Source organism: Geojedonia litorea (assembly GCF_042654525.1).
Taxonomy (GTDB): domain Bacteria; phylum Bacteroidota; class Bacteroidia; order Flavobacteriales; family Flavobacteriaceae; genus Geojedonia; species Geojedonia litorea.
On the sequence record NZ_JBHSGP010000004.1, the window covers coordinates 1 to 408,140 of the forward strand.

Genomic DNA, 408,140 nt, shown 5'->3' on the forward strand with positions numbered 1-408,140 from the left:
TAACAGTAACGGCTACAGATGCAGCGGGCAATACCGATGTTTGCAATTTTGATGTAACTGTAAATGACACTGAAGATCCAGTGGTAAGCTGTCCATCAGATATTACAGTTAATAATGATGCAGGACAGTGTGGAGCCAATGTGAATTTCACACCAACAGCTACAGATAATTGTTCAGTTGCCTCGATAGTAAGTTCACCGGCTTCAGGAAGTTTCTTTGCTGTGGGTACAACAACAGTAACAGTAACGGCTACAGATGCAGCGGGCAATACCGATGTTTGCAATTTTGATGTAACTGTAAATGACACTGAAGATCCAGTGGTAAGCTGTCCATCAGATATTACAGTAAGTAATGAAGCAGGACAATGTGGTGCCATTGTGAATTTCACACCAACAGCTACAGATAATTGTTCAGTTGCCTCGATAGTAAGTTCACCGGCTTCAGGAAGTTTCTTTGCTGTGGGTACAACAACAGTAACAGTAACGGCTACAGATGCAGCGGGCAATACCGATGTTTGCAATTTTGATGTAACTGTAAATGACACTGAAGATCCAGTGGTAAGCTGTCCATCAGATATTACAGTTAATAATGATGCAGGACAATGCGGCGCCATTGTGAATTTCACTCCAACAGCAACAGATAATTGTTCAGTTGCCTCGATAGTAAGTTCACCGGCTTCAGGAAGTTTCTTTGCTGTGGGTACAACAACAGTAACAGTAACGGCTACAGATGCAGCGGGCAATACCGATGTATGTACGTTTGAAGTAACTATACAGGACAACGAAATTCCAATTGTTAGCACCAACGGAGACAAGAATGTGAGTAATGACGCCGGAGAATGTTCAGCATTAGTAACGGTATCAGCATCAGCAAGTGATAATTGTGGTGTAAGTAGTCCAGTTGGCGTAAGAAGTGATAATTTACAATTGAACGATCCTTACCCTGTTGGTATGACAACTATTGCATGGAATGTACAAGACGTAAATGGCAACGATGCGCTTGAAGTGATCCAAACGGTAATTGTAAACGACAATGAAGCTCCAATCGCAGTCTGCAAAAATATTACAGTTGAATTAGATGCTTCAGGACAGGCAATTATCTCACCATATGATATTGATGGTGGCTCAACAGATAATTGTGGAATACAATCGCTTTCTGCAAGTAAAACAAGTTTTAATTGTGTTGATATTACGCCACTTGCCTCAACAATTAATAAAGTAGTCATTAGCCAAATATATGGTGGCGGTGGTAATACTGGAGCGACCTTAAGAAATGACTTTATCGAGTTGTTTAATGCTGGTACTACAACCGTTTATTTAAACGATTGGTCGGTTCAATATACTGGGGCGACTGGAACTTCTTGGCAAGTAACAGCATTAACAGGTAAAATTCAACCCGGACAATACTATTTGATTCAACAAGCTTTAGGTAATGGGGGAACAACAAGCCTTCCTGATCCAGATGCAACTGGTAATATTGCCATGTCAGCTACAGCAGGAAAAGTTCGTCTTGTTAATTCAACATCAACTAGTCCTACAAGTTCCCAAGTTATCGATTTTGTTGGATATGGAAGCGCGAATGTTTTTGAAGGGAGTGGGCCAACAGCATCACTCTCAAATACAACTACTGCTAAAAGAAATAGCAATGGTTGTATAGATACTGATAATAATTCTGCTGACTTTACTGTTGCTGCACCATCACCTAGAAACAGTGCAAGTCCATGGGCTCCTTGTTCGGTTACACCTTCAGGTACTCCTGTCGTATTAACAGTAACCGATATCCATGGTAACACTAGTACCTGTACAGCCTATGTGAAAGTTGAAGATAATGTCGACCCAACAATTGATGTAGCAGCTTCAGATTTAACTGTAGAATGTGATGGTGCTGGAAATACCCAAGCTTTAAACGATTGGTTAGCTGCCAACGGAGGTGCTGAAGCATCAGATGCATGTGGTATTGTTTGGTCTAACAATTTCACGGCTTTGAGTGATGATTGTGGCAATACAGGATCGGCAACTGTTATTTTTACGGTGACCGACCCATCTGGAAATACTGCTACAACTACAGCGACCTTTACAATAGAGGACAAAACGCCACCTGTTTTAACAATTCCGTCAGATGTAACCGTAAACTGTGAAGATGATACTGCCAGTTCTAATACTGGAGTAGCGACGGCTACAGATATCTGTTCAAATTATTCTATTACGCAAAGCGATTCTAGCACACAAGTGATGGATAATACGGATCCTGGGTATTATAATTACAAGATTACACGTACGTGGACAGCAACTGATGAATGTAATAATAGTGTGTCATTGGATCAAATTATTACCGTCCAGGATGTAACTGCACCAACGATTTTATGTCCAAATAACATCACCATCAATTGCGAGGACGATACGACACCTGCAAATACGGGCACAGCGACAGGTACGGATAATTGTTCATCGGTAGCCATTACCTTTAGTGATGTTAGCACCCAAAACAATGACGCAAACAATGTTGGTCATTATAACTATACTATTACAAGAACATGGACAGCGACCGATATCAGCGGAAATGATACAACCTGTGTTCAAGTGATCACGGTTCAAGATGTAACTGCACCAACGATTTTATGTCCAAATAACATCACCATCAATTGCGAGGATGACACAACACCTGCAAATACGGGCACAGCGACAGGTACGGATAATTGTTCATCGGTAGCCATTACCTTTAGTGATGTGAGCACCCAAAACAATGACGCAAACAATGTTGGTCATTATAACTATACTATTACAAGAACATGGACAGCGACCGATATCAGCGGAAATGATACAACCTGTGTTCAAGTGATCACGGTTCAAGATGTAACTGCACCAACGATTTTATGTCCAAATAGCATCACCATCAATTGTGAGGACGACACAACACCTGCAAATACGGGCACAGCGACAGGTACGGATAATTGTTCATCGGTAGCCATTACCTTTAGTGATGTTAGCACCCAAAACAATGACGTAAACAATGTTGGTCATTATAACTATACCATCACAAGAACATGGACAGCGACCGATATCAGCGGAAATGATACAACCTGTGTTCAGGTGATTACGGTTCAAGATGTAACTGCACCAACGATTTTATGTCCAAATAACATCACCATCAATTGTGAGGACGACACAACACCTGCAAATACGGGCACAGCGACAGGTTCGGATAATTGTTCAGTGGTAGCCATTACCTTTAGTGATGTGAGTACCCAAAACAATGACGTAAACAATGTTGGTTATTATAACTATACTATTACAAGAACATGGACAGCGACCGATATCAGCGGAAATGATACAACCTGTGTTCAGGTGATTACGGTTCAAGATGTAACTGCACCAACGATTTTATGTCCAAATAACATCACCATCAATTGCGAGGATGACACGACACCTGCTAATACAGGAGCAGCAACTGGAACGGATATTTGTTCAGCAGTTGTTATAACCTATAGTGATGTGAGTACACAAGATCCTAATATTAATAATCCAGGACATTATAACTATACCATCACAAGAACATGGACGGCAACAGATATCACAGGTAATTCCGTAAGCTGTAATCAAGTGATCACGGTTCAAGATGTAACGCCTCCTGTAGTAGATTGTGTCAGACTTACCATTCAATTGAATGAAAATGGAAATGCAACGATTACACCAGAACAATTGAACAACAATTCTTATGACAACTGTAGTCCAGTAAGCTTAAGCATTTCCCAAACTAATTTTTCCTGTAGTGATGTAGGAGGAGACTTGGATGAATTAATAATTTCAGAATATATTAATGGTAGTGATGATAATAAAGCGATTGAAATTTATAACGGAACAGGCTTAGCCGTCAACATGTCTGAATATAAGTTGAAAATTTATCCAAATGGAGGAACAGCTTATGAGATTCCATTAATAGGAACTGTAATAGACAAAGATGTTTACGTAATCGCAAGTGTATTTGCGAGTCAACCAATTCAATTCAAAAGAGATTATGCAGTGAGTAATCTGGATTTTGATAGTAATGACGCTATTGAGTTATTACATAATGGAGTCCCTGTGGATTATATTCCAGGTGGTTCAGGTTGGTTAAATACATTGGTTAGGAAAGAAAATATTCAAAGCGGAAGTGCTTCTGGGGATTTAAGTGAATGGAATGCATATCCATTGAATACATTTAATTATTTAGGTAGCCATAATATTTCTGTTACAGATAACGGCAATAATGTGTTATTGACGGTAACTGATGTGAGTGGTAATTTATCAACGTGTGAAGCCAAGGTCTTTGTTCAGGATGTGACCGCACCAGTTGTAGTTTGTAATGCGATTACCGTTCAGCTGGATGCAACAGGTAACTATATTCTAACAACTGGAGATAAAATTGCTGTTGGGTTAGGTAGTGAGGATTCCTGTGGCATTGCGAGTTATGAAGTGTCTCCAAATGTTTTTGACTGCACTAATGTTGGACCAAATGCGGTCACCCTAACGGTAACTGATAAGAATGGAAACTCCGCAACCTGCAATACTACAATTACTGTTGAAGATAAGGTAGATCCAATAGCTTTATGTAGACCAATTACAATCCAGTTGGATGCCAATGGCAATGCAAGTATTACGCCAAGTGATATTGATGGCGGTTCAAGCGACGCTTGTGGAATCACCTTATCAGCGAGCAAAACGTCATTTGACTGTTCAAATGTTGGTGCAAACACAGTGACCCTAACGGTTGAGGATGCTAACGGAAATTCTGCAAGTTGTGATGCCATTGTAACGGTAGAGGATAAAGTAAATCCAATAGCTATTTGTAAAGACATCACCGTCACTCTTGGTGCCGATGGCACGGTAACTATAGCCGAAGATGCTGTAAACAATGGTTCTAACGATGCTTGCGGTGGATTGACCTATGATACCGATATCACATCGTTTACTTGTGCTGATGTCGGCAATCCAGTTCTGGTGACGCTTACCGTAACAGATGTCAACGGAAATAGTTCAACATGTGAAGCAACTGTTACTGTAAATGGATTATTACCAGTTATACAATCGATTGTGCCAAGCGAATTACCGCCGTTCTGTCAAGACGCAGCAATTCAACTTACGGTGAATACTAATCTTAATGAAAATGACATTAGATCTTATCAATGGGTTGTCGTTGGTCAAGGCGAATTAGGAGCAATTACTAATGAGAAGGTAGCACGTGTTTATGCCAACGGAAAATATGGTGTAACGGTGACTTCAGAGACCAATTGTACAGATTATTTAGAGTACACAGTAACTAACTTTGATGTAACTAACTTAATCGCTTCTTATACCATATTGGCTCAAGACGATATTTATTTACATGGGTCAAATTTAGTTCAAAGTGGAGGCCTAGGCGTGACAGGTGCTAATGGATTGATTAAGTTACATCAGGCCACTACTGTGGTTGATTTTGGCAAAGCAAAGCGCTTTGATCTTAATCAAGGTAGTGTCATAAATGGCGGTATCACAATGTCACCAGCGGCACCACAAAGCATACCTGCATTTGTTGCTAATACCTATTCTAATGCTGGTAGCCCAAATGTGATTGCAAATACTAATCAAACATTAACAGGATCTGTCTTTAATGTAGTGCAAGTTGGACAGGGAGTGACTGTTACCTTTACCCAACCTAATGTGTATATTAATCAGTTAGTAACACAACAGAATGCTTCTATTGAGTTTGGATCTTGTGCGAATGTGTTTATTAATCAGAAATTCACCCTTGCTCAATTTGGAACTATCAACGCCAATGGGAAGAATGTGGTCATTTATGTAAATGCTGATATTCAAATCGAAAAAGGATCGTATGTACGAGCGCGTATGCATTCCAATGGTAATGAGTTCTTGGTGAAAGGGGAAAATGCTAATAAAAATAAAGTAGCAGAACCCACAGTAATGAAGGGACTTTTTATAGGTCGTCGCGTTCATGGCAGTATCAATGTAAAATGGGAGCAAGACCAATTATGTGATACGGGTTGCCCAATTGCAGCACCAATTTCTAGTAGTAGAATGATGCCATCAACTCGTATTGATCTAGATGATGACTTCCAAATTAATGCTTGGCCTAATCCATCAGATTCTAATTTTACGCTGAAAGTAAAAACACAGGATAGAGCTAATCGTATTCTAATTCAAGTGTACGATATGAGTAATAAGCTAGTGCATGTGAAAGAATTCAATCCAAATGATAATTATAAATTTGGAACTGAACTTGAAGCAGGAGTCTATATTGTGAAAGTAACGCAATCAGGAAAATTGCAAACCGTACGATTGGTGAAGTACTAAAACTAAAAAACCTCTTAAGAAATTAAGAGGTTTTTTTATGGGGATTAACTCTAGCTTCCATCTTGAATGGGTTCTGTCCCTGGCATGAGTTTGTTAAGTATAAAATACACAGGACAGAACTTGGTAACTGGACTAATAATTTGAAGTGCAGCAACGGCACCTGCCATATATAGCCATTGAATGCTAACAGTGAAGGCTAAAATAACACTGGTAAGATAGAGTACTCCTACGATAGCATCATGCAGTCTAATTTTGGTTTGTGAATGAGTTGTTTTCATAATGTATTGAATTAATGAGTTTATTATGAATGGGTTAGGATTTAAAGTTACAAAATATTTTATTGATGTGGTTTTAAAGGTTTGAAAAAAGGAATGCAACATGTTGCTTTATTCATAATAGAGTTGTAGATTTAATATACCAATGAACTCCAATCTAATATTCGATTTATATAATTCTCATAAAAATTATTTAGCTCAAGAATCGCTAACTAATTATAATATCGATGTTAAAGCTTTATTATCAAATTTATTCAGTCCTGGCCCGAGTTTTTATTATATCATTGATTCTCCAACCTTAAGAGTTAGCTTATTGAGTAAGGGTATTGATGATATTTTAGGTGTTTCAGAAGATGAATTTTCTGTAGAAAAAGTGATTGAACGTATTCATCCAAATGATGTAAGTTGGTTTTTAAAATGTGAAGATGTTGTTGCCTATTTTTTGCGAAACTGTATACGTCCTGAAAATATTGTTAACTACAAGATAAGTTATTGTCTTCGTTTAAAAGCAAAAGATGATCAATACAAATTGTTTTTGCTTCAAACCATAACCTTAAAAACTACCGAAGATGGAGCTCTTTTGAAAGTATTTGGTTGTCTCTCAAATATTAATCATATCACTTCGGTAAATACTAAAAAATTATCATTAATTGGACTAAATGGAGAGCCATCCTATTTAGAACTTGATATTGAAAATCACGAATTATTTGAGAATTTTAAACCCTTTGTTACACATTTGGATGATATCCCTTTTACAAGTCGAGAGCTCGAAATTATTAAGTTATTAGGCGAAGGATTTACCATGAACGAAATCGCAAGCCACCTAAACATTGCTTTTGAAACGGTAAATACACACCGAAAAAACATTCTTAAAAAATCAGACTCTAAAAATGTTACTGAATTAGTTGCCGACTGCATTAGAAAGGGCTATGTTTAAATACAGTTTAGTTCAAAGTACCCAAATGTGGGTATTGATTATTGTTATTATTTTAATTTATTTTGAGATTGCCCAATATTAATACCCCATGATCCATGCTAAAATATAGTTTCCTTTTCCCATTTTTAGTTTGCACTTTAGCCTTGTCACAAACCATCGAAACGGTTAACATTGGTGATCAGGTGTGGATGGCTAAAAATTTAGAATCCAATAGTTTTCAAAACGGTTCGGCAATTATTCAAGCTCAGGACCGCGAACAATGGCAAAATCTTACGGAGGCCGCGCAACCGGTTTGGGCTTATTATTATTATGATAAGGCTACTGGTGAGCCATATGGTTATATGTATAATATATATGCAATTACCAATGGTAATCCCTGCCCAAAAGGGTTTAGAGTGCCAACTAATGACGATTGGCAAAAACTAATTAAGTATGTAAGTGAAGATCTTGCTGCCAAAAAATTAAAAAGCATTTCTGGATGGGATGATAATGGTAATGGCACCAATGACTATGCATTTAATGCATTACCCGGAGGTGTTAAAAGCGGTTATGGAGGATTCAATAGTTACAAAAAACAAGCCTCTTTTTGGTCCAATTCTACTCATGACGATCAGGGTTTGTGGTCTGTTGTACTGATGTGGTGGTCAGATAAAGCAATTATAAATCCTTCAGGTAAAAAAGGAGGATTGCATTGTAGGTGTATTAAAGAATAAGCAAATATTAATTGTCAGTTATGGAACAAATTTTCACTTCAAAAAAAGCCATGCTATTATTAGTTATTGGTTTCATTAATTGCTTCTGTAGCATTAGTGCCCAACACATAAACGGAGGTTCAGGTCAAGGTTTAGTGGCTTTGGTGCCTAATAAATTTGAAGATAAACATGAGTACAAGAATATTAGACCCGATGTACATGCTGGATTTTGGCAAATTAGGGTTGTACCTGTGAAGTGGGCTTGGGAAGGTTTACAAGTCACCTATGAAATTGATATTAACCAGCCAACATTGGTAAGAGGTGCTAATGCTGATGGTGGCGAACACGATTATGATATTTCTCAATTTAATTTAGCCATTTCTGGTAGTATGGAATTTATGATTGAAGGGGATTATACCAACCCAAATACTCAAGAAAAAGTATCTTTTACAAAAACTGTCTACGCTCCAAACCTTGGGTCTAACATGGTAACAGGTAGCGAGCTGTTTGGGTATTCGGGAAATGTCACTAATTTTAAATCCGCACAAGAGATCATTAATTACCTTAAGATTGAGATTCGGTCTATTAAAGCGCTGAACAAACATATTAGCGGCTACCAAAGGATAGATATTGATTTGGGAAATATTCTTAAAGAAAAAAGAACAAATAATTACTTTAATAATCTGCTTGCCGATGCCAAAAATGCCGAAAGTTTTGACAGAATAGACGATGCGATTCAATATTACCAAAAGGCATACGATGTTAAAAATGACCCTGCTGTTAAAGCTAAAATAGAGGAGTTAAAAGCGAGACAAAAAGAAAGCATCGATAAAAAAGAAAGTGAAGAGCTAGTTTCGCAGGCTCATGAGGCCGAAAATAGAGGAGATTTGGAAAAAGCCAAACAACTGTATCAACAAGCTGCGGATAAGTCTGGTAGCCCTAGCTTGAAAGAGGATATTGCTCGCATTAATAATAAGATTGCAACACAAAAAGCAGAGACACAACAAATAGACCAACAACAATCACTGCAACAAAACTCTAATCAGTCTACTCAATTAGATTTTTGGGGCAACCCTGTCACTACCAATAATTCTAATGTAACTACAACTAATTCTGGTAATAACAATGCCGCAAAAAAAGCAGCTTGGGAGCAAGAAGAAGCGTTAAAACGACAAAGGGTAGACAATTATAATGCTAATTTGATTGAGCAAAGTAATGATATCTATCAACAATCGTTAAGCATAGATAAGGATATGAACGACGCCCTGTCACAGATAAGCCCAGAAACCTATGGCGACCCCAAAGCAATGATACAAACAGGGATGAACCTTTTAAATACCGCCAATGGCAATTTGGGACAGGCCTATACTGGTGCCGCTTTAGGTGGTGTAGGACTTGCCGCTGGTTTATTAGGTGATTTGGCTAAAGCCAAAGCAAAAAAAGAAGCAGCTGCCGAACGTGCACGCATCCGCAAAGAAGCTGAAGCTAAAAAGCAGGCCATAAGAGAATCTATAAAAAAAGCAAGAGTTGCTGTGTTTAATGGTTACCCACAAGGTGAGTTACCTTTATCTTCTACAACTTCAAAAGGGAACAACCTTTATTATTTTGTGTACGCCTACAATCAAGACCAATTAATGCTTGATAACCCTAAAGTAAAGGCAACTAATGTGTTTGCCATAGGCAAATATCCCGATGGGACTTGGCCTATGAAAACTAAACTAGAAAGTGAAATTAATGCTTTAACCCCACTAAATGAAACCATTTGCGGCCCTTTTTATAGCCAATCTGAAGCTAGTTCAGTATATCAGTCTTTTGTAAGCTATTTAGATAAAACGAATATGGGTATGGACACCATAAGCTATGAAGGCTTCAATGCACATAGTGAAACCGAAAATCTTCAACAATCAGCTCCTAAACTTGACTTTTGGGGAAATCCAATAAAAAATTAAACCTATGAAATTATCTTTTTCTCTTGTATTAATTATTACATTTTCAATACAAATCAATGCCCAAAATACCGTAGCCAAATTTAAATATGAAGATGCCGAAAAGGCTTATTACGATGACAATTTTGAAACCTGCATTCAACTACTAACCGAAACCGAAGCCTTGTTAGGGCAAACCGCACCTAATATTTTACACCTGCGTATTTTGGCAGAACATAAGTTGTTAGAGCAAAATCCTTTGCACAGTTATACCTTGATAGAAAACTTAAGAAATCATTGTAATAGCTATTTACAAAACTATGACATTGCGGGCTTGGAAGAGAAATTTAGAGATGTATATGAAATTAACAATGCCTTAAGCCAATATCCCGATTCCAAGGAAGCATTTGACGCGAAAGTGGCCGAAGTTGAGCGTTATAATACTAGCATCATAAATCAGATAAAAGATACTATGGTTTTAATTGAAGGAGGCAGCTTTATAATGGGCAATAAAAAAGCCTATTATACTAATGAACAAAAAGAACATGAAGTAAGTGTTGGCGATTTTAAAATGGGTAAATACGAGGTAACCTATGAACAGTACAAACTGTTCATAAATGAAACCGGTTATAAAGATGAAGGCGTTGTATATAAGATAGGAGATAAAGTAATTGTTGACCCGCTTAATTTAGATTGGAAATATGGCGAGGATAAATTGCCAAGAACATCAGAGGATAATAATCTGCCAGTAATTAACGTGTCTTGGAATGGAGCCGTAGCCTTTTGCCAGTGGTTAAGTAAGGTGACTGGTGACTATTACCGCTTACCTACCGAAGCCGAATGGGAATATGTTGCCAAGGATGATAGGCCATTTAATGTAGGTAGATGGTATTTGAAAAGCTATAATGAAAGAGGTTGGCTAAAGCATAATTCTAATAAAAAAATTCATCCTGTTGGTCAAAAACAACCCAATTCAAGAGGGGTTTATGACCTTTTTGGCAATGCTTTAGAATGGTGTTACGACTGGTATGGTAAAAATTACTATCATGTTAGCCCAAATCAAAACCCATCAGGGCCAATCTCTGGAAGTGAAAAGGTAACTAGGGGCGGGAATATTTATACAAATATTAGTTTTGATGATAAATTGAATTTGCCTATTATAGATAAAACCAAAACATATATGACTATGCGATATACTGGTGGAGCCAATGAAATAAGAAACAACGTTCAGGGATTTCGCATTGTCATGCCCTTAACAGATGAAGGGAAAGCAATAGGTAACACGGTTAATTAAAACTATTTAACACATGAAAAGAATATATTCAATTGGTATAATTTTAATAATTACGCTCAATGTTCAGGCTCAAAACACCGTAGCTAAATTTAAATTTGAAGATGCTGAAAAGGCATTTTACGATAACAATTTTGAAGACTGTATTCAACTATTGACCGAAACCGAAGCCTTGCTAGGGCAAACCGCGCCTAATATTTTACATCTGCGTATTTTGGCAGAACACAAGCTGCTAGAGCAAAATCCTTTGCACAGTTTTGTCTTAATAGAAAACTTAAGAAATCATTGTAATAGCTATTTACAAAACTATGACATTGCGGGCTTGGAAGAAAAATTTAGAGATGTCTATGAAATCCAAAATACACTAGGACAGTATCCTTCCAGTAAAACGGCATTTGATGAAAAGATAGCGGCATTGGAAGCTGCTAAAATTAAAAACAGTGTAGAAGCCAAAAAGGTTATTGAAAACTATCTTGAGGCCATAGGAGGGAAAGACAAGATAGCTAATGTGAAAACAGTTTTTAGAAGTGGAGAAGTTTTTGGAGAGCCATTTCCTTTGTTGATAGAAGACAAAAAAATGGTCCCTAATAAATTTACCAGTAGTCGATATTTTAAAAACAGAAGGAAAAAAGGCGATTTAATTTACACAGATGTGTTTAACGGCGAAACTGGCCATAAACAAAATAAAACCAGCAAAACCCCTTTAACAGAAACTGAAATTGCTACCTATAAAGAACAGGCTATATTCCCAGAATTGAATTATCTCTCTTTACCTTATAAACTACATATTGTGGATACTTTAAGTTTGGCATCAGGTAAAGCCTATAAGCTAAAAATAGAAAGCCCAACAGGAAAGGTGTTATTTAAATATTATAATGTACTAGATAATTTATTATATAAAATTGAGCTTCAAAATGAGGAGTCTAACAAACAAGGGGAACTTATATTAAGTGATTATAAAGATGTGAATGGCATCCTGATGCCTTTTAGCTTTCAATCAGGAACCTCGGCTTTGGGCACAGTAACTTCTATAACAGGCGACCAAGAAGCACCAGAAAAATTGCAAAATAAGCAAGTAATGGCCATTGCCTTAATAGGAAAAATTCAAGAGTCATCAATTAATGATAAAAACACGAGTAATGAGCCTAAAAAAACCATTACCATTTGGTCTGAAATAAAAATCAATCAAGACGTTTTTGAAAACGACTTTAAATTAGACTAAACTATAATGAAACCTTTGTTAATTAGCGTCTTTGTCCTTTTTAGCATTACGGTTAGTGCTCAAAACACCGTTGCCAAATTTAAATATGAAGATGCTGAAAAGGCTTATTATGAAGGCAACTTTGAGACCTGCATTCAACTTTTAATCGAAACCGAAGCGCTTTTGGGGCAAACTGCTCCTAACATCTTACATCTGCGTATTATGGCGGAGTATAAGCGTTTTGAAAGTAATCCCTATGATAATTACTTAAATTTAGAACACATACGTAACCAATGTTCTACTTATCTTCGTGATTATGATATAGCTGGATTAGAAGAAAAATATCGGGATATATACACCATTCAAAATGCTTTAAAGGTCTACCCTCAAGATAAAGTATCTTTTGACGAAAAGGTTAATCAACTTAAAATAGAAGCCGATAAAAAAGCTTCAGAACTTAATGCAATATATATTCAAAATCAAGAAATTATAGACCGTTTCTTACCTATGGTTCTGGTTGACGGAGGAACATTTTTAATGGGTCTCAAGAACGACAAAGAATTGAAATGGATTCATAGATCACAATCACATCTTTACAAAGATGCGATGCCTCAGCATCAAGTGAGTGTAAATACATTTAAAATTGCAGCGTTTGAAACTACAAATGAGGTTTGGGCATGGGTTTTTGGTTCTGCAGAATCCATAGATACAAAGGACGCGAAAAAGCCTGTAGTAGCTTCATGGGAAGAATCTCAAGAGTTTATTTTCAAACTAAATAAACTTACTGGACGAAAATACCGTCTACCCACTGAAGCAGAATGGGAATATGCGGCCAGAGGAGGAAACCAAAGTAAAAACTATCAATTTAGCGGCTCTGATAATAAAAATGAAGTAAGTTGGAATGAGGCCAATGCTTCTTTTTTTGAAACCAAGCACCTAAAAACCCATACTGTTGGTCAAAAAGCTCCAAATGAATTAGGAATTTATGATATGACTGGTAACGTTTGGGAATGGTGCAACGACTGGTATGCTTCCGACTACTACAAAAACTCTCCAATCACTAACCCATTAGGACCAGATCAAGGAATTATTCGTGTAGCTAGGGGTGGTTCTGTTCAATGTAATTTTGGTTGCTATACGGTTAATCGCACTTTAGGAATAGATTTAGCAGAAGGTTATATCGGATTTAGATTGGTTTTAGATGATGAATAATAAGAGGTCTAAATAAAGATTCACTGTTGTATTGATGATGTTTGCTAAACGCAGATTTACAATTCATGAATTAGTTTCTCATTGTATTTAATTCTACCTTTGCATCAAACTCAAAAGAATGCACAAAGCTGGTTTTGTAAATATCATTGGAAATCCAAACGTGGGGAAATCAACCCTCATGAATGCTTTTATTGGCGAAAAGTTATCCATCATTACTTCTAAAGCGCAAACCACGAGACATCGTATTTTAGGGATTGTGAATGGTGACGATTTTCAAGTGATATTGTCAGATACACCAGGCATTATCAAACCAGCGTATGAGCTTCAAGAATCGATGATGGATTTTGTGAAATCTGCCTTTGAAGATGCCGATGTGCTTTTATATATGGTGGAGATTGGGGAGCAGGAACTTAAAGATGAATCCTTTTTCAATAAAATAACCAATTCTAAAATTCCTGTTTTATTACTTCTAAACAAAATTGACAAATCCAATCAAGAACAGTTGGAAGAACAGGTTCAATTATGGTCAAAAAAAGTACCCAATGCACATGTGATTCCAATTTCAGCTTTAGAGGGCTTTCAGGTGAAAGAGGTATTTGATCGTATCATTGAATTGTTACCAGAGTCACCGCCATTTTATCCAAAAGATCAATTAACCGACAAACCAGAACGCTTTTTTGTCAACGAAACCATTAGAGAAAAAATCCTTATGCATTACAAAAAGGAAATTCCTTATGCCGTTGAAATTGAAACTGAAGAGTTTTTTGAAGAAGACGACATCATCAGAATGCGTTCGGTAATTATGGTGGAGCGAGATACTCAAAAAGGTATCATCATTGGCCATAAAGGTACTGCGCTAAAACGCGTTGGAGTGGAGGCTAGAAAAGATCTTGAGAAATTCTTTGGCAAACAGGTTCATTTAGAGCTGTATGTCAAAGTGAACAAGAATTGGAGAACCAATCAGCAACAACTGAAGCGTTTTGGATATCATCAAAAGTAGCTAGTCTACTTCATAATCCAATTTCATAGTAATAGATGCCGTTTTTTCTTTTGATTCGGTATTATAAGTGCCTCCCCATGAAAAATCTTCATTAGAATTTTGCCCTGTAATTTGAAAGATTCCCATTTTTGCTGAAATTAAATCACCCAACTTTCCTCCAGAATTTTTTGCAATCATTTCGGCTCTGGTTTTAGCATCACTCGTAGCCTTTGAAATCATTTCAATTTTTAAATCGGCTAGTTTAGTATAATAGTAGCGCGGTGCATTTGAGTAAAACTGAATGCCCTTATTAAGAAGTTCTGTAATCTCTCGAGATACATTTTCAACCTTCTCTACATCATTAGAATCAATTTGAAGGGATTGGGTTAAAATAAAGCCTAAAAATTCGTCACCAATATATTTACCGTCAGAAGAATACTTGCCTTGGGTGTTTTTTCTACTGTTAACCGCATTAAATACCAGTTCCTTTGAGGTGATTCCTTTTGATAATAGATATTCTGAAATTATTTTTTTATCCTTTTCTAAATCGCTATAAGCTTGTTGTAAATTACTGTTTTCTCTTGAGAAAAAACCTTCCCATACAATGAGGTCGGATGTGAAATCTGCTTTTCCCAGTCCGGTTACTGAAATGGTTCCATCTACTTTATTTCTATTCATAAAAGCATTTCCAAGTAAAAATGATGAAATTATAATAGCCAAAGAAAACAAGATGGCCGCAACGTTTTGTTTCATGTCTGTAAATTAATAGTTTGAATCTTTGTAAAAGATAACGAAATCATAAGCATATCATTATCTTTGCAGCAAAATTTATTTAAGATGAGTAGCATTGTTGCCATTGTAGGACGCCCAAATGTTGGAAAATCAACGTTTTTTAACCGTTTAATAAAACGAAGAGAAGCTATTGTTGATGCCGTTAGTGGTGTTACCAGAGATCGACACTATGGTAAAAGTGATTGGAATGGTAGAGACTTTACACTTATTGATACAGGAGGCTATGTGAAGGGAAGTGATGATGTTTTTGAAGCCGAAATTGATAAGCAGGTTGAATTGGCTATTGATGAAGCTGATGTCATCGTATTTATGGTAGACGTTGAGTCTGGAGTCACTGGCATGGATGAAGATGTGGCAAAATTACTTCGTAAAGTGGATAAGCCTGTGTTTTTAGCAGTGAATAAAGTAGATAATGCTAAACGTGCCGAAGATGCGGTTGAATTTTACAGTTTAGGCCTTGGTGAATATTACACCATAGCCAGTATTAATGGTAGTGGTACTGGAGATTTGTTAGATGCGCTTATAAAAGCCTTACCCGAAAAAGAAGAGGTAGAAGAAGCAGAATTGCCTCGCTTTGCAGTTGTAGGTCGGCCTAACGCTGGTAAATCTTCATTTATTAATGCGCTAATAGGGGAGGATCGCTATATCGTTACTGATATCGCTGGAACCACTCGAGATGCTATTGATACCAAATATAATCGTTTTGGGTTTGAATTTAACCTCGTTGATACGGCAGGAATAAGACGTAAAGCTAAAGTAAAGGAAGATTTAGAGTTTTATTCCGTCATGCGAAGTATTCGCGCTATTGAACATTGTGATGTGTGTTTGTTGGTTCATGATGCAACTCGAAGTTTTGATGGACAGGTGCAAAATATTTTCTGGTTAGCCGAACGCAATAGAAAAGGAATTGTGATTCTTGTAAATAAATGGGACTTGGTTGAAAAAGATACTAAGACGACTAAAGAATTTGAAACCGCAATACGTAAGGAGTTGGAGCCTTTTACTGATGTTCCCATTGTGTTTGTTTCGGTATTGAATAAACAACGTATTTATAAGGCTATTGAAACTGCAGTTGAGGTATATAACAATCGAACCAAACGCATTAAAACCAGTGTGTTAAATGAAGTGTTATTGCCAATTATAGAGCACAATCCACCACCGGCCAATAAAGGGAAATATGTTAAAATAAAATACATTATGCAATTGCCAACACCGCAACCGCAATTTGCATTTTTCTGTAATTTACCTCAATACGTTAAGGAGCCTTACAAACGCTTTCTAGAGAATAAATTGCGTGAGCAGTTCGATTTTCATGGTGTTCCTGTGAGTGTGTATATGAGAAAGAAATAGGCAAGGCGCTTATCTTTTAGTGCTATCTACTACCAAATGAGGAATACTTGATTTTAAGTGGTATGATAGTGCTCAATACAGTATAGCTGTCATTTTTTATTAGTGGTGGATGCAATATTTTTTTGGATAATCAGTATTCAGTTACCAACTACCACCAGCGCCACCACCTGAAAAACCACCGCCTCCAAAGCCTCCGCCAAATCCGCCGCCGCCTCCAAAACTGCCGCCTCCAAAGCCACCACTAGAACGGCCAAAACTGCCACGACCTAAATTACTTAAGATGATGGCTTCCAAAATATCGATACCTTCAGATCGGTTACCGCGATTGCCGCCACGACCGCCACCACGTCTGTTTTTTGAAATGGAAATGAGAATAACTATAAAAATGAAGATTAAAATTACTACAAGTCCAAATGGAAAACCATTGTTTCTTGCTACTTTTCGCGTACTTTGATAGCTTCCTGTTAAAATTTCAAATATAGCATCACTACCCTTGTCTAAACCAGTGTAATAATCACCACGCTTAAACTCTGGGATAATAACATTTCGTACCAGTTCTCCAACTATGCCCGCTGTAAGCCGGTCTTCAACACCATAACCTGGCGATATCCAAATATTACGATCATCTTTGGCTAATAAAATAAATACGCCATTATCTTCTTTAGCCTGACCTACACCCCATTTATGGGCCCACTTAGGAGCCAGCAAACCTATATTTTCACCTTTGGTCGTACTGATTATAGCTACGACTATTTGGGTTGAAGTAGTGTCTGAATACCGAATAAGTTTTTGTTCAAGATTAGTTTTCTGATTTGGAGTTAGTAAATCAATATAGTCATATACACTGGTTTGTTTCTCGGGAATAGGAGGAACATTAAATTGGGCATACGTTAAAGTTTGTATACCTACACCAAAAAAGAGGAGTACAGCAAAATATATGTGCTTTAATTGTTGCATCACCCTTTTGAAATTGAATTTGGGAGTTCGTTTTCGTCTCCATGTTGCCATGGAAAATGTTTTTGCAATTGCTCGCCTGCTTTTTTAACACCTTCTATAAGTCCTTGTTTGAATTCGCCTTTCTTAAAATGAACTTGCATAATATCTTTAGTGCTGTTCCAAAATTCAGTTCCAACAACGTCATTAATTCCCTTGTCTCCGTAAATAACAAAGGTTTTATCTTCAACGGCTACATAAATCAATACGCCATTTTGAAGCTTGGTATTATCCATTTTTAAGAAATGGAAAAGTTCCATGGCACGATCAAAAGCATCAGTTTTTGAAGTTCTTTCAATGTGAATTCTGATTTCACCAGAAGTTAGCAGCTCTGCTTCACGAATAGCGGCAATGATTTCTTGTTCTTCTTCTGCACTTAAAAAATCTTCAATTTTTGACATGGGCTTTAATTAAAATCGAACTCAACATCAACAGGTTCTTCTGCACCAGCTTCTGCATCAAAATACGGTTTACCTTCAAAATCAAATAAACCAGCAAGCATTGAGTTTGGGAATTTCTTCACATGATTGTTATAGGGGTTGATAGCCTCGTTATAGCGCGTTCTCGCCGTTTGAATCGTATTTTCAGTACTGGTTAATTCGTCCTGTAATTTTAAAAAGTTTTGGTTAGCTTTTAAATCAGGGTATCTTTCAATCACTAATAGTAATCTTGAAAGGGCATTGCTTAATCCACTTTGAGCACTATTGAATTGTTGTAATTTTTCAGGAGTTAATTCATCAAGATTATTAATATTAATCTCAGGTTTTGTGGCTTCAGATCTTGCTTTGACAACTGCTTCTAAAGTGCTTTTTTCAAAATCGGCAGCACCTTGTACGGTTCTAACCAAATTACCAATGAGGTCATTTCGTCGCTGATATGAGGTTTGAACATTACCCCATGCTTCACTTACATTTTCATTAAGTTCAACTGCTGTATTATTAAATCCTACGGCCCAATTATAGATACCAAACGCGATAACTGCGATGACAATTACGGGTATTAACCATTTTTTCATAGTATAAGAATTTTGAGTTAGTTATAAATGTTGAAGCTAATTGCTTCTATGTTATTAGTAATGTGATATAACAGAATGTTACAGTTGGGTTTTAATTTTAATTAATTGGGCCTTAACATTCTCTAACTTGTTAATAATTTCGAAATTATTTAAGGATTGTTTGCGCTCTTCTTTAAGGTGAGTTTTAGCACCTTCTAAAGTAAAGCCGCGCTCTTTTACCAAGTGGTAAATAAATTTAAGGTGTTTAATGTCCTCGGGCGTAAATTTTCTATTGCCCTTGGCATTTTTTTTAGGTTTTAAAATATCAAACTCTTTTTCCCAAAACCTAATTAAAGAGGTGTTTACATTAAAAGCTTTGGCGACTTCGCCAATGCCATAATATCGTTTTTCAGGAAGTTGGATGTACATAGTATTAATCTAATGATTGGTTTTCAAGTTGTGCTTTTTCTAGAAGCTTGCTGAATTCTTCAGCTGATAAATTACCGTAGTAGAAGTTAATAGGGTTAATACGCTCACCATCTTTGAAAATTTCATAGTGTAAATGTGGCGCCTCAGAGCGACCGGTACTTCCTATAAAACCAATAAGGTCACCACGTTTTACGCGTTGATTGTCCCTCACATTATACTTATATAAATGGGCATACAAGGATTCGTAACCATAACCATGATCTATTCTAATATGATTTCCATAACCTGTAGCGCGGTTATCGGCTCTAGTGACAACACCATCACCTGTAGCGTAAACAGGCGTACCTCTAGGGGCTGTAAAGTCCATACCATAGTGAAATTTACGAACTTTAGTAAAAGGATCGGTTCGGTACCCAAAACCTGAAGCCATTCGGGTTAGGTTTTCATTATTTACAGGTTGAATTGCTGGAATTGAAGCAAGAAATTTTTCTTTATCAGCAGCTAGCAAAGCGATTTCATCTAGAGACCTCGATTGAACAACAATTGCTTTTTGCAATACATCCAAACGTTTGTTGCTTTCTATAATAAGTTTGGAATTGTCATAGCCTTCAAACTTACTATATCTGTTAATCCCTCCAAAACCGGCACGACGCTGTTCTTCTGGGATAGGGTTGGCTTCAAAGTATAATCGATAAATACCGTTGTCGCGCTCTTCTACATTTTCAAGTGCAGCAAAGGCATCATTAACTCGTTTGTTCAGTAATTTATATTGCAGCTGCATATTTTGAAGCTCTCTAGCTAAAGCACGTTCTTTAGGGGATTGCACAAATTGACTGGCAATAAACACAAATAAAAATCCGAAAAGAGCAGAGGCTAATAAAAAAACGGCTGCATAAGTAATGGTGGTTCCTTTCTTGCGTTCAATCTTACGATAGGAAAGCGTGTCAGAATCGTAATAATATTTTACCTTACTCATGTCGCAATTTATACTATTTTTGCAGTTATAATAGACACTTATGATGTCTGTTGAACTAGTTGTCAAACGTCCAAACCAACAAAAATAGTATTTCTATAGTTTTGGATATGGTTTTTTATCAGTAAGTCGCTCTCAAAAATCATATTTTATGAACGATGGGGAGTAAAGATAAAAATTGTTTTGCAATTAATCATTTTTTAACAAAAAGACAAGAAAACTTATACATGAAGTCTCAAGAAGTCCGCTCTAAATTTTTAAACTTTTTTAAGGATAAAGCTCATAGTATTGTACCATCTGCACCAATGGTATTAAAAGATGATCCAACACTTATGTTTGTGAATTCTGGTATGGCTCCGTTTAAGGAGTACTTTCTAGGAAATGGTCAACCAAAAAACAGCAGGATTGCCGATACACAAAAGTGCTTACGCGTTTCGGGCAAGCATAATGATTTGGAAGAAGTGGGCTATGATACTTATCATCACACACTCTTTGAAATGTTGGGCAATTGGAGTTTTGGCGATTATTTCAAAAAAGAAGCCATTGCCTGGGCTTGGGAATTGTTAACAGAAGTTTATGGTATAGATAAAGACATTCTTTATGTTACCGTTTTTGAAGGCAATGAAGATGACCAATTGGCCATGGATAGTGAGGCTTTTGAGCTTTGGAAGCAGTTTGTTCCTGAAGATCGCATTTTAATGGGGAACAAGAAGGATAATTTTTGGGAAATGGGCGACCAAGGGCCATGTGGACCATGTAGTGAAATTCATGTCGATATTCGTTCAGCAGAAGAAAAAGCAAAAGTACCTGGCAAAGATTTGGTGAACAAAGACCATCCTCAAGTTGTTGAGATTTGGAACCTTGTATTTATGCAATACAACCGAAAAGCCAACGGGTCATTAGAAGTTTTGCCAAACAAACACATCGATACTGGTATGGGGTTTGAGCGCTTATGTATGGTATTGCAAGGTGTTCAATCAAATTATGATACCGATGTTTTTACACCCATAATTAGAGAGATTGAAACCATTGCACAAAGCAATTATCGTAAAAACGAAAAGGTTGACGTGGCTATTCGCGTTATCGCCGACCATGTTCGCGCAGTGGCCTTTTCAATTGCTGATGGACAGTTACCTAGTAACACTGGTGCGGGGTATGTAATACGCCGAATTTTACGCCGTGCTATTCGTTATGGGTTCACGTTTTTAGATCAAAAACAGCCATTTATTTATAGATTAGTTGATGTGTTGAGCGAAAAAATGGGAACAGCTTTCCCAGAATTAAAATCACAAAAACACCTGATTGAAAATGTAATCAAAGAAGAAGAAGCTTCATTTTTACGAACGCTCGATCAAGGGTTGATAATCCTTGATGGCATCGTTAAAAGCACAAAAGGAACAATGGTTTCAGGTGAAAAAGCATTTGAGCTATATGATACTTACGGTTTTCCAATCGACTTAACAGCTTTAATTCTTCATGAAAAAGGATTAAGTCTTGATGAAAAAGGCTTTAATGAAGAACTTCAAAAACAGAAAAACAGATCGCGGGCAGCTAGTGAAATGAGCACAGGAGATTGGACTGTTTTAATTGACGATGCCGATCAAGAGTTTATTGGATATGATGCTTTGGAAGCCAATGTTAAGATTACGCGATATAGAAAAGTAACCTCAAAAAAAGATGGGGAAATGTACCAATTAGTCTTTAATTTAACTCCTTTTTATCCTGAAGGCGGGGGACAAGTTGGTGATAAGGGTTATCTTGAGGATGTACATGGTGATGTGGTTTATATTGTTGATACAAAAAAGGAGAACAACGTAATTATACATTTCGCTAAAAGCTTGCCTGAACATCTTACAGAAAGCCACAAAGCAGTGGTAGATGCAAAACAGCGATACAGAACCGAATGTAACCATACAGCTACACATCTATTACATCAGGCATTAAGAGAAGTTTTGGGAGATCATGTTGAGCAAAAGGGGAGTGCGGTACATTCAAAATATTTGCGTTTTGATTTTTCACATTTCTCAAAATTGACGGTTGAAGAATTAAGGGATGTTGAAAATTTTGTCAATGCCCGTATCGATGGAAAACTTCCACTAATTGAAAAGCGCAATATTCCAATGGACGAAGCCCTTAATGAGGGCGCTATGGCCTTGTTTGGCGAAAAATATGGGGATACTGTACGCGCTGTACGATTTGGAAAGTCTATTGAACTTTGCGGTGGCACTCATGTTAAAAACACAGCCGATATTTGGCATTTCAAAATTGTGTCGGAAGGTGCAGTTGCAGCAGGGATAAGACGTATTGAAGCGATTACCAATGATGCTGTTAAGGATTTTTATGTTGAAAATAACAGGCAGTTTTTTGAAATGAAAGATCTATTGAACAATAGCAAAGAACCTGTAAAAGCACTTCAAAGTTTACAAGAAGAAAATGCCAATCTTAAAAAGCAGATCGAAAGTTTGTTGAAAGACAAAGCAAAAAATATCAAAGGCGATTTAAAAGCTGAATTGCAAGATATAAATGGTATAAAATTTTTGGCTAAAGAATTGGATTTGGATGCTTCTGGAATTAAAGACCTTTGCTTTGAGTTAGGAAGTCAATTTGATAATCTATTCTTACTATTTGCAGCTTCATCTGACGGTAAAGCGCTACTGTCATGCTACATATCCAAAGAGTTGGTAGAAAGTAAGGGATTGAATGCTGGTCAAATTGTAAGAGATCTTGGTAAATATATTCAAGGCGGTGGCGGTGGCCAAGCATTTTTTGCAACTGCCGGCGGGAAAAATCCTGATGGGATTCAAGAGGCTTTAGACAAAGTGAAGGATTATATAGCGTAAGCCTTGAAACTGCAAACCGAAATACCGCTCCAGCCTCAAACTTTTAATCAAATTGATTATCATTCTAAAATTTGCCTATTCGGTTCTTGTTTTGCCGAACATATTGGGCAAAAGCTGGATTATTTCAAGTTTCAGAATGAATTAAATCCATTCGGGATTCTATTCCACCCTTTGGCAATTGAAAATTTAATAACCGCTGCCATTAATAAAAAAGTATATTCTGAAAGCGATATCTTTTTTCACAATGAACAGTGGCATAGTTTCGAGACACATTCTAGGTTGAGTAGTACCTCAAAAGACGAATTATTGAATTCTCTAAATAAGTACGTCAAATCAACAAGTCAACAAATTCATGATGCCACACATATCATATTCACTTTGGGAACTTCTTGGGTTTATAGGTATATTGAAACAGACATTGTTGTAGCTAATTGTCATAAAATTCCGCAGAAGAAATTCGTAAAAGAACTTTTAACTGTCGATGAGGTGTCGGAATCACTTCAAGGAACTGTAAGTTTGATTAGAAGTATTAACCCTAAAGCAACACTTGTTTTTACGGTTTCGCCAGTTAGACATTTAAAGGATGGATTTATAGAAAACACTCAAAGTAAGTCACATTTAATCGCTGCCATTCATCAGCTGGTCGAACCAAGACAGAATACACATTATTTTCCATCGTATGAGATTATGATGGATCAACTTCGAGACTATAGATTCTATTCTGAAGATATGATACATCCCAATCAAACTGCAGTTGATTTTATATGGGGACAATTTAAGAAGGTTTGGATAGCAAATGAAGCGTCAGTAACTATGGATCAGATAGATGGTATTCAAAAAGGAATGCAACATAGGCCTTTTCATCCAAATTCTGAAGCACACCAAGAATTTCTTCAAAATTTAGAGCAAAAAAAGAAGGATTTAATGCGGCAATTTCCGCACCTTAAGTTTTAAAATTCTTAAAATTATCAAAGGCTTACTTTTCATCATCATTTAATGACATTTAATCGAAAAAAACAGTATAAAGCCTTGATTATGTTTTATATTAGTAGTGCTATTAATCAATTTTTTAGAAAAGCGTCAATTCGTTGTGTGTTTAAAAACGACAAGTGTTGATGCTTTTTTGTGTTTGGAAAGGAAGCTTATTTAACGGTTACGCTCTCTGGTACCAAAACTGAAAAATCCCCATTATTCCTGATAACATCCCTTACAATAGACGAAGAAATATAAGAAGTTTGTGCAGCGGTTAGTAAAAATACGGTTTCTATTTTTGAGAGTTTTCTGTTGGTATGCGCAATGGCTTTTTCAAACTCAAAATCGGCAGGATTCCGTAACCCACGAAGAATGAATTGAGCATTAATTGCTTTGCAAAAATCTATGGTTAAGCCTTCATAGGTCACAACTTTTACTTTAGGCTCGTCTTTAAAAGCGTCTTCAATAAATTGTTGACGTTCTTTCAAAGAAAACATGTAACTCTTTTCAGAATTGATACCTATAGCTACCACAACTTCATCAAAAAGCTTTATGCCTCGTTTGATAATATCGTAATGCCCTAGTGTGATAGGGTCAAATGAGCCTGGGAAAAGTGCACGTTTCATAGTTGTGTTCCGTGAAAGTGGAAATCTAATTAGAGTTAATACAAATCAAATATAACTAATATTATTTTTACTAATCATTCACCAAAGCTTCTTCAATGGCATTTTCAAATAATTCGGATAAACTAATGCCTGCCGCAGCTGCTTGTTGAGGTAAAATACTGGCTTTGGTCAATCCGGGTACTGTATTGACTTCTAACAAATGCGGTTCGCCATCTTTAAAAATGTATTCACTTCGGCTAAAACCTTTCATTCGCAAAACTTCATAAACTTGTTTAGCCACTTTATTAACTTTTTCTTCCTGTTCTCTAGTTAAACGAGCAGGTGTAATCTCTTGTGATTCTCCTAAATATTTGGCCTTATAATCAAAAAAATCATTATTGCTTACAATTTCGGTTATGGGCAGAGCTTTGACCTCACCTTTGTAGGTAATCACACCAACAGAGACTTCGGTGCCATCTAAAAAGGATTCAATAATGACTTCATCATCTTCTTTAAAGGCAATATCAAGAGCCTGTTTGATGTCTTCTTTTTTGTACACTTTTGTAACTCCAAAACTACTTCCTGCACGATTGGCTTTTACAAAACATGGCAAGCCCACTTTTGAAACAATATTATCTTCATCCACAAGATCACCTTGATTGATGTAATATGAAGCGGCAGTTTTGATCCCATAGGGTTTAAGCGTACTCAAACAATCCCGTTTGTTAAAAGTCAATGCCGCCTGATACATGCCACAACTTGTGTGCGGTATGTTGAGCAAATCCAGATAACCTTGCATAAAGCCATCTTCACCTGGCGTACCATGAATAGCATTAAACACACAATCAAAATTTATTTTTTTGGTACCAATGGTAACCGAGAAATCATTTCTGTCAATCGGGAATTCATTATTTTCAGTATCAACGTAAACCCATTTATTTTTGAATATATGAATTCTGAACGCCGCATAGCGCTCTGGATTCAATGTTTCAAAAACTACCTGACCACTTTTTAGGGATATTTCATATTCACTGGAATATCCACCCATAATGATGGCTATATTCTTTTTCATACTATTTTAATCAGAAACATGTTAGTATTATTTAAACGCCTTGGTAAACTAAAACGAACAATAAAACGTAGGTATTATTAGTTAAGCTAAAATACGCATATAAAGCAAAACAAAAAACGCTTGTGTTTTTATATATTTGCCTAATTGAACATTTTATTCATGAGCCTAGTAAAATTTCTTAGCAGTAAAGTATTTTTAAAGCAAATTGTTATAGCGTTTGTAGCTATCGTTATTATAAGTTTCCTTATGATGCAATGGCTCAAAGTCTCTACCAATCATGGTGATTTTGTTGTAGTACCAGACTTAAAAGGGAAAACACTAGAAGTTGTTGAAATTGAATTAGATGATGCCGATTTGCGTATGGAAATTCAAGATTCGGCCAATTACAATCCAAAATATCCAAAATTTTCGGTGATTGAACAATATCCTTTGGCAGGAGCAAAAGTTAAGGAAGACCGAAAAATATATCTTATACTTAATCCTTCTGGTTATAGAAAAGTCGCAGTACCCAATATTGTGAGGCGTACGTTTCGTCAGGCTAAACCAACTTTAGAAGCGCTGGGCTTTGAAGTGGGAAGTATCACTTATAGCAATGATATTGGTAAGGACGAAGTATTAGCTATGAAATTTGAAGGAAAAACATTAGAGGAAGGCGATATGCTTCCTATTACATCTAAAATCGATTTGGTTTTGGGTAACGGTAATAGAAATTAAAGCTGAACCCATGACCGAAACCTCTCTTCCTGTTGATGATAATGACGATGAGCTCTATGAGCATTATGCCTTTACTGCTGAAAAAGGACAACAACCGTTGCGCATTGATAAATATTTAATGAATTTTATTGAAAATGCTACGCGCAATAAAATTCAAGCTGCAGCAAAAAACGGCAGTATTTATGTCAATGATAGCCCTGTAAAATCCAATTACAAAGTAAAGCCATTTGATCAGATTCGAGTTCTTTTTGAGCATCCGCCGTATGAGTATTTATTGACGCCTGAAAATATTCCGTTGGATATCGTTTATGAAGATGACGAACTTTTAGTGGTCAATAAAGAGGCAGGAATGGTTGTTCATCCAGGACACGGTAATTATTCAGGGACTTTAATAAATGCATTGACCTATCATTTTGATAACTTACCCAACAATTCTAGTAACAGGCCTGGATTAGTACATAGAATTGATAAGGACACGAGCGGACTTCTTGTGGTGGCAAAAACCGAAGAGGCAATGACCCATTTGTCCAAGCAATTCTTTGATAAGACAAGCGAGCGCGAGTATGTTGCGATAGTTTGGGGCAATGTTGAAGAAGACCAAGGAACAGTAGAAGGCAATATTGGAAGGCACCCTAAAAACAGATTGCAAAATACGGTTTTTGAAGGTGATGACGCCTATAAAGGCAAACCAGCCGTTACCCATTACACAGTTTTAGAACGCTTGGGTTATGTCACCTTGGTTTCATGTAAGTTAGAGACTGGCCGAACGCACCAGATTAGGGTGCACATGAAGCATATAGGGCATACCCTCTTTAACGATGAGCGCTACGGTGGTGAACGCATTTTAAAAGGCACGACATTTTCAAAATATAAGCAGTTTGTTGACAATTGTTTCAAGATATTACCTCGTCAAGCCTTACATGCTAAAACACTAGGCTTTAAACATCCTAAAACAGGAAAATTTTTAAGTTTTACATCTGAAATTCCGCAGGATATGCAAGACTGCATCGAAAAATGGCGTCACTATGCCAAGCACCAAGACTTGGAATTGGATTAATTTTTCCAATGTAGCTATAGAAAATATAAAATCTCAATCTTGACATTTTACCTAGGTAGTTGTACTTTTGAGTAATCAAGAAATAGTCATTTAGATATTATAAAAAAGTATGAAACTAGTATTGTCACCAGCCAAGTCTTTGGATTATGAAAGCAAGTTGCCAACAGCAAAATCTTCAGAAGCTTGTTTTTTAAATGAGGCTGAACGTCTTAATAAATTACTGAAGAAAAAATCGGCCAGAAGTTTGTCAAAGCTTATGGGTATTTCTAGCAATTTGGGGCAACTCAATTATGAGCGTAACCAAGAATGGTCATTACCATTTACAAAGGATAATGCCCGTCAGGCTATTTATGCTTTTAGTGGTGATGTGTACCGAGGAATAGATGCTTATACTATTGATGTAAAAAAACTAGACAAGCTTCAAGATACAGTTCGTATTATTTCCGGACTTTATGGCATTTTAAAACCTTTGGATTTAGTACAACCCTATCGTTTAGAAATGGGGACTAAATTCCCAGTTGGAAAAAATAAAAACTTGTATGAGTTCTGGCAGAAACAAATCACTCAAGCACTTAATGATGAACTGCAGGATGGTGAGCTATTTTTGAATCTGGCCAGTAATGAATATTTTAAAGCCATAGATACAAAAGCGCTTAAGGCTCCCGTGGTTACAGCAACGTTTAAAGATTTTAAAAATGGGGAATATAAGTCAATTATGACTTATGCTAAACTGGCTCGAGGGTACATGACTCGTTTTATTATTGATACACACGCCGAAACTTTAGACGACGTTAAAGCCTTTAATTATGAAGGATATGGATATAGTGAGCCCATGTCTAGTGAGTCCGAACTTGTATTTATTAGATAGTTTAAGCTTTAGATTTTTTGTCGATGCTAATTTTTTCCAAAGTGCTTGGGCGCTTTTTAATTCTTGGACGTCTCGCACCGTAACTGCCATTAGCAATTTTTCCTCTTCGTGTTTTTTTGTCTCCTTTTCCCATTGTTTTATGTATTTTGTTGAACTTTAAAATACAAATTTTAGAATTAAAAATCAAGACGCTCCCGTGTTTAAACACCAACATCCATATCAACCCTTTATTCACAGTGATACCACCAAACTTATTGTAGGGACTTTACCTCCACCAAGATTTTCTACCGGAGAGCTTTTGGAGAAAGATGTTGATTTTTGTTATGGGAGTTATTACAATTCATTATGGCTCTTTATTGATAAGATACATAATTTAAATCTGCGTTACGACAATTCTCAAGAAGCGATTAATGAGCGAAAAAAGTTTCTGATTGACCATAAAATTGGCGTTTGCGATATCGTTGAAAGTGCCGAGCGTAAAAAAATTGACGCATCAGACTTGGGTATGACCAATATCAAACTTCGGGATGTGATAGGCTATTTAAAACGATATCCCAATATAGACACACTTTTGTTTACAGGCGGAAATAGTAAAAATGGACCTGAGTATTTTTTTAGACAACACATCAAAAATTATAACATAAAGTTAAAGTTGATTAGTAATGAAATACCTAGAATCCATGAGTTTGAACTTTCTGATAAAACAATAACATCTCAACAAAGCCGTAAAATAAGAACTGTATCCCTCACTTCGGCATCAGGATCGGCAAACAGGGCAATTGGAAGCATGGCATTATACCAGCAGTTAAAAGCAAAACAGCCTGAATTTAATACCTTCGATTTCAGGGTGATGCAGTACAAAGAATTCTTTTAAAAGCTACTTTATAATACGATATACGGGGTATTGTAAATGTGCTTTTTCATAATATTCACTTTGTTTATGGATCCAGTCTAGTTGTGCAAACCAATTTTTAGAAAAGCCTTCATCTGATGATTTTTTTTCATCGAATGCCCTTTTAAAATCTGGATTATGATCTAAAAGGACTTTGGCTTTGTCTTCCCAAACGTAAGGTGAAAACCCTTCTTTTTGTTGTAAAATGGTATCAAAAAAATTCCAATTAAAAAAAGAATCCGGCCCTTGTGGTTCTAAAGTTTCTAAAAGATAACGCATGCCCTTTTGTTGTGTGCTAATAATATAGTCACCTTTATAAACTTTTATTTGTTTTGTTGAGGTTTCCAATTGTGTGGCATAGTGCTGGTAATGCCCTTCATAAGGTTGGGTTCTGGTTTTGTAATTGGCAATTTTATAGGATTCTACAGTTATGGTTGAATCGGCTTTTAGCGCTTCCATTTGAATACCATTTTGCTTTAATAAATCGATAACGGTCCACCAACTTTGAGGAATAATATAGGCTTTAGGTATCGTGACATCCAAACTTGGCTCAAAATAATTCTTATAAACTACCGTTTTGGTAAACGGTTTACTACGATCATATTTTAAGCGTTGTGCTCCAGTAATTTCACTTACAATCATCTCGCCTTCAAACCCTTTAAATGACAAGGTAGAAGTTAAAGTGGTATCAATTTGCCAATCTAAAGTATAACTGGTTTGTGCCAGATGTTTTTCAAATTGTGTTGTTCTCAATTGAGAAATAGTTTCTCCATGCTCCTCAATAATATCAATCATGATTTTCATCAACTCATAAGTGCCTTCAACACGTGGTTTATAGGGTTTAAGCATGTGTGTTTCGACCATCATTCCCAAAGTATTCCACAGTGTAGTATATCCTGTTGAGTAGCGAGGGTAATCCATAAACTGACTAAATCCAGCTTCGGGTACTTGATTAAAAACGTTGACATAAGGTGTAATATCCCAAGATTTTTTTTCAAGTTGACGCTCTAATTCTGGCATCATGATATTATGAATAAATGCTCCTAAATCACCACCTAATTTATTATGTTGAGTAAATAAATGCGTTAATGTGTATTGGTAATCGGCACCATTACTCACATGGTTATCTATAAAAACATCGGGTTGCACTAAATGAAAAATTTGGGCAAAGGTTTTAGCATTTTTGGTGTCGTTTTTAATAAAATCCCTATTGAGATCATAATTTCTGGCATTGCCTCTAAAACCATATTCCTCTGGTCCGACTTGATTGGTCCTAGATGTAGAATTTCTATTCAAACTACCACCAATATTATATATAGGAATAGCGGCCAAAACCGTGTGTTCAGGACTTTTAATACTACCTTGAGCCAAATCTCTAAATAATAACATGGTAGCATCTATACCATCGGGTTCTCCAGGATGAATGCCGTTATTGATTAATAAGATTCTGTTGTTTTTGCGTATTTGTTCAAAATCAAATTGTTTTTCAGGGTTGTAAGTAACAATGTGTAATGGATGGCCAGAATCAGTTTCTCCTATGGCCTGTATTGAAATTTCGGGATAGGCTTCGGCTAAATTGGTATAGAATTCTATAGTTTCCTGATAAGTTGCAGTTTGTGTTCCTTCGCTTTTCTCAAAAATTGTGGTAAAATCAAAGGTCTTTGAGGTTTGGTTGGAATTACAAGAGACTATAATAAAAAAGAGTATAAAAAGTTGTTTCATTTAGACGGATTTATAGCCAAACTTAATCAAATTAAACTAATTTTGTACTACCATAATTTTCATCATGCAACAAACAACAGATACCATATTGATGATTAGACCTGTAGCTTTCAGAATGAATGAACAGACTGCAGTTAACAACTATTTTCAAGAAGATTTAGATTTAAAAAATAATGAGATCAATGCCAAAGCTCAAAAAGAATTTGATGCCTTTGTGTCCAAACTGAAAGCGGTTGGTGTTAATGTTATTGTTGCGCATGATGATAAAGATTTGGATACTCCAGATTCTATTTTTCCTAACAATTGGGTAAGCTTTCATGAAAATGGTGATGTGGCGTTATATCCCATGTTTGCCGAAAATAGGCGTAAAGAACGACGTGAAGAAGTCTTGGATTTGCTGGAGTCAAATGGTTTTGTGATTAAAAACATAGTAGATTATACTAGTGCAGAAGACGAAGGCTATTTTTTAGAAGGCACAGGGAGTATTTTATTAGACCGCGTAAATAGTAAAGCCTATTGTGCCCTTTCTCCTCGTGCTGATGAAGATCTTTTTATAGAGTTTTGTGAAGATTTTGAATATACTCCTATAGTATTTACAGCAAATCAAACGGTAGATGGGCAACGTCTTCCTATTTATCATACTAATGTTATGATGTGTTTAGGAGAAGGATTTGCAGTCATCTGTTTAGAAAGTATTGATGACAAAAAAGAACGCAAAACGGTTATTAAGCATCTCAAAGAAGATGGAAGAGAGATCATAGCCATTAGCGAAAAACAAATGCATCAGTTCGCAGGTAATATGCTGCAAGTAAAAGGGTTTGGAAATAAACCTTACTTGGTTATGAGTAAGGCGGCACATGAGTGTCTTTCAGCTTCTCAAATAGCAAGTATTGAAAAGCATTGTGAAATTTTATCAAGCTCATTGGAAACTATTGAAACTTGTGGTGGTGGAAGTGCGCGATGTATGATGGCTGAAGTGTTTTTACCCAAACAGTAACATTAGGCTTTAGGAAGCTCTACAAAGAATTTAGTTCCTACATTAATTTTACTCTCTACCCAAATACGTCCTTGATTAAGTTCAACTAATTCTTTACAGATAGAAAGTCCTAAACCAGTACCTTTTTCATTTTTAGTACCTACTGTAGTAAAGGCATTATTCTTGAATAATTTTTCAAGATTAGCTTGAGCAATTCCAACACCAGTATCCTCAACGCAAATAATTGTTTTACCATTTTGAGATTTGTTAGACACCGTAATGACATCTCCAACTCGACTAAATTTAACTGCATTGGTCAATAAATTTTGAATCACAATTTCAATCATACTCCTATCGGCATATATAAGTTCATATTGCGACTCATCAATGAGTACAATCCGTTTTTGTTCTACTTTTTGCTCTATTAAATTCATCTTAGTTTGGAACACTTCCTGAATGTTGAAGCGCTCTGGATTAGGTTCCAGATTTTGCATTTGGGTCTTAGACCAGTTGAGTAAATTAAACAGTAGCAAGGAAGCATTATCAGCATTTTCGCTTAATTCAGGGATAAGCTCATAAAATTCTTCCTGTGAAATTCCTTCTTCACGCAGTAAATCAATAAACCCTTTAATTGAAGAAATAGAATCTTTAAGGTCGTGCGATACAATAGAAAATAAACGGTCCTTTACCTTATTGATTTCTTCCAGATCTGCAATTTCTTTTAAAATAGTTTCATTTTGAAGGCGTACATGATTATTTTCATGTTTTAAGGTATCTACTAATTTATGGTTGTTGCTTCCTTTGGTATAGGATAGGACTAAAAACGTTAAACTAATGAGTAACGCAGCAATTAACCCATAAATCCAGTATAATAAGCTTGGTGATGTGGTTGAGGTATTATCGTTTGGAATTGTTTCATTCGAAATTGGCTCAAGGCTTTCAAGAGGATTTGTTGGAATCACATAATTAGAACCAAGTGATTGTCGATTTTCACTTTTTTCCATTTGGTTTTTCAAATCATAGTATCTACTCTGCCAAATAAAAGCACTTTGAAATGCACCTTTGGTAGAATCCACCTCCTTTTGTAGTCTATAATTTTTTAAGAGTTCTTTGGAGTTGTCAGAAGTTCGCGCTAATTCGTAAGCCTCATTTAGTTGTTGTTCTGCCAATCTAATATCCTTTAATTTTAAATTGAGGTTAGCAATAGCATTTAAGGATTGAATAATTCCGTCTTTATTATTGGTACTGCGGTTTAATTTAAGCCCTTCAAGCAAATATTGTGCGGCACTATCAAAATCATTAAATTGAAGATATTCTTCACCTATACTCGGTAAAATTTCGCCTCTTAAAGCTGCGTCTTTTTCAGTATCGAGCAAATTCAGGAGTTTTTGATAAAACTCGATGGCTTTCCGGTGTTCACGACGTTGTGAATATAATTCAGCTATGGTTTTGGTTGAGGATTTAATACCCTCTCGGTCCTGTAATTGCTCTCTGACACCCAAGGCCTTAAAGTTGAACTCCAAAGCTTTTTCAATTTGATTGGTGTTTATATAGGCTTCAGCCAGATTGTTATAGGCTTTGCTTAGTTCATGTCGTAATTGACGTTCTTCAAATATTTTGATGGCCGACAAGGACAGATTCAACCCAGAGATATAGTTGCCGCGTCTAATTTCTAAGAGACCAACATTGTTGTTTACTTTAGCGATTCCTAAAGCGTTATTGAGTTGTTCGTAATACTTTTTAGCTTTATTGTAGTTATCTATGGCATTGTAATAGTCGTCTCTCTCGGTATAAATTAAAGCTTTGTAGTAATTAGCATCAGCAGATCCTTGAGTGTAGTTTAATGTTTTTGAAAGCTGTTCGGTTTGGTCAATATAAAGAAGCGCTTTTTTGAAATCTTTAACCTGATAAAGTGCTTTTATCAGTTTTACTGAAGTTTTAACCTTGGTAGTATCCTGTTTTTGATAAGCTAATTGTATAGCAAGACTATCTATCTCATGTGTTTGCGACAAACATACGAGAACAGATAAAAAAGCAGTTAAAGTAATTAACTGTTTCATCTTGTTAGATAGAGTTTTACAGTTGTTTTTTTGTTATTAAACAAACTTGCCTTGAGGGAGAGGATAAGTATGAACACTAATGACAACAACAATCCTAATACTGGAATTACATGTACCATCAATATTTGGGACTTCGATTAATAGCTTATCAAAAATCACGAAACATGCATTAAAAAGCTAATTTTCGGGTTTTAATGCTTAAAAATTAGATAAAGTGAGCAGTGAACGCGATTAAAAAAAAAGCTTATCGATGAATGGTCAAAATCATAGAAAAACTACATAGTTATCGACGAAATGCACCATCATTTTGGGTTTTAAAATAAGTTGTTATAAGTAAAAGATAATCAAGTGTTTATAATTTAATTTTTATACAAACCGATAAATTGATTATCTTCCATCATAACTATAAACTAACACAAATGAACAAAACAGTTAAAATGATCCTTTTAGTGGTAGGTATCGGACTAATAGGATACGGAATTTATACCTTAATTTCCCCAGAAGCTTCGGTTGATCTTGGTGTGGTTCAAGCAGAAGTGCAAGATAATAACAATGCTTACATAACCATTGGTTTAGGTTTAGCATCGGTAGTTTTAAGTATGCTCGGCGGTAAAAAAGCCTAATCTAGGAATAAAATTAAACTTCAAAGCTCAATAGCCATGGTTATTGAGCTTTTTTACTTTAAATCATCACAAATGTTTTATCTTTGCCAACTTAAAATTGAGCTTTAATGAATCTTCAAAACACCTTATCAAGTCAAGTTATACAAGCGGTAAAAACACTTTATAATGCAGACATAGATCGCGTTGAATTTCAAGCCACACGTAAAGAGTTTGCCGGTGATATAACGCTTGTAGTGTTTTCGTTGCTAAAAGTTGTGAAGGGTAATCCGGTTCAAATAGGTGAGCAAATTGGGCAGTATCTAGTTGATCATGTTGATGATGTTAAAGCCTTTAATGTGGTAAAAGGCTTTTTGAATATTGAAATATCAGATGCCTATTACTTTAAGGTTTTTAATGCCATGAAATCTGATACTACCTATGGATTTGTAACGCCTAACCCAGAAGATAAAGCGGTCATGGTGGAATATTCGTCGCCTAACACCAATAAACCTTTGCATTTAGGTCATATCAGAAATAATTTGTTGGGTTATAGTGTTGCCGAAATTTTAAAAGCTTCGGGCAAAAAAGTTTATAAAACCCAGATTATTAACGATAGGGGTATACATATCTGTAAAAGTATGTTGGCTTGGAAACGTTTTGGAAATGGTGAAACTCCTGAAAGCACAGGATTGAAAGGCGATAAACTGGTTGGTAATTATTATGTGAAGTTCGATCAGGAATATAAAAAGGAAATACAGCAGTTAGTTGCTAAAGGGATAAATGAAGAAGAGGCTAAGAAGCAAGCGCCTATTTTAATCGAGGCCCAAAATATGCTCCTAAAATGGGAAGCAGGCGATAAAGAAGTGGTAGAGCTTTGGAAGTCAATGAACGCTTGGGTGTATGAAGGCTTTAATAAGACCTATGAAAATTTAGGTGTCGATTTTGATGTGTTGTATTACGAAAGCGATACCTATTTATTGGGGAAGGAATTTGTGGCCGAAGGTTTAAAGTCGGGCGTGTTCTTTAAAAAAGATGATGGTTCGGTGTGGTGCGATCTTACCAGCGATGGTCTTGATGAAAAGATAGTACAGCGATCAGACGGTACTGCTGTTTATATGACCCAGGATATTGGTACTGCCATTCAGCGTATCAAGGATTATCCAGATGTTGGAGGTATGGTTTACACCGTTGGAAATGAGCAGGATTACCATTTTAAGGTTTTGTTTTTGATCTTAAAGAAATTAGGCTTCGAATGGGCCAAGAACCTCTATCATTTAAGCTATGGGATGGTCGATTTGCCAAGCGGAAAAATGAAGAGTCGAGAAGGTACCGTTGTTGATGCTGATGACCTTATTGTTGAAATGACAAGTACAGCTCAAGAGATTTCTGAAGAATTGGGCAAGTTGGACGGTTATACCGAAGACGAAAAACAAGAGCTTTACAAAACCATAGGTCTTGGAGCCCTAAAATATTACATTTTAAAGGTTGATCCGCGCAAACGTATTTTATTCGACCCTAAAGAGTCCATCGATTTTCAGGGTAACACGGGACCGTTTATTCAATATACCTACGCAAGGATACAATCCATTCTTCGTAAGGCCGATGTTGACCTCAATACAACCGTTGCCTTGGCATTACATGAAAAGGAAAAGGAATTACTAAAACAGATCCAGTTATTTCCTGAAGTCATCCAAAATGCGGCCGAAAGCCATAGTCCAGCATTGATTGCTAATTATACTTATGATTTGGTAAAAGAGTTCAATTCGTTTTACCAAAATGTATCCATTCTTGGTGCTGATACCGACGCCGAAAAAGTGTTTAGAGTACAGTTATCCAATGCCGTTGCAACGATTATTAAAAATGCGTTTAGCCTCTTGGGAATTCAAGTTCCTGAACGGATGTAAGCTGTTTTTATAGTTAGTTTAAACGAAAATCCAGGAGGATTTTTGGAAGTAGGTAAGAATTAACAGTAAATTTTATACGGTGCTGACAATCGTTATTTATTTGTTTTAGATTAAGTTGTTTATAAATAGTAAGGTGTATATAACAGCAAAAAAACCGAATAAAAAATTCATTCCGTAGCTGCCAATTTTGAAAATAGTTTTTTGAGGTATTTGATACATTGGATAATAAGCAAACTGTGTGGCTACTTTTCCAATCCAGTATGCTCCGATAAGTCCAGTGAGAGCTAAAGCGAGATTTGTTCCATTTTTTAAATCCGACGGTATTAGTATGGCAATAAGGCCAAATGAAAAATTTAATCCTTGAATATATCTGCCGTAAGTTTTAGTTATTTCCTGATTTAGTGGCTTGAGTTGTTTTACATCGTTGTACCAATCAAAGACTTTGTGCCTAATGTATGGATAAATAAGTGCTGTAAAAATTTGTCCGATTCCTCCTGCGATTATTACCCAATTAGGAATATTTATTTTCATTTTATTATGTTTTGTAACGTGATTGTGAATGGTTTCGTTGCATGTTTTAAGCACCTAATTTAGCAAATACAAACCAAATAGAAAATCCTTGCAGATTTTTGGAAGTGGGTGAGAACAAGCAACTACTCATAGCCATTGTTGGAGTCGGTTAGTTTTTCTCTTTGTTAAATATTTTTTCAAACGCACTATATACTGCTAAATGTAGTGCATCTCCGTGATTTTGCTTTTCAAAAAACTCAAAATAAAGATTCGTATTTTCTTTTTTGACTAAGTTTAATTTAACGTATAATTCTTCGGCAGTTCTTTCCATTATTTTACCTTCTTTTCCAACTGCTATGTAAATTGATTTTTTAGATGAGTAAGGTTTTGGTGTATATTTAAGTAATGATTCGTCATCCCACCATAAACTTGGACTTACAATAATATAATTGTCAAATGAATCAGGTTTTTTAAATAAAATTTCAGTAGCTAAAAGCCCCCCAAGCGATTGTCCAATCAAAGTTTTAATTGAATTCGTTTTGTATTTTTTATCAATAAATGGTTGCAGTTCTTTTATTATAAAGTTGATGAAGTTCTCTGATTTTCCAGTAGTTGGAAAGTCCATTTTATCTTTGTTGTTATTTGTTGGAAAAGTAAAGTCTCTTTTTCTATCAACATTAGAAATCCCAACAACAATAGACTCTGGAAGCATATTAATCCAAGAGAACGAGCTAAATTGTACAAGTCCAGAAATGTGAATAAAATCTTCATCCATAGAGCCATCTAGTAAATAAATAACAGGGTAGTTTTTTAATGAATCTTCAGAATGGCCGTTTGGTAAATAAATGTTCAAGACCCGTTTTTCATTAAGGATATTTGATTGAAATTCTATGCTTTCTCCAATTGAAAGTTGAGTGGTTTTAATTGTGTCGTTTTCATTTTGAGCAAGAATTAGATTGCAAAAAACGAGACTGACTAATGTGAAAAATAGTTTTCTAATTTTCATTTATATTGTTTTTCTAACGGTTTTGTGTATGAAAAGTAGTGGGTTTTTAAGTACTAACTTTTCGAAAAGAAAGATACTTAATTAAAGACAAAAACGCTTCGGGTTAGCACCTAAACCGCTATTTTTTATATACGTTGTTATTTGCTGGCTTTTTTTATTCAACCATTTTCCTTTTCAAATTCTTCTATTTCTCTGTAGAATTCAATTGCTTTTTCAACGGATTTTCCTCCCGAACCTGATATTAAATTTCTAAACCATTTTTTATTTAAGTTTTCGGGTTTGTGATTTTTATACAACCAAAAGGAAAAGTAAATAAACCCACTTGTTAGGATTGTCTGAAAGATAATATAAGGCAATCCCACGTTTTGTGGAAACCAATTGTCACTCAAATAAAATGTTGTAAAAAAGGGAAATTGTAAACACATAATTTTGGCGTGGTCAATTATGGAAAGTTGAAGTCTTGACAATTGTTTCTGAATTTCCATTATGCTACCATCGTAATTTATATTTTTTGTCCAAACAAGATGTTTAATATAGTCTGCAAACCCTTTTATATTTATCAAGGCAATTGCTGAAACTGAAACAATAAAATAATTACTTGCCGAAGAATAATTTGAAATAGCATAAAATAAGGCGTAGCCCAATATGAGAAGATAAAATACAAAAGCTACTATTCCTGCCGTTTTTAATTTAACCAAGCTGTTTAAAGTAGATTCTGCCTTTCTGCCAATAGTCTCTTTTAAAAGTAATTTATTAATTGTCAATGTTTTTTCTATTTTGACATTTTGCTCTTTCCAAATATTTATAAGTTCTATATTTTCCATTTTATTGAATTTTAGGTTGATTGAATTCCTTTATTATTATTCTTTTAATTCTGCCAATTTTTGTTGCAACATTAGTTTCTGTAATTCCGATGATTTCTGAAATTTCCTTGTAACTTTTTTCTTCGAGGTATAGCAACATTAGGGCCTTGTTCAAATCATTTAATTCTGAAATTATATGATTCAATATTCCCAAGTTGGTTTCTTTTTCATCGGATATTTCTTTGTCGGAAAAATCGAAAATGTCTGTTGTAATCGGGTTTGAAATCCGTTTTCTACTGTTCTCTTTCCTGTAAAATGAAATAGCCACATTCAATGAAATTCGATATATCCAAGTTGAAATTTTAAATTTTTCATTGTAATTATCAAATGATTTCCACAGCTGCAAAATAATTTCTTGAACGAGGTCTTTCCTGTCTTCAATGTTCCGACAATATGAGTTTGCGACTTTAAATAGAATACCTTTATTGTACTCAACAATAACGAGAAAATTTGCTGCTCTATCTTTGTTCATCATTCGGTTTGTGCATTTGAGAACCTAATTTTAATGCATAGGTTGTGCTTTCTGTTTTTATTGGTGTTTTTGGTTTTTCACTATAATAATTTCTGGTTGTCGAAATGCTACAACCTGTTGTGAGTATTGTAAATAGTGTAACAACAACAATAATTAATCTGATGTTTTTGTATTCCATTTTAGTTCGATTTTATTAAGAAGTATTCGTATTTTCTTAATTATTCGCACAATGGTTCTCAAAATCACATTTTTTGAAGAAAATTTTTTCAGTCAAGTTCAGAAAAGAAGTTTGATGTTATTCCTGAAGTTTTTTCTTCCACTTACACATAACGTTTTTGTATATGAGCTGTGGCGTGTTTTAGCACGAACCTCTCCAAATAAAAACTGGCTTTGGGAAATCCGCAGGATTTTCCGACGTAACCGAAAGATAGCAAATTGCAATGAATTCCGATTAGGAATTCAGTCTCAATGAGCTATATACGCTGTTAGCAAAAGTGATTTTTATTTTTTCATTGTAATAGTATTCACCTTATTAAATCCAAACTTTTTGTAAAATTCCTCTAACTCGGGTTTTGTGTTTAGAAATATCTCGTCAATTCCTGCTAGCTGTTCTAATAGCTTTTCAACAATAATTTTTCCAAGTCCTCTTTTCTGATTATCACTACTGACTATTATATCATCAACTAAAGCTCTATAAATTCCGTCCGATATTGCTCTTCCAAAACCAATTAATTCTGAGTTTTCTCGAATTGTTACGAACACAGTTAAGTTCTCTAGCATTTTTTTAATGTCCGTATTTTTTCTTTTTGAAGCCCATGTCGTTTGAGAAAAGAGCTTTTTTAATTCCTTTTCTGAGGGTAAATCCGTTGTGTTGGTTTCAAATTCCACAGTTGGGTAGGCATTTTTGCTAACGTGTTTGTGTATGATTTCGTTGCGTGTTTAAGCACTAAAGTTAGCAAATAAATCACAGATAGAAAGTCCGCTAGGACTTTCGTAAGTAGGCTATGACTAGCAATGAATTATGCACGGTGTTGGCTGTAGTTTTTTCTTGATTATACATGTTTAAAATTAAGTTAAATAAACAAGGATTATTTAAATATTATTGTATATTTACAATTAAATAGACGTAAAAATACAATTATGGCCGTAAGAGAAAGATCGACAAATCCGTCAAAGAAAGAATCTAATGTTAGAGTTAGAGTAGCAAAAAAAGGTAAGAATCCTGTAAGGCATTCAAAGTTTTCTCCATCATGGGTTGTTATTCATTCTAAAGACACTCCTGGTTTTAAGCTTGAATTAATTGACCGAATTAGGGAAGGTGTAAAGAAATCTGATTGGAAACAATTGATTCAATATACTGATTCTACCGAAAAAGAATTTGAACATATTCTTCCAGCCTCCATAAGTAGTATGCAAAAGAAAGCCGTTTATAGCAAAGAAACTTCAGAGCGTATTTACGAATTGGCAAAACTCTTTGGCTTGGGATATGAAGTTTTTGATACTAAAGATGATTTTAAAAGATGGTTAAGAACACCATCAAAAGCTCTTGGAAATAAAATGCCATTTGAGCTATTGGATAGTAGTTTTGGATTTGAATTAGTAGAGAATGAAATAATTAGAATTCAATATAATGTTTACAGTTAATGGTTGTTTACAGAGTTGCGAATGTTAGGTATAAAGATTCGACCTTATCAGGAATTGGTGCTGAAAAGGTTGGTGGCAGATGGAATTCTATTGGAACACGAGCTGTCTATTGTTCCGAGAATATTTCACTGGCTTTATTGGAATATTATGTTCATTCTGATGATATATCCACTTTGCCAAAAAAGATTTTAATAGCAAAAATTGAATTTCCTGATGATTTAATTATTGAGGAACCAGAGGAAATACCAGATTCATGGAAGGAATATCCTTATACTGCTGAAACTACAAAGGTTTTTACTGAATTTGCTAAAGACAGGAATAATTTTGCTCTTAAGGTTCCATCGACAATTATTGGACTCGAGTCTAATATTATTTTAAACCCACTATATAAAGATTTTGGAAAAGTAGAAATAATTGAATTCTTTGAATTACCTATAGACGAAAGACTTAAAAAGAAAACACGAGAGTGATTCTAAATATTGAATGTTCAAATTACAGCCAACTCGTTATATAAAAATAAATATACTCAATATCCCCATTCATTTTGGGTAAACATCAATTTTTTACTTTCAAAAAACTAAAGGGTTTTGTATTGCTTATGGATAGGAAGTGTAAAGAAAAATGCGGTACCTTGGTCCAACACACTTTTAACACCAATATGGGTGTTGTGTAGGTCCATAATGCGCTTCACAATGGCCAAACCTAGGCCGCTACCTTCTTTATTTTCTTTAAGAAATTTACCTTTACGATAACGCTCAAAAATATGGGGCAACTCGTGTTCTGAAATACCGCTTCCAGTATCAGATATAGTAATTTTAACGTTATGGTCCTCGCGAGTGAGTTCGAGTGTGACCACATCGCCTTTTTTACAATGGGCAATGGCGTTATCGATAATATTTTGCAAGGCTCGGTCTATGAGGGCAATATCGGCATACACTAAAGGAAGATCTTTGGAGTAAACCGTATTAAGGCTCACGCCTTTATTTTGGGCAATGATGCGGTATTTATCAGCGATATCTTGTATTATCTCTGCCATTTGTATAGCCTCATGTTGCATGGGTTGTTGTTTGGCTTCCAGTTTGCTCAATTCAAACAGATCGTCAACCAGTTTTTTTAGCTTATCGGTATTTTTAATGACGATTTCCATGTAACGCTTTTTCTGATCTTCGGTTAATTCGTCGTCTTTAATCACCAGCGTTTCAACAAACCCACGAATGGAAGCAATAGGTGTTCTTAAATCATGTGAAATATTAGCAATGAGTTCTTTTCGTAAAGTATCAACACTTTGCAAATCCTTGATGTTGGACTGTAAGGTATCGGCCATTTCGTTAAATGTGGTTGCCAAAAGGCCCATTTCACCATGCTCAATACCTTTTATACGGGCGTCGTGATCACCTTTTTGAAACGACTGAAACGCAGAGGTGATTTTATTGAAATTTCGCGTCAGCAAGTACACAGCAAGTAAGGAAACAATAAAGGCAGCAATCAAAGCGTATAGCATGCCTTGTACGCTCATTTTTCTAATATAACTTCCTTGATGCTTACTTAAAAGGGTATCGTAATCATTTCCGCCAACTATGGTATAAATATAGCCTACCGTTTGGTCGTTATGGAGATATGGAGCCGCAGAAAATATTTTTTTTTCACCTGATCCTTTTGGATCGTCACCTTTGATGTAAAGGTTGCCATCGTTGGAAATAAAGTTTTTTATAGGTGCTAAATCCACCTTTTTAGCTTTCACTTCCTTGTCCATGGCCACATGTTTTAGAATATGGCCTTCCAAATCTAGTAAATACACTTCGGTAGCAGGATTGGTTGCCATAACGTGGTGCATAAGATCTCCCATCTTAGATTCTGCCACCGTTTTGCCATCGTACAAACCCTGAACTTCTTTAACAATGTAAGTAGATACATTTTTATTAAGGCCTTGGGTGATTTCGTCGTGATAATCTTTTGAGAGTTTTAACGAGGTATTGGTCACTAAAAAAGCCAACAGTAAAAACAGTAGTGTTAGTATTCCTGCAATTTTATAAAATAATGTGTTTCTCGTTCTCATATTATGCTTCTGTAAATCGATACCCAACACCCCAAGTGGTTAAAATATACTCTGGGTTGCCGGCATCTTTTTCAATTTTAGCTCTCAATCTATTGATGTGAGAATTAACTGTATGCTCATAGCCTTCAAATTCATATCCCCAAATTTTATGTAATAATTGTGCACGGCTATAAGTTTTACCTGGATTATTAGCCATAAGGGATAGTAATTCGAACTCTTTTGGCGTTAAGTTGAGACGCTCATTGTTATGCTCTACCTTTCTTAAGTCTTGATTGATAATAAGGCTTTTGATACGCAACTCTGGCAAGGTAGCTGCTTCTAATTGCTCTGAATCTAGTTTGGATCGTCTTACAATGGCTTTTACACGAGCTTGAAACTCACGAATGCTAAATGGTTTTGTGATATAATCGTCGGCACCGGTTTCAAGACCAAGAATTTTATCTATTTCATCACTTTTGCTGGTGAGCATCAGTATTGGTGTAATAACCTTACTGGCACGCAAATCGCGGCAAATATCCATTCCTTTTTTACCAGGAAGCATTAGGTCTAAGATAATAAGGTCGAATTCTTTTTTTGTGGCCTCTAAAAAGCCTTCTGTACCATTATAGCACAATTGCACTTGGGTTTGATCATCTTCCAAGTTAATTGAAATTAATTCAGCTATATGCCTGTCATCCTCAATAACTAAAATAGTGGTCATTAACAATTATAATTTTAAGCAAGTTAATGAACTATTATTAAAAATGTATCACGAGAGTATCACATTACTAATTTGTAATATAAGTCTTGTTTATCGTATAATTATAGGGTGTTGCTGCCTTAAAAGTTATAAAACGTATATAACCTTGTTACAGGATTGTGATAGTTAAAAGATAGGTTTGTGTTGAATATTAATTAAAACCAAAAAATTATGAAAAAACGTATGTTTATCATCCCTCTTATGGCAGTTCTTATTTGGAGTTGCAGTAATGATTCTGAAACGCTTAATGAAGCATTCAATACAGCCAATAGTAGTGCGATTAAAGCCAATTCTAATAATGCATTTACAAAATTTAAAGTAACCATTCATAATTTAGGCGGATCGCAAGCATATCCAAATGTTTTGTCTCCGGGGATTTATGTTGTGCAAAAGAAAAATACAGCACCATTATTTATGCCAGGCTATGCAGATTATGGTGAAGGATTAGAGGCTATTGCTGAAGATGGAAACCCTGGAATGTTAGTATCTAGTTTAGAAAATGATTCTGAAGTACGATCTCATGGTGCCTTCACAACACCAGTTGGTGGTGGTGGTCCAGCACCTGCTTTTCCCGGAGATTCGTATGAGTTTTATGTAACGGCTAAGTATGGTGATTATTTAAATTTTGCCACGATGTTCGTACAGTCTAACGATTTGTTTATTGGACCTAGTGCCATGGGACTTGCTCTGTTTAATGACAAAAAAGATCCTATAAGTGGTGATATTACCATGTACATGGAATTATGGGATGCTGGAACCGAGGTTAATGAAGAGCCAGGAGTAGGGCCTAATCAGGCGCCTCGACAATCGGGTCCTGATACTGGTGTTGATGAAAATGGTGTAGTGCAGTTGGTAGATGACGGCTATAGCTATCCAAATCTTTCAGATATTGTGCAAATCACTATTACGCCAATGTATTAATAAAGGTTGAAATTGCTATGAAAAGCCTCGCAAATGCGAGGCTTTTTTTTATAAAAGGATGTGTTTTGATTGTGACTTTATAATTTAAAAATAAATCTATAGAGTTTTTGTAACCTAAACTAGTTCAGTGCTTTTGTATTTAAAATCATTAAAATTTCGTAACTTTAGTTGACTTTTCCTTTTGTTTATAATTTAAAAAAAATTGAAATCATGAAAGCTAATATCCACCGAGGTTTTTTCTCAAAGCTGTTGAGCTGTTCCATGTTTCTGATGTCATTTATAATAATGGCGCAAGACGGATTTGCCGAATATAAAGGTGTTGTTGTTGATGCTGAATCAAAAAAACCTTTGGAGGCTGTGAATTTGAATATCAAAAACACCAATATTGCTACAGTAACTAATGCCGATGGCCAGTTTATTTTAAAAGTAACCGAAGCCACCAAAGAACGTATCGTGATATTTTCAATTTTAGGCTACCAAATCAAAGAAGTGGAATTAAGTAGTCTCATTGGTCAGGATACGCGAATAGCACTTCAACCGTCACTTACAGAACTTTCTCAAGTTAATGTGACCAATTTTAAAAATGCCGAAGCTTTAGTGCGTAAGGTTTTTGAAAATAAATCCAAAAACAATTTAGATAAACCAGTTTTAATGACCGCTTTTTATCGCGAAACCATCAAAAAACGAAATCGGGATGTATCTTTAACTGAAGCTGTGGTTAACCTCTATAAGCAACCGTATACTAACAGCGCTAGGGATGTTATGGCACTTCATAAAGCCAGAAAAAGTACCGATTATAGAATTTTAGATACCCTCGCTTTTAAATTACAAGGTGGTCCCTTTTCAACACTTTATTTGGATATCATGAAATACCCAGAATATATTTTTTCAAATGAAACCATAGGCGATTATAAATACAGTTTTGAAGCACCAACTACGGTAAATAACAAGCTAGTTTATGTAGTAAGGTTTAAAAAAAAGGATGATGGGATGCCATTGGGGTACATGGGGAAATTATATATAGATGCAAAATCATTGGCCTTAACCAGTGCAACTTATGCACTTAATATAGAGGATAAACGAAGTGCGAGCGAGTTTTTTGTGAGAAAGAAACCTAGAGATGTGATTACCTATCCAACTGAAGCTTCATATAAAGTGAATTACCAAGAAAAAGATGGTAAATGGTATTACAGTTATGGTAGCGTTAATCTAACCTTTAAGGTTAATAAAAAACGAAAATTGTTTAATTCGGTATATTCAATTGCAAGTGAAATGGCCGTAACCGATTGGGAAACGGCGTATTCAACAGATGTTGTTTCCATTCCTAAAGATCGCATACGACCAAACATCATTATTAGTGATGCAATTTCAGGGTTTTCAGATCCCGATTTTTGGGGTGCTTACAATCTTATAGAACCTGATAAATCCATTGAGTCGGCCATTAATAAAATTAGAAGAAAATTGAGTCGCGAAGATTGACAACTTCAATTCGTTTAAGGTTTTATATGGTACTTAAAATTCACCTTTATGCTTGAGTGCTTGCTTAATATGTGCCAAATGGTGCTTACTGTGCCATGCGTAAATGTAAATGGTTTGTTCTAAACTAAAGCGTTTACCATGTTCGGGGTGAATGTATTGGCGTTTTAAATCATTTGGAGTCAAACTTCTTAATAAAATTACCAGTTTAGCATGTAAACCCTTAAGTAGCATCAAAGAATAATTTAGGTCATTTGAATTGCCATCAACAAGTTTTGCCCATCTATCTTCGTAATAAGGTTTTATAGTTGGCATATCTTCAGTAAGGGCAAGTTTAAAACGAATGAGGCTGTTCATATGACTGTCAGAACAATGATGTACAACTTGCTTTATGGTCCAACCTTCAGGACGGTAGATCCAATTGAGTTGTTCATTTGATAAATTTTTGGTTAGTGCTACAACTGCTTCCGGGAACTGTTCAATTTCATTAATCCATTCCGAAATTTGTTGGCTGGTACTGTTTTGAGGGATGTTAAGTTCGCCAATTGGGTATTTTAATAGGTGAAATTCTTCATTAGTCATAAATACTATATTTTCTAATAAAGGTAATTAATTTCTGATTCAAACTTTAAAAGTTAATTCTGAAACTAAAATTAGGGGTCAAGCCAAGTGAGGTATTATTTATCTCTATGGCTTCGTTAGAATTGTTTGGATTTACTTCGTAATACCTGTTGATACTATTTTTTCTGTCGGTAAGGTTGATTACCCCAGCTCTTAAAGATGCTTTTACTGCGTTTGAGAATTCAAAACTATAGTTAACAGAGGCATCCAAACGTAAAAATTCATCCAATCGTTCGCTGTTAGGAGTGTCATAATTTACAAAAGTAGTATTGCCGTCTTGAACCGTTTCATTGCCTTCAATAGGTTTTGTGTAAGGTTTTCCAGTGCGCCAAATTCCACCAAGAGCTACCTGCAAGTCCTCTAAAATATCATAATTGAATGCAAGTGAAAGAGAGTGCCTGATATCTACATTATTTGGAAAATTTGAAGGTGTAAAGGTCTCAAATTCGTAATCATTGGTGCTGTAGGTATAACTTAACCATGTGCTGTATTGATTAGCAGTTTTGTTGATTAAGAATTCGACGCCTTTCGCGGTATAGCTTCCAGAGGCATTTACATACTGAAAGTTATTGTAAAATCCTTGATTGGAAGCCGTGATCCCATCAACTAATTTATAAAATGAAGTGACTTCAAGATTTAAATTGTTTTGATTGAATTCTACTCCAAACGATCCTTGTTTACTTGTCGCAATAGGAATTGAGCTGTTGTTTGCTAAAATCCAACGACGATTTTCAACACCTAAAAAGTCATCCTGAAAGTCTACAATTTGTGTGGCAGATTGGTTTTTAAATTCACCTTCTAATTTTAAAGCTAATCGATTGGATAGCTTTTGCCTGATATTAAGTCGTGGTTCTATTACAAGTTTGTCAAATTTCTGAAAGTAATTGACTCGAACTCCAGCCCTAAAGTAGGTGTTGTTTTTTCGGTATTCGGCTTCAGAAAATATGGCGTGATTAATCAATACATCTTTTTTTGTGAGTTCATATTGAGGAGAGCTTACCGTGGTCTCATTTAAAATACCCGTTTCGTTGAGCTGATACCCTGATAGAATATTCAAATTTTGGTTAACCGTTAAGGTTGAATTAAGCTTAATGCCGGTATCAAGTACTTCGTTGCTTTGGGTAAGACGTTGGTCTGTTTCAACTCTGTTGTCAGTGGCATCCACATTATATTTTGAATAATATCCGGTAATGTGAGTGCTGAATTTATCAGTCCACTGACCTTTCCATTGCAGCCCATAACCTAAATTATTCTGCGTTAAATTACTAGTTTTAGATTCTGTAGTATTTTCTGAAGTTGTAAAACTTTCAGCATAATCTAGATTGTTATTAATGCTGATGAAATTTGCCCGAAAGCTGTGATTATCGTTAAGATCTACGAGTAATTTAGCGGTATAATCATAAAACAGAAAATCAGAGGAGGATTGAGCGTTATCATTATTTGATCTTGTATTGATTTCACTATCCTGAAAACTTCGGTCAAAATAATTATCGTAGGTTGGTGTACTAAAGGCATCGGTAAATGAGCGTCTGCCCGATAGATGAAACGCCACATTTTTAGTAATAGGAATTTCTACAAAAGCATCGGCACTAATTAAATTTAAACCGACTCCTCCATTTATTTTTGAGTTGATTTTATCCTTTGTGAAAATGTTGATTGTACTTGAAACACCATCACTATATTGAGTACTAGTGCCGTTTTTTGTAACGACAACTTTTTCGGTTAGATAAGGGTTATAGGCCGATATCAATCCAAAAAAATGCCCCGAATGGTACATTTTAATGCCATCCCAAAGGACAAGGTTTTGATCGTTGGTACCCCCTCTCACATTGATGTTAGCAATGCTTTCATCTACACTCTCAACACCAGGAAGTGCTTGTATAGATTGTAATATATCAGGTTCTATTAAACCCGGTAAGATTCCAAAAGCCTTGGTATTTAAAACGGTGCTTCCGTCAATTAATTTCTGAAGACCCGTGGTTAAGAATTTGGTGATAAGGACTTGATTTAAAGCTTCACTTGCCTCTCCCAATAAAATACGTTTGCAAGTGCCGTTGGGTGAAAACAATTGATTGGCCGCAATTTGTTTGGTCTCAAATCCCAAAAAGGATATGGTCAATATTGCATTGGCAGAAATGTTCTCAAGGTTAAAACGTCCTTCAGTGTTTGCTACAGCACCTGTGTTTGTATTGTTGACCGCAATTGTTGCTCCAAATAGGGGTGAATCATCTACTAAACTTATCACATAACCACAAATACTAATTTGCTTATCAATAACCGAAACAGTAATATATCGGTTATCTAAAAGTTTAAAATTAAGTAATGTTTTAGAATTTAAGTAAGCAATGGTTTCCTGTAAGGTCAGGGAAGGATCAGGTTTTTCAATAAAAATGTCTTTGACATCATTCACAGCATATGAAACCTTGACATCAAATTGAGTCTCTAAAACAGTTATCACTTCTTCCAACGGAACGGTTTGAGAATTGGTTTGAGCCATCCCTAGACATGAAACTGATAGCAAAATGTATAAAAAAACCTTATTTACCATTGTACTGATAGAATATAACATTTTTTCCGTCCAATTTATAACTTAATTTTAAAGGAACGGTCACAGATTCTAAAGCGGTAGCTTTATTATCATGGGTAAATGTTCCGGTATATAATTGGTTGGTGTCAATACCATCAATTTGTATGTTTATATCGTATTGGCGCTCAAGTTCATCTATAACTTGTGCCAAAGGTATTCTATTAAAACTAGATTCAGATTGCATCCATGAAGGATTTAAAGCTCTCGTATCTTCTAAAAGTTCGACTGTTCCATTGATGACCCTAAAGATAGTTCCTTTAGGCAGTTTTACAGTTTCATCATTATAGGTAACACTAACCAAGCCTTCATAACAATGTACTTCAAAATAGTTGTTTCGTTCTTTTACATTGAATTGCGTTCCTAAAACCTTAACAACTCCAGCACTTGTATTTACACTAAAAGTTTGTCCTTTACTCACTTTAAAAAAGGCTTCACCATCGAGGTTCAAATCCCTTTTATCTTTCCATGTTTTTTTATTAAAACTCAATGAAGATTGAGCATTTAAAATAACTTCAGAATTATCAGGCAGCATTAATTGACGTGATTCTGCTAGATCGGTATTAAAAGTTTGTTGTGCATTAAAAAACAAAAAGTAAGACGAGGTTAAAAGAATTGTAACAACAGCCGCAACTCTCATAATTGATTTAAAATTAAAGTTGATGACTTTACCTTCTTTTTTAGCGGGATGCTTGGTTTTAAATACTTCTAGCGCTTTTTGAGGATCAATTTTTGGAGCTTCTAATTGAGACGCGTAGTAACCAATTTTTTCTATAGTTTCAAAATCATCAGACTGTTTTAAGTCCTTTAATTCGCCCTCTGAAAGTTCGTTATCAAACCATTTTAATATGTCTTTTTCGCTTTTCATCTTTTACTATTCTGTAAATAAGACAACTGTTATATTTTTTACCCTACGCAAAAGTTTAAATTTTTATAAATTTTTTATTTGACGCCTTAAAATTTGTAATGCACCAGACATTCTTTTTTCCACGGTCTTTTGAGAAATGTCTAAAATTTCGGCAATTTCTCTATATTTTTTTCCATCAATACGGTTCATTAAAAAAACTTCACGTTGATCTTCGCTTAAATCTGCAATGGCATTTTGGAGCTTTTGTTTAAACTCCTCTTCCTCCATAATATATTCGGGACTTTGGTTGTCTTTATCTTTATATGGTGCCGCTTTCGCGTATTTTAAAACCACCTTTTGGTGTTTGACCGTATTTAAGAATAGATTATTGACCGTAGTAAATAAATAGGTTTTGGCTTTAGTGACATCAATTTTAGAACAATTTTCCCAAATTTTGGCAAAAGCTTCTTGAACGAGATCTAAAGCCGCATCGCTATTTCCACATTTATAAAACGCAAAATTACTTGCAGATTGTAAATGTGTAACATAAAAATCGTTGAAATATGAATCATTACAGAGATTATGTTCAGAGTTGTTCATATAATACTTTGGGATATTTTTACCATTGCAATATTATAACAAATTAATATAAATAGAGAGCGGTATGCTATTAAAATTAGTGACCAATAAAAGTGTTGTTATATTTTAATTTATTTAAAAAACACAAAATCAATAATTTACAAGTCAATGCAAAAAAAATTGTAAAAAAGTATAGGGAAGAATAGAAGTTGGTTGTCTTACTAATAGAACGGCAAAATAAATTGCTGTGAAAAAGAAAAGTAACCCAAATTATAAAAATTTAGAATTATGAAAACGATCAAAAGTATTTTAGGAATTAGTTTAATAACCTTATTAAGTTTCACCTCTTGTCAGGATGAAATTGACAACCAAATAGGTGAAAACCCAAACACTAATGATGCCAATTCTGTAGCAGCTAGTAATTACAAAAGAACTGCAATGTATGATGGTTCATTTGATGATTTTTTAGATGGTAATTCTTGCTCATCTATATTATTGCCAGTAGTGGCAACAGTTAACGGAACACAGGTTTCTGTAATAAGTCAATCAGATTATCAACAGGTTATAAATATTTTAGGACAGTATAATAACGATAATGATCAAGTGGTTTTACAATTTCCATTTACCGTGAGATTAAGTAACTACACAGAAGTATTAGTGACCTCACAAGGAGAGTACGATGCTATTATAAACGCATGTGAAGCTGCTGAAGCAGAAGGGAAAGATGCTATTTCATGTCTAGATATTCAATTTCCTATCACTATTTTAACCTACAATTTAAATTTAGATCAAACAGGAAGTTTAGTAATTCAGTCTGAACAACAACTATTTTCATATATGGACAACCTAGGTAATGACGAATTATTTTCAATCAGTTATCCAATTACAGTAATGTTCAGCAACGGAACTTCTGCAAGTGTAGATAGTGATGCAAGTTTACAATCTAGTATTAATGAATGTTTAGAAGAACAAGAGGCAGAAGAAGAAGCAGAAGAACGTGCTGATGCCCTTGAGCAAATATTAGTTGATGGGATGTTTAAAGTGCAATCGTTTGTTGACTCTGGAGTTGAATCGGCTAACAATTACGCCGAATTTACCATCGACTTTGCGAATGACTTAACAGTAAAAGCAGACAATGTAGTGAATGCACTAGTTGCAGATGTTGAAGGTACCTATGCAGTAACTTCACAAATTGAAGTGTACTTGAGCTTAAATTTTAGTGGCTCGACATCATTCAATCTTTTAAATCACACTTGGGAAGTAACAAGTTTTAGCAGTACCTCGATTTCATTGAAGAGTACAACGAACGCTGCAGTGACTTTAGTTTTGACACAGATTTAATGCCTATTTAGTTAGTTGGTTAGTTAGTTAACCAGTATTGTTATGGGAAACAGCTGCCGGATCATCCGGCAGCTGTTTAATATGAAGTTTAATATTAAAATAAAAGTAAATTATTATGAAAACGCAATTGATAACTTTAGTAATATGTTTAATTTCTTTATTTGAAATTCAAGCACAAGATAGCCCTAGTAGAACTTCAAATGCTGGTATAAAAGGAGGATACAATTTAGCCGCCGTAAGTTTTGATGGTGAGGGAGAGACCAAGCAACGACATGGCTTTCATATAGGTTTTTATGGAGAGTCATTTTTATATGACAATATTTCAATTCAACCAGAACTTTTGTATTCTCAACAAGGTTATGAAGTAAGAAGCGGTGGGGGAACATATACACAAAAACTGAATTATATAAATATGCCGTTAATGTTTAAAGCTTATCCAGGAGAAAGCTTTTTTATGGAAGTTGGTCCTCAAATTGGTTTAGCTATTTCGCATAAAGAAGAATTTGAAGGTGGTGTATTTGATTCAACCCAAGAGTATGACCCAAGTAATTTTGACTGGGGAATGAACTTTGGAGCTGGTTTTAAAACGGAATCTGGAGTTAGTTTAGGTGCTCGTTACCATCTTGGGCTTGGCGATATTTATGACGAAGGAAGCCCAAAAAATAGAGTTTGGCAATTTTACATTGGATTTGATTTTTAATACAGTTTGACTAAATTGCCCATTGTATGTGAAGTATATGCAATGGGCAGTTTCTATTAATTGCAAACCAGAAAACTCATAATTACGTATATTTAAACCCAAATCAGTTAACAATAAAATTAAAGTCATCAAGTTTTAATAGTGTAACATGACCTAAAACCTACTTAACATCATGAAAAAATTAGTAGCACTTTTCCTTTTTATTTCAATTGCTGTTTCATGTTCTAAAGATGAGACGCCTGGGGATAATGGGGGGAATAATGGAAATAACATAAGCGCCAATCTGCAACCAACTGGAAGCTCATCAAGAGATCTACTCTCTGATAATACTTTTGAAAGTTTAGTAATTGAATTGGTTTATGTAGAAGGAAATCAACCTACTCAAGCTGCAGTCAATAATTTGGTATCATTTATTGGAGCCAGAACCTATAAACCTGGAGGCATTACGGTGCAATCCAGATCAATTCCATCTCCTGGACTTTCACCTTATACCACACAAGAAATAGCTGATATTGAATCTGCAAACAGAACTTTGTATAATACTTCCAATACCATTGCAGTTTGGGCATTTTTTGCTGATGGGAAAGCAGAGGGAGATACGAATACCCAAGTGACACTGGGGACAGCGTATCGCAATACCTCATTTGTGATTTACGAAGCCACAGTAAAATCTTTAAGTGGAGGCGCTTTTGAACCAAGCACCTCGGTTTTAGAGTCGGCGGTAATGCAACATGAATTTTGCCACATATTAGGGTTAACTAACCTAGGTGCACCAATGCAATCTGCACATGAAGATCCAAGCCACTCAAAACATTGTGATGTAGAAAGTTGCTTAATGTATTATGCTGCTGCAACGGGAGAAGGTATTACTATGGTTTCTGGCGGTAATGTGCCAGAATTAGATCCTCAATGCATTGCAGACCTACAAGCTAATGGCGGTAGATAAATTAAAAGCTTATTGAGGACTAGTCACCTCAAATACTTTCAGCATATTTTTACCAACAGCATTTGGTACTTCAGCAATAAAGGCATATTTACCTGGGACTAATGTTGCATTGAAATATCCAGTATCGCCTTCTAGCATATTGTTAACGCCACCTAAAAACGTAATTCCTTGAGGAGCGGGTTCAATTAGACCTTTAGGATCAGCCCAATTCATCCAGTTATTAAGCTCGTCCAAATTGGCAGTCTCATCTAGTTTTGCTAGGTTAACATCATGACCTAGAAAATGTTCGTGAACAATTTGATCTTTGAAAAAAACTGAAAACGTATGAGTGCCTCCGCTTGGGGTCTCATTTAAAACAATTCCATCTGTACTTGAGATTTCAATGGCATAGTCGGCTTTAGGTTCAGAATTACCTGAATCTTCGTTAGTGACAACCACTTCTTTTGCCATGCCCATTGAGGTATGAAATACACCGTTGCTCATTTTTACATAACATTCTAATATGTAATTACCTGGCTCTAATTTCATCGTTGTTTGGGCAACGCGTTCAGGTGAAATTAGCCCAGTACCCCCAATAAATTTGAGTTCACCAAACCATGTTGGTAGTTTGCCGAATGCCGCATAGCCTTCTTCAGCCTTCCCTTCATTGATGAGTTTCATGCCTTCATCAAAAACTGGAACTACAACAGCCATAACAGTGTCTAGTGTTTTGCCTTCAGGGTATTTGTCTATCAGCACAAAATGCGTTTGTGGTGACGCATTTTTATAGCGAAAAGTGGTCCAACCTGACGGAATAGTGTCCGGCATTTGGAAGTCCATGTTCTCTGTAAGAATATCAACGACGTTTTCCTTTTCTACTTCTTCAGATTTTGCTTCTTTTTTATCCGATTTACAGGATTGAAAAACGACAGCTAATGTTAAACAGCTGAATACAATGGTTAAAAATTTTGATGGTTTTGAAATAAGAGAAGTTTTCATAAGAATGGATTGGTTTGAAATTAATGCGCATTAACTCCTTAAAAATAATCATTTTAGAAAACATTTAAAAATGAATACGCAGGCTCACATTAGGTGTAATACCTAAAGATTGATTTTCAATGGTAGAAATATTATTATCATCATCTAGGGTGTAATAGGTATTGATGATATTTTTTTGATTGAGAAGATTCCAAATCGAAGCACCGATAACAGCATTAGTTTTGGGGCTCAATTCAAATGTATAGGTCGTAGAAAAATCTGTTCGAATATAATCATCCAAACGAGCATTATTGGGCGAAGCGTATTCAATTCGATCATTAGAGTTATCCTGAACAGGACTTGGTAATGTTATGGGCTTACCAGAATGCCAATTGGCACCTAGGGCCAGTTTAAAATTGTTAAAGGCATAAGTGCCAGCAAATGTGGCTGCATGTCTAATATCTAAATTATTAGGAAAAGCTTCACCATTATTTAATGTGTCAAATGTGTAATCGTTTTTACTATAGGAATAACTCAACCAAGTACTAAAAGCACTAAATTGTTTGTTGATTAAAAAATCTATGCCTTTCGCTCGATAATTCCCAATGGCGTTTACAAATTGATATTGATTTTGGAAACCTTGACTTCGGGTAGTAATGCCTTTCACATCTTTAATAAAGGCCTCTGTACTAATGAGAAGTTTATTTTTGCTATAATGGATTCCGGCTGAAAGTTGTTTGCTTTTGATAATTGGGATTGGGACGCTTGATGGGATTGTACTGCCATTAGGGGTATTAGATTCTGTCTTATTATTTGAAAGTACCCAGCGTCTATTTTCAACACCTAAAAAGTCATTCTGTAAATCAATAATTTGTGATGTTGTTTGACTTTTAAATTCTCCTAAAACTTCAAATCTAAAATAATTTAGAAATCGCTGGTTAAAGCTTAATCTAGGTTCAACCAATACTTTGTCAAATTTTTTAATGTAGTTAAATCTGGTTCCAAACCTTAAACTTGTATTGTTATTATTAGAGATATATTTACCTTCAGCATAAATGGAGTTGCTCCTAATGACTTCCTTAATATAACTCCTAAACTCTGGATTGTTAACATCTTCAAGGTTACTGATTCCTGTTTCAAAAAAATGATAACCTCCAGATAGATTAAAGTTAGAATTAATAGTGTAATCGAGATCTAATTTAAAGGCGCTATCATATACTTCATTTTCTTGAATTAAGCGTTGGTTATTGTTGAGATCAAAATTTGTGGCATCAAGGTTATAGTTAGAAAGATAAACTTGAGCCGTGCTCATAAAGCGGTCAGACCAATCTCGTGTATATGAAATGCCTGTGGCCAAATTACGTTGCAATAAGCTGCTGTTTAAGACCTCATCAACATTATTAATTCTAGATTGCTCTTCATAGTCAAGGTTGTTATAAATAGTCAAAAAATTGAAACGCAATCTGTCTTTTTCAGTAAGGTCATATAATAACTTTGAGGTGATATCATAGAAGTAAAATGATTCATTTTTTGAAATCGTATTACTGTTTTGCCCTTGGTTGTTGGTAAGGTCAGAATCTTGAAAAACGCGTTTGAAATACTGATCATAAGTAGGCGTGATAATAAGGTCTGTTACCGAACGTCTAGAAGATACCTGCAGCTCCATTTTCTTTGAAAGTGGAATTTTAGTAACCCCATCAACATTAATCAAGTTAAAACCAGCACCAAGTTCAAATTCATTCTCAATGTCATTCGCTAATTGCATATCTAAAATACTCGAAATACCATCGCCAAATTGAGCACTTGTTCCGTTTTTGTATACATTAACCTTTTCTGTAAGGTAAGGATTGTACGCCGAAATTAAACCAAAAAAATGCCCAGACTGAAACATTTTAATCCCATCCCAGAGCAATAAGTTTTGATCATGGGTGCCACCTCTTACATTGATATTTGAAACGGTTTCATCGGTACTCAAAACACCTGGAAGGGCTTGAACGGCTTGTAAAATATCGGGTTCAATTAAACCAGGAAGAATTCCAAATGACTTTGGTTTTATAACAACTGTTCCACTATTGGTTTTAGTAATACCAGATGTAAGATAGTTGCTAATGACGATTTCAGGTAATTGTTCTACTCGCTTTTTAGTTTGAGAAACATTTTGGGTTTTGATAACAACAAAGCGATTATCAAGAATTTCAAAATCTAATTGAGAATTAGCTTTTAAATAGTCTATCGTTTCTAATAGTGACCATTCGGGGTTAGGTGGAATAAGTGATTTATCCTTAATGGTTTCATCAGCGTAAGAAAATGTAATATCAAATTTAGATTCGAGGTCTCTTAAAATAACAGTAAGGGGTTGTGATTCTTTTTGAACGTCTTGAGCTGATAGACTCAAAAAACAATTCAGAAAAAATAAAGGAATAAAAAGATATATAACATCTTTTTTAGTCACGCTTTAAGGTAATAGTCGAATTTGTTTTGTTGTAACTAAGATGTAAAGGTAAGGTAATTGCCTTTAAAGCGAGCTCCATATTTGAATGAGAGAAACCTCCTGTGAATAATTGGGACGTATCTATATTGCTTGAATTTATTTGCACACCAAATTGACGCTCAAATTCATCGAGAACCAGTTTGTACGGCATGCTCATAAACTGACTTTCATTATTAAGCCACGAAGGGGTTGCAAGTTTTTCTTTTTCTTTAGCAATCAATTTCCCATCAATGAATAAAAAGCTGTCACCAGCCAATAAGGTTGTTTGGTGTTCTTGAAAGTTAACTCCAACTTTCCCTTCGTAGCATATTACTTCAAAATAATTATCGCGGTGTTTTACATTAAATTGTGTCCCTAATACAGTAATGGTTCCATGCTTAGTAACCACCTCAAATGTGGAACCTTTGGCCACTTTAAAGAATGCTTCACCCTTAAGCTCGACTTTTCTTTTCTTGTTCCAATTATGTTTGTTAAATGATATCGCAGATAAGGCATTTAACGATACTGTTGATGCATCAGGTAATTCTATGTTAGTTTCTTTATTTGAAGCTAAAGTAGAAAAGGTGGTATCTAAAGTGATAGAATAATACACACTAAAACAAACCACCACTACAGCTGCAATACGTAAAGCAGTTCGTACCCAGTTTTGTGGTTTTGTTTTCTTGGTTTTAATTTGCTTTAATACATTATCTAGCTCAGAATGACTGTCGTATTCTGGCGCTTTAAATGCTTGCAAATGACTATTCATGTTCATTAATGCATCATAATCTTCAAGGTTTTTGAAAGCCTCAAGTTCTTCAGCATTAAGCTCATGGTTTAACCATTTTTGTATTAATTCGTCTCGTTTCATCGTCACGTTTATTATCTATATAACAAGTTAGTTTTATTTTTTCCTACCCTGACATTAAAAAAAATCTAAATACTATACTCTTTAAATACTTCTATCTACTGAAAATAGATACTATTTACTAGTTAAATGCCGTCTATATCTTTTCTTAATTTATCCAAAGCACCATAAATACGTTTTTCAACGGCCTTGGTCGAAATATCCAAAAGACTTGCGATTTCCTTAAATTTTTTGCCTTCAACTCTGTTCATTAAAAAAGCGGTACGCTGTGCTTCGGTTAAATTTTCTAATGATTTTTGTAATTTTTCACCATATTCATTTTCGCGCATAATAAATTCAGGCGTCTCATTAGTATAGTGTTTGGGTTTTGTTTGAGCATATTTTAACTTTACTTTTTGATGTGCTGCTTCATTGAGCATTAAATTATTGGCTGTAGTGAATACAAAACTTTTGGCCTTATCAGGCGTAACTTTACTGCAGTTTTCCCAAAGCTTAATAAAAGCTTCCTGAACTTTGTCTTTCGGATTAAATAGTTCACCAAATTTGTAATATAAAAAGTCATGAAGGTCTTTTGAGTATGTATTGAAGATGGACGAAAATAATCGTTCTTCACATATATTATCATAAAGGTTCTTGCTCATAAATGGTGAGTTAGGTTAGGCTAATTTAAAAAAAATTAATCCGCAAGGGTAGGAATTTTAGAAGTTATCCTGTTCTATATTAAAATTGCAATGTCAAACTTAAACACCTACATTATGAAAACAAAACTTAATTTACTTTTCGTACTTCCTTTTTTTGCCCTTACAATGTTTACATCCTGCCAGGATGAAGTCATTGAAATTACCGAGCCAGATGCACAGGAAACTTTTGTGGCCGAATCTAATGTTGCCAATTTAATGGCTAGAACATCTACAAATGATGGTTCTTTTGATAACATTATAGATGGTTCTCAAGAGTTTTCTGTAAATCTACCAATAACCGTTATTGTTAACGGTGTACAAGTTACTGTGAATTCTGAAGCCGATTTTGAGCGTATTGAAGAAATTTTAGATGAATACGACGATGATGAAGACAGTGTAGAAATAGTTTTCCCCATTACAGTTACTTTAAGCGATTATACCGAAGTTGTGGTTAACAGTCGCGCCGAATTAGATGCCTTAAGACATAGAAGTCCTAACGAAGAAGATGATGATATTGAATGTATTGATTTTAAATATCCCTTAAGTATTTCAGTATATAATGCTAATTTTCAGGTCATCGATGTGGTAACTATTGAAAATGACAGAGCCCTGTTTAGATTTATTAGGAATCTTGAAGGTGGCGTATTGGCAAGTTTGAACTTTCCAGTAACTATGATTTACCATGACGGGTCAACTGTAGAAGTTCATAATAACCAAGAATTGGAGAATGTAATTAATGCAGCTAAAGATGAATGTGATGAAGATGATGACAATGATCATAATGATGACGACTTTACTAAAGAACGTTTAGACAATCTATTAACCTCTTGCCCATGGATTGTTCATGATATTAGACGTAATGAAAACGATTTAACATATAACTACAGAGAATATCTTATGGTATTCAGAGAAGATGGTGTGGTTAAAGTAAGAGCCAGAAATGGCGATATGTTAACTGGTACTTGGTCAACTCGTTTAACTAACCATGGAGCTAAAATAACTTTAGAGTTTGATACTTTAGTTGACTTCACTTTAGAATGGTTTGTTTATCAAATTAGACCTGGTAAGATTAAATTATTTACCCAAGGAGGAAATAGAATTATCTTGGAAAAATCTTGTGATACGGTTGTAGATCAAACTATAGATCGTATTGAAAATATTCTTAAAGAGTGCTTATGGGTAGTTCACAGACTGCATGTTAATGGTAGTGATAATGAAGCGCAATATATAGGCACACCATTAAAGTTTTTTGCAGATGGTGTAGTGAAGATTAGAATTAATGGAGAATTTGTATCAGGTACATGGGGTGTATTTGCTTATAACGCGGGGTATGTGTTGCAAATAAACTTAGAAGGCCGCCCAGATTTACAATTAGAATGGTTAATCACCTTCCTAGAGCCTAATATTATTAAGTTAGAAGCTCCAAACAGTATTATGATATTGAAGCAGCATTGCCCAGATGGTGATCAAGATGTTAGCTATATAAAAAGTGTATTAAATAATGGACTTTGGAAAGTAGCTATGTATCAAGATGCTGCCAATCCTCAAAGCCAAGACTACAGCATGTACAGATTCAACTTTTTAGAAAATGGTGGAATTAAAGTGTTAAACCCTAACAATGTAATTGTTGATTATGGTTCATGGTTGCCTTATCGTTATGAAGGATTAAATCTTGGATTAAACTTTGGTTCAGAATCTACATTTAATGAATTTAATCATAGATGGAAAATTAAGGAGATTACTGAAACTAGAATCGAATTAAAAGATTATAGTGCTAACGGAACCGTTGAACGTATATTGGTTTTTGAAAAACTATAAATTAATGTTTTAGGTTAACGATGAAGAGTCCATTCTTCAGGTTAGTTTTATTTAGTTGGTTAAAAGGACTGCTTATTTAAGCGGTCCTTTTTTTATACATTCATTTACTTTATAAATACATCACAAATCCTTAAATTTGCATCTTTCAAATCAGAAGCAAAACTATGTTTAATAATTTAAGCGAGAAGTTAGATAAAGCCTTACATGTTCTAAAGGGACACGGAAGCATTACCGAGGTAAACGTTGCAGAAACCTTAAAAGAAGTTAGACGAGCCTTATTAGATGCCGATGTCAATTTTAAAATTGCTAAAGAGTTTACCAACACCGTAAAGGAAAAAGCCTTGGGTCAAAATGTATTGACCACGCTGCAACCTGGACAGTTGATGGTAAAATTGGTAAAGGATGAATTGACCCAATTAATGGGTGGCGATGCTGAAGGCATAAATTTATCTGGAAATCCAAGTGTGATTTTAATGTCTGGTTTACAAGGTTCAGGTAAAACCACCTTTTCCGGAAAGCTAGCCAATTACCTTAAAAATAAGAAAACAAAACGTCCATTATTAGTGGCTTGTGACGTATATCGTCCAGCGGCGATTGATCAGTTACATATTGTTGGTGAACAGATTAATGTTGAGGTTTATAGTGATAAAGGCAATTCAGATCCGGTTGCAATTGCCAAAGCTGGAATCGCACATGCTAAAGCCAATGGATATAATGTGGTGATTATAGATACCGCAGGTCGTTTGGCGGTTGATGAAGCCATGATGACTGAAATATCAAACATCCACAAGGCCATTCAACCACAAGAAACCTTATTTGTGGTAGATTCTATGACAGGTCAAGATGCTGTAAATACTGCAAAGGCATTTAACGACATCTTGAATTTTGATGGGGTTATCTTAACTAAACTCGACGGTGATACTCGTGGTGGTGCGGCCATTTCAATTAAGTCTGTAGTCAATAAACCAATTAAGTTTATCGGTACAGGTGAGAAAATGGACGCCATAGATGTGTTCTATCCATCTCGTATGGCCGACCGTATTTTAGGTATGGGTGACGTTGTGTCGTTGGTTGAGCGTGCTCAAGAACAGTATGATGAAGAAGAAGCACGAAAACTTCAAAAGAAAATTGCCAAAAATCAATTCGGTTTTGATGACTTCCTAAAGCAAATTCAGCAGATCAAGAAAATGGGAAGTATGAAGGATTTGATGGGAATGATTCCTGGTGCTGGTAAGATGCTAAAAAATGTAGATATTGATGATGATGCTTTCAAAGGGATTGAAGCCATAATACATTCTATGACTCCTGATGAACGCTCAAATCCTTCAATTATTAACTCAAGTAGAAAACAACGAATTGGTAAGGGATCGGGTACTTCGGTTCAAGAAGTGAATCAATTACTTAAGCAGTTCAACCAAATGAGCAAAATGATGAAGATGATGCAAGGCGGAAAAGGCAAAGCTATGATGCAAGCAATGAAGAATATGAGATAATTTTTTAAAAGTTAAAATAGGTTTTTTTGCCAAACGCGAAACACCAAACACCAAACACCAAACTAATGACAATACTGGACGGACGAAAAATAAGCAACGACATTAAAAATGAAATTGCCGAGCAGGTAAAAAAAATGAAGGCCAAAGGCGAAAAGGTACCGCACTTGGCGGCCGTTATTGTAGGTAATGATGGTGCTAGTCTAACCTATGTTGCCAGTAAAGTGAAAGCCTGCGAACGTGTTGGGTTCGAATCCACTATGGTGCGAATGTCCAATACAACAAGCGAAATTGAATTGTTGGATAAAATTGAAGAACTTAACGAGAATCCAAATATTGACGGTTTTATTATTCAATTGCCTTTACCACCTCAAATCAATACACAAAAAGTATTATTGGCTGTAAATCCTGATAAGGACGTAGATGGTTTCCACCCTATGAATTTTGGAAAAATGGCCTTGGATATGTCTACCTTTATTCCTGCAACACCTTTTGGGATATTGGAATTGCTAGATAGATACGGTGTGGAAACTAAAGGTAAACACACCGTGGTTATTGGTCGCTCTCATATTGTGGGTCGTCCTATGAGTATTTTAATGGGACGTAAAGGTTTTCCAGGAAATTCAACTGTGACTTTAACGCATAGCCACACTAAAAATATCACACAAATTACATCTCAAGCTGATATTATTATTTCGGCATTAGGGGTGCCAAACTTTTTAAAGGCCGAAATGGTCAAAGACGATGCCGTAGTAATCGATGTTGGTATTACTCGTGTAGCGGATGAATCTTCACCAAAAGGTTATAGAATTACAGGTGATGTCGATTTTGAAAACGTAAGTAAAAAAGCAAGTTTTATTACGCCAGTTCCGGGAGGTGTAGGCCCAATGACCATAGCCATGCTACTTAAAAACACCTTGTTGGCAAGAGAACTTCACCATGATTAAAAGTGTTTTTTAAGTATCAAAAACACTTTTTATTTTAAATAATTGAGTACCTTTTCAGGAAATTTATAGCCTTATGAAAGTACTTCAATCTATTTGTTATTTGCTCCCTTTTGTTGTTTTAAGCTGTGATTCAAAATACACCGAAACTATCCATAAAGCTACTGTTGAGGTGTCTTTCACTGAATCAGCAAATGCTCAACCCTTAGACGGACGTCTAATTTTAATCTTTGCAGATAGCAATGAGTCTGAACCACGTTTTCAGGTGAGTGAAGGCCTAAAGGCACAACCTGTTTTTGGTTTAAATGTAGATGGATTGAAACCTAATAACAAAGTGCGTTTTGATGAAACCGTCTTCGGATTTCCTTACGAAAGCTTACAACAAATCAAACCTGGCGAATATTTTGTTCAGGCCGTACTTCACGTTTATGAAACCTTTAATTTATCTACAGGCCATACGGTTAAATTACCTATGGATAATGGCGAAGGCCAGCATTGGAATACCTCACCCGGAAATTTGTATAGTACGCCCGTAAAAGTGAAGGTTACTCAAAAAGGCTTCGAAACTGTCAATGTTGTATTGGATCAGGTCATTCCAGAAATTGCCCCCCCAGAGGATACGGAATGGGTCAAACATATTAAAATGAAATCGGATTTATTGTCTAAATTCTGGGGTCGTGATATGTATTTAGGAGCACATGTTTTATTGCCGAAAGGGTTTAACGAACATCCCGAAGCGAAATACCCTTTAATGATTTTTCATGGACATTTTCCAGATGATTTTGGCGGATTCAGAACCACACCACCAGATCCTAACTTAAAACCCGATTATTCGGCACGTTTTGGTGTGGAAGGCTATAACATCATGCAGCAACAAGAAGCTTATGATTTTTATAAACGTTGGAACGAGCCTGATTTCCCTCGGTTTTTGATTATTGAAATTCAGCATCCAACACCATATTATGACGATTCTTATGCAGTGAATTCAGCTAGTCAAGGTCCTTATGGTGACGCCATTACCTATGAATTGATCCCTTACATTGAAAAACTATTTAGAGGCCAAGGCGAAGGCTGGTCACGCTTTTTGTATGGCGGTTCTACTGGTGGTTGGGAGGCTTTGGCTGTGCAAGTGAAGTATCCTGATGAGTATAATGGTTGTTTTGCGGCCTGTCCAGACCCGATAGATTTTAGAGCCTATTGCCTCAATAATATTTATGAAGATAAAAATGCTTATTATGTGGAGAGTCAGCATAAAACTCTTGAAGTTCCCGGGCATCGAGACTATTTGGGCAATGTGAGTGCAACGGTTAAGGATTTCAATCATTTAGAATTGGTGCTAGGTGATAAGTCGCGTTCTGGGGGACAATATGATATTTGGGAAGCTACCTATTCCCCTCAAGGCGAAGATGGTTATCCTGTGCGATTATGGGATAAATATACAGGCGATATTAACCATGAGGTTGCCAAATTCTGGAAAGAAAATTACGATCTTCGGCATATTCTCACAAGGGATTGGGACAAATTGGGTGAAAAACTTAAAGGAAAAATCCATATTTATTGTGGCGACATGGATAATTATTACCTAAACAATGCTGTGTATCTTATGGAAGACTTTTTGGAAAACACCACTGAACCTTATTATGATGGCGAAGTGGATTATGGTGATCGTGCCGAGCACTGCTGGAATGGCGACCAAGAAAATCCAAACTATATTTCTAGATTACGCTACAATAGCATGTATGTGCCAAAAATCATGAAACGTATTTTGGAATCTGCTCCTGAAGGTGCAGATTTAACGAGTTGGAGGTATAAATAAGATGCTTGAGTAACGAGCTTATTTAGCAAACAACTGCCCTAAATCCTTAAACGCTTTAAATTCTAAAGCATTTCCAGCTGGGTCATAAAAAAACATGGTAGCTTGTTCACCAACTTGACCTTCAAAACGAATATAAGGTTCAATGATAAATTCAATGCCTTTTTGTTTAAGATCTTTAGAAAAGCTTTGAAAAATGTCCCATTCTAAAACCACACCATAATGCGGAACTGGAACTGACTTTCCATCAACAGGATTGGTATGTAAGTCGGCTTCAGTTTTTGGTTTGTAATGAATCACCAGTTGATGCCCAAAAAAATTAAAATCGACCCAGTGGTCACTACTTCGACCTTCTTCACAATTTAAAACATCGCGATAAAATGTTCTGCATTCATCAAGATTGTGAACAGGTATGGCTACATGAAATGGTGAAAGTGTTGACATAGCGCTTAGTTTTTAGAATTTCGTTTGTATTTAGGTTTAAATGTTTTTGAAGAATGTTCTAATAGGCTTTCAAGTGCTTTGAATTCATCATTTGTGAGCTCTCGATATTTGCCGACAGGAATATCCAGTTTAATATTCATGATGCGTACTCGCTTTAAAGTTTGGACCTCATAATTTAGATACTCACACATACGACGAATTTGCCGATTGAGTCCTTGGGTAAGAATGATTTTAAATTCATATGAGCCTAATTTTTCAACCACGCAGGGCTTGGTTATGGTATCTAAAATAGGAACACCACTAGACATGCGTTCTACAAAGGTTTGTGAAATGGGCTTGTCTACGGTAACTATATATTCTTTTTCGTGATTGTTGCTGGCACGAAGAATTTTATTGACGATATCACCATCATCGGTTAGTAATATCAAACCTTCACTTGGTTTATCTAACCTTCCAATTGGAAAAATCCGTTTAGGATAGTTAATAAAATCTATGATATTGTCTTTTTCAACTCTGGTGTCTGTGGTGCAAACTATGCCAATAGGCTTATTAAATGCGAGGTACACAAATCCTTGTTTAGTTTTTGTAATTAACTTCCCGTCGACATGAATTTCATCATTGGGTGCTACTTTGGTTCCCATTTCGGGCACGGTTCCGTTGATGGTTACGCGTCCTTCTTCGATAAGTTTATCGGCAGCACGGCGCGAACAATAACCAGCTTCACTTAAATATTTATTGAGTCGTGTGAGTTGCTCTTCCATACCGCAAAGATAGCAGTTATGCTTCTATAAAATCAGAAATAAAGGATGCAACTGTTTCGTTATTTAACGAATGTCCCAACCCTTTGGTAGTAATCAACTTGCTATTTTTAAAACTTTGTTTGATTTGAATAGCTTCAGTATACGGAATAACATCATCGTCTTCGTCGTGTATTATCAATCCTTGCGAGTTAATAGATTCCAAATATTTTGCAGTTGAATAGTTGTTAGGGTCATTACCAAAACGTTCAATAATAATGGAGTTTAGTTGGTTCACAATTCGTTCGTTATAACCCAGCATATCGGTATAACGCTTAAGTATATTCTTGAATTCTGAAGGCGCTCCTAATAAAATTAATTTCTGAACACTTTTCAGTTTGTATTTATTTTGGCAAAATACTGCAGCCATACCACCAACCGAATGACCTATAATGATTTCGGGTTGAAAACGTTGGGCTACCACGTTTATATAGTCGGAATATAATATGGCATTAAACGAATTGTTTTTGGAATACCCATGTGCCGGTGCATCTAAAGCAATAATATTGAATCCTTTGTTTTTTAGCTTAAAAACCAGAGGTTTCCATCGTGCCGAATTACTTTCCCAGCCATGAGCCAACAAAATGGTTTTCTTTTTCCCCAGCCAACGGTAAGTCATAATCGGCTTTTTTTCAAATTGAAGTTCTTCTTGGAATGCCGTGCCTAAAAATTCGTCCTGCTCTTCTGTAATTTGTCCTTTTCTGGGTTTTGTAAATAGGCTAATGGCCTTATCACCAGCATAGGATGCTGATATGTAACTTATCACATTGTAGAATTTTCCAATGGTATGTACTAAATATTTTTCCATTAGTCTTCTCTGTTAACTAGATCCATTGAAAATGCAGGCGTGCAAATAGCGATATATTCGCAAGGTTCAGTAAACGGATTTGAATATTGTACTCTTGTGTTTTTTTCAATTTTAATAGACTGACCAGCTTCTAATACAAGGGTTTCACCTTCAATTATGAATTGCTTTTTCCCTTTAATGATAAAAGTATACTCTTCAAATTCTGGAGTTTGAAACGGTTCGCTCCAACCAGCGGGGGCTGTCATATGGGCAATGCTAATATTTGAGTTGCCATCAGTTGCCAATCCAAAATGTTCTTTGATTATTTTTCCATCGGTAGTAGGAACAACAAATGGTAATTTTTGTATGGAATATTTTTTATTCATTAAAACTTAATTTTCACTAAACACCAAAAACTATTTAAGAGGTTTACGCTTTATCATTCCACCTTTTAAATCTTTCACCAATCCCATTATAGTGAAGGCTTTTTTATCAATTTTATCTATTTCGGTGTGTAATTTTGCGAGTTCCAAACGGGTGACAACAGTATAAATAATATCCTTATCATAACTTTTTCCACTAGTGCCAAAACCTCCTTTTCCAGCATAAATTGTGCAAGCACGCTGTAATTTTTCAATAAGCATGATTCTAATATCTTCATGCCGTTCTGAAATAATAGTGACACCTACATACTCTTCGACACCATCAACTACAAAATCTACGGTTTTGGCGGCCGCTAAATAGGTAAGAATAGCATACAAAGCAATTTCAACTGATAAAATATAAGCACCAAATGAAAAGATAAAGATATTGATAAGCAGTAACACGTCACCTACAGTAATGGATAGTTTTCGGCTTAAGAATATAGCAAGTACTTCGGTTCCATCAATAACACTGCCTCCCCGCATAGACATTCCAATACCCAGACCTAAAAAGAATCCTCCAAAAACGGCAATTAAGAGCTTGTCATCTGTTATGGTTGGGTATTCTACGTAGTGTACTACAATGGCTAAAAAAGCAATAGCAATTATACTTTTAATGGCGAATTTCATACTGAATGTCCTAGATGCAAGAATAATAAAAGGGAGGTTAACAAGAATTAAGAGGGAACTTAAATTTAAGTGTGTAATATTCTCTAACAATAACGAAATCCCTGTAGCCCCACCGTCTATAAAACGGTTAGGAAGTAAAAACCCTTTTAGTCCAAAACCAGCAGAAAACACACCTAAAATTATGAAAATGTATTCTTTTATAGCATGAACCATTTCAACGTGCAAAACCCTAACCATCGGCACAATTTGTTTATTGGTTGCCGGTCTGGAAGTTTGCTTTGCCTCGATACGTTTTCGAGCAATTGCAACTAATATTTTTGAAATGAATCGATTCATATATTATGAGTTGCTATGTTTAATTCCAATAAACAAAAAAATATTTGATTTTGGCCTTATCTGGAATTTGTATTTTTTCAATTTTTAAACTTAAATCAAATCTTAAATCGGGAGATAATTCTTTTTTGTCAATGGTGAATGATGCATTTATCTCATCTACTGTAATGACTATAGAGTTAATTAAATTATTAATTCGAGAGATTTTATAGTTTTGATCAATATCTTTAAAAGTACTCAATGTAGAAATACCTTTTTCGGTCTTATATCTAGAATCCATAATTTGCACACTTTTTATTACTGCAGTAGAATCCAAAACCTGATTTGGTGCGAGTATTAAAAGTTCTTTTCCGCCTTTTTCGTAAATACTTATGTCATTTGTACTTCCAGAAAACTCGTCTCCTTTTATAGGTTTAACTATAGAATCATTAGGGAAAACGAGTTCAAGATCTTTGACTTGAGTAGAATCGGTCAATAATCCAATATGATGTTTACTGATTAAAAATGGATCAACTTCTTTTTTACAGCTAAAGGCAATAAGTGCTAAAATAATTAGACCTAATAGTGATTTATTCATTGGAGGATTTCGTTTTATTAATTATTAATTTTATTTGTCAAGACTATTTTTTCATCACCTTGTTTAGGATTCCAAATACGCTGCGTATAAAAGTTGCACTAGTTAAAACTTTTACCACAGGATTCATGGTTGAGCTTCGGCGTCTGGTTGTGGTTCTAGATTTGGATTCGGACTTTTTTAAGGCCTCACGCTCCTCTTTAGCCTTTTCCTTTGCTTCTGCGGCCTCGGCAATCTTAATTTTTTTGTTCAAGAGTTCATAGGCACTTTCTCGGTCTATGGTTTCGTTATATTTTTTAACCAATTTTGAATCGGAAAGCAGGCTTTTTAACTCCGTGTCAGTTAAAATATCCATTCTACTCATAGGTGCACGCATCATAGTTGCTGCCAACGGGGTTGGGCGCCCTTTTTCGTTAAGTGCAGATACTAGTGCTTCACCAGTACCTAAAGCTGTTAATATCTCGGCAGTTTCATAGTAGTCCGTGTCTGGATAATTTTGAGCCGTTAGTTTGATAGCTTTTCTATCTTTGGCAGTAAAAGCGCGAAGGGCATGCTGCACTTTAAGTCCTAGTTGGCTTAAAACAGCTTCGGGGACATCGGTAGGGTTTTGAGTGACAAAGTACAATCCAACACCTTTACTTCTAATAAGTTTAACAATGCTTTCAATTTGATTAAGAAGCGCTTTTGAAGCTTCATTAAAAATTAAATGGGCTTCATCAATAAACATAATTAATTCTGGTCGATCACTATCACCTTGTTCAGGAAATGTCGAGTATATTTCGGCCAGTAGACTTAACATAAAGGTTGAAAATAGCTTTGGTCGATCCTGAATGTCGGTAAGTCTAATAATATTAATATAGCCTCTTCCATCTTTATCAACACGCAATAAATCATCAACTTCAAATGATGTTTCCCCAAAAAACAAATCGGCACCTTGTTGCTCTAGTTCAACCACTTTTCGTAGAATGGCTCCGGTTGATGAGGTTGAAATTCGACCATAGGCCTCTTCAAATTCTTTTTTGCCTTCTTGAGTGGCAAATTGTAAGATTTTTTTAAAATCTTTTAAATCTAATAAAGGCAATTTGTTATCATCGCAGTATTTGAAAATAACTGCTACAATGCCTGATTGCACTTCGGATAAATCTAAAATACGAGATAATAATACTGGACCAAATTCGCTTACAGTTGCGCGTAATCTAACGCCATCTTGTTCAGATAAGGTCAAAATTTCAACAGGGAAAGCTTTGGCTTCAAATGGAAGTCCAATGAGGTTGTGGCGTTCGTCAATTTTTGGATGGCCAGGACTAGGTTGAGCCAATCCACTCAAGTCGCCTTTAATATCCATAAGAAGCACAGGAATGCCTTTGTTACTTAAATTTTCAGCTAAAACCTGTAATGTTTTAGTTTTTCCGGTTCCTGTGGCACCAGCAATTAAGCCATGGCGATTCATAGTTTTCAAGGGAACATTGACAAAAGCATTTTTTACGGTTTCGCCGTCTAACATGGCTGATCCTAATGTTATAAAGTCTCCTTTATTGGTATTACCTTCTGTAATGTGATTAAAAAATGCGTCTTTTCTGTTCATGCCTCAAAAATTTTGTATAAAAATAGTGTAATTTTAATCAAGTTTAAAATCTAATAAAATGAAAAAACCGGTTTATTATTTGGCATTGTTCGCTTTTTTAATTCTTATCAATTGCGAAAATAACACTACTGTAACAGTGTTTCATGAGTCACATGAGACAAGCAGACTCAATGCTCCGTTTAGTGATGCAGTTGAAACTAATGGTTTGTTATTCTTGACAGGTCAGATAGGTAAAGATCACAAAAGTGGAAATTTGGTAGAGGGAGGAATTAAAGCCGAAACCAAACAAGTTATAGAAAATATTCAAGCCGTTTTGCAGCATCATAATTTAGAGCTAGAGAATGTGGTGAAATGCACCGTTATTTTGAAGGACATTAATGATTTTGCGCTTTTCAATGAAGTTTATGTAAAGTATTTTATAAAAAAGCCTGCACGAACAACCTTTGCAGCATCTGGCTTGGCAGGAAATGCAAGCATAGAAATAGATGTTATTGCCGCCAAATGAAATCTTCAAACTTAAGCTGTTAACTTCAAATTTTAAGAAGTATCTTTGCAGCCTATGACACGAAGCGAACGACAAGAATTAATTGATAAGGGCTTATTATTGCCTTTAATGGAGGAGTTTTATACCATCCAAGGAGAGGGTTTTCATAAAGGAACTGCGGCCTATTTTGTGAGAATTGGAGGTTGTGATGTTGGGTGTCACTGGTGTGACGTCAAAGAAAGTTGGCTTGCCGAATTGCATCCTCCTACCGAAACTTCCAAAATCGTTGAGAATGCGGCTAAATATAGTAATACCATAGTGGTTACCGGCGGTGAACCCTTAACTTGGGATATGACCGAGCTAACCACCCAATTAAAGTCTAAAGGTTTACAAACACATATAGAAACTTCTGGAGCTTATAAACTTACAGGAGTTTGGGATTGGATATGTTTATCTCCTAAAAAATTGAAATTACCAACCGAGGAGATCTATGATAAAGCACATGAATTAAAGTGCATTGTATATAATAAAGACGATTTTCGTTTTGCCGAGGAACAAGCTGCTAAAGTTAATAAAGATTGTATTTTATACTTACAACCCGAATGGAGCAAACGCGATAAAATGATTCCTGAAATTGTTGATTATGTGATGGCAAATCCAAAATGGAAAGTATCCTTGCAAACCCATAAATATTTGAATATTCCATAAAAAAAAGCCTTGGTTCTCCAAGGCTTTTTTTATAACTGAAATTTAATTATTTCGATGAGGTGGGTACTGAAACTCTTACCTTGTCCCATCCAATATGCATAGCGCCATTGTCGTCAAATGCAATGGAAAAGGCTTCTAATGATTCATCACCCATGCTTACAGGTGCAGTAACTCTAGCAACATCTTTAGATTCGTCATAAAAATAGGATCCCCAAGTGTTTACATCCGAATTTATAATAATTGTCCATTCTTTTTCGCCAGGAATGGTAGCCATGGTATAAGTTCCTGCAGGAACCATTTTACCTCCAAAATTGGTGTCCTTGTAAAAAGTAATCTCGGCTGCTTCATTTGCGCCAGTACGCCAAACTTTGCCATTTGGTGCTAGTTTATCTAGTGATCGTCCATTAAGTTGTGGTCGGCTGTAGACCACTTTTACAGTTTTGTTAGCATCCTTGTAGCTTGAAGGGTAGGCTGCTGCATCCATTGGACTTTTATCTAATCCAGAAAATTTTTGTGCATTTACGTTAACAGTAAATAGCATAACGATTGCAAATGAAATGGTTGTAAGTAATTTTGATGTCTTCATAATGTGTTTGTTTTTTTAGAATTCTTAAAGTTAGAGAATTGTTCGAAAAAGTGTTTTAATGTTTTGTTAAATACATTATTATAATTGATTTCTAGTCGATAAATACATTTAAAGTTTACAATTTTAATGTGGAAGTATTCAAAGATTGTAATTTAGTTATTAATTATTATGTATATCGTAGATTTAGTTTTAAATTGTAAGTTAATATGATGTTTATGTTTTATATATTAAACTATAATACAATATTTGCATCAATAATGATATTAAACTGAAAGAATTATGTGTGGTATTGTATGTGCCTTTGATTTAAAACAAAAGTCTGAAGACTTAAGACCTCAATTGTTGGAGATGTCAAAACGAATTCGTCATCGCGGACCAGATTGGAGCGGAATTTACAGTGATGATAAAGCTATTTTAGCCCATGAGCGTCTAGCTATTGTTGATCCGGCATCAGGAAAACAACCTTTATTTAGTCAAGACAGAAAACTGATTTTAGCTGCCAATGGTGAAATCTATAATCATAGAGAATTGCGTAAACAATTTGTGGGCAAGTATCAGTTTCAAACTGAAAGCGACTGTGAGGTGATTTTAGCGCTTTATAAGGAAAAGGGAGTAGATTTTGTTGACGAAATGAATGGTATTTTTGGATTCGCGATTTACGATGTTGAAAAAGATGAGTATTTTATTGCTCGTGATCACATGGGAATTATACCATTATATATTGGCTGGGATCAAAACGGGACCTTTTATGTCGCTTCAGAGCTAAAAGCATTGGAAGGTGTTTGTACAAAAATTCAACTGTTTCCTCCAGGACATTATTTGTCAAGCAAGGATGGAAAATTTGTACAGTGGTATAAACGCGATTGGACCGAGTATCAAGCTGTAAAGGAAAACGAAACCAGTATCAAAGCCATAAAAGAAGCATTGGAAGCTGCAGTACATAGGCAATTAATGAGTGATGTGCCTTATGGTGTACTACTTTCGGGAGGTTTAGATTCTTCCGTAACTTCTGCAATTGCCAAAAAATATGCTCAAAAACGAATTGAAACTGACGATACTGCCGATGCGTGGTGGCCGCAATTGCACAGTTTTTCTGTAGGATTGGAAGGTTCGCCTGACTTGGCCGCTGCTCGAAAGGTAGCAGATCATATAGGCACAGTGCATCATGAAATAAAATTCACTATTCAGGAAGGATTAGATGCGATTAGAGACGTAATCTATAACCTTGAAACTTATGATATAACTACCATTCGTGCAAGTACACCTATGTATTTAATGGCGCGTGTGATTAAGTCTATGGGGATAAAAATGGTGCTTTCTGGAGAAGGTGCAGACGAGTTATTTGGAGGTTATCTCTATTTTCATAAAGCACCAAATGCCCAAGAATTCCACGAAGAAACTGTTCGAAAACTATCAAAACTACACATGTATGATTGCTTACGTGCCAACAAAAGTTTAGCAGCATGGGGTATAGAAGGTCGTGTGCCATTTTTAGACAAGGAATTTATGGATGTGGCTATGCGTATTAACCCTCAAGATAAAATGATTAATGGAGAGCGCATGGAGAAGTGGGTAGTACGGAAAGCCTTTGAAGATATGTTGCCAGAAAGCGTAGCATGGCGACAAAAAGAACAATTTAGTGACGGGGTTGGTTATAGTTGGATTGATACTTTAAAAGAAATGGTAAATTCTGAAATTTCTGATGAGCAAATCAAAAATGCCCATTTCAGATTTCCAATCCAAACCCCACAAAACAAAGAGGAATTTTATTACCGTTCTATTTTTGAAGAGCATTTTCCAAGTGATGCTGCGGCCTTATGCGTGCCTCAAGAAGCAAGTGTAGCCTGTAGTACCAAAATTGCTTTAGAGTGGGACGAAGCCTTTAAAAACATGAATGACCCGTCGGGTAGAGCAGTAGCAAAAGTGCATTCTGATGCTTATGTGAAGGCATAACTGTAAATAGACTTACTTAAACTATAAAAGACCAATGAATTTCATTGGTCTTTTTTATTGCTATACTTTTGTTCAATAAGTTACTAGAATCTCTAATAGAGATAGGTGTTGGTTTTTTATGTGTCAATTCCTAATTGATGATGATTTTTTTATTTACTATACCTTTATCAGTTTTAATTTGTAAAAAATAAGTTCCTTTTGCATAATTGGAAACATCAATATTATTTAGGTTTGTATCCACTTCAAACGATTTAATCACCTTACCGGTAAAATCAATTAATTTTATGCTTTCGGTGGTTACAGTTTTAGTATCCACGGTAATTTCTTCACTAGAAGGTATTGGATATATTCTAGTAAGTAATAGTATGTTATCGTCAATACTTAAAGCTTCGGTAACGGTAAATCCAATGACTTCATAAAGTGACCATACACCGTTTTCATCTCTAGTTCTAATGTGAAGATAATGAGCTCCTTCGGCAAGTCCTCCCGATGGAATAGAAATCCCTTCATTAAGATTAAAAGTTGATGGATTGACATTTATAATATTACCACTTGCACCAGTGCCTGGGTCTGAATCAAAGAAATATTCGTATTGGTTGATGGCCGTTTGTAAAGGAGCGGCAAAACTATGTACTAAAAAGGTTTGCTTATAAAAAAGTGACCATCGATCTTCATCATCTTTTGTTCTAATATAAAGCGTATGGATACCATCACTTAATGCAGCTGGTATTGCCAAAGATTCACTTACACTAAAACTTGGCGTTATTGCAATAGCAGTTCCATTGTTTGTTCCAGGATCTGTATCAAAAAAATACTCAGCTGCAATAATTTGTGATGGCGTAGTCGTATCAGTAAAGTCATGTACCAAAAACGTCTGTTTGTAATACAATGACCAAGCATCATTAGCATCTTTTGTTCTAACGTAAAGTGTATGAATACCATTATTTAATGAATTGGTATTTATTGTAAAGGATTCGCTGATAGAAAAGCCCGGTGAGTTAATTGTTATTGGCGTTCCATTATCGATTCCAGGATCTGTATCTATAAAATACTCTGCTCGTTCTATTTGGGCATATCCAAATAAAGTAATGCAATGTAGTACAAGGGTGATTAGATTTTTCATAATATTAGTTTTGAATAATTGAAAAAGCTAATTCTTTTTCTCTGCCGTGAAGGTTACATTTAAATCTTGACCCATAGGAACAGACGAATTAGAAATATCTAAAGACGTCATATAAGGCCATAAATCAGGTCTGCCTTGAGAATCAAAATTGAACATCGCTCCATGCACACCTAAATCTGTACCATCTGTACCTGCATTTACAGCGGCACCAGAAACATTGTAATCATTATTATAAAAGTCTGAAATATCTCCAAATGCAAAAGAGAAACCAGGATTTGTATTATCAAGGTTGTTGCTTCCGTTTAATGTAGTTACCGTCAGTCCTTGTACATTGCGTGTTAGGCAATTATTGTAGACAACTGTTGAATTGCTTAAATTAAGATCAGTCACAGTTCCTTCCAGAATGAAAATATTATTATTGACAATAGGGTCGGCACAACCATTTGCAAAGTTGCCACTTGTGCTTATTAATATATTATTTAAAAAGCTTGAAGTGTTGTCGAAGCTTTGAATTGCGTAATTACTAGTGTTATCGAAAATATTATTTTTCACATTCCAATTGTTAGAACCACCTACATTTACTGTTGCGGTGATAAATATGTTTCCCTCAATAATCCAATTGTCATTATCTACTCTTCCGGTAATAGCAGATCCCGTTATCTTATTGTTAATTACCTGTATGTTATCAGCGTCACTACCAACGGCTGCACTTATATTACTAATGGTTAACCCTGTAATTAAAGAGTTTGCACTCATACCCCCAAATGTTATGTTTCCTACACTTGCAGTTTCATTAATTTTAGAAGTGCTAGGGTCATGCCCCATACCAACTATGATTAATCTTATATTAATTGTTTTATTACCATACCCAGTCGCGGATGGATGTATTTGAATGGTGTCACCTACGGTAGCATTATCAACCGCATCAGAGAAACTAGTGTAGTCAGCACCGGCGTTTTCACGATTGTCTACTGTAATCACTTTTTGAGCTTGTAAGGTTATAGAAATTAAGAGGCATACGAAAATAGAAGTAAGTGTTTTCATTGTGTAAGAATTTTAAGTTAATAAATGAAATGCCACAACTTAACAAGGTTGAATACAGTGAAATAAATTTGAAGTCTCTTAAAATTAGATACTTAGATCGATTTTAGATTCCAGATTTTTGTAAATGACAAAATTCTGGACTCATTTAAAATGTTGAATTTTATTAAAAGGTCAAAACACGAATTAAAAACTTAATTGGATAGCTTTTCATTTTTATATGTAAGTGGTGTTTTGCCTGTGGCTTTTTTAAACACCTCATAAAATGAAGATTTAGAGTTAAACCCAGCTTCCAAACCTATGGCTGTGATTGTGTATTTTGAAAACTCCGGATTTCTCAAATAGCGTTCAGCTTCTTTAATGCGGAAAGAGTTTAAATAATCTGGAAAACTGGTGTTCAATTCAGAATGTACGATGCGGGATAGATAACTCGGACTTATGTTTAAAGTTTCAGAAACACTTTCAAGGGTTAAATTGGAATCCAAATATTTCTTTTCATGAATTAATAAATTTTCAAGGGCTTCAATGTATTCATTCTTATGGTTGGATATTGGATTATCTGTGCTTAAAGAATCTTTTATAGATGCTGACAAATCTTTATCTATATAATTTCTAATCTTTTGGCGATCTGAAATAATACCATACTTATAGATGCCAACGTGGCCTAGCCAATAAATCATTACCGCCAATCCTAGCCATAAACTATAGAAAACTACCTGTCCACTTTTAATGTACATATTTCGAACTGTTAAATAAGCCCAAAGAAAAGTGAAAAGCCATATAATTATCAATGTAATCTTTAACCATTTAATGTCGTTGCGTACAATTTCCTTATTAAATGTTTGAGATTCCTTTTCAAAATGAATTGTCTTGTAAACCAAAATACCTAGGAGAATAATACTAAAAACTACCGAAAACATTTCTGTAAAAAGAACAAGTGTTCTATAATTGGGGTTTATCGGGTCAACTGTATGATTTCCTAACAATACCTGAACTCTAAAGTAAAATGTGAAAAGCAATGCAATTATGAATGGAAGGAATATTGATTTTTCTAACCATTTGGCTTTTCTTTTTGGATATAAAAAATAGATTACATAAAAATATATGATTGGTCCATCAATTGCAGCTAAAGGAATGTACAAATAAGCATACATGTCTAGCAAAGACATAAGACCAATATCAGGAATGATGTACATTAAATTTCCTAAAGAATAGCAAAAAATCAAGGCTACTAAATAAAATGTACTACGAGAATGATATTTTTTTGAAAACGCAACAATTATCGTAAATAGAAAGCCTTGAATTATGCCGACAATAATTAATAAATTGTAGATATTGAATTCCATTTCCCCTCAAATCTCCCTTAAAGATAATTTATTTTGGGCATTTTTTCTAGTGGCTTGCCATTAGTGAACATTTCACCTTAGTTGTTGCATTGTTTTTAGTAAGAAAAGGGAATCTAAAAGCGCATTATCTGCCCGCTATTGCCTTATGTCAATTTTACTGCTGTGTAAAAGTGTTAAAAAACAGTAAAATGCAATTTAAGACCATTTTTAAGCGATTTAAGACACTTTTTAGTAATTAACAAATGTTAATAATTTCAAGAGATATTGCCTGAAATGCTTTTTAAAAGCGGTTTAAATTGTTATCTTTGTAAGTATCCTAAAATGATGCCATGAGTGGCATTTTTTTTTGAACTCAAATCAAAATAATTTACAACATATATGAAGGAAGAATTTAATAAACACAACTATTCGGCAGACAGTATTCAGGCACTTGAAGGTATGGAGCATGTACGTATGCGACCATCCATGTACATTGGAGATGTTGGAACCCGTGGATTACATCATTTAGTTTATGAAGTAGTGGATAACTCCATTGACGAAGCATTGGCTGGACACTGTAATAATATCACTGTGATCATCAATGAAGACAACTCAATTACAACCGAAGATGATGGTCGTGGTATTCCTGTAGATTTACATAAAAAGGAAGGTGTATCGGCGCTTCAAGTTGTAATGACTAAAATTGGTGCTGGAGGGAAGTTTGATAAAGATTCTTACAAGGTGTCAGGAGGATTACACGGGGTTGGTGTAAGTTGTGTTAATGCATTATCCGAACATTTAAAAGCAACAGTTTATCGCGATGGTAAAATCTGGGAGCAAGAATACGAACGTGGTAAGGCCATGTATCCTGTGAAAACTGTTGGTGAAACTGACAAAAGAGGAACAACAGTTACGTTTAAGCCAGATTCGACCATATTTACCCAAACTTTAGAGTATAACTATGATACTTTAGCGAGTAGAATGCGTGAATTAGCCTATTTAAATAAAGGCATCACTATTCATCTTGTAGATAAACGAATGAAGAAAGATGATGGCTCTTTTGAAGGTGAGACATTTCATTCTGAAGAAGGATTAAAAGAGTTTATCAAATTTTTAGATGGTAATAGAGAGCCATTAATGAAAGATGTTATTGCATTTGAAGGTGAGAAAAATGGTGTGCCAGTTGAGGTTGCTATGGTTTATAATACATCTTATGCCGAGAACTTACATTCTTATGTAAACAATATCAATACACACGAAGGAGGAACTCATTTATCAGGATTCAGACGAGGTTTAACCATGACCTTAAAGAAATATGCTGACGAATCGGGGATGTTAGACAAGTTAAAGTTTGATATTGCCGGAGATGATTTTCGTGAAGGTTTAACCGCTATAATTTCTGTAAAAGTTCAAGAACCACAGTTTGAAGGACAAACAAAAACTAAATTAGGAAATAGAGAAGTTTCTGCAGCCGTTAGCCAGTCGGTTTCAGAAATGTTAACTGACTATTTAGAAGAGCACCCTGATGATGCTAAAATTATTGTTCAAAAAGTGATTTTGGCCGCCCAAGCACGTCACGCCGCTCAAAAAGCTCGTGAAATGGTACAGCGTAAAACCGTTATGAGTATTGGCGGTTTACCAGGGAAACTGTCGGATTGTTCAGAACAAGATCCAGCAAAATGTGAAGTGTTTTTAGTTGAGGGAGACTCGGCAGGAGGTACTGCCAAGCAAGGTCGAGACCGAGCATTTCAGGCCATTCTGCCATTAAGAGGTAAGATTTTGAATGTAGAAAAGGCGATGGTGCATAAGGTTTTTGAAAATGAAGAGATTAAAAACATCTTTACAGCTTTAGGCGTAACTATTGGTACAGAAGAAGATAGTAAAGCCCTAAACCTGTCTAAATTACGTTATCACAAGGTCGTTATCATGTGTGATGCCGATATTGATGGTAGTCACATCGCGACACTAATTTTGACCTTCTTTTTTAGGTATATGAAAGAATTGATCGAAGCAGGCCATATTTTTATTGCCACGCCACCGTTATATTTAATTAAGAAAGGAAACAAAAAACAATACGCATGGAGCGATAAAGAACGCGATACCATTGCTGAAGAGTTTGGAGGTAGCGTTAATATTCAGCGTTATAAAGGTCTTGGAGAGATGAATGCTGAACAACTTTGGGATACAACTATGAATCCAGAGTTTAGAACGCTACGTCAAGTTAATATTGATAATGGAGGAGAAGCCGATCGTATTTTTTCAATGCTGATGGGAGATGAGGTACCGCCACGTAGAGAGTTTATTGAAAAAAATGCCATCTACGCCAATATTGATGCCTAACAAATGTTAATTTAGTTTAAGCTTAAATAATTTAAATAGAAGCAGCTGCCTGTAAAGGGCAGCTGTTTTTTTGTGCATTTTGTTAAATAAATCGATGAAATACAATTTTTAGAGGTTGAAATCCGTTTATTCGTTTTAAATTTATTAGATTTGAAAAAAAAAATTAAATTACTTAACCTATGAAAAAGTTATCGCTAATTGCGGTTGTATTTACTGTGCTCTGCAGTAATGCTCAAGAAAATATTGATGATCTTCTTGCCGCCGGTGTTCAGGACGCCAAACAATTCACAACAGACTATATTGCTCCAGCCTCAGAAGGTTTAGCCTTTGGAATAAACAATGGCTGGTTTAATAATGCAAAAACACCACATCGCTTTGGTGTGGAAATTTCATTAATTGGAAATGCATCTTTTATTAAAGATGAAAAAAAATCCTTTTTAATGAATATAGCTGATTATGAAAATGTTCAGTTTAAGGACGGAAGTAGTTCAAAAAATGTAGCTACTGCTTTGGGTCATAATAATCCAGAAGTTACTATAATAGTTACTTACGATGATCCTATTTTTGGGGATCAAGAAATTGAATTGACATTGCCAACAGGACTAGGGTCTACTGACTTTAATTTAATTCCTACTGCATTTTTACAAGCTAGTTTTTCGCCTTTCAAGGGAACGCAGGTCAAAGCACGTTATTTCCCTGAAGTTAATGCCAAGGATGCTAAAATAGGATTATATGGTGCAGGAATTCAACAAGACTTTACCTCTTGGTTGCCAGCAGATAAAATTATTCCTGTCGCCATTTCCGGTCTGGTTGCCTATACCCATTTGAATGGAAGTTATGATTTTACAGACTCGAGTATTGTAGATGGAGAAAACCAACAAATTAATACAGAAGTCAATACACTATTGCTACAACTTATTGTAGGAACTAAATTAAATATCATTAATTTTTACGGTGGTTTAGGATATATTACAGGTAAATCTACTACTGATCTTTTAGGAACTTACCGCGTAAATAACGGTATTGTTTTTTCTGAAGAAATAGTCGATCCGTTTTCTATTAAACAAGATGTTTCAGGAGTTAGAGCGACTGTTGGTGCCAACCTAAAACTTGGTTTTTTTGGTCTTAATGCCGATTATTCAATCGCCGAATTTGACAGTGCTTCTCTAGGGATTAATTTTTCCTTTTAACTAAAAGCCAATATTCATCAAAAAGCATAAGATATAATCTTGTGCTTTTTTTATTTACCGCATAATAATTTGTAATTTTGCACTCTTATTTGTCAACACAATTTAAAATAAATTTCATATGAAAGTTACCGTAGTAGGAGCAGGAGCAGTAGGCGCTAGTTGTGCCGAATATATTGCTATCAAAGATTTTGCAAGTGAAGTCGTGTTATTGGATATTAAAGAAGGTTTTGCTGAAGGTAAAGCCATGGATTTAATGCAAACCGCTTCATTGAATGGGTTCGACACTAAAATCACCGGAGTTACAAATGACTATTCTAAAACAGCTAATAGTGATATTTGTGTTATTACTTCTGGGATTCCGCGTAAACCAGGAATGACGCGTGAAGAATTGATTGGTATCAACGCAGGTATTGTGAAATCAGTATCTTCAAGTTTAATCGAGCATTCTCCAAATACTATTTTAATTGTGGTAAGTAACCCTATGGATACCATGGCATATTTGGCGCATAAAGCTACTGGATTGCCTAAACATAGAATTATAGGAATGGGTGGTGCATTAGACTCTGCTCGTTTTAAATATCGTTTGGCTGAAGCCTTAAATGCGCCAATTAGTGATGTTGATGGTATGGTAATTGGAGGGCATAGTGATACTGGTATGATTCCATTAACTCGTCTCGCAACTCGTAACAGTGTTCCTGTTTCTAAATTTATCTCTTCGGAGCGTTTAGAGCAAGTAAAAGAAGATACTAAAGTTGGTGGAGCTACCTTAACTAAACTACTAGGAACATCTGCTTGGTATGCACCTGGAGCGGCAGTTAGTGGTTTAGTGCAAGCTATTGCATGCGATCAAAAGAAGATGTATCCTTGTTCTGTGCTATTAGAAGGTGAATATGGTATGAATGATATTTGTATTGGCGTACCCGTGATTTTAGGACGAAACGGAATCGAACGCATTGTTGAAATTGAATTAACCGATGCTGAAAAAGCAAATATGCAAGAAAGTGCCGATGCCGTGAGAAAAGTAAATGATCTTTTATAATTTTAAACTTTAAAAATTAAGATAGATAATGTAAAGACTGTAGAAATACAGTCTTTATTTTTTGTTATATTTGGCGCATGAAATTGAGATGGTACATTGGTACTTTAGTTATTTTACTTACCTTATTTGGTGTTGTTGCTAATCAAAAACAACAAGCACCCAATCAAGAAATTGTATTACAATTTGCTTCAGAAGTAGTCACGACTAATGAAACGCAAACTGCGCTTGCCATTGTTCGTGAGCAGTTACAGAGTGCTGGAGTTGTTGATATTCATATTAGTGAACAAGACGAAGGACGTCTAAAAATAACCTACTACAGTAATACCGATGTATCTAATATAAAAAGGATGCTTCTTACTGATAGCGGTATAGATTTAGGTTGTGTGTCAACTCAAGAAGGCCATCAACCAATCAATCCAACTTCAGAAAATCCTCCAGTAAAGTATAATCTCGATATTTATGAGATTCAAGAGAGTAAAAATTCGGCGTCAAGTACTTCTGGAAAACTGGCGTTAGAACCCAAATCTGAAACTAACAGATTTGTTAATCCTAACTTTCATTTTTGGTTTAACGAGCTTTATGTCATAAAAAATGAGGGAATTGTAAAAGAATCTTATAATTTCCAAAACTATAGTGCTATTGTCTCCGGCAATAATTCACATCAAATTCCCGAAGTTAGAGCAGGTCCCATTGCATATGGGCATGATACTAAACTTTATGCGATTAAAGAATTGTATTAAAGTTAAACGCATAAAAATGGGCCCTACACATTCAACTCAAGAATGAAGCACGCTATTCATTAAGGGATTAAAGCAACCACTCATTCATAAAACGCTTAATAGTTTAAGATAAAAACTATTCAGCATTCATATCATAAAAAAAATAATTGTCAAATCGGCTGTAAATTCTATATTTGCGCGTTAAAAAATTTGACCTAAAACTATAAAATAATGCAAAACAAAGGATTAGTAAAGCTGTTTGCACTCTTATTTGGATTGGTAAGTATTTATCAACTTTCATTTACGTTTAAAGCCAACCAAATAGAGGACCAAGCAGAAGCATTTGCTACAAGTAAGTACGATGACCCAGATTTAATCAGTGCCGAAGAAATAAGATATTTAGACTCTATCTCTAATAAAGAGGTTTTTAATATTTTGATTGCTAAATTTAGCCATAATGAGGTAAAAGAAAAAGCAATGAATCTTGGTCTTGACCTAAAAGGTGGGATTAATGTTATTCTTGAAATTTCAGTAAAGGATATCTTGAAAGGTCTTGCAAATAACAGTAAAGACCCAATATTCAACAGAGCTTTAGAAGATGCGGTGGAAATTCAAAAAGATGCACAAGAACCTTACTTGGAATCATTTTTCACAGCATTTGATGCCATCAAAGGCGATACAAAATTAGCGTCGCCTGATATTTTTGCGAACAGAACTTTAGTTGACGATGTAGATATCTCAATGTCTGATGACCAAGTGAAAGAAGTGATCAGAACCAAAGTTGACGAATCTATTGTTTCAGCTTTTGAGGTTTTGCGTAAACGTATTGATAAGTTCGGGGTTACCTCTCCAAATATTCAGCGATTAGGAAATTCTGGCCGTATTTTGGTTGAACTTCCAGGTGCAAAAGATGTTGAGCGTATTAAAAAACTGTTACAAAGTACTGCTCAATTAGAATTTTGGGATGTGTTAAATGGCCAAGAGCTAGGGGATTTCTTTGTAAGAACAAATGAAACTTTAAAAGCTGTAGTTGGAGAAGAACAGGCAGATGCTGAAGTCGCTCAAGACTCTACGGCTACTGAAGAGAGTGCAGATAGTCAAATTGATGCGCTTTTGGGAGATACTACTGCAAATGATTCGATTCAACCACAAGGTGTCAACCCATTGTTCGACATGATTTTTCCTCAAAGTGATCCTTCGGCATTGTTTGCAGTTAAGTCAGAAGATAAGGAAACTTTAGAGGCTTATTTAAAAATGCCACAGGTGAGGGCTAATTTGCCAGCAGAACAACGCTACACAAAATTTGCTTTTGGTTTACCTGAATTGAATAAAGAAACTGGAATAGAAACCGTAAATGTTTATGCACTTATTGGTAACAGAGATAACCAACCAGAATTAAGTGGAGCCGTTATTACAGATGCACGTCAATCATACAACAATCAAGGTAAGCCTTCGGTTAGTATGCAAATGAACGGTAAAGGTGCTAAAGTTTGGGAAACCATGACCGGTAGAGCCTATACGCAGCAAAGTCAAATTGCTATAGTTTTAGATGACATTGTATATTCTGCGCCTGGCGTAACTACTGGAGCCATTTCTGGCGGTAATTCTGAAATTTCAGGTTCATTCACCGTTAATGAAGCAGTGGATTTAGCGAATGTATTGAGAGCAGGTAAATTGCCAGCTTCTGCAGATATTGTTCAGGCTGATGAGGTTGGAGCATCTTTGGGGAAAGAAGCTATAGAAAGTGGGTCTAAATCATTTTTAATAGCTTTATCATTAGTGCTTATATGGATGGTGCTATACTATGGTAAGTCTGGTGGATTTGCCGATATAGCTTTAATGCTCAATATTTTATTGATCTTTGGTGTGCTTGCTGGCCTTGGGGCTGTTTTAACACTGCCTGGTCTTGCAGGTATCGTTTTAACTATAGGTATGTCGGTGGATGCTAACGTACTTATTTTTGAACGTGTACGAGAAGAGATTGGTAAAGGGAAAGGTCAAAAAGAAGCAATCAAGGATGGTTTTGCCAACGCATTATCTTCAATTTTAGATGCAAATATTACCACAGGGTTAACGGCGATTATATTATTCGTGTTTGGTACAGGGCCAATTAAAGGTTTTGCTACCACGTTATTGATCGGTATTTTAACCTCATTGTTTACAGCGATTTTTATTACCAGATTATTAGTGGATTGGTATGTAAATAGAGGCGGCAAATTAGACTTCTCAACAGCTATAACCAAAGGCTTCTTTAGAAACTCAAACTTCAACTTTGTGAGTAAACGTAAAATAGCATACGTTGTATCAGGTATTTTGTTGATAGTAAGTTTAAGTTCATTGTTTACAAAAGGATTAGATCAAGGTATTGACTTTGTTGGAGGTAGAACGTATCAGGTTCGATTTGATCAAATCGTAAACCCAGAAACAGTTGTCCAAGATTTGAATGCTACTTTTGGTAGTGCTGAAGTTAAAACCATTGGTAGTGCCAATCAGTTAAAAATTTCAACTAAATATAAAGTAGATGAAAATTCAGCAGAAGCTGATGAAGAAGTTCAAACCATGTTGTTTGAAAGCTTGAAGCCTTATTTACCAGAAGGCCTATCATATGCCGATTTTTCAGAAGGAAAGAACAACATAGGAAAAATGTACTCAAGTAAAGTGAGTCCAACCATTGCCGATGACATCAAAAAGGAATCCTTCTGGGCTGTATTGGGATCATTGGTAGTCGTATTCCTTTATATCTTATTGCGATTCAAAAAATGGCAATTCTCATTAGGTGCGGTTTCGGCTGTATTCCATGATGTTATTATCGTTTTAGGTGTATTCTCTTTAACGTATAAATTCATGCCATTTAGCATGGAAATTGACCAGGCATTTATTGCGGCCATCTTAACGGTTATTGGTTATTCCTTAAATGACACGGTTGTAGTATTCGATAGGATTAGGGAAGTGATTGCCGAACGATCTGGATTTAAAGGCGGGGTTAACATCAACTCGGCTATTAATAGTACTTTGAGTAGAACATTAAACACCTCACTTACTACGTTAGTGGTGTTATTTGCAATGTTTATTTTTGGAGCAGATTCGTTACGTGGACTTCTATTCGCTTTAATTGTGGGTATTGTTGTTGGTACATATTCTTCTATATTTATCGCGACTCCAATTATGTACGACACTTTGGATGATAAAGGTGAAGCACCAAAAGAAAAGTAAAATATTATCAAAATAGATTTAAAAGGTTGTCATTTTTTGGCAACCTTTTTTATTTGTTCAAAACAAAAATATATTTCTCATAATTTGAATTTTCAATTACTTATTTAGCTAATTTTGGCCTTTGATAAGACACCTTTGGTTCTATGAAAGTTTTTGAATATTTAGGCGGTGAAAACTACAACATTCTCTCCTAAAAAGTTTCTATTCGTTTCTCGATGGGGAGAAACTTTAGATATAGCCTACAGTACTTCACTTGAAGGCCATAAAGTTAAAATGTATATAGAAGATCGATCTTCTAGAGAAATTGGTTTTGGATTTGTTAAGAAAGTTCAAAACTGGAATGCACATGTTGATTGGGCAGATATCATCATTTTTGATTATACTGGGTTTGGTCAACAATGTGAAGATTTGCGAGCCTCCGGAAAATTTGTGATTGGAGGTACCAGGTATACTGATAATTTAGAGTTGGATAGAGATTTTGGCCAGTCAGAACTTAAAAAGCATGGCGTAAAAACACTGCCTTATAAAGAGTTTTTTAGCTTTCAAGAAGCCATCAAATACATCGAACAAAACCCAAATTCCTATGTTATTAAACCTTGTGGCGAAACCCAAGAATTAAAGCAATTACTGTTTGTTGGAAGTGATGATGAAGGCTTAGATGTGATTAGAGTACTTAAGGCCTATGAACGTTCTTGGGGTGATGATTTTGGAACCTTTCAGTTGCAACGAAAGGTGAAAGGTGTTGAGATTTCGGCCTCAGCATTTTTTAATGGGACCGAGTTCTTGTATCCAATTAATATCACTTTTGAACATAAAAAATTCTTTCCAAAAGAATTAGGCGTGTCTACCGGCGAAATGGGTAGCAGTATGTTTTGGGTTAATGAGTCGCCCATTTTTGATGCCACATTAAAAAAGTTCGAATCTACTTTAGCAAAGCAAAAATTTGTTGGTCATATTGATATTAATTGCATTGTTAATGGCAAAGGGATTTATCCCCTAGAGTTTACATCAAGGTTTGGTTATCCACAGGTTTCTATTCAAAGAGCAGGGATTAATGAGCCTGTTGGTGAACTACTTTATAAAATTGCAACACGGCAAAAGTTTAAAATCAATGTGAAAAAGGGGTTTCAGGTTGGTGCATTTATTGTGGTGCCTCCTTTTCCTTATGATGATAAAAAAACATTCGAATTGTTCTCAAAAGATGCTGTTGTTGTATTCAAAAAAAATGTAAAAGAAGGCGTACATCCGTTTCACTTAAAAATGGTTAATAACGAATGGTTGATTACCGGAAATACAGGTGTACCAGTATTAGTTACAGGAACAGGTATAACTATGAAAGAAGCACAAAAAATGATGTATAATAGAATTCAAAACATCATTATTAATAACAGTTATTATAGAACCGACATTGGTGATCGATGGTTTGAAGATTCTGATAAACTTTGGTCTTGGGGCTTATTATAGATACAATGAAACTGAAAAATTTCACAACAAAAGCACATGCGTTTTTTAATCTTTTACCTGCTGACTGGCAGGAGGTAATTGTTCCACATTGGGATGCAATTAAAAGCACAACATTAGTTTATGTAATTGTTGAGCAAAAGCAGATTGTTGCAGGAGGGTTAGTGTTTTCTAAATGCCCTCCTGATATGATGTATTACGAAAAACAAGCCAAGAAATTGTTCAAAAAGGATAATATATATCTTGGTTTTATTTATGTAATGACTCCTTATCGAGGGCGAAATTTGGGATCTCTATGGTTAACTAAAATAAAGGAACTCTATCCTAAACAAGGCTTGTGGTTGGCTATTGAAGACCAGAGTTTAGACCGATTTTATATTAAAAATGGATTTGAACACATCGATACTATTTTAACTCCTGATCAACAACAAGAATTCGTTTATGCCTATAAGCCGATTCCTAAAGTTTTGTAAATTGTATCTTGTCTCCAGGTTGTAATTCCCAGGTATCTGTAAGTCCTGCATTAACTTCTAAAACATATTGAGCGGGTGCTGTTGAAGGTAGCGCAGTTTCGTCTAAAGGTTTAGCGTTTTTTGAGATACTCACTATAATTTTATCCTTATCAATATAAATGATATCCAACGGGATTTCGGTATTTCTCATGTAAAAACTCCTGTAATCAGAGTCGGGAAAAATAAACAGCATAGCATGTGATGTGTTCATATGTTGCCGGTACATCAATCCCGTTTGGGTTTCGTAGTCGTTGTCTGCAATTTCAATATCTAAAGTAGCTATAACCGAATCGGTTTCCGCTTTTAAAAGCATCAATTCGCCTTCTTTTTTAAACTCAATGGTGACCGGAGTTATTTTCGATTTGCTTTTTTCTTCTTTACATGATAAGGTAGTTAAACCTAAAACACCTAAAAAAGCTACTATGTTTAAAATTTTTATGAAACGCAATTTTTAATTTTGTTTTGGTTTGTGAACAAACATAAAATATAAACCAATTAAAATAAATGGAATGCTTAACCACTGTCCTGTATTGAGGTTTAAAAAGCTGATATATTCATCACCTTGAGGCTCTTTTACGAATTCTACACAAAAACGAACAGCCCAAAGTAACACTAAAAACAGACCAAATAGAAAACCTTCCTGCTTACTTTTGTTGGTTTTCCAGTACACAAATAGAAGTATTAAAAAGACAAACACATAACAAAATGCTTCATAGAGTTGAGCAGGATGACGTGGAAATTCTTCACCTAATTGCTTAAATACTACTCCAAAATCTGATTCTGTTGCTTTACCTATGATTTCAGAATTAATAAAATTTCCAATTCTTATGGCAACAGCACCTAATGCAACTGGTATAACTACGCGATCCAATATCCAAACGAGCGACTTTTTAAGTACCTTCTCATTATATAAATACATGGAAATAATCATACCTATAGCAGCACCATGGCTAGCAAGGCCTCTAAAACCGGTAAAATGCATTCCTCCTTTAAAACTAAAAGGTAAAAAGATGCTAAAAAAATCTTCTTTAAAAAGTTCGGGCTGGTAGAAAATCACATGGCCTAATCGAGCACCAAGCATAATCCCTAACACCGAATAGATAAATAGGGAATCTAGGGCCTGACTGCTTTGACCTTCATTTTTATAAATACGTTTTGTGATGTAAAAGCCAAGTATAAAGGCAATTATCCACATCATACTATAATAATGAAGTGTGAAATCGCCAAACAGATGGATGCCTTTAGATGGATCCCAAACAAATTTTAATAGGTACATAATTGTTAATTTACTTTGGTAAATATACTATTTTGTGATTGACCAGCAGGCAAGGAATTGTTAATTAATCTTTTTTGTCTGGAACAAGATCATAACCGGATTTCCCCCAAGGCGACAGAGCGTAAAGAAAATGTATAGTATACATTTTTAGCGAATGGGCGAGCTGGCGCAAGGGATTAGTTGTCATCCTTTTCTGGAACAGGATCATAACCGGATTTCCCCCAAGGATGACAACTAAAAATCCTTTTTAATGCCAGTTTACCACCTTTGAGCAATCCGTGTTTTTCAAGTGCTTCTTTTGCATAATGAGAACAAGTGGGCTGAAAACGACAAGTTGCAGGAGTTAAAGGAGAAATCAGGGTTTGATACACTTTTATTAAAAGTAAAAAGGGATATATGAGTATTTTTTTCAATATGAACTTTGTTTAGTTGGTAGATGTTAAGCTGGGATACCTTAACATTTTAAATCAACCTAATTTGTCGAAAACGTTGTGCCTTCTTTACCATCCTGAAGTTGGATCCCAACCTCGGCGAGTTCGTCACGAATTTTATCAGATAATGCAAAATCCTTGTTAGCTCTGGCTTCTTGACGTATTTTTATTAAAAGCTCAACAGCGCCAGAAAGTTTATCAGTGTCAGTTTCAACTTTGGTTACATTCACTAATCCTAAAATATCAAAAACAAAGGCATTCATGGTAGTCTTGAAGGCTTCAAGATCATCCTGTGTTAAACTTGCCTGTCCTTCTTTGATTTGGTTGATGAATTTAACGCCTTCAAATAAATTAGCAATGAGAATAGGTGAATTGAAGTCATCGTTCATGGCATCATAACAACTTTGCTTCCAATCTGAAATATTGATAGAGGAAGATTCTGAAGCTTTTAGTTCGTCCATAATATTGATGGCATCCATTAGCCTGTAAAACCCTTTTTCACTTGCCAAAAGCCCATTATTGGTGAAATCCAAAATGCTTCTGTAATGCGCTTGTAGCATAAAAAATCGCGCTACACTTGGAGCATAGGCTTTTGTGATATGCGGATTGTCTCCAGAAAATATTTCATTAGGTAAAATATAATTCCCTGTAGATTTTGCCATCTTCTTCCCGTTCATGATTAGCATATTGGCGTGCATCCAATAGTTTACAGGTGATGCATCATTACAAGCTTCGCCTTGGGCAATTTCACATTCGTGATGCGGGAATTTTAGATCCATACCACCACCGTGAATATCAAAATGCTCGCCAAGATATTTAGTGCTCATAGCCGTACATTCCAAATGCCACCCAGGAAATCCATCACTCCATGGTGATGGCCAACGCATAATGTGCTGCGGTTCGGCCTTTTTCCAAAGGGCAAAATCTTGTGGATTCTTTTTGTCACTTTGTCCATCAAGTTCACGTGTGTTGTGTATGAGATCCTCAACATTACGTTTACTTAATATGCCATATTGCTTGGTCTGGTTGTATTTTAAAACATCAAAATAGACTGAACCATTGACCTCGTAGGCAAGTCCCTTTTCCAATATAGTTTTGATGATTTCAATTTGTTCAATAATATGTCCTGTAGCCGTTGGCTCGATACTAGGAGGTAAGAAGTTAAATTTGTTAAGAATGTTATGAAAGTCTACAGTATAGCGTTGTACGACTTCCATAGGTTCAATTTCTTCTAAACGCGCTTTTTTGGCAATTCGGTCTTCACCTGCATCAGCATCATTTTCTAAATGTCCAGCATCAGTTATATTTCTAACAAAACGAACTTTATATCCTAAATGTTTTAAATAACGGAAAACCATATCAAATGACATAAAGGTTCTCACGTTGCCCAAATGCACATTACTATAAACTGTTGGGCCACAGACGTACATGCCAACATGACCCTCATTTATAGGCTTAAAATTTTCTTTTTGACCGGAAAGTGTATTATAAAGTTTTATCTGTTGTGTCTGAAATAATTGCATTTTTGTTGTTTGGCGTTTTTAGTTAAGTCGTTAAGAATTTGTGAAATGATTGCGTAATGCATTTAACTTATTTGTAATTGACTCAACCTCAAACCTAATAGTGTTATATTGTTCAACGGATATAAGGTCTAATTCTTTTGAAATAATAGATTGGTTTAATAACTCTAAAGCTGAACTATAAGCTAGAGTCATAAAATGAGCTTTATCTTTGTTTGTGAGTCTTGCGGTTCCTTCTGAAATGTTAGACGAAATTGAAATAGCACTTCTCCTCATTTGTGATATCAATCCAAATTTTTCATCGTTGGGAAATAAATCTGTCAACTTATAAGTATTGACTGCCAAGTTAATAGCTTCTTTCCAAACATCCAATTTTTCAAAGGAATATATGTGCATAATACATATGAAAATTAAAGGGACAACTTTACGACAAGCAGCTTCTCAAAAAACTAAAACTGTGTATCTAATTTAATATAATCCAAAAACTCTCTTCGTGTTTCTTTCTCTTTAAATTTTCCGCCAAATTCTGAAGTTACAGTACTACAATCAATATCTCTAATACCTCGTGAGTTAACACATAAATGTTTAGCATCTATAACGCAGGCCACATCTTGAGTATTTAAAACAGTTTGAAGCTCTTTTACAATTTGAATAGTTAAGCGCTCTTGAACCTGTGGTCGTTTAGCAAAGTAATCTACAATTCTATTCATTTTTGAAAGCCCAACCACTGTCCCATTCGAAATGTAAGCTACATGTGCTTTTCCAACTATAGGTAAAAAATGATGTTCACAGGTAGAGTACACAGTAATGTTTTTCTCTACTAGCATTTCACCATATTTATACTTGTTTTCAAAAGTAGAAGCGCTTGGTTTTTTATCAGGATTTAGACCTCCAAAAAGTTCTTTCACAAACATCTTGGCAACACGTGTTGGTGTACCATTCAAACTATCATCTGAAAGGTCTAAACCTAAAGTCTCCATGATATGGCGAACATCATCCTTTATGATATCAATTTTTTCCTCATTGGTAAGTCTGAAGGCATCACTTCTCATAGGTGTATCTGATGAAGTTCCTATATGATTATTTCCAAGAGACTCGAAGTCTTCAATGTCTTTTTCTATTTTCATACTATGAATTCTAAATTTGACTTTAGATTAAACAGAAGGCAAAGATAAGCATTTATAAAAATCATATGCTAAATTATAATATAAAACGTTATACTTATGGACTTTTGAATACAATTGGTCGTATAATTAACAGTTTGTTATCTTAAATTTATTAATTTTCACAACTTGTATTTAAAGTAACAATGAAGTGGTGTAGTTTGCATTGATGGGTTATTTTGAATCATTTATCAAACATAAAATTAGAGATGAGAAGTATATGACTAGTAAAAGGTCAATTTTAATATGTTTTCTGTTTTGGATTGTCATTGGTTTTGGTCAAGATATCACCATGCAAAATGGAACGTTTTCACAATGTTCTGGAATATTTTATGATTCTGGGGGAGCAAATAGCGATTACGCTAATAATGAAAGTTTTGAAATAACAATATGTCCTGATAGTCCAGGACAGAAATTGCAGTTAAATTTTATGACTTTTAATATTGCTGGTGATGTGATGCAACTATTCAATGGAAATACTGCAACTGCACCTTCACTTGGTAATTTTTCAGGAACGAATAGTCCTGCTCTCATTTCGGCAACCTCTACTAACAGTACGGGGTGTATTACAATTCGATTTTTCTCTGATGCCACCGTTCCATCAACTGGATGGTCAGCTAATATTTTGTGCTATACGCCTTGTCAAACCATTACTTCACAATTGGATAGCGCGACACCTGCACCAGATTCCAATGGTTATATAAAAGTTTGCCCTAACGAAACAATTAACCTAACTGGTAGTGGATTGTTTTCTGATGATGGAACTGGAGCAACGTATGAATGGGATTTGGGAGACGGAAATACAATCGCTGGACAAACGGCTAATTTTTCATATCCTAATCCAGGTGTATATAAAGTTAATTTGAATATTAGGGATACCAATACATCTGTTGATCCTTTAGGTTGTCGTAATACAAACTTAATCAATCAAGTCATTCAAGTAGGTAATCCGCCAGATTTCACAGGAACACAGGCTGCAAATTCTACAATATGTTTTGGTGATACCACAACCATTGAAGGCGTTGTTACCCCAGTGACTTTTGTTCAGGATTGTGCGCCTCCAGTTAGCGGAACCACGTTTTTGCCTGATGGTACAGGTGCTCAATATTTTACCTGTATTACTGTAGATTGTTATGCTTCAGGCCAAACCCTTACAGACGTAAGTCAGCTGTTAGAAATTTGTGTAAATATGGAGCATTCCTATTCTGGTGATTTAATCATTACCATAATTTCACCAGATGGAAAGGAAGCAGATTTATTTACGCAACCTCCTGGAGCACCGGCAGCTAATTATTTTGGAAGTCCTTTAAAAGATGATACAATGGTTCCAGGAACGGGTGCAGACTATTGTTTTTCGATGTCGGCCTCTACTTTATTGGAAAATGGAACAACGGTTAGTGCTGGTACCCCAGCCGCACCATCATGGGCTCCTGGGACGTATTTGCCTAAAGAGTCGTTTTCTAATTTGGTTGGAAGCCCCTTAAATGGTCAATGGTGTTTGAGAGTGGTTGATAACCTTCCTATAGATAGTGGATACATATTTTCATGGGGAATGAATTTTGATCCGAGTATTCAGCCAGCTGACCTAACCTTCACACCTGTCATAACCTCTGAAGCTTGGGATACAGATCCTTCAATTACCAATACTTCAGGTTCTATAATTACAGTTCAGCCCGCAACATCAGGAACCCATTGTTATACTTATCGGGTTATGGATGATTTTGGATGTGAATATACCGAGCAAGTTTGTATAGATGTATTACCTGAAATTATTACGGCGCCAGCCAATGATTTATTCACATGTGATATGGGTGCACCGCATATTTTTAACCTAACCGAAAATTCAGCTGTTGTGATTGCAAGTGCGCCAAATCCATCGGACTTAGTTGTTACTTTTCACCAAACTTTAGCCGATGCAGATTCAGGATTAAACAGTATTAGTACTGCAAGTAGCTATTCGGGTGCAGATGGGCAAATCATTTATACACGAATAGAATATCAAACTTCTGGATGTTATGAAATTGAAACCTTCACTTTAAACCTAACAAATCCACCTACTATAAACCCGGTAACTGATTTAATGACTTGTGATGATGTCTCAAATGACGGTTTCGAGACTTTTGATTTAGAATTGCAGACTGCAGGAATACTAGGGGCGCAACCTGCTTCAGATTTCAACGTATCTTATCACATCAGTTTTTCTGAAGCTGATAGTGGTACAAATGCGTTAACGAGTCCTTATACCAATACCGTTAACCCGCAAGGAATTTTTGTTCGCGTAGAACGAGCAGGAGAACCAAGTTGTTATTCGGTTTCAGCATCACCACTTTTTAACCTTGAAGTTAATTACAGAGCAATTGCCAACACTGTAAGTAATTTGGAGGTTTGTGACGATATTACAAACGATGGATTTTCTCAATTTGATCTCACAGTTCAAGACAACACAGTACTTGGTACTCAAGATCCTTTACTATTTACTGTGAGTTATTATGAAAATTCTGCTGACGCTAATGCCGGTAATAATCAAATTTCTAACCCTACAGCCTATATTAATTCAAGTTCTCCACAAACCATTTTTGTTAGAATTGAAGAAAATGCAAATCCAATTTGTTATAGTATTACTTCATTTGAAATTATTGTAAATTCATTACCTGCTATTGTCTCTCCAACACCTTTAGAAGCCTGTGATGATACAACAGCTGATGGTATTACTGAATTTGATCTAACGGTTAAAGACAATGAAATTACTGCAGGAAATCCAGATTTAGTGGTAAGTTATTATGAGACAAATGCTGATGCACAAGCTCAATCCAACGTAATTCTAAATTCAACAGCTTACTCCAATCGATCTGTGAACGGATTGCCTGCTAATCCGCAAATGCTTTATGTTGCAGTTACAGACGTAACAACCAATTGTATAAGTTATACAACTTTGGAATTGCTAGTTCTTCCTAATCCATCACCGAATGATGATGCTAATGATCTTGTGTTGTGTGATGACGTTAACCCAGGAAATTTGCAAGAAATATTCGATTTAACTACAAATGAAGCTTATATTTTGAATGGCCAGGTTGGGGTTACGGCTTCTTATTATACTTCCCAATCCAATGCCGAAGGAAATATTAACGCTATTGCTACTCCTACAGCATATCAAAATACGACCAATCCTCAAACCATTTTTGTTCGTGTGAGTGATGATGTTACAGGGTGTTATACTGTTGTTGATTTTGATCTTCTTGTTGAACCTTTACCTGTTGCAACTGCAATGACTAATTTAGTTGTTTGTCAGGATAATTCTACGGGATTTTACGCTTTTGATTTGGAGAGTAAAACTACAGAAGCTTTGAACGGACAAGATCCAATGCTATTTTCGGTAACCTATCACCAATCACAGGCAGATGCTGATAATTTAATGAATCCCTTGGTAAGTCCTTATACAAATACGTCTAATCCTCAACAAATTTTTGTAGCGATAACCAATACTTCAACAGGTTGCTCAATAAGTACACCTAGCTTTTTTATTGAAGTGCAGGAAATTCCAGAAGCTAATGGCGATGGTCAACCAATAACTTATACCATATGTGATAATAGTGGTAGTAATGACGGATTTGCACAATTTGATTTAACCACTCAAAATGCCGACGTACTTGATGGCCAAGACCCATCCAATTTTTCAGTGACCTACTTTTCAAATACTACAGACGCCAATAGCAATATAAACCCAATACCAACAGTTTATGAAAATTCAACCAATCCACAAGTCATATATACTCGAGTGGACGATAACACCACAGCTAATGCTATTTGTTATGCCATTACACCCTTAACTTTAGAAGTTAATTTGCTGCCTGAATTTGATTTAGAAGACAACTATATATTATGTGTTAATACAAATGGAACGGAAGTAATTGGGCCGCCACTTTTAGATACTGGCTTGTCTGCAAGTAATTATAGTTTTGAATGGCGCTATAACACAGTTGTAATTCCAACTGAAACAAATCCAAGTCTTCTTGCAACAATGTCTGGTACATATAGTGTTGTGGTAACAAATAATACGTCAGGATGTCAAGCTTCTGATAGTGCAGAAGTTGAGGAAAGTGAACCTCCTGTAGTAACAGCCAATGTTACTTCAAATGCGTTTGCAAATAACCATGTAGTTGTGGTGACGGCTGTAGGTTCTGGTGATTATGAATTTAGTCTAGGTAATGGACCATGGCAAGACAGCAACACTTTTGAAAATGTACCAATGGGGGAACATGTAGTAAGTGCAAGGGACAAGATAGGATGTGGATTATCTTCCACAACGGTGACCGTTATTGATTACCCATTATTTTTTACTCCTAATGGCGATAGTTTCAATGACACTTGGAATATTAAAGGTTTGGAAAACCAGAACAATGTTGCTATTTATATTTATGATAGATTTGGAAAACTGTTAAAACAAATCAGCGCTTCGGGAGATGGTTGGAATGGAACATATAATGGTGCATTAATGCCTTCAAATGATTATTGGTTTACAGTTCAATATGATGATGTAAGTACAGGTGTTCGTAAAGAATTTAGTTCACATTTTTCGTTAAAACGATAAATGGATAGACAGAAAACAAAAAAACCACCTTAAACAAGGTGGTTTTTTTGTTTTCTAGATGTAAACTTTTATAAGCTGAATCCTAAAGATAGGCTAATGTTGTTCACTTTAGAATCAACGGTTGCAGCATTAGTTAAGCCAACAGCATATAGTTGGTTGTTAATGCTTCTTTCTGAACTGTCGTATGCTAAATCTAATTTCATATTACCAAAATTATAACCTAAACCTAGAGAGAATCCTGTGAGGTCACCATAAAAGGATTCGTCTACATAAGGACTTTCTTCAAATCGATAACCGCCTCTAAAACTTAATTGCTTGTGTCGGTATTCTCCTCCAAATCTATAAGTTGAGGCCGCCTTAAGGCTATTGCTCATAAGATCATTTTGGGAGGCAAAATAAGCATCGGATGTTGGTTTAAACTTTGTGCTTCCAAAATCTTTCCTTGAATAATCAAAACTGATTAATCCCTCTTCGCCAAAAACGTAAGCAAGACTTCCTGTAACTTTTCCAGGCGTTTGAAGTTTGTATTCTGGAAAGATGTTGATGGTATTTGGATTGATAATTTGATTGATATTTGAACCGTTTTCATTTCTAACAGTTTCTAGATATTGTGAAGTTTCTTCAGTAATATTAAACCAAGTTGGTGAATTGTAGGTTAAACCTGCTCTTATTTCTTTACTCAATTTGAGAATTGCACCCAACTGAAAAGAAAATCCTGTTCCATTTGTATAAAGATTATTTTCAAAGCCAACTTCATTTACCAAAGACCCCGGATTTGTATTTGATTCATACAAATAGGTTGTTCGTTCGTAATTGATAAAGTGGGAATTTAGATTTAAACCAACATATAGATTATCTTGATATTGCCCTGCCGCATTAAAACTTAACTTTCCATTATAGCCTCTTGCAGCGTATGTATAATCATGATAAAAAGCGCCTGAAGCCATATTAAGCGTGTAGCCCGTATTGTCATCAGTATCCATATTTGGCTCTAAAATGTAAGATTCATAACCTAAAAAGGCTTGTTGGTTGGCAAAACCATAAATTGAACCAATTTCGGAATAAGCCTCTTCTAAGCTTTCCCCAGGTAATGCAGAAATTTCGTCAAGTCGAAGACCTTGTGCATAGGCTAAAAAGTAATTACCAACAGTGTTATTGGCATCACCCACGGCAAACCAATAATTATCAAAGTTGGAAAGTTTATCATAGTTTGCGCTCAACACAAATTTTCGCCATGGTGAATTTGAATTGGTATTTGAAAATACCAACACCGCTCCTAATTGATTCAAATCAAATTTAGATTCTGACGCAGAACTTAAACCATTAAAATAGGAAACATCATTGTTAACATCTAAATTAGACAGAGTGAATGAGCCATGGCTGCGCATAAATATCGCTGAACCTGCGGGGTTAATACTCACAGCCGACATATCACCACCCAAAGCTCCAAAGGCACCTCCCATTGCTCTAAATCGAGCCGTTCCTTGTACTTCATCGAGTGAAAATCTTACGGCATCACTTATGTCTTGAGCGATCATATTAGACATGCATAGGGTACCTATGAATAGTAAACTTAACTTTTTCATAACCAATTTTTAATTTTTAGAATAATATGAATTACTGATTTCCTCTTCTACTTGTTGATCTTGAACTGCTGCTACCAGATGATCTCGAACTACTACTGCTGCCTCGACTTATGTTACCTGATGAAGATCTTGAAGAAGAACTTCTGTTAATATTAGATCTTGTAGATGAACTTCTGCTACTAGACGAACTCCTGTTATAACTTGGTGAATTATTTGATCGTCTTGAGCTGCTCCTAATTGCAGAGTTTGATCTAGATGATGAATTTGTTCGAGGTCGAATTGAAGAATTAGATCTTGTTGTGGTTCTCGGTCTAACCGTTGAATTATAACCACGTCTGTTAGTATTTGAATTCACACTCGTTCGAGGTCGAGTTGCTGAACTGCTTCTTGAGATTGTAGATGAACTTCTTCTATTTAAAGTTGATGTTCTATTGGAAATCGATGATGAGCTTCTTCTATTTAATGTTGAAGATCTTCCGGTGCTTGAGGTGTAATTAGTACCATTATAGTTCGTCAAAGCGCCACGTCGCCCAGAGTTGTAAGCAACATTACGGTTTCCATAATTGTTGTAATATCTAGGATATCTGTTATAATGAGGGCTATAAAATGCATAACCGCCATAATAACCGCCATAAAAGGCATTGTATCCATAAAATGGAGGACACCAGAAAGGATCGTAAAATCCATAACCGTAGCCCCAATTATTCCAAGTATTCCAAGCATAAGGACTATACCATCTGTTATATGGACGATACCACCAATTCCCATAGCCGTAATTAGAATAGACATTGATAGTTAAATCTGTACTGTTTTGCCCCCAGCCAGCATATCCTGTTTGAATCTCTGTATTTTCATCTTCAACATAATCACCCTCATAAGAATCAATATCTGTAAAAATCACACCTTCTTCTGGGATATTATCATATTGTTGAGATTTTTCAGCGAAGTAATTTTTGTAATAGCCGTTGTTACTGGCAACAGCAGATTGTTGGTTTGTGTTTTCTACATATACGACTTCATCAGCCCCATAAATACCATCATTATCATAACCAACATATTGGTATGATCCACAAGAAGCTAATATGAGGGTAAAGCTTAGTGCAACATAAAATGGCAATTTCGATTGTAAGTTAGTTTTAAATTGCATATCTCGATAATTTTATTGTTGAACATTACAAAAATAGTTAGTTTTGTCGAACTATTTTTTTATTTAACATAGTCACAACTTTTGTGCCAAAACACTAATAATGAGCAAAAATCTTACAAGTAGGGCGGAAGATTATTCCAAATGGTACAACGAACTTGTTGTAAAAGCTGATCTAGCGGAGAATTCGGCCGTTAGAGGCTGTATGGTAATTAAACCATATGGATATGCAATTTGGGAAAAAATGCAAGCCGAATTGGATAGAATGTTTAAAGAAACAGGCCATCAAAATGCCTATTTTCCTCTATTTGTGCCCAAAAGTTTATTTGAAGCTGAAGAGAAAAATGCCGAAGGTTTTGCAAAAGAGTGTGCCATCGTAACCCACTATAGACTTCAAAGTGATCCTGATAAACCGGGGAAATTAAGAGTAGATCCTGAAGCCAAACTCGAAGAAGAACTTATTGTAAGACCAACAAGTGAGGCTATTATTTGGAATACATATAAAGGATGGGTTCAGAGTTATAGGGATTTACCAATTCTTATTAATCAATGGGCAAATGTGGTGCGATGGGAAATGAGAACACGTTTGTTTTTGCGCACTGCTGAATTTTTATGGCAAGAAGGTCATACGGCGCATGAAACTAAAGATGAAGCTATTGCAGAAGCCCTGCAAATGAATAATGTGTATGCAACTTTTGCTGAAAATTTTATGGCTATCCCAGTGATTCAAGGTGTTAAAACCGAAAGTGAACGATTTGCAGGAGCTGTTGAAACCTATTGTATCGAGGCTTTAATGCAAGATGGGAAGGCTCTACAAGCAGGGACCTCACACTTTTTAGGACAAAATTTCGCTAAAGCTTTTGACGTGAAATTTGCAAACAAAGAAGGTAAACAAGATTATGTATGGGCGACTTCATGGGGAGTTTCAACGCGTTTAATGGGTGCTTTAATAATGACCCATAGCGATGATAAAGGATTGGTGCTTCCTCCAAATTTAGCACCAATTCAAGTGGTCATTGTGCCAATTTACAAGTCAGATGAACAATTAGATGCCATCACAAAAGTAGCCAATGATATAATGTCGCAATTAAAGCAACATGGTGTAAGTACTAAATTTGATAACAGGACAACACAACGGCCAGGAGCAAAATTTGCACAGTATGAAATGCAAGGTGTTCCATTACGTATTGCAATTGGTCCAAAAGATTTAGAAAATAAAACTGTTGAATTGGCTAGACGAGATACCTTAACTAAAGAAATTGTCGCTTTAAATGGTTTGCCTGAACTAGTAAAAGGGTTAATGACTGAAATACAAGATGCACTTTTTAATAAAGCACTGACGTTTAGAAATTCGCATATTACCCAAGTTCATACTTTTGATGAGTTTAAGCATATTTTAGAAAATAAAACAGGTTTTGTGTCTGCACATTGGGATGGTACTGCTGAAACAGAACAAAAGATTAAAGAGCTGACTAAAGCTACTATAAGATGTATTCCTTTAGATGAACAAAATGAAGCAGGAGAGTGTGTATTTAGTGGAAAACCGTCGCAAAAAAGAGTGCTATTTGCAAAGGCCTATTAAATTTTTTAAAAAAAGTTTATTCAGTAGTTGCAACATTTAAAAATAGTTGTATTTTTGCATCCGCAATGAAGAATTGCACGTTCATTTGAAAAGGTAAGATTAACATTTTACTTTGTAATAAAACAAATGGCCCGTTCGTCTATCGGCTAGGACGCCAGGTTTTCATCCTGGTAAGAGGGGTTCGATTCCCCTACGGGCTACATTTTTAACAAGAAAAATATAAAATGGCAAATCATAAGTCAGCATTAAAAAGAATTAGAACCAACGAAGCAAAACGCTTAACTAACAGGTATCAGCATAAAACCACACGTAATGCGATTAAAAAATTACGTGAAATGGAAAAAGCTAAAGACGCTCAAGCTTTTTTGCCTTCGGTAGTTTCAATGATCGATAAGTTGGCAAAGAAAAATGTGATTCATGCTAATAAAGCTGCTAACTTAAAGTCTGGATTGACTAAACATGTAGCTTCTTTATAAGTAAAACATAAAAAGATTTAAAAAGTCTCTTCAAATTGAAGAGACTTTTTTTTTGCTTTATAATTTAAAACAAAAAAGGCTCATGATATTCATGAGCCTTTTTAAGTTACATAACTTTGTTTTTAACCATTCATTGAAATTAAAAACTCTTCGTTGTTACGTGTTTGTTTAAAACGATCATTGATAAATTCCATAGCTTCTACAGGGTTCATATCGGCAAGATATTTTCGCATGACCCACATACGTTGGATAACATTTTCATCTAATAACAAGTCATCTCTACGCGTACTTGAAGACGTTAAGTCAATGGCAGGGAAGATTCGTCTATTCGATATCTTTCTATCTAATTGAAGCTCCATATTACCCGTTCCTTTAAATTCTTCAAAAATAACTTCGTCCATTTTAGAGCCTGTTTCAGTTAATGCGGTAGCAATGATGGTTAAGGATCCACCATTTTCAATATTACGCGCAGCACCAAAGAAACGTTTAGGTTTGTGAAGTGCATTAGCATCAACACCACCACTTAAAATTTTACCTGAAGCCGGTTGCACTGTATTATATGCTCTCGCCAATCTCGTTATAGAATCTAAAAGGATAACCACGTCATGGCCGCATTCTACCAATCGTTTAGCTTTTTCAAGAACGATATTAGCAATTTTAACGTGCTCATGTGCTTCTTTGTCAAAAGTTGAAGCGATAACTTCACCTCTTACATTGCGTTGCATGTCGGTTACCTCTTCAGGTCGTTCATCAATCAATAAAATCATTTGATAAACCTCTGGATGATTTGCTGCAATGGCATTAGCGACATCTTTTAGCAACATAGTTTTACCCGTTTTTGGTTGCGAAACAATCATTCCACGTTGTCCTTTTCCAATAGGAGAGAACAAGTCCATGATTCGAGTTGAAATTGTGCTTTGCTTTTCTGCCAAATTAAATTTCTCTTTTGGGAATAAAGGAGTTAAGTGTTCAAAAGAAACACGATCTCTAACTACTTCTGGTTTTTGACCATTAATCTTACTCACTTTAATTAGAGGAAAATATTTCTCCCCTTCTTTTGGAGGTCGAACATGACCTAATACTGTATCACCAGTCTTTAATCCAAACAATCTTATTTGTGATTGAGACACATAAATATCGTCAGGAGACGAAAGATAATTATAGTCTGAAGAACGTAAAAACCCATAACCATCTTGCATAATGTCTAAAACGCCTTCACTTTCAATAATGGCATCAAATTCAAAATCAGGTTCACGGTAACGGTTTCTACTATCTTTGTTACCGTTACTATTGCCATTGTGTTCTTTTTGACGAGGATTTGGTTTGTGTTCTTTTTGACGAGGATTTGGTTTGTGTTCGTTATTAGAAGGTTGCTTCTGATTAGAGTGCTCTCTTTTATCAGAAGACTTATCTTTTTGTTCTACAGTTTTATCCTCTTTTTTTGAGTCAGAAAATTCCATCTTCTGCTGTTCCTTACTTTGAGCATGCGGTTTTTTAATGCGCTCTCTTTTTTGTTGAGGTTTTTTGTCTTTTTCTTGCTCTTTTGGAGCATCCTTTTCTACAATTTCTTGTTTTACGGTTTGTGGATTTGCGGCTTGTACATCTAATATTTGATATACTAAATCCAGTTTTTTAAGCGTACGGTATTTTGGTACATTTAATTTTTGAGCAATTTCTTGTAAGTCAGAAAGCTTTTTTTCTTTTAATTGTGAAATTTCAAACATTGAGGTTAAATGAATATTTTGTTTTATAAACTGAAATTGATTTATTCCTTACTTTTCTAAAATGTAACTTATGTGGAAAATATTGAAAAAAATCTGAAGATTTAATAATCTGATCCTTTGCGGGTCGCAGATTACTATTGCAATAATACAATTTTATTTTAAAAATAAGTGCATGTTTTCAAAAGAAACTATTAATTTTGTCCTTTAATTTTTACAAATTCAGTGTTACAGCGCATACAAACGGTTTATTTATTGATTTCTGCCTTATTTTCGGCAGGATTGATTTTTGTTTTCCACTTGTGGACTACTGAAAATGAATTGCTTGTATATGCCAAAGATAATTTAACGTATTTAATCTTATTTTTAGGTTCGGCGCTGTTGTCTGTAATTTCTATATTTAGTTATACAAATAGGCAAACTCAATTTGTTTTGGGACGCCTTAATATCATATTAAACTTTATTTTATTAGGATTATTTGTGTATCAATTGCTAATCTCACCTGGAGAAAGTCAAATTTCAGAGAAAGGTGTTGGGATTTTTATACCTATTTTTTCTATCGTGTTTTTGGTTTTAGCCAATAAGGCCATAAAAAAGGATGAAGATCTTGTAAAATCTGTCGATCGATTACGATAAACCTTATATCTTAATTAATTTAGTGCGTAACCCAGGGTGAAGACCCTGGGTTTTTTTATGTTTTGAATTCAATCACTTCGAGATTGTCAATCTTGCTATTGCTAATTGTAAAGCGAAGCATGGTCCGTACCTTTTGAAATCCATGTTTACCAACAGCACCAGGATTCATGTGCAATAAATTGAGAGTTTTGTCAGGCATCACTTTTAAAATATGCGAATGTCCACTAATAAATAGTTTTGGTGGATTTTTATGTATTTCAGCCTTGATTCTACGATCATATTTATTTGGATATCCTCCAATGTGCGTCATCCAAACATCAATGCCTTCACACATAAAGCGCTGATGTAAAGGGAATTCTTGCCTTGCCTTATCATTATCAATATTACCATAAACAGCTTTTAAAGGTTTTAGAGATTTTATAGCATCGGTAACTTTTAAATCGCCAATATCACCAGCGTGCCAAACTTCATCAGCCTGATGTACATACTTTAATATCGCTTCATCTATATAACTATGGGTGTCTGATAAGAGCAGGATTTTTTTCATAGATAGGTTTCTAAATAACAGAAATCTTATTTATTTAACTTTAAATTCAAATTTAAAAAGACATTAAAATTCTATCTTTGCGTCTTACAAAAATAAGGGTTTAATTGAGATACTTCATTGAATTATCATATAATGGCAAGGTTTATCACGGTTGGCAAAATCAACCTAACGCTATCTCTGTTCAGCAAGTTTTAGAGGAGGCGCTTTCGATATTATTGCAGGATAAAATTGAAATTGTTGGAGCTGGTAGAACCGATGCTGGCGTCCATGCCAAACAAATGTATGCTCATTTTGATTGTGACATTTTATTTGACATAGCTCAATTAATCTATAAGCTCAATTCGTTTTTACCAAAAGATGTTGCCATTCATAATATATTTAAAGTAAAGCCAGCTGCGCATGCCAGATTTGATGCTTTAAGCAGAACGTATCATTACAAAATTTCAACAAGTAAAAACGCATTTAATTTTGACTTTGCTTATGAAATGCATTTACCTTTGGATGTAGATAAAATGAACGATGCCTGTAAAATACTATTAGCGTATAACGATTTTCAATGCTTTTCTAAAAGTAATACGGACGTAAAAACGTATCATTGTAAAATTGAAATGGCCAATTGGTATGTTGAAAATGATACGCTTACATTTGTGATTACAGCAGATCGATTTTTAAGAAATATGGTACGAGCTATTGTTGGTACATTAATTAATATAGGTTTGGGAAAACTTGAAGTTGATGATTTACATACCATTATAAAATCAAAGGATAGGAGTGAAGCAGGGTTTTCTGTACCAGCTCATGGCTTATATTTAACTAAAATTATATATCCTGATACAATAGCCTTGTAATTCAACAACTATTGTATATCAAAAATTATATGGAGGAAATTAAAGATAAAAAAGCATTTGATTTATCGCTCTTTAAGCGATTGCTTCAGTTTATAAAACCATACAAATGGGTGTTTATAGGCACATTAATATTTGCTATTGGGCTAGCGCTTTTTGGCGCCTTACGTCCTTATATTCTTCAAGTTGCCATTGATGAGCATGTTGCGGTAAACCACTATGATGGATTTATGTTTTATGTGGTTGCAATGATTGTGCTGTTGGTGCTTGAAGTAGTTTCTCAACTCTTGTTTATTTATTACGCGAGCTGGTTGGGGCAGTCAGTTGTTAAAGATATACGAGTTAAACTTTATCAACACATGTTGAGTTTTAGAATGAAATATTTTGATAACTCTTCAGTAGGTGTGCTCATTACCAGGGCTGTTACTGATATGGAACGTATTGCCGACATCTTTGGAGAAGGACTTTTCATGATTTTTAGTGATGTGCTAAAAATGGCAGTTGTTGGTGGCTTTATGGTATGGATGAACTGGAAGTTGAGCCTTATTGTATTTGTTACCTTACCAATTATGTTGTTTGCTACCAAGATTTTCCAGAAATATATGAAACGTGCTTTTGAAGAAGTGCGAAATGAGGTGTCCAACTTAAACTCATTTGTCCAAGAGCGCGTAACCGGAATGAAAATTCTTCAATTATTTACTCGTGAAGATACTGAATACAAAAAATTTAAGATTATTAACGAGCGTCATAAAAAAGGTTGGTTAAAAACGGTCTGGTATAATTCCATATTTTTTGCTGTAGCAGAACTCTTGGGCGCTTTAACACTTGGTGCCGTAATTTGGGCAGGAGGGTTTATGGTTTTAGATTCAGCCAATGCAGTATCATTAGGTGATTTAACGGCATACATTATGTTTATTCCAATGATGTTTAGACCATTAAACCAGATTGCTAATAAATTTAACACCTTGCAAATGGGCATGGTAGCGGCAGATCGTGTGTTTAAGGTTTTGGATACCACATCTCATATAGATGATACGGGTAATCGAGTAGCAAGTCAGTTTAAAGGAGATATAGAATTTAATAATGTTCATTTTTCCTATGTAAAAGATGAAGAAGTTTTGAAAGGTGTATCTTTTGATGTCTCCTCTGGGCAGACTATTGCAATTGTAGGAGCGACAGGTGCAGGTAAATCTACAGTTATTAATTTGTTGAATCGTTTTTATGACATTCAACAGGGAAGTATTTGTATAGACCAAGTCAATATAAAGGAATTGACCTTGAAGTCATTGAGAGCACAAATTGCTGTGGTATTGCAAGATGTGTTTTTGTTTGCCGATACTATTTTCAATAATATCACACTTAAAAATCCAGATATTACTGAAGCACAGGTTGAGCAAGCAGCCAAAGATATCGGTATTCATGATTTTATTATGAGTTTACCTGGAGGTTATCATTATAATGTTAAAGAACGTGGAGTAATGTTATCTTCAGGGCAAAGACAATTGATATCCTTCTTACGCGCTTATGTAACAAACCCAAGTATATTAATTTTGGATGAGGCCACTTCTTCTGTTGACAACCATTCTGAACAACTCATTCAAAATGCTACAGATAGAATTACAAAAAATAGAACTTCTATTGTCATTGCTCATCGATTGGCCACAGTCAAAAAGGCGGATAATATTATTGTTATGCAGGCCGGTTATATAGTGGAACAAGGAACACATAAGCAGTTGTTAAAGAAGAAGGATGGGTATTACAAAAACCTTTATGAAGTACAGTTTATGAAAGAAGTTGTTGTTTGATTAATGATTAGGGAGTTTGGATCTTTGATTTTTGTGCTTCCATAAATGCATCAACACCGCCATGCATCACAATATTCACCACAACTACTAATGCCGAAAAAAGTATAAAAAATAAAAGAAAAATTACTAGAAATAGTAAGGTTCTTAAAAGGAGCCCTTTAATGCTTAAATTATAAAGTTTCTTCAAGCAATACGCAGAAAAGATGAGTTGAAATGGTCCGTTGATATAAACTAAATGGCCTAGCGGTATTCCAATAATAACACCGGTTAAATTTATTAAGGCACCAAATATTGAGATTTGCGCGATGATATACATAAAAATCACTAAATGTTCGGTGTAGTTATATTTTTTAAGTGTGAAAAAAACGAGTTTGGACATTAAGGCATAAACAGGAACAAATAGCATTAGTACAATTGAAATATAGTCCTGAACAAAGCTTACGCTTTCATTTGCCAAAGCTTCTTGACCTTTGGCAGCAACAGAAGACATATCAATTAAATCAGGAAAAAAAGTGTTTAAAATATACCACTCAATTCCTGTAATTGTTAAGGCAATAGCAAAATAACTTATAACATTTACATACTTTTTACGAGTGCCATTTATATAACTACCAATAACATCATCTGGTTTGGTAAAAAGGCTAATAAAGGTTTGAAGAAACTTATTGTCGTAATTTAAAAAGGTTTCAGTGAAGTAGCCGAGAAGGTGTTTAATAGTCAGTCTGTTGCGAATAACTTTACCTCCGCAGACGTGACAATAATCACTTTCTAGGGTCAAGGATGTATTGCAGTTTTTACACTCCATTTATACCAAATCTTTTTTAATCATTTCAGTAAGGTCTTGAGTGTCTTTATACATGATAAATTCTCCATTTTTTATATAAGAAATCTGCCCAGTTTCTTCACTAACAACAATAGCTAAAGCATCTGTTTTTTCAGTAATACCTATGGCTGCGCGATGCCTTAAACCAAAACGTTGTGGGATATTTTTTTCATTGTTTACAGGTAATATGACTCGAGTTGCTTTTACAATGTTATTTTCAATAATAATGGCACCATCGTGCAAAGGGCTGTTTTTAAAAAAGATGCTTTCTATGATGGCTTGAGTGACATTGATATTCATTTCATCGCCCGTACCAATTAAAAAATCCAGGTTATTGTTGCGTTCTAAAACAATCAAGGCGCCGGTTTGCGAAGCTCCCATTTTATTACATGCAGCAATTATAATATCGACATTGGTTTCGGATTCAGCATCTGTTTTTAAAAATTTAATACGGTTTAAAAACTTGCCTTTGCCACCCAAATTAGTAGATCCTACCATGAGAAGAAACTTTCTGATTTCCGGTTGGAATACCACAATCAAAGCAATAATTCCAACTTTCATAAACCCATCAAAAATATTGTGGAGCAAACTCATTTTTAAAAGGTCGGTCACTTTCCAAACCGAATAAATCACAATAATTCCTATGAAAATGTTAATAGCAACGGTGCCTTTTACAAGTTTGTAAATATAATAGAGTAGGATGGCTACCAAGAACACATCAATAAAGTCTACGATGCCAAAATCCCAAAATTCAAATTTATCCAAGGCGAAGGTGTTTTTGTAAATTTAACAAAATAAGGTTAATAATTTAGATTCAGCTGAATTGTTGAAGCAGTGTTATCGATTCAACTGCTTCTTTCACATCATGAACCCTTAAAATATGCGCCCCTTTTTGCAAGGCTATGGTATTTAAAATCGTAGTGCCATTTAACGCATTTTGCGCTGTGGTATTAAGGGTTTTATAGATAAGGGACTTTCGAGATAACCCAACCAGAAGCGGTAATTCCAATGTTTTAAAACGCTCTAGATTGTTCAATAACTCAAAATTTTGAGCTACTGTTTTTGAAAAACCAAATCCAGGATCGGCAATGATGTCTATGACCCCCAATGCTCGTGCTTTCGAAATACGTTCAGAAAAGTAGAACAAAACCTCGTTCATCATATTTGAATATTGGGTTTGACCTTGCATATTTTGTGGAGTTCCCCTCATATGCATCATTACGTAAGGTACTTTAAGGCTTGCAACAGTAGGAAGCATAGCTTCATCTAATTTCCCAGCAGAAATATCATTTATCATACATGCGCCTGCTGCAATACTTTCGTGCGCGATTTGACTTCTAAACGTATCCACTGAAAGTAAGATTTTAGGGAAATTACGAATCAAAAGTTCAATAACAGGAATTATACGTTGTAACTCTTCGGTTTCACTAATATGGGTTGCGTTAGGTCTTGAGCTATAAGCACCTAGATCAATAAAAGTAGCGCCTTCATTAAGCAATTTTTCAGTTTGGGAAAGAATGTCCTTATCATTATTGTAACGCCCGCCATCGTAAAATGAATCTGGAGTGAGGTTTAAAATTCCCATGACTTTGGGAACGGATAAATCAATAAGTTGTCCTTTACAATTGATTGTCATGTTTTATAATTAAGAATATCGAATGTTTCAAATTCAAAAAACTATTATTGGTCAATAAGCAACAATTTCAAACTTTAAACCTGAAACTTTGAACTTTAAAATTATTTATGCGAAATTTACGCAAATTTAAATGTATTAAATGCAAGATACTTCAAAACAGTACGATGATATCATTGCGCTATGTAGAAATCTTTTCACTAATAAAATGAAAGATTATGGAAGTGCATGGCGAATTTTAAGACTTCCATCATTAACCGATCAAATTTTTATAAAGGCACAGCGTATTCGTAGTTTGCAGCAAAATTCGGTTCGAAAAGTAGATGAAGGTGAGATAAGTGAGTTCATAGGGATCATAAATTATTGTACCATGGCTTTAATTCAGCTAGAAAAAGGCATTGTAGAACAACCCGATTTGTCTGTTGAGGAAGCAACTAGATTGTATGATGAAAAAATAGGCTTGACTAAGCAGCTCATGATGGATAAAAATCATGATTATGGTGAAGCTTGGCGAGATATGCGTGTAAGTTCTTTAACCGATTTGATTTTGCAAAAATTATTACGTGTAAAACAAATTGAGGATAATGCAGGAAAAACCATTGTGAGTGAAGGGATTGACGCTAATTATCAAGATATGATCAATTATGCTGTTTTCGCCTTGATTCATTTAGAAGCATCAAAACACTAATCAAAAACCTAAAATTCATATGAAAGCATTTATAGCCATCTCAAGACTCATTGTAGGAAGTTTATTTATTGTTTCAGGTTTAATTAAATGTAACGATACATTAGGTTTTTCGTATAAACTCAATGACTATTTTGCGCACGATGTTTTAAATTTAGAATTTTTAATTCCTTATTCTTTGCTACTTGCGGTATTAATTTGTGTTGTTGAAATTGTACTTGGTGTTGCCTTAATTTTCGGTCTAAAAAGCAAACTATCCACAACTTTGATATTGCTCATGATGCTATTCTTTACATGGTTAACTTGGTACACCTCAAGTTGTTTGGAGGCACAAGAAGTTGCAGGAAAGCTTGGTGAGGAGTTTAATAAAAATTGTGTGACCGATTGCGGTTGTTTTGGCGATGCTTTAAAACTCGAACCTAAAGAATCATTCTACAAAGACCTCTTTTTACTCATATTTACGATTCCGTTGTTCTTTTTTGGAATGAAAAATAAAATTCCTGTTAACTCCAAGAAAGAAGATCTTTTTTATATGGTAACTTCACTAGTTCTCATCTTTGGTTTTGGAGTTCTGGTTATTGGCTGGTGGTTTACGGTATTATTTTCAATGGTTTTATACGGGGTTGTCTATTTTATAAAAAACAAATCAAAAGGAGAATGGTTGTCATTATTAGCAGCATACGTGCTATCGCTTGGATTTACATATTATTGTTTACAACATTTACCAATCAAAGATTTTAGAGCCTATAAAATAGGTAACAACATTGCAGACGAAATGAAAGTCCCAGAAGACGCTAAAAAACCTGTTATTGAATATACTTGGGTGTTTAAAGTTAATGGTGAAGATCAAGAATTTGTAACCAATGGGGCTTACCCAGAAGTGAATGGAGATTACGTAGGTGTTACAACTAAAGTTATTGAAGAAGGTTTTGAGCCGAAAATATTAGATTTTTCTATAGAATCTGAAGATGAAGACCTTACAGATTATTTTTTATCGGCTGATAAATTACTAATGATTGTGTCTTATAATATATTGTCGGGCGAAAAAGAAGGTATGACTAAATTGAAAAAACTTTCGGATGAAGCACTTAAAAATGGCTATACCGTAATTGGTTTAACGGCTTCGGGAGCTGCTGATAAGCAAAAAATTAAGTCGGCATATAATTTAGATTTCGACTTTTATCTGTGTGACGAAAAGGTATTGAAAACCATAGTTCGCTCTAATCCAGGAGTTTTAACTCTCGAAAAAGGTACTGTTACACAAAAAGTACACTGGAATGATATTGAGGATTTAGAACTATAACCGCAATTGATAAACTACATCCTAAATAAAGTATTTTATGCCTTGCTTACCTTGTTTGGTGTAGTTACAGTGATTTTTCTTTTGTTCAATGTACTTCCTGGTGATCCCGCACAAATGATGATGGGCCAGAATGAAGACAGTGAACAATTGGCGCTGATAAAGCAGAAATATGGGTTTGATAAACCGCTTTCAACACAATACGCCTACTATTTAAATGATTTATCACCAATTTCATTTCATTCAAAAAACCCAGCTGATTACACCTATTTAGATGAAGGAAAATATAGTGCAACTACACTATTTACCATTTCTAATGTAACTACGGTTTTAAAATGGCCTTTTTTGCGCGAATCATTTACCAAACAAGGTAAAAATGTGTCCCAAGTGATTTCGGAGACCTTACCAAACACGTTTGTTTTAGCGGTATCGGCAATTACAATAGCCATTATCATTGGTATTCTGTTGGGGATAGTTTCTGCCTTGTTTAAGGATCATTGGTTAGATAAGTCCATACAGGTATTTAGTACCTTGGGCATGAGTGTACCGTCGTTTTTTAGTGCGATTTTATTTGCCTGGTTTTTCGGCTTTGTACTACATGAATACACTAATTTGGAAATGACCGGAAGCCTATTTGAATTGGATGATTTTGGAGAGAAGGTCGAAATTAAATGGAAGAATTTAATACTTCCAGCCATTGTACTAGGGATTCGTCCATTGGCAGTTGTCATTCAACTCATGCGAAATTCCCTATTGGAAATTTTTAATCAAGATTACATTCGAACCGCTCGGGCAAAAGGATTGAGTGAGTTTCAGATTATTAGGAAACACGCCGTTAAAAATGCCTTAAACCCTGTTGTGACAGCTATTTCTGGTTGGTTTGCTTCCATGCTAGCTGGTGCTGTTTTTGTCGAATATATTTTTGGCTGGAATGGTCTAGGAAAAGAAATTGTAAATGCATTAAACACTCTCGATTTGCCTGTTATTATGGGTTCGGTGCTTGTGATAGCTCTGGTTTTCATAATAATCAATATTTTTGTGGACGTTATTTATGCTTGGTTAGATCCAAAAGTAAAATTGCAGTAAGTAGTCAGCATTTATATTGACTAGTATGTAAACGAAAATTGAATTATGAAATACTTATTACTTATCCCTTTACTTTTAGTTACGATTTTAAGCTGTCAAACCGAAGCGCCAACACAATTTTCCGAGGCAGCTTTACAAGATACTTTTATTAATAGTAATGATGAAACTATTACCTTTGCCGAGATATTAGAAAAGCATAAAGGCAAAACCATTCTAATAAACATATGGGCAACTTGGTGCAGAGATTGTATTGATGAAATGCCTCGTGTTAAGGCCTTGCAAGAGGAAGCTCCAGATGTGGTTTATGTGTCTCTGTCTTTAGATCGAAATGTTTCTTCCTGGAAAAAAGGAATTAATACCTATAACCTAAAAGGAGATCATTATTTTATGCAGTCTGGCTGGGATGGGCCTTTTGCCGATTTTATAGACTTGGATTGGATATCAAGATATATGGTTGTTGGTGCTGACGGACAAATAAAACTTTTTGATGCCATAAAAGCTAACAATACCAATTTAAGGAAACAATTAATTACAAATTAACTTTGCCTAATGGCTTAAAAAATAAATTATGAGAAAACATATTGTCGCTGGAAACTGGAAAATGAATAATGATTTAGCTCAAACCCAGGCTTTGATTAGCGATTTAAAGAAGCAAAAACAAACTTCTTCTGCCGAAGTGATGATTGCACCAGCATTCACAAACCTTTGGTCAGCTTTTGAAAGCTTAAGACAGAATTCTATTGAAGTTGTGGCTCAAAATATGCACTTCGCTGCAAATGGAGCATATACGGGCGAAGTTAGTGCTGCTATGTTAAAAAGTATAGGGGTTTCTACAGTAATATTAGGTCATAGTGAACGACGTGCTTATTTTAATGAAACCGATGAATTATTAGCTAAAAAAGTCGATGCAGCTTTGGCAAATGATATGCGTGTCATATTTTGTTTTGGTGAAGAACTGGCCGATAGAAAGTCTGGAGCTCAAGAGCAGGTAGTTGAAAGTCAAATTAAAAATGCCTTGTTTCATTTAGATGCAAGCGCGTTTGAACAAATTGTTTTGGCTTATGAGCCCGTTTGGGCAATTGGTACTGGTGAAACAGCTAGCCCAGAGCAAGCACAGGACATGCACGCTTTTATCAGAAAAACCTTAAACGATACATATGGAAGTGCAGTTGCAGACGAGGTTTCAATTCTTTACGGTGGAAGTGTTAAGCCTGATAACGCGAAAGAAATTTTTTCTAAACCTGATGTTGATGGCGGATTAATTGGTGGTGCTTCGTTAAAAGCTGAAGACTTTTTTGCCATTGTCAACGCGTTTTAAAGTCTGTTAAAATATCAAATATTTAAATTCTAATGTCAAACATTATTTATCTAGGCTACTATTTTAAAGTTAGTCCATTACAACCTGCCGTAGAAATTTTAATTGCCGAATTAGGATTTGCCGGTTTCGAAAGTTTTGTGGAAACTGACGAAGGCGTGACAGCCTATATTCAAAAGGATGAATGGCATGAAAGAATATTAGAGGATATTCAAATATTAGATTCAAAAGAATTTGAGATTACTTACACCTACGATGAGATTGAGCAAACCAACTGGAATGAAGAATGGGAAAAGAACTTTAGTCCAATAATAGTTGATGATCAATGTTCGGTGAGAGCACCTTTCCATGAAAAACCTGATACAACATACGACATAGTTATCGAACCAAAAATGAGTTTTGGTACTGGTCATCACGAAACCACGCACATGATGATTCAGCATATTCTCAAAAATGATATGACCAATAAATCGGTTTTGGATATGGGTTGTGGTACAGGTATCCTAGCTATCCTTGCCGAAATGAAAGGTGCAAAACCAATTGACGCTATTGATTATGATAATTGGTGTTATATTAATAGTCTAGAGAATGTAGAACGCAACAATTGTAAGCACATTACAGTTTTGGAAGGTGATGCGAACCTATTAGTAGGTAGGCAGTATGATATTATAATAGCCAACATCAACCGAAATATTCTACTAAATGATATTCAAACTTATGTCAATTGTTTAAATAAAAATGGACTATTGCTCTTAAGTGGTTTCTACAAAGACGATATCCAAGCCATTGAAGACGAATGCAATATCCATATGTTAAAATTAGTTGAAACTCTTGAAAAGAACCATTGGGTTTCCTTAAAATTTTTAAATTAGTAAAAAAAATACATGAGTACTAGAGAAAAAACTTCAGAAGAAGTTCTATTGGATGAAGACGTTTTAAAGCAGAATGAAATTGTGCTATTTAATGACGATGTCAATACTTTTGATCATGTTATTGATACACTAATTCATGTTTGTGACCATATTCCAGAACAAGCAGAACAATGTGCTATTATTGTACACTACAAAGGTAAATGCACGGTAAAAACAGGTGATTATGACGACTTGAAACCTAGATGTTCCATGCTATTGGAAGCTGGTTTAAGTGCCGAAATCGTTTAATTCAACTCTTCTTGTTGTATTAAAATTGTTTTCTACTTTTCGTTGTTACACTATAAAGTCGATGGACAAACATAATCAGTTACTGGCAAATCTGTTGTTTTAAGTGCGCCAAATCCTCCAGCTATATCAACCAACTTGTCAAAACCTCTAGCTTTTAAAATAGAAGCTGCAATTACCGAACGATAACCTCCAGCACAGTGGATGTAATAGGTTTTGTCCTTGCTAACATCATTCATATGATCATTGATATAATCTAATGCAAAATGTTGGGCGTTTTCAAGATGGGTACTTTTGAATTCACCATCTTTTCTCACATCTAAAATATTTACCGTTTCCTTTTTTGCGATTTTAGCAAAATCATCTGCAGATATCGATTCTAAAGTTTCAATGTCTCTTCCAGATTTTTTCCATGCTTCTATACCACCTTTTAAATATCCTAAAGTGTTGTCATAGCCTACTCGAGATAGACGGGTAACAGTTTCTTTGCTTTTTCCCTCGGGTACCACTAAAACAATGGGTTGTTTTAAATCTGTAATTAAAGCACCAACCCAAGGCGCAAAAGAGCCATTTAATCCTATAAAAATTGAATTTGGGATATGTCCTTTTACAAACTCTTGTTCTGTTCTTACATCTAAAACTAAAGCCTCTTCATGATTTGCCATAGCTTCAAATTCTTCTGGATCTAGAGGAATGTCACCTGTTTGTAAAACATGTTCAAAAGTTTCATAGCCAGTCTTATTCAGCATAGCATTTTTGGAAAAGTATTGAGGAGGAGGCGCTATTCCCGTTAAAACCTCTTTTACAAATTCTTCTTTAGTCATATCAGCCCTAAGTGCATAATTAGTTCGTTTTTGTTCTCCTATAGTACCGACGGTTTCTTTGCTTAAATTTTTTCCGCATGCAGAACCCGCGCCATGTGCAGGATAAACAATAACGTCATCTGCTAAGGTCATTATTTTAGTTCTTAAGGAATCAAATAACAAGGAAGCAAGGTCTTCTTTAGTAAGATCAGATTTTATAGCCAAATCGGGCCTGCCTACATCTCCTAGAAATAAAGTGTCACCAGAAAATATAGCATGATCTTTTCCATTCTCATCAATCAATAAATAGGTTGTTGACTCTAAGGTATGACCGGGTGTGTGTAAAGCTTTAATAGTAATATTTCCTAGTTTAAAACGCTCACCATCCTTTGCATTGTGAATGTCGTATGATGTATTTGCATTTGGGCCAAAAACTATTGTAGCTCCAGTTTTTTTAGCAAGATCAACATGGCCGGAAACAAAATCTGCATGAAAATGAGTTTCAAAAATATATTTAATTTTTGCGTTTCGTGCTTTAGCTTTATCAACATAATTTTGTGTTTCGCGTAAAGGATCTATAATGGCAACTTCACCGTTAGATTCAATGTAGTATGCGCCTTGTGCTAAACAACCTGTATATATTTGTTCTATTTTCATAAATTTCATTTTTACTAGTTCAAAGATACTAAACCTTTATTTTTTGCAATGTTACCTTTGTTACATTTTATAGGGTCAATTCTTTATAAATAATATAGATTGCCATTGCAAATACAAAATAACCGAAGCCTTTTTTTAAGCTTTTATTAGATATACGCTTTGATAATCGGCCTCCTATGAGTATTCCCATAATAGTGATTAATGAAAACGAAATTAAAAACATCCAGTCTATATCAATAGTATGTAAATCTCCTGTAAACCCGATTAGCGAGTTGATGGTTATAATTATTAGTGATGTGCCAACAGCTTTTTTCATTGGCAAATTTGCCCAAAGTACTAATGCGGGTACATACAGAAAACCTCCTCCCGCACCAATAATTCCAGTAATGGTTCCAATAACTATACCTTGTATAAAAGTGTAATAGTAGGGTTGTTTTTTATAGGTAATTACCTCTTTCTTTTTGTTTTTTATCATTGAAAATCCTGCCAATAACATAACAAATCCAAAGAATACCATGATGCCTATTTCTTTGGTAAGCTCATAATCGTTTATTTTGAATAAAACGTCTGGAAGACCAGGAACTAAAAATCGTCTTGATAAATAAACGGCTAAAAAAGAAGGAAACGAAAATGCCAATCCTATTTTTAAATCGGCTAATCCTTTTCGGTATTTTTGAACAGTACCAACTAAAGAAGAAGAGCCAACCACAAATAAGGAATAAGCTGTGGCCACTATAGGATTATAGCCTAGTAAATATACTAAAATAGGTACAGTTAAAATAGAACCACCTCCGCCTATAAGCCCTAAAACAAGTCCAACAATAAATGCACCAATATATCCTAATAGTTGTGTGACATCCATACTAATGTGGAAGTTTGTCTTTTAGAATACCATAAGCATACGTTCCTACAATGGCTGCAACAATAACAATAAGCACAGAAAATACACCTGTACCTACTAAAATATACATGGGGCCGGGGCAGGCGCCAGAAAGTGCCCATCCTAGACCAAATATGATGCCTCCAATACTATAACGTACAAGTCCCTTTTCTTTTGAAGGGATGTGGATAAGCGAACCTTCTATGTTTTTAAGTTTTATTTTTTTAGTAAGTAAAATAAGTAAAGTCCCGGTAGCTACGGCGGTTCCAATAATGCCATACATATGAAAGGATTCAAATCGGAACATTTCGTAAATGCGATACCAAGATACGGCTTCGGATTTCACTAATACAATTCCGAAAAATATACCAACCAATAAAAATTTTAGATATTTCATATTTAAGCTTTAAAAAATTAATGGGAATAACAAATGGACCATGATCAGTCCTCCAATGAAAAAGCCAATAACCGCAATTAAGGATGGTAATTGTAAACTGCTTAATCCTGTAATCGCATGACCTGAAGTACAGCCTCCGGCGTAACGAGTGCCAAAACCAACCAAAAACCCACCGGTGACTAAAATTAAGATTCCCTTTAAACTAAATACAGCTTCCCAACTATAGATTTCAGGAGGGAGTAAAGACGCACCAGCATTGTTAAATCCAAATTCTTTTAATTGATTTACGGTTTGAGGATTAAGATCTATAGCTGTTGGGTTAGAAAGAAAATTATGCGCAATGAAGCCGCCAATTACGGCACCAGCAACTACAATTAAATTCCACTTTTGATCGCGCCAGTTAAATTTGAAGAATTCAACTTTTTTTCCGGCACCTGCCATGCTGCAAAATGTTCTTAAATTTGAGCTCATTCCAAATGTTTTTCCAAAATAAATAAGTAAAAACATCACTAAAGCAATGAGTGGGCCTGATATATACCATGGCCAAGGTTCTAAAATGTAATTCATAGTATTAGTGTTTGTGCAAACATAAGATTAACCCTTATGTTATTATGTAATAAATGTTACTTAAAATTGTAAGACTTCAATTTTATTTCTGCCTATATTAATTTTTGATTCATCTTCTAGTTGCTTTAAAAGTCGTGATATAACCACTCTCGACGTATTCAAATCTTCTGATATTTGTTGGTGGGTAATGGTAATAGTAGAGGACGCATTTAGCTTGACTTTATCGGTGAGGTATTTGAAAAGGCGTTCATCCATTTTCATAAAAGCAAGGGTGTCTATTGTTTCCAGCATTTCATTGAACCGAACCTGATAACTTTCTAAAATAAAATTTCTCCAGCTCTCATTAGTATGAAACCATTTAGACATATTTTCTAGAGGGATCATCATAACCGAGGAGTTTTTGTCAGCAACAGCTCTAATCTTACTTTTAGCTTTAGAAAGACAACATGTTAAAGACATAGCACAGGTGTCTCCATGCTCTAAAACATATAGTAATAGTTCGTGGCCCAAATGGTCTTCACGTGAAACTTTAATATTTCCAGAAATTAATAAGGGTATGGATTGCATGTCTTGACCTATATCAATAATGATATCATCTTTTTTGAATTGTTTTAATCGACCAACTTCTAATATGGATTCTATAAGTTGCTCATCAAACACATATCCAAACTGTTCACTTAATTGTTGCTTTACCATAATTCAAAAATAAGGAATTACGAATTTGAATTAAATTGTTTGGTTGTTTTTTAATAAAAGCATTATATTTGCATCCCAATTTAAAGGCCTCGTGGCGCAACTGAATAGCGCATCTGATTACGGCTCAGAAGGTTACAGGTTTGAATCCTGTCGAGGTCACTAAACAAAAATGCCACAAACTAATTAATAGCTTGTGGCATTTTTATGTTTAGTACTTTTCAATGTTATTTGAACCTAATTGATAATTGACTAGCAAGGTCATTAATAAAATCAGATGCAAATTGAGGGTCAGATAACACAGAAATTCGGTAAATAACAAAACTTAAATATAAGAGTAGTACCATTAAGCTAATTTTGCCATAGTTTTTAACTCCATAGTATCTATCAAGTTTTGCCATAATAAAGTTTAAACTTCTCATTTTGGCAAGTGGTTGGTTAGTGTCGACTCTAATGTAATTAAAATATTTGATTTTCAGTTAATTAAAACAAAATATTTTTGAATGGCAATTCAATCTAATGATTGTTTTGTAACATATGCACGCCACGCAATAATCGCTAATTGCAATTTACTGGCCTTACTTAAGTCTAACTGTCTTTTCGTAAAACTAGGTAATAAAGCTTTGTTTAATTTGGCTATTAATTTGAATACATTAGTTTTCATTAGTGGGGGAAGTTATTTAACCAAAGTTAAAAAAAAGAGGCCAAATAATTAGGCCTCTTTTTGTAGTATTGAGTTGAACAGTTGATTTATTTTTCTTTAGTGCTAATTAATACCACACCGTTTTTTCCTTTATCTCCATACTTTTCTGTAGCCTTATCACCTTTTAAAACTTCAACTCTATCAATGTTGTCTGGATTAAGGTCGTCCATTTCTTTCTTCGTGATTTCTTTTCCGTTTAATATGTATAAGGGTTCTTTGCCATCGGCATTAGAAAAGATAAACTTATTTTCGCCTTTGCTGTCATATTCGTATACATTTGTCTCATCATCTGTGCTCCATAGTGTTTTTTCTTTTCCATCTTTGGTTTTACGAATAACCTTGGTGCCTCCATGGTCTCCATCCGCCTTTTTTATAAAAATATTTTTATCCTTAACTTCTGTAACTTTTCCATCTTCTGAAATAAAAAGAGATTTACCTTTTCCTTTGCTTTTATGAATTGTTTGGGCATTACCTTCTCCTTCAATAATGATTTCATAGTCATGATCAGCATCATGATCATCATGCTCATCTGAGAATACAAAAACATTGCTTCCTTTCCCTTCTTTGTGGACTTTATGCTTCCCATCTTTTGAAATTACTTTATAGGAATTGTCTGCATTATGAACTTTGTTGCCTGCGTTGCCTATTGAAATTTTCCCGCTTTTATCGTCAACATTAATTTTAATAGGTCTAATTGGGTCATCACTTTCAGTATGATAATTTGCATTAGAGCCTTTAGAATCCACATTTATTTTTATTGCCGTGATCTCATTTTTGCTATTGCGTTTAACACCTTTAATTTTAACGTTCACACCTTCTTCTTTGAACTGTTTTTTAATGGCATCTAGTTCTGCATCTGAAAGGTCTTTAGTAATCATTGCACCAATATTACTGAATTTGGCAACAGCATTTTTAAGCTGATCATTAGTGTTGTTATTTGAATTTGTATTAGCATTTTTCTTGCTATTAGCTAAAAGTGTTGATTGGGATACGGCCGCATCATTTTTAGGTTGTTCAGTGCCTGAAGGTGAAATTAGTTCAAGTGCAGGGCTGGCATATGAAGTCACTTCTTCCATTGGAATAGCTTTTTCAACATATACTTTTTTGGTGTTGGCATTCATTAAAAAAATGACCAAAACAGGAAGTGTTAAAGCATACTTCCAAACATTTAATTGATTTGATTTTGATTTGTGTAACATAACGATTCGTTTTTTGATTAAAGAATTATAAAAATTATTGGTAAATGCCAATTGGTAATTTGGCACACTAGCTTTTAATAATAAGGTTTGATAGCTTTTTTCGCATTCAGAAATTGTTTGAGCTTTTTGGTCAGCTATAAATTCTAAATTTTGTTGTAGTTCCTTTTTGTAAAGCCAAATAAAAGGATTAAACCATAGCATTATACAAGTGAGTTGTGCTATTATAACATCAATAGAATGGAAATGTTTAGCATGAATTTTTTCATGATTTATTACATGTTTGAGTTCTATTGGGTTGAATTGGTTTTTATTGTAAACAATACACTTAAAAAATGAAAAAGGAGAAGCCTTGTGAGTTGTTTCAATATATGTAAATCCATTTAGTTTTTGCCGCTTATTTGTTTTAAATAGCATAAATAATGATGAAAATTCAATGACTAGCTTTATGCTAAAAAACAGTACTCCAATAATATATACAAGATAAAAGAACTCTAAATAATCAATTGAACTTTGGGATGAAGATGATGAAAGGGCGCTTGTTTCAGAAATTAAAAAATTCGTTGCAGTTGGTGTATATTCAATGTATATAGGAATAACGATAAAAGGAAATATAATCGATAAGATAAGTCCTCCTAATAAAAACCAACGATTTGATTCGAAGAAGGTTTCACGCTCTAATAAAAATTTGTAACAGGCATAAAAAATAATTACTATAGCTGATGCTTTTAAGAAATATTCCATAGTTATTTTTTGTTTTCAATTAGTGCTATAATCTCTTTCAGTTCATCTAAACTGATTTTTTCTTCTTTAGCAAAAAAGGAGACCACGTTTTTGTATGAGTTATTGAAATAATTTTCAATTGCCGTATTCATATAACGTTCCTTATATGCCTCTTTACTTACAATAGGGTAGTATTGATGCGTTTTGCCATAAGCCGTATAACTTACGTAGCCCTTATCTTCTAGATTTCTTATGATCGTCGAAAGCGTATTGTAATGGGGCTTATCGTGTTTAATTTCTTCCAGAACATCTTTTACAAATGCTTTTTCTAACTTCCAGAGAATGTGCATAATTTCTTCTTCCTTATTTGTCAGCTTTTCCATAGTTACGAATTAGATAGTTCAAACCTATAACTATTTTTATAGTTATACAACTATTTTAATAGTTATTTAACGAATATTTTAGTTTTTTTAATACTTGTTGTTTGAAGCGCTTGTTGAAATTAATGACTATTATCTAATATATTATGCTGAAATACAATTGGTTATGTAAATCTTAATAGATTTGAATGTTTCAAGGACTAAATCACTTGGTATTACTGTAAGCAAAACCTTATCTTCGCAAAAAATTAATTGCATGAGCATTTTACTGGTATTTTTAGGGTTTGTTTTATTAGTTGTTGGAGGAGAATTTTTAGTGCGTTCGGCAGTAGCCCTTTCATTTAAATTAAAGCTTTCAAAATTAGTAATTGGTATGACTGTGGTTTCATTCGCGACTTCTGCCCCTGAATTATTGGTGAGTTTACAGGCTGCTATCAGTGGATCTTCAGACATCGCTTTAGGTAATATTATCGGGTCTAATGTTGCTAATATTGGCTTGGTATTGGGGATAACCGCCATCATTTCGCCTTTAGTAGTTGAGCGTGATTTTTTTAGGTTGAATTGGCCAGTGATGATGATTATGTCAGTTCTGCTTTACGTGTTTTTGCATGATGATAATCATTTAAGTGCTGAAGAAGGTTTGATTTTTATGACGTTGCTTATATTTTTTCTAATTATTCTAATAAGAGATTCACGAATAAAAACCAAAATAAGTCTTGAAGGTTTGGATGATTCTCTAGAGCAGACCTCTAATTTTAAAATAACAGTTTGGTTACTTATTGGAGCCTTCGCGCTTTATTTTGGAAGTGAATGGCTGGTTGATGGCGCTAAACAATTAGCATTAGCTTTTGAGGTTAGTGAATATGCCATTTCAGTAACTGTAATTGCTATTGGTACTAGTGTGCCAGAGTTAGCGGCTTCGGTTATTGCTGCTTTAAAGAAGGAAAAGGCTATTTCACTTGGTAATTTAATTGGATCAAATATATTTAATTTAGCTTCTGTTTTGGGAATAACCGCTATGATAAGCCCAATTACCATCAATCCAAATTCACCCGAGATTTTGTCGACCAATATTTTTTGGATGCTTGGTTTTGCATTTATTGTTCTTCCCTTGGTATTAATACCTAAACTGTATCAATTTGGGAGATGGAAAGGGTTTTTATTATTTGGAGCTTATTTAGTTTTTGTGTATTACGCCATTTTGTAAAAAACAAAAGCCCGCAATTAAAATATTGCAGGCTCTTGCGTGAACAAAACAATAATGTTTTAGATTTTGGCTGACTTCACAGTCTTAACTATTCTACCAGCAATTTTATAAGGATCTCCGTTTGATGCAGGACGACGATCTTCTAACCATCCTTTCCAGCCGCTTTCAACGGTGGCGATTGGAATACGAATAGATGCTCCACGGTCAGAAATTCCGTAGCTGAAATCATGTATACTGGCCGTTTCGTGCTTACCAGTTAAACGTTGGTCATTAAATTCTCCATATACAGCTATGTGTTCTGCAACTACAGGTCTAAAGGCTTCACATATTTTTTCGTAAACTTCTTTAGATCCGGCAGTACGCAAGGTTGTATTAGAGAAGTTAGCATGCATTCCTGATCCATTCCAGTCCATATCTTTTCCTAATGGTTTTGGGTGATATTCAATATAATAACCATATGATTCTGTAAGTCTATCTAAAAGATATCTTGCTACCCATAATTCATCTCCAGCTAATTTAGCGCCTTTTGCAAATAATTGAAATTCCCATTGACCACAAGCAACTTCTTGGTTTATACCTTCAAAATTAATTCCTGCAGCAATACATAAATCGGCATGTTCTTCAACTAACTCTCTACCATGGGTATTTTTTCCTCCAACAGAGCAGTAGTAAAGCCCTTGAGGTGCTGGATAACCGCCAACAGGGAAACCTAATGGAAGCTGTGTGCGCGTATCCATAATAAAATATTCTTGTTCAAAACCAAACCAGAAATCATTGTCATCATCATCGATTGTTGCTCTACCGTTAGATTCGTGTGGAGTACCATCTGCATTTAAAACTTCGGTCATTACTAACCAACCATTTTGTCTAGCTGGATCTGGAAAAAGAGCTACAGGTTTTAACAAACAGTCTGAAGAACCTCCTTCTGCTTGTCTAGTAGAACTTCCATCGAATGACCACATTGGGCAATCTTCCAATTTACCGCTAAAGTTATTAACGACTTTGGTCTTGCTTCTCATGTTTTGCGTTGGGAAATATCCATCTAACCAGATATACTCTAATTTAATTTTGCTCATGATTATTTTATTTAAAATTTAATGTGCAAATATTGTCAATTTTATTTATACGTCAAAAAAAAAGGGGTATGTAATCGTAAAATATTATTAACAATTATCAATGCCCTAAAAAATGAGGGGTATGTGTCATAGTAATTGAATATTTAGTATTTTTGACCGTTCAAAACTATTAAAATAATAATCATGTCTACCCTAAGATTTCATGCTATTAAGGAAACCCTTACAAGAAAACAGGTCTCAATTACCGAAAATGTGCGTCGTTCGTCAATTTTTGGGTTAAATGTGTTCAATGAAACTGCCATGCGGCAGTATTTAACCAAGGAGGCATTAGAAAGTATTAATGATGCTATTTTTAAAGGAGATAAAATAAATAGAATAATCGCCGACCACATTTCTACGGGTATGAAAGAATGGGCCATTTCTAAAGGTGCGACACATTATACCCATTGGTTTCAGCCTTTAACAGGAGCTACAGCCGAAAAACATGATGCTTTTTTTGAACCTGTAGGTGATGGTCAAGCCATTGAGAAATTTGGAGGCGGTCAATTAGTGCAACAAGAACCCGATGCCTCAAGTTTTCCGAGTGGTGGAATTAGAAATACCTTTGAGGCGCGTGGTTATACCGCTTGGGATCCAACGTCTCCAGCATTCGTTTTTGGTACAACTCTTTGTATTCCAACGGTGTTTGTGTCTTATACTGGTGAAGCTTTAGATTATAAAACACCATTATTAAGAGCGTTACAGGCAGTAGATAGCGCCGCTGTTGCTGTTTGTAAATATTTTGATAAGAACGTTAAAAAGGTAAATGCATCATTAGGTTGGGAGCAAGAGTATTTTTTAATTGATAGTGCTTTGGCATTATCGAGACCAGATATTGTATTAACTGGAAGAACATTATTAGGTCATTCACCAGCTAAAGGGCAGCAGTTAGACGACCATTACTTTGGCACAATTCCTAATAGGGCAATGCAATACATGCGAGATTTAGAAAATGAATGTATGCTGCTCGGAATCCCTGTAAAAACAAGGCATAATGAGGTAGCGCCCAATCAATTTGAACTAGCTCCTATTTATGAAGAAGCTAATTTGGCGGTTGATCATAATTCATTGTTGATGGATGTTATGAGCAAAATTGCTGAACGTCATAATTTTAAAGTATTGTTTCATGAAAAACCCTTTCTAGGTGTAAATGGTTCAGGAAAACATAACAATTGGAGTTTAAGTACAGATACTGGTGTGAATCTTCTTAGTCCTGGTAAAACACCAATGAGCAATCTTCAGTTTTTGACATTTTTCATCAATACCATTAAGGCGGTACATGAGAATGAAGAGTTATTAAGAGCGGCGATTGCATCTGCGAGTAATGACCACCGTTTAGGTGCCAATGAGGCGCCTCCAGCTATTATTTCGGTGTTTATAGGAGAACAACTAACTAATGTGTTAAATGAGCTTGAAAATGTAACTACTGGTAAATTATCACCTGAAGAAAAAACAGATTTGAAGCTTAATGTTGTAGGTAAAATTCCAGAGATTCTTTTAGATAATACCGATAGAAATAGAACTTCACCTTTTGCTTTTACTGGAAATAAATTTGAATTTAGAGCCGTTGGTTCTAAAGCAAATTGTGCTAACCCTATGACAGTATTAAATACTATCGTTGCAAAGCAATTAATTGACTTTAAAGACGAGGTTGATGTATTGATCGATAAGAAAGGAATGAAAAAAGACGATGCAGTCTTTAATGTGTTGAGAGAGTATATTAAAAAATCTAAAAATATCTTGTTTGAAGGAAATGGGTATAGCGAAGCTTGGGAAAAGGAGGCTAAAAAGAGAGGCTTGAGTAATAACAAAACAACGCCTGAAGCTTTAAAAGCTAAAATTTCCACAAAAGCATTAGATCTTTTTGAAGCTTTAGGAGTTATGAATAAAGTAGAGTCTAAAGCTCGTTACGAAATAGAAATGGAAGAGTATGTACTGCGAATCCAAATTGAAGGTCGTGTATTAGGCGATATTGCGCGTAATCACGTGGTACCGACTGCTGTTCGCTACCAAAATATGTTAATTGAAAATGTTAAAGGACTAAAGGAAATTTATGGTGAAAGTTTTAAAACTTTAGCCAAGGAACAAATGAATCTTATTGCTGATATATCAAAACATATGGAATCCATTAATTCAACAGTTACTAAAATGACTAATGAGCGTAAAAAGGCAAATGCACTTGAAGATATTGAGAAAAAAGCACACTCCTATTGTCATAAAGTAAAACCACTGTTTGATGAAATTCGGTATCATAGTGACAAACTGGAGCTACTCATTGATGACGAATTATGGCCTTTAACTAAATATCGAGAACTACTCTTTACAAAGTAAAGAACAATCCTTATTTTTGCAGCTCAAAGCTAGTTATGAGTCAAGATATAAGTAAACGGTATGCACAGCGAGGGGTTTCAGCCTCAAAGGAAGATGTTCATAATGCCATAAAGCATATTGATAAAGGATTATTTCCTAAAGCTTTTTGTAAAATCGTTCCAGATTACCTAACCAATGATGAGGCCTATTGCCTTATCATGCACGCCGATGGCGCAGGAACAAAGTCATCACTTGCTTATATGTATTGGAAAGAAACCGGAGATGTTTCAGTTTGGAAAGGTATCGCACAAGATGCGCTTATCATGAATATTGACGATTTACTGTGTGTTGGTGCGACTGATCATATTATGTTATCTTCAACCATTGGAAGAAATAAAAACCTAATTCCTGGCGAAGTCATTTCAGCAATCATTAATGGGACAGAAGAATTGATTACGGAGCTGAAAAAATTTGGTGTAACCATACATTCTACTGGAGGAGAAACTGCCGATGTAGGTGATTTAGTTCGCACTATAATTGTAGATTCTACAGTTACTGCCCGTATGGAACGCAATAATGTGATAGACAATGCAAATATCAAGCATGGTGATGTGATTGTAGGTTTGGCTTCATATGGTCAAGCAACTTATGAAAAAGAATACAATGGTGGTATGGGCAGCAATGGATTGACTTCAGCCCGACACGATGTGTTTCATAAGTATTTAGCTGAAAAATTTCCAGAGAGTTACGATGCTGCGGTTCCAAATGATTTGGTGTATTCTGGTCAAATAAGATTAACCGATAAAGTAGAAAATTCACCTATTGATGCAGGTAAATTGGTCTTATCTCCAACAAGAACTTATGCGCCAATTATAAAAAAAATACTATCCAAATACAATTCAAAAGATATTCACGGAATGGTGCATTGTAGTGGAGGTGCACAAACCAAGATTCTCCATTTTATAGAGGATTTACATATCATAAAAGATAATTTATTTTCTATTCCGCCTTTGTTTAAGCTAATTCAAGAGCAGTCTAAAACCGATTGGAAAGAAATGTACCAAGTGTTCAATTGTGGACATCGCATGGAGCTTTATGTTTCACCCGATATAGCTGAAGACATTATAAACATTTCCAAATCTTTTAATGTCGATGCTCAAATTGTTGGTAGAGTAGAGGCGTCTACTGAAAAGAAATTGACCATAAAAAGCGAGTATGGTACATTTATATATTAGATAAACTCTTTAATGAGTACCAAGTAAATGCTCATAATACAAACATCTATAATATAAAGGAAGCTAAATAATTTAAATTCTGAAATTCCCAGCGATTTAAACGTGGTTAGTTTTTGCTTGGTGTCACTTTGAATGACGTAATATCTAGCAAAAATGGTAAGAAATAGCTTTGCAATAAACGCCTGAAATAGTAAAGGATTAAACAACGTAATGGCAATATTGGCCGCAAAGGACCAAAGGAAAAGCGGTTTGTAAAATAAAATTATAGCCTCAAAGCGTTGCATAATAGTATTAAACGACTTTTTGTTCGAATTATTTTTAGATTCTAATTGTATTCGCTGGTCCGCACTAAAAATTCATAAAATATTGTATTTTTGCCACACAATTTAAACAGCTAAATGTTAGAGAAATTACAAATAATTAAGCAGCGATTTGATGAGGTTAGTGATTTAATCATTCAGCCAGATATCATCACCGATCAAAAGCGCTATGTTTCCTTAAATAAAGAGTACAAGGACCTGAAAATTTTGGTAGATAAGCGTGACGAATATAAAGAGTTGTTGGATAATATTTCTGAAGCAGAAGCTATTATGGCTGAAGGTGGAGATCCAGAAATGGTAGAAATGGCCAAAATGCAATATGAAGAAGCTAAAGCTCAAATTCCTAAATTAGAGGATGAGATTAAATTTTTATTGATTCCTCGAGATCCTGAAGATTCTAAAAATGCTGTTGTTGAATTACGTGCAGGGACTGGTGGTGATGAAGCCAGTATTTTTGCTGGCGATTTGTTCAGAATGTATTCAAAATATTGTGAGAGCAAAGGCTGGAAAGTAGATGTAATTGATTATAGCGAAGGCACTAATGGCGGATTTAAAGAAATACAATTTGAAGTTAACGGAGAAGATGTTTACGGTACTTTAAAGTTTGAAGCAGGTGTACATCGTGTACAACGTGTACCTCAAACTGAAACCCAAGGTCGGGTTCATACCAGTGCTGCAACATGCATGGTTTTTCCTGAAGCTGAAGAATTTGATGTCGAAATCAACCCAAAGGATGTTCGTATCGATTTTTTCTGTTCATCGGGTCCAGGTGGTCAATCTGTGAACACTACATATTCAGCGGTGCGTTTGACGCATATTCCAACCGGATTGGTTGCACAATGTCAAGATCAAAAATCACAGCATAAAAACAAAGAGAAAGCCTTTAGAGTATTACGTTCGCGATTATATGATATGGAATTGGAAAAGAAAAACGCCGAGGATGCTGCTAAACGTGGCACCATGGTAACTTCTGGTGATCGTAGTGCGAAAATTAGAACCTATAATTATCCACAAGGTCGTGTTACAGATCATAGAATTGGGTTAACGCTGTATGATTTATCCAATATTGTAAATGGCGACATTCAAAAAATAATAGATGAATTAATGTTGGCCGAAAACACCCAAAAGTTAAAAGCCAGTGACGATGTAATTTAAAACCAAGCCTCTTGTGAGGCTTTTTTCATAATATGACCACACAGCAACTCATAAATCAAATTCAAAAAAAGAAATCCTTTCTATGTATTGGGTTGGATGTCGATTTAAACAAAATTCCGCAGCATCTATTAACTGAAGAAGATCCTATTTTTTCTTTTAATAAAGCCATTATTGATGCTACACACCACTTATGTGTTGCATACAAACCTAATACGGCGTTTTATGAAGCATATGGTTTAAAGGGATGGAAAGCACTAGAAAAAACAATTAATTATCTCAACCAAAACCATCCTGAAATTTTTACAATCGCTGACGCCAAACGTGGTGATATAGGGAATACAAGTAGTATGTATGCCAAGGCATTTTTTGAAGATTTGGCATTCGATAGTATTACAGTTGCGCCTTATATGGGAAAAGATTCTGTTGAACCATTTCTCGCGTTTAAAAATAAACATACCATACTATTGGCTTTAACATCTAATGCAGGTGCTTTTGATTTTCAAACCAAGACTTTGGGAAGTCAAGAGCTTTATAAAGAAGTGATTAAGGTGTCAAAAACGTATAAAAATAGTGAAAACCTGATGTATGTAGTGGGCGCTACCAAAGCCGAATATCTTGCCGATATTAGACAACTCATTCCAAATCAGTTTTTATTGGTGCCTGGTGTTGGAGCACAAGGCGGAAGTCTTCAAGAGGTGTGTAAATATGGTATGAATTCAAATGTTGGCCTGCTTATCAATTCATCTCGAGGGGTTATTTACGCTTCAGATAAAAAGGATTTTGCAATTGCAGCTGCTGCTAAAGCCAGAGAACTTCAGCAGGAAATGGAGATTCAATTAAAACTAATAGTTTAAGGCCTCTATTAAGTTAAGGTCATTGTGAGTCTGTTGTAGACTCTTATATAGAAATACAGGTGTGCTCCTGTTAAAAGGAAAATAAGGCACTAACTTTATGCAAATTTGCTGAAGCGTTCAATCAAGTTAAGACGCCATATCCAAAGAGTCTGGATAGGACTTCTTTAAGTTTAAAATTCTCTTTTTAAGCTTTTCAGCCTCAAAATAGAGAATATCACTTAAACTTGAATCTGTTTGTAAGAGATTATAAGCTTCTTCAATAAAGCTTAAATACATTTTCTCCAATTCACTTATGTTTAAAACATCGACTTGGTTTGCATTTATTCTTCCGACTTTACAAAAATGTGTGCTCATATGGATTATTTTAGATCGTACTAATTATATACGAGCATAGAGGAAGTGTAGGACGTAAGAATTGCGTTAAATAATTGTGAAAAAATTAATTTTAGAAAGAAGGTTTTGCAATATCACGATTTAAATAGCGCAATCTGTTAAGTTTATTCAATAGTTTAATTGCTTTGTATTCCCAAATATCGCTTAATGCAGAATCTGTTTGACGCATGTTATAAGCTTGTTCAATCAGTTGTTTGTATTTAGACTGCAACTTGAGTTGATGTTGCTTGATGTCAGCTTGATTTTCCATGGCCACAACGATTAGTAACTTCTAATATATTTAAAATATTCGTATTCAGCAACTTAATATTCAATTATGTTAATAAAAAAAATCGACCTGTAGCTGGATCGATTTTTTAAACTAACTAACTGGGACATTTCAAATTAAAAAAGTGTCACATATTTAAACTAACACTACAAAGATGGGTTATAATTTATTATCTAATGTTATGTTAATATTAGCATTGAGTTATCTATGATTTGTTAAATTGAGAAATGATCAAAAATTCTAAATAATGAAAACAACACTATTTTTTATTATCATTTTGACTTCGGTTTCTATAAACGCACAAACTTCCAATTGTAATTGTTGCTCTGAAAAATATGCTGAATTTGATTTTTGGTTAGGGTCTTGGACAGTTACTACCCCTGATGGATCTCCCGCAGGAACAAATGAAATAGACAAGATTCAAAATAATTGCATTTTAAGAGAGAACTGGTCCAGTGCTGCTGGGAATTTCACTGGTACTAGCAATAATTTTTATAATACTTCCACAAAACAATGGGAACAACTGTGGATAGATAACCAAGGTGGGAGTTTGCATCTAAAAGGAAATAGAAAAGGAAATCAGATGATTTTAAGTTCTGATGAACTAAAAAATGCCAAAGGGGATACCTACTTTCATCGTGTAACTTGGACTTTAAATGAAGATGGAAGTGTTCGCCAATATTGGGAAACCATTACCAATGGTAAAGACATTACCGTAGCTTTTGACGGATTATATAAAAAAACTCAATAGTTTTTTTCAATAATTTGGTCAGTAGCTTCAAGAGACTTAAATACCCCAAAGCCTTTGCCTTGTGTTCTTAAAGCTCCAAGAGTATTTGCATAATAGGCAGCGCTTATGACATCATCATAGAGAGTAAGTCCAAATGCTAAACCACCGGCAAAAGAGTCACCACAACCGGTAGTATCAACAACGTGGTCTACATAAACCGATGGTACAAAATCTTTGGTAATAACATCTTCATCTTTAGTATAGATAACACAGCCTTTGGCATCTAATGTTACATATAAAGTTTCTACTCCCTTGCTTAACACGTATTCTGCAAATTCATCTAAATGACCAGTATTGTTTTCGTCATAAAAGTCTTCATTCGAAAAATCTTGATCGAACCAACAACAAATAGATTCTTCCAAATTCATTTTTAAAACATCTATATATTGAAACCAATCGTCCTTATCGTCCCAAAAGCGACGTAATCGTTTACCTTCACTATTGACATATGTTGTTGGGCCATGTGCATCAAAAATTATTTTAGCCTTGCTATTTTCTTTAATATACTTTAGAGTAGCTAATTCAATTTCGTGGTCTGTTATGGGTACAAAAACAAAGCAATCGGCGTCTAAATAATTTGAAACATCTTTAGGTGCTATTGCCGCCATATTTGCTAATTGCGTTTCTAGCCTATTGTTTTGATCTTTAAATTTAAGTTCAATAATGGCGCCGCTGTCTTTTTCGCTACTTATTCCGCTTAAATTCACATTTTTTAAATCCTTAAAAATTGCATTTATGGCTTCGTGATCCTTCTTATTAACATGGCTAATAGGAATAACTTCGCCTATACCATTTAAGAGTTTACCAAGTGCCATTGTTGGGTGAGTTACACAGCCGTATTTTTGAATAAGCTCACCTCGATGCGTTATGATAGTGTCGGCGGGAATAGGTCCAACTACCGCAATTTTATAGAATGTATTCATTGGTTATTAGTTTAATCTTGCAAGGCAAACACTCGCCTTAACAAATCTGTGGTTCGTGAGCCAATTTTGGTGCGTATCTCTTTTTCCTCAACCGCGATCATGGTGTAAACGCCTTTTAGGGCTTCACCAGTAACATAATCGGTTAAATCAGGGTTCACATTATTTGTAAATGGTAAACTGTTATATCGATTAATGAGGTTTTCCCAAATTTGATCTGCACCTACTTTTGCGAAGGAATTATTAATCACCGGATGAAATTTATTGTACAAATCGGTTTGTGTTTTACCGGTTAAATAGTGTGTTGCAGCATCATCTTGTCCTAATAATATGTTTTTTGCGTCAGTAAACGTTATTTCTTTCACAGCGTTTACAAAAATTGGTGTAGCTTCCTTAACAGCATCTTCGGCGGCACGATTTAAAAGTTTAAGACCTTCATCGGCTAGACTGCTCAAGCCAATATCACGTAATGCTTTATCAACTTTTTGTAATTCTTCGGGAAGTAAAATTTTAACCAATTCATTCTTATAAAAACCATCTTCTAGTGTTAGTTTGCTCACTTGCTTATCAATACCAAAATCTAGAGCTTGTCGTAGACCTGAAGCAATATCAGCTTCTGATAATCCACCCTGGGGCAATTGGTTGACGACTTGCTGTAATTCGGCACAGTTGAAGGTAGAACAAGATACGAAGCAGATAAATAAAAATTTTCTCATTATAGAAGTTTATGTAGTTTCAAAAGTACGAAACAAATTTAATACCGTTTTTATATGCCAAAATCTATTTAATAGGCTAAAACTCTAATTATACTGTCCATTTGTGTATTTTTAAGATCGCATTTAACTTTCTTACCATGAGATTCTTTTTTGTATTCATTTTTATAACTGCTTTGAGCTGTAAGGACAAAACAACGCATGTGAATTCTGACATTTTACAAAGTATGAATTCAAATCAATATATAACAGTTTTAGGTATTGCACAGGATGCTGGTTACCCACAAATCAACTGTGATAAGTCTTGTTGCGAGGCTTTTTATAATGCAAATGAAGACAAAAAATGGGTGTCCTGTTTAGGCTTGGTAGATCTAGATAATAAGAAGAAGTATGTATTTGACGCTACGCCAGATTTTACTGAACAATCTCAATTCCTAAAAACAAAACATTTGGATAATGGTAATATCGTGGATGGTGTATTTTTGACTCATGCACATATTGGCCATTATACAGGACTAATGTATTTAGGCTTAGAAGCCATGGGAGCCAATAGAGTTCCAATATATGCTATGCCTAAAATGAAACGCTATTTAGAAACCAATGGTCCTTGGAGTCAGTTGGTGGAGAAGGACAATATTGACTTAAAACCTTTAAAACACGATTCCATAATCAGCCTTTCCGATAATTTAAAAGTAACTCCGTTTTTAGTGCCTCATCGCGATGAATATTCTGAAACTGTTGGTTACAAAATAGAAGGAAAGAAAAAAACTGCGATTTTTATTCCAGATATCAATAAATGGCACGTGTGGGATAGGAACATTATTGAAGAAGTGAAAAGGGTTGATTATGCATTTCTGGATGCCTCATTTTTTAGAGATGGCGAGCTCGAACGTGATATGAGTAAAATACCCCACCCGTTCACTTCTGAAACTACAACCTTATTTGAAAACGAAGACCTTAAAACCAAGAATAAAATTTACTTTATTCATTTCAATCATACTAATCCAACGATTTTAGATACTCATCCTTTAAAAGATAGCATCCAAAATTTAGGCTTCAATTTTGCTAAACAAGGGCAAGTCTTTAGGTTGGATTAAGAGAAAATTACCGTCTTATTGTTATAAACCATGACTTTGCGATTAAGGTGAAGTTTTATCGCATTAGAGAGCACGATTTTTTCAAGATCTCTTCCTTTAGCAATCAAATCTTCAATAGAATGTGTGTGTGAAACTCTGGCCACGTCTTGTTCAATGATGGGGCCTGCATCTAATTCTGCAGTAACATAATGACTGGTTGCGCCAATGATTTTAACGCCGCGTTTATAAGCTGAATGATAGGGTTTTGCACCTACAAAAGCAGGTAAAAAGGAATGATGAATGTTAATTATTTTATTCGGAAACTCTTCAATTAACCTACTGGATACAATTTGCATATAACGTGCCAAGACAATAAAATTGATCTTATGGGACCGTAAAAGTTCAAGTTGTTGGGTTTCGGCATTGACTTTGGTGTCCTTGGTCACGGGAATGTGATAAAAAGGAATATTGAAGCTATCTGCAATAGGTTTTAAATCCTTATGGTTACTGATAATAAATGGAATGTCAACATATAATTCTCCCGAATTGTAACGTCCTAAAATATCATACAAACAATGGTCGTATTTAGAAACAAACAGGGCCATTTTTGGTTTAATATCTGACGAATACATACGCCATTTCATTTCAAAAGTTTTGACCAGTGTTTTCTTGAATTCGGTTTTAAATTCGTCAATTGAAAAGCTTTCATTTTCAAATTCACTTTCCAACCGCATAAAAAAGGTGTTTTGCTCACGATCTACATGTTGATCGATATAAACAATATTTCCTTGATGCTGGGAAATAAAATTAGTTACCGAAGCGATAATACCTGATCGGTCCTTGCAATAGATTAAAAGCGTAATTTTAGTCATGATTTTTAACGACTTCATTGGGTTAAAAGTAGCCCAAAATGATTAGGAAATTAAACATCTTCAAAATTTTAGAAATATGAAGATAAATCGTATAGATTTTTGAATATTCCGTAAATTTGCCCCTATAATTCAACTTAAAATTATTGATGAAACAAATTCAGCCCTATAAACCCAAGCATAAAGTACGAATTGTAACTGCCGCATCCTTATTTGATGGTCATGATGCCGCCATCAATATTATGCGACGTATCATCCAATCAACTGGTGTTGAGGTGATTCATTTAGGACATGATAGAAGTGTTGAAGAAGTAGTAAATACTGCAATTCAGGAAGATGCGAATGCCATCGCTCTTACTTCGTACCAAGGTGGGCACAATGAATATTTTAAGTATATGCACGATTTACTGAAGGAAAAGGGAGCAGACCATATAAAAATATTTGGCGGCGGCGGCGGTGTTATTCTTCCTGAAGAGATCAAAGACTTAATGGATTATGGCATTACAAGAATTTATTCGCCAGACGATGGACGTGCTATGGGATTGCAAGGCATGATCAATGATTTAGTAATGCAATCTGACTTTGCAATAGGTGATCAATTAAATGGTGAAGTAGAAACCCTAGCATCAAAAAACCCCAAATCCATTGCCCGTGTTATATCCTCAGCTGAAAATTTTCCTGAAATTGCAAAGGACGCACTTAAAATTATTCACAATAGAAACAAAACAACTAATACACCTGTTTTAGGAATTACTGGGACAGGCGGTGCTGGAAAGTCGTCATTGGTTGATGAGTTGGTACGCCGATTTCTAATTGACTTTCCTGATAAAACCGTTGGAATTATTTCTGTAGATCCATCAAAGCGTAAAACCGGAGGCGCACTTTTAGGTGATCGTATTCGAATGAATGCTATCAATAATCCACGCGTTTATATGCGAAGTTTAGCTACGAGGCAGTCTAATTTGGCATTGTCTAAATATGTAAATGAGGCTGTTGAAGTCTTGAAAGCTGCAGCCTATGATTTAATTATTCTGGAAACTTCTGGTATTGGACAATCGGATACCGAAATCATTGAACACTCCGATGTGTCTTTATATGTCATGACCCCAGAATTTGGTGCTGCTACCCAATTGGAGAAAATCGACATGCTAGATTTTGCCGATTTAGTAGCGATTAACAAGTTCGACAAACGTGGTTCTTTAGATGCGCTTCGCGATGTCAAGAAACAGTACATGCGCAATAATAACTTATGGGATGTCCCGCAAGATCAATTACCTGTATTTGGTACCATAGCTTCACAGTTTAACGATCCTGGAATGAATACTCTGTATAAGGCGGTCATGGATAAATTAAAGGAAAAAACGGATGCTGATCTCAACTCCAACTTCGAGATTACAGATGAGATGAGTGAAAAGATTTTTGTTATTCCGCCTTCGAGAACACGTTACTTATCAGAAATTGCTGAGAATAATCGTGCATACGATAAAACGGTAAATGAGCAGGTGGAAGTCGCTCAAAAATTATACGGTATTTTTAAAACTATTTGTTCAGCTAGCAAGGTTACGTCGAGCGCAGTCGAGATGTCTTTTCTAGACAAAAATGGATTAAATTATGAGGAAATCCTGAAACAAGTTCAAGATGATAATAAGGACTTTATCAAATTACTTATAGCCGAATTCGACCGTGTAAAGCTAAACCTCGATCCACACCATTGGGAATCGATTATGGGTTGGAATGAGAAAGTCAATCGCTATAAAGACCCAATATATTCATTTAAAGTAAGGGGAAAAGAAATTAAAATAGAAACACATACCGAGTCGTTATCCCATACCCAAATCCCTAAAGTGGCTTTACCAAAATATCAGGCTTGGGGTGATGTGTTGCGATGGTGTTTACAAGAAAATGTCCCTGGAGAATTTCCGTTTGCTTCAGGTTTGTATCCGTTTAAACGCACCGGAGAAGATCCAGCGCGAATGTTTGCAGGGGAAGGTGGCCCAGAACGGACCAACAAACGCTTTCATTATGTGAGCCAAGGAATTCCTGCCAAACGACTTTCTACAGCATTTGATAGTGTAACCCTTTATGGTAATGATCCAGATCATCGTCCGGATATCTATGGTAAGATTGGTAATGCTGGTGTTTCAATTTGCTGTTTAGATGATGCCAAGAAACTCTATTCAGGATTTAATTTGGCACACGAAATGACCTCGGTGAGTATGACCATTAATGGTCCCGCTCCAATGTTATTAGGCTTTTTTATGAATGCTGCTATCGACCAACAATGTGAGCTTTATATAAAAGAAAATGGTCTTGAAAAGGAAGTAGAAGCCAAAATTGCTAAACTCTATAAAGAGAAAGGTGTAGAACGTCCCAAATATAATGGTAAACTTCCCGAAGGCAATGATGGTTTGGGCCTCATGCTATTAGGGGTAACTGGAGACCAGGTACTACCACAGGATATTTATCAAGAAATTAAAACTAAAACCATTGCACAAGTTCGTGGGACTGTGCAAGCCGATATTTTAAAAGAAGATCAGGCACAAAACACCTGTATTTTTTCTACAGAATTCGCCTTACGATTAATGGGTGATGTTCAGGACTACTTTATTAAAAATAAAGTGCGCAATTTCTATTCAGTTTCTATTTCGGGATATCATATTGCCGAAGCAGGTGCCAATCCAATTTCTCAATTGGCATTTACGCTTTCTAATGGATTTACCTATGTGGAGTATTATTTAAGTCGGGGTATGGACATCAATAAATTTGGTCCTAACCTTTCGTTTTTCTTCTCTAATGGTATTGACCCAGAATATGCCGTAATTGGTCGCGTAGCCCGTAAAATATGGGCCAAGGCCATGAAGCATAAATATGGAGCGAATGAACGCGCACAAATGTTGAAGTATCATATTCAAACATCGGGGCGTAGTTTGCATGCTCAGGAAATTGATTTTAATGATATCCGTACCACGCTTCAGGCTTTATATGCCATCTATGACAATTGTAATTCCTTGCACACTAATGCTTACGATGAGGCTATTACTACGCCAACCGAGGAGTCGGTACGTCGTGCGATGGCTATCCAATTAATCATTAATAAAGAATTAGGGTTAGCTAAAAATGAAAACCCAATTCAAGGCTCGTTTATCATTGAGGAATTAACCGATTTAGTTGAAGAAGCTGTTTTGATGGAATTTGATCGTATTACCGAACGTGGTGGTGTACTTGGTGCTATGGAAACTATGTATCAACGTTCTAAAATTCAGGAGGAGAGTCTTTATTATGAAACCTTAAAGCATAATGGACAATTTCCAATTATTGGGGTGAATACCTTTTTAAGTTCTAAAGGCTCACCAACCGTTTTGCCAGCTGAAGTGATTCGTGCTACAGAAGAAGAGAAACAGTTTCAGATTAAAACCTTAAACAATCTTCACAAAGCTTATGCCGATAAGATTGATATGGTTTTAAAACAAGTACAAACTGCTGCTATTCACAACGACAATATTTTTGAAGTATTGATGGAAGCCACTAAAGTGTGTTCATTAGGTCAAATTACCAAAGCTTTATTTGAAGTAGGAGGACAGTATAGACGGAATATGTAAATTAAATCTCGATTTTGCCGCTTTTTACCGTTTTTTACATGTTCTGCCGAACTAGCATTGGCATACACTATCCATACATTATCCATACACTATCTATGTTTTATCTATACAGCTATAGTTGAAATGTTTATATAAAAACCGTACCTGTTATTTTGTTGTAGTCACTTGATTAATGAATCGGAAAATATTATACATTAGTATTTAGATTCCTAAAGTGTTTTTATGTCACAGCATCGACAACTTTCGGCTATAATGTTTACAGACATAGTTGGTTATACTGCGTTAATGCAAAAAGACGAAAAAAGCGCAGTAATCATTAGAACCAAGTATCGTGAACTTTTTAATAAGCTTCTCAAAGTTTACCATGGCGAATTAATTCAATATTATGGTGATGGTAGCTTGTGTATTTTTAAGAGTTCGGTGGAGGCGGTTAAATGCGCTGTAGACCTGCAAAAGACTTTCCAACAGGAGCCGTCTATCCCAGTTAGAATAGGCGTACATGTTGGTGACATTATTAAAACGGAAACTGACATTATAGGAGATGCTGTAAATATTGCTTCACGAATAGAGGCCATTGGAATTGCAGGTAGTGTGTTGATTTCGGACGAGGTTAATGACCAATTAAAAAATCAAAGTGATATTAAAACCCAGTTTTTAGAGGATTATAGGTTTAAAAACGTTGAAACCCCAATTCCTGTTTATGCTATTGTTGAAAAAGGTTTGACCATTCCTGAAATCAATTCTTCCGATGTTGAAACAAAGCATATAATGACCAAAACTGACGAAGAATTCGGATTTAAAAGCACCATAAAAGAGCTAAAACGACGCAATGTATTTAAAGCAGCGATTTCTTTTATAGTCTTTTCTTGGGTGCTCATACAAGCGGCTTCTATTTTCTTCCCATTATATGGATTTAGTCAGGATGCTATGTCTATTTTAATTATTGTGTTGAGTGTTTGTTTTCCAGTTTGGTTGGTTTTTGCCTATTTTTTTGAATGGACGCCTTCGGGATTCAAGTGGACAGCTAGTACCACGCAAAAATATCCTGTGCATCACAAACTTGAAGGTAAATTAATGAATACGGTAATTATTGCGGGTTTGAGTTTAATCGTCGCCCTTCTGATTGCTGATCGAATTTTTGATTTTACTGCTACTGACAACAAAATCCATGATAATTCTATAGCGGTTTTAGCATTTGCTGATATGAGTCCCGACAAAGACCAAGAATATTTTAGTGATGGTATTAGCGAGGAAATATTGAATCTTTTATCCAGAATTCCAGACCTAAAAGTAATTAGCCGGACTTCATCATTTACATTTAAAAATAAAGAAGCTACTACAAATGAAATAGGGAAAGCCCTTAACGTCAATTACCTTTTGCAGGGGAGCATTCGTAAATCGGGTGAAAGTTTTCGTATTACTGCCCAACTCATCAATGCTTCTGATGGTTCACAACTCTGGTCTGAAACTTACGAACGTCCTATTGACGACATTTTCTTGATTCAAGATGAAATTGCAACAGCAGTTACACATCGTTTAAAAACAAGTTTGGCAGGCATGAATATTACTTCTAAAACTGTTGATACTGAAGCTTATACCTTGTATTTGAAAGCTAGACAATTGGTGGATCAAATATCATCAGAAAGTGTAAGCAATGCCGAAACACTTTTAAGGCAATCTATAGCAATAGATAGTCTTTATGCACCATCATGGGAACTTTTAAGTTCGGTGATGTATAAAAATTATTTTGTTTATAGTACTGAAGAACGGTCAGTATCTGAAGGCATTGCAAAAGCCAAAATAGCAGCTGAAAAAGCAGTCGCTTTAGATCCAGAATATGCACCCGGGTATTCACTTTTGGCCGTTTATAGTCGTGCAGAGTGGGATTTTAAGAGTGCCAATACGTATTTAGAAAAATCACTACTATTGGCACCAGAAAGTGCCGTGGTGTTAAAAGCAGCGGCATCCCACAATATGCAGTTTGGCAGTTTAGACGATGCTATTGAATTGCTCCGTAAAGCCATTTCCATAGACCCATTGAATTCCTCGAATTATTATAATTTGGCACTATATCATACTTGGAGCAAACGCTATGATGAGGCTAGTAAATGGATGGAAAAATATTTGCTTATGAATCCAAAATCGGGATTGGGCCATGTTGGTATGGCTAACATTTATATGGCACAAGGAAACTTTGAAAAAGCCTTAAAAGAAGCTGATATGGATAGCCATCCGTTTTGGAATAAATACACAAAAACTTTAATATTTCATGCGCAAGGCAAACCTAAAAATGCCAATGCGCTTCTGAAACAACTAATCGAACAATTTGGTGATTTTGCAAGTCCAAACTTCGCCTATATTTGTGCGTTTAAAGGCGATAAGGATGCTGCTTTTAAATGGTTGGATATCGCTTTCGAGAATAAGGATGTTGTGCTTTTAGAGATTCTTAATTATCCAGAAATGAATAATTTATGGGGTGATCCACGCTGGAATGCTTTTATAAATAAGCTGGGTTTACCAAAAGAACACGGGTTTCATTTGGACTAAGACTGTATATTATGACTCAACGAGGTAGAAGTTGCTTATAAAAATAAATTTCTTCGCCATCTTCAGGAATTAATAACTGTGTGTTTGAAATGGCATTTTTAATCGCATAATTTTTTAAATCCTTGCGACTAATAGTGGCAAGATCAAGTGCTTCCATATGTGTGGCTACAACTTTCGCATTGGGTGCAAAACGACAAACTTCAACAGTTTGTTTTTCATCCATTATTACAGGTAACTCACCTTGAGACCAAATAGCACCACAAGAATGCGTTATTATAATATCAGGGTTAACTTTTTTGATAATACGTTTTACTTTATCATACCAAACTGTATCTCCCATCCAATAAAGTGTTGGCTCATCTTTGTGTTGAAAAATATATCCTGAAACATTTCCCATCATGTTTAACCGACTACCATAACCATGTTGCCCTATGGTCCTTCTAATTGTAATCTCTCCTATTTGTAATTTCATTGGTATAGAATTAACATTTGTAAATCCTTTTAGGGTTAAAGCGCTTTGATCTTCGGGTTGGCAATAAATCGCAAAGTTTTTTGGTATCAATTTTTCTGCTGCTTCATCAAAATGATCTGGATGCATATGAGAAACCAGCACGAAATCGGTTCCTTTTAATACATCTTTCGCGTTTATTGGTAAATTTACAGTTGGATTTTTTGAAATTCCAGCAAATGATGGTTGAGAATGTTTTTTTCCTAAATATGGGTCAATTAAAAACACTTTGCCTGCATAGTTAAGTTTAATTGTTGCGTTTCTAATTAATTGAATTTTCATCTTTAAAGAGTTCTAGTGATACATTTTATAACTAATTTCTTTTATAGTGAGAAGTATAGAATTAACAATTGTGAATCTAAGGTGAAATATATATGTTTTTGAAATATTTAAAGGTTAATTAATGTCATGGCATCTATTTAACACTCCAATAAAACTTAATTTTAGAGGCTATATTTTGTAATGCTATCAATATGAATTTTAGTTGAATCAAATAATGTAATATTACTGAAATCATCTTGTTTTAGTAAAAGCGATAATTCAGTGCCACCTAAAATTAATCCTTCAATTTTGTGGGAAATAATCAACTTATTAATTAATTGAATTATGATTTGCTTCGTCTCTGAGTTCAGATTGTTTTTCACTATTTCATTAAGATATAATTGGTCAATAAGGGTTCTGTCGATTGCGTCAGGGATTACTATGTTTAAATTATATTTTTTTTCTAACTTCTGATAAATGCCACTTTCCATGGTTGAACGGGTACCAATCAAACCTATATTTTTAAATCCTTTGCTAGAAATGTATTTGCACGTTTCGTCAACAATATTAATTAAATGTGTTCTGTCTAATTTAGAAAGACGTTCAAAAACAATATGAGGTGTATTTGAAGCTATGGCGATTACTTGAGCTCCTCCTTTTTCTAAATTATTAATACTCTTATTTATCATTTTTGTGAGTCCATTCATGTCATTATTATTTATGAAATTAAACATTTGAGACATACATATACTTTCTATAATTAAAGTTGAATACGGATCTTTACTTAGATTATTATTTAATTTAGTTATTAGTTCTCTATAGTAAATAATTGTTGCTTCAGGTCCAATACCACCTATGATTCCAATTTTTTTCATGGTTTTAATTGTTTTTTAATTGCAAAGAATAAAGGGGTAAGCCAAAATATATTAGTTTATTTTTAAACGCTATGAAAAATAACGCCATCATATTTTCCTGCTATGTTCCGTAATGCTTTTAGGTCTGCATACTCTGATGAATCATACCATTGATTGGCTAATTCATAGCTTGGAAATTCAATCATAACTATGTATTGAGGATTCCAATTTCCTTCAACCTTTCTTATACTACCTCCAATTGACAAATATTTACCTCCAAATTTCTCGACAGATTGAACTACTTTACTTTTATATTCTTCAAGTTTTTCTGGGTCATTAATTTCGATATTGTTAAAAAGACAATATCCTAATTTACTATTAGTTTTCATATTATTGAATTATTTTAATTTTATACAAAATTCAATAATAACCGGTTAATAAATATTAATCTAGATTAAGAAAAATGAAGGGTCTATTTTGTGAAATTTGAGTAAAAACAAAAGCACTCTTGTTTTTCATTAGAATGTAATATCATAGATGGCATTTAAAAAGGATATAATCTAATTTAGCTATCATAAAGCTTTTTTCTTACTGAACTCAAGAATTCTGGGGTAACACCTAAATACGAGGCAATCATATATTGAGGAAAGCGCTGTTCTAAATGTCTATATTTTGATCTGAATTCAAGATAACGTTCTTCAGCAGTTTGGCTCATTCTAAATATGGTTCGCTCTTGCAGAGCTATATATCCTTTTTGAATTTTAAGTCTGAAATATCGATCCATTAACGGAATTGAAATAAACAGTTTTTCTAGATCATCTCTGGATATCTGCATAATCACAGTTTTTTCAACGGCTTGAACATAGAATTTTGCTGGAGTTTGAGTGAAAAAGCTATAAAAATCATTTATCCACCAGCCTTCAATTCCGAGTTGTAATATATGCTCCTTACCTTGGCTATCTAGGTAGTAATTTCTTAAACTACCTTGAGCAATAAATCTCATATGTTTTGAAATGTCACCTCTTTGAATTAAGAATTCTTTTTTCTGAAGTTTTTTCAACCTAAAATGTTCAATAATAGCTTTTTCATCATTACTATTAATAGGAACTATTTCTCGAATATTCTCAATGAGTTTTGCTGCGAAGTCCATTGCATTAATTTTGAGTATAATGTAGAACACAAGTATTCTATCAAAGATAATTAATTCAATGAATAGCCAATTAGATTAAATTCATTTTTATAAGAATTAAATGTACTATTAACTTAAACTTCTTAAATGAGTATAAGAGTTAGGCAAAAGCAGTTTTAGATATGCCAATCGATTTTTAATTCTAAATAGGTTTGCATTTGTTCATATGTTATCTATTGAGAGTACTACTAATTTTGTGAAATTCCGAATTTTCCTGATCCTGTAATCATCAATCCTATGGAAATCCCTATAAAAATAGCTAACTCTTGGATCGCCATACCACCGTTGGCATTTAATTTAAAGATAAAATGTGTTTGGGTAAGGAAAAGAGCCATAATACAGTTGAACGCAAAAATTGCGGCAGCAAATCTAACTTTATATCCTAAAAGTATAAAGATAGGAGCGATAATTTCGCCTATGTAAACACCATAACCCAAAAATGCTGGGAGTCCATTGTCATGTAATAGTTGAATTATTCCATCTATACCATTAAATAGTTTGCTTATGCCGTAGATCAGCATCGGAAAGGCGATTATTATTCTAATAATTAAGAGCCCTAAATCATAGTTTGTTTTCATTTGTTTTATTATTTGAATATATTAAATTGTGCTTATAGAAAATACCGTAGTTGGCAAGGGTTTTACTAGCATTATTAAATTGATCTAAATTTGCAGCAAAACCAAATTGTAAGTTGTTCTTTATTACCCCTATTCTTAACTGTTGAATGCCTCTTACGTATTCTTTCTTTGAAGTATTACTGATTACTTGGAGTTTGAGAAGACCATACATATCCATATTAATTTTAGGTTTAAATTCAAATCCAAAATTTTGCTCAATAGTAAATCCATTTTGATAAGTAGTACCGACTGAATACATAAACATGTAATTTTTCTTTTTGTAGTTATATTGTAATGCACTTGTGACAAAAGACCCTGGATTTTTTATTCCAAATGCTCCTACTACTTTGATATTTTTAAAAAATTCGTAGCTAATGGAATTTCTGATAAAGTATAAGTTATTATCGTCATTATTATATTCTGTGTCGAATAATGTGATATTGTTTAATTTCAAAGATGGATTTACCGAAAACTCAATTTTATGTTGATAACTAAAAGATCGATGTCCCGATAAAATTTCGGGATGGTAACTTAATTCTTGTGACCATATATATGGCAGTAGAATTACATTATAAAATAGAATTATACCTAATGCTTTCATGTCCAGGTCGTTTATAAATTTTTTTGTAAAATTATATTGGCTATATGGATTAAAAATTAAGATAGATTAAGAAAGCCGTGCAAGAATGTTGGTTCAAGCTGTAGCAAAAATCTTGGATTTATATGGACGCAAAAAGAGTCGTTAAGTGAAGTGTTTAAGGGCGTCCTATTTTCATAACTCTGCCAAATTGAAAATGTTCCTTGCGATATAGTCTTTTAATTAATAATCAAAGAAATACGCCTTGATCAAAGTATTTTAGTAAATTTAAGGAGCTTAACAACCAAATGAATCTAAAAAACTATTTCAAAGAACTCAAGCGCCGTAATGTCATAAAAGCTGCATTAGCCTATTTAATTGTGGCATGGTTAGTTATCCAAGTGTTATCGATAATTCTGCCGGCATTTGAAGCACCTCCCTATCTTCTAAAATCGGCACTGATCATTTTATTTATTGGCTTTCCAATTTGGATTGTGTTTTCATGGATTTATGAATTCACACCAGAAGGTTTAAAAAAAACCATTGATGTTGAACCAGAAACATCAATGATGTCTAAAACAGGATCACGAATAAATAAAGTTATAATTTTTGCCTTGAGTTTAGCCGTTGTCATTCTTGTAGTTGAACGTTTAGTCAATAAACCGGTTAAGGTTTTGGAATATGGAGAAAAAGGTATTGCAGTGTTGGCTTTTGCAGACATGAGTCCGAATAAAGATCACGAATATTTTTCTGATGGAATTAGTGAAGAATTATTAAATATCTTAGTTCGAATACCAAAACTTAAAGTGATAAGTCGCACATCTTCATTCTCCTACAAAGGCAAAAGTAAAACGGCTATAGAAATAGGAGAAGAGTTAAATGTTTCTCATATTTTAGAAGGAAGTATCCGAAAATCTGGAAATACAATACGCATCACGGCCCAATTAATTAATACCGCTGATGGTTCGCATGAATGGTCTGAAACTTATGATCGTAATTTAGACAGTGTATTTAAAATTCAAGATGAAATTGCAAGTGCAGTTAGTCGTCAGCTAGAGCTTACCCTTATGGGAGCCTTAGGTTCTAATAATCCTCCCGCGACAGAAGCTTACAATTTATACTTACAGTCTAAACATTTAATACGCCTTAATACCAAAGAAAGTTTTCTTAAGGCTGAAAATCTTATTAAACAATCAATTAGTATAGACTCAAGCTATGCAAAATCATGGGATTTATTGGCCTACATATACGGTACCGGATCCTATAATTACAATATTTGGAATGCAAATGAAGGCAACGCAAAAGCATTAATAGCTGTGAAGAAAGCGATTCAATTAGACTCAAATTATGCAGAGGCTTATGTTACACTTGCAAGTTTACAGAATCGAATGTGGGAATTTGATGATTCTATCAAGAATTTAAATAAGGCACTCGAACTTGAGCCTAACAACTCGGTCATCATTGGTACTGCCGCACTGATGACCTTTGGGGATCTTGAAAAATCAGTAAGCTTACTTAAAACAGCAATTGCAGCAGATCCTTTATTGTATACCAATTATTTCAATCTGGGATTTGCTTATTATAGGTTAAATCGTTTAGAAGAAGCTATGGAAGCTTTTAATACCTTTTCAACTTATTATCCAAACACTCAAATTTTACATTATATGAAGGCTCAAGTGGCACTTGGGCAAGGAAATACAGCTAAAGCTTTAACTGAAATAGAGCAAGAAACCCATGAGTTTTTTAATTTATATGGTAAAAATTTTGTGCTTTATGCTTTAGGTGGCATTGAAAAAAGTGAAGATGTCTTTAGACAGTTTATAGAGCGCTATAGCGAATCAAACCCGGCAAATATGGCCGATATATACGCCTATCGCGGTAATTTTAATACAGCATTTGAATACTTGGAAAAAGCATTTTATATTAAAGATCAAGATTTAACTGAAGTTTTGTCTTATCCATCGTTTAAACCCATGTATAGTGATCCACGATGGGCTACTTTTATCAATAAATTGGGTTTACCAAAAGATCATGGATATCATTTAAATTGATCTATAAAGTCAAACTCCAAGCGTGTTGCAAACGTTTAAATTTTTTAAGTTCACGTCTTAAAATAGGTAAGTAATCTTTACCGTTACTATTGCTTTTCTCTAGCCTGTATGAATTTTTATAAAGCAAATTGGTAAGTCGTTGTAAGGTCGCTATATGCGTATGTTTTTTATCTGAATGACGTTCGAGTTCAGCATTTACAATTTCTGGTACCAAGGATACCGATTGTTGCACAATATCTCCTGAAAAATAAATATCATTGTCTTCAGATCCATCAGGTTTTAATATAGCGAGGTCATCATTTAAGTAGGTAGATATGCTTCTGGAAAGCACAAAAATATCTAGTGCCTTTCGATAGATAGGCAAATCAGATAGGTGTGTAGGGATATTGGGTAACATACTTCTAGCAATTTTATCAAAATTAGCGACAAAAAAGGAAAACCTACTTTTATTATTAAAGCAAAATTGTATATTTACTTTAATTATTTAAATTTTATAGTTAAAATTCTTTATATGCATTTAGATGAACTTAATTGGAAGATTTTGAAGTGCTTACAAGAGAATGCACGACAAAATAATTCTGAAATTGGAAGGCAGGTTGGTATAACCTCGCCAGCCGTTTCCGAGCGCATTAAAAAAATGGAAGATGCCGGTGTTATTCAAAGTTATGACACTTATATTTCACCTTATGAAATAGGTTATCAATTAAAAGCTATTATTACTTTGAGAGCGTTTATGGGAATGCTGAAACCGTTCATGGAAAAAGTTAAAACCTATGATGAGGTGTTAAACTGTTACCGCATTACTGGAAACGAAAACTTTGTAATGGAAGTGGTTTTGAAAAACCAAAAACATTTAGAAGCATTTATTGATCAGCTTATTGTTTATGGAGAAACCAAAACGCAAATTGTACTGTCTAAGGTTGTTCAAAATAAGCCGATTAAACCAGTACGCTAATTTTTAACTCCAGGCTGTTTTAATTTCCAATTCGTCTTTGCTTTTTCATTGTCGACCATACTTTTAACTTCAGCCAATAATCGTTTGGCATCGTAAATAATACCATCCTTGATGGTGTATTTCACACCACCAACCCGAACAACTTCATTGTTTTCAGTAAGCTTGATAGCACCTGTACCGTAAAGCACTTTTAAATTCACTAAGGGGTTTTCTTCGACTATGACAAAATCGGCCAATTTACCAATTTGAACAGAACCAATTTTGTTATCCCAGCCCAATGCTTCAGCACCGTTTAAGGTCGCCGAGCGTATAACTTCCAAAGGGTGGAACCCAGCTTCTCTAAGTAACTCTAGCTCCCTTACATATGCAAAACCATAAAGTTGGTAAATAAATCCAGAATCAGAACCTGTGGTTACACGACCGCCACGGTTTTTGTATTCGTTTACAAAAGTCATCCAAAGTTTAAAATTGTGTTTCCATTCAATTTCCTGTTCGGTTCCCCAATAGTGCCAATAGCTGCCATGACTTATTTTGCTAGGTTCATAAAATTTCCATAAGGATGGAAGTGTGTAATCTTCATGCCATTCGGCACGTCGGGCACGCATCAAGTCTCTGCTGGCTTCATAAATATTGAATGTTGGGTCCAAAGTAAAGTCAAGGTCAAGTAGTTCGTTCATGACCTTATTCCAATGTTCTGAATAGGGTGGCGCAGCTTGTTTCCAAAGCTTACCCGCTTCTTCAAAACGATCCTGCTCATTTTGATAATTATAATCCAATGGATAATCCTGAACCGTTCTATCAGTAAACAAAGCTTCAGGTAGTCCATACCAATGCTCCATGGACGTTAATCCTGCACGAGCAGAATGAAGGACATTCCAACGCGCAACGCTCAATTGGGCATGGTGGCAAGCAGAACCTAAGCCCAGTTTTTTGTTTTCATCCAAAGCGGCTGCCATAATTTCGGGTTCAGCTCCAAAAAGCTTAATGCCATCAGCTCCTTTTTTTGCATTGTTTCTCACCCATTCCCTAGCCATTTCAGGACTGCTGATTGGTTTGTCACTCCCAGACCCAAAACCAGTATATTCAAAAATTCGTGGAGCGACAATTTGATTTGCGGCACTTTGACGTTTCAGCTCTAAAGCGTTACGTCCGCTAGGTTGTCTTACCGTTGTGACGCCATGCGCCATCCAAAGTTTAAATACATAATCTGGGTCGGCGCCTTGAGCTTCACCACCAATGTGGCCATGCATGTCGATAAAACCAGGAAGCAGGTACATGCCATTGGCATTTAATTCATGTCCTCCAGCTTTTAATTTTGGACGATCTTCATCTTTTATGGGGACACCATCATAGCCCACAACATTTATGGATACAATTTTGTTATTTTCTACTACAATATCAATTGGACCTCTTGGCGGGGAACCATCACCATTAATTAAGGTGACACCACGAATAATAAGTTGCGAATAGGGTCCGTCGCCTTTATAAGTGTCTTGACTAAAGCCGTTTAAAGCTAAAATGAATGTGAAGAGAAGGGTTAGTTGTTTCATAAAAATTTATAAGGTATAATGGGATTGAAGAATTATAATTTATGGAATTAAAAATAATGAATATTTGTTACTTAATTAGCAAATGTGGAACCTTTTCCAAATCCCAATCTATCACCAAACCAGCGGCCAAACTTTGGGCAATTGATTTGCCATAGAGATATTCACATAGGTACAGCGCAGCTTCAAAGCTTTTTGCACCTCCTGCCGAAGTAATGTATTTTCCGTCGTGGACAAAAAGCACGTCTTTTCGGATATCTAAAGTTGGAAACATTTCTTTCATTTGATTAATATCGCTTGGAAACGTTGTAGATACAGACTGTTCCAATAATCCCGCTTTTGCCAAAACAAAGGCACCATCACAATGAGAGGTCACAAATAGTGCATTTTTGTCTATTTCCTTTACAAAATTGAGCATTATTTCATCTTCTAAATCACTGTCCAAATGATGCTCGGCACTTGGCACAACAAGAATATCGATTTTTGGAAGGGAATCCGTTACATAATTGAAATCGGGTAGAATTCTCATACCTTCAAAAGTTGTAATCGGGTCATCTGTGTTTGCCACAGTAAACACATTCATAGCTTTTATGCCTTCCCTATAAATGGTGTGCTGAAATATGTCATAAGGTGCTGTAAGTTCGGTATTGTAGGTACCCTCCATAATCAGGAACGCAACATTGTAGCGATTGGGTTCGAGTTTTGGAAACTTCTTATTGTCTTGCTGAACTTGTTTCAGTACCTCATCATGCGAGGCATTGTTTTTGTTCGAATTTTTGCAACTTGTTAAAAGTATAAAGGTTAGCGTATAAAGGATATATTTCATTTGTTTTTTAAGTTTTGACTTTAAACGGCCTCCAAGGTCTATGTTCTTGACTTTAAGTTCTTATCCAATTCTCCATGGTGGATTTTTTCTATTTGTACCCGCATGAAACAAAATAATGTGATTGCCATCAGGATCATTAAGATGGGCTTCACGCCACAACCAAGATTTATCTTCTGGTTCACTTTTAAATATAATACCTTTAGCTTTAAGATGGTCGACCAAAGTGTCTAAATTATCATCTTCAAAATAAATGGAAACTCCACTGTCTTTTGGCAAAGTGTCCACTTTGTGTATAGAGAATGTGCTTTCACCATCAGGGCATTCAAATCGTACATATCTCGGAAGCGCATCCACTATTAATTTTAAGCCTAAAAGTTTATAAAATGCAGTTGCTTTTTCAACATCAAGTGAGGGTACGGTAATTTGATTTAAATTCATGATGACTTGGTTTCAATATGAGACACAATTAGTTTTGCATGGACTCTGGAATTTTCAATAAACCATTTGTGGGTTTCTTTTCCGCCACAGATAACACCAGCTAAATACAAACCTTTAATGTTGGATTCCATAGTTTCAGGATTATAAGTCGGTTTTTTCACATTACTATTTGATAAGCTAATACCGCTCTGTTCTAAAAACTCAAAATTTGGAAGATAACCTGTTAAAGCTACAACATAATCATTAGGTATAGTAATGGGAGCTTTTGGTGTTTGTATCGTTACTGTATATGGGTCAATCTTAAGAATTTCTGAATTGAAAAAAGCTTTAATACTTCCTTCTTCAATACGATTTAAAATATCAGGCCGAACCCAGTACTTCACGCGCTCACCAATGGTTTCACCGCGAACCACCATAGTAACGTTTCCACCTTTCCGCCATATTTCCAAGGCTGCATCTACTGCCGAATTGCTAGCACCAACTACAACCACATTCTGCATAGCATAGGGGTGTGCCTCTTTATAATAATGGGTGACTTTAGGAAGTGTTTCACCCGGTACATTCAGAAGTTTTGGAATATCATAAAATCCTGTGCAAATGATTACGTTTTTAGATTGATAATTATCCTTATTGGTGCTAACATTGAATTCATCGTTCGATTTAGAAATTTGTTTAACTGTTTCGTACAAGTTAATATGAAGCTGATTTGAAGTCGCTACGCGTCGGTAATACTCCAAAGCTTCATCTCTATTTGGTTTTGGATTATTGCTGATAAAAGGAATTTCGTCAATCTCCAATTTCTCTGAAGTTGAGAAAAAGGTCATATTCTTTGGATAGTTATACAAGGAATTGGTTAATGCTCCTTTTTCGACAACCACATAATCCCAATTACGCTTTTTACATTCGAGAGCACAAGCAATCCCAATTGGGCCACCTCCAATAATTACTATGTCTTTATGATGCATTCGCATTTAGGTTTTTAAGTACTTTTAGTTTTCGGTTTAAACCCAATAAAATAATGGCGCAAATTGCTGCAATTGCCGATATAATATACCATGTATTTTCGAATCCCAGTTGATTAGACATCTGTAAACCCATATTATGTCCAAAAATATGAGCTATGGAAAACGAGATCGAGTATAAAGCCATATATTCACCTTGGTTGCCTTTTCTGGCGCGCTCCACAGCAAAGGCATTAGAAAATGGAAAGGCAATCATCTCACCAATGGTCATAAGCAGCATTCCTATAATTAAAACTCCAGACCAACTGGTTAGGTTAAGAACCAGTAAACTTAAACCCGTTAAAAATGCTCCAAAAAACATTAGGCCTAATTTTGTGTATCTCGTATTTTCCAACCATTTTATCAAAGGCATTTCAAAGATAAAAATTAGAAATCCATTTAAACCCAATAACAGTCCAATTTGTAATTCAGTTAAGGTATGCACATCTTTATAGTAGATGGTTATGGTTGAAAAGTACTGTAAAAATACAATTCCAAAGAGCATCATAGCAACCAAAAATATGAGAAATGACATATCGGAATAGGCTGAAACCGGATGCTCGTTTTTTACCACATCTAATTCTTTTGCTTTTTTTGGATGCAATACATTTAAAAGTACAATACTAGCCAGAATACAAGTAATCCCATCTACCCAAAACAAACCACCATAACCCAATCCAACGATAATAATACCCCCAATTGCTGGTCCTGCCGAAAACCCGAGGTTAATTGCTAATCGTATAAGGGTAAGCGAACGTACTTTGTTTTCAGGTTTGCTGTAAGCATTCAAGGCCACAAACATGGCTGGTCTAAAACTATCGGCTACAAGCATTACAAAAAATATACCCGCACATATAGATTCAAACGTATTCAAAAATTGTAGGCCAATAAATAAGGCCCCTGTAAGCAAAAGGCTGTATACCATGACTTTATAATAGCCAATTTTGTCGGTGAGTCTCCCACCTAGCCATGAACCTGCAACAGAACCCAAACCGAAGGCGCTCATAATCCAACCTACATCGCTCATACTAAAGTTTAAGCTTTCTTTTAGATACAGTGATAAGAATGGAATCACCATGGTTCCCGCTCTATTAATTAATGTGATTAGTGCTAACCACCAAACTTCTTTAGAGAGGCCTCTAAACGTATTAATGTAAATGTTAAACAGTCTTTTCATAACATTTGATTAGTATAAAAATAAAAAGCCCAACTTTACAGTTGAGCTTTTTAGTATTGTATTATTAAATTATAATATCGTCATAACACATCATAAGCCCAACATCTCAACATTGAGATATAAGTTTGCTTTAAAATGGTGACGTTATTACGCATGTTTATATTTTTGTGAACTCAAAACTAGTTAAAAAAATCTAATATTGTACTTTTGAATTTGAAATTTTTTAAAAATGAAACATCTAATATTTCTTATTGGTTTTGTAGGGGCATTAAGTTGTGCCCAAGGCAAACAGCCCATTAGTGGTGAAACGGACTATCAAAAAGAGATGAATGCCAAATTTAAAGATGCTTCAACATCTCCCTTAAAGGATAAGGATAGAAAGAACTTTAAAGGCTTGAATTTTTTTAAATTCGATTCTAGCTATGTTGTTCAGGCGACCTTAAAACGAACGCCAAACGAGCAACCTTTCAAGATGAAAACTACTACCGACAGAACGCCAGAATATGTAAAATATGGCGAAGTTAGTTTTGAGTTAAAGGGTGAACTTTATCAACTCAACATTTACCAAAATTTAGAATTGTTGGACGTAGAAGGTTACGAAGATTATTTGTTTTTACCGTTTTTAGATGATACCAATGGTGACGAAACTTATGGTGGAGGGCGTTATGTAGAAGGTCGCATACCTGATGGTGATACCATAACAATTGATTTTAACACAGCATATAATCCTTACTGCGCTTATAACGAAAAATATTCTTGCCCAATCGTACCACGAGAAAATTATTTGGCACTAAAAGTAGAAGCTGGTGTAAAAGCTTTTGAAAAGCATTAGGCTTTAACCAAAAATAGTCCTAAAAAGACGGCAAGAAACCCAACAACAAAACTACCAATAGTATAAAGGGCAAAACTTGTAAAATCGCCTGATTTTAAAAACATATGATTTTCATAAGCAAAAGTTGAAAAGGTAGTGAATCCACCACAAAACCCTGTTGCTAAAAGTAAGGTTTGACTTTGCGAAAGCGTGTTGTTTTTAGCCGCTAAACCTAGAATAATTCCTATGAGCAAACTTCCTAAAATATTAGCAGCAAAAGTTCCGTAAGGCATTCCTGCCTCTGGATTGTTTAAATATTTACCAATAATGTAGCGTAATACACTGCCAAAACCACCACCTACAAAAACGAGTAAAAGATTTTTCATGTGGTAATTTTTAATCTTTTATGGCAATATAGATTTCAGTTAACCAATCGGCAGGATTTGGATAATTCTCAGGATCTGTTACGTAAACCTCTAACATGGGTCCAGCTTCTGCGAACTCTAGTCCTTGCTCGGGAATATATGCCATGGTCTGACTCCACGCTTCCCTTAAATTGGTGTAGTTGCCCTTAAGCGTTGTTTTTACTGCTCTAAAAGGTTCAAATTGGCCTGTAAGTATATCACTTTCGGTAGTGATAACCCTTGAAGTTGTGGGGATACAACTTGAAAAAATCACCGCATTATTTTTTTCGTCCCATTTATGATAGCTAATAAAAGATGGCCCTGCCATGGTAATATTATTTGCTAGGGCATAAGCATTAACTTTAGACAGAGCTGCTGTCATGGTAGTTTCAAGGTCATCCATTCTGCACGAAGTGGTAGTGTAAATGTAAAAGCCACCGCCGTGCTCGGTAATTCCATTAACTTTAATCGAATAGACTTTGATGTTGGAAATAACTAAACTATCTAATTTTTCGAGACCACGTTCAAAATCAGGCCCCATCATGGCATCAAATCCGCCTGAAAATGCCGAATAGGCTTTGAACATGAAGGGTAAATCCTTTCCTGTAATTTTCCAGGATACCTTGGTTTTGCCTTCTTCTGTCGCTTCAAGATTCCAAGAAATAGTTGAAGGTGCAAAATCATCAAACTGCATTTCTTGTTCAATAGAATTGTTTGGATTTGCATTAATGGTCGTCATGGTTCCAACGCCATCATCATCTTCCCATGCGTATGAGCCTCCTTCACCTTTAGTCTGCTCTGAATAGGTGACTTTTGTGTTTGGGTTTTTTTCAATCCAGGGAGACCAAGCTTCCCAATTTTTAAAATCGATGAGTTGGTTGTAAATTACAGCTTCAGGTGCTTCAATAGTACGTTCTCTAGTAACTTCAAAGGAATTTGGCTGAACTGCCACATAAATGGACAACCCAATTATTAAAATAAGTAAGAGAAATAAAAGGAATTTAAAGGCTTTCATCTTGGATAGTTGGAAATTTATCAAAGATAATCAAAAATATGATGAATAGCCTTTAGGTTTTACTAAACAAAAATCCACTTAATAGCCACAATCATCAGTAAAAAAGCAATAAAAGCAATAAGTACCCAGACACTACCTTTATAGTGCTTTTGGTGAAGTTTAAAATCTTTTCTGTAGGTATAAATCATCACCACAATAAAGGCAATTGCAAATAAAATTCCGAAAATCCATTGACCCTTTGTAAACATAAAGCTATTTTTGCCAAAAATACGAAAACAAAATAATTTTGTTTTTATAATTTTGGAAATGAAAAGCAATACTAATGAAAGATAAAATAGAGGCTGTTAAAGCGTTTCACACGGCATTTAAAATTGGCCATAGAGATACCCCTAAAGCCGATTTGGGCTTTGAAAAAAATGAGCTGCGTTTTAATTTAATGCGCGAAGAGAATGAAGAGTATTTAGAAGCTGCTAATAACAACGATCTAGTTGAAGTTGCCGATGCTTTAGGCGATATGCTTTATATTCTCTGCGGAACAATTATAGAACATGGACTACAATATAAAATTGAAGAGGTGTTTGAAGAGATACAACGAAGCAACATGAGTAAGCTTGGTGATGATGGAGAGCCCATTTACAGAGAAGATGGGAAAGTCTTGAAAGGCCCCAATTATTTTAAACCAAATATTAAAACCATTTTATATAAATAAAAAAAAGCAGCCATTTGGCTGCTTTTTTTATGTATTAAAGTTTGATTCTCCATCCAAATGGGTCTTCAGACCTGTTGTATTGTATATCCGTAATACGTTTCTTCAAAGAAGAAGCATAATCATTATCAAGTTCGGGCAAGGTGTAGTCGGTTCCCTGATATCCAAACACAGAAATTGGTGAAATTACGGCCGCAGTTCCAGCGCCAAACATTTCTTTTAAAGAACCATTTTTTGCTGCATTTACAACTTCAGTGACTGAAATAGGTCGTACTTCGACGTTAATGCCTTCTTGTTTTGCTATTTCAATGATACTTTTACGGGTAATTCCATCCAAAATTCGGTCATTAGTAGGCGCTGTTAATAAGCTATCATTAATTCTTACAAAAATATTCATGGCACCAGCTTCTTCAATATATTCATGTTTATTGTCGTCTGTCCAAATAACTTGATTATAGCCTTTTGCAACCGCTAATTGCGTTGGATAGAATTGTCCAGCATAGTTTCCACCAGCTTTAGCATATCCAACACCACCATTGGCAGAACGTGAATATTTTTCTTCAATCAATACCTTCACTTTTCCAGCGAAATATGATCCCGAAGGCGCAGTAGCTATGATAAATTTATACGCATCGGCAGGAGAGGCATGAAACCCTTTGCCACTTGCAAACACAAATGGTCTTATATAAAGTGAACTCCCTTGAGTTGTTGGGATCCAATTTTTATCAACTTCTAAAAGTGTTTTAAGACCTTCCATGAAAAAAGCTTCAGGTAATTCAGGAATTGCCAAACGTTTGGCCGATATATTAAGGCGTTTAAAATTATCTAATGGTCTAAATAAAAACACATCACCGTTCTCATCTTTGTAAGCCTTCATGCCTTCAAAAATAGATTGGCCATAGTGAAAAATTTTAGACGATGGATCTAAACTAATAGGTTGATAGGGTATAACTTCTGGAGCTTCCCAAGTTCCGTTTTTGTAATCACACACTAACATGTGATCAGAAAAGGTACTTCCAAATGATAGGTTGTTAAAATCTACCTGACTTATTTTAGAGTTTTCAGTTTTTGTGACTTTTATGTCTTGTAATAACGATTGTGTCATAGCTTAAAAATTTCTTTGGCAAATTTACGGAATATTGAAGTATAAAAACGAATGTTTTCTGCAAATCTGTATCTTTACATTCGTAAAAAATTAATTCTTTAATTGAATACTATGAAACTTATTTTTAGACTTTTAATAGTGGCTTTAGTCGTTATATCCTGTAAAAATGAAGCTAAAAAAAATACTGAAGCATCGGCCGAAGATGAAATTGCCTTCACATCTGTTGGTTTAGCCATCACTGAGGACCAAGCGCTTTTAACTTCAAAAGCTGCTGAACAGTATAAGACGATGGCTTTGGGAGATACCATTCCTACTAAAATGACAGCAAAAGTTGTTGAGGTATGTCAGGCAAAAGGCTGCTGGATGACCTTAAGTCTGGAAGATGGTAACGAAGTTATGGTGAAATTTAAGGATTATGGCTTTTTTATGCCAAAAGACATCGCGGGTAAAGAAGTTATAGTGAACGGTATTGCCTTTGTAAATGAGGTGCCAGTTGATGAGCAGCAGCATTATGCTGAGGATGCAGGCAAATCCAAAGAGGACATAGCGGCCATAACAACCCCAAAAAAAACCTATTCATTTGAAGCTGATGGGGTATTGATTAAACAGTAATTTGAAACGACAAATTATAACCACGGCAGACGGTTCAAAGACCATTCACATTGAGGGATGGAACGAACACTACCATTCTGTTTATGGAGCGATTCAAGAAGCAAATCATGTATTTATCAAGCATGGTTTGCTTTTTTATTTTGAAAGCATTGCCAAAAATAGAGCTCATCCCGTTTCGATTCTTGAAATTGGCTTCGGAACAGGTTTGAATGCATTTATTACTTTTTTGGAATGTCAAAATCATTCTGCCAAAATCAATTATGTAGGTGTTGAAGCGTTCCCATTACCCTTTCATGAATTGGAACAACTCAATTATATAGAACAACTATCTGCGCAACAGTTTACCAACACCTTTAAAGCGTTTCATGAATGCCCTTGGGAAATTCCTCATGTCATATCCCCAAAATTTGAACTCACAAAACAGGAAAAGGATTTTAAGGATATTGATGACCAGTCCAAATTTGAACTTATTTATTTTGATGCATTTGGTGCGCGAGTGCAACCTGAACTTTGGACCGAAGCTATTTTTCAATTGATGTTTGATGCTCTAAAAACTGATGGGGTATTAGTGACCTATTCAGCGAAGGGAAGCGTTAGACGCGCTATGCAAGCCGTTGGTTTTACTGTTGAAAAACTTCCTGGGCCTCCAGGAAAACGTGAAATGTTGCGCGCCAGAAAAGGCGCATAACATTCGCGAGTTTTTTCGAGTCAAATGTTGCGCGCCAGAAAAGGCGCATAACATTCGCGAGTTTTTTCGAGTCAAATGTTGCGCGCCAGAAAAGGCGCATAACATTCGCGAGTTTTTTCGAGTCAAATGTTACGCGCCAGAAAAGGCGCATAGCATTCGACGAGTATTTTCAGTTGGTTAAGATTCTAAAACTTACAATTCTGTTAAAGCTAAATTAAATGCAATTGCGGTAGCACTGGTATTTAGTAACTTTACAAAAATTGTTTATGAAAGTTTTAATAACAGGAGCTACTGGATTAATAGGAAAGGCCATCGTACAAGAATGCCATTCTCAAGGAATTTCTGTAAACTATCTTACCACTTCTAAACATAAATTGGCTTCAGAAGCTAACTACAAAGGGTTTTACTGGAATCCTTCAGAAGCTGTTATCGATTCAAAGTGTTTTGAAGATGTTAATGCCATTATTAATCTAGCAGGGGCCTCAATTTCCAAACGTTGGACAGATGCTTACAAAAAAGAAATATTACACAGTAGAATTCAGTCTTTAGAACTTTTAAAGACTTTCATTGAAAATCATTCACATAACATTACACATTTAATTTCGGCTAGTGCTATTGGTGTTTACCCAGATTCACTTACCAACTATTACGAAGAAACTTTTACTGAACATTCCCAAAGCTTTTTAGGACAAGTCGTTAACCAATGGGAAGCAAAAGCTGATGAATTTTCTAATTTAAATATTAAAGTTTCAAAAGTTAGAATTGGCCTAGTACTTGCCAAGGATGGTGGTGCATTACCAGAACTCGTCAAGCCCACGCAATTTGGATTAGGTGCCGCATTTGGATCGGGAGATCAATGGCAATCATGGATTCATATTGAAGATTTGGCCGCCTTGTTTGTTCATGTTTTGACACAATCCTTAGTAGGAACTTATAATGCTGTAGGCCCCAACCCAGTTACAAATTATGAACTGACAAGAGCAGTTGCTAAAACATTGAAAAGACCATTGCTATTACCTAATATTCCTAAAGCTATTCTCAAATTAATTTTAGGTGAAATGCATATACTACTATTTGAAAGTCAAAGAGTAAGTTCAAAAAAAATTGAAGTCAAACAATTTTTGTTTAAATACCACCATTTGGAACCAGCACTTCAAAACTTATTGAATTAGATTAAAAGCATTTATTTTTTTGTGACATTTTGACATTTTATGAATAATGGCAGTACTTTTGCCTTGCCTAAATCGAAGATTTAAAAATTTGAAGCTGTATATGAGCAAAAAACAATCCAAAAAGGAAAAGGAAATTCCAGAAGTAGAAGAGCAAATAGCTGACACTCAAGTAGAAGAGCGTTCTGTTGAAGATCAATTAAAAGAAGATTTAGCAAAAGAGAAAGACAAGTTTATGAGACTCTTTGCTGAATTCGAGAACTATAAACGTCGTACCGCCAAAGAGCGAATCGATCTATTTAAAACGGCAAGCCAAGATGTTATGGTGTCACTATTGCCAGTTTTGGATGATTTTGACAGAGCATATATTGAAATTTCAAAAACCAAAGAAAAAGATCTTTTAAAAGGTGTTGAGTTAATTAACAGTAAGTTAAGAGATACCTTAAAAAATAAGGGCTTGGAGCTTGTTGAGGTAAAACAAGGTGATGTTTTTAATGCTGACGACCACGAAGCGATTACTCAAATCCCTGCACCATCAGATGATTTAAAAGGAAAAATCATCGATGTGGTTGAAAAAGGATATAAACTTGGCGACAAAGTTATTCGCTTTCCAAAAGTGGTTATAGGACAATAATAAGATATGGCAAAAAGAGACTATTACGAGATACTAGGCATAAACAAATCGGCTACAGCTGCAGAAATCAAAAAAGCCTACCGTAAAATGGCATTAAAATATCATCCTGATAAAAATCCGGATGATAAAGAGGCTGAAACCAAATTTAAGGAAGCTGCAGAAGCTTACGAGGTGTTAAGCAATGCTGATAAAAAGGCACGCTACGATCAATTCGGACATCAGGCTTTTGAAGGTGCTGGAGGTTTTGGCGGCGGTGGCATGAATATGGATGACATCTTTAGCCAGTTTGGAGATATTTTTGGTGGCGCCTTTGGTGGTGGAGGTGGTTTTTCTGGCTTTGGTGGCGGCTTTGGCGGTGGTCAACGACGATCAAAAGGAAGTAATTTAAGGATTAGAGTGAGTTTAACTCTTGAGGAAATTGCAAATGGTGTTGAGAAAAAAATTAAAGTAAAGCGAAAAGTTCAAGCGCCTGGTACAACTTACAAAACCTGTTCAACCTGTAATGGAGCAGGTCAAGTTACTCGAGTAACAAATACCATTTTAGGTAGGATGCAAACCTCTTCACCATGCCCGAGTTGTGGTGGAGCAGGGGAAACTATTGATAAAAAACCAGCTGATGCAGATGCACAAGGATTAAAAATTGCTGAAGAAACAGTTTCAGTTAAAATACCTGCAGGTGTAGTTGATGGTATGCAACTTAAAGTAACAGGAAAAGGAAATGAAGCACCAGGTAATGGTATTTCTGGAGATTTGTTAGTTGCCATACAAGAAGAAGAACATCCAACTTTAAAACGCGAAGGCGATAATTTACACTATGATATGTATGTAAGTTTGCCAGATGCTGTTTTAGGAACCTCTAAAGAAATAGATACTGTAACCGGAAAAGTTAGGATTAAGATTGAAGCAGGCGTACAGTCTGGTAAAATATTGCGATTAAGAGGCAAAGGAATTCCTAGTATCAATGGTTATGGTAAAGGAGATTTGTTGGTTCACGTTAATGTTTGGACACCAAAAACACTCAATAAACAACAACGAGAGTTTTTTGAAAGTATGAAGGACGACGATCATTTTGACCCCAAACCAGACAGTGGTGATAAGTCATTTTTTGAAAAAGTTAAGGATATGTTTTCTTAAGAAAGGCGTTTTTTGAGAAAAAACACTATATTTGAATATCACTAATTAACTTTAGTGGTAATTTTTCTTTTTCATAGCAATTTTTTCCCATCCTTAATTTATTAAGGGTGGGTTTTGTTTTTTTAGTCAAATGGTAAACAAATGACCTTAATTTCAAGTTCACTTTAGTAACATTTGATATCTTTACGACACTAATGTTCTAACTCTAATTAATTCATCTTATATATGAACGATTTATTAGTAGCTCAATCTGTTTCTAAAAACTTTGGAAACTTTAAAGCGCTAAATAAGGTTTCTATTGCAGTTCCTAAGGGAAGTATTTTTGGGCTTTTAGGCCCAAATGGGGCAGGGAAAACCACCTTAATTCGGATTATCAATCAAATTACTATGCCCGACGAAGGTAAAGTGTTGTTGGATGGAGCGCCCCTTCAGCCTCATCATATTCGAGATATTGGGTATTTACCAGAAGAACGGGGTCTTTATAAATCCATGAAAGTTGGAGAGCAAGCCTTGTATTTAGCCCAATTAAAAGGACTCTCTAAATCTGATGCAAAAGAGCGGCTTAAATATTGGTTTGATAAATTAGATATTGGTGAGTGGTGGAATAAAAAAATTCAGGAGTTAAGTAAAGGACAAGCTCAAAAAATCCAATTTGTTGTAACGGTGTTGCATCGTCCTAAACTCTTAATATTTGATGAACCGTTTTCAGGCTTCGATCCTATCAACGCTAATTTAATTAAGGACGAAATACTTCAATTACGTGACGAAGGTGCAACTGTTATTTTTTCAACACACCGTATGGAGTCAGTTGAAGAATTATGTGACCACATTGCCTTAATCCATAAATCGAATAAAGTTCTGGATGGCAATTTAAATGCCATTAAACGCGAATTCAAAACCAATACTTTTGAAGTCGGATTACAAACCAATGCTCCAGAGGAAGTTACCAAAATTATTAACGAAAAATTTGAAGTCCTTCCGGCTACTTTTAAAAATCTAAATGATGATTTAAAGCTTAATATAAAACTTAATGGTACAACGACGTCCAACGAATTATTGTCATTCTTGACTACTAAAGCCGAAGTGCATCACTTTGTTGAGGTCATTCCAAGTGCTAATGATATTTTTATTCAAACTGTAAAAAATAACTAGAATGAGTCATTTATCACTAATTATACAACGGGAGTATCTAACCAAAGTTAGAAATAAATCGTTCATTATTATGACGGTTTTAAGTCCGCTTATTATGATCGCTTTAATTGCAGTGGTGGCCTATTTGTCGCAACTGAATAACAATAAAAACAGAACAATAGCTGTATTGGATGAATCTGGTATGGTAAGTTCAATTTTTAAAAATACTGATAATATCACATTTGACCTCTTAAATGATATTTCACTTGATGAAGCTATAGCGGAAGTTAAGGCCAAAGAAGTTTATGGTTTGCTTCATATAGGACCTAGTAATGATCTTGAAAACATTTCAAAACACATAAAATTCTATTCTGAAGAGTCACCATCTTTAACTATTATGTCCGATTTAGAAAATAAATTAGAGGCCAAACTCACGGATTTGAAACTTCAGTTAAATGGTGTTGATATTCAAAAAATACGAACATCAAAAACCAAAGTTAATATATCACAAGAAAGCTTTGCAGGCGAAACCTCGTCAAAAATTGACAATGTTTTAAAGCTTGCATTTGGTGGTATTGCTGGCTATTTGTTATTCATGTTCATTATTATTTATGGCAACATGATCATGCGCAGTGTTATTGAAGAAAAGACGAGTAGAATTATTGAAGTGATTATTTCTTCTGTAAAACCTATTCAGCTTATGATGGGAAAAATAATAGGGACCTCGTTGGCAGGTATAACCCAGTTTGTGATTTGGTTGATTTTAGGAGGAATAGCCATGTTTATACTATCAGCCATATTTGGTGTTGATCTTGCTCAAATGCAAACGCCTCAACAAGAAATGATGCAGCAAGCCATGAATAATCCAGACAGCCAGGAGCAAATTCAGCAAGTGATGAATGCTTTTTTAAATCTTCCTATCACCAATCTCGTTGTAGCGTTTATTTTGTTTTTTATTGGGGGTTATTTGCTTTATAGTTCACTGTATGCAGCTATTGGCGCAGCTGTAGATAATGAGACCGATACACAACAATTTATGATGCCTATTTTAATGCCATTAATTTTGGCAGTTTATGTTGGCGTGTTTACGGTTATTGAAGATCCCCATGGCACAGTTTCTACAGTCTTTTCGTTTATACCTTTAACCTCTCCAGTGGTTATGTTAATGCGCATACCTTTTGGAGTACCAATTTGGCAACAATTGTTATCTTTAGGGTTATTAATTGGTACATTTATGTTCACGGTTTGGTTTGCAGCCAAAATTTATAGGGTTGGTATTTTAATGTATGGTAAAAAACCTAGTTATAAGGAACTATACAAATGGTTAAAGTATTGAGATGACACAAAATTTAGAAAAAATAGAAGAGGTAATTACCGAAAGTTCAATTTGGGAGCAGTTTTTGAAATTCCTGGATATTGTGATTTATGAAAATGTAAAACAGAATATCGAGATTAAAGTAGGTTATATTCTTCTCATTATATTCATTTTACTAGTAACCACGGTCATGTTACGCTGGGTGCGCAAGCTTCTAACACGTAAAATGCCAAGAGAGGATAAAGTTAAATTTAACACGGTTTTTTCATTCGCAAGATGGCTGGTTTATGTAATTGTACTGTTGGTTGTTGTAGATTCAGTAGGGATTGATGTCACTGCGGTATTTGCAGCCTCTGCAGCATTATTAATTGGAATTGGGCTTGCCTTACAAACCCTATTTCAGGACATTATTTCTGGGGTATTTATATTAGTGGATCAATCGGTACATGTTGGTGACATCATTGAATTAGAAGGCAAGATTGGAAGAGTAGAAGAAATTAAATTAAGAACCACTAGAGCTACAACTTCTGATAATAAAGTTTTAGTTATCCCTAATCATTTATATCTGACCAATAGTTTATATAATTGGACTCAAAATGGGACGACCACACGTGAAGGTGTGAACGTTGGTGTTGCTTATGGAAGCGATGTACAGTTGGTTAAAAAATTATTGTTAAAAGCAGCAACTAACCATCCAGCTGTTTTAGAAGAACCACCACCAACCGTTTTGTTTACCAATTTTGGAGACAGTTCGTTAGATTTTAGAGTGGTTTTTACATTGAACGATAGTTTTAACGCACGTTTTCCTCAAAGTGATATCCGGTTTGAGATCGATCGTTTGTTTCGAGAACATAATATTACGATTCCGTTTCCACAAAGAGATATTCATATTATTGAAAAAAATAAATAAGCGATGCCCAAAATATTAGTAATAGAAGATGAAGCGGCTATCCGTCGTGTATTGGTTAAAATTCTTTCAGAAGAAAATGATACCTATAGTGTTGATGAAGCTGAAGATGGTCTGGCTGGTGTAGAAAAAATAAAGAAGGAAGATTATGACCTCATACTTTGTGATATAAAGATGCCTAAAATGGATGGTGTTGAGGTATTGGAGGCTGTGAAAAAAGTTAAGCCCGAAATCCCAGTTGTCATGATCTCTGGTCATGGCGATTTGGATACGGCTGTTAATACCATGCGCCTTGGAGCTTTTGACTACATTTCAAAACCCCCCGATTTAAACCGATTGTTAAATACTGTACGAATTGCTTTAGACCGTAAAGAACTTGTTGTAGAAAACAAGATGCTGAAGAAAAAAGTGAGTAAGAATTATGAGATGATTGGCGAAAGCGATGCCATATCTCATATAAAGTCTATGATTGAAAAAGTAGCTGCTACAGATGCTCGCGTACTTATTACAGGACCTAATGGAACAGGTAAAGAACTTGTAGCACATTGGTTGCATCAAAAAAGTGAGCGCGCCAATGGCCCGTTAATTGAGGTCAATTGTGCCGCCATTCCGTCTGAATTGATAGAAAGCGAATTATTTGGACATGTGAAGGGTGCATTTACTAGCGCTGTTAAAGATAGAGCAGGAAAATTTGAAGCGGCTAATGGTGGGACCATATTCCTTGATGAAGTAGGTGATATGAGCTTATCGGCCCAGGCAAAAGTACTACGGGCTTTGCAAGAAAATAAAATTCAACGAGTTGGGAATGACAAGGACATTAAAGTTGATGTTCGGGTTGTTGCCGCTACAAATAAAGATCTTAAAAAAGAGATTGAAGAAAATCGTTTTAGAGAAGATTTATACCATAGGTTAGCAGTAATCTTGATTCAGGTACCATCGTTAAATGATCGTCGTGAAGATATTCCTTTATTGATTGATTATTTTACGAGTAAGATTGCTGAAGAACAGGGGACTGCCAAAAAATCATTCACTCCAAAAGCCATCAAATTATTACAGGATTATGATTGGACAGGCAACATTAGAGAATTACGCAATGTTGTTGAACGTCTTATCATTTTAGGTGAGAAAGAAGTCAATGAAAATGACGTAAAATTGTTTGCTTCTAAATAATATAAAAGCTGTATAAAGGCGACTTAAGACTTTCATACAGCTTATTTATTTTAGTCTTCGAGGTCGAGCGTACTCAAGACATTCATATAATTAGTGGTTAAGTCTTTAATAGATTTCAAATAGTAGGTTTTGATCTCATCAACCGATTTTGAAATAAGCTGATTTTCAGATTGTTTTAAATCATCTTCCTTAATTTTTGTCTTACTGTTTAGTGCATTTAAAGCGTCATTATAAGCCTGAACATGTTTTGTAATGGCAGCATTAGTTTTTAATATTAATTGCTGCTTTTCAACAACTAACTCTTCTTCTTTTTGCTTGGCCAATTGTGCCTGTAAGGCTTCCTGTTGGCGACGTAAGTTATCTTGTTGTTGCTTCAAACGCAATTGTTCCTTTTCTAAATCTGATATTTGATAGTCAGTTGCTGTGGTGACATCTAATGAGGTGCAATAATCTAATTGAGTAATTATTTTTTGCGCGTAATCTTTTGCTTTGGCAACAAAATATTGGGCATCATGCATTTTTTCTGTACCTGGGACTTTGGATAACTTTTCAATACTTTCGTATGTATAGTCTTCAACATTTTCACAATCGCACTTACTTAACACATTTTGCACGCGCTTAAAGGCTTCAAGTGATTTATCGGCATAGTATTTTAAATGTGTAAAATTGTTGGCTTCTAATGAAGTTTTGGCATTATTAAAGGCATAAACAATGTGGGCTTGGGCGTCTGAACATCCGGATTGTGAAAAACTAAAAAAGGAGGTACAACATAAGAATAGAGAAAGGTAGATTCTTTTCATAATATTTGGGTTTAACATAAATAGGTTCGATAAAAATAGCAAAAAATCCGATTAAGCCATAAATATTTTAATAAACTTCCAGTTTGTGCTATATTTAAAACGAAACTCAAGACTCGTATATCCATGAAGAAAATTGACATCCATTCGTTTAAAGTTACAGAACAAATTCAATTGGCCAAACTAACAACGCGGCTTGATTTGGTGGCTTCAGAAAAGAAGATTGAAAATGAGTTGGAATCGGTTAGAAAGAAGCTCGGAAAGTTACAGGATACCATGTATGCACACGGAAAATATGCCGTTTTGGTCTGTTTGCAAGGTATGGATACGGCAGGAAAAGATAGCTTGATCAGAGAGGTTTTTAAGGACTTTAATACCCGCGGAATTATTGTCCATAGCTTTAAAGTGCCTACAGAGCTTGAACGCAATCACGATTATATTTGGCGCCACTATATTGCTTTGCCTTCAAGAGGAAAATTTGGAATTTTCAATCGTACACATTATGAAAATGTGTTAGTTACAAGAGTGCATCCCGAGTATATTTTGGGCGAAAACATTCCGTCAGTCAATTCAATTGAAGATATCAATGACGCCTTTTGGGCCCAACGTTTTGAGCAGATCAACAATTTTGAAAAACACATTGCCGAAAACGGAACAATTGTTTTTAAATTCTTTTTAAACCTTTCCAAAGCAGAACAAAAATACAGACTCCTTCGTCGATTAGAAAAACAAGAGAAAAACTGGAAATTTTCACCGGGCGACCTAAAAGAGCGCAAACTTTGGGACCAATACCAAGCCTGTTACGAAGATGCTATCAACAGGACTTCCAAGCCACATGCGCCTTGGTTTGCTATTCCGGCAGATGACAAAGCCACGGCACGATATCTGGTTGCACGAATTCTTTATGATACGTTGAGCACCTATACGGATATCCAAGAGCCTGAATTGGATGATGATATCAAAGCTAACATTGAGTTATATAAACAACAGTTGGAACAAGAATAAGTTCAAGTTTTATGTTTTCTTTCACATCTTAAAACTGCTAATAATAGTATTTTTAAATTTTAAAATTAAAACCATCAATTTATGAAGCAATTCACCTTTATTTTATGTCTTTTCATATTCTTAAACACTTTTGGCCAGTCGGATGCCGACGTCATGGAAAAAATTTATTCAACTGCACTCAATAAAGGAAAAAGTTATGAATGGTTGGATTATTTATCCAATCAAATTGGAGGCCGCCTATCAGGATCCTTAAATGCCGAAAGAGCTGTAGAGTATACCAAGGCTGAATTAGATCTGTTAGGATTAGATAAAGTTTGGTTGCAGCCGGTGATGGTGCCGCGATGGGTGAGAGGTGCTCCAGAATATGCGTATATTGAAACGGCACCCGGAAAAACCACAACGGTTAATATTTGTGCTTTGGGAGGGTCGATAGCTACACCTGGAGGAGGCGTAAAAGCGAATATAATTGAGGTAAAAAGTATTGAAGAAGTAAGTCAGTTAGGTAGAGCAGCCATTGAAGGTAAAATTGTATTTTTCAATCGTCCCATGCAGGCGGATTTGATTCATACGTTTGAAGCTTATGGTGGCTGTGTCGATCAGCGTGGCTCGGGAGCTAAAGAGGCCGCCAAGTATGGAGCAGTAGGGGTTATCGTTCGATCCATGAATTTAAGACTCGACGATTTTCCTCATACCGGAGGTATGAGTTATGGCGATTTACCAAGTTCACAATATATTCCTGCCGCGGCGATTAGTACTAATGATGCCGAATTGTTGAGTAACATGCTCCAGTTGGATAAGAACATTAAGTTCTTCTTTCGTCAAAATTGCCAACAATTAAAGGATGTTCAATCGTATAATGTGATTGGTGAAATCACTGGTAGTGAATTTCCCAATGAGTATATTATTGTAGGTGGTCATTTAGATTCGTGGGATTTAGGTGATGGTGCGCATGATGATGGTGCAGGTTGTGTGCAATCTATGGAAGTATTACGACTTTTAAAAGAAACTGGCATCAAACCCAAACGCAGTATTAGAGTGGTGTTGTTTATGAATGAAGAAAACGGATTAAGAGGTGGTAAAAAATACGCCGAAGTTGCAAAGCAAAAAGGTGAGCGCCACATTTTTGCTTTGGAGAGTGATTCGGGTGGATTTACACCAAGGGGGTTTAGCTTTGATTGTAGTGATGCCGTATTCAATAAAGTATTAGGATGGCGTTCACTTTTTAAACCCTATTTAATCCATTATTTTGAAAAAGGAGGAAGTGGTGCCGATATTGGTCCTTTAAAGGATGAGAATATAGTTTTAGCAGGTTTGCGTCCAGATTCGCAACGCTATTTTGATTATCATCATGCCAGCAATGATACCTTTGATGCGGTGAATAAAAGAGAATTGGAATTAGGGGCTGCAACTATGACTTCGTTGGTTTATTTATTCGATAAGTACGGAACAACAACTATTTCCAACACAGAAACCATAAAAGATTAAGTTTATGAAACTAATTAGCTCATTTTGCCTGTTTTGTTTTATTGTCATTGGTCATGCTCAAGATGATCAACTTCCTTATGCTGAAATACCTGAAGCACCAGAACACTATACTGCCGGAACTGTTGCCGCGCGTACTATAGATGGTTTGGGATTTCGATATTATTGGGCTACCGAAGGCTTAAGAGATGAGGATTTGAATTACAGACCAAATGAAGAAGCACGAGCCACGAGTGAAACTATTGACCACATTTATGGACTTTCAAAAGTTATTGTGAATTCGGCCTTGCAAAAACCAAATATTCGTGGTGAAGAAGAACCTGAACTAACCTTTGATGACAAACGAAAACAAACACTTATCAATTTTAAAACGGCTGCAGATATTTTAAGACAAGCAGAGAATCTTACGCCTTTCAAAATTGTTTTTCAAAGTGATAATGGCGCTTCTGAGTTCCCGTTTTGGAATAATCTTAATGGCCCAATTGGTGACGCACTTTGGCATTGTGGGCAAGTGGTATTGTTAAGACGCTCGTCGGGAAATCCGTTTAATTCTAAAGTAAGTGTATTCACCGGGAAGGTTAGAAACTAATGAATACTAAGGGCCATTTACATCAAATACATCCAGTTTTACCCGTAAAAAATGTGATTGATGCCTTGGCGTTTTATGTGAATAAATTAGGATTTAAGATCGCATTTGCTGATGATAGTACGAATCCAAAATATGCAGGTATTCGTCGAGATGCTATTGAAATCCATTTGCAAAGGCACGATGCTTCAGAATGGGATGTTGCGATAGACCGACCAATGTTGCGCATTGTTACCGAACATATCGAAGCCTTGTTTGAAGAGTACAAAACCAAAGATGTGTTTCATACCAAAACCGCCTTAAAGGAAACCGCTTGGGGTACTAAAGAGTTTGGGTTTTATGATTTGGACAAAAACGGATTGACCTTTTATAGAGACCTATAACAATTAATCATTAATATCTTCATTGTTTTTTTCTCGTTTCATTTGAATATATTTTGAAACAAGCCGTACACCTAATCGCGCAAAAAGAATGACTGCGATCACCATTACTACATCAAATCCGTTCATGATAACTGGGTTTAAACTACAAAAGTATGGCTTTTGAGATGAGTAAACGGTAATTTTATATTCATTTTAACGCTTTGTCAATCGCGCTAATTAAATTGTCTAATTTGTGTTGTGTTAGCTTGTAGCGGTCTATACCGCCTTCCCTAAACCGTACAATAGTATGAAGCATATTTATAAATTCGTTATTGGTTTTGAGGCTTTCGAAGTCGTTGGGTACAGCCATGGCAACAGAATTTAGGTCACGCCTAATGTGTTTGTTGGTTATTGGGTATACAACACTTTGTGCCAAGACCCATTCGGATCTGTCATAATCCTGACTTAAATATGCAAATTCAGACTCGTACATATTTACAATATCTTTTTTAAGTTGATCATCTTTGATAATATCCAATCCTTTATTTTTTAATGCCTCATAAGCTGAAAAGGTTAAATAAGGGCTAGACCAATATGAGATTTTTCCAAACGCTGAATCCAATTCGGAGCTGTATGGTAAATCATTGGTGAGATGATTTATGATTTTTCGGGCCCTAAGTGCCGTATCGGTATTATAGTCCATATTTCTTTTAATCTCTTCGGCCGAGGCTTTCAAGTCGGTATGTATATCTTTAAGTATACTAATCTCTTCTATATTTAGTTTACGATCTTCATTCCAATTGTTAATATTTAAGGCAATCAAAATCCCAATTACTACAAGAAAAATTTCGCCCATGGCGTATTTAAAATACTGTCCAGTTTTATTTTCCATGAGCAAAGATTTACGAATATGACGGAAGAATTTAATCATTAGTTGTACTTGTTATTTTCATTTTTCCATTTTTCTAAAGTTTTTAATAATGAATTCGCACTTTTGCTACTTAAGCCTAAGATTTTAATTTGAACTAAATGTGAACGTGTTATGCGTTTTAACTGAAATCTAAAGTCGGCATTAGTTTTCAAATTGTTTATTATCTGTGTAAAATCCTCTTCAGAATAATGATCTAAATGGTTGTTAAGTAGTGCGTTGTCTGTAAAGTCTTTATATTCATCAACAATCTCATTGGTTAAAATTTGTTCGTGGATATACATTGGTATGGCATCAACGACAACAGGTAAATAACCGTTAACAAGTTGATCTTTATAGTCTTGATACCACCAGTATAGAGGATTGCTGTAATAGTCGCGAATGGCTTCAATACTTTGTTTGTCCTTTATTAGTTTGAGATTGCCGGTATTTAGTAAATCTTGATAAGTATTGTCAGTTGTTGTTGGGACTATTAGCCTTCCTGCAGATTGTAAACTGATTATAAATTTGGCAGTATCTTTAGTTTTTTGACCTTCATATATCACATTATAGATGTCCTTACAATATTGATATTTTAGAGTGGCTGCATTAATTTGGTCGGCATACATTAGAGTATCCTTTTTTATATCTTCAATAAGATTTTCGACATAAATAAAGGTTGTGCTTTCTGCTTTTCGTTGTTCGTTCCAATTGTTGATTTGTAAGGCAATCAAAATCCCAATCACCACAAGTACAATTTCACCAATTGCATATTTAAAATATTTGCTTGTTTTTCCTTCAATAAGAAGGTTTTGACGGATATGACGGAAGAATTTAATCATAGAATAAGTCTCATTGTTTTAATTCATTCTCAATCATGTTGATGAGATTTTTAGTGGTTGTTATCATTTTAGAATATTCTGAAATAAGGTCCTTACTATTAAAAGAGGACAACACAAAGCCATTTTTAAACGCTTGATTGTTTAATAATTTTGTTACCTGTTCAATATTAAGTTCAGTTTCGATGACTTGATTGGTATCCTGCTGTTCAAAATTTTTCAAACTACTATTTAGATCAATAGTGGTAAAAAAAGGATCGTACAAATAGCTTTCAAAATCTTGTTGCATTTCGTTTTCAACAAAGGCGATTCTTTTAAAACTGGTTTGCATATCTTGAAGTTGGTCTTTTATAGCTTTGTTGGAAAGGGTATTGAGTTTACCAGAATTCAATAACTCTTGGTAGGTGTTATTATGCTGTTCAAAGGGATACCAGACCATTACGGTAACACAATACTTATTAAATTTATTTACGTCTAATGGTGCGGTGCGGTCAAAATAGGGGAGTATGTTTGCACTGGCTTCAATGGACTTTTCGCGTTCGGCAATAAAGTTTTCGAGCGAACTTAGATTCAACTGTAAATCGGCACTAATATTTTCTAAATAGGTGGATTCTGTATTTCGAGCTTTGCGATTTTCATTCCAATTATTGATTTGAAGGGCAATCAAAATCCCAATGACCACCAACACAATCTCGCCTATGGCATATTTGAGGTATTTGGAGGTTTTATTTTCCATAATTAGGTTTTGACGGATTTGACGGAAGAATTTAATCATTCAAAATTAGTTTTGAGTTCTTCGGATATTTCGTTACTTAATTCCTCAATTCTCTTTAACGCTTCTCTGTAAACAGAAATGGTAATACTTCGCAAATAAATAACCTCCGATAAGGTAACTTTAAATGCTTCATCAGTTTTTAAAAGCTCTAAATCTTTAGGATATAATGAGGTTCGTTTGTAGTCTTCATTAAAATAATCGGTTGAATAATTTGAAGACAAACTTAAACTAGTAAACTCCTTATTGACTGTGAAGTGCTTTTGAAAAAAAGGTAATAATTTGTCATAAGGTTTAAATCCTGTACTTCTATTTTCGACTTCGAATATAGAGGTGTAAACCAAGTTGTAATGAACAAAAATCTTTTTCTTTAATCTTTGATTCGAAATTAAATTAGGACTATTATTAATCAATGAGGAATAGGTGCTTGTATTTAAAACGGCAACAACAGGATTGCCTAAAACCTCGGTGAAATTAATAGAGCTTGCTTGAACAGAGGTGTCACCATTTAGAAAATGAAACAGAAGTTCATCATTTTCTAAAGAACTTAAATGTAAATTGAGATTAAAACGGATATCAAGAGTGTCCAATTGAATTTCTTCTAAAAGGTTTTTTAGGGTGTCTCTCTCGGTGTTTTTAGTCATTCGGTTTTGGTTCCAATTATTGACCTGTAGGGCCAGCAAAATACCAACCATAACTAAAAGTATTTCACCAATGGCGTATTTAAAATACTGCTTTGCTTTGCCTGTTTCCATAAGGTTGTATCTTATTTTTCTAAAAAACTTAATCATCAGTGAGTCGTATTATATTTTCAATAACCAATTCAAGTCTATCCAAAACCAATTTGTAGTTGACCACACCCCATCCTATATTGTCCAAATGGTTTTCAAATTTCAAATCGTGGAATAGGGTGTTATAATCGATTTCAAATTTCGATTTTTCCTCCCAGGCCATTAGTGAATATTTATCAATATTTCTCATGGAAACATTTTCGGTCAAATATGGAATCACCATATGCTGAATAAAATCGTCGAGTGTAAGCCATGCTTCATTAATTTCGTTCAATTCTGCAGACCAATCTAGCAGCTTGTATTTAAGCGAGTCCTTGGTGATAAATTTTAGGTTACCCGATGACAATATTTCAGTAAGTGTATTTTGAGTAGGTCTGTAATCAAAAACATCAATGGCTTTTGCAATAAGGCTGTCCGTATTAATGAGATTAATCTCTTGAGGAGTTGCCTTCATTTTAGACATTAAAAGGCGAATAGCCTGTTCAGTGCCTTGATATTGTTTGATACTTGCTCTAATTTTTGTTAAATTATTTTTGAATTCAGAATTGAGATCTGCCATCATTTGTAGCTCAAGTGATTTGTTGTCACGTGCTTCCTTCCAGCTGTTCACTTGAAATGCCAATAGAATTCCAATCATTACCAAGATGATTTCTCCTAGGGCGTATAGTAAATACTTTCTAAATTTGTTTTGTGACACTAAGTTTTGCCGAATATTCCTAAAAAATTTTATCATAGTTGTTTTCTTTTCCCCTCTCGGGAGGGGTTAGGGGTGGGATCTATTTCTTTAATTGTATCTTTTAGTTCTTCCAAAACCCATCCCAGATTATTTTTTATATCCAAATCACTAAATCTGATTACAATAACACCAAGAGCTTCTAAACGTTTTTGTCGAAAAGTATCTTTTTCTTGCTGCCCTTGTTCAAAATGTATGCTACCATCTACCTCAATTGCCAATTGGAGGTCCTTACAATAAAAATCTACTATGTATTGGTCTATAGGAATCTGGCGACTAAATCTAACTCCCAGTTTTTTGCCTTTTATTTCTCGCCAGAGTGCTATTTCTCCATAGGTCATATTCTTGCGTAACATTTTGGCAAAGTTTACTAGGTGTGGATTATATGGTATGATTTTTCTCATGGTTTTTCCCACCCCTTAATCCCCTCCAAGGAGGGGAAAAGTTTGTTTGTTCTTTTAAATTTAGGGATGTTGACAGCGGTGACAACAAGAATAATTTTCTCTGTTGTATGTTTAAAATTGTTGCTAGTTGTGCCTACATAAAGAAGGTTTTTACGGTTGGTGCGAAATAATTTAATCATGCCAATACTAACTTAATACAACATATTATCCATGATTTTATCCAAATTGCGTTCCATCATAGAAAATGAACAATCTGAAAAGAAAATCTCATACATTTCCTTTCTAAATTGAGCCAGTTCTATATTAGAATACTCGTGTAAGTGAATTGCTTCGTTAATTTTATCAAGACTTTCATCTTCACTGTCTTGACTAAATTCGGCGTATATTTTATCAAAGGTCGACTTGTCTACTTTTGACTTTATCAGGTCGATTTCTTCGCTAGTCTCGACCGAATCAGCGTTAGCACAGAGTAACAAAATATAAGTTTGTAGCTCTGTTTTAGTCCATTCATTTGTGCTCATAATTTATTGCTTGATTAGTTTAGTTTGATATCTGTGTTTTTAGTTGTCGTCATTAGTGATCGTATTTTATTTTTTCTTTTAGGCTTTTAACCATGGCTTGTCTAGCTGTAATTTTGCCCAATGCATTGTAAGTGCGTCCCATATCACCTATTAAGTAATTTTCCATAATTGGCGTTCTTAAAATCTTCTCATAATCAATGCTTAAGTTACGATAATCTTTAATTGATGCGATTTTAATATAAAAATCTTTTACATCTTCTTCGTTGATGACCAGGTTGCCAGTCGCTTCGGTCATATAGCCTTCAGGTAAGGTGTACATCAAGGGTTCAAATTGGGTTTCAACAAAACGTAATATGGAGCTGAACGCCTGTTCAATTAACACAAAATCTGAATAATATTGTGATAGTGCTTTAAGGCGCTCTTTTTCTTTAAAATTGTTGAATGTTCCCATAGACTTGGCCGACTCAAAGGTGTTGGAGTAGTTGGTTGGGTTAGCCGAATAAAACAAGGGTTCTACATACATTCCAAACTTATCAATACCCATGCTTAAATTCGGGTTTCTTACATAGGTTAATAAAGTATCTAAATAGTCGATGCGTTTGCTGTGAAATTCATAATAATAGTCGAGTTTGGCTTCGTCCTTTTCCAAATCCAGTAACACATTTTCAAAAAAATTGTCTTCTGAAGCTTTGGCTTTTCGGTTCTCATTCCAGTTATTGATCTGTAAGGCTATTAAAATTCCTATAACCACGAGTATAATTTCGCCTAGGGCGTATTTGAGGTACTTTCCTGATTTGTTTTCCATAATTAAGTTTTGACGGATATGACGAAAGAATTTTATCATTTTTTATTTACATAGTGATCAATTTGATTGATGAGCTGTTTAGAGTATTCTAGAGAGTATTCCATCTCTTCTTTAGTTAATCTAAACAGTATTCTTTTAAAATTACTCATGCCTTGAAATGAAGCCGCTAAATGGGCTAGATTAATTTGACGCCATACTAAAGAGTCTATAAGCGGGCCTTGGTCATGAAGTGAAGTAGATCCAAAGGTATAGGTGTCTACATAATTGGCAAGCTTGGTTCTATAATCTACGGTGATATTCTCCACCATGCCGTTTCTATAAAACTTTCCGTTGTAAAAATTCTTGATATTGGTTTTTAGAGTATCTGAAAGTTCTTCAATGAGTCCTGTTTCATTTAAGCTGTTATAGGCATTGGTATTGTAATATATCCGGTCATTCCAATTAGGGTTAAACTCGCGCCTCGTGATGGTGATTAAGGTATCGGTGGTAGCAGTTGGTGCCGCGACTCTTGCCCTTAACGATTCGTTTAATTGGTATTGATGTATGACTTCGGGTAGATTTTTATTAATTAATAAGGTGTCTTGAATAAGATCATTTTGAAGCGCGATGAGCGCTATTTTGACCTGCGCTTTGGTTTTTCGATCCTCATTCCAGTTGTTGATCTGTAATGCAATCAAAATACCAATTACAACAAGCACAATTTCGCCAATGGCGTATTTAAAGTATTTGGAGGTTTTGTTTTCCATGAGTAGTGATTTACGGATATGGCGAAAGAATTTGATCATAATCAATAGCTACTAAATTCATTAGTTATCAAGTTTTCTAGTTGCTCCGCTCGTGTAATAAGATGTTCACCTATATAATCGATAGTCACAGAGGATTGATAGTAAATTTGTTTCACTAATTTATGAAATTCAGTGTCTTCGGCTATACTTTTCAAATCAAAACTTACACCTGGATGAGTAGTTTTAAACTTCTCTGAACCTGATGTTTGTGGCATTCCATTCAGGTGACCTAGGGATAATTTTTCAGTTTCTTTCAATCCGAAATTATAAGATGAAACAATAAAGTGATGTTCTTCAAATTGAGATTGATAGCTAGCTAATGCTTTCTTTAGGTTTTCCGACTTTATATAAGAAAGTTTACCTGAACTAACGATTTCCTTATAAGTGGGAAGCATAAGTGAATATTCCATAATCCAACCTACTTTGGTCATAGCGTTAATGAACATAGTTGAGTCTGCGACCTTTTGTTCATCAATTGATGTAAGAATCAAGTCAGCCCATTCTTTGCGACCGTTTAACGAATTTTGTAGGTCTTTTAGTCTTTTGATATCTTCCACAATATCTAGCTTGAGATTATTTAACAAGACTTTGGTTTCTTTTTGCTCTATACGATCTTGGTTCCAGTTGTTGATCTGTAAGGCAATCAAAATGCCTATAACAACAAGAACAATTTCGCCAATGGCGTATTTAAAGTATTTAGAAGTTTTATTTTCCATTACGAGTTGTTGTCTTATTGTTCGAAAGAATTTAATCATTATGGTCAAGTGTTTCAGATAAAATGGATTTCAATTCAATTAGCAATTTCTGCATACTTTCCAATCCATGTATCGTTATGGCGGTTGTTTCCAGTTTTAAGGTCACTATGTTCCATAGCTCTAATGAATTAAAAAGAGAGTCATAATCAATTTCAGGACCACCCTCAACTAACATTTGCTTATATGCAGGTAATGCAATTTTTGAATAATTGAGGTATTTAGTCAAATAGGGTTCTATAATGTTACTATATTGATCTTGTATAAAGTCATCCATGTTTTGAGAATTGGAAAGTCTTTTGTTTAATCTGGTAAACGCTTGCTTTAAGTTTTCATCTTTGACTTTGGATAGCATTCCTTGAGTTACAAATTCATTAAAAATCTCGAATGAATATTCTGATGACCAAGAGGTCGCAATGGCACCGAGATTTTTTGCTAATTCATGACTGTTAGCTTGATTTTTTGAATTCAGGATTTCTAGTACTTGTCTTAACATTTGCTCGAGATTGTGATTTCCTTTTATTAAATTTTCGTTATAAACTATTTTAGTCTCTAACTCATTCAATAGTTTTTCATAATAAGTACGCATTTTATTTGCTTCTGACCTTTGATTGTTCCAATTATTAATACTTAAAGCAATCAAAATCCCAATCACTACAAGCACTATTTCACCAATGGCGTATTTAATGTATTTAGAAGTTTTATTTTCCATAATAAGGTTTTGGCGGATATGGCGAAAGAATTTAATCATAAATTTAGATAGTCTTCAATTACAGAAATCAGTTTTTCGTTGGTTTGTATAAGCTCTTTTAACTTAAGTGCTATGCTGGGATTTACTATTTCGTTCCGGTTTAATAGTCCTTCTAAAGATTGCTGTCCATTTTCTTTATTTAGTATTAATGTAGGAATAGTTTCATCTTCAAAATCTGATGGTTTTAGATCTTTAATCATAGAATTATAAAGTCTTCGATTGTCAATAAAATAACCATCTCTCCATAGATCTATTTCAATGGATTCACTGAATGTGTTTAAGCGGTTTTCTTCAAACATAACCACTTCAATTATTCTCATGTACTCTTGCTCTAAATTATTTATTAAAGCTTCTTTTTTACTCCAATAATACTTGGTAGTTGATGTTTCATTTCTTTCTACTGTTGAGGTAAATCGACGTTCAGTAAAAATCCGTTTTGTGGTTTCAATAAAATCAATTACATCCGTTTTTTTTATGCCATTATCAAGGAATTGTTTACTTTTTTCTGCCGCATTTAATCGGAATTCTCTTAATTCAACGAGTTTTATTTGATCTTCACGAAGGTTAACTAGTTTTTGAGTAAGATAGGTGTTAATCTCCTCTTGTAATTTCCTCGACTCATTCCAATTGTTAATTTGAAGTGCAATTAAAATACCAATGACCACAAGAATAATCTCGCCAATGGCATACTTAAAGTATTTAGAAGTTTTGTTTTCCATAATGAGATTTTGGCGGATATGTCTAAAAAATTTAATCATTTTTTGGAGAGATAGTTTTTAATACTAATTTTTAATTTTTCATTTTCAACTGATGCATGAGTTTCCCAATTAATGATACTGTTTGCCTTAATGCCCGATTCAAAAAGAATCTGTTGAAAGGCTTTGTTTTTTATTTCTTCAAAGAATAGGTCACGGTCTATAAGATCTAATGTATCGTCTTCAAAATTGCCCACATGATTGCCAAATGTCAACAAGCCCTTTTGCCCTAAATAAGGACGTACTACATTTTCAATAATATTGTTATGGTTGGCCATTATAAATTCTGCTCTGTCAATAGATCTATAGTATTCTAAGATTTGTTTTTTAACACCCTGATCCAAAACATTTTTTGAGAGTTCTGGATTATTTTTTCTGGTAATGAGCTGCCCAGGAAATGAGCGTCGCAATAAGTCCAAATCACCGACCTCATCCCTAGATAGTTCATTATTTAGATACGCAACCAACTGTTGGTGTACTTCCAAAATACTTATTCTTTCTGTTAACGCATTATGAATAATGAGAGAATCTTCTTTTAAGTTTTCCAAGACATAAACAAGCAATTCTTTTTCGTTCGATTTTAGTTTTTGGTTTTCATTCCAATTATTAATCGAAAGCGCTATAAGAATACCAATGACGACGAGGATGATTTCGCCTATGGCGTATTTAAAGTATTTGGAGGTTTTGTTTTCCATGAGCAGTGATTTACGGATATTCCTAAAGAACTTTATCATAATTAATAGATTATTGTCATTGACGTTGTCGAATCTTCGATTTCCTGCCTCCTCGACTTCGCTCGAGATAAACTACAGCAGGAATCCATTTTAGTATCAAAGTAGATTCCGCATCAAGAGCGGAATGACAAAGTGATTCCCCTGATTCCATAAGTTTATAGCGTATATGACGGAAGAATTTAATCATGTGATTTAGGTTGAGAGAGTTCGATGATTTTATCAAGAGTGTAGCTAATTAGTTCTAACTCCCTTTCCGGATTTTCAACAAGACTTGACAAATCATTGTATCGATCTAAAACATAATTATCAAAGGCTAAACTCTCAAGAATTGATAAATCTAAACGCGCATCATTTAACCATTTTTTATAATCTTCACTCCAATAAAAATGGGTCTTTTCAAAAGGTTTTAATTGATTATGATAATTATTGCGCGCCAGAATTTCTTCCTCTTGATAATCTGTAACCACATCGTCCCAACTTATTAAAAGTTGGCGTAACTCATCATTAGAAATAACATTAAATGTTGAACTGTTCATTAAAGCGTTTGTCACGCCTTTAGATGGATTAAAAGTATAGGTCCATCCCATGTAGAATAAATGATACGCTAATGAGTCTAGATTGATTTGTTTAAGGTTTAGGGGTAATCGCTCTTTTATATAGATAGTAGACCCAAAGGCTTTTTTGTGATAAAAAACAACCGTATCAAATTGCTTTTTATTTGAAATAAACTCTTTGTGAAGCTCTTTTAAGATGAGGTTTTCATTGAGTCTTTCAATTCTGTGGTTGTTCCAATTGTTGATTTGAAGGGCTATCAAAATCCCAATAACAACCAACACAATTTCGCCAATGGCGTATTTAAAATATCTAGAAGTTTTGTTTTCTAGAAGCAGTGATTTACGGATATGACGGAAGAATTTAATCATTTATAAAGGTTGTTTTCTAAAATTTTAATCAATTTGGCATTGCTAATTATCAAATCATTTAAGGTATTTGTCACATCAGTATTTTTTATCGAGGCTTCAAAAAGTAATTGCTGGAAGTATGGATATTGGGACAACTCAACTAATTTTTCTTTTCCAATAAGGCTAACTGATTCCACATTTTTAACTTTGAACCAAGCAGATAAATCGTGAGCATTTTGTTGGGTAAGGTAGGGACGCATTCTGTCTTGTATCACCGCCTCAAATTCGCCATAAACATCGTCCATATCCTTGGCGAATCTAAAGTAGGTTTGAATTTCCTTTCTTATTGAATTATTTGATATTTTATTGGCAACTTCGGGATCGTTTTCTTTTGTAATTGGATTATGATAAGGTAGACGTCTAATATTATTTGGATTTCCAATCTCTATACCACCTTCTCCCTCAACTCCAATTCTGTATAATTCTTGGTGCAGTGTATTTATTTCTTGTAGTGTTTTCAAGTTTTGAGCATAGGAAAGAGAATCTGATCTTAAATCCTGAATGAGATTAGACATTACTAATATTTCTTTTTTGTAATCCTTCCTCTGTTCATTCCAATTGTTTATCTGTAAAGCAATTAAAATTCCAAGCACTACTAGCACAATCTCGCCAATAGCGTACTTAAAGTATTTGGAAGTTTTGTTTTCCATGAGCAGTGATTTACGAATATGGCGGAAGAATTTAATCATTGATAGTTCTGAATTGCTATTATTCTTTTAATTCTGTATTAATTAACCTCATAATGGTGTCAATTTCCTTTAGCATATCTTGAAAATTAGATACAGATTCTTGTTCGGACACACTCTTCCATCGATGTACTCCCTCATAGACCAAAAGTACCTCCCTCAAATTTTCATCTATCTTCAAAAATTCGTTCATTACCGGCTGATGCTTAAGCCGGTCGATCAAGGTTGTGGACCCTAGCAAAGGGTTTAAGTTTTGAATGATGGCGTTTTTGCCTTCGTTTGTATAATTGGCCCTAATAATTGTGAGCTCTTGTTGACGTTTTAAATCGATTAATCGGTTTCTTATTTCTGATGGAATTAAGTTGATATCACCACTGCTTTGCAACGTTTCTATAGTACTAGAGTTGAACGTAAACGAGGTAGATAACACCGGCAGCTCAGAGATTTGCTTGTAAGCTTCTTCAGGCATAAGTACAGAATCTTGATAATATGAATTGGTATAGGTCGCAAGATCATTTAAGTAGTTGTCAAATTTTTCTATAATTTGATGCGCAAAACTGACATCCTTGTCTAAATCGTCTAATAACTGCACATAGTACTCTTGTGTTTTTTCTTCCAACTTTTTTACTTCGTTCCAATTATTAATCTGCAGAGCTATGAGAATACCAATGACGACGAGTATAATTTCGCCAATAGCATATTTAAAATATTTAGAGGTTTTATTTTCCATAATCAGGTTTTGACGGATATGACGAAAGAATTTAATCATTTTACTTTTGTATTTCGTCGCTTACTATCTCAATAATTTGTTGAATAGTTTTAATTCTTCTCTGGCTATAATTCCAGTTTAATTCCCTGTCAATTCCAATCATTGTATTAATGTGATCTAACGTTTTGGGATCGTCCATAAAGCCTTTAATATCCATCTTATAATTTAATAATGAATCCTTATTTATTTTTCCCCTATCCAAAGACTCCCATAAGAAAGTAGTTATTTGAGGTTCAAAATATTTATGTAAATGAGTATTATATGCTTCTTTTCGTTTTTGACTCTCATCATACAGAAAAGATTTTATACCCTCATTTGTGTTTTTATATCTTTTAAAGGCAGATTTTAAATTTTCACTCTTTATAACACCTAAATTACCAGAGGACACTAATTCATCAAATGTTGGCGTGTATGCATCAAACAGAACTAACTTGCCTATAAAAAAGGAATTAAGAGCTAATGTATCTATAGAGATATCATATCGCTTTGCTAATACAGCTTTTTTTAAATGCTTTGCTTGTATTGTTTTGCCATATGTAAGACTTGCATAACGGTAAATCAATGAACTGTCCACTAAAATGTCTTTTTTGATTTGTTTAAGTAAATACTGCTCCTGAATATTTTCTTTACGGTTTTCATTCAAATTGTTAATGCCTAAAGCGATTAAAATCCCAATCACCACGAGAATTATTTCCCCGACGGCATATTTGAAATATCGGGTTGTTTTTCCTTTTCCCATGAGGTTGTAGCGTATGTTTCTAAAAAACTTAATCATTATTTGGCTATCATATTTCTATTAACTTTTTTGTTCAAAGTCTCGCTTAAGAGTACTTGTGTCAAAATATTCAAATTCAATTTTTCTTTTTTCTAGTTCCTTTTCTATCATCTGCATGACGTTATTGTAATTGCGTTTTAATTGTTTAAGTCGAAATACTTTATTGTATGTGTCGTGACTCAATAAATCGTATATCTTGTGTAAGGATTGGTGATGTATATAGGACATGTCTTTAGGAAACATCACATGTGCTGTAGTACTATCGTTAACGGCAATAAACTTAAAGTTAAATAGGTCGGCTTCTAAAACCCCAACACGCTCTCGTATTAATACATCTGCTTGATGAATAAAATTTACACTTCTTGGCAAATCACTTTCATAGAATTCTAAAAGTCGAGTTCTTAACATATCATTATCAATTTTATCCAACCCTCCTAGTTTGAGTGATTCAAAAGCTCCTGTTCGCTGAGTAAGTATAAACCATCGCATCATTTCGTTGTAATACAACATAAAAATTGAATCTGAAGGTACTTCTCCTTTAACCATGAACTCTTTTATTTTTTCTACACCTAATGACTTTCTTTCAAGTCTAGGTTCTACACCACGATAGATAATTCTATAGTCATCAGACAAATCATAGTATATCTCCTTAAGAATGAGAGAAACATAGGTGTTATTGTTTTTAGCAATATTCCAATTATTAATCTGAAGTGCAATCAATATTCCAATGACCACGAGGATAATCTCGCCAATGGCATACTTAAAGTATTTGGAAGTTTTGTTTTCCATGAGCAGTGATTTACGAATATGGCGGAAGAATTTTATCACCCCTAGTTTAATTTTAAGATTTGAATCGCATTTTTAGACCTTTCTTTAATCCTATTTCCTCTAATTTCAACATAATAGTAAAGGTTTTGACGATTTCTAAAATCTTCATGCTGATGGATCAGCCACTGTTCTTTTCTGTTGTAATCTGTTGTTCTTCCTAATTTTTTAAAGAAATCGTTTGGATAAGCCAAATATTTAGCCTTTTCATCTTTTTGTATGTTGGATGCACTAATTATCTTTTCAATTATTATCAGGAATGTCTCTTGTTCTGCTATTAAATTAATCAATGCATTACGTTGCTCTTCATTCAATAAATTAGAGTTCCCAGAAGACTGCATGTCTAAAAACGTTTGATTAACTGGAACATACCTCAAATAACTCGCTTTAGTATTTCTACTACTATCTATTAATTGATCTATTGGAATATTCCCTTTGTTGAAAAAAGAAAAGTAGTCTTCAATATTATTATTATCTGCTTTTGCATACTCTATAAGCTCATTGATATTAATTGTATCATTGACAAGGTCATTCATTATTTTAGCAACATAAGCTTTAGATTTAAGCTTACTTTTTCGCTCTTCATTCCAATTGTTTATCTGTAGTGCTATGATAATTCCAATAACAACCAACACAATTTCGCCTATAGCATATTTAAAGTATTTGGCGGTTTTGCCTTCTTTGAGGAGGTTTTGGCGGATGGTTCTAAAAAACTTAATCATGATGTTTATTTAATTCAATCCTTTAAAATCAAGGCCGGAATTTCTAGAGTTTTATATAGGGTGTTATATGCCTTCATCTCATTAGCGATAATGGCATCACGCTCTTTTTCATAAACACTCCAATCCTTTAATAAATCTTGTAAACGTTCTCTGGCGCCAGCAGTTACTTTAGGATCTGCTTCATCGATATAGCTTTTTAAATGAATAAATTGCGCATTAAGCATATTGTTGAAATTAATCACATCCTGAAAGGTTTTTTGTTTAGGTTGAATCAGGTTTTGTTCCCAGGTATCAATGCGTTTAATGAGTGCTTTGCCTTTTGCAACTAGCGAGTCTGCACCTTTTTTATCCTTTAACAGTTTGGCATAATGTTCTAATTGCGATTTGGATGAACGCATTTGATTTACCGATTCGTGCATATCCTTCACCACATTTTCAATGGTAGCCAACATAGACTGTTGCTCACTAAAATCTTGGGCCGTAGCTTCAATTGAAGGATTTGGAAGAATATTGACTTCGGTTGCTGACACCTCGTTGTCTAAGGTAAGTCGCAATACAAATTGCCCTGGTGCAACTTTTGAACCGCTATGTCCGCCAAACACAAACACATTATCAATGGCAGGTAAAGGGTCGCGTTCAAAATCCCAGGTAAATCGATTGTACCCTTGTTTTGTAGGAAGAATTTTTGAAGCTGAAGGTCCTCCAGGCCATGATTTAAATCCTTTAGGTTTTTTATTGGTGTACGATCTAATGACTTTGTTGTTTTCTAGAACTTCTAATTTTAGATCTAATGAATCTGCATCTTTTCCTAAATAATAATCAAAAGTGAGGCCTTGTTTTGGATTTTGTCCAAGGCCAGGAGTGAAATTATCAATACTTCCTCCAAAAATGCGATAGGTATCTTTAGGTTTGAATAGTGAAACTGATGTTTTGTTTGAAGTTAAATTTTGAAGTGCCGAAAGGTCATCTAAAACCCAAAAACCTCGCCCAGAAGTGGCGGCTACCAAATCATTATCCTGAATAATTAAATCATTAATAGGTACAACGGGCATGCCCAATTGAAGATTTTGCCATTTTTGGCCATCATCTGTTGAGATGTATAATCCAGTTTCTGTTCCGGCATACAGCAGACCTTTTTGTTTTTTATCTGCCCTTACAACTCTCCCAAAACCATTTGGATCATTCAAACCGTTTACAATTTTGGTCCATGTTTGCCCGTAGTCACTAGTTTTAAAAATGTATGGATTTAAATCCATCGATTTATAACGCATTACTACAATATAGGCCGTAGCAGAGTTATGTTCAGATACGTCGATGCTATTAATAATTCCATCTTGGATGCCTTTAGGTGTAATATTGGTCCAACTTTGACCGCCATTTTTAGTTATGTGCACTAAACCGTCATCTGTACCAGCATATAAAACACCAACTTCGTGTTGGGATTCCACCAAAGCGGTTATGGTGTTATAATTTTCTCCACCTGCCGCTTCATTGGTGTAGGGACCACCACCTGGGCCGTGTTTATCAACTTCATTTTTAGTGAGATCAGGACTAACAGCAGTCCAACTTATGCCTTCATTGGTGCTTTTGAAAACGACGTTCCCCGCATGATAAATCGTAGTTCGGTTGTGTGGCGAAGTGATTATTGGCGCATTCCAATTGTAGCGGAATTTTGAATCTTTTGGAGCAATACTCAAGCCTAATTCAGGGTATTCCTTAATTGATTTTTGTTCGTTTGAAGCTTTGGTCCATTTGCTGATATTGCCTTGATAAGTGCCGCCATACACAACTTTTGGATCATCTGGATCAAACGCAATAAAGGCACTTTCACCACCCGCTACTGAATACCAGTCTTTCCAGTCAATTCCTGCGCCATTGGTTCTACTAGCGATGGCAATGGCAGAATTGTCCTGCTGTCCACCATAGACCATATAAGGAACTTGATTATCGGTGATGACACGGTAAAATTGAGCTGTAGGTTGGTTTTCTTGAGTGCTCCAACTTTGTCCGCCGTTGTTTGAAACATTGGCGCCACCATCATTAGAGTTGATCATCACCTTGTTATTGTAGGGATGAATCCAAAGGTGATGGTTGTCACCATGAGGAACAGGCACATTTGAAAAGCTTTTTCCTCCATCTATGGATTTCATCATGGGAGCGTTCAACACATACACGAGGTCTTCATTTTGAGTGTCTGCAAAAATCTCCATGTAATACCATGAGCGTGTAATATTGACACGGTCACTGTTGATTTGCTTCCATGTTTTTCCGGCATCATCAGACCTGTAAACCCCTGCTTTTTTGTCCTCGGCTTCAATGACCGCATAAACACGATCTGAATTGGCGCGAGACACTGAAATTCCAGCTTTCCCAAAAGCTTCAGGAAGTCCTTTTTCCATTTTATCCCAAGTGTCGCCACCATCAGTAGATTTATACAGCCCAGAATGTTCTCCTCCCGATTCCATAATCCAAGGATAACGCCTGTGTTGCCACATAGCGGCATAGAGAATTCGTGGGTTATTCATATCCATAGATAAGGAAGAAGGACCTGTGGTAGAGTTGACAGAAAGGATATTTTTCCAAGTTGTTCCGCCATCAGTGGAGCGATAAACACCACGGTCATCTGAAGGTGCATATTGTGCGCCTTGTGCCGTTACATAAATAATATCTGGATTGTTAGGATGGATAATGACGTCTGAAATGTGTCTTGATTTTTCTAGGCCAATATGCGTCCATGTTTTACCTGCATCGGTCGATTTATAAACACCATCACCCATTGAAGTCATCACTCCTCTGGCAGCGTGTTCTCCCATACCAACTACTACGACATTGGGATCACTTTCTGAAACTGCAATTGCACCTACAGTTCCAGTTTTAAAGAAACCGTCGGATATGTTTTTCCATGTGAGGCCGTCATCAGTGGTTTTCCATACGCCGCCACCTGTAGATCCCATGTAATAGGTGTAAGGTTGACCAAGAACTCCAGTTGAGGCAACGCTTCGTCCGCCTCTAAAAGGCCCAATATTCCGCCACTTTAAATTATGGAACATAGAATCAGAAACCGTGATTTTGGGTTCTGATTTTGTTTTGTTCCGTTTTTGGGCTTGAAGGTTTAAAGGAATAAGAAAAAGGCTGAAAAGTAATAGATAAACTAATCTCATTAAGTTAATATTTAAAGGTTTAATCATAATAAACTAAAGATACATAACAATTTATAAGTTGGGTTTTGTTAGCTAAAATTCATTAATATTTAGTTATAGATAGCTTAACCACCACTTATCCTTGTTATTAATTTTATAGGTCATATATTTTTTACAAACGGGGTAGAGAAGTAGAACTACGCCAATCCAAACTAGATAGACTACAAAAAGTGAATAGCCGTAAGTTGCAAAAGTGTTCGTCGTGAAAATATTGGCGTCTAAAATCAAATCTCGCCAATTACCTCCAAGTAAGGCATGAGTGCCCATTGCCAAAGCATGAATTAAAAACACGTGCAAGACGTAATAGAAAAACGGTACGCGCCCAAAAACCAACAGAAACTCGGTGACTTTATTTTTAACAGATTCAGTGAAAAATAAAAACAAGAATCCCGGCCCAATTGTGATTAATAAGAATAAAAGTGATGGAGGATACTTATACACATTAAAAAATGACATTATAGTAAAAGTTGTGTTTTTTTGTTGGGACCATGGAATCATGTCTCCGTAGCTATTAATTCCTCTTAAAACAAAAAAGAGTATTATACTTCCTAGACCTAACCAGAGCAGCCATTTTTTACGTAAACTAGCATCAAAACCAGATTGATAAAGTTTACCAAAGCAGTACCCTAATCCCATAACTCCAACCCAGGGGATAATAGGGTAGAAAAGGCCTACCATTCGGGATCCCATTGGTACAAAATTTTGTTGATGCAAGGCATACCAAAGTACAGACTTAAAATCAGAGCCTTGCATGACAATACCATCTAAAGCATTATGACCAAAAACCATTATTAAACCAAAAATTAATATCACTTTTAAGGGTAGAAGAATTAAGAAACCTAACAAAATCATACATATTCCAATGGCCCAAATCACTTGCAGATTGATAAAGCCATAACTTACATCAAACCACCATAAAAAGTTCATGATTACGATTTCTACAACGATGAGCCATAAGCCGCGGGTGACTAAAAATTTAAATAATTCAGATTTTGTTTTTCTTGAGCCATATAAAAATGCCGAAGTCCCTGCCAAGAACACAAATATAGGTGCGCAATAATGTGTAATGAATCGCGTAAAAAATAGCATCGGCGTAGTCGTATCCATATTTACTGGGTCATAATGAAAGGCTCCTAAATGGAAATAGTCCCTAACATGATCTAACGCCATAATGACCATAACAAGACCTCTTAACAGATCTATAGATTGAATTCTGCTTGATTTTACTAGATTCATTTCAATACGTTTTTCTAAAGTTTATAATTTGTATAAAAAGTCAGTTTCACATAAAAATTATTTCTTATTCCATTGCAATACCATTTCGGTTATAAATAGCGGAATCACCCATGAAACCCAAATGGAGGTTGGAGCATGCTCTATAAAACTGCCAAGGCTTTGAACAAATGGTAATTCATCTAGAAATCTAAAACTAACAAATGCAAAGGTGACCACATAGCTGCGAATCATCCATTCTCTATGCTGTTCAATTTTTCGTTGCAAGATGGCACGATATGCCATTGCTGCTGTACAAATCCATGCGAATGCAAGTCCTTGTAAGGCAAATGCCCAAGTCCAATGAATCGCTAGGGCTGCGGTCCATGCTAAATATGTTGAACTTATCGTGCCAATTACTATAGCTGATAGATAGAAACGTCCCATCCATCTGTGCAGTTTGAGGTATTTATTTCTAAAAGCCTTCCAAAATTGAAATGGACCTATAACCAAGGCTAATAAACCTCCCGAAACATGACCAATTAACCACCATTTAAGATCCCAATATCGTCCAAGGACATTTGGATCCATCCCGAAATAAGGCAGGGCATCCTTGACTACAAATCTGCCTGCAAATAAAATTAGAAATACCCAAGCTATTACTTTTAAAAAGCCATACGGTCCCGAAATGGATATAAGTTTAGATTGTTTCATGAGAGTTAATAATCTTTATGGTATTACTTACTGGCATCAGCCAGTTGTTTAGTGTCTACATATTGTTGAAAAGCAATGGCTTTTCCATCTTTAAGAGTCCATAAATGTGCAACTTGTGCATCAATTGATTTTTTAGTCTTTTTATAGGTTCCGTTGTAACGTAAAGTAGCAAGCACTTGATTATTTGACATATCATGTAATTCAATGTTCACTAATTTAAAGCCATCCCATTCGCCTCCAACGCGAGCAAAAACACCATTTAAAACGGCTTCAGGTCCTATGTACGGGTTACCGTCGGCATAGGCATTGCCTTCAGCTTCATTCCAAACCACATTTGCGTCTAAACCTGCTAAAACACTATCAATATCTCCAGCAGCAAAACTGTTGTAAAGATGATTAATGGCGTTCACATTATCAGGATTGGATAAAACACCTAATTGTTGTAAAAACACCATATTGTCAAAAAAGTCTTGTTCTTTGGCAATTTTACCGTCTTTCATGGTTACCAAAGTAGTTCCAGTGACATCAACTGTATTACCAGTTGCTGGCATACCAAAAAACTCACCTGAATGGGTGCCTTTAAAATTCCAATGTTTTACAAGTTTATCGCCTTGCCCAAACACATCTTCGATGGTGAACTCCACATCTGAAAATCCAGTAACAAAGTTTGAATAGTACGCTTTAAAATTGTCAATCCCAACCACGTTTTCTGGGCTGGATACCATGGTAATATCTTCTGTGAAATTAGTGTCATTGATAAGGTCTAAATTGCCATCATTGATGATTTGATCCCAAGTTTGGGTGTACATCGCAATGTTTTTATCAACCTTGGCATCATTACAAGATGTGATTCCAAAGCTTACAATAATCAGTAAAAATTTAATTGTTGTTTTCATAATGTTGTAGTTTTTATTTAAAGTTGTTGTTTTCTAATGCTGTGTTTTTTCATATAACTTAAGTTTCGCCATATCCACTCCAAGGGTCCAAAGCGATAATACTTAAGCCAGATTGGACTCACTATTAATTGAAGAATCCATATGCCAAGGACGACATAAAGTAATTCAAAACGCTCAAGTTTGCCAAATAGCCCAAAGCCTACACCAGTAAATATGAACATACATATCACCGAATGCATAACATAATTGGTAAGTGCCATTTTGCCAACTGCAGAAAGACTCATTTTTAGCCATTTCAAAACGGGAAGTTTGCAAATAAGCATTATTAAGCCTACATGACCCATGGCAATGCCTACGCGGCCCAAGTCATAGGTTATATTTGTTTTAGAATAACTCAATAAGGAAAAGTTGTTGTCCATGATATAACTGATTTCAAAATAGTTAGTTGTTAAACCAACAGCATACCCAATCATAGCCATTAGACCATAAAATAGATATGATTTTTCAGCCGATAAAATGTTTAATTTAAATAAGGCGATACCCAAAAACATCATACTAAGTACGTCCCAAAGGTCATATCTGTAAGGCCAATTTTCATCCGTATGCTGATTAATTGGACCGAGAAATGCTACGACATCAAAATAGCCTTTACGCATATTATCATTAAATTCAGCTACACCTTCTGCAGATCGTTCATAATTTCTGTTTTGCCATTTAAAATCGGATTCTTTAAGATCTTTGGTTAATTCTTTTCCTTCGGCCCTATAGGTTTCAATTAAGGCAACATCTTCCATGTACTTGACGTCTTTTTTGTAGTCTGCATAACTCCATAGGGCTCCAATGCTGAATAACAATAGCGCTCCAAAAATCAACTTTTTAGGTGCTAAATACCTAAACGAGTAGACTAAAAATCCCATTAATGCATATTGATATAAAATTTCACCTGTCCATAAAAGCAGGTATCCATGAATGAGGCCAAAAACTAATAGCCAAAGAAGTCGTCTGAAATAGATGTTAGCGCCTTTTAATCCAGCGCCTTTTTTCTCAAGACGATCTAACAAAATGAACATCCCAACGCCGAACAATAGTGAAAATAAAGCTCGCATTGTGCCTTCAAATAATAAATTAGTTCCAATCCAAGTGGTTAAATTCCACCCGGTAGCACCTCCAGAAACGGTTGGGTCTCCATAGGCTCCAGCGAGACCAAACCCATTAATATTCATTAGTAAAATACCGAGTAATACTACTCCTCTCATAATATCAAGTGAATGAATTCGATCTTTAGGACTCAATGGGGCAAAGGCTGGTTCTGTGGTTATCATTTTGGTTGGTTGGTTAGTTGGAAAAATGAAACGTATGTTTTGAAATCTTCAGTGATAAAAATTCAGAATTACGTAAAACCAGAAAAGATGGTTAAAATATATTGTAAGTAAAGATTTGAAATACCAAAAGAAGAATACTTGGATAACTTCGAAAAGCTAGAGTCGTACATAAAGGTCTTTTTTATTAGTTGCTATTAACCAAAAAAGACTTGGGAGATTGTTTAAATATAGTGAAAAATCTTACATGTTCACAAAGACGTAATCGGATAGTTTATTTTCTTTTAGGTTGATTTCAGTTTCATTTAATAAAATGCCATGTTCTACATAGGCTTTTAAATTAGTTAACCAAAAGGTCCAACCATTACTACAGCCATAAAATATTTTGAGTTTGCTGTCTTCATCTTCAGGAATATCATGCTGATTTAAGATGACTAATGTTACATTTCCTAAGGCTTTTAAAGTAATATCTAGAATTGAATTACCAAAAGTTAGTTGCAGAAAATCCTTGCCATTTGCCTGAATAATTTTACCATCTTCCTGTCCATCCCAATTATGCCAGAACCACGAGTATGAATCACCTGCTTGAATATAGTCATGCGCATCCCGTTCGGTTCCATCTTTAGAGATATAAACAGCTTTACTTAAAAACCATGAGGTAATACCCGATTTTGTAGCCCAAAGTTGGTAAAGTTTTTCTACCGATGTATGGATGTAGATTTGCTTTTCAAAACGGCTCCACTGTAAAGTTTCCATTGTTTTTATATTAATATTTTACAATCTAGTTAAAACATATTCGGATGTGATTAAATTCACATCCGAATAATAACAGAGCTATTTTAAAAGGTTGGTTATCGGTTAGATAGCTCCTCGTTAAGAGTATACATATATGACCAGTCACTGGACACAGCGTTTCTAAATTTAGCGCGCAAAGCATCAGTTTTAGCTTTGCCATTGGCTTTTTCATAAATCCCCCAAACACCATCTCGGTCAACATCCATGTCCGCAAAGTTTTTGAACGGAACTGAAACGAAATAATTAGGAGCATCAGGTCCGCCACCTTGAACATCATACCAAATGCCTCTTGAATCACCTTCGGCCTTTTTCATAGCAGACACCAATTCACTAACTGCTTCTCTAAAGTTATTACCGGCATTGGTTTTGACATTGTAAACCCAAACTAACTTTGTGTCATCAGGGAGAGCACCTGTTCTACTTAAGTTAGGCATTAACCGTGCAATGTTAAACTGAAATTTTTTTACATGTGGCATAATGAGATTAACCACTTTCATTTGACAATCTTTTCCAGCCTCATCACCTTGATCATCCATTTCGGCCCATTTAGCCATAGTTGATGTGAATACATAAACACTGCCTTCGCCTTGTACGCGACGCCAAATATTCCATTTGTCTTTTCCTTCATTATCTAAATAACACTTTTTCCAAGCTTTTATGCCTTCAGTAAATTGAGCTTCATGTCCAGGTTTTACTGTTATTTCTGATAGATTTAGTAAAAAACTATCATTTCCTTGTGCTACTATCAAAAATGGTAATAGCATGATTAAATACACTAATTTTCTCATAATTTTTGGTTTGGTTAGAACTATATAATACAGCATCAGATCATTTTGATCTAATGGAATAATCAATCAACAAAAATTAATCTAGGGCACTTAAACCAATATTAATTCGGGACAAACTAATATTTAAGCTCTTGTAAAAGCTTAAAAATGTGCTATTAAGAATTTTTAAGATTTATAAATATAGTAAAAAAACTGCTTAGTTGAATAACTGGGACTATAGTTATCACGCCTTCACTTGTGGTAACTATCTGATATTTAGTTTTGTATGATATAAAAATTATTTTAAATAGCTTGCTAATAACCTATGAAAATGATGTACACCCTTTTCTCGTGTAGGTGAAAAACGTCCTGTATTGTAAAATCTAGATTGTACGCCTTTATGAACGCTTTCGACTACAAATTCATCTTCACGTTCTACTTTGTCTAATAAAGCTCCAGCTCCTTTATTCAATTTGTTTTCATCATAAACATAGGTAATGAAGCTAACTTTTGTTTTGTTCAAACTTATAGGTTTTACAATATTAATAGATAGTCCCCAAGGATAAAAGTTGAACATCATATTAGGAAAGATCCAGTAATAATAGGCGCCCACGTTTTTGCCATAATCGATATGGTATTCTGGTAATTCAAACACTTCTTCACCAGAATTGGCATAACCTATTTGAAGATTGCAATGCTCGTAAATTTCGGTGGTGTAATTACCATAATCCAAAACATCGTTTAATGAATCATGCACGAAAGGGATATGAAAACCTTCCAAATAATTATCACAGTATAATGCCCAATGGCAATTGACCAGATAGTCTTTACTTAAATCCTTTCGATGTTTAAATTGGTGGAGCGGTAAAAAGCCAATACGATCAATCATCACCTGTAACACCGTATCGAAATCAAATATAGGATTTAGACTCACAAAAATAAAAGGGTCTAAAGTGGCTACCATAAATTCCCGTAAATCGTCACATGGCCTTGGAAAGTTTTTTGCCTGTTCAAATTCGGGCATGGACTTAAATGAACCATCCAAATTATAGCGTCTTCCATGATATAAACAGCGTAGCTGTGTTGCCTTTCCAGAATTGGCCACAACAATATTACCGCGATGGGTACAGACATTGCTTAAACATTTAATAGTGTCGGACTTATCACGAACAAGTACTAAAGGTTCAGTAATATAATTATCCAAAAGAATAAAAGGGTGCACCGTTTCTGTAAAAGGCACCAAACTATCGTCGCCTATCCATTGCCAGGTTTTTAGAAAGATAGTTTCCTTTATAGCATTGAAGACTTTTTCGCTTCTATAAAATTCAGCAGGAAGCGTTTCAGCAAGTCGGATATCTTTATTGATATTGAATTGGTTAGCCATAAATTGTGTATATACTGGAAAAATACGAATTTATTTGTTTCCAATATAGAAATTCCAAAGGACCAATTTTTGGAAATAAAAAAAGCGCCTTAACAAAGGCGCTTTTAGATTAGAATTGAATCTCTACTTGATTCTTTAATATATCTTCAAAAGTTTCTCTTTTTCTGATTAAATGTGCTTTGTCCTTATACCAAAGTACTTCTGCTGGACGGTAGCGAGAGTTGTAATTACTTGCCATTGTAAAGCAATAAGCTCCAGCATTTTTAAAGCATAAAATATCATCTTCACTAATCTCGTTTATGCGTCTGTTATTTGCAAAGGTATCTGTTTCGCAGATATAACCCACAACCGAATAAAAACGTTCACGACCATTTGGATTTGAAATATTAATAATTTCATGCTGTGATCCATAAAGCATCGGTCTTATTAAGTGGTTAAACCCAGAATCAATCTGTGCAAATACGGTTGAAGTGGTTTGTTTAACAACATTAACTTTAGCTAAAAATACGCCGGCTTCACTCACTAAAAATTTACCTGGCTCGAAGGCTAGGGTTAGTTGTTTACCGTATTCTTTGCAAAAGTCATTAAAACGTTTGGTTAATTTTTCACCCAACTCTTCAATATTGGTCTCAATATCTCCAGCTTTGTAAGGAACTTTAAATCCAGAACCAAAATCTATAAACTCTAAATTTTTAAAGCTTTTCGCAGTATCAAATAAAATTTCACTAGCATATAAAAACACATCAATATCCAAAATATCGCTTCCCGTATGCATATGAATACCATTGATATTCATTTTGGTGTTTTCAACAATTCTAAGGATGTGAGGGATTTGGTGTATCGAAATTCCAAACTTACTATCAATATGCCCAACCGAAATATTCGTGTTTCCACCTGCCATAACATGTGGGTTAATTCTAACACATACTGGAATTTTTGGGTATTTTGTACCAAATTGCTCTAAAATAGACAGGTTGTCGATATTAATCTGAACGCCTAATTTAGCGACATCTTCAATTTCTTTAAGTGAAACACCATTTGGTGTGAAAATAATTTGTTTAGGTTCGAATCCTGCTGCCAGACCTAATTTTACTTCTTGAATAGATACAGTATCTAATCCAGAACCTAAAGTGTTGAACAATTTAAGAACCGAAAGATTGGATAGTGCCTTGACGGCATAATTAATCTTCAACTTCTTCACCTTACTAAATGCAGAAGTTAAACGTTTGTATTGCGATGTGATTTTTTCGGCATCGTAAACGTAAACTGGACTTCCGAAGTCCTTTGCAATTTGTAACAAGGTGTTTTGTTCCATTTTTATTAGGTTTTATAATTAAAGTTGCAAAGCTATAAAGTTTTTTCTACTCAAAAGCTAATAATTCTTTAAAAATAAGGGGTAATGAATGTGTTTTTCATAAGCTAATTAATCATTATTAAAAATTATTGGTTAAAAGGGTAAGGATGATTACTTTTGTGCCTATAAACATTTGAAACTAGAATGAACTTACACGAATATCAAGGCAAAGAGATTTTAAGCAGTTTTGGAGTGCGCATCCAACGTGGTATAGTAGCTCAAAATGCTCATGAAGCAGTAGCCGCTGCCAAGCAATTAACTCAAGAGACAGGAACGAGTTGGTATGTTATTAAAGCACAAGTCCATGCAGGTGGACGTGGAAAAGGAGGTGGAGTTAAGTTAGCCAAAAACCTTAAGGAAGTTGAACAGATAGCTGGACAAATTATTGGAATGAATTTAGTCACGCCACAAACCTCTAAGGAAGGAAAACGAGTTCATCAAGTTTTAATTGCTGAAGATGTCTATTACCCTGGAGCTAGTGAAACAAGTGAATTTTATATGTCAGTACTTTTAAATCGTGGTACTGGTCGTAACATGATCATGTATTCAACTGAAGGTGGTATGGATATTGAAACAGTTGCTGAAGAAACACCACATTTAATATTTACCGAAGAAATAGACCCTTCAGTAGGACTGATGCCTTTTCAAGCAAGACGCATTGCGTTTAATTTAGGCTTGTCTGGTACAGCCTTTAAGGAAATGACCAAATTTGTGTCATCACTTTACACCGCTTATGTGAAGTCAGATTCTTCATTATTTGAAATCAATCCAGTTTTAAAAACAAGCGATGACAAAATTATGGCAGTTGATGCTAAAGTAACCATTGATGACAACGCCTTATATAGACATAAAGATTACGTAAATTTAAGAGACTTACGTGAAGAAAATCCTATTGAAGTAGAAGCTAAAGAAGTAGGTTTAAATTATGTTGATTTAGACGGTAATGTAGGGTGTATGGTGAATGGTGCAGGGCTTGCTATGGCAACAATGGACTTGATCAAGCAAGCTGGAGGCGAACCGGCCAACTTTTTAGATGTTGGAGGTACAGCAGATGCAGCGCGTGTGGAAGCGGCATTCAAAATTATATTGAAAGATCCAGCTGTAAAGGCTATTTTAATTAATATTTTTGGTGGTATAGTTCGTTGTGACAGAGTAGCACAAGGCGTTATTGATGCCTATAAAAATATGGGAACAATCAATGTTCCAATTATTGTAAGATTACAAGGTACCAATGCTGATATTGCTAAAGAATTAATTGACAGTTCTGGTCTCGATGTTCAAAGTGCAGTTGAATTCCAAGAAGCTGCTGATAAGGTACAGGCTGTATTAGCTTAATAGGTCATCTTTTTAGAATAATTAAAAGCTCTCACTGGTTGAGGGCTTTTTTTATGGGGTTTTGTGAATTAGTGTTAATTCTTAGTGTAATTTGTTAAAAAAGGGTTAAATCGGTGATAATGTGTAACATTATGTTTTGATAAACGTCTTTACTACAAATTCATTAATCAAAAAATCAAAAATCATGAAATCAATCAAAATTTTCGCGCTAGTAGCAGTTTTTGCTTTCAGCAGTGCCCTTTATGCGGGGTCAAATCCATCAAATGATGCTCCAACAGTTATTTCTAACGAAATTGGAAAGCTTCTAAAAAATCCAAATTTTAAAGTAGGCAATGATGTGTTTGCCAATGTTAAAATTTTATTCAACCAAGACAATCAAATTGTTGTGCTTTCTGTAGATTCAAATGAAAAAGGTGTAGAGAGTTACATTAAACACAGATTAAACTATAACAAATTGTCAATTGATGTGAACAATAAAAACAGATATTATATTGTACCGGTTAGGATAACTGCAAAACAATAAACTAATTATTTGTTTTAGTCTGATAAAAACCCTTAACAATGTTAGGGGTTTTTATGTTTTAGGCTTTTTCTCTTCTTTATTGGGCATAGGACCACGTAGATGAATGACCAAACCATTGAGAAAATTTCGTAAAATTTGGTCACCACATTCCATATATTTAGGATGGTCTTCTTTTCTAAAGAAGGCACCCAATTCACTTTTTGAAATTCTAAAATCTACGAGTGCCAAAATCTTTACAATGTCGTCATCGCGCAATTTTAGTGCTACACGTAACTTTTTAAGGATATCATTATTTGTCATTAGTCATTTTTCATTAATCATTATTAATTAGCCATTGATAAGCTTCTGGGAAGTTGGTACTCCAAAGGGTTTCATTGTGATGGCCTTCTGGGATTACTCTATCTATAATATGGTTGTTGTTAACGCCTTTTTCTTTGAGCAATTTAACTATTTCATGTTGATCTGTTACCATAATCGATATACTATCGGTAGATTTACCCTCTTCCGAACCTACCAAAAAGTAAAACTTTTTATTTGAGTCTATATTTGAACTAGCAATAAATCTGAATAGTTCATCCTTATTAATCCATATTGCAGGTGAAAATACGCCGGCTTTTCCAAAAGTTGCAGGATATTTTAGTACAGCGTAAAGCGATGTCAAACCTCCTAATGACGAACCCCAAATTATGGTGTTTTCTTTAGATGATAAGGTTCTGTAGGTTGAATCGACTACAGGTTTTAGAGTTTCTATGATAAAGTTTAAATACGCATCTGCTTTTCCGCCGCCATATTTTTCATTTGTAAAAGGGGTGAGTTCATCAATACGTTTTTCGTTGCCGTGTTCAATACCAACTATAATTGATGGATTGGTCTCTAGAGCATCTAAATATTCATCAATTTTCCATTCCCCAACATAGGAAGTCTTTTCATCAAAAAGATTTTGAGCGTCATGCATGTAAATAACCTGATATGATGAGTTGGAATCGTTATAACCTTTAGGCAGGTAAACCCAAATAGTCTTTTGAGTTTGAAGTTGAGGTGCATCTATTATGAACGTATTAACCTGTTTAGATGCCGTGCTTTGGGCGTCAATTTTAAATACTGAAACTAGGATATAGAAAAAAAGGAAAGACACGATTTTCATGACATAAATTTAATAAAAGCAAAATATTAAACCCATTAAATTTCAACAATAGGGATTTGCATCGTTACAACAAATGGTTTCCCGATATTCGACGAAATGCAAAAATGATATAATAGTCTGTTAATCAGCATTTTAAATATTATTTTAAGGTCATTGTACGAAATAAACGACGAAAAGCACTTTTTTTTTCGATAAGCTACAAAATATGCGGGATTATCACATTTGAAATCTGCTTAACTTTATATTGAATAATTAATCCTCCTCACAATGATAAATCGTGTTGAAAAATTGAGTCTGCTTTCAGAAATGATCGCCTTCGCCCAAATCGATGCAAATATTAAATCTATTGAGTACAAATTTTTATTGGGAGTTGCTAAACAGCTCGAAATTTGCCAGGAAGATTTTGATTATTTATTTGCGCATCCAGTAACCTACGTCCATTTAAAATCGCATAGTGAACGCATCGTTCAGTTTCATCGTTTAGTTTTATTAATGAATTTAGACCAAACTATTGGTGACAAGGATTTGATTAAACTCCACAACTTTGGACTACGAATGGGTTTGAGCCATGAGTCTATAAATAGGGTTTTGGATGTGATGGAAAGTTTTCCAAATAAAATTGTTCCACCTGACTTTTTAATTGAAATATTTAAGGTTCAGTACAATTAGGGTTAATACCCAATATTGAAATTTCAAATTCCAATTACTATATTAATGATAGGATTGTTGGATTTTGGTACTTTTAATTTGAAATTTGGTTACACCTTTAGTTTCTCTAATTTATCTTGGTACATTTTTATTTCATCTCTAAACTTGGCAGCTTGCATAAAGTCTAAAGCTTTGGCTGCTTCTTCCATGAATTTTCGTTTTTCACGAATCTTTTTTTCTAGTTCACCTTTACTTAAATACGCACTTTCAGGTTCGGCAGCTTTTAAGGCTTCTAATTCATAACTATAAGTGCTCACCGAGTTTTTAGCAAGCGCATTGGCTAAGCTTTTGTTCAAGGCTGTTGGCGTTATATTGTTGGCTGTATTATAAGCAATTTGTTTTTCTCGGCGGTAATTGGTCTCATCCATAGTTTTTTGCATACTATTGGTAATTTTATCAGCATACATAATGGCTTTTCCATCAAGATGACGAGCCGCCCGACCAACAGTTTGCGTTAGTGAACGCGCCGATCGTAAAAACCCTTCCTTATCAGCATCAAGTATAGCAACTAAAGAAACTTCAGGTAAATCCAGTCCTTCACGTAATAAATTAACGCCCACCAAAACGTCAAACAATCCTTTGCGAAGGTCTTGCATAATTTCCACACGTTCTAGGGTATCCACATCACTGTGGATGTAACGCACTCTTATCTGAATTCGGTCTAAATATTTAGTCAATTCTTCGGCCATACGTTTGGTCAAAGTGGTCACTAAAGTACGTTCATCTTTTTCGACGCGTTGTTGTATTTCCTCTATTAAATCATCAATTTGATTCAAACTGGGGCGTACTTCAATTATTGGATCTAAAAGTCCTGTAGGCCTAATCACTTGTTCAACGTAAATACCGTCTGTTTTTTGTAACTCATAATCCGCTGGTGTGGCGCTCACATAAATGACTTGATTTTGCAAAGCTTCAAATTCTTCGAACTTTAGGGGGCGATTATCCATTGCGGCCGGAAGCCTAAATCCGTATTCTACTAAATTTTCTTTTCGACTTCTATCTCCACCATACATAGCATGGACTTGAGATATGGTGACATGACTTTCATCAACCACCATTAGAAAATCATCGGGAAAGTAATCCAATAAACAAAAGGGGCGAGTTCCGGGAAGACGACCATCTAAATAACGGGAGTAATTTTCAATTCCAGAGCAATAACCTAATTCACGTATCATTTCGAGGTCAAACTCTGTACGTTCTTTAAGGCGTTTTGCTTCAAGGTGTTTGCCTATATCTTTAAAATAGTCGTATTGCTTCATCAAGTCATCCTGAATGTCTTTAATCGCATTCTGAAGAACTTCGGGAGACGTAACAAACATATTGGCTGGATAAATATTTAACCGGTCATATTTCTCAATAACTTGATTGGTTTGTATATTAAAAGCTTCAATCTCTTCAATTTCATCGCCAAAAAAATGAATTCTGAAGGCATCATCGGCATAACTTGGAAATACATCAACGGTATCGCCTTTGATCCTAAAATTACCATGATTAAATTCCGCTTCAGTTCGAGAATATAAACTCTGCACCAATTGATGTAACAGTTTGGTGCGAGAAATGACTTGATCTTTTTTTAGGGAAATGACATTTTTTTGGAATTCAACCGGATTACCAATACCATAAAGACAGGATACCGAAGCAACAACAATCACATCACGACGCCCCGATAGAAGGGATGAGGTTGTGCTTAAGCGCATTTTTTCAATTTCCTCATTGATGGAAAGATCCTTCTCTATATAAACTCCCGAAACAGGTATATAGGCTTCGGGTTGGTAATAATCATAGTACGACACAAAATATTCAACAGCGTTATCTGGAAAAAACTGTTTAAATTCTGAATAAAGCTGGGCGGCCAAAGTTTTATTGTGTGCCAAAACCAGTGTAGGTCGTTGTACAGCCTCAATCACATTGGCAACCGTAAATGTTTTACCAGAACCAGTGACACCTAATAAGGTTTGGTATTTTTCATTGGAGTTGATTCCTTCTGCTAATTGTTTGATAGCTTCTGGTTGATCTCCAGTGGGCTTAAATTCTGATTTAACTTTAAAACGCATGATGCAAAATTACATAAAAAAAGTCGCCTTTCATTTGATGATTATTTTGTGAAATGAGGTGCAACTACAGAAATAAATAAACTAGAGAATTGATTTATATTTATGTTATAATTATTCCTATTACAGTTTGCTTTATTAATTTGTATACTTGTATTGTAATATCAATAAGTCCTAATTTGTTACATCAACTAAAATATAGCCTTATTTTTCTTTTTTTGAGTATTTCATTGGTGAATGCACAAGAATTACCACCTATTCAGGTGTTTACTCCTAGTATGTATAACGGTGAGAATCAAAATTGGGGTATTTCTCAATCTTCAAACAAATATATCTACGTCGCTAACAATAAAGGCTTATTAGAATTTAACGGTGCTTATTGGAAACGCTATCCATCTCCAAATGAATCTATAATAAGATCGGTAAAGGTTATAAATGATTTAATCTATATTGGTTTGCATAATGAATTTGGCTATTGGAAGCCTAATGCGTTTGGAAGTTTAGAATATGTTTCACTTTCAAAAGAATTAGGAATAGAGTTTTTAGTTGATGAAGAATTTTGGAATATTGTAGACATTGATCATTATATTTTATTTCAGTCTTTAAACAATTTATATATCTATGATACCGTATTAAAAGAGTTTAAAATAATAAGATCTAAAACCTATCTCCCAAAAATGTTTAAGGTCGATGGCAGTATCTATTTTCAGAAAATGAATGATGGTATTTATAAAATAGAAAATGGAGAAGAAGTCCTGATTTCAAATGACGCCATTGTCCAAGATAATATTGTGGTTAATGCCTACAGTCATGACAACAAATTATTATTTCAAACTCAAAGTAAAGGATTTTATTATTTGATTGATGGTAAAATGCATATATGGGATATATCAGCCAATGCATTCTTAAATCAAATAAGTATATATAGTAGTATTAAATTACGCGATAACAGTTTCGCTTTAGGAACAATTTCTAAAGGACTTGTTTACTTATCCGAAAAAGGAGATTTAATTTATGAAATTAATCAATCAAAAGGTGTAAGTAACAACACTGTTTTATCTCTTTTTGAAGATGAAGAACGGAATATTTGGTTAGGATTGGATAATGGTATTAATTGTATAAATATGGCCTCTCCGTATAAGGTATTTAATGATGCTGATGGTAATTTGGGTACGATTTATGCTTCTGCGGTTTACGATGATTTTCTATATTTAGGAACTAATCAAGGCCTTTTTTATAAGGCATATAACACTAATGATTCTTTTAAATTAATACAAGAAACCAGAGGTCAAGTTTGGTGTCTGCAAGAATATGATAACACCTTGTTTTGTGGTCATAATAATGGGACCTATGTTGTAAAAAGAGATAAAGTAGAACTCATTTGTGATATTGATGGAACTTGGAGCATTCGATCTATTCCACAAAGCAATAAAGATTTATTAATTCAAGGGAATTATAATGGACTTTATGTTCTAGAAAAAAATGAGGGCAAATGGTCCTTTAGAAATAAAATACAAGGCTTTGATATTTCAGCAAGACATTTTGAATTCCTAAATTATCACGAAGTTTTTGTGAGTCATGAGTATAAAGGTCTTTTTAAGGTAACACTTAATGATTCCTATGTGAAAGCCATTAAAATTGAAACAGAAACATCGGTAGATAAGGGTTCAAATTCTAGTGTTTTAAAATATGATAACGCCATCCTGTATGCTTATAAAGAGGGCGTTTATAGATATGATAAAATAAGTCGAAAGTTTATTAACGACACACTTTTGAGTAAGGTTTTTGATGAAGAAAGTTACAATTCGGGTAAATTAATTGCAGATCAAGACACTAAAATACTTTGGGGATTTTCAAAAAAAGGTCTGACTTTTGTGTCGCCAGGAGAGCTTACCAATACCCCAAAATTGAATACTATTTCGTTTCCGTATAGCTTAAGAAAGGGCGTGACTGGGTACGAATCCATTTCTAATTTAGGGAACAATGAATTTTTATTAGGGTCTTTTAATGGTTATATTATGATTAACATGGGAAAACTGGAATCTAAAACCTATGAAATTCATATTAATTCTGTTAGAAATAATAAGTTAGGTGAAGATCCTTTACCAATAAACTTAAAGAACTTTATTTCTTTTAAGAATAAGGAAAACAATATAGACTTTACTTATAGTATTGCTGAATTTGATAAGTATCTAGAACAAGAATATCAATACCAGTTAAAAGGATTGTACAATCATTGGAGTGAATGGTCAGATGATCCGAGTGTACAGTTTAATAACTTGCCATTTGGTGATTATGAGTTTAATGTAAGAGGACGTGTTGGGAACAGTATAACTACTAATATAGGATCTTATAAATTTAGTATCGAAAAACCTTGGCATTTATCAACTATAGCCATTATTCTCTATGTATTAGGTGTTATACTCTTTTCATATTTTATGCATAATCTCTACAAACACTATTATGAGAAAAAGCAATTAAAGTTAATGAAAGAAACCGCAAGAGAACTTGAACTCAAAAAGTTGGAGAACAAGGAACAATTGACCCGTTTTGAAAACGAAAAACTGCAACAGGATATTGAAAGTAAAAACAGGGAGTTGGCTATTTCTACCATGAGCTTAATAAAGAAAAATGAATTTTTAAATAGCTTAAAAACAGAACTTAAAGCAAAAAATAGTACTGGTAAAGGATTAAGTTCTGTTATAAAAATTATCGATAGAAACCTCAATAATACTGATGACTGGAATTTGTTTCAAGAAGCCTTTAATAATGCTGATAAGGACTTTCTAAAGAAAATTAAAAGTCAACATCCGGCATTAACGCCCAACGATTTAAGACTTTGTGCGTACTTGAGGTTGAATTTATCATCTAAGGAAATCGCACCGCTCCTCAACATTTCACCTAGAAGTGTAGAAGTAAAACGCTACCGTTTAAGAAAAAAAATGAATTTAGAGCACGATGAAAGCTTAACAAATTACATCTTGGAAATTTAAGCCCTATACATATTATATTTTCACCTATACATTACCACAACATTTAGCTGTGAATGTTAAAATTTAATCCACAATTTACTTTTTACAAAAGGAGTGTTATCCTAGAGTAGCACCATGAAAATTGCGAATTCTTTAATGGAAATGCATTTTTTTTGAATTGTATACTTTTTGTAGTGCTGTATTTTAAGGTATTCTTAAAGTCGTGTTGTAGTTTTGAATACAAAGATTTTAAGATATGACAACAAAAATTCTAGCGTTTTTAGTTTTACTCTGTTCAACATTTTCGTTTGCCCAAGATATTACTGTAAACGGTAATGTTACCGATAGAGCCAATGGAATTCCATTGCCTGGAGTAAACATTATTCTAAAGGGTACGTCTAAAGGCGCCACAACCGATTTTGATGGTAAATTCTCAATAAGTAATGTGCCAATGAATTCTATTTTGGTGTTTTCGTATTTAGGTTACCAAACTCGAGAAGTTACTATTACAAATAGCAATACTTTGACAGTTACATTACAAGAAGATGCCGAAGCCCTTAACGAGGTAGTGGTGATTGGCTACGGTACTCAAACCAAAAAGGAAATCACAGGAGCTGTTAGTGTAGTTTCCAGTGAAACCATAGAAGCCTTAAAACCTACACGTGTTGAACAAGCACTTCAAGGGCAAGTAGCTGGTGTTAATATTACATCACAATCTGGATCTCCAGGTGGAAATACAACTATTAGTATCAGGGGTATATCAACAAATGGAGATAGTAGACCTCTAATTTTAGTTGATGGTAGTGTAATTGAAGATTTAAGTGTTATAAATCCTAGTGATATCGAATCCGTGAATGTAATCAAGGATGCAACGGCCGGTATTTATGGTGTTAGAGCAGCAAATGGTGTTGTTTTGATAACAACCAAAAATGGACGTAAAGAAATGCCTCTTACGGTAGAGTATAACGCATATGGAGGTTTCCAACAAACTACCCGTAAAATACCTGTTTTAAATGCAACAGAATATGCCGCATTGGTGAATGAAGCTTTTGCTGCTGGAGGATCAACACCGCCATTTACAGATTTATCGACACTTGGTATAGGGACAGACTGGCAGGACGAGGTTTTTGAAAATGCCCCAATATTCAATCATTCCATCGCAATTAAAGGAGGGACAAAAAAATCGGTTTACTCATTTAGTAGTTCAATGCTGAAACAAGATGGTATTGTTGGAGGAAAAAAATCCAATTTCACCCGTTTTACTAAACGACTCAATTATAACCTCGATATTTTAGAAGGTCTTAAATTTACTTCAGGTATTACCCATACAGGTACAAGCAAGCGTAATTTAAGTGAATCGGCATTAGGTTCAGTTTTGTTTAATGCTTTAAATATGGCACCAACTTTAACTGTAAGGAATGCCAATGGTGATTTTACATTGGCTGAAGGCCTAGGAAATGAGGTTATCAATCCAATTGCACAAACTGCAGACGCCTACAATAGAACAAGAGTCGATAGGATAAGTGCCAATGCTGGTCTATCCTATAATTTTTTAGATCATTTCACTGCACAAACTAATATTCAGTATAATTACGCTGAAGTGCGAAGTAGGGTTTTTAGTCCTATAGTATTCTACGGAAGTGGTAAGGTATTCAATAAAGATAGAAGTGAGGTATTTGAAGGACTGAGCTACTTTAAGGATTATACGTTTGATGCCTTTATTAAATACGAAAACAATATCAATGATGTTCACAACATAAATGTCATTTTAGGAACATCAGTTTTAAAAACTACGGGAGAATTTACTGGTTTTAGAGGCTATGATATTACTGATAATAATATCATAAATGCAACAATTGAGAAAGCAAGAGATGTCGAGGACATTAACCAAGCGTTAGGACGAAATCCAACGTTTGATTCTCGCTTATTATCTTATTTAACTAGACTTCAGTACGACTATAAAGGAAAATATTTGTTGTCTGCTGTAGTACGACGTGATGGCTCTACCAAGTTTGGACCAGAAAACAAATTTGGTTATTTCCCTTCAGGCTCTATTGGATGGATTGCTTCTGATGAAAATTTTTTAAAAGATAGTAATGTCATTAACTTTTTAAAGTTTAGGGCTTCCTACGGTATTCTAGGTAACGATAGGATTGCTGATTACAGGTTTGTGTCTTTGTTGAATGGTGAAGGTACTTATGTGTTTGATGACGAATTAGTATTTGGTTCGGCAATTGGAGCTGTGGCCAACCCAGAAATAAAATGGGAAAAACAAAAAACATTGGATATTGGTGTTGATATGAGAGTGTTGAATAACAAAGTTGATATCACAGCAGATTATTTTAAAAGAAGAACTGAAGATCTATTGGTTGTTCCACAAGTATCAGGCTTGTTGGGAGTAGGAGCGCCAGGATCTGGACCACCGGTGGTTAATGCAGGTATTGTTGAGAACACTGGATTTGAATTTGCTATTGGATATAAAGAAAATATAAGTGACAATTTTAAATTTAGTGTCAACTATAACGTCACACTATTGGATAATGAGGTCATCGCAGTGAGTACGGATGGTGGGTTTCTACCAGGAGGTTCATTTGGTGTAGGACAGGATCCTCCATCTAGAATGGAAGCTGGTTTTCCTTTGGGCTATTTTAGAGGTTTTAAAACAGATGGCGTGTTTCAAAATCAAGCCGAAGTAGATAGTTATCCAACAATTACTAATGTAGTTCAAGCAGGAGATTTGAGATTTGTAGACATCAATAATGACGGTGTGATCGATGATGATGATAAAACCGATATTGGTAATCCTATTCCTGATGCCACAATGGGTCTTAACTTGTCATTTGAGTTTAAAAACTTCGACTTCGCGGCCTATGCTTTTGCTTCTGTTGGAAATGAAATCGTCCGTAATTATGAGAGAAATCAAAACCTGACGAACAGAAGTATATACTTTTTAGATCGTTGGACAGGTGAAGGAACAAGCAACACCACACCTCGAGTAACTACTGGAGCTAATTCTAATGGTTTATTTTCAGATTATTTTGTAGAAGATGGATCTTTTGTAAGACTTCAAAATGTACAATTAGGTTATACATTCAATAAACCTTCAGAAGATTCTAAAATAGACAACTTTAGAATATATGTCTCGGCCAGTAATCTTGTGACCTTAACCGAATATAGAGGTTATGATCCAACCACTTCAAGTGGCGCACCAATTGGTGGTGGAATTGACCAAGGATTTTATCCTAACCCAAGAACATTTTTATTAGGAGTTAACTTAAAATTTTAATTCAGTATTATGAAAAAAATAAATATAAAAATCGTATTCATTTTATTACTCACTATGAGTTCATGTAGTGATGATTTTGTGAATGTTGATTCACAAGACCAAAACTCTGAAGATTTCTTTAATTCAGAAGCTGAATATCAAGATGCATTAATAGCCGCATACGATCCATTACAGTCTACCTATTTAAATGTCATGTTAGGCGAAATTGCGTCAGATAATACTTTAGCTGGTGGAGAAAGTGCAACAGATGTACCAGGTATACAAGAAATTGACGACATGGTGCATACACCAATGAATCAGCAATTGCGAGATATATGGGGATGGATGTACGGCGGTGTTAATCGTGCAAACTTTATTTTGGAGTTTCAGGATAAAACAGATTTTGCTAACAAGAACAATGTACTTGCTCAAGCTAGGTTTTTAAGAGCTTACTATTATTTTGAATTAGTCAAATGGTTTGGCGATGTGCCTTTAGCGGTAGATAAACGCATTCAATTTGGAGATCAATTTACAATTGATAGATCACCCAAAGCAGAAGTTTATGCGCAAATTGAGCAGGACTTGGTTTTTGCAGCGGCAAATTTGCCTTATGTTCAATCTCAAACAGGTAGAATTACTAAAGGTGCCGCTCAAGCCTTATTAGGTAAAGTCTATTTATTTCAGGATAAATTTTCAGAATCGGCTAATGTTTTGGAGGACTTAATAAACAATGGTCCTTATGATTTAGTAACTGCCACCAGAATGGTTGAAGGGGTTGAAATATTTCCAATTTTCGAGAATGATTTTGAAAATAATATCGAATCGGTTTTTGAAATTCAATACACAGATAAAGAAGGTGCAGGATTTGGATGTTTGCAGTGTAGTGAAGGAAATGTGGCTGTTGGATTTAATGGTATTAGAAATTATACTGGACCAACATTTGAATCTGGTTTTAGCTTCAATGTTCCCACGCAAAAAGTTGTTGATTTATTTGAAGATGGAGATGATGTTCGAAAAAATACAGCCATTTTAGATATCGACGCCTGGGCTTCGTCAACCGATGCCACTTTTTCTACAGGTTATGAACATACAGGTTATTTTAATCGTAAATATATTTCTCGCAAAGGTGATTTAAACACTGGAGATGCCAACCTTACTAATCCTAATAATTACAGAGCCATTCGTTTTGCCGATGTGTTGTTAATGGCAGCAGAGGCTTTAAATCGAGGCTCAATTAGTGATACTAGAGCACAAACTTATTTGAACAGAGTTAGAAGACGTGCATTTGGAGATATGATGCATGATGTAACCTTAACAGGAACCAATTTAACCAATGCCATCTATCATGAGCGTCGTGTTGAATTGGTTGGAGAAGGACATCAGTTCTTCGATTTGGTTAGAACAGGTAGAGCAGCCCAAGAAATTGATGGATTTATGTCTGGAAAGCATGAAGTGTTCCCCATACCCTCTATTGAAATTCAATTGGCAGGCAGCAGATGGGCACAAAATCCGGGATATTAAAAAAATAAAACTATGAAAACAATAAAATATTTAATTACAGGATGTTTCGCAATATTGGTATTGATAAACTGTACTACTGACGATAATAATTTGGATTATCTGAACAATGTCGAGGCACCAACAAATGTTGTGGCCATATTTAAGCCCACACAAGACAATTCTGGACTAGTAACTATAACGCCTAATTCTGAAGGAGCTGTTTCTTATAATATTACATTTGGCGATGATACCGCTACACCTCAAAAGGTAAATCAAGGGGAAAGTGTAGATCATATTTATGAAGAAGGCACTTATACAGTAAAAATTGAAGCCGTTGGAATTACAGGATTAAAAAGTGAAGCAACTCAAAATTTGGTAGTATCCTTCAGAGCACCAGAAAATTTGGAGGTTGTTATTGAAAATGACCTCGCAATTTCAAAGCGGGTAAATGTAACTGCCAATGCCGATTTTGCTATTTCGTATGACGTTTATTTTGGAGAAGCTGGAAACGATACTCCAGTAACAGGAAATATTGGAGATACTGTCTCATACGTATATCAAGAAGCAGGAACCTATACCATTAGAGTAGTAGCCATAGGGGCCGCTATTGAAACTACTGAATATATAGTAGATTTTGAAGTGACTGCTATTTTACAACCTTTGGCATCAGCACCAACACCACCAGCAAGAGCTGCGCAAGATGTGATATCCATATTTAGTGCAGTGTACGAGGATGAGCCAGGAACCGATTTTTTCCCGGATTGGGGTCAAGGTGCTTGCTGCGGAAGTAGTTGGACTACTTTTGACTTAAATGGTGATTTAATGCTGCAATATATTAACTTAAGTTACCAAGGAAATCAGTTTCAAACTCCTGTAGACGTTTCAGGTATGGAGTATGTACATATAGATATTTGGAATGCAGGTGATGTCGCTAGAGTTGAATTATCTTTGATCAGTCTTACTAATGGCGAAAAGCCTGTTTGGATAGATTTGACTGCCAATGACTGGACCAGTGTTGATATCCCTATTACAGCTTGGACAGATCAGGGACTTACAGTTGCTGATATACACCAGTTAAAGTATGTTGGAGATCCGTTTTCTGGAGGTACAGTATTTATAGACAATATATATTTTTATAAACCACCAAGTGAGTTTATTGAATTCCCAATAAATTTTGAATCAAATAATTTAACTTATACTTGGAATGGATTTGGTGCCTCTAATTTTGGTCCAATACCTGCAGCAACAGTTGCTAACCCAAACCCAATGGGAATAAATAATAGTGCAACGGTTGTAGAGATTCAAAAACCAGCAGGCGCACAAGTTTGGGCAGGGGCTTCTATGAATTTATCTGGCCCAGCAGATTTTACAGACGGGACAACTATAACTTTAAAAGTGTGGTCGCCAAGAGCAGGAGTTCCAATATTATTTAAAATGGAAGATAAGAATTCACCACCAGATGGAAACGGAAATCCATCGGTTGTGGTTGAAGTGCAAGCTACAACAACACTCGCTAATACTTGGGAAGAACTATCATTTGACCTAACAAGTTTTGGCGCATTTAGCACATCAATAGACTATCATAATGTGATTATATTTCCAGATTTTGGAAATGCTGGAACTGGAGAGACCTTTTACTTTGATGATATTGAAATTGCCTCTATTAATTTTCCAATTAATTTTGAAGTAAGTACACTTTCATATACATGGAATGGATTTGGAGCCTCTGATTTTGGACCAATCCCAGCAGCCACTGTTGCAAACCCAAACCCAACAGGAATAAATAATAGTGCTACGGTTGCAGAAATTCAAAAACCAGCAGGAGCGCAAGTTTGGGCAGGTGCAGCAATGAATTTAACAGAACCTGCAGATTTTTCTAATGGAACCACTGTAAAAATAAAAGTTTGGTCACCAAGAGCTGGAGTTCCAATCCTATTTAAAATGGAAGATAAGAATTCACCCCCTGATGGCAACGGAAATCCATCAGTAGTGGTTGAAGTACAAGCTACAACTACGCTTGCTAATGCATGGGAGGTACTATCATTTGACTTAACTAGTTTTGGTGCATTTAGTACATCTATAGAATATCATAATGTAATTATATTCCCAGATTTTGGAAATGGCGGAACAGGAGAGACGTTCTATTTTGATGATATCATAATAACGAATTAAAAATATTAAAAGATGAAGAACTTAAAATATAATATAGGAATTATTCTATCACTGACCTTGTTATTTTGCAGTTGTCAAGATGAAGATTTCACTTTAGGTGAAATAACAGCTCCTTCTAATATTCAAGTAGAAGTTGATATCGTAGGAGCAGATACCAATAACCCTAATGGAGACGGTAGTGGAACTGTTAATTTTAAAGCTAGTGCAGACAATGCAATTTCTTATCAATTTGTATATAACAGTATTGTTTCTTTAGCTCCAAATGGCGAAATGAGCTACGATTTTGCAGTTTTAGGGTTAAATACTTATGCAGTAACCGTTATCGCTTTTGGTACCGCAGGAGCATCCTCTACTAAAACAATTGAGGTAGAAGTGCTTTCTCTTTATGAGCCACCTGCTGACTTAATTACCATGCTAAATGCAAATGGTACTAGATCATGGAAAATTAAATCTGAGGCTGCAAATCATTTTGGTTTAGGCTCCATTGGAGGGCCTCCATTTGAATATTATGGAGCAAATCCAGGAGATAAAACTGGAGTAGGCATGTATGATGACCGTTATATTTTTAGAAGTGATGGTACATTTACTCATATTACAAATAATACAAATGATGACCCAACTACAGATACTAGTGGTACTGTATTTGGTAGAGAAGTTCTTATTGAAGAGTTAGGTGGTCCTGGAGGAAATCCAAATGGAGCAGATATAGAGAATTATCCTTATAGCGATTATACCGCTCAATATACTCTAACAGCACCTGGAGGTGTAGAAACTATAAGTTTGTCTGGATTGGCATTTATAGGGTATTATGTTGGAGGAGATCACAAATATCAAATATTTAGTCGTTCGGCAAATGAAATGGTATTAAAAATTACGGATGGAAATAATCAGTTTGACTGGTGGTTCACCTTAATACCAGAATAGATTTTTAGCTAATAAAAAGAAGGAACATGATTTTGCTCCTTCTTTTTAATTTTTAATATTTAACATGTTAAAATTTAATTACACTTTAGTTCTTTTATTAATTATTTCATTGCAATCTTGTTCAGGTGGAAGTGACGGTGGTATAGAACCACCACCTCAATCAGAGGATGTCATTCCCACAAATCTTAACTTAAGCATTACTATAGTGGGTGCAAATGCCAATAATCCAAATGGTGATGGCTCTGGAATGATCCAGTGTATTGCAACAGCTACTAATGCCGTTAAATATGGTTTTAAATTTGGAAATAACCCTGAACAAGAAAGTTTAAATGGCAGTTTCAACCATACCTATACAGAAGAAGGGACTAACAGCTATATAGTAACTGTTTTTGCATATTCTAGTACGGGTAATTCCATAAGCGTATTTAAAAATATCACTGTTTATGTGGCTTCATCGGGGCCGCAACTCATTTGGTCAGACGAATTTGATGTTGATGGAGCTCCAAATACTTCAAAGTGGAATTATGATCTTGGAGATGGTAGTGGAGCTGGACAACCTGGTGCTGGATGGGGAAATAACGAAAAACAGTTTTATACCGATCGTTCTGACAATGTCAAAGTTGAAAATGGTTTGCTAAAGATTACGCTTAAAAAAGAATCTTATCAAGGTTACCAATATACATCTACAAGAATGAAAACTCAAGATAAGTTTGAATTCACCTACGGTAAAATTGAAATTAAGGCAAAGTTACCCTCTGGAGGAGGAACCTGGCCTGCGTTTTGGACTTTAGGTGCAAACATAGACGAAGGAGTTGGTTGGCCTGCTTGTGGTGAAATTGATATTATGGAACATGTTGGTAATAATGAAGGAACTATTCAAAGTGCAATGCATACACCTTCAAGTTATGGTAACACACAAAATAAAGGTTCGCAAGTGGTGAGTAATGTAACCTCTGCATTTCACATTTATGCTTTAGAGTGGACTCAAAATAAAATGATATTTTCTGTAGATGGAAATGTACATTATACATATCAACCTAACATACAAGATTCAAATACCTGGCCATTTAATGCCAATCAATTTATCTTAATAAATATTGCCATGGGAGGAAATTTGGGAGGCGTTATTGATTCCAATTTTACCGAAACCACGATGGAGATTGATTATGTTAGGGTATATCAATAGTTAAAACAATGAAAATGAATGTAAACGATATTATAAAATTTCTAATTCTTGTAGCTGTACTGTCTTCATTTACTTATGCAAAAAAGGATAACCCAATAAATGAGATAGATACAACAGCATCAAGCATTGAAATAAAAGTAGATTCCTTGTTGACACTCATGACTCTTGAAGAAAAAATTGGGCAAATGAACCAATACAATGGGTTTTGGAATGTTACTGGGCCTGTACCTAAGGATGGAGATGCAGCAAAAAAATATGAAGATTTAAGAAAAGGTTATGTTGGATCAATGCTTAATGTAACAGGTGTCGAAAATGTAAGGGCCGTACAAAAAATAGCGGTTGAAGAATCGCGATTAGGAATCCCATTAATAATTGGTTTCGATGTTATTCATGGGTTTAAGACTATAAGTCCAATACCTTTGGCCGAATCAGCCAGTTGGGATCTTGAAGCCATTGAACGATCTGCTCAAGTCGCCGCCGAAGAAGCAGCAGCCTCTGGAATTAACTGGACTTTTGCGCCAATGATTGATATTTCTCGAGATGCACGCTGGGGTCGCGTTATGGAGGGGGCTGGAGAAGATCCTTATTTAGGATCAAAAATAGCAATAGCTCGTGTTAAAGGTTTTCAAGGAGATGACTTGTCAAAGGTTAATACTATAGCTGCCTGTGCCAAACATTTCGCTGGATATGGTTTTTCAGAATCTGGAAAAGATTATAATACCGTAGACGTCGGAACATCTACATTATACAACATTATTTTTCCTCCATTTATAGCTGCTAAAGATGCAGGCGTTGCAACGTTTATGAATTCATTTAATGAACTCAATGGAATTCCAGCAACTGGCAATAAATATTTGCAACGTGACATTTTAAAATCAAAATGGGATTTTAAAGGGTTTATGGTTTCAGATTGGGGTTCTATTTCAGAAATGATAAATCATAAATATGCAAAAGACGGCAAGCATGCTGCAGAATTAGCCATTAATGCAGGTTCAGATATGGATATGGAGTCCAACCTATATGTTAAGGAATTAGCAGGTTTGGTGCGCGAGGGAAAGGTAAAGGAAGAACTAATTGACGATGCTGTTAAACGTATTTTGAGGGTCAAGTTTCAGTTAGGGTTGTTTGATGATCCCTATAAATATTGTAATGAATCTCGAGAAAAGGAAATTATTGGTAAGCAAGAATTTCATGATGCAGTTTTGGATGTAGCTAAAAAGTCCATAGTCTTACTTAAGAATGAAAACAACCTTTTACCACTTAAAAAAAATGGTCAGAAAATAGCTTTGATAGGCGCATTGGCTGGAGACAAAACTAGCCCACTTGGCAGTTGGCGAATTGCCGCTGACGATGGTACTGCCGTTTCAGTCTTGGAAGGTTTAAAATCTTATTCAGGGAATTCGATAATTTATGAAAAAGGTGCTGATGTTACCATCGGAAAAACAGAATTTATTTCAGAGCTCACGATAAATGAGACTGACACTTCCGGTTTTGCAAAAGCAATTGCTGTGGCAAAATCTGCTGATGTCGTGGTTATGGTGTTAGGAGAACATGGACTACAAAGCGGGGAAGGTAGAAGTAGAGTGAATCTCGATTTACCAGGTGTTCAGCAAGAATTACTAGAAGCCGTATACAAAGTGAATAAAAATATTGTATTGGTCTTAAATAATGGTAGACCCTTAGCCATTAACTGGGCTGATGAACACATTCCAGCTATTGTTGAGGCTTGGCATCTAGGTACTCAAAGCGGACATGCCATAGCTCAAGTGCTATATGGCGATTATAACCCAAGCGGAAAACTGCCAATGACTTTTCCAAAGCACGTAGGTCAAATGCCATTATATTACAATTACAAAGCCACTGGACGGCCAACCATACCTGCACCAGGATTGGTGTTTTGGGCGCATTATCAAGATGAAGTAAATGAACCATTATATCCATTTGGTCATGGATTGAGTTATACCACTTTTAAGTATAGTAATTTAAAGGTTGACTCTTCTAATATGAAAGAAATTGTAGTGTCTTTTGATTTAAAGAATACCGGAAAGGTCAAAGGGAAGGAGGTAGCGCAATTGTATGTTCAAGATTTATACGCAAGTGTGACTAGGCCTGTTAAAGAATTGAAAGGTTTTGAACTGCTTGAGTTACATCCAAATGAATCTAAAACAATAAAATTTCTTCTTACAGATAAGGAGTTAGGATTCTATGACAACACAGGTCAATTTATTGTAGAACCAGGTGAATTCAAAGTATTTATTGGAGGCAGCTCTAAGACAATTTTAGAACAACAATTTGAACTGAAATGAAAAAATTAGTTTCATGTATCGCAACATTAATAATCTTGGCCTCTTGTCAAGACACCAAAACATTGATATTTGAAGAAGAATTTGATGCAAAAGCATTAAATGAATCTATTTGGAATTATGAACTAGGTGATGGTTGCCCTAATTGTGGCTGGGGTAATAATGAACGTCAACTTTACACTAAAGAAAATGCGTCTTTAAAAGATGGACATCTTGTGATAACCGCCACAAAAGATGATAGCCTTTATCATTCAAGTAGAATTACCACAGCACAAAAATTTGAATTTCAGTATGGCATAATAGAAGTCAGGGCAAAGTTACCAACTGGTCAGGGTGTATGGCCTGCCATTTGGATGCTGGGACATGATTTTAAAGAAATTGGATGGCCAGCCTGTGGTGAAATCGATATTATGGAATATGTGGGCAAAAATCCGCATGAAATCCATACAACTTTACACACAACAGATAGTCACGGAAATTCTAAAAATACTAAAATAACTACCCTCAATAATATAGAAGAAGGTTTTCATGTTTACAAGACGAATTGGAGTAAAGATGCTATCGAGTTTTTTATTGATGGTAAATCAGTCTACACTTTCAATCCAGAAGTCAAAAATGATCAAACTTGGCCGTATAATAAACCATTTTATCTCCTTTTAAATTTAGCTATTGGCGGAAATTTTGGAGGCCCTGAAGTGGATGATACTATTTTTCCACAGGATTTTATAATTGATTACGTACGAGTATATAAATAATCCATTAACTAAAACTATAATAACTATGAAGAACATTACATTTTTTTTAATTTTATTAATTACAACAACCGGTACATTGGCACAAGATTTAGTTATGACGGTTTCTGTACCCCCTGGGACGACTTCTTGTCGTTTTTCGGGTGCTTTTTGGGGATGGGATCCCAACGGAGGTCCTGTTGGGACTGATAACGGTAATGACACCTTTACGTTCACACTATCTCCTGCACCAGGTGCGGACATGGAATATTTATTTACTATAAATGGATCTGGTGTTTATGAAAATTTAATAGATAACGCCCAAAACGCTGAATGCACGGATAGAGTAAATAGTGGAAATTTAAATACAGATTATTCATCCTATGCTAATCGTATTTGGAAAACTACAGATGCATTGATATGGAACGAAGTGTATGATAGTTGTCAACCAGCAACACTTTCAATTAATGACAAAAATCTTATCGATTTTAGTCTTTATCCTAACCCAACCCAATCTCAATGGGTTTTAAAAGCTAATCAAAACTTAACTGAAGTACAGCTTTTTGATGTTACCGGTAAATCCGTTTTGTCTCAAAAGTTAAGTGGTCAGGATGCCATTATTGAAGCAACTGAATTGCGCACAGGTATTTATTTTGCAAAGATTAAATCAAGTTTAGGAAGTACAACTTATCGATTAATTAAAAATTAGGGTTTAATTAACTGTACAGAAAAAGCCATATGTTCTCAAAATGGCTTTTTCTTTTTTTAAAACCCCCTACTGTCAGCGCTTAAGTGCAAAATGTCCTTTTACCTGAAATTCAATGTCGTTTCGTTTGACATCTGCAACAAACCAATAATCTGAAGAAGGCATCAAAGCACCATTAAAGGTGCCATCCCAACCTTTTGAGCTAGATGATAATTGCTTCAAAAGTTTACCATATCTATCATAAATATAAACCACTGTACCGGGTAGGGTTTCAACACCTGTAATGTGCCAAGTATCAAAGAAACCGTCATTGTTTGGGGTCATGAATTTTGGCACATCAATGACCACAACTTCCCTTGTAACTTCAGAACATCCGTTGGCATCTTTTACAGTAACTAAGTGGTATCCTAGGCTAACGTTTTCAAAAACATTTGAACTTTGCACAGGCCCATGGTCTAAACTAAATTCATAATTTCCAATACCACTAACATCTACGGTAATTCTATTAGGGTCTGCAAAATCTACAGTTTGTGTAAATTCAATAGTGGCTTGTTCAGACTCAATAACATTAAACTGTTCTGTGGTCTCGCAGCCAAAAGGAGTAGTTACTGTAACCCAATAACTTCCAATAGTTGATATGATAATTTCTGGTGTGGTTTCGTTAGTAGACCACAAATAAGTATCCCCGGCATATCCTGTCTCGGCACTTACGATCAGTGGTAAATTTTCTAAACAAATAACTTGATCACCTATATCTACAATTGGTCTAGGGTGAACAAAGGTCATAAATTGTGTGGTATTAAAGCAGCCTGTGTTCGAGTTCTCAACTCTTGCAAAAATTTGTTCTTGATCTGTGGCAGCATACATCATAGGTAAATTATTGCTTCCATTTTCGGCAGAAACCAAGCTGTTATGATATGTGACTATATATATGGCCGAACTTTGATTGCCTAAAACTGCAGCAGATTGTTGGGATAAATCAAAGGTAAAGTAGCCATCAAAATCATCATCACAACTTTCTAAATCGTTAGGCTGATTAGCAAATGGTAAAGGCCTTACAAGCAATTGAAATGAATGGACTGTAAAGCACAAGGTATTCGGATTTTCTACTCTAATATATAGGGTGTCGCTACTGGTTTGGTAATTGTAATTAGTATTAAGTGCATTTGTTTTAGCATTCGCATTTGCTAATGAATTGTAATAGGTTATATCATAATTTGAAGGATTATTTATTGCAATGGCATTTACCTGTGTGAGATCATAGGTATTAGTTGGGTTATCACACAGTTCAACAGAATTAAAACTATTTAAATTAGGAGGTAAATTAACTATGAGGTCCAAATCAATTGCCAAATAACAGTTGGTTACGGTATTTGTAATTCTTACATAAACCGTTTGCGGGTTTGTAACGTTATTGTAAGCTTGTGGATTTGCAATTACATTTACACGATTATCAAGATCATTTAAGCTTTCAAAATATTCAACTACAATATTATTCTGTCGTATATCCAGAATGTCAACTTCAGATTCTGTAAGATCAAAAGTCGAAATTCCGTCATAATTGGAATCACAATGCTCTAGAGGTTGCGCCTGATTAACCTGCGGTGCTTGAATTACATTGACCACAAAACTGGTAATAGAGTTACAATCGGTGCCATTACTGATTCGTACAAAAATTTCTTGAGGATTCACTGCATTCTCATATTGTAAAGGCAAGGCATTGTTTCCATTTACGGCATTAACTTGAGAAGTATGAAATGTAATATTTAATGATTCAGGAATACCTTGAGAAATTTCAGTCACTCTTGTACTTAAATCAAAAACAGCTCTACCATCATTGCTAATATCGTCACACACAAACCAATCACTAGGTTCATTATACTGCGGATTTGTACCAACTTCCAAAGTAAAACTTGAAGTCCCATAGCAGTTTTGATCCGAAAGGTTTTCTACACGGACATAAATGGTTTGCGGATTGGTTAAGTTTTGATAAGGCGTCGTTTTATTAATTATGTTTGCTCGGTTGTCAGCATCTGTTTGGTTTAAAAAATACAGAGTTTGCTTACCGTTTTGCCCATTTAAAATTTCAGCATCTTTTGTTGAGAATACGAAACCAGCATAACCATCACTATTGTTTTCACAAATTTGAAAATCACTTATGCTAGTAAAAATAGGAAGTGAATTTACAGTTATATTAAAACTCTCTATAACATAACAACCCGTTGTGGCGTTTTCAACACGAATAAAAATTGCTCGAGTTCCTGTCGAATAATTTGAAGGATTGCCGATAGCATTGGTATTCCCTTCAGCATCTGTCAATGTGGTGTGGAATGTAATATTCCTATTGTTGGTATCTGCTACGACCTCTGATATTTTTGCGGTTAAATCAATAGTAGCTATTCCGTTTGCATCATTAACGCAACGTATCTCATCACTTGGAGTGGTGGTAATAGGAGCCGGTATTACAGTTATTTCAAATGAATTGATTGAAGCGCATCCCGTATTATTATCTCCAATTCTGGCGTAAAAGGTTTGCGGGTTTGCTGTATTTGTATAATTAGTAGGAAGTGGATTCACAAAGGCGTTAGCATCATTTTGTGTTAAGAAATAAGTCACAGTATAATTGGTATTGCCATTGGTCACAGCAGAATCAAATGTTGAGAGATCAATAGCTGTGAATCCGTCTTGATCGTCATCGCAATAGGTAACAGAACCAATATTGTTAAAAGTTGGGACCGTATTTAATAAGAGATCAAACTCACTAACTTCTGAACAGGTAGGACTTGTAAGTCGAATATAAAGTGTTTCAGGAGTAGAAGCTGGTGTGTAGAGTTGACTAGTATCTATAGGGTTAATTTGATTATCTCTATCGCTTTCTGTTCTGTAGAAGGTAATATTGACATTAGGGATATCGTTTATTATAATGATCGCGATTTGATTTAAATCAAACTCTTGAATACCGTCATTATCCGTATCGCATAACGAAAAATTAACAATGTTGGTATAGGTTAGTAACAGATTGGTGTGGATTTCAAGAGGTGTTATGGTAGCACATCCTGTTGAATCATCTTCAACTCGTATATAAAGCGTTTGCTCATTTATTGTTGAATTTGGATAGTTAGTAGAATTGCCTATAGCATTTGTACCTGAATCTGCATCATTAAAAGTCTCATGAAAGGTTACCGTGACACCAGTTAAACTGCCTATAACATCAGGGATGATGCTAGTAAGGTCAAAAGTTGCGAACCCATCATGATCCTGATCACAGGCGTCAATATAAAACGGACCCTCATTAATTATTGGCTGGTCAATAACACTAACTGTAAGTGTGGTAGTAACGTAGCAACCTGTTGAAAAATTGGTTACTCTTACGAAAAGCTGTTCTGTTCTGTTAGAATTGGTATAAGGTGAACCAATGCTATTCAGACCAAGATCGGCATCATTTTGAGTGAAATGATACGACACAATTGTATTTGGCTGACCAGAAACGATTTCTGCATCTTTTTGTGTGAGATCAATTTGTGTAATTCCATCAAGTGTACCATCCTCATCACAAACATCTAAATCTGTTGGTGTAGCTACATTTGGCAATGGATTCACCACTAAATCGAAAGTAGGAAACGATAAGCAACCATTATTAGTGTCTTCAATTCTTACGTAAATAGTCTGGGGGTTTGACGTGTTTTGTATAGGAACCAAAATTGGGTTACTATTATTTTGAGCATCTAAACTTGTAAGGTGATACGATATCGTATAGTTTGATGGGGGAACAGCCGCTGCAACCTCGGCATTTTTTGTAGAAAGATCAAAAATCTCTACCCCGTCACTACTAGGGTCATCACAAATGTTATAATTGCTTATGGGAGAAGCTGTTTGCGTTGAACTTAAAGTTAGCGTTACAGTATCTTCCAATTCGCAAACGGTATTTCCTAAAGGAATAGAAACCAATACGCGGTAGGTTCCTGATTGGGTGACATTAAGAGTTGGCAAAACTTCACCGTTCATTATAGAACCGTTTAAATACCAGCTGTAAGTTGCCGTTGCATTTCCAATATCTGCATCAAGAGTTACACTGCCTGCACAAGTTGAGAGGTCTTCGCCTAAATCAACCGATGCATTAAAACTATTACCTTCAATAAATACTGCAGAGTCAAAACTTTGATCATTTTGATCGGCAATGATAAGCTTAATATGATATTGAACGTTTGGTACAATTGCCGCGGTAGCTGTCATCACTGTAGTTCTGCCATTAAAATTAGTGTTACCTAGATTGTAACCATCAAAATATTGTGGATTTTGTGCAGCACAATAGGGCTGTAAATCGGGATGCACCGTATTCGCATTAACAGGAGTAAACGTTCCGGGTACAACCGCTATATTCGTATATGGATTTCCAGAACCTGCTTCGGTAATTAAGAACACAAACGAATCGGTAAATTGACATTCATAAGGCGGATTATATTCTTCAGAAGCAAAAATATAATTAAACTGTACTTGGTTTGAAATCGAAATAAAATCAAACTCAATAGATGTGGCATTTAATGTCCCTGTTAGTCCTAATGCCGTTTCTAAATCAGGATCAGTAGACCAGGTAGCATCACCTTCGCTTAACACAGTGCCATTTACTCCATTGGCGCCAGATACTGCATTTCCTGTTGATAAAACAATACCATTTTGAAAAGGAAAATTAGTACCACTGCCATCAAAATACCCAAAACTATTAAACCCATTAACTTGACCATTAACTTGAGACGAAATATTTGAAACCTGAACACAACCTTGACCAAAATTATCTTGAATAAGTTGTTGAGCGGATACAGTATTGTCAATAGAAATTTGCTGTGAAAATGAAATGGAACACATCACACAAGTAAATAGTAAAAGAAAAAAAATATTCTTTTTCATCTAGTTAAGGGTTAAGCCATATTGCATACAATTTGGAGCATGAAAAATATTTAAGCTTATTTAAGCACGAAATATAGGTAAAATTAGACGAAATGCAAAATTATACGATGAAATTCACTTTTTCACTGCTTTAACGTAAAATGGCTTTTAAAAAGTCTTCCATCTTGAAGCGTGACTTCAAACCAATAATCATTAGTTGGTAATGGGTCGCCATGGAAGGTACCGTCCCATCCTGGGCCAATTGGGTTAAGCTCTTTGAGTAGTTTACCGTACCTGTCATAGATATAGATAATACTCTTTGCCTGAAACTGTGCCGAAATCCCATCGACCTGCCAAGTATCATTAAACCCGTCGTTATTTGGTGTAAAGAATTTTGGAAATCCGATAACGGATACTTGTTCACTTACGATTCCGCAGTTGTTCTTGTCTCTTACATAAACGGTATGAAGTCCGGCTCTAACATTTTCAAAAGTATTGCTGTCCTGATAGAGACTATTAGGATTATCAAGAGCATATTCATAATCGCCTTCGCCTGTAACGAGTACCACAATGCTATTGTTGGAAGTCGCATCTACCACATTGATATTGGCTATGGTCGCGATATTAGAAGGTAATACGGTTATCGTCCTGTTCTTTGAACAACCATTAGTGTTGGTAACGGTGACCGTATAAGTACCAATGGCATTAACCCTAATGGTTGAAGTAGTTTCTCCGGTAGACCAGCTGTAATAATAATTATTGGGAGAATCTCCAATAACACCTCCGGTTAGCGTTAAGGTCTGCGGGAAGAAATTAAGGCAGTATAGGGTTTCAAACGTGGTTTCAATATTGGGTAATTCAAAAACGGTAAGCTGAACTTCACTGATACCATAACAGGCATTGGCATTTTCAACCCTTGCAAATATGGTTTGAGAATAGGCTGTTGTGTTGGTAAAGGTATTGGGAAGTACATTCTGTTCCAATAGTGCATCGTTATAGGTTTGATAATAGGCAATGTCAAGACCTGGAGGCAATCCGGCCAGAACATCGGCATTAGCATCAGAAAGTGTAAAGGCTCTAAAGCCATCCTCGGTACCGTCATCATCACAAACTTCTAAAGTAGCGTCATTGGAATTGGTAAGACTTACCTCTAGGGTAACCTGTGCAATCGTGGAGCATCCGGTGTTGGTATTGAAAACCTTGGCAAAGATGGTCTGTGGGTTTTGTGTATTGCTAAAGGCATTTCCATTGATGGCATTGGTGTCGTTATTGGCATCATTTAAGGACTGATAATAATCAATGCTCCTGTCATTAGCACCACCGGTAATCGCATCAAAGGCCTGATTGATATTAAATGTTGTGTAACCATCTGGAAATCCATCTTCATCACATTGGATGATTATAGTGTCAAAGGCTTCAGGGTTTTCATTATAGGTAACGTAAGCTTGGCCTTCAAAAGCGCAGTCCCCATTATTAGGTTCGATATACACTTCATAATGACCTTCTTGAAATATTTCTAAATCAAAATCACTTTCAGTTAAGGGTGTCCCATTAAAGGTCCATGAATAGGTCGCTCCTGGCAGATTTTCAGAAATTAACATATAAGAATCACCATCACATAATTCTAAACTAATTGAACTTTGTCCATTTTTTATAATATCAATTTCAGAATTAAAAAAGGAAGCAATAAACGGTGGTAAACCTTGTGATGAGTTATTAGGGGATAAGTTTATAGCATTATGAATATAATTAGACGCCAACCCAATACTGTTTGGGTTGTTAATAACACCTAAATTTGGAAGCCCTTGATTATAAGTTGCACTTAAGGCTCTGTAAATTTTGCCGTCTGGGCCAAGCTGTAAGCCTCCTCTGTAAAGCTGCCTATCATCCAAAGTAATTTCAGAACTTTGAATGTTTGCTTCCATAAGATTGAATTGTGTTAAGGTTGAACGATGGTTTGCAGGATTGTTAGCATTATTTGGGTCTTGACGATCAAAAAAATCATTGGATGAATGCACATAAAGTAATTGACTATTTGGTGAGAATTCAACCCCATAAGGTCTATTGCTTGATGAACTAATAAAAAGTGATTGTTGGTTAGTTAACAAACCAGTATCTGTATCAAAATCGTAGATGTACAAACCATCTTGAGAATTGGCGCTAGCTACTTTTGTGCCATCTGGTGATAATTTTAGATAACCACGATTATCAGTAACATTTAAATTAAATGTTGATTTTACAGAAGTTGAATTCACCCCTAAAGTATTAACTTCAAAGGCATGATAAGTATCAAAAGGTTCGCCAAAACCATCAATGGAAGCTAATGTAACCACCCAAATTGATTTAGTGATACAATCTTTTAAAACTGCTGTAATCTTTTCAGAACAAATGGCTAGAAGATTGATGTTTTTTGAGGTTACCGCTCCTAGACCGCCATCTAAAGACATATCAACTTCAGAATAATTCAATCCAAAATTTTGACGGTCAATATTGTTATCTACTGTAAATACATAAAAAATATTTGGGTCTTCTGGTTTGGGTACAATAATTGCCGATTGCGTACTCGATGCATCTCCATAAAGACCAAAACCATTATTCATAACAAGATGGTTTCTGTTCCAAACTGAGGTGCCATCGGTATAAAAAAGTAAGTTTCCAGAACTGTCTGAAATAGATGCACAGCCCTCTCTAGTATTAAGTTGTCCATTGGATTGAACCGCGATGGAATTCGCGTTTAAATTAAAAGTCAGTCCGGCATTTTCACCAAAATACCAGTTAGACGCTTCATTCTGTGAAAAACACAACGAAAAGCAACACAAAAAGAGGGATAATAGTATGGTCTTTTTCATTCATGTTAGCGATAGCTAACAAAGATATTATAAATCCCGCTTTTTTAATAATCTATAAGATAAAAATACAAATATGGCTGTCCAAGCTATTACGATAACAAACTCATGCCAATGAACGGCATAATCATAAGCAATTTCTTGTTTATCTGGAAACTTGGTCATAACTATACGTTGAAATGGCTGGTCAATTAATTTGTACATAGATTTAAGCGGAAAATAATTCTGAATTTTTTCAGCGATATCGTAATTAAACTGCCATGTGATAAGACCAAGAATAATGTTCTCTAAAATAAATAAAACGAATAAAAAACCTAAAGCAAATGCTGAACGCTTCACGAGCATTCCAAAGAATAAACACAAACTAAAAAAGCCGACTAACTTCACAAAATAAGCTAGTAAAAAATCGGTTTCTCTAACAATTATCGCGGCTTCCGTATAACTTGAATAATATAGACCAATGAGTAAAGATGATACACCTATAAGCACTGTTGCCAAAAGTGAAAAAAAGACAATTGTATAAAATTTAGAAAGGATAAATTCCTTCTTACTTAAACCGTCTATCAAATTTTGTTTGATGGTTTTGTTGCTATATTCATTCCCAATCATACTCACCACGACGATGGCGAAGAAGAATTTAAACTGTGCAGCGAAAAATGTGGTAATATGCCAGATAATAGGAAAGTTAAATATTCCTAGCTCCCCTAATTCTAAAGTAAAAAATCCAAAAAAATTAATCTTGATTGATGAAAGAACCAAAACCGTAAAGGGTAAAATAAAGGAAATAAAGATCAATACCTTACTCGCTCTATTTAATAAAAGTTTTTGTAATTCTAATTTTATAAGTCGTAACATAGTAGTTGGTGAATTAGTGTTGGATGGTTAATTAAGTTTATCAGTTAGCTTTAAAAATTGCTCTTCTAAACTTTCTTTGCGTTTTACCAAATGCGATAATGTGATACCTTGCTTAAACATATAGTTGTTAAATTCAGTGGCATCCATGGGCTCATTTAAAAATGCAGTGATCAAACCATTTTCTACTTTTATGTTTCCAAATTTGGTATCGGTTTCTAGTAATGAAATGAGCTCGTCGTGATTATTCGACTTTAATTCAAAAAAGCCATGACTAGAAATCATTTCTTCAACAGGACCTGAATATAATTTCACACCTTTTCGCAAAACTACTACATGAGAGCACACTTTTTCAACCTCGTCCAATAAATGCGAAGCTAATAAAATGGTTGTTCCTTGACTTGCAATTTGTTTAATTAACGACCTAATTTGGTGAATACCTTGTGGATCCAATCCATTGGTGGGTTCATCTAGGATTAAAATTTCAGGATCGTTCAGTAATGCCGAAGCAATGGCCAAACGTTGTTTCATCCCTAACGAATAGGTTTTAAACTTATGGTCTTTACGATCAAGTAGCCCAACAATTTCCAGTTTTTCATCAATCTTACTGTAATCAACACCTTTAATTTTGCAAACCAATTTTAAATTTTGGTAGGCAGACATATACGGGTAAAAATTTGGTCGTTCAATAATAGCTCCTACTTTTTTTAAGGCATCATGAGTTGTAGTATTGCCGTCAAACCAATGGAAGCTCCCTTCAGTTTTATTGACTACATTAAGTACAATACCTAAAGTTGTTGATTTTCCACTTCCGTTAGGACCCAAAATACCATAAACATTTCCTTTGTTTATGGTAAACGACAGGTCTTTAACCGCTGTTAAATAACCAAATTTTTTTGTAAGATTATTGATGGTGAGAATGGTCTCCAATATGAAAATATTTTGATGCCGAAAACTGTTCAGCATAGGTTAGTTGTAAAAGTATGACGAGCATCCCGAAAAATTGTTACATGCTTATCAGAAAAAGCTTTAATTTAGTTGTAAGAAACGAATTATGCAAGATTTAAAGATTTCAAAGAAGAAACCTTCCTATCCAGTAACTCAAAAATTGGATGCCTATCTTTCTGAATACAACAGAAATATAAGGTTGCCTATTTTTTATGATGACCTTTTGAGGTTTCAGGGATCGGTGGTAGTATATGATAAAAACGATCAAGATACCCTTTGGATTCGAGTGTATTATAATGAGTTTGAGCGAAAAGATATCGATTTGAATTTAAAAAAGGTCTACACAATTCTTCATTCTGATGGAAATGAAAAAACCTTTCCTTTTTTAAGTGTCGATGCTATTGACTACTGTACTTTTGGGAATTCTAAACCCTTCCGAATTAAAATTAGAAATGTTTTAAACGATAACTACACTTATTTTTATATAAAAAAAGCTGATGCTTCTCGAATTTACGGCCTTGAATTAGAGCATATGTTATCGCCTTATAACCTTAACTTTTTAGTGTCAAAAAACACTTTGATTGAAGAGCATATAGCGGGAATACCGGGAGATGAGTTTATAAAAGGAATGTTACCGGAATGTACAGAATCTGAGAAATCGCAAATTGCGAAAGAATTTGTAAAGTTTAATGAGCGTTGTATGATACGATTATTAGGCGATATGCGCTCTTACAATTACGTGATTGTTCCAACTCACGATTTTGATCATGTGGTGTATAAAATCAGGGCGATAGATTTTGATCAGCAATGTTATGAAGGTAAATTCAATATTTATAGACCACAGTTTTTTAAAGAAAACATCAAAATGGTAGAGTTGGTTCAGGAGAAATTTCAAAAAGAATCTGTAGACCAATATAAAATTGAAGAGCGCTCCATTGTTGCAAAACGACTCATCAGTTATCACGATCGTATAGATGAATTATTAGATTGTATGATACATGATACCATTTCTATAAAAGAGCACATTACGGCTTTAAAAACAACCATTTTTGAATATACCCAGGATGTTGAATTTAAGCGAAGTAAAAATATGGGAGAGATTGTTAAGAACGCTTTAGCCTTTGTAAAACGTAATTACGAAACCGTGAACACTAAACGATTTTAGTTCCAGTTTTCGTCAAAATCTAAATTACTGTAATCGTCGATATCGAGATCGTCGTCAAATTCATTGTAATCTTCAAAATCTTCAGCTTCAAAAGATTTTTCAGGAGCTTCATCAGGAATTTGCCCGTGGACAAACATTAAGTTAGGATAATCTGCACCTTCAGCTTCATCAACAATTTCGGCCAATTCTACAAAAAAGGTCCACATGCTTAAAAAGTCGTAGATATAAATTAGCTTGGTTTGCATTTCATGAACAACATCATTAATTGCAGTTTCACTCATGAGCCTAATTTTATCTTCACCTTCACTCACATCAAACATTGAAATTTCTTCACCTTGATTCCAGTCATCATCACTGATGTAGAAGGAAGCCATTTCAAGACCATCAAAGCCAAACGATTGTGCAATGGCATTATGAAGATCTTCAAGACTATCTGTTTCGCGAATTTCTAAATCACGAAAAACATCCTGATCTGTATCATTGTCCAGAATAATTCGAAACCTGTAAATCATAGTTATAATTTAGAGTACAAAGGTAACTTTTTTTCGTTTATTTACTGAAGCGGTGCAGTGTAAAAGTCATTGCTGTTAACAAGAAAAAGGCACCCATTTGATGTGCAATGCCTAACCACACAGGAACTTGTAACATTATAGTTAAAACACCAAGTAGAAATTGAAGAGCAACCAGAATCAAAAGTGCCTGGATACCCATTTTTTGGAAGTGCGTCAAGGTTATTTGTTTTGATTTCTTCCAAATAATTAAAATGAAAATAACTACCACATAAGCTAGCATTCTGTGAACAAATTGTACGCCACTTTTACCTTCGATAAAATTTTTATAAAGTGGACTTTGTTCAATGTAAACGGTCTCATGCATAAACTTACCTTCACTCATCATGGGCCAGTGGTTGTGTATAAATCCGGCATCCAAACCTGCTACAAAAGCCCCATAAATAATCTGTATTAACAAGATAGCATATCCAGTTCGAATCAAATTTCTATAACTTCTATCAATATGTTTGCTGTTAGGAAAGGCCAAATCCATTGCCACCCAAAATGTGTAGGCAAAAGTGATGAACGCTGTAGTGAGATGAGCTGCAAGCCTATAATGACTAACGTCTGGTCGGTCAACCAGACCACTTTTAACCATGTACCAACCTAAAAAGCCTTGAAAAGCACCTAGGCCCAGTAAAATTAAAGCCTTTTTAATGGTGGGCTTTGAAAGTTGTTTAGTAACCAAGAAATAAACAAATGGGATGAAAAACACCAAACCAATCATACGCCCAATAAAACGGTGTAACCATTCCCAAAAATAGATGTCTTTAAAATCCTCGAGTGTAAAATGAGTATTGAGTTTTTGGTATTCGGGGTATTGCTTATAAAGATCAAAAGCTTCTTGCCATTCTACCTCATTCATAGGCGGGATTGTTCCAGAAATTAATTTGTAATTAGAAATGGATAAACCAGAATGAGTTAATCGTGTAATACCACCAATAACCACCATTATGAAGATTAGTACACATCCGGTTAGAAGCCAGTAAATTACTTTTTTATTGTCTTTTTTCATTTGAACTATAGGGATTCTGATAGGTGATAGATCACGAATTATTTTGAAATTTTAAGTCCGAGTCGCTTGCCTTCTTTCAACATAAGATCATAAGCGGCATGGTATTCATTTGGGATTTCGCCTTCTAATATCGCCTCTTTTATGGTTTCTTTGATGATTCCGATTTCCTTTGAAGGTTGTAAGTTGAAGGTTTTCATAATGTCTTCGCCTGTAATAGGTGGTTGAAAATTTCGGATATGGTCGCGTTCTTCTACTTCTATAATCTTATCTCTAACAACTTTAAAATTATTGTGATATTTATTGAATTTTTTAGGGTTTTTAGTAGTGATATCTGCTTCACATAAGGTCATTAAATCGTCAACATAATCGCCTGCATCAAAAACCAAACGGCGTACAGCCGAATCTGTCACAGATTCATCAACAAGAGCAATGGGGCGAGAACTCATTAACACCATTTTTTGTACAAACTTCATTTTATCATTTAAAGGAAGTTTGAGACGTTTGAATAAACGGTATACCATTTTGCTGCCTTCAAATTCATGGCCATGAAAGGTCCAACCTACTTTTTTACTGAATTTTTTAGTCGGCGCTTTACCAATATCATGTAGTAAAGCAGCCCAACGCAACCAAAGGTCATCGGTATGCTTTGAAATATTATCTACAACCTCTAATGTGTGATAAAAATTATCTTTATGACGTTGGCCTTCAACTTCATCAATGCCTTTTAGTGCTGTAAGTTCGGGTAAAATAATGTCTAACAAACCTGTTTGGTTTAAAAGTAAAAAACCTCTTGAAGGAATTTCGCTTTCGAGAATTTTATTCAATTCAACCGAGATACGCTCGTTGGTAATGATTTTAATTCGCTCCTTATTTCGTGCAATAGCATCAAGCGATTCCTGCTCTATTTTAAAATCAAGCTGCGCAGCAAAACGAATAGCTCGTAGCATGCGTAATGGATCATCGCTATAGGTGATATCAGGGTTTAAAGGTGTTCTAATGATTTTCTTTTCAAGATCATCTAGGCCATTAAAAGGATCTAATAACTCACCATATGATTTTTCATTTAAAGAAATAGCAAGTGCATTAATGGTAAAATCGCGGCGATTTTGATCGTCCTCCAAAGTACCGTTTTCAACAATTGGATTTCGACTGGTTTCAGTATAGGATTCTTTTCGAGCACCTACAAATTCAATCTCAATTGCGTTATAGCGCAACATCGCAGTGCCATAAGTTTTAAACACTTGAACTTTTGGACTGTGGGGTAGGTTTTTAGCAACGTGTTTAGCTAAAGCAATACCACTGCCAATGGCTACTATATCAATATCTTTTTTTGAATGTCGTTTAAGCAGAACATCGCGCACAAAACCGCCAATAACATAAGCGTCCAACTCAAGTTCTTGTGCAGATTTAGAAATGACGTCAAAAACGTTATGTTGTAAGGCTTGTTTTAAGTTCATTTTTTTGTTGACACGACTCAACGAATGTTGGATTACAATTCTATTATGGTCTAATCACTTTTACTTTTCCATCACTTTCTAATTTAATAATGGATGATGGTTTAGCCATGATTTTATCGTGATGCAAATTTACGACATAGTCCACACCTTTTAAAATGTCTTCAGATATTTCTTTGTAGGATTTTGGAGTAGGAAATCCACTAATATTTGCAGAAGTTGAAACAATGGCACCGTTAAATCTACGCAGCAATTGAAAGCAAAAATCGTCATCTGGAATTCTAATTGCAATGGTATTATCTTCTGCAATTAGATTTTGAGCCAAATTTTGAGGATGGTCATAAATTATGGTGATGGGCTGTTCTGGGATATCAAACATGTCTTTGGCAACTTCAGGCACATGCTTCACATACTTTTTTAACATGCGGTCATCAGCTACCAAACAAATAAGCGCCTTACTGTCATCACGCTGTTTGAGTTGGAAGATTTTTTTTACAGCTTCGGGGTTTGTGGCATCACAACCAATTCCCCAAACGGTATCGGTAGGATAAAGGATGATTCCACCTTGTTTTAATATGGCTAAACACTCTTGGATTTCACGTTGCATGCAGAATTTATCTAGAGAAAATATGAATGCAAAAATAAGAAAAGTTGTAATATTGCCGTATGAAATGCGTCTTACAAGCTTCATTTAAATCTAAACAAACTGAAATTGATCGTTTTATCGCTCAATTCGAGCATTCGGGTGTGCAATTTGGTAAAGCTGCCCGAAATACCATTAAAGTCTTTCAAATAGGGGAGAAAGAAGTCAACATTAAGGCATTTAAAGTCCCTAATATATTTAATCAAATTGCCTATAAATTCTTAAGAAAGAGTAAAGCTCAACGTTCTTTTGAGTACGCCAATTTGTTAATTGATAAAGGAATAGGAACTCCACAGCCTATAGCATATTATGAGGACACTACAGCCTTTTTATTTAAACGCAGCTTTTATGTTAGTGAACATATTAATTGTGAATTAACTTATAGAACTCTGACAAATGATTTTGACTATCCCGACTACGAGAATATTTTAAGGGCCTTTACACGATTTACGTATAAGTTACATGAAAATCAAATTCATTTTTTAGATCATTCTCCTGGAAACACTTTGATAAAAAAAGTCCATGACGATTATCAATTTTATTTGGTTGATTTAAATCGAATGCGATTTGAAACGCTAGATTTCAATACCAGAATTACGAATTTTTCTAGACTTACGATTCATAAATCAATGGTTGAAGTTATGAGTGATGAGTATGCAAAACTCATTAATGAAGACTATGAAAAAGTGTTTAGATTAATGTGGAATGCAACAGAAACTTTTCAAAAACAATTTTACAGAAAAAAACGTTGGAAAAAGCGTTTAAAATTCTGGAAATATTAAGACATCCGCCTTTTGTTTTTATGTAGCTCTCTTAATTTAATGTATTTTAAGAAGGTCACATTATAAGTTTGCACACAAATAATAAATCCGTTTAAACCGTCTAAAAACCCTCGCCTTAAAACATAAGCCTTAAAAAAGGCCCATAATGGTCGGTAAAAGATTTTCCATAGCGAAGCCGTTTTACCCAAATCGAAATAAGCCTGTGCAGCGATAGATGAAAATTGCTCGACTTTCAAATTGTGTTCAGAGTAATCTCTGTAAATCCAGTGCAATAAATTCCCATTTAACTTTCCAAGGGTTTTTCCTTGTTTGAGTGTGTAGGTATCATGGGGGTTAATACCTTTCCATTCGCCACTATCTTTTTTGAATAACCTCAATTTTCTGTCGGGATACCAATCAGAATGGTTAATCCACTGGCCACAATAGTTGTTTAATCGGTGACAATAATAGCCGTCATATTCCCAATTATTCTTTGTTTTTAATATGGAAGATTTTAACTCATCAGACAAGGCTTCATCACCATCTAATGACAGGATATAATCGTATTTTGCATGCGAAAGTGCGAAGTTTTTCTGTTCAATATAGCCTAAAAACTCCTGTTCAATAAATCGTACGTTAAATTTGTTGCATATGGCCGGAGTATTATCAGTTGAAAAGGAATCGACCACTATAATTTCGTCAACAACATCGGCAATAGAGGCCAAACATTTTTCTAGATGCTCTTCTTCATTGTAGGTGATAATGACGCCAGAAATTTTGATCATGTTAGATAGATTTAGGTTTATTGAACATGGAATTGATTTTCATTCGTCTTAAGAATGATAACTTTCTGTAGGATGGAACACCATGCTCTTGAATATAGTTTTGAACCGCTTCAACCATACGTTCGGCAGATTTTCCGTCATTATAGGGATGAAATTGCTCGAAAATATAATTTCGTTTGGCAGCAAAAGGATCTTCATTTAAGTTTTTTTCAACAAGTGGAATGAGTTCATTATAATCTAAACTATCTTCCCAATGAATATGGCCAGAAATGTTTTTAAAGGAAACCACAGGTTTGTCCAATAATAAAAACTCATAAATTACCGAAGAGGTGTCACTGATGAGTAAGTCAGCCATCAACAAAAATTTGATGATATTCTTTTCGGTTTCAAAAATGATATTTTGTGTTTGGTCGGCTAATGTTTTATAAGCTTCAACCCATTGTTGGTCCATTAAAGGATGGAATTTCAATAATATTAAATAGTCTTCATTTTTAGCCAAATGCCTTAATTCTTCCAAAAGAAATGGGGCAGAAGTCAATTTTGGTGAAAACGTAGGCGCATATAGCACTATGGTTTTAGCGCTATATGCTTTTAATAAATTTCGTTTTTCATCATCATAAAGTTTGGCATCCGTGGCATAGACATCCAGCTTTGGCCATCCAGTTTCAATGACATCAAAATCTTTATGAATTGCTTTTAATTGGTTGAAGGTATCTGTAAAATAAGGCCCTTGGGTTAAATAGAGATCGAAATAATGCCTAATTCTGAAATGTCCTTTTTTTTCACCTGCTAAACCATGAAAAACCTGAACTTTTAAACCTCTTAAATAATAAGGCACTTCATTTCCTGGCACAAAAATAGCATCACTATTAAAGGCTACTAAATCTGCAATGGAAGTTGTGAAATGATCTGATTTATAAGGAAAATCATTGATAATTTTTTCTGAAACATACCATAAATGTTCATGATTTTTCTGGTCAAGATAGGCTTTAATGGGCTGAAGAATCCCAAAGGCATAATTGTTTTGACAGAAAAGAATACATTTCATGTTACAACAAATTGTTCACGTTTTCTAGGTCTTCCAAAAAGTCGATTTCCATGCAATTAAAAGCCGAAATATCTACGGCGGTAACTTGGATTCCATCTTTTTCAATTGCAAGTTCTAACCCGCGTTCAAAATAATCATTATCGTCACATTCTTCTAATCTGGTAATGAATTTTTTAATGTCGGTTGAAGATATAAAATTGATTCCAACGGCTTCGCCTAGCCCATTTTCAACAGTTTTAGACAATTCATCGATATAGCCATTTTTGAGTGTATATTTAACTTCTTCTTCTGCGACTTTACTCGTATTTACAGCCACAAAAGAGGTGTTATTTTTTATGTGAGGAAGTAAAATGTTTAACAGATTTTCATCAAAAACCACATCGCCATTAAACCAGAGCACAGCTTCATTTCGGTGTTTTTTTAAAGCCTGAAGCAAACTTTTTGAGGTGTTAGTTCTATCAAAAAAAGGGTTGTAAACATAGGTAAGTTCAGGAAACCGTTCCATGATAAGGTCTTTTTTGAATCCTACCACCACGTTAATATCATCTATGTTAAATTTAGAAGCAATATTCTCTGTCTGCATTTGCATAATGCTTTTTCCGTTTTTTAATGGTGTAAGGGGTTTTGGAAAAGGATTTCCCAAGCGAGAGCCAATGCCGGCAGCAAGAATTATGATTTTCATACAGTAAAATTAAGGTATTTTAAGCACTACTATCAAAAAAATTAAAAGCTATAATCAAATGTTTCAATATCTTCTTTAAAATATTCAGTAATTATGGCTTTTGTTTCTTGATCGTAGTACTCTCTATAATTAGATTTTTTGGTTGAATTGAGATGAGGTAAACTTGACGCGATACCAATAGTGTTTGCAACTTTTTCGAATTCTACATTTAAGTTTTCAAATCGAATAATTTGATTGATGTCAATTTCACCTTCCTTGTTCTTTAACCATTCAACTTGTGGTTGATATAGTAAAGGTCTCTTTCCATAATAATAACTGTCTTCTTCAACAAATACCTTTATAACCCAGTCTTTAAATGATATTGGTTGTTTGGTCATATTAGATTTATTTGTTTTGGTTCTAAACTTATATTGAGAAACTACTTTTGCATAAGGATTTCTAACCACAGTAAATTTATAAATTAGATTCCATTTCTTAACGCCAATGTATTTAATGACATCCTTTACGGTTAGGTGCTTTCTAAATGCTTTACCAGTAATACTTATAATACTAGTGCCACCTGTTTTATTAATGTGGATAAAAACATACTTTTTATGTCTACCTTGTCTAACTGGGGAATTAAAAAAAAGTCCTATTCTATTTTTGACTGGCTCAATAAGTTTAAATCTCATAATGATGTTTTATACAGCTACGTTATATTCACGTAATGCATCATTAAGTGAGGTTTTTAAGTCGGTACTAGCTTTTCTTTTACCAATAATTAAAGCACAAGGTACATTAAATGTGCCTGCAGCAAATTGTTTTGCGTAGCTTCCAGGTATAACCACTGATCGTGCAGGGACCATACCTTTCATCTCTACAGGTTTGTCTCCTGTGACGTCTATGATTTTTGTAGAGGCTGTTAGCACAACATTAGCGCCAAGAACAGCTTCTTTTTCAACTCTAACTCCTTCAACCACAATACATCTTGAGCCTATGAAGGCGTTATCTTCAATAATTACAGGTGCTGCTTGTAAAGGCTCTAAAACTCCGCCTATACCAACACCGCCTGATAAGTGCACATTTTTGCCAATTTGAGCACAACTGCCTACGGTTGCCCAAGTGTCAACCATAGTGCCTTCATCAACATAAGCACCAATATTTACATAACTTGGCATTAAGATGGTTCCAGAAGAAATATAAGCACCATGTCTAGCCACAGCATGGGGCACAACGCGAATGCCTTTTGCAGCATAACCACGTTTTAAAGGAATTTTATCATGATACTCAAAGATGCCCACTTCAAAAGTCTCCATTTTTTGAATAGGAAAATAAAGCACAACAGCTTTTTTGACCCATTCGTTAACTTGCCAACCATTAGCGGTTGGTTGGGCAACTCTTAAGGTGCCTTGATCTAATAAATCAATGACACTTTTAATACTATCTATAGTTTCTTTATCAGTCAATAACGATCTATCGTTCCAAGCGTTTTCAATTATATTTTGTAGTTGATCCATTTATTAAAATTTGTGCAAAGATAAAGGCTATAATTGAGTTATGTAAATGCAATAACGAAAAATATGAAATTGCTATTGTAACAAAGGTATTTATAATAACTTTGCAGTATATGGCGAGAATTTTAGCAATTGATTATGGAACAAAACGATCGGGTATTGCAATAACTGACGAATTGCAAATCATTGCTTCTGGTTTAACAACAGTAAACACTATAGACCTTATTTCGTTTTTGCAGACCTATTTGAGTAAGGAATCTGTTGAATTATTTGTTATTGGAGAGCCCAAACAAATGAATAATACGGCTTCAGAGAGTGAAATTTCTATCCAGGAATTTATTAAGAAATTGCGTAAAGAAATTCCGTCAATTCCCATAGAGCGCGTCGATGAACGCTTCACTTCAAAAATGGCCTTTCAAACCATGATTGATAGTGGCTTAAATAAAAGCAAACGAAAAAATAAGGCTCTAATTGATGAAATTAGTGCTACTATTATTCTTCAGAGTTATTTGCAATCAAAATAAATTTTTACTAAAATATTTGGAATTTATCGGTAAAAGACTACTTTTAATCTGTTAATCGAGTATTAATACGATTTTATCTAAAATATTGATTAAGATTAAGTTGGGAAATTATATTTGATATACCCTTAAATCTATTTATATGAAAAAAAATTACTTTTTACTTATGTTACTGGCTTTATTTACAGCCAATGTAATTCATGCTCAGTTTGCATGTCCTGAAATGTTAGGCAATCAAACTTCTACTACAACGATACATTTTAAAATCAATTCAGGTGCTTGTGCGAATTATAGCCAAAATATATTTGTTACTTATCAGGGTACTGGTATAACATTTTCAAAGTCATCCTGTAATGGAACTGATTTATTTTATGTTTCAACCAGTGGTGCTTTATCTGATCCTGATGACTTTGTTGTGTCTTTTCCAGGACGAGGAACTTGCCAATATATTAATGGAACTTTAGCCACACTATCAGACGATGAAGTTTCGTTTAATGATAAAGTCAGTGTTTATCCTAACCCCTTATTGAAAGGAGATATCATTACTGTTAAATTTAAATCAAATTTATCGGCTAATTTTGAGATTTATAACGTAGCGGGTAAGCTGATTTCTAAAGACTTTGTTAGTAATCAAAGTAGTAAGGAAATTAGCACGAAAAATTTAACGAATGGCATCTATTTACTAAAGATATCAACTGATGAAGCCTCCACGACGCGTAAAATAATTATAATGAAATAGAGGGATATCCTCATTAAAAAACTCCTTTGAAACAAAGGAGTTTTTTTATGCCCAATTCTAGTAAATGCCCATTAGAATTGTATTTTTGCATCCTAAACAATTACAAAATGATATTACCTATTGTAGCCTATGGTGATCCCGTATTGAGAAAAGAGGCTGAACCAATAACTCAAGATTACCCAAAATTAGATGAGTTAATTCAAAATATGTACGACACTATGTATGCTGCATTTGGTGTTGGACTTGCTGCTCCTCAAATTGGGTTACCAATTCGTCTTTTTTTGGTAGATGCTTCACCATTCTCTGAAGATGAGGATTTAACTTCCGAAGAACAACAGCAATTGAAGGATTTTAAGCGCACGTTTATCAATGCTCAAATTTTAGAAGAAGATGGTGATGAATGGGCATTTAGTGAGGGTTGCTTGAGTATCCCAGACATTAGGGAAGATGTATTTAGAAAATCAAAAATAAAAATTCAGTATCAAGACGAAGCATTTAAAACCCATATTGAAGAGTTTGATGGCTTAGTTGCCAGAGTCATACAACATGAATATGACCATATAGAGGGGATTTTGTTTACCGATAAATTGTCATCTTTAAAAAAGCGATTAATCAAAGGTAAACTTGCCAACATATCAAAGGGGAAAATTAGTGTAGACTATAGAATGCGTTTTCCTGCTCAAAAAAAGAAAAGGTAAATAGATTAATTTAGAGTAATAAATTATATTTGTCAACTTTCAAAATAAGACTAAAGTTAACTTATGAGTTTAGATAAAATTTTATCCATTTCTGGAAAGCCTGGACTTTTCAAGATTATCACCCAAACCAGAAGTGGATTTGTGGCCGAATCCCTTATAGACAAAAAAAAGCTGACCGTAAACGTACATAGCAATATTAGTGTATTAAGTGAAATAGCGATTTATACCTTAACCGAAGAGCTTCCATTGAAAGAGGTATTTAAAAAAATTAAAGAAAAGGAAAACGGTCAACCAACTTCCATTAGTCATAAAGATTCTAAAGATACTCTAGAAGAATACTTTTTTGAAGTGTTACCAGATTATGATGAAGATCGCGTTTATGCGAGTGACATTAAAAAAGTGGTACAGTGGTATAATCTTTTGCAAGCACATGATTTGTTAAATCTAATTGAAGATACTTCAGATGAATCCGTGTCTGAAGAGGAAGAATAAGGTCGTGTTTAGTTAATATCTTTTTTAAAGAATACTATTTTCGTTTAGGGTAAAAACCCGATTTCCTTGTATTTTTATAGCCTATTAATTCAAGACGATTTATGGCAGATAAAACCAAGGAACTTAAGGCTTTTGAGCGTTTGTTAACTATTATGGATGAGCTGCGTGCTCAATGTCCATGGGATAAAAAACAAACCATGGAAACTCTTAGACATCTTACAATAGAAGAAGTTTATGAATTGGGTGACGCAATTTTAGATGGAAATCTAGATGAGGTAAAAAAGGAACTCGGTGATGTACTCCTTCACATCGTGTTTTATTCTAAAATAGGAAGCGAAACAAATACTTTTGATATTGCCGATGTGTGCCACGAGATCTGTGACAAATTGGTAGAACGCCATCCTCATATTTATGGCGATGTAGAGGTGAATGATGAAGAAGATGTTAAGCGCAACTGGGAACAAATAAAGCTAAAAGAAGGTAAAACCAGTGTGTTAGAGGGTGTGCCTAATGGTCTCCCTGCCTTGGTAAAGGCCAATCGTATTCAAGATAAAGCTGCTGGCGTTGGTTTTGATTGGGAACAACCACAGCAGGTTTGGGAAAAGGTAGAAGAGGAGTTACGCGAACTACAAAACGAAGTGCAGCACAATCATAAAGAGCGAATGGAGAATGAATTAGGCGATGTTTTGTTTTCATTAGTGAATTATGCCCGATTCTTAAAAATTAATCCAGAAAATGCTCTTGAACGCACCAATAAAAAATTTATTAAACGCTTTCAGTATTTGGAATCTAAAGCCAAGAGTAGCAATAAATCATTACGAGATATGACACTTGCCGAAATGGATGTATTTTGGGAAGAAGCAAAAAAAATGTGATTTTTTTATATTGCGATAATCCAAAATTTAATTGGTACCGTATATATACTAATTAGAAACTTTAACAAGTTTCATAATCATAAGTAGGTAATCTTAATTATATAGTTAAGCGGATGTAATTAAGGTTTAAAAATTAGTTTAGTTAGGGGTAAAATCCTATCTGTTTTTACAGATAGGATTTTATTATTTAGTACATATCTTTTAGTTTTTTGAGTTTTTCTTCCCAAACATTAAGATTGTCTTTGTGTTTTTCAATATTATTGAGAACGTCTTTGACCAAAGGATTATCATCATCTACATTAGAGAAAAATTGAAGATTATTTTCTAGCTGATTAATTTCGCTCTTAACTTCGTCTATTTTCTTTCTAATAAAGTTATGTTCGTTGTCTAATAGTCTAGTGTCATCTGGCTGCGAAAGGTTTTCGAGTTTGTTCTCAAATTTGATCATTTCAACTTCAGACTTATCCATTTTAAGCTTATTGAATACTTCGTCAAGTGCTTTATTGAATTTCCCTTCAATATAACGCTTATTGTAGGGTACAGATCCTAAAGCTTTCCAATCACTTATTTTTTTCTTTATGGTTTCAATGTCTGCTTCAGACTTTCCAGTTAATTTTAGATTTTTTATAGCATCTAGAAGCTTCACTTTTTTGTCGAAAGCGTCATAAAGATCTTTATTTTCTAACTTGCGTTGCTCGTGAACTCTATCAAAATAATGATTACAAGCCGCTTTAAATTTCTTCCAAATTTTATCACTGTCTTTTCTAGGAACATGACCAATCTTTTTCCAATCACTTTGGATTTTTTTCATTAAAGGTGTTACAGTCTCAAAATCGTCACTGTCTTTATTATCCTCGGCAATTTTTATGAGTTCTAATTTTTTCTGTAAGTTGTCATATTGATCCTTCTTTAAACCTTTATAGAATGCATTTTTCTTTCTATTAAAAACCCTTACGGCTTCTTTAAATTTTGACCAAGTAGCTTCGTTAACTTTTATTGGAACTTTTCCGGCATTAAAAAATTCTTGCCTTAAAGCCTCAATGGTTTTTATCTTTTTTTGCCATGCTTGATGTGTATTACCCTGATCGTTGGCAACCGTATTTATTTGTTCGATTATGCCTTCCTTACGCTCTAAGTTTTTCTCATAAGCTTTATCCAAATCGGCGTAGTAGGCCTGACGTTTGTCATGGATGGTTTTTGTTGCATTGCTAAACCGTTCCCAAATTGCTTCACGATGTTCTTTATCTACGGGACCAAGATCTTCTTTCCACATTTTATGGAGTACCTGTAGTTCTCTAAAGGAGCGGTTTACATTATCATCTTTTGCCAATTCTTCAGCACGTTCAATGATCTTTAATTTTTGATCGAGGTTATGCTTAAAATCCATGTCCCTTAGGTCACGGTTAAGGTGTAAAAAGTCATAAAATATTTCAACATGGTGATGATAGGTATTCCAAGCATTATTGTATTTATCTCTTGGAATTGGACCAGCGTTTCGCCATTGTTCTTGTAAGTCCTTAAAGTGTTTGTAGGTAGTATTTATGTTTTCCTCAACATTGATAAGGCCTTTTATTTCTTCAATAATTTGCAAACGCGTTTCTAGATTTGCCTTTAAATTGGCCTCTAAATTTTTATAATAAGCGTTGAGTCCGTTTCGGTATTCTTTATAAAGTGTGTTGAATTCCTTTTTTGCGGGTGAGGTATAATAAAAATCAATTTCATCACCACCATCGTTCAAAAAATCTTCTTTCTTTTCCTCAAGGACTTCTGTAAACTTTGAATTAAATTCAGATTTAATCTCATCAACATGAGATTTGATGGTTTGAATTTTTTGATGCTTAAGTAATTTTTCAAATTCAATTACCAATTGCTCCATAGACATGGCATGGTAATCTTTTTCTTCTAAACTGTGACGTTCACTATTGCTTTCGTCTTCTGCATCTTCTGCATTAGATTCTTCAATTTCATCGACGTGCGCATCTTTTTTTGTTTCAGTTGAAACATTAGAATCTTCTTCAGAGACTGAAGCTTGTTCCTCATTATCTGAAGTAAGTTCAGGAGCATTAGCCTCTATTTCATCAGAAACGTTATCCTGTATTTTATCAGGATGATCTGAAGTCTCTTCTTGAGTTTCTAAAACTTCTACCTTCGCAGATTTGTTTTCATTTATAGTTAACTTTCCATCTGCATCTTGCAGGTTATCTTGCTCTGACATTGTTACAATGTATTTGTTCAAGTGTTAAAGATAGTAACAAGACATTGAAATTCAAAAAGTAAGCGATAATTAGGAAGGTATTTAAGTCAAGTTCCAAATTTCCCAGGCTTTTTCTGCTTGTAACTCTAGCATATCCAGGCCATTGGTCGTAGTTGCACCTAGAATCTCACCGCAAGTTAAAAATTTGGTTTGTTGCGGATTGTAGATTAAATCATATAGTAAATGCGCTTTTGTAATACCATCATAAGGAATATCGGGGCAATCATTGACTTTTGGATGGGTGCCCACAGGTGTGCAGTTGATGATGACAGTGTGGGCTCCAATAATGGCTTCGGTTAAATCGTCATAAGTAAATGTTGCTAAAGTATTTTTTGACCTAGAAACATAATGAAACGCAATACCTAATTGTTTTAAGGTATAGGCAATAGCTTTTGAAGCACCACCGGTACCTAAAATTAGAGCTTTTTGATGATGTGGTTTTAAAAAGGGTTTGATGGAATTTTCAAATCCGTAACAATCGGTATTATAACCTTTTAACTTGCCATCTTTTGAGAATTTAATCGTATTAACCGCTCCAATTTCTTTAGCTTGGTCACTAATATCGTCCAAGTAAGGAATAATAAGTTCTTTATATGGAATGGTTACATTTAATCCTACCAAAGTTGGATTGGATTTGAGAACAGAAGGGAATTCTGAAATATCTTCGATATCAAAATTCTCATACGTGAAATGCAGATTTTCATTCTCAAATTTTTCAGTAAAATAAGTACGTGAAAATGAGTATGAAATTTGTTTTCCTAAAAGCCCCAATTTAGACATATCCTTTTCTTGTTTTTTGTCCATAGAGTTCCAATGCCAATACAGCTAGTATTCCAAGCCCAATAAAGGCAATAGCTAAATAAGTTTCTGTATTTAGCTCGGGAATATAACGCTCATAATTAGCGACTATTTTATGTCCAGCAGAATCAAATATATAATGTCCTTCTTCATTCAATTTAAAAATGGTTTTTTTCCATGGCCAAACAACACCTAAAGACCCAACAATAAAACCGATTATAGTTGCTGTAGTAATGCTTTTATAATGCTTTAAAATATAGCTGAGTACATGAGAAAAAGTGACCAGTCCAACCACTGACCCCAGAGTGAAAACGCCTAGTACCTTTAGCAAGGTAAGGCGTTCAGAATTATAAATAAAGTCAAAATTACCACCTAAAATATCATAAATGGTATCAAAGAGTGAGTTAACGGCATCGACCAGTAACAGGACATAATTGCCTAAAAGTATCAAAATAAATGAACCTGAAAAACCAGGTAAGGTCATTCCTGAAACGCTAATGATTCCACAGAAGAAAACAAAAAGAAGATTATCATTTTCTGTAGCGGGATCTAAAAAACTTATACCCACGCCAATTAGTATTCCAATACATAATGATAATATGGTTTTATAGTGCCAATCATTAAAGTCTTTATTGATATAATAAATGGAACCTATAATCATCCCAAAGAACATGCTCCACACATAGAGCTCATAATGAACCAGAAAATAATCCAATACTTTAGACACGCTAAAATAGCTCACAATCATTCCAAGGAAGAGCAAGGATAAAAACCGACCATTAATATAATTGTAAAAGCTTTTAAATCGCCCATCTAACAAAAGTCGGAATGCTATTTTATTGACTCTTTGAAGCGAATAAATAAATTCTTCATAAAAACCGGCCACAAAAGCGACCACGCCACCCGAAACTCCTGGGACTTTATTGGCAGCACCCATCCCTAGTCCTTTTATGACCAGGAATAATCGATCTTTGAATGTTCGGGTACTCTGCATTTAACCTCGTTTAGAGCCTAGTTTTTCCAAAACAATAATGGTCAAAAACCCAACTAGCATTAAAATAACAGCAAAAGTTAACTGAGGATCACCATCAAAAGTAAATGGAGATATACTTTTTTCGAGAAGTGGAAACTTCTCACCTTCAGAGTTAGTTCGCCAAGTCAACACCTCTTTCCAAGGCCATATTTTATTCAACGACCCAAAAATAAACCCGGTGAGAATCGCCAATGTTATATTGTGGTAATGTTTAAATAGCCATTTTAACACATGACTAAAACTTAATAAACCTATTACTGCGCCCAATCCAAACAGGACTATTTTTTTTATATCGAAGTCATGCAAAGCATCACTTAAGGTTTTATAAGCACCCAAAACAACTAAAATGAATGATCCCGAAATGCCCGGTAGTATCATAGCACAGATGGCAATAGCTCCAGCAATAAACAAAAAATAGGAACTCTCGTTGCTCGCTAATGTTGGTAAAGTTGTAATGTAATACGCAGTTAATGTGCCCAAAATTAGGGCGATATAAACGGGAAGACCCCATGTTTTAATTTGTTTTCCAACAAAATAAATACTGGCTAATATCAAACCAAAAAAGAAAGACCAAATGAGTATGGGATGATGTTCGATAAGGTATTTGGCCAACCTCATAAATGAAACAAAGCTTATAATAATACCACTCATTAATGCTAATAGGAAATTTCCATTAAGTTGTTTCCAAAAGGCTGAAAACCCTTTATGTCGTAATGTTTTAATCAGTGATAATTTTACACCACTAATAGTTGTTATTAATTCTTCATAGATTCCAGAAATAAAGGCAATTGTACCTCCTGAAACCCCAGGAACGGCATCTGCAGCACCCATAGCAATCCCTTTAGTCGAAATTATAAAATAATCTAAAAAGCGTCGTTGCATTTTACAATTTTAATAAGAAACGTAAAGGTAGGTAATTTTAGTTGGAAGATTTTTTCGAATCTACAATAAACTTCTTAATTGAGGGTTTATTTATGAGTTTAGGAAATAATTCGTCTAATATAAACTCAAATTCATCATTTAAAAGCAAAGCATTTTTAAGGTGGTATTGTCCTTTTTCTTTTTCGAGTAGTGTAAAGTGCAATCCGGCCAGTCTAAATTCAATTTCAGCGGTTTCTGGATAAAACTCTGCAGCTTGAATAAGATTTAAAATTGCAGCTTCATATTCACCTAAACGAATTAAAATATCGGCACGAGACAACCAGGTAGCCAATTCATAATTACCAAGATCAAGAGTTTTTTTGTAACCACGTTCTGCTTCTTCCCAAAACCCTAAACGATGGTTAATTTGGGCATATAGCTTCCAATAGATCACATTATCACAGTCAATATTAATGGCTTTGTTGATGTAATAAAGTGCTTTTTGATAGTTCCGCTTTTTGTTATAATACTTGGTAATGGCAATCCATCCCTTATCTAAAAGGGGATCTTCGTGTACCGTTTTATAAAAATATTTAACGGCCATATCATTTTTACCCAATTTTTCATAACAATGGCCCATACGCAATAGAGCGAATGACGTAGGCTCGTCCAAGGTTAGAGTTACCTTGTAGTTTTCTATGGCCTCTTCATATTTTTTTAATTTTTCAAGAACTTTACCTTTTTCAAAATAGGCACCAACAAAATTATCATCCGAAATAATGGCAAAATCAAAGGCAGCCAAAGCTTTTTGGTATTCTTTTAAAGTGAAATATTGTCGTCCTAATTGATGCCATGCTACTTCACAATAAGGATTACTATCTAAATAACGGTTTAAGAAATTTATGGCCTCGGTATTTTGATCTAAAAAATCAAAACAATAGATAATATTATAAAGCGCTGAATAATCGTCCACATCTAAATCAAGACATTTTATAAAGTAGTTTTTAGCATTATCGAACTGATCCAAAAACAAATACTCCATGCCAATCAAGGCATATAAATCGGCATCATCTTCATCATTATCGGTCATATCCAGTGCAATGAGAAGTGTATTTATAGCTTTTTGATGTTCATCGCGTTTGGATAACACGCTAGCCTTTTGAATATAAATTTCTTCATTAGAAGGTTCAATTTCATATAGCTCATCCAATAACTGGTCTGCTTCTTCCAGTTTGTTCTCTAAAACGTAAATTTCAGTTTTAAAAAGTTTAAGGTTAACTGATGTTGGATGCTGCTCTAATCCCATTTTAATGGCTTTTTTAGCTAGAGCTATTTTTCCATTTTCCAAGTAGTGGTGGATAATGTTTTCAAATTCATTTGAATCGAAGAATAAAACATTATTCGTCTTAAGCATGGATTCAAATTTGGTTAGCGAAAAATTGTTGTTGTCGTCATCTTGACTAAACTCCATAAGCAGTAGTAATAGTTCGTTGATTTAAAATTAAGGTTATCATTAAAAAAATGACCTTTTTGGGGTTAATGTTTTCAACAAAGTAATTAACAGCCAATCGGTGATTTTATTGTGTTGGACTTTAGTAGTTGATAATCAATGATATAGATAAGATTTGAAGTATCATATTTAACGCCTTATTTGATCTAAAACCTTTAAAATAATGTTGCAACCGTTAATAAGTTCTTCGTTTGAAATGGTTAATGGCGGTGTAATTCGAATGGCTTTCGGCTCAAAAAGCAGCCAAAACAGAATTAAACCTTCGTCCTGACATTTTAAAATCACCTCATTTGTTATTTCTGCAGAAGGCGTTAATGCGGCCAACATGAGTCCCTTGCCTCTAATACTTTCAATAAGCGGATGTTTTAAATGCTTTCGTACTAATTGTTCTTTTTTTAAAGCATCGGCCATTAGATTACTTTCGGTAATTTCTTTTACGGTGGCGAGTGCTGCCGCAGCAATTACAGGATGACCTCCAAAGGTGGTAATATGCCCAAGTTTAGGTTGATCTTTTAGGGTGTCCATCATTTCTTTTGAGGTCGTAAAAGCACCAATAGGCATGCCGCCACCTAGGCCTTTTCCAGTCACCAAAATATCAGGGATACAGTTGTAATGTTCAAAACCAAATAATTTTCCAGTTCGTCCAATACCTGGTTGAATTTCATCCAAAATTAAGAGCGCGCCAACCTCTTCACAGCGTTGTTTGACATGAGTTAGATAATTATTCTCAGGTTCAATGAACCCAGCACCACCTTGAATGGTTTCCAAAACAACTGCTGAAGTTTTGTGAGTTATTTTTGAAAGATCTTCTATAGCATTAAATGTGATAAATCTAACATCAGGCATTAATGGTCTAAAAGGTTTTTTACGTTCTTCATAGCCCATAATACTTAATGCCCCCATGGTATTACCATGATATGCTTGATGTGCTGCAATAATTTCAGAACGACCTGTGTAGCGTTTTGCCAATTTGATAGCACCATCAATAGCTTCTGTGCCAGAATTGGTAAGGTACGTGGTTTCTAAAGGTTTTGGTAAGTGTTTAGCCAGAAGTTTGGTAAGCCTAACTGCAGGAGTTTGGGCATACTCACCATATACCATGACATGAAGGTATTTATCTAACTGTGATTTTATGGCATCAATTACTTTTGGGTGTCTATGACCTAAACTACAGGCCGAAACGCCTGCCACAAAATCGAGATAGGCTTTATTATTGCTATCATAGATAAAAGAACCATCAGCATGAGACACCTCCATAGCCAATGGATGGGGTGTGGTTTGTGCCTGATACTGATAAAAATCTTCAATCATGAATTATTGTTCTTTTTGAGTTTTTGGTATAGGTTTTTGAGGTTTCTTAAGTTGAGTGGAATCCTTTTTCACCAAGGGTTTAGGAACATTGCGTCCTGCCTTATTCTCTTTGTCGGATGTTTTGTCTTTAGCGTCATCAATGCGTTGCATCAGCTCATCATCAAAGAAGTCTTCTTGAGGGGCATACGGTTTGAGTCCTTTAATGACAGGAAGTACAAGAGGTGGATCATCTTTAAAAAGATCTTCTACGCTTTTTGGACGTTCGTCTTCACGCCAATCAAATCCTCTAAATTTTCGAGCGTTATCTGGGAATTCTGATTCAGGGGATAAAGTGCCATCAATTTGCTGAAGCAGTCTAATTTCATCTATGGTATTATCCGAAATTTTTATGTTAATACTTCCAGATTTAGATTTGTCTATACCAATCAATTCACCGTCATCATTTCGAGTGTAATAAATCTTTTCAGCATTTTTAACGATATCGACATTGTATAACTTATTGTCTTCAAATAATCCTATTAAATACTGACCCTTCACTTGATTAAAGCCGGTTGAGCCTGCAACGGTATCTTTGGATATCAAAAAAGCATTATTGAAAACCCTTAAGGAATCTAAGGTTTCGGTTTCGGGGTTTGAAATGAGGTGAATAGTGTCACCAGTCATTTGATTGCCCATATTCCACATTATCGGGCGTCGTTTGGTAGCAAAGGCATCAGATGATGAAAAACGAGATAAATTGATCAGCTTAGTTAAGCCTGTTTTGTGATCGGCATGAATTGAATCTGCTTTACCACTCATATCACTCTTATAGATCCTAGCATTGTAATACGCTCTAGTGATTCGATGTTCAGGTTTTCCAGTAACCATAAGTGTATCACTGTGCATATAAATGGAATCTTTTTCCTGTACGGTTATAGCCAAAGCACGTTTGGTAATAAATACTGAATCTTTTGCCCGAAATACTTCGGCATAATGGCCTTTGATAATACTATTATTTAAAGTGTCTGTTACCTTTATATTATTGGTAGCCGAAGCAAAACTTTTGTTCCGGTCAAAATATAAACTGTCGCCTTCAACAACACGATTATCATAATCGATTCTTGAGTTTTTTATGAAATAGCCCGTATCATTATTAGTATCATAAAAACCACGTTCACAGTAAATTTTACTGGTTTCACCAACAATGGTAGAAGGGCCAAACATATAGGCATGACCAGTTTCGGTATAAAAGTCGAGTTGTTGGGTATTTAAGGTATATTCTGGATTCACCAAGACCACATTCTGAACAAACTGGTATTTCTTGGCAGACATGTAATAACGCCCAATTTGACTGGTAATCGTGCCCGATGTATCTCTAACCACTTTTCCTTTTGACTTATAAAAAGCCTGTTGCTTAGCTCTGTCAAAATATAAAGTATCGGTTGTTAAGGTCGATTTAGGTTCAACCAAAACCACATTGCCACTAGCAAATGCCAATTGGGTTTTGCCACTATATTCTACATATTTAGCATTTAAATGAATGGTATCTCCTTGATTCATTCGCACATTACTAAATGCCTCAATAAAATCTTCTTTTTGATAATAAATAGCACGATCACAAAACATATCAATACCTTCATGAATGATATGGATTTGCTGACTGTTATCACGATTAAACGTAGTAACATCTTTTCCTAGAAGACTATCTTTAATGGTAAAACCAGAATACTCAATTTGTATTCTCTTTTTTTGTTGCGCATTCATTGGCGAGGTTATCAACCAACTACAACTTATGATTAAAAAGAATTTGAGTGCCTTCAATGTTTTATAGTATTTGCTTCAAAAATAACCATTATCTCAAGGCTTTAGTATGCCTTAACAGATTTTTTAACAGAAAAGACCTGTAGCTATTGTTGTGACTACAGGTCTTTTAAAAAATGATTGTATATTATCTAACAATAGTTTGTTTTCTGTCAGGACCTACCGAAACAATGGTTATTGGGATTTCCAATTCCTTTTCTAAAAATGCGATATACTCATTTAAAGCTTTAGGCATTTTAGAGGCTTCGGTCATTTCAGTTAAATCCTCATTCCAACCTTTAAATTCGGTATAGATAGGTGTGACGTTTTGAGCTTCTATGTTGTAAGGTAAATGCTCAATGATTTCACCTTTATAATTATAGGCGGTACATATTTTTAAGGTTTTAAAGCCTGAAAGCACATCGCCTTTCATCATAATCAATTGTGTAACGCCATTCACTTGACAGGCGTAACGTAGGGCAACAAGGTCTAACCAGCCACATCGTCTGGGACGACCTGTGGTAGCACCAAATTCATTACCAACACGTCCCATGGTTTCGCCAACTTCATCAAAAAGTTCGGTAGGGAAGGGGCCAGAACCTACGCGGGTTGTGTAGGCTTTAAAAATCCCAAAAACTTCACCAATTTTATTAGGCGCAATTCCTAATCCGGTACAAGCGCCAGCAGCAGTTGTATTTGATGAGGTTACAAAGGGATAGGTTCCAAAATCGATATCTAAAAGGGAACCTTGCGCACCTTCAGCTAAAATAGATTGTCCGGCCTTTTGCGCTTGATGCAAATATTCTTCCGAATCAATAAATTTCAAGGTTTTTAATACCTCAATAGCATTAAAAAACTCAATTTCAAGTTCTTTAAGGTCGTATTGTATATCTACATTGTAGAACGCAATCATGGCTTCATGTTTATCGGCCAAAGCGCGATACTTGTCTTTCCAATCGGCCAGTTCGATATCACCAACACGAATTCCGTTTCGTCCAGTTTTGTCCATATACGTTGGACCAATACCTTTTAAAGTAGAACCAATTTTGGCTTTACCTTTTGAGGCTTCACTGGCAGCATCCAATAAGCGATGGGTAGGTAGAATAATGTGTGCCTTCCTAGAAATTAGCAAAGAAGCTCTATAATCAACGCCTTGCTCTTCTAATTTATCTAATTCTTTTTTAAAGATTACAGGATCAATAACTACCCCATTACCTACAACATTGGCTGTATTTTCATGAAAGATTCCTGACGGAATGGTGTGTAACACATGCTTTTTTCCATTGAATACCAAAGTGTGTCCAGCATTTGGCCCGCCTTGAAAACGAGCAATAATGTTGTATTTGGAGGTGAGTACATCAACAATTTTTCCTTTGCCTTCGTCGCCCCATTGTAGTCCAAGTAGTAAATCTACTGCCATTTTAAAAAATTAGTTAGGTTGTTTGTTTTTAGTTCCGTAAAAATAAAGTGAGTGGTTGCTGATTGAAATGTCAAAGACTTCTTCAATCGTTTTTTTTATGGATTGAATTCTTGGATCACAGAACTCTATAACTTCTCCCGTGTCGGTTAAAATCACGTGATCGTGTTGTTTATCAAAATAGGATTTTTCGTAATGTGCCTGATTTTGACCAAACTGATGTTTTCGAACCAAGCCACATTCCAAGAGGATTTCAATAGTATTGTAGAGTGTTGCGCGACTTACACGATAGTTTTTGTTTTTCATTTTGATATACAAGGATTCAATATCAAAATGTTCAACACTATCGTATATTTCCTGAAGAATAGCGTAACGCTCTGGTGTTTTTCGATGCCCTTTTTCTTCTAGAAAGGTAGTAAAGACATTTTTTACAATCTCTTGATTATTCTGTGCTCGTTTTGCATCCATAATTTAAATCCCGAGGATTCGGGAGCAAATTTACGTAAATTTTAAACTCTAGTAACCTTATCGATACCATTAATTTTTTTAAGATTATCGATAAGCTTCTTTAACATGGTATTATTGGTTACTATGACATTTATTTTTCCTGAAAACACTCCGTCATCTGATTGAAAACTAATGCTTTTCATGTTCACATGCATGTTTGATGAGATGATTTGAGTAATGTTATTGACTAAACCTAGGTTGTCTATTCCAGATAAGGTGATTTGTGCCGAGAACTCTTGTTGCGATGAGTCTATCCATTTGGCCTGCATGATGCGATAGGCATAATTAGACTGAAGACTTAAGGCGTTAGGGCAGTTCTTTTTATGGACTTTAATTCCTTCGTTTATGGTTAAAAACCCAAATACGGGATCGCCTGGTATGGGATTGCAGCAAGTGGAGAGTTTATAATCCAATTTATCTTCTTCCTTACCAAAGACCAGCATATCATACTTAGCCGTGATTTCATCTTTGTCGAGCTCCTCTTTGGTAATGTTTTGGCGTCTGGTAATTTTATTTTTGATATAACTCATAAAGGCATTGCTACGCGATGCCGCAAAGTCCTTGAGCATTGTATTGTCTATAGTACCAATGCCTACACGATAAAAAAGGTCTAAACTTGTTTTCAGTTTAAAATGCACCACCATATCGTTTATAGAATTCTCATCTAAAGTGATTTTAAGTTGTTTAAGCTTTCGCCTTAAAATTTCCTTACCTTCTTCAGCAATATCTTTTTTCTCATCTTTTAATGAGGATTTTATCTTACTTCGAGCTCGGGCCGTATTGGCATAGTCTAGCCAGTTGGAGTTAGGCTTGGCATTTTCTGAAGTTAAAATTTCTACTTGATCACCACTTTGAAGCTCATGGCTTAAAGGCACCAATTTGCCATTCACTTTAGCACCGCGAGTTTTCATACCAACTTCGGTGTGAATACTAAAGGCAAAATCCAAGGGTGTTGCGCCTTTGGGTAAGGATTTTAAATCGCCTTTAGGTGTGAATACATAAATTTCTTTTGAATAGAGATTGAGTTTAAATTGTTCAACAAAATCTACAGCGTTGGTTTCGTTACTTTCTAAAGCTTCTTGAAGTTTGTCAATCCAAGTGTCTAGGGCATCTTCCTTGTTGCCTTGTTTATATTTATAGTGAGCGGCATAACCTTTTTCGGCAATTTCATTCATGCGCTCACTTCTAATTTGTACTTCTACCCATCGTCCTTTAGGGCCCATAACGGTAATATGCAGAGCTTCGTAACCTGTTGATTTAGGTGACGAAATCCAATCGCGTAATCGAGTAGGGTTGGGGGTAAAGTGGTCGGTCACTATCGAGTAAATTTTCCAGGCCAGAAATTTTTCATTGGCCAAGTCAGATTTATAAATGATGCGCACCGCAAACTTATCGTATACCTCGTCAAAGCTCACGCCTTGCTTCAGCATTTTACGACGAATGGAAAATATAGATTTAGGTCGTCCTTTAATCTCATAATTGAGCCCTTCCGTATCCAAGGTATCAACAATCACTTTAGAAAAGGCCTTGATATAGGCATCCTGCTCTTCTTTACTTTCTTTAATTTTATGAAGAATGTCGTTATAAACTTCAGGTTCGGTGTATTTTAATCCTAAATCTTCAAGTTCAGTTTTTATATTGTAAAGCCCAATACGATGTGCTAATGGCGCATAGATATACAGCGTTTCTGAAGCGATTTTTTCCTGCTTATCGCGACGCATGGCATCCATGGTTTGCATATTGTGAAGACGATCGGCAATTTTAATAATAATCACACGTACGTCATCATTGAGAGTAAGCAGCATTTTACGGAAATTCTCTGCCTGTGTTGAGACATCCATGTCCTTTTTTAAAGACGAAATCTTAGTGAGACCATCTACAATACGCGATACGGTAGAACCAAACAACTGTTCAATATCATCTAATGTATAATGTACATTGTCTTCGACTACATCGTGAAGTAAAGCCGCGGCAATAGAAGTGGCATCCAATCCAATTTCGGAAGCTACGATTGTAGCTACAGCTAATGGATGGAAAATATAAGCCTCTCCCGATTTTCGGCGCTGGTCCTTGTGGGCGTCTAAAGCCACTTCAAACGCATGGCGAATGAGTTTTTTATCAGCCGTACTTAAGGTTTGGTAACTTACTTTTAGGAGTTTTTTGTAGGCCTTGGCAATCTCTGCATTTTCTTTTTCAATCTCAACGTCTGTCATAAACTAAATGTAAGGTAAACAAAATTAATGCGCAATAGTTTATATTGGTTTTTAAAATTACCTATCAATTTTACTCAAGTTAAGTATCGATGATACATCTTCGTTAACATTTTAATACTGCATAAGGACGTTAAATGTGACATTTAATTTGTGCATATTTAAATTGTCATCAAAGGCCACTTTTACATCGGAAAGCTTTCGCTCTAATTCAGATATTTTTGAATCAATTTTTTTAGCATCTCCAATGTTTTTACTCTTTTCTAAAACATTTTTTAAGGCCGCTTGATAGGAAACGAAAATAGAAATATATTCCTTGCTTAAGGATTCAATTTCATCTCGTACAAATTTAGCCTGATTCAAGGCATAATTAGGGTACTTTAAATGGTTATTGGTAAGATGTGCATTATGATCTGAAGGATTGGCATTAATGATGAGGTCAACCTTCTGTTGTACAATATCTTTGGTATAATGTGTGTTTATGAGTTGGGTAAGGGATAGGTGTTTCTCTTTTTCCGATATGGAATTAGGGATTAAGGTGTTTGATCTTTCGGTTGTGTACTGGGTTAATAATAGCACAAGCCCTTCTTTTCTAATATCGAGATTGCCTATATTTTGTTCAAAATCGGTTTGTGCTTTCGCTAAACCTTCATAATGTTCTAAATATACTTTTAAGGATTCTTGCAAGGATTTCACATCTGTTAATGGTATATCATCGCCCTTAAGCGCACTTCCTATAACGAGATCCACAACCGATTTAATAGAACTCACCACAGGGATGGCGCTTGTAATAGACTCTGTAATGGGCGATTTTATGATGTGGTCAACAAAGCTTAAAAACTTTTCCTTTTTTACACCGTTGATTTTTTTATGCCCTTTAATAATTTCCTTTTCAAGAATTTTGGCGATTTCAGTAGATAACGAAAATCCTAAATCGGAATTATCTGGATTATTGAGTTGTGAAATCTGGGTGAGGTAATCGCTCGTGGCGTCTAACTGTTTGATGGCATTGAGGCTGGCGTTTGAAGCAAAAACAAATTCGGTGGTATTGATTATTTTTTTGCGTCGTTGTTCTAACTGTTTTTTTAATGAAAATAACTCGGCGTCGGTTAAGGCTTTAATCTGCCGGTTATTGGACTCCATTAGTTCGCCAAAGGTTTCTACTTTAAACGAAATGGTATCGAGTTTTTCTTTGGATTTTAGGAGGTCGAAGTAATTTTTGTAAAGTACGTTGACCGAATCTTTTAAGGTTTGTGCATTGACTGTTACTATAGAAACAGCAATGAAAAGGATGGTTAAGGTGTTTTTCATTTTTGTAATAGTTTCCAAGGAGGCATCAAATAGTATTCCATAATGTGTTTTATGAACCTATTTTTTGCGTGAATTGTTTAGATTCCTTTATCAGACTCGAACTAAAACCTTAGGTTAGTGCTGATTGTTGTGTGATATCCTTTGCTTTATATGTAACTATAATTATTGTTGCAAGTATTCTCTTATGATTCTAAAAAATATTATCTTCGAAGTTTACATAGCAATACATGCCTAACAATTCATCAAAATCCTGGCCACAGCTTATTTTAGAGCTTTTAGAGGCCATCTTTAAACCTACACGTCGCACTAGAAAAACCTGGCACCAGCACGTAGTACCTTATGAGGGTGCTTGGGCGGTAAGACGAGAAGGCAATAAGGGTATCACCTCCAAACACCGTCGTCAAGAAACTGCCATTAACAAGGCCAAACGCATTGCTAAAAAACGCAAGGCCGATGTGATTATTCATCGTGAAGATGGCACCATACGCGACCGTATTCAGTATGATTAATATCCAATAGCTAAACGACTGGGTTTATTCCTTTACAAACGGATCAAAGTCATCTATTGCATAGGCTTTTAGATAATCGGTTTCGTCAATGGTATTACCCTCGGTTGAATCATAGTCCATAATAATGAGCCACTGGTTTTCTATGTTTTTAAAGAGCACATGAAATTGCCCATAATAGGTTTGTGAAGCACCATTAGCGGTTCTAACCAATTGGTAAATCCCGCGTTCACTGGCAATAGAATCGTTATGAATGCGCTCAAAGAAGCGGAAAGCAATAGTATTGGTCACCCCATTGGATTTGGCGTTTTGAAATCGGGCAGAATTGCTAGAGCAATACGCTTCATAATCACTGATGCGCTGCCCACCCGAGATACGAATGAGTTGTTTAGCATGGATATCGGCAAATAATTGACCATCCAAAGTTTCATAGGCCAACGCGAATTTATCCCAAGTGGTATTAATCTCTTTAAGGGTATTGACAGATTGCTCATATGCCAAGCCGCTGATGCCGAGTAAAACAAGTAGTAGAAGGCGTGTGTTTTTCATAGAGGTAAATGTCATGGTTAATATGTAGTTTTTAGTTGTATTAATGTAACTCTATTTCGTTTTCAATTTTTTTCAAGATTGCTTCTGACTTTTCTTTTAAACTTTTATTTCCTGACTTTTGAAGACTAGACAAGGTGTTTCTATATACAACCTTGTTAATGAGTTCGAGTCTGTTTTTAGGCTCATTTAGCAGTTGCGTCGCTAGGTTTATGAGTTCGTTCTTTTCAGCTTTATGGGTTTCCTTCCCATAAATTTTTATAGTTTGAAAGACATAAAAGTCATGAAATTTAGTGTTTATTCGGTTTGAGTTTCCATATAAGGCATAAGCCCCAACTTCTATAAATGATTTGGTAGATAGTTGGTCTATGAGGTTGGTATTGTTAATGTTAGTGTTTTTGGTGAACAAATCAATCTCCTGGTTAAATTTTATAAGTTCTTCTTTAAGTGCTCTATTCTGAATAGTGTTAATTTGGTTTGAATTTAATAATTGTGTCAAGGTAGTATTGGCATTAGAAAAAGTCCATCGCACGGTTAAGTCGTTTAACTTTGGAAAAATACTATCCATCGCATAAAACCCTTTATTTAATTCATAGTGCCTTATGATGTCTTCAGATTGATCTAATATGATGTTTTCAAAATCTATGTAAACGTCTAACATGCTAATTTGAGCAATGATATCAGTTTTGATGTTGTTTAGATAGATGAGTTCTTGACGATGCATCTTGCGTTTTTCATTCCAATTGTTAATAGCCAGAGCTATTAAAATACCAATCACCACTAGCACAATTTCTCCAATGGCGTATTTTATATACTTTCCTGTTTTTCCTTCTGAAAGTAAGTTTTGTCTAATCGATCTAAAGAATTTTATCATGGATTAATGGGTTGGATTTAATTTCTCACATTGACGATTATAATTGATCTAAAAAACGAAATAGGTCCACATAGGCGTTTTTTAATTCTTCTGCGCTCGGACTGTGATAAGCATTTGGCAAAAAAACCACCATGTCTTTTGTTCGGTTTAATTTAGGAACAAAGTTTTTAAAGGTTTCTGGTGGAATTTGATTGTCATTACCTCCATGCCATAAGAATATTGGCGGATCGCTACTATCTAGATATGTTATGGGTTCATAAATGGCTATGCGCTCTTTTAATTCATAGCCTTCTGATGCGAAAAGCGCCTTGCCTGCTTTACTCCATAATTCATTATCGTGGTCTACAAAAATCTTTTCAATAACATCTAGCCCATCTACTGGCCCTGCAAAGTTAATGATACCAGCAATGGTAATACCTTCATGGAGTGGATGTGGAAACTCCGGATTGTTTTGAGATACACCAACTATGGTGGCCATATGAGCCCCGGCTGAAAAGCCTGTGACGATTATGGCATCTAAATTTAAATTATAAGTTTTGTTATTGGCTTTTAAAAAATTAAGAGCGTTTGTTAAATCTGAAGTTGCTGTTGGGATGCCTTTTTTTAATCGGTAATTCATATTAATCACATTCAAACCTTTTTTCAAATAGGGTTCAATGTATCTTTCTTCTGCACTTTTGTCGCTTACATAATACGCACCACCATGAAGAAATACAACGGTGTAATTATGTTTACCATAGGACTTGGCATCTTTAGAAAGATAAATATCCATAGCTTGTTCTGCATCTGTTCCGTAGGCAACATCCTTAATAATGGTATAGGTTGCAGCAATTTGTTCTGTTGATTTATCTGACATAGTGCTCAGCTTTTTTGAGCAAGAGGTGAGTAGTAATGCAGAAATGATGGTTAATTGAAAAACTGTTATTCTCATAGTTGTTGGTTGTTTTTAGCTTTTCTCCTTATAAAGTTCTAGGTTTTCTATAAGCTTATCTATCGCTGGTATTGTAGTTTTGAATTTCGAGGTCAAACGTATGACCCCACTTTTAAACAATTCAATTTTTGTGATAAATTCCTCATCGTTTTCAGATACAATAGGCAGCAGTTCTAGTGTGCTTTTATCGAATAACAACAGACGCTTTGGGGCAAGAAAGGACAGTTTAGCATTTAAGGCGTATTCAGTTTGTTTTGCGAATGCCGACTTTATACTTCCAAATTGATTTCTATACACATCATCAATTTGTCTATTTATGCTGTCAGGTAATTGCTTCCATAATCCAGAACCTGAAATGGTTGCGTAGATGGGTGAATTTTCATCAAAAAACCAATCGTCTTCAGCCAAATATTTCAATAACACTTTTAAATTTAAAGTGTCTATTTTATTATGGCGCTCCCAATAGTTGATTGCAGTTTTTGAATTTTTTAAAATGGTGTTACCAAAGGCTAGATCACCTACAAACTCGGCTTTTTTCGATTCTAAATCGGTAATTAAAACATCTATTAATTGGTGTTGAGTTAGCCGTTCTTTTCGTTGTTCATTCCAGTTATTAATCTGAAGGGCAATTAATATCCCAATAACGACCAAAATGATTTCACCAATGGCGTATTTTATATACTTTCCAGTCATGTGTTCTGCAATTAATTGTTTTCTAATCGATCTAAAAAATTTTATCATAGATAGGTCTCAAGAATGCGAGCGTCTTATTAGGTGGTCATATTAATACATTAAAGTACAGCTCTAAAATAGTAAATATTTAAACGCCTCTAGCATGGGCTTATCATCACTGTGTTGTATTTGATGTCTCAACAACTTAATAGGTCAACACATCTGCCCATTTTAAAATAAATAGAATCATCGTTGTAAAGCCAATACTATATAAAACGGCAGCCTGCCAGTATGCTAATTGCGTTGGCCAGTGCTTCCACATCTTGCTGCCATAGCCTTTTTTAGCATAAGCACTGGTGAGTTTCCAAAATAGAAACAGGGCGATTAAAAAAATGAGTGCTGCGAGTATTATGATCCATTGTTTTGACATGGCTTACCTTTTTAGTGTGGTTGTATTTGGTCCTTTGTGTTTTAACGCCTTCGGGACGAGCTATGTGCACTAATGTACTAAATAAAAAGTAAGGGAAGAATTAAAGTTGCTGGTCAACTATCTTTTTTAATGGTGCTAAATGAGGCGGTGTTTTTAGACTCTAATTATAAAACCGCATATAGCAAACCAGCGCCAAAGACTATAGAGAGAGGCGATAGAGCTCTAATGCGTGATGGGTTAAGCCAATCGGCACAAAGCAATGCATAACTATGGTGTAGCCTACGGGGAACTAGATAGAGCACTAGGGAAGTTATAATCATGAACCCACCTAAATAGGTAAAGAGATTAGGTGCTTTAGCGTGTTCTGCATACAAAACTAGAGCTGTAGCAGGAATCAGTCTTATGGTAATTTCAAGATAATTAATGAGGTTTGTGCTTGCAGCTTGTCGTAAATAGGCCCTTGCTTTAATTGGTTTAAAACACATTAGCAGGCCTACACCAATAAGAAACACAGCAAAAAGTAGTATTATATATTTGGCTATTAGCGTCATAGAGCTTTTGGTTCAATTCATAATTTGTAAACATCTTTTATCCTAGGCTTTTATTAGCTTTCTAATCTATCGATTTCTTTCGTAAGCGATGCAATAAGGGCCTCTACATTTTTTAGCAATTTCACTCTATAATGATAGTTTAATAAAAGACTGAGCCTGTTTTTATATGATTTGACAAAGTATCTAAACTCTTGATCGGTTTGAAGAGCTTCATAATTGAGTGGTGTTAACCGCGGTTTGTAATCGGGTGCATTGAAATCATACACATAAGATTCCTCAAATCGCGTTGAAAACAGGTCTCGAAGCGCACGTTCAGCTTCCTCTAAAACAATATACGACTCATTTTTAATAAAAAAGCTATATCCTGAATCATAGACATAAATGATGGCATCTCTTAGGCTATCATTTTTAATCAAATTGATGCCTTTAGATTTAAGGGTTTCAAAGGCACTTGTAGAATACACAAACATCACCGGGAACATCATATCGCCTATATCATCGGGAATAGCGTCATTGTAAGGCAGTTTGTGCTCTAAACCATAAATCACCTTATCTGCCGAAGCAATACTGGCTTGTATGCGCTGCTCGTTGAATTTTAAATCGGCGAGGTCGGCCTTCAAATTTATGTTTAAGGCTTTGAGCATGTGTAGTTCCTCTTCGGTGGCTATGCGATTTTGATTCCAATTGTTAATTTGTAGGGCTATTAAAATACCTATCACCACGAGAATAATCTCGCCAACGGCATATTTTAAATACCTGCCAGTTTTGTTTTTTTCCATAAGGTCTAGTCTGATTTGTCTAAAAAACTTTATCATATCTATGATCCGAGAAAGCGGATATCTTTTCGATTGGTTAAAATGATGCGCAACGAAATCGCAGCTGGTTAAAGATAGCATATTTTGCTTTTGTTTGTGAGCAATTACTTATTATCAAGGGTGCTAGTCATTTTAATTAGTTATACGATTTTCTTTCAATCATTCTCACCGAAATGATGCGTACATCATGAATTGGTTTGTCATTGTCACCAGTTTTAACTGCCGCTATACTATCTACTACCGTCATCCCTTTTACCACTTCACCAAAAACCGTATAGTTTTGATCTAGGTGTGGAGCACCTCCAATACTTTTATACATTTGACGATGTGCTTCTGGATAGTCGTATGCTTTCATGGTTTTGAGTTCAATCTTTGCCAAAGAATCAAAGTTATGTGACTGCATCTTTTCTCTTAATTCATTAAAAGCACTATGCATTTCATGCTCTTCTTCTTCACTTAATTCAATATTACGAGCATTAATCTCATCAACTTTTTTAAGCATTTTCAGTAATTGGCTAAAATCATCTTTAAATTCTGGTTTGTTCATTACTTTATGCCTTGCAAGTCCATCGTTAACACGCTTCAGGGAAACCTCCAATGTGCTGTCGTTTTGTATTTGGCCTTGAACAATGGTAAATTGTGAACCCGAAGACGCGTGACTTGGGTTTGCAATACCGCCTTTTCTTGCGGCATTTAATGCGCCTCGTTTATGGTATAGATTTGTGTTTATCTCAGATTTAATTAAATCAGGTAATTGAATCGAATCGTTCTTAATTTCTTTATATGAACTTTTTGTTTTATGATGGCCAGTTTGAATGATGAAATGTTCTATCACTCTGTGAAACGATAAACTATCATAGAATTTTTGATTCACCAGTTTGATAAAGTTGTTGCGATGCAGGGGTGTTTCGTCTGATAATCGCATAATGATTGTTCCATAATCGGTGATCATTTCTACATCTTTAGACAAGTCACTTTGCCTAACGCCGTCCTCAATTTCTTTATCGCAGCCTAGAAGTGTCAATACATAAAAAATAATAATAAGTTTTGCGTTTATTCTCATAACATTTGATGTTTAAGGAGTTTTATTAATGACATTCTCTTACCATTATATTCATAATAAAGCTATCAATACCGATATTAAGATTAAAATCTCCAACAGTATAAAATTCATTGTCTTTATAGAATTTAATCGCCTTATCATTGGTGTGAAGTACGGCTAGCCATATCTTATCGCACTGTAGTTCTTTAACCTTCTCTAGCATGATAGACCATAAGGCGAGTCCAATCTTCTTTGAGTGAAAATCTTTTAAAACATAAATGTTGCGAAGCTTGCAAACCTTGGTTCCTTGCACTAATTCCGTTTTTACGTGATTCTCTATTTTAGCATAGCCCACCGGAAAGCCATTATAATAAGCAAGCCAGAAATAGGTGTTCGGGTTTTCTAAATACGATTTAATGGCGCTTATAGAGAAGTTAGTGTCTACATAGTCTTTTACATCTTTTTCCCTTTGAAATAATGTGCCAAAGGTTTCAGCCCAAGTAACCCTCCCCAATAATGCAAGCAGTTCGAGATCCTGATGATCAGCGTGTTTGATTTCTATGGCATTCATATTTTGTTAAATTGCTGACAAGGTTGTAGCGCTCCATATTCCATGTATCTTTGATTCTTTTGGCTTCTTAAATATAGGGTTTTTTCGTTGGGTTGGATATACTAAAGCACAGCCATTGTTGTACGTTCTAGTTTATTTAGTGTTCTAATTCTTGATTAATAATGCTTAAAATGGTATTTGTCATTTCTAGCATCTGTTTTTGTCGTGTAAGTCTATTGTTCTCGAGTACTGATTTTAAATACAAGTTACCAAAATAAGAATCATTTGTAAAGAAGGATTCGGAGATTTTTAAACTGTCAACTTTTCTTGGATTGTAATTGTAGCGTTTTCTGAATTCATTAGTCGCTATTTTTAAAGTAAAATGATCGACGTCCTCATTGAGCTTATTTAATAAATGCATTGACGTTTCTTGATCTTCAAAGCCAGATTCAAAATCGGCACTAAACTGCGCTAACGCATGTCTCAACTCTTCATTTTTAATGAGGTCAATTTTACCAGCACTAATTAATGAGTTATATGCCCCAGTCACAGGTTCTGCCCGATACCACGAAGTACCATATGAAATAAGATAATCCAATGAGTCTAAATGCGTGTCAAAATAGTGATACTCCTCTTTATTCTGTCTTTCATAAATGTTAATAAGAATTTGACTATAGCTCATCACTTTAGATTGAATTTTTATAGTCTCTTCAATTCTATCTTTAGATACTTTAAAATCTGATTTTAAAGCTGTTAAAATCTTAAGTTCTTCATTTGAAGCTTTTCGGTTCTCGTTCCAAGTATTTAGCTGTAAAGCAATTAAAATACCAACAACCACCAACACAATTTCGCCAATAGCGTATTTGAAGTATTTACCAGTTTTATTTTCCATAATTAAAGATTGGCGTATGTGACGAAAGAATTTTATCATATTCTATTTCCCGAGTAAGTGGGCATCTTATAGGTTGGTTATACTAAAGCACAAAGGTTTGTTCAAGGTGCGTTTATGCTATAGGTTTATTATTTTTTTATACGTTGCGATTTTATAGCCCAAGCTCCCGGATTAATCGTTACTCCATAAACTTCGTCAGATTTACTATCAAATTGAATGACATCTTGGGCTGGCGCATCTATGATAAATTGCCCATTAGTCGTGGGGTGTAATCTATACACTCTGTTTTCATCAAAATAGATTTTACCGTCACCCCTAAATTTAGCCCAAAGCCCCCTGTCATCTACATCAATAAGCAAAATACCTCCTCCATAGAATTCATACTCACCCTTATAATGGTTATAGGATTTTGGTAGCGCATTAGATGCCATAACACTCGGTTTATTTGGCAATTTGGGCAGGCTATTCAAAACGGCATCCCAAGCCAATTCAGAAGCTACAACAGCCAAATCTATAGGAGATATGTCCCGGTTTTCAATTTCATTTGTTGAAACGGCATAGAGCACATCGCCGTCAAACTGTGTCGAAAAGGGCTGAATGGCTCTGCCCATAGAGGTGTGTACTTGAGTCGCTAAACGTTGCAGTGCCCAAAATGGCAGTTTCTTATTCGTCACGACGAGCGTCAAGGTGGTGTTATTGGTCGGGCCATTGACTTGGGTGGCATCTAATTGTTTTAGCGCTGATGCATTTCTAATCATTTCTGCTGCGGTTGGGCAGTCTTCTCCTATAAAATTTCGATGACATCTTACAACATTACCCTTTCTATCTACGATGGTGCCCAATGCATTAACCACGGTAAATACCGCAATTTTTGTTTCACCAATCTCACCAAAAGCGGCACCTTGTCCTGAATGCGGCCATCCCGAAAAGTCATCCGCTTTCCCGTCCTTTTTATCATAAAAGTAATAGCCTTGCATGGCAAATCTACCGGCACCTCTTGCGCCTAAGGGAAACACATTAGTTTTGGCGTTGTTAATGGCTTTTCTACCCAATTCATCATCAGGGGTTTCTCTAGTAAACCTTCTCACACCAACATCATAGATAATACCACCAAGTATACCGGCGATATAGTCAACGTTTCCTTCTTTCGCTTTTATGTCTTTAATTTCATTGGCAACTCCTGTTGCTGCTGATAGGCCATACCAAGAACCACCAGAAAATACAACTGCATCAATCATTTTGCTTTCATAGCCTCTTGATACCGCCGAAGCATTCACAGTTCCTGTTGCGCCTCCGCGTACATCGGCAGCGCCCATAACGCCATCGGGAAAGTAAAAAACAGTGGTCCCTGTTGGTCCGTTCTCATTTTCGGCAATGCCTATTTTCATTCCGGGGAAATTGAAATTTAGGATGCTGTCTGCTTCATTGGTTTTATAAAGCTTTTCTGGTTGTCCAAAACCAACAAAAGATAGTGAGAGGAAAAAAATTAGCAACATTCGTTTCATGGGTAAGATATTTGTGTTTAAGATACTGATTAAAAATGTGATACCACCCAAATGCCTGTTTTGCCTGCGTTTATAAGCTCATGTCTCATCAGTCTAAAGCATTTTTTATGGGTTTTTGGTTGGTTATAATAAGTACAGCCATTGTGCTTTCGTTTATTTTTTTGATACATCAGCTTTCAAAATTGATTTATTTCGACTTATTTAATTCGGTTTCAATGGAGTAAATTAAATTCTCAAAATCTGAAATTATGTCCTCAAGCCTCATAATGTAATTTGAAGCTACAGATGTCTCAAGACGGAAAAGGTTTTTTAACAAGGTACTTTCTTTAATTTTCTCAAAATGGATAATTGTTTTACCCTTCCATTGTCCGTTATCCGAACGTTCATAATCATATTCAGTTAATTCCAAAATATAGTTTTGACGGAGTTCATCTTCTATCTGTCTATTGACATCGATAAACAAATTGCCAAGTGGTAGGTCGTTTTCGTACGCTCTTACAATCTTTTGCCTTAATAAATCGTTTTGAATTATTTCTAATCCATGAGATTTTAAGGATTCATAAGCACCTTTGTCATAGATAAATGAAAGTGTCATGGTCATTTCCCTAAACTGTGCACTTAATATAGAATCATGAGGTAGATTGGTTTTTTTTAAGTTATTCATTAATGTTTTTAGTGCCTTATCTTTTCTTAAAGCTCTATATTTATAAATAGCTTTTGTTCTATTTAAATCACTCTGTAATGAATTAAGAATTTGTGAAAGAAAAATTTGTTCAGACTTATAAGATTTTCTCTCTTCATTCCAATTATTAATACTTAAGGCTATCAATATCCCAATAACCACGAGAACTATTTCCCCAATAGCGTATTTTAGGTATTTTCCTGTTTTGTTTTTTTCCATAAGCTCGCGTCTAATGTGTCTAAAGAATTTTATCATTGGTTAGCGGTTGGTTATAATCAAGCATTAACGTTGTTGTGCTTTCGTTATTTATTAATATCGATTTCTTGCTTACAAAGGGCAATTATTTCCTCAATTTTACTTTTAAGGCTTTCATAGTTTCGTTCATTTTTTCTATTCCAGATTCTTTGGCTATTCACGAGATTTTCAAATTCTATTAATTTGTAAACTGCCTTGTAATCGGTGTCAAAGCCTGAAATAATAGTATTGTTTTCACGGCTACTTTGAGTAGTGCTTGTATAATTTGAATTTTTGTAAAGGAAAGGATAGATGATATTATTCCTTTCATTTACAGCCCATATCTCATCTTCTTTAACATCATTGAGTATTCCATTCCAATTAGAAAGATAGTTTTTCAGTTTTTCATTTTTGATTATTTGAATCTTACCCGAATTGATAATATCGCTTAATATACCATTACTTGGGTCATATGTTATTATGTTCGTTAAACCCCAATTTATAAGAGAATCACTTTCAATTTTAGATAATTTCATTTCATGGTTTCCCGTATTTTTTAATATTGTTTCACATCTTTTTTGAATTATTTGTGCTTTATTTATCGAACGGTCTAATTCATTGATATTATATGTAAATTCTTTTTGAAGTGATTCTAAAAGTTGTAATTCTTGTTCGTTTATTTTCCTGTTTTCATTCCAAGTATTGACTTGTAAAGCAATCAAAATCCCAATCACCACCAGCACAATTTCACCAATAGCATATTTTAGGTATTTACCGGTTTTATTTTCCATAATTAAAGATTGGCGTATGTGACGAAAAAATTTTATCATTTGTTTTTATCCGAAAAAGCGGATAGCTTGTTTTCATAATGAACAACATTAGGTTATTCAATTTCTACTATTATTTCATGGTTTAGCAGTTCTAAAATTTCAAGAATTCGATTGCGAACGACTTGAGATTGTAAGTTGGCTGCATAATTAACTGAAACCGCAACAGAGATAATTCCTTCAAGTTCCTTTTGTTTTAAAATTTCACGGGTTTGTAATGATTTACTTGATTTTGGTTGTTGAAACGGATTTACATTTGTTCCTTCCAATATCCATTTCAGATTTTGTTCATCATTCCACCATTTATAAAACCCTTCCCGAAGTATTCCATAATCACTGTACAAGGGAATAACTGATTCCCACATGGTTGTGAACCAGATGCTTTCAATGATTTGTATATCTAAAACTTCAGTAGGCCAAGTCGTTAGTAATTGGTTCAATTTTTCATTCTGAATTAAAAGGATATTACCAGAATTAATAAGGTTATTCTCTATAGGTTTAAATGCAGGGCTACCAATCAAAATGTTTAATTGCGCATTAAGACTATCAGTTTCAACACCAAAGGGTTCATCAATATATTGCAGTGTTTTAGTGGCCGCTTCAATTATTTTTTGTCGATGCTTAATTTTTTGTTCTAATTGTAAAAGATTAGCATGGTATTCATCTTTTAGTTGACTTAATATGTGTTGTTCTTTTGTATGGTCTTTTCGGCCTTCATTCCAGTTATTTACTTGTAAGGCCAGTAAAATACCTACCATTACAAGCACAATCTCACCAATGGCATATTTTAGGTATTTACCAGTTTTATTTTCCATAATTAAAGATTGGCGAATGTGACGAAAGAATTTTATCATAGCTTATGTCCAAGTGGACATCTCATGGGTTGGTTATAATGAAGCACAATGGTTATGTATATGCAAAAATGCGTGTTTGCTTACTTTAGATTTTACGTCTTGCCACGCTTTTAAGCGAGGAGGAAAATCCTAGTACACAAACACGCATCTCAAATGGGTTTAGCTAAAATTAGCAATTTTCTATATACGGTGTTGACCACTGGTTTTCCCAGTGTTAAATTACTCTGTTGCTGGTGGTACTAATGTATAACCCCACTGCTGAAGATAACTTAATTGATCGAAATACGCTTCCTCAGAAACCACCTTACCCTCATCATTAAAGGTAAAAATGGTAAGTCCATGAGTTACACTTGATTTTCCTGTTGGAGGCTGGTCCCCAAACATTCCGGTATTGGTGCCTTTAGCGGTCCATTTGCTTATGGTTTTATTCCCCACTATTGTTACCAATTCATATGTAAACGTAATATCAGGAATAGCGGTTCTAAATGTATTTATTAGTCCAATATAGTCGTCGCGACGTTTTGCATCGGGCTCGCCATTTTGTTTCCTTGTAAACTCTGCAACCATGTTTGCTTCTACAATAGAGGTGTCACCAGAATTCCAAGCGACGAAAAGTGCTTCATTAGCTGCGGTCATCTGTTCTTCAAGGGCCTGTTGTTTAATTTCTGCTTCTGTTTTGACATCATTTTTTTGTTGATTGCAGGACGCTAATACTACCATAGTGAGTACTAAAAATGTGGTTTTTGATAGTGTTTTCATAAATGTAATTGGTGTTTAGATGGTTAATTTTATTTTATTTGACTTGTGGTCAACGGGTTGTATGACCCTAATATACGGTTTTATTCGCTTAAATGTCAGAATATCAACACATTTTGTTGGTTGCGTTGAAACAGCAATACAGCTATTATTTGATTTGATATTATCCATGAGTTCTCGATACGTACCGCCTTGGCGGCACTACTCGAACTGACAGTGTTTGTGATGTTTGTTGATAAGTTGTTTGTTGTTAAGTTGAGACCTAAAGCAGTGTATTTTAATTGGGTTGCGGGTTATAGGCCCAGCATTCCATCTCTACACGAGCACCGAGTGCTAGACCATTTACGCCCATTGCCGAGCGTGTAGGGTACTTACCTGGCTGAAAGTAGCCAGCGTATACGTCGTTAAATGCTGGCCATTCAGCCATGTCGGCGAGCATCACGGTACATTTAAATACGTCATCGAGACCAAGACCGTGGCTGGCAAGCGTGGCTTCAATTCTTTCGAACATGCGTTTAGTTTCAGGTACAATCCCGCCCGGAACAAGGCCTGTTCCTTCCTCATTAACTCCTATATCACCAGAAAGGTAGAGGATATCCCCAACCTGTACCGCACTCGAAAAGGGATAAGGAAGTTCAGAAGGTGTAAATATGGGCGCCTGTTTCTTTAAATTAAGGTCGGCAGGGGTGTTTTCAACACTGATGTTAGCATCAACCGGATTATTGACCTTTTCATCTTGAGCATTTTTACAACTCAACACGACTAGCAGTATAACAAGTGATGCTATAATTAATTGCTTCATGAGGATTATTGTTTTTAAATGAATGCTAAAGGTTTAATTAAGTTGTCTATGATTCCGCTAACTCCTTAAAGATAGCATTTTTTGGCTTGGCTTGGTTGTGGGTAATGACATATAATTGCTGTATGAAGATGTACCACTATCATTTTACCCCAGAGGCTCCAATTAATTTTCATTCAAGACAAAATTTTTAATCAAACGAATAATGAGTTCTTCTTCCTTTTCAAATCTATAAACTAGGGAAGTATGCGTTCTGTCCGGAATTTCAAACATCTGGATGTTCTCATTAACTTCTGTTTTCATCGCTTGGGCAAACCGCTGTACTTGCAATTTCCGCCATTCCAAATCGGCATCACCATAAATTAAAAGGAAATTATTTCGATTTGGCTTAATATGAGGGCTTACTGACGCTTTCAACCAATCTTCTGGATCAGTACCCCAAATGGTTTTAAAAACTGGCTTCCACTCAATGCGATCTTTGGCTGTTTCTTCAACGTATAGAAAAGGACTTATGATGACTGCACCTGCTAGGGTGTCTTCTAAATCATGATCTTGCAGATAGGTAAAATCTAGTGCGAGAAGAGCAGCGAGATAGCCTCCAGCCGAATGCCCTCCAACATATACCTTTTTAGGGTCACCACCATAGTGAGCGATGTGTTTTAATACCCACGCGGTGGCCGCAGCGGCATCTTTGACGTGAGCAGGATGTTGAACCTCTGGCGATAATCGGTAATTGGCACTTACCAAGCCAATGCCAGCCTTGACAATTTCAGGGGCTATAGGTGCAGCCCAATCTTTATTTCCATCGAGCAAACGGCCGCCATGGAAATACACAATAACCGGAACCTCTTTGGCATTGGCGGGCATATAGATATCCAATTTATCTTTGTTGTCTCCATAATCCACCGCATCTAGGTAGTCTATATTTTTTATTACTGTAGCTTGCCCCATGGCAAGCATAATGTTGAGCAGTAAAACGAGTAGTAACATATAGCGTTTTTGATACATAAGCTTCTTATTAAAATGTAACTCTTAACCTGTTTGTATACAATGAGTTGCGTGTTATAACACTAATGTACTAATTAATTCAGTAAATCCCCTAACCAAGGCGTTTTATAAAAGCGTTTTGGAGTTTAACGGTATAGCTTTGCTAAATCTTTAATTTCTCCTTCCTAAAGCGTTTAAAACATAAAACTATAGATCCATCGGCTTAATCCAATAAGCACCAATAGGATGCCTTCTAGTCTTGTAATCTTCCATCCGGTTCTCATAAAAACAAGGGCTAATATCACCATAAAAAAGAGCAATACTAAATCGATACGGGCGCTTAAGTCCACTTCCAAATTTTGAATCATTGATGCCACGCCTAATACGCCAAACATGTTAAAGATGTCGCTTCCAATGAGGTTGCCAATTGAAATGCCATATTTCCCGCGAAGTGCCGCCACTATAGAGGTGGCTAACTCTGGCGCCGATGTTCCGGCAGCAACAATGGTAACGCCAATGATCCAATCTGATACGCCCATGATGCGAGCCAGAGCGCTGGCAGAGTCTACCAAAAAATGCGAACTGCCAACCACCAACACCAAACTAAAAAGTAAAATGAACGGCGAATACCACTTATAGGTACTGACACTGTCGTCCTCTTCCTTGATTTCTTTTTTAAACAACAGTGCACCAATATAAACGATTAAAAAAGAAAAAAGGAGTACCCCTTCAAAGGTACTAAGCACTAAATCCCATAAAAATACAATGAGCATAACCGTTCCAAACAATAAGACCCCGCCATCTCTATACACAATTTTTTTACTGGTAGAAAGACTTTTAATAATGGCCGTTCCGCCTAAAATGAACCCCAAATTAAAAATGTTAGACCCCACAATATTGCCCACAGATATATCACTCTGACCATTAATGGCTGAAATTATGGTTACAGCAAATTCAGGTGCCGAGGTGCCAAATCCAACTATGGTTAGCCCTATGACCAGTTCAGAAATTCCAATTTTATGGGCAATGGCTACGGCCGAATCGACCAACCACATAGCGCCTTTGGTGATTAGTAATATAGTGGCTATAACAATAAGTACATCAAAAATGATTTCCATAGCTGCGTATTTAGTTTTTTGAAAACTAGGGCCTTAACCATGTTTCCGTTGCGATTTTCAGCACGAATGTAGTAAATAAATCGAGCCAAATATACGTGCCCTTATTTTTTTAATGAGCACTTTGAAGGGTATAGCGCCAATTGGTAATTAATTTATTAATAATCAACAATTTGGTGCTGACCTACGCCTTTTAATTGTACTTTTAAGAGACACCAATACATCCTTATGAAAACACGACTGCTCACCCTGCTTGCTGTGGCTTTGCTCATAGCCTGCGCCGACCAAAACCCCTCCAATACCACGCCCGATACCAACGCCGCTACAGGCCTAAACGGGGCCTGGCAGGTGACCCATATGGAATGGTCTAATGCCGATACCAGCATCGTAAAAGCACCCTTTCATAAAAGTATTTATATCTATACTAACAGCTACTATAGCGTGGCTGCGGCCATAGGGGAGCGCCCCTCGGCACCCGAAGTGAAGGAGGGCGAAGCCATTGATGCCGACTATTTTAAACAGGTGTATTTAGGCTACCTCTCCAATGCGGGCACTTATAGTCGTGTTGGCGACTCGCTCATACATCAGGTGATGGTCGCCAAATCGCCCACCGTGATGAACAACAACACCCGTATCGCCCAACACTTTAAACTCGATAAGGATACGTTAATTTTAAGCAGTGCCGACCCTTATAAAGTCACCACTTTAAGGCTTATACGGTTGGAGGAGTAGGGAGGTATATGTTTTGTTTTTTTATTTTCCACTTTTTCTTCTATTATCGTCTTTACATAACATTTGGCAATTTTCCTCAATGGTTTTGCCTCCTTCATGCCAAGGTGTAATATGATCTCCTTCCATTTCGGAAATATCAAAATGGTTTTTACAAATAAGACAAATTCCTTTTTGTTTTTCATACACTTTTTGTTTCATAGAATCCGTAAACGTTCTAATGCCTAAATATCTCTCGTCTCTTGTTAAAATGTAAGGATAAATTCCTTTTTTTCTTTCAACATCGTCATCAGCAATTAAATTAGCAGTTTCATTTTCTATTGCTTGTGTGTCAAAAACTTCATCTTTAAATTCATTGTATAAACTTCCCCAATCTACACCTTTCATGAATTTTGTACGTTTTTTTACAAAAGTACCCTGAACCCAAGTAATGACACTTTGAAAATATTGCCATAATGCTAATGCGTTTGGGTCGTGTTGATGATTTGCCATATAGACGTCAATATTTCCATTTGATATCCATTTAATAGCAGTTTCTAAATAGTCTTGCCTATTGGCTTTGCCATTTAAATAATCACTGCCTATGGCTTGTGCGGGATTTCCATTTCTACTAAAATATCTTTTAGCATCTGTGACCCAAGAACCTGAATATACGGCGTTTTTTAATTCTTGCTTTGTTAGTTCCTTACCAGCAATATTTATAGTTTCAAACCATTTTAGCTTTTCACTATCTTCACCACTACATATATAAACCATTAATTCATAGTTTAATATTTGCTCTTTTTCGTCCTGCTGTAGATTATGGAAATATTTAAACAAATATGCAAAATCACCATTAACATATTGGCAAATGGAAATTGTTCTTTGTTGCCCGTCAATAACCTCATAATTTCCGTCTTTACGAACTGCCCAATACATTACATTTAAAGGGAAATCTTTTCTTAAAGTATCAATGACAGCATCTCTTTCATTGTCACCATATACAAATTCACGCTGATAAGGTGGCCTTATGTCAAGTTTACCACCATAACCAAGAACTCCATTTTCTTCGTTGTCTTCATAATCTTCAGTTAATTCTTTAACAGTTATTTTCTTTAGTTCAATGTTCATAGTCTTTTGTTCTTTATAAAAACTCTTGCATAAATATTTTTACCATTTATAAGTGGTCTGGCATCTTTATCTCCCAAAAACGGAATTCCTACTATTTCTTCATCATATCCTGCAGACGCTGACATACCTAAAATATCAAATTGTTCTGGATTATATTTATCAATAAATGTGATAGGTACACCCATAACATCTTTATAATCAAAAGGAATTTCTTTTGTTTTATCTACATTTATTGCATCATAATTGTCATATGTTGAATATTCTTCGGGCTTGTAGGATTTAAATAGAATTAAATCTTCGTGTCTTTTTGCAATATCCATATTAGTAAACCATACAGCCTGTGCTCTGCCTTTTACAACACCATCAACAATTTTGTAACCACTACCTTGTTTTTTCGTGGTTACTAATTCTTTAGCAAAGTCTTCTGGTACGTCAAATAACATATCAGTACTCATTGGTGTATTACCAACCCACATATTATTCTCCTTTATCAATCTGAATATTTCTTTATAAGTAATGGCGTTTTTATTACCAATTAGTACAAAGTGTTTTTTATATTCCATTAACTGAGTTAAGTATTCTCTAAAAAGTGAAAATGGTGGATTAGTTACTACAATATCAGCTTGTTTAAGCAATTCAATACTTTCTTTACTTCTAAAATCGCCATCTCCTTTTAATTCAACTACTCCTATTTCATCTACATCCGGAATATTGTTTCCATTTTTATCTCCATTATATTCAAGCATAATTGCTTGTTCAGAGTCGTTTTGACTGAATAAATCACTATTTTGATTTTTGTAGCAGGTTGTTATGAGTCTTTTAAGTCCAAGTTTTTCGAAATTATAGGAAAAATAGTGAAAGAAGTTACTCACTCTTGGGTCATCGCAGTTGCAATAAACTACCTTGTCTTTAAAGTGATTTTTATAATGTTTTAATTCCTTTTCTATGTCAGATAGTTGAGTGTAAAACTCATCCATTTTTGACTTTTTAGCTTTATGTAAACTTTTGTTTGGGACTTTGTTGTTAGACATTAATTTTGATTTTCGATGTTTAAGATTTTTCTTTTAGGTTTCTACTTTAAATGGTGCAATGCGGTTATAGGCATAATAAATCGCTGTATCATGAATTTATTTCGGTTTTAGATCTTCAGGTATTGTTACACTTTCAGGCACATCATTTGCTTTTTCTTGTTCAATAAATTCAGGTGGTATTCTATTTTTAATTCTACTAACAATTGTTTTTATTGATTTTCTACCTCTCCACCAAAGTATTAACAAGAAAAGTCCACCTATAAATCCAATTATAGTAACGAAAAGAAAGCAATTTTGAATTAATTCTGAAACGAATTTTGCAGTTGAAATTGCTAAAACGCAAGATACTGCAGAAGATAAAAGAAAAATTGCAAAATTTAAATAAATACTATTTGTATCTCCATTTTCCAATATTTCTAGTTCATGCTCCTTTACTTCGTATAAGTCTACTGAATCGACGCGTCCTCTTCGAACACGCAATGGCTTATCACCAACATTGTTGTTTTGCGAATTCATAGGTGTTTTTTTAGCCATTCGTTATTTTCTTTTCCGTAAGAATTTTTCCAGGCCGCTTCGGTTCCAGAGCGTATTACAAAAATTCTGTCTTCTGCTGTTGTCATCTGAATAATTTCATCTCTAATTTCAGATGCTTTTTTTTCACTTCTAATAGCAGTGGCATTCGAATGTATTGGACAAATTCCGTTACTTTTCTCTCGAATATATTTCTTTATCTTATTTAGTCGAGTTAAGTCATTTACCTCAAATGTGACTATGTATGTGTTCATATAATGTATTTCCTTTTCTTTGATTATAATTTATGCTCAGAATGTGTTACTACTAGTTATATACCGTTTATAAATAAAGTATCACATATCTTAAGTTTGTATATAAATATATCTGTATTTTGAACAATAGTAAAAATAAACTTTTTTTGTTTACAATAGTATACGTAGTTCTACGTATTTCATTATGGTTTTGGCCATGCGTAGTTGCGTGGTTTAGCATTAAACGTTACAAGTACATATAGGCGAAAACAAGCAATTACTTATAGCCATTGTTATGTAACGTTTTTTATCAGATATTTAAATCCGCAATTAGTATTAATCTCTTTATAGTCTTTTAGTTTGTCCAAATCTGCTTTATTTTCGACTGGATAAAATGTTTGTACTCTGAAATAGTCTATTCGCTTATTCCCTTTTAAGTATTTTGTAAACGGTCTGAACCAGATAGCATAAATTTTCCCATTAAATATAATGTTCAAACTTCTGTTATTAAATGTATTGCTTTCAGGTAATTTTTTATAACACTCAATTGCATTTAGTAAAAAATTGGGAATACTCTTAAATCCAACGTTTTCATCAAAATGATAGGATTTGTCAGCTTGATGTTCTTTTATTTGTTCCGAAAAGTGCCTGAACATTGTATGAACATAAGTAAATCCATCAATTAATATTTTTTCGCCATTTAGTTCAGTCGTTTCTTCTTCTTTCCCTAATTCTTGATAAAATTCTTTTACTAAAAGATAAATATATTTTCCGTGAAGAACTAATGACTTTTTTAAATATTCTTTTCGATTGCTTCCGATTTGTAATCTTTCACAATATTTGTCTAATTCTTTTATTTGATATTTTGTTTCTTGAGAAACGTAATTGATTAATTCACTTCCGTTTAATTTGTCACTTATAAATAAATTCCATTCATCGTATTCTTTTTGTAAAAATGCTACATCAACACGTTTTCTTTCAATTGGGATTTCTCCATTGAAGTTGTATACTTTTTTGTTTCCGTTTAAGTCGTTGAAGTAAAGTAAATATCTATTTCTGAAAACATAATCTTTACAAGAAATATAATCGTGAATATTTAAGTCTTTTTCTCCTTTAGCATTTCGAAGACTCTCTACAATTCCACAAACAAACTGTTGTTCCGCTAAACTAATTTCTTTATTTGCAAATACTCTGTCAGCAAGAGTTTGAACAATTTCGTCAAAATCCGTAGGTTTTCCACTTTGGGCATTAATTGACTGTAATTTTTCTCTTGTGTAATTCATTTAGTTGGTTTGGGTAAATGTTACATAACTCGTTATAAACATCCAAATACTGCTTTATAACAGCATTGAGTCAGCTAAAAGTAAATGTAAACTTTTTTTGTTTTCGATGCTATACGTAGTTCTACGTATTTTAAACAGCATCAAGCAGGACTTACTTTTGGCTTTGTTCGAGACTTCTCCTAAAAAATCGAATTTTTAAAAAATAAGCCAAAGCGTTTCTCGAACAATCCTCGAACAACACCCGAACAAAACCCCTCAAAAATGCCCTAAGTGTGTCAATAGCGGTCAGCGTAGGTCAAACTCGGTCAGCGTGTGTCAGGGTGTGTCAGCATAGGTCAGCGTGTGTCAGGGTGTGTCAGCATAGGTCACGGTGTGTCAAACTCGGTCAATCTCGGTCACGGTGGGTCAGGCTATTGCAGGCGTGGCGGGGCTAGACTACTTTAGTCCTGTTTAACACCAAATTCATATTTTATGGCAACATTTGAAAAAGGCATCCTAGGAGGCTTTTCCGGAAAAGTAGGCAACGTGGTTGGCGCACGCTGGAGAGGTCGCAATGTGATGCGCAGCTTACCCCAACGTGGTAACTACAATCCTACACAGGACCAATTAGAGCAACGCGAACGCTTTAGCGCCGTGATTGCATTTTTAAACCCCATCAAGGCTGTGGAGAGCCAGTATTTTGGAAAACCCCAGGGCGACAAGAGCCGCTACAACCTGGCCACCTCCTACCACTTAAAGGAGGCGCTCATTGCTACGCCTGATGGCTTTACAATCGATTATCCCAAAGTGCTTATTAGTAAGGGTGACCTACGCGGACTCAACAACCCAAGTATTACCGCCGCCGCTGGGCAGATTTTAGAGCTGGAGTGGAACGACAACAGTGGGCAGGGTAATGCGAATCCCCTCGACAAGCTTATTGTGGTGGTGTATGCACCTGAACCTAATTTGTATCAGGTGTTTGATCCCGCAGGCACCCGCGAAGAGGCGGCTGTGAACCTGCCCTTGCCGGCTTTTATGGCTGGCTTTGAGGTGCAGGTGTGGGCCACCTTTAGTACGGCCAACTCCAAAGAGGCAGCCATTAGTAGCTATCTGGGTGCCCTTGTTGTAACCTAGGGTAGTAGCCAAGGCACTTTATGTATTGCCAGTACTAGCGTCATAAAAAACTCTAGCACTGGCAATTGTGTTTTTAGGCCATAGCCATTGGTTTAGGGGCTATCGGGATTAGGCCTGTGCTGCTGCTTAAGGTTGAGCGTTGCTCTTTGGAGCAGCATGGTATTGATAAAGTGTTTTGGAAACACGATAATATTGCCCAGTTTGTAGGCGGGCAATTCGCGTTTGCGACGTAAACGGTACACAGTACTGCGGCTCATCTTTAAATGCCGCATGACATCTTCGGTAGTGTACCATTCTTCTAGATTGGCCATATTAGGGTCGATGGTAATGCCTAATGCTGGGTTGGGCAAACTAATGATTTGAGGGGGACGGGGAGGCAAACGTTTCTTCAAATGCTAGACTTTTAGAAGGATTGAATGACTAATTTAAATGAGAGTAAGGTTGTCTATAATTGATAATTGATAATTGATAATTGATAATTGACAATAGACAATAGACAATAGACAATTGTTAATTGTTTGGTGTTTGTTACTTCGAGTGTCCCGCCAAGGGCGGGATGTATCGAGAAGTATAGTGAGAACAGCGCCATTACTTATAGCCAATGTTACGGGCTGGTTTATATGATTTTAAAATTTATATTTAGCATAATGTGAACCGTAGCTCTCGTAAAGACCCATTAATTCTTTAGCTTTTTCTTTATCTTTAGGTACTATTCCTCCTTTTTTATAAATTAAAGCGAGTTCTTTGTATGATTCTTTATTAAAATAAGAACTTAAATCTACATAATTTGCAGTGATTGTTCTCCACCTAGTTGCAAATAGCGAAATGGGATAATTTGGTTGTATGCTTTTTTCAAACCATTCTAAGGCCTTTTTTTCATCAATCACCACGTTATGTTTTACAAATACTTTTTTCAAAAACCCATAACCATTATCTGTTGATGGGGTTTGTCCATATTTATAAATCATACCTAAATAATACATGGCATTTGGGCTTCCGTTTTCTGCAGCTTTTGTATACCATTCTAATGCCAATTTAGCATCGTCTCCTCCAGTAAAAGTAATTCCTGATACTATTACTTTTTTATTTCTGTCATACCAATCTGCTAAACGTAACATGGCATCAACGCTACCCACATTTGCGGCATTTTGTGCGTATAAAATCCAATTAGCGTCCTCCTTTTTTTCTTGTGCAACTTCCATATAGGCATCTGGATTTTTATTATTGTATGCTTCATTAAACCATTGTTGCCTTTCTGGCACCTTCACTGTTGAGAATAATGCACTACTTGCAAAATATAATATCATTCTCGCATTTTCGTTTCCTTTTATTGCTGAGTCCATTAAGGGAAGGTATAATAGGTCAAAACGGTTTCTATCATCTAATATTCTTTTTTCCCAATATAGATCTTCTGCTATTTTTTTTTGTCGGGCATATTCTGCTGCTGCTGCTTCTCTTCTTTGAATTTCTGCAGGAGAGGGCGTAAATAGGTCAATGATGTTATTGGCTAATTCGCTCAACTGTTGCCCGGTTTCATAGTTTTTTTGGTATACACTTGTTGTAGAAGCATTGGTTTCAGGAATTCCAATATCTGATAATTTTAATTCGTAGCTTTTTGACTCTGTAGATGGCGTGTCTTTGGAATTGGTTTGAGTTGTTGGATTGTAATTGTTAGAAATGGTTTGAGTTGTTGGATTGTAATTGTTAGAAATGTTTTGAGTAGTCTTGGTTGTGCCAATTTGATTTATTTTATTCATTATTTGTCCTAAATGCATGGGTTCTAAAGCAGCTCCCATAACTTTCATGCTAAAATCTTTTGCTTCGCAAAATTCACCACCTGCTCCAACTGCAACATTCATTTGTTGTACATCATTTAAATTTCTAAAAGTAACTACATTAGCTTTTTGTTGTCCATTACAAGTATATGATACTCGAATACTTATTAAATGTAAGTTGTTTGGTTTACAAACATCACCCAATTGTGAACAGGAATAGTATTTTTTGTCACCATATGCATTGTAGAATCCTTTAGCATCTGGAGATGCTTGTACTAGTGTTGCGGTATAACGGGTGTCAAATTGAGTTGCACCAGTTGTTTTATGGATTCTCACCACTATATGATATGAAAATTCTTGTCTATTAGTAGAGCTGGCATCGTAATAATCGCTCAATTGAATTTGTGCAAAGACAAAATTTGTAAGTAATGTTAATGCAATTAAAAATGTTTTTTTCATATTTTCAGCTTGTTAAATTTTATGGTCTATTTATTTTCTGTTTGATAATGTGCTAAACTTGCTCATACTAGTGATGTACTCCCAAAAACTGCCATACAACAGCCTTGAGTCACCTAAAGTAAATGTAAATCATTTTTTAATACGCTGGCATACGTAAGTCTACGTATTTTATAGGGAAGGGGGTGTTAATTGACAATTGACAATTGATAATTGATAATTGATAATTGATAATTGATAATTGATAATTGTTAGTTGTTGGTTGTTGGTTGTTGGTGCTTATGGCTTATTGCTTATTGCTTATTGTTAATTGCTTATTGCTTATTGCCTATTGCTTATTGTTAATTGCTTATTGCCTATTGCTTATTGCCTATTGCTTATTGCCTATTGCTTATTGCCTATTGCTTATTGCCTATTGCTTATTGCTTATTGCTTATTGCTTATTGCTTATTGCTTATTGCCTATTGCTTATTGCTTATTGCCTATTGCTTATTGCCTATTGCTTATTGCTTATTGTTTGGTGTTCGAGTGTCCCGAGCGCAGTTGAGGGGTGGTTGCCTATGCCCGTGATTAATGATACCACGGTGCTGGCAGTAGTTTTTATTTTAAAAATCAAAACACTTTACTACTTTAATCAACTCTGCGCCATCCCACTGCTAATCCATTTTCCACTTCCATTCCAACACCTTTAGCAGCGACCTTACCTTTAATTAGCCAAGAAACATCGTAAAAGCTCCCTTTTTTTTCAATTACAAGGTCATATTCATCTGAAAAATCTCCATTTTCAAAAAAGTAACGTACGTGATAATTCCCAACATATCCGCTTTCCTTTGGTCCTCCTGTTGCAATTCCAGGGCCACTATAAGCATTGCCATAATTCCATCTTGCAAATAATGTTCCAGGTGTATTGCTTTCTGTATACAATACGAAGCCAATATTCAAGAGTTCTTTATTTTGGGAATCAGAATTGTCTTGAGAAAAAGATAAGTTAGGAAAAATAGCAAAAGTTAAAACCAATACGAGTAATTTCATTGGTGTAATTAGTTGTTGATTTGTTTTCATTGTATTTTGTTTAAATGGTTAGTGTTCTGTTTAAATTACTGCCAAAGTGTTTAGCTTCGCTGAATCTTCGATTTAACTGCGCTGAATCTACGTTTCGTTACGCGGTTAAGTAACTAATTTAGTAAATAAAAACCTAATGAGCAGGAGTGCAGCGAACAGACTGTGCTTGTGGTAGTTGGTTTTAATTGATAATTGACAATTGGCAATTGATAATTGTTAGTTGTTGGCTGTTGGCTGTTGGTTGTTGGTGCTTATGGCTTATTGCTTAATGCCTATTGCTTATTGCTTATTGTTAATTGTTTGGTGCTTTTGTTATTTTTTATCAATTTCTGATTGCACTACTTTCAAAAGTGATTTGCATTCAGTCAAAAGAGCAGTGTAATTTCTTATTTGAAAAGTTAATAGTCCATTCTTTCCATGAAGCGAGTTTAAAACAAATGGTTCATTTTTATAATCATCGATAGTCTTTTTAGGTAACTCTATGTTATTTTTAACATGGTCAAATCTCAAGTAAAACGATTCAATTTCTCTTGAGTAGTTTTTTAATGACTCATCAATTCCATTATTCATTTGGGTTGCCCTTTTATAATAATTAGTCAAGGCATCAAAAATAGTATCATTTCTAAACAATCCTATTTGCCCAGTTGCAATCATATTATCATATAATGACGTATTTGCCGAAAACTTAAAATATTTATACCTAGCATTATTTTTAAAAGTCAATTCTCTCGTGTGTTTAACAGTCAGAATTTCTTGTGATAGACTTGTTAGGTCATGAATTAATAAACTGTCGGAATGCAAAATATTTTTTAATGAAGTAATGTCCTCATTTAAGTTTGAACTTAATTTATGCAAAAACAATTGTTCTTTTTGTCTATCTTTTCTCGCTTCATTCCAATTATTAATCGATAAGGCTATTAAAATTCCGATAACCACAAGTATAATTTCGCCTATGGCGTATTTTAAGTATTTAGAGGTTTTGTTTTCCATAATTAAGGTTTGACGTATGTGACGAAAGAATTTTATCATTGTTGATCTTGGTTTTTACATAATGGAGTACAACTACTTATATGCTCAAAAAAACTGGGCTATAACAGCCTTGAGTCACCTAAAGTAAATGTAAATCATTTTTTAATACGCTGGCATACGTAAGTATACGTATTTTATAGGGAAGGGGAGTGTTTATTGATAATTGACAATTGATAATTGACAATTGATAATTGATAATTGTTTGGTGTTGGTTGTTTGGTGTTAAGTTGTTAAGTTGAGGAGTAAAGCAGTGTATTTTAGATGGTGTTTGTCACTTCGAGTGGTTTTGCGCAGCAAAAGTGTATCGAGAAGTTTTTCTAATAGTTTTTTTGATATGTTTCGTACAAGTTCTCGATTCATCCCGCCCTTGGCGGTACACTCGAACTGACAGTGCTTGTGATGTTTGTCACATCGAGTGGTTTTGCGCAGCAAAAGTGTATCGAGAAGTTTTTCTAATAGTTTTTTTGATATGTTTCGTACAAGTTCTCGATACATCCCGCCCTTGGCGGTACACTCGAACTGACAGTGTTTGTGATGTTTGTCACATCGAGTGATTTTGCGTAGCAAAATTGTATCGAGATGTCTATATTTAACTTATGAAAATATATTATGTTTATATACTTAAATGCGCAGATACTACCTATTACACAGGTATGACATCAGATCTTACCAAGAGAGTAATGGAGCATCAATCGGGAAAATATAAGGATAGCTATACCTATGCAAGACTCCCAGTTGAGTTAGTATATTATACAGATTTTACGAATGTAGAAATGGCAATTGATGTTGAAAAACAAATTAAAAAGTGGTCTAGAGCCAAAAAAGAAGCATTGATAAACAAGGAGTTTGATAGACTACCCTTACTAGTCAAAAAGGATTTTAAAAGATAGCAGTTCTCGATACATCCCGCCCTTGGCGGTACACTCGAACTGACAGTGATTGTGATGTTTATTGATAATTGATAATTGATAATTGTTTGGTGTTTGTCACTTCGAGTGGTTTTGCGCAGCAAAAGTGTATCGAGAAGTTTTCATCAAAGTTTTTTTGATATGTTTCGTACAAGTTCTCGATACATCCCGCCTTTGGCGGTACACTCGAACTGACAGTGCTTGTGGTGGTTGGGGTTTATTGATAATTGATAATTGTTAATTGTTTGGTGTTTGGTGCTTTAGTTATTTTAATTTTTTCTTATTCAGATGTTAATTCAATAATTCGGTCAATTGTATTATTAATTTCCTTTAACTCGCTTTTAAGTATGATATCATTAACTAGTTCTTTTCTCAAAGCAATTGCATTCTCGAATTCCAAACTATTTAAAAAGGTATAGTCAACATTATTATAATCGAAAATATTAGTGTTATTTAAAAATGCTAGAAAAGAAATATGATTATTGAAATAGGGCACATAATTATCAAAACTATATTCCTTGAAAAGTATTTCTTCTTCCTGGTAATCTTTAACTTGTTCATCCCATTTTTGCAATAATTCTCTTAATTCAAGATTTGATATTAATTCATAAGAAGAAGTGTTGGTTAAAGAATTAACTGAAGATTGTTGTGGGTTGAATGTATAATGATTAAAAGTTTCTGAAATATAAAAGGATAGAGAGTCTTTATTAACTGCTTTTATATCTATCGGTATTAAATTCAAGATTTTTGTAGCATTATTAGAGACTTTACGGTGGTAAAAAACAACTGTATCTAATTGTTTTCGATTCAGTTTAAATTCTTTATTAATATTTTTAATATAATTTGTTTCTTTCTTCCTTTCGATTCGATTGTTGTTCCAATTATTTACTTGTAAAGCCAAAAGAATACCAATCATAACAAGAATAATTTCACCAATAGCATATTTTAAGTATTTACCAGTTTTGTTTTTTTCCATAAGGTCGTATCGTATTTTTCGAAAGAATTTTATCATTGGTTAGCGGTTGGTCATAATAAAGCACAATGTTGTTGTGCTTTCGTTATTATTTAATCTCATCTCTAATTAAAGGAATCAGTTCATTTATTGATTGTTTTATTTGAACGAGGCTATTTATATTAAATGATAACATTGCATATATATCTCTTGATTCAGAAGCTAATTCAAAGTAGTGTTTTTCAAAAAGTTCTGATGTTGTACCTTGAGCAATAGATAGTTCTGGTGTAAAATCAACAACCAGGCCAATTTTTTCTCTCATTATAGAACCCAATTGATTATGATATTTGTAGTCAATTTGGGAATCTAAATCTTCATAAGCTTTATATTGATAATCGTAAAGATTAATAAGTAACGACTTTATTTTTTCGGATTTTATTAAATCAAAACCATTGTTTGAGGTAAGTAAGTTATAAACTCCTGATTTTGGAATAAAACTTCGGCCTGTATAACCAAATACCATCAAATATTTGTTAAGATTTTCTCCGGAAAGTTCTAAAAGCTCTGTGTTCTTTTCTAAAGGAATAATTTTGCGTATTGATTCCAATCCTATCATATTCCTTTCAATAGTTTTTTGTACTGTAATTGAGTCTTGCTCCAGCGATGTAAGTAAATTGAGATAGTTTTCTTTCGCTAAATTTGTGGCTTGCCTATCCTCATTCCAATTATTAATAGATAATGCAATTAAAATTCCGATAACCACAAGTACTATCTCACCAATGGCATATTTAAAATACTTTCCAGTTTTGTTTTTTTCCATAAGGTCGTATCGTATTTTTCGAAAGAATTTTATCATTGGTTAGCGGTTGGTCATAATAAAGCACAATGTTGTTGTGCTTTCGTTATTATTTATACTTTTCTATTTCTTTATCAATATCGGTTAATAATTCGTCTATTTCTATAATTGACTTATTGCAATCCATTTCATAAACTTCAGCTAGAAATGTCATCAATGATAAAACGTTCAAATATTCTTCCGAGTTCAATAAGTTTTGATAGTCATTTGGCTCATAACCTTCAGCCGATGTTTTGAAATATTTAAATATAATTGGCGAAATGCTGTTTGTCAGTAAATTAGAAGTTTTAATTTCTTGGTCATTTAATGACGAAAATACTTCGTCGTGTAGCCTAATTATTTTTAACCTCAATTCAGAATTGTTAATAATATCAAACCCTTGACTTTTTAGGTTTTCATATGTTGAATATGAAATTTGGAAAGAATAATCGGCTGTAGGTATTGTAAAATAATTTTTTAAAGTGTCATTATATGCTAGGTTACTATTCAAATGTTCCTCAAGTAATTTACCTTCGTAATTAAGGTTCTTGAAATTGAAAGAACGCTTGTTCAATTTTTTTCTATTTAAGTTTAATGAGCTTTGTAATTCTGTTAATAGAATTAATTCCTTTTTAGTTGATTTTCTTTGTTCATTCCAATTATTAATTTGAAGTGCGATTAATATTCCAATCACTACAAGTATAATTTCTCCAACAGCATATTTAAAATACTTGCCGGTTTTATTTTTCTCCATAAGGTCGCGTCTAATCTGTCTAAAGAATTTTATCATATGCTTTTTCCCGAGAAAGCGGGAAGCTTATTGGTTGGTTATCATGAAGCACAACGGTCTAGTATAAGATTAGTTGCGCGGGTTAGCGATTAACTTTGTAAGTACGCACCAAACTGAAAATCCGGCCTGCCACGCTTTTGGGCGTGGGAGGATTTTCCAAGTAAGGACAGACCAAGCCATAGCTTATATATATTGTTAGCCTTGCGTTATGAGTTCTTTCTTAATTAATTCTGCAATTATTTTTGTATGCATCAACATTTTCTCTGCCTCATTTTTCATTTTACCAACATGCCACATTTCATCTACAATTACATTTTGAAAGTCACGATCTTTCAATAAGCCTTCGTAATCCGATTTTATGGCTCTCTCTTCGATATTGGGATATTTTTCCGGATTTCCCCTTATAAAAAAAAGATCTGTATAGGAAATATATTTTGCTATTAAGGGTCTATGCACCTCTAAGACTACATTCTTCGCGTCTAATTCAGATTGCTTAAATTCTTCGATTGCAGACGGATAAGTAGTCAACAGTTTTTTTAATTCATCGTTAGAAATTAGTTGAAAACTTTCTGATCTTAGTAGTCCAATCAATCTTTCTTGAACTATTTTGGTATTTATATAACCAGTACCTCGGAGTTTGTGTTTCATCTGTTGAGTTAATAAACCCTTATCATATCCGAAGTAATTAACTAGTGTATCTAAGTGGTTCAAATCTTTTGGATATTCTACCAATGAAGCCTCTAAATTGGTTTGTGTCTCTCTAAAGTCTTCCAGTAAGGCTTTAAGAATTTTTGTTTCCTCTATTCTGCTTTTTCTGATTTCATTCCAATTGTTGATTTGCAAGGCAATAAGAATGCCTATAACTACAAGGACTATTTCTCCAATGGCGTAAAGCAAGTATTTACTGAATTTGTTTTCAGTGAGTAATCTTTGTCTAATTCGCCTAAAAAATTTAATCATATGCTTTGTCCCGAGAAAGCGGGAAGCTTATTGGTTGGTAATCATGAAGCGATTGTGTTTAGTTGCGCTGAATCTACAATTTAACTCCGTTGAATCTGCGATTTGTGTCCTGATTAAACTCCTAATTTAGTAAATAAAAATTGAAGTCTAGGGTAAGTTAGAGGCTTTTTGTAAATAGGTGAGTACTAGCAATGAACTATAAAGGGTGTTGTGATTTTGTTATTTATTTTTTAATTCGTTTTCAATCTGATCTATCATATCTCTAATTTGAGGTATGGTATACTCGAAATTTGATAATGTGATTTTTGCACGGTATTGAAACTCATTCATCAATTTTATAAAATCTTGGTTTTGAAATAAATCTTTGGGGTATTTTTTATTGTAAACATATTGATCTTGGTTCTTTGAAACTGTAGTATAATCTGACAAGGATTTCAAAGTCTTCATTTGGCTTGAGTACTCATCATTATATTTTGTTACAATTATTTCCGTTAATGGAAATTCGTGATCGTATAAATTGATAAGTTTCTGGCGCAAACTATCATTAGCTATTTTATCAATACCTGATGATTTGAGTGCTTCATAAGGCCCGGAATTATATCTAAAACCTGTACCATTTTGCAATACATACCAGTTACCATCCTCATTTAAATAAAGACTATCGACAAAGATTGATTTGTTTATAATTTGTTCAGAAATGACATTTACCATAGAATCTATGCTATTTGTTCTTTCAACCATAAATTCAATATATTTCAAGTCATCTTTCAAAGCACTTTTGACTTCTGATAGCATTTTAAGTTCATATGTACGATCTTTCTTCTCCCCATTCCAGGTGTTTATCTGTAACGCAATAATTATCCCAATAACCACAAGTATTATTTCCCCGATTGCATACTTTAAATACTTTCCAGTTTTGTTTTTTTCCATAAGTTCTAGTCTGATTTGTCTAAAGAATTTTATCATATGCTTTTTCCCGAGAAAGCGGGAAGCTTATTGGTTGGTTATCATGAAGTACAACGGTTTTGGCTATGCGTAGTTGCGTGGTTTAGCACCTAATTTAGTAAATAAAAACCGAATAGACAGGAGTGCAGCGAACTGACAGTGCTTGTGGGGTTTATTGGTAATTGACAATTGATAATTGATAATTGATAATTGTTCATTGTTAATTGTTTGGTGTTGGTTGTTAGTTGTTAAGTTGAGAAATAAAGCAGTGTATTTTAGCTGGTATTAGCGGTAGCATTTATTACAATTTTAATCTAAAACCAAATACGGGTAAATCGCCCTGCATAAAATCTAAATCGGTTGCTCTTTGAAAACCTAGGCGCTCATACATTCCCCAAGCGAGTTTCATAGCGTTTGTGGTATGAATGACCATAGTATTACGCATACTTTCTTTCCCTTTGTTAATGCAATATTGAGTTAATTGTTTACCTAATCCCAAACCCCTTGTACTGTCATCAACAGCTAATAGTCTAAAGCCGCAAGCATTGAGTTCTTTGGTGGCAGTACCACCAGAGCCATAAGATTTCATATCATTAAAATAAACCACTGCTCCGCCAATATGATTTTGTTTAGAAACCGCAACAATGATTTCTGTAGTTGGGTTGTTTGTTAGGTCGCCAACATTTTCGAGCATCTTGTAATAGTTAGGCTGTTCGTCAAGCTTTGGAAAACCATGGAGATTAGAATATACTTTGACTAAAAGCGCTCCCACCTGTTTAAACTCTTCCTTTTGTGCATTGCGAATGAGATAGTTATGCGGCTCTTTTTTCATTAATTTGGTTTTAGGATTGATAATTTTTGTAAGTGGGCTAGTGGTAATTAATTTTATACGGTGTTGGCTGCTGCCATTTCAATCGATTAGTCGGTTCTTTTCTCCATTTCCTTTACCCAGTTTTGAACAGTGTCTTTACAATTTGTTTCAAGAATTTGGATTATAGCATTTGTATCCAGATTTTCATTTAAACTTTTAGGGAATTTTTCTTCAAAAAAGCTAATGAAATCTGCACCGTAGCAATGATATAAGGCCTCAACTAAAAAATAAAAATTGCTGTGATACCACACATAATTCTCAACCCCCATTCCCATGTATATCGTATTAAAATCGGCTATTTTTGAATACTTGGGTTGGTAATAAGCTCTATCAATTTCATGAAAGATTTTGAATGCTTCGAGGGCACTCCCATCATAATGCTTAAAGAAATCATATGCGAAGTAGGTGGCCACAAACTCACCAGTCCATTTGTCTGGAGATTTAGCGTTGGTTAATCGGGACATGAAATAATGCCCCAATTCATGAATGGAATACACTTTATAAAACGATGCCATCATATTAGAGCTAGTCACATTCGCATTTGCTAGTTTAGCATCCAGGGGTTCAGCTATACTTTCAATGCCATAAATCGCTTTAAACTGTTCATAACTAAGCCCAGTATTCATAAATATCCATCCGTTACTATAAAAAACATAGCCAAAAGGAACCCAAGATTTGGGCCATTGTGTTGCATCTAATACTGCTAGTTTTACATTAAATTGCCCAGATTGTCTTTTTTCATAGAATTCAATCGCTTTGGTTATGGTTTTCTGAAAATCTAAAGCAATTTGTTTATGCCCTGGCGTAAAATATGTGGGTACTTTTCCTGAAATGGAATCGGTATTAAGGTTTTTTATTAATTCATCACCATTATTTTGAGCTTGTGATAGGCAAACCATTAGGAAAGATGCGGTTATTGTTAAAACTATGTTTTTCATCATGATCTATTCTGGTTGTAGCAAAGCATTTGTATTAAGACCGCAGTATCTTTTAGGGCTATGAGTTTACATGCAGTGTTAGGTATAGAGTTCTCATTCAGTGTTTGCCAATTAAAGGCATCTTATTTTTTAAGTTGTTCGTAAAGCCATTGATTCTTTAATTCTCGTTGTTCTGGAAATGTCCAATGCTGTGTTGCCTGAAACACATGCAGCTCTTTTTTAGAGTCGATGACATTATAGGCGGCATACATTGAGGTTGGTGGACAAACATTGTCGTTATAGCCCCAACTATACCATCCTGGTACTTTCACAAATCGCGCAAAATTAACAACGTCATAATATTTTGAAGTGGCTATCTTTTCGGGCTTGTTGGTGAAGTCGTCTGTAAATAGTTGTGGCCAACCTCCAGCACGCCCATGTAAAAATCCAGTGAGATCTGAAAGTGCCGGATAAAATGCTGCTAAATAACTAATGCGCGAATCTAAACTGGCAGTTATTATTGAAAGTGCTCCACCTTGACTTCCTCCAGTGACCCCAAGGTTTTCACCATCAAAGTTGTTAAGACCAACTAGAAAGTCTACAGCTCTTATGCATCCCAGATAAACGCGTTTGTAATAGGCATTATTTTTATCATCTAGATTGATGGTCCAATAATTTCTTAATGCACCCTGCATTAAATTACTATAAACACTTTGGTCAAGGTTTACGGGTATGCCGTGAATACCAATGGTAAAGGATATAAATCCTTGTTCTGCTTCTGCGACTTCCCCATAATAAGGTCGAATACCTGCGCCTGGAACATGTAATATGGCCGGATATTTACCTTCCTTTTTTGGGGTACATAAAATACCATAAATTTTGCCTTCAACATTGTCTAGTTGCACATGGTAAACGTCTACTTTATCAGTTGATCTTTCGGGCATCAAGGTTAGTATTGGATTAACAGGAATTTTTGATAGGTCTTCTTTTCCTTTATTCCAGAAGGTTTCAAAATCTGTAGGTAGGGTGGTTGTAGGTTCTATATTTTCAGGAGAAAAGCCAGCCGTTGCATAGGACGAATATTCATTGCCATCAACTACAATAGTTGCTGTGCAGCGCAGAAAGCCCGGTTTATCAAATTTTTTGGCCTTAATTTTAGTTGCTTTATCTTTTAAAATGAAGCTGCCTTCATCCCAAATAGGAAGTGTTCGATAGCCAGATTCAGGTTGGATAGTATACTTGATTTCAGCACCTTCTAAAGGCACATTATTTCTCAAAGCCGTAATAGTAAATTCGGCCTGTTCACCTGTTTTATAAGTCCAATCGGTATGGTTTGGTGTTACCATGACCTTAACCAGCTGTTCACGCGGCTGCGCATTCATGATACCACAAATACTTAATGCAAATAGTACCGAGACATAAATTTTAATCTTCATTGTTGTTTGGTTTTAGGTGTTAATATGCTGACATGGTATAGCGCCGCTGAATCTTCGATTTAACTTCGTTGAATCAAGGTTTTTAATCAAAATAATTATCTGATTTTAATACTCCTTTTTTTTCTGATTCCCATAGCATTGAAAGAATCTTCCATTCATTATTAATTTTTACTAGCTGAAAATTAATTATTCCTTTTTCAGTTAGACTATCAGTAGTATTAAAATGTACACCGTATAAACTAGTTCTTTGAGCTATTTTTCCGAAGAATTTTGTCGTTCCTTTAATTTCCCATTCTTTTAAATATTCAGGTTTATTTTGAGTTAGCATACGTTCCATAGTGTCGAAATATTCATTAGGGCTTTTAAGAATCAACGAATCATTTATTATATATCCTAAACGTGCCTGTTCAACGAATTGTTCTTTTATGGTCTTGAAGTCTGGTGTTTTATTAGACTCAACAATTATGTTATTATAAACATTGTTTATTGTGTTGAGAATTTCAGTCTCATCTGTACTGTTCATTTTTGAATCATCTTTTTTGTGTTTCGCTTCATGTGCACAGGAAAAAATGATAAAAAAAATAAAGGTGATTATTATAAGATTTTTCATTTTTAAATTGTTTTTAAATGAACACCAAGGTGTTTAGCTTTGTTGAATCTTCGATTTAACTTTGCTGAATCTACGTTTCGTTACGCGGTTAAGTAACTAATTTAGTAAATAAAAACCGAATGGGCAGGAGTGCAGCGAACAGACTGTGCTAGTGGTGGTTGGTGGTTATTGATAATTGTTCATTGTTAGTTGTTGGTTGTTTGTTGTTAAGTTGAGGAGTAAAGCAGTGTATTTTAGCTGGTGTTAGGCTTGCGTTAGTTTTTAAATTATTAAGTATTAGAATTGTTTAATAGTTTTAAAACCAATTCGGTTTGGTGTAATACACTTTCTGTGAGTTCAATATATCTAATAATAGTATATCTTTCTTGAGATATTAAGCTTAGTAAATCTCTTGGTAAATCATCAATTCTCACATTTTTCCATAACAGTTGGATTGCAGCATCTGCATGAAACGGATTTCCAATGTTAGGGCTAGGGTATTTTAGAGATACGTTTTGCATAAATTTAAATAAATAATCTTTGTTACCATTTTGTACGATTTGTTCAGCTCTTTGAAGTCTATTGAGCTCCATTAATTCGGTTCTAAACTTTTTGTCAAACAAATCAATATTTCCGGTAGAGATGAGTAAATTAAAGCTATTGGAGTTATAAATATTAATTACACTTATACTCGAAAAGTTATTTAAATAAAGCTCAATATAGTCTTCTATGGTTGTGTAAAAACCATTATCAATGCTGTCTATAACTGATGTTAATAAGGCAAGCCTTTTTTTATTTCTTTTTAGTCTGTCGTTAAGTTGTAAGGTGTCTTTTGTGTAATCGTTGGTTAGTGAGGTTTGATATTCATTTTTGAGACGTTTTTTTTTGTTCATCTCATTCCAGTTATTGACTTGCAGTGCTAAAAGTATACCAATCATTACCAATACAATCTCTCCAATGGCATATTTCAAATACTTTCCAGTGTTGTTTTTTTCCATAAGGTCGCGTCTAATCTGTCTAAAGAATTTTATCATATGCTTTTTCCCGAGAAAGCGGGAAGCTTATTGGTTGGTTATCATGAAGCACAACTACTAATATGCTCGAAAAAACTGCGCTAAAACAGCTTTTAGTCTCTTAAAAGTAAATGTAAACCTTTTAAATTGAAAAGGGTATAGGTAGATCTACGTATTTCATAGTTACTTTTAGGTTGGTTGGTCTGCTCTTAAAAAACCACAAGTCTCGGGGCTGTAGAGATGTGAAACCATAAAAAAAGACGGTCATTTTCAGACCGCCCTTTTTATATGTTGTAGTGTAATGGTATTAATCTCCCGCACTTAAAGAATAACTGCCATCACCTTTAAAAGACGTTAGAATAATGGTCACTGTCCAATTTCCAGGTTCGCCTGCACTAGTGACACCATCAATACTATCGGGTTCTGTGCCGCCATTGAGGCTTCGGTCGAGTACAATAGTTCCATTAGCATCTCTCACCACCATTTGAAACCTGCCTAGTGCCGTAGCTGTAATATCAGCATTATAATCTGCTGTTGCTAGGTTGTTGGTCCAATTGATCGTTCTTGAGCCGCTACCACCGTTACCAGTAAAATCGCCGCCAATGTCGCCAGAAGGCCCTTCGTTAACGGTTATATTTACAGAAGAATCATCGTCAGATGAACACGATGAAAATGTGGCCATAAACAGTGTTAGTGCCGTTAAAAGGGTTAGTAATTTAAAATTTGAGGTTTTCATTGTTATTAATTTTAGTTGTTTATTAATATATAAAACAGTTAAGTCCCTATAGGTCCTAGTCTAAAAACGCGCTTTTTTTAAATATATTTTTAACAGTCGGGGATAGCGTAGGTTATAGGGCAATGCATGTTGCACCTGTGGCAAGATACGCAATTGTTGGGTTAAACCAAACGCAATAGAGCTAAATCTATAACTGTGACGGCAATTGGTAGGAGCGGGGCTTACACTGATGGTGATGTTTGTCATTTCGTGTGGTTTTGCGCAGCAAAAGGGTATCGAGAAGCATTGGAGTACAAGTTCTCGATACGTCCCGTTGTTGATGTGACACTCGAACTGATAGCATTTGTGATGTTTATCACTTCGAGTGTCCCGAGCCTAGTCTAGGGATGTATCGAGAAGTAAGGCAGTGCAATTAAGCGAGTATTGTACCTTCGTATGTTTATTCCGTTTTATGAACTTCCAGTTCGATTTCAATCATAAACTCGGGAAGTGCTAATTCCTTGACGCCAAGCCAAGTACCTGTAGGAAAATGATTTTTGTATATTTCTGCACGATAGGCAGATTTTTCAAGCATAAGAGGCATATTGGTCGTAAAAATATTTTCTACAACGACATCGTCAAATGTGCAACCGTAGTGTTTTAATATTTTTTCCAAATCTGAATAACAGTTTTTCATTTGTTGCTCTAAATCACCAACTGCGGTAGGGCTGCCCTCATCGTCCATGCTTACCGCTCCAGAGATTTTAATGCTATTTCCAATTTTTACAGCGTGGGTATAGCCATAAGCTTTTTCCACTTCTGGTCGCAATAGAAAATATTCAGGCTTTTCGGATTTAGCCATGACTTCTTTTTCAACTTCTTTGGTTTCTTTCTCTTGTTTTTGTTCACAACTTTGGAATCCAATTGCGAAAGCCAAAAGTGTAATGAATAACACAAGATGGTGGGTTGTTTTTTTCATAATTCTGATTGTTTAGTGCCTACTTTGCTCGGGTTTCGGCTACCCCGTTTTGGTTATGGGTTTCGTTTTACAGGATGATGCACCACCTGTTTAGCTGCGCTAAAGCTTCGATTTGTGGTGTGTTTAATCACCTAATTTAGTAAATATAAACCGAATAACACAAGCATTATGGACTGTGTGTAGCAACAAACTGTGAGGATTTAGGGAGGTAGGCGAGAACAAGCAATTACTTGTAGGTATTGTTGGGCACAGTTTTTATTCTTTGTTTATTTCGTAAACCATTTCTACCATTCCATCCTTAAAAGCGGTTACATTTTTCAAATGCAACGGAATTTCTTTTCCAATATAGTCGAAAAAGAGTGTTCCATCTCCCAGCAGAGTTGGAATTATGGTTATGTTGATTTCATCTGCAATTCCGAGCTTAAGAAATTCTTTGGTTAGCATTGATCCACCAACCATCCATATATTCTGAAACTTTGGTTTTAGCTTATCATTAATAATTTCGGTTAATTTACCCGAAAGAAACTGAACACTGTTTTTGTCTGATTTTACATTTCTATTTGTCAGCACAAAAACTGGCACTTCTCCGTACGGCCAACCGAGTTCAATAGCGTGTTCATAAGTCCGAGAACCCATAACGAAACAGTCAATCGACTTAAGAAATTCCGAAATAAATTCCTTGGTCAGTTCAACTCCTTTTTCATAATTGTCTTTTGAGTTCATCCAGGAAATACTTCCATCTTTTTTGGCTATAAAACCATCAAGACTGGAAACCATATGAATCGTAATTTTTGAATTTTTAGTACGCATTTCTCAAATTTTGGCTAACGTGTTTGGCTATGATTCCGTTGCGAGACACGAGCGAAGCGAACTGTGCGTAGCAAAAACCCGTAGGATTTTCGGAGTAGGAATCAAGCCAAGTTAAATATACTGATTTTTGGTTTTTGTTGGTTGTTAGCAAAGGATTATAGCCATTGTTAGCATCTGGCATTTATTCAGAATTTTCTTTATAAATTCCTTTTGATATGTTTTCAGTAGAATTGAGAATTTCATCTACATAATCACGATATTCTTTGAAGAAAATTGATTTACGAGCATTCCAATAGAGCAGAAATCCAGGTTGATCCTTAACTCCAGCTATAACTTGGTTTAAAGATTCAGGAATTCTTTCATCCAATGTACCTTCCAATGCGAGATAATAACTATTTTGGAAAGTAAGAAGTAAACCATGTAAATTGTAAATGTGTTGTAATTGCTGATCTTTTGTCATAGAATCAGGATCCGATAGAAACCTCCAAAATGATGCACTTGTCTCTGCATTTGTTCCCATTGTAACATACCAATCCGTCATCGTTCCGATTGTTGCGGTTGCGGTTGAAGATCTGGTAGCTTTAGTATTATCTTTTAGTTGAATACCCACAAAAATCAGTGAAATTAAGATGGCAATCCCTCCCAAAATCTCTACTATTAGTGCAATTTTCTTTAGTTTTATTTTCATGTCCTCTGCTTGATGCTAACTTATTATATACGCCTAAAAATGGCGTCTTAACAGCTTTTAGTCAAAAAAAAGTAAATATAAAACTTTTTTGACTGAAAAAGGTATAGGTAGTTCTACGTATTTCATGACGGTTTTGCCAGGTTATTACTGTTTAAATAATCCTATAGTTCTAGATACACCCCACCCTTGGTGGTTCACTGGACCTGATAGTAATTATAGGTGTTGGTCACTTCGACTGTTTTGGAGTAGCAAAAGGGCATCGAGACGTAGAGTAAGACTTTAACACCGTAATGGTTACACTTACAATTAATCAATTAAAATCTTCAGAATCTTAATGGCCGCATCACTAATTTTAGTACCCGGGCCAAAGACGGCGACCGCCCCTGCATCAAAAAGGTATTGGTAATCTTGTTTGGGAATGACCCCACCCACAATCACCATAATATCGTCACGGCCATAGGCTTTGAGCGCTTCAATCACTTGTGGTACCAAGGTTTTATGTCCCGCCGCTAAAGAGGAGACACCCAAAATATGCACATCATTTTCAACAGCCTGTTTGGCGGCTTCTTGAGGGGTTTGGAACAAGGGTCCAATATCCACATCAAAACCTACATCGGCATAGCCCGTAGCCACCACTTTGGCACCACGGTCATGACCGTCCTGTCCCATTTTAGCAATCATGATACGCGGTCTACGTCCATCTTGCTCGGCAAAAATATCGGCCAGTTCTTTTGCCCGTTTAAAGGAGGCATCGTCTTTTATTTCTTTACTATACACGCCTGAAAAGGATTTGATTTGTGCTTTATAACGTCCAAACGCCACTTCTAGGGCATCACTGATTTCACCCAAAGTAGCCCGTGCGCGCGCCGCTTCAATAGCTAAAGCTAATAAATTCTCGTGAAGACCGGAATCTCCTTTCAAAGAATTTTTGGCGGCTTCAGTTAATTTTATCAATGCTAGATTGACTTTTTCAGTGTCTCTTTCGGTTTTAATACGCTCTAATCGTGCAATCTGCCCGTTTCGTACGGTTTGGTTATCGACTTCCAAAGTGCTAATGGGGTCTTCCTTATCCAATCGGTATTTGTTGACGCCTACAATAATATCCTGGCCCGAGTCAATACGTGCCTGTTTTCTGGCAGCGGCTTCTTCGATGCGTATTTTGGGGATGCCGGCTTCAATGGCTTTGGTCATACCACCGAGAGCTTCTATTTCTTCAATGAGAGACCAAGCTTTTTGTGCAATATCGTGGGTGAGTTGTTCTACATAAAAACTGCCCGCCCAAGGGTCGACCGTTTTGGTGATATGGGTTTCGGCCTGCAAAAACAATTGGGTATTACGTGCAATACGCGCCGAAAAGTCGGTGGGTAAAGCAATGGCTTCATCCAAAGCATTGGTATGTAAACTTTGCGTGCCTCCAAAAGCTGCAGCTGCGGCCTCTATGGTGGTACGCGCCACATTATTAAACGGATCCTGCTCGGTAAGACTCCAGCCCGAGGTTTGGCAATGGGTACGCAGAGCGAGGGACTTGTCGTTTTTAGGATTGAATTGCTTTACCAACTTGGCCCAGAGCATACGTGCGGCACGCATTTTGGCGATTTCCATAAAATGGTTCATACCAATGGCCCAAAAGAAAGAGAGGCGCGGGGCAAAGGTATCAATATCCATTCCGGCATCTAGTCCCTTGCGGATATATTCCAAGCCATCGGCCAATGTATAGGCTAGTTCAATATCACAGGTGGCACCGGCTTCCTGCATATGGTAGCCCGAAATACTGATGCTGTTGAATTTGGGCATGTGTTTGCTCGTATATTCAAAAATATCAGAGATAATCTTCATGCTGGGTGTAGGCGGATAGATATAGGTGTTACGGACCATAAATTCTTTTAGAATGTCGTTTTGTATGGTTCCCGACAGTTGTTGGGGCGTAACACCCTGTTCTTCGGCGGCAACAATATAAAAGGCCATGATAGGCAAAACGGCACCGTTCATGGTCATAGACACCGACATTTGATCAAGTGGAATCTGGTCAAACAGTAGTTTCATATCCTCTACCGAGTCAATGGCGACTCCAGCCTTCCCCACATCACCTACCACACGTTCATGGTCAGAATCGTAACCGCGATGTGTTGCCAGGTCGAAGGCAACGGATAGCCCTTTTTGTCCGGCAGCAAGGTTGCGTCTGTAAAAGGCATTACTCTCTTCAGCGGTTGAAAACCCAGCATACTGACGAATGGTCCAAGGCCTGCGCACATACATGGTACTGTAAGGCCCACGTAAGTTAGGGGCAATACCCGCAGCAAAGTTGAGGTGTTCGAGCGGTTGGAGGTCTTCTGCCGAATAGGTAGATTGGATTACAATGTCTTCGGCAGTGGTATATTCACTTTTGGCTTTTGGCTCTAGGCTTTTGGCCGCTGCCAAGAGGCTGATATGCTGTATATCTTTTCTACTCATTCGATAAACGTTTTTGTTCCGTAGCTTCTGCCAATCGTCGCTCAATAATGGGTGCGATAAGGGTTTTTCTAGGATTGGTTTTTACAAAAGGGTAGAGTTCTAGTTCGTCTTTCATCCGGTCCTTAGGGTTGGGATGCTTGTTGGTGCCGAGTAAGGTGAGTTCTCCGTTGTTAAATTGCTCCTGTTCGCGCGCTGCACTTTCACTAATTTTACGCTGAATGGTTCCTTCTTTTAATTGCTTTAAAAAGCCGCCTTGGGCTTCAATATCTTTAAAAAGCGCCAAGGCTTTTTGGGCAAGCTCGTCGGTTAAGGTTTCAATATAGTAAGCCCCGTCAGCGGGGTTATCGACCTTATCAAAATAACTTTCATGCTTTAAAATGAGCAATTGGTTGCGGGCAATACGCTCACCAAAGGCATTCGATTTATGATAAATGGCATCATAGGCCAGATTACTGATGCTATTGGCACCACCTAAAACGGCACTCATGCACTCGGTGGTGGTACGCAGCATGTTGGTATTGTAATCGTATAAGGTTTTGTTGCGTTTGCTTGGGATGGCCATGATGTTGCAGTCCGTGTTTACATCATATGCACTTGCCAAGGTGTGCCAGAGTTGCCTTAAAGCACGCAGTTTGGCAATTTCGAAGAAATAATTACTGCCTACTGAAACCTGAAAGGAAACTTTAAAAGTTTGCTTTGCTTCGCTCGTGATTACTGTATCCAAGTGGTTGAGATACTCGTTGGCATGGGCTAGGGCATAGGCCAGTTGCTGTACCATGGTTGTCCCGGCATTTTGATACAAAGTTGCGTCAATACTATAGCTGTTGGTGTGTGTCACGATGGCTTCAAACTGCTTATGGTCTTCCTTTAAGGTGCTAAACCAATTACCAGTTCGTGCCAGATTTCCAATGATGTCGGTATGAATGTTAAGCTTGGTTTTAGAGTGGTTGGTTAGTTGTTTTACAAAATCGGCATCCAAAAACTGCATATAGAGATCTACTGGTATCGAAGCCAGATCGATGTCTTTGAGTAAGCGGTCGATGGCAACTTCTTTTGAAGGCAGGATAAAAGCCAGACGCTCTACACCACGATTAAGGAGTTTGTGAGCTTTTTTGTTGGATTTGTCAACATCGGCCACAAAGATGCTTTGGCTGATTTGCCATTGCGTTGCTCTACTCCCCGAAACTGGAGGCAGGGTTTTAAATTCATCGGCATGATAAAAGGGTTTGACCGCTATACCTTCATTGCTGTTCCAAATGAGGGTCTCATTATAATCGGCGCCCTTGAGGTCAAACTGAATCTGTTGCTTCCAGTGTTTGGAAGAGATGTCTGGAAATTCATCAAATAAGGAGTTCCCCATTACTGTTGCTTGTTTTTTAAACTGTCTTCGTACTCAATGATATAGATTTCTTCGTTATCTCGTTTCATATAATATTTTTCGCGAGCCAGTTTTTCAATACCTTCTTCGGTACTTAATTCTTTAATTGCTTTTTTGTCTTTTTCAATTTCGTTTTTGTAATACTCTTTTTCGGCCTCTAGATCGTCCATTTCGGTATTGAGCTCATGATGGATAAGCCAGGAGTTGGCATCGAAGAAGAGCATCCACACCGCGAATACCACAATAATGATGACGAAGATGTTTTTAAAGCCTTTAATATAGGAGCGTTTTGTATTCACGTTAAATTAAGCGTTGGTTAATAATGGTCTTTACTATATCAACTGCAACAGTGTTGTATTTATTATTGGGGATGATAATATCGGCATATTCTTTCATGGGCTCAATAAATTGCTGGTGCATAGGTTTGAGCGTGTTTTGATAACGGGACAGCACTTCATCAAGGTCACGGCCGCGTTCAGAAATATCGCGTTTTAAGCGGCGTATAAGACGCTCATCACTATCGGCATGCACAAAGATTTTGATATCGAACATCTCTCTCAATTCGGGATTGGTTAAAATTAATATGCCTTCAACAATCATGACCTTACGCGGGTGAGTTTTAACAGTATCGCCAGTGCGGTTATGTTTTACAAAGGAATATACAGGCTGGTCAATGGGGTTACCATTTTTGAGTTCTCGTAAATGGGTTTCGAGCAATTCAAAATCAATGGATCGTGGATGATCAAAATTGATTTTTATGCGTTCATCATAGCTTAAATGCGAGGTGTCCTTATAATAGGAATCCTGTGAGATAACCCCAACTTCACCTTCGGGAAGCTGATCGAGAATTTGGTTAACAACGGTAGTTTTACCACAACCTGTACCACCGGCAATTCCAATAATGAGCATAGTTTTTAAATGTATAGTTAGGGCAAATTTAAGTATTTGCAAGAGAACTTTAAGGTTGAACTTTTGAAACTTCGTTTTCGGTAAATGCTTTTGCATTGGTATTTCCCCATGAAGTAGTGATATAGTTCATAACATCTGCAATTTCTTGGTCTGTAAGTCCCATGGGAGCCATAACACTATTGTAAACTTTACCATTGACAGTTATTTCACCTTGCATACCATATTTTACAGATTTTATACTTTCTATCCTTTTGTTTTTGAGATAATCAGAATTGGCAAGCGGTGGATAAATGCCTTTTACTCCTTCGCCATTGGCTAAATGACAAACGATACAAAAGTCGGAATACACCATTTTACCTCGTGAAATGCTTTCTTGTAAGGCAGTAGATTGAGTAAAATACCCTTGACTATTAGAGTTGATCATGGCTATGGGAGACAGTGCCAATAAGACTATGACTATGTATCGAATGACCATGAAGTTTTAGTTTTTTGGAACAATTTTAAAGATACCTTGATTCTCAACGGCTACATAGAGGTAACCATCTGGTGCCTGAACAACATGACGTACTCTCCCAATGTTTTCAAATAATTTTTCGCGTTTCACCACCGTATTGTTTTCTAAAATAAGTCGTTCGAGGTATTGAAATTTAAGTGAACCTACCAAAACATCACCTTTCCAATCGGGATAGTGGTCTGAATTAACAATCGTCATTCCACTAGGTGCAATAGAAGGCACCCAGTAAAATACAGGTTGCTCCATGCCCTCTTTTTCGGTTAAGTCGGTAAAGGCGGTGCCGTCATAGTTAATGCCATAGGATATGACCGGCCAACCAAAGTTTTTTCCTTTTTCACTGATGTTAATTTCATCACCACCTTGAGGCCCATGTTCATTTAACCAAATGCCGCCAGTAAACGGGTTTTTACACATGCCCTGTGGGTTGCGGTGTCCGTAACTAAATATAGCCGATTTGGCATTTGCTACGCCCACAAAGGGGTTGTCATCTGGTATGGAACCATCGGCATGTAATCTGTAGACTTTACCACCATCTCTGGTGATATCCTGGGGATTTGTGTCTCTGTCGCCACGATCACCAATAGTGAAATAGAGATAACCCTCATCATCAAATTCTATTCGAGATCCCCAATGTTGGCCTCGTGTTGTGTTTGGTCCAGCTTTATAAAGTAATTCAAAATTAACCAATGACCCACCATTTAGTTGGGCTCTAGCTACAGCGGTGTTACCGCCACTGCCTTCACCTTCAGAAGAACCATAGGTCATATAAATCCATCCATTAGTTGCATAATCTGGATGTAATTTGATATCCATAAAACCACCTTGACCGCGCACATATATTTGTGGTAGACCATTAATTTTGGTTTTTACACCATCTTTAAAGTGAATAAGGTCGCCCGATTTTTCAGTAATGAGTAGGCTTTGGTCAGGTAAAAAGGTCATTCCCCATGGAATATTCAAATCGGGAACTACTAAAGTTGTAGTGTACTCAAGTGATTCGGGTATGGTCGCTTTAACTTCAGATTCTATTTGTTGCGCACAGGCTGCGCAGCTCATTGTGCCTATGAAAAGAAGTAGATGAAATAGTCTCATGCTTTTTGTTTTAAAGTTACATTAAAATATATAATTTAAATAAATACCTGAATAGAAATTTATAGGATTGCCCGGATAATAATACCGCGGTGCTGAATTACCAAACCCTGTGGCATTAATCAATACCTGTGAGGCATAGGTTTCATTAAAACTATTGTTAAGACCTATAAATATATTGAGGTTTAAATTTTTAAAAATTTGATGTTGAAAGCCAGACTTAAGGTTGGTCAAGCTATAAGGACTCGTATACAGCGCGTTGCTGTCTGTAATTGGCATTTTTCCAACGTGTTGAAAATTAATTGTGCCATAAAATCCACTTGAAAAGTCGAGATCTATACCTACATTAATTAGTTCTGAAGGCACCCCTGTGAGCTCATTTCCAGAGTAATCATTAGTATCGTCCATAAAAGTTTTGAACTTAAAATTAGTAAAGCTGCCATTAACAAAAACGGTGGCATTCATGGATGTCTTTTTAACCAAAGCATAGTTGAGAGCAAATTCTAAACCATCATGTCGTGTTTTCCCAGCATTAATACCTATAAATTCATCTTCAGCGCTGCGTCTAGATACTAAAAGGTTTTTTATGGCCATCCTATAAATGGAAAGGTCATACCATAAGCGCTTATTTTCACTGCTGCCTCTTGTACCGATTTCAAGATTCCAACCTGTTTCTGGTTTTAAATTAGGATTGATATTACCATCGGGTAAAAGCGTTTCACTAAGTGTAATGGGTGAAAACCCATGACTGATATTGGAGTAGATACGTTTAGTTGTTGATATGGCATACGACATTCCAATTTTTGGGGAAAGGATGTTTTTAAACTTATAGTCACCTGATTGGTCAGGGTTTTCACTAGTACTTGGGAATCTATCGTCTAAAGCATATGCCGTTTTATTAAAGTTTAAGCCAAAGGAAAAGAGGATTGATTTTGAGGCTTCTAGTTGAGTTTCTAAAAAGAGATTGTAGTAATTTCTGTGTTCTTTAAAGTCAGAAAGCATGTCTCCTTGAACACTACCTGTGCCTTCAGGGAAATTGGCATAATGATTTTCAAAAGTTTGGTACTTGTAATAATCGTTAAAGAGCTCAAACCCCACAGTCCAGTTAAGTGTTTTTTTGAATACATGAGAGGTGCCCAATACGCTAGACCGCATTCCTAATGAAAAGGCATGTTCTTTTAGAATATTAAAAGGTCTAGGCTCATAAGCGTCTCTAAAACTGCCAAACACACTGGTTTTTTGTTCGAAATCTGCACTATAATTATGGTTCCATGACACACCAAAGATGCCGCGTTTAGAGTCCTCGAACCCTTTAGCTTGTTGCCAATTAGAAGCCGCTGACTCCGGATTGGTCTTGTAGTCCTGTTCATTCAATGAACTTGGAATATAGGCTTTAAGCTTTATAAAGTTTCCTAAAACCGACAGTTCATTATTGGAATTGATAAAATGATTGGAATGATAGCTAAAGGTCTCTCTATTGTATTCATTATTTTGTCGGAACCCATCACTGTGCGTAGTACTGTAAATGGTTTTAAAGCTATTTTTTTCAGTGCCGTGATTTAAATTAATCACCCCTTTCATAAGCCCAAAAGACCCTAGAGTCATTTCAGTTTTTAAACGGGTTTCATTTAACATTGCATTTTCGGGAATTAAGTGGATCACACCGCCAAGACCTGCGCCGTATACACTAGACGTTGCCCCTTTTATGATTTCAAGTCTTGCTATAGACGAAAGCTCGAGATCTTCAGCGGTGGTGTCACCGCTTCCATCGGTTAAAGGAATATCTTTAAAATAAGCTCTAATTTTTGAGGTACCAAACAGTGTCCTTGATCCAATACCTCTGATGGTTATTCGGTTAGTGTTTAATGCACCACTCTGCATAAATACACCTGGACTTCTATTGAGGATGTCGTTATAATTGGTGGTGTTAAAACGCTGAATGTCTTTTGCAGAAATAAGACTTATGGAAGTGGTGTTGTTTTTAAGCTTTTCGGGAATATTGGCTACAGAAATAATGATTTCATTAAGCTCTGAGGGGTTTTGCTCTAATTGAATAATGTAAAATACATCTGTAATTAATTCAAGAGTTTTAGTGATATAGCCAGATTTTTTGAAGGTGTATAACCCGGGTTTTTGAACTTCAAAAGCACCATCACTTTCAGAGGTAATAGATAGATTATTAGAACTTATGTGTACTAATGACAAGCCGGCGTTGCCTGTGCTTTCTACAACCTTTCCTTTTATATGTTGACTATACCCAATTGCGGTAATGGCAATAGCTAAAAAGGAGCAAAGAGGTCTCAACAAAAGGCGCACGTTTCGTATTTAAAAATTAAAAATACTAAAGTATCAATTAAAGTGAGAGAAAAAAGTGCAATTAGTAATTAAGTAAAAAATAAAAAAACTATATTTGCAGCCCGTAAACGATATCTCATTTTCGGGGTGTAGCGTAGCCCGGTTATCGCGCCACGTTTGGGACGTGGAGGCCGCAGGTTCGAATCCTGCCACCCCGACAAAATAAAGCGGAAAGGTTTATTTAAAATTAAAGCATTGCTTTAATTTGCAACATTCCTTTTCAGGATCATTGAAAATAATCCTGCCGCCCAGACTATAAAAATCCAATCACACACCGTGGTTGGATTTTTTTATAGTGTTAGAAGACCTAATTACTCAATTCTTATGTAATTTTCAGAAAATACGCGGTTACCATCTTGGTCAAGTTCAATTTGACGAAATGAACTTGGTTTTAGATGTAGTTCGAAGATAAATTCTTTGCGTTCTTCAATAATTTGACTCATCATTTCAGAACCGTAATCTAAAATTTCTTTAAGCCGGTCCCCTTCAATTTTATAACTTCCATAGCCAAACCATTCTGTAGAGTCGGCAGGAACATTTTTGCTCCACATCACTTTTGAAGGTGTATATATTTTAACTTGTCTATAACCTTCGGCAATATTAAAGGAGTCTGAAACTTTATTGTCAATATAATTATAAAAACTCACCAGTTCCCAAGCACCATCTAATTTTAGTGTTGGCTCAATTTCTGGAGTAATATCAGTATGTTCTTTCTCTTTACATGAAGACAAGCAGAGTATAAAAACGCATATAATGGAAAACAGTTTCATAAGGCGATAATGTATTAGTTGATAACACACTAATTTACAAAAAAAGAATGAGTAATAGTAGGTATTGCTGCTATTTATAAAGTTATAATAACTTTTAATAACTTAAAAAGTAAGGATTGTTTTAAAAATTCTACTTTTGTTTTATTAAAGTTAAACTAAAAAAATGTCAGAAATTATAGAAAGAGTAAAATGCCTTATAATAGGTTCAGGACCTGCGGGCTATACAGCTGCTATTTATGCTGCTCGCGCGAATATGTTTCCTGTGTTGTATCAAGGCACACAACCTGGTGGGCAATTGACCACAACTAATGAAGTAGAAAATTTCCCAGGATATCCAGATGGTATTACGGGACCAGAAATGATGATTGAACTTCAAAAACAAGCAGAACGTTTTGGGACTGATGTGCGAGACGGTTGGGTTACTAAAGTTGATTTTTCTGGGGAGACCCATAAAGTCTGGGTAAACGAGACTAAAGAAATTCACTGTGATACCGTGATTATTTCAACTGGTGCTTCAGCTAAATATTTAGGACTAGAGTCTGAGCAAAAATATTTGAAACTTGGTGGAGGTGTTTCGGCTTGTGCCGTTTGTGATGGTTTCTTTTACAGAAACCAAGAAGTGGTTATTGTAGGAGCAGGAGATTCGGCATGTGAAGAAGCGCATTACTTATCTAAATTATGTAAAAAAGTAACCATGTTGGTGCGAAGAGATGAGTTTAGAGCGTCTCAAATTATGCAGACTAGGGTAAAGAATACAGCAAATATAGAAATCCTTTATAATACTGAAACTGATGAGGTTCTTGGTGATGGTCAGGTTGTAACAGGTGTTCGAGCTAAAAATAAGGCAACGGGAGAGCTGATTGAGATTCCGGCAACAGGCTTCTTTGTGGCTATCGGGCACAAGCCTAATACCGATATTTTTAAAGATTATTTAAAACTTGACAAAACAGGCTATATCATTAATGTACCTGGAACTGCAAAAACCAATGTTGAAGGCGTTTTTGTTTCGGGAGATGCTGCTGATCATGTCTATAGACAGGCCGTAACTGCAGCAGGAACTGGCTGTATGGCAGCTTTAGATGCCGAGCGTTACTTGGCGGCTAAAGATTCAACTTTTGAAGTTAATTCCTCTACATACAACTAAATAATTAGCATAGCAATAAAACAAAGTGCCTAAAGTTATCCACTTTAGGCACTTTGTGATTTTTATAAATCCTTGTTATTTGGTTTTTTTTTGAAGCTTTACATTATCAATAAATTTATTGATAGTAATTTTTGGCGTGCCAAACAAATAAATGGAGCTTGTACCAGTAGCTTCAATTGCTATAGTTTCAATAACGTCAATATAGAGGTCGCTAGAAGTTTCACAAATCGCGGTGCAGGTTTTGGTTGTGAAATTGCCACCATTAAATTTAGAATTGTTCTCGGTTCTAACAACTGTGTTCTCAGCAGTACCTTCAATATCAGCGTTAGCCCGTTGATACAAGTCAAATTTAGACTCAGGTGCATTTACTAAAGCATCTAACTTACTATTATCACTTAATTGTATAGTGGCCGATTTGGCAGTCACATTGAGTTTCACTTTTGCTTTATCTAAACTCACAAAATTGAAGCTTTGGGCCTTTACATTTAAATACGCTTTTGACGTCCCTGATGTTTTTAAAGTGGCATTTTTAAATTCTAAAGAGGTTAATGAGCGCACTTCGGCATCATCGCGCACCTCAATATGTTGCAACGCATCGTCATAATTAACTTTGATATTCATCCGTCGACTAGACGTTATTCTTTTGGTAGTATTAAAAATCAGAATACTGTCTTTTACCACAAAATTGATATACTCGTGCAGATTGTCATCAGTTTCAACTTCAACAGATGGCCGTTTATTGTAAATAATTTCAACAGAAAAATCCTCTCCCACGACAATGGTATGGAATGGGTCTATATAGGTCTGTTTAATAGTTACATTTCTATCTCCTTTTATTTTATCATCATTTTGGGCCTGAATTGAGACCATACAAACCATGCTAATTAAAAAGGTAATAATGATTTTATTCATCTTAATTAAATATTCGTGGGTTAACAAATATAAAACAAAAACCATCCCAAACCCGAAATTAGGCTTGAAATGGCTTAAAAAATAGATTGGTTAGTTGATTTAGATGGCCTTATTGTTTGCTGATACTCCCAGAAACGCCATCACTTTTGTCGATCTTTTCAGGATTTCCGTAGTATTTAATATCACCACCGCTTGAAGCTTTTGCTATTAATTCTTTAGAGGTATTTACTGTAATGTCTGCACCACTACTTGCTTTCACGTGAGAGCTAACCGCATCTAAATTTCCTGCCTTGATATCACTGCCGCTAGAAGCTTCAGCATATAAGCTGTTGGTTTTGCCTGATAGTTTTAAATCACTGCCACTAGACGAACTACAGTTAATATGTTCCGTGTTCACATTTAATTCCATGTCACTACCACTAGAAGTTGATAATTCTAAACGCTCTGCAGTTATAGTGTTGGTGCTAAATACATCGCTACCACTACTTGATGAAATGGAAGTTACAGCTTTAAAATTCACAAATACCTTTTGCGATTTTGAATGACGAATATTTTGATCGGCATATATTTTAAGCACATTATTTTTTACTTCGGTAACAATAATGTCTTGCAGGTTTTCGTCGGCTTCAACTTCAATGGTTTCAGTATCGCTTTGGGTTAAATACACGTCCATGCCACGACTGACTTCAATTTTGTCGAAATTGCCTTCAACGGTTCTGTCAACCGTAACCACATTACCATTGCCACTAATTCCTGGACTAAAGTTCATATTGAAATTGCAAGAGAACAATAGGAAGGTGAACAAGGTGGATACAATAATCTTTGTTAATGTTGTCATAATGTTTTGATTTTGATTAATTACTGATTGATTTTTAAATTTCATTTTATAGTTGGTGGTCGTAGCTTAAAACGCGCTTAAGTTTCCACTGGTCCTTATCTATTATCCATAGATGAGTAAATTTTGCAATACTTCCAGGGGTTTCCTTACCTTCAAAACGCTCATAGAATCTATGACTTCCTTCTTGAATAGCGCCATAAAGTTTTCCATTGTTGTATAAGGAGTACACTTTTAAACTTCCTTCAATTAATTCACGCCTCGCTCTGTAAGGATTTGTAGCACTACAAATTCCATTTGCCATCACGTCAATAAACGCCTGCTTTGAGTTTAATATGCCAGATTTGTCATGGTAGAACTCTAAATCATCAGTGATTAAGGCCTTAAATTGGCTTAAATCGCAGGTGTTAAACCCAAGGTCAAACAGCAAACTGTCATTAACTTTTAGGGTATTAAATACTTGAGAATTTCCATCTTCCTGTGCCTGAATTGTGATACTTAAAGTCACTAACAGTGCTAAAATTAATCGATGTTTAAACTGTTTCATTTTTTGATTGATTAATGATTCAAATATCTGTTTATAAAGTTGTGATTAGAAACTTAACTATCTGAATTGTTGATTTTTAATGATGAACTGTTAATTGTCGTCTGAAGTAATTTCAATACCGTTACTATCTATATTCACTTTAACGCCGTCATCTTTGGCCTTCAAACCTTTAGCGTTTAATTCTAATTTTAGACTATCCTTTTTAAAACGAATGCCATCTTCATCGATCTCCAATCCTGAATTATGATCTTTAACCCTTACCTTAAAGTTATCATCGCAATCCAAGCAAATCACATCATTATCTATCACTTGTAAATAATGTTCTTCCATACCATTGTCTAGGATATCTCGGTAATAGCTCGAATTTCTATGAAAGGTGTAGGTGTTATCTTCAGCGTAGAATACCATCCCTTCTGGTAAATAAAGAATCACTTCTACCTCCTGCTCACCAAATTTGTTTTCAAACGGGGTAGTGAGGTACGAATCCAATTCTAAATAATTACCACTTAGAGCATAGTTATAATTAATGTTTTGGGCTCTAACTTTCGCTTTTTGATAATCACTAGCATGGGCACTTTTTTCTATGCTGATGGAAGCAACACTGTCTTTTGTCGATCTTACAATTAGACGTATGTCTGTTCTGTAAATAACTTTGTTATCGTTTTCATCGTAAACCGTTTTAAAAAAACTACTATGCCTTCCAAAATATTTACTGTAGGCCGAATTGCCTTTCATACCAATCTTCAAGGTATCAGCACTTGTAATATATAATTGCTCGTTGCTAGTCACACTGGCGTCAAACGCATGTTCACTGGCTTGTTTAATGCCAATGATAAACATTCCTATAATAGACACTAACCAAATACCTAATAGCGAAAATTTGGCAATATTTCCTATAGATTTAAGGTTGTTCACCAAAATCTTTAAGCCTAAATAGAAGACAAAAAAGAAAGGGATACCTACAATAAAAAGTGTTAGCAATGATACTAGCCAAACAGGGGTATTGGCAGCATTAGCGGCATCTACTAAATCAAATCCAGGAATGTGAATCACATCGGCCACACCAACCGTGAAAAGTGCAATGATGAGACTAATCAAAGTTGCGGCTCCTACTATAATTAGAATGACGCCTATAAACTTGGCAAATACGGTCAAAAAAAACATGATAATATCTCCAATGGTGTCAAAAAAGGATTTTGAAGAGGACTTAATTTTGTTGCCCTGTTTTGGCAAATCCATATGTTTTACCGTGTCTGAAACCGTTTGGGATACCGTATCAAACCCATCTTTGATTTTTTTTTCAATGTTACTGATATTGACGGGTTCACCTGTCATGGTCAGTTTTTCGGCTGTTGTTACCGCTTCAGGAACGAGTACCCAAAATAAAATATAAATGAGTATAAAGGTTCCACCAGATCCTAAGGCTAGTAGTATCCAAATTAATCGAACCCAAACGGCTTCAATTCCTAAATAATGTCCAAGGCCAGATGCAACGCCTCCTACGTAAGAGTTGTCAGTATCTCTAAAAAGTTTTTTGGATGAGGTCGATCTAGGCGTTGATTTGTGCTTTGGCTCATCTTCGAAAATTTCGTCATCAACCAAATAGTCTTCAGGCTGCCCCATAATGGCAATCACTTCATCGACGAGGTTTACAGAAATCACTTGTTTTTCATTTTGAACACGCTCACCAAAGAGTTCTGCTATACGCGCTTCAATGTCGGCAATAATTTCAGAACGGCCTTGAGAGTCGGTAAATGAACGTTTTATAGCCTCAAGATAGCGCTGTAATTTTAGGTATGCATCTTCATCAATATGGAAGAATATACCTGCTAAATTTATGTTGACTGTTTTATTCATTTTTGTTTATTTTTTGATCTTGTTACTAGGTTAACTGCGTTTTGTAATTCACTCCAAGTACCGTTTAACTCATTGAGAAATAATTTTCCAGTTTCAGTTAAACCATAATATTTTCTTGGCGGGCCAGAGGTTGATTCTTCCCAACGGTAGTTGAGCAGACCGGCGTTTTTGAGTCTTGTTAATAAAGGATAAATAGTACCTTCAACAACAAGCAGTTTTGCGTCTTTAAGGGTATCTAAAATCTCGGCAACGTAAGCATCTTCGTCCTTAAGGACCGATAATATGCAATATTCCAAAACCCCTTTACGCATCTGTGCTTTTGTGTTTTCTATCTTCATGTTTTAAGGAGATTAAATTTTGAACTGTTCATTTTTTGATTGATTGATTGATGTTGATTGATGAAAATGGTGATGGTTATTTTAAAAAATTTATGGTTAATGGATATTGATATAACTCGCCATCTCTTGCCTTTAAACTGGCCTTGATAATAAATACGATTTCAAAAATAAAGGCAATGATGGCCAATGCTCCAAGTGCTCCTGTAAAATAGAGTAGTGGCGATGGCTTGCTTAAACTGAAATGAAAATGATCAAAACTATTGAAATCAAAAAAGTCTAACCCATCAAAAAACTTGAAAAAGAAAAAAGGAATGCTTATGGCACCTATTATTAGGGTATATAACAAGATGCTGATTTGAAAATTAATTATCTGCTTGCCATGGGCATCTACAAATTCCGACTTTTCTTTGTTCGCTATCCATAACACTATTGGACCTATAAAATTTCCTAGTGGTATTATAAACCTCGAAAAGGTTGATAAATGGATAAATGTTGCGATGTTTTTTTGGTGGTTGTCTAACATGATTTCAAAACATATAATAATATCTTATGCAAATATATATCCAAAAAAAGGTATTATGCAAAACATAGTAGTATATTTTAACATATATTTAACAATTTACAAGTAAATTATTTTTGATACTTTTAGGGTCAAATATCAGCTATAATGGAGATCACACCCGCAAAACTCAACACATTTTTACTATTTAAATTACCTTCTGCCTTTTTTACTGGAGTTAGAGTTAAATATATTGATAAACAACAATGTGTGGTTACAGTGAAGCATCGTTGGATTAATCAAAACCCCTTTAATTCCATGTTCTGGGCGGTACAAGGCATGGCAGCCGAGTTAACTACGGGCGCGTTGGTTATGTCTAAAATCAGAGCAACTGGTCATAATATATCGATGTTAGTCGCCAATAATAAGGCTTCGTTTTTAAAGAAAGCAACCGGACGTATTACCTTTAAATGTGATCAAGGTGATTTGGTTGATAAAGCTATTGCAAAAGCTTTAGAAACGGGAGAAGGTCAAGCCATATGGATGAATGCAATTGGAAAAAATGCCGATGACATAGAAGTCTCTAACTTTAATTTTGAATGGACGATTAAAGTGAAAAGTAAACAGTAAAAAGTTGTTTTAGAATGTAACAATTGAAAAAACAGATCAACATATAAACGAATTAACAACTAAACATATTTAAAAATGGCAGCACACGAAATCGACTATCAAATTTTTGGTGAAGAAATGCAATATGTAGAAATAGAATTAGACCCTCAAGAAGGTGTAATTGCAGAGTCTGGCAACTTTATGATGATGGATGATGGTATAAAAATGGAGACGATTTTTGGGGATGGATCAGAAAAGAATAAAGGCTTTTTAGGCTCCATACTTGGCGCCGGAAAACGTATTTTAACTGGCGAGAGTCTTTTTATGACCGCATTTTACAATAATCTTTCAGGAAAGCGAAAAGTATCATTTGCATCACCTTATCCTGGCAAAATATTGGCTGTTGATTTAACTGAATATAAAGGGAAATTCATTTGTCAAAAAGATGCATTTCTATGCGCAGCTAAAGGCGTTAGCATTGGAATTGAATTCAGCAAGCGTCTCGGACGAGGACTGTTTGGAGGGGAAGGATTTATCATGCAAAAATTGGAAGGTGATGGCATGGCTTTTGTCCATGCTGGAGGAACAATGGCAAAGAAAGTATTACAAGCTGGGGAGACTTTACGCGTAGATACAGGTTGTATAGTGGGTTTTACACAAGATGTAGATTATGATGTAGAATTTGTTGGGGGCATTAAAAATACCATCTTTGGAGGTGAAGGCTTATTCTTTGCAAAATTGAGAGGTCCTGGGGTGGTTTACGTGCAGTCGTTACCATTTAGCAGATTAGCGGGTCGTGTTTTGGCGGCTGCTCCAAAAGGTGGTGGCAAGGATAAAGGAGAAGGCAGTATTTTGGGAGGTTTGGGAGATTTATTAGATGGTGACAATAGGTTTTAAAACCCATTATTCTGTTAATTTTTTTGATTTCTTTAAAAATGAATTGATTTTTTTACTACTTTTATTCAGAATCAAAAATCTATAGCCTATAGTAAACTTCTACTTGATTTAACAAAAAACTAAAAAATTAATTATGGCAAGAGCAATGTTCGAGTACACCAAAACGGTACTTAACAAAGTCAGTTTTGATGTAACCTTGTTCTGTAAGGAAGTTCAAAAAGCAATGCAGCGACTACTACCTTATGAAATAGAAGAGCTTAAGATTTATATTAAATCACTCATCTTACAGAATCCAGAACTAAATCAATGTTTAATCTATTTAAAAGCATAAAAAAGGCGACCAACTGGTCGCCTTTTTTTATTTAGATAAGGGGCTTATAATTTCAACATTTTGAAACGCTATTGCCCCTCGTATGATGCCAGAAATACTATTGTGTATAGCGTCAATAATATGGATTTTAAGCTCACTTTTATGATAAATTAAACTAACCTCACGTGCTGGTGTTGGCTCATTAAAGTGATGTAAATTAGCTTTTTGAGTGTTATTGAGGTCTAATGTATGTAAATAGGGAAGAAGTGTCATACCTAATCCTTCGTCAGAGAGTTTGACCAATGTTTCAATACTTCCACTTTCTAATTGAAAACTATCATCTTGATGATTTTTAAAGGCTTTACATAGATTAATTACGCCATCTCTAAAACAGTGACCATCTTCTAACAAAAGCATATCTTCAATTTCAAGGTCAGAAACCGCAATGGTTTTCTTACCAGCTAATCTATGATGGTCTGGAATATAGCCCACAAAAGGTTCATAAAAAAGGACGCGCTCCTTTATGCTATCATTTTCTAAAGGTGTTGAAGCAATAGCGGCGTCTAAATGCCCGTCATTAATTTTTGTAATGATATCTTCTGTAGTTAACTCTTCAATTTTGAGCTTGACTTTAGGATGTTTTTTGATAAAAGTTTTCAAAAACATAGGCAAAAGTGTAGGCATAACCGTTGGGATAATCCCTAATTTAAATTCACCACCGATGAATCCTTTTTGCTGATCCACTATATCTTGAATTCTATCAGACTCATTTACGATATTTTTTGCCTGTTGCACTATTTTTTTTCCTACATCGGTAAGTTCAATTGGCTTCTTACTTCTGTCAAATATTAAAATATCCAATTCATCTTCTAGCTTCTGTATTTGGGTACTTAAAGTAGGTTGTGTGACGAAGCATTTTTCTGCGGCTTTAGTAAAATTTTTATGTTCAGCTATAGCTAAAACGTAATGTAATTGTGTAATTGTCATTGGTATTAATTTAAGCTATAAAAATATAAAAACTATTAATAAAAACTATGGAAGTAAAGGTTAATTATAGCTTAAATTTGTAGTAGATTTAAAATAGAAGTTATGGTACTGAATAGTATAGGATTAGATAAAAAAATGACCGTTGAATTGGCTAATGATCTCAACCAATTATTGGCAAATTTTCAAATTTATTATCAAAATTTAAGAGGGGTACATTGGAACATTAAGGGCAAACGCTTTTTTGATCTTCATGTGAAGTTTGAAGAATTGTATACCGATGCCAACATGAAAGTAGATCTAATAGCAGAGCGCATTCTAACTTTGGGTGCAACACCATTACATACCTTTGATGATTATAATAAGGCGGCTAAAGTTCCTGTGGGACATAATGTATCACGTGACGAGGAGGCGGTTCATTTAATCGTTAATTCTTTAACCGAATTATTAAAAATAGAACGTATAATCCTTGATAAATCTGGTGAAGCTAATGACGAGGGAACTAATTCAATGATGAGTGATTTTATTACCGAACAGGAGAAAACAGTATGGATGTTAAAAGCGTGGTTGAATGAACCCATTTAATTGATAGATTTTAAATAAAGGCCTCTAAACTAGAGGTCTTTTTTATATCAAGCCTCTGGATTTTATTTCAAGATACTTGTTAATCGTGTCGATGGTTAAATTTTCTGGTGTCGTTAAGATGGAATAGATACCATATTTTTTAAGCTCGTTCACAATTAGTCGCTTCTCAAAGGCAAATTTTTCAGCAATCACTTTGTCATAAACTTGCTGAATCGTTTCGGCCTTATTTGCGATTAAATCATTCAATTCGGTATTCTTAAAAAAGATTACTACAATTAAATGGCTTTTGGCAATGGCTTTTAGGTAAGGGAGTTGGCGTTCTAAACCGTCTAACGTTTCAAAATTAGTATAAAGTAAAATTAGGCTACGATGTGTTATATTCCGCTTGATATTAGCATAGAGCCGGCTAAAATCACTTTCAAAATAATCTGTGTTAATATTGTAAAGTGATTCTAAAATCAAGCGCATTTGTGAGTTACGGCGTTGTGCCACAACCATATTGTCAACCCGTTTTGAAAACGAAAGTATTCCTGCCTTGTCATGTTTTTTCAATGCAACACTGCTAATCACCAAGGATGCATTGATGGCATAATCTAATAAACTTAAACCATTAAAAGGCATTTTCATCACTCGACCTTTATCTATTACAGAATAAATGGGCTGGGATTTTTCATCTTGAAATTGATTGACCATTAAGCTGTTTTTCTTTGCCGTAGCTTTCCAGTTTATGGTGCGTAAATCATCTCCCAAGACATAATCTTTAATTTGTTCAAACTCCATGGTATGACCAATTCGGCGAATTTTTTTTATACCATAGTCCATAGAATTTTGGTTAATATTTAAAAGTTCAAACTTTTTGAGCTGTTTAAAACTGGGGTAAGTTGGCACCATGGTATTGCTGTCGAAGGTATAGCGTCGGGCGACTAAACCCAAAATAGAATGGGCATAAACATTCAAATTCCCAAAATGATATTCACCACGCTCCGTAGGTTTTAATTGATAGTGAATGGATTTTGATTGCCTCGATGGTAGAGCTAATTTTAATTCAAAATCCCTTATTTGAAACTGTTCAGGTAGCTCATCAATGATATTGCTATAAATTGTAAACGGATAATTATTCTGAATTTTGATTTCAATTGCATTTGGATCACCATTTGAAAGCTTATCCGGTAATAAACGTTGGGCTCTAATACCTTGACTTCCTATAAAAAGAATTAAAATATCACAGGTCATTAAACCTAAACCTACGACCATTGCAATTTTAGCAAGATTAAAAAATACAGGAACGAAATAGCTGAAAACAAAGAGTATGACAATGGCAATGCCAAAATAGAAAAATCTTGGCTGTATGTAAAAGGATTTAAAGAATTGTATCATTTCCTAAATTAATATTCTTTTCAATTGTATACCACTCATTACTCATTACTCATTACTCATTACTCATAACGGCTAACACCTAACACCTACCTAGGTATTTCCACCGCTTCAATAATTTGTTTAATAATATCCTTACTGGTTACGCCTTCCATTTCACGTTCTGGAGTGACAATGACTCTATGATGTAGAACCGGAATGGCGGCACGTTTTATATCTTCTGGCGTTACAAAATCGCGTCCATCCATAGCTGCAAACGCTTTACTAGCTCTTAAGATGGCTATTGATGCTCTTGGTGAAGCGCCTAAATATAAAAACTGGTTGCTTCGTGTCGATACAATGATTTCTGCAATATATTTTAATAAGTGTTCTTCGATTAAAACCTGGGCGACCAAGTTTTGGTAGTTTTTAAGTTGCTTTGGGGTTAAAAACGCAGAAACAGAACTGGTTTTTTCGCTGCCTTTTAGCTGATGTTCACGCATTAAGATTTCAATTTCATCTTCTAGTTTGGGATAATCGACATCTATTTTAAATAAAAAACGATCTAATTGGGCTTCTGGTAAGCGGTAGGTGCCTTCTTGTTCAATAGGATTTTGAGTAGCCAAAACCATGAATGGCGCTTCCAGTTTAAACACATTGCCGTCAATGGTAATCTGTTGTTCTTCCATCACTTCAAAAAGTGCCGCTTGCGTTTTTGCAGGTGCTCTGTTAATCTCATCAATAAGAATCATGTTAGAAAAAATAGGTCCTTTCTTGAATTCAAAATCGGTGGTCTTTAAGTTGAATACCGAAGTCCCTAAAATGTCACTAGGCATTAAATCTGGTGTGAATTGAATACGACTAAACCCAACGTCCAAGGTTTTTGCCAAAAGCTTTGCTGTGATAGTTTTTGCCACACCTGGTACACCTTCAATTAACGAATGTCCACCGGCTAAAAGTGAAGCGATGAGCATATCAATCATTTCGTTTTGCCCAACGATAACAGTGCCGATTTCCTTTCTTATGTTTTGAATATTAGCCTGCAATTCTGATAGATCCAATCGATTTTCAAATTGAAGGTCTTTAGCCGCTTGGGAATTTTCATTAACGGGTTCAGGGGTTTGGTCTTCAGGCGTGGGTGTATGTTGTTCTTCCATAATTATTTAGAATAAAAATCTTCAATATGTTTATTAAGTTTGATCAAATTGTCTTCAAAAAATTCGTTTTTGGTACGTAGCCAATTGATGAAGTTGATGAGTTTTTTTACCGTTTCGTATTTTTTTCCAGATTTTAAAGCCAATGTACTTATAAATTCGTCATTCAAAGTAGAAGTATCCATATGATAATCGGTTCTAATTTTTTCAAGGAAATAAATAATTTTCTTATCAATGAGGTTTTTATGGTCTTGAGTTTCAAAATAAAGGTTTGAAATGGTCTTCACAAATCCAACCGTTGTATTCTCTAAAGGCTTGATGATATTGATAACGCGTTGTCTGCGTCTGGCATTAAATACTACAAATAAGAGTGTAAGGATCAATGCGGTATACCAAGCCCATCGAAACGAAGCCTGTTCTAAAAACCAACTCAAATCTGATTTTTCTTGTACGTCACCGTAATAGGAATCGTAATATTTGGTGAACGAATCAAAATAAAGATTGTCATTAGGTAAATAGGACAAAACTCCTTCTACATAGGTGTAATGCTGATCTTTTAAAAGGTTGTAATTGGTAAAGGCTTTGGGTTCCAAATGCAAGTAAATAAAACCATCTTCAAAAGGGACTTCCAGAAAATTACTGAATGAGCGGTCGTTGCTATGATGCCCCAATGATTTATAATTATCACCATTATAGGTAGAAAAGTAATAACTCTTTAAACTTTTGTCAATTTGGGTATGTCGCTCCTCCAACCCGCGATAGTTGAACTTTAAGTGGGCAATGCTGTCTGTATTTTTAAAGGCGTCTATTTCTATATTCAGGGTATCCAGAAACTTTTCGGGTAAGTTATAATCTGAAATAAATAAGGTATTGCCATTACTGGTAAACCTTAATAGTTCCATTACATCATCATACTCCAAATAATCGGAGTTGCCTATAATGAGGTACGACCCATAAGCAACATGGTCGCCGTAGCCATCTTCAGAATTGGCATAAAGATAATTAGAAGGTGTATGGTAAACCGTACGCATTTTATGTCCTTTGAAAAGCTTTGGTAGTTCTTTATAGAGTACACTTGTACCGTAAGGTTTATTACTTTTTTCGTTATAGGTTTCGGTCCAATCAATAACCTTGTTTCTGTTAAAGTCTAAGGTAAATGCCAATGCGATAACAAACACAACGATGATCCCAATGATGATGCCCGACTTCTTCATTTTACATCTTTTAAAAGGTTTGTAAAACGTTGCTTTGCAATAGCGTATTGCTGGTTGTTTAACGGAAACTCACCATACCAGATGTAGTTGTACAAATAAGAAGTGTACGCAAAACCCTGACTAAAGTGAGTCTGGGCGATTTCATTGAGGTATTCGGCATTGGTCTTGTCGTCTTCAAGTTTTATGTAGTTTTTGAGACTTAAGGTTTTTAGCACCAACAAATAATAGTAGCGAATCGCCAGTCTATAATCGTTCTTGGATTCAGCCTCATTGATTAGAGCCTGCACATCGATATGCTCGATAGAGTCGACACTGATATCACCAAAGGAGGCTAATTTTTGACTTCTTCTGGAAGAAAATAATCCGCTAGTGCCATCATTAAAAAGAATATAGACAAGGTAGATGACTGCAAGAACCAGTGCGAGGATAAACAGGTAATTTAACAGACTTAAATCGAATGAACTTTCATTATAATTGTTGTCTTCCTTGAGGTTGGGATCGACGTTTTGATATTTTGAGGCCTCACCATTTACGGGGTTTAATTCATTATTGACGACCTCTTTACCCTCATAATTGTATTTTCTTCCAGTATATCGTTCTTTAAAATCGGCTTCAAATTGCCGCTCAGATGGTGGTTGCTGAAACGAATTAAATGCAAGCATTTGCCATTCGTTAGTGAATAACAGAAACAGACAAAAACATAAGATGCCTAAAGGATATCTCATTTTTGAGGAAATGAGGTTAATAGTTCGGCTTTCAATTTCTTTTGAACCATAAATGGATAGATCAAATAGTAGTAGGCAATTAATCCCAAGGTGATTAAAATGATACTTACCGATAAATAGTTGGGCATGTCATTGGCGTAGCGGGTGATAAAGCCTTCTAAAAATCCCGCAAAAAATGTAAATGGAAATGTACTTAATAGGATTTTTACGCCTGTTTTGGCACCGCGCTTGAAAGAGTTAAATCGCGAATAGGTTCCGGGAAATAAAATACTGGCTCCTAGGATTAAACCTGCGGCAGATTCTATAACGATGGCAAAAATTTCCATAGAACCATGAATCCAAATACCTCTTACACTTTCCCAAAACACATTCTTTTCATAAAAAAAGTATTGAAAAGAGCCAAGCATAATACAGTTTTTAAACAGTATCCAAACAGTACCAAAACCGCCAAAAATACCTAAAATGAATGCGATAATACCTACGCGAAGGTTGTTTATAGTAATGCCAATAAAACTCCCCCAATTACTCCCGCTCTTATAAACGGCAACCGGGTTGCCAGCCTCAATATTTTCAATCGTCATATTCACATACTGATCACCAAGAATAGACCTCACAAATTCACCATCGTTGGCTGCCGAAATAACACCAATAGCCGTAAACATCGAGAAAATAATAAAGGCCACGTAAATAAATTTACGGTACTGGTAGGTAATCAATGGGATTTCGGTTTTCCAGAATTCAACAATACGGTTGGTGTCTTCTCGTTTGGTTTTGTAAATTTTCTGAAAAGCTTTGGCGGCAAGCTGGTTTAAATAGACAATTACCTTACTTTTGGGGTAATACGTTTGAGCGTAGGAGAGGTCATTGATTAAATGAATGTATTGTGAAGCAAGTTCATCAGGATCTTTAAAATCGTTATTAAAAATGGCTGTTTCAAAACTCAACCATTTTTCTTTATTTTGCTTGATAAATGCAACTTCTCTCATACAGTCGTTAAATTAAAATATAAAATGTCAGAGTTACAAATTAACACAACTCAAAATGTAAAAATAAATTTTGAGGCCGCTGGAGTGGGAGAGCGCTTATTAGCCTTCATATTAGATACCTGTATAAAAATTGGGTATTTAATTATTGCCGGAAATGTGTTTGGGGCTTTTGAGAACATGGACGAATGGTCCCAAATTGGTATCAACACCATCTTAAGTTTTCCTGTTATATTTTATACTTTGGTTTTAGAGTCCCTTTTGGAAGGTCAAACCATAGGTAAGAAAGCCATGAAAATAAGGGTGGTTAAAATTGATGGTTACCAAGCCTCCTTGGCCGATTATCTTGTACGGTGGTTTTTTAGGATTGTAGACATTTACATTTTTGGAATAGGCTTCTTTGTGATTATGTTCAACAAACGTTCTCAGCGTTTTGGTGACATGGCTGCCGGGACAGCAGTAATCTCGATTAAGGATAAAGTAACCATTAATCATACCATTTTAGAAGATTTACGAGAAGACTATAAGCCTACGTATCCCAATGTGATTCGGCTTTCTGATAATGATGCACGAATTATTAAGGATACTTTTACTATTGCAAAAGAATCTAAAGATTACCAAACCCTGATTAAATTACGTACCAAAATTGTGGAAGTTACCGAAATCAAAAAAGCAAGCAGTTCAGACATTCAGTTTATAGATACTGTATTGAAAGACTATAATTATTATACCCAGAACATGTGATGTTTTTTCAAATCATAGATATATTAGGTACGGTTGCCTTTGCTGTTTCAGGTGTTTTGGTAGCCATGAACAAACGCATGGATTTATTTGGTGTGCTCATCATTGCATTCGTTACAGCCGTTGGCGGTGGGACATTAAGAGACATGCTCATTGGCCAAACTCCAGTGTCTTGGATGACCAATATGACCTATGTGTATGTGATTTTTGGAGCCACGATTTTAGCGATAATTCTTAAAGATAAGATCAATTATTTACGTACCTCACTCTTTTTATTTGATACTATTGGTATAGGATTATATACGGTTGTAGGTATCGAAAAAGGGATTCAAGCAGAATTGCACCCCATTATTTGTATTGCACTCGGAACCATGACTGCCTGTTTTGGAGGCGTCATAAGGGATATACTTTGCAATGAAATCCCAGTTGTTTTCAGGAAGGAAATTTACGCAACGGCTTGTATTTTAGGAGGCCTAACCTATTTTTTGCTTCGAGAGTTTATGAACGACACCAATTTTGTGTTTGTCATTGCAGGGCTTATTGTAATTATAGTGCGTCTATTAGCCGTGAAACTAAAAATTAGTTTACCCAACTTATATAGAGACAAATAAAAAGGCATTGATATATACCAATGCCTTTTTAAGTTTATTGTTTTTGCCAATAGTTAATCCTTTGGGACAGGAAAGCCTCTATCTTTCATCAAAGCTTCAATTTTGGCATCTCTGCCTCTAAACAAGCGGTAAGCATCAGCAGGATCCATTGAATTACGTGGTGCAAATAAATACTTCACGAGTTTTTCGGCAACATCGGCATCATAGAATCCACCTGGCGCTTCTCTAAAGGCTTCAGAAGCATCACTGGTTAAAACATCTGCCCACATATAACCATAATAGGCTGTTGCATAACCTTCGCCGGAGAACACATGTCCAAAATGAGGTGTTCTGTGACGCATTGGGATTTCTTCTGGCATGTTGAGCTCGGCCAAAGTTTCACGTTCAAATTTATCTACGTCGATATTCTCGGGATCGGCAAGATGGATTTTCATATCGATTAAAGCGGAAGCTAAATATTCCGTTGTACCAAATCCTTGATTGAAGGTTGAAGCTTTTTTGATTTTTTCAACCAAAGAAGCAGGAATAGGTTCACCCGTTTTATAATGTACTAAAAACTGATTGATCACTTGATCTGTAGATAACCAACGTTCTAATAACTGCGATTGAAATTCGGTGTAGTCCCTCACACCACCATTTAAGGTGGGGTATTTTACATTGGCAGAAAAGAAGTGTAATGCATGACCAAATTCATGGAAAAAGGTGGTGGCATCATCCCAAGACACTAAAACAGCTTCTCCTGGTGCTGGCTTAACAAAGTTAGAATTGTTGGAGGCTAATACATTTTTCTCACCATCAAACGAGTCGTAACTTCTGTAGGTCGTAGCCCAAGCTCCCGAACGTTTGCCTTCTCTGGCGTAGGGATCTAAGTACCATAGACCTATATGTTTACCAGAATCCTTATCGGTAACTTCCCAAACGTTGACATCGTCGTGAAATACAGGTATTTTCCCTTTTTCAACAGGGGTAAATTTATAATTGAATAATTCACCAGCTACATAAAATATAGCATCTGTTAATTTATCGAGTTGTAGATATTGCTTGACTTCTTCGCTATCAAGATCATACTTTTTTTGACGCACTTTTTCGGCGTAATATCTATAATCCCAAGGCTCAATAGAGATATTGTCGCGATTGGCATCAGCAACGGCTTGCATGTCGGCAACTTCTTCTTCAACACGTGCTATAGCAGCCGGCCAAACTGCCATCATTAAATTCATAGCATTTTCAGGTGTTTTGGCCATACGATCCTGTAAGCGCCATTCGGCATAATTATCATAACCCATTAAACCAACACGCTCTTTACGGAGTTTTAAAATTTGCGCTATTAATTGGTTATTGTCATATTCATCGCCGTTATCACCGCGCGCGTAATAATTGGTCCACACTTGTTTGCGCAATTCACGCTCTGTAGAATAGGTTAAAAATGGATCCATGGATGAACGTGTGTTCGTAATGGCATATTTACCTTCTTGCCCTTTGTCTGCCGCGATTTTTGCAGCCGATTTGATAAAACCTTCCGATAAGCCACCCAATTGATCCTTGGTTAAATAAGTGACATAGTTCTCTTCGTCATGTAGCACATTGTTGGAGAATTTGGTGTATAATGAGGATAGCTCCTTGTTGATTTCGGCATAACGCTTCTTTTTGGCTTCATCAAGATTGGCACCATTCATTTCAAAATTTTTGTAGATCAAATCCACAACACGTTGTTGGTCTGCAGGTAATGGTTGTTCCTGTGAAGCGTCGTAAACGGCCTTAATACGTTTAAACAGAGCTTCATTTTGTGAAATTTTAGAATTGTATTCTGAAATTTTAGGAGCCAATTCGGTTTGTACATCTCTAAATTCAGGAGACGATACATTGCTACTCATGATGCCGTAATAGACAAAAACCCGGTTAAGTACTTTACCGGAACGCTCCATTTCTTCAATGGTGTTTTCAAAAGTAGGTGCTTCGGGACTATTTGCAATGCGCTCAATATCTGCAAGGCCTAAAGCCATCGCCTCTTCCATTGCAGGTTTCACATCGGAGACGGTCATTTTATCAAATGCAGAAACACCTTGGTAGGGCCCTGTCCATTCCTGAACTAAAATATTGTCGCTCATTTTTGGTTCATTTTTGTCGTCTTTACATGCCGTAAATGTTACGATTGCACATAAACTCAAAGCAGATAAGGGCTTTGATAATGGTAGTTTTATCATTAGTTAATTATTAAAATTGAAGCTTTAAAGTTATAAATTTAGAAGACCAATTTTCTTAATTATTTTATAATTTCTGCTTTTTGAATATAGACATTATGAAGTGGCCACTCGGCGTTGTCTGTAGGTTGTGCGGCAATTTCATCTACAACATCCATACCTCTAATCACTCTCCCAAAAATGGTATAATCGCCATCAAGGTGATAGGCATCTCTTTGGACAATAAAAAACTCATATGGCGACGCCAATTTATGCGGATTTTCAATCTCACTACTCGGCATCGAAATAACGCCACGGCTATGTCTGTAGCCACGCTTACTATCGTTTGGCAATAAATATTTCCCAATATAGGTGCGTTTTTTTGCAATGTCTATATCATCTGTATTTCCGCCTTGAATAATAAAATTATTGACCACTCTATGAAATTGCGTACCGTCAAAATAGCCTTGTTTCGTGAGAAAAATAAAATTAGCCTTATGAAATCTCACATTGTCAAATAAAAGAATATCTATGTCGCCAAAGTCGGTAGTCAGTCGAACTTTATCTTCTTTTAAATCTTCTGAATAGTGAAGAAAAAATTCCATAGCGTTTTCATCAGTAAGTTCTGGGAATTCGCGTTCTGGTTCTGTTACTGTATCCTTTTTAATTTCAATAGGTTCGGTTTTTATTATTGAATCTGTAGTTGAAGTTGTTTTGTTTTGATTGGTTTTTTTATCTTCACAGTTCGAAAAAAGTAAGGATAGACCTATTAATAAAAGAATTCTCATCATGAATTTTAATACATTTTTACATTCTGTTTCAAAAATAGAAAATATTGAACTTCCAGGAGAATCCTCGCATCTTAAAATGTCTCCTCCGTTTCGTTTGGAGTTAATGGAACGCAATAAAGAATTGATGAAAAAGGCCAAAAAAGCAGGTGTTCTGGCTCTATTTTATCCAAACAGTCAACAGCAAACGCAATTTGCTTTAATATTAAGAAAAACCTATAAAGGAGTGCATTCGGCGCAAATTGGATTTCCGGGAGGAAAAATTGAAAAAGGAGATGTTAATATCGAATTCACCGCTTTACGAGAAGCACAGGAAGAAATAGGAGTGCAAAAATGTGATGTACAAGTTGTAAAGGCCCTGACTGAATTATATATTCCTCCTAGCAATTTTACAGTGTATCCCTTTTTAGGAGTATGCCCTAAAACCCCAAGATTTGTGAGGCAAGAAGATGAAGTAGATGATGTGATAGAAGTGAGTCTGTCTCACTTTGTTGAGGACGATAATATGATTAAAACTGTTGTACCAACATCGTACAAATTAGAGGTTGAAGTTCCGGCGTTTCAACTCAACGGGCATATAGTTTGGGGTGCGACCGCAATGATGTTAAGTGAATTAAAAGACCTTTTAAAACAGGTTTTATAGCCTGCAGTTTATTATTTTTGTATTTCGCACTAACTAATAACTACTATGGGATTATTCAAAAGGAATCCTTTCGGACATATACTTTTTATAAAAAAATGGCTCATCAGAATTTTGGGAGCCATGACGCACAGGCGTTTTAGAGGGTTTAATGAACTGCAAATTGATGGTTCAGAAATCATTAAAGCACTTCCTGATAAAAATGTATTGTTCATCTCAAACCATCAAACTTATTTTGCTGATGTGGTAGCCATGTTTCATGTATTCAATGCCAGTTTGAGTAATAGGGATGACTCCATAAAAAATATTGGTTACCTCTGGAATCCTAAACTTAACATTTATTATGTGGCCGCCAAAGAGACCATGAAGTCTGGTCTGTTACCTAAAATTCTGGCTTATGTAGGTTCGGTAAGTATTGAACGTACCTGGAGGGCCGAAGGTAAAGATGTAAATAGACAGGTAAAGTTGAGCGATATTTCAAATATTGGGAAGGCTCTTGGTGATGGTTGGGTGATCACCTTTCCACAAGGAACCACAACGCCCTTTAAACCAATTAGAAAAGGGACAGCACATATTATTAAACGATATAGGCCAGTGGTTGTTCCTATTGTTATTGATGGATTTAGGCGCTCATTTGATAAAAAAGGTCTTAGAATTAAGAAGAAAAATATTCTGCAGTCCATGGAAATTAAACCACCATTGGAAATTGACTATGATAACGATAGTATTGATAGTATTGTAGAAAAAATTGAATATGCCATTGAGCAGCATCCTTCATTTTTAAAGGTTATCCCACAAGAAGAGATTATGGCGCAAGAAGAGCTTAATAAAATGCGTGAATGGTAATCTTAAGTTAGATGTAAGAAGCTAGATATTAAAAGTGATATTTACTAGCATCTAAACACCAAACACGAAACACTACGTTTCTAGTCTTTTTAATTCTTTATAATTTCTGTTAAGTCGCTTAAGTAAAATACCGTAAATAAGATAGTAAAACAGTAAGATAACCCCTATCATGATAGCAAGGGCTGCAAGGGTGATGATTATTGTTAGTGCATAAAACTTAAATAATTCGCCGTTTGCAGTGGCTTTATTAATTGTGGCGATCATTTGGTCGTCCCTGTTAAATTGAATCCCTAAAACTAGAAATGCTGAAGCTGCCAAATAGATTAAGTTAAAGGCCACATACTGCTTCACCGTACGACGTGTTTTTAAAATGTTTTCCATTAACCGCTTGGCGTTGTCTGTTACCGAAATGGTTCGGTAATTCATAAAAAACTTGTAAAAGAAATAGGCTAATATAATATAACCCAAAGCCATAAACGGAATCATGATATTTTCGGCATGGTAGGATTCAAATTTTTTGTTGAAATCGGCATCTTTAAGTGCAAATGAAAGCCCTGTCCATAGCACAAATTCTAAAATGCTAATGATAAAAATCCACTTCACAATGGAAGACGACTTTTTAAGGATCATCTTATAAATCTCATTATAAGTGAGTTTTGGATATCTAGAATCATCCTTCTTCCAATCCTTTTTTAATATTTCTAATTCATCCATAATCTTACGGATTTAATATTGTTTTTAATTTTGTCTTCACTCTGTTCATCTTTACGCGTGCATTGACTTCAGTAATACCAAGAGTTTCACTTATTTCACTGTAATTTTTATCTTCTAAATACAAAAACACCAAGGCTTTTTCAATATCATTTAATTGATATACAGCGTTATATAGCTGTTTTAATTGCTGCTCTTCGGTATCGTCATAGACTTCCGACTTTATTCTAAATTGTACCGCATCAAATTCTTGGGTGGTGATTCTTCGTTTAGACTTTCTGTAAAGTGTTATGGCGGTATTTAGGCCAACACGATACATCCAGGTACTAAATTTAGAATCGCCCCTAAACTTTGGATAGGCTTTCCATAGTTGAATAGTGATTTCTTGAAACAGATCATTGTGCGCATCTTGGTTGTTGGTATAAAGCCTACAAACCTTATGTACAATGTTTTGGTGCTTTTCAAGCAATTCTACAAAACTATGTTCTAGTTCTTTGTTCAAATCTGGATAGTTAGTTACGCTATAAGTAGCATTTAAAGTTTATTTGTTACACTTATGATTTAGACTTTTCAATTCTACAAAAACAAATATAAAACCCATGCAAAACCTATTTGAAATAAAGGACTAAATATATTAATCTTATGGTGAATAATGACCACATGCCATAAAAAATAAGGCTTGCCTACTTTAGCTTGTTGCGAATGTGAATTGCAGTAATTTATTAAAGTTTGAAGTTTTTAGAAGGCTATGAAATAAATATAAGCTATAGGGCTTACACCATTCTGTTAGTGAATGAGGTTATAATTGGTTGTCAACTTAAAAATTTTTATGATCAAAAAAATGTTCATTTTCTTTATAAAGTTTTGAAACGGGCTTTCCGCTACCATATGTAGTCACACTTTTTACGCTACCATCATCATAAAATGTATATTCATCTCCATATTTTTCGCCATCTTTATATTTTACCATATATATAACAATGCCTTTGTCGTTTACGCGTTTAATAAGCCCATTACCCTTTTTGAGTTTACTAAGCCTTAGTTTTTTACCATTGACATCTCTTTCTTCAAGAAGTTCATAAGCTTTACCGTTTTCGTATTGAATGTTTACATTCCATTTTCCATTAGACTCGAAATACCAAGCTCTTTCTCCATAATAAGTGCCGTCTGTATTTACATGTTCCCAACGCTTTAAATTGCCGTTTTCCCAATAGTATTTTTGACGGCCTTTTAGTTTGTCTTTTTCGTAGTTTTTAAACGCTTTTACTTTACCATTAGGATAATATTCTGTGTAGGGTCCGTTTAGTTTTGATACAGATTTACCATCTATATAATAAGGTTTGAAGGTGCCTTTTGCGGCTATTTTATTGTCTTTGTAATAAGTGGTATATGGACCATCATTTTTACCCCATTTGTAGGTCGAAATAGTTGTGAGGCGCCCGCCTTTGCCATTATACCGCTTTGACTCACCATGCATTTGATCGTTTACGTACATACTTTCAAAATACATGGTGGAATTGTATTCGGTTTTCTGGATACCATTTCTTTTGCCATTTTTATATGTTTCAGTTTTCCAAATGCTACCATCTTTTCGATACCAAAAATAATCCCCTTCTAGCTGGCCATTAACATAAGTGCCTTTTTTAATTAGGTTTCCTTCTTTATCATAACCGCGGATAAAGCCATGTCCTTTACCATTTACAATTTCAAAATGCCATTCGAGTTCACCAGAATCGTAAAATAATTTCATGTCACCACTGCGCCCGGTTCGATCTACAAAATAGCCATGTTCATTAACCATATCACCTGTTTCTATATCTACTATATGGCTTGAGATTTCGTCAATTCTACTATCATTAGGGTCTGCCTGAACCATAAACTCATTAAATAGCATTTTGGCCTTATTTACGTTGGTATCTTTCCTGTAATGACTCATGGCCTCTAAGTAAATAATGTCGGGATTGGTTTCACCGCCTAAATTTTCTTTTGTTTTGTCTAGTAACTCAAAAACCTTTTTGTAACTTTTATTACTGTATTCCTGTTGGGCTTTTTTATAGTAGGCCTTTGCTAAAGTGAAATTCTGCGCATATCCTGAAATTGTAAAACAGAATACTAGTGCAATAACTAAAGATTTCATATTATATATTATTTTTTGATTTAGTAGAGTCTTGTTTTGTGTTGGGTTTGACCCAATAGTCTTTTTTTGCTTTTGATTTGGGTTGACTTGCTTTAAAATATTCCTGTTGAGTCTTGGTTGTTGTAGTGTCTTTGGGTTTAAAATAATCTATGGTTTTCTTTTTGGTGTTGCTTGAGCCAAAGTAATCAATACGCTCTTTTTTACCTTTAACAGTGTTAGACGCTCCCCAATAGTTTGACGAAGTTGCCGCAATAATTTTATCATTTAAAAACTTAATATTCTCTTCTTTAGAAGGTACTGCCGATGAAAACGCATGATTGTAAATAGCATTGCTCATACTTTCCTTTAAACTTTTTATAATCTTATCTACTGAAGGTTGAGCATCTAAAAAAACAATATCATATTGATTAGGGTCTATAGTAAGATGATTATTTAAAATGTTTCGTTTAATATCATCAAAATAAGGATAAGTACCATTGGAAAATGGAAATATGGCCATCACTGGTGAATAATAGACAGTAGCATGTTCTTTTTTGAGTCCTATGTTCCATATGTCAGGATAGGAAGCATAATCACTATAATTGGCATAACCTTTCTGGGTGTAGGCATAGATAATGTAAATAGGCTCAAAAGCACTGCCATCTATGGTGTAGGTAGGCGCATTATTAGCTATAAAGAATTGTTTTCGTTTATTGACAATCTCTTTTATTTCCTTGATAGATTTATCAGCTCTTCTATAGAAATTATTTTTTCTTTGGGCTTCTTGTTTTATACGTTGTTCTTTAAGTAGTCTACTTCGCTCTCTGGCTTCTCGCTCTTTGCGTTTACGTTCCATAATTGACCCGATTGCATCAGAAAGTTGAGAGAACGCCTTGTCTATTTCATTAAAGCTATTATTATATAGTTTATTATTAGTATACATAGACTGCTGTATATTATAACTGGGTGCGTTGTACTGTGAATTTGAATAGGATGTTGAGTTGCTTTGAGAAGACACAGTACTTACTTTACTTGGAACTTTTGTTGTACTTTTTGATTTACTACTCGTACTAGTTAAAACTAGTCCACTTGAGCTTGATGATTTTTTACTACTGTTTTTTGCTTCTTGTTTTGTATTCTCAATAGCGTCTTCAGTTTGCTTGATACTATTATCTACTGCAAGTTTATCAAACGTGGTAGAGGCAAGTTTTTTCGCTCTTTTAAGTAAACGAAGTTTTTCTTTTAAATCTGTTGTGTTGCCTACTTGTACCATGATGTCACGATACTCCTTTGCTTCTCTGTCCTTTTTTAAAAGAGCTTCGATTTTGTCGGCCAAAGTGATACTCATTCCAAAACGAGCCTTATCAAAATTAGCGCCAAGTGCTCCTAAATTTTTGTTGTATTCTGGATTCCCTGATGCAATAGTAACAGTTTGACCAAAACAACCAAGGTCATAATCATCTAAAATATAGGTGAGCGTTTTTTGGTTAAAGGTAATATGATTAAATGAACAACTTAAGTCTACTCTGGTTAGAGAGGTGTAAAGCTTAGGGTCATTAAAGTTGTCCAAGCCTAGAGCGGAGGGCGTATAGGTTTGGCCTTTATATTTCACTTCTTTTAATTGTAGATCTTTATAACCATAAGCCATGACAGTATCACCAAAGCAATTGCCAAAGGCATAAACCATCGTGACTGTGCCTACAAAACCATTTCCATCGCCAGGTAAAATAGGTACTGTAGTGTTATAAGTTTGGCTACGGTCTGCTTGCGATAAGGCACTGAAATTATAAAATAGTAATAAAATAAAAATTAAAAATATCCTCATGGTTAGATTAATAAATCTATTTAGATTTTAGGGTTCTTAACTATTAGTTGAGATTTAAAGAATTTAGTAAATTCAGTTTTTGTGTTAAAAATACTACACTTTAGATCACTATAAATTTAAAAAATAAATTTTAAATGGATTTAAAGGGCACATTTATAGGGCTTAAACAAGGTCCTTAAGTTCGTTTATAATATTAAGTACTTAGTGATTTTCACTTCCAAAACGGATGAGTACAACTGTCTTTTTTTGTTCAATCTACAGTTCATCATAGCTATTTTACAATTCGGTTATTAAGAATTTAAAAATGCTATCTAGTGCTTCATATTTGTCCTAATCAATTCAAAACGAACATTTAAAATAACTAATCATGAGTACTAAAATTTCACTTTTAATCGTATTCTTCTCGGCAGCCATACACGCACAAACCACCCTTAAAGGAAAAGTGCTTGATACCAATTTGCAACCCATAATGGGTGCCAATGTGTATTTAGAAGGCACCTATGATGGTGCCACGAGTAATGACAAAGGCGAATACATTTTTACAACGAGTGAAGTTGGAAATCAAGTGTTAGTGGTTTCATATTTGTCCTACGAAACTAAAAAAATATCGGGCGATGTTTCTACTTTAAGTAATTTAGAAATAAAACTTCGTGAAAATGTAGATGCTTTAGATACTGTAGTTATCTCCGCAGGCACATTTGAAGCGAGTGATAATAGCAAGGTATCGGTATTAAAGCCTCTCGACGTAGTCACTACAGCTAGTGCTTTAGGTGATTTTGTTGGCGCATTGCAAACATTGCCAGGTACTACAACCGTTGCAGAAGATGGACGCTTATTTGTAAGGGGAGGAGATGCTGATGAAACACAAATATTTATTGATGGGATACGCGTATTTACACCATACACACCAACGACCAACAATACACCTACGCGCGGTCGTTATTCACCATTTTTATTTGATGGAATTACCTTTTCAACCGGAGGTTACTCTGCTGAATATGGAAATGCCTTGTCAAGTGTCTTGTTGTTAAATACCATCGACGAACCCGATCAGGAAAAAACCGATATTGGTATAATGAGTGTAGGTGGAGGTTTAGGTCATACCAAAAAATGGGACAAAACCTCATTAAGTGTGAATGCCACTTATATTAATTTAGCACCGTATATAGCCTCATTTCCAGATCGAAACGACTGGAACAAACCCTATCGGGCAGCCCAAGGCGAGGCTGTTTTTAGACAAAAATTTGCCTCGGGATGGCTAAAAAGCTATGCAGCATTTGATGCAGCTTCATTTGAACTTACTCAAGAAGACATTAACAAGCCTGAAGGGTTTTATGTAAAACTCAATAATTCAAATTTTTATACCAATACAACCTATCAAGGCCTCTTAAATAAGGCTTGGTCCATAGAAACAGGTTTGAGTTATACCCTTGCATCCACAAAATTAAGGCTCGATGTTCCTAAAATTAATGATCATGAGCATTCAGGTCATTTAAAACTGAAATTGAAAAAGCGGTTTAGTAGCCGATTTAAATTAAATTTTGGTGCTGAACACTTTATAACCGATTTTGAAGAGACTTACAAAGACGAGTCGGTTGAAGCCAGCTATGGATTCACCAACCACAATACTGCCGTGTTTGCCGAAACCGATCTTATTTTCAATAAATCATTTGCTATGAAAATAGGATTGCGTGGCGATCACTATACTTTATCAAACGAATTTAAATTGGCGCCAAGGGCTTCTATTGCTTACAAAACGTCACCAAACGCACAATTATCAGTCGCTTATGGGAATTTTTATCAAAATGCATCTAATGCTTATTTAAAATTTGACCCATCTATTAAAACACAACAAACCGCCCATTATATACTCAATTACCAATTTGTAAAGGATAATCGCATTTTTAGGGTTGAAGCCTATAGAAAAGTCTATGATGATTTATTGAAATATGATACCTCCGTTGCTGGTTTTGATAGCGAGTATTCTAATACTGGTAAGGGGTATGCACAAGGTTTAGACCTGTTTTGGAGAGACAATAAGAGTATTAAAAATACCGATTACTGGTTAAGTTATTCGTATTTGGATACAAAAAGGGATTATCAAAATTTTCCGCAACAAGCAACACCAAGTTTTGCCAATACCCATAACTTTTCGGCAGTGGGAAAATATTGGATTGAAGCTTGGAAAAGCCAGGTAGGTTTTAGTTATTCCTTTGCCTCTGGACGACCCTACAACAATCCAAATAGCAGTTCGTTTTTAAGTGACAAAACCAAATCGTATAACAGTATTAGCCTCAATTGGGCTTATTTAATAAGTCAACAAAAAATACTTTATGTTTCGGTAAATAATGTACTGGGCTTTAAAAATATCAACGGCTATCAGTTTACCAATACTCCGGATAACAACGGTAATTTTGCTAGACGAGCTTTACTACCAGCAGCTGATCAGTTCTTTTTTGTAGGCTTCTTTTGGACCATTAGCGAGGATGGTAAGGACAACCAATTGAATAATTTGTAAACATAGCGATTAACCATTAGGAGCTTTCAAAAGGTCATAATCCTTATCAAACAGGTCTAATACTTCTGTAGAAGGCGCTTTAGGTGAAGAGCTAATGCCGCACTTTCTTAAGATCTCTATCATGCTTTGCGCTTTTTTATGTTTCCAAAATCCTGCTTTTGTAAACCCAATAGCGCAAACCTGGTTGTTTTGCTCAAAAATTTGCCGATGATACACCCATTTGTCATCCCAACCATCTAAAACCAAGGTGATTTTGAATTTAGACCATAGCTTTAAAGGTTTTTTATAAATAATCTTTTGTGAAGCCAAGACTCCAAACATGCCTTTTTTTACAGTTTCATCATACATTTTCGACCTAAAAACCACTTCGTAGCGTATTAAATCCATATAATAGAAATACTTTGAGTTGGCCATGTAGCGCAAGGATTCACAGTCTAATAGGTTGACGCGTCTAGTTCTAGTGAGATCAGAGGTGATGTCAACAGGTTTCCAAAACAGTTTAGCGCCAATAAAAATGTAAATAAAATGCAACCAATAATAGATCATCTATTGAAATTTAGCGCAGTAAGTTAAAATGTATTAATAAGAAGATGAATAAGATACGAGTATTTTTGAAGTTTCGCTTCATTTACCTAGATGAATTTTACGGCCTAACTATGGTAAAAGGTCAAACTTATCAAGTTAGGAAGGGTTTAAGGGAGAAGTTTTAGCTTGACGCTAAACCTATCAATTATTCGCTTTAGGTTTTATCCATAGGGTTTTTTTACTAATGGCTAAGGTCATGCCGCGAGACCTTTTATATAGGATTGTTAAAGCAATGATGAGACCTATACTTATAAAACGAAAAATGTTTGAATATTTATCTCCAATGGCAGTATCGCTAACACTAAACAATTCCCAGGCAAAGTTCATTAATAGATGTAAAAACACTGGTATCCAAATATTAAAATGCCATTCAGCATAAGCCCAAGCAAACAAAATACCACCTAAAAAAGTAATTAAAAAGATTAGAATGAGTTCAGTTAGGTCAGTACTTTGATATAAATGAATTAATCCAAAAAAGAGAGCACCTAAAAAAACCGAAGGTATAAACCCAAGTCGAGTATACTTAAACAGCTGTCCAAATAAAAACCCTCTAAAATAAAGTTCTTCAAAAAGCCCAGCAGAGACCACAGTGACCAATAGTGTATGCATAGAGAGTTCATGATTCATCTCAAAAACGAGACTAAACCCTATAAATATTGGTAAGGTGCATATAAATGAAAATAGCAGGCCTTTTATAAATGAACCTCGCAGGCCTAAACTTTCAATTATCGATGTTTTACGATTAATAAGATAGGTTCCCAAAAATATAGGAATTCCAGAAATTAAATAAGTGATGGTATGACTTAATCCAAAATGATTGGTAAGTTCAATAAACCATTTCCGTAGCACTTTAAAATAGAGCTCGTCCAAAATAAAGTAAAAGCCAAAGGTGCATAAGGTGATTAAGGTGATTTTTAAAGATGTCTTCATAAAAATACTGTATTTAATGGGTGACTATAAACGAATGTTTAGTGAGATGACTTAACTTAACATCTGCTTTAGAGGCTGGGATATCCCATCCTAATTGTTTAGATTGTGTAGTCGCGTCACGTGCGCCCCAACGCCGTTCAATTTTACCATCCTTGATTTTAAACCATTCCATGGCGACGAGTTCATAGGATTTACCAGTAGCAGGTTTATCAAAGAAAGGAGCTTTGGAAGTGCCGCGCTCGGTATATCGTACGGCCACAATATCGCCTTCGGCAACCATGTCTTCAATGGTTAATTCTATGGCTAGGCCTTCCACAAGAGCTTTCCAAATAGGCATCACTTCATCCACTTTCCCCCATCCTAATACACCATAAACTAGTGCATCTTTAGAAAAAACACTTCTTAAACCTTCAAGGTTTCCTGTATTAAAGTGCTCAACGTATTGTTTAACGACATTTTTATTTGCATTCATAATATTTGGGTATTGAGTTAAATTTTGATCGTTAATATTTGGTTTAGATTGGCAGGATACAAGGAGAATAGATACTATTGCAAGTGTTGCCAATCTGTTGCCTTTAGGGGTACAAGTTTTCATGTGTAAACGTATTTTTTCGGATATAGACGATCCAAAAATCAATTTGTTTCACTTTTTAAGAGAAAAGTTGCATTATTAAGACTAAAAATTCAAATAGGTTTATGAAAGTTAATTGTCTAGATAAAGTGTTAGGATTCTCATAATTTTGAAAGAAAGGTGCAATAGAATCACAAGTCCTATCTTAACAATAAGAGGGGCTCTGGATTTATATATTTAGCTTAAATTTTATTATTTTATGGTAAACTTATAAGCTCCTAATGGTGCAGTACTTGGTCTTGATTCTCTATTGCCAGATATTGAAGCAGCAGTAATATAATATTCAACTATAGCACCTGACTTTTGATTTGGAATTTGAGCAAAGAAATGATTTTCATTTTCCGTTTGATTAAGTGGTTCAGTATTCCATCTGTCTTCACCGACTAATCTCCAGAAAAGTTTAGCTTCACTTTTTATCAACCCTTTTTTACTATAATCAATGATTGATGCAAAGAGGATAAGATCTTGATTGGATTTAACTTCGGGTTCAATTTTCTTTATACTAATGAAAAGCATTTCTGGATTCCAAATAGCTCTTGTTCTACAGTGTAAGGCGTCTCCTGAATTCCATCCATAATTTACATAATGACTTTTTAATTTGTCACTAACCAAAGGTTCTTCGTCTATCAAAAACTTAAATCCTTTAATTTTATAACCAGGCATAACATTTGCCCAGGTCTTAATGGCTACGCTATCTTGATCAATATTAAATAATGGAACATAAACCGTATTATTTAATATTAGTGAGTTTGTATAGGCCGCTAATTGGTTTCTGTTGTATCTAGCAGTTTTAATTCTTAAAATTTTATATGGTCTGTTATAAGCTGTCTTTAATTTGGAAAGCTCTTGATGAACGATATCGTTATAAACTTTATGAAGTTCGTGATCACTTGGAGGTTCTGCCACTAAAATAGTTTCTTCATCAATTAGTTTTAATAAGCAATCAATATGTTGAATTCCTCGTTTTTCAAAATTAGAAATAATATTGTAACGTTTAAATCCTAATAATGAATCGTTGAGGCGTAAAAATTCATTTTCATCTAGACCATGAAATTTATTTTCTGCATAGATTACGCATGTTGAAAAGGCCGTTCCTAAACCATCATTAAGCACATTGCCGCCAGTATTGTTAAAGGGCAAATCTAAAAGCTCAAAACCTAACTGTTTGCCTACTGCTATAGTTGCATCATCATCAACTTGAGTTAATTCAATCTTATTGTTTTTATCAAAATAGATAAATTGTAAAGAATCATTACATGTTAAGTTTGTAATGGGTGTTGAATATATATACTTTCCGTCTCCTAGCTTAAAGGTATGATTAGGTGTAAAAATAGCACTAGGCCCCCAATCTCTTGTCCACCACGAATCTTCTCCTTGTTGGGCGTAAATAAAAGTTACACGATTTAGATCTATTTGCCACTGGGAAAACCAATGTTCTGCTTCTTTACGAGCGTCTTCACTCTCAACAACAGTGAAAAGATGCTCGTCTTTTGCGAGTTCAATAACAAGTTTATACGGAATGCTTAATGGCCAAACCACTAGCGCTCCTAAAGCGGGTTCCCATTCGGCTGCGGTTCTATTATAGTTTTCTTGTGAATAATAATTGACATCATTTTTATCTGTATTTCCTTTATAATTCTTAGAGCAAGAAAAAAAAATTACTGTAATTTGAATATATAGATAAATTAAATTGACTTTTTTCATTTATTAAATTTATTAAGTTTGAAAACAAACCGTTTTAGAAGGGGTCTAAAATACTTCAAAATGAGTCACCTTTTCAGGAAATTCGATCAAATAGTTTTTGTCTTCATCATAGTATTTTGCTTTTTCAAAATCTTCTCCTGCAAAGTTTTTTATAGCTTCTAAATTCTCCCAAAAGGTTATGAGTTTAAAATAGGCAAATATGTTGTCTGAACGTTTTAGAAACATATGGTTTACAAATCCTTCTGTTTTTTTGTAATCAGGTTGTACACAATGGATCATAAACTTAGTATAGGCTTCTTAATGTTCTATTTTGGTTTTACCTTCCCAGATTCTAGCAATCATTTTTATTTAATGTTAGTTTAAAAAATACTTTAATTATTATACAAAATCGTTTTCTTTTTTACCCGAAATCAGATTTTGATACAGTTCATATGCGCTTCGTTCAGCCCAACATTCAGAGAGTCGATTGTCTCTAACGCTCCATATTGCAATTCCGCTAAAGGAAATAAAACGGTGATCTGGGTCAAGCCCGAATAATCCATTATTTTTACCTGAACACACCCACCTTGAAACCACTTTATCTTTCCTTTCGTTGAAGAATATATCAACACTTTCAGTAGTTGCTTCAAGAAGTTGTTGGTGAAATTCGCCAACCCACTTTTTAAATGCGTTTCTTCCCTTAATTTCTTTGCCAGCTGTTGTAATAACATAATCTTCTGTCATAAGTTCGTCTATTGCATCCAATTCATGTGGATGATGCCAAACTCGGTCAAAAAATTCTGTGACTAGAGCCTCTGGTGTTCGAATGAGTGAATTAGTTAATTTTTGATTCATGTTTTAAGTGTTTTGTCATTAAAATTTGTGTGATATTATTAGCTATTTAGCCTACTCTGATTTAGTTGTTTCGAGTATCTAATAACAAGATACATCATTAAAACATGATGTATATCATTTATTTTTTGGATAAACGTATCATCACCAAGAAGTATTGTTTAATATCTAATATTTCCTTATAACGGTTATTATTATATTGATTAACTTAAAGGCACTAATTTTAATCCAACTTGGTATTAAAATAGTATTTTAGTTTCACCTTAAAATACTTTTACAATGAAACAAATACAAGTTTTATTAGAACAGATTTTTGAGCAAGAATCTTGGACTAAAATGTTAAGGCTAAAAAAAAATGACTATCTCAAAGTTTCAGGGGGCTTAGATACTAATCTTTATTTTGTAGTTAAAGGTAGTTTGCGAATTCTTGTTATCGATGAAAATGAAGAGCACACAATTCGTTTCGGGTATAAAAACAATTTAATAGCAGACCTAGAGAGTTTCATTTCTGAACAACCAACTGAATACTATATACAGGCTTTAAAAGGATCTCTAGTAAAAGTGATACCAAAAAAGGCCTTGCTTGAGCTGTTAGAGAGTTCTCCAGCTTTGCAAAGGAACTGGAATGAATTATTGGAACAGGTACTTATACAACAGCTTGAACGCGAGCGTGATCTTTTAATCACATCTCCAATTGAGCGCTATAATAGAGTGTTAAAACGAAGTCCGTTACTGTTTCAAGAAATACCTTCAAAATATATTGCTTCTTACCTAAGAATGACCCCTGAGACCTTTTCGAGAATAAAGAAATCTTAATACTTCTTATTAAATACAAGCATTCCACACATTTATATTCAAATCCAAATGTCATTAATAGGATAGAAGGGACACTTTTTTTTATAAAAAGTTAAGATTCTCTGTAACATTTTTGCTCTTCAGTATTCTATTGATTTCAATCAATTTTTAGGTCGCAATTCTTTTTGAAATTTGCAACTTGATTAACATCTAAAAAAAATAGTATTACATGAAAACAAAAATTTTAAAATCGGCAATTTTCTTTACAGGGCTCCTAATTATGGGATGTAAAGACGCCAGTGAAATTAATGAAGTAAACGGTGAGTATGTAGAACAAATGAACACCGAAGAGCTTATTAAACGCGGAAATTATCTGGTGAATGTTATTGGTTGTAATGATTGTCATACACCAAAGATTATGACCGAGCAAGGCCCAATTCATGACCCAAATAGATTATTGTCTGGTCATAATCAAAATGAGGCCATACCGGTTTATGATCCAGAAATCACAAAATCATTTGTTCTATTTAATATGAATAGTACGGCCGCAGTGGGCCCTTGGGGAACCTCCTTTGCTGCAAATTTAACCCCAGACATCACGGGTATTGGAACTTGGTCTGAAGCACAATTCTTGAAAGCTATGAAAGAAGGGAAGTACAAGGGCTTAGACGGAAGTAGGTCTTTATTACCTCCAATGCCATGGACCTCATTTTCGCAAATGCCAGATAATGAAATAAAAGCCATTTTTGCCTATTTAAAAAGCATTAAACCAATCGAAAATTTAGTTCCATCGGCAATAGCTCCAAGAAGTTAATAACATTTTGAAGTAATAAATTAATTTGACTTTTAATGTGTTAAAAATGAATAGGAGCAATCTATTTTAAGTATACAATAATTCATCAATTAAAAATCGAAATCATGCAAAATATAGTCAAATATTTAATCATACTAGTGCTAAGTTCACAATGCACTATGGCTCAAAATTCAAATAATTCACCGTTAGGAACAACCAATTTATTGAGTTTATTAAAAGCAGTACCTAGTTTTCAAGACACACCAGAGACAGCCTTCAAGTATAAATGTAATGGTGATATCTATTGTCAAAGCGGTTCGGCTCTCGATAAGCAATATGAAGTATTTAAAAATAAAATGATCACGTATCAAAGTGATATGCAAGCCGTTTTTAACGCCAAGCACCAAGCGTATTTAGATGAAAAAGGGACTGATGGGATATACCAAGACCAAATGAATTTAATAAATCAAAATGAAATCATTCAAAGTATGGGCGGAATTGAAAAGATAAAAAGTATGACTGAAGACCAACGTGAAATAGCCGCTAAAAATGCCGTTGCCAATCAAATGTCTTCAATGACATTTAGTCCATTTTCAGAGGCTGAAATGAAGCGTATGATGAGTGATCCAGCCTATGCAAAGCAAATGACAGCGAAGTATAATTCGCTAAGTGAAGCACAAAAAGCAGCGTTGGTTAAGGGGAAAACGACCACTATGGATAACACTATTTCTAATACCGATTTTGAACAGCAAATGGAGCAAGCTAGAACAGCAAAGAACGTCATCGATGTGAATACTTTCATTAATAGTTGTACCGAAAAAATGGCACGCGCATTAGAAACCTTCGGTTCTAAACTAAACAGTTTAAGAATCTCCAAAGGAAATCATAACGATTTAGATGCTAATTTTGAACTTGAGTATCAAAATATCCCGTTGGTTGAAATGGGAGAGGGTCTTATTCCAGATCCATATAAAACCAAAGTGCTACGACGTAACTATGCCGAAAAACATAAACAGAGGGCAGCTATGGAACTTGAATTAGCTAGAAGCGAGTTTAAGCAATTAGGAGTTGTAATCAATAATGCTATTTCTGAGTACTACTCGTATTTAGACAAAAATCAATATCGAATTAATGGGTCCATGAACGCACTTTACAATGGAACCAATACCGAAATGTCATTGGCACAATTGGAGCTTGGAATTGCAACTACCATTGAAGAATTGGCCAGATTAAGTTTTAGTGAAACATCTATAGCCTCTGGACATGAGCAGCATTATCAGAGGGTGTTGCAAGAGAAGTAAATCTTAAATACCATAACTAAAATTTTATAGAAAAAGCGATGTTTCTACGTCGCTTTTTCTATTTTACTAAAGAATAGTCATATGCTATAACCCAAAATCAAGCCTATTTTTTTAAACTATTATTTGAATTCATGTATACTACATATTAAATCAGGTCTGATAAAAGATGTTTAAAAATTTAATTATTGTTTCTAAGCAAATATTTAACGGCCTCCTCCAACTGTTGGTCTCTACCAAATATTATTTTCTCTGGTTCATTTAATACTCGGATATCCGGTTCTAGTTGATTATTTTCAAGAAAAGGTTCACCCAGAGGTCGCCAGCCACCCATAGGAATACCAAAATAAATACTAGGGTCAATTTGGGTTTCCCACCAGACAAATGTTCCCGTTCCGGGTACCGGCATACCTAAAGTTTTTCCTCCGTTTTTTATTTTGTAAGCCACTGGAAACAAATGAGCGTCTGAATAGTTACTTTCACCCATTAGAACTATAGATGGTTTTATCCAACGATTCATGGGTTGATGAGCAATAACTTGACCATGAGGAATGACATCAATATATTTTTTACCTGTTAAAAAATCTGAGAGAACATCATGTAGATTGCCTCCACCATTAAAACGTGTATCAACAATTAAGGCATCTGCAGAGATATGTTTTCCTAAAGCATCTTCAATGACCGTACGCATACTTGCATCATTCATACCTCTAACGTGAACATAGCCAAGTTTGCCATTTGAGAGCTTGAGTGTTTCTTGACGACGTGTATCTACCCATCGCTCATATAAAAGTTGATTCTCGGCACCTAAAGAAATTGGTTTAACAATTTCTTCCCATCTCAATTTTGTGTTTGGGTCATAGACCGATATACGCATATTTTCATTTGCGCTTCTATTGAGTAACTGATAAAAGTCTATAGCAGTGCTTAAGTCTTCCCCATTAATTTTTTCGATGATATGACCCGCTTTCACTTTTGAGGCTGCTTTGTTTAAAGGGCCACCTTTAAGAACTTCGGCAACTTTTAATCCATTAGTGGTATGCGAATAATCATATAACAATCCTAATGATGCTGTTGCGTCACCATTCTCTGCCTCATATCTAAAACCACTTCCTGTGTGTGAAGCATTGAGTTCGCCAAGCATTTCGCTGAGCATTTCAGTAAAGTCAAAGTTATTATTAATTGAAGGAAGAAAACCTTGATATGCAGCCTTGTAAAAATCCCAATCTACACCTTGAAGGTCCTCAACATAAAATTTTTCGCGAACTTGTCTCCAGGCATGTTCAAAAATGTAAGCACGCTCATCGGCCATTTTTAAAATCATTTCACCGTTGGTATTTATTGGTTTCACTTTTCCTTCTTTTGTATCTACCTTTAAGGCTTTACCATCGGCTAATACTAGAATAAAGTCGCCATCTTTAGACAGTTCCATCCTGGTTCTATTTGCATTGATGGACGCAAATTGTTTAGTGTCTTTGCTTCTAAGGTCGGTCATCCAAAGGTTGTCTTTCCCTTCAAATCTAGTAAGATAGTATAACTTATCTCCTTCCTTTGATAAAATATGGTCAGATGCTCTAGAACTGTGTACAGTTAACTTTTCTTTGCGGTCTGTAAGATTTTCCCAATCGAACACTAACGGTTTAATTTCATCCTTATCAACGCTTTCCTTTACAGACTTTTTATTGGTTTTGTTGTCATCACTATCTTGTTTGTCATCTTTCTTTTCACTTTCTTCCTTTTCCTTCAATAATTCATAATCTTCTTTTGACAAGTTATATTGGTCATAAGCTTCTTGACTAAAAAACAATCCAAACACATCTCCTTCTGCTGAATTTCCATTTTCAGTTTTCTTGCCCTGACGTGTAGATATCCAAGTCATCATTTTACCATCCATATTCCATTTAGGTGCGTAATCTTCATAACCGCTCTGGGTTAAGTTTCTTAAGGTACCAGAACCAGAGGCTTCAATTAAACCTACCTCTGGCCAAAACATGCGTTCTTTGGGTCCAAAATTTACTAAAAACCAATGACTGTCGGGCGACCATTGATACCACATATCCCCATCGGCATAAGAGTAATTGTGCGCTCCAGAAAGAATAGTGCGAGTTTGTTTAGAGGCTAAATTGAGCACTTTTAAGGTTGTTCGGTTTTCAAAGTAAGCCACCTCTTTTCCATTTGGTGAAAAGGCGGGTTGAAATTCCTCTGCAGCAGTCGCCAACAGAGTTTCTTCTTTTAAAACTGTGGCATTAAAGAAATAGCTCTCATCTTTTTTAGTAATTGATGTTTTATAAAGATTCCAGCTGTCGTTGACCTCGGCAGCATAGAGAATTGATTTTCCGTCTGGACTAAAGCTCACACTTCGTTCTTGCCAAGGGGTATTCGTTATCCTTTTAGTGGTCCCATGCTCAATACTACTTGCAAAAACTTCACCTCGAAATACATATACAAATTCTTTTCCATTTGGCGAAAGACTTGCTTCTGTAAAATCGCCATTAACTTTAACGACTTTATCTAAAGTTTGGCGGCCGTCAAAACCAATTGTGATATTAACTTTTTTAGGTAGTTCTCCTGGCCGTAAAGTGTAAATTGCTCCATGATAATTAAAACATAATTCACCAGTTTCGGCTTTTGTTAAGAATCGGACCGGGTGATTTTGCAGAGTGGTAATAGCGGTATTTGTACTTGGGTTGCTTAAAGAGCTTTTATGAATATTGAAAGACCCACTTTCTTCTGTGAGATAATAAAAATCATCATTGTTAGTGTCAAAAACAGGATTCCTATTTTCAGCTGAAGCCTTACTTAATTGAGTGTATTTAGCACTAGTTAAGTCGTACACCCAAATATCTCTGGTAACTGAAGAAACATGATGCTTTCTCCAATCGTTTTCATAGCCCTTTCTATCGTGAAAAATCAGCTTGGTTCCATCTGGACTATACTTAGCGTCATGTGATGGGGTAGAGAGCACTAAATTTACTCTTCCACCTGATACTGGAACTGCATATAGTTCGGCCATAACCCCTGTTGGAAATTGGACATTAGTGGCTAAATCTTGCCGTAGTGCCGAAAAAATAATATGGCTATTATCTCTACTAAAATCACTGGGTATTTCATTATTAGAATGAAACGTAAGCCGTTTCGCTTCTCCACCTGTGGCAGGCATTGTGAAAACATCAAAATTACCATAGCGATTAGATGCAAAGGCGATTTGTGTGCCATCATGGCTCCAAACTGGAGCATATTCATAGCTTTCACTTAAGGTTAAAGGAATCGCTTTTCCTCCGGTGGCATCTACCTTATAGATATCACCTTGATAGTTAAATAAAATGGATTGGCCATCTGGCGAAATTGCTGGGTAACGTAACCATAATGCGTTGTCTTGTGCAGGTAAACTTATGGAAAACAAAACATAAATTAGTGGGGAGATAAGTAATTGTAATACTTTCATGATACTCAAATTTAGTGGTTGGTGTTTGAACTTTATATGGGCTGTGACACTTCACAGCATTTCAATGGTTTAATAGTGATTAGTGCAACTTACATAGTAATGTTGAATGTGAGTAAGTTAGTGAAAGAAATTGAATCAAAATACACCTGTTCAGCAATTTATATTCAACACTACAGTGTTCATCTTTTTTAGTGCCACTAGGTGCTACGCAAAATCTTTTCCATCTTCCTGCCTTTTGCCAATTCATCAATCAACTTGTCTAGATACCTCGTTTGTTTGGTTAATGGCGTTTCAATATCTTCTATTCTATAGCCACATATAACACCTTTAATAAGATGTGCATTCGGGTTTAAGTTGGCCTCAGCAAAAAAAGCTTCAAACGTTACTTTGTCGTCAATGAGTTGTTGTAATTTGAGCGCATCAAATCCTGTAAGCCATGCAATGACTTCATGTAATTCGTCCTTGGTTCGACCCTTCTTTTCAACCTTAGTTACATAATGGGGATATACAGAAGCAAAGGTCATTTTTGCAATTCGTGCGTCATGTTCTGGTGTAGTATTCATTTTGATACTAATTTTAGGTTGTTGTTTTAGTTGTTCCGCATAAAGTCAAAGGCTCCTTTTCGAAGTTGTATACCATACTCTAAATAAGCTTTCATACAAGCAAGGAAATTTGCCCATCCTCCCGAATTCTCTAATGCCCATTTCAGGTTAGCTTCATTAAATTCTTTTCCCTTTTCATTCACTCTAACTACAGTGCTTTGGTCTGGTAATTGTTCTAAAGTAATGGTGACAACAGTGTCTGGATCCCATACGTATGAAATTGAACGATTGGTTTTTATATCGATTTCGGTGATGGGAAACTTCTCATCAAATTCAGGAAATTTCCAAATCACCTCTTTTCCCGTCTCCAATCGTCCCGTACTTTCCGAAATAAAATACTGGGTCATGTTCGCCGGATTGACAATGCCTTCAAAAACAACTGCTACTGGTTTTTGAATTTGTATCGAGGCATTAGATTCTAGTTTCATATTAAAGTTCTTATATATTACAGGTTTTAATTAAATCCATCTATAAGTAGGAATCTGTAGCTGTATTAATATACAAAGTTTTATTTATTCTAAATCATTCTATAGAATATTTGTTGCTTGTCGGGCAATCATTTGCCACTGATTGTTTTTATACATCCAAATATCTGTAAATCGTCGTTTTTCAGTATTGCCTACATTACCAGTTAAACCTGTTGGTGTCACTATTTCTAAACCCATTACTATGCCTATGTTTTCAATAATTTTAATTTCATCAATCTTTTGTTCATAGGATGAGTAATTAATATAACCTTGTTTGAAAGCATCCATAACCACATTTAAATCAAATACGGTATTTGTTGGAGCATTGACAATTAAATCATTGGCTAATAGTTTTCTGATAATGGTGGAATCTTGTTCAAGAATCCCTCGAATCTGAAGTTTCTCCATTTGTCTTAATTCTTGTTCTGCTGAAGATTGGTCTACAATTTCGTGTTTACAACTTAATAAAGAGAATAATACGAGTAAAGCAAAAAATGCAGAGTGGCTGAGTTTGGTTGGTTTCATAAAATCATTTTTAGTTCTATAGGCAATTTTTTAAATTATTGCCAACTGTTGTTGTAAGTACTTTATATTTGCTTACTTTAATTTTGACCAAATTGTTTCTACTAATTCTTCATTAATTTGAGTCATCAGTTCCATTTGTTTTTTTTGATTTTCATCGGTTATATTTACCAAATCCGGCTTTATAAAACGACTGATCAGTTTTCCATTAGTTCCAACTATTGCTGTCCACATGAGGTTTGAGTTTCTAATTTGGATTTGAGGCAATTCTATATTTGGACCTTGAGCATAAATGGGCTCTATTTGGTTGAATACATGCCCATTTAAGATACTCAAAAAATTGGCGTCAATCCAATGTTCTAAATCCACTTTTCCATCGTTGTCGAAATCTAGATTCCAACCAACCCTAATTTTCTCACCCGCTCTAATGTTATCGATTAAGTTTTGGATTGAGCCTTCGACCACGTTTCCATCAAAATCTGTTTTGAGAAGTATTTCTGAATTTTGCCCTATACTTATGTTTGTCGCCATAAGAATGACAAGAAGTATAAGTCTATTTAAAATTCTGCTAGTCATAGAATTTTTTTTAAAATCTTTTAATAACGTGTTTATATATGCTTTGTTGCGTGCTTTCGCCCGAGGATTTTCGGAGTAGGAATTACGCCAAGTTAAATATACTGATTTTTGGTTTTGGTTGGTTGTTAGCAATGGATTATAACCGGTATTGGCATTAGTGGTTTTACAAGTGTTCTATAAGTTGAATATTATTTCCACAGGTGTCATTAAAAACGGCAACTTTTACGGTTTCCATTACAGTTGGTTTCATGCTGAATTCTACATCTAAATCCATTAATCGTTTATAATCTGCATCAACATTATCAGTATCAAATTGCGTGTAAGGATATCCTGCTTTTAACAATGCGTCTTGATAAACTTTACAGGGTTCGAAATGATTAGGTCCCGGTTCTAGTAATATTTCTGGTCCATCTTGCCACTCTGGTGACACTAGGGTTAACCATCTATTTCCACCTCCTAATGGTAAGTCTTTCTTCTTTAAAAAGCCCAACTTTTCTGTATAAAATTTTAAAGCTTTTTCTTGGTCTCGTACAGGAATGCTAATTAGTGTTACTTTCATAGTTGTTTATTATGTAGTTGTGAATAGTTAAGTTTTAGAGGGTATTCTCAATTTAGCAACAAGTATTCTACCAACCCAAATTCCAAGAATTAATAGTGCACCTGCTAACCCAGAAAACCAAATTGGTTCTTCAGAACTACCAGATTTTATCAGCCATACGGTTTCTAAAATTACCAAAATGCTTAGAATCATATTTGGAACCCCAGTTGCTTGTTTTACAATAAGAAATGCTACTGCTCCAGAGGCTACTGCTGCTAAAAATGAGCCTAATCCAATAGCTAAAAGCTCAAATTTGCTTGAATTACCCCATCCAATTCCAGAAAAAATTAGTTCTTGTACTAAAGTGGTGCCCAATACCAATAGCAATTCGCCTATTACTATAGCGATCATTATTCTTAATATGATTTCGAATTTTCTCATTTTCAATTTCCCTAAAAATCGGGAATCTTAATGGTTGTTATAATAAAGGCCAACGGTTTAGTGCCGCTCTATCTTCAACTTGGCTATCATCTGACTTCGTCGAATCTTCGATTTCGTTGAGGAGAAAAATCGGAGTTTTTTCGGAGTAAGAATCTGAAACCGTATTAATATACAAAGTTTTACTTAAACAGCCGCCAAAACCCACAATGACACAAGTGAAGCGAACTGGCGAAGCAAATATAGCTGGTGTTGGTATAAGTAAAGTTTTAACAATCTGTTATTTTTCTTATATCATAGAAATCATCAATTTCGTTGATGTTAAAATACCATTATCACAATTTATAAAGCATCATCTTAAACTGTAAACCGACTAAAAGAATGCATTAATCCAGGCATCTATCAAATTTAGAAATCCTTATTTATATTTAACAAGTCTATAACCCGATTGAATGGTTATGATTTCGTTATCCAATTTTAAAACTAATTTTATCAGTTCAAATTCGCCGAAAGTTTTCAAGTAAACCATATTAATTATATATAAAGTGTATATTTATATACCTGAAAAAAAAGCATGAAAAATTTATTTACTAGTCCGTTGTTACTTGTCTATATAATTTTTTTTAGTAGTATTTTATATGCTCAAGAAAGAACTGTAACAGGAACTGTTACAACTTTAGAAAATATTGCGATAGTTAAGGCTGAAGTTAAAGTGTTAAGCAGTAAAGTAACGGTATTGACCGATTCCGTTGGGAATTTTAAAGTAAGTTGTTTAGTCAACGATAAAATCAAAATTAGCGCCAAAGGTTTTTCTTCACAAAAAGTCAAAATCGATGAAAAAACAAAAGAAATAAAAATAAATCTGATATTTAAACCTGGCAAAAAAAGTATTGATGTAGCTATGGGATATGGACACATTAACGAGAAAGATAAATCCTATGCTATTACAAGTCTTAAAAATGATGACAAATACGGATTCTCAAAGTATTCGAATATTATAGACGCTATTGTTAATATTTCACCTTCAATAACCTATTCAGGTGGTGGGATAACAATTCGTGGCGAAGGTTCATTACACGGTTCAAACCATGCTTTAATACTTATAGATGGTATGGAATCAAATATGTCACAATTATCCGCGTTGCCACCTTCGGATGTTGAAAGTATAGATATCTTGAAAGGAGGATCTGCATCAATATATGGTGTAAGAGGTGCTAATGGTGTAGTTCTAATTACCACAAAAAAAGGGAGGGATAACTAATGAAGAATAGTAGTATTTGAATATGTCTTTGAGTATATTTAAATGGCTAAAGCATAAGATTTTCCCAGTACACACAAGCCAAAGCAATTAATTATACGCATTGTTATGCATTTCTTGCTATTCCTCTAATTGCGTAAACACCATAGGTAGAGTGATTTAGAATCTCTATATTAGCTTTAATTTAATGATCCTAACATGAATTCAACTCCAACGACTAGAATCCCTTTGGGTAAGAAATCACTGTTAGTATTGGCACTTGTATTAAGCCTTGTCTTTATAATAACTTTTGCAATGCCATACGTCCTGTGGGATCCTTCCAGTATGGAACGTTTTCTAGGTCGAGAGTTTTGGATATTTACTCATGTCAGTATAGGTATGATTGCATTATTGGTGGGGCCTGTGCAATTCTGGTTAGGCTGGAAAGGTAAATTCATTTCACATAAAAGATTAGGAAAGATTTACCTTATTGCCATCGGAATTTCAAGTATAGCTTCCTTTTATCTCGCTTTTACAACTGACATCTCTTGGGTTTTTGGTCTAGGATTAGGAGGTTTAGGAATCGCTTGGTTGCTGACCACCGGAATGGCTGTTTTAGCCATACGAAAGCAAAAAGTTCTATTACATCGAGAATGGATGACTCGAAGTTATATTGTGACCATGGGCTTTGTTTTTTTTCGTGTTTTTGTGGGCATAACTAGTGTTTTTGAGATAGGAACTCTTTTTGAACGTCTTGAAGCTGCTAGTTGGTTTTGTTGGGCATTCCCTTTGCTTTTCGCAGAAATTAGTATTCAGAGAAAAAAACTCTTGGCTTGAACAACGCTCTTTCGTCTAAGGGTGATTCAAAAAATGAAGTACAACGTATTTAGCCGCATTGAATCTTCGATTTGCTTGCGAGACACGAGCGGAGCGAACTGTGCGTAGCAAAATTCGTAAGAATTACGGCGTAGAAATCTGTAGCCGTATTCATATACAAAGTTTCACTTAAACGGCTACTAAAAACCGCAATGACACGAACGCAGCGAACTGGCGAAGCAATCTTAAGGTTCAGCGTAGCTATTTATACCCAGAGTTGGCATTAGTATTTATGATCTTTTTCAAAAACACTTTTGGGAATATGCATGGTTACTAGCATATGAGGAACATCAACAGTTTCAGCAATTTTTAAATCAGCAGATAAAGAACAAAGAGCGTAAGCTTCTAACTGAGTAAGTTGATATTCAGTCATCAAATAATCTATCATGTATAATGTGGCTTTCTTAGCTGCTTCATCTATAGTTGTTCCAAAACCTGTTGTTGCATAATAATCGTCAGTTTCATATTGAGGCTCTTTTATGGTTTTGTTTTTTACTAATTCAATTTCATAAATTACACGTAAAGGCACTTCTATAGCAGTACCACAAACTTCACCATGACCTTGTAGAGCATGCCCATCACCTATAGAAAATAAGCCGCCTTCAACAAAAACTGGAAAATATATCGTAGTGCCTTTAGTCATGTTTGGATCGTCCATATTTCCTCCATTGGCTCTTGGAGGAATGGTAGACAATAATTCTGAAGTTGCTGGTGCAACTCCCATAACTCCTGGGAATGGGTTTAATGTAAGTCTAATATTGTCTTTAAAATTGACATGAGTAACATCTTTTCCTAATTTATAAGTTCTTAAATATGATCCTTCAATAGAATCTGCAACGAAACTAAATCCAGGAACAATGGCATTCCAGCCCCAATCGCCAACCTCAATTTCATGTAAAGTGATTTTTAAAACATCTCCTGGCTGTGCATCTTCAACATAAACAGGTCCAGTAAGCGGATGTACAAGGTCTAGATTAAAATTTTTAAGATCTTCAACTGTAGAGTTTATATCCAATTGTTCATCAAATGCATCTTCCGTAAATGCTTCAATTATAGCGCCAGATTTCACTCTCAAGATAGGTTCAATAGTGCTGCTAAATTTATTGTGTGTTTGGTCTTTAGTTAGTGTATATTGAGGTTTGATCTCTTTTACAACTTTAATTTCAGAATCAACTTTAGTTTGTGTTTCGTTTTTACAGGAAAAAATTAATAATAAAACTATACCTAGTTGGAGACATTTATTGGTTTGCATATCGAAGAAATTTAAGAATGAATGAGTACTTAAAGTTAAGCAATTTAATCCTATTTTCATGGTTGAGCATATTAATGCCAAGGTGTTTAGCTGGGCTGACGTGTTTGTGTATGATTAGTGGCGTGTTTTATGCACCTAATTTAGCAAATATAAACCAAATAGACACGAACGAAGTGAACTGTGCGTAGCAAAAATCCGACCTGCCACGCTTTTGAGTGTGGGAGGGTTTTCGTAAGTAGGCTCTAATTAGCAATGACACAAGCGAAGCGAACTGGCGCCGGCAATTATACACGGTGTTAGCAGCGTATTCTTATTTTTAGGTTAGTAAATTTTGTAATTCAGGGTCATCTTTAGATAATGAGTGTAAATAATCGTATTTTTCTTTATCCAGCTTATTTGTGTCCACACCACTTCTTAAAAGCAATTTAATACATTTCAGCTGATTATATTTATTTCCCATATCGTTCGATTGTAAGGAATGAATTGCCCAGCCAATTGGGGTGCTTTTATGTTCAGTGTCGGGTTCGTCAATTTCTGCATTTGCTTTTATTAGCCTTTCCACTAATTTGTCTCGACCGCAAAAAGCTGCCCAATGTAAAGCTGAAGCACCGTCATTTTTATAAGTGTAATGAACGTCCGCACCATTATCAATATAGAAGATTCCCAATTGTTCTGCGTGAAGGCTGGCCGCCGCTAAAAGAGGGGTTCCTTCATTTTTCATTTTGTCACCATCAATGTTTGCTCCATTTTCCAAAAATACTTTGGCAAGATTAACAGCTTCATCATCTGTGATTTTACGGGCAAAAACCGCATCACATATCCTGTGTAATGGATGTGCTTTCGCTCGGCAGAATAAGTCGAAAGGGATTGTAATTCCTTTATTCGCAAGATTAGGATAGTCTGATAGTACCTTCTTTAGTCCAGAATAGTCTGTATTCTCAATCAGTTTTTTGACTTTTGGTTCGAATAAGTTCATTCATTAGGAATTCTAATTGGTCAATTTGATACGGTATTTTTTGAGATGCTGCTAACTTGTTTAGCCGCGCTGAAACTTCGATTTGGCTTTGATTCTGTTGCGAGACACGAGCGGAGCGAACTGTGCGTAGCAAAAATCCGACCAGCCACGCTTTTGGGCGTGGGAGGATTTTCGGAGTAGGAATCAAGCCAAGTTAAATATACAGTTTTTTGGTTTAGCATGTTGCAAGCAATGGATTATAGCCATTGTTGTAAACAGTTAATTCCAAACATAGTTCCCAATTAGACGGTTTCCATTTACACGTGTACCATCTGGTTTCCAGAAACCAAAACCATTTTCATAATTTATATTCCATATAATTTCGATGGTTTGGTTAATCGAGCGGATATAATAAGAATGAATATATGATCTGTTAGCCCATTCGATTTTATTTTCTTCTAATATAAGGTTCCAAATAATTTCGCAATTTGGACAGTAGCCTTCAGAATTCCATTGTCCAGTACCATTGTTGTAAAAATCAAAAGTACAGTAGAAGTTATTTTTCATAATTTCAGCTAGTTCTTCAATCTCTGATTGCGTGAAGGTATAACCATTTTCACCTTCAATTTCTAATATTTCTACTCTATCGAGAATCCAAGGGCTCTCTTGAACAATTATTTCAAAGTAATCAATTGTATCTTCTTCAGATTCGCCCGAATTACATGAAATAATTATTAAAAAAAGAAACAAATATTTTATTAATCTCATATGATTTTGTTTAATTGTTTACAACTGTTTTGTATAAGATTAGTTGCGTGGTTTAAGCACCTAATTTTGCAAATAAAAACCAAATAGAAAATCCGCGAGGATTTTCGTAAGTAAGCTTGCACTAGCAATTAATTTTATACGGTGTTGGGCAACGTTTTTATTAATTCCACTTTTTTACTTTTTTCAGCGTGTGTCATTGCGATTATAAATTCAGTCAATTTTATTGTGTCCATTTCTAATTGTCCGAGTTGAATATTTAATTCTTGTGCGCCAAGTTCCTCATTCAGTTTAGCAACACCTTTATAAAATTTATTTTTCTTTTTAGAAGGTCTAAAATTTTCAGGAACTAAAAGACAGATGAAATGTTGTCCGTAAATATTTATAGGGTATGCATCTTTTATTATTTCCCAATTTATAAATTCACTATGAGTTGTTCTGTCATAAATTCCAATTTCGCTTATAATAACTTGTGGTCTTTTGTCAAATAAATGAAAAAGTCCAACTGGAATTGCTAAACCAAAAAAGCAAGTTCCAATCCAACCCATAATTCGGTCAGTTTCACTACTTTCCACTCTCGTAATCATCCATATTCCGATTACAATAAAAGGAATAGATAAGAAGAAGAGTTTTAGTGCCTTTTTTTTCGATTTATATAGTTTGATTTCTGTCATTCTCTAATGTTGCCCAACTCGTTATATACAAACATACATTGCTATTTAATAGGCAATACCCTCCTAAATAAACAAATGTAATCGTGTTAAAAGTAAATGTACTTATTTTTTTTAAATCCTAAACCATTAAAGGCGTAGCGCACCATACGATAAGGTAATGGTTCAATTGCATTTTACATCATGTGATGTTTGATGCTTCAATAATCAATTATTAGTAGTAAATGTTATAAGGGAATATGGTGTGCTAATTTTAGATCAGACTCTACTTCATTTAAAATTAAATGTACCTCCCAGGTTATTGAACCTTCCATTTAATATTACAACCTATACTGGGTTTCTGATCTTCAGAGATAGCCTGGTTTGAAAGTAGTTGCGAAATGGCCTGTCTTAAATCTTTGCCGTCCACAGGGAGCCCATTGCCCGGTCTAGAATCATCCAGTTGCCCGCGATAAACGAGCTTTAAATGCTCATCAAATAAATAAAAATCGGGAGTACAGGCCGCATCATAAGCCTTGGCAACGTCCTGGGTCTGGTCAAACAGGTACGGGAAAATAAAATCCTGCGCCAAGGCATTCTGCTTCATAAACTCGGGGCCATCCTGCGGATAAGCCTCCACGTCGTTACTGCTAATGGCAATACAATTAATACCTTTTGACTTTACATCTTTGGCCAGTTGGCTGATTTCGGTGTTTACATGTTTCACAAATGGACAATGGTTACAAATAAACATAATTACGGTGCCTTTCAGACCTTTAAGTTCATCTAACGAAAGCATTTGGTCGCTAACGGTATCCAATAACTTAAAATCGGGTGCTTTGGTGCCAAGGGCTAACATATTTGAAGGAGTTCGTGCCATAGATTTGTCTATTGAGTTTTATAGTGTATTTTTATCCTATGGATAATATAATAACATTTGAAGACTTTACCAAAGTCGATTTAAGGGTCGGTACCATTATCGAGGTTAACGACTTTCCCGAAGCACGCCAACCAGCTTACCAACTTACCATAGACTTTGGGGCTTTGGGTGTGAAAAAATCATCGGCACAAATAACCACATTATATACCATGGAGCAACTTATAAACCGACAAATTGTAGCCGTGGTCAACTTTCCTAAAAAACAAATTGCCAAGTTTATGAGCGAATGCTTAGTGCTGGGCGCAGTAGATGGAAAGGACGTCATCCTACTCAACCCCGAACAGCAAGTGAAAAATGGGAGTACAGTAGTTTAGGCCTATGGAAACATTAGATGCAGCAACCATTAATTTTGACACCAACGGATTATGGATATTAAATATCGCATTAGCCGTAGTGATGTTTGGAGTGGCTTTGGGCATTAGCCCCAACGACTTTAAAGCCTTGACCAAACAGCCCAAGTTAGTTTGGGTGGGTCTGCTATCACAGTTTATCGCCTTGCCTTTGCTGACCTTTTTGCTGGTGCTTTGGGTGCAGCCACAACCTAGCATCGCCTTGGGCATGATGATGGTAGCGGCCTGTCCAGGAGGTAACATCTCTAATTTTATGACCCACTTGGCGCAAGGGAATACAGCGCTTTCGGTGAGTTTGACGGCTATGGGCACCTTTTTGGCCATAATATTTACCCCGCTCAATTTTCAATTCTACGGAAATTTATACCCACCCACGGCACAGTTGTTACAAGCGGTGGCCTTAAATCCTATGGATTTGGTAAAACTGGTCCTGCTTATTCTTGGGATTCCGTTGCTCTTGGGCATGCTCTTTAGACATTATCGCGAAGCTTTAGCAGTACGCTTATCCAAAGCTTTAAAACCTATTTCAATCATTGTATTTGTGGCCATTGTAGTGTTGGCCTTTTCAAATAATCTAGAGGTCTTCAATACCTATATCCATTATGTTTTTGGGTTGGGGATGCTTCATAATATACTGGCTTTAGGCCTGGGGTGGTGGATTGCCAAAGGCTTTGGCTTCTCACTTAAAGACCGAAAAACCATAGCCATTGAAACGGGTATTCAAAATTCGGGTTTAGGTTTACTGCTCATTTTTAGCTTTTTTAATGGTTTGGGCGGAATGGCCATTTTAGCAGCCTTTTGGGGTATATGGCATATCGTTTCGGGATTGGGTCTATCCTTATATTGGTCCTATAAAACTTCAAAAATTTACGTATGAAACTCCTTTGGCTACATATCGTAAGGGCCTATCTCAACCTTGGTTTATTTTTCTACTATAAGAAGGTGAAATTGGTTTATAAAGAACGGCTCCCAAAGCATGGCCCGGTACTCTTTGTGGGCAATCACCAAAATGCCTTAATGGATGCCTTATTGATTGCTACCAAAAGCGGTCGATTTTGTTACTTTCTAACCCGAGCAAACGTGTTTAAGAAGCCTTTAGCCGCCGCTTTTTTAAAAAGTCTGCGTATGTTACCGGTATACCGCCTACGCGATGGCTGGAATGAGCTCTCCAAAAATGAAGATATTTTTGATCACTGCGCCAAGTTACTCAAACAAGAACATGCTATTGCCTTATTCCCTGAAGCAACACATAATCTGCAACGCCGTGTTCGCCCCTTGAGTAAGGGGTTTACGCGTATCATTTTTGAAGTCTTTAACCAAAGCCCCGATTTGCAATTGCAATTAGTTCCTATTGGATTTAATTTTCTTAAAGCAGAGGACTTTGGAGACGCCGTTACCGTGTATATTGGTAATACCATACCATTGACGGCTGGTGATTGTGAAGACCAACATGGCAGTGTAATACGTTTAAAAGAACAGGTGTCTAAACAATTCCGACAACTTACCACGCATATTCCTTTAGAAAATTATGACCGCACAACTGAACGTTTAGAAGCTTTGCAAGTCGACTTCCTTAACCCTGAAGCTGTAAATCGTTGTATACAAAGTGACTTTAAAAACTGTGAAAAGGCGAAGCACAAGTCACCCTATGGTTTAAAAGTATTGTGCAAGTTCTTGTTACTCATAAGTGTTTGTTTACCATATATCATCTGGAAACAAGGCATTCAACCCAAAATAGTGGAGATTGAATTCATGGCAACCTTTCGTTTTGTGGTTGTAATAACACTAGTGCCCATATGGCTGCTTTTAGTGACTGTAGTGTTGTTATGTACAGTTGGCAGTATATGGGCACTAGGTTATATTTTAATAACTTTGCTTCTCGCCGTGTTGGCGGTGAAGCTATAGTTGATCTCTAAAGAAAATGGCATTCATCAACAATTTGTTGGTGCCATACCAAAAAGCTCTAAAGTTGGTGTTATCGGTAAATCCAACCACTTTTCCACGTTTTAAACGTCCAACCTTAAACGGTACTGTACTTGCCAGACTGTCTAAATTAGGCTTTGAAATATAACCACTTAACAATGGGTTTTTTGTATACTGAATAGGGTTGTTATAGCTTTGTTTGTCGGCAGGAATAAAAATAGTAGTATCTCTAAACAGTGCCAAGGTATTGTTTTTATACCCAAAGTTAATAGGGTGGGAGCGGTCTAATTTGGCTTCAAAAATGGCGCCTCCTATCACTTGCGCACCAAAATAGTCACCGCGCTCTTCAAAACTCACGTTTTTAGCTATGCGTTCAGATTTCTTGAAATCGATTTTCATAAACTCATTACTGCTTAACCAGTTGAGGGCGCCACAATAACCAATTAAGGTACCGCCATCTTCAACCCATGCTTTAAGGTTTTTGGCATTGGCTTCAGATGTAGAACCACTCACCATAATAATGGTGTTATAGCGGCTCAAGTCGGCGCGCGATAAACGATCAGTATCTAATTTGGTAACCACAATGTCATAGCGTTGGTCAAATAAATGCCAGATTTCACCAGCATCATAGCTAGAGATACCATCACCCACCAACAAGCCTATTTTCGCAGGTTCTAAAGTTTTAAATTCGGTACTTCCTAAATCAATGCCCTGTGTTAATCCAGTGCCAACACCGTTAATTTGTATATGGTTGTCTTGGGCGACCGCACTTAAAAACTTGTAAAGTTCTTCAGGGGTTTTACTTTGATTGTGCACCGGAATCAATATGGTTCCGTAGTCATAGCGTTTACCATCAATACTAAACTGTTTTAAGGCTACTTTAGCTCTAATGTCGCTATTCAGGATGTGGTTCAAAGCTCTAGGCGTATAATATTCGTGCCATTCCATTAAATAGGCATAATTGCTATTTGTGGAAACGGCTCCGTTTTTCATTTTAAGGTCTTTTACCTGTTCTCCAGCATTTGAAGTAGAAACACCCTCAGCATAATCTAAATTAAAGGCTAAAGGAAAGGTCCAGGCCGAGATATCATAGAATAGGCTGTCCTCAAAAGTGGTACGCTTTTCAAACATCGCATTGATAAGGCGCGTGTTCTTTTGGTTTTTAGGAACCACATAACTATAGCCTTTTTTAAACGACTTACCATTTAGGGTAACATCGTTTTTAAGCTCATGGAAGGTGATCTTGTGACGGTTGAGGATTTCGGCTAAATGGTAGGTTTTAGCAGCATCCTTTTCATCTCCAAATACAATAGCTTTGCCGTTTTCTTTTGAACCCTCGTTACGAGCATTCTTAAAGAAGTCGTGTTGGTATTGTAACAGCTCTTGACGCATGTTAATGGCCGCTTCTAGAGTAGATAAGGCTGTAGTTAACTGATTGCGAATCGTAAACGGAAAGGTTAAAATACCATTGTCGCTTTCCTGAATATGCCCGCGTGAACTGGCCTGTTCAAACAAAATACCAATGCTTCCATTAATATCGGGGAAGGTAGAACCTTTACCGTAATAGAAATCGTCATAATCTTCTTCAGTATAATATAAGGATCCGATTTTATCCAAGGCTTTGGCATGGAAATTTCCAATTTGCTTGGTAAGCTCCTGATTGAGTTTAGGTGTTAAGGGGTGCGTTCTAGATTGGATTCCCGGCTGAAAGAAAAAGGTAGAATTTGTACCCATTTCATGGTGGTCGGTCAAAATATTAGGTAACCATTTATGAAAGGTCACTAAACGCGCTCTAGACTCGGGCATTTGCACAGGTAACCAATCCCTGTTAAGATCAAAATGGTAGTGGTTAGTTCTGCCTCTTGGCCAAACCTCATTATACTCACGATCATTAGGGTCTGGGTTGAGGTTTTTACTTTTATTGGTATTCGCCCAATAGGCAAAACGCTGTAAGCCATCTGGGTTGAAACTTGGGTCAAAAAGAATCACGGCGTTATCTAAAAGTGTTTTAACCTCGTTGCTTTGTGATGCTGCTAAATGATAAGCCGCTAAAAGGGAGGCATTTGAACCACTGGGCTCATTACCGTGAATAGAAAACCCTTGATACACCACTATCGGCATGTTTGAGGTGTCAACCGAATTGCTTTCTGTTGAAGCAATATGGGCTTGACGTATGGCTTCTAAATTTTGATGGTTTTGAGGTGAGGTTATGGTCAATAATAATATGGGTCGTCCCTCAAATGAAGTGCCTCGACTTTCAATCGTAATACGATCAGACGATTCGGCTAAAGCATACATGTACTGAACCAGCTTGTCGTGTGTAATGTGCCACTCTCCAACCTCATGACCTATCACCGATTTTGGTGTAGGTATATTTTGATTGTAGCTACTGTGTTGTGGAAGATAATACGACAAATCTGTTTGTGAAAACACTGTCGTTGTTGCCATAAACATAATGGCCAAGGAGTAAATTAGTCTCATAAAATAAAGTTTGATATAAATATAAAAAAAACCGTTACGGTTTTAGTAACGGCTTTTAATTTTAACGGAAGTTTATTATATGTCTTCAAATTTAATGTCGGTAAAACTCTCTGTGGAGGTTTCTTCAACATCAAGGTTCTCATCAGAAGCATCTGCATATTGGTCCTCCTTTTTGAAGTCTTTTTGGTGACGCTCACTAATCACTTCATCACCTTTTTCATTAATAATGTAATCGGTCATTTCATTTAAAATCTCATTAAATTCAGAAAAATCTTCTTTGTATAAATAGATTTTGTGCTTTTTGTAGTGAAACGATCCATCGTCGTTTGTGAATTTTTTACTCTCTGTGATTGTAAGGTAATAATCACCAGCTTTTGTAGATCTTACATCAAAAAAATAAGTTCTTCGTCCTGCTCTTAATACTTTTGAGAATATTTCCTCTTTTTCCATCATGCCTTTATCACTCATAGATTTTTGTTTAAAATTTCGGTTAACGTCTCAAAAATCTAAAAAAAAAGAATAGTAACCAACAATTTGTCTTATTTCTTTTAGTTTCTTATAACTTAAAGAAGCACAAGCCAAACAACCACAAGGCTTACAACGATTTAGTCGTTGATTAATCGGTCCTCGTTAGATTCGGTAAGTTGATTGTTGTAGAGTTCTTTATAATACCCCTCAACATTTAATAACATATCGGGTGAACCCGATTGGATAATTTTACCATTATCGAGCACAATAATGTGGTCGGCATTTTTGGCTGATGAGGCACGATGACTCACAATTATGGTCGTTTTACCCTGTGAAATCTGATTGAGGTTTTTAAGGATTTTCTCTTCGGTTTCGGTATCTACAGCCGATAAACAATCATCAAATAATAAAATTTTTGGCGATTTTATAATGGCTCTCGCTATAGAGATACGCTGCTTTTGACCTCCAGACAAGGTAATACCACGTTCGCCTAATTTGGTGTCGTAAGCTTTTGCAAAGGACATGATGTTTTTATGGACATCGGCATTTTTAGCAGCTGTTATAACTTCGGCTTCACTGGCATCTTCCTTTCCAAACATGATATTGTTTTTAATAGAGTCTGAAAAGAGAAACGCATCTTGCGGTACATAACCAATACTATTGCGTAAGTCATCAAGGTTGACCTGGTCTATAGGAGTGCCGTCAATAGTAATTTCACCGGATTCAATATCATATAATCGTCCAATAAGGTCTAATATAGTAGACTTCCCAGACCCGGTTTTCCCTAAAATGGCTAGTGTTTGACCTTTGTTTATGGTAAAACTGACATCGTTTAAAGCTTGAATATTGGTATCGGGATAAGTAAAATTAACATGATTAAAACTAATACTGCCTTCAATGGTTGAAGGTGTTTCTACTTTATTTTGAATTTGAGGTTCTTCTTCTAAAAATTCATTGATACGCAATTGGGAAGCTTCAGCCTGTTGTACCAATGACGTCACCCAGCCAACAGCCGCTACAGGCCATGTGAGCATATTCACATAAATTAAAAACTCGGCAATGGTACCGATATCCTTAATTTCACCATTCATGTACTGCATCCCGCCTACGTAGATAACAAGTATATTACTGATGCCAATAAGCATAATCATAGATGGAAAAAACATCGCCTGAACTTTGGCTAGGTCAATTTGCTTTCTCTTGCTTTCATCAGATAAGTCATAAAAATCTTGGTAGTTTTGAGCTTCTATACCATAAGATTTAATCACCGAAATACCACTGAAGGATTCTTGGGTATAGGCCGAAAGTTGCGAAAGGTATTGTTGAACAATGGTACTTCGTTGGTTGATGATTTTACTTAATTTATAAACAATTATCGATAAGATGGGTAAAGGCGCTACCACATAAAGCGTTAATTTAGGAGCCACACTCACCATGTAAATCAAAGCCACAACAAATAGGGTGACCATATTTAAACTGTACATGATGGCAGGACCAATATACATCCGTACCCTGCTCACATCTTCACTAATACGATTCATGAGGTCTCCCGTGCGATTAGATTTGTAAAAGCTTAAAGAGAGCCGCTGGTACTGCTGATAGACTTCATTTTTTAAGTCGTATTCAACATATCGAGACACATTAATAATGGTTTGACGCATTAAAAAGGTGAAGATGCCTGAAATCACAGCCGCAATGACCAAATACAGAATATTAAGGCCTAGTTCAGCCTTAAAAACCTCCATAGTAATTTCATCATTTAACATTTTTGAAATGACGGTTACCGATTCGCCAATTAAGCGTGGTGTGAAAAGTGCAAATACTTTTGCCAAAATGGTGATGAAAACACCTAAAAGTAAACTGTATTTATATTTTATAAAATATTTATTGAGATGCTGTAATGCTTTCATTTAAAAATTTTAACCTTAAATTTATAGTGTGCTTATTTAACAACAATAGTTTGTGAAAACTCAAGTAATGCTTTATTTTTGCACGCTGTTTTCTAATACTTTGCAAAACAGTACTAATTATAACCTATGACGTTTGATGTTTTAAATCCTGACGATCTTTTAAAAGTTGATCCTGTTTTTGGACAACTTTCATTTGATAATCACGAACAGGTTGTATTTTGCAACGACAAAGATACTGGTTTAAAAGCAATAATTGGAATCCATAATACAGTTTTGGGACCAGCACTTGGTGGTGTTCGCATGTGGGCCTATAACAGTGAATGGGAAGCGCTTAATGACACCTTGCGTTTATCCCGTGGAATGACCTTAAAGTCAGCAATTACAGGCTTGAATTTAGGTGGCGGACAAGCCGTAATTATAGGTGATGCCAAAGTTCATAAAACGCCAGACTTAACACGTAAATTCGGTGAGTTTGTGCATTCATTAAGCGGACGCTATATCACTGCCGAAGATGTAGGTATGGAACCTGCCGATATGGATCTGGTAAGAGAGGTTACACCCTACGTAACGGGCATGTCTGAAAGCAAAGGAGGCACCGGAAACCCAACGCCTATTGCCGCTTTTGGTGTGTTTATGGGTATGAAAGCCGCAGCTCAATTTCAATATGGCAGTGATGTTTTAGAAGATCGACACGTATTTGTGCAAGGTGTTGGCAATGTTGGTGAAGCCCTAGTTGAAAATCTAATCAATGAAGGTGCTAAAGTTACCATTACCGATATCAATAAGGAACGATTAGCCTATGTGGCCGCAAAATATAATGTGACCGCTTATGAAGGCCAAAACTTTTTTAGGGAAGACATGGATATTTATGCCCCATGTGCTTTAGGAGCAACTATTAATGATCAGACCATATATAACCTAAAGGCTAAAATAATAGCAGGTGCTGCGAATAACCAATTAGCCATTGAAGGGAAGCATGGAGCCATTCTAAAAGAGCGCGGAATTGTGTATGCCCCAGATTTTTTAATCAATGCAGGTGGTTTAATTAATGTTTATGCCGAACTAGAAAACTATAGCAGACAAGAAATTATTCGACAAACCGAAAATATCTTTAACACCACATTAGAGATATTAGAACGTGCTCAAGCCAAAAACCTAGCCACCAATCAGGCAGCTGTAGAGGTGGCCTATGAACGTATTCTTGCCCGAAAAAAAGAAGTTCAAGAGAAGTAAATACAGATTATAAACAGTTTCAAATAAGAAAATAATAGTATTTTTGCAGAGCGAAAAAGTAATAAGCTTTCGCTTTTTAAATTTTAAATAAGTTCTTTACACATGCTAAACAGACGACACATCCGCATTAAAGTCATGCAAACCTTATATGCCTTAAATGGTGGCGAAAACGATGATATTAAAAAGAATGAAAAGTTTCTTTTGTACAGTCTCGACAGCATGTATGATCTCTACCTGATTATTCTTTCCTTATTAATTGAAGTTCAAAAAAGAGCTGAAGATCAATTAGAAAAAACCCAAAAAAAACTATTAGCTACTAAAGAGGACAAAAATCCCAATTACAAATTTGTCAATAACGAAGTACTGGCCCTTTTAAAGAATAATCCCTTATTAAAACAGGAGTTAGAACGCCGAAAGTTAGACTATTGGTACTTGGATTTTGAGTATGTTGATATCATTTACAAGGCCATTGTAGAAAGTTCAACCTATAAGGACTACATGTCAACCAGAACCTCAAATTTTCATGAAGACAAGAATTTTATGATCGATATTTTTTCTGAAGTCATAGCACCCAACGAAAAATTATATGATTATTTTGAAGACAAGAAGCTCACCTGGATTGACGATCTGCCTATTGTAAATACAAGTATTTTAAAGCTCCTTAAGAAAGTAAAACCTAAGGTACAACCCTCCTTTTTTACACCAAATTTATATAAGGATTTAGACGATAAGGATTTTGCTGTTCAGCTTTTAACAAAAACTGCGCTTAACTGTGCAAGTTTTAATGAGGAAATTTCAAATAACACAACCAATTGGGATTCAGATCGTATCGCAGATTTAGATGCGGTGCTGCTTCAAATGGCCTTATGTGAATTTCAAAAATTTGCCTCTATTCCCATTAAAGTGACTATAAATGAGTATTTAGAAATAGCAAAAGAATACTCAACACCCAAAAGTAGCATTTTCATTAATGGTGTTTTAGATAAGATTGTTAAAGAGTATATGGCTCAAGGAAAGCACCAAAAAACAGGTCGAGGATTGTTGTAATAAGGTTAAAAAGTTTTGAATAGACGAAATTATTAGTACATTTATCCACTGAAAATACGAACATTTTATAACAAATAATTAAAATTATAGCAATGAAAAAAGTGATTTTAGGTTTAAGCGCACTGTGTTTAGTAGCGTTTACGTCGTGTAAAGATGACGCTAAGAGTAAGATAAATTCTGAAAATGTAGCTGCGGCTGCAGAGCGTGATGCCAATGCAGGAAACTTACCTGTAATTACATTTGAAGAAACAGAACATGATTTTGGAACTATCGTAGATGGTACGCCAGTTGAAACCGTATTTAAATATACAAATACAGGTAATGCGCCATTAGTAGTGAGTGATATAAAAAGTACCTGTGGTTGTACAGTACCACAAGATTGGAACCGTAATCCTTTAGCACCAGGTGAGTCTGCGCAGTTTACAGTTAAGTTTAACGGTAAAGGAGCAAATCAAGTTACTAAAACGGTAACTTTAACCACCAATACCCAAACTGGTACTGAAACCGTAAAAGTAAAGGCCTTTATTCAAGCAGATCCTAATGCACCTGCAACAACGACTACTAACAATGGTACGTCAATTATGCAACAGCCAACTGGAAAAACAAGTACTCAACCAGGCCACGAAGGTCATAACCACAACTAGTATCGATGGGAGAAGGAATAGGTAATTTTTTACCACTTATTGCGATTATTGCCGTTTTTTATTTCTTAATGATTGCACCGCAAATGAAGCGTGCAAAACAAGAGAAAAAATTCGCGAACGAACTTAAAAAAGGCGATAAAGTAATTACAAAAAGCGGGATGCATGGAAAAGTTGTAGATCTAAATGACAAAGACGGAAGTTGTGTTATCGAGACTATGGCTGGAAAAATAAAGTTTGAACGTTCGGCCATCTCAATGGAAATGAGCAAAAAGCTAAATGCATCATCTTAAGTAAGTAGTAAAGAATAAGAGGTATAAAAAGCGCCACATTAATGTGGCGCTTTTTTATTTAGCAGTTTTTGTACTTGTCGTGCAGTCCTACGCCTTTAATAATCATAGGAGTGATCTTTTCAAGCCGTGAATCTTTGGTGGCGTCGCGCTTTGCAGATTCTATATAGTCACAATATTCTCGTTGTTTTCCAGGAGTTAAAAGTTTGAAGGCGTCAAATAATACAGGGTTTCCGTCTAGTTTATCCTTTAGGGCTTTAGTAACCTCTACTTTTTTTGATTTTCGTTCGGGTTTGATTTCCTTACCCAGCTTTTGGTTTTCAATGGCTTCTTTCACATAGGCCAAAACGGCATCCTTATCGATGTCTTCTAAAGAGGTGAAGCGCATTTGTCGAAGCGCTTTTGTTTTTTCTTGTGCATTGACGAGTAGCTGTTTCTCATCCTTTAAAAACACCCCGTTAAAAAACCAAATGCCAAAATGATGCTTAAAAGCACCTAATCCAATGACATTTTTCCCATCAAGCTCATAAACGGGGGCACTCCATTTTAAGGTTTCTTTCAATTCTGTTGAATTTATAATAGCTCTTAATACATTTAGCGCATCCCCAAAATGTGAATGGTTTTTAATATACGCTTCTACCGAACTTACTTTTTTCATACTCTAAATTTTAAATTAATTAAGCCATGTACCTGCATAGCTTAAGGGATCACCACTATGTTGTTCTAAATAATCGTATTTCAGTTTTATGATTTGCTTAATGTGCAAATAATCATGTGCAAGCCAATTATTTAATAAATAATGTGCCGATAACCGACCTAGTTTAGGATGCTCAAAACTATTATTCCAATTGACATCTTTTAACGATCTGAGCCAAATTAGAGAGCGTTCACGTTCTTCTATAAATTTTGCTAGCATTTCACTATAGTCTTGTTCCATATACTTATGGTCTGCAGCCCATGCAATAGGGTCTATAGAGGGAGGCAATTCATCAGGCTTACTCAAGGCCCAATGTATTCTAAACCTAAAGTCATCACGTTCTTCATCATATAAATGACAAAGAATTTCTAACAAACACCAATCTTCAGATTGTTTTTTCCATAAATAAATCGCTTCAGGTTGTGTCCTCAAAAGTGCATTAAACACACCCTTATTCGTTTGAAGTTGTTCAATTACGGTATTCATATATAATATGATTTTGTTGCAGTTAATTCAGCTATTTTACAAATGACTTGTGTGGCTTTCAAAATGCTTTCAACAGGGACATATTCATATCGGCCATGAAAATTGTGACCACCAGCAAATATATTTGGGCAAGGCAAACCCATATACGAGAGTTGAGACCCGTCTGTTCCACCTCGTATAGGTTTAATGATGGGCTTAATATGTAACAGCTTCATGGCTTCTTCAGCAATGTCAATAATATGCATTACAGGTTCAATTTTTCCCCGCATATTGTAGTACTGATCTTTGATATCTATACGAATAACTTCCCGCTCATATTCTGAATTAATATCATCAGCCAATTTTACCATGGCGTCCTTTCGAGCTTCGAAATGTTTTTTGTCATGATCTCTAATGATGTACTTCAGAACAGTTTCATCTACCTTGCCATCGATTTGACTTAAGTGAAAAAAGCCCTGATAATCCTCGGTGTGTTCTGGAGTTTCAAATCGTGGTAAAGCATTGATAAATTCGGTAGCAATATACATGGAGTTGACCATTTTTCCTTTAGCATAACCCGGATGGACAATTTTGCCTTGTACGCTTACTGTGGCACTCGCGGCATTAAAATTTTCAAACTCCAATTCACCCACTTGGCTGCCATCCATAGTATAAGCCCAATCTGCACCAAATTTTTCAACATCAAATTTATGTGCACCGCGACCTATTTCTTCATCGGGTGTAAAACCAACTTTAATAGTTCCGTGCTTGATTTCGGGATGTTGGATTAAATATTCCATAGCAGAAACAATCTCACAAATACCAGCTTTATCGTCTGCGCCCAATAGTGTTGTTCCATCAGTGGTGATAAGGGTTTGTCCTTTATAAAGCAGAAGGTCTTCAAAATAATCAGGCGATAGAATAATATCTAATTCCTTATTTAAAACGATGTCCTTTCCATTGTAGTTCTCAACAAGTTGAGGTTTAACATTAGCCCCAGTGAAATCTGGAGAGGTATCAAAATGTGAAATAAAACCAATCACCGGAACATCGTGATCAACGTTGCTGGGTAAAGTTGCCATGATATAGGCGTTTTCATCAATGGAAACGTCATGCATGCCAATAGATTTAAGTTCATCAGCAAGCGCATTGGCTAAATCCCATTGCTTTGATGTACTGGGCGTAGTATCTGAATTAGGGTCAGATTCTGTATCTACAGTGACATAACTTATAAATCGATTTATGATACGTTGTTTATCTAACATGGTGATGGCGTTTATGTGGAAATTCTACTCAAAAGTACTATTATTTTCCTTTTTTTTCATAACATAATTTAGGTATTCTAAAATTTCAAAATAAGGTGATTTCAGAAGCTTTTATTTTTCGTAATATTCTAAAAATTAGCAGTATAGAACAGCCTTATTAAACCGGTCTAAAACCTGCCCAAATAATATTTGGTATATTTATAAGAACTTTAAAACTAATATTATGATAAAAAAGTACTTATTTTTTGTGCTGATAAGCTTTAGCTTTTCAGTAATCGTTAATGCCCAAATCTCTGGAGTTGTTTTAGATGATACCTCCCAACCTTTGCCAGGAGTCTCCGTAATAATTAAGGGAACTACAACAGGAGCCTCAACTGATTTTGATGGAAAATATACCATTAATGCACAAATTGGAGATGTTTTAGTGTTTTCATATGTGGGTTATGATTCACAAGAAATTAAAGTGAGTTCAAATGTGTTAAATGTGACCATGAAGTCTGGAGTAGCTCTCGATGAAATAGTATTATTAGGATCAAGAGCACCAGGGCGTACCGCAATTGAAAGCTCTGTGCCTATTGATGTCATCGATGTTCAACAATTAGTATCGGCGGGACCTCAAACTAACTTAAATCAAATTTTAAATTATGTGGCGCCTTCGTTCACCTCTAATACGCAAACCATTTCAGATGGTACAGACCATATAGATCCTGCTTCGTTGCGTGGTTTAGGTCCAGATCAAGTTCTTGTTTTAATAAATGGTAAACGTCGGCATAATTCCTCTCTCGTAAATGTAAATGGAACCTTTGGTAGAGGTAGTGTTGGTACCGATTTAAATGCCATACCAGCAGCATCCATAAAACGAATTGAAGTTTTAAGAGATGGTGCTGCGGCACAATATGGTAGTGATGCCATTGCTGGTGTGATTAACATTGTACTTAATGATAATGTCAATGAACTCAAAGTGAAAATGACAAGCGGAGCTAATTTTTCTAAAAATGCCAATGAGCAAACAGGAGGTGTTGATGGAGAATCGATAAACTTGAGCGCAAATTACGGACTATCTTTAGGCGATAAAGGAGGCTTTATAAATTTTACTGGGGATTTCGACTTTAGAGAAGATTACAGTAGAATGAAAGAGTGGGAAGGCTCTATTTTTAATCTGTATAATACCGTTGAACGTTTTGCAAATAACGATGGCTATAATTTGTCTAACTTACTAGATGACGATGTAGACGATGTTAATTTTTATGCTGGCGAAGCTGGAATCATCCCAACAGGAAGTAACTTTACTAAATCTGAACTACGAGATATTCTATCGCCAGACAATACGGCTAACGAATTACAGGCTAGAGGCTTGCAGCGCAGAGATTTTAATATGCGTGTTGGACAGTCAGAATTAAGAGGCGGAAGATTTTTTGCGAATTTAAGTATACCATTAGATGATAACGGTACCGAACTGTATTCATTTGCAGGGATTAGTTCTAGAACTGGTAATTCGGCTGGATTTTATAGATTGCCAAACCAAAGTAGAACCTATACACCAGCGTACATTAACGGGTTTTTACCTGAAATCAATTCTAAAATTAATGACAAATCGATTTCTGTAGGAATAAAAGGGAAAATAGCCGAATGGGATGTGGATTTTAGTAATACTTACGGAAAAAACCAATTTTTATATACCATTGGTAATACCTTTAATGCGTCACTTCAAAATGCATCACCAACCACATTTGATGCTGGTGGCTTTAGCTTTGCCCAGAACACCACTAATTTAGATATCAGTCAATTCTATGATGATATTTTAAATGGTTTGAATATTGCATTTGGTGCGGAATACAGATTAGAAACCTATGATATTGTTGCCGGTGAAGAACCATCTTACGGACAATATACAGGTGCAGGAGAACTTATTACCTTGTCAACGCAGAGCCCAGCTAGAGACTTTTTTGGAGCTGCTAGACCAGGAGGATCTCAAGTATTTCCTGGATTTAGCCCAGCAAATGAACTTTCTAGAGGGCGTAGTAGTGTGGCCGGTTATTTTGATATTGAAGCCGATTTCACCGAAACTTTCATGATGAGTTTTGCAACCAGATTTGAAGATTATTCAGATTTTGGATCGACAATTAATTTTAAGTTGGCTACCTTATTAAAAGCGGCAACTAATTTTAATATTAGAGCGGCAGTTAATACAGGGTTTAGAGCACCTTCATTGCACCAGTTAAATTTTAATTCTACGTCGACCATTTTTAATAATCTAGGCCAACCGGTTGAAGTTGGTACATTTGCTAATGATAGTAGAGCTGCTAAACTTTTAGGTATTCCACAACTTAAGGAAGAAACTTCTAAAAGTGTAAGTTTGGGTTTCACAGCTAAAATACCTGATGCAAATATCAGCTTAACAGTGGATGGTTATTTTGTAGCTATTGACGATAGAGTAGTGTATACAGGTCAATTTTCAGGACCAGGTACTGGCACAGAGCTCGATAATTTATTAGCGCAGGCCAATGCAACTGCAGCTTCGTTTTTTGCAAATGCCATTGATACCGAGTCTAAAGGTTTAGATATTGTGGTTACTCACAAAACGAATCTAAATGACAATATGCGATTGAAATCTGATTTATCAGCAACCTTTTCTAAAACAAAGAAAGTGGGCGACATTAATGCCTCGCGAGTTTTAGAAGATGCAGGATTAGTAGGAACTTATTTTCCTGAAGATAGTAGGGTGTATTTAGAAGAAGCCGTTCCAAGGACTAAAGTAAATCTTTCAAATACCTTATCTACTCAAAAATTGAATATCTTTTTGAGGAATGTGTATTTTGGTCCAGTGACCGAGGCTACTACCACAGTGGCTAATCAGCAGGAATTTAGCTCTAAAATAGTAACCGATTTGTCGGTAGGTTATGACGTATCCGAAAGCCTGACTTTAACAGTGGGTGCAAATAACCTATTAGATGTTTATCCAGACAGAGCAGATGCAGCATTTAACAATAGAAGTAGTGGTCGTTTTGACTGGTCAAGAAGGGCACAACAATTTGGGATTGGTGGACGCTTTTTGTTCGCTAGAGTTAGCTTTACCTTAAAATAGAAAATTAACAACACTTATAAAAAAGGCTACCGGTATAGGTGGCCTTTTTTATTTATGTTTATTTTTGCCGGAAAGTACACTATAGCATGTATAAATTTTTTGTCCGACCTATTTTATTTCAATTTGATCCTGAATCGATACACCATTTTACATTTGCGTTGGTAAGGTTCATCCATAAAATTCCAGGCCTAGCATTTTTATTAAGAAAAGCGTATAAAGTTTCTCATCCATCTTTGGAAAAGGAGTTATTCGGCATCACATTTAAAAATCCAGTGGGATTGGCAGCAGGCTTTGATAAAGATGCAAAACTGTTTAATGAATTGAACAACTTTGGATTTGGGTTTATAGAAATAGGAACCTTAACTCCAAAACCTCAAGAAGGAAATCCCAAGAAGCGTTTATTTCGATTAAAAGCAGATCAGGCCATTATTAACCGAATGGGATTTAACAATGGTGGTGTAACTTCAGCTGTTGAACGATTAAAGCATAATAAAGGTGTTTTAGTAGGCGGTAATATTGGAAAAAACAAAGTCACCCCTAATGAGGAGGCCATTGAAGATTATAAACAATGTTTTCATGCGCTTTGTAGTTATGTAGATTATTTTGTGGTCAATGTGAGTTCTCCAAATACACCAAATTTAAGGGAACTACAGGATAAGGAGCCACTCACAAAATTATTACAGGTTTTAAAAGACGAAAATGCTTTATTAACAAACCCTAAACCTATTCTTTTAAAAATAGCGCCAGATTTAAGCAATGATCAATTGTTAGATATTATCACGATTGTTAAAGACACGAAAATCGATGGCGTGATAGCAACTAATACCACGATTTCACGTGAAGGATTAACTTCAGAACATAAAACAGAGATGGGAGGCTTGAGTGGAAAACCATTGTCTAGCCGTTCTACCGAAGTCATTAGGTTTTTAGCCGAAAAGAGCAACAAGGCATTTCCAATTATTGGGGTAGGAGGAATTCACTCGGTTCACGATGCACTTGAAAAATTAGACGCTGGAGCCGACCTTATACAGCTTTATACCGGATTTATTTATGAGGGGCCAATTCTAGTAAAACGCATTAATAAGGCTTTAGTAAATCGTTATCTCGCATCTAAAAAGGGCTAAAAATCTTCAATTTTTGTAGGTAAACTATATTACAAAATAATAGTACTTTTGAATAGTTAAAATAACCCTATGTCCAAACGCATTAAAATTATAGAATGTCCTCGAGATGCGATGCAAGGCATAAAGGCATTTATTCCAACCGAGCGCAAGGTGCAATACATCCAATCCTTGTTGCGTGTTGGATTTGATACCATTGATTTTGGAAGTTTTGTGTCACCTAAAGCAATTCCTCAAATGGTAGATACAGCCGAAGTACTCGAGCAATTGGATTTATCAAAAACCACGAGTAAATTATTGGCCATTATTGCCAACACAAGAGGCGCTGAAGAAGCCTCTAAACACAAGGCTATTGATTATTTGGGTTATCCGTTTTCGATTTCTGAAAACTTTCAAATGCGTAACACCCATAAAACCATTGCCCAATCTGTAGTTACTCTTGATGAAATATTGAATATTGCCCAAAAAACTAATAAAGAAGTGGTGGTTTATATTTCCATGGGTTTTGGAAATCCTTATGGAGATCCTTGGAATGTAGATATCGTTGGACAATGGACCGAACGTCTTTCAAAAATGGGGGTGAATATTTTATCTTTGAGTGACACAATAGGCAGTTCAGATCCTGAAAGTATTGATTATTTGTTTTCTAACCTTATTCCAAACTATCCTGAAATTGAGTTCGGCGCCCATTTACATACAACACCTTCAACCTGGTTTGAGAAAATTGATACGGCATACAAAGCAGGCTGCAAACGTTTTGATGGTGCTATACAGGGTTTTGGAGGATGTCCAATGGCAAAGGATGAACTTACAGGTAATATGCCCACTGAAAAGCTATTATCCTACTTTACTTCAAAACAAAACAACAGCTTAAATGCCTTAAGTTTTGAGAGTGCCTATAATGAGGCAACAAAGATTTTCACAAGTTACCACTAGATTTTTTACTTCTAAATCGTTGTATTACAACTTGTTTTAAAGGACAGATCAACTTTATTTAAAATTAATCTAAATAAAGGTTGCACAACTAATTTTCTGTTTTAAATTTGCAACTTCATTTATCATATTATTTATATCAAGTCTAAATAAGAATAGCAAACAATCAAATTATGAGAAGAATTTTTTTAGCAGTTTCAGTTTTAATCACAGCATTTGCAACTGCTCAAACAGCCCCGGATTCTATTCCAACTAACCCACAAAATCAACAAAATGCAGCACAACGTATACTTTCTGGTAACATAAATTCAGGAGTAACGGTAGGAGGTTATGGTGAAATTACCTATAATCAACCCGAAGGAAAAAATGGAGAACTAGATGTACAACGTTTGGTGATCCTATTCGGTTATAAATTTAATGATAAAGTCCAGTTCGTTACAGAGATTGAATTTGAGCATGTTCAAGAAGTTTTTGTTGAACAAGCGTTTTTACAATATAACCTTAGTGATAATGTCAATCTTAGAGGTGGTTTAATGTTAGTGCCTATGGGCATTGTAAACGAGTATCACGAGCCTACCACATTTAATGGTGTTGAGCGTCCTAGTATTGACGGCAGTATTGTACCAACTACCTGGAGAGAAATAGGTGCTGGAGTTTCTGGTCGTTTTAATGAAATTTCTTTAGGCTATCAAGCTTATATATTTAATGGTTTTGCTTCAGTAAACGGTTCTAAAGTATTAGGCGGAAGTAATGGCTTACGTAATGGTCGCCAAAAAGGAATACAATCAACCATCAATACCCCAAATTTTGCAGCGAAATTAGATTATTATGGCCTTCCAGGATTGCGTTTAGGTTTGTCAGGTTATTTTGGTCGAACCCAAGCGGAAGACGATGTAGATATGGTTGACGGTTCAGACGTTGGGATCTCAATGATAGGTCTTGATGCAAGGTATGCGTATCAACGTTTCACTGCGAGAGGTCAGTTTATTCACGCTAGTTTATCAGATACAGAAGCGTACAATACCTTATATACTACCGATTTGGGAAGTGCATTACAAGGGTATTACCTAGAGGCAGCTTATAATTTATTACCTGTGACAAAACAACAGCAGTTATACGCTTTTGCAAGATATGAAGATTATGATACGCATGCTTCTGTAGATGGAACTTTAGTAAAAAATGAAAGTTATGATCGTAACGAGTGGACCCTAGGTTTGAGTTATAAAATAGCACCAGGAGCGGTTGTAAAAGCTGACTATCAAATTAAAGACAATGCAACGAGTACGGGTGCAACTAACCAATTAAATGTTGGATTAGGAGTATGGTTCTAAATGAGTTGTATTAATTAAATAGGTTAAAATAGCTAAGGTGATTTTTTTCGCTTTAGCTATTTGGCGATTATTTAAGACAAAGAAAAAAATAAATGAATACTTTTGCCTAATGAAATTGAAATCGATTTACATCATTCTCATCGCTTTAATTTGTTTGTCTTTTGGCCTTCCAAAAAGCATTCAAAAAAAAGTGGATAAAGAAATTGAAGAGGTTTTTGAGCTTGAAAGTTTTAAGCTCAATGGAAAAGTATTCGATTCTAATATAACCCAGAGTTTACCTTCTGCATTTGGTCCAGATAACTTTTTCGAAATTAAAAATGCGTCTCAACTTTTAGGATACGCCTATATTTCAAAAGCACCGAGCAAGACAGATGAATTTGATTATTTAATTATTTTGGATCATAACCTTACGGTTTTAAAAGCAAAAGTGTTGGTCTACCGTGAAGATTATGGGGGAGAAATTGGTAGTAAACGCTGGTTAAAGCAATTTATAGGCAAAACCCAAAATGACGAATTAAAATATCGAGATAATATTGTAGCTATTTCGGGTGCCACAATTTCGGTTAGATCAATGACAACAGCAGTAAATGATCTTCTGAAATCACTAAAAATCCTTCATTCAAAACAATTGTTGTAAATGAATTTCAGCGGATCAATTTATGAGTTCTCAAAAGAATTAAAGCTATTAATTGGTGCCTTTATTATTGTATTAAGTATAGGTTTTTTTTCAGGCTTACTTTTTGTTGAAGAAACCTCTTCGGCCAATCCAAACGGGATTGAAGAGCAATATTTAGGTAATGAAGCTGATGAAGATGCTCCTGTTATGAAATTCAAAAAAAGTGAACAAGAAATGCTCACTTTAGTTCACAATCATATACTTTCAATGTCGATTATCTTCTTTTTAGTGGGCTTGATATTAAACACCTGTCAATTCAATAAGAAACTAAAGTTGTTTTTAATGATCGAACCTTTTGTGTCGGTAGTACTTACATTTGGAGGTCTTTATTTATTATGGACAGGCATGCTTTGGACAAAATATATTGTCATGTTTTCGGGTATTTTAATGACGGTGACCTATACTATTTCCATTGGTATTATATTATTCCAGCTTACAAGAACCAAAACCATAAAGCCTTAATTTCTCGTATATTTAGCGTTACAGTTACGTTAATGTATGAAAAGCTTACTTCTCTTTTTTGCTATGCTAGTTGCAATTCCAAGTTATGGGAGAGAATGGAATAGCTTAAGAAGTTACCAAAAGGAAACCAATCAACAACAATTATCACCTTCAGATTGGTTAGCTTCTGATAGACGTCAAAACACTTTAATTTGGAATAACGCCAATAAATTCAATCTTCTAAATAATAAACCTAAGGAGTATCTAAGCATTAAACAACGAAGGGATTTTTATCTATGGTTGCACAATGAGTTGGAGAAAAAGGGTCATGATGTAGTTTGGCCTTATATGGCCTACTTTATATCGCATAAATTAAGGTTAGTGAATAATGTGCCTTACCGTTGGTTTAGCTCAAAAGCTATAAAGCGTTATACCGATATGGGAAGTGAAGAAGTCTTCAATAGTGCATTTATAAAACTTCAAGAAATCTATAATTCAGAAAATTTGTTGAGAAAAAATGAAGCCTATAGTTGGGATGAAAAAATGTTGCACGACGAACAGTTTATTTGGGTAGAACGCGTATATGAGATTATGGATGATAAAAGTTTGAAGCAAATTGGACGTATGGCCAAGGGGCATTTTTTATACAGTATTGTTGTTCCAAAACCCATCAGGTTTCAGGGTGATATTTCTAATGCCCAGGAGCGTTACAGCTATGCCTTGCACACACTCCGAACCTATTGCAAAAATCAAATGCATTAATTTTCAAGTCATATAAATTATAATCCTAATTTTAGTTGTACCTTTGCATGCAATTAATTTCAAATTGCATCATGACAGCACATCAAAATAAGATTCTAGGTGAAGGGTTAACCTATGATGACGTCCTATTAGTTCCAGCATTTTCAGAAGTCTTACCACGCGAAGTAAATATTCAGGCAAAATTTACAAGAAACATTACCATTAACGTTCCTATTGTATCCGCTGCAATGGATACCGTAACCGAAAGTAAAATGGCAATCGCCATGGCTCGCGAAGGTGGTATTGGCGTACTTCATAAAAACATGACCATTGAGCAGCAAGCTGATAAAGTGAGACGTGTAAAACGTGCCGAAAGTGGAATGATTATCGATCCTGTGACCTTGCCTTTGACTGCTAAAGTAAAGGATGCCAAGCATAATATGAGAGAGCATAGCATAGGAGGAATTCCAATCGTGGATGATCAAGGAATTTTGAAAGGGATTGTAACCAACAGAGATTTGCGATTTGAGCATGAAAATGAACGGCCAATTGTTGAGGTCATGACCAAAGACAATCTTATAACAGCTCCAGTTGGAACTTCGTTACATGATGCTGAATCTATCTTACAACAAAATAAAATTGAAAAACTACTTATCGTTGATGACAACTATAAACTGGCAGGTTTAATTACCTTCAGAGATATTACAAAACTTACACAAAAGCCTATTGCTAATAAAGATGTTTACGGTCGTTTACGAGTTGCCGCTGCTATTGGTGTGACTCCAGACGCTGTTGACCGCGCTCAGGCATTAGTAAAATCTGGCGTTGATGCCGTAGTTATAGATACCGCCCATGGTCATACTAAAGGGGTAGTGAATGTTTTGAAAGCTATTAAAGCCAAATTCCCAGATTTAGATGTTATTGTAGGAAATATTGCCACTGGCGAAGCAGCTAAATATTTAGTAGAAGCAGGTGCCGATGCGGTAAAAGTTGGTATTGGCCCAGGATCCATCTGTACAACACGTGTGGTTGCAGGTGTTGGATTTCCACAATTTTCTGCGGTATTAGAGGTTGCAGCGGCCATAAAAGGTTCTGGAGTTCCTGTAATTGCCGATGGTGGGATACGATATACAGGCGATATTCCTAAAGCTATTGCAGCCGGAGCAGATACAGTAATGTTAGGTTCGTTGCTTGCAGGTACGAAAGAAAGTCCTGGTGAAACCATCATTTATGAAGGACGTAAGTTTAAGTCCTATCGTGGAATGGGTTCAGTAGAAGCTATGAAACAAGGAAGTAAGGATCGTTATTTTCAGGATGTTGAGGATGATATTAAAAAGCTAGTGCCTGAAGGTATTGTAGGTCGAGTTCCTTATAAAGGCGATTTATTTGAAAGCATTCACCAGTTTGTTGGCGGTTTGCGTGCAGGTATGGGCTATTGTGGCGCTAAAGATATTGAAACCTTAAAAGAGTCGGGACGCTTTATAAAAATCACCGCTTCAGGAATTAATGAAAGCCATCCACACGATGTAACCATCACTAAAGAAGCACCCAATTATTCGAGATAAACACGTAGTTGAATTCTAATAGTAAGAAAGCCGAACTTAAGCGTTCGGTTTTTTTTATGGGTTAGAATTATAAAAGTTGAATTTTCCATAGGGTAAAGCGTTTTCATGTTGTCTTATATATAGAAATAAGAAAAATTAAATTACTAATTAAAACAGACCGTATGAAAACGATTAAATTTTTTATAATAGTCTTTGTAGCGAGCATATTTACTACTGTAAATGCACAAGAAGAGGGTAAATCTATAGAGAAGGAAACTAAAATGTCCTATTATGAACAACGGGCTTTAGAAGATGCAAAATTTGAACAAGAATTCAAGTCTGAAAATAAAAAGGATGAAGAGCGATTCTGGAAGGATCAGAAATCTTATGAAGACAAGTTAAAGAAGCGAGACCGTAAAGCTTATAAAGCGTACATGAAAGGTAAGCGAGATGCCTATGCCGAACATTACAATCACTGTGACCATTCTTGTTATCATAGTGATCATTATTACCATCATGCCTCATTCTACTACCATAGATATTATTATGAACCTTACCCGAGAAGAACTACAATGCGTACCAACATTAGAGTAGGTGTGCCAAGTGTACGTATTGGGTTCTAGTTAGTACTTCATGCTAAGGGTCAAAAACCGTTCGTTTCATTAAATGAAAGTGAGCGGTTTTTAGTTTTTAACATCTAAAATTCATATTTCAGACTTAAAATATAAGTATCATTTCCATTGGAATAAAAACCTACTTGAACAGGCTGCTTTTCATAGGGTGTTGTAAAAAGATAGGTGCTTCCTATTCCAACAGCAGCGCCCGCTAAAACATCCCAGATATCATGCCAACCATCTGGTCCTTCCATTCGGCTTACGCCAACAATGGCAGCTCCTAAATAAGCCCATTTGCCGTACTTCCAGCCATAGCGACGTTGAATAAATGAAGCTCCAGAAAAGGCCGAAGTTGTGTGTCCAGAAGGAAAGGCATCAAACAAATTTCGGTCTTCGGGTCGCTCTTTTCTAATGATGCGTTTTAAAGAATGTGTGACCACCAAACTTGTGGCGTAAGAAAGGGCGAATTGCTTACTGCCTTTGTAGTCTTTTTTAAATAGCGTGGTTAAACCAGCAGCAAGGGGAATTGCAATTTGCAACACATCGCCGGTATCTTCCAAAACGAACTCCCATTTTTCGTGTTTGCTTAAAATTCCATCTTCTGTTTGACCATAACAACTGCAAATAGGTACTATCATTAATAGCGCTAAAGTTTGCAAAAGTTTTGGAGAAACCATTGAGGGCGAGTTGTTGTTAGATAACTTTATAACTCTACAGCAGTAAAAATTATTGTTTTAAACTCAAGATTAGGATTCAAAAACTTGACCACGATGAGGCTTAAGTGCATCTCTAATAGGCCTCATATCAGCTTCAGAAACAACCATGTAAGCAATGGCATGAAGATCTGAAATGGCTTCAATACCAGTTAGGAAAGTGTTCACTTTTTTAATTGTAATATAATCTTTTAGATGAACTTCATGATGCTCGGCAGTCTTTAAGGCGTCAGGCCCACGAAAGTCCCATATCAATTTTAATTTACGCATGAGAAACAGAGACGCCTTTTTCAGCAAAGTTTTTAAAATCCTTCATATAAAGTAAGGATTGTTTTTTAAAAGCACTAGGCATTAAAACAGTCATTAGACGCATGGTAAAACTCAAAGGTATAAACTCGCTTTTGGATATCCATTTAGTGTGGCCTTCAGGAGTTTCTTCAAAAAAGTTTTCTTGTATGCTTTGAATCCCTTTGGCATCATAAGTGCCATGGAATTCATGCGGCAGTTTTCTATGGGTTACTGTTTCTATCAGCTCCATTTCACGTTTACCCATTTGATAAATTAGCTTCATTTTAGCACCGTACTCACCTGGATTACCTGATAAATGTTCGGTTGAAATCAATCCTCTTTGCCAATGCTTCATATTGTCGGGATTGTCAAACTTCAATATGAAATCCTTCATGGGTACTTTCACGATAATCTCAAGGGTATAATTCATTAGTTACGACTTTAATAGGGTATAAAGGTAATTAGTTTTTAAATACATTCAATTCATTGGGCTCAAAATTAGCCAACAGTTCTTAATGTAAAGTATACTAAAGTATAGGTATTCTCGTTTCGTAAAAAAGCATCTTGTTTAATGTTTGAATTGTGTTATTTTTGCAGTTACCACAATCATTAGTAAGTTATTTTTCGACCCTCAAAAAATTAGAATAAATATGAAATTCAAATCTGTTTCTATGCTGTTGTTAGGCTGTTGTTGCCTGTTGAGTTTTGCTCAAAACAAAAGCGAAGATGACATTCTTTTTACGGTTGCAGATGAGCCTGTAATGGCTTCGGAATTTATTAGGGTATACAGTAAGAATTTAGATTTGGTAAAAGATGAATCTCAAAAAGATGTGGATGCTTATTTAGATCTTTTTGTGAATTATCAACTTAAAGTTAAAGAAGCCAAGCGCCTGGGTTTAGATAAAGATCCTAATTATTTACGAGAGTTTGATAATTACAGAAAACAATTGACTAAAAATTTCATATCTGAAAGCAAGGTGACCGAAGCCTTGGTAAAAGAAGCTTTTGAACGATCACAGCAAGAAGTTAAAGCGTCTCATATACTTATCATGATAGAACCTAGTGAACAGGATACGGTAGAAGTTTACAATAGACTGCTCAACCTACGTGAACGTGTGCTGAATGAAGGTTTTGATAAAGTGCAAAGCGATGTACATAATGGAAGTACAGTTTTTGCTGAAGATTTAGGGTATTTTTCTGCATTTAAAATGGTTTATGAGTTTGAAAATGCGGCCTATACAACCGAGGTGGGAGAGGTTTCTTTGCCATTTAGAACGCAATTCGGATATCATATCGTCAAAGTTTTTGATAAACGACCTTCAAGAGGTGAAGTAACCGTTCAGCATATTATGGTCTCTAATCGTCAAACCGATAGTAGTCTGATTCCAGAAGAACGCATAGGTGAGATTTATAAAAAGGTTGAACAAGGCGAGAATTTTGAATCTTTGGCAAGACAGTTTTCTGATGATAAAAGTACGGCAAGCAAGGGCGGTTTATTAGCACCATTTAAAGGTGGTCAATTATCGTCTCAAGAGTTTGAGGATCAGGCATTCAAGCTTAATGATGCAGGAGAAGTATCTCCACCTTTTAGAACAGATTACGGATGGCATATTGTTAAGCTTATTCAAAAACTAGCACTCGAATCTTTTGAGGAGGCTAGAGGTGAACTCGAGGTAAAAGTGAAACGTGATTCGCGATCGAGCTTAATCAATTCAGCTTTAGTTGAATCCTTAAAGTCCAAGTACACCGTAACCATCAATGATGAAGTTGTTTCTTATTTTGAAACCCTTATAAATGAGGATTTTTTTAGAAATAGTTGGAAGCTACCAGACTATTTGGTTGCTAATAACAAGGTGTTAGCGATTGATGACACCCAGTATCTATATTCAGATTTTGGTAATTATCTTGTTGGCGCACAAAGACGTTATTTTGATAAGCCAATGGCTGCTAAAACGTTTGTTAGTAAGGAATTAAACACGTTTGTGGAAAGCATGGTTATGAACTATCATGAAGATCATTTAGAAGAGGAAAGTCCAGAATTTGCTCACGTACTTCAAGAATATAGAGACGGATTATTGCTTTTTGATTTAATGGAACAGAAGGTATGGAATGCTGCCATTCAGGATTCACTTGGGTTAAGGTCTTATTTTGAAGCAAATAAGAATAACTATATTTGGAATGATAGAGTTGAAGCTACAATTATTTCTGGAGCCAAAAGGAAGACAATTGCAGAAGCAAAAACCTTATTAGATAAAGGAATTAATGCAACTGATATAAAAAAAATGCTTAATACAAATAATGAGCAAAACCTTATGATAACTCAAGGCACATTAGAGCTAGATAATCCTTCATTACCCACGAATTTGGAAATTAAAAAGGGTGTCTCAAAAATCTATAATTACAATGATGCTTTTCATGTTATTAATGTGATTGATGTTCTGCCAAGTACAACCAAGTCATTTGAGCAGGCAAAAGGAATGGTAATCAATGATTTTCAAAATAAGATTGAAAAAGACTGGATAGCAACTCTGAAACAACAATTTAAAGTAAGTATTAATCAAGAGGTTTTAGCCAAAGTAAAATCTCAAATCCTTAAATAATTGACGCATAAACACTATTTTATATTAGCATTAAGTATTTGCATCAGTTCATGCGTTTATTTTAAGGAAACTGATGACAGGGTTCCTGTAGCAAGGGTAAACGATTCGTACATCTACGAAGAAGATATTAGAGATCTTATTGCTGAAGGTACACCGGCTGAAGATAGCGCACTCATAGTCAACAGTTTTATTAATCGTTGGGCAACTCAACGATTATTGATGGAAGGCGCTATACTAAATCTTCCTGAAGAAAAACAAAAGGATTTCAATAAACTTGTGACCCAATACAAAAATGATTTATTTACAAAGGCCTATTTAGATGCATTGGTCAACAAAAATCTAGATACTAGGGTAACTGAAGAACAGGCCAAGGAAGTTTATGAAGCCAATAGGGAAACCTTTAAACTCAATGAAGAACTTGTAAAGTTCAGATATATAAGTCTACCTCAAAACGCATTAAATATAGATGTTGTGGAGCGACGTTTTAAACGTTTTAATGAAGAAGATAAACGCTATTTGGATTCTATTGCCGTTCAGTTTAAAGCCTATTCGTTAAACGATTCCATTTGGATAAAACTATCTCAAATCGCCAATAAGATTCCCGCTATAAACGCCGATAACAAAAAAGAACTGTTAAAAAAATCTAATTTTTTACAACTCAAAGATTCATTAGGGCTATATTTGATGCAAATTAATGACGTATTATTTCAAAATGATTATGCCCCGTTGGAGTATGTAAAACCAACTATAGATCAAATCGTTATTAATAAAAGAAAATTAGAGCTCATAAAGCAACTTGAAAAAGACATTACCAAAGATGCAATTAAAAACAATCAGTTTGAAATTTATAACTAGAACAGCATGTTTTGCTGTACTTTTCACCCTATTAAGCAACCCTATTTTAGCTCAAGAAATTATTGAGGATGAGGAGGTTGTTAGTCAAAAAACAAAAAAAGAAGAACAACAAAACCCAGACCGTATTAAGATTGACGGTGTTGTGGCCGTAGTTGGTGACTATGTCGTGCTCGATTCTGACATCGATAAGGAATTTTTACAATTACAACAGCGAGGTGTCTCTATCGCAGATATTTCACGTTGCGAATTATTTGGAAAGCTTTTAGAAGACAAGCTGTATGCACATCATGCCATTCAAGATAGTATAACGGTTAACGAACTGGAGATCAGATCTAATATTGAGCAGCAAATCAGCGCATTTTTAGAACAAAAAAACGGCTCCATGCAAGCGCTATTAGAACTTTATAACAAGGATAGTGAAGAGAGTTTTAGAGAAGAGCTTTTTGAGATTAATAAAAACATAAAGCTTGCTGGGGAGATGCAACGTAAAATTGTTGAAGAGATTGAAGTAACGCCTGAAGAAGTAAGAGAATATTTTAATAGTATCCCTAAAGAAGAACGTCCGGTATTTGGTACTGAATTAAAAGTGGCTCAAATTGTAATCATTCCAAAAGTTTCACAGGAAGAAAAGCAGAAAGCAATTACCAGGTTGAGAGAATTTAAGGCAGATGTCCAAGAGAATGGTGCTAGCTTTACAACTAAAGCGGTACTGTATTCAGATGATATTGCATCACGAAAAACGGGTGGATTGTATACCTTGAATAGAAAACGTCCTCAAATGGTGAAAGAATTTAGGGATGTAGCTTTTTCACTTCAAGAAGGAGAGATTTCAGAACCTTTTGAAACCGATTTTGGATATCATATTATCTTATTAGAAAAAATTAGAGGCCAAGAATATGATGTACGTCATATCTTATTGCGCCCTAAAGTAACAGATGCAGCTGTTGCTGAAGCCAAAGAACGCATCAATAAAATTAGAGAACGTATTGTCTCGGGTGAAGTGACTTTTGCTGAAGCTGCAAGAGCCACTAGTGATGAAAAAGAAACCAGACAAGATGGTGGACAATTAATCAACCCTTATACGCAGGATTACAATTTTGAATTAACCAAAATGGATCCAGAATTGTATTCTCAAATTCAAAATTTAAAAGATGGTGAAGTGAGTTTGGTGTTGCAAGATGAAGATCGAATCAATCCAATTAAATATAAGCTCTTAATGGTGACTGATAGGATCGATGAACACGAAGCCGATTTTTCTAGAGACTATTTGAAAATAAAAGGTTTGGCAGAACAAGATAAACAGTACAAGGCTATTGCTAAATGGCAAGAAGAGAAAATCTTGGATACCTATATTAAAATTAATGGTCAGTATCGCGATTGCGAGTTTAATAGTAATTGGCTAAAAAATCAGTAGGATGTCTGACGTAGCAGCTGTAGAACAATTTGTAAAAAAATATAATGCACTTAAAACCGAAGTGGCTAAAGTCATAGTTGGTCAGGATGCAGTTGTAAATCAGATTCTCATCTCAATTTTTTCTGGTGGCCATGCCCTTTTAATTGGTGTGCCTGGTTTGGCAAAAACTTTAATGGTCAACACCATAGCACAGGCTCTAGGTCTTGATTTTAAACGTATACAATTTACACCCGATTTAATGCCGAGTGATATTTTAGGGAGTGAAATTTTAGATGAAAACAGACATTTCAAATTTATTAAAGGCCCAGTGTTTGCTAATATTATTTTGGCCGATGAGATTAACCGTACACCTCCAAAAACACAGGCAGCCTTATTAGAAGCCATGCAAGAACGAGCCGTGACTGTGGCTGGGCATCACTACAAATTGAATTTGCCTTATTTTGTTTTAGCAACCCAAAACCCAATTGAACAAGAAGGAACCTATCCATTGCCAGAAGCACAATTGGATCGTTTCATGTTCGCTATTAATTTGGATTATCCTTCGTTTAAAGAAGAAGTAGAAGTCGTTAAAACTACAACTACCGATGTTCAAGCAACAGTAAATCCTTTGTTTACAGCTGAAGAAATAATTGCGTTTCAAAATTTGATTCGCAGAATTCCTGTGGCAGATAATGTTATAGAATATGCGGTAACCATGGTGGGGAAGACCAGACCTGATAGCCCTGCTGCTACTAATTTGGTGAAAGAATATGTAGATTGGGGTGCTGGTCCAAGAGCTTCTCAAAATTTAATTTTGGCAGCTAAAACTCATGCTGCAATTCATGGCAAATTTTCACCTGACATTGAAAATGTACAAGCTGTTGCTTCAGGGATATTGCGGCATAGAATCATTAAAAACTACAAGGCAGAAGCTGAAGGAATTTCAGACGAACAAATTATAAAAAGTCTGTTTTAAGATTATAGTTACACCAAGCTTTCTGCTAGGAATCGAATACTAATTTGAGTGCAAACTAACCGAATTTTTGGTCTCGATGTCTTACGTGCAATAGCTATATTATTAGTTGTTGTTTCTCACTGTACTTATATTTTTTATGAAACTACTGAAAGTCCAATAATCATGGCAATACGGTCATTGGGTGCTTTTGGGGTAGATTTGTTTTTTGTTTTAAGTGGGTATTTAATTGGTGGTATTTTGTTAAAACATATTGATCAAAATCGTACCAATTTCAATGATTTGTTTCGTTTTTGGAAACGTAGATGGCTACGTACATTACCTAACTATTACTTAATTCTCATAATAAATATTGGTTTACTTATTTTGTTTTCCCAAAAGTTACCAGATTCAATATTCCTATATATCCCATTTTTACAAAATTTTAGTCAACCACATTCTGATTTTTTTAATGAAGCATGGAGCCTATCCATTGAAGAATATTCATATCTCATTTTACCACTCATACTTTTTTGCGCCTTGCAATGGGTGCGGCGTCATCATTCAAAAATCATTGTTTTTTTAATAGTCACTTTGGTGCTTATTGGAATTCAATACCTAATAAAGGCACGTTTTTATAGTAATGCAGAAGTACATAGCTATCAAGATTGGAGTAGTATGTTTAGAAAAGTGGTTGTTTATAGATTAGATGCGGTGTATTATGGCTTTATCCTAATTTATGTAGCTCGCATGTATCCATACTTCATTAGGAAGTATGATAAACTCTTCTTAATTACTGCTTTGTTATTATTTACCAGTACACATTTGTATATAGCCTTCTTTTCTGTTTTACCACAAACACATTTAGGATTTTATGTATTTGCATATTTGCCAATTCTAGCACTGTGTTGTGCTTTAGTTTTTCCGGCATTTTTAAAACTTAAAAAACAAGGTTGGTTTGGATCCCTTATCTATTTTTTAAGTACGAGGTCATATGCCATGTATTTAGTGAATTATTCTATTGTACTTTTAAGCCTCCAAAAGTTAATCAGCTTTGAGGCTATGCCTATTTACATCAAACTAGGTATTTTAGTTTTATTTTTAATCTTGACCCTTAGTCTTTCAAATGTATTGTATCGCTATTTCGAATTGCCAATTTTGAAATTTCGAGATAAAACCTATTCAAAATCAAATATTACATCTTAATAGGCTAAAATTTATGGCATACTAAAATTGTTGAATTACAATTTTTATGGATTAATAATTATCAAATATTCAATAATAATGTGTAAAAACGAGGTTTATTTGGCAGATATTCAGTATTTATCAGATTTTGTTACATATTTTCAAATGCCACTAAAAATTTGTAATTTTGCTGTCCTATGAATATAGGGTAAAGATTAATACAACAACATTTAAAAAACTAATATGGCATTCGATATTGATATGATAAAAAAGGTATACTCAACCATGGCAGAACGTGTTGACAAGGCACGTGAAGTCGTTGGTAAACCTTTAACACTTTCAGAAAAGATTTTATACGCACATTTGTGGGATGGTACACCTACCAAAGCTTACAGACGCGGGAAAGATTATGTTGATTTTGCTCCAGACCGCATTGCCTGTCAGGATGCAACCGCCCAAATGGCCTTATTGCAATTTATGCAAGCTGGAAAATCTAAAGTTGCCGTACCAACAACGGTACATTGCGATCACTTGATTCAGGCAAAGCAAGGAGCTGTGGCCGATTTAAAGCGTGCTAACGAAACGAGTAATGAAGTATTTGATTTTCTAGCATCGGTATCAAACAAATACGGTATTGGTTTTTGGAAACCAGGCGCAGGAATTATTCACCAAGTAGTTTTAGAAAATTACGCATTTCCTGGTGGAATGATGATTGGTACCGATTCTCACACCGTTAATGCAGGTGGTTTAGGAATGGTAGCCATTGGTGTTGGTGGAGCAGATGCTGTGGATGTTATGGCCGGTATGGCTTGGGAGCTTAAATTTCCAAAACTTATAGGCGTTAAGTTAACAGGAAAATTAAATGGTTGGACCTCTGCAAAGGATGTCATATTAAAAGTGGCCGGGATTTTAACCGTTAAAGGTGGAACAGGAGCAATTGTAGAATATTTTGGACCTGGTGCTAAAAATTTATCATGTACTGGAAAAGGAACCATCTGTAATATGGGTGCCGAAATTGGAGCAACCACATCTACTTTTGGTTATGATGACTCTATGGAGCGCTATTTACGAGCTACAGATAGAAGTGATATTGCTGATGAAGCAAACAAAATAAGAGAATATTTAACAGGTGACGATGAGGTATATGCTAATCCAGAGACTTATTTTGATCAAGTGATTGAAATAGATTTAGATACATTACGACCTCATTTAAACGGACCTTTTACACCAGATTTAGCTACGCCTGTAGGTGAATTGGGTGCAAAAGCAAGAGCTAATGATTGGCCAATTAAAGTCGATTGGGGGCTTATTGGTTCTTGTACAAATAGTTCATATGAAGATTTAACCCGTGCAGCATCTATTGCAAAACAAGCCGTTGATAAAAAAATAAAATCGAAGGCAGATTTTGGAATTAATCCGGGTTCTGAACAAATTCGCTTTACAGCTGAAAGAGATGGAATCCTAAAGATTTTTGAGGATCTTGATGCCACTGTATTTACTAATGCTTGCGGACCTTGTATTGGGCAATGGGATAGAAGTGATTTAAAAGGAGATGAGAAGAATACCATTGTACACTCATTTAATCGTAATTTCTCAAAACGTGCAGACGGCAACCCAAATACACACGCTTTTGTAGGCTCACCAGAAATGGTGGCAGCAATCGCGATTTCTGGACGTTTAGATTTTGACCCAATGAATGACACCTTGATTAATGAGGATGGTCAAGAGGTGAAATTAGATGAACCTAAAGGAATAGAATTACCACCACAAGGATTTGATGTAGAAGATGCCGGTTATGTTGAACCAGTTGCTGATGGAAGCGGAGTTACTGTTTCTGTAAGCCCATCTTCTGAACGTTTACAGTTGTTAACGCCATTCGAACCTATTGGTAGCGAAATTAAGGATGCCAAATTATTGATAAAAGCCTTTGGAAAATGTACAACAGATCATATCTCAATGGCAGGACCTTGGTTAAGATTTAGAGGACATTTAGATAATATTTCGAATAACTGTTTAATTGGTGCGGTAAATGCTTATAATAAAAAGACCAACTTTGTTAAAAATCAATTAACACAAGAATATGGTGGCGTACCTGATGTACAACGTGCTTATAAAGCAGCCGGAATAAAATCAATCGTAGTTGGAGATCACAACTATGGTGAAGGGTCTTCTCGCGAGCACGCAGCTATGGAACCAAGACACTTGGGAGTTGCTGCAGTGTTGGTGAAATCATTTGCAAGAATTCATGAAACTAACCTTAAAAAACAAGGGATGTTGGCTCTAACTTTTGCCAATGAAAGTGATTACGATAAAATTCAGGAAGATGATACCATCAATTTCTTGGATCTAAATGAATTTGCTCCTGAAAAACCATTAACTATTGAGTTTGTTCATGCCGACGGAAGCAAGGATGTGATTAAAGCGAATCATACTTATAACCAAGCACAGATAGATTGGTATAATGAAGGTTCGGCTCTTAATTTAATCAAACGACAAAATGCATCTTAAATAGGATGTAATTCGATATTAAAAAGCTCCTGAATATTTCAGGAGTTTTTTTTGTTTTGTGCTGTATCTAAATAATGTTTTAGTACAGCAATATCTTCTTTCGACGTTAAATCAGGGACATGTTCATGAAATAATATACCCTTCATAGCTTTGGGAATTTCATGGCACATATTTAAAATCGCGCTAGGTAATTCTTTTTCGTTCCGTTCAGGATTCATTGGGCAATTTTCAAGGTAGGAAATGATAGCACTTCCATCGAGCTTAAAAATATTCATACTAACCCGCAAACTTCCTGAAGTATCTCTACACTTTGATATTTCATTAGGTTCCGGTTTTTCTATAATGTTACTCAAAAACTGATCCTGATCTAATTGGACGAGCGCAAATTTTGAAATGCGATCGGTACTAAAATTTAGACCTTTTCGGTCATATGCAATAAAAGCATTTTTAAATGGTGTTTGTATTAAGGCCTCAAACGCCTCAACTGAATATAAATTATCAGCATTACAGACGATGAAAGTGGTTTTCTTTAAATAGGAATACTGTTGGAGCGCCTGCAAAAGCGCATCTGCAGTACCTAAAGGTTTTACACGGTCTTTTGGCACATATTGCGTAGCATAGGAAATTTTTAATGTTCCAAAAAGGTTGTCATTTTGTTGCTTTCCATAAAAAGATTTAAATTCAATTGCATTTTCACCTGTTACAATAATGAGATTCTTGTACCCCGCTTTTTCGGCATTAGTTATTAAGTAATCCAAGATGGGTCGTCCATCGCTATCAATACCAATTAAAGCCTTGTTTTTCCAATTTGATGCTGACGAATTAAGTGAAGCATTCATCCTAGTAGACGCACCACCAGCCAATATGATTAGATTTGCTTCCATTTTTTAAATTCTTTTAGATCCTTTAGCAACCTTAACAGGATAAGCTTTTTTGGCTCCCGCTTTCAGCAGGGTATTTATGATTAATTTTGATTTATTAGATGGCGCAATCACAACAATACTTCCACCACCACCCGAACCAACAATTTTAGCACCAAGGGCACCGGCTTCTAGTGCTATATTGATTAAGTGGTCTACTTTTGGGACTGTAACTTTTAAGAGATCTTTTAATATGTTGTTATGCGCTGTCATCAATAATCCCAAGGATTCGAGATTAGGGCCTTCCTTTTTAAATTCAACATGTGCCTTTTGAGTAATTTCATGATTTTTTATGGCTGCATAAAAGTATGGCTTCAGCTGCTCTGGTAAAACTAAAGATAACTGATCATAATCTTCTATAGATACATAAGCAATATTGAAATCAGGATATCTTGAAGTAACAATGTCAAGTGCTTTGGAGACCTTGGTTTTTACGTTGGAAAGTAATTGAATGGTATCTTTAGGAACACCCGATTCTACCAGAATCAATTCGTTAAAGGGATTTTCAATACTTTCAAAAGATAAGTTTTTTGACGTGTCAATATAAAGGATTTCCCCAATGGCTATAGTGTACATATCCATTCGGCCTCCAGGTGCATTATGTTCTAATACTTCTGCTTCATACGCCAACTCGGCAATAAACTGCGGTACGATTTCATGGTCGCATCCAAAAGTTTCTAAAAGGAATTGTATCCAAGCAACAACCAAAGCTGAAGAACTTGATACTCCAGCATTTATAGGGATGTTGCTTTTTATAATAATATCAAATCCTTGATTAGGATTGCATCCGTAACGTCTAACCACGCGTAATGCAGAGCCAAAAAAATCTTTACTTTCAAGTGATTGAAAAGGCTCGTCTATGAGAATCTGCCGTTGCGCTTTAATATCAGGCATTTGAATATTAAAAAAAGAGCTTGTGTTAGGAACAGCATGTAGCCTGATATATCTATTAATGGCACAGGCAATTACTGGCAGTCCCAAATAATCTTGGTGATCTCCAAATAAGCAGATGCGGGCTGGTGCTTCAATACAAATCGATTTCAAAATAAGTGCTAATGAAATTTAAAAAGTGTCTTTAATCCAGTTGTAAGGCTGACGTTTGATCCAATTTCCTCTCGTAAAATCTGGAAAATCTTGAGGTTCTCCATTGTTTTCAATAGAGACTTCCGAGAGCGGCGTAATGGCGCTCCAAGCCGCAGCATCATAGGCATCCATAGGCGGTGCGCTATTTTCTTTGGCCGATTCCACAAAGGCATTAAGGACAAAGAAATCCATGCCGCCATGTCCAGCACCTGTGGCTAATTCACCGTACTTTTGCCAAAGCGGATGGTCGTATTTTTCTAACCAAGAAGTAGCATCATCCCAGCGATGTGGATGCTCTGATTTTCCTTCTATATAAATTCGATTTCCGTCGACCTCCCATAGTCCTTCACTGCCCTGTACCCTAAAGCCTAATGAGTATGGCCTAGGTAAGTTGCAGTCGTGGGTTACAATTATGGTTTCTCCATTAGCAGTTTCAATAATGGAAGTGATAACATCACCCTGTTTGAATTTTAACTTGGCATTTGGATGATCTTCTCCACCATGCTTCACAATATAATTATGAAGACCAACCGCTTTTGTTGCATTTGAGGTGATCGACGTAAATCGATTACCTCTATTAATATTGCACATCGCCGCGATAGGCCCTACGCCATGCGTGGGATAAACATCGGCATTTCGTTTGAGAGAATGCTGTGTTCTCCAAGCTGATTCAGAAATGCCCTTATCACCAAATTCAACACCTTTTCCATAGGCCGATTTTCCATCGTTTAATTTTACAAATCGTAAATCGTGCTGATAACCACACCTAAAATGAACCAATTCGCCAAAAACATTTTGTCGCACCATGTTGAGTACGGCCATGATGTCTCTGCGGTAATTCACATTTTCAAGTATCATTACATGAGTACCCGTTTCTTCATGAGTATTTACAAGATCCCAGCATTCTTCCATGGTATTAGCAGCTGAAACTTCGACACCAGCATATTTTCCTGCTAACATCGCATCTTTTGCCATACGTGTATGCCACAACCAAGGTGTTGAAATAATCACGGCATCAACCTCTTTCAAGTCCAATAAATTTCTGTAATCATAATCATTCTTACCGAAAAGCTTCGGTTTAGGCTGTTTAGCTTTTGTAATCAAGTCGAGAGCAATGGCTATACGTCGGTCATCAATATCACATATTGCGGTTATACTCACATCGTCTCTTAATAACAAATTATTCAAATGATTGGTACCTCGTAACCCTACACCAATGAGGGCAACCTTAAGTTTTTCGGAATTAGACTTTAAATTGGAAGAAAAAGTGAATTGTGGTGCCAAAGTTATTCCGGCACCTAATATAGCCGATTGTTTTACAAAATCTCGTCGTGAACTCATACAGATCTATTAATTGGTTAAAACTCAAATTTAAGCTAAATTTTTCTTAAGACTTTTACTTTAATTTTTTGTAAAAGTACTGGGTCAATGTAAGGTTGGTTAAAATTAAAGTGAAGGCATAAACAATATCTTCAACAGGGATGGTGAAGATTCTAAAATTCATATTTTCAGCGTTGTTATACCAAACCACTTCATTTTCAATACTACTACCGGTTAAAATTCCATTGACAATAAAAAAAGGAATAAGCATTACTAAAAAGGTAAGATAATAGCTTTTTAACAATGCTGGCGAATATGTTCTTACTACCAATAAAAGTAGAATGGCATACAAAAAGTTAACGAATGTATACCATTTGTCATAGTACAAAACGCATAATAAAACCAAAACAGCAAGAACGCTATGAGTTATAGTGTTAACATGTTTTTGGTCCAATTCTTTACCAGGAAATAATTGCAGCAAAGCATAATGAGTAAAAACACAGGCATAAGGAATGCAAATAAAAAAAAGCCATTCTTCAATAGGAAGTGAAAACAAATAGCTTCCTAAAAAGTAGGATTCGTTAAACCCCCAAATACCATTTATAGTGAAAATAATATCCCAAGGAATAAAAATGAGCATGGTTAATGCAGTAGCAAGGAAAAACCCTTTCCAATAGGTGTAAAATTTAAGTTTTGGGTGAAAACTGAAAAGTAAAGGAATAGACAACGATCCAAGATTCAACAATATATATAGGTAGTTCATGTTGATTTCCATTGTAGACAAAAATTTCAGGATGTAGTTTCAGTATAAAAATACAAAACCAATATTAACTTTTAAAGTATTTAAAGGGAACTATTAACATGCCGAAACATTCGCCATCTTCTTTTCCAAGGTGTTTATGGTGCATTTTATGGGCTCTTCTAACGCCTCTAGCATACCAATTATTGGCATTTCGAAACAATTTAAAGCGCTGATGAATAAAAATATCATGAACTATAAAATAGGTGGCGCCATAAGCCATAATACCCAATCCAATAGGTAGGCAGAACCAAATAGCCTCATAACTCCAAAGGTAAAAACAGATCATACTTACAACGGCATAAAAAATAAAAAAAGCGTCGTTGCGTTCAAACCAACTTTTATGATCTTTTTTATGATGGTCTTTATGAAGATGCCATAAAAACCCGTGCATGACATACTTATGGGTAAACCATGCCATAAATTCCATAAAGGAAAAGGTTGCTATAAAAACTAATATCCACAAAATCACATCCATAGGTATTACATCAAATTTAGCTGATATTTTACATAACTTCGGGTTAATAATTCTAATTTTTTATAATTGGGAACTCGAATGCGGGTTGATCTTATAGCTAATGCGGGCGTTTTCTTTAATTTTTTTAGAAGCTGATGGTAGTACCTGTAAGCCATAAAAACTCCAAATCTGGCTTCGATAGGTAATTGTTTGATGCCTTGTAATCCTTTAGCAAAATCAGATTCTATATCTTCAATAATGGCTTGTTTGGAAGCTTCATCCAACTGACTTAAATCTAAATTAGGAAAATAGGATCTACTTAAATCCTCATAGTCCGATTTCAAATCTCTTAAGAAATTAACTTTTTGAAACGCAGATCCTAAACTCATGGCCGAGAATTTAAGTGCTTCATACTGTTCCTGGTTGCCTTTCACAAATACTTTAAGGCACATAAGCCCAACTACATCGGCCGAGCCATAGATATAGGCCTTGTATTCTTCATCAGTTAAGTAGGTGTTTTTGTGTAAATCCATACGCATACTGTTCATAAAAGAATCGACCAAATGCTGTTCTATAGCATACTTGTGATAGGTTTCCTGAAAGGAATTAAGAATAGGGTTGAGGCTTATTTTTGAAGTTAAGGCTTTGTGCAGATCAGATTCAAATTGAGAGAATAATTCTTCTTTATTATAATCATGAAAAGTGTCTACAATCTCATCTGCAAAGCGCACAAAACCATAAATGTTGTAAATATCTTGCCTAATACTTACCGCTAACATTTTGGTAGCTAGAGAAAAAGAGGTGCTGTAAGACTGTGTAACCAGTTTACTACATTGTCTTGAAACAGTATCGAAAATAGACTTCATAATGGACTAATTGGCATGGTGTTTTTTAATTAATTCGGCAACTAATTTTCCTGAAATTAAAGAGGGTGGAACACCAGGCCCCGGAACCGTGAGTTGCCCTGTAAAGTATAAATGGTCTACTTTTTTACTCTTTAATTTAGGTCTTAAAAAAGCCGTTTGCAGGAGTGTATTTGCCATCCCGTAGGCATTGCCTTTGTAGGAGTTGTAATCCTTGACGAAGTCATTAACACAAAAGGACTCCTTAAATATAATATTTTTTTTAACGTCTTGTGATGTAAGATGCTCAAAACGTGTGATGATTTTGTCAAAATAGATGTTTCGCAATTCTTGGGTATCATTTAAACCAGGAGCTAAAGGAATTAAAAATATACCTGCCTCATGATGCTCTGGTGCGGAAGAATTATCGGTCAGTGAAGGGAAACTTGCATAAAATAATGGATCTTTTGGCCAATGCGGTTGATCATAAATAGCTTTAGCATGGGTGTCAAAATCAACATCGAAGAATAAGGTGTGATGATTGACATTCTTCAATTTTTTGTCAAAACCCACGTAGAACAAGAGGGAAGAAGGGGCAAAAACTTTTTTCGCCCAATAACGTTCAGAGTATTGTCGATGAATGGGATCCATTAAAGTTTCGGTATGATGATAATCTGCTCCACTTAAAACAATGTCTGAATGATAAACTGTTCCATTTGAAATGATTCCTGTTGCTTTTCCTTTATCTACGATAATTTTATCTACAGAGTTTTCAGTTTTTATAACGACACCCAAATTTTCGGCCAGGCTTTTCATTGCTAAAATCACCTGAAACATTCCACCTTTTGGATGAAACGTTCCTATACCAAAATCGGCATAGTTCATAAAACTATAAAAGGAAGGAGTGTTGTCTGGTTTTGCTCCGAGAAAGAGAACTGGAAACTCAAGGATTTTTGCCAAGCGTTCATTTTTAAATTCTTTCCTGACATCTTTTTTGATGGTACTAAAAAATTGATTAATCTTCTTAATGGTGACCGGTGTGATGAGCTCAAGAGGTGAAACCCCAGGCCTATACACCAAGTCTTTAATAGCAACATCATAATTAGTTTGGGCAGTTGCCATAAAGGTTTTCAATTTTTTGGAACTGCCCGCTTCTTCCTTTTCAAATGTTTTGTATATTTTTTCTAAGGTATCTTCAATGGTGATATAATCATTCTCATTAAAATAAACACTGTAGGCTGGATTAAGCTTCTCAAGCTCATAAAATGCGCTAGGATGAGTACCGAAATCAGCAAAAAAGCGTTCAAATACGTCAGGCATCCAATACCAAGTAGGCCCAATATCAAACGTAAAGCCATCTCGTTTTAATTGTCTTGCTCTACCTCCAATGGTTTTGTTTTTTTCAAAAATTGTTACCTGATTACCATAACTGGCAAGATAACATGCGGCAGATAAGGCTGAAAAGCCAGAACCGATAATAGTGATGTGTTTATTCATTGTTTAACAAAAATAATAAAAAGTTAAACAAAATACATGCTTTGGTGAAAATTTATAGTGCTTTTACTAAATTTTCAATAGAATTGAACATTGAAACACCTGCTGGAAGTTTATTTTGTTCTATATGCTTTAGCATTTTGCCTAAAATCCAAAACTCGCACGAACTAAGTGTTATAATTTGATGATTGAAATCTTTAAGATAGTCGAGTAGCTGGTCCTTTTCTGGTTTTACCGTAAAATAGGAAATAAAAGTTACATCATCATAGTAGGTGGTAAGCTCTTTTAAGTTATCAATCGGAACACTTTGCCCTAGAAATATGCTATGATAACCTTTTGAAATTATTTCATAGTGAATAAACATAAGTCCTAACTCATGAATTTCGTTATCAGGGAGAAAGAGCACAAAGACTTTTTTGCTTGGATTTAAATGTTGTTGCTGAACAAGTTCAATATTAATCAATATTTTTTGCCTAATAAGCGTAGATATAAAATGCTCATGGGCTGGTGTTATGGTGCTAGTTTGCCAAAGTATCCCAATATGAGAAAGTAAAGGTAAAAACACATCATAAAAAATAGCTCTAAATGTTTTTTGAGCCGCTAATTCAGTATATACCTTATAAAATAACAGACTATCAAAATTGAGCATTGCAATTTTAATAGAATTAACGGCGTGATCTTCAGAATGGTGTTGTAATGCAATTTCTCTTACTTTTGAGATAATATCTCCTTTAGAGAAGGTTGCAATTTTAGATATTTTGTAACCATTTGTATTGAGATAACTAACGTTCAATAATTTTTGCAAGTTTTCAAGACTGTAGGTTCTAATATTAGTATCGGTACGTTCAGGTTCCAATAAATTGTAACGTTTTTCCCAGATCCTAATGGTGTGTGCCTTAATACCAGTAAGATTTTCAAGGTCTTTAATACTAAAACTTGATTTTATATTGTTCATTATTTTTTAATAAAGAATAAACAAAAATACAGTTTTAATCCATAAGAATTAATAGAATCGAAAAATTAACGGGGATTAATACTTAAGAAAGTGCGCACGAGAAGACTCGAACTTCCACATCCTAAACGGATACTAGCCCCTCAAGCTAGCGCGTCTACCAATTCCGCCACGTGCGCAAAAAATGTGAGGTAAAGATAAAAAAAAAGTTAAGCAAAGGCTTAACTTTTTGTGACCCGGCTGGGGCTCGAACCCAGGACCCTAACATTAAAAGTGTTATGCTCTACCAGCTGAGCTACCGAGTCTTTTTCTCTTTCGAGGGTGCAAATATAAAACGATTAATTTATAAACCCAACCCTTTTTTGTTTATTTTTTTTGTTTTTTTGTAGCTTCAATAGGTATGTTTTTAAAAATCAAATTGTAAGAAAAAAATGAACATTGTTTTAATAGGTTATATGGGGTCTGGAAAATCTTCAATTGGTAAAAAACTTGCCGCAATTTTAAAATCTTCGTATTGTGATTTAGATGAAGTGATTGAAAAGAAAGAACATCGAAGCATCACTGAAATTTTTAAAGAAAAAGGTGAAATCTATTTTAGAACCATAGAAAGCAAATACTTAATTGAAGTATTAGAACAGAATTCTAATTCAGTGATTGCATTGGGAGGAGGTACGCCATGTTACGGCAACAATATGGACGAAATTACAAAGGCACAAGGTACGGTTAGTATATATTTAAAAGCCTCTATTAATAGCTTATCTAATAGATTGTTTAACGAAAAAGCTAATCGGCCATTGATCGCACATTTGGAGACTGTGGAGGCATTAAATGAGTTTATTGGCAAGCATCTGTTTGAACGATCTTCCTTTTATAACCAGTGCAAAATTGTTATTAATACAGATAACAAATCCATTGATGAGGTTGTCGAATCTATCTTCTTGCAACTATTCTAAATAGACCTCAAACGCTTTACCCTCCAAAACCACTTCAACGTGTTCATGCAAAGATGTTGATAACGAAATGCCTTTGAAATCTGCTTTTACAGGATATTTTTTATGATTTCTGTTCACCAAGACAGCCGTTTTAAATTGTTTTAAGGGCACATCTAAAAAATGCTTAACTCCGTAAATTAAGGTGCTTCCCGAGTTGAGAACATCATCTACCAATACAATTGACTTATTAGAGTAGTCTTTTGGAGAGATAGAAGTTTTAATTTCGGTTTGTGGATTTTTCTTATCGATTATTACTTTGCAAAGTGTGATTTTTAAATCAGAAATCTTATCTAAATTAGACTTTAATTTTTTGGCGAGAATATAACCTTTGCTGTCTACACCAGCCAAAATGACTTCAGTTTCATTTACATTGCTTTCGTAGATTTGATAAGCTATGCGTCTAATTTTATGCTGAATTTCAGTATGATTTAAAATGATGTTCTTGCTACTATTCATATTCAACTATTTTGTATCAAAGATAAAAAAGTGGAGGCTAATTCTGTGGAGGATATAACTTTTAATTTCGATATTAAAGTGATTCGGGGCCTTCATAAAAGTCGTCAATATCCCTACGGTCTTTTTTGGTGGGTCTACCAGCTCCTTTTTTACGATAGTAATCTTTGGAATACTTCAAGAGTTCTTTAGCTTCAAAGGCTTCTTTGGGCGTTGTATCTGTTCGGTACATATCTACAAGTTTAGCTCCCACACGTCGCTCGGGCACATCATTTACCGTAAGCTGATAATTAATTTGGTCTTTCCGTATTTGAATTTTATCACCAGGGTAAACTTCGCGACTTGGTTTTACAGCCTGATCATTCACTTTTACATGTCCTTTTTTACAAGCATCTGTTGCGATACTACGTGTTTTGTAGTAACGCACAGACCATAAAAATTTATCCACTCGCATATTAAAAATTAAAAAACAACGTTAATGTTATTGTACAAAAATATTATATTATTGTATCTTGCGCTCCTAAAAATAGGCATTATTAAAAGGTTTTAAAATTTGCTATGGTTTTAAAACGATTTTATGAAAAAAGAAAACTATGAGAATTAAAAATTACGCTGCATTTTTGTTTGTTTTAATTTTAGGCTTTACCTCTTGTAAAAAGGATGATGACCCAACAGGCCCAACTGTGGTTGAAAAGGATAGAGCAGAACAACAAATAGTGGATAATGATTCCTTACTGGGGTATTTTGCAACGCATTATTATAATGCCTCTACCTTCGCAAATCCAGGGAATTATAAAATGTCTGATTTAATAATATCTGAATTACCAAAAGACGATCAAGGTAATTATTTACCATTACCAGATCCAGATAACAATAAATTATTAAGTGATCCGGGTGTTCTTGAAATAAAGACCACCACATATTTAGAGGTGGAATATCAATATTACATTTTACGAATTACTCCAGGGGGTGGTAAGAATCCTAATTTTTCTGATAATGTAAAAATCAATTATTCTGGTAACTTAATGAATGAAGATATTTTTGATAGCACAGCCAACCCTACGGTATTGGATTTGGTGAATGTGATCCCGGGATGGAGAGAAGCTATACCCGAATTTAAAACTTCTGTAGGATTACCGACCATTGGACCAGATGGAAAAGAACAATATGATAATTACGGCTTTGGTGTTATGTTTTTGCCATCAGGGTTAGCTTATTATTCTTCGCCTCCTTTTGGAATCCCAGTATATTCAAATCTTATTTTTAGATTTCAGTTATTTCAAACAGGACCCAATGACCATGATGGTGATGGGATATGGTCTCACATGGAAGATTTAAACGGTAATGAGAATTTGTATGATGATGATACTGATGGCGATAGTGTTCCTAACTTTTTAGATGCTAATGATGATAATGATACGCTTACTACCAGAAACGAATTAAAGTTCAATACTTATACGGTAGATACTAATCAAGGGGAACAAGAGCCAGTGCTGGCTCAAAATGAATTTGAAATTAGTAGAACGGTTTCTTCTGGAATCATTACCATACGTACTGCTGTCCTACTGGATTCTAATAATGATGGTACGCCAGATTATTTAGATAAAAATATCGCAATTCAAGGATAATTTAAATTGCGTTTTACCTAGTGAGTAGCTGTTTATTTAGCTGTCTACCATCATCTGTTATTAGCGAAACTATTATCGAACTTTGGGTCTGTGTATCAGTTAAAGGAATGTATACTTTATTAGCATTGATTTTTGATCTATTAAGAAGTCTTTGTCCTAAAGTATTGTAAATCGTTACATCACTCAAAACTGTTGTTGAATTTGTTTTAATAACTAATTCTTTTGTACCATTCACATAATGAAATGAGGTATGCTCAAAAGGCCTATCGTCTATTGCTAAAGTAGTGTTAGGAGCAGATGCTTCAATTAAACCAGAGTTATTAGAAAAAGTTATAAAAAACCGGTCAGTATATTCGCCTTGAGTAACCATATTAGTATAATCGGTGTCATTCAATGAGGTAAAGGTGTCAAATAATGAATCATAGATAAACACATCTATGGGCTCATTAAAGTTTTCTAAAGCAGTTAAGGATATTTTAATGTTCCCCGAATTGGCTATAAACATCCCAAATGGGTAATATTTGGTGTTCTCAAAAGCACCTACTCCTTGAATTACATATCGACCACCTTCAATCATCCAATTGAGATCGTCCGGTAGCGTGTCAATATTTAATGCATCATAGCCGTAATCTACACCATCAGTGGCAGCATTGTCAGGTGTAAATGCTAATAATAAATGTCTAGTATAGCCTAAAGGGTTAACGAAATCTACACGCACGCGTTGAATTTCAGAAGCCATAGTTGAAGTGGCTGAAGTCTTCTCAATAGTTTTAGCCTGACCAGTGATTGAAAAACATAGTACAAACAAAAAACATAAGTAGGTAATCTTGTTCATGCCATTTGGATTAAGTTAATTTTAATAGTTTGGTGCTGCTAATATATAAAAAAAATCTACAAAATGCATAAAAATTCGATGAAATACATAATTTGTTAAGAAATTTGAAGATTTGGCATAAAAAAAGCAGCTTTTAAAGCTGCTTTTTTTTAAAATATGAACTTAAGAACTCATTTAAAATTTAATAATTACCTTTTTGTTAACCGTGGCACGACTAGTTTCTACTTTAAGGATGTAATTACCTTCAGAGATTTTTGAAACAGGAATTCTGATTTCATTATTAGCCATAGGTAAATTGGTCATGTTCCATGACTTTACCGTTTGCCCCAACATATTTATCAAGTAGATTTGTCTAACGTCTACACTGTTAATAGTCTTCACATAAATCTCATCATTGTTATTTAAATAGCTCACAAGAATGTTTTGTGATTCTTCATCTTCAATTGAAAGTGTGCCACTATTATCTTGGAATGCAATATAGAATCTATTAAGGTAATCATTGGCTTCTAAACTTATTTGATAATTAACATCGTTTATTTTTGTATAAGTCCCCAATAAGGCATCATAAATAAACACATCAATAACTTCAGCAAAGTTTTCAAGTCCGGTCAATTCTATTTCAATGATCCCACTAGAATTTAAGAACATGCCTAAAGGATATTGTTTAGCCTTATCAAACTCTCCTACACCTTGTATCACATAACGATCACCATTGATGATCCAGTTTAAATCGTTGGGGAAGTTTTCAAAATTAAGTGCATCATATCCATAATCATAATCGTCTGTGGCTAATCCACCAGGAACAAATCCTAATAAGAGCGGTCTGATTGCACCTTCTGGGCTTTTAAATGTGATTCTCACACGTTTGATGTCATCATTACTAGATCTGCTGCTGGTATTTCCTTTAGCTTTGGATTTACCTGTGCCACCATTCGACCTTATGAAGGTTGAACCACTCGAGGCATTATTATTAGTTTCTCTTTGGAAAACTCTTTGGCCATTATTAAAGGTAACAAGGCCACCTGTGCCAGTACCATAAGGTGTCGTTGTAGCAGTTACAAAGAATCCTTGGGCCACAGGTACATATCGTCCTGGTGTTTTAGTACCTGCGCCTCCAATAATAATTATACCGTCTGTGGTTGGCGGAGGTGTTACCGCAGGTAAGCCGCCAGAGAGGTTATATACAGCATAGCCGCCTAAATAATCCCTTAAGATATGGGTATTGTTACTAGGGTAATGCTCCCAGAAGTATAATGCACCCGCAATACTATTAGTACCACTAGGACCGTTATCATTTATAAATTGATTTGCATCTATTGACGATGAATACGGGTTACCCACCAAGGCATCATTGCCAGATATAACAGGAGTACTAATAGTTGCATTATTTGGTTTACCTCTAAATACATAGTTTTGTAAACCATTAGCTGTTGTAGCACCACTACCTTTCATGGTAAATCCTAATCCCGCTGCGATGGTTCCTGTTTCTTGTTTGTAACTCCAATTGGCATAAGTATTTGCTACATAATTTTCATAAGCCCAGATCCATCGTCTGCTAATAATTTTAGGATTTCCTGAACCTATAGCATTATAACTGCTTGTCCAATTAAGGGCAATTGGTGCCGCAGCAACTGTACCATCTAATAACACAGCTGCAACGTTATAAGGCAAATTATTAGCAGAAGTATTTACAGGGTTCACAAACGAACTAAAATAATTATAATTAAATAAGTTGGTTGTGCCTTGTTGATCTCGTTCAAGGTATCCTCCACTAGCTGGGTTGAGCATACTTTCGTTCACTTGTGTGCCTGAATAGCGTTTTTGAACTAATTGTGATTCTCCTACTAGATCTATTATCCCATTTAATTCTAAATAATGGGTAACCCATAAGCCGTGACCTATATTGTTTTCATCTTGAGTCCCTTGAGCGGTAATTGTTAATTTGCTTGAAGCATCAACCAATAAGCCAAGAACTGTAACATCTCTCGGGTTTGCAGAAGTTAAATCAGAATCTACATTATGAGTCGTTTTTACGATATTCCAATCAATACGCGTATTGCCATCAATACCTATGGCGTTAGGGTAATCCCAAACCGAGTGCCCCCATAGCCATGGAGAGCTGGCGTCAGAGGCCGTATTATACCAATTACCAGCATTATCAGTTTCGTAGGGTAGTGGAGAGTTCTCTAATTGCCAAGTGGTAATGTTTCGCATTTGCCCATTTCTGGTACCTGCATTGGCTAATAAATAACCATTAGCAACATCAGTAGCTTGGTTCATTCTATAATAACCATCCAAATCAGCCCAGACTAAAGCCGACGGAGGACCAGGGATATCTATAGGGATAATAGCACCACGTACATTACCTCCATTATTAATAATTTCCTGATTCATCATATGTCGAATCTGCTCAATAGACAGCTCTCTATTCCAAATTCTCAATTCGTCCAACCAACCAGAATAATAATTGATTGGGGCAGGGTTGCCACCCGCAGCACTTCTATCCATAGCCCCCATGATGCATTCAAAATTATTTGCTAGAGGCACTGCGCCATTAGTGTTGGTGCCTAATAGAATTCCATCGATATACATTTTATAGGTATTGCTGCCATTAAAAGTTACCGCAACGTGATACCATCTATTGGTGCTAATGGTATTAGTATGTGTTAACGAGCCACCATTATTCCAATTGAATGAAATTTTGTTCTCAACAAGTCTTAAATCATAACCCGTTGTTAAGTTGACCCCATCTCTTTTTGATAAGATGGTTTGTATATAATTATTAGGATTTCCTGCTTCAGTGGTTGGGTCTGGTTTTACCCAAATCTCAATACTAAATGGTCCAGCGTCTAAATCATAATCATTTCTAAAGGTGACATTATCATCATAGCCATCAAAATCTAATGAAGGACAATTGGCAAGGTTTATAATGACACTATCTGAACAATCACCGCCTGAACCATGTACTGTCCAGGTTAATTCGTATTGTCCACCTGGTCCCACAAATTCTGCTCTAGGATCTGTAACACTAGGGAAAAAGTAGTCTGCGGGGTCTTCGGTTGCCCAATTAATTCCAACAACACTTGGCCCAGATGTTATAGACCATTCACCTAAAGCTCCCGTGCCATCGTAGTCAAACGCAGGGCCCGAAGGTATGGTGTATAGACCATTTACCCAATTACCAGAGGCTAAAAGTTCAACATAATTACGTCTTGATTTTTTGGTATTATCATAGGCATGTAATTGCGCTGCATTACCACAACCTACAGCGGTTTGATCGACTCCGGCAAAAGCGAAATCTACAGTAAGTGGGACGTCTTCAGAGCCTTCAGGGGCTAAACTTCTACAGCCATTAATATAGGTAGTAACCGTATAAATTTGATAACCAGGAGTTATTGGTTGATGCACAATTGTATTATCGTTTGAAATATAAACTCCAAACTGATCAGTCCATTCTATGGTGCTATTTGCAGGACCTGTTGGTAGCTCAATATTATCGAGTGCCCACACACTTTCGCAGTTACGAATTAACACAAAACGAATTCTCATTTGAGTATTCCCAAAATAGGAGCTTAAATCAACTGTTGTTGTGTTAAGATTAAACTGTGTCAAATTTCCAGAGTTTACGGCTGGTGAAGAAGTTCCAGTCACTACACCTCCAGTTCTCCATGAAGTATCTGTAACTTGATCGTCTGGGATGTTAGTCCAGCTTGAACCACCATTAGTTGAAACTTGGATAATCGCCTGTCCTGCAGGATAGTTAACCGAACTTCCTGAAGGTCCAGTACATGTAGTAGGTCCTGACAATATAAAAGCCTCATCAAAAGTAAATATTGCATCCTGTAAGGTCATTAAACTGAAAATTGGTGTTGTTAAGGTGGTCATGGCCACGCCGCCTTCATAATAATAAGGATCATTTTGTTGGTTTTGATTTAAAACACCACCAGCGATAGCGTATTTGGGTTCACCTGAATTCCAGCTGATAGGGCCTATCCCGGCCACTGTGAGTGGATGAGGATTGGTCCCTGACCAGTTATTGTTTTTACCATTGTTACCAGCGGCACTTAAGCCTCTTACATTTCCATCTACAAGCCAGCTGTCAGGGTCCTGTGTATTAATTTGTCCAGTTTGAAAGAGTCCACCTGAATTTAATTGTTCTGCCCCATAATTTACTGACGCCGTCATTGTTGTGGTATCACCATAACAGAACTCTGTAGGGGAGGCATCAACAGGTTCAGGCTTTAAATCTGGAGGAATTACACTTACATAGGCCACAGACGAATAGCCTGCATTACCACAAGTTGTAGCAGAATTGAAAACAACACGATAGCTAGTTACGCCAATAAGACCGGTAAAATCATAGGTTAGGATGTTATTGTCGGGATCTCCATCACTTGGAGCTGTCATAAAACCAGAGCCGTTATTATATTGCCATTCTTGTATATAGGGTGTATAGCTTGGGTCTATATGTAAAGTCAATCTGCCATCGCCTTCATGACAGGCTAAAATCTGGCTACTTATTGGACCAGGTGTTGGAGGGGTTGTTTGATCGTATGCAAATCCATCTAATAACGCATCTGCTAAATCTGGTACAATGGTGACACTTTGAGATGCTTGTACTTGACCACAGCCATTAGTTACTGCTCCAAAAGTATAATATACGGTGTAGGTTCCAACAGTACTTGCGTCTAAATCAATTGTTCCAGTTGAAGAATTAATCACTAGCCCGCCTGGACTAGAGCTAAATGTACCACCATTTTGTGTTTTTGTTGGGGTTGGATCTGTACCGTTCTCACAGTATTGAGCTGATGCATAACTAAAAGTAGCATTTGGCTCGGCTTCTATTTCAACATTATAAGTAGCTACTACTGCATTACATACCGTAGAAGCAGGAATAGTATACGAAATTGTATAGGTGCCTACAGAACTCCCATTCGGTGTGATTAATCCCGTAGACGTATTTAAGTTTAAGGTTGGTCCTCCTGTATTAACCACGTAGGAGTAGGTTCCAGCCGATCCATTATTCTGTGTTAAATTTACAGCATAAGTCGCTACATCCGATTCGCAATAGGCTGCACTTAAATAACTAATGGTTGCTGTTGGTAATGGGTCAATAGATAGTATCATGGAGTCACTTACATTGCCACAAGGATTGGTTGCATTAGTTGTCGTGTAGGTTAATGTAACAGTTCCATTACTGATATCTGTATTACTTGGTGTGTAAACTGCTGTGGTAGAAGCATTATTGAAACTTCCTGTACCTGATGAGGTCCAAGTTCCGGTTGAAGCACTACCACCTATAGTAGCATTCATAGTTGCGGTATCATTCGAACAAATGGTTTGGTCAGCACCTGCATTTATTGTGGGTAATGGGTGAACTGTTAAGTTAGCCGTTAATGAACTCACGCTGCCACAATTTCCAATGGGTGGTCCAGAGAACACGACATAGTAGTTGCCAGAATCACTAGGGACAAGGTTTGTTAAATCTAGCGTTGCTGTACTTCCAGTACCATTTGCACCAGAAATAGCAATATGGCTAGGAGAACTCACCTTATACCATTGCCATGAATCTATGGTTCCATTGGCATCAACCGTAAAGGTATAACTATCATTTTCGCATCTAACCCCGTCATCTGGTTGCGAATTCACATCAATAGAGATGTTTTCATTCACATTTAATGTCACGGTTTGAGAGGTGACTGAAGCACAATCTCCAGCGCTATTACTAATGACTACATAATAAGACCCAGCATTTGCAAGTGCTACAGAAGGGAAATTTAAAATATTAGAATTGCCTCCAGTGGGCACATAACCACTACCTCCATTAAAATACCATTGGTATGATAAATCATCACCGGCAGCAACCACACTTAAACTAGCGGCGTTATTTTCACAAACACCCACATTTTCGGGCTCTGTATAAATAATGATTTGATCTCTTATGGTTAATATCATTGTATCACTTACCGCAGGACATATGCCAGCGGGATCATTAGAAAGATAGGTTAAGGTTACCGAACCATTACTAATATCATTGGCACTAGGGGTATAGATGGCATTAATTGAATTAGAATTAAAACTTCCAGTACCACTTGAAGACCAAGTGCCAGAGGTTGCGCTTCCATTTAAGCTTGCCGCCATAGTAGCTGTTTCATTCGAACAAATAATTTGATTTGGACCAGCATCAATAAAAGCTGCTTCATTTATTGTTAAAATCATAATATCACTTACAGCTGAACAAACTCCCGATGGATTATTAGTGGTGTAAGTTAAAGTGACACTACCATTACTAATATCAGTAGCATTTGGCGTGTACACCGCCGTAGGTGAATTATTGCTAAAACTACCACCACCACTTGAAGACCAGCTTGCAGAGGTCGCACTGCCACCAAAAGAGGCCGCCATAGTGGCCGTAGACCCTTCACAAATTGTGATATCTGGTCCAGCATTAATAGTTGGGGCTTGGTTTATACTCAATATCATAGAGTCACTCACCGAAGGACATGGACCTGTTGGGTCGTTAGTTGTATACGTTAGCGTTACAGTGCCATTAGCTATGTCTGTGGCATTCGGAGTGTAAATTGCTGTAGTTGAATTATTACTAAAACTACCTCCAGAACTTGATGACCACGTACCTGATGTGGCACTTCCACCTAAAGTCGCCGCCATCGTTGCCGTTTGTCCTTCACAAATACTAAAGTCAGGACCAGCATTAACCGTCGCTTGCGGATTCACTGTTATGGTTGCACTGCCTGAAGCACCTTGACTACAGGCCGGGCTTGCTGTATAACCAACGCTCAACAATGTATAGGTTGATGTGGTTGCCGGAGATGCCGATAGGGTTGCAGTTCCTGAAGCCCCAACGTCTATTGTTTGATTAGAACCTGGACTTACTTGATAAGTTACAGTGGTGTTTGGCGTTGCTGTAAACGTTATGTTAGAGGAACTTCCTTCACAGATTGTGTTAGTGCCGCTGATACTTGCTGTTGGATTTGGTAAGACATGAATAGTCATTGTATCCGAAACAGCTCCCGAGCAAGTGTTATTTGTATTAGTAGTACTAAATATCGTAATGGTAATAGTGGTGCCAGGGGTAACGCCTGAAGGTAGAATATAGATGGAATTTACGTCATCTGGATCTGTGAAGCTACCTCCAGAAACATTTGACGACCAATCCCATTGATTTTTCCGTCTAATAACGCCGCCTATTTGTCCAGCTAATTGTACTTGTGTAGTTCCAGGACAAATGTTTTGGTCTGGTCCCGCATTCACATATAAAAAGGTATCGGTGCTCACTAATAATTCTCTATAGGCGCTGGTCCCACATAAATTGGTGGCAGTCACTCTAATGGGCACATTGTTTTGAATCAGATTACTTACATAATCAACTGTAATCTGATTGGTACCTGCTCCTGATGTGATATTAAAGCCAGATGGTAGTGTCCAATTGTAAGATTGGATATTTGGATCTGCTGGTACCGAATAAACTAGGCCATATGAAGGCGGGCAAACACCAATTGGGCCACTTATTGTTCCTGGTATTGCAGGTGTGGTATAAACAGTCATGTTTATAGTATTACTCGTAACCAAAGCATTATTATTACATGGCTCACTTGTGGCCATTTGAACATAGATAGAAGCATTATTGCTTAAGCTTGTACTTGAATAGGTTGATCCGTTGCCTGCACTTACTCCATTTACATACCAAGTATATACAGGAGAAGTTCCTCCATTAGTTGGTGTGGCAGTAAATGTCACATTCGTGCCAGAGCAAATAGAACTTGCTGAAGCACTAATACTTACTGATGGTGTTAATATGGGATTGACATTAATGATTACCGAATCGGTTGCATAACAGCCGGTTCCTGCATTCTCACTTCTTATAAAATAGGGTGTTGTACTTGAAGGCGAAACATTCGGGCTAATTGCATTCGTGGCATTATTGGCGTTCGTTTGACTAGTGTAATAGGTTAAGGCTCCACTACCACTAGCAATTGTACTTAAATTAAAAGAATCACCAACACATATACTTTGATCGGCACCCGCGTTGACCGTAGGAAGAGGATCGATAGTGATGTTAATTGTATCAGTCACATAGCATCCAGTTCCAAATTCACTTCTTACATAATAAGTGGTTGCACTTGTAGGACTCACAGTGGCCGAAATGGCACCTGTATCATTGTTGGCATTAGCTTGAGTCATATGAAACGTTACCGTAGTTCCATTCGTGCTCACTAAAGTATTTAGATCTATGGAGCTTTGGCTATTCGCACAAACAGAACCATTAGATGTTGATAAAGTTGGCAAAGCGTTTACATTGACAGAAATGCTATTTGAACTCGTGGCTGGCACAGGACTAGCACACTGCACATAAGAGGTTACTTCTAAAGTTACGACATCACCATTATTCAAAGTGGTTGTAGTAAAATTTTGCGTGGTGGTGGCATTGGCTCCATTAATTTTCCATTGATAGGTAGGGTTTGTACCACCATTCGTAATGCCACTAGGGGTAAAAGTTGCCGATTCACCTGCACATATGGTGCTTGGTCCATTAATTGTAAAAGAAACAGGTCGACTGGCATTAACCGTCATGTTTACCACATTACTGTTTACTGTTGTATTACATGCTGACAGGTTAGAGGTCATGACTGCTCTTACGGCATCGGCGTTGTTTAAAGTTGTACTTGTAAAGGTTGGACTAACACCTTGGCTTACATTATTCACAAACCACTCATAAGTTCCACCGTTAGAAGGTGTAGGGGTGAAAGTCACCGAAGTGCCTTGACAAATGGTAGTTGATGGTGAAGCTGTAATACTTACCGTAGCACTTGCTGCAGCATCAATTACGGTGACGTCAAAACTACATTGGGCACTGTTTCCAGCCGCATCAGTTACTACAAAGGTATTTGTAGTAGTTCCCACAGGAAATGCGCTACCAGAAGGTAAACCTGCAGTTTGTACGGTATTAGCTCCCGAACAGTTATCTGTACCTGTTGGCGTTGTATAATTAACAACAACGCTACAGGTTGATGGGGTATTTGTTACAGTAATATTGCTAGGGCAAGAGATTACCGGATTGTCATCATCAGTAATGGTCACGTCAAAAGAACACTGTACGGAGTTTCCAGCGGCATCTACAGCGGTATACGTTACTGTTGTAGTTCCAATAGGGAATGTTGCACCCGGATTA

Annotated in this window: 385 protein-coding genes, 5 tRNA genes and 1 pseudogene; 143 read left to right on the forward strand and 248 right to left on the reverse strand. The window is 35.4% G+C overall.

Going from position 1 to position 408,140, the window contains the following annotated elements:
• Positions 1 to 6,326: HYR domain-containing protein (locus ACFO5O_RS00025; RefSeq protein WP_387959707.1), on the forward strand; the 6,326-nt coding region annotated here is incomplete at its 5' end.
• A 50-nt stretch (positions 6,327 to 6,376) separates the two neighbouring features.
• Here ACFO5O_RS00025 and ACFO5O_RS00030 read toward each other — a convergent pair.
• Entirely contained in the window at positions 6,377 to 6,604 is a 228-nt protein-coding gene (locus tag ACFO5O_RS00030; protein ID WP_387959709.1) for a YgaP family membrane protein, read from the reverse strand.
• Positions 6,605 to 6,746: 142 nt separating this feature from the next.
• Between ACFO5O_RS00030 and ACFO5O_RS00035 the strand changes: the two genes are divergently transcribed.
• The 7 genes from ACFO5O_RS00035 to era all read left to right on the forward strand — a co-directional run bounded on the left by ACFO5O_RS00035 (position 6,747) and on the right by era (position 14,859).
• On the forward strand, positions 6,747 to 7,538 hold the full coding sequence (locus ACFO5O_RS00035) for a response regulator transcription factor (protein WP_387959711.1): 792 nt from the start codon (positions 6,747 to 6,749) through the stop codon (positions 7,536 to 7,538).
• A gap of 95 nt (positions 7,539 to 7,633) precedes the next feature.
• Positions 7,634 to 8,251, forward strand: coding sequence for a fibrobacter succinogenes major paralogous domain-containing protein (locus ACFO5O_RS00040; RefSeq protein WP_387959713.1), 618 nt, complete (start codon positions 7,634 to 7,636; stop codon positions 8,249 to 8,251).
• A 20-nt stretch (positions 8,252 to 8,271) separates the two neighbouring features.
• Positions 8,272 to 10,179 carry a hypothetical protein gene (locus ACFO5O_RS00045; RefSeq protein ID WP_387959715.1) on the forward strand — a complete coding sequence of 636 codons (1,908 nt, stop codon included), beginning with the start codon at positions 8,272 to 8,274 and terminating at the stop codon, positions 10,177 to 10,179.
• 4 nt (positions 10,180 to 10,183) lie between these two features.
• The gene (locus tag ACFO5O_RS00050) at positions 10,184 to 11,449 is read left to right on the forward strand and encodes a formylglycine-generating enzyme family protein (protein WP_387959717.1); all 1,266 of its coding nucleotides are present in this window, start codon (positions 10,184 to 10,186) and stop codon (positions 11,447 to 11,449) included.
• 13 nt (positions 11,450 to 11,462) lie between these two features.
• Complete coding sequence (locus tag ACFO5O_RS00055) at positions 11,463 to 12,668, forward strand: hypothetical protein (RefSeq protein WP_387959719.1); 1,206 nt, start codon at positions 11,463 to 11,465, stop codon at positions 12,666 to 12,668.
• A 6-nt stretch (positions 12,669 to 12,674) separates the two neighbouring features.
• Positions 12,675 to 13,859, forward strand: coding sequence for a formylglycine-generating enzyme family protein (locus ACFO5O_RS00060; RefSeq protein WP_387959721.1), 1,185 nt, complete (start codon positions 12,675 to 12,677; stop codon positions 13,857 to 13,859).
• A gap of 118 nt (positions 13,860 to 13,977) precedes the next feature.
• Positions 13,978 to 14,859: a GTPase Era gene (gene era, locus ACFO5O_RS00065; protein WP_387959723.1), complete on the forward strand. Its 882-nt coding sequence runs from the start codon at positions 13,978 to 13,980 to the stop codon at positions 14,857 to 14,859.
• Here era and ACFO5O_RS00070 read toward each other — a convergent pair whose 3' ends face one another.
• Complete coding sequence (locus ACFO5O_RS00070) at positions 14,860 to 15,591, reverse strand: SIMPL domain-containing protein (RefSeq protein WP_387959725.1); 732 nt, start codon at positions 15,589 to 15,591, stop codon at positions 14,860 to 14,862.
• Positions 15,592 to 15,675: 84 nt separating this feature from the next.
• On the opposite strand from ACFO5O_RS00070, the gene der reads away from it, so the two are divergent.
• Positions 15,676 to 16,980 (forward strand): ribosome biogenesis GTPase Der, encoded by a 1,305-nt coding sequence (der, locus tag ACFO5O_RS00075; RefSeq protein WP_387959727.1) that lies wholly within the window; start codon positions 15,676 to 15,678, stop codon positions 16,978 to 16,980.
• A gap of 141 nt (positions 16,981 to 17,121) precedes the next feature.
• Here der and ACFO5O_RS00080 read toward each other — a convergent pair whose 3' ends face one another.
• The 5 genes from ACFO5O_RS00080 to ACFO5O_RS00100 all read right to left on the reverse strand — a co-directional run bounded on the left by ACFO5O_RS00080 (position 17,122) and on the right by ACFO5O_RS00100 (position 20,372).
• Entirely contained in the window at positions 17,122 to 17,988 is an 867-nt protein-coding gene (locus ACFO5O_RS00080; protein ID WP_387959729.1) for a TPM domain-containing protein, read from the reverse strand.
• Complete coding sequence (locus ACFO5O_RS00085) at positions 17,937 to 18,374, reverse strand: TPM domain-containing protein (protein ID WP_387959731.1); 438 nt, start codon at positions 18,372 to 18,374, stop codon at positions 17,937 to 17,939. The genes ACFO5O_RS00080 and ACFO5O_RS00085 overlap by 52 nt, the downstream gene beginning before the upstream one ends.
• Before the next feature lie 5 nt (positions 18,375 to 18,379).
• The gene (locus tag ACFO5O_RS00090; protein ID WP_387959733.1) at positions 18,380 to 18,988 is read right to left on the reverse strand and encodes a LemA family protein; all 609 of its coding nucleotides are present in this window, start codon (positions 18,986 to 18,988) and stop codon (positions 18,380 to 18,382) included.
• Positions 18,989 to 19,066: 78 nt separating this feature from the next.
• On the reverse strand, positions 19,067 to 19,396 hold the full coding sequence (locus tag ACFO5O_RS00095) for a MerR family transcriptional regulator (RefSeq protein ID WP_387959735.1): 330 nt from the start codon (positions 19,394 to 19,396) through the stop codon (positions 19,067 to 19,069).
• Between the two features lie 4 nt (positions 19,397 to 19,400).
• Positions 19,401 to 20,372: a M23 family metallopeptidase gene (locus tag ACFO5O_RS00100; RefSeq protein ID WP_387959737.1), complete on the reverse strand. Its 972-nt coding sequence runs from the start codon at positions 20,370 to 20,372 to the stop codon at positions 19,401 to 19,403.
• A gap of 224 nt (positions 20,373 to 20,596) precedes the next feature.
• Between ACFO5O_RS00100 and alaS the strand changes: the two genes are divergently transcribed.
• Both alaS and ACFO5O_RS00110 read left to right on the forward strand, forming a co-directional pair.
• Positions 20,597 to 23,209, forward strand: coding sequence for an alanine--tRNA ligase (gene alaS, locus ACFO5O_RS00105; protein WP_387959739.1), 2,613 nt, complete (start codon positions 20,597 to 20,599; stop codon positions 23,207 to 23,209).
• Between the two features lie 3 nt (positions 23,210 to 23,212).
• Entirely contained in the window at positions 23,213 to 24,163 is a 951-nt protein-coding gene (locus ACFO5O_RS00110) for a GSCFA domain-containing protein (RefSeq protein WP_387959741.1), read from the forward strand.
• Positions 24,164 to 24,351: 188 nt separating this feature from the next.
• Here the strand turns inward: ACFO5O_RS00110 and coaD are convergent, their stop codons facing one another.
• Both coaD and ACFO5O_RS00120 read right to left on the reverse strand, forming a co-directional pair.
• Positions 24,352 to 24,807 (reverse strand): pantetheine-phosphate adenylyltransferase, encoded by a 456-nt coding sequence (coaD, locus tag ACFO5O_RS00115; RefSeq protein WP_387959743.1) that lies wholly within the window; start codon positions 24,805 to 24,807, stop codon positions 24,352 to 24,354.
• 70 nt (positions 24,808 to 24,877) lie between these two features.
• Entirely contained in the window at positions 24,878 to 25,858 is a 981-nt protein-coding gene (locus ACFO5O_RS00120; RefSeq protein ID WP_387959745.1) for a D-alanine--D-alanine ligase, read from the reverse strand.
• Positions 25,859 to 26,017: 159 nt separating this feature from the next.
• Here ACFO5O_RS00120 and ACFO5O_RS00125 point away from each other — a divergent pair, with 159 nt between their 5' ends.
• From ACFO5O_RS00125 to yaaA, 3 genes are all read left to right on the forward strand, one after another.
• Positions 26,018 to 26,572 carry a PASTA domain-containing protein gene (locus ACFO5O_RS00125; protein WP_387959747.1) on the forward strand — a complete coding sequence of 185 codons (555 nt, stop codon included), beginning with the start codon at positions 26,018 to 26,020 and terminating at the stop codon, positions 26,570 to 26,572.
• 10 nt (positions 26,573 to 26,582) lie between these two features.
• A complete protein-coding gene (locus tag ACFO5O_RS00130) occupies positions 26,583 to 27,629 on the forward strand; it encodes an RluA family pseudouridine synthase (protein WP_387959749.1) in 1,047 nt (348 codons plus the stop codon).
• 109 nt (positions 27,630 to 27,738) lie between these two features.
• Positions 27,739 to 28,497 (forward strand): peroxide stress protein YaaA, encoded by a 759-nt coding sequence (gene yaaA / locus ACFO5O_RS00135; RefSeq protein WP_387959751.1) that lies wholly within the window; start codon positions 27,739 to 27,741, stop codon positions 28,495 to 28,497.
• A gap of 1 nt (position 28,498) precedes the next feature.
• Here the strand turns inward: yaaA and ACFO5O_RS00140 are convergent, their stop codons facing one another.
• Positions 28,499 to 28,630 carry a 30S ribosomal protein THX gene (locus ACFO5O_RS00140; RefSeq protein ID WP_387959753.1) on the reverse strand — a complete coding sequence of 44 codons (132 nt, stop codon included), beginning with the start codon at positions 28,628 to 28,630 and terminating at the stop codon, positions 28,499 to 28,501.
• A 63-nt stretch (positions 28,631 to 28,693) separates the two neighbouring features.
• Here ACFO5O_RS00140 and ACFO5O_RS00145 point away from each other — a divergent pair, with 63 nt between their 5' ends.
• The gene (locus ACFO5O_RS00145; protein WP_387959755.1) at positions 28,694 to 29,371 is read left to right on the forward strand and encodes a uracil-DNA glycosylase family protein; all 678 of its coding nucleotides are present in this window, start codon (positions 28,694 to 28,696) and stop codon (positions 29,369 to 29,371) included.
• A 3-nt stretch (positions 29,372 to 29,374) separates the two neighbouring features.
• Here the strand turns inward: ACFO5O_RS00145 and ACFO5O_RS00150 are convergent, their stop codons facing one another.
• Positions 29,375 to 31,111: a M14 family metallopeptidase gene (locus tag ACFO5O_RS00150; RefSeq protein ID WP_387959757.1), complete on the reverse strand. Its 1,737-nt coding sequence runs from the start codon at positions 31,109 to 31,111 to the stop codon at positions 29,375 to 29,377.
• A 64-nt stretch (positions 31,112 to 31,175) separates the two neighbouring features.
• On the opposite strand from ACFO5O_RS00150, the gene ctlX reads away from it, so the two are divergent.
• Positions 31,176 to 32,108, forward strand: coding sequence for a citrulline utilization hydrolase CtlX (gene ctlX / locus ACFO5O_RS00155; protein ID WP_387959759.1), 933 nt, complete (start codon positions 31,176 to 31,178; stop codon positions 32,106 to 32,108).
• 2 nt (positions 32,109 to 32,110) lie between these two features.
• On the opposite strand, the gene ACFO5O_RS00160 is transcribed toward ctlX, so the two are convergent.
• Positions 32,111 to 34,147, reverse strand: a complete 2,037-nt coding sequence (locus tag ACFO5O_RS00160) for an ATP-binding protein (RefSeq protein WP_387959761.1) — start codon at positions 34,145 to 34,147, stop codon at positions 32,111 to 32,113.
• 419 nt (positions 34,148 to 34,566) lie between these two features.
• On the opposite strand from ACFO5O_RS00160, the gene ACFO5O_RS00165 reads away from it, so the two are divergent.
• A complete protein-coding gene (locus ACFO5O_RS00165; RefSeq protein WP_387959763.1) occupies positions 34,567 to 34,770 on the forward strand; it encodes a hypothetical protein in 204 nt (67 codons plus the stop codon).
• 107 nt (positions 34,771 to 34,877) lie between these two features.
• A complete protein-coding gene (gene argS, locus ACFO5O_RS00170; protein ID WP_387959765.1) occupies positions 34,878 to 36,653 on the forward strand; it encodes an arginine--tRNA ligase in 1,776 nt (591 codons plus the stop codon).
• Between the two features lie 105 nt (positions 36,654 to 36,758).
• On the opposite strand, the gene ACFO5O_RS00175 is transcribed toward argS, so the two are convergent.
• The 6 genes from ACFO5O_RS00175 to ACFO5O_RS00200 form a co-directional block, all read right to left on the reverse strand.
• Positions 36,759 to 37,184 (reverse strand): hypothetical protein, encoded by a 426-nt coding sequence (locus tag ACFO5O_RS00175; RefSeq protein ID WP_387959767.1) that lies wholly within the window; start codon positions 37,182 to 37,184, stop codon positions 36,759 to 36,761.
• 148 nt (positions 37,185 to 37,332) lie between these two features.
• Positions 37,333 to 38,169: an alpha/beta hydrolase gene (locus ACFO5O_RS00180; protein WP_387959769.1), complete on the reverse strand. Its 837-nt coding sequence runs from the start codon at positions 38,167 to 38,169 to the stop codon at positions 37,333 to 37,335.
• 158 nt (positions 38,170 to 38,327) lie between these two features.
• A complete protein-coding gene (locus ACFO5O_RS00185) occupies positions 38,328 to 38,993 on the reverse strand; it encodes a hypothetical protein (RefSeq protein ID WP_387959771.1) in 666 nt (221 codons plus the stop codon).
• Between the two features lies 1 nt (position 38,994).
• Positions 38,995 to 39,507 carry an RNA polymerase sigma factor gene (locus ACFO5O_RS00190; RefSeq protein WP_387959773.1) on the reverse strand — a complete coding sequence of 171 codons (513 nt, stop codon included), beginning with the start codon at positions 39,505 to 39,507 and terminating at the stop codon, positions 38,995 to 38,997.
• Positions 39,491 to 39,682: a hypothetical protein gene (locus tag ACFO5O_RS00195; protein WP_387959775.1), complete on the reverse strand. Its 192-nt coding sequence runs from the start codon at positions 39,680 to 39,682 to the stop codon at positions 39,491 to 39,493. Before ACFO5O_RS00195 ends, ACFO5O_RS00190 begins: the two co-directional genes overlap by 17 nt.
• A 323-nt stretch (positions 39,683 to 40,005) precedes the next feature.
• A complete protein-coding gene (locus ACFO5O_RS00200; protein WP_387959777.1) occupies positions 40,006 to 40,392 on the reverse strand; it encodes a GNAT family N-acetyltransferase in 387 nt (128 codons plus the stop codon).
• Between the two features lie 252 nt (positions 40,393 to 40,644).
• Between ACFO5O_RS00200 and parS the strand changes: the two genes are divergently transcribed.
• Together parS and ACFO5O_RS00210 are read left to right on the forward strand one after the other, a co-directional pair.
• On the forward strand, positions 40,645 to 41,148 hold the full coding sequence (gene parS / locus ACFO5O_RS00205; protein WP_387959778.1) for a type II RES/Xre toxin-antitoxin system antitoxin: 504 nt from the start codon (positions 40,645 to 40,647) through the stop codon (positions 41,146 to 41,148).
• A complete protein-coding gene (locus ACFO5O_RS00210) occupies positions 41,148 to 41,618 on the forward strand; it encodes an RES family NAD+ phosphorylase (protein WP_387959780.1) in 471 nt (156 codons plus the stop codon). The genes parS and ACFO5O_RS00210 overlap by 1 nt, the downstream gene beginning before the upstream one ends.
• Before the next feature lie 107 nt (positions 41,619 to 41,725).
• Here ACFO5O_RS00210 and ACFO5O_RS00215 read toward each other — a convergent pair whose 3' ends face one another.
• Positions 41,726 to 43,204, reverse strand: coding sequence for a sensor histidine kinase (locus ACFO5O_RS00215; RefSeq protein WP_387959782.1), 1,479 nt, complete (start codon positions 43,202 to 43,204; stop codon positions 41,726 to 41,728).
• A gap of 1 nt (position 43,205) precedes the next feature.
• Positions 43,206 to 43,904 carry a winged helix-turn-helix domain-containing protein gene (locus ACFO5O_RS00220; RefSeq protein WP_387959784.1) on the reverse strand — a complete coding sequence of 233 codons (699 nt, stop codon included), beginning with the start codon at positions 43,902 to 43,904 and terminating at the stop codon, positions 43,206 to 43,208.
• 210 nt (positions 43,905 to 44,114) lie between these two features.
• On the opposite strand from ACFO5O_RS00220, the gene ACFO5O_RS00225 reads away from it, so the two are divergent.
• Together ACFO5O_RS00225 and ACFO5O_RS00230 are read left to right on the forward strand one after the other, a co-directional pair.
• Positions 44,115 to 44,864, forward strand: coding sequence for a spondin domain-containing protein (locus tag ACFO5O_RS00225; RefSeq protein ID WP_387959786.1), 750 nt, complete (start codon positions 44,115 to 44,117; stop codon positions 44,862 to 44,864).
• Positions 44,865 to 45,074: 210 nt separating this feature from the next.
• The gene (locus ACFO5O_RS00230) at positions 45,075 to 46,343 is read left to right on the forward strand and encodes a carboxypeptidase-like regulatory domain-containing protein (protein ID WP_387959788.1); all 1,269 of its coding nucleotides are present in this window, start codon (positions 45,075 to 45,077) and stop codon (positions 46,341 to 46,343) included.
• 33 nt (positions 46,344 to 46,376) lie between these two features.
• Here ACFO5O_RS00230 and ACFO5O_RS00235 read toward each other — a convergent pair whose 3' ends face one another.
• The 4 genes from ACFO5O_RS00235 to ACFO5O_RS00250 all read right to left on the reverse strand — a co-directional run bounded on the left by ACFO5O_RS00235 (position 46,377) and on the right by ACFO5O_RS00250 (position 50,992).
• Positions 46,377 to 46,922, reverse strand: coding sequence for a YfiT family bacillithiol transferase (locus ACFO5O_RS00235; protein ID WP_387959790.1), 546 nt, complete (start codon positions 46,920 to 46,922; stop codon positions 46,377 to 46,379).
• 46 nt (positions 46,923 to 46,968) lie between these two features.
• Complete coding sequence (locus ACFO5O_RS00240) at positions 46,969 to 49,530, reverse strand: TonB-dependent receptor (protein WP_387959792.1); 2,562 nt, start codon at positions 49,528 to 49,530, stop codon at positions 46,969 to 46,971.
• Positions 49,499 to 50,413, reverse strand: coding sequence for a FecR family protein (locus tag ACFO5O_RS00245; RefSeq protein WP_387959794.1), 915 nt, complete (start codon positions 50,411 to 50,413; stop codon positions 49,499 to 49,501). The genes ACFO5O_RS00240 and ACFO5O_RS00245 overlap by 32 nt, the downstream gene beginning before the upstream one ends.
• A gap of 63 nt (positions 50,414 to 50,476) precedes the next feature.
• Positions 50,477 to 50,992, reverse strand: a complete 516-nt coding sequence (locus ACFO5O_RS00250; protein ID WP_387959796.1) for an RNA polymerase sigma factor — start codon at positions 50,990 to 50,992, stop codon at positions 50,477 to 50,479.
• A gap of 267 nt (positions 50,993 to 51,259) precedes the next feature.
• Here ACFO5O_RS00250 and ACFO5O_RS00255 point away from each other — a divergent pair, with 267 nt between their 5' ends.
• The 3 genes from ACFO5O_RS00255 to ACFO5O_RS00265 all read left to right on the forward strand — a co-directional run bounded on the left by ACFO5O_RS00255 (position 51,260) and on the right by ACFO5O_RS00265 (position 53,958).
• Positions 51,260 to 52,312, forward strand: coding sequence for a hypothetical protein (locus tag ACFO5O_RS00255; RefSeq protein WP_387959798.1), 1,053 nt, complete (start codon positions 51,260 to 51,262; stop codon positions 52,310 to 52,312).
• A gap of 115 nt (positions 52,313 to 52,427) precedes the next feature.
• A complete protein-coding gene (locus ACFO5O_RS00260; protein ID WP_387959800.1) occupies positions 52,428 to 53,012 on the forward strand; it encodes a porin family protein in 585 nt (194 codons plus the stop codon).
• 172 nt (positions 53,013 to 53,184) lie between these two features.
• Positions 53,185 to 53,958, forward strand: a complete 774-nt coding sequence (locus ACFO5O_RS00265; protein WP_387959802.1) for a membrane metalloprotease — start codon at positions 53,185 to 53,187, stop codon at positions 53,956 to 53,958.
• A gap of 9 nt (positions 53,959 to 53,967) precedes the next feature.
• Here ACFO5O_RS00265 and ACFO5O_RS00270 read toward each other — a convergent pair whose 3' ends face one another.
• From ACFO5O_RS00270 to ACFO5O_RS00285, 4 genes are all read right to left on the reverse strand, one after another.
• Positions 53,968 to 54,936, reverse strand: coding sequence for a hypothetical protein (locus ACFO5O_RS00270; protein ID WP_387959804.1), 969 nt, complete (start codon positions 54,934 to 54,936; stop codon positions 53,968 to 53,970).
• 64 nt (positions 54,937 to 55,000) lie between these two features.
• On the reverse strand, positions 55,001 to 57,310 hold the full coding sequence (locus ACFO5O_RS00275; protein ID WP_387959805.1) for a TonB-dependent receptor plug domain-containing protein: 2,310 nt from the start codon (positions 57,308 to 57,310) through the stop codon (positions 55,001 to 55,003).
• Between the two features lie 49 nt (positions 57,311 to 57,359).
• A complete protein-coding gene (locus tag ACFO5O_RS00280; RefSeq protein ID WP_387959807.1) occupies positions 57,360 to 58,256 on the reverse strand; it encodes a FecR family protein in 897 nt (298 codons plus the stop codon).
• 122 nt (positions 58,257 to 58,378) lie between these two features.
• Positions 58,379 to 58,894: an RNA polymerase sigma factor gene (locus ACFO5O_RS00285; protein ID WP_387959809.1), complete on the reverse strand. Its 516-nt coding sequence runs from the start codon at positions 58,892 to 58,894 to the stop codon at positions 58,379 to 58,381.
• Positions 58,895 to 59,008: 114 nt separating this feature from the next.
• On the opposite strand from ACFO5O_RS00285, the gene ACFO5O_RS00290 reads away from it, so the two are divergent.
• From ACFO5O_RS00290 to ACFO5O_RS00305, 4 genes are all read left to right on the forward strand, one after another.
• A complete protein-coding gene (locus ACFO5O_RS00290) occupies positions 59,009 to 60,751 on the forward strand; it encodes a hypothetical protein (protein WP_387959811.1) in 1,743 nt (580 codons plus the stop codon).
• 164 nt (positions 60,752 to 60,915) lie between these two features.
• Positions 60,916 to 62,244, forward strand: a complete 1,329-nt coding sequence (ffh, locus tag ACFO5O_RS00295) for a signal recognition particle protein (RefSeq protein WP_387959813.1) — start codon at positions 60,916 to 60,918, stop codon at positions 62,242 to 62,244.
• 65 nt (positions 62,245 to 62,309) lie between these two features.
• A complete protein-coding gene (locus tag ACFO5O_RS00300; protein WP_387959814.1) occupies positions 62,310 to 63,188 on the forward strand; it encodes a bifunctional 5,10-methylenetetrahydrofolate dehydrogenase/5,10-methenyltetrahydrofolate cyclohydrolase in 879 nt (292 codons plus the stop codon).
• A gap of 73 nt (positions 63,189 to 63,261) precedes the next feature.
• On the forward strand, positions 63,262 to 65,001 hold the full coding sequence (locus tag ACFO5O_RS00305; protein WP_387959816.1) for an alpha/beta hydrolase-fold protein: 1,740 nt from the start codon (positions 63,262 to 63,264) through the stop codon (positions 64,999 to 65,001).
• A gap of 18 nt (positions 65,002 to 65,019) precedes the next feature.
• Here ACFO5O_RS00305 and ACFO5O_RS00310 read toward each other — a convergent pair whose 3' ends face one another.
• The 7 genes from ACFO5O_RS00310 to ACFO5O_RS00340 are packed head-to-tail and all read right to left on the reverse strand — an operon-like array spanning position 65,020 to position 70,570.
• Positions 65,020 to 65,442 (reverse strand): VOC family protein, encoded by a 423-nt coding sequence (locus tag ACFO5O_RS00310; RefSeq protein WP_387959817.1) that lies wholly within the window; start codon positions 65,440 to 65,442, stop codon positions 65,020 to 65,022.
• Positions 65,443 to 65,447: 5 nt separating this feature from the next.
• Positions 65,448 to 66,203 carry a 23S rRNA pseudouridine(2604) synthase RluF gene (gene rluF / locus ACFO5O_RS00315; RefSeq protein WP_387959819.1) on the reverse strand — a complete coding sequence of 252 codons (756 nt, stop codon included), beginning with the start codon at positions 66,201 to 66,203 and terminating at the stop codon, positions 65,448 to 65,450.
• Positions 66,204 to 66,219: 16 nt separating this feature from the next.
• Entirely contained in the window at positions 66,220 to 67,047 is an 828-nt protein-coding gene (locus ACFO5O_RS00320) for an alpha/beta fold hydrolase (protein ID WP_387959821.1), read from the reverse strand.
• Entirely contained in the window at positions 67,047 to 67,412 is a 366-nt protein-coding gene (locus ACFO5O_RS00325) for a cupin domain-containing protein (RefSeq protein WP_387959823.1), read from the reverse strand. Before ACFO5O_RS00325 ends, ACFO5O_RS00320 begins: the two co-directional genes overlap by 1 nt.
• Before the next feature lie 30 nt (positions 67,413 to 67,442).
• Entirely contained in the window at positions 67,443 to 68,414 is a 972-nt protein-coding gene (locus ACFO5O_RS00330) for a YitT family protein (protein WP_387959825.1), read from the reverse strand.
• Positions 68,415 to 68,433: 19 nt separating this feature from the next.
• Positions 68,434 to 68,988, reverse strand: a complete 555-nt coding sequence (locus tag ACFO5O_RS00335) for a hypothetical protein (protein WP_387959827.1) — start codon at positions 68,986 to 68,988, stop codon at positions 68,434 to 68,436.
• Between the two features lie 43 nt (positions 68,989 to 69,031).
• Positions 69,032 to 70,570, reverse strand: a complete 1,539-nt coding sequence (locus ACFO5O_RS00340) for a helicase HerA-like domain-containing protein (RefSeq protein WP_387959829.1) — start codon at positions 70,568 to 70,570, stop codon at positions 69,032 to 69,034.
• 58 nt (positions 70,571 to 70,628) lie between these two features.
• Between ACFO5O_RS00340 and ACFO5O_RS00345 the strand changes: the two genes are divergently transcribed.
• Together ACFO5O_RS00345 and ACFO5O_RS00350 are read left to right on the forward strand one after the other, a co-directional pair.
• Positions 70,629 to 71,075, forward strand: a complete 447-nt coding sequence (locus ACFO5O_RS00345; RefSeq protein ID WP_387959831.1) for a RidA family protein — start codon at positions 70,629 to 70,631, stop codon at positions 71,073 to 71,075.
• Positions 71,076 to 71,129: 54 nt separating this feature from the next.
• Complete coding sequence (locus ACFO5O_RS00350; protein ID WP_387959832.1) at positions 71,130 to 71,762, forward strand: 7-carboxy-7-deazaguanine synthase QueE; 633 nt, start codon at positions 71,130 to 71,132, stop codon at positions 71,760 to 71,762.
• A gap of 46 nt (positions 71,763 to 71,808) precedes the next feature.
• On the opposite strand, the gene ACFO5O_RS00355 is transcribed toward ACFO5O_RS00350, so the two are convergent.
• The gene (locus ACFO5O_RS00355) at positions 71,809 to 72,348 is read right to left on the reverse strand and encodes a DUF2911 domain-containing protein (protein ID WP_387959834.1); all 540 of its coding nucleotides are present in this window, start codon (positions 72,346 to 72,348) and stop codon (positions 71,809 to 71,811) included.
• Positions 72,349 to 72,627: 279 nt separating this feature from the next.
• Here ACFO5O_RS00355 and asnB point away from each other — a divergent pair, with 279 nt between their 5' ends.
• A complete protein-coding gene (asnB, locus tag ACFO5O_RS00360; protein WP_387959836.1) occupies positions 72,628 to 74,301 on the forward strand; it encodes an asparagine synthase B in 1,674 nt (557 codons plus the stop codon).
• 130 nt (positions 74,302 to 74,431) lie between these two features.
• Here asnB and ACFO5O_RS00365 read toward each other — a convergent pair whose 3' ends face one another.
• The 3 genes from ACFO5O_RS00365 to ACFO5O_RS00375 all read right to left on the reverse strand — a co-directional run bounded on the left by ACFO5O_RS00365 (position 74,432) and on the right by ACFO5O_RS00375 (position 77,661).
• Positions 74,432 to 75,424 (reverse strand): T9SS type A sorting domain-containing protein, encoded by a 993-nt coding sequence (locus tag ACFO5O_RS00365; protein ID WP_387959838.1) that lies wholly within the window; start codon positions 75,422 to 75,424, stop codon positions 74,432 to 74,434.
• Positions 75,425 to 75,451: 27 nt separating this feature from the next.
• Positions 75,452 to 76,468, reverse strand: a complete 1,017-nt coding sequence (locus tag ACFO5O_RS00370) for a hypothetical protein (protein WP_387959840.1) — start codon at positions 76,466 to 76,468, stop codon at positions 75,452 to 75,454.
• 191 nt (positions 76,469 to 76,659) lie between these two features.
• Positions 76,660 to 77,661: a helix-turn-helix domain-containing protein gene (locus ACFO5O_RS00375; protein ID WP_387959842.1), complete on the reverse strand. Its 1,002-nt coding sequence runs from the start codon at positions 77,659 to 77,661 to the stop codon at positions 76,660 to 76,662.
• 528 nt (positions 77,662 to 78,189) lie between these two features.
• Between ACFO5O_RS00375 and gyrB the strand changes: the two genes are divergently transcribed.
• The 7 genes from gyrB (at position 78,190) to ACFO5O_RS00410 (ending at position 88,225) form a co-directional block, all read left to right on the forward strand.
• Positions 78,190 to 80,130, forward strand: a complete 1,941-nt coding sequence (gene gyrB / locus ACFO5O_RS00380) for a DNA topoisomerase (ATP-hydrolyzing) subunit B (protein WP_387959844.1) — start codon at positions 78,190 to 78,192, stop codon at positions 80,128 to 80,130.
• A 179-nt stretch (positions 80,131 to 80,309) separates the two neighbouring features.
• Positions 80,310 to 81,320, forward strand: coding sequence for a DUF6588 family protein (locus ACFO5O_RS00385; RefSeq protein WP_387959846.1), 1,011 nt, complete (start codon positions 80,310 to 80,312; stop codon positions 81,318 to 81,320).
• Positions 81,321 to 81,438: 118 nt separating this feature from the next.
• Complete coding sequence (gene mdh, locus ACFO5O_RS00390) at positions 81,439 to 82,359, forward strand: malate dehydrogenase (protein WP_387959848.1); 921 nt, start codon at positions 81,439 to 81,441, stop codon at positions 82,357 to 82,359.
• A 77-nt stretch (positions 82,360 to 82,436) separates the two neighbouring features.
• A complete protein-coding gene (locus tag ACFO5O_RS00395) occupies positions 82,437 to 83,099 on the forward strand; it encodes a hypothetical protein (RefSeq protein ID WP_387959850.1) in 663 nt (220 codons plus the stop codon).
• Between the two features lie 210 nt (positions 83,100 to 83,309).
• Entirely contained in the window at positions 83,310 to 86,291 is a 2,982-nt protein-coding gene (gene secDF / locus ACFO5O_RS00400; RefSeq protein WP_387959852.1) for a protein translocase subunit SecDF, read from the forward strand.
• Between the two features lie 168 nt (positions 86,292 to 86,459).
• On the forward strand, positions 86,460 to 87,755 hold the full coding sequence (locus ACFO5O_RS00405) for a phosphoribosylamine--glycine ligase (protein ID WP_387959854.1): 1,296 nt from the start codon (positions 86,460 to 86,462) through the stop codon (positions 87,753 to 87,755).
• A 5-nt stretch (positions 87,756 to 87,760) separates the two neighbouring features.
• Positions 87,761 to 88,225 (forward strand): GNAT family N-acetyltransferase, encoded by a 465-nt coding sequence (locus ACFO5O_RS00410; protein ID WP_387959856.1) that lies wholly within the window; start codon positions 87,761 to 87,763, stop codon positions 88,223 to 88,225.
• Here ACFO5O_RS00410 and ACFO5O_RS00415 read toward each other — a convergent pair.
• The 6 genes from ACFO5O_RS00415 to folE all read right to left on the reverse strand — a co-directional run bounded on the left by ACFO5O_RS00415 (position 88,212) and on the right by folE (position 92,618).
• The gene (locus tag ACFO5O_RS00415) at positions 88,212 to 88,712 is read right to left on the reverse strand and encodes a DUF192 domain-containing protein (RefSeq protein ID WP_387959858.1); all 501 of its coding nucleotides are present in this window, start codon (positions 88,710 to 88,712) and stop codon (positions 88,212 to 88,214) included. The two genes, ACFO5O_RS00410 and ACFO5O_RS00415, sit on opposite strands and share 14 nt — an antisense overlap.
• Positions 88,713 to 88,715: 3 nt before the next feature.
• Positions 88,716 to 89,540 carry a prolipoprotein diacylglyceryl transferase gene (gene lgt / locus ACFO5O_RS00420; RefSeq protein WP_387959860.1) on the reverse strand — a complete coding sequence of 275 codons (825 nt, stop codon included), beginning with the start codon at positions 89,538 to 89,540 and terminating at the stop codon, positions 88,716 to 88,718.
• A 176-nt stretch (positions 89,541 to 89,716) separates the two neighbouring features.
• The gene (gene yidD, locus ACFO5O_RS00425) at positions 89,717 to 89,956 is read right to left on the reverse strand and encodes a membrane protein insertion efficiency factor YidD (RefSeq protein ID WP_387960424.1); all 240 of its coding nucleotides are present in this window, start codon (positions 89,954 to 89,956) and stop codon (positions 89,717 to 89,719) included.
• 56 nt (positions 89,957 to 90,012) lie between these two features.
• Positions 90,013 to 91,494 carry a cysteine--tRNA ligase gene (gene cysS / locus ACFO5O_RS00430; protein WP_387959862.1) on the reverse strand — a complete coding sequence of 494 codons (1,482 nt, stop codon included), beginning with the start codon at positions 91,492 to 91,494 and terminating at the stop codon, positions 90,013 to 90,015.
• A gap of 30 nt (positions 91,495 to 91,524) precedes the next feature.
• Positions 91,525 to 91,887: a four helix bundle protein gene (locus ACFO5O_RS00435; RefSeq protein ID WP_387959863.1), complete on the reverse strand. Its 363-nt coding sequence runs from the start codon at positions 91,885 to 91,887 to the stop codon at positions 91,525 to 91,527.
• Positions 91,888 to 91,940: 53 nt separating this feature from the next.
• Positions 91,941 to 92,618, reverse strand: a complete 678-nt coding sequence (gene folE / locus ACFO5O_RS00440) for a GTP cyclohydrolase I FolE (RefSeq protein ID WP_387959865.1) — start codon at positions 92,616 to 92,618, stop codon at positions 91,941 to 91,943.
• A 205-nt stretch (positions 92,619 to 92,823) separates the two neighbouring features.
• On the opposite strand from folE, the gene ACFO5O_RS00445 reads away from it, so the two are divergent.
• Positions 92,824 to 97,242, forward strand: coding sequence for a T9SS type B sorting domain-containing protein (locus tag ACFO5O_RS00445; RefSeq protein ID WP_387959867.1), 4,419 nt, complete (start codon positions 92,824 to 92,826; stop codon positions 97,240 to 97,242).
• A 68-nt stretch (positions 97,243 to 97,310) separates the two neighbouring features.
• On the opposite strand, the gene ACFO5O_RS00450 is transcribed toward ACFO5O_RS00445, so the two are convergent.
• A complete protein-coding gene (locus ACFO5O_RS00450) occupies positions 97,311 to 98,828 on the reverse strand; it encodes an OmpP1/FadL family transporter (RefSeq protein ID WP_387959869.1) in 1,518 nt (505 codons plus the stop codon).
• Positions 98,829 to 98,859: 31 nt separating this feature from the next.
• On the reverse strand, positions 98,860 to 99,975 hold the full coding sequence (locus ACFO5O_RS00455; RefSeq protein ID WP_387959871.1) for a hypothetical protein: 1,116 nt from the start codon (positions 99,973 to 99,975) through the stop codon (positions 98,860 to 98,862).
• A 100-nt stretch (positions 99,976 to 100,075) separates the two neighbouring features.
• Between ACFO5O_RS00455 and proS the strand changes: the two genes are divergently transcribed.
• From proS to rpsT, 3 genes are all read left to right on the forward strand, one after another.
• Complete coding sequence (gene proS / locus ACFO5O_RS00460) at positions 100,076 to 101,554, forward strand: proline--tRNA ligase (protein WP_387959872.1); 1,479 nt, start codon at positions 100,076 to 100,078, stop codon at positions 101,552 to 101,554.
• Between the two features lie 128 nt (positions 101,555 to 101,682).
• Positions 101,683 to 101,754, forward strand: a tRNA-Glu gene (locus tag ACFO5O_RS00465).
• 24 nt (positions 101,755 to 101,778) lie between these two features.
• Positions 101,779 to 102,030, forward strand: coding sequence for a 30S ribosomal protein S20 (gene rpsT, locus ACFO5O_RS00470; RefSeq protein WP_119028256.1), 252 nt, complete (start codon positions 101,779 to 101,781; stop codon positions 102,028 to 102,030).
• A 122-nt stretch (positions 102,031 to 102,152) separates the two neighbouring features.
• Here the strand turns inward: rpsT and rho are convergent, their stop codons facing one another.
• Positions 102,153 to 103,754, reverse strand: a complete 1,602-nt coding sequence (gene rho / locus ACFO5O_RS00475) for a transcription termination factor Rho (protein WP_387959875.1) — start codon at positions 103,752 to 103,754, stop codon at positions 102,153 to 102,155.
• Between the two features lie 222 nt (positions 103,755 to 103,976).
• Here rho and ACFO5O_RS00480 point away from each other — a divergent pair, with 222 nt between their 5' ends.
• Positions 103,977 to 104,387 (forward strand): DUF4293 domain-containing protein, encoded by a 411-nt coding sequence (locus tag ACFO5O_RS00480; RefSeq protein ID WP_387959877.1) that lies wholly within the window; start codon positions 103,977 to 103,979, stop codon positions 104,385 to 104,387.
• A 55-nt stretch (positions 104,388 to 104,442) separates the two neighbouring features.
• Here ACFO5O_RS00480 and ACFO5O_RS00485 read toward each other — a convergent pair whose 3' ends face one another.
• Positions 104,443 to 104,934 (reverse strand): metallophosphoesterase family protein, encoded by a 492-nt coding sequence (locus tag ACFO5O_RS00485; protein WP_387959879.1) that lies wholly within the window; start codon positions 104,932 to 104,934, stop codon positions 104,443 to 104,445.
• A gap of 104 nt (positions 104,935 to 105,038) precedes the next feature.
• Here ACFO5O_RS00485 and truA point away from each other — a divergent pair, with 104 nt between their 5' ends.
• Together truA and ACFO5O_RS00495 are read left to right on the forward strand one after the other, a co-directional pair.
• The gene (gene truA, locus ACFO5O_RS00490) at positions 105,039 to 105,782 is read left to right on the forward strand and encodes a tRNA pseudouridine(38-40) synthase TruA (protein ID WP_387959881.1); all 744 of its coding nucleotides are present in this window, start codon (positions 105,039 to 105,041) and stop codon (positions 105,780 to 105,782) included.
• Between the two features lie 29 nt (positions 105,783 to 105,811).
• Positions 105,812 to 107,584, forward strand: a complete 1,773-nt coding sequence (locus tag ACFO5O_RS00495; protein ID WP_387959882.1) for an ABC transporter ATP-binding protein — start codon at positions 105,812 to 105,814, stop codon at positions 107,582 to 107,584.
• Between the two features lie 7 nt (positions 107,585 to 107,591).
• Here ACFO5O_RS00495 and ACFO5O_RS00500 read toward each other — a convergent pair whose 3' ends face one another.
• From ACFO5O_RS00500 to folP, 3 genes are read right to left on the reverse strand one after another with little or no spacing between them, the layout of a single operon-like run.
• On the reverse strand, positions 107,592 to 108,389 hold the full coding sequence (locus tag ACFO5O_RS00500) for a DUF3667 domain-containing protein (protein WP_387959884.1): 798 nt from the start codon (positions 108,387 to 108,389) through the stop codon (positions 107,592 to 107,594).
• On the reverse strand, positions 108,390 to 109,172 hold the full coding sequence (gene cdaA / locus ACFO5O_RS00505; protein ID WP_387959886.1) for a diadenylate cyclase CdaA: 783 nt from the start codon (positions 109,170 to 109,172) through the stop codon (positions 108,390 to 108,392).
• Between the two features lie 49 nt (positions 109,173 to 109,221).
• Positions 109,222 to 110,043 carry a dihydropteroate synthase gene (folP, locus tag ACFO5O_RS00510; RefSeq protein WP_387959888.1) on the reverse strand — a complete coding sequence of 274 codons (822 nt, stop codon included), beginning with the start codon at positions 110,041 to 110,043 and terminating at the stop codon, positions 109,222 to 109,224.
• 139 nt (positions 110,044 to 110,182) lie between these two features.
• Between folP and ACFO5O_RS00515 the strand changes: the two genes are divergently transcribed.
• Genes ACFO5O_RS00515 through ACFO5O_RS00545 form a run of 7 tightly spaced genes read left to right on the forward strand, consistent with a single transcriptional unit; the run spans position 110,183 to position 115,586 of the window.
• Positions 110,183 to 110,728 (forward strand): DUF1599 domain-containing protein, encoded by a 546-nt coding sequence (locus tag ACFO5O_RS00515; protein WP_387959890.1) that lies wholly within the window; start codon positions 110,183 to 110,185, stop codon positions 110,726 to 110,728.
• Positions 110,729 to 110,747: 19 nt separating this feature from the next.
• The gene (locus tag ACFO5O_RS00520) at positions 110,748 to 112,028 is read left to right on the forward strand and encodes a DoxX family protein (protein ID WP_387959892.1); all 1,281 of its coding nucleotides are present in this window, start codon (positions 110,748 to 110,750) and stop codon (positions 112,026 to 112,028) included.
• Between the two features lie 6 nt (positions 112,029 to 112,034).
• Positions 112,035 to 113,111, forward strand: a complete 1,077-nt coding sequence (locus ACFO5O_RS00525; RefSeq protein ID WP_387959894.1) for an ABC transporter permease — start codon at positions 112,035 to 112,037, stop codon at positions 113,109 to 113,111.
• Between the two features lie 45 nt (positions 113,112 to 113,156).
• Positions 113,157 to 113,651, forward strand: coding sequence for a TlpA family protein disulfide reductase (locus ACFO5O_RS00530; RefSeq protein ID WP_387959896.1), 495 nt, complete (start codon positions 113,157 to 113,159; stop codon positions 113,649 to 113,651).
• A 28-nt stretch (positions 113,652 to 113,679) separates the two neighbouring features.
• Positions 113,680 to 114,429 (forward strand): triose-phosphate isomerase, encoded by a 750-nt coding sequence (gene tpiA, locus ACFO5O_RS00535; protein WP_387959898.1) that lies wholly within the window; start codon positions 113,680 to 113,682, stop codon positions 114,427 to 114,429.
• Between the two features lie 32 nt (positions 114,430 to 114,461).
• Positions 114,462 to 115,298 (forward strand): 50S ribosomal protein L11 methyltransferase, encoded by an 837-nt coding sequence (gene prmA / locus ACFO5O_RS00540; RefSeq protein ID WP_387959900.1) that lies wholly within the window; start codon positions 114,462 to 114,464, stop codon positions 115,296 to 115,298.
• Positions 115,299 to 115,310: 12 nt separating this feature from the next.
• Positions 115,311 to 115,586 carry an ATP-dependent Clp protease adaptor ClpS gene (locus ACFO5O_RS00545; RefSeq protein WP_387959902.1) on the forward strand — a complete coding sequence of 92 codons (276 nt, stop codon included), beginning with the start codon at positions 115,311 to 115,313 and terminating at the stop codon, positions 115,584 to 115,586.
• A gap of 50 nt (positions 115,587 to 115,636) precedes the next feature.
• Here the strand turns inward: ACFO5O_RS00545 and ACFO5O_RS00550 are convergent, their stop codons facing one another.
• From ACFO5O_RS00550 to ACFO5O_RS00570, 5 genes are all read right to left on the reverse strand, one after another.
• Positions 115,637 to 117,043, reverse strand: a complete 1,407-nt coding sequence (locus ACFO5O_RS00550) for an MBL fold metallo-hydrolase (protein WP_387959903.1) — start codon at positions 117,041 to 117,043, stop codon at positions 115,637 to 115,639.
• Positions 117,044 to 117,110: 67 nt separating this feature from the next.
• A complete protein-coding gene (locus ACFO5O_RS00555) occupies positions 117,111 to 117,905 on the reverse strand; it encodes a sulfite exporter TauE/SafE family protein (protein ID WP_387959905.1) in 795 nt (264 codons plus the stop codon).
• Position 117,906: 1 nt separating this feature from the next.
• Entirely contained in the window at positions 117,907 to 118,320 is a 414-nt protein-coding gene (locus ACFO5O_RS00560) for a DUF6691 family protein (protein WP_387959907.1), read from the reverse strand.
• A 9-nt stretch (positions 118,321 to 118,329) separates the two neighbouring features.
• Positions 118,330 to 118,887 carry a YeeE/YedE family protein gene (locus tag ACFO5O_RS00565; protein WP_387959909.1) on the reverse strand — a complete coding sequence of 186 codons (558 nt, stop codon included), beginning with the start codon at positions 118,885 to 118,887 and terminating at the stop codon, positions 118,330 to 118,332.
• Positions 118,888 to 118,947: 60 nt separating this feature from the next.
• Positions 118,948 to 119,583: a Crp/Fnr family transcriptional regulator gene (locus ACFO5O_RS00570; protein ID WP_387959911.1), complete on the reverse strand. Its 636-nt coding sequence runs from the start codon at positions 119,581 to 119,583 to the stop codon at positions 118,948 to 118,950.
• Positions 119,584 to 119,668: 85 nt separating this feature from the next.
• Here ACFO5O_RS00570 and ACFO5O_RS00575 point away from each other — a divergent pair.
• Positions 119,669 to 119,742: transfer RNA gene (locus tag ACFO5O_RS00575), tRNA-Arg, on the forward strand.
• Positions 119,743 to 120,330: 588 nt separating this feature from the next.
• On the opposite strand, the gene ACFO5O_RS00580 is transcribed toward ACFO5O_RS00575, so the two are convergent.
• Together ACFO5O_RS00580 and ACFO5O_RS00585 are read right to left on the reverse strand one after the other, a co-directional pair.
• A complete protein-coding gene (locus ACFO5O_RS00580) occupies positions 120,331 to 122,223 on the reverse strand; it encodes a M56 family metallopeptidase (RefSeq protein ID WP_387959912.1) in 1,893 nt (630 codons plus the stop codon).
• A gap of 2 nt (positions 122,224 to 122,225) precedes the next feature.
• The gene (locus tag ACFO5O_RS00585; protein WP_387959914.1) at positions 122,226 to 122,585 is read right to left on the reverse strand and encodes a BlaI/MecI/CopY family transcriptional regulator; all 360 of its coding nucleotides are present in this window, start codon (positions 122,583 to 122,585) and stop codon (positions 122,226 to 122,228) included.
• A gap of 253 nt (positions 122,586 to 122,838) precedes the next feature.
• On the opposite strand from ACFO5O_RS00585, the gene ACFO5O_RS00590 reads away from it, so the two are divergent.
• Positions 122,839 to 123,789 carry a calcium/sodium antiporter gene (locus ACFO5O_RS00590; protein ID WP_387959916.1) on the forward strand — a complete coding sequence of 317 codons (951 nt, stop codon included), beginning with the start codon at positions 122,839 to 122,841 and terminating at the stop codon, positions 123,787 to 123,789.
• 59 nt (positions 123,790 to 123,848) lie between these two features.
• On the opposite strand, the gene ACFO5O_RS00595 is transcribed toward ACFO5O_RS00590, so the two are convergent.
• A complete protein-coding gene (locus ACFO5O_RS00595) occupies positions 123,849 to 124,865 on the reverse strand; it encodes a glutamine synthetase beta-grasp domain-containing protein (RefSeq protein ID WP_387959918.1) in 1,017 nt (338 codons plus the stop codon).
• A gap of 183 nt (positions 124,866 to 125,048) precedes the next feature.
• Between ACFO5O_RS00595 and ACFO5O_RS00600 the strand changes: the two genes are divergently transcribed.
• Both ACFO5O_RS00600 and ACFO5O_RS00605 read left to right on the forward strand, forming a co-directional pair.
• Positions 125,049 to 127,235, forward strand: a complete 2,187-nt coding sequence (locus ACFO5O_RS00600; protein WP_387959920.1) for a glutamine synthetase III family protein — start codon at positions 125,049 to 125,051, stop codon at positions 127,233 to 127,235.
• Between the two features lie 35 nt (positions 127,236 to 127,270).
• Complete coding sequence (locus ACFO5O_RS00605) at positions 127,271 to 128,449, forward strand: AIR synthase related protein (RefSeq protein WP_387959922.1); 1,179 nt, start codon at positions 127,271 to 127,273, stop codon at positions 128,447 to 128,449.
• On the opposite strand, the gene ACFO5O_RS00610 is transcribed toward ACFO5O_RS00605, so the two are convergent.
• Positions 128,446 to 128,733 carry a hypothetical protein gene (locus tag ACFO5O_RS00610; protein ID WP_387959923.1) on the reverse strand — a complete coding sequence of 96 codons (288 nt, stop codon included), beginning with the start codon at positions 128,731 to 128,733 and terminating at the stop codon, positions 128,446 to 128,448. The genes ACFO5O_RS00605 and ACFO5O_RS00610 overlap by 4 nt on opposite strands.
• A 114-nt stretch (positions 128,734 to 128,847) precedes the next feature.
• On the opposite strand from ACFO5O_RS00610, the gene prfA reads away from it, so the two are divergent.
• On the forward strand, positions 128,848 to 129,924 hold the full coding sequence (gene prfA, locus ACFO5O_RS00615; protein WP_387959924.1) for a peptide chain release factor 1: 1,077 nt from the start codon (positions 128,848 to 128,850) through the stop codon (positions 129,922 to 129,924).
• A gap of 32 nt (positions 129,925 to 129,956) precedes the next feature.
• The gene (pyrF, locus tag ACFO5O_RS00620) at positions 129,957 to 130,778 is read left to right on the forward strand and encodes an orotidine-5'-phosphate decarboxylase (RefSeq protein WP_387959926.1); all 822 of its coding nucleotides are present in this window, start codon (positions 129,957 to 129,959) and stop codon (positions 130,776 to 130,778) included.
• 126 nt (positions 130,779 to 130,904) lie between these two features.
• On the opposite strand, the gene ACFO5O_RS00625 is transcribed toward pyrF, so the two are convergent.
• Both ACFO5O_RS00625 and ACFO5O_RS00630 read right to left on the reverse strand, forming a co-directional pair.
• A complete protein-coding gene (locus ACFO5O_RS00625) occupies positions 130,905 to 131,132 on the reverse strand; it encodes a Lacal_2735 family protein (protein WP_387959928.1) in 228 nt (75 codons plus the stop codon).
• 91 nt (positions 131,133 to 131,223) lie between these two features.
• Positions 131,224 to 131,421 carry a Lacal_2735 family protein gene (locus ACFO5O_RS00630; protein ID WP_387959929.1) on the reverse strand — a complete coding sequence of 66 codons (198 nt, stop codon included), beginning with the start codon at positions 131,419 to 131,421 and terminating at the stop codon, positions 131,224 to 131,226.
• A gap of 265 nt (positions 131,422 to 131,686) precedes the next feature.
• Between ACFO5O_RS00630 and ACFO5O_RS00635 the strand changes: the two genes are divergently transcribed.
• Positions 131,687 to 132,190, forward strand: a complete 504-nt coding sequence (locus ACFO5O_RS00635) for a hypothetical protein (protein ID WP_387959931.1) — start codon at positions 131,687 to 131,689, stop codon at positions 132,188 to 132,190.
• Here the strand turns inward: ACFO5O_RS00635 and ACFO5O_RS00640 are convergent.
• Both ACFO5O_RS00640 and ACFO5O_RS00645 read right to left on the reverse strand, forming a co-directional pair.
• Positions 132,184 to 133,152, reverse strand: a complete 969-nt coding sequence (locus ACFO5O_RS00640; RefSeq protein ID WP_387959933.1) for a carbohydrate kinase family protein — start codon at positions 133,150 to 133,152, stop codon at positions 132,184 to 132,186. The two genes, ACFO5O_RS00635 and ACFO5O_RS00640, sit on opposite strands and share 7 nt — an antisense overlap.
• Before the next feature lie 11 nt (positions 133,153 to 133,163).
• Positions 133,164 to 133,865 carry a DUF4197 domain-containing protein gene (locus ACFO5O_RS00645; RefSeq protein WP_387959935.1) on the reverse strand — a complete coding sequence of 234 codons (702 nt, stop codon included), beginning with the start codon at positions 133,863 to 133,865 and terminating at the stop codon, positions 133,164 to 133,166.
• A 137-nt stretch (positions 133,866 to 134,002) separates the two neighbouring features.
• On the opposite strand from ACFO5O_RS00645, the gene ACFO5O_RS00650 reads away from it, so the two are divergent.
• Positions 134,003 to 134,959: an MBL fold metallo-hydrolase gene (locus ACFO5O_RS00650; RefSeq protein WP_387959936.1), complete on the forward strand. Its 957-nt coding sequence runs from the start codon at positions 134,003 to 134,005 to the stop codon at positions 134,957 to 134,959.
• On the opposite strand, the gene purU is transcribed toward ACFO5O_RS00650, so the two are convergent.
• The gene (purU, locus tag ACFO5O_RS00655; RefSeq protein ID WP_387960426.1) at positions 134,956 to 135,810 is read right to left on the reverse strand and encodes a formyltetrahydrofolate deformylase; all 855 of its coding nucleotides are present in this window, start codon (positions 135,808 to 135,810) and stop codon (positions 134,956 to 134,958) included. The genes ACFO5O_RS00650 and purU overlap by 4 nt on opposite strands.
• A 146-nt stretch (positions 135,811 to 135,956) precedes the next feature.
• On the opposite strand from purU, the gene ACFO5O_RS00660 reads away from it, so the two are divergent.
• Both ACFO5O_RS00660 and ACFO5O_RS00665 read left to right on the forward strand, forming a co-directional pair.
• On the forward strand, positions 135,957 to 139,406 hold the full coding sequence (locus tag ACFO5O_RS00660; protein WP_387959937.1) for a methylmalonyl-CoA mutase family protein: 3,450 nt from the start codon (positions 135,957 to 135,959) through the stop codon (positions 139,404 to 139,406).
• A gap of 222 nt (positions 139,407 to 139,628) precedes the next feature.
• Positions 139,629 to 141,953, forward strand: coding sequence for an adenylate/guanylate cyclase domain-containing protein (locus tag ACFO5O_RS00665; protein WP_387959939.1), 2,325 nt, complete (start codon positions 139,629 to 139,631; stop codon positions 141,951 to 141,953).
• A 16-nt stretch (positions 141,954 to 141,969) separates the two neighbouring features.
• Here ACFO5O_RS00665 and ACFO5O_RS00670 read toward each other — a convergent pair whose 3' ends face one another.
• The 6 genes from ACFO5O_RS00670 to ACFO5O_RS00695 all read right to left on the reverse strand — a co-directional run bounded on the left by ACFO5O_RS00670 (position 141,970) and on the right by ACFO5O_RS00695 (position 145,983).
• Positions 141,970 to 142,743, reverse strand: coding sequence for an MBL fold metallo-hydrolase (locus ACFO5O_RS00670; protein ID WP_387959941.1), 774 nt, complete (start codon positions 142,741 to 142,743; stop codon positions 141,970 to 141,972).
• 161 nt (positions 142,744 to 142,904) lie between these two features.
• Complete coding sequence (locus ACFO5O_RS00675; RefSeq protein WP_387959943.1) at positions 142,905 to 143,597, reverse strand: aspartate/glutamate racemase family protein; 693 nt, start codon at positions 143,595 to 143,597, stop codon at positions 142,905 to 142,907.
• Positions 143,598 to 143,659: 62 nt separating this feature from the next.
• Positions 143,660 to 143,965 (reverse strand): DUF1330 domain-containing protein, encoded by a 306-nt coding sequence (locus tag ACFO5O_RS00680; RefSeq protein WP_387959945.1) that lies wholly within the window; start codon positions 143,963 to 143,965, stop codon positions 143,660 to 143,662.
• Between the two features lie 176 nt (positions 143,966 to 144,141).
• A complete protein-coding gene (locus tag ACFO5O_RS00685) occupies positions 144,142 to 144,726 on the reverse strand; it encodes a Crp/Fnr family transcriptional regulator (protein WP_387959947.1) in 585 nt (194 codons plus the stop codon).
• 227 nt (positions 144,727 to 144,953) lie between these two features.
• On the reverse strand, positions 144,954 to 145,343 hold the full coding sequence (locus ACFO5O_RS00690) for a DoxX family protein (RefSeq protein ID WP_387959949.1): 390 nt from the start codon (positions 145,341 to 145,343) through the stop codon (positions 144,954 to 144,956).
• Positions 145,327 to 145,983 (reverse strand): hypothetical protein, encoded by a 657-nt coding sequence (locus ACFO5O_RS00695; protein ID WP_387959951.1) that lies wholly within the window; start codon positions 145,981 to 145,983, stop codon positions 145,327 to 145,329. The genes ACFO5O_RS00690 and ACFO5O_RS00695 overlap by 17 nt, the downstream gene beginning before the upstream one ends.
• Before the next feature lie 284 nt (positions 145,984 to 146,267).
• Here ACFO5O_RS00695 and ACFO5O_RS00700 point away from each other — a divergent pair, with 284 nt between their 5' ends.
• On the forward strand, positions 146,268 to 148,010 hold the full coding sequence (locus ACFO5O_RS00700; protein WP_387959953.1) for a tetratricopeptide repeat protein: 1,743 nt from the start codon (positions 146,268 to 146,270) through the stop codon (positions 148,008 to 148,010).
• A 1-nt stretch (position 148,011) separates the two neighbouring features.
• Here the strand turns inward: ACFO5O_RS00700 and ACFO5O_RS00705 are convergent, their stop codons facing one another.
• On the reverse strand, positions 148,012 to 148,407 hold the full coding sequence (locus ACFO5O_RS00705) for a hypothetical protein (RefSeq protein ID WP_387959955.1): 396 nt from the start codon (positions 148,405 to 148,407) through the stop codon (positions 148,012 to 148,014).
• A gap of 114 nt (positions 148,408 to 148,521) precedes the next feature.
• Between ACFO5O_RS00705 and ACFO5O_RS00710 the strand changes: the two genes are divergently transcribed.
• Positions 148,522 to 148,965, forward strand: coding sequence for an Lrp/AsnC family transcriptional regulator (locus ACFO5O_RS00710; RefSeq protein ID WP_144727158.1), 444 nt, complete (start codon positions 148,522 to 148,524; stop codon positions 148,963 to 148,965).
• Here ACFO5O_RS00710 and ACFO5O_RS00715 read toward each other — a convergent pair.
• The 5 genes from ACFO5O_RS00715 to ACFO5O_RS00735 form a co-directional block, all read right to left on the reverse strand.
• Positions 148,962 to 150,515 carry an amidohydrolase family protein gene (locus ACFO5O_RS00715; protein WP_387959957.1) on the reverse strand — a complete coding sequence of 518 codons (1,554 nt, stop codon included), beginning with the start codon at positions 150,513 to 150,515 and terminating at the stop codon, positions 148,962 to 148,964. The genes ACFO5O_RS00710 and ACFO5O_RS00715 overlap by 4 nt on opposite strands.
• 67 nt (positions 150,516 to 150,582) lie before the next feature.
• Positions 150,583 to 151,338, reverse strand: a complete 756-nt coding sequence (locus tag ACFO5O_RS00720) for a DJ-1/PfpI family protein (RefSeq protein WP_387959959.1) — start codon at positions 151,336 to 151,338, stop codon at positions 150,583 to 150,585.
• Between the two features lie 60 nt (positions 151,339 to 151,398).
• Positions 151,399 to 151,776 (reverse strand): VOC family protein, encoded by a 378-nt coding sequence (locus ACFO5O_RS00725; RefSeq protein ID WP_387959961.1) that lies wholly within the window; start codon positions 151,774 to 151,776, stop codon positions 151,399 to 151,401.
• Positions 151,773 to 152,741, reverse strand: a complete 969-nt coding sequence (locus tag ACFO5O_RS00730) for a YpdA family putative bacillithiol disulfide reductase (protein ID WP_387959963.1) — start codon at positions 152,739 to 152,741, stop codon at positions 151,773 to 151,775. Before ACFO5O_RS00730 ends, ACFO5O_RS00725 begins: the two co-directional genes overlap by 4 nt.
• Complete coding sequence (locus ACFO5O_RS00735) at positions 152,731 to 153,954, reverse strand: MFS transporter (protein WP_387959965.1); 1,224 nt, start codon at positions 153,952 to 153,954, stop codon at positions 152,731 to 152,733. The genes ACFO5O_RS00730 and ACFO5O_RS00735 overlap by 11 nt, the downstream gene beginning before the upstream one ends.
• Before the next feature lie 229 nt (positions 153,955 to 154,183).
• On the opposite strand from ACFO5O_RS00735, the gene ACFO5O_RS00740 reads away from it, so the two are divergent.
• Positions 154,184 to 154,786, forward strand: a complete 603-nt coding sequence (locus ACFO5O_RS00740) for a DUF1684 domain-containing protein (RefSeq protein ID WP_387959967.1) — start codon at positions 154,184 to 154,186, stop codon at positions 154,784 to 154,786.
• Here the strand turns inward: ACFO5O_RS00740 and crcB are convergent.
• The 3 genes from crcB to ACFO5O_RS00755 form a co-directional block, all read right to left on the reverse strand.
• Positions 154,783 to 155,151: a fluoride efflux transporter CrcB gene (gene crcB, locus ACFO5O_RS00745; protein WP_387959969.1), complete on the reverse strand. Its 369-nt coding sequence runs from the start codon at positions 155,149 to 155,151 to the stop codon at positions 154,783 to 154,785. The two genes, ACFO5O_RS00740 and crcB, sit on opposite strands and share 4 nt — an antisense overlap.
• 10 nt (positions 155,152 to 155,161) lie before the next feature.
• Positions 155,162 to 156,184: an SRPBCC family protein gene (locus tag ACFO5O_RS00750; RefSeq protein ID WP_387959971.1), complete on the reverse strand. Its 1,023-nt coding sequence runs from the start codon at positions 156,182 to 156,184 to the stop codon at positions 155,162 to 155,164.
• A 62-nt stretch (positions 156,185 to 156,246) separates the two neighbouring features.
• Entirely contained in the window at positions 156,247 to 156,432 is a 186-nt protein-coding gene (locus tag ACFO5O_RS00755) for a hypothetical protein (RefSeq protein ID WP_387959973.1), read from the reverse strand.
• Positions 156,433 to 156,506: 74 nt separating this feature from the next.
• On the opposite strand from ACFO5O_RS00755, the gene ACFO5O_RS00760 reads away from it, so the two are divergent.
• Positions 156,507 to 156,893 (forward strand): pyrophosphohydrolase domain-containing protein, encoded by a 387-nt coding sequence (locus ACFO5O_RS00760; protein WP_387959974.1) that lies wholly within the window; start codon positions 156,507 to 156,509, stop codon positions 156,891 to 156,893.
• 34 nt (positions 156,894 to 156,927) lie between these two features.
• Here ACFO5O_RS00760 and ACFO5O_RS00765 read toward each other — a convergent pair whose 3' ends face one another.
• Positions 156,928 to 157,995, reverse strand: a complete 1,068-nt coding sequence (locus ACFO5O_RS00765) for a branched-chain amino acid aminotransferase (RefSeq protein WP_387959976.1) — start codon at positions 157,993 to 157,995, stop codon at positions 156,928 to 156,930.
• 111 nt (positions 157,996 to 158,106) lie between these two features.
• Between ACFO5O_RS00765 and ACFO5O_RS00770 the strand changes: the two genes are divergently transcribed.
• From ACFO5O_RS00770 to ACFO5O_RS00810, 9 genes are all read left to right on the forward strand, one after another.
• Positions 158,107 to 158,607, forward strand: a complete 501-nt coding sequence (locus ACFO5O_RS00770; RefSeq protein WP_387959978.1) for a DUF4920 domain-containing protein — start codon at positions 158,107 to 158,109, stop codon at positions 158,605 to 158,607.
• A 1-nt stretch (position 158,608) separates the two neighbouring features.
• Positions 158,609 to 159,295 (forward strand): tRNA (5-methylaminomethyl-2-thiouridine)(34)-methyltransferase MnmC2, encoded by a 687-nt coding sequence (mnmC2, locus tag ACFO5O_RS00775; RefSeq protein WP_387959980.1) that lies wholly within the window; start codon positions 158,609 to 158,611, stop codon positions 159,293 to 159,295.
• Between the two features lie 266 nt (positions 159,296 to 159,561).
• Positions 159,562 to 160,467, forward strand: coding sequence for a TIGR01777 family oxidoreductase (locus ACFO5O_RS00780; RefSeq protein WP_387959982.1), 906 nt, complete (start codon positions 159,562 to 159,564; stop codon positions 160,465 to 160,467).
• A gap of 100 nt (positions 160,468 to 160,567) precedes the next feature.
• Positions 160,568 to 161,098 carry a nucleotide exchange factor GrpE gene (locus tag ACFO5O_RS00785; protein ID WP_387959984.1) on the forward strand — a complete coding sequence of 177 codons (531 nt, stop codon included), beginning with the start codon at positions 160,568 to 160,570 and terminating at the stop codon, positions 161,096 to 161,098.
• Positions 161,099 to 161,104: 6 nt separating this feature from the next.
• Entirely contained in the window at positions 161,105 to 162,232 is a 1,128-nt protein-coding gene (gene dnaJ / locus ACFO5O_RS00790; protein WP_387959986.1) for a molecular chaperone DnaJ, read from the forward strand.
• A gap of 225 nt (positions 162,233 to 162,457) precedes the next feature.
• Positions 162,458 to 163,384 carry an ABC transporter ATP-binding protein gene (locus ACFO5O_RS00795; RefSeq protein ID WP_387959987.1) on the forward strand — a complete coding sequence of 309 codons (927 nt, stop codon included), beginning with the start codon at positions 162,458 to 162,460 and terminating at the stop codon, positions 163,382 to 163,384.
• Between the two features lies 1 nt (position 163,385).
• Positions 163,386 to 164,699 carry an ABC transporter permease gene (locus tag ACFO5O_RS00800; protein WP_387959989.1) on the forward strand — a complete coding sequence of 438 codons (1,314 nt, stop codon included), beginning with the start codon at positions 163,386 to 163,388 and terminating at the stop codon, positions 164,697 to 164,699.
• Between the two features lies 1 nt (position 164,700).
• Positions 164,701 to 165,588, forward strand: a complete 888-nt coding sequence (locus ACFO5O_RS00805; protein ID WP_387959991.1) for a mechanosensitive ion channel family protein — start codon at positions 164,701 to 164,703, stop codon at positions 165,586 to 165,588.
• A gap of 3 nt (positions 165,589 to 165,591) precedes the next feature.
• A complete protein-coding gene (locus ACFO5O_RS00810; RefSeq protein WP_387959993.1) occupies positions 165,592 to 166,755 on the forward strand; it encodes a sigma-54-dependent transcriptional regulator in 1,164 nt (387 codons plus the stop codon).
• Between the two features lie 50 nt (positions 166,756 to 166,805).
• Here the strand turns inward: ACFO5O_RS00810 and ACFO5O_RS00815 are convergent, their stop codons facing one another.
• On the reverse strand, positions 166,806 to 167,555 hold the full coding sequence (locus tag ACFO5O_RS00815; protein ID WP_387959995.1) for a hypothetical protein: 750 nt from the start codon (positions 167,553 to 167,555) through the stop codon (positions 166,806 to 166,808).
• Positions 167,556 to 167,678: 123 nt separating this feature from the next.
• Here ACFO5O_RS00815 and ACFO5O_RS00820 point away from each other — a divergent pair, with 123 nt between their 5' ends.
• The 4 genes from ACFO5O_RS00820 to ACFO5O_RS00835 all read left to right on the forward strand — a co-directional run bounded on the left by ACFO5O_RS00820 (position 167,679) and on the right by ACFO5O_RS00835 (position 171,008).
• Positions 167,679 to 168,557, forward strand: coding sequence for a PPK2 family polyphosphate kinase (locus ACFO5O_RS00820; RefSeq protein ID WP_387959997.1), 879 nt, complete (start codon positions 167,679 to 167,681; stop codon positions 168,555 to 168,557).
• An 81-nt stretch (positions 168,558 to 168,638) separates the two neighbouring features.
• The gene (locus tag ACFO5O_RS00825; RefSeq protein ID WP_387959999.1) at positions 168,639 to 170,042 is read left to right on the forward strand and encodes a M20/M25/M40 family metallo-hydrolase; all 1,404 of its coding nucleotides are present in this window, start codon (positions 168,639 to 168,641) and stop codon (positions 170,040 to 170,042) included.
• A 4-nt stretch (positions 170,043 to 170,046) separates the two neighbouring features.
• Entirely contained in the window at positions 170,047 to 170,628 is a 582-nt protein-coding gene (locus tag ACFO5O_RS00830; RefSeq protein WP_387960001.1) for a hypothetical protein, read from the forward strand.
• Positions 170,628 to 171,008 carry a glyoxalase superfamily protein gene (locus tag ACFO5O_RS00835; protein WP_387960003.1) on the forward strand — a complete coding sequence of 127 codons (381 nt, stop codon included), beginning with the start codon at positions 170,628 to 170,630 and terminating at the stop codon, positions 171,006 to 171,008. The genes ACFO5O_RS00830 and ACFO5O_RS00835 overlap by 1 nt, the downstream gene beginning before the upstream one ends.
• Before the next feature lie 3 nt (positions 171,009 to 171,011).
• Here the strand turns inward: ACFO5O_RS00835 and ACFO5O_RS00840 are convergent, their stop codons facing one another.
• From ACFO5O_RS00840 to lysA, 29 genes are all read right to left on the reverse strand, one after another.
• Positions 171,012 to 171,134, reverse strand: coding sequence for a hypothetical protein (locus tag ACFO5O_RS00840; protein ID WP_387960005.1), 123 nt, complete (start codon positions 171,132 to 171,134; stop codon positions 171,012 to 171,014).
• 61 nt (positions 171,135 to 171,195) lie between these two features.
• The gene (locus ACFO5O_RS00845) at positions 171,196 to 171,879 is read right to left on the reverse strand and encodes a DUF6090 family protein (protein WP_387960006.1); all 684 of its coding nucleotides are present in this window, start codon (positions 171,877 to 171,879) and stop codon (positions 171,196 to 171,198) included.
• Between the two features lie 38 nt (positions 171,880 to 171,917).
• The gene (locus ACFO5O_RS00850; protein ID WP_387960008.1) at positions 171,918 to 172,736 is read right to left on the reverse strand and encodes a DUF6090 family protein; all 819 of its coding nucleotides are present in this window, start codon (positions 172,734 to 172,736) and stop codon (positions 171,918 to 171,920) included.
• Positions 172,737 to 172,746: 10 nt separating this feature from the next.
• Complete coding sequence (locus ACFO5O_RS00855; protein ID WP_387960010.1) at positions 172,747 to 173,508, reverse strand: DUF6090 family protein; 762 nt, start codon at positions 173,506 to 173,508, stop codon at positions 172,747 to 172,749.
• Positions 173,505 to 174,260, reverse strand: coding sequence for a hypothetical protein (locus tag ACFO5O_RS00860; protein WP_387960012.1), 756 nt, complete (start codon positions 174,258 to 174,260; stop codon positions 173,505 to 173,507). The genes ACFO5O_RS00855 and ACFO5O_RS00860 overlap by 4 nt, the downstream gene beginning before the upstream one ends.
• A gap of 28 nt (positions 174,261 to 174,288) precedes the next feature.
• Positions 174,289 to 174,993, reverse strand: a complete 705-nt coding sequence (locus tag ACFO5O_RS00865) for a DUF6090 family protein (protein WP_387960014.1) — start codon at positions 174,991 to 174,993, stop codon at positions 174,289 to 174,291.
• Positions 174,994 to 175,025: 32 nt separating this feature from the next.
• Entirely contained in the window at positions 175,026 to 175,433 is a 408-nt protein-coding gene (locus ACFO5O_RS00870; RefSeq protein WP_387960016.1) for an endonuclease domain-containing protein, read from the reverse strand.
• Between the two features lie 191 nt (positions 175,434 to 175,624).
• Positions 175,625 to 175,954 carry a hypothetical protein gene (locus ACFO5O_RS00875; RefSeq protein ID WP_387960017.1) on the reverse strand — a complete coding sequence of 110 codons (330 nt, stop codon included), beginning with the start codon at positions 175,952 to 175,954 and terminating at the stop codon, positions 175,625 to 175,627.
• Positions 175,955 to 176,006: 52 nt separating this feature from the next.
• Positions 176,007 to 176,798 carry a DUF6090 family protein gene (locus tag ACFO5O_RS00880; protein ID WP_387960018.1) on the reverse strand — a complete coding sequence of 264 codons (792 nt, stop codon included), beginning with the start codon at positions 176,796 to 176,798 and terminating at the stop codon, positions 176,007 to 176,009.
• Complete coding sequence (locus tag ACFO5O_RS00885; RefSeq protein ID WP_387960020.1) at positions 176,795 to 177,544, reverse strand: DUF6090 family protein; 750 nt, start codon at positions 177,542 to 177,544, stop codon at positions 176,795 to 176,797. Before ACFO5O_RS00885 ends, ACFO5O_RS00880 begins: the two co-directional genes overlap by 4 nt.
• Positions 177,545 to 177,546: 2 nt before the next feature.
• Positions 177,547 to 178,299 (reverse strand): DUF6090 family protein, encoded by a 753-nt coding sequence (locus tag ACFO5O_RS00890; RefSeq protein ID WP_387960021.1) that lies wholly within the window; start codon positions 178,297 to 178,299, stop codon positions 177,547 to 177,549.
• Entirely contained in the window at positions 178,292 to 179,008 is a 717-nt protein-coding gene (locus ACFO5O_RS00895; RefSeq protein WP_387960023.1) for a DUF6090 family protein, read from the reverse strand. Before ACFO5O_RS00895 ends, ACFO5O_RS00890 begins: the two co-directional genes overlap by 8 nt.
• 35 nt (positions 179,009 to 179,043) lie before the next feature.
• Positions 179,044 to 179,766, reverse strand: coding sequence for a DUF6090 family protein (locus ACFO5O_RS00900; protein ID WP_387960025.1), 723 nt, complete (start codon positions 179,764 to 179,766; stop codon positions 179,044 to 179,046).
• A gap of 35 nt (positions 179,767 to 179,801) precedes the next feature.
• Positions 179,802 to 180,497: a DUF6090 family protein gene (locus tag ACFO5O_RS00905; protein ID WP_387960026.1), complete on the reverse strand. Its 696-nt coding sequence runs from the start codon at positions 180,495 to 180,497 to the stop codon at positions 179,802 to 179,804.
• Positions 180,498 to 180,715: 218 nt separating this feature from the next.
• Entirely contained in the window at positions 180,716 to 181,459 is a 744-nt protein-coding gene (locus tag ACFO5O_RS00910; protein WP_387960028.1) for a DUF6090 family protein, read from the reverse strand.
• Positions 181,456 to 182,148, reverse strand: coding sequence for a DUF6090 family protein (locus tag ACFO5O_RS00915; protein ID WP_387960030.1), 693 nt, complete (start codon positions 182,146 to 182,148; stop codon positions 181,456 to 181,458). The genes ACFO5O_RS00910 and ACFO5O_RS00915 overlap by 4 nt, the downstream gene beginning before the upstream one ends.
• Before the next feature lie 58 nt (positions 182,149 to 182,206).
• Positions 182,207 to 182,953, reverse strand: coding sequence for a DUF6090 family protein (locus ACFO5O_RS00920; protein WP_387960031.1), 747 nt, complete (start codon positions 182,951 to 182,953; stop codon positions 182,207 to 182,209).
• A 1-nt stretch (position 182,954) separates the two neighbouring features.
• Positions 182,955 to 183,692 carry a DUF6090 family protein gene (locus ACFO5O_RS00925; RefSeq protein WP_387960033.1) on the reverse strand — a complete coding sequence of 246 codons (738 nt, stop codon included), beginning with the start codon at positions 183,690 to 183,692 and terminating at the stop codon, positions 182,955 to 182,957.
• A gap of 57 nt (positions 183,693 to 183,749) precedes the next feature.
• Positions 183,750 to 184,517: a DUF6090 family protein gene (locus tag ACFO5O_RS00930; protein ID WP_387960035.1), complete on the reverse strand. Its 768-nt coding sequence runs from the start codon at positions 184,515 to 184,517 to the stop codon at positions 183,750 to 183,752.
• A gap of 41 nt (positions 184,518 to 184,558) precedes the next feature.
• Positions 184,559 to 185,275, reverse strand: a complete 717-nt coding sequence (locus tag ACFO5O_RS00935; RefSeq protein WP_387960037.1) for a DUF6090 family protein — start codon at positions 185,273 to 185,275, stop codon at positions 184,559 to 184,561.
• A 14-nt stretch (positions 185,276 to 185,289) separates the two neighbouring features.
• A complete protein-coding gene (locus ACFO5O_RS00940) occupies positions 185,290 to 188,436 on the reverse strand; it encodes a VPS10 domain-containing protein (RefSeq protein ID WP_387960038.1) in 3,147 nt (1,048 codons plus the stop codon).
• Between the two features lie 93 nt (positions 188,437 to 188,529).
• Positions 188,530 to 189,711: an acetyltransferase domain-containing protein gene (locus ACFO5O_RS00945; protein ID WP_387960040.1), complete on the reverse strand. Its 1,182-nt coding sequence runs from the start codon at positions 189,709 to 189,711 to the stop codon at positions 188,530 to 188,532.
• Positions 189,712 to 189,768: 57 nt separating this feature from the next.
• Entirely contained in the window at positions 189,769 to 190,401 is a 633-nt protein-coding gene (locus ACFO5O_RS00950; RefSeq protein WP_387960042.1) for a DUF2306 domain-containing protein, read from the reverse strand.
• A 23-nt stretch (positions 190,402 to 190,424) separates the two neighbouring features.
• Positions 190,425 to 191,297: an ester cyclase gene (locus ACFO5O_RS00955; protein ID WP_387960044.1), complete on the reverse strand. Its 873-nt coding sequence runs from the start codon at positions 191,295 to 191,297 to the stop codon at positions 190,425 to 190,427.
• Positions 191,298 to 191,314: 17 nt separating this feature from the next.
• Positions 191,315 to 192,619: a DUF418 domain-containing protein gene (locus ACFO5O_RS00960; RefSeq protein WP_387960046.1), complete on the reverse strand. Its 1,305-nt coding sequence runs from the start codon at positions 192,617 to 192,619 to the stop codon at positions 191,315 to 191,317.
• 240 nt (positions 192,620 to 192,859) lie between these two features.
• Positions 192,860 to 193,372: an SRPBCC family protein gene (locus ACFO5O_RS00965; protein WP_387960048.1), complete on the reverse strand. Its 513-nt coding sequence runs from the start codon at positions 193,370 to 193,372 to the stop codon at positions 192,860 to 192,862.
• Positions 193,373 to 193,467: 95 nt separating this feature from the next.
• Complete coding sequence (locus ACFO5O_RS00970; protein ID WP_387960050.1) at positions 193,468 to 194,199, reverse strand: hypothetical protein; 732 nt, start codon at positions 194,197 to 194,199, stop codon at positions 193,468 to 193,470.
• 277 nt (positions 194,200 to 194,476) lie between these two features.
• On the reverse strand, positions 194,477 to 195,562 hold the full coding sequence (locus ACFO5O_RS00975; protein WP_387960052.1) for an SRPBCC family protein: 1,086 nt from the start codon (positions 195,560 to 195,562) through the stop codon (positions 194,477 to 194,479).
• Between the two features lie 109 nt (positions 195,563 to 195,671).
• Positions 195,672 to 196,877, reverse strand: coding sequence for a diaminopimelate decarboxylase (lysA, locus tag ACFO5O_RS00980; protein ID WP_387960054.1), 1,206 nt, complete (start codon positions 196,875 to 196,877; stop codon positions 195,672 to 195,674).
• Positions 196,878 to 197,060: 183 nt separating this feature from the next.
• On the opposite strand from lysA, the gene sucC reads away from it, so the two are divergent.
• Together sucC and ACFO5O_RS00990 are read left to right on the forward strand one after the other, a co-directional pair.
• The gene (gene sucC / locus ACFO5O_RS00985) at positions 197,061 to 198,251 is read left to right on the forward strand and encodes an ADP-forming succinate--CoA ligase subunit beta (RefSeq protein WP_387960055.1); all 1,191 of its coding nucleotides are present in this window, start codon (positions 197,061 to 197,063) and stop codon (positions 198,249 to 198,251) included.
• A gap of 184 nt (positions 198,252 to 198,435) precedes the next feature.
• Complete coding sequence (locus tag ACFO5O_RS00990; protein WP_387960057.1) at positions 198,436 to 198,774, forward strand: hypothetical protein; 339 nt, start codon at positions 198,436 to 198,438, stop codon at positions 198,772 to 198,774.
• A gap of 51 nt (positions 198,775 to 198,825) precedes the next feature.
• Here ACFO5O_RS00990 and ACFO5O_RS00995 read toward each other — a convergent pair whose 3' ends face one another.
• Both ACFO5O_RS00995 and ACFO5O_RS01000 read right to left on the reverse strand, forming a co-directional pair.
• The gene (locus ACFO5O_RS00995; protein ID WP_387960059.1) at positions 198,826 to 199,074 is read right to left on the reverse strand and encodes a DUF1456 family protein; all 249 of its coding nucleotides are present in this window, start codon (positions 199,072 to 199,074) and stop codon (positions 198,826 to 198,828) included.
• Between the two features lie 13 nt (positions 199,075 to 199,087).
• A complete protein-coding gene (locus tag ACFO5O_RS01000; RefSeq protein WP_387960061.1) occupies positions 199,088 to 199,918 on the reverse strand; it encodes an alpha/beta hydrolase in 831 nt (276 codons plus the stop codon).
• Between the two features lie 267 nt (positions 199,919 to 200,185).
• On the opposite strand from ACFO5O_RS01000, the gene ACFO5O_RS01005 reads away from it, so the two are divergent.
• Positions 200,186 to 200,587 carry a TerB family tellurite resistance protein gene (locus tag ACFO5O_RS01005; protein WP_387960063.1) on the forward strand — a complete coding sequence of 134 codons (402 nt, stop codon included), beginning with the start codon at positions 200,186 to 200,188 and terminating at the stop codon, positions 200,585 to 200,587.
• Positions 200,588 to 200,676: 89 nt separating this feature from the next.
• Here the strand turns inward: ACFO5O_RS01005 and uvrB are convergent, their stop codons facing one another.
• Positions 200,677 to 202,680: an excinuclease ABC subunit UvrB gene (gene uvrB / locus ACFO5O_RS01010; RefSeq protein ID WP_387960065.1), complete on the reverse strand. Its 2,004-nt coding sequence runs from the start codon at positions 202,678 to 202,680 to the stop codon at positions 200,677 to 200,679.
• Positions 202,681 to 202,895: 215 nt separating this feature from the next.
• Between uvrB and ACFO5O_RS01015 the strand changes: the two genes are divergently transcribed.
• The 9 genes from ACFO5O_RS01015 to ACFO5O_RS01055 all read left to right on the forward strand — a co-directional run bounded on the left by ACFO5O_RS01015 (position 202,896) and on the right by ACFO5O_RS01055 (position 218,439).
• Entirely contained in the window at positions 202,896 to 205,670 is a 2,775-nt protein-coding gene (locus tag ACFO5O_RS01015; RefSeq protein WP_387960066.1) for a helix-turn-helix and ligand-binding sensor domain-containing protein, read from the forward strand.
• Positions 205,671 to 205,905: 235 nt separating this feature from the next.
• Positions 205,906 to 208,935 (forward strand): SusC/RagA family TonB-linked outer membrane protein, encoded by a 3,030-nt coding sequence (locus tag ACFO5O_RS01020; RefSeq protein WP_387960068.1) that lies wholly within the window; start codon positions 205,906 to 205,908, stop codon positions 208,933 to 208,935.
• Positions 208,936 to 208,944: 9 nt separating this feature from the next.
• On the forward strand, positions 208,945 to 210,435 hold the full coding sequence (locus ACFO5O_RS01025) for a RagB/SusD family nutrient uptake outer membrane protein (RefSeq protein WP_387960070.1): 1,491 nt from the start codon (positions 208,945 to 208,947) through the stop codon (positions 210,433 to 210,435).
• 12 nt (positions 210,436 to 210,447) lie between these two features.
• Entirely contained in the window at positions 210,448 to 212,586 is a 2,139-nt protein-coding gene (locus ACFO5O_RS01030; protein ID WP_387960072.1) for a hypothetical protein, read from the forward strand.
• A gap of 12 nt (positions 212,587 to 212,598) precedes the next feature.
• Positions 212,599 to 213,510, forward strand: a complete 912-nt coding sequence (locus ACFO5O_RS01035; RefSeq protein ID WP_387960074.1) for a glucan endo-1,3-beta-D-glucosidase — start codon at positions 212,599 to 212,601, stop codon at positions 213,508 to 213,510.
• Between the two features lie 64 nt (positions 213,511 to 213,574).
• Complete coding sequence (locus ACFO5O_RS01040) at positions 213,575 to 214,696, forward strand: glycoside hydrolase family 16 protein (RefSeq protein WP_387960076.1); 1,122 nt, start codon at positions 213,575 to 213,577, stop codon at positions 214,694 to 214,696.
• A gap of 14 nt (positions 214,697 to 214,710) precedes the next feature.
• Positions 214,711 to 217,002: a beta-glucosidase BglX gene (gene bglX, locus ACFO5O_RS01045; protein ID WP_387960078.1), complete on the forward strand. Its 2,292-nt coding sequence runs from the start codon at positions 214,711 to 214,713 to the stop codon at positions 217,000 to 217,002.
• Positions 216,999 to 217,754, forward strand: coding sequence for a glycoside hydrolase family 16 protein (locus tag ACFO5O_RS01050; RefSeq protein ID WP_387960080.1), 756 nt, complete (start codon positions 216,999 to 217,001; stop codon positions 217,752 to 217,754). The genes bglX and ACFO5O_RS01050 overlap by 4 nt, the downstream gene beginning before the upstream one ends.
• 25 nt (positions 217,755 to 217,779) lie before the next feature.
• Complete coding sequence (locus ACFO5O_RS01055; RefSeq protein WP_387960082.1) at positions 217,780 to 218,439, forward strand: T9SS type A sorting domain-containing protein; 660 nt, start codon at positions 217,780 to 217,782, stop codon at positions 218,437 to 218,439.
• 72 nt (positions 218,440 to 218,511) lie between these two features.
• Here ACFO5O_RS01055 and ACFO5O_RS01060 read toward each other — a convergent pair whose 3' ends face one another.
• From ACFO5O_RS01060 to ACFO5O_RS01075, 4 genes are all read right to left on the reverse strand, one after another.
• Positions 218,512 to 223,341: a T9SS type B sorting domain-containing protein gene (locus ACFO5O_RS01060; protein WP_387960084.1), complete on the reverse strand. Its 4,830-nt coding sequence runs from the start codon at positions 223,339 to 223,341 to the stop codon at positions 218,512 to 218,514.
• A 122-nt stretch (positions 223,342 to 223,463) separates the two neighbouring features.
• Positions 223,464 to 226,169: a T9SS type B sorting domain-containing protein gene (locus tag ACFO5O_RS01065; RefSeq protein ID WP_387960086.1), complete on the reverse strand. Its 2,706-nt coding sequence runs from the start codon at positions 226,167 to 226,169 to the stop codon at positions 223,464 to 223,466.
• A 27-nt stretch (positions 226,170 to 226,196) separates the two neighbouring features.
• Positions 226,197 to 227,021 carry an ABC transporter permease gene (locus ACFO5O_RS01070; RefSeq protein ID WP_387960088.1) on the reverse strand — a complete coding sequence of 275 codons (825 nt, stop codon included), beginning with the start codon at positions 227,019 to 227,021 and terminating at the stop codon, positions 226,197 to 226,199.
• A 27-nt stretch (positions 227,022 to 227,048) separates the two neighbouring features.
• The gene (locus tag ACFO5O_RS01075) at positions 227,049 to 227,948 is read right to left on the reverse strand and encodes an ABC transporter ATP-binding protein (protein ID WP_387960428.1); all 900 of its coding nucleotides are present in this window, start codon (positions 227,946 to 227,948) and stop codon (positions 227,049 to 227,051) included.
• Positions 227,949 to 228,072: 124 nt separating this feature from the next.
• Between ACFO5O_RS01075 and ACFO5O_RS01080 the strand changes: the two genes are divergently transcribed.
• Entirely contained in the window at positions 228,073 to 229,131 is a 1,059-nt protein-coding gene (locus tag ACFO5O_RS01080; protein WP_387960090.1) for a hypothetical protein, read from the forward strand.
• On the opposite strand, the gene ACFO5O_RS01085 is transcribed toward ACFO5O_RS01080, so the two are convergent.
• Genes ACFO5O_RS01085 through ACFO5O_RS01100 form a run of 4 tightly spaced genes read right to left on the reverse strand, consistent with a single transcriptional unit; the run spans position 229,128 to position 232,758 of the window.
• Complete coding sequence (locus tag ACFO5O_RS01085) at positions 229,128 to 229,643, reverse strand: IS1096 element passenger TnpR family protein (protein ID WP_387960092.1); 516 nt, start codon at positions 229,641 to 229,643, stop codon at positions 229,128 to 229,130. The genes ACFO5O_RS01080 and ACFO5O_RS01085 overlap by 4 nt on opposite strands.
• Before the next feature lie 37 nt (positions 229,644 to 229,680).
• On the reverse strand, positions 229,681 to 230,697 hold the full coding sequence (locus tag ACFO5O_RS01090; RefSeq protein ID WP_387960094.1) for a COX15/CtaA family protein: 1,017 nt from the start codon (positions 230,695 to 230,697) through the stop codon (positions 229,681 to 229,683).
• Between the two features lie 38 nt (positions 230,698 to 230,735).
• Positions 230,736 to 232,154 (reverse strand): CCA tRNA nucleotidyltransferase, encoded by a 1,419-nt coding sequence (locus ACFO5O_RS01095; protein ID WP_387960096.1) that lies wholly within the window; start codon positions 232,152 to 232,154, stop codon positions 230,736 to 230,738.
• Between the two features lie 43 nt (positions 232,155 to 232,197).
• Positions 232,198 to 232,758, reverse strand: a complete 561-nt coding sequence (locus ACFO5O_RS01100) for an L-threonylcarbamoyladenylate synthase (protein ID WP_387960098.1) — start codon at positions 232,756 to 232,758, stop codon at positions 232,198 to 232,200.
• A gap of 59 nt (positions 232,759 to 232,817) precedes the next feature.
• Here ACFO5O_RS01100 and ACFO5O_RS01105 point away from each other — a divergent pair, with 59 nt between their 5' ends.
• On the forward strand, positions 232,818 to 233,576 hold the full coding sequence (locus tag ACFO5O_RS01105; protein WP_387960100.1) for a lipopolysaccharide kinase InaA family protein: 759 nt from the start codon (positions 232,818 to 232,820) through the stop codon (positions 233,574 to 233,576).
• On the opposite strand, the gene ACFO5O_RS01110 is transcribed toward ACFO5O_RS01105, so the two are convergent.
• Genes ACFO5O_RS01110 through ACFO5O_RS01130 form a run of 5 tightly spaced genes read right to left on the reverse strand, consistent with a single transcriptional unit; the run spans position 233,573 to position 237,566 of the window.
• A complete protein-coding gene (locus tag ACFO5O_RS01110; RefSeq protein ID WP_387960102.1) occupies positions 233,573 to 234,340 on the reverse strand; it encodes a glycosyltransferase family 2 protein in 768 nt (255 codons plus the stop codon). The genes ACFO5O_RS01105 and ACFO5O_RS01110 overlap by 4 nt on opposite strands.
• A 1-nt stretch (position 234,341) precedes the next feature.
• Positions 234,342 to 235,388, reverse strand: a complete 1,047-nt coding sequence (locus ACFO5O_RS01115; RefSeq protein ID WP_387960104.1) for a CDP-glycerol glycerophosphotransferase family protein — start codon at positions 235,386 to 235,388, stop codon at positions 234,342 to 234,344.
• A 1-nt stretch (position 235,389) separates the two neighbouring features.
• Positions 235,390 to 236,070, reverse strand: a complete 681-nt coding sequence (locus ACFO5O_RS01120; protein ID WP_387960106.1) for a phosphocholine cytidylyltransferase family protein — start codon at positions 236,068 to 236,070, stop codon at positions 235,390 to 235,392.
• Positions 236,071 to 236,111: 41 nt separating this feature from the next.
• On the reverse strand, positions 236,112 to 236,741 hold the full coding sequence (locus tag ACFO5O_RS01125) for a sulfotransferase family 2 domain-containing protein (RefSeq protein WP_387960108.1): 630 nt from the start codon (positions 236,739 to 236,741) through the stop codon (positions 236,112 to 236,114).
• A gap of 9 nt (positions 236,742 to 236,750) precedes the next feature.
• Positions 236,751 to 237,566, reverse strand: coding sequence for a 2,3,4,5-tetrahydropyridine-2,6-dicarboxylate N-succinyltransferase (locus tag ACFO5O_RS01130; protein WP_387960110.1), 816 nt, complete (start codon positions 237,564 to 237,566; stop codon positions 236,751 to 236,753).
• Positions 237,567 to 237,676: 110 nt separating this feature from the next.
• On the opposite strand from ACFO5O_RS01130, the gene ruvX reads away from it, so the two are divergent.
• The 5 genes from ruvX to mazG all read left to right on the forward strand — a co-directional run bounded on the left by ruvX (position 237,677) and on the right by mazG (position 240,888).
• Positions 237,677 to 238,087 carry a Holliday junction resolvase RuvX gene (gene ruvX / locus ACFO5O_RS01135; RefSeq protein WP_387960113.1) on the forward strand — a complete coding sequence of 137 codons (411 nt, stop codon included), beginning with the start codon at positions 237,677 to 237,679 and terminating at the stop codon, positions 238,085 to 238,087.
• Between the two features lie 163 nt (positions 238,088 to 238,250).
• Positions 238,251 to 238,823 (forward strand): T9SS type A sorting domain-containing protein, encoded by a 573-nt coding sequence (locus ACFO5O_RS01140; protein ID WP_387960115.1) that lies wholly within the window; start codon positions 238,251 to 238,253, stop codon positions 238,821 to 238,823.
• Between the two features lie 107 nt (positions 238,824 to 238,930).
• Entirely contained in the window at positions 238,931 to 239,521 is a 591-nt protein-coding gene (def, locus tag ACFO5O_RS01145; RefSeq protein ID WP_387960117.1) for a peptide deformylase, read from the forward strand.
• A 63-nt stretch (positions 239,522 to 239,584) separates the two neighbouring features.
• Positions 239,585 to 240,013 (forward strand): DUF5606 family protein, encoded by a 429-nt coding sequence (locus tag ACFO5O_RS01150; protein WP_387960119.1) that lies wholly within the window; start codon positions 239,585 to 239,587, stop codon positions 240,011 to 240,013.
• 101 nt (positions 240,014 to 240,114) lie between these two features.
• Positions 240,115 to 240,888 (forward strand): nucleoside triphosphate pyrophosphohydrolase, encoded by a 774-nt coding sequence (gene mazG / locus ACFO5O_RS01155; RefSeq protein WP_387960121.1) that lies wholly within the window; start codon positions 240,115 to 240,117, stop codon positions 240,886 to 240,888.
• A gap of 187 nt (positions 240,889 to 241,075) precedes the next feature.
• On the opposite strand, the gene ACFO5O_RS01160 is transcribed toward mazG, so the two are convergent.
• The 11 genes from ACFO5O_RS01160 to ACFO5O_RS01210 all read right to left on the reverse strand — a co-directional run bounded on the left by ACFO5O_RS01160 (position 241,076) and on the right by ACFO5O_RS01210 (position 255,879).
• A complete protein-coding gene (locus ACFO5O_RS01160) occupies positions 241,076 to 243,103 on the reverse strand; it encodes a DUF349 domain-containing protein (protein WP_387960123.1) in 2,028 nt (675 codons plus the stop codon).
• Positions 243,104 to 243,184: 81 nt separating this feature from the next.
• Positions 243,185 to 243,946, reverse strand: a complete 762-nt coding sequence (locus tag ACFO5O_RS01165) for a shikimate dehydrogenase family protein (protein ID WP_387960125.1) — start codon at positions 243,944 to 243,946, stop codon at positions 243,185 to 243,187.
• The gene (locus tag ACFO5O_RS01170; protein ID WP_387960127.1) at positions 243,915 to 244,934 is read right to left on the reverse strand and encodes a DUF368 domain-containing protein; all 1,020 of its coding nucleotides are present in this window, start codon (positions 244,932 to 244,934) and stop codon (positions 243,915 to 243,917) included. Before ACFO5O_RS01170 ends, ACFO5O_RS01165 begins: the two co-directional genes overlap by 32 nt.
• Positions 244,935 to 245,855, reverse strand: coding sequence for a polyprenyl-phosphate transporter (locus ACFO5O_RS01175; protein ID WP_387960129.1), 921 nt, complete (start codon positions 245,853 to 245,855; stop codon positions 244,935 to 244,937).
• A gap of 37 nt (positions 245,856 to 245,892) precedes the next feature.
• On the reverse strand, positions 245,893 to 247,305 hold the full coding sequence (locus tag ACFO5O_RS01180; protein ID WP_387960131.1) for a tetratricopeptide repeat protein: 1,413 nt from the start codon (positions 247,303 to 247,305) through the stop codon (positions 245,893 to 245,895).
• A gap of 168 nt (positions 247,306 to 247,473) precedes the next feature.
• Positions 247,474 to 248,655 (reverse strand): aspartate aminotransferase family protein, encoded by a 1,182-nt coding sequence (locus ACFO5O_RS01185; protein WP_387960132.1) that lies wholly within the window; start codon positions 248,653 to 248,655, stop codon positions 247,474 to 247,476.
• Between the two features lie 3 nt (positions 248,656 to 248,658).
• Entirely contained in the window at positions 248,659 to 250,398 is a 1,740-nt protein-coding gene (locus tag ACFO5O_RS01190; protein ID WP_387960134.1) for an OstA-like protein, read from the reverse strand.
• 184 nt (positions 250,399 to 250,582) lie between these two features.
• Positions 250,583 to 251,854 (reverse strand): adenylosuccinate synthase, encoded by a 1,272-nt coding sequence (locus tag ACFO5O_RS01195; protein WP_387960136.1) that lies wholly within the window; start codon positions 251,852 to 251,854, stop codon positions 250,583 to 250,585.
• A gap of 9 nt (positions 251,855 to 251,863) precedes the next feature.
• On the reverse strand, positions 251,864 to 252,319 hold the full coding sequence (locus ACFO5O_RS01200) for a Fur family transcriptional regulator (RefSeq protein WP_387960138.1): 456 nt from the start codon (positions 252,317 to 252,319) through the stop codon (positions 251,864 to 251,866).
• Positions 252,320 to 252,360: 41 nt separating this feature from the next.
• Positions 252,361 to 254,571 carry a RelA/SpoT family protein gene (locus ACFO5O_RS01205; protein ID WP_387960140.1) on the reverse strand — a complete coding sequence of 737 codons (2,211 nt, stop codon included), beginning with the start codon at positions 254,569 to 254,571 and terminating at the stop codon, positions 252,361 to 252,363.
• 111 nt (positions 254,572 to 254,682) lie between these two features.
• Complete coding sequence (locus tag ACFO5O_RS01210; RefSeq protein ID WP_387960142.1) at positions 254,683 to 255,879, reverse strand: hypothetical protein; 1,197 nt, start codon at positions 255,877 to 255,879, stop codon at positions 254,683 to 254,685.
• 227 nt (positions 255,880 to 256,106) lie between these two features.
• Here ACFO5O_RS01210 and ACFO5O_RS01215 point away from each other — a divergent pair, with 227 nt between their 5' ends.
• Complete coding sequence (locus ACFO5O_RS01215; RefSeq protein ID WP_387960143.1) at positions 256,107 to 256,388, forward strand: DUF2188 domain-containing protein; 282 nt, start codon at positions 256,107 to 256,109, stop codon at positions 256,386 to 256,388.
• A 24-nt stretch (positions 256,389 to 256,412) separates the two neighbouring features.
• On the opposite strand, the gene ACFO5O_RS01220 is transcribed toward ACFO5O_RS01215, so the two are convergent.
• The 18 genes from ACFO5O_RS01220 to ACFO5O_RS01305 form a co-directional block, all read right to left on the reverse strand.
• The gene (locus ACFO5O_RS01220; protein ID WP_387960145.1) at positions 256,413 to 256,934 is read right to left on the reverse strand and encodes a hypothetical protein; all 522 of its coding nucleotides are present in this window, start codon (positions 256,932 to 256,934) and stop codon (positions 256,413 to 256,415) included.
• Between the two features lie 40 nt (positions 256,935 to 256,974).
• Positions 256,975 to 257,805, reverse strand: coding sequence for a DUF6090 family protein (locus ACFO5O_RS01225; protein ID WP_387960147.1), 831 nt, complete (start codon positions 257,803 to 257,805; stop codon positions 256,975 to 256,977).
• A 37-nt stretch (positions 257,806 to 257,842) separates the two neighbouring features.
• A complete protein-coding gene (locus tag ACFO5O_RS01230; RefSeq protein ID WP_387960149.1) occupies positions 257,843 to 258,661 on the reverse strand; it encodes an alpha/beta hydrolase fold domain-containing protein in 819 nt (272 codons plus the stop codon).
• A 90-nt stretch (positions 258,662 to 258,751) separates the two neighbouring features.
• Positions 258,752 to 259,429: a DUF6090 family protein gene (locus ACFO5O_RS01235; protein ID WP_387960150.1), complete on the reverse strand. Its 678-nt coding sequence runs from the start codon at positions 259,427 to 259,429 to the stop codon at positions 258,752 to 258,754.
• A gap of 184 nt (positions 259,430 to 259,613) precedes the next feature.
• Positions 259,614 to 259,838, reverse strand: coding sequence for a hypothetical protein (locus tag ACFO5O_RS01240; RefSeq protein WP_387960152.1), 225 nt, complete (start codon positions 259,836 to 259,838; stop codon positions 259,614 to 259,616).
• A 164-nt stretch (positions 259,839 to 260,002) separates the two neighbouring features.
• Positions 260,003 to 260,389, reverse strand: a complete 387-nt coding sequence (locus ACFO5O_RS01245; RefSeq protein WP_387960153.1) for a hypothetical protein — start codon at positions 260,387 to 260,389, stop codon at positions 260,003 to 260,005.
• 53 nt (positions 260,390 to 260,442) lie between these two features.
• Positions 260,443 to 261,168 (reverse strand): DUF6090 family protein, encoded by a 726-nt coding sequence (locus tag ACFO5O_RS01250; protein ID WP_387960155.1) that lies wholly within the window; start codon positions 261,166 to 261,168, stop codon positions 260,443 to 260,445.
• A 172-nt stretch (positions 261,169 to 261,340) separates the two neighbouring features.
• A complete protein-coding gene (locus ACFO5O_RS01255) occupies positions 261,341 to 262,267 on the reverse strand; it encodes a peptidylprolyl isomerase (RefSeq protein WP_387960157.1) in 927 nt (308 codons plus the stop codon).
• Positions 262,268 to 262,292: 25 nt separating this feature from the next.
• A complete protein-coding gene (locus ACFO5O_RS01260; protein ID WP_387960158.1) occupies positions 262,293 to 262,817 on the reverse strand; it encodes a GNAT family N-acetyltransferase in 525 nt (174 codons plus the stop codon).
• A 136-nt stretch (positions 262,818 to 262,953) separates the two neighbouring features.
• On the reverse strand, positions 262,954 to 263,688 hold the full coding sequence (locus ACFO5O_RS01265) for a DUF6090 family protein (RefSeq protein ID WP_387960160.1): 735 nt from the start codon (positions 263,686 to 263,688) through the stop codon (positions 262,954 to 262,956).
• A 128-nt stretch (positions 263,689 to 263,816) separates the two neighbouring features.
• Positions 263,817 to 265,193: a P1 family peptidase gene (locus tag ACFO5O_RS01270; protein ID WP_387960162.1), complete on the reverse strand. Its 1,377-nt coding sequence runs from the start codon at positions 265,191 to 265,193 to the stop codon at positions 263,817 to 263,819.
• A gap of 187 nt (positions 265,194 to 265,380) precedes the next feature.
• Positions 265,381 to 266,130 carry a DUF6090 family protein gene (locus tag ACFO5O_RS01275; RefSeq protein WP_387960164.1) on the reverse strand — a complete coding sequence of 250 codons (750 nt, stop codon included), beginning with the start codon at positions 266,128 to 266,130 and terminating at the stop codon, positions 265,381 to 265,383.
• Between the two features lie 47 nt (positions 266,131 to 266,177).
• A complete protein-coding gene (locus tag ACFO5O_RS01280; RefSeq protein WP_387960165.1) occupies positions 266,178 to 266,900 on the reverse strand; it encodes a DUF6090 family protein in 723 nt (240 codons plus the stop codon).
• A gap of 92 nt (positions 266,901 to 266,992) precedes the next feature.
• Positions 266,993 to 267,751, reverse strand: a complete 759-nt coding sequence (locus tag ACFO5O_RS01285) for a DUF6090 family protein (protein WP_387960166.1) — start codon at positions 267,749 to 267,751, stop codon at positions 266,993 to 266,995.
• 258 nt (positions 267,752 to 268,009) lie between these two features.
• Positions 268,010 to 268,549, reverse strand: coding sequence for an ester cyclase (locus ACFO5O_RS01290; RefSeq protein ID WP_387960168.1), 540 nt, complete (start codon positions 268,547 to 268,549; stop codon positions 268,010 to 268,012).
• A gap of 274 nt (positions 268,550 to 268,823) precedes the next feature.
• The gene (locus ACFO5O_RS01295; protein WP_387960169.1) at positions 268,824 to 269,348 is read right to left on the reverse strand and encodes a RidA family protein; all 525 of its coding nucleotides are present in this window, start codon (positions 269,346 to 269,348) and stop codon (positions 268,824 to 268,826) included.
• 162 nt (positions 269,349 to 269,510) lie between these two features.
• A complete protein-coding gene (locus ACFO5O_RS01300; RefSeq protein WP_387960171.1) occupies positions 269,511 to 270,353 on the reverse strand; it encodes an alpha/beta hydrolase in 843 nt (280 codons plus the stop codon).
• A 173-nt stretch (positions 270,354 to 270,526) separates the two neighbouring features.
• Entirely contained in the window at positions 270,527 to 271,450 is a 924-nt protein-coding gene (locus tag ACFO5O_RS01305; RefSeq protein WP_387960173.1) for a sodium:calcium antiporter, read from the reverse strand.
• 225 nt (positions 271,451 to 271,675) lie between these two features.
• On the opposite strand from ACFO5O_RS01305, the gene ACFO5O_RS01310 reads away from it, so the two are divergent.
• Positions 271,676 to 272,179 carry a lipocalin-like domain-containing protein gene (locus ACFO5O_RS01310; RefSeq protein WP_387960175.1) on the forward strand — a complete coding sequence of 168 codons (504 nt, stop codon included), beginning with the start codon at positions 271,676 to 271,678 and terminating at the stop codon, positions 272,177 to 272,179.
• 21 nt (positions 272,180 to 272,200) lie between these two features.
• On the opposite strand, the gene ACFO5O_RS01315 is transcribed toward ACFO5O_RS01310, so the two are convergent.
• The 5 genes from ACFO5O_RS01315 to ACFO5O_RS01335 form a co-directional block, all read right to left on the reverse strand.
• Complete coding sequence (locus ACFO5O_RS01315) at positions 272,201 to 273,286, reverse strand: HNH endonuclease family protein (protein WP_387960177.1); 1,086 nt, start codon at positions 273,284 to 273,286, stop codon at positions 272,201 to 272,203.
• Positions 273,283 to 274,317 (reverse strand): adenine-specific methyltransferase EcoRI family protein, encoded by a 1,035-nt coding sequence (locus tag ACFO5O_RS01320; RefSeq protein WP_387960179.1) that lies wholly within the window; start codon positions 274,315 to 274,317, stop codon positions 273,283 to 273,285. The genes ACFO5O_RS01315 and ACFO5O_RS01320 overlap by 4 nt, the downstream gene beginning before the upstream one ends.
• Before the next feature lie 96 nt (positions 274,318 to 274,413).
• Positions 274,414 to 274,851: a hypothetical protein gene (locus ACFO5O_RS01325; RefSeq protein ID WP_387960181.1), complete on the reverse strand. Its 438-nt coding sequence runs from the start codon at positions 274,849 to 274,851 to the stop codon at positions 274,414 to 274,416.
• A complete protein-coding gene (locus ACFO5O_RS01330) occupies positions 274,830 to 275,102 on the reverse strand; it encodes a hypothetical protein (protein ID WP_387960183.1) in 273 nt (90 codons plus the stop codon). The genes ACFO5O_RS01325 and ACFO5O_RS01330 overlap by 22 nt, the downstream gene beginning before the upstream one ends.
• A gap of 272 nt (positions 275,103 to 275,374) precedes the next feature.
• On the reverse strand, positions 275,375 to 276,364 hold the full coding sequence (locus ACFO5O_RS01335; protein ID WP_387960185.1) for a hypothetical protein: 990 nt from the start codon (positions 276,362 to 276,364) through the stop codon (positions 275,375 to 275,377).
• A 471-nt stretch (positions 276,365 to 276,835) separates the two neighbouring features.
• On the opposite strand from ACFO5O_RS01335, the gene ACFO5O_RS01340 reads away from it, so the two are divergent.
• Entirely contained in the window at positions 276,836 to 277,477 is a 642-nt protein-coding gene (locus ACFO5O_RS01340) for a DUF6266 family protein (protein ID WP_387960187.1), read from the forward strand.
• Between the two features lie 92 nt (positions 277,478 to 277,569).
• On the opposite strand, the gene ACFO5O_RS01345 is transcribed toward ACFO5O_RS01340, so the two are convergent.
• From ACFO5O_RS01345 to ACFO5O_RS01360, 4 genes are all read right to left on the reverse strand, one after another.
• The gene (locus ACFO5O_RS01345) at positions 277,570 to 277,857 is read right to left on the reverse strand and encodes a helix-turn-helix domain-containing protein (protein ID WP_387960189.1); all 288 of its coding nucleotides are present in this window, start codon (positions 277,855 to 277,857) and stop codon (positions 277,570 to 277,572) included.
• 246 nt (positions 277,858 to 278,103) lie between these two features.
• The gene (locus ACFO5O_RS01350; protein ID WP_387960191.1) at positions 278,104 to 279,711 is read right to left on the reverse strand and encodes a tetratricopeptide repeat protein; all 1,608 of its coding nucleotides are present in this window, start codon (positions 279,709 to 279,711) and stop codon (positions 278,104 to 278,106) included.
• A 627-nt stretch (positions 279,712 to 280,338) separates the two neighbouring features.
• Positions 280,339 to 280,770 carry a hypothetical protein gene (locus tag ACFO5O_RS01355; RefSeq protein ID WP_387960192.1) on the reverse strand — a complete coding sequence of 144 codons (432 nt, stop codon included), beginning with the start codon at positions 280,768 to 280,770 and terminating at the stop codon, positions 280,339 to 280,341.
• Positions 280,771 to 281,082: 312 nt separating this feature from the next.
• Positions 281,083 to 281,799: a DUF6090 family protein gene (locus tag ACFO5O_RS01360; RefSeq protein WP_387960194.1), complete on the reverse strand. Its 717-nt coding sequence runs from the start codon at positions 281,797 to 281,799 to the stop codon at positions 281,083 to 281,085.
• A gap of 596 nt (positions 281,800 to 282,395) precedes the next feature.
• Here ACFO5O_RS01360 and ACFO5O_RS01365 point away from each other — a divergent pair.
• Positions 282,396 to 282,689, forward strand: a complete 294-nt coding sequence (locus ACFO5O_RS01365; RefSeq protein ID WP_387960196.1) for a GIY-YIG nuclease family protein — start codon at positions 282,396 to 282,398, stop codon at positions 282,687 to 282,689.
• Between the two features lie 298 nt (positions 282,690 to 282,987).
• Here ACFO5O_RS01365 and ACFO5O_RS01370 read toward each other — a convergent pair whose 3' ends face one another.
• From ACFO5O_RS01370 to ACFO5O_RS01470, 21 genes are all read right to left on the reverse strand, one after another.
• Entirely contained in the window at positions 282,988 to 283,719 is a 732-nt protein-coding gene (locus tag ACFO5O_RS01370) for a DUF6090 family protein (RefSeq protein WP_387960198.1), read from the reverse strand.
• A 49-nt stretch (positions 283,720 to 283,768) separates the two neighbouring features.
• Positions 283,769 to 284,479 carry a DUF6090 family protein gene (locus tag ACFO5O_RS01375; RefSeq protein WP_387960200.1) on the reverse strand — a complete coding sequence of 237 codons (711 nt, stop codon included), beginning with the start codon at positions 284,477 to 284,479 and terminating at the stop codon, positions 283,769 to 283,771.
• A gap of 85 nt (positions 284,480 to 284,564) precedes the next feature.
• The gene (locus ACFO5O_RS01380) at positions 284,565 to 285,284 is read right to left on the reverse strand and encodes a DUF6090 family protein (RefSeq protein ID WP_387960202.1); all 720 of its coding nucleotides are present in this window, start codon (positions 285,282 to 285,284) and stop codon (positions 284,565 to 284,567) included.
• Positions 285,285 to 285,479: 195 nt separating this feature from the next.
• Positions 285,480 to 286,244, reverse strand: coding sequence for a DUF6090 family protein (locus ACFO5O_RS01385; protein WP_387960204.1), 765 nt, complete (start codon positions 286,242 to 286,244; stop codon positions 285,480 to 285,482).
• Between the two features lie 219 nt (positions 286,245 to 286,463).
• Positions 286,464 to 287,174, reverse strand: coding sequence for a DUF6090 family protein (locus ACFO5O_RS01390; protein ID WP_387960206.1), 711 nt, complete (start codon positions 287,172 to 287,174; stop codon positions 286,464 to 286,466).
• Positions 287,175 to 287,490: 316 nt separating this feature from the next.
• Positions 287,491 to 288,021, reverse strand: coding sequence for a GNAT family N-acetyltransferase (locus ACFO5O_RS01395; protein ID WP_387960208.1), 531 nt, complete (start codon positions 288,019 to 288,021; stop codon positions 287,491 to 287,493).
• An 86-nt stretch (positions 288,022 to 288,107) separates the two neighbouring features.
• Positions 288,108 to 289,001: a hypothetical protein gene (locus ACFO5O_RS01400; RefSeq protein ID WP_387960210.1), complete on the reverse strand. Its 894-nt coding sequence runs from the start codon at positions 288,999 to 289,001 to the stop codon at positions 288,108 to 288,110.
• 119 nt (positions 289,002 to 289,120) lie between these two features.
• On the reverse strand, positions 289,121 to 290,413 hold the full coding sequence (locus ACFO5O_RS01405; RefSeq protein WP_387960211.1) for an acetylxylan esterase: 1,293 nt from the start codon (positions 290,411 to 290,413) through the stop codon (positions 289,121 to 289,123).
• An 82-nt stretch (positions 290,414 to 290,495) separates the two neighbouring features.
• Positions 290,496 to 291,023, reverse strand: coding sequence for a hypothetical protein (locus ACFO5O_RS01410; RefSeq protein ID WP_387960213.1), 528 nt, complete (start codon positions 291,021 to 291,023; stop codon positions 290,496 to 290,498).
• Positions 291,024 to 291,292: 269 nt separating this feature from the next.
• Positions 291,293 to 292,036, reverse strand: coding sequence for a DUF6090 family protein (locus ACFO5O_RS01415; protein WP_387960215.1), 744 nt, complete (start codon positions 292,034 to 292,036; stop codon positions 291,293 to 291,295).
• A gap of 286 nt (positions 292,037 to 292,322) precedes the next feature.
• The gene (locus ACFO5O_RS01420) at positions 292,323 to 292,751 is read right to left on the reverse strand and encodes a hypothetical protein (protein WP_387960217.1); all 429 of its coding nucleotides are present in this window, start codon (positions 292,749 to 292,751) and stop codon (positions 292,323 to 292,325) included.
• A 439-nt stretch (positions 292,752 to 293,190) separates the two neighbouring features.
• Positions 293,191 to 293,709: a RidA family protein gene (locus ACFO5O_RS01425; RefSeq protein ID WP_387960219.1), complete on the reverse strand. Its 519-nt coding sequence runs from the start codon at positions 293,707 to 293,709 to the stop codon at positions 293,191 to 293,193.
• A gap of 255 nt (positions 293,710 to 293,964) precedes the next feature.
• Positions 293,965 to 294,519, reverse strand: a complete 555-nt coding sequence (locus ACFO5O_RS01430) for a dihydrofolate reductase family protein (RefSeq protein ID WP_387960221.1) — start codon at positions 294,517 to 294,519, stop codon at positions 293,965 to 293,967.
• Between the two features lie 181 nt (positions 294,520 to 294,700).
• The gene (locus tag ACFO5O_RS01435) at positions 294,701 to 295,207 is read right to left on the reverse strand and encodes a hypothetical protein (RefSeq protein ID WP_387960223.1); all 507 of its coding nucleotides are present in this window, start codon (positions 295,205 to 295,207) and stop codon (positions 294,701 to 294,703) included.
• 306 nt (positions 295,208 to 295,513) lie between these two features.
• Positions 295,514 to 297,658 (reverse strand): methylmalonyl-CoA mutase, encoded by a 2,145-nt coding sequence (gene scpA / locus ACFO5O_RS01440; protein ID WP_387960225.1) that lies wholly within the window; start codon positions 297,656 to 297,658, stop codon positions 295,514 to 295,516.
• Entirely contained in the window at positions 297,651 to 299,018 is a 1,368-nt protein-coding gene (locus ACFO5O_RS01445) for a methylmalonyl-CoA mutase subunit beta (RefSeq protein ID WP_387960227.1), read from the reverse strand. Before ACFO5O_RS01445 ends, scpA begins: the two co-directional genes overlap by 8 nt.
• Complete coding sequence (locus tag ACFO5O_RS01450; RefSeq protein ID WP_387960229.1) at positions 299,018 to 299,335, reverse strand: FtsB family cell division protein; 318 nt, start codon at positions 299,333 to 299,335, stop codon at positions 299,018 to 299,020. The genes ACFO5O_RS01445 and ACFO5O_RS01450 overlap by 1 nt, the downstream gene beginning before the upstream one ends.
• Before the next feature lies 1 nt (position 299,336).
• A complete protein-coding gene (udk, locus tag ACFO5O_RS01455; RefSeq protein WP_387960430.1) occupies positions 299,337 to 299,945 on the reverse strand; it encodes a uridine kinase in 609 nt (202 codons plus the stop codon).
• Between the two features lie 49 nt (positions 299,946 to 299,994).
• A complete protein-coding gene (locus ACFO5O_RS01460) occupies positions 299,995 to 300,420 on the reverse strand; it encodes a c-type cytochrome (RefSeq protein WP_387960231.1) in 426 nt (141 codons plus the stop codon).
• Between the two features lie 6 nt (positions 300,421 to 300,426).
• Complete coding sequence (locus tag ACFO5O_RS01465; protein WP_387960233.1) at positions 300,427 to 301,551, reverse strand: PQQ-dependent sugar dehydrogenase; 1,125 nt, start codon at positions 301,549 to 301,551, stop codon at positions 300,427 to 300,429.
• Positions 301,552 to 301,572: 21 nt separating this feature from the next.
• The gene (locus ACFO5O_RS01470) at positions 301,573 to 303,855 is read right to left on the reverse strand and encodes a TonB-dependent receptor domain-containing protein (RefSeq protein ID WP_387960235.1); all 2,283 of its coding nucleotides are present in this window, start codon (positions 303,853 to 303,855) and stop codon (positions 301,573 to 301,575) included.
• Between the two features lie 131 nt (positions 303,856 to 303,986).
• On the opposite strand from ACFO5O_RS01470, the gene ACFO5O_RS01475 reads away from it, so the two are divergent.
• Positions 303,987 to 304,061: transfer RNA gene (locus ACFO5O_RS01475), tRNA-Pro, on the forward strand.
• Positions 304,062 to 304,214: 153 nt separating this feature from the next.
• Here ACFO5O_RS01475 and ACFO5O_RS01480 read toward each other — a convergent pair.
• Positions 304,215 to 304,673, reverse strand: a complete 459-nt coding sequence (locus ACFO5O_RS01480; RefSeq protein WP_387960236.1) for a hypothetical protein — start codon at positions 304,671 to 304,673, stop codon at positions 304,215 to 304,217.
• A 163-nt stretch (positions 304,674 to 304,836) separates the two neighbouring features.
• Here ACFO5O_RS01480 and trxB point away from each other — a divergent pair, with 163 nt between their 5' ends.
• Positions 304,837 to 305,817 (forward strand): thioredoxin-disulfide reductase, encoded by a 981-nt coding sequence (gene trxB / locus ACFO5O_RS01485; protein WP_387960238.1) that lies wholly within the window; start codon positions 304,837 to 304,839, stop codon positions 305,815 to 305,817.
• A gap of 75 nt (positions 305,818 to 305,892) precedes the next feature.
• On the opposite strand, the gene ACFO5O_RS01490 is transcribed toward trxB, so the two are convergent.
• From ACFO5O_RS01490 to ACFO5O_RS01515, 6 genes are all read right to left on the reverse strand, one after another.
• Positions 305,893 to 306,729, reverse strand: coding sequence for a GIN domain-containing protein (locus tag ACFO5O_RS01490; protein ID WP_387960240.1), 837 nt, complete (start codon positions 306,727 to 306,729; stop codon positions 305,893 to 305,895).
• A 109-nt stretch (positions 306,730 to 306,838) separates the two neighbouring features.
• Positions 306,839 to 307,567 carry a head GIN domain-containing protein gene (locus ACFO5O_RS01495; protein ID WP_387960242.1) on the reverse strand — a complete coding sequence of 243 codons (729 nt, stop codon included), beginning with the start codon at positions 307,565 to 307,567 and terminating at the stop codon, positions 306,839 to 306,841.
• Between the two features lie 46 nt (positions 307,568 to 307,613).
• On the reverse strand, positions 307,614 to 308,111 hold the full coding sequence (locus ACFO5O_RS01500; protein ID WP_387960243.1) for a nuclear transport factor 2 family protein: 498 nt from the start codon (positions 308,109 to 308,111) through the stop codon (positions 307,614 to 307,616).
• 90 nt (positions 308,112 to 308,201) lie between these two features.
• Positions 308,202 to 309,968 (reverse strand): PspC domain-containing protein, encoded by a 1,767-nt coding sequence (locus tag ACFO5O_RS01505; RefSeq protein ID WP_387960244.1) that lies wholly within the window; start codon positions 309,966 to 309,968, stop codon positions 308,202 to 308,204.
• Positions 309,965 to 310,306 (reverse strand): PadR family transcriptional regulator, encoded by a 342-nt coding sequence (locus ACFO5O_RS01510; RefSeq protein ID WP_119028407.1) that lies wholly within the window; start codon positions 310,304 to 310,306, stop codon positions 309,965 to 309,967. Before ACFO5O_RS01510 ends, ACFO5O_RS01505 begins: the two co-directional genes overlap by 4 nt.
• A 76-nt stretch (positions 310,307 to 310,382) precedes the next feature.
• Complete coding sequence (locus tag ACFO5O_RS01515) at positions 310,383 to 310,829, reverse strand: DUF4870 domain-containing protein (protein ID WP_387960246.1); 447 nt, start codon at positions 310,827 to 310,829, stop codon at positions 310,383 to 310,385.
• 144 nt (positions 310,830 to 310,973) lie between these two features.
• Here ACFO5O_RS01515 and ACFO5O_RS01520 point away from each other — a divergent pair, with 144 nt between their 5' ends.
• The 3 genes from ACFO5O_RS01520 to ACFO5O_RS01530 all read left to right on the forward strand — a co-directional run bounded on the left by ACFO5O_RS01520 (position 310,974) and on the right by ACFO5O_RS01530 (position 312,642).
• Entirely contained in the window at positions 310,974 to 311,435 is a 462-nt protein-coding gene (locus ACFO5O_RS01520; RefSeq protein WP_387960248.1) for a DUF4442 domain-containing protein, read from the forward strand.
• A gap of 75 nt (positions 311,436 to 311,510) precedes the next feature.
• Positions 311,511 to 312,311, forward strand: a complete 801-nt coding sequence (locus ACFO5O_RS01525; RefSeq protein WP_387960250.1) for a TIGR00266 family protein — start codon at positions 311,511 to 311,513, stop codon at positions 312,309 to 312,311.
• 133 nt (positions 312,312 to 312,444) lie between these two features.
• Positions 312,445 to 312,642 carry a hypothetical protein gene (locus tag ACFO5O_RS01530; protein WP_119028410.1) on the forward strand — a complete coding sequence of 66 codons (198 nt, stop codon included), beginning with the start codon at positions 312,445 to 312,447 and terminating at the stop codon, positions 312,640 to 312,642.
• A gap of 27 nt (positions 312,643 to 312,669) precedes the next feature.
• Here ACFO5O_RS01530 and ACFO5O_RS01535 read toward each other — a convergent pair whose 3' ends face one another.
• Positions 312,670 to 313,608, reverse strand: coding sequence for a LysR substrate-binding domain-containing protein (locus ACFO5O_RS01535; RefSeq protein WP_387960253.1), 939 nt, complete (start codon positions 313,606 to 313,608; stop codon positions 312,670 to 312,672).
• A gap of 102 nt (positions 313,609 to 313,710) precedes the next feature.
• Here ACFO5O_RS01535 and ACFO5O_RS01540 point away from each other — a divergent pair, with 102 nt between their 5' ends.
• Complete coding sequence (locus ACFO5O_RS01540) at positions 313,711 to 314,190, forward strand: Dps family protein (RefSeq protein WP_387960255.1); 480 nt, start codon at positions 313,711 to 313,713, stop codon at positions 314,188 to 314,190.
• Positions 314,191 to 314,232: 42 nt separating this feature from the next.
• Here ACFO5O_RS01540 and ACFO5O_RS01545 read toward each other — a convergent pair whose 3' ends face one another.
• The 5 genes from ACFO5O_RS01545 to ACFO5O_RS01565 all read right to left on the reverse strand — a co-directional run bounded on the left by ACFO5O_RS01545 (position 314,233) and on the right by ACFO5O_RS01565 (position 319,622).
• On the reverse strand, positions 314,233 to 315,567 hold the full coding sequence (locus ACFO5O_RS01545) for a DUF58 domain-containing protein (RefSeq protein ID WP_387960257.1): 1,335 nt from the start codon (positions 315,565 to 315,567) through the stop codon (positions 314,233 to 314,235).
• Positions 315,568 to 315,653: 86 nt separating this feature from the next.
• Positions 315,654 to 316,700, reverse strand: a complete 1,047-nt coding sequence (locus ACFO5O_RS01550; RefSeq protein ID WP_387960259.1) for an AAA family ATPase — start codon at positions 316,698 to 316,700, stop codon at positions 315,654 to 315,656.
• A gap of 2 nt (positions 316,701 to 316,702) precedes the next feature.
• Complete coding sequence (locus ACFO5O_RS01555; RefSeq protein ID WP_387960261.1) at positions 316,703 to 317,911, reverse strand: DUF4350 domain-containing protein; 1,209 nt, start codon at positions 317,909 to 317,911, stop codon at positions 316,703 to 316,705.
• The gene (locus tag ACFO5O_RS01560) at positions 317,908 to 318,636 is read right to left on the reverse strand and encodes a hypothetical protein (RefSeq protein ID WP_387960263.1); all 729 of its coding nucleotides are present in this window, start codon (positions 318,634 to 318,636) and stop codon (positions 317,908 to 317,910) included. The genes ACFO5O_RS01555 and ACFO5O_RS01560 overlap by 4 nt, the downstream gene beginning before the upstream one ends.
• Positions 318,633 to 319,622 (reverse strand): stage II sporulation protein M, encoded by a 990-nt coding sequence (locus ACFO5O_RS01565; RefSeq protein ID WP_387960265.1) that lies wholly within the window; start codon positions 319,620 to 319,622, stop codon positions 318,633 to 318,635. Before ACFO5O_RS01565 ends, ACFO5O_RS01560 begins: the two co-directional genes overlap by 4 nt.
• Before the next feature lie 24 nt (positions 319,623 to 319,646).
• On the opposite strand from ACFO5O_RS01565, the gene ACFO5O_RS01570 reads away from it, so the two are divergent.
• Positions 319,647 to 320,363, forward strand: a complete 717-nt coding sequence (locus ACFO5O_RS01570; protein WP_387960267.1) for an RDD family protein — start codon at positions 319,647 to 319,649, stop codon at positions 320,361 to 320,363.
• Positions 320,363 to 320,971 (forward strand): trimeric intracellular cation channel family protein, encoded by a 609-nt coding sequence (locus tag ACFO5O_RS01575; RefSeq protein WP_387960269.1) that lies wholly within the window; start codon positions 320,363 to 320,365, stop codon positions 320,969 to 320,971. The genes ACFO5O_RS01570 and ACFO5O_RS01575 overlap by 1 nt, the downstream gene beginning before the upstream one ends.
• A gap of 53 nt (positions 320,972 to 321,024) precedes the next feature.
• Here ACFO5O_RS01575 and ACFO5O_RS01580 read toward each other — a convergent pair whose 3' ends face one another.
• Both ACFO5O_RS01580 and ACFO5O_RS01585 read right to left on the reverse strand, forming a co-directional pair.
• A complete protein-coding gene (locus tag ACFO5O_RS01580; protein WP_387960271.1) occupies positions 321,025 to 323,175 on the reverse strand; it encodes a M3 family metallopeptidase in 2,151 nt (716 codons plus the stop codon).
• Positions 323,176 to 323,234: 59 nt separating this feature from the next.
• Complete coding sequence (locus ACFO5O_RS01585; RefSeq protein WP_387960273.1) at positions 323,235 to 323,942, reverse strand: peptidylprolyl isomerase; 708 nt, start codon at positions 323,940 to 323,942, stop codon at positions 323,235 to 323,237.
• Between ACFO5O_RS01585 and ACFO5O_RS01590 the strand changes: the two genes are divergently transcribed.
• Positions 323,941 to 324,582, forward strand: coding sequence for an NUDIX hydrolase (locus ACFO5O_RS01590; RefSeq protein WP_387960275.1), 642 nt, complete (start codon positions 323,941 to 323,943; stop codon positions 324,580 to 324,582). The genes ACFO5O_RS01585 and ACFO5O_RS01590 overlap by 2 nt on opposite strands.
• Positions 324,583 to 324,627: 45 nt before the next feature.
• Complete coding sequence (locus ACFO5O_RS01595) at positions 324,628 to 325,425, forward strand: lysophospholipid acyltransferase family protein (protein ID WP_387960277.1); 798 nt, start codon at positions 324,628 to 324,630, stop codon at positions 325,423 to 325,425.
• Positions 325,426 to 325,497: 72 nt separating this feature from the next.
• On the opposite strand, the gene ACFO5O_RS01600 is transcribed toward ACFO5O_RS01595, so the two are convergent.
• From ACFO5O_RS01600 to ACFO5O_RS01615, 4 genes are all read right to left on the reverse strand, one after another.
• The gene (locus ACFO5O_RS01600; RefSeq protein WP_387960279.1) at positions 325,498 to 326,139 is read right to left on the reverse strand and encodes a hypothetical protein; all 642 of its coding nucleotides are present in this window, start codon (positions 326,137 to 326,139) and stop codon (positions 325,498 to 325,500) included.
• A 4-nt stretch (positions 326,140 to 326,143) separates the two neighbouring features.
• Positions 326,144 to 326,638, reverse strand: a complete 495-nt coding sequence (locus tag ACFO5O_RS01605; RefSeq protein ID WP_387960281.1) for an RNA polymerase sigma factor — start codon at positions 326,636 to 326,638, stop codon at positions 326,144 to 326,146.
• Between the two features lie 315 nt (positions 326,639 to 326,953).
• Complete coding sequence (locus tag ACFO5O_RS01610; RefSeq protein WP_387960283.1) at positions 326,954 to 328,273, reverse strand: toxin-antitoxin system YwqK family antitoxin; 1,320 nt, start codon at positions 328,271 to 328,273, stop codon at positions 326,954 to 326,956.
• A 1-nt stretch (position 328,274) separates the two neighbouring features.
• A complete protein-coding gene (locus ACFO5O_RS01615) occupies positions 328,275 to 330,077 on the reverse strand; it encodes a hypothetical protein (protein WP_387960285.1) in 1,803 nt (600 codons plus the stop codon).
• 367 nt (positions 330,078 to 330,444) lie between these two features.
• On the opposite strand from ACFO5O_RS01615, the gene ACFO5O_RS01620 reads away from it, so the two are divergent.
• Positions 330,445 to 332,595 carry a TonB-dependent receptor gene (locus ACFO5O_RS01620; RefSeq protein WP_387960287.1) on the forward strand — a complete coding sequence of 717 codons (2,151 nt, stop codon included), beginning with the start codon at positions 330,445 to 330,447 and terminating at the stop codon, positions 332,593 to 332,595.
• A 9-nt stretch (positions 332,596 to 332,604) separates the two neighbouring features.
• On the opposite strand, the gene ACFO5O_RS01625 is transcribed toward ACFO5O_RS01620, so the two are convergent.
• From ACFO5O_RS01625 to ACFO5O_RS01650, 6 genes are all read right to left on the reverse strand, one after another.
• The gene (locus ACFO5O_RS01625) at positions 332,605 to 333,141 is read right to left on the reverse strand and encodes an acyl-CoA thioesterase (protein WP_387960289.1); all 537 of its coding nucleotides are present in this window, start codon (positions 333,139 to 333,141) and stop codon (positions 332,605 to 332,607) included.
• Positions 333,142 to 333,321: 180 nt separating this feature from the next.
• Positions 333,322 to 334,110 carry a CPBP family intramembrane glutamic endopeptidase gene (locus ACFO5O_RS01630; RefSeq protein ID WP_387960291.1) on the reverse strand — a complete coding sequence of 263 codons (789 nt, stop codon included), beginning with the start codon at positions 334,108 to 334,110 and terminating at the stop codon, positions 333,322 to 333,324.
• Between the two features lie 13 nt (positions 334,111 to 334,123).
• Positions 334,124 to 334,705: an ester cyclase gene (locus ACFO5O_RS01635; RefSeq protein ID WP_387960293.1), complete on the reverse strand. Its 582-nt coding sequence runs from the start codon at positions 334,703 to 334,705 to the stop codon at positions 334,124 to 334,126.
• 228 nt (positions 334,706 to 334,933) lie between these two features.
• Complete coding sequence (locus tag ACFO5O_RS01640) at positions 334,934 to 336,445, reverse strand: agmatine deiminase family protein (RefSeq protein WP_387960295.1); 1,512 nt, start codon at positions 336,443 to 336,445, stop codon at positions 334,934 to 334,936.
• A gap of 45 nt (positions 336,446 to 336,490) precedes the next feature.
• The gene (locus tag ACFO5O_RS01645; RefSeq protein ID WP_387960297.1) at positions 336,491 to 336,724 is read right to left on the reverse strand and encodes an antibiotic biosynthesis monooxygenase; all 234 of its coding nucleotides are present in this window, start codon (positions 336,722 to 336,724) and stop codon (positions 336,491 to 336,493) included.
• 99 nt (positions 336,725 to 336,823) lie between these two features.
• Complete coding sequence (locus ACFO5O_RS01650; protein WP_387960299.1) at positions 336,824 to 337,279, reverse strand: ester cyclase; 456 nt, start codon at positions 337,277 to 337,279, stop codon at positions 336,824 to 336,826.
• Between the two features lie 276 nt (positions 337,280 to 337,555).
• Here ACFO5O_RS01650 and ACFO5O_RS01655 point away from each other — a divergent pair, with 276 nt between their 5' ends.
• The 3 genes from ACFO5O_RS01655 to ACFO5O_RS01665 all read left to right on the forward strand — a co-directional run bounded on the left by ACFO5O_RS01655 (position 337,556) and on the right by ACFO5O_RS01665 (position 340,165).
• Positions 337,556 to 338,092, forward strand: a complete 537-nt coding sequence (locus tag ACFO5O_RS01655) for a Crp/Fnr family transcriptional regulator (RefSeq protein ID WP_387960301.1) — start codon at positions 337,556 to 337,558, stop codon at positions 338,090 to 338,092.
• A gap of 208 nt (positions 338,093 to 338,300) precedes the next feature.
• Entirely contained in the window at positions 338,301 to 338,885 is a 585-nt protein-coding gene (locus tag ACFO5O_RS01660; RefSeq protein WP_387960303.1) for a c-type cytochrome, read from the forward strand.
• A 104-nt stretch (positions 338,886 to 338,989) separates the two neighbouring features.
• Entirely contained in the window at positions 338,990 to 340,165 is a 1,176-nt protein-coding gene (locus ACFO5O_RS01665; RefSeq protein ID WP_387960305.1) for a hypothetical protein, read from the forward strand.
• A 178-nt stretch (positions 340,166 to 340,343) separates the two neighbouring features.
• On the opposite strand, the gene ACFO5O_RS01670 is transcribed toward ACFO5O_RS01665, so the two are convergent.
• The 7 genes from ACFO5O_RS01670 to ACFO5O_RS01700 form a co-directional block, all read right to left on the reverse strand.
• On the reverse strand, positions 340,344 to 343,607 hold the full coding sequence (locus ACFO5O_RS01670) for a S41 family peptidase (RefSeq protein WP_387960307.1): 3,264 nt from the start codon (positions 343,605 to 343,607) through the stop codon (positions 340,344 to 340,346).
• A 197-nt stretch (positions 343,608 to 343,804) separates the two neighbouring features.
• Positions 343,805 to 344,170, reverse strand: coding sequence for a DUF2200 domain-containing protein (locus ACFO5O_RS01675; RefSeq protein WP_387960309.1), 366 nt, complete (start codon positions 344,168 to 344,170; stop codon positions 343,805 to 343,807).
• A gap of 26 nt (positions 344,171 to 344,196) precedes the next feature.
• On the reverse strand, positions 344,197 to 344,637 hold the full coding sequence (locus tag ACFO5O_RS01680) for an SRPBCC domain-containing protein (protein WP_387960311.1): 441 nt from the start codon (positions 344,635 to 344,637) through the stop codon (positions 344,197 to 344,199).
• Positions 344,638 to 344,736: 99 nt separating this feature from the next.
• Complete coding sequence (locus ACFO5O_RS01685; RefSeq protein ID WP_387960314.1) at positions 344,737 to 345,201, reverse strand: nuclear transport factor 2 family protein; 465 nt, start codon at positions 345,199 to 345,201, stop codon at positions 344,737 to 344,739.
• Positions 345,202 to 345,273: 72 nt separating this feature from the next.
• Positions 345,274 to 345,774, reverse strand: coding sequence for a hypothetical protein (locus ACFO5O_RS01690; RefSeq protein WP_387960316.1), 501 nt, complete (start codon positions 345,772 to 345,774; stop codon positions 345,274 to 345,276).
• A gap of 163 nt (positions 345,775 to 345,937) precedes the next feature.
• Positions 345,938 to 346,333: a VOC family protein gene (locus ACFO5O_RS01695; RefSeq protein WP_387960318.1), complete on the reverse strand. Its 396-nt coding sequence runs from the start codon at positions 346,331 to 346,333 to the stop codon at positions 345,938 to 345,940.
• A 27-nt stretch (positions 346,334 to 346,360) separates the two neighbouring features.
• Positions 346,361 to 346,723 (reverse strand): hypothetical protein, encoded by a 363-nt coding sequence (locus tag ACFO5O_RS01700; RefSeq protein WP_387960320.1) that lies wholly within the window; start codon positions 346,721 to 346,723, stop codon positions 346,361 to 346,363.
• A 601-nt stretch (positions 346,724 to 347,324) separates the two neighbouring features.
• On the opposite strand from ACFO5O_RS01700, the gene ACFO5O_RS01705 reads away from it, so the two are divergent.
• Complete coding sequence (locus ACFO5O_RS01705; protein WP_387960322.1) at positions 347,325 to 348,011, forward strand: TonB-dependent receptor plug domain-containing protein; 687 nt, start codon at positions 347,325 to 347,327, stop codon at positions 348,009 to 348,011.
• Between the two features lie 291 nt (positions 348,012 to 348,302).
• On the forward strand, positions 348,303 to 348,824 hold the full coding sequence (locus tag ACFO5O_RS01710; RefSeq protein WP_387960324.1) for a DUF2306 domain-containing protein: 522 nt from the start codon (positions 348,303 to 348,305) through the stop codon (positions 348,822 to 348,824).
• Between the two features lie 262 nt (positions 348,825 to 349,086).
• Here ACFO5O_RS01710 and ACFO5O_RS01715 read toward each other — a convergent pair whose 3' ends face one another.
• From ACFO5O_RS01715 to ACFO5O_RS01735, 5 genes are all read right to left on the reverse strand, one after another.
• Positions 349,087 to 350,115 carry an acetamidase/formamidase family protein gene (locus ACFO5O_RS01715; protein WP_387960326.1) on the reverse strand — a complete coding sequence of 343 codons (1,029 nt, stop codon included), beginning with the start codon at positions 350,113 to 350,115 and terminating at the stop codon, positions 349,087 to 349,089.
• 316 nt (positions 350,116 to 350,431) lie between these two features.
• Positions 350,432 to 351,091, reverse strand: coding sequence for an ankyrin repeat domain-containing protein (locus tag ACFO5O_RS01720; RefSeq protein ID WP_387960328.1), 660 nt, complete (start codon positions 351,089 to 351,091; stop codon positions 350,432 to 350,434).
• Between the two features lie 258 nt (positions 351,092 to 351,349).
• Positions 351,350 to 351,838, reverse strand: a complete 489-nt coding sequence (locus tag ACFO5O_RS01725) for a hypothetical protein (protein ID WP_387960330.1) — start codon at positions 351,836 to 351,838, stop codon at positions 351,350 to 351,352.
• A 134-nt stretch (positions 351,839 to 351,972) separates the two neighbouring features.
• Entirely contained in the window at positions 351,973 to 352,509 is a 537-nt protein-coding gene (locus ACFO5O_RS01730; protein ID WP_387960332.1) for an STM3941 family protein, read from the reverse strand.
• Between the two features lie 295 nt (positions 352,510 to 352,804).
• Positions 352,805 to 353,365: a thioredoxin family protein gene (locus ACFO5O_RS01735; protein ID WP_387960334.1), complete on the reverse strand. Its 561-nt coding sequence runs from the start codon at positions 353,363 to 353,365 to the stop codon at positions 352,805 to 352,807.
• 38 nt (positions 353,366 to 353,403) lie between these two features.
• Here ACFO5O_RS01735 and ACFO5O_RS01740 point away from each other — a divergent pair, with 38 nt between their 5' ends.
• Genes ACFO5O_RS01740 through ACFO5O_RS01750 form a run of 3 tightly spaced genes read left to right on the forward strand, consistent with a single transcriptional unit; the run spans position 353,404 to position 355,680 of the window.
• On the forward strand, positions 353,404 to 353,739 hold the full coding sequence (locus tag ACFO5O_RS01740) for a tRNA-binding protein (protein ID WP_387960336.1): 336 nt from the start codon (positions 353,404 to 353,406) through the stop codon (positions 353,737 to 353,739).
• A 4-nt stretch (positions 353,740 to 353,743) separates the two neighbouring features.
• Positions 353,744 to 354,652, forward strand: a complete 909-nt coding sequence (locus ACFO5O_RS01745; protein WP_387960338.1) for a bile acid:sodium symporter family protein — start codon at positions 353,744 to 353,746, stop codon at positions 354,650 to 354,652.
• Positions 354,649 to 355,680: a 1-acyl-sn-glycerol-3-phosphate acyltransferase gene (locus tag ACFO5O_RS01750; protein WP_387960340.1), complete on the forward strand. Its 1,032-nt coding sequence runs from the start codon at positions 354,649 to 354,651 to the stop codon at positions 355,678 to 355,680. Before ACFO5O_RS01745 ends, ACFO5O_RS01750 begins: the two co-directional genes overlap by 4 nt.
• Here ACFO5O_RS01750 and ACFO5O_RS01755 read toward each other — a convergent pair.
• From ACFO5O_RS01755 to ACFO5O_RS01765, 3 genes are all read right to left on the reverse strand, one after another.
• Complete coding sequence (locus ACFO5O_RS01755; protein ID WP_387960342.1) at positions 355,675 to 358,179, reverse strand: M14 family metallopeptidase; 2,505 nt, start codon at positions 358,177 to 358,179, stop codon at positions 355,675 to 355,677. The genes ACFO5O_RS01750 and ACFO5O_RS01755 overlap by 6 nt on opposite strands.
• A gap of 75 nt (positions 358,180 to 358,254) precedes the next feature.
• Positions 358,255 to 358,647 (reverse strand): PUR family DNA/RNA-binding protein, encoded by a 393-nt coding sequence (locus ACFO5O_RS01760; RefSeq protein WP_387960344.1) that lies wholly within the window; start codon positions 358,645 to 358,647, stop codon positions 358,255 to 358,257.
• 137 nt (positions 358,648 to 358,784) lie between these two features.
• Positions 358,785 to 360,557, reverse strand: coding sequence for an ABC transporter ATP-binding protein (locus ACFO5O_RS01765; protein ID WP_387960346.1), 1,773 nt, complete (start codon positions 360,555 to 360,557; stop codon positions 358,785 to 358,787).
• A 126-nt stretch (positions 360,558 to 360,683) separates the two neighbouring features.
• Here ACFO5O_RS01765 and ACFO5O_RS01770 point away from each other — a divergent pair, with 126 nt between their 5' ends.
• The 4 genes from ACFO5O_RS01770 to yajC all read left to right on the forward strand — a co-directional run bounded on the left by ACFO5O_RS01770 (position 360,684) and on the right by yajC (position 363,771).
• Positions 360,684 to 361,790, forward strand: a complete 1,107-nt coding sequence (locus ACFO5O_RS01770; RefSeq protein ID WP_387960348.1) for a Glu/Leu/Phe/Val family dehydrogenase — start codon at positions 360,684 to 360,686, stop codon at positions 361,788 to 361,790.
• Between the two features lie 102 nt (positions 361,791 to 361,892).
• On the forward strand, positions 361,893 to 362,837 hold the full coding sequence (gene nusB, locus ACFO5O_RS01775; RefSeq protein WP_387960350.1) for a transcription antitermination factor NusB: 945 nt from the start codon (positions 361,893 to 361,895) through the stop codon (positions 362,835 to 362,837).
• A gap of 92 nt (positions 362,838 to 362,929) precedes the next feature.
• Positions 362,930 to 363,481, forward strand: coding sequence for a DUF1573 domain-containing protein (locus ACFO5O_RS01780; protein WP_387960352.1), 552 nt, complete (start codon positions 362,930 to 362,932; stop codon positions 363,479 to 363,481).
• Positions 363,482 to 363,486: 5 nt separating this feature from the next.
• A complete protein-coding gene (gene yajC, locus ACFO5O_RS01785; RefSeq protein WP_387960354.1) occupies positions 363,487 to 363,771 on the forward strand; it encodes a preprotein translocase subunit YajC in 285 nt (94 codons plus the stop codon).
• A 58-nt stretch (positions 363,772 to 363,829) separates the two neighbouring features.
• Here yajC and ACFO5O_RS01790 read toward each other — a convergent pair whose 3' ends face one another.
• From ACFO5O_RS01790 to pepT, 3 genes are read right to left on the reverse strand one after another with little or no spacing between them, the layout of a single operon-like run.
• A complete protein-coding gene (locus ACFO5O_RS01790; protein WP_387960356.1) occupies positions 363,830 to 364,426 on the reverse strand; it encodes a YdeI/OmpD-associated family protein in 597 nt (198 codons plus the stop codon).
• A gap of 15 nt (positions 364,427 to 364,441) precedes the next feature.
• Entirely contained in the window at positions 364,442 to 364,951 is a 510-nt protein-coding gene (locus ACFO5O_RS01795; RefSeq protein ID WP_387960358.1) for a DinB family protein, read from the reverse strand.
• A complete protein-coding gene (gene pepT / locus ACFO5O_RS01800) occupies positions 364,948 to 366,195 on the reverse strand; it encodes a peptidase T (RefSeq protein WP_387960360.1) in 1,248 nt (415 codons plus the stop codon). The genes ACFO5O_RS01795 and pepT overlap by 4 nt, the downstream gene beginning before the upstream one ends.
• A gap of 223 nt (positions 366,196 to 366,418) precedes the next feature.
• On the opposite strand from pepT, the gene ACFO5O_RS01805 reads away from it, so the two are divergent.
• The 9 genes from ACFO5O_RS01805 to ACFO5O_RS01845 all read left to right on the forward strand — a co-directional run bounded on the left by ACFO5O_RS01805 (position 366,419) and on the right by ACFO5O_RS01845 (position 376,690).
• On the forward strand, positions 366,419 to 369,280 hold the full coding sequence (locus ACFO5O_RS01805) for a TonB-dependent receptor (RefSeq protein ID WP_387960362.1): 2,862 nt from the start codon (positions 366,419 to 366,421) through the stop codon (positions 369,278 to 369,280).
• A gap of 86 nt (positions 369,281 to 369,366) precedes the next feature.
• The gene (locus ACFO5O_RS01810; RefSeq protein ID WP_387960364.1) at positions 369,367 to 370,404 is read left to right on the forward strand and encodes a quinone-dependent dihydroorotate dehydrogenase; all 1,038 of its coding nucleotides are present in this window, start codon (positions 369,367 to 369,369) and stop codon (positions 370,402 to 370,404) included.
• A gap of 69 nt (positions 370,405 to 370,473) precedes the next feature.
• Positions 370,474 to 371,337, forward strand: a complete 864-nt coding sequence (locus ACFO5O_RS01815) for a hydroxymethylglutaryl-CoA lyase (RefSeq protein WP_387960366.1) — start codon at positions 370,474 to 370,476, stop codon at positions 371,335 to 371,337.
• 170 nt (positions 371,338 to 371,507) lie between these two features.
• Positions 371,508 to 372,665, forward strand: a complete 1,158-nt coding sequence (locus ACFO5O_RS01820) for a porin (RefSeq protein ID WP_387960368.1) — start codon at positions 371,508 to 371,510, stop codon at positions 372,663 to 372,665.
• 109 nt (positions 372,666 to 372,774) lie between these two features.
• Positions 372,775 to 373,302: an FMN-binding protein gene (locus ACFO5O_RS01825; RefSeq protein ID WP_387960370.1), complete on the forward strand. Its 528-nt coding sequence runs from the start codon at positions 372,775 to 372,777 to the stop codon at positions 373,300 to 373,302.
• A complete protein-coding gene (locus ACFO5O_RS01830) occupies positions 373,303 to 373,803 on the forward strand; it encodes a hypothetical protein (RefSeq protein ID WP_387960372.1) in 501 nt (166 codons plus the stop codon).
• Between the two features lie 36 nt (positions 373,804 to 373,839).
• Entirely contained in the window at positions 373,840 to 374,544 is a 705-nt protein-coding gene (locus ACFO5O_RS01835; RefSeq protein ID WP_387960374.1) for an Insecticidal toxin complex protein, read from the forward strand.
• Positions 374,545 to 374,615: 71 nt separating this feature from the next.
• Positions 374,616 to 376,088 (forward strand): IMP dehydrogenase, encoded by a 1,473-nt coding sequence (gene guaB / locus ACFO5O_RS01840; RefSeq protein ID WP_387960376.1) that lies wholly within the window; start codon positions 374,616 to 374,618, stop codon positions 376,086 to 376,088.
• Positions 376,089 to 376,249: 161 nt separating this feature from the next.
• Complete coding sequence (locus ACFO5O_RS01845; protein WP_387960378.1) at positions 376,250 to 376,690, forward strand: hypothetical protein; 441 nt, start codon at positions 376,250 to 376,252, stop codon at positions 376,688 to 376,690.
• Between the two features lie 74 nt (positions 376,691 to 376,764).
• Here the strand turns inward: ACFO5O_RS01845 and ACFO5O_RS01850 are convergent, their stop codons facing one another.
• The 3 genes from ACFO5O_RS01850 to ACFO5O_RS01860 form a co-directional block, all read right to left on the reverse strand.
• Positions 376,765 to 377,319 (reverse strand): phosphatase PAP2 family protein, encoded by a 555-nt coding sequence (locus ACFO5O_RS01850; protein ID WP_387960380.1) that lies wholly within the window; start codon positions 377,317 to 377,319, stop codon positions 376,765 to 376,767.
• 108 nt (positions 377,320 to 377,427) lie between these two features.
• Positions 377,428 to 377,664, reverse strand: a complete 237-nt coding sequence (locus ACFO5O_RS01855) for a hypothetical protein (RefSeq protein WP_387960382.1) — start codon at positions 377,662 to 377,664, stop codon at positions 377,428 to 377,430.
• Positions 377,657 to 378,112, reverse strand: coding sequence for an SRPBCC family protein (locus ACFO5O_RS01860; protein ID WP_387960384.1), 456 nt, complete (start codon positions 378,110 to 378,112; stop codon positions 377,657 to 377,659). The genes ACFO5O_RS01855 and ACFO5O_RS01860 overlap by 8 nt, the downstream gene beginning before the upstream one ends.
• A gap of 220 nt (positions 378,113 to 378,332) precedes the next feature.
• Here ACFO5O_RS01860 and ACFO5O_RS01865 point away from each other — a divergent pair, with 220 nt between their 5' ends.
• The 6 genes from ACFO5O_RS01865 (at position 378,333) to ACFO5O_RS01890 (ending at position 387,175) form a co-directional block, all read left to right on the forward strand.
• Entirely contained in the window at positions 378,333 to 380,282 is a 1,950-nt protein-coding gene (locus ACFO5O_RS01865) for a peptidylprolyl isomerase (protein WP_387960386.1), read from the forward strand.
• Entirely contained in the window at positions 380,283 to 381,137 is an 855-nt protein-coding gene (locus tag ACFO5O_RS01870; RefSeq protein ID WP_387960388.1) for a peptidyl-prolyl cis-trans isomerase, read from the forward strand.
• Positions 381,100 to 382,551, forward strand: coding sequence for a peptidylprolyl isomerase (locus tag ACFO5O_RS01875; protein WP_387960390.1), 1,452 nt, complete (start codon positions 381,100 to 381,102; stop codon positions 382,549 to 382,551). Before ACFO5O_RS01870 ends, ACFO5O_RS01875 begins: the two co-directional genes overlap by 38 nt.
• A gap of 1 nt (position 382,552) precedes the next feature.
• Positions 382,553 to 383,506: an AAA family ATPase gene (locus tag ACFO5O_RS01880; protein WP_387960392.1), complete on the forward strand. Its 954-nt coding sequence runs from the start codon at positions 382,553 to 382,555 to the stop codon at positions 383,504 to 383,506.
• Positions 383,507 to 383,554: 48 nt separating this feature from the next.
• On the forward strand, positions 383,555 to 384,688 hold the full coding sequence (locus ACFO5O_RS01885) for an acyltransferase family protein (protein ID WP_387960394.1): 1,134 nt from the start codon (positions 383,555 to 383,557) through the stop codon (positions 384,686 to 384,688).
• A gap of 222 nt (positions 384,689 to 384,910) precedes the next feature.
• Positions 384,911 to 387,175: an aconitate hydratase gene (locus tag ACFO5O_RS01890; RefSeq protein ID WP_387960396.1), complete on the forward strand. Its 2,265-nt coding sequence runs from the start codon at positions 384,911 to 384,913 to the stop codon at positions 387,173 to 387,175.
• 38 nt (positions 387,176 to 387,213) lie between these two features.
• Here ACFO5O_RS01890 and ACFO5O_RS01895 read toward each other — a convergent pair whose 3' ends face one another.
• The 10 genes from ACFO5O_RS01895 to ACFO5O_RS01940 form a co-directional block, all read right to left on the reverse strand.
• Positions 387,214 to 388,059 (reverse strand): sugar phosphate nucleotidyltransferase, encoded by an 846-nt coding sequence (locus tag ACFO5O_RS01895; RefSeq protein ID WP_387960398.1) that lies wholly within the window; start codon positions 388,057 to 388,059, stop codon positions 387,214 to 387,216.
• A 3-nt stretch (positions 388,060 to 388,062) separates the two neighbouring features.
• Positions 388,063 to 389,139: a mevalonate kinase family protein gene (locus ACFO5O_RS01900; RefSeq protein WP_387960401.1), complete on the reverse strand. Its 1,077-nt coding sequence runs from the start codon at positions 389,137 to 389,139 to the stop codon at positions 388,063 to 388,065.
• Between the two features lie 18 nt (positions 389,140 to 389,157).
• The gene (locus ACFO5O_RS01905; protein ID WP_387960403.1) at positions 389,158 to 390,519 is read right to left on the reverse strand and encodes a Gfo/Idh/MocA family protein; all 1,362 of its coding nucleotides are present in this window, start codon (positions 390,517 to 390,519) and stop codon (positions 389,158 to 389,160) included.
• 55 nt (positions 390,520 to 390,574) lie between these two features.
• A complete protein-coding gene (locus ACFO5O_RS01910; RefSeq protein WP_387960405.1) occupies positions 390,575 to 391,273 on the reverse strand; it encodes a lycopene cyclase domain-containing protein in 699 nt (232 codons plus the stop codon).
• A 52-nt stretch (positions 391,274 to 391,325) separates the two neighbouring features.
• Entirely contained in the window at positions 391,326 to 391,775 is a 450-nt protein-coding gene (locus ACFO5O_RS01915; protein WP_387960406.1) for a sterol desaturase family protein, read from the reverse strand.
• Between the two features lie 5 nt (positions 391,776 to 391,780).
• The gene (locus ACFO5O_RS01920; RefSeq protein WP_387960408.1) at positions 391,781 to 392,620 is read right to left on the reverse strand and encodes a phytoene/squalene synthase family protein; all 840 of its coding nucleotides are present in this window, start codon (positions 392,618 to 392,620) and stop codon (positions 391,781 to 391,783) included.
• A 6-nt stretch (positions 392,621 to 392,626) separates the two neighbouring features.
• A complete protein-coding gene (locus ACFO5O_RS01925; protein WP_387960410.1) occupies positions 392,627 to 394,093 on the reverse strand; it encodes a phytoene desaturase family protein in 1,467 nt (488 codons plus the stop codon).
• 52 nt (positions 394,094 to 394,145) lie between these two features.
• On the reverse strand, positions 394,146 to 395,045 hold the full coding sequence (locus tag ACFO5O_RS01930) for a MerR family transcriptional regulator (RefSeq protein WP_387960412.1): 900 nt from the start codon (positions 395,043 to 395,045) through the stop codon (positions 394,146 to 394,148).
• A 91-nt stretch (positions 395,046 to 395,136) separates the two neighbouring features.
• Positions 395,137 to 395,221 (reverse strand) — tRNA-Leu (locus tag ACFO5O_RS01935).
• Positions 395,222 to 395,274: 53 nt separating this feature from the next.
• Positions 395,275 to 395,347: transfer RNA gene (locus ACFO5O_RS01940), tRNA-Lys, on the reverse strand.
• Between the two features lie 126 nt (positions 395,348 to 395,473).
• Here ACFO5O_RS01940 and ACFO5O_RS01945 point away from each other — a divergent pair.
• The gene (locus ACFO5O_RS01945) at positions 395,474 to 395,995 is read left to right on the forward strand and encodes a shikimate kinase (RefSeq protein WP_387960414.1); all 522 of its coding nucleotides are present in this window, start codon (positions 395,474 to 395,476) and stop codon (positions 395,993 to 395,995) included.
• Here the strand turns inward: ACFO5O_RS01945 and ACFO5O_RS01950 are convergent.
• Both ACFO5O_RS01950 and ACFO5O_RS01955 read right to left on the reverse strand, forming a co-directional pair.
• Complete coding sequence (locus ACFO5O_RS01950) at positions 395,987 to 396,490, reverse strand: phosphoribosyltransferase family protein (protein WP_387960416.1); 504 nt, start codon at positions 396,488 to 396,490, stop codon at positions 395,987 to 395,989. The two genes, ACFO5O_RS01945 and ACFO5O_RS01950, sit on opposite strands and share 9 nt — an antisense overlap.
• 73 nt (positions 396,491 to 396,563) lie before the next feature.
• Positions 396,564 to 396,941, reverse strand: coding sequence for an RNA-binding S4 domain-containing protein (locus ACFO5O_RS01955; protein ID WP_387960418.1), 378 nt, complete (start codon positions 396,939 to 396,941; stop codon positions 396,564 to 396,566).
• A gap of 139 nt (positions 396,942 to 397,080) precedes the next feature.
• Between ACFO5O_RS01955 and ACFO5O_RS01960 the strand changes: the two genes are divergently transcribed.
• Entirely contained in the window at positions 397,081 to 398,115 is a 1,035-nt protein-coding gene (locus ACFO5O_RS01960) for an FKBP-type peptidyl-prolyl cis-trans isomerase (RefSeq protein ID WP_387960420.1), read from the forward strand.
• A gap of 13 nt (positions 398,116 to 398,128) precedes the next feature.
• Here the strand turns inward: ACFO5O_RS01960 and ACFO5O_RS01965 are convergent, their stop codons facing one another.
• The 3 genes and pseudogenes from ACFO5O_RS01965 to ACFO5O_RS01975 all read right to left on the reverse strand — a co-directional run.
• Positions 398,129 to 398,950, reverse strand: a complete 822-nt coding sequence (locus ACFO5O_RS01965; protein ID WP_387960422.1) for a hypothetical protein — start codon at positions 398,948 to 398,950, stop codon at positions 398,129 to 398,131.
• A 174-nt stretch (positions 398,951 to 399,124) separates the two neighbouring features.
• Complete coding sequence (locus tag ACFO5O_RS01970) at positions 399,125 to 408,049, reverse strand: LamG-like jellyroll fold domain-containing protein (RefSeq protein ID WP_387960432.1); 8,925 nt, start codon at positions 408,047 to 408,049, stop codon at positions 399,125 to 399,127.
• 3 nt (positions 408,050 to 408,052) lie between these two features.
• Positions 408,053 to 408,140, reverse strand: a pseudogene (locus tag ACFO5O_RS01975) (HYR domain-containing protein); the annotation flags it as partial.

What these genes read in the sequence shown, in the direction of transcription:
- ACFO5O_RS00220 (WP_387959784.1), bottom strand. Translation starts at nt 43,904, where the DNA reads ATGACCACTATTTTAGTTATTGAGGATGACAGGCATATAGCTGAATTA.
- ACFO5O_RS01630 (WP_387960291.1), bottom strand. Translation starts at nt 334,110, where the DNA reads ATGAAGACATCTTTAAAAATCACCTTAATCACCTTATGCACCTTTGGC.
- ACFO5O_RS00410 (WP_387959856.1), top strand. Translation starts at nt 87,761, where the DNA reads ATGAAACTGAAAAATTTCACAACAAAAGCACATGCGTTTTTTAATCTT.
- ACFO5O_RS00725 (WP_387959961.1), bottom strand. Translation starts at nt 151,776, where the DNA reads ATGAATTTAAATCAAATTACCGTACCCTCACTTGATGTTGAAAAAGCA.
- ACFO5O_RS01565 (WP_387960265.1), bottom strand. Translation starts at nt 319,622, where the DNA reads ATGAGAGAAGTTGCATTTATCAAGCAAAATAAAGAAAAATGGTTGAGT.
- ruvX (WP_387960113.1), top strand. Translation starts at nt 237,677, where the DNA reads ATGGCGAGAATTTTAGCAATTGATTATGGAACAAAACGATCGGGTATT.
- ACFO5O_RS01925 (WP_387960410.1), bottom strand. Translation starts at nt 394,093, where the DNA reads ATGAATAAACACATCACTATTATCGGTTCTGGCTTTTCAGCCTTATCT.
- ACFO5O_RS01965 (WP_387960422.1), bottom strand. Translation starts at nt 398,950, where the DNA reads ATGAACAAGATTACCTACTTATGTTTTTTGTTTGTACTATGTTTTTCA.
- ACFO5O_RS01250 (WP_387960155.1), bottom strand. Translation starts at nt 261,168, where the DNA reads ATGGAAAAAAACAAAACTGGCAGGTATTTAAAATATGCCGTTGGCGAG.
- ACFO5O_RS01960 (WP_387960420.1), top strand. Translation starts at nt 397,081, where the DNA reads ATGAGAATTAAAAATTACGCTGCATTTTTGTTTGTTTTAATTTTAGGC.
- ACFO5O_RS01325 (WP_387960181.1), bottom strand. Translation starts at nt 274,851, where the DNA reads ATGGCTAAAAAAACACCTATGAATTCGCAAAACAACAATGTTGGTGAT.
- ACFO5O_RS01035 (WP_387960074.1), top strand. Translation starts at nt 212,599, where the DNA reads ATGAAGAACTTAAAATATAATATAGGAATTATTCTATCACTGACCTTG.
- ACFO5O_RS01805 (WP_387960362.1), top strand. Translation starts at nt 366,419, where the DNA reads ATGATAAAAAAGTACTTATTTTTTGTGCTGATAAGCTTTAGCTTTTCA.
- ACFO5O_RS01370 (WP_387960198.1), bottom strand. Translation starts at nt 283,719, where the DNA reads ATGATAAAATTCTTTCGAAAAATACGATACGACCTTATGGAAAAAAAC.
- ACFO5O_RS01635 (WP_387960293.1), bottom strand. Translation starts at nt 334,705, where the DNA reads ATGAAAACTTGTACCCCTAAAGGCAACAGATTGGCAACACTTGCAATA.
- ACFO5O_RS01430 (WP_387960221.1), bottom strand. Translation starts at nt 294,519, where the DNA reads ATGCGTACTAAAAATTCAAAAATTACGATTCATATGGTTTCCAGTCTT.
- ACFO5O_RS01235 (WP_387960150.1), bottom strand. Translation starts at nt 259,429, where the DNA reads ATGACTGGAAAGTATATAAAATACGCCATTGGTGAAATCATTTTGGTC.
- ACFO5O_RS00055 (WP_387959719.1), top strand. Translation starts at nt 11,463, where the DNA reads ATGAAAAGAATATATTCAATTGGTATAATTTTAATAATTACGCTCAAT.
- ACFO5O_RS00915 (WP_387960030.1), bottom strand. Translation starts at nt 182,148, where the DNA reads ATGGAAAACAAAACTTCCAAATACTTTAAGTACGCTATTGGCGAGATT.
- ACFO5O_RS00300 (WP_387959814.1), top strand. Translation starts at nt 62,310, where the DNA reads ATGACAATACTGGACGGACGAAAAATAAGCAACGACATTAAAAATGAA.
- ACFO5O_RS01675 (WP_387960309.1), bottom strand. Translation starts at nt 344,170, where the DNA reads ATGAATACTACACCAGAACATGACGCACGAATTGCAAAAATGACCTTT.
- ACFO5O_RS01320 (WP_387960179.1), bottom strand. Translation starts at nt 274,317, where the DNA reads ATGTCTAACAACAAAGTCCCAAACAAAAGTTTACATAAAGCTAAAAAG.
- coaD (WP_387959743.1), bottom strand. Translation starts at nt 24,807, where the DNA reads ATGAAACGTGCACTTTTCCCAGGCTCATTTGACCCTATCACACTAGGG.
- ACFO5O_RS01365 (WP_387960196.1), top strand. Translation starts at nt 282,396, where the DNA reads ATGAAAATATATTATGTTTATATACTTAAATGCGCAGATACTACCTAT.
- ACFO5O_RS01570 (WP_387960267.1), top strand. Translation starts at nt 319,647, where the DNA reads ATGTCAGAGTTACAAATTAACACAACTCAAAATGTAAAAATAAATTTT.
- ACFO5O_RS00385 (WP_387959846.1), top strand. Translation starts at nt 80,310, where the DNA reads ATGAAAAAGTTATCGCTAATTGCGGTTGTATTTACTGTGCTCTGCAGT.
- ACFO5O_RS01520 (WP_387960248.1), top strand. Translation starts at nt 310,974, where the DNA reads ATGGAGATCACACCCGCAAAACTCAACACATTTTTACTATTTAAATTA.
- ACFO5O_RS01535 (WP_387960253.1), bottom strand. Translation starts at nt 313,608, where the DNA reads ATGACAATTACACAATTACATTACGTTTTAGCTATAGCTGAACATAAA.
- ACFO5O_RS00095 (WP_387959735.1), bottom strand. Translation starts at nt 19,396, where the DNA reads ATGTACATCCAACTTCCTGAAAAACGATATTATGGCATTGGCGAAGTC.
- ACFO5O_RS00770 (WP_387959978.1), top strand. Translation starts at nt 158,107, where the DNA reads ATGAAACTTATTTTTAGACTTTTAATAGTGGCTTTAGTCGTTATATCC.
- proS (WP_387959872.1), top strand. Translation starts at nt 100,076, where the DNA reads ATGAGCAAAAATCTTACAAGTAGGGCGGAAGATTATTCCAAATGGTAC.
- ACFO5O_RS00690 (WP_387959949.1), bottom strand. Translation starts at nt 145,343, where the DNA reads ATGAAAACAAACTATGATTTAGGGCTCTTAATTATTAGAATAATAATC.
- ACFO5O_RS01465 (WP_387960233.1), bottom strand. Translation starts at nt 301,551, where the DNA reads ATGAGACTATTTCATCTACTTCTTTTCATAGGCACAATGAGCTGCGCA.
- ACFO5O_RS00990 (WP_387960057.1), top strand. Translation starts at nt 198,436, where the DNA reads ATGAAATCAATCAAAATTTTCGCGCTAGTAGCAGTTTTTGCTTTCAGC.
- ACFO5O_RS00635 (WP_387959931.1), top strand. Translation starts at nt 131,687, where the DNA reads ATGAAAACAACACTATTTTTTATTATCATTTTGACTTCGGTTTCTATA.
- ACFO5O_RS00185 (WP_387959771.1), bottom strand. Translation starts at nt 38,993, where the DNA reads ATGGAAAATATAGAACTTATAAATATTTGGAAAGAGCAAAATGTCAAA.
- ACFO5O_RS00060 (WP_387959721.1), top strand. Translation starts at nt 12,675, where the DNA reads ATGAAACCTTTGTTAATTAGCGTCTTTGTCCTTTTTAGCATTACGGTT.
- ACFO5O_RS00815 (WP_387959995.1), bottom strand. Translation starts at nt 167,555, where the DNA reads ATGAAAAGAATCTACCTTTCTCTATTCTTATGTTGTACCTCCTTTTTT.
- ACFO5O_RS01795 (WP_387960358.1), bottom strand. Translation starts at nt 364,951, where the DNA reads ATGAATACCGTAATTGAACAACTTCAAACGAATAAGGGTGTGTTTAAT.
- ACFO5O_RS00320 (WP_387959821.1), bottom strand. Translation starts at nt 67,047, where the DNA reads ATGGAAAAATATTTAGTACATACCATTGGAAAATTCTACAATGTGATA.
- ACFO5O_RS00730 (WP_387959963.1), bottom strand. Translation starts at nt 152,741, where the DNA reads ATGCATCATAAAGACATAGTAATTATTGGAGGTGGCCCAATTGGGATT.
- ACFO5O_RS01350 (WP_387960191.1), bottom strand. Translation starts at nt 279,711, where the DNA reads ATGAAAAAAACATTTTTAATTGCATTAACATTACTTACAAATTTTGTC.
- ACFO5O_RS01835 (WP_387960374.1), top strand. Translation starts at nt 373,840, where the DNA reads ATGAAAAGCTTACTTCTCTTTTTTGCTATGCTAGTTGCAATTCCAAGT.
- ACFO5O_RS01830 (WP_387960372.1), top strand. Translation starts at nt 373,303, where the DNA reads ATGAATTTCAGCGGATCAATTTATGAGTTCTCAAAAGAATTAAAGCTA.
- ACFO5O_RS01255 (WP_387960157.1), bottom strand. Translation starts at nt 262,267, where the DNA reads ATGAGAATAAACGCAAAACTTATTATTATTTTTTATGTATTGACACTT.
- folP (WP_387959888.1), bottom strand. Translation starts at nt 110,043, where the DNA reads ATGACAATCAATTGTAAAGGACAACTTATTGATTTATCCGTTCCCAAA.
- ACFO5O_RS01005 (WP_387960063.1), top strand. Translation starts at nt 200,186, where the DNA reads ATGATAAATCGTGTTGAAAAATTGAGTCTGCTTTCAGAAATGATCGCC.
- ACFO5O_RS01390 (WP_387960206.1), bottom strand. Translation starts at nt 287,174, where the DNA reads ATGGAAAAAAACAAAACTGGAAAGTATTTAAAGTATGCAATCGGGGAA.
- ACFO5O_RS01825 (WP_387960370.1), top strand. Translation starts at nt 372,775, where the DNA reads ATGAAATTGAAATCGATTTACATCATTCTCATCGCTTTAATTTGTTTG.
- ACFO5O_RS01360 (WP_387960194.1), bottom strand. Translation starts at nt 281,799, where the DNA reads ATGATAAAATTCTTTCGTCACATACGTCAAACCTTAATTATGGAAAAC.
- der (WP_387959727.1), top strand. Translation starts at nt 15,676, where the DNA reads ATGAGTAGCATTGTTGCCATTGTAGGACGCCCAAATGTTGGAAAATCA.
- ACFO5O_RS01285 (WP_387960166.1), bottom strand. Translation starts at nt 267,751, where the DNA reads ATGGAAAATAAAACTGGTAAATACCTAAAATATGCCATTGGTGAGATT.
- ACFO5O_RS01425 (WP_387960219.1), bottom strand. Translation starts at nt 293,709, where the DNA reads ATGAAAAAAACAACCCACCATCTTGTGTTATTCATTACACTTTTGGCT.
- rho (WP_387959875.1), bottom strand. Translation starts at nt 103,754, where the DNA reads ATGTTTGAAATTTCACAATTAAAAGAAAAAAAGCTTTCTGACTTACAA.
- ACFO5O_RS00520 (WP_387959892.1), top strand. Translation starts at nt 110,748, where the DNA reads ATGAAAGCATTTATAGCCATCTCAAGACTCATTGTAGGAAGTTTATTT.
- ACFO5O_RS01750 (WP_387960340.1), top strand. Translation starts at nt 354,649, where the DNA reads ATGAAACTCCTTTGGCTACATATCGTAAGGGCCTATCTCAACCTTGGT.
- ACFO5O_RS01270 (WP_387960162.1), bottom strand. Translation starts at nt 265,193, where the DNA reads ATGAAACGAATGTTGCTAATTTTTTTCCTCTCACTATCTTTTGTTGGT.
- ACFO5O_RS00235 (WP_387959790.1), bottom strand. Translation starts at nt 46,922, where the DNA reads ATGACTAATGAAGAATTTCACCTATTAAAATACCCAATTGGCGAACTT.
- ACFO5O_RS01295 (WP_387960169.1), bottom strand. Translation starts at nt 269,348, where the DNA reads ATGAAGCAATTAATTATAGCATCACTTGTTATACTGCTAGTCGTGTTG.
- ACFO5O_RS00780 (WP_387959982.1), top strand. Translation starts at nt 159,562, where the DNA reads ATGAAAGTTTTAATAACAGGAGCTACTGGATTAATAGGAAAGGCCATC.
- mazG (WP_387960121.1), top strand. Translation starts at nt 240,115, where the DNA reads ATGGCAGATAAAACCAAGGAACTTAAGGCTTTTGAGCGTTTGTTAACT.
- ACFO5O_RS00765 (WP_387959976.1), bottom strand. Translation starts at nt 157,995, where the DNA reads ATGACACAATCGTTATTACAAGACATAAAAGTCACAAAAACTGAAAAC.
- ACFO5O_RS01720 (WP_387960328.1), bottom strand. Translation starts at nt 351,091, where the DNA reads ATGAACTTATTCGAACCAAAAGTCAAAAAACTGATTGAGAATACAGAC.
- prmA (WP_387959900.1), top strand. Translation starts at nt 114,462, where the DNA reads ATGTCAAACATTATTTATCTAGGCTACTATTTTAAAGTTAGTCCATTA.
- ACFO5O_RS01645 (WP_387960297.1), bottom strand. Translation starts at nt 336,724, where the DNA reads ATGATCCATTGTGTACAACCTGATTACAAAAAAACAGAAGGATTTGTA.
- ACFO5O_RS00945 (WP_387960040.1), bottom strand. Translation starts at nt 189,711, where the DNA reads ATGAATCTAGTAAAATCAAGCAGAATTCAATCTATAGATCTGTTAAGA.
- ACFO5O_RS00100 (WP_387959737.1), bottom strand. Translation starts at nt 20,372, where the DNA reads ATGAGTAAGGTAAAATATTATTACGATTCTGACACGCTTTCCTATCGT.
- ACFO5O_RS00970 (WP_387960050.1), bottom strand. Translation starts at nt 194,199, where the DNA reads ATGAGAAAATTAGTGTATTTAATCATGCTATTACCATTTTTGATAGTA.
- ACFO5O_RS01070 (WP_387960088.1), bottom strand. Translation starts at nt 227,021, where the DNA reads ATGTTACGACTTATAAAATTAGAATTACAAAAACTTTTATTAAATAGA.
- ACFO5O_RS01510 (WP_119028407.1), bottom strand. Translation starts at nt 310,306, where the DNA reads ATGAAGATAGAAAACACAAAAGCACAGATGCGTAAAGGGGTTTTGGAA.
- ACFO5O_RS01955 (WP_387960418.1), bottom strand. Translation starts at nt 396,941, where the DNA reads ATGCGAGTGGATAAATTTTTATGGTCTGTGCGTTACTACAAAACACGT.
- ACFO5O_RS00370 (WP_387959840.1), bottom strand. Translation starts at nt 76,468, where the DNA reads ATGAAAACACTTACTTCTATTTTCGTATGCCTCTTAATTTCTATAACC.
- pyrF (WP_387959926.1), top strand. Translation starts at nt 129,957, where the DNA reads ATGACCACACAGCAACTCATAAATCAAATTCAAAAAAAGAAATCCTTT.
- ACFO5O_RS00875 (WP_387960017.1), bottom strand. Translation starts at nt 175,954, where the DNA reads ATGAGCACAAATGAATGGACTAAAACAGAGCTACAAACTTATATTTTG.
- ACFO5O_RS01355 (WP_387960192.1), bottom strand. Translation starts at nt 280,770, where the DNA reads ATGAAAACAAATCAACAACTAATTACACCAATGAAATTACTCGTATTG.
- ACFO5O_RS01060 (WP_387960084.1), bottom strand. Translation starts at nt 223,341, where the DNA reads ATGAAAAAGAATATTTTTTTTCTTTTACTATTTACTTGTGTGATGTGT.
- ACFO5O_RS00610 (WP_387959923.1), bottom strand. Translation starts at nt 128,733, where the DNA reads ATGCAACGCTTTGAGGCTATAATTTTATTTTACAAACCGCTTTTCCTT.
- ACFO5O_RS01225 (WP_387960147.1), bottom strand. Translation starts at nt 257,805, where the DNA reads ATGATAAAATTCTTTAGATCGATTAGACAAAACTTACTTTCAGAAGGA.
- ACFO5O_RS01555 (WP_387960261.1), bottom strand. Translation starts at nt 317,911, where the DNA reads ATGAAGAAGTCGGGCATCATCATTGGGATCATCGTTGTGTTTGTTATC.
- ACFO5O_RS00190 (WP_387959773.1), bottom strand. Translation starts at nt 39,507, where the DNA reads ATGATGAACAAAGATAGAGCAGCAAATTTTCTCGTTATTGTTGAGTAC.
- ACFO5O_RS01380 (WP_387960202.1), bottom strand. Translation starts at nt 285,284, where the DNA reads ATGATAAAATTCTTTAGACAGATTAGACGCGACCTTATGGAGAAAAAT.
- ACFO5O_RS01600 (WP_387960279.1), bottom strand. Translation starts at nt 326,139, where the DNA reads ATGGATGAATTAGAAATATTAAAAAAGGATTGGAAGAAGGATGATTCT.
- ACFO5O_RS00720 (WP_387959959.1), bottom strand. Translation starts at nt 151,338, where the DNA reads ATGAAATATATCCTTTATACGCTAACCTTTATACTTTTAACAAGTTGC.
- bglX (WP_387960078.1), top strand. Translation starts at nt 214,711, where the DNA reads ATGAATGTAAACGATATTATAAAATTTCTAATTCTTGTAGCTGTACTG.
- ACFO5O_RS00885 (WP_387960020.1), bottom strand. Translation starts at nt 177,544, where the DNA reads ATGATCAAATTCTTTCGCCATATCCGTAAATCACTACTCATGGAAAAC.
- mdh (WP_387959848.1), top strand. Translation starts at nt 81,439, where the DNA reads ATGAAAGTTACCGTAGTAGGAGCAGGAGCAGTAGGCGCTAGTTGTGCC.
- ACFO5O_RS00215 (WP_387959782.1), bottom strand. Translation starts at nt 43,204, where the DNA reads ATGAGAACGAGAAACACATTATTTTATAAAATTGCAGGAATACTAACA.
- ACFO5O_RS01950 (WP_387960416.1), bottom strand. Translation starts at nt 396,490, where the DNA reads ATGAATAGTAGCAAGAACATCATTTTAAATCATACTGAAATTCAGCAT.
- ACFO5O_RS00870 (WP_387960016.1), bottom strand. Translation starts at nt 175,433, where the DNA reads ATGAGAAAAATCATACCATATAATCCACACCTAGTAAACTTTGCCAAA.
- ACFO5O_RS01280 (WP_387960165.1), bottom strand. Translation starts at nt 266,900, where the DNA reads ATGGAAAATAAAACCGGTAAATACCTAAAATATGCTATTGGTGAAATT.
- ACFO5O_RS00645 (WP_387959935.1), bottom strand. Translation starts at nt 133,865, where the DNA reads ATGAGAAAATTTTTATTTATCTGCTTCGTATCTTGTTCTACCTTCAAC.
- ACFO5O_RS00180 (WP_387959769.1), bottom strand. Translation starts at nt 38,169, where the DNA reads ATGAAAATTAGAAAACTATTTTTCACATTAGTCAGTCTCGTTTTTTGC.
- ACFO5O_RS00905 (WP_387960026.1), bottom strand. Translation starts at nt 180,497, where the DNA reads ATGGAAAACAAAACCTCCAAATACTTTAAATACGCCATAGGCGAAATC.
- ACFO5O_RS00965 (WP_387960048.1), bottom strand. Translation starts at nt 193,372, where the DNA reads ATGGAAACTTTACAGTGGAGCCGTTTTGAAAAGCAAATCTACATCCAT.
- ACFO5O_RS01265 (WP_387960160.1), bottom strand. Translation starts at nt 263,688, where the DNA reads ATGGAAAATAAAACTGGTAAATACTTCAAATACGCTATTGGCGAAATT.
- ACFO5O_RS01080 (WP_387960090.1), top strand. Translation starts at nt 228,073, where the DNA reads ATGCAAGATTTAAAGATTTCAAAGAAGAAACCTTCCTATCCAGTAACT.
- ACFO5O_RS00030 (WP_387959709.1), bottom strand. Translation starts at nt 6,604, where the DNA reads ATGAAAACAACTCATTCACAAACCAAAATTAGACTGCATGATGCTATC.
- ACFO5O_RS00950 (WP_387960042.1), bottom strand. Translation starts at nt 190,401, where the DNA reads ATGAAACAATCTAAACTTATATCCATTTCGGGACCGTATGGCTTTTTA.
- ACFO5O_RS00860 (WP_387960012.1), bottom strand. Translation starts at nt 174,260, where the DNA reads ATGGAAACAGGCAAAGCAAAGCAGTATTTTAAATACGCCATTGGTGAA.
- ACFO5O_RS01525 (WP_387960250.1), top strand. Translation starts at nt 311,511, where the DNA reads ATGGCAGCACACGAAATCGACTATCAAATTTTTGGTGAAGAAATGCAA.
- ACFO5O_RS01435 (WP_387960223.1), bottom strand. Translation starts at nt 295,207, where the DNA reads ATGAAAATAAAACTAAAGAAAATTGCACTAATAGTAGAGATTTTGGGA.
- ACFO5O_RS00590 (WP_387959916.1), top strand. Translation starts at nt 122,839, where the DNA reads ATGAGCATTTTACTGGTATTTTTAGGGTTTGTTTTATTAGTTGTTGGA.
- ctlX (WP_387959759.1), top strand. Translation starts at nt 31,176, where the DNA reads ATGCAACAAACAACAGATACCATATTGATGATTAGACCTGTAGCTTTC.
- ACFO5O_RS01065 (WP_387960086.1), bottom strand. Translation starts at nt 226,169, where the DNA reads ATGAAAAAGACCATACTATTATCCCTCTTTTTGTGTTGCTTTTCGTTG.
- ACFO5O_RS01580 (WP_387960271.1), bottom strand. Translation starts at nt 323,175, where the DNA reads ATGATAAAACTACCATTATCAAAGCCCTTATCTGCTTTGAGTTTATGT.
- ACFO5O_RS00160 (WP_387959761.1), bottom strand. Translation starts at nt 34,147, where the DNA reads ATGAAACAGTTAATTACTTTAACTGCTTTTTTATCTGTTCTCGTATGT.
- ACFO5O_RS01310 (WP_387960175.1), top strand. Translation starts at nt 271,676, where the DNA reads ATGAAAACACGACTGCTCACCCTGCTTGCTGTGGCTTTGCTCATAGCC.
- ACFO5O_RS00845 (WP_387960006.1), bottom strand. Translation starts at nt 171,879, where the DNA reads ATGGAAAATAAAACTGGACAGTATTTTAAATACGCCATGGGCGAAATT.
- ACFO5O_RS00715 (WP_387959957.1), bottom strand. Translation starts at nt 150,515, where the DNA reads ATGAAACAACTAACCCTTCTCTTCACATTCATTTTAGCTTTAAACGGC.
- ACFO5O_RS00605 (WP_387959922.1), top strand. Translation starts at nt 127,271, where the DNA reads ATGAGTCAAGATATAAGTAAACGGTATGCACAGCGAGGGGTTTCAGCC.
- asnB (WP_387959836.1), top strand. Translation starts at nt 72,628, where the DNA reads ATGTGTGGTATTGTATGTGCCTTTGATTTAAAACAAAAGTCTGAAGAC.
- ACFO5O_RS01200 (WP_387960138.1), bottom strand. Translation starts at nt 252,319, where the DNA reads ATGGATGCAAAACGAGCACAGAATAATCAAGAGATTGTAAAAAATGTC.
- ACFO5O_RS01865 (WP_387960386.1), top strand. Translation starts at nt 378,333, where the DNA reads ATGAAATTCAAATCTGTTTCTATGCTGTTGTTAGGCTGTTGTTGCCTG.
- ACFO5O_RS01550 (WP_387960259.1), bottom strand. Translation starts at nt 316,700, where the DNA reads ATGGAAGAACAACATACACCCACGCCTGAAGACCAAACCCCTGAACCC.
- ACFO5O_RS01220 (WP_387960145.1), bottom strand. Translation starts at nt 256,934, where the DNA reads ATGAAAAACACACGCCTTCTACTACTTGTTTTACTCGGCATCAGCGGC.
- ACFO5O_RS00685 (WP_387959947.1), bottom strand. Translation starts at nt 144,726, where the DNA reads ATGGACTTCGCAGCAAAACTCATTGAGAATATTCGAGAAATAGTTCCT.
- ACFO5O_RS01030 (WP_387960072.1), top strand. Translation starts at nt 210,448, where the DNA reads ATGAAAACAATAAAATATTTAATTACAGGATGTTTCGCAATATTGGTA.
- ACFO5O_RS01810 (WP_387960364.1), top strand. Translation starts at nt 369,367, where the DNA reads ATGTATAAATTTTTTGTCCGACCTATTTTATTTCAATTTGATCCTGAA.
- folE (WP_387959865.1), bottom strand. Translation starts at nt 92,618, where the DNA reads ATGAAAATAGAAAAAGACATTGAAGACTTCGAGTCTCTTGGAAATAAT.
- ACFO5O_RS01190 (WP_387960134.1), bottom strand. Translation starts at nt 250,398, where the DNA reads ATGAATGCGCAACAAAAAAAGAGAATACAAATTGAGTATTCTGGTTTT.
- ACFO5O_RS00270 (WP_387959804.1), bottom strand. Translation starts at nt 54,936, where the DNA reads ATGAAAACTTCTCTTATTTCAAAACCATCAAAATTTTTAACCATTGTA.
- ACFO5O_RS00495 (WP_387959882.1), top strand. Translation starts at nt 105,812, where the DNA reads ATGGAGGAAATTAAAGATAAAAAAGCATTTGATTTATCGCTCTTTAAG.
- ACFO5O_RS00255 (WP_387959798.1), top strand. Translation starts at nt 51,260, where the DNA reads ATGAAAACGATCAAAAGTATTTTAGGAATTAGTTTAATAACCTTATTA.
- ACFO5O_RS00900 (WP_387960025.1), bottom strand. Translation starts at nt 179,766, where the DNA reads ATGGAAAACAAAACTTCTAAATACTTTAAGTATGCCATTGGCGAGATT.
- ACFO5O_RS00455 (WP_387959871.1), bottom strand. Translation starts at nt 99,975, where the DNA reads ATGCAATTTAAAACTAACTTACAATCGAAATTGCCATTTTATGTTGCA.
- ACFO5O_RS00890 (WP_387960021.1), bottom strand. Translation starts at nt 178,299, where the DNA reads ATGATTAAATTCTTTCGAACAATAAGACAACAACTCGTAATGGAAAAT.
- ACFO5O_RS00365 (WP_387959838.1), bottom strand. Translation starts at nt 75,424, where the DNA reads ATGAAAAATCTAATCACCCTTGTACTACATTGCATTACTTTATTTGGA.
- ACFO5O_RS01745 (WP_387960338.1), top strand. Translation starts at nt 353,744, where the DNA reads ATGGAAACATTAGATGCAGCAACCATTAATTTTGACACCAACGGATTA.
- ACFO5O_RS00050 (WP_387959717.1), top strand. Translation starts at nt 10,184, where the DNA reads ATGAAATTATCTTTTTCTCTTGTATTAATTATTACATTTTCAATACAA.
- ACFO5O_RS01240 (WP_387960152.1), bottom strand. Translation starts at nt 259,838, where the DNA reads ATGTCAAAACAATGGATCATAATACTCGCAGCACTCATTTTTTTAATC.
- ACFO5O_RS01515 (WP_387960246.1), bottom strand. Translation starts at nt 310,829, where the DNA reads ATGTTAGACAACCACCAAAAAAACATCGCAACATTTATCCATTTATCA.
- argS (WP_387959765.1), top strand. Translation starts at nt 34,878, where the DNA reads ATGAATCTTCAAAACACCTTATCAAGTCAAGTTATACAAGCGGTAAAA.
- ACFO5O_RS00240 (WP_387959792.1), bottom strand. Translation starts at nt 49,530, where the DNA reads ATGTTATATTCTATCAGTACAATGGTAAATAAGGTTTTTTTATACATT.
- ACFO5O_RS01305 (WP_387960173.1), bottom strand. Translation starts at nt 271,450, where the DNA reads ATGGAAATCATTTTTGATGTACTTATTGTTATAGCCACTATATTACTA.
- ACFO5O_RS01290 (WP_387960168.1), bottom strand. Translation starts at nt 268,549, where the DNA reads ATGAAAACACTATCAAAAACCACATTTTTAGTACTCACTATGGTAGTA.
- ACFO5O_RS00070 (WP_387959725.1), bottom strand. Translation starts at nt 15,591, where the DNA reads ATGAAACAAAACGTTGCGGCCATCTTGTTTTCTTTGGCTATTATAATT.
- ACFO5O_RS00855 (WP_387960010.1), bottom strand. Translation starts at nt 173,508, where the DNA reads ATGATTAAATTCTTCCGTCAAATCCGTCAAAACCTAATTATGGAAAAT.
- ACFO5O_RS00700 (WP_387959953.1), top strand. Translation starts at nt 146,268, where the DNA reads ATGAATCTAAAAAACTATTTCAAAGAACTCAAGCGCCGTAATGTCATA.
- cysS (WP_387959862.1), bottom strand. Translation starts at nt 91,494, where the DNA reads ATGCAATTATTTCAGACACAACAGATAAAACTTTATAATACACTTTCC.
- ACFO5O_RS01125 (WP_387960108.1), bottom strand. Translation starts at nt 236,741, where the DNA reads ATGAGATTTAAACTTATTGAGCCAGTCAAAAATAGAATAGGACTTTTT.
- ACFO5O_RS00265 (WP_387959802.1), top strand. Translation starts at nt 53,185, where the DNA reads ATGAAAAAATTAGTAGCACTTTTCCTTTTTATTTCAATTGCTGTTTCA.
- ACFO5O_RS01260 (WP_387960158.1), bottom strand. Translation starts at nt 262,817, where the DNA reads ATGAATGCCATAGAAATCAAACACGCTGATCATCAGGATCTCGAACTG.
- pepT (WP_387960360.1), bottom strand. Translation starts at nt 366,195, where the DNA reads ATGTTAGATAAACAACGTATCATAAATCGATTTATAAGTTATGTCACT.
- ACFO5O_RS01415 (WP_387960215.1), bottom strand. Translation starts at nt 292,036, where the DNA reads ATGATAAAATTCTTTAGACAGATTAGACGCGACCTTATGGAAAAAAAC.
- ACFO5O_RS00545 (WP_387959902.1), top strand. Translation starts at nt 115,311, where the DNA reads ATGAGTACTAGAGAAAAAACTTCAGAAGAAGTTCTATTGGATGAAGAC.
- ACFO5O_RS01905 (WP_387960403.1), bottom strand. Translation starts at nt 390,519, where the DNA reads ATGAGTTCACGACGAGATTTTGTAAAACAATCGGCTATATTAGGTGCC.
- ACFO5O_RS01575 (WP_387960269.1), top strand. Translation starts at nt 320,363, where the DNA reads ATGTTTTTTCAAATCATAGATATATTAGGTACGGTTGCCTTTGCTGTT.
- ACFO5O_RS01920 (WP_387960408.1), bottom strand. Translation starts at nt 392,620, where the DNA reads ATGAAGTCTATTTTCGATACTGTTTCAAGACAATGTAGTAAACTGGTT.
- sucC (WP_387960055.1), top strand. Translation starts at nt 197,061, where the DNA reads ATGAACTTACACGAATATCAAGGCAAAGAGATTTTAAGCAGTTTTGGA.
- ACFO5O_RS01770 (WP_387960348.1), top strand. Translation starts at nt 360,684, where the DNA reads ATGACGTTTGATGTTTTAAATCCTGACGATCTTTTAAAAGTTGATCCT.
- ACFO5O_RS00585 (WP_387959914.1), bottom strand. Translation starts at nt 122,585, where the DNA reads ATGGAAAAGCTGACAAATAAGGAAGAAGAAATTATGCACATTCTCTGG.
- ACFO5O_RS01050 (WP_387960080.1), top strand. Translation starts at nt 216,999, where the DNA reads ATGAAAAAATTAGTTTCATGTATCGCAACATTAATAATCTTGGCCTCT.
- ACFO5O_RS00920 (WP_387960031.1), bottom strand. Translation starts at nt 182,953, where the DNA reads ATGATTAAATTCTTTCGTCATATCCGTCAAAACCTGATTATGGAAAAT.
- ACFO5O_RS01710 (WP_387960324.1), top strand. Translation starts at nt 348,303, where the DNA reads ATGCCATACGTCCTGTGGGATCCTTCCAGTATGGAACGTTTTCTAGGT.
- ACFO5O_RS00565 (WP_387959909.1), bottom strand. Translation starts at nt 118,887, where the DNA reads ATGAATTACATTTTAGAACCTTGGCCATGGTATATATCAGGCCCACTC.
- ACFO5O_RS01000 (WP_387960061.1), bottom strand. Translation starts at nt 199,918, where the DNA reads ATGAAAATCGTGTCTTTCCTTTTTTTCTATATCCTAGTTTCAGTATTT.
- ACFO5O_RS01115 (WP_387960104.1), bottom strand. Translation starts at nt 235,388, where the DNA reads ATGAAATGTATTCTTTTCTGTCAAAACAATTATGCCTTTGGGATTCTT.
- ACFO5O_RS01445 (WP_387960227.1), bottom strand. Translation starts at nt 299,018, where the DNA reads ATGGGGAACTCCTTATTTGATGAATTTCCAGACATCTCTTCCAAACAC.
- ACFO5O_RS01315 (WP_387960177.1), bottom strand. Translation starts at nt 273,286, where the DNA reads ATGAACATTGAACTAAAGAAAATAACTGTTAAAGAATTAACTGAAGAT.
- ACFO5O_RS01500 (WP_387960243.1), bottom strand. Translation starts at nt 308,111, where the DNA reads ATGAAACAGTTTAAACATCGATTAATTTTAGCACTGTTAGTGACTTTA.
- ACFO5O_RS01780 (WP_387960352.1), top strand. Translation starts at nt 362,930, where the DNA reads ATGAAAAAAGTGATTTTAGGTTTAAGCGCACTGTGTTTAGTAGCGTTT.
- ACFO5O_RS01210 (WP_387960142.1), bottom strand. Translation starts at nt 255,879, where the DNA reads ATGAAAAACACCTTAACCATCCTTTTCATTGCTGTTTCTATAGTAACA.
- ACFO5O_RS00435 (WP_387959863.1), bottom strand. Translation starts at nt 91,887, where the DNA reads ATGCACATATATTCCTTTGAAAAATTGGATGTTTGGAAAGAAGCTATT.
- ACFO5O_RS00840 (WP_387960005.1), bottom strand. Translation starts at nt 171,134, where the DNA reads ATGAACGGATTTGATGTAGTAATGGTGATCGCAGTCATTCTTTTTGCG.
- ACFO5O_RS00330 (WP_387959825.1), bottom strand. Translation starts at nt 68,414, where the DNA reads ATGAATCGATTCATTTCAAAAATATTAGTTGCAATTGCTCGAAAACGT.
- ACFO5O_RS00450 (WP_387959869.1), bottom strand. Translation starts at nt 98,828, where the DNA reads ATGAAAAAGTTAAGTTTACTATTCATAGGTACCCTATGCATGTCTAAT.
- ACFO5O_RS01545 (WP_387960257.1), bottom strand. Translation starts at nt 315,567, where the DNA reads ATGATACAATTCTTTAAATCCTTTTACATACAGCCAAGATTTTTCTAT.
- ACFO5O_RS00500 (WP_387959884.1), bottom strand. Translation starts at nt 108,389, where the DNA reads ATGGAGTGTAAAAACTGCAATACATCCTTGACCCTAGAAAGTGATTAT.
- ACFO5O_RS00395 (WP_387959850.1), top strand. Translation starts at nt 82,437, where the DNA reads ATGAAATTGAGATGGTACATTGGTACTTTAGTTATTTTACTTACCTTA.
- ACFO5O_RS00550 (WP_387959903.1), bottom strand. Translation starts at nt 117,043, where the DNA reads ATGAAAATAGAACAAATATATACAGGTTGTTTAGCACAAGGCGCATAC.
- ACFO5O_RS01110 (WP_387960102.1), bottom strand. Translation starts at nt 234,340, where the DNA reads ATGATCAAAATTTCTGGCGTCATTATCACCTACAATGAAGAAGAGCAT.
- ACFO5O_RS01595 (WP_387960277.1), top strand. Translation starts at nt 324,628, where the DNA reads ATGGGATTATTCAAAAGGAATCCTTTCGGACATATACTTTTTATAAAA.
- ACFO5O_RS00130 (WP_387959749.1), top strand. Translation starts at nt 26,583, where the DNA reads ATGACCGAAACCTCTCTTCCTGTTGATGATAATGACGATGAGCTCTAT.
- ACFO5O_RS01020 (WP_387960068.1), top strand. Translation starts at nt 205,906, where the DNA reads ATGACAACAAAAATTCTAGCGTTTTTAGTTTTACTCTGTTCAACATTT.
- ACFO5O_RS00260 (WP_387959800.1), top strand. Translation starts at nt 52,428, where the DNA reads ATGAAAACGCAATTGATAACTTTAGTAATATGTTTAATTTCTTTATTT.
- ACFO5O_RS01330 (WP_387960183.1), bottom strand. Translation starts at nt 275,102, where the DNA reads ATGAACACATACATAGTCACATTTGAGGTAAATGACTTAACTCGACTA.
- dnaJ (WP_387959986.1), top strand. Translation starts at nt 161,105, where the DNA reads ATGGCAAAAAGAGACTATTACGAGATACTAGGCATAAACAAATCGGCT.
- ACFO5O_RS01335 (WP_387960185.1), bottom strand. Translation starts at nt 276,364, where the DNA reads ATGAATTACACAAGAGAAAAATTACAGTCAATTAATGCCCAAAGTGGA.
- ACFO5O_RS00175 (WP_387959767.1), bottom strand. Translation starts at nt 37,184, where the DNA reads ATGAAAATAAATATTCCTAATTGGGTAATAATCGCAGGAGGAATCGGA.
- ACFO5O_RS00810 (WP_387959993.1), top strand. Translation starts at nt 165,592, where the DNA reads ATGCCCAAAATATTAGTAATAGAAGATGAAGCGGCTATCCGTCGTGTA.
- ACFO5O_RS00165 (WP_387959763.1), top strand. Translation starts at nt 34,567, where the DNA reads ATGAACAAAACAGTTAAAATGATCCTTTTAGTGGTAGGTATCGGACTA.
- ACFO5O_RS00345 (WP_387959831.1), top strand. Translation starts at nt 70,629, where the DNA reads ATGAAAAAACCGGTTTATTATTTGGCATTGTTCGCTTTTTTAATTCTT.
- ACFO5O_RS00090 (WP_387959733.1), bottom strand. Translation starts at nt 18,988, where the DNA reads ATGAAAAAATGGTTAATACCCGTAATTGTCATCGCAGTTATCGCGTTT.
- ACFO5O_RS00230 (WP_387959788.1), top strand. Translation starts at nt 45,075, where the DNA reads ATGAAAGCTAATATCCACCGAGGTTTTTTCTCAAAGCTGTTGAGCTGT.
- ACFO5O_RS00820 (WP_387959997.1), top strand. Translation starts at nt 167,679, where the DNA reads ATGAAGAAAATTGACATCCATTCGTTTAAAGTTACAGAACAAATTCAA.
- ACFO5O_RS00850 (WP_387960008.1), bottom strand. Translation starts at nt 172,736, where the DNA reads ATGATTAAATTCTTCCGTCATATCCGTCAAAACCTTCTTATTGAAGGA.
- ACFO5O_RS01880 (WP_387960392.1), top strand. Translation starts at nt 382,553, where the DNA reads ATGTCTGACGTAGCAGCTGTAGAACAATTTGTAAAAAAATATAATGCA.
- ACFO5O_RS01490 (WP_387960240.1), bottom strand. Translation starts at nt 306,729, where the DNA reads ATGAATAAAATCATTATTACCTTTTTAATTAGCATGGTTTGTATGGTC.
- ACFO5O_RS01890 (WP_387960396.1), top strand. Translation starts at nt 384,911, where the DNA reads ATGGCATTCGATATTGATATGATAAAAAAGGTATACTCAACCATGGCA.
- ACFO5O_RS01275 (WP_387960164.1), bottom strand. Translation starts at nt 266,130, where the DNA reads ATGATAAAATTCTTTAGACACATTAGACGCGAGCTTATGGAAAAAAAC.
- secDF (WP_387959852.1), top strand. Translation starts at nt 83,310, where the DNA reads ATGCAAAACAAAGGATTAGTAAAGCTGTTTGCACTCTTATTTGGATTG.
- ACFO5O_RS01420 (WP_387960217.1), bottom strand. Translation starts at nt 292,751, where the DNA reads ATGAAAACCTCAAATTTTAAATTACTAACCCTTTTAACGGCACTAACA.
- ACFO5O_RS01670 (WP_387960307.1), bottom strand. Translation starts at nt 343,607, where the DNA reads ATGAAAGTATTACAATTACTTATCTCCCCACTAATTTATGTTTTGTTT.
- ACFO5O_RS00680 (WP_387959945.1), bottom strand. Translation starts at nt 143,965, where the DNA reads ATGAAAACTAATAGTAAATTAGGATATTGTCTTTTTAACAATATCGAA.
- tpiA (WP_387959898.1), top strand. Translation starts at nt 113,680, where the DNA reads ATGAGAAAACATATTGTCGCTGGAAACTGGAAAATGAATAATGATTTA.
- ACFO5O_RS00225 (WP_387959786.1), top strand. Translation starts at nt 44,115, where the DNA reads ATGAAAAAACGTATGTTTATCATCCCTCTTATGGCAGTTCTTATTTGG.
- ACFO5O_RS00835 (WP_387960003.1), top strand. Translation starts at nt 170,628, where the DNA reads ATGAATACTAAGGGCCATTTACATCAAATACATCCAGTTTTACCCGTA.
- ACFO5O_RS01740 (WP_387960336.1), top strand. Translation starts at nt 353,404, where the DNA reads ATGGATAATATAATAACATTTGAAGACTTTACCAAAGTCGATTTAAGG.
- ACFO5O_RS00310 (WP_387959817.1), bottom strand. Translation starts at nt 65,442, where the DNA reads ATGTCAACACTTTCACCATTTCATGTAGCCATACCTGTTCACAATCTT.
- ACFO5O_RS01205 (WP_387960140.1), bottom strand. Translation starts at nt 254,571, where the DNA reads ATGACAGACGTTGAGATTGAAAAAGAAAATGCAGAGATTGCCAAGGCC.
- ACFO5O_RS01625 (WP_387960289.1), bottom strand. Translation starts at nt 333,141, where the DNA reads ATGATCTATTATTGGTTGCATTTTATTTACATTTTTATTGGCGCTAAA.
- ACFO5O_RS01300 (WP_387960171.1), bottom strand. Translation starts at nt 270,353, where the DNA reads ATGTATCAAAAACGCTATATGTTACTACTCGTTTTACTGCTCAACATT.
- ACFO5O_RS00195 (WP_387959775.1), bottom strand. Translation starts at nt 39,682, where the DNA reads ATGGAATACAAAAACATCAGATTAATTATTGTTGTTGTTACACTATTT.
- ACFO5O_RS00350 (WP_387959832.1), top strand. Translation starts at nt 71,130, where the DNA reads ATGACACGAAGCGAACGACAAGAATTAATTGATAAGGGCTTATTATTG.
- ACFO5O_RS00560 (WP_387959907.1), bottom strand. Translation starts at nt 118,320, where the DNA reads ATGAAATATCTAAAATTTTTATTGGTTGGTATATTTTTCGGAATTGTA.
- ACFO5O_RS01730 (WP_387960332.1), bottom strand. Translation starts at nt 352,509, where the DNA reads ATGACAGAAATCAAACTATATAAATCGAAAAAAAAGGCACTAAAACTC.
- ACFO5O_RS01585 (WP_387960273.1), bottom strand. Translation starts at nt 323,942, where the DNA reads ATGATGAGAATTCTTTTATTAATAGGTCTATCCTTACTTTTTTCGAAC.
- ACFO5O_RS00975 (WP_387960052.1), bottom strand. Translation starts at nt 195,562, where the DNA reads ATGGCTAACCAATTCAATATCAATAAAGATATCCGACTTGCTGAAACG.
- ACFO5O_RS01120 (WP_387960106.1), bottom strand. Translation starts at nt 236,070, where the DNA reads ATGAAAATCATAATTCTTGCTGCCGGCATTGGCTCTCGCTTGGGAAAT.
- ACFO5O_RS01695 (WP_387960318.1), bottom strand. Translation starts at nt 346,333, where the DNA reads ATGAAAGTAACACTAATTAGCATTCCTGTACGAGACCAAGAAAAAGCT.
- ACFO5O_RS00125 (WP_387959747.1), top strand. Translation starts at nt 26,018, where the DNA reads ATGAGCCTAGTAAAATTTCTTAGCAGTAAAGTATTTTTAAAGCAAATT.
- ACFO5O_RS01725 (WP_387960330.1), bottom strand. Translation starts at nt 351,838, where the DNA reads ATGAGATTAATAAAATATTTGTTTCTTTTTTTAATAATTATTTCATGT.
- ACFO5O_RS01815 (WP_387960366.1), top strand. Translation starts at nt 370,474, where the DNA reads ATGTCCAAACGCATTAAAATTATAGAATGTCCTCGAGATGCGATGCAA.
- era (WP_387959723.1), top strand. Translation starts at nt 13,978, where the DNA reads ATGCACAAAGCTGGTTTTGTAAATATCATTGGAAATCCAAACGTGGGG.
- ACFO5O_RS01655 (WP_387960301.1), top strand. Translation starts at nt 337,556, where the DNA reads ATGAAACAAATACAAGTTTTATTAGAACAGATTTTTGAGCAAGAATCT.
- ACFO5O_RS01590 (WP_387960275.1), top strand. Translation starts at nt 323,941, where the DNA reads ATGAATTTTAATACATTTTTACATTCTGTTTCAAAAATAGAAAATATT.
- ACFO5O_RS00735 (WP_387959965.1), bottom strand. Translation starts at nt 153,954, where the DNA reads ATGAAAAGACTGTTTAACATTTACATTAATACGTTTAGAGGCCTCTCT.
- crcB (WP_387959969.1), bottom strand. Translation starts at nt 155,151, where the DNA reads ATGAAAAATCTTTTACTCGTTTTTGTAGGTGGTGGTTTTGGCAGTGTA.
- ACFO5O_RS00210 (WP_387959780.1), top strand. Translation starts at nt 41,148, where the DNA reads ATGGTTGTTTACAGAGTTGCGAATGTTAGGTATAAAGATTCGACCTTA.
- ACFO5O_RS01705 (WP_387960322.1), top strand. Translation starts at nt 347,325, where the DNA reads ATGAAAAATTTATTTACTAGTCCGTTGTTACTTGTCTATATAATTTTT.
- ACFO5O_RS00375 (WP_387959842.1), bottom strand. Translation starts at nt 77,661, where the DNA reads ATGTACATCATTCCTGATATTGGTCTTATGTCTTTGCTAGACATGTAT.
- ACFO5O_RS01245 (WP_387960153.1), bottom strand. Translation starts at nt 260,389, where the DNA reads ATGACGCTAATAGCCAAATATATAATACTACTTTTTGCTGTGTTTCTT.
- ACFO5O_RS01460 (WP_387960231.1), bottom strand. Translation starts at nt 300,420, where the DNA reads ATGGTCATTCGATACATAGTCATAGTCTTATTGGCACTGTCTCCCATA.
- ACFO5O_RS00485 (WP_387959879.1), bottom strand. Translation starts at nt 104,934, where the DNA reads ATGAAAAAAATCCTGCTCTTATCAGACACCCATAGTTATATAGATGAA.
- ACFO5O_RS00940 (WP_387960038.1), bottom strand. Translation starts at nt 188,436, where the DNA reads ATGAGATTAGTTTATCTATTACTTTTCAGCCTTTTTCTTATTCCTTTA.
- ACFO5O_RS00285 (WP_387959809.1), bottom strand. Translation starts at nt 58,894, where the DNA reads ATGAGCAAGAACCTTTATGATAATATATGTGAAGAACGATTATTTTCG.
- ACFO5O_RS00760 (WP_387959974.1), top strand. Translation starts at nt 156,507, where the DNA reads ATGAAAGATAAAATAGAGGCTGTTAAAGCGTTTCACACGGCATTTAAA.
- guaB (WP_387960376.1), top strand. Translation starts at nt 374,616, where the DNA reads ATGACAGCACATCAAAATAAGATTCTAGGTGAAGGGTTAACCTATGAT.
- ACFO5O_RS01180 (WP_387960131.1), bottom strand. Translation starts at nt 247,305, where the DNA reads ATGGAGTTTAGTCAAGATGACGACAACAACAATTTTTCGCTAACCAAA.
- ACFO5O_RS00830 (WP_387960001.1), top strand. Translation starts at nt 170,047, where the DNA reads ATGAAACTAATTAGCTCATTTTGCCTGTTTTGTTTTATTGTCATTGGT.
- ACFO5O_RS00325 (WP_387959823.1), bottom strand. Translation starts at nt 67,412, where the DNA reads ATGAATAAAAAATATTCCATACAAAAATTACCATTTGTTGTTCCTACT.
- ACFO5O_RS00675 (WP_387959943.1), bottom strand. Translation starts at nt 143,597, where the DNA reads ATGAAAAAAATTGGAATCATAGGTGGTATTGGACCTGAAGCAACAATT.
- ACFO5O_RS00600 (WP_387959920.1), top strand. Translation starts at nt 125,049, where the DNA reads ATGTCTACCCTAAGATTTCATGCTATTAAGGAAACCCTTACAAGAAAA.
- ACFO5O_RS00630 (WP_387959929.1), bottom strand. Translation starts at nt 131,421, where the DNA reads ATGGAAAATCAAGCTGACATCAAGCAACATCAACTCAAGTTGCAGTCT.
- ACFO5O_RS01160 (WP_387960123.1), bottom strand. Translation starts at nt 243,103, where the DNA reads ATGTCAGAGCAAGATAACCTGCAAGATGCAGATGGAAAGTTAACTATA.
- ACFO5O_RS00080 (WP_387959729.1), bottom strand. Translation starts at nt 17,988, where the DNA reads ATGGCAACATGGAGACGAAAACGAACTCCCAAATTCAATTTCAAAAGG.
- ACFO5O_RS00445 (WP_387959867.1), top strand. Translation starts at nt 92,824, where the DNA reads ATGGGTTATTTTGAATCATTTATCAAACATAAAATTAGAGATGAGAAG.
- ACFO5O_RS00280 (WP_387959807.1), bottom strand. Translation starts at nt 58,256, where the DNA reads ATGAAACGAGACGAATTAATACAAAAATGGTTAAACCATGAGCTTAAT.
- ACFO5O_RS00640 (WP_387959933.1), bottom strand. Translation starts at nt 133,152, where the DNA reads ATGAATACATTCTATAAAATTGCGGTAGTTGGACCTATTCCCGCCGAC.
- ACFO5O_RS01560 (WP_387960263.1), bottom strand. Translation starts at nt 318,636, where the DNA reads ATGAGATATCCTTTAGGCATCTTATGTTTTTGTCTGTTTCTGTTATTC.
- ACFO5O_RS00995 (WP_387960059.1), bottom strand. Translation starts at nt 199,074, where the DNA reads ATGACAAATAATGATATCCTTAAAAAGTTACGTGTAGCACTAAAATTG.
- ACFO5O_RS01195 (WP_387960136.1), bottom strand. Translation starts at nt 251,854, where the DNA reads ATGGCAGTAGATTTACTACTTGGACTACAATGGGGCGACGAAGGCAAA.
- def (WP_387960117.1), top strand. Translation starts at nt 238,931, where the DNA reads ATGATATTACCTATTGTAGCCTATGGTGATCCCGTATTGAGAAAAGAG.
- ACFO5O_RS01085 (WP_387960092.1), bottom strand. Translation starts at nt 229,643, where the DNA reads ATGATTTACAGGTTTCGAATTATTCTGGACAATGATACAGATCAGGAT.
- ACFO5O_RS01945 (WP_387960414.1), top strand. Translation starts at nt 395,474, where the DNA reads ATGAACATTGTTTTAATAGGTTATATGGGGTCTGGAAAATCTTCAATT.
- rluF (WP_387959819.1), bottom strand. Translation starts at nt 66,203, where the DNA reads ATGGAAGAGCAACTCACACGACTCAATAAATATTTAAGTGAAGCTGGT.
- rpsT (WP_119028256.1), top strand. Translation starts at nt 101,779, where the DNA reads ATGGCAAATCATAAGTCAGCATTAAAAAGAATTAGAACCAACGAAGCA.
- purU (WP_387960426.1), bottom strand. Translation starts at nt 135,810, where the DNA reads ATGACTAAAATTACGCTTTTAATCTATTGCAAGGACCGATCAGGTATT.
- ACFO5O_RS01615 (WP_387960285.1), bottom strand. Translation starts at nt 330,077, where the DNA reads ATGAGGATATTTTTAATTTTTATTTTATTACTATTTTATAATTTCAGT.
- alaS (WP_387959739.1), top strand. Translation starts at nt 20,597, where the DNA reads ATGAAGTCTCAAGAAGTCCGCTCTAAATTTTTAAACTTTTTTAAGGAT.
- ACFO5O_RS01700 (WP_387960320.1), bottom strand. Translation starts at nt 346,723, where the DNA reads ATGATCGCTATAGTAATAGGCGAATTGCTATTGGTATTGGGCACCACT.
- ACFO5O_RS01165 (WP_387960125.1), bottom strand. Translation starts at nt 243,946, where the DNA reads ATGGACAAAAAACAAGAAAAGGATATGTCTAAATTGGGGCTTTTAGGA.
- ACFO5O_RS00140 (WP_387959753.1), bottom strand. Translation starts at nt 28,630, where the DNA reads ATGGGAAAAGGAGACAAAAAAACACGAAGAGGAAAAATTGCTAATGGC.
- ACFO5O_RS01685 (WP_387960314.1), bottom strand. Translation starts at nt 345,201, where the DNA reads ATGAAACCAACCAAACTCAGCCACTCTGCATTTTTTGCTTTACTCGTA.
- parS (WP_387959778.1), top strand. Translation starts at nt 40,645, where the DNA reads ATGGCCGTAAGAGAAAGATCGACAAATCCGTCAAAGAAAGAATCTAAT.
- ACFO5O_RS01340 (WP_387960187.1), top strand. Translation starts at nt 276,836, where the DNA reads ATGGCAACATTTGAAAAAGGCATCCTAGGAGGCTTTTCCGGAAAAGTA.
- ACFO5O_RS01765 (WP_387960346.1), bottom strand. Translation starts at nt 360,557, where the DNA reads ATGAAAGCATTACAGCATCTCAATAAATATTTTATAAAATATAAATAC.
- ACFO5O_RS01715 (WP_387960326.1), bottom strand. Translation starts at nt 350,115, where the DNA reads ATGCAAACCAATAAATGTCTCCAACTAGGTATAGTTTTATTATTAATT.
- ACFO5O_RS00705 (WP_387959955.1), bottom strand. Translation starts at nt 148,407, where the DNA reads ATGTTACCCAATATCCCTACACACCTATCTGATTTGCCTATCTATCGA.
- ACFO5O_RS00960 (WP_387960046.1), bottom strand. Translation starts at nt 192,619, where the DNA reads ATGATAACCACAGAACCAGCCTTTGCCCCATTGAGTCCTAAAGATCGA.
- ACFO5O_RS00085 (WP_387959731.1), bottom strand. Translation starts at nt 18,374, where the DNA reads ATGTCAAAAATTGAAGATTTTTTAAGTGCAGAAGAAGAACAAGAAATC.
- prfA (WP_387959924.1), top strand. Translation starts at nt 128,848, where the DNA reads ATGTTAGAGAAATTACAAATAATTAAGCAGCGATTTGATGAGGTTAGT.
- ACFO5O_RS00935 (WP_387960037.1), bottom strand. Translation starts at nt 185,275, where the DNA reads ATGATTAAGTTTTTTAGAACCATCCGCCAAAACCTCCTCAAAGAAGGC.
- ACFO5O_RS01760 (WP_387960344.1), bottom strand. Translation starts at nt 358,647, where the DNA reads ATGAGTGATAAAGGCATGATGGAAAAAGAGGAAATATTCTCAAAAGTA.
- ACFO5O_RS01660 (WP_387960303.1), top strand. Translation starts at nt 338,301, where the DNA reads ATGAAAACAAAAATTTTAAAATCGGCAATTTTCTTTACAGGGCTCCTA.
- ACFO5O_RS01505 (WP_387960244.1), bottom strand. Translation starts at nt 309,968, where the DNA reads ATGAATAAAACAGTCAACATAAATTTAGCAGGTATATTCTTCCATATT.
- ACFO5O_RS01540 (WP_387960255.1), top strand. Translation starts at nt 313,711, where the DNA reads ATGGTACTGAATAGTATAGGATTAGATAAAAAAATGACCGTTGAATTG.
- ACFO5O_RS01105 (WP_387960100.1), top strand. Translation starts at nt 232,818, where the DNA reads ATGAAATGCGTCTTACAAGCTTCATTTAAATCTAAACAAACTGAAATT.
- ACFO5O_RS00555 (WP_387959905.1), bottom strand. Translation starts at nt 117,905, where the DNA reads ATGGATGTCACACAACTATTAGGATATATTGGTGCATTTATTGTTGGA.
- ACFO5O_RS01375 (WP_387960200.1), bottom strand. Translation starts at nt 284,479, where the DNA reads ATGGAAAAAAACAAAACTGGAAAGTATTTTAAATATGCCATTGGTGAG.
- ACFO5O_RS01170 (WP_387960127.1), bottom strand. Translation starts at nt 244,934, where the DNA reads ATGCAGAGTACCCGAACATTCAAAGATCGATTATTCCTGGTCATAAAA.
- ACFO5O_RS01095 (WP_387960096.1), bottom strand. Translation starts at nt 232,154, where the DNA reads ATGAACTTAAAACAAGCCTTACAACATAACGTTTTTGACGTCATTTCT.
- ACFO5O_RS01915 (WP_387960406.1), bottom strand. Translation starts at nt 391,775, where the DNA reads ATGGATGTGATTTTGTGGATATTAGTTTTTATAGCAACCTTTTCCTTT.
- ACFO5O_RS00035 (WP_387959711.1), top strand. Translation starts at nt 6,747, where the DNA reads ATGAACTCCAATCTAATATTCGATTTATATAATTCTCATAAAAATTAT.
- ACFO5O_RS01910 (WP_387960405.1), bottom strand. Translation starts at nt 391,273, where the DNA reads ATGGAAATCAACATGAACTACCTATATATATTGTTGAATCTTGGATCG.
- lgt (WP_387959860.1), bottom strand. Translation starts at nt 89,540, where the DNA reads ATGTACCTATTAAAATTTGTTTGGGATCCATCTAAAGGCATCCATCTG.
- ACFO5O_RS01855 (WP_387960382.1), bottom strand. Translation starts at nt 377,664, where the DNA reads ATGCGTAAATTAAAATTGATATGGGACTTTCGTGGGCCTGACGCCTTA.
- ACFO5O_RS01395 (WP_387960208.1), bottom strand. Translation starts at nt 288,021, where the DNA reads ATGAAAAAAGAGCCGCATAACTATCTCATTCGCAATGCACAAAAGGAA.
- ACFO5O_RS01040 (WP_387960076.1), top strand. Translation starts at nt 213,575, where the DNA reads ATGTTAAAATTTAATTACACTTTAGTTCTTTTATTAATTATTTCATTG.
- ACFO5O_RS01185 (WP_387960132.1), bottom strand. Translation starts at nt 248,655, where the DNA reads ATGATTGAAGATTTTTATCAGTATCAGGCACAAACCACACCCCATCCA.
- ACFO5O_RS00120 (WP_387959745.1), bottom strand. Translation starts at nt 25,858, where the DNA reads ATGAAAAAGAATATAGCCATCATTATGGGTGGATATTCCAGTGAATAT.
- ACFO5O_RS00340 (WP_387959829.1), bottom strand. Translation starts at nt 70,570, where the DNA reads ATGAACAGAAAAGACGCATTTTTTAATCACATTACAGAAGGTAATACC.
- ACFO5O_RS00150 (WP_387959757.1), bottom strand. Translation starts at nt 31,111, where the DNA reads ATGAAACAACTTTTTATACTCTTTTTTATTATAGTCTCTTGTAATTCC.
- ACFO5O_RS01025 (WP_387960070.1), top strand. Translation starts at nt 208,945, where the DNA reads ATGAAAAAAATAAATATAAAAATCGTATTCATTTTATTACTCACTATG.
- ACFO5O_RS01480 (WP_387960236.1), bottom strand. Translation starts at nt 304,673, where the DNA reads ATGAAACTGTTTTCCATTATATGCGTTTTTATACTCTGCTTGTCTTCA.
- ACFO5O_RS01930 (WP_387960412.1), bottom strand. Translation starts at nt 395,045, where the DNA reads ATGAACAATATAAAATCAAGTTTTAGTATTAAAGACCTTGAAAATCTT.
- ACFO5O_RS01100 (WP_387960098.1), bottom strand. Translation starts at nt 232,758, where the DNA reads ATGCAACGTGAAATCCAAGAGTGTTTAGCCATATTAAAACAAGGTGGA.
- ACFO5O_RS01150 (WP_387960119.1), top strand. Translation starts at nt 239,585, where the DNA reads ATGAGTTTAGATAAAATTTTATCCATTTCTGGAAAGCCTGGACTTTTC.
- ffh (WP_387959813.1), top strand. Translation starts at nt 60,916, where the DNA reads ATGTTTAATAATTTAAGCGAGAAGTTAGATAAAGCCTTACATGTTCTA.
- ACFO5O_RS00785 (WP_387959984.1), top strand. Translation starts at nt 160,568, where the DNA reads ATGAGCAAAAAACAATCCAAAAAGGAAAAGGAAATTCCAGAAGTAGAA.
- ACFO5O_RS00245 (WP_387959794.1), bottom strand. Translation starts at nt 50,413, where the DNA reads ATGAAAAGCGAAAAAGACATATTAAAATGGTTTGATAACGAACTTTCA.
- ACFO5O_RS00825 (WP_387959999.1), top strand. Translation starts at nt 168,639, where the DNA reads ATGAAGCAATTCACCTTTATTTTATGTCTTTTCATATTCTTAAACACT.
- ACFO5O_RS01895 (WP_387960398.1), bottom strand. Translation starts at nt 388,059, where the DNA reads ATGGAAGCAAATCTAATCATATTGGCTGGTGGTGCGTCTACTAGGATG.
- ACFO5O_RS00740 (WP_387959967.1), top strand. Translation starts at nt 154,184, where the DNA reads ATGAAACATCTAATATTTCTTATTGGTTTTGTAGGGGCATTAAGTTGT.
- ACFO5O_RS00045 (WP_387959715.1), top strand. Translation starts at nt 8,272, where the DNA reads ATGGAACAAATTTTCACTTCAAAAAAAGCCATGCTATTATTAGTTATT.
- ACFO5O_RS00930 (WP_387960035.1), bottom strand. Translation starts at nt 184,517, where the DNA reads ATGGAAAACAAAACTTCCAAATACTTTAAGTATGCCATTGGCGAGATT.
- ACFO5O_RS01735 (WP_387960334.1), bottom strand. Translation starts at nt 353,365, where the DNA reads ATGGCACGAACTCCTTCAAATATGTTAGCCCTTGGCACCAAAGCACCC.
- ACFO5O_RS01385 (WP_387960204.1), bottom strand. Translation starts at nt 286,244, where the DNA reads ATGATTAAATTTTTTAGGCGAATTAGACAAAGATTACTCACTGAAAAC.
- uvrB (WP_387960065.1), bottom strand. Translation starts at nt 202,680, where the DNA reads ATGCGTTTTAAAGTTAAATCAGAATTTAAGCCCACTGGAGATCAACCA.
- ACFO5O_RS01405 (WP_387960211.1), bottom strand. Translation starts at nt 290,413, where the DNA reads ATGAAGATTAAAATTTATGTCTCGGTACTATTTGCATTAAGTATTTGT.
- ACFO5O_RS01845 (WP_387960378.1), top strand. Translation starts at nt 376,250, where the DNA reads ATGAAAACGATTAAATTTTTTATAATAGTCTTTGTAGCGAGCATATTT.
- ACFO5O_RS00805 (WP_387959991.1), top strand. Translation starts at nt 164,701, where the DNA reads ATGACACAAAATTTAGAAAAAATAGAAGAGGTAATTACCGAAAGTTCA.
- ACFO5O_RS00290 (WP_387959811.1), top strand. Translation starts at nt 59,009, where the DNA reads ATGAAAACAAAACTTAATTTACTTTTCGTACTTCCTTTTTTTGCCCTT.
- ACFO5O_RS01850 (WP_387960380.1), bottom strand. Translation starts at nt 377,319, where the DNA reads ATGATAGTACCTATTTGCAGTTGTTATGGTCAAACAGAAGATGGAATT.
- lysA (WP_387960054.1), bottom strand. Translation starts at nt 196,877, where the DNA reads ATGGAACAAAACACCTTGTTACAAATTGCAAAGGACTTCGGAAGTCCA.
- ACFO5O_RS00880 (WP_387960018.1), bottom strand. Translation starts at nt 176,798, where the DNA reads ATGATAAAATTCTTTCGTCATATCCGTCAAAACTTAATTATGGAAAAC.
- gyrB (WP_387959844.1), top strand. Translation starts at nt 78,190, where the DNA reads ATGAAGGAAGAATTTAATAAACACAACTATTCGGCAGACAGTATTCAG.
- ACFO5O_RS01175 (WP_387960129.1), bottom strand. Translation starts at nt 245,855, where the DNA reads ATGCAACGACGCTTTTTAGATTATTTTATAATTTCGACTAAAGGGATT.
- ACFO5O_RS01610 (WP_387960283.1), bottom strand. Translation starts at nt 328,273, where the DNA reads ATGAAATCTTTAGTTATTGCACTAGTATTCTGTTTTACAATTTCAGGA.
- trxB (WP_387960238.1), top strand. Translation starts at nt 304,837, where the DNA reads ATGTCAGAAATTATAGAAAGAGTAAAATGCCTTATAATAGGTTCAGGA.
- ACFO5O_RS01650 (WP_387960299.1), bottom strand. Translation starts at nt 337,279, where the DNA reads ATGAATCAAAAATTAACTAATTCACTCATTCGAACACCAGAGGCTCTA.
- ACFO5O_RS00355 (WP_387959834.1), bottom strand. Translation starts at nt 72,348, where the DNA reads ATGAAGACATCAAAATTACTTACAACCATTTCATTTGCAATCGTTATG.
- ACFO5O_RS01140 (WP_387960115.1), top strand. Translation starts at nt 238,251, where the DNA reads ATGTTACTGGCTTTATTTACAGCCAATGTAATTCATGCTCAGTTTGCA.
- ACFO5O_RS00580 (WP_387959912.1), bottom strand. Translation starts at nt 122,223, where the DNA reads ATGGAATATTTCTTAAAAGCATCAGCTATAGTAATTATTTTTTATGCC.
- ACFO5O_RS00335 (WP_387959827.1), bottom strand. Translation starts at nt 68,988, where the DNA reads ATGAATAAATCACTATTAGGTCTAATTATTTTAGCACTTATTGCCTTT.
- ACFO5O_RS01620 (WP_387960287.1), top strand. Translation starts at nt 330,445, where the DNA reads ATGAGTACTAAAATTTCACTTTTAATCGTATTCTTCTCGGCAGCCATA.
- ACFO5O_RS01680 (WP_387960311.1), bottom strand. Translation starts at nt 344,637, where the DNA reads ATGAAACTAGAATCTAATGCCTCGATACAAATTCAAAAACCAGTAGCA.
- ACFO5O_RS00910 (WP_387960028.1), bottom strand. Translation starts at nt 181,459, where the DNA reads ATGATTAAATTCTTCCGTCATATCCGTAAATCACTGCTTCTAGAAAAC.
- ACFO5O_RS00660 (WP_387959937.1), top strand. Translation starts at nt 135,957, where the DNA reads ATGAAACAAATTCAGCCCTATAAACCCAAGCATAAAGTACGAATTGTA.
- ACFO5O_RS01410 (WP_387960213.1), bottom strand. Translation starts at nt 291,023, where the DNA reads ATGAAAAATCTTATAATAATCACCTTTATTTTTTTTATCATTTTTTCC.
- ACFO5O_RS00570 (WP_387959911.1), bottom strand. Translation starts at nt 119,583, where the DNA reads ATGGTAAAGCAACAATTAAGTGAACAGTTTGGATATGTGTTTGATGAG.
- nusB (WP_387960350.1), top strand. Translation starts at nt 361,893, where the DNA reads ATGCTAAACAGACGACACATCCGCATTAAAGTCATGCAAACCTTATAT.
- ACFO5O_RS01790 (WP_387960356.1), bottom strand. Translation starts at nt 364,426, where the DNA reads ATGAAAAAAGTAAGTTCGGTAGAAGCGTATATTAAAAACCATTCACAT.
- ACFO5O_RS01860 (WP_387960384.1), bottom strand. Translation starts at nt 378,112, where the DNA reads ATGAATTATACCCTTGAGATTATCGTGAAAGTACCCATGAAGGATTTC.
- ACFO5O_RS01495 (WP_387960242.1), bottom strand. Translation starts at nt 307,567, where the DNA reads ATGACAACATTAACAAAGATTATTGTATCCACCTTGTTCACCTTCCTA.
- scpA (WP_387960225.1), bottom strand. Translation starts at nt 297,658, where the DNA reads ATGAGTAGAAAAGATATACAGCATATCAGCCTCTTGGCAGCGGCCAAA.
- ACFO5O_RS01215 (WP_387960143.1), top strand. Translation starts at nt 256,107, where the DNA reads ATGCCTAACAATTCATCAAAATCCTGGCCACAGCTTATTTTAGAGCTT.
- ACFO5O_RS00800 (WP_387959989.1), top strand. Translation starts at nt 163,386, where the DNA reads ATGAGTCATTTATCACTAATTATACAACGGGAGTATCTAACCAAAGTT.
- ACFO5O_RS00040 (WP_387959713.1), top strand. Translation starts at nt 7,634, where the DNA reads ATGCTAAAATATAGTTTCCTTTTCCCATTTTTAGTTTGCACTTTAGCC.
- ACFO5O_RS00650 (WP_387959936.1), top strand. Translation starts at nt 134,003, where the DNA reads ATGAGATTCTTTTTTGTATTCATTTTTATAACTGCTTTGAGCTGTAAG.
- ACFO5O_RS01055 (WP_387960082.1), top strand. Translation starts at nt 217,780, where the DNA reads ATGAAGAACATTACATTTTTTTTAATTTTATTAATTACAACAACCGGT.
- ACFO5O_RS01640 (WP_387960295.1), bottom strand. Translation starts at nt 336,445, where the DNA reads ATGAAAAAAGTCAATTTAATTTATCTATATATTCAAATTACAGTAATT.
- ACFO5O_RS01400 (WP_387960210.1), bottom strand. Translation starts at nt 289,001, where the DNA reads ATGATGAAAAACATAGTTTTAACAATAACCGCATCTTTCCTAATGGTT.
- ACFO5O_RS00710 (WP_144727158.1), top strand. Translation starts at nt 148,522, where the DNA reads ATGCATTTAGATGAACTTAATTGGAAGATTTTGAAGTGCTTACAAGAG.
- ACFO5O_RS01690 (WP_387960316.1), bottom strand. Translation starts at nt 345,774, where the DNA reads ATGACTAGCAGAATTTTAAATAGACTTATACTTCTTGTCATTCTTATG.
- ACFO5O_RS00670 (WP_387959941.1), bottom strand. Translation starts at nt 142,743, where the DNA reads ATGAAAATTCAATTAATTAGAAACGCAACAATTAAACTTAACTATGCA.
- ACFO5O_RS00925 (WP_387960033.1), bottom strand. Translation starts at nt 183,692, where the DNA reads ATGGGAAAAGGAAAAACAACCCGATATTTCAAATATGCCGTCGGGGAA.
- ACFO5O_RS00530 (WP_387959896.1), top strand. Translation starts at nt 113,157, where the DNA reads ATGAAATACTTATTACTTATCCCTTTACTTTTAGTTACGATTTTAAGC.
- ACFO5O_RS01530 (WP_119028410.1), top strand. Translation starts at nt 312,445, where the DNA reads ATGGCAAGAGCAATGTTCGAGTACACCAAAACGGTACTTAACAAAGTC.
- ACFO5O_RS00250 (WP_387959796.1), bottom strand. Translation starts at nt 50,992, where the DNA reads ATGAACAACTCTGAACATAATCTCTGTAATGATTCATATTTCAACGAT.
- ACFO5O_RS00795 (WP_387959987.1), top strand. Translation starts at nt 162,458, where the DNA reads ATGAACGATTTATTAGTAGCTCAATCTGTTTCTAAAAACTTTGGAAAC.
- ACFO5O_RS00695 (WP_387959951.1), bottom strand. Translation starts at nt 145,983, where the DNA reads ATGAAAGCATTAGGTATAATTCTATTTTATAATGTAATTCTACTGCCA.
- ACFO5O_RS00665 (WP_387959939.1), top strand. Translation starts at nt 139,629, where the DNA reads ATGTCACAGCATCGACAACTTTCGGCTATAATGTTTACAGACATAGTT.
- ACFO5O_RS00625 (WP_387959928.1), bottom strand. Translation starts at nt 131,132, where the DNA reads ATGAGCACACATTTTTGTAAAGTCGGAAGAATAAATGCAAACCAAGTC.
- ACFO5O_RS00595 (WP_387959918.1), bottom strand. Translation starts at nt 124,865, where the DNA reads ATGAGCAAAATTAAATTAGAGTATATCTGGTTAGATGGATATTTCCCA.
- ACFO5O_RS01230 (WP_387960149.1), bottom strand. Translation starts at nt 258,661, where the DNA reads ATGTCAGATAAATCAACAGAACAAATTGCTGCAACCTATACCATTATT.
- ACFO5O_RS00955 (WP_387960044.1), bottom strand. Translation starts at nt 191,297, where the DNA reads ATGAAAACAACAATTAAATTTTTACTGATTATTGTAAGCTTTGGAATC.
- ACFO5O_RS01820 (WP_387960368.1), top strand. Translation starts at nt 371,508, where the DNA reads ATGAGAAGAATTTTTTTAGCAGTTTCAGTTTTAATCACAGCATTTGCA.
- ACFO5O_RS01755 (WP_387960342.1), bottom strand. Translation starts at nt 358,179, where the DNA reads ATGAGACTAATTTACTCCTTGGCCATTATGTTTATGGCAACAACGACA.
- ACFO5O_RS00750 (WP_387959971.1), bottom strand. Translation starts at nt 156,184, where the DNA reads ATGAAAGCCTTTAAATTCCTTTTATTTCTCTTACTTATTTTAATAATT.
- ACFO5O_RS01665 (WP_387960305.1), top strand. Translation starts at nt 338,990, where the DNA reads ATGCAAAATATAGTCAAATATTTAATCATACTAGTGCTAAGTTCACAA.
- ACFO5O_RS01130 (WP_387960110.1), bottom strand. Translation starts at nt 237,566, where the DNA reads ATGGATCAACTACAAAATATAATTGAAAACGCTTGGAACGATAGATCG.
- udk (WP_387960430.1), bottom strand. Translation starts at nt 299,945, where the DNA reads ATGCTCATTATTGGAATTGCCGGTGGTACAGGTTGTGGTAAAACTACC.
- ACFO5O_RS00755 (WP_387959973.1), bottom strand. Translation starts at nt 156,432, where the DNA reads ATGTTTACAAAGGGTCAATGGATTTTCGGAATTTTATTTGCAATTGCC.
- ACFO5O_RS00515 (WP_387959890.1), top strand. Translation starts at nt 110,183, where the DNA reads ATGCAAGATACTTCAAAACAGTACGATGATATCATTGCGCTATGTAGA.
- ACFO5O_RS01875 (WP_387960390.1), top strand. Translation starts at nt 381,100, where the DNA reads ATGCAATTAAAAACAATCAGTTTGAAATTTATAACTAGAACAGCATGT.
- yaaA (WP_387959751.1), top strand. Translation starts at nt 27,739, where the DNA reads ATGAAACTAGTATTGTCACCAGCCAAGTCTTTGGATTATGAAAGCAAG.
- ACFO5O_RS00305 (WP_387959816.1), top strand. Translation starts at nt 63,262, where the DNA reads ATGAAAGTACTTCAATCTATTTGTTATTTGCTCCCTTTTGTTGTTTTA.
- yajC (WP_387960354.1), top strand. Translation starts at nt 363,487, where the DNA reads ATGGGAGAAGGAATAGGTAATTTTTTACCACTTATTGCGATTATTGCC.
- ACFO5O_RS01090 (WP_387960094.1), bottom strand. Translation starts at nt 230,697, where the DNA reads ATGAAAAAAGACAATAAAAAAGTAATTTACTGGCTTCTAACCGGATGT.
- ACFO5O_RS00895 (WP_387960023.1), bottom strand. Translation starts at nt 179,008, where the DNA reads ATGGAAAATAAAACTTCTAAATACATTAAATACGCCATTGGTGAAATA.